Source organism: Aliidiomarina indica (genome assembly GCF_015354615.1).
GTDB classification, from domain to species: Bacteria; Pseudomonadota; Gammaproteobacteria; order Enterobacterales; family Alteromonadaceae; genus Aliidiomarina; species Aliidiomarina indica.
This window is the reverse complement of sequence record NZ_JACAVQ010000001.1, coordinates 288,357-749,729: the sequence shown is the minus strand read 5'-3', so window position 1 is coordinate 749,729 and position 461,373 is coordinate 288,357. Positions and strand designations below refer to the sequence as shown.

The 461,373-nt window shown below is 48.7% G+C and carries 418 protein-coding genes, 7 tRNA genes, 1 pseudogene and 2 riboswitches (2 of these 428 running past the window's edge); of the genes and pseudogenes, 227 read left to right on the top strand and 199 right to left on the bottom strand.

The features are described 5' to 3' along the window. A protein-coding gene (locus HXZ99_RS03435; RefSeq protein ID WP_194755856.1) for a YdbH domain-containing protein crosses the window boundary here: on the bottom strand, positions 1 to 662 show its start. It extends 2,470 nt beyond the left edge of the window; the window shows 662 of its 3,132 coding nt (coding positions 1-662); it begins with the start codon at positions 660 to 662; the stop codon falls past the left edge of the window. A gap of 187 nt (positions 663 to 849) precedes the next feature. On the opposite strand from HXZ99_RS03435, the gene HXZ99_RS03430 reads away from it, so the two are divergent. The 5 genes from HXZ99_RS03430 (at position 850) to rlmM (ending at position 5,309) form a co-directional block, all read left to right on the top strand. Further along, positions 850 to 1,443, top strand: a complete 594-nt coding sequence (locus tag HXZ99_RS03430; RefSeq protein WP_194755855.1) for a DUF1415 domain-containing protein — start codon at positions 850 to 852, stop codon at positions 1,441 to 1,443. A gap of 171 nt (positions 1,444 to 1,614) precedes the next feature. Next, on the top strand, positions 1,615 to 2,640 hold the full coding sequence (locus HXZ99_RS03425) for a GGDEF domain-containing protein (protein ID WP_194755854.1): 1,026 nt from the start codon (positions 1,615 to 1,617) through the stop codon (positions 2,638 to 2,640). Between the two features lie 58 nt (positions 2,641 to 2,698). Continuing rightward, positions 2,699 to 3,619 (top strand): transcriptional regulator GcvA, encoded by a 921-nt coding sequence (locus HXZ99_RS03420; RefSeq protein ID WP_194755853.1) that lies wholly within the window; start codon positions 2,699 to 2,701, stop codon positions 3,617 to 3,619. A gap of 18 nt (positions 3,620 to 3,637) precedes the next feature. Beyond that, positions 3,638 to 4,228 (top strand): alpha/beta family hydrolase, encoded by a 591-nt coding sequence (locus tag HXZ99_RS03415; RefSeq protein WP_194755852.1) that lies wholly within the window; start codon positions 3,638 to 3,640, stop codon positions 4,226 to 4,228. A 10-nt stretch (positions 4,229 to 4,238) separates the two neighbouring features. Beyond that, positions 4,239 to 5,309 carry a 23S rRNA (cytidine(2498)-2'-O)-methyltransferase RlmM gene (rlmM, locus tag HXZ99_RS03410; protein WP_194755851.1) on the top strand — a complete coding sequence of 357 codons (1,071 nt, stop codon included), beginning with the start codon at positions 4,239 to 4,241 and terminating at the stop codon, positions 5,307 to 5,309. Positions 5,310 to 5,377: 68 nt separating this feature from the next. Here the strand turns inward: rlmM and HXZ99_RS03405 are convergent, their stop codons facing one another. The 4 genes from HXZ99_RS03405 to queF all read right to left on the bottom strand — a co-directional run bounded on the left by HXZ99_RS03405 (position 5,378) and on the right by queF (position 9,446). Then, the gene (locus tag HXZ99_RS03405) at positions 5,378 to 6,382 is read right to left on the bottom strand and encodes an isocitrate dehydrogenase (RefSeq protein ID WP_194755850.1); all 1,005 of its coding nucleotides are present in this window, start codon (positions 6,380 to 6,382) and stop codon (positions 5,378 to 5,380) included. Between the two features lie 214 nt (positions 6,383 to 6,596). Then, a complete protein-coding gene (locus tag HXZ99_RS03400; RefSeq protein WP_194755849.1) occupies positions 6,597 to 6,968 on the bottom strand; it encodes a DUF3192 domain-containing protein in 372 nt (123 codons plus the stop codon). A 2-nt stretch (positions 6,969 to 6,970) separates the two neighbouring features. Further along, positions 6,971 to 8,329 carry a nucleotide 5'-monophosphate nucleosidase PpnN gene (gene ppnN / locus HXZ99_RS03395; protein ID WP_194755848.1) on the bottom strand — a complete coding sequence of 453 codons (1,359 nt, stop codon included), beginning with the start codon at positions 8,327 to 8,329 and terminating at the stop codon, positions 6,971 to 6,973. 247 nt (positions 8,330 to 8,576) lie between these two features. Further along, entirely contained in the window at positions 8,577 to 9,446 is an 870-nt protein-coding gene (queF, locus tag HXZ99_RS03390) for an NADPH-dependent 7-cyano-7-deazaguanine reductase QueF (RefSeq protein ID WP_194755847.1), read from the bottom strand. A gap of 59 nt (positions 9,447 to 9,505) precedes the next feature. Between queF and syd the strand changes: the two genes are divergently transcribed. From syd to lysC, 3 genes are all read left to right on the top strand, one after another. Next, positions 9,506 to 10,063, top strand: a complete 558-nt coding sequence (syd, locus tag HXZ99_RS03385) for a SecY-interacting protein (protein ID WP_194755846.1) — start codon at positions 9,506 to 9,508, stop codon at positions 10,061 to 10,063. A 68-nt stretch (positions 10,064 to 10,131) separates the two neighbouring features. Further along, the gene (locus HXZ99_RS03380) at positions 10,132 to 10,794 is read left to right on the top strand and encodes a GNAT family N-acetyltransferase (RefSeq protein ID WP_228517525.1); all 663 of its coding nucleotides are present in this window, start codon (positions 10,132 to 10,134) and stop codon (positions 10,792 to 10,794) included. Between the two features lie 122 nt (positions 10,795 to 10,916). Then, a riboswitch (Lysine riboswitch) is annotated at positions 10,917 to 11,094 on the top strand. A 68-nt stretch (positions 11,095 to 11,162) separates the two neighbouring features. After that, positions 11,163 to 12,563 (top strand): lysine-sensitive aspartokinase 3, encoded by a 1,401-nt coding sequence (gene lysC, locus HXZ99_RS03375; protein WP_194755845.1) that lies wholly within the window; start codon positions 11,163 to 11,165, stop codon positions 12,561 to 12,563. A gap of 27 nt (positions 12,564 to 12,590) precedes the next feature. Here lysC and HXZ99_RS03370 read toward each other — a convergent pair whose 3' ends face one another. Continuing rightward, the gene (locus tag HXZ99_RS03370) at positions 12,591 to 13,157 is read right to left on the bottom strand and encodes a DUF3301 domain-containing protein (RefSeq protein ID WP_194755844.1); all 567 of its coding nucleotides are present in this window, start codon (positions 13,155 to 13,157) and stop codon (positions 12,591 to 12,593) included. Continuing rightward, positions 13,154 to 14,248: a DUF3549 family protein gene (locus HXZ99_RS03365; RefSeq protein ID WP_194755843.1), complete on the bottom strand. Its 1,095-nt coding sequence runs from the start codon at positions 14,246 to 14,248 to the stop codon at positions 13,154 to 13,156. Before HXZ99_RS03365 ends, HXZ99_RS03370 begins: the two co-directional genes overlap by 4 nt. Positions 14,249 to 14,370: 122 nt before the next feature. Here HXZ99_RS03365 and HXZ99_RS03360 point away from each other — a divergent pair, with 122 nt between their 5' ends. Together HXZ99_RS03360 and truC are read left to right on the top strand one after the other, a co-directional pair. Then, positions 14,371 to 14,751: a YqcC family protein gene (locus HXZ99_RS03360; RefSeq protein WP_194755842.1), complete on the top strand. Its 381-nt coding sequence runs from the start codon at positions 14,371 to 14,373 to the stop codon at positions 14,749 to 14,751. Next, positions 14,738 to 15,490, top strand: coding sequence for a tRNA pseudouridine(65) synthase TruC (gene truC, locus HXZ99_RS03355; RefSeq protein WP_228517523.1), 753 nt, complete (start codon positions 14,738 to 14,740; stop codon positions 15,488 to 15,490). The genes HXZ99_RS03360 and truC overlap by 14 nt, the downstream gene beginning before the upstream one ends. Before the next feature lie 79 nt (positions 15,491 to 15,569). On the opposite strand, the gene dapD is transcribed toward truC, so the two are convergent. The 3 genes from dapD to map are packed head-to-tail and all read right to left on the bottom strand — an operon-like array spanning position 15,570 to position 19,813. Further along, entirely contained in the window at positions 15,570 to 16,403 is an 834-nt protein-coding gene (gene dapD / locus HXZ99_RS03350) for a 2,3,4,5-tetrahydropyridine-2,6-dicarboxylate N-succinyltransferase (RefSeq protein ID WP_194755840.1), read from the bottom strand. A gap of 24 nt (positions 16,404 to 16,427) precedes the next feature. Then, positions 16,428 to 19,031, bottom strand: coding sequence for a [protein-PII] uridylyltransferase (gene glnD / locus HXZ99_RS03345; protein WP_194755839.1), 2,604 nt, complete (start codon positions 19,029 to 19,031; stop codon positions 16,428 to 16,430). Further along, positions 19,028 to 19,813, bottom strand: a complete 786-nt coding sequence (map, locus tag HXZ99_RS03340) for a type I methionyl aminopeptidase (protein WP_194755838.1) — start codon at positions 19,811 to 19,813, stop codon at positions 19,028 to 19,030. The genes glnD and map overlap by 4 nt, the downstream gene beginning before the upstream one ends. A 606-nt stretch (positions 19,814 to 20,419) precedes the next feature. Here map and rpsB point away from each other — a divergent pair. From rpsB to lysS, 20 genes are all read left to right on the top strand, one after another. Then, the gene (gene rpsB / locus HXZ99_RS03335) at positions 20,420 to 21,169 is read left to right on the top strand and encodes a 30S ribosomal protein S2 (protein ID WP_194755837.1); all 750 of its coding nucleotides are present in this window, start codon (positions 20,420 to 20,422) and stop codon (positions 21,167 to 21,169) included. 97 nt (positions 21,170 to 21,266) lie between these two features. Then, positions 21,267 to 22,145, top strand: coding sequence for a translation elongation factor Ts (gene tsf / locus HXZ99_RS03330; RefSeq protein ID WP_194755836.1), 879 nt, complete (start codon positions 21,267 to 21,269; stop codon positions 22,143 to 22,145). A 108-nt stretch (positions 22,146 to 22,253) separates the two neighbouring features. Continuing rightward, a complete protein-coding gene (gene pyrH / locus HXZ99_RS03325; RefSeq protein WP_143233993.1) occupies positions 22,254 to 22,997 on the top strand; it encodes a UMP kinase in 744 nt (247 codons plus the stop codon). A gap of 20 nt (positions 22,998 to 23,017) precedes the next feature. Continuing rightward, positions 23,018 to 23,575, top strand: coding sequence for a ribosome recycling factor (frr, locus tag HXZ99_RS03320; protein ID WP_194755835.1), 558 nt, complete (start codon positions 23,018 to 23,020; stop codon positions 23,573 to 23,575). A 79-nt stretch (positions 23,576 to 23,654) separates the two neighbouring features. Next, positions 23,655 to 24,431, top strand: coding sequence for a polyprenyl diphosphate synthase (uppS, locus tag HXZ99_RS03315; RefSeq protein ID WP_194755834.1), 777 nt, complete (start codon positions 23,655 to 23,657; stop codon positions 24,429 to 24,431). A gap of 2 nt (positions 24,432 to 24,433) precedes the next feature. Continuing rightward, positions 24,434 to 25,297, top strand: a complete 864-nt coding sequence (locus tag HXZ99_RS03310) for a phosphatidate cytidylyltransferase (protein ID WP_194755833.1) — start codon at positions 24,434 to 24,436, stop codon at positions 25,295 to 25,297. 48 nt (positions 25,298 to 25,345) lie between these two features. Continuing rightward, positions 25,346 to 26,536 (top strand): 1-deoxy-D-xylulose-5-phosphate reductoisomerase, encoded by a 1,191-nt coding sequence (gene ispC, locus HXZ99_RS03305; RefSeq protein WP_194756054.1) that lies wholly within the window; start codon positions 25,346 to 25,348, stop codon positions 26,534 to 26,536. A gap of 3 nt (positions 26,537 to 26,539) precedes the next feature. Beyond that, positions 26,540 to 27,883 carry a sigma E protease regulator RseP gene (gene rseP, locus HXZ99_RS03300; protein WP_194755832.1) on the top strand — a complete coding sequence of 448 codons (1,344 nt, stop codon included), beginning with the start codon at positions 26,540 to 26,542 and terminating at the stop codon, positions 27,881 to 27,883. Between the two features lie 29 nt (positions 27,884 to 27,912). Further along, positions 27,913 to 30,399: an outer membrane protein assembly factor BamA gene (bamA, locus tag HXZ99_RS03295; RefSeq protein WP_194755831.1), complete on the top strand. Its 2,487-nt coding sequence runs from the start codon at positions 27,913 to 27,915 to the stop codon at positions 30,397 to 30,399. 78 nt (positions 30,400 to 30,477) lie between these two features. Further along, positions 30,478 to 30,984 (top strand): OmpH family outer membrane protein, encoded by a 507-nt coding sequence (locus HXZ99_RS03290; RefSeq protein WP_194755830.1) that lies wholly within the window; start codon positions 30,478 to 30,480, stop codon positions 30,982 to 30,984. Positions 30,985 to 31,034: 50 nt separating this feature from the next. After that, positions 31,035 to 32,057 (top strand): UDP-3-O-(3-hydroxymyristoyl)glucosamine N-acyltransferase, encoded by a 1,023-nt coding sequence (lpxD, locus tag HXZ99_RS03285; RefSeq protein WP_194755829.1) that lies wholly within the window; start codon positions 31,035 to 31,037, stop codon positions 32,055 to 32,057. A gap of 13 nt (positions 32,058 to 32,070) precedes the next feature. Further along, on the top strand, positions 32,071 to 32,526 hold the full coding sequence (gene fabZ, locus HXZ99_RS03280; RefSeq protein WP_194755828.1) for a 3-hydroxyacyl-ACP dehydratase FabZ: 456 nt from the start codon (positions 32,071 to 32,073) through the stop codon (positions 32,524 to 32,526). Then, positions 32,527 to 33,294: an acyl-ACP--UDP-N-acetylglucosamine O-acyltransferase gene (lpxA, locus tag HXZ99_RS03275; RefSeq protein WP_194755827.1), complete on the top strand. Its 768-nt coding sequence runs from the start codon at positions 32,527 to 32,529 to the stop codon at positions 33,292 to 33,294. Further along, the gene (gene lpxB / locus HXZ99_RS03270; protein ID WP_194755826.1) at positions 33,291 to 34,475 is read left to right on the top strand and encodes a lipid-A-disaccharide synthase; all 1,185 of its coding nucleotides are present in this window, start codon (positions 33,291 to 33,293) and stop codon (positions 34,473 to 34,475) included. Before lpxA ends, lpxB begins: the two co-directional genes overlap by 4 nt. Before the next feature lie 154 nt (positions 34,476 to 34,629). After that, the gene (locus HXZ99_RS03265) at positions 34,630 to 35,598 is read left to right on the top strand and encodes a glutathione S-transferase family protein (protein ID WP_194755825.1); all 969 of its coding nucleotides are present in this window, start codon (positions 34,630 to 34,632) and stop codon (positions 35,596 to 35,598) included. A 19-nt stretch (positions 35,599 to 35,617) separates the two neighbouring features. After that, a complete protein-coding gene (locus tag HXZ99_RS03260; protein ID WP_194755824.1) occupies positions 35,618 to 36,445 on the top strand; it encodes a pirin family protein in 828 nt (275 codons plus the stop codon). Positions 36,446 to 36,514: 69 nt separating this feature from the next. Next, positions 36,515 to 37,402: a site-specific tyrosine recombinase XerD gene (xerD, locus tag HXZ99_RS03255; RefSeq protein WP_194755823.1), complete on the top strand. Its 888-nt coding sequence runs from the start codon at positions 36,515 to 36,517 to the stop codon at positions 37,400 to 37,402. A 29-nt stretch (positions 37,403 to 37,431) separates the two neighbouring features. Beyond that, a complete protein-coding gene (gene recJ, locus HXZ99_RS03250) occupies positions 37,432 to 39,150 on the top strand; it encodes a single-stranded-DNA-specific exonuclease RecJ (protein ID WP_194755822.1) in 1,719 nt (572 codons plus the stop codon). A gap of 133 nt (positions 39,151 to 39,283) precedes the next feature. Continuing rightward, positions 39,284 to 40,382, top strand: a protein-coding gene (gene prfB / locus HXZ99_RS03245) for a peptide chain release factor 2 (protein WP_194755821.1) whose coding sequence is annotated in 2 segments (ribosomal slippage) — positions 39,284 to 39,358 and positions 39,360 to 40,382 — 1,098 coding nt in all. Because the reading frame shifts where the segments join, the coding sequence is not laid out codon by codon here. 31 nt (positions 40,383 to 40,413) lie between these two features. Beyond that, complete coding sequence (lysS, locus tag HXZ99_RS03240; RefSeq protein ID WP_194755820.1) at positions 40,414 to 41,931, top strand: lysine--tRNA ligase; 1,518 nt, start codon at positions 40,414 to 40,416, stop codon at positions 41,929 to 41,931. Between the two features lie 3 nt (positions 41,932 to 41,934). Here the strand turns inward: lysS and HXZ99_RS03235 are convergent, their stop codons facing one another. The 3 genes from HXZ99_RS03235 to ygfZ all read right to left on the bottom strand — a co-directional run bounded on the left by HXZ99_RS03235 (position 41,935) and on the right by ygfZ (position 44,450). Continuing rightward, positions 41,935 to 42,771, bottom strand: a complete 837-nt coding sequence (locus HXZ99_RS03235; protein ID WP_194755819.1) for an EAL domain-containing protein — start codon at positions 42,769 to 42,771, stop codon at positions 41,935 to 41,937. A 240-nt stretch (positions 42,772 to 43,011) separates the two neighbouring features. After that, positions 43,012 to 43,497, bottom strand: coding sequence for an FKBP-type peptidyl-prolyl cis-trans isomerase (locus tag HXZ99_RS03230; protein ID WP_194755818.1), 486 nt, complete (start codon positions 43,495 to 43,497; stop codon positions 43,012 to 43,014). Further along, entirely contained in the window at positions 43,494 to 44,450 is a 957-nt protein-coding gene (ygfZ, locus tag HXZ99_RS12350; RefSeq protein WP_194755817.1) for a CAF17-like 4Fe-4S cluster assembly/insertion protein YgfZ, read from the bottom strand. Before ygfZ ends, HXZ99_RS03230 begins: the two co-directional genes overlap by 4 nt. Before the next feature lie 210 nt (positions 44,451 to 44,660). Between ygfZ and HXZ99_RS03220 the strand changes: the two genes are divergently transcribed. Together HXZ99_RS03220 and HXZ99_RS03215 are read left to right on the top strand one after the other, a co-directional pair. Beyond that, complete coding sequence (locus HXZ99_RS03220) at positions 44,661 to 44,885, top strand: FAD assembly factor SdhE (protein WP_228517622.1); 225 nt, start codon at positions 44,661 to 44,663, stop codon at positions 44,883 to 44,885. A 25-nt stretch (positions 44,886 to 44,910) separates the two neighbouring features. After that, complete coding sequence (locus tag HXZ99_RS03215; protein ID WP_194755815.1) at positions 44,911 to 45,342, top strand: hypothetical protein; 432 nt, start codon at positions 44,911 to 44,913, stop codon at positions 45,340 to 45,342. Here HXZ99_RS03215 and nadB read toward each other — a convergent pair. Further along, a complete protein-coding gene (nadB, locus tag HXZ99_RS03210) occupies positions 45,336 to 46,958 on the bottom strand; it encodes an L-aspartate oxidase (protein ID WP_194755814.1) in 1,623 nt (540 codons plus the stop codon). The two genes, HXZ99_RS03215 and nadB, sit on opposite strands and share 7 nt — an antisense overlap. Before the next feature lie 157 nt (positions 46,959 to 47,115). Here nadB and rpoE point away from each other — a divergent pair, with 157 nt between their 5' ends. From rpoE to rpoS, 25 genes are all read left to right on the top strand, one after another. Beyond that, positions 47,116 to 47,697 carry an RNA polymerase sigma factor RpoE gene (gene rpoE / locus HXZ99_RS03205; protein WP_194755813.1) on the top strand — a complete coding sequence of 194 codons (582 nt, stop codon included), beginning with the start codon at positions 47,116 to 47,118 and terminating at the stop codon, positions 47,695 to 47,697. Positions 47,698 to 47,718: 21 nt separating this feature from the next. After that, a complete protein-coding gene (locus HXZ99_RS03200) occupies positions 47,719 to 48,336 on the top strand; it encodes a sigma-E factor negative regulatory protein (RefSeq protein ID WP_194755812.1) in 618 nt (205 codons plus the stop codon). A 12-nt stretch (positions 48,337 to 48,348) separates the two neighbouring features. Next, the gene (locus HXZ99_RS03195) at positions 48,349 to 49,365 is read left to right on the top strand and encodes a MucB/RseB C-terminal domain-containing protein (protein WP_194755811.1); all 1,017 of its coding nucleotides are present in this window, start codon (positions 48,349 to 48,351) and stop codon (positions 49,363 to 49,365) included. Between the two features lie 23 nt (positions 49,366 to 49,388). Then, positions 49,389 to 49,865 (top strand): SoxR reducing system RseC family protein, encoded by a 477-nt coding sequence (locus tag HXZ99_RS03190; protein ID WP_194755810.1) that lies wholly within the window; start codon positions 49,389 to 49,391, stop codon positions 49,863 to 49,865. A 90-nt stretch (positions 49,866 to 49,955) separates the two neighbouring features. Then, the gene (gene lepA, locus HXZ99_RS03185; RefSeq protein ID WP_194755809.1) at positions 49,956 to 51,773 is read left to right on the top strand and encodes a translation elongation factor 4; all 1,818 of its coding nucleotides are present in this window, start codon (positions 49,956 to 49,958) and stop codon (positions 51,771 to 51,773) included. A 57-nt stretch (positions 51,774 to 51,830) separates the two neighbouring features. Next, positions 51,831 to 52,724, top strand: coding sequence for a signal peptidase I (gene lepB / locus HXZ99_RS03180; protein ID WP_194755808.1), 894 nt, complete (start codon positions 51,831 to 51,833; stop codon positions 52,722 to 52,724). Further along, positions 52,721 to 53,428 (top strand): ribonuclease III, encoded by a 708-nt coding sequence (rnc, locus tag HXZ99_RS03175; protein WP_194755807.1) that lies wholly within the window; start codon positions 52,721 to 52,723, stop codon positions 53,426 to 53,428. The genes lepB and rnc overlap by 4 nt, the downstream gene beginning before the upstream one ends. After that, on the top strand, positions 53,425 to 54,333 hold the full coding sequence (gene era / locus HXZ99_RS03170) for a GTPase Era (protein ID WP_194755806.1): 909 nt from the start codon (positions 53,425 to 53,427) through the stop codon (positions 54,331 to 54,333). The genes rnc and era overlap by 4 nt, the downstream gene beginning before the upstream one ends. Next, positions 54,333 to 55,049, top strand: a complete 717-nt coding sequence (recO, locus tag HXZ99_RS03165) for a DNA repair protein RecO (protein ID WP_194755805.1) — start codon at positions 54,333 to 54,335, stop codon at positions 55,047 to 55,049. The genes era and recO overlap by 1 nt, the downstream gene beginning before the upstream one ends. Positions 55,050 to 55,086: 37 nt before the next feature. Continuing rightward, positions 55,087 to 55,824, top strand: coding sequence for a pyridoxine 5'-phosphate synthase (gene pdxJ / locus HXZ99_RS03160; protein WP_194756053.1), 738 nt, complete (start codon positions 55,087 to 55,089; stop codon positions 55,822 to 55,824). Beyond that, positions 55,812 to 56,192 (top strand): holo-ACP synthase, encoded by a 381-nt coding sequence (acpS, locus tag HXZ99_RS03155; protein WP_194755804.1) that lies wholly within the window; start codon positions 55,812 to 55,814, stop codon positions 56,190 to 56,192. Before pdxJ ends, acpS begins: the two co-directional genes overlap by 13 nt. 73 nt (positions 56,193 to 56,265) lie before the next feature. Then, on the top strand, positions 56,266 to 58,461 hold the full coding sequence (gene relA / locus HXZ99_RS03150; protein WP_194755803.1) for a GTP diphosphokinase: 2,196 nt from the start codon (positions 56,266 to 56,268) through the stop codon (positions 58,459 to 58,461). A 4-nt stretch (positions 58,462 to 58,465) separates the two neighbouring features. Further along, positions 58,466 to 59,284 carry a nucleoside triphosphate pyrophosphohydrolase gene (gene mazG / locus HXZ99_RS03145; protein ID WP_269434580.1) on the top strand — a complete coding sequence of 273 codons (819 nt, stop codon included), beginning with the start codon at positions 58,466 to 58,468 and terminating at the stop codon, positions 59,282 to 59,284. A 90-nt stretch (positions 59,285 to 59,374) separates the two neighbouring features. After that, positions 59,375 to 61,012, top strand: coding sequence for a CTP synthase (locus tag HXZ99_RS03140; protein WP_194755802.1), 1,638 nt, complete (start codon positions 59,375 to 59,377; stop codon positions 61,010 to 61,012). A gap of 23 nt (positions 61,013 to 61,035) precedes the next feature. Then, positions 61,036 to 62,325 (top strand): phosphopyruvate hydratase, encoded by a 1,290-nt coding sequence (gene eno / locus HXZ99_RS03135; RefSeq protein WP_194755801.1) that lies wholly within the window; start codon positions 61,036 to 61,038, stop codon positions 62,323 to 62,325. A 10-nt stretch (positions 62,326 to 62,335) separates the two neighbouring features. Next, positions 62,336 to 63,007 carry a hypothetical protein gene (locus HXZ99_RS03130; RefSeq protein ID WP_194755800.1) on the top strand — a complete coding sequence of 224 codons (672 nt, stop codon included), beginning with the start codon at positions 62,336 to 62,338 and terminating at the stop codon, positions 63,005 to 63,007. 98 nt (positions 63,008 to 63,105) lie between these two features. Then, entirely contained in the window at positions 63,106 to 63,399 is a 294-nt protein-coding gene (gene ftsB / locus HXZ99_RS03125) for a cell division protein FtsB (protein ID WP_194755799.1), read from the top strand. Then, positions 63,396 to 64,097: a 2-C-methyl-D-erythritol 4-phosphate cytidylyltransferase gene (gene ispD, locus HXZ99_RS03120; protein WP_194755798.1), complete on the top strand. Its 702-nt coding sequence runs from the start codon at positions 63,396 to 63,398 to the stop codon at positions 64,095 to 64,097. Before ftsB ends, ispD begins: the two co-directional genes overlap by 4 nt. Then, a complete protein-coding gene (gene ispF, locus HXZ99_RS03115; protein WP_194755797.1) occupies positions 64,098 to 64,589 on the top strand; it encodes a 2-C-methyl-D-erythritol 2,4-cyclodiphosphate synthase in 492 nt (163 codons plus the stop codon). It abuts the gene before it with no gap. Then, positions 64,582 to 65,685 carry a tRNA pseudouridine(13) synthase TruD gene (truD, locus tag HXZ99_RS03110; RefSeq protein WP_194755796.1) on the top strand — a complete coding sequence of 368 codons (1,104 nt, stop codon included), beginning with the start codon at positions 64,582 to 64,584 and terminating at the stop codon, positions 65,683 to 65,685. Before ispF ends, truD begins: the two co-directional genes overlap by 8 nt. Further along, positions 65,666 to 66,409, top strand: a complete 744-nt coding sequence (gene surE / locus HXZ99_RS03105) for a 5'/3'-nucleotidase SurE (RefSeq protein ID WP_194755795.1) — start codon at positions 65,666 to 65,668, stop codon at positions 66,407 to 66,409. Before truD ends, surE begins: the two co-directional genes overlap by 20 nt. 2 nt (positions 66,410 to 66,411) lie before the next feature. Then, entirely contained in the window at positions 66,412 to 67,053 is a 642-nt protein-coding gene (locus HXZ99_RS03100; protein ID WP_194755794.1) for a protein-L-isoaspartate(D-aspartate) O-methyltransferase, read from the top strand. After that, on the top strand, positions 67,050 to 67,628 hold the full coding sequence (locus HXZ99_RS03095; RefSeq protein WP_194755793.1) for a YqaA family protein: 579 nt from the start codon (positions 67,050 to 67,052) through the stop codon (positions 67,626 to 67,628). The genes HXZ99_RS03100 and HXZ99_RS03095 overlap by 4 nt, the downstream gene beginning before the upstream one ends. Positions 67,629 to 67,680: 52 nt before the next feature. Then, positions 67,681 to 68,529 carry a peptidoglycan DD-metalloendopeptidase family protein gene (locus HXZ99_RS03090; RefSeq protein ID WP_228517521.1) on the top strand — a complete coding sequence of 283 codons (849 nt, stop codon included), beginning with the start codon at positions 67,681 to 67,683 and terminating at the stop codon, positions 68,527 to 68,529. Between the two features lie 31 nt (positions 68,530 to 68,560). Beyond that, on the top strand, positions 68,561 to 69,550 hold the full coding sequence (rpoS, locus tag HXZ99_RS03085) for an RNA polymerase sigma factor RpoS (RefSeq protein ID WP_194755791.1): 990 nt from the start codon (positions 68,561 to 68,563) through the stop codon (positions 69,548 to 69,550). A 53-nt stretch (positions 69,551 to 69,603) separates the two neighbouring features. On the opposite strand, the gene mutS is transcribed toward rpoS, so the two are convergent. Beyond that, the gene (mutS, locus tag HXZ99_RS03080; protein ID WP_194755790.1) at positions 69,604 to 72,159 is read right to left on the bottom strand and encodes a DNA mismatch repair protein MutS; all 2,556 of its coding nucleotides are present in this window, start codon (positions 72,157 to 72,159) and stop codon (positions 69,604 to 69,606) included. Between the two features lie 125 nt (positions 72,160 to 72,284). Between mutS and HXZ99_RS03075 the strand changes: the two genes are divergently transcribed. From HXZ99_RS03075 to rssA, 4 genes are all read left to right on the top strand, one after another. After that, a complete protein-coding gene (locus HXZ99_RS03075; protein ID WP_331458466.1) occupies positions 72,285 to 72,782 on the top strand; it encodes a CinA family protein in 498 nt (165 codons plus the stop codon). A gap of 113 nt (positions 72,783 to 72,895) precedes the next feature. Then, positions 72,896 to 73,942 (top strand): recombinase RecA, encoded by a 1,047-nt coding sequence (recA, locus tag HXZ99_RS03070; RefSeq protein ID WP_194755789.1) that lies wholly within the window; start codon positions 72,896 to 72,898, stop codon positions 73,940 to 73,942. A 196-nt stretch (positions 73,943 to 74,138) separates the two neighbouring features. Further along, positions 74,139 to 75,962 (top strand): DUF885 domain-containing protein, encoded by a 1,824-nt coding sequence (locus tag HXZ99_RS03065; RefSeq protein WP_331458465.1) that lies wholly within the window; start codon positions 74,139 to 74,141, stop codon positions 75,960 to 75,962. 20 nt (positions 75,963 to 75,982) lie between these two features. Beyond that, positions 75,983 to 77,005, top strand: a complete 1,023-nt coding sequence (gene rssA / locus HXZ99_RS03060; RefSeq protein ID WP_194755788.1) for a patatin-like phospholipase RssA — start codon at positions 75,983 to 75,985, stop codon at positions 77,003 to 77,005. On the opposite strand, the gene HXZ99_RS03055 is transcribed toward rssA, so the two are convergent. After that, complete coding sequence (locus HXZ99_RS03055) at positions 77,002 to 77,202, bottom strand: YfhL family 4Fe-4S dicluster ferredoxin (RefSeq protein WP_407928490.1); 201 nt, start codon at positions 77,200 to 77,202, stop codon at positions 77,002 to 77,004. The genes rssA and HXZ99_RS03055 overlap by 4 nt on opposite strands. Positions 77,203 to 77,211: 9 nt before the next feature. Continuing rightward, complete coding sequence (trhP, locus tag HXZ99_RS03050; protein ID WP_194755786.1) at positions 77,212 to 78,561, bottom strand: prephenate-dependent tRNA uridine(34) hydroxylase TrhP; 1,350 nt, start codon at positions 78,559 to 78,561, stop codon at positions 77,212 to 77,214. A gap of 168 nt (positions 78,562 to 78,729) precedes the next feature. Beyond that, a riboswitch (molybdenum cofactor riboswitch) is annotated at positions 78,730 to 78,873 on the top strand. On the opposite strand from trhP, the gene moaA reads away from it, so the two are divergent. The 9 genes from moaA to modC all read left to right on the top strand — a co-directional run bounded on the left by moaA (position 78,863) and on the right by modC (position 84,740). Further along, positions 78,863 to 79,834: a GTP 3',8-cyclase MoaA gene (moaA, locus tag HXZ99_RS03045; RefSeq protein ID WP_194755785.1), complete on the top strand. Its 972-nt coding sequence runs from the start codon at positions 78,863 to 78,865 to the stop codon at positions 79,832 to 79,834. It overlaps the preceding riboswitch by 11 nt. A gap of 2 nt (positions 79,835 to 79,836) precedes the next feature. Further along, positions 79,837 to 80,454: a molybdenum cofactor guanylyltransferase gene (gene mobA, locus HXZ99_RS03040; RefSeq protein WP_194755784.1), complete on the top strand. Its 618-nt coding sequence runs from the start codon at positions 79,837 to 79,839 to the stop codon at positions 80,452 to 80,454. Beyond that, positions 80,441 to 80,995 (top strand): molybdenum cofactor synthesis domain-containing protein, encoded by a 555-nt coding sequence (locus HXZ99_RS03035; protein ID WP_194755783.1) that lies wholly within the window; start codon positions 80,441 to 80,443, stop codon positions 80,993 to 80,995. The genes mobA and HXZ99_RS03035 overlap by 14 nt, the downstream gene beginning before the upstream one ends. 16 nt (positions 80,996 to 81,011) lie before the next feature. Then, on the top strand, positions 81,012 to 81,506 hold the full coding sequence (moaC, locus tag HXZ99_RS03030) for a cyclic pyranopterin monophosphate synthase MoaC (protein ID WP_194755782.1): 495 nt from the start codon (positions 81,012 to 81,014) through the stop codon (positions 81,504 to 81,506). Continuing rightward, on the top strand, positions 81,499 to 81,747 hold the full coding sequence (moaD, locus tag HXZ99_RS03025; protein ID WP_194755781.1) for a molybdopterin converting factor subunit 1: 249 nt from the start codon (positions 81,499 to 81,501) through the stop codon (positions 81,745 to 81,747). The genes moaC and moaD overlap by 8 nt, the downstream gene beginning before the upstream one ends. A gap of 3 nt (positions 81,748 to 81,750) precedes the next feature. Beyond that, positions 81,751 to 82,209, top strand: a complete 459-nt coding sequence (locus tag HXZ99_RS03020; protein ID WP_194755780.1) for a molybdenum cofactor biosynthesis protein MoaE — start codon at positions 81,751 to 81,753, stop codon at positions 82,207 to 82,209. A 10-nt stretch (positions 82,210 to 82,219) separates the two neighbouring features. Continuing rightward, entirely contained in the window at positions 82,220 to 83,002 is a 783-nt protein-coding gene (gene modA, locus HXZ99_RS03015) for a molybdate ABC transporter substrate-binding protein (protein WP_194755779.1), read from the top strand. Next, positions 82,990 to 83,676, top strand: a complete 687-nt coding sequence (gene modB / locus HXZ99_RS03010) for a molybdate ABC transporter permease subunit (RefSeq protein ID WP_194755778.1) — start codon at positions 82,990 to 82,992, stop codon at positions 83,674 to 83,676. Before modA ends, modB begins: the two co-directional genes overlap by 13 nt. After that, positions 83,673 to 84,740, top strand: coding sequence for a molybdenum ABC transporter ATP-binding protein (modC, locus tag HXZ99_RS03005; RefSeq protein ID WP_194755777.1), 1,068 nt, complete (start codon positions 83,673 to 83,675; stop codon positions 84,738 to 84,740). Before modB ends, modC begins: the two co-directional genes overlap by 4 nt. Before the next feature lie 67 nt (positions 84,741 to 84,807). Here the strand turns inward: modC and moeA are convergent, their stop codons facing one another. Further along, complete coding sequence (gene moeA, locus HXZ99_RS03000; protein ID WP_194755776.1) at positions 84,808 to 86,016, bottom strand: molybdopterin molybdotransferase MoeA; 1,209 nt, start codon at positions 86,014 to 86,016, stop codon at positions 84,808 to 84,810. Beyond that, on the bottom strand, positions 86,016 to 86,663 hold the full coding sequence (gene narL, locus HXZ99_RS02995; RefSeq protein WP_194755775.1) for a two-component system response regulator NarL: 648 nt from the start codon (positions 86,661 to 86,663) through the stop codon (positions 86,016 to 86,018). The genes moeA and narL overlap by 1 nt, the downstream gene beginning before the upstream one ends. Before the next feature lie 565 nt (positions 86,664 to 87,228). On the opposite strand from narL, the gene HXZ99_RS02990 reads away from it, so the two are divergent. Next, entirely contained in the window at positions 87,229 to 88,875 is a 1,647-nt protein-coding gene (locus HXZ99_RS02990) for an MFS transporter (RefSeq protein WP_194755774.1), read from the top strand. A gap of 66 nt (positions 88,876 to 88,941) precedes the next feature. Here HXZ99_RS02990 and HXZ99_RS02985 read toward each other — a convergent pair whose 3' ends face one another. Further along, positions 88,942 to 90,759, bottom strand: a complete 1,818-nt coding sequence (locus HXZ99_RS02985) for an ATP-binding protein (RefSeq protein WP_331458464.1) — start codon at positions 90,757 to 90,759, stop codon at positions 88,942 to 88,944. A 245-nt stretch (positions 90,760 to 91,004) separates the two neighbouring features. On the opposite strand from HXZ99_RS02985, the gene HXZ99_RS02980 reads away from it, so the two are divergent. From HXZ99_RS02980 to HXZ99_RS02940, 9 genes are all read left to right on the top strand, one after another. After that, positions 91,005 to 94,733: a nitrate reductase subunit alpha gene (locus tag HXZ99_RS02980; protein ID WP_194755773.1), complete on the top strand. Its 3,729-nt coding sequence runs from the start codon at positions 91,005 to 91,007 to the stop codon at positions 94,731 to 94,733. 101 nt (positions 94,734 to 94,834) lie between these two features. After that, positions 94,835 to 96,370 (top strand): nitrate reductase subunit beta, encoded by a 1,536-nt coding sequence (narH, locus tag HXZ99_RS02975; RefSeq protein WP_194755772.1) that lies wholly within the window; start codon positions 94,835 to 94,837, stop codon positions 96,368 to 96,370. Between the two features lie 5 nt (positions 96,371 to 96,375). Further along, a complete protein-coding gene (narJ, locus tag HXZ99_RS02970; RefSeq protein ID WP_194755771.1) occupies positions 96,376 to 97,113 on the top strand; it encodes a nitrate reductase molybdenum cofactor assembly chaperone in 738 nt (245 codons plus the stop codon). Positions 97,114 to 97,115: 2 nt separating this feature from the next. Continuing rightward, entirely contained in the window at positions 97,116 to 97,799 is a 684-nt protein-coding gene (gene narI / locus HXZ99_RS02965) for a respiratory nitrate reductase subunit gamma (RefSeq protein ID WP_194755770.1), read from the top strand. Between the two features lie 83 nt (positions 97,800 to 97,882). Next, entirely contained in the window at positions 97,883 to 98,650 is a 768-nt protein-coding gene (locus HXZ99_RS02960; protein ID WP_194755769.1) for a peptidylprolyl isomerase, read from the top strand. A gap of 216 nt (positions 98,651 to 98,866) precedes the next feature. Further along, on the top strand, positions 98,867 to 100,081 hold the full coding sequence (locus tag HXZ99_RS02955) for an alginate export family protein (protein ID WP_194755768.1): 1,215 nt from the start codon (positions 98,867 to 98,869) through the stop codon (positions 100,079 to 100,081). Positions 100,082 to 100,348: 267 nt separating this feature from the next. After that, positions 100,349 to 100,795 carry an anaerobic ribonucleoside-triphosphate reductase activating protein gene (gene nrdG / locus HXZ99_RS02950; RefSeq protein ID WP_228517517.1) on the top strand — a complete coding sequence of 149 codons (447 nt, stop codon included), beginning with the start codon at positions 100,349 to 100,351 and terminating at the stop codon, positions 100,793 to 100,795. Next, on the top strand, positions 100,795 to 102,669 hold the full coding sequence (gene nrdD / locus HXZ99_RS02945) for an anaerobic ribonucleoside-triphosphate reductase (protein ID WP_331458468.1): 1,875 nt from the start codon (positions 100,795 to 100,797) through the stop codon (positions 102,667 to 102,669). Before nrdG ends, nrdD begins: the two co-directional genes overlap by 1 nt. Positions 102,670 to 102,772: 103 nt before the next feature. Further along, positions 102,773 to 103,177, top strand: a complete 405-nt coding sequence (locus tag HXZ99_RS02940) for a ribonucleotide reductase subunit alpha (protein ID WP_194755765.1) — start codon at positions 102,773 to 102,775, stop codon at positions 103,175 to 103,177. A gap of 55 nt (positions 103,178 to 103,232) precedes the next feature. On the opposite strand, the gene ubiT is transcribed toward HXZ99_RS02940, so the two are convergent. Next, the gene (gene ubiT, locus HXZ99_RS12320) at positions 103,233 to 103,775 is read right to left on the bottom strand and encodes a ubiquinone anaerobic biosynthesis accessory factor UbiT (protein WP_194755764.1); all 543 of its coding nucleotides are present in this window, start codon (positions 103,773 to 103,775) and stop codon (positions 103,233 to 103,235) included. A 150-nt stretch (positions 103,776 to 103,925) separates the two neighbouring features. Between ubiT and ubiU the strand changes: the two genes are divergently transcribed. The 3 genes from ubiU to mog are packed head-to-tail and all read left to right on the top strand — an operon-like array spanning position 103,926 to position 106,405. Then, complete coding sequence (gene ubiU, locus HXZ99_RS02930) at positions 103,926 to 104,921, top strand: ubiquinone anaerobic biosynthesis protein UbiU (protein WP_194755763.1); 996 nt, start codon at positions 103,926 to 103,928, stop codon at positions 104,919 to 104,921. 8 nt (positions 104,922 to 104,929) lie between these two features. After that, complete coding sequence (locus HXZ99_RS02925) at positions 104,930 to 105,802, top strand: U32 family peptidase (protein WP_194755762.1); 873 nt, start codon at positions 104,930 to 104,932, stop codon at positions 105,800 to 105,802. Positions 105,803 to 105,859: 57 nt separating this feature from the next. Further along, the gene (gene mog / locus HXZ99_RS02920) at positions 105,860 to 106,405 is read left to right on the top strand and encodes a molybdopterin adenylyltransferase (RefSeq protein WP_194755761.1); all 546 of its coding nucleotides are present in this window, start codon (positions 105,860 to 105,862) and stop codon (positions 106,403 to 106,405) included. Between the two features lie 13 nt (positions 106,406 to 106,418). Here mog and HXZ99_RS02915 read toward each other — a convergent pair whose 3' ends face one another. Together HXZ99_RS02915 and HXZ99_RS02910 are read right to left on the bottom strand one after the other, a co-directional pair. Beyond that, positions 106,419 to 108,179, bottom strand: a complete 1,761-nt coding sequence (locus tag HXZ99_RS02915; protein WP_194755760.1) for a bifunctional protein-serine/threonine kinase/phosphatase — start codon at positions 108,177 to 108,179, stop codon at positions 106,419 to 106,421. Next, positions 108,179 to 109,669 (bottom strand): NarK family nitrate/nitrite MFS transporter, encoded by a 1,491-nt coding sequence (locus tag HXZ99_RS02910; protein WP_194755759.1) that lies wholly within the window; start codon positions 109,667 to 109,669, stop codon positions 108,179 to 108,181. Before HXZ99_RS02910 ends, HXZ99_RS02915 begins: the two co-directional genes overlap by 1 nt. A gap of 302 nt (positions 109,670 to 109,971) precedes the next feature. Here HXZ99_RS02910 and HXZ99_RS02905 point away from each other — a divergent pair, with 302 nt between their 5' ends. From HXZ99_RS02905 to HXZ99_RS02895, 3 genes are all read left to right on the top strand, one after another. After that, positions 109,972 to 111,237: an MFS transporter gene (locus HXZ99_RS02905; RefSeq protein ID WP_194755758.1), complete on the top strand. Its 1,266-nt coding sequence runs from the start codon at positions 109,972 to 109,974 to the stop codon at positions 111,235 to 111,237. Positions 111,238 to 111,255: 18 nt separating this feature from the next. Then, positions 111,256 to 112,470 (top strand): NnrS family protein, encoded by a 1,215-nt coding sequence (locus HXZ99_RS02900; RefSeq protein WP_194755757.1) that lies wholly within the window; start codon positions 111,256 to 111,258, stop codon positions 112,468 to 112,470. Positions 112,471 to 112,600: 130 nt separating this feature from the next. Continuing rightward, on the top strand, positions 112,601 to 112,996 hold the full coding sequence (locus HXZ99_RS02895) for a putative zinc-binding protein (RefSeq protein WP_194755756.1): 396 nt from the start codon (positions 112,601 to 112,603) through the stop codon (positions 112,994 to 112,996). A 4-nt stretch (positions 112,997 to 113,000) separates the two neighbouring features. On the opposite strand, the gene HXZ99_RS02890 is transcribed toward HXZ99_RS02895, so the two are convergent. Beyond that, on the bottom strand, positions 113,001 to 113,774 hold the full coding sequence (locus tag HXZ99_RS02890) for a HesA/MoeB/ThiF family protein (protein WP_194755755.1): 774 nt from the start codon (positions 113,772 to 113,774) through the stop codon (positions 113,001 to 113,003). Between the two features lie 182 nt (positions 113,775 to 113,956). Here HXZ99_RS02890 and HXZ99_RS02885 point away from each other — a divergent pair, with 182 nt between their 5' ends. Further along, entirely contained in the window at positions 113,957 to 114,490 is a 534-nt protein-coding gene (locus HXZ99_RS02885) for a hemerythrin domain-containing protein (protein WP_194755754.1), read from the top strand. Positions 114,491 to 114,565: 75 nt separating this feature from the next. On the opposite strand, the gene putP is transcribed toward HXZ99_RS02885, so the two are convergent. From putP to pspF, 7 genes are all read right to left on the bottom strand, one after another. Beyond that, positions 114,566 to 116,095, bottom strand: a complete 1,530-nt coding sequence (putP, locus tag HXZ99_RS02880; RefSeq protein WP_194755753.1) for a sodium/proline symporter PutP — start codon at positions 116,093 to 116,095, stop codon at positions 114,566 to 114,568. A 201-nt stretch (positions 116,096 to 116,296) separates the two neighbouring features. Beyond that, positions 116,297 to 117,070 (bottom strand): ATP-binding cassette domain-containing protein, encoded by a 774-nt coding sequence (locus tag HXZ99_RS02875; RefSeq protein ID WP_194755752.1) that lies wholly within the window; start codon positions 117,068 to 117,070, stop codon positions 116,297 to 116,299. Next, the gene (locus HXZ99_RS02870; protein WP_194755751.1) at positions 117,067 to 118,059 is read right to left on the bottom strand and encodes an oligopeptide/dipeptide ABC transporter ATP-binding protein; all 993 of its coding nucleotides are present in this window, start codon (positions 118,057 to 118,059) and stop codon (positions 117,067 to 117,069) included. Before HXZ99_RS02870 ends, HXZ99_RS02875 begins: the two co-directional genes overlap by 4 nt. Before the next feature lies 1 nt (position 118,060). Continuing rightward, positions 118,061 to 118,954 carry an ABC transporter permease subunit gene (locus tag HXZ99_RS02865; RefSeq protein WP_194755750.1) on the bottom strand — a complete coding sequence of 298 codons (894 nt, stop codon included), beginning with the start codon at positions 118,952 to 118,954 and terminating at the stop codon, positions 118,061 to 118,063. Then, positions 118,941 to 119,969, bottom strand: coding sequence for an ABC transporter permease (locus HXZ99_RS02860; protein ID WP_194755749.1), 1,029 nt, complete (start codon positions 119,967 to 119,969; stop codon positions 118,941 to 118,943). The genes HXZ99_RS02865 and HXZ99_RS02860 overlap by 14 nt, the downstream gene beginning before the upstream one ends. Beyond that, positions 119,966 to 121,645, bottom strand: a complete 1,680-nt coding sequence (locus tag HXZ99_RS02855) for an ABC transporter substrate-binding protein (protein ID WP_228517514.1) — start codon at positions 121,643 to 121,645, stop codon at positions 119,966 to 119,968. Before HXZ99_RS02855 ends, HXZ99_RS02860 begins: the two co-directional genes overlap by 4 nt. Next, positions 121,638 to 122,774: a phage shock protein operon transcriptional activator gene (pspF, locus tag HXZ99_RS02850; protein ID WP_194755748.1), complete on the bottom strand. Its 1,137-nt coding sequence runs from the start codon at positions 122,772 to 122,774 to the stop codon at positions 121,638 to 121,640. The genes HXZ99_RS02855 and pspF overlap by 8 nt, the downstream gene beginning before the upstream one ends. 232 nt (positions 122,775 to 123,006) lie before the next feature. On the opposite strand from pspF, the gene pspA reads away from it, so the two are divergent. The 12 genes from pspA to HXZ99_RS02790 all read left to right on the top strand — a co-directional run bounded on the left by pspA (position 123,007) and on the right by HXZ99_RS02790 (position 135,540). Continuing rightward, positions 123,007 to 123,675: a phage shock protein PspA gene (gene pspA / locus HXZ99_RS02845; RefSeq protein ID WP_194755747.1), complete on the top strand. Its 669-nt coding sequence runs from the start codon at positions 123,007 to 123,009 to the stop codon at positions 123,673 to 123,675. A 67-nt stretch (positions 123,676 to 123,742) separates the two neighbouring features. Continuing rightward, positions 123,743 to 123,994, top strand: coding sequence for an envelope stress response membrane protein PspB (gene pspB / locus HXZ99_RS02840; RefSeq protein WP_407928486.1), 252 nt, complete (start codon positions 123,743 to 123,745; stop codon positions 123,992 to 123,994). Between the two features lie 10 nt (positions 123,995 to 124,004). Continuing rightward, positions 124,005 to 124,439: an envelope stress response membrane protein PspC gene (gene pspC, locus HXZ99_RS02835; RefSeq protein WP_194755746.1), complete on the top strand. Its 435-nt coding sequence runs from the start codon at positions 124,005 to 124,007 to the stop codon at positions 124,437 to 124,439. Between the two features lie 187 nt (positions 124,440 to 124,626). Further along, a complete protein-coding gene (gene megL / locus HXZ99_RS02830; RefSeq protein WP_194755745.1) occupies positions 124,627 to 125,850 on the top strand; it encodes a methionine gamma-lyase in 1,224 nt (407 codons plus the stop codon). A 9-nt stretch (positions 125,851 to 125,859) separates the two neighbouring features. Next, positions 125,860 to 126,663, top strand: coding sequence for a phenylalanine 4-monooxygenase (gene phhA, locus HXZ99_RS02825; RefSeq protein ID WP_194755744.1), 804 nt, complete (start codon positions 125,860 to 125,862; stop codon positions 126,661 to 126,663). An 86-nt stretch (positions 126,664 to 126,749) separates the two neighbouring features. Next, positions 126,750 to 127,091, top strand: a complete 342-nt coding sequence (locus tag HXZ99_RS02820; RefSeq protein WP_194755743.1) for a 4a-hydroxytetrahydrobiopterin dehydratase — start codon at positions 126,750 to 126,752, stop codon at positions 127,089 to 127,091. Positions 127,092 to 127,202: 111 nt separating this feature from the next. After that, on the top strand, positions 127,203 to 128,753 hold the full coding sequence (tyrR, locus tag HXZ99_RS02815) for a transcriptional regulator TyrR (protein WP_194755742.1): 1,551 nt from the start codon (positions 127,203 to 127,205) through the stop codon (positions 128,751 to 128,753). A gap of 264 nt (positions 128,754 to 129,017) precedes the next feature. Beyond that, on the top strand, positions 129,018 to 130,094 hold the full coding sequence (hppD, locus tag HXZ99_RS02810) for a 4-hydroxyphenylpyruvate dioxygenase (protein ID WP_194755741.1): 1,077 nt from the start codon (positions 129,018 to 129,020) through the stop codon (positions 130,092 to 130,094). Then, the gene (locus HXZ99_RS02805; protein WP_194755740.1) at positions 130,087 to 131,223 is read left to right on the top strand and encodes a homogentisate 1,2-dioxygenase; all 1,137 of its coding nucleotides are present in this window, start codon (positions 130,087 to 130,089) and stop codon (positions 131,221 to 131,223) included. Before hppD ends, HXZ99_RS02805 begins: the two co-directional genes overlap by 8 nt. Further along, a complete protein-coding gene (locus HXZ99_RS02800) occupies positions 131,220 to 132,245 on the top strand; it encodes a fumarylacetoacetate hydrolase family protein (RefSeq protein WP_194755739.1) in 1,026 nt (341 codons plus the stop codon). Before HXZ99_RS02805 ends, HXZ99_RS02800 begins: the two co-directional genes overlap by 4 nt. Next, on the top strand, positions 132,242 to 132,886 hold the full coding sequence (maiA, locus tag HXZ99_RS02795) for a maleylacetoacetate isomerase (RefSeq protein ID WP_194755738.1): 645 nt from the start codon (positions 132,242 to 132,244) through the stop codon (positions 132,884 to 132,886). Before HXZ99_RS02800 ends, maiA begins: the two co-directional genes overlap by 4 nt. 149 nt (positions 132,887 to 133,035) lie before the next feature. Then, the gene (locus HXZ99_RS02790) at positions 133,036 to 135,540 is read left to right on the top strand and encodes a S9 family peptidase (protein ID WP_194755737.1); all 2,505 of its coding nucleotides are present in this window, start codon (positions 133,036 to 133,038) and stop codon (positions 135,538 to 135,540) included. Between the two features lie 100 nt (positions 135,541 to 135,640). Here the strand turns inward: HXZ99_RS02790 and rrtA are convergent, their stop codons facing one another. Further along, a complete protein-coding gene (rrtA, locus tag HXZ99_RS02785) occupies positions 135,641 to 136,219 on the bottom strand; it encodes a rhombosortase (protein WP_194755736.1) in 579 nt (192 codons plus the stop codon). Between the two features lie 82 nt (positions 136,220 to 136,301). Here rrtA and ggt point away from each other — a divergent pair, with 82 nt between their 5' ends. After that, the gene (ggt, locus tag HXZ99_RS02780; protein ID WP_194755735.1) at positions 136,302 to 138,080 is read left to right on the top strand and encodes a gamma-glutamyltransferase; all 1,779 of its coding nucleotides are present in this window, start codon (positions 136,302 to 136,304) and stop codon (positions 138,078 to 138,080) included. 50 nt (positions 138,081 to 138,130) lie between these two features. Continuing rightward, a complete protein-coding gene (locus HXZ99_RS02775) occupies positions 138,131 to 138,499 on the top strand; it encodes a histidine triad nucleotide-binding protein (RefSeq protein ID WP_194755734.1) in 369 nt (122 codons plus the stop codon). On the opposite strand, the gene HXZ99_RS02770 is transcribed toward HXZ99_RS02775, so the two are convergent. Continuing rightward, positions 138,488 to 139,672, bottom strand: a complete 1,185-nt coding sequence (locus HXZ99_RS02770; RefSeq protein ID WP_194755733.1) for a class I SAM-dependent rRNA methyltransferase — start codon at positions 139,670 to 139,672, stop codon at positions 138,488 to 138,490. The two genes, HXZ99_RS02775 and HXZ99_RS02770, sit on opposite strands and share 12 nt — an antisense overlap. A 9-nt stretch (positions 139,673 to 139,681) precedes the next feature. Next, on the bottom strand, positions 139,682 to 141,727 hold the full coding sequence (gene metG / locus HXZ99_RS02765) for a methionine--tRNA ligase (protein WP_194755732.1): 2,046 nt from the start codon (positions 141,725 to 141,727) through the stop codon (positions 139,682 to 139,684). 203 nt (positions 141,728 to 141,930) lie between these two features. Between metG and apbC the strand changes: the two genes are divergently transcribed. Together apbC and dcd are read left to right on the top strand one after the other, a co-directional pair. Next, complete coding sequence (gene apbC / locus HXZ99_RS02760) at positions 141,931 to 142,977, top strand: iron-sulfur cluster carrier protein ApbC (protein ID WP_194755731.1); 1,047 nt, start codon at positions 141,931 to 141,933, stop codon at positions 142,975 to 142,977. Between the two features lie 14 nt (positions 142,978 to 142,991). Next, entirely contained in the window at positions 142,992 to 143,576 is a 585-nt protein-coding gene (gene dcd / locus HXZ99_RS02755; protein WP_194755730.1) for a dCTP deaminase, read from the top strand. 69 nt (positions 143,577 to 143,645) lie between these two features. Here dcd and HXZ99_RS02750 read toward each other — a convergent pair whose 3' ends face one another. The 4 genes from HXZ99_RS02750 to HXZ99_RS02735 all read right to left on the bottom strand — a co-directional run bounded on the left by HXZ99_RS02750 (position 143,646) and on the right by HXZ99_RS02735 (position 149,619). Then, entirely contained in the window at positions 143,646 to 143,813 is a 168-nt protein-coding gene (locus tag HXZ99_RS02750) for a DUF1328 domain-containing protein (protein WP_194755729.1), read from the bottom strand. Positions 143,814 to 143,954: 141 nt separating this feature from the next. Beyond that, complete coding sequence (locus HXZ99_RS02745; RefSeq protein ID WP_194755728.1) at positions 143,955 to 145,952, bottom strand: S9 family peptidase; 1,998 nt, start codon at positions 145,950 to 145,952, stop codon at positions 143,955 to 143,957. A gap of 19 nt (positions 145,953 to 145,971) precedes the next feature. Further along, positions 145,972 to 148,647 (bottom strand): M14 family metallopeptidase, encoded by a 2,676-nt coding sequence (locus HXZ99_RS02740; protein ID WP_194755727.1) that lies wholly within the window; start codon positions 148,645 to 148,647, stop codon positions 145,972 to 145,974. A gap of 21 nt (positions 148,648 to 148,668) precedes the next feature. Then, positions 148,669 to 149,619: a gluconeogenesis factor YvcK family protein gene (locus HXZ99_RS02735; protein WP_194755726.1), complete on the bottom strand. Its 951-nt coding sequence runs from the start codon at positions 149,617 to 149,619 to the stop codon at positions 148,669 to 148,671. A 135-nt stretch (positions 149,620 to 149,754) separates the two neighbouring features. Here HXZ99_RS02735 and waaA point away from each other — a divergent pair, with 135 nt between their 5' ends. From waaA to ltaE, 6 genes are all read left to right on the top strand, one after another. After that, positions 149,755 to 151,047 carry a lipid IV(A) 3-deoxy-D-manno-octulosonic acid transferase gene (gene waaA / locus HXZ99_RS02730; protein WP_194755725.1) on the top strand — a complete coding sequence of 431 codons (1,293 nt, stop codon included), beginning with the start codon at positions 149,755 to 149,757 and terminating at the stop codon, positions 151,045 to 151,047. A 54-nt stretch (positions 151,048 to 151,101) separates the two neighbouring features. Further along, entirely contained in the window at positions 151,102 to 151,695 is a 594-nt protein-coding gene (locus HXZ99_RS02725; protein ID WP_194755724.1) for a DUF192 domain-containing protein, read from the top strand. Between the two features lie 4 nt (positions 151,696 to 151,699). Beyond that, positions 151,700 to 152,119 (top strand): hypothetical protein, encoded by a 420-nt coding sequence (locus HXZ99_RS02720; protein ID WP_194755723.1) that lies wholly within the window; start codon positions 151,700 to 151,702, stop codon positions 152,117 to 152,119. Between the two features lie 65 nt (positions 152,120 to 152,184). Then, positions 152,185 to 152,724 carry a YgjV family protein gene (locus HXZ99_RS02715; RefSeq protein ID WP_194755722.1) on the top strand — a complete coding sequence of 180 codons (540 nt, stop codon included), beginning with the start codon at positions 152,185 to 152,187 and terminating at the stop codon, positions 152,722 to 152,724. A gap of 115 nt (positions 152,725 to 152,839) precedes the next feature. Next, on the top strand, positions 152,840 to 154,894 hold the full coding sequence (locus HXZ99_RS02710; RefSeq protein ID WP_194755721.1) for a M13 family metallopeptidase: 2,055 nt from the start codon (positions 152,840 to 152,842) through the stop codon (positions 154,892 to 154,894). A gap of 107 nt (positions 154,895 to 155,001) precedes the next feature. Continuing rightward, positions 155,002 to 156,027, top strand: coding sequence for a low-specificity L-threonine aldolase (ltaE, locus tag HXZ99_RS02705; RefSeq protein WP_194755720.1), 1,026 nt, complete (start codon positions 155,002 to 155,004; stop codon positions 156,025 to 156,027). Here the strand turns inward: ltaE and HXZ99_RS12315 are convergent. After that, the gene (locus HXZ99_RS12315; RefSeq protein ID WP_269434579.1) at positions 156,009 to 156,131 is read right to left on the bottom strand and encodes a hypothetical protein; all 123 of its coding nucleotides are present in this window, start codon (positions 156,129 to 156,131) and stop codon (positions 156,009 to 156,011) included. The genes ltaE and HXZ99_RS12315 overlap by 19 nt on opposite strands. Before the next feature lie 130 nt (positions 156,132 to 156,261). Between HXZ99_RS12315 and HXZ99_RS02700 the strand changes: the two genes are divergently transcribed. The 11 genes from HXZ99_RS02700 (at position 156,262) to HXZ99_RS02650 (ending at position 165,536) form a co-directional block, all read left to right on the top strand. Then, the gene (locus tag HXZ99_RS02700; RefSeq protein WP_194755719.1) at positions 156,262 to 156,774 is read left to right on the top strand and encodes a hypothetical protein; all 513 of its coding nucleotides are present in this window, start codon (positions 156,262 to 156,264) and stop codon (positions 156,772 to 156,774) included. A 277-nt stretch (positions 156,775 to 157,051) separates the two neighbouring features. After that, positions 157,052 to 158,455, top strand: coding sequence for a tyrosine-type recombinase/integrase (locus HXZ99_RS02695; protein ID WP_228517512.1), 1,404 nt, complete (start codon positions 157,052 to 157,054; stop codon positions 158,453 to 158,455). Beyond that, positions 158,455 to 158,991: a hypothetical protein gene (locus HXZ99_RS02690; RefSeq protein ID WP_194755717.1), complete on the top strand. Its 537-nt coding sequence runs from the start codon at positions 158,455 to 158,457 to the stop codon at positions 158,989 to 158,991. Before HXZ99_RS02695 ends, HXZ99_RS02690 begins: the two co-directional genes overlap by 1 nt. 86 nt (positions 158,992 to 159,077) lie before the next feature. Beyond that, positions 159,078 to 159,284, top strand: coding sequence for a helix-turn-helix transcriptional regulator (locus tag HXZ99_RS12310; RefSeq protein ID WP_194755716.1), 207 nt, complete (start codon positions 159,078 to 159,080; stop codon positions 159,282 to 159,284). A 1-nt stretch (position 159,285) separates the two neighbouring features. Continuing rightward, entirely contained in the window at positions 159,286 to 159,597 is a 312-nt protein-coding gene (locus HXZ99_RS02680) for a helix-turn-helix domain-containing protein (protein ID WP_194755715.1), read from the top strand. Beyond that, positions 159,594 to 159,839, top strand: a complete 246-nt coding sequence (locus HXZ99_RS02675) for a hypothetical protein (protein WP_194755714.1) — start codon at positions 159,594 to 159,596, stop codon at positions 159,837 to 159,839. Before HXZ99_RS02680 ends, HXZ99_RS02675 begins: the two co-directional genes overlap by 4 nt. After that, the gene (locus HXZ99_RS02670) at positions 159,836 to 162,070 is read left to right on the top strand and encodes an AAA family ATPase (RefSeq protein WP_194755713.1); all 2,235 of its coding nucleotides are present in this window, start codon (positions 159,836 to 159,838) and stop codon (positions 162,068 to 162,070) included. The genes HXZ99_RS02675 and HXZ99_RS02670 overlap by 4 nt, the downstream gene beginning before the upstream one ends. 596 nt (positions 162,071 to 162,666) lie before the next feature. After that, entirely contained in the window at positions 162,667 to 163,023 is a 357-nt protein-coding gene (locus HXZ99_RS02665; RefSeq protein ID WP_194755712.1) for a hypothetical protein, read from the top strand. After that, complete coding sequence (locus tag HXZ99_RS02660) at positions 163,023 to 164,423, top strand: hypothetical protein (RefSeq protein WP_194755711.1); 1,401 nt, start codon at positions 163,023 to 163,025, stop codon at positions 164,421 to 164,423. The genes HXZ99_RS02665 and HXZ99_RS02660 overlap by 1 nt, the downstream gene beginning before the upstream one ends. 18 nt (positions 164,424 to 164,441) lie before the next feature. Further along, positions 164,442 to 165,227: a hypothetical protein gene (locus HXZ99_RS02655; RefSeq protein WP_194755710.1), complete on the top strand. Its 786-nt coding sequence runs from the start codon at positions 164,442 to 164,444 to the stop codon at positions 165,225 to 165,227. Positions 165,228 to 165,236: 9 nt separating this feature from the next. Then, a complete protein-coding gene (locus tag HXZ99_RS02650) occupies positions 165,237 to 165,536 on the top strand; it encodes a hypothetical protein (RefSeq protein WP_194755709.1) in 300 nt (99 codons plus the stop codon). A 284-nt stretch (positions 165,537 to 165,820) separates the two neighbouring features. On the opposite strand, the gene HXZ99_RS02645 is transcribed toward HXZ99_RS02650, so the two are convergent. The 3 genes from HXZ99_RS02645 to HXZ99_RS02635 all read right to left on the bottom strand — a co-directional run bounded on the left by HXZ99_RS02645 (position 165,821) and on the right by HXZ99_RS02635 (position 167,875). After that, a tRNA-Pro gene (locus tag HXZ99_RS02645) sits at positions 165,821 to 165,897 on the bottom strand. A 97-nt stretch (positions 165,898 to 165,994) separates the two neighbouring features. Then, the gene (locus HXZ99_RS02640; protein WP_194755708.1) at positions 165,995 to 167,611 is read right to left on the bottom strand and encodes a DUF3413 domain-containing protein; all 1,617 of its coding nucleotides are present in this window, start codon (positions 167,609 to 167,611) and stop codon (positions 165,995 to 165,997) included. Positions 167,612 to 167,650: 39 nt separating this feature from the next. Next, positions 167,651 to 167,875, bottom strand: a complete 225-nt coding sequence (locus tag HXZ99_RS02635; RefSeq protein ID WP_194755707.1) for a YejL family protein — start codon at positions 167,873 to 167,875, stop codon at positions 167,651 to 167,653. A gap of 73 nt (positions 167,876 to 167,948) precedes the next feature. Between HXZ99_RS02635 and yejK the strand changes: the two genes are divergently transcribed. Next, positions 167,949 to 169,010 (top strand): nucleoid-associated protein YejK, encoded by a 1,062-nt coding sequence (gene yejK, locus HXZ99_RS02630; RefSeq protein WP_194755706.1) that lies wholly within the window; start codon positions 167,949 to 167,951, stop codon positions 169,008 to 169,010. A 95-nt stretch (positions 169,011 to 169,105) separates the two neighbouring features. Here yejK and cspD read toward each other — a convergent pair whose 3' ends face one another. After that, positions 169,106 to 169,327, bottom strand: coding sequence for a cold shock domain-containing protein CspD (gene cspD, locus HXZ99_RS02625; protein WP_194755705.1), 222 nt, complete (start codon positions 169,325 to 169,327; stop codon positions 169,106 to 169,108). Between the two features lie 262 nt (positions 169,328 to 169,589). On the opposite strand from cspD, the gene clpS reads away from it, so the two are divergent. Continuing rightward, positions 169,590 to 169,907 carry an ATP-dependent Clp protease adapter ClpS gene (gene clpS / locus HXZ99_RS02620; protein ID WP_194755704.1) on the top strand — a complete coding sequence of 106 codons (318 nt, stop codon included), beginning with the start codon at positions 169,590 to 169,592 and terminating at the stop codon, positions 169,905 to 169,907. 22 nt (positions 169,908 to 169,929) lie between these two features. After that, entirely contained in the window at positions 169,930 to 172,188 is a 2,259-nt protein-coding gene (clpA, locus tag HXZ99_RS02615; RefSeq protein ID WP_194755703.1) for an ATP-dependent Clp protease ATP-binding subunit ClpA, read from the top strand. A gap of 127 nt (positions 172,189 to 172,315) precedes the next feature. Here the strand turns inward: clpA and infA are convergent, their stop codons facing one another. From infA to ald, 4 genes are all read right to left on the bottom strand, one after another. Next, positions 172,316 to 172,534 carry a translation initiation factor IF-1 gene (gene infA, locus HXZ99_RS02610; protein WP_194755702.1) on the bottom strand — a complete coding sequence of 73 codons (219 nt, stop codon included), beginning with the start codon at positions 172,532 to 172,534 and terminating at the stop codon, positions 172,316 to 172,318. A 58-nt stretch (positions 172,535 to 172,592) separates the two neighbouring features. Continuing rightward, positions 172,593 to 173,327 carry a leucyl/phenylalanyl-tRNA--protein transferase gene (gene aat / locus HXZ99_RS02605; RefSeq protein WP_194755701.1) on the bottom strand — a complete coding sequence of 245 codons (735 nt, stop codon included), beginning with the start codon at positions 173,325 to 173,327 and terminating at the stop codon, positions 172,593 to 172,595. 48 nt (positions 173,328 to 173,375) lie between these two features. Next, complete coding sequence (gene trxB / locus HXZ99_RS02600) at positions 173,376 to 174,329, bottom strand: thioredoxin-disulfide reductase (protein ID WP_194755700.1); 954 nt, start codon at positions 174,327 to 174,329, stop codon at positions 173,376 to 173,378. Between the two features lie 132 nt (positions 174,330 to 174,461). Next, positions 174,462 to 175,589, bottom strand: coding sequence for an alanine dehydrogenase (gene ald / locus HXZ99_RS02595; protein WP_194755699.1), 1,128 nt, complete (start codon positions 175,587 to 175,589; stop codon positions 174,462 to 174,464). A 186-nt stretch (positions 175,590 to 175,775) separates the two neighbouring features. On the opposite strand from ald, the gene lrp reads away from it, so the two are divergent. The 7 genes from lrp to serS all read left to right on the top strand — a co-directional run bounded on the left by lrp (position 175,776) and on the right by serS (position 183,296). Next, on the top strand, positions 175,776 to 176,255 hold the full coding sequence (gene lrp / locus HXZ99_RS02590; RefSeq protein WP_194755698.1) for a leucine-responsive transcriptional regulator Lrp: 480 nt from the start codon (positions 175,776 to 175,778) through the stop codon (positions 176,253 to 176,255). Positions 176,256 to 176,438: 183 nt separating this feature from the next. Next, positions 176,439 to 179,000 (top strand): DNA translocase FtsK, encoded by a 2,562-nt coding sequence (locus HXZ99_RS02585; protein WP_194755697.1) that lies wholly within the window; start codon positions 176,439 to 176,441, stop codon positions 178,998 to 179,000. 55 nt (positions 179,001 to 179,055) lie between these two features. Next, entirely contained in the window at positions 179,056 to 179,739 is a 684-nt protein-coding gene (lolA, locus tag HXZ99_RS02580; protein ID WP_194755696.1) for an outer membrane lipoprotein chaperone LolA, read from the top strand. A 27-nt stretch (positions 179,740 to 179,766) separates the two neighbouring features. Further along, complete coding sequence (locus tag HXZ99_RS02575) at positions 179,767 to 181,092, top strand: replication-associated recombination protein A (protein WP_228517510.1); 1,326 nt, start codon at positions 179,767 to 179,769, stop codon at positions 181,090 to 181,092. After that, complete coding sequence (locus tag HXZ99_RS02570) at positions 181,089 to 181,496, top strand: fluoride efflux transporter FluC (RefSeq protein WP_194755695.1); 408 nt, start codon at positions 181,089 to 181,091, stop codon at positions 181,494 to 181,496. Before HXZ99_RS02575 ends, HXZ99_RS02570 begins: the two co-directional genes overlap by 4 nt. Beyond that, positions 181,489 to 181,962 (top strand): fluoride efflux transporter FluC, encoded by a 474-nt coding sequence (locus HXZ99_RS02565; RefSeq protein WP_194755694.1) that lies wholly within the window; start codon positions 181,489 to 181,491, stop codon positions 181,960 to 181,962. Before HXZ99_RS02570 ends, HXZ99_RS02565 begins: the two co-directional genes overlap by 8 nt. A 32-nt stretch (positions 181,963 to 181,994) precedes the next feature. Next, positions 181,995 to 183,296 carry a serine--tRNA ligase gene (serS, locus tag HXZ99_RS02560; protein ID WP_194755693.1) on the top strand — a complete coding sequence of 434 codons (1,302 nt, stop codon included), beginning with the start codon at positions 181,995 to 181,997 and terminating at the stop codon, positions 183,294 to 183,296. A 1-nt stretch (position 183,297) separates the two neighbouring features. On the opposite strand, the gene HXZ99_RS02555 is transcribed toward serS, so the two are convergent. From HXZ99_RS02555 to HXZ99_RS02540, 4 genes are all read right to left on the bottom strand, one after another. Continuing rightward, positions 183,298 to 183,627: a TusE/DsrC/DsvC family sulfur relay protein gene (locus HXZ99_RS02555; protein ID WP_194755692.1), complete on the bottom strand. Its 330-nt coding sequence runs from the start codon at positions 183,625 to 183,627 to the stop codon at positions 183,298 to 183,300. 6 nt (positions 183,628 to 183,633) lie between these two features. Beyond that, positions 183,634 to 183,996 carry a DsrE family protein gene (locus HXZ99_RS02550; RefSeq protein WP_194755691.1) on the bottom strand — a complete coding sequence of 121 codons (363 nt, stop codon included), beginning with the start codon at positions 183,994 to 183,996 and terminating at the stop codon, positions 183,634 to 183,636. An 8-nt stretch (positions 183,997 to 184,004) separates the two neighbouring features. Beyond that, positions 184,005 to 184,385 (bottom strand): DsrE family protein, encoded by a 381-nt coding sequence (locus HXZ99_RS02545; protein ID WP_194755690.1) that lies wholly within the window; start codon positions 184,383 to 184,385, stop codon positions 184,005 to 184,007. A 116-nt stretch (positions 184,386 to 184,501) separates the two neighbouring features. After that, positions 184,502 to 185,167: a Bax inhibitor-1/YccA family protein gene (locus HXZ99_RS02540; protein ID WP_194755689.1), complete on the bottom strand. Its 666-nt coding sequence runs from the start codon at positions 185,165 to 185,167 to the stop codon at positions 184,502 to 184,504. Between the two features lie 285 nt (positions 185,168 to 185,452). Here HXZ99_RS02540 and HXZ99_RS02535 point away from each other — a divergent pair. The 6 genes from HXZ99_RS02535 (at position 185,453) to pgsA (ending at position 192,022) form a co-directional block, all read left to right on the top strand. Beyond that, positions 185,453 to 185,544 (top strand) — tRNA-Ser (locus tag HXZ99_RS02535). A gap of 165 nt (positions 185,545 to 185,709) precedes the next feature. Further along, positions 185,710 to 187,029, top strand: coding sequence for a DUF2868 domain-containing protein (locus HXZ99_RS02530; protein WP_194755688.1), 1,320 nt, complete (start codon positions 185,710 to 185,712; stop codon positions 187,027 to 187,029). Next, entirely contained in the window at positions 187,022 to 188,422 is a 1,401-nt protein-coding gene (locus HXZ99_RS02525) for a GTPase/DUF3482 domain-containing protein (RefSeq protein ID WP_194755687.1), read from the top strand. Before HXZ99_RS02530 ends, HXZ99_RS02525 begins: the two co-directional genes overlap by 8 nt. A gap of 321 nt (positions 188,423 to 188,743) precedes the next feature. Further along, entirely contained in the window at positions 188,744 to 189,481 is a 738-nt protein-coding gene (locus tag HXZ99_RS02520) for a LuxR C-terminal-related transcriptional regulator (RefSeq protein ID WP_194755686.1), read from the top strand. A gap of 82 nt (positions 189,482 to 189,563) precedes the next feature. Continuing rightward, a complete protein-coding gene (gene uvrC, locus HXZ99_RS02515; protein ID WP_194755685.1) occupies positions 189,564 to 191,399 on the top strand; it encodes an excinuclease ABC subunit UvrC in 1,836 nt (611 codons plus the stop codon). Between the two features lie 74 nt (positions 191,400 to 191,473). Further along, positions 191,474 to 192,022, top strand: coding sequence for a CDP-diacylglycerol--glycerol-3-phosphate 3-phosphatidyltransferase (pgsA, locus tag HXZ99_RS02510; RefSeq protein ID WP_194755684.1), 549 nt, complete (start codon positions 191,474 to 191,476; stop codon positions 192,020 to 192,022). Positions 192,023 to 192,194: 172 nt separating this feature from the next. Here pgsA and HXZ99_RS02505 read toward each other — a convergent pair. The 4 genes from HXZ99_RS02505 to HXZ99_RS02490 all read right to left on the bottom strand — a co-directional run bounded on the left by HXZ99_RS02505 (position 192,195) and on the right by HXZ99_RS02490 (position 193,599). Next, positions 192,195 to 192,281, bottom strand: a tRNA-Leu gene (locus HXZ99_RS02505). 78 nt (positions 192,282 to 192,359) lie between these two features. Next, positions 192,360 to 192,433: transfer RNA gene (locus HXZ99_RS02500), tRNA-Cys, on the bottom strand. 14 nt (positions 192,434 to 192,447) lie between these two features. Beyond that, positions 192,448 to 192,523 (bottom strand) — tRNA-Gly (locus tag HXZ99_RS02495). Between the two features lie 164 nt (positions 192,524 to 192,687). Further along, complete coding sequence (locus tag HXZ99_RS02490; RefSeq protein WP_194755683.1) at positions 192,688 to 193,599, bottom strand: LysR family transcriptional regulator; 912 nt, start codon at positions 193,597 to 193,599, stop codon at positions 192,688 to 192,690. A gap of 94 nt (positions 193,600 to 193,693) precedes the next feature. On the opposite strand from HXZ99_RS02490, the gene HXZ99_RS02485 reads away from it, so the two are divergent. The 3 genes from HXZ99_RS02485 to HXZ99_RS02475 are packed head-to-tail and all read left to right on the top strand — an operon-like array spanning position 193,694 to position 196,130. Then, positions 193,694 to 194,362: a LysE family translocator gene (locus HXZ99_RS02485; RefSeq protein WP_194755682.1), complete on the top strand. Its 669-nt coding sequence runs from the start codon at positions 193,694 to 193,696 to the stop codon at positions 194,360 to 194,362. Positions 194,363 to 194,410: 48 nt separating this feature from the next. Beyond that, a complete protein-coding gene (locus HXZ99_RS02480) occupies positions 194,411 to 195,307 on the top strand; it encodes a 6-carboxytetrahydropterin synthase (RefSeq protein WP_194755681.1) in 897 nt (298 codons plus the stop codon). Then, positions 195,300 to 196,130, top strand: a complete 831-nt coding sequence (locus tag HXZ99_RS02475) for a M23 family metallopeptidase (RefSeq protein WP_228517508.1) — start codon at positions 195,300 to 195,302, stop codon at positions 196,128 to 196,130. The genes HXZ99_RS02480 and HXZ99_RS02475 overlap by 8 nt, the downstream gene beginning before the upstream one ends. Positions 196,131 to 196,212: 82 nt before the next feature. On the opposite strand, the gene HXZ99_RS02470 is transcribed toward HXZ99_RS02475, so the two are convergent. Further along, on the bottom strand, positions 196,213 to 197,979 hold the full coding sequence (locus tag HXZ99_RS02470) for a M61 family metallopeptidase (RefSeq protein WP_194755679.1): 1,767 nt from the start codon (positions 197,977 to 197,979) through the stop codon (positions 196,213 to 196,215). A gap of 149 nt (positions 197,980 to 198,128) precedes the next feature. On the opposite strand from HXZ99_RS02470, the gene HXZ99_RS02465 reads away from it, so the two are divergent. From HXZ99_RS02465 to HXZ99_RS02455, 3 genes are all read left to right on the top strand, one after another. Beyond that, positions 198,129 to 199,196, top strand: coding sequence for a sensor histidine kinase (locus HXZ99_RS02465; protein WP_194755678.1), 1,068 nt, complete (start codon positions 198,129 to 198,131; stop codon positions 199,194 to 199,196). Positions 199,197 to 199,229: 33 nt separating this feature from the next. After that, positions 199,230 to 200,060, top strand: coding sequence for a LytR/AlgR family response regulator transcription factor (locus HXZ99_RS02460; RefSeq protein WP_194755677.1), 831 nt, complete (start codon positions 199,230 to 199,232; stop codon positions 200,058 to 200,060). Between the two features lie 93 nt (positions 200,061 to 200,153). After that, on the top strand, positions 200,154 to 201,035 hold the full coding sequence (locus HXZ99_RS02455; protein WP_194755676.1) for a DUF6279 family lipoprotein: 882 nt from the start codon (positions 200,154 to 200,156) through the stop codon (positions 201,033 to 201,035). A gap of 9 nt (positions 201,036 to 201,044) precedes the next feature. Here HXZ99_RS02455 and pyk read toward each other — a convergent pair whose 3' ends face one another. Next, on the bottom strand, positions 201,045 to 202,478 hold the full coding sequence (pyk, locus tag HXZ99_RS02450) for a pyruvate kinase (protein WP_194755675.1): 1,434 nt from the start codon (positions 202,476 to 202,478) through the stop codon (positions 201,045 to 201,047). A 96-nt stretch (positions 202,479 to 202,574) separates the two neighbouring features. Between pyk and msrB the strand changes: the two genes are divergently transcribed. The 3 genes from msrB (at position 202,575) to HXZ99_RS02435 (ending at position 205,814) form a co-directional block, all read left to right on the top strand. After that, positions 202,575 to 203,000, top strand: coding sequence for a peptide-methionine (R)-S-oxide reductase MsrB (msrB, locus tag HXZ99_RS02445; protein ID WP_194755674.1), 426 nt, complete (start codon positions 202,575 to 202,577; stop codon positions 202,998 to 203,000). A gap of 144 nt (positions 203,001 to 203,144) precedes the next feature. Then, entirely contained in the window at positions 203,145 to 204,593 is a 1,449-nt protein-coding gene (locus HXZ99_RS02440; protein ID WP_194755673.1) for a glyceraldehyde-3-phosphate dehydrogenase, read from the top strand. Between the two features lie 93 nt (positions 204,594 to 204,686). Continuing rightward, positions 204,687 to 205,814: a M14 family metallopeptidase gene (locus HXZ99_RS02435; RefSeq protein ID WP_194755672.1), complete on the top strand. Its 1,128-nt coding sequence runs from the start codon at positions 204,687 to 204,689 to the stop codon at positions 205,812 to 205,814. A gap of 76 nt (positions 205,815 to 205,890) precedes the next feature. Here the strand turns inward: HXZ99_RS02435 and HXZ99_RS02430 are convergent, their stop codons facing one another. Then, positions 205,891 to 207,444, bottom strand: a complete 1,554-nt coding sequence (locus HXZ99_RS02430) for an alanine/glycine:cation symporter family protein (RefSeq protein ID WP_194755671.1) — start codon at positions 207,442 to 207,444, stop codon at positions 205,891 to 205,893. A gap of 226 nt (positions 207,445 to 207,670) precedes the next feature. Here HXZ99_RS02430 and HXZ99_RS02425 point away from each other — a divergent pair, with 226 nt between their 5' ends. From HXZ99_RS02425 to HXZ99_RS02370, 12 genes are all read left to right on the top strand, one after another. Then, positions 207,671 to 208,003: a zinc-ribbon domain-containing protein gene (locus HXZ99_RS02425; protein WP_194755670.1), complete on the top strand. Its 333-nt coding sequence runs from the start codon at positions 207,671 to 207,673 to the stop codon at positions 208,001 to 208,003. Between the two features lie 8 nt (positions 208,004 to 208,011). Beyond that, positions 208,012 to 208,332 (top strand): YeaC family protein, encoded by a 321-nt coding sequence (locus HXZ99_RS02420; protein ID WP_194755669.1) that lies wholly within the window; start codon positions 208,012 to 208,014, stop codon positions 208,330 to 208,332. Then, on the top strand, positions 208,332 to 208,832 hold the full coding sequence (locus tag HXZ99_RS02415; protein ID WP_194755668.1) for a GAF domain-containing protein: 501 nt from the start codon (positions 208,332 to 208,334) through the stop codon (positions 208,830 to 208,832). Before HXZ99_RS02420 ends, HXZ99_RS02415 begins: the two co-directional genes overlap by 1 nt. 17 nt (positions 208,833 to 208,849) lie before the next feature. Continuing rightward, a complete protein-coding gene (locus HXZ99_RS02410) occupies positions 208,850 to 209,167 on the top strand; it encodes a hypothetical protein (protein ID WP_194755667.1) in 318 nt (105 codons plus the stop codon). Positions 209,168 to 209,170: 3 nt separating this feature from the next. Next, positions 209,171 to 209,836 carry an RNA chaperone ProQ gene (gene proQ / locus HXZ99_RS02405; protein WP_194755666.1) on the top strand — a complete coding sequence of 222 codons (666 nt, stop codon included), beginning with the start codon at positions 209,171 to 209,173 and terminating at the stop codon, positions 209,834 to 209,836. An 11-nt stretch (positions 209,837 to 209,847) separates the two neighbouring features. Next, positions 209,848 to 211,890 carry a carboxy terminal-processing peptidase gene (gene prc, locus HXZ99_RS02400; RefSeq protein ID WP_194755665.1) on the top strand — a complete coding sequence of 681 codons (2,043 nt, stop codon included), beginning with the start codon at positions 209,848 to 209,850 and terminating at the stop codon, positions 211,888 to 211,890. Between the two features lie 152 nt (positions 211,891 to 212,042). Beyond that, positions 212,043 to 213,425: a sodium-dependent transporter gene (locus HXZ99_RS02395; protein WP_194755664.1), complete on the top strand. Its 1,383-nt coding sequence runs from the start codon at positions 212,043 to 212,045 to the stop codon at positions 213,423 to 213,425. 53 nt (positions 213,426 to 213,478) lie between these two features. Then, positions 213,479 to 214,951 carry a Na+/H+ antiporter NhaC gene (gene nhaC / locus HXZ99_RS02390; protein WP_407928485.1) on the top strand — a complete coding sequence of 491 codons (1,473 nt, stop codon included), beginning with the start codon at positions 213,479 to 213,481 and terminating at the stop codon, positions 214,949 to 214,951. Positions 214,952 to 215,079: 128 nt separating this feature from the next. Then, positions 215,080 to 217,695: an aminopeptidase N gene (gene pepN, locus HXZ99_RS02385; protein ID WP_194755663.1), complete on the top strand. Its 2,616-nt coding sequence runs from the start codon at positions 215,080 to 215,082 to the stop codon at positions 217,693 to 217,695. 128 nt (positions 217,696 to 217,823) lie between these two features. Beyond that, on the top strand, positions 217,824 to 222,668 hold the full coding sequence (locus HXZ99_RS02380) for an NAD-glutamate dehydrogenase (RefSeq protein WP_194755662.1): 4,845 nt from the start codon (positions 217,824 to 217,826) through the stop codon (positions 222,666 to 222,668). Continuing rightward, positions 222,668 to 223,681 carry a quinone-dependent dihydroorotate dehydrogenase gene (locus HXZ99_RS02375; protein WP_194755661.1) on the top strand — a complete coding sequence of 338 codons (1,014 nt, stop codon included), beginning with the start codon at positions 222,668 to 222,670 and terminating at the stop codon, positions 223,679 to 223,681. Before HXZ99_RS02380 ends, HXZ99_RS02375 begins: the two co-directional genes overlap by 1 nt. A 54-nt stretch (positions 223,682 to 223,735) precedes the next feature. Beyond that, a complete protein-coding gene (locus HXZ99_RS02370; RefSeq protein WP_194755660.1) occupies positions 223,736 to 224,281 on the top strand; it encodes a cell division protein ZapC domain-containing protein in 546 nt (181 codons plus the stop codon). Here the strand turns inward: HXZ99_RS02370 and cls are convergent. Both cls and HXZ99_RS02360 read right to left on the bottom strand, forming a co-directional pair. Beyond that, positions 224,264 to 225,694, bottom strand: a complete 1,431-nt coding sequence (gene cls / locus HXZ99_RS02365; protein WP_194755659.1) for a cardiolipin synthase — start codon at positions 225,692 to 225,694, stop codon at positions 224,264 to 224,266. The two genes, HXZ99_RS02370 and cls, sit on opposite strands and share 18 nt — an antisense overlap. Before the next feature lie 99 nt (positions 225,695 to 225,793). Continuing rightward, positions 225,794 to 225,870: transfer RNA gene (locus HXZ99_RS02360), tRNA-Met, on the bottom strand. Between the two features lie 235 nt (positions 225,871 to 226,105). Between HXZ99_RS02360 and rlmKL the strand changes: the two genes are divergently transcribed. The 5 genes from rlmKL (at position 226,106) to rmf (ending at position 232,608) form a co-directional block, all read left to right on the top strand. Beyond that, positions 226,106 to 228,262, top strand: a complete 2,157-nt coding sequence (rlmKL, locus tag HXZ99_RS02355) for a bifunctional 23S rRNA (guanine(2069)-N(7))-methyltransferase RlmK/23S rRNA (guanine(2445)-N(2))-methyltransferase RlmL (protein ID WP_194755658.1) — start codon at positions 226,106 to 226,108, stop codon at positions 228,260 to 228,262. Beyond that, a complete protein-coding gene (locus tag HXZ99_RS02350) occupies positions 228,255 to 228,494 on the top strand; it encodes a glutaredoxin family protein (RefSeq protein ID WP_194755657.1) in 240 nt (79 codons plus the stop codon). The genes rlmKL and HXZ99_RS02350 overlap by 8 nt, the downstream gene beginning before the upstream one ends. Further along, on the top strand, positions 228,491 to 230,434 hold the full coding sequence (gene uup / locus HXZ99_RS02345; protein WP_194755656.1) for an ATP-binding cassette ATPase Uup: 1,944 nt from the start codon (positions 228,491 to 228,493) through the stop codon (positions 230,432 to 230,434). The genes HXZ99_RS02350 and uup overlap by 4 nt, the downstream gene beginning before the upstream one ends. Then, positions 230,435 to 232,135 (top strand): DUF3466 family protein, encoded by a 1,701-nt coding sequence (locus HXZ99_RS02340; protein ID WP_194755655.1) that lies wholly within the window; start codon positions 230,435 to 230,437, stop codon positions 232,133 to 232,135. It begins immediately after the preceding gene. 296 nt (positions 232,136 to 232,431) lie between these two features. Next, the gene (gene rmf / locus HXZ99_RS02335) at positions 232,432 to 232,608 is read left to right on the top strand and encodes a ribosome modulation factor (protein WP_194755654.1); all 177 of its coding nucleotides are present in this window, start codon (positions 232,432 to 232,434) and stop codon (positions 232,606 to 232,608) included. 65 nt (positions 232,609 to 232,673) lie between these two features. On the opposite strand, the gene fabA is transcribed toward rmf, so the two are convergent. Further along, positions 232,674 to 233,183, bottom strand: a complete 510-nt coding sequence (fabA, locus tag HXZ99_RS02330) for a 3-hydroxyacyl-[acyl-carrier-protein] dehydratase FabA (protein ID WP_185960668.1) — start codon at positions 233,181 to 233,183, stop codon at positions 232,674 to 232,676. A gap of 115 nt (positions 233,184 to 233,298) precedes the next feature. Then, positions 233,299 to 235,278 (bottom strand): Lon protease family protein, encoded by a 1,980-nt coding sequence (locus tag HXZ99_RS02325; RefSeq protein ID WP_194755653.1) that lies wholly within the window; start codon positions 235,276 to 235,278, stop codon positions 233,299 to 233,301. Between the two features lie 98 nt (positions 235,279 to 235,376). Here HXZ99_RS02325 and HXZ99_RS02320 point away from each other — a divergent pair, with 98 nt between their 5' ends. Continuing rightward, positions 235,377 to 236,189 (top strand): MipA/OmpV family protein, encoded by an 813-nt coding sequence (locus HXZ99_RS02320; protein WP_194755652.1) that lies wholly within the window; start codon positions 235,377 to 235,379, stop codon positions 236,187 to 236,189. 53 nt (positions 236,190 to 236,242) lie between these two features. Here the strand turns inward: HXZ99_RS02320 and HXZ99_RS02315 are convergent, their stop codons facing one another. The 7 genes from HXZ99_RS02315 to HXZ99_RS02285 form a co-directional block, all read right to left on the bottom strand. Then, the gene (locus HXZ99_RS02315; protein WP_194755651.1) at positions 236,243 to 236,767 is read right to left on the bottom strand and encodes a hypothetical protein; all 525 of its coding nucleotides are present in this window, start codon (positions 236,765 to 236,767) and stop codon (positions 236,243 to 236,245) included. Positions 236,768 to 236,907: 140 nt separating this feature from the next. Further along, the gene (locus HXZ99_RS02310; RefSeq protein WP_194755650.1) at positions 236,908 to 237,549 is read right to left on the bottom strand and encodes a glutathione peroxidase; all 642 of its coding nucleotides are present in this window, start codon (positions 237,547 to 237,549) and stop codon (positions 236,908 to 236,910) included. Positions 237,550 to 237,943: 394 nt separating this feature from the next. Continuing rightward, on the bottom strand, positions 237,944 to 239,383 hold the full coding sequence (locus HXZ99_RS02305) for an SEL1-like repeat protein (protein ID WP_194755649.1): 1,440 nt from the start codon (positions 239,381 to 239,383) through the stop codon (positions 237,944 to 237,946). A 44-nt stretch (positions 239,384 to 239,427) separates the two neighbouring features. Next, the gene (locus tag HXZ99_RS02300) at positions 239,428 to 240,780 is read right to left on the bottom strand and encodes an SEL1-like repeat protein (protein ID WP_194755648.1); all 1,353 of its coding nucleotides are present in this window, start codon (positions 240,778 to 240,780) and stop codon (positions 239,428 to 239,430) included. A gap of 287 nt (positions 240,781 to 241,067) precedes the next feature. Next, positions 241,068 to 241,994: an SPFH domain-containing protein gene (locus HXZ99_RS12345; RefSeq protein WP_194755647.1), complete on the bottom strand. Its 927-nt coding sequence runs from the start codon at positions 241,992 to 241,994 to the stop codon at positions 241,068 to 241,070. Between the two features lie 62 nt (positions 241,995 to 242,056). Further along, complete coding sequence (locus HXZ99_RS02290) at positions 242,057 to 242,524, bottom strand: NfeD family protein (protein WP_194755646.1); 468 nt, start codon at positions 242,522 to 242,524, stop codon at positions 242,057 to 242,059. Then, entirely contained in the window at positions 242,521 to 243,435 is a 915-nt protein-coding gene (locus tag HXZ99_RS02285) for a MaoC/PaaZ C-terminal domain-containing protein (protein WP_194755645.1), read from the bottom strand. The genes HXZ99_RS02290 and HXZ99_RS02285 overlap by 4 nt, the downstream gene beginning before the upstream one ends. Positions 243,436 to 243,640: 205 nt before the next feature. Between HXZ99_RS02285 and HXZ99_RS02280 the strand changes: the two genes are divergently transcribed. After that, a complete protein-coding gene (locus HXZ99_RS02280; RefSeq protein ID WP_194755644.1) occupies positions 243,641 to 244,231 on the top strand; it encodes a hypothetical protein in 591 nt (196 codons plus the stop codon). An 89-nt stretch (positions 244,232 to 244,320) separates the two neighbouring features. On the opposite strand, the gene HXZ99_RS02275 is transcribed toward HXZ99_RS02280, so the two are convergent. The 3 genes from HXZ99_RS02275 to HXZ99_RS02265 form a co-directional block, all read right to left on the bottom strand. Further along, positions 244,321 to 244,893: a fasciclin domain-containing protein gene (locus HXZ99_RS02275; protein WP_194755643.1), complete on the bottom strand. Its 573-nt coding sequence runs from the start codon at positions 244,891 to 244,893 to the stop codon at positions 244,321 to 244,323. A 178-nt stretch (positions 244,894 to 245,071) separates the two neighbouring features. Next, positions 245,072 to 245,971, bottom strand: coding sequence for a substrate-binding periplasmic protein (locus tag HXZ99_RS02270; protein WP_194755642.1), 900 nt, complete (start codon positions 245,969 to 245,971; stop codon positions 245,072 to 245,074). A 4-nt stretch (positions 245,972 to 245,975) separates the two neighbouring features. Then, the gene (locus HXZ99_RS02265) at positions 245,976 to 246,257 is read right to left on the bottom strand and encodes a hypothetical protein (RefSeq protein WP_194755641.1); all 282 of its coding nucleotides are present in this window, start codon (positions 246,255 to 246,257) and stop codon (positions 245,976 to 245,978) included. Positions 246,258 to 246,701: 444 nt separating this feature from the next. On the opposite strand from HXZ99_RS02265, the gene ccoN reads away from it, so the two are divergent. From ccoN to ttcA, 11 genes are all read left to right on the top strand, one after another. Continuing rightward, entirely contained in the window at positions 246,702 to 248,135 is a 1,434-nt protein-coding gene (gene ccoN / locus HXZ99_RS02260; protein WP_194755640.1) for a cytochrome-c oxidase, cbb3-type subunit I, read from the top strand. Between the two features lie 13 nt (positions 248,136 to 248,148). Continuing rightward, positions 248,149 to 248,763, top strand: a complete 615-nt coding sequence (gene ccoO / locus HXZ99_RS02255) for a cytochrome-c oxidase, cbb3-type subunit II (protein WP_194755639.1) — start codon at positions 248,149 to 248,151, stop codon at positions 248,761 to 248,763. 2 nt (positions 248,764 to 248,765) lie between these two features. Next, on the top strand, positions 248,766 to 248,954 hold the full coding sequence (locus HXZ99_RS02250; RefSeq protein WP_194755638.1) for a cbb3-type cytochrome oxidase subunit 3: 189 nt from the start codon (positions 248,766 to 248,768) through the stop codon (positions 248,952 to 248,954). Continuing rightward, entirely contained in the window at positions 248,947 to 249,897 is a 951-nt protein-coding gene (locus HXZ99_RS02245) for a c-type cytochrome (protein WP_194755637.1), read from the top strand. Before HXZ99_RS02250 ends, HXZ99_RS02245 begins: the two co-directional genes overlap by 8 nt. Before the next feature lie 71 nt (positions 249,898 to 249,968). After that, entirely contained in the window at positions 249,969 to 250,481 is a 513-nt protein-coding gene (locus HXZ99_RS02240; protein WP_194755636.1) for a FixH family protein, read from the top strand. Further along, the gene (locus tag HXZ99_RS02235) at positions 250,481 to 252,925 is read left to right on the top strand and encodes a heavy metal translocating P-type ATPase (RefSeq protein WP_194755635.1); all 2,445 of its coding nucleotides are present in this window, start codon (positions 250,481 to 250,483) and stop codon (positions 252,923 to 252,925) included. The genes HXZ99_RS02240 and HXZ99_RS02235 overlap by 1 nt, the downstream gene beginning before the upstream one ends. A gap of 12 nt (positions 252,926 to 252,937) precedes the next feature. Further along, entirely contained in the window at positions 252,938 to 253,177 is a 240-nt protein-coding gene (gene ccoS, locus HXZ99_RS02230; protein ID WP_194755634.1) for a cbb3-type cytochrome oxidase assembly protein CcoS, read from the top strand. Continuing rightward, on the top strand, positions 253,174 to 253,842 hold the full coding sequence (locus HXZ99_RS02225; RefSeq protein ID WP_194755633.1) for a sulfite exporter TauE/SafE family protein: 669 nt from the start codon (positions 253,174 to 253,176) through the stop codon (positions 253,840 to 253,842). Before ccoS ends, HXZ99_RS02225 begins: the two co-directional genes overlap by 4 nt. 9 nt (positions 253,843 to 253,851) lie before the next feature. Further along, entirely contained in the window at positions 253,852 to 254,586 is a 735-nt protein-coding gene (gene fnr / locus HXZ99_RS02220; RefSeq protein ID WP_194755632.1) for a fumarate/nitrate reduction transcriptional regulator Fnr, read from the top strand. Between the two features lie 78 nt (positions 254,587 to 254,664). Next, positions 254,665 to 255,591 carry a universal stress protein UspE gene (gene uspE / locus HXZ99_RS02215; RefSeq protein ID WP_194755631.1) on the top strand — a complete coding sequence of 309 codons (927 nt, stop codon included), beginning with the start codon at positions 254,665 to 254,667 and terminating at the stop codon, positions 255,589 to 255,591. Positions 255,592 to 255,710: 119 nt separating this feature from the next. Further along, positions 255,711 to 256,667 carry a tRNA 2-thiocytidine(32) synthetase TtcA gene (ttcA, locus tag HXZ99_RS02210; protein WP_194756044.1) on the top strand — a complete coding sequence of 319 codons (957 nt, stop codon included), beginning with the start codon at positions 255,711 to 255,713 and terminating at the stop codon, positions 256,665 to 256,667. Here ttcA and HXZ99_RS02205 read toward each other — a convergent pair. Continuing rightward, positions 256,653 to 257,501, bottom strand: coding sequence for a glucosaminidase domain-containing protein (locus HXZ99_RS02205; protein WP_194755630.1), 849 nt, complete (start codon positions 257,499 to 257,501; stop codon positions 256,653 to 256,655). The two genes, ttcA and HXZ99_RS02205, sit on opposite strands and share 15 nt — an antisense overlap. A 47-nt stretch (positions 257,502 to 257,548) precedes the next feature. Further along, the gene (locus tag HXZ99_RS02200; RefSeq protein ID WP_194755629.1) at positions 257,549 to 258,454 is read right to left on the bottom strand and encodes a hypothetical protein; all 906 of its coding nucleotides are present in this window, start codon (positions 258,452 to 258,454) and stop codon (positions 257,549 to 257,551) included. Positions 258,455 to 258,577: 123 nt separating this feature from the next. Between HXZ99_RS02200 and HXZ99_RS02195 the strand changes: the two genes are divergently transcribed. From HXZ99_RS02195 to HXZ99_RS02175, 5 genes are all read left to right on the top strand, one after another. Then, a complete protein-coding gene (locus HXZ99_RS02195; RefSeq protein WP_194755628.1) occupies positions 258,578 to 259,231 on the top strand; it encodes a pseudouridine synthase in 654 nt (217 codons plus the stop codon). A gap of 60 nt (positions 259,232 to 259,291) precedes the next feature. After that, a complete protein-coding gene (mnmA, locus tag HXZ99_RS02190; RefSeq protein ID WP_269434578.1) occupies positions 259,292 to 260,446 on the top strand; it encodes a tRNA 2-thiouridine(34) synthase MnmA in 1,155 nt (384 codons plus the stop codon). After that, positions 260,446 to 261,084: a high frequency lysogenization protein HflD gene (hflD, locus tag HXZ99_RS02185; RefSeq protein ID WP_194755626.1), complete on the top strand. Its 639-nt coding sequence runs from the start codon at positions 260,446 to 260,448 to the stop codon at positions 261,082 to 261,084. Before mnmA ends, hflD begins: the two co-directional genes overlap by 1 nt. Before the next feature lie 63 nt (positions 261,085 to 261,147). Then, positions 261,148 to 262,554 (top strand): adenylosuccinate lyase, encoded by a 1,407-nt coding sequence (purB, locus tag HXZ99_RS02180; protein ID WP_194755625.1) that lies wholly within the window; start codon positions 261,148 to 261,150, stop codon positions 262,552 to 262,554. Continuing rightward, entirely contained in the window at positions 262,554 to 263,750 is a 1,197-nt protein-coding gene (locus tag HXZ99_RS02175; RefSeq protein WP_194755624.1) for a cupin domain-containing protein, read from the top strand. The genes purB and HXZ99_RS02175 overlap by 1 nt, the downstream gene beginning before the upstream one ends. A 112-nt stretch (positions 263,751 to 263,862) precedes the next feature. On the opposite strand, the gene HXZ99_RS02170 is transcribed toward HXZ99_RS02175, so the two are convergent. Next, on the bottom strand, positions 263,863 to 264,285 hold the full coding sequence (locus HXZ99_RS02170) for a DUF4826 family protein (protein WP_194755623.1): 423 nt from the start codon (positions 264,283 to 264,285) through the stop codon (positions 263,863 to 263,865). A 313-nt stretch (positions 264,286 to 264,598) separates the two neighbouring features. Between HXZ99_RS02170 and HXZ99_RS02165 the strand changes: the two genes are divergently transcribed. Further along, positions 264,599 to 265,654 (top strand): Glu/Leu/Phe/Val dehydrogenase, encoded by a 1,056-nt coding sequence (locus HXZ99_RS02165; protein WP_194755622.1) that lies wholly within the window; start codon positions 264,599 to 264,601, stop codon positions 265,652 to 265,654. 76 nt (positions 265,655 to 265,730) lie between these two features. Here the strand turns inward: HXZ99_RS02165 and ydiJ are convergent, their stop codons facing one another. Together ydiJ and ppsA are read right to left on the bottom strand one after the other, a co-directional pair. Then, positions 265,731 to 268,781 carry a D-2-hydroxyglutarate dehydrogenase YdiJ gene (gene ydiJ / locus HXZ99_RS02160; RefSeq protein WP_331458463.1) on the bottom strand — a complete coding sequence of 1,017 codons (3,051 nt, stop codon included), beginning with the start codon at positions 268,779 to 268,781 and terminating at the stop codon, positions 265,731 to 265,733. Positions 268,782 to 268,838: 57 nt separating this feature from the next. Next, positions 268,839 to 271,208 carry a phosphoenolpyruvate synthase gene (gene ppsA, locus HXZ99_RS02155; protein WP_194755620.1) on the bottom strand — a complete coding sequence of 790 codons (2,370 nt, stop codon included), beginning with the start codon at positions 271,206 to 271,208 and terminating at the stop codon, positions 268,839 to 268,841. A gap of 148 nt (positions 271,209 to 271,356) precedes the next feature. Between ppsA and ppsR the strand changes: the two genes are divergently transcribed. Next, positions 271,357 to 272,163: a posphoenolpyruvate synthetase regulatory kinase/phosphorylase PpsR gene (gene ppsR, locus HXZ99_RS02150; RefSeq protein WP_194755619.1), complete on the top strand. Its 807-nt coding sequence runs from the start codon at positions 271,357 to 271,359 to the stop codon at positions 272,161 to 272,163. A 7-nt stretch (positions 272,164 to 272,170) separates the two neighbouring features. Here the strand turns inward: ppsR and HXZ99_RS02145 are convergent, their stop codons facing one another. The 4 genes from HXZ99_RS02145 to htpX all read right to left on the bottom strand — a co-directional run bounded on the left by HXZ99_RS02145 (position 272,171) and on the right by htpX (position 276,201). Continuing rightward, positions 272,171 to 272,968 carry a DUF1338 domain-containing protein gene (locus HXZ99_RS02145; RefSeq protein WP_194755618.1) on the bottom strand — a complete coding sequence of 266 codons (798 nt, stop codon included), beginning with the start codon at positions 272,966 to 272,968 and terminating at the stop codon, positions 272,171 to 272,173. A gap of 173 nt (positions 272,969 to 273,141) precedes the next feature. Continuing rightward, the gene (locus HXZ99_RS02140) at positions 273,142 to 274,500 is read right to left on the bottom strand and encodes a class II 3-deoxy-7-phosphoheptulonate synthase (protein ID WP_194755617.1); all 1,359 of its coding nucleotides are present in this window, start codon (positions 274,498 to 274,500) and stop codon (positions 273,142 to 273,144) included. A 181-nt stretch (positions 274,501 to 274,681) separates the two neighbouring features. Next, complete coding sequence (locus HXZ99_RS02135; RefSeq protein ID WP_194755616.1) at positions 274,682 to 275,320, bottom strand: flavin reductase family protein; 639 nt, start codon at positions 275,318 to 275,320, stop codon at positions 274,682 to 274,684. Next, a complete protein-coding gene (gene htpX / locus HXZ99_RS02130; RefSeq protein ID WP_194755615.1) occupies positions 275,317 to 276,201 on the bottom strand; it encodes a protease HtpX in 885 nt (294 codons plus the stop codon). Before htpX ends, HXZ99_RS02135 begins: the two co-directional genes overlap by 4 nt. A 147-nt stretch (positions 276,202 to 276,348) precedes the next feature. Here htpX and pepE point away from each other — a divergent pair, with 147 nt between their 5' ends. After that, positions 276,349 to 277,074, top strand: a complete 726-nt coding sequence (gene pepE / locus HXZ99_RS02125) for a dipeptidase PepE (RefSeq protein ID WP_194755614.1) — start codon at positions 276,349 to 276,351, stop codon at positions 277,072 to 277,074. Positions 277,075 to 277,088: 14 nt separating this feature from the next. Here pepE and bioD read toward each other — a convergent pair whose 3' ends face one another. Genes bioD through bioB form a run of 4 tightly spaced genes read right to left on the bottom strand, consistent with a single transcriptional unit; the run spans position 277,089 to position 280,780 of the window. Continuing rightward, positions 277,089 to 277,781, bottom strand: a complete 693-nt coding sequence (gene bioD, locus HXZ99_RS02120) for a dethiobiotin synthase (RefSeq protein WP_194755613.1) — start codon at positions 277,779 to 277,781, stop codon at positions 277,089 to 277,091. A gap of 24 nt (positions 277,782 to 277,805) precedes the next feature. Then, positions 277,806 to 278,609, bottom strand: coding sequence for a methyltransferase domain-containing protein (locus HXZ99_RS02115; protein WP_194755612.1), 804 nt, complete (start codon positions 278,607 to 278,609; stop codon positions 277,806 to 277,808). Beyond that, positions 278,587 to 279,804, bottom strand: coding sequence for an aminotransferase class I/II-fold pyridoxal phosphate-dependent enzyme (locus HXZ99_RS02110; protein ID WP_194755611.1), 1,218 nt, complete (start codon positions 279,802 to 279,804; stop codon positions 278,587 to 278,589). Before HXZ99_RS02110 ends, HXZ99_RS02115 begins: the two co-directional genes overlap by 23 nt. After that, positions 279,761 to 280,780, bottom strand: a complete 1,020-nt coding sequence (bioB, locus tag HXZ99_RS02105) for a biotin synthase BioB (protein ID WP_194755610.1) — start codon at positions 280,778 to 280,780, stop codon at positions 279,761 to 279,763. Before bioB ends, HXZ99_RS02110 begins: the two co-directional genes overlap by 44 nt. A 108-nt stretch (positions 280,781 to 280,888) precedes the next feature. Here bioB and bioA point away from each other — a divergent pair, with 108 nt between their 5' ends. Further along, positions 280,889 to 282,172 carry an adenosylmethionine--8-amino-7-oxononanoate transaminase gene (bioA, locus tag HXZ99_RS02100; protein ID WP_194755609.1) on the top strand — a complete coding sequence of 428 codons (1,284 nt, stop codon included), beginning with the start codon at positions 280,889 to 280,891 and terminating at the stop codon, positions 282,170 to 282,172. Positions 282,173 to 282,299: 127 nt separating this feature from the next. Further along, positions 282,300 to 283,700 carry an asparagine--tRNA ligase gene (asnS, locus tag HXZ99_RS02095; protein WP_194755608.1) on the top strand — a complete coding sequence of 467 codons (1,401 nt, stop codon included), beginning with the start codon at positions 282,300 to 282,302 and terminating at the stop codon, positions 283,698 to 283,700. Positions 283,701 to 283,801: 101 nt separating this feature from the next. Here asnS and argH read toward each other — a convergent pair whose 3' ends face one another. From argH to HXZ99_RS02065, 6 genes are all read right to left on the bottom strand, one after another. After that, positions 283,802 to 285,643: an argininosuccinate lyase gene (gene argH / locus HXZ99_RS02090; protein ID WP_194755607.1), complete on the bottom strand. Its 1,842-nt coding sequence runs from the start codon at positions 285,641 to 285,643 to the stop codon at positions 283,802 to 283,804. Then, a complete protein-coding gene (locus tag HXZ99_RS02085) occupies positions 285,640 to 286,875 on the bottom strand; it encodes an argininosuccinate synthase (protein WP_194755606.1) in 1,236 nt (411 codons plus the stop codon). The genes argH and HXZ99_RS02085 overlap by 4 nt, the downstream gene beginning before the upstream one ends. Further along, on the bottom strand, positions 286,872 to 287,783 hold the full coding sequence (gene argF, locus HXZ99_RS02080; protein WP_194755605.1) for an ornithine carbamoyltransferase: 912 nt from the start codon (positions 287,781 to 287,783) through the stop codon (positions 286,872 to 286,874). The genes HXZ99_RS02085 and argF overlap by 4 nt, the downstream gene beginning before the upstream one ends. Positions 287,784 to 287,828: 45 nt before the next feature. After that, positions 287,829 to 288,614 carry an acetylglutamate kinase gene (gene argB, locus HXZ99_RS02075; protein WP_194755604.1) on the bottom strand — a complete coding sequence of 262 codons (786 nt, stop codon included), beginning with the start codon at positions 288,612 to 288,614 and terminating at the stop codon, positions 287,829 to 287,831. Beyond that, positions 288,611 to 289,681, bottom strand: a complete 1,071-nt coding sequence (gene argC, locus HXZ99_RS02070) for an N-acetyl-gamma-glutamyl-phosphate reductase (RefSeq protein WP_194755603.1) — start codon at positions 289,679 to 289,681, stop codon at positions 288,611 to 288,613. The genes argB and argC overlap by 4 nt, the downstream gene beginning before the upstream one ends. 164 nt (positions 289,682 to 289,845) lie before the next feature. Continuing rightward, positions 289,846 to 290,394: a nitroreductase family protein gene (locus HXZ99_RS02065; RefSeq protein WP_194755602.1), complete on the bottom strand. Its 549-nt coding sequence runs from the start codon at positions 290,392 to 290,394 to the stop codon at positions 289,846 to 289,848. A 149-nt stretch (positions 290,395 to 290,543) separates the two neighbouring features. Between HXZ99_RS02065 and sppA the strand changes: the two genes are divergently transcribed. Together sppA and ansA are read left to right on the top strand one after the other, a co-directional pair. After that, on the top strand, positions 290,544 to 292,394 hold the full coding sequence (gene sppA, locus HXZ99_RS02060) for a signal peptide peptidase SppA (RefSeq protein WP_194755601.1): 1,851 nt from the start codon (positions 290,544 to 290,546) through the stop codon (positions 292,392 to 292,394). Between the two features lie 13 nt (positions 292,395 to 292,407). Further along, positions 292,408 to 293,451 (top strand): asparaginase, encoded by a 1,044-nt coding sequence (ansA, locus tag HXZ99_RS02055; protein WP_194755600.1) that lies wholly within the window; start codon positions 292,408 to 292,410, stop codon positions 293,449 to 293,451. Positions 293,452 to 293,462: 11 nt separating this feature from the next. On the opposite strand, the gene HXZ99_RS02050 is transcribed toward ansA, so the two are convergent. The 14 genes from HXZ99_RS02050 to yceD form a co-directional block, all read right to left on the bottom strand. Next, a complete protein-coding gene (locus HXZ99_RS02050; protein ID WP_194755599.1) occupies positions 293,463 to 295,409 on the bottom strand; it encodes a sensor domain-containing diguanylate cyclase in 1,947 nt (648 codons plus the stop codon). Between the two features lie 309 nt (positions 295,410 to 295,718). Beyond that, on the bottom strand, positions 295,719 to 296,513 hold the full coding sequence (locus tag HXZ99_RS02045; protein ID WP_194755598.1) for a TatD family hydrolase: 795 nt from the start codon (positions 296,511 to 296,513) through the stop codon (positions 295,719 to 295,721). Positions 296,514 to 296,579: 66 nt separating this feature from the next. Next, positions 296,580 to 297,536 (bottom strand): hypothetical protein, encoded by a 957-nt coding sequence (locus tag HXZ99_RS02040; RefSeq protein ID WP_194755597.1) that lies wholly within the window; start codon positions 297,534 to 297,536, stop codon positions 296,580 to 296,582. Next, entirely contained in the window at positions 297,524 to 298,144 is a 621-nt protein-coding gene (tmk, locus tag HXZ99_RS02035; RefSeq protein WP_194755596.1) for a dTMP kinase, read from the bottom strand. The genes HXZ99_RS02040 and tmk overlap by 13 nt, the downstream gene beginning before the upstream one ends. Then, positions 298,141 to 299,220 (bottom strand): endolytic transglycosylase MltG, encoded by a 1,080-nt coding sequence (gene mltG, locus HXZ99_RS02030; protein WP_194755595.1) that lies wholly within the window; start codon positions 299,218 to 299,220, stop codon positions 298,141 to 298,143. Before mltG ends, tmk begins: the two co-directional genes overlap by 4 nt. A 29-nt stretch (positions 299,221 to 299,249) precedes the next feature. Then, positions 299,250 to 300,089 carry an aminodeoxychorismate lyase gene (gene pabC / locus HXZ99_RS02025; protein ID WP_194755594.1) on the bottom strand — a complete coding sequence of 280 codons (840 nt, stop codon included), beginning with the start codon at positions 300,087 to 300,089 and terminating at the stop codon, positions 299,250 to 299,252. Continuing rightward, on the bottom strand, positions 300,086 to 301,324 hold the full coding sequence (gene fabF / locus HXZ99_RS02020) for a beta-ketoacyl-ACP synthase II (RefSeq protein WP_194755593.1): 1,239 nt from the start codon (positions 301,322 to 301,324) through the stop codon (positions 300,086 to 300,088). The genes pabC and fabF overlap by 4 nt, the downstream gene beginning before the upstream one ends. Before the next feature lie 146 nt (positions 301,325 to 301,470). Further along, positions 301,471 to 301,707, bottom strand: coding sequence for an acyl carrier protein (acpP, locus tag HXZ99_RS02015; RefSeq protein WP_126775860.1), 237 nt, complete (start codon positions 301,705 to 301,707; stop codon positions 301,471 to 301,473). Positions 301,708 to 301,845: 138 nt separating this feature from the next. Next, positions 301,846 to 302,598, bottom strand: coding sequence for a 3-oxoacyl-ACP reductase FabG (gene fabG, locus HXZ99_RS02010; RefSeq protein ID WP_228517506.1), 753 nt, complete (start codon positions 302,596 to 302,598; stop codon positions 301,846 to 301,848). A 22-nt stretch (positions 302,599 to 302,620) separates the two neighbouring features. Beyond that, the gene (gene fabD, locus HXZ99_RS02005; protein WP_194755592.1) at positions 302,621 to 303,541 is read right to left on the bottom strand and encodes an ACP S-malonyltransferase; all 921 of its coding nucleotides are present in this window, start codon (positions 303,539 to 303,541) and stop codon (positions 302,621 to 302,623) included. Between the two features lie 64 nt (positions 303,542 to 303,605). Next, positions 303,606 to 304,565 carry a beta-ketoacyl-ACP synthase III gene (locus tag HXZ99_RS02000; RefSeq protein WP_194755591.1) on the bottom strand — a complete coding sequence of 320 codons (960 nt, stop codon included), beginning with the start codon at positions 304,563 to 304,565 and terminating at the stop codon, positions 303,606 to 303,608. 36 nt (positions 304,566 to 304,601) lie between these two features. Then, on the bottom strand, positions 304,602 to 305,642 hold the full coding sequence (plsX, locus tag HXZ99_RS01995; protein ID WP_194755590.1) for a phosphate acyltransferase PlsX: 1,041 nt from the start codon (positions 305,640 to 305,642) through the stop codon (positions 304,602 to 304,604). Between the two features lie 6 nt (positions 305,643 to 305,648). Further along, positions 305,649 to 305,819, bottom strand: a complete 171-nt coding sequence (gene rpmF, locus HXZ99_RS01990; RefSeq protein ID WP_194755589.1) for a 50S ribosomal protein L32 — start codon at positions 305,817 to 305,819, stop codon at positions 305,649 to 305,651. Between the two features lie 21 nt (positions 305,820 to 305,840). After that, positions 305,841 to 306,359 carry a 23S rRNA accumulation protein YceD gene (gene yceD, locus HXZ99_RS01985; protein WP_194755588.1) on the bottom strand — a complete coding sequence of 173 codons (519 nt, stop codon included), beginning with the start codon at positions 306,357 to 306,359 and terminating at the stop codon, positions 305,841 to 305,843. Positions 306,360 to 306,547: 188 nt separating this feature from the next. Here yceD and HXZ99_RS01980 point away from each other — a divergent pair, with 188 nt between their 5' ends. Next, a complete protein-coding gene (locus HXZ99_RS01980) occupies positions 306,548 to 307,129 on the top strand; it encodes a Maf family protein (protein ID WP_228517504.1) in 582 nt (193 codons plus the stop codon). On the opposite strand, the gene HXZ99_RS01975 is transcribed toward HXZ99_RS01980, so the two are convergent. Then, entirely contained in the window at positions 307,121 to 307,801 is a 681-nt protein-coding gene (locus HXZ99_RS01975) for an HAD family hydrolase (protein ID WP_194755587.1), read from the bottom strand. The two genes, HXZ99_RS01980 and HXZ99_RS01975, sit on opposite strands and share 9 nt — an antisense overlap. Before the next feature lie 38 nt (positions 307,802 to 307,839). Further along, a complete protein-coding gene (gene rluC, locus HXZ99_RS01970; protein ID WP_194755586.1) occupies positions 307,840 to 308,814 on the bottom strand; it encodes a 23S rRNA pseudouridine(955/2504/2580) synthase RluC in 975 nt (324 codons plus the stop codon). Between the two features lie 500 nt (positions 308,815 to 309,314). Here rluC and rne point away from each other — a divergent pair, with 500 nt between their 5' ends. Further along, positions 309,315 to 312,422, top strand: a complete 3,108-nt coding sequence (gene rne, locus HXZ99_RS01965) for a ribonuclease E (RefSeq protein ID WP_194755585.1) — start codon at positions 309,315 to 309,317, stop codon at positions 312,420 to 312,422. A gap of 91 nt (positions 312,423 to 312,513) precedes the next feature. Here the strand turns inward: rne and HXZ99_RS01960 are convergent, their stop codons facing one another. The 11 genes from HXZ99_RS01960 to gyrA form a co-directional block, all read right to left on the bottom strand. Continuing rightward, positions 312,514 to 312,855, bottom strand: a complete 342-nt coding sequence (locus tag HXZ99_RS01960; RefSeq protein ID WP_228517502.1) for a helix-hairpin-helix domain-containing protein — start codon at positions 312,853 to 312,855, stop codon at positions 312,514 to 312,516. A gap of 76 nt (positions 312,856 to 312,931) precedes the next feature. Then, positions 312,932 to 313,639, bottom strand: a complete 708-nt coding sequence (pyrF, locus tag HXZ99_RS01955) for an orotidine-5'-phosphate decarboxylase (protein WP_194755584.1) — start codon at positions 313,637 to 313,639, stop codon at positions 312,932 to 312,934. Beyond that, entirely contained in the window at positions 313,636 to 314,793 is a 1,158-nt protein-coding gene (gene lapB / locus HXZ99_RS01950; protein WP_194755583.1) for a lipopolysaccharide assembly protein LapB, read from the bottom strand. The genes pyrF and lapB overlap by 4 nt, the downstream gene beginning before the upstream one ends. Positions 314,794 to 314,796: 3 nt before the next feature. Beyond that, the gene (locus HXZ99_RS01945; protein WP_194755582.1) at positions 314,797 to 315,057 is read right to left on the bottom strand and encodes a lipopolysaccharide assembly protein LapA domain-containing protein; all 261 of its coding nucleotides are present in this window, start codon (positions 315,055 to 315,057) and stop codon (positions 314,797 to 314,799) included. 83 nt (positions 315,058 to 315,140) lie between these two features. Beyond that, positions 315,141 to 315,431, bottom strand: coding sequence for an integration host factor subunit beta (locus HXZ99_RS01940; protein WP_194755581.1), 291 nt, complete (start codon positions 315,429 to 315,431; stop codon positions 315,141 to 315,143). Between the two features lie 45 nt (positions 315,432 to 315,476). Further along, positions 315,477 to 317,150 carry a 30S ribosomal protein S1 gene (gene rpsA, locus HXZ99_RS01935; RefSeq protein ID WP_194756040.1) on the bottom strand — a complete coding sequence of 558 codons (1,674 nt, stop codon included), beginning with the start codon at positions 317,148 to 317,150 and terminating at the stop codon, positions 315,477 to 315,479. Between the two features lie 134 nt (positions 317,151 to 317,284). Further along, positions 317,285 to 318,016 carry a (d)CMP kinase gene (gene cmk, locus HXZ99_RS01930; protein WP_194755580.1) on the bottom strand — a complete coding sequence of 244 codons (732 nt, stop codon included), beginning with the start codon at positions 318,014 to 318,016 and terminating at the stop codon, positions 317,285 to 317,287. Between the two features lie 156 nt (positions 318,017 to 318,172). Further along, positions 318,173 to 319,471 (bottom strand): 3-phosphoshikimate 1-carboxyvinyltransferase, encoded by a 1,299-nt coding sequence (gene aroA / locus HXZ99_RS01925; protein ID WP_194755579.1) that lies wholly within the window; start codon positions 319,469 to 319,471, stop codon positions 318,173 to 318,175. A 1-nt stretch (position 319,472) separates the two neighbouring features. After that, positions 319,473 to 320,582: a histidinol-phosphate transaminase gene (hisC, locus tag HXZ99_RS01920; protein WP_194755578.1), complete on the bottom strand. Its 1,110-nt coding sequence runs from the start codon at positions 320,580 to 320,582 to the stop codon at positions 319,473 to 319,475. A 59-nt stretch (positions 320,583 to 320,641) separates the two neighbouring features. After that, complete coding sequence (gene serC, locus HXZ99_RS01915) at positions 320,642 to 321,724, bottom strand: 3-phosphoserine/phosphohydroxythreonine transaminase (RefSeq protein ID WP_194756039.1); 1,083 nt, start codon at positions 321,722 to 321,724, stop codon at positions 320,642 to 320,644. Next, positions 321,714 to 324,374 carry a DNA topoisomerase (ATP-hydrolyzing) subunit A gene (gene gyrA, locus HXZ99_RS01910; RefSeq protein WP_194755577.1) on the bottom strand — a complete coding sequence of 887 codons (2,661 nt, stop codon included), beginning with the start codon at positions 324,372 to 324,374 and terminating at the stop codon, positions 321,714 to 321,716. The genes serC and gyrA overlap by 11 nt, the downstream gene beginning before the upstream one ends. Before the next feature lie 206 nt (positions 324,375 to 324,580). Here gyrA and ubiG point away from each other — a divergent pair, with 206 nt between their 5' ends. The 6 genes from ubiG to HXZ99_RS01880 all read left to right on the top strand — a co-directional run bounded on the left by ubiG (position 324,581) and on the right by HXZ99_RS01880 (position 330,492). After that, complete coding sequence (ubiG, locus tag HXZ99_RS01905; protein WP_194755576.1) at positions 324,581 to 325,327, top strand: bifunctional 2-polyprenyl-6-hydroxyphenol methylase/3-demethylubiquinol 3-O-methyltransferase UbiG; 747 nt, start codon at positions 324,581 to 324,583, stop codon at positions 325,325 to 325,327. 19 nt (positions 325,328 to 325,346) lie between these two features. Then, on the top strand, positions 325,347 to 326,015 hold the full coding sequence (locus tag HXZ99_RS01900) for an HAD family hydrolase (protein ID WP_194755575.1): 669 nt from the start codon (positions 325,347 to 325,349) through the stop codon (positions 326,013 to 326,015). Between the two features lie 352 nt (positions 326,016 to 326,367). Continuing rightward, on the top strand, positions 326,368 to 328,710 hold the full coding sequence (gene nrdA, locus HXZ99_RS01895; protein WP_194755574.1) for a class 1a ribonucleoside-diphosphate reductase subunit alpha: 2,343 nt from the start codon (positions 326,368 to 326,370) through the stop codon (positions 328,708 to 328,710). A gap of 7 nt (positions 328,711 to 328,717) precedes the next feature. After that, on the top strand, positions 328,718 to 329,848 hold the full coding sequence (gene nrdB / locus HXZ99_RS01890; RefSeq protein WP_194755573.1) for a class Ia ribonucleoside-diphosphate reductase subunit beta: 1,131 nt from the start codon (positions 328,718 to 328,720) through the stop codon (positions 329,846 to 329,848). 5 nt (positions 329,849 to 329,853) lie between these two features. After that, complete coding sequence (gene yfaE, locus HXZ99_RS01885; RefSeq protein ID WP_194755572.1) at positions 329,854 to 330,117, top strand: class I ribonucleotide reductase maintenance protein YfaE; 264 nt, start codon at positions 329,854 to 329,856, stop codon at positions 330,115 to 330,117. 105 nt (positions 330,118 to 330,222) lie between these two features. Then, entirely contained in the window at positions 330,223 to 330,492 is a 270-nt protein-coding gene (locus tag HXZ99_RS01880; protein WP_194755571.1) for a GrxA family glutaredoxin, read from the top strand. A 49-nt stretch (positions 330,493 to 330,541) separates the two neighbouring features. On the opposite strand, the gene HXZ99_RS01875 is transcribed toward HXZ99_RS01880, so the two are convergent. The 6 genes from HXZ99_RS01875 to HXZ99_RS01850 are packed head-to-tail and all read right to left on the bottom strand — an operon-like array spanning position 330,542 to position 337,413. Continuing rightward, on the bottom strand, positions 330,542 to 330,904 hold the full coding sequence (locus HXZ99_RS01875) for a YchJ family protein (RefSeq protein ID WP_194755570.1): 363 nt from the start codon (positions 330,902 to 330,904) through the stop codon (positions 330,542 to 330,544). Next, positions 330,904 to 332,091, bottom strand: a complete 1,188-nt coding sequence (gene prpF, locus HXZ99_RS01870) for a 2-methylaconitate cis-trans isomerase PrpF (RefSeq protein ID WP_194755569.1) — start codon at positions 332,089 to 332,091, stop codon at positions 330,904 to 330,906. Before prpF ends, HXZ99_RS01875 begins: the two co-directional genes overlap by 1 nt. 4 nt (positions 332,092 to 332,095) lie before the next feature. Then, a complete protein-coding gene (gene acnD, locus HXZ99_RS01865; protein ID WP_194755568.1) occupies positions 332,096 to 334,684 on the bottom strand; it encodes a Fe/S-dependent 2-methylisocitrate dehydratase AcnD in 2,589 nt (862 codons plus the stop codon). Between the two features lie 7 nt (positions 334,685 to 334,691). Continuing rightward, the gene (gene prpC, locus HXZ99_RS01860; RefSeq protein ID WP_194755567.1) at positions 334,692 to 335,816 is read right to left on the bottom strand and encodes a bifunctional 2-methylcitrate synthase/citrate synthase; all 1,125 of its coding nucleotides are present in this window, start codon (positions 335,814 to 335,816) and stop codon (positions 334,692 to 334,694) included. Positions 335,817 to 335,849: 33 nt separating this feature from the next. Next, positions 335,850 to 336,731 carry a methylisocitrate lyase gene (gene prpB, locus HXZ99_RS01855; RefSeq protein WP_194755566.1) on the bottom strand — a complete coding sequence of 294 codons (882 nt, stop codon included), beginning with the start codon at positions 336,729 to 336,731 and terminating at the stop codon, positions 335,850 to 335,852. Beyond that, complete coding sequence (locus HXZ99_RS01850; protein ID WP_194755565.1) at positions 336,718 to 337,413, bottom strand: GntR family transcriptional regulator; 696 nt, start codon at positions 337,411 to 337,413, stop codon at positions 336,718 to 336,720. The genes prpB and HXZ99_RS01850 overlap by 14 nt, the downstream gene beginning before the upstream one ends. A gap of 179 nt (positions 337,414 to 337,592) precedes the next feature. On the opposite strand from HXZ99_RS01850, the gene HXZ99_RS01845 reads away from it, so the two are divergent. Further along, the gene (locus HXZ99_RS01845) at positions 337,593 to 338,207 is read left to right on the top strand and encodes a hypothetical protein (protein ID WP_194755564.1); all 615 of its coding nucleotides are present in this window, start codon (positions 337,593 to 337,595) and stop codon (positions 338,205 to 338,207) included. Between the two features lie 16 nt (positions 338,208 to 338,223). Beyond that, positions 338,224 to 338,895 carry a hypothetical protein gene (locus HXZ99_RS01840; protein WP_194755563.1) on the top strand — a complete coding sequence of 224 codons (672 nt, stop codon included), beginning with the start codon at positions 338,224 to 338,226 and terminating at the stop codon, positions 338,893 to 338,895. A 17-nt stretch (positions 338,896 to 338,912) separates the two neighbouring features. Here HXZ99_RS01840 and hrpA read toward each other — a convergent pair whose 3' ends face one another. The 3 genes from hrpA to HXZ99_RS01825 form a co-directional block, all read right to left on the bottom strand. Next, entirely contained in the window at positions 338,913 to 342,668 is a 3,756-nt protein-coding gene (hrpA, locus tag HXZ99_RS01835) for an ATP-dependent RNA helicase HrpA (protein WP_194755562.1), read from the bottom strand. 79 nt (positions 342,669 to 342,747) lie between these two features. Then, positions 342,748 to 343,164 (bottom strand): CBS domain-containing protein, encoded by a 417-nt coding sequence (locus HXZ99_RS01830; RefSeq protein ID WP_194755561.1) that lies wholly within the window; start codon positions 343,162 to 343,164, stop codon positions 342,748 to 342,750. Between the two features lie 3 nt (positions 343,165 to 343,167). Next, positions 343,168 to 344,241 (bottom strand): isoaspartyl peptidase/L-asparaginase family protein, encoded by a 1,074-nt coding sequence (locus HXZ99_RS01825; RefSeq protein ID WP_194755560.1) that lies wholly within the window; start codon positions 344,239 to 344,241, stop codon positions 343,168 to 343,170. Positions 344,242 to 344,379: 138 nt separating this feature from the next. Between HXZ99_RS01825 and sbcB the strand changes: the two genes are divergently transcribed. Next, positions 344,380 to 345,822, top strand: a complete 1,443-nt coding sequence (sbcB, locus tag HXZ99_RS01820) for an exodeoxyribonuclease I (RefSeq protein ID WP_194755559.1) — start codon at positions 344,380 to 344,382, stop codon at positions 345,820 to 345,822. A gap of 86 nt (positions 345,823 to 345,908) precedes the next feature. Here the strand turns inward: sbcB and HXZ99_RS01815 are convergent, their stop codons facing one another. Further along, the gene (locus HXZ99_RS01815) at positions 345,909 to 348,275 is read right to left on the bottom strand and encodes an efflux RND transporter permease subunit (protein WP_194755558.1); all 2,367 of its coding nucleotides are present in this window, start codon (positions 348,273 to 348,275) and stop codon (positions 345,909 to 345,911) included. A gap of 15 nt (positions 348,276 to 348,290) precedes the next feature. After that, positions 348,291 to 349,430 (bottom strand): WD40/YVTN/BNR-like repeat-containing protein, encoded by a 1,140-nt coding sequence (locus HXZ99_RS01810; protein ID WP_194755557.1) that lies wholly within the window; start codon positions 349,428 to 349,430, stop codon positions 348,291 to 348,293. Positions 349,431 to 349,681: 251 nt separating this feature from the next. Between HXZ99_RS01810 and HXZ99_RS01805 the strand changes: the two genes are divergently transcribed. Beyond that, entirely contained in the window at positions 349,682 to 351,034 is a 1,353-nt protein-coding gene (locus HXZ99_RS01805) for a DUF1329 domain-containing protein (protein WP_194755556.1), read from the top strand. Between the two features lie 86 nt (positions 351,035 to 351,120). On the opposite strand, the gene HXZ99_RS01800 is transcribed toward HXZ99_RS01805, so the two are convergent. Genes HXZ99_RS01800 through HXZ99_RS01790 form a run of 3 tightly spaced genes read right to left on the bottom strand, consistent with a single transcriptional unit; the run spans position 351,121 to position 353,533 of the window. After that, positions 351,121 to 352,005, bottom strand: coding sequence for an NAD(P)-dependent oxidoreductase (locus tag HXZ99_RS01800; protein WP_194755555.1), 885 nt, complete (start codon positions 352,003 to 352,005; stop codon positions 351,121 to 351,123). Continuing rightward, positions 352,002 to 352,778: a methyltransferase domain-containing protein gene (locus tag HXZ99_RS01795; RefSeq protein ID WP_194755554.1), complete on the bottom strand. Its 777-nt coding sequence runs from the start codon at positions 352,776 to 352,778 to the stop codon at positions 352,002 to 352,004. Before HXZ99_RS01795 ends, HXZ99_RS01800 begins: the two co-directional genes overlap by 4 nt. Then, positions 352,778 to 353,533: a Nif3-like dinuclear metal center hexameric protein gene (locus HXZ99_RS01790; protein ID WP_194755553.1), complete on the bottom strand. Its 756-nt coding sequence runs from the start codon at positions 353,531 to 353,533 to the stop codon at positions 352,778 to 352,780. Before HXZ99_RS01790 ends, HXZ99_RS01795 begins: the two co-directional genes overlap by 1 nt. 114 nt (positions 353,534 to 353,647) lie before the next feature. Between HXZ99_RS01790 and HXZ99_RS01785 the strand changes: the two genes are divergently transcribed. Continuing rightward, positions 353,648 to 354,070 carry a hypothetical protein gene (locus HXZ99_RS01785; RefSeq protein WP_194755552.1) on the top strand — a complete coding sequence of 141 codons (423 nt, stop codon included), beginning with the start codon at positions 353,648 to 353,650 and terminating at the stop codon, positions 354,068 to 354,070. Between the two features lie 28 nt (positions 354,071 to 354,098). On the opposite strand, the gene HXZ99_RS01780 is transcribed toward HXZ99_RS01785, so the two are convergent. From HXZ99_RS01780 to HXZ99_RS01735, 10 genes are all read right to left on the bottom strand, one after another. Continuing rightward, complete coding sequence (locus tag HXZ99_RS01780; protein WP_194755551.1) at positions 354,099 to 354,620, bottom strand: DUF3833 domain-containing protein; 522 nt, start codon at positions 354,618 to 354,620, stop codon at positions 354,099 to 354,101. A gap of 50 nt (positions 354,621 to 354,670) precedes the next feature. Beyond that, the gene (locus tag HXZ99_RS01775; protein WP_194755550.1) at positions 354,671 to 355,228 is read right to left on the bottom strand and encodes a chalcone isomerase family protein; all 558 of its coding nucleotides are present in this window, start codon (positions 355,226 to 355,228) and stop codon (positions 354,671 to 354,673) included. Between the two features lie 41 nt (positions 355,229 to 355,269). Next, complete coding sequence (locus HXZ99_RS01770) at positions 355,270 to 355,770, bottom strand: DUF2878 domain-containing protein (RefSeq protein ID WP_194755549.1); 501 nt, start codon at positions 355,768 to 355,770, stop codon at positions 355,270 to 355,272. A gap of 1 nt (position 355,771) precedes the next feature. Further along, positions 355,772 to 357,019: an SAM-dependent methyltransferase gene (locus tag HXZ99_RS01765; RefSeq protein ID WP_194755548.1), complete on the bottom strand. Its 1,248-nt coding sequence runs from the start codon at positions 357,017 to 357,019 to the stop codon at positions 355,772 to 355,774. 38 nt (positions 357,020 to 357,057) lie between these two features. Further along, positions 357,058 to 357,852 (bottom strand): DUF1365 domain-containing protein, encoded by a 795-nt coding sequence (locus HXZ99_RS01760; RefSeq protein ID WP_194755547.1) that lies wholly within the window; start codon positions 357,850 to 357,852, stop codon positions 357,058 to 357,060. Positions 357,853 to 357,854: 2 nt separating this feature from the next. Further along, a complete protein-coding gene (locus HXZ99_RS01755; protein WP_194755546.1) occupies positions 357,855 to 359,171 on the bottom strand; it encodes an NAD(P)/FAD-dependent oxidoreductase in 1,317 nt (438 codons plus the stop codon). Positions 359,172 to 359,236: 65 nt separating this feature from the next. Then, positions 359,237 to 359,977: an SDR family NAD(P)-dependent oxidoreductase gene (locus tag HXZ99_RS01750; protein WP_194755545.1), complete on the bottom strand. Its 741-nt coding sequence runs from the start codon at positions 359,975 to 359,977 to the stop codon at positions 359,237 to 359,239. Next, the gene (locus tag HXZ99_RS01745; protein ID WP_194755544.1) at positions 359,974 to 360,435 is read right to left on the bottom strand and encodes a nuclear transport factor 2 family protein; all 462 of its coding nucleotides are present in this window, start codon (positions 360,433 to 360,435) and stop codon (positions 359,974 to 359,976) included. The genes HXZ99_RS01750 and HXZ99_RS01745 overlap by 4 nt, the downstream gene beginning before the upstream one ends. Further along, the gene (phrB, locus tag HXZ99_RS01740; RefSeq protein WP_194755543.1) at positions 360,428 to 361,873 is read right to left on the bottom strand and encodes a deoxyribodipyrimidine photo-lyase; all 1,446 of its coding nucleotides are present in this window, start codon (positions 361,871 to 361,873) and stop codon (positions 360,428 to 360,430) included. The genes HXZ99_RS01745 and phrB overlap by 8 nt, the downstream gene beginning before the upstream one ends. Next, positions 361,863 to 362,795 carry a YbgA family protein gene (locus HXZ99_RS01735; protein ID WP_194755542.1) on the bottom strand — a complete coding sequence of 311 codons (933 nt, stop codon included), beginning with the start codon at positions 362,793 to 362,795 and terminating at the stop codon, positions 361,863 to 361,865. The genes phrB and HXZ99_RS01735 overlap by 11 nt, the downstream gene beginning before the upstream one ends. A 217-nt stretch (positions 362,796 to 363,012) precedes the next feature. Between HXZ99_RS01735 and HXZ99_RS01730 the strand changes: the two genes are divergently transcribed. From HXZ99_RS01730 to HXZ99_RS01720, 3 genes are all read left to right on the top strand, one after another. Further along, a complete protein-coding gene (locus tag HXZ99_RS01730) occupies positions 363,013 to 363,606 on the top strand; it encodes an LON peptidase substrate-binding domain-containing protein (protein WP_194755541.1) in 594 nt (197 codons plus the stop codon). A gap of 131 nt (positions 363,607 to 363,737) precedes the next feature. Continuing rightward, the gene (locus HXZ99_RS01725; protein WP_194755540.1) at positions 363,738 to 364,370 is read left to right on the top strand and encodes a sigma-70 family RNA polymerase sigma factor; all 633 of its coding nucleotides are present in this window, start codon (positions 363,738 to 363,740) and stop codon (positions 364,368 to 364,370) included. Continuing rightward, on the top strand, positions 364,357 to 365,025 hold the full coding sequence (locus tag HXZ99_RS01720) for a ChrR family anti-sigma-E factor (protein WP_331458462.1): 669 nt from the start codon (positions 364,357 to 364,359) through the stop codon (positions 365,023 to 365,025). Before HXZ99_RS01725 ends, HXZ99_RS01720 begins: the two co-directional genes overlap by 14 nt. Positions 365,026 to 365,103: 78 nt before the next feature. Here HXZ99_RS01720 and HXZ99_RS01715 read toward each other — a convergent pair whose 3' ends face one another. The 15 genes and pseudogenes from HXZ99_RS01715 to HXZ99_RS01645 form a co-directional block, all read right to left on the bottom strand. Then, positions 365,104 to 365,406, bottom strand: a complete 303-nt coding sequence (locus HXZ99_RS01715; RefSeq protein WP_194755539.1) for an integration host factor subunit alpha — start codon at positions 365,404 to 365,406, stop codon at positions 365,104 to 365,106. Between the two features lies 1 nt (position 365,407). Next, positions 365,408 to 367,798 carry a phenylalanine--tRNA ligase subunit beta gene (pheT, locus tag HXZ99_RS01710; RefSeq protein WP_194755538.1) on the bottom strand — a complete coding sequence of 797 codons (2,391 nt, stop codon included), beginning with the start codon at positions 367,796 to 367,798 and terminating at the stop codon, positions 365,408 to 365,410. Positions 367,799 to 367,817: 19 nt separating this feature from the next. Beyond that, entirely contained in the window at positions 367,818 to 368,810 is a 993-nt protein-coding gene (gene pheS / locus HXZ99_RS01705; protein WP_194755537.1) for a phenylalanine--tRNA ligase subunit alpha, read from the bottom strand. Positions 368,811 to 368,998: 188 nt separating this feature from the next. Next, complete coding sequence (locus HXZ99_RS01700; RefSeq protein ID WP_194755536.1) at positions 368,999 to 371,452, bottom strand: S8 family serine peptidase; 2,454 nt, start codon at positions 371,450 to 371,452, stop codon at positions 368,999 to 369,001. Between the two features lie 125 nt (positions 371,453 to 371,577). Next, complete coding sequence (locus HXZ99_RS01695; RefSeq protein ID WP_194755535.1) at positions 371,578 to 372,207, bottom strand: response regulator transcription factor; 630 nt, start codon at positions 372,205 to 372,207, stop codon at positions 371,578 to 371,580. Beyond that, positions 372,204 to 372,884, bottom strand: coding sequence for a sensor histidine kinase (locus HXZ99_RS01690; RefSeq protein ID WP_194755534.1), 681 nt, complete (start codon positions 372,882 to 372,884; stop codon positions 372,204 to 372,206). The genes HXZ99_RS01695 and HXZ99_RS01690 overlap by 4 nt, the downstream gene beginning before the upstream one ends. Continuing rightward, positions 372,874 to 376,038 carry a protein kinase domain-containing protein gene (locus tag HXZ99_RS12340; RefSeq protein ID WP_194755533.1) on the bottom strand — a complete coding sequence of 1,055 codons (3,165 nt, stop codon included), beginning with the start codon at positions 376,036 to 376,038 and terminating at the stop codon, positions 372,874 to 372,876. Before HXZ99_RS12340 ends, HXZ99_RS01690 begins: the two co-directional genes overlap by 11 nt. Before the next feature lie 99 nt (positions 376,039 to 376,137). Then, positions 376,138 to 376,977, bottom strand: coding sequence for an FHA domain-containing protein (locus tag HXZ99_RS01680; protein ID WP_194755532.1), 840 nt, complete (start codon positions 376,975 to 376,977; stop codon positions 376,138 to 376,140). Between the two features lie 14 nt (positions 376,978 to 376,991). After that, positions 376,992 to 377,861, bottom strand: coding sequence for a DUF6689 family protein (locus tag HXZ99_RS01675; RefSeq protein ID WP_194755531.1), 870 nt, complete (start codon positions 377,859 to 377,861; stop codon positions 376,992 to 376,994). A gap of 704 nt (positions 377,862 to 378,565) precedes the next feature. Beyond that, positions 378,566 to 380,320, bottom strand: a pseudogene (locus HXZ99_RS01670) (S8 family peptidase); the annotation flags it as partial. Between the two features lie 308 nt (positions 380,321 to 380,628). Then, positions 380,629 to 380,988 carry a 50S ribosomal protein L20 gene (gene rplT, locus HXZ99_RS01665; protein WP_194755529.1) on the bottom strand — a complete coding sequence of 120 codons (360 nt, stop codon included), beginning with the start codon at positions 380,986 to 380,988 and terminating at the stop codon, positions 380,629 to 380,631. Positions 380,989 to 381,004: 16 nt separating this feature from the next. Beyond that, complete coding sequence (gene rpmI, locus HXZ99_RS01660) at positions 381,005 to 381,202, bottom strand: 50S ribosomal protein L35 (RefSeq protein ID WP_126790895.1); 198 nt, start codon at positions 381,200 to 381,202, stop codon at positions 381,005 to 381,007. Between the two features lie 77 nt (positions 381,203 to 381,279). Further along, a complete protein-coding gene (gene infC, locus HXZ99_RS01655; RefSeq protein WP_194755528.1) occupies positions 381,280 to 381,837 on the bottom strand; it encodes a translation initiation factor IF-3 in 558 nt (185 codons plus the stop codon). A gap of 5 nt (positions 381,838 to 381,842) precedes the next feature. Beyond that, on the bottom strand, positions 381,843 to 383,759 hold the full coding sequence (thrS, locus tag HXZ99_RS01650) for a threonine--tRNA ligase (protein ID WP_194755527.1): 1,917 nt from the start codon (positions 383,757 to 383,759) through the stop codon (positions 381,843 to 381,845). Between the two features lie 170 nt (positions 383,760 to 383,929). Then, positions 383,930 to 384,820 carry a DMT family transporter gene (locus HXZ99_RS01645; RefSeq protein WP_194755526.1) on the bottom strand — a complete coding sequence of 297 codons (891 nt, stop codon included), beginning with the start codon at positions 384,818 to 384,820 and terminating at the stop codon, positions 383,930 to 383,932. 223 nt (positions 384,821 to 385,043) lie between these two features. Between HXZ99_RS01645 and HXZ99_RS01640 the strand changes: the two genes are divergently transcribed. Beyond that, positions 385,044 to 385,253, top strand: a complete 210-nt coding sequence (locus tag HXZ99_RS01640; RefSeq protein WP_194755525.1) for a CPXCG motif-containing cysteine-rich protein — start codon at positions 385,044 to 385,046, stop codon at positions 385,251 to 385,253. On the opposite strand, the gene HXZ99_RS01635 is transcribed toward HXZ99_RS01640, so the two are convergent. After that, a complete protein-coding gene (locus tag HXZ99_RS01635) occupies positions 385,247 to 385,882 on the bottom strand; it encodes a riboflavin synthase subunit alpha (RefSeq protein WP_194755524.1) in 636 nt (211 codons plus the stop codon). The genes HXZ99_RS01640 and HXZ99_RS01635 overlap by 7 nt on opposite strands. Positions 385,883 to 385,892: 10 nt before the next feature. Here HXZ99_RS01635 and HXZ99_RS01630 point away from each other — a divergent pair, with 10 nt between their 5' ends. After that, positions 385,893 to 387,050 (top strand): DUF3080 family protein, encoded by a 1,158-nt coding sequence (locus HXZ99_RS01630; protein WP_194755523.1) that lies wholly within the window; start codon positions 385,893 to 385,895, stop codon positions 387,048 to 387,050. Between the two features lie 3 nt (positions 387,051 to 387,053). On the opposite strand, the gene HXZ99_RS01625 is transcribed toward HXZ99_RS01630, so the two are convergent. The 4 genes from HXZ99_RS01625 to HXZ99_RS01610 form a co-directional block, all read right to left on the bottom strand. Next, positions 387,054 to 388,010 carry a diacylglycerol/lipid kinase family protein gene (locus HXZ99_RS01625; protein WP_194755522.1) on the bottom strand — a complete coding sequence of 319 codons (957 nt, stop codon included), beginning with the start codon at positions 388,008 to 388,010 and terminating at the stop codon, positions 387,054 to 387,056. A gap of 124 nt (positions 388,011 to 388,134) precedes the next feature. After that, positions 388,135 to 388,716, bottom strand: coding sequence for a CC0125/CC1285 family lipoprotein (locus HXZ99_RS01620; RefSeq protein ID WP_194755521.1), 582 nt, complete (start codon positions 388,714 to 388,716; stop codon positions 388,135 to 388,137). An 87-nt stretch (positions 388,717 to 388,803) separates the two neighbouring features. Continuing rightward, complete coding sequence (locus HXZ99_RS01615) at positions 388,804 to 389,529, bottom strand: hypothetical protein (protein ID WP_194755520.1); 726 nt, start codon at positions 389,527 to 389,529, stop codon at positions 388,804 to 388,806. Beyond that, positions 389,529 to 390,035, bottom strand: coding sequence for an RNA polymerase sigma factor (locus HXZ99_RS01610; RefSeq protein ID WP_194755519.1), 507 nt, complete (start codon positions 390,033 to 390,035; stop codon positions 389,529 to 389,531). The genes HXZ99_RS01615 and HXZ99_RS01610 overlap by 1 nt, the downstream gene beginning before the upstream one ends. A gap of 161 nt (positions 390,036 to 390,196) precedes the next feature. Here HXZ99_RS01610 and HXZ99_RS01605 point away from each other — a divergent pair, with 161 nt between their 5' ends. After that, positions 390,197 to 391,657 (top strand): S8 family serine peptidase, encoded by a 1,461-nt coding sequence (locus tag HXZ99_RS01605; RefSeq protein WP_194755518.1) that lies wholly within the window; start codon positions 390,197 to 390,199, stop codon positions 391,655 to 391,657. A gap of 27 nt (positions 391,658 to 391,684) precedes the next feature. Here HXZ99_RS01605 and HXZ99_RS01600 read toward each other — a convergent pair whose 3' ends face one another. The 3 genes from HXZ99_RS01600 to HXZ99_RS01590 form a co-directional block, all read right to left on the bottom strand. Next, positions 391,685 to 392,614, bottom strand: coding sequence for a surface lipoprotein assembly modifier (locus tag HXZ99_RS01600; protein WP_194755517.1), 930 nt, complete (start codon positions 392,612 to 392,614; stop codon positions 391,685 to 391,687). 138 nt (positions 392,615 to 392,752) lie between these two features. Beyond that, entirely contained in the window at positions 392,753 to 393,445 is a 693-nt protein-coding gene (locus HXZ99_RS01595; RefSeq protein ID WP_194755516.1) for a hypothetical protein, read from the bottom strand. Between the two features lie 96 nt (positions 393,446 to 393,541). Next, positions 393,542 to 394,027, bottom strand: a complete 486-nt coding sequence (locus HXZ99_RS01590; protein WP_194755515.1) for a YgjP-like metallopeptidase domain-containing protein — start codon at positions 394,025 to 394,027, stop codon at positions 393,542 to 393,544. Positions 394,028 to 394,133: 106 nt separating this feature from the next. Between HXZ99_RS01590 and HXZ99_RS01585 the strand changes: the two genes are divergently transcribed. Then, the gene (locus HXZ99_RS01585; protein ID WP_194755514.1) at positions 394,134 to 395,429 is read left to right on the top strand and encodes an amidohydrolase; all 1,296 of its coding nucleotides are present in this window, start codon (positions 394,134 to 394,136) and stop codon (positions 395,427 to 395,429) included. Between the two features lie 82 nt (positions 395,430 to 395,511). Here the strand turns inward: HXZ99_RS01585 and HXZ99_RS01580 are convergent, their stop codons facing one another. Then, positions 395,512 to 396,687: an amino acid ABC transporter substrate-binding protein gene (locus tag HXZ99_RS01580; RefSeq protein WP_194755513.1), complete on the bottom strand. Its 1,176-nt coding sequence runs from the start codon at positions 396,685 to 396,687 to the stop codon at positions 395,512 to 395,514. Positions 396,688 to 396,807: 120 nt separating this feature from the next. Between HXZ99_RS01580 and HXZ99_RS01575 the strand changes: the two genes are divergently transcribed. Beyond that, a complete protein-coding gene (locus tag HXZ99_RS01575) occupies positions 396,808 to 398,367 on the top strand; it encodes a protein adenylyltransferase SelO (RefSeq protein ID WP_194755512.1) in 1,560 nt (519 codons plus the stop codon). A gap of 64 nt (positions 398,368 to 398,431) precedes the next feature. Further along, positions 398,432 to 400,339 carry a sensor domain-containing diguanylate cyclase gene (locus HXZ99_RS01570; RefSeq protein WP_194755511.1) on the top strand — a complete coding sequence of 636 codons (1,908 nt, stop codon included), beginning with the start codon at positions 398,432 to 398,434 and terminating at the stop codon, positions 400,337 to 400,339. A gap of 21 nt (positions 400,340 to 400,360) precedes the next feature. Here HXZ99_RS01570 and HXZ99_RS01565 read toward each other — a convergent pair whose 3' ends face one another. After that, positions 400,361 to 403,417, bottom strand: a complete 3,057-nt coding sequence (locus HXZ99_RS01565; RefSeq protein WP_194755510.1) for an efflux RND transporter permease subunit — start codon at positions 403,415 to 403,417, stop codon at positions 400,361 to 400,363. A 15-nt stretch (positions 403,418 to 403,432) separates the two neighbouring features. Then, the gene (locus HXZ99_RS01560) at positions 403,433 to 404,551 is read right to left on the bottom strand and encodes an efflux RND transporter periplasmic adaptor subunit (RefSeq protein WP_194755509.1); all 1,119 of its coding nucleotides are present in this window, start codon (positions 404,549 to 404,551) and stop codon (positions 403,433 to 403,435) included. A gap of 373 nt (positions 404,552 to 404,924) precedes the next feature. Here HXZ99_RS01560 and HXZ99_RS01555 point away from each other — a divergent pair, with 373 nt between their 5' ends. After that, a complete protein-coding gene (locus HXZ99_RS01555; protein ID WP_194755508.1) occupies positions 404,925 to 407,153 on the top strand; it encodes an NADP-dependent isocitrate dehydrogenase in 2,229 nt (742 codons plus the stop codon). A 128-nt stretch (positions 407,154 to 407,281) separates the two neighbouring features. Here HXZ99_RS01555 and HXZ99_RS01550 read toward each other — a convergent pair whose 3' ends face one another. Together HXZ99_RS01550 and HXZ99_RS01545 are read right to left on the bottom strand one after the other, a co-directional pair. Beyond that, positions 407,282 to 407,998 carry a hypothetical protein gene (locus HXZ99_RS01550; protein ID WP_194755507.1) on the bottom strand — a complete coding sequence of 239 codons (717 nt, stop codon included), beginning with the start codon at positions 407,996 to 407,998 and terminating at the stop codon, positions 407,282 to 407,284. A gap of 1,037 nt (positions 407,999 to 409,035) precedes the next feature. Continuing rightward, positions 409,036 to 409,245, bottom strand: a complete 210-nt coding sequence (locus HXZ99_RS01545; protein WP_126775947.1) for a cold-shock protein — start codon at positions 409,243 to 409,245, stop codon at positions 409,036 to 409,038. A gap of 338 nt (positions 409,246 to 409,583) precedes the next feature. Here HXZ99_RS01545 and HXZ99_RS01540 point away from each other — a divergent pair, with 338 nt between their 5' ends. From HXZ99_RS01540 to HXZ99_RS01515, 6 genes are all read left to right on the top strand, one after another. Further along, on the top strand, positions 409,584 to 411,608 hold the full coding sequence (locus HXZ99_RS01540; RefSeq protein ID WP_194755506.1) for a S9 family peptidase: 2,025 nt from the start codon (positions 409,584 to 409,586) through the stop codon (positions 411,606 to 411,608). A gap of 146 nt (positions 411,609 to 411,754) precedes the next feature. Beyond that, a complete protein-coding gene (locus HXZ99_RS01535; RefSeq protein WP_194755505.1) occupies positions 411,755 to 412,720 on the top strand; it encodes a 1-phosphofructokinase family hexose kinase in 966 nt (321 codons plus the stop codon). A 105-nt stretch (positions 412,721 to 412,825) separates the two neighbouring features. Continuing rightward, positions 412,826 to 413,989, top strand: a complete 1,164-nt coding sequence (locus HXZ99_RS01530) for an MlaE family ABC transporter permease (protein WP_228517500.1) — start codon at positions 412,826 to 412,828, stop codon at positions 413,987 to 413,989. Between the two features lie 5 nt (positions 413,990 to 413,994). Next, positions 413,995 to 414,777 carry an ABC transporter ATP-binding protein gene (locus HXZ99_RS01525; protein ID WP_194755504.1) on the top strand — a complete coding sequence of 261 codons (783 nt, stop codon included), beginning with the start codon at positions 413,995 to 413,997 and terminating at the stop codon, positions 414,775 to 414,777. 4 nt (positions 414,778 to 414,781) lie between these two features. Further along, positions 414,782 to 415,696, top strand: coding sequence for an MlaD family protein (locus HXZ99_RS01520; RefSeq protein ID WP_194755503.1), 915 nt, complete (start codon positions 414,782 to 414,784; stop codon positions 415,694 to 415,696). Continuing rightward, a complete protein-coding gene (locus HXZ99_RS01515) occupies positions 415,693 to 416,298 on the top strand; it encodes an ABC-type transport auxiliary lipoprotein family protein (RefSeq protein WP_194755502.1) in 606 nt (201 codons plus the stop codon). The genes HXZ99_RS01520 and HXZ99_RS01515 overlap by 4 nt, the downstream gene beginning before the upstream one ends. A gap of 10 nt (positions 416,299 to 416,308) precedes the next feature. Here the strand turns inward: HXZ99_RS01515 and HXZ99_RS01510 are convergent, their stop codons facing one another. Both HXZ99_RS01510 and HXZ99_RS01505 read right to left on the bottom strand, forming a co-directional pair. After that, the gene (locus HXZ99_RS01510) at positions 416,309 to 418,081 is read right to left on the bottom strand and encodes an acyl-CoA dehydrogenase (RefSeq protein ID WP_194755501.1); all 1,773 of its coding nucleotides are present in this window, start codon (positions 418,079 to 418,081) and stop codon (positions 416,309 to 416,311) included. A 96-nt stretch (positions 418,082 to 418,177) separates the two neighbouring features. Continuing rightward, positions 418,178 to 418,624, bottom strand: coding sequence for a DUF3010 family protein (locus HXZ99_RS01505; RefSeq protein ID WP_194755500.1), 447 nt, complete (start codon positions 418,622 to 418,624; stop codon positions 418,178 to 418,180). A gap of 184 nt (positions 418,625 to 418,808) precedes the next feature. On the opposite strand from HXZ99_RS01505, the gene HXZ99_RS01500 reads away from it, so the two are divergent. Next, a complete protein-coding gene (locus HXZ99_RS01500) occupies positions 418,809 to 421,271 on the top strand; it encodes a mechanosensitive ion channel domain-containing protein (protein WP_194755499.1) in 2,463 nt (820 codons plus the stop codon). A gap of 66 nt (positions 421,272 to 421,337) precedes the next feature. Here HXZ99_RS01500 and HXZ99_RS01495 read toward each other — a convergent pair whose 3' ends face one another. Further along, a complete protein-coding gene (locus HXZ99_RS01495; RefSeq protein ID WP_194755498.1) occupies positions 421,338 to 421,817 on the bottom strand; it encodes a hypothetical protein in 480 nt (159 codons plus the stop codon). A gap of 152 nt (positions 421,818 to 421,969) precedes the next feature. Here HXZ99_RS01495 and HXZ99_RS01490 point away from each other — a divergent pair, with 152 nt between their 5' ends. Further along, positions 421,970 to 423,970, top strand: a complete 2,001-nt coding sequence (locus HXZ99_RS01490) for an alkaline phosphatase family protein (protein WP_194755497.1) — start codon at positions 421,970 to 421,972, stop codon at positions 423,968 to 423,970. A gap of 60 nt (positions 423,971 to 424,030) precedes the next feature. On the opposite strand, the gene HXZ99_RS01485 is transcribed toward HXZ99_RS01490, so the two are convergent. From HXZ99_RS01485 to katG, 4 genes are all read right to left on the bottom strand, one after another. Then, a complete protein-coding gene (locus tag HXZ99_RS01485) occupies positions 424,031 to 424,966 on the bottom strand; it encodes a PA2778 family cysteine peptidase (protein WP_194755496.1) in 936 nt (311 codons plus the stop codon). A gap of 76 nt (positions 424,967 to 425,042) precedes the next feature. Next, positions 425,043 to 425,402: a PA2779 family protein gene (locus tag HXZ99_RS01480; protein ID WP_194755495.1), complete on the bottom strand. Its 360-nt coding sequence runs from the start codon at positions 425,400 to 425,402 to the stop codon at positions 425,043 to 425,045. Between the two features lie 116 nt (positions 425,403 to 425,518). Then, positions 425,519 to 427,342, bottom strand: a complete 1,824-nt coding sequence (locus tag HXZ99_RS01475; protein WP_228517498.1) for a long-chain-acyl-CoA synthetase — start codon at positions 427,340 to 427,342, stop codon at positions 425,519 to 425,521. Between the two features lie 154 nt (positions 427,343 to 427,496). Beyond that, entirely contained in the window at positions 427,497 to 429,698 is a 2,202-nt protein-coding gene (gene katG, locus HXZ99_RS01470; protein ID WP_194755494.1) for a catalase/peroxidase HPI, read from the bottom strand. 394 nt (positions 429,699 to 430,092) lie between these two features. On the opposite strand from katG, the gene HXZ99_RS01465 reads away from it, so the two are divergent. Together HXZ99_RS01465 and HXZ99_RS01460 are read left to right on the top strand one after the other, a co-directional pair. After that, positions 430,093 to 432,183, top strand: coding sequence for a TonB-dependent receptor family protein (locus HXZ99_RS01465; RefSeq protein WP_194755493.1), 2,091 nt, complete (start codon positions 430,093 to 430,095; stop codon positions 432,181 to 432,183). A 178-nt stretch (positions 432,184 to 432,361) separates the two neighbouring features. After that, complete coding sequence (locus tag HXZ99_RS01460) at positions 432,362 to 432,757, top strand: MAPEG family protein (RefSeq protein WP_194755492.1); 396 nt, start codon at positions 432,362 to 432,364, stop codon at positions 432,755 to 432,757. Between the two features lie 64 nt (positions 432,758 to 432,821). Here the strand turns inward: HXZ99_RS01460 and HXZ99_RS01455 are convergent, their stop codons facing one another. From HXZ99_RS01455 to HXZ99_RS01440, 4 genes are read right to left on the bottom strand one after another with little or no spacing between them, the layout of a single operon-like run. Continuing rightward, complete coding sequence (locus HXZ99_RS01455) at positions 432,822 to 433,529, bottom strand: DUF799 domain-containing protein (RefSeq protein WP_228517496.1); 708 nt, start codon at positions 433,527 to 433,529, stop codon at positions 432,822 to 432,824. Then, entirely contained in the window at positions 433,526 to 433,912 is a 387-nt protein-coding gene (locus HXZ99_RS01450; protein WP_194755491.1) for a DUF4810 domain-containing protein, read from the bottom strand. Before HXZ99_RS01450 ends, HXZ99_RS01455 begins: the two co-directional genes overlap by 4 nt. Further along, a complete protein-coding gene (locus tag HXZ99_RS01445; protein ID WP_194755490.1) occupies positions 433,909 to 434,220 on the bottom strand; it encodes a hypothetical protein in 312 nt (103 codons plus the stop codon). The genes HXZ99_RS01450 and HXZ99_RS01445 overlap by 4 nt, the downstream gene beginning before the upstream one ends. Beyond that, positions 434,220 to 435,209: a CsgG/HfaB family protein gene (locus HXZ99_RS01440; protein WP_228517494.1), complete on the bottom strand. Its 990-nt coding sequence runs from the start codon at positions 435,207 to 435,209 to the stop codon at positions 434,220 to 434,222. Before HXZ99_RS01440 ends, HXZ99_RS01445 begins: the two co-directional genes overlap by 1 nt. A gap of 225 nt (positions 435,210 to 435,434) precedes the next feature. On the opposite strand from HXZ99_RS01440, the gene HXZ99_RS01435 reads away from it, so the two are divergent. The 3 genes from HXZ99_RS01435 (at position 435,435) to HXZ99_RS01425 (ending at position 436,548) form a co-directional block, all read left to right on the top strand. Then, complete coding sequence (locus HXZ99_RS01435; protein WP_194755489.1) at positions 435,435 to 435,851, top strand: hypothetical protein; 417 nt, start codon at positions 435,435 to 435,437, stop codon at positions 435,849 to 435,851. Continuing rightward, positions 435,844 to 436,056 carry a helix-turn-helix transcriptional regulator gene (locus HXZ99_RS01430; RefSeq protein WP_194755488.1) on the top strand — a complete coding sequence of 71 codons (213 nt, stop codon included), beginning with the start codon at positions 435,844 to 435,846 and terminating at the stop codon, positions 436,054 to 436,056. The genes HXZ99_RS01435 and HXZ99_RS01430 overlap by 8 nt, the downstream gene beginning before the upstream one ends. Before the next feature lie 162 nt (positions 436,057 to 436,218). Next, the gene (locus HXZ99_RS01425) at positions 436,219 to 436,548 is read left to right on the top strand and encodes a YebG family protein (protein WP_194755487.1); all 330 of its coding nucleotides are present in this window, start codon (positions 436,219 to 436,221) and stop codon (positions 436,546 to 436,548) included. On the opposite strand, the gene HXZ99_RS01420 is transcribed toward HXZ99_RS01425, so the two are convergent. The 4 genes from HXZ99_RS01420 to HXZ99_RS01405 form a co-directional block, all read right to left on the bottom strand. Continuing rightward, positions 436,496 to 437,284, bottom strand: a complete 789-nt coding sequence (locus tag HXZ99_RS01420) for a hypothetical protein (RefSeq protein ID WP_194755486.1) — start codon at positions 437,282 to 437,284, stop codon at positions 436,496 to 436,498. The genes HXZ99_RS01425 and HXZ99_RS01420 overlap by 53 nt on opposite strands. 43 nt (positions 437,285 to 437,327) lie before the next feature. Beyond that, entirely contained in the window at positions 437,328 to 437,783 is a 456-nt protein-coding gene (locus tag HXZ99_RS01415) for an RDD family protein (RefSeq protein ID WP_194755485.1), read from the bottom strand. A gap of 199 nt (positions 437,784 to 437,982) precedes the next feature. Further along, a complete protein-coding gene (locus tag HXZ99_RS01410) occupies positions 437,983 to 438,954 on the bottom strand; it encodes an NAD(P)-dependent alcohol dehydrogenase (RefSeq protein ID WP_194755484.1) in 972 nt (323 codons plus the stop codon). A 363-nt stretch (positions 438,955 to 439,317) separates the two neighbouring features. Next, positions 439,318 to 440,598, bottom strand: coding sequence for a sensor domain-containing phosphodiesterase (locus tag HXZ99_RS01405; protein ID WP_194755483.1), 1,281 nt, complete (start codon positions 440,596 to 440,598; stop codon positions 439,318 to 439,320). A 328-nt stretch (positions 440,599 to 440,926) separates the two neighbouring features. Here HXZ99_RS01405 and HXZ99_RS01400 point away from each other — a divergent pair, with 328 nt between their 5' ends. From HXZ99_RS01400 to HXZ99_RS01390, 3 genes are all read left to right on the top strand, one after another. Beyond that, positions 440,927 to 442,246 (top strand): ferredoxin reductase family protein, encoded by a 1,320-nt coding sequence (locus HXZ99_RS01400; protein ID WP_194755482.1) that lies wholly within the window; start codon positions 440,927 to 440,929, stop codon positions 442,244 to 442,246. A gap of 94 nt (positions 442,247 to 442,340) precedes the next feature. After that, complete coding sequence (locus tag HXZ99_RS01395) at positions 442,341 to 442,532, top strand: alpha/beta hydrolase family protein (protein ID WP_228517492.1); 192 nt, start codon at positions 442,341 to 442,343, stop codon at positions 442,530 to 442,532. A 6-nt stretch (positions 442,533 to 442,538) separates the two neighbouring features. Further along, complete coding sequence (locus tag HXZ99_RS01390; protein WP_228517490.1) at positions 442,539 to 443,645, top strand: MBL fold metallo-hydrolase; 1,107 nt, start codon at positions 442,539 to 442,541, stop codon at positions 443,643 to 443,645. Here HXZ99_RS01390 and HXZ99_RS01385 read toward each other — a convergent pair. The 5 genes from HXZ99_RS01385 to HXZ99_RS01365 form a co-directional block, all read right to left on the bottom strand. Continuing rightward, positions 443,639 to 445,420 carry a putative bifunctional diguanylate cyclase/phosphodiesterase gene (locus tag HXZ99_RS01385; RefSeq protein ID WP_194755481.1) on the bottom strand — a complete coding sequence of 594 codons (1,782 nt, stop codon included), beginning with the start codon at positions 445,418 to 445,420 and terminating at the stop codon, positions 443,639 to 443,641. The two genes, HXZ99_RS01390 and HXZ99_RS01385, sit on opposite strands and share 7 nt — an antisense overlap. 751 nt (positions 445,421 to 446,171) lie before the next feature. Continuing rightward, positions 446,172 to 446,450 carry a hypothetical protein gene (locus HXZ99_RS01380; protein WP_194755480.1) on the bottom strand — a complete coding sequence of 93 codons (279 nt, stop codon included), beginning with the start codon at positions 446,448 to 446,450 and terminating at the stop codon, positions 446,172 to 446,174. Positions 446,451 to 446,717: 267 nt separating this feature from the next. Next, a tRNA-Val gene (locus HXZ99_RS01375) sits at positions 446,718 to 446,794 on the bottom strand. A 501-nt stretch (positions 446,795 to 447,295) separates the two neighbouring features. Next, the gene (gene fghA, locus HXZ99_RS01370) at positions 447,296 to 448,141 is read right to left on the bottom strand and encodes an S-formylglutathione hydrolase (RefSeq protein WP_269434576.1); all 846 of its coding nucleotides are present in this window, start codon (positions 448,139 to 448,141) and stop codon (positions 447,296 to 447,298) included. A gap of 14 nt (positions 448,142 to 448,155) precedes the next feature. Further along, complete coding sequence (locus HXZ99_RS01365) at positions 448,156 to 449,274, bottom strand: S-(hydroxymethyl)glutathione dehydrogenase/class III alcohol dehydrogenase (RefSeq protein WP_194755479.1); 1,119 nt, start codon at positions 449,272 to 449,274, stop codon at positions 448,156 to 448,158. Positions 449,275 to 449,405: 131 nt separating this feature from the next. Between HXZ99_RS01365 and HXZ99_RS01360 the strand changes: the two genes are divergently transcribed. Then, entirely contained in the window at positions 449,406 to 450,287 is an 882-nt protein-coding gene (locus HXZ99_RS01360; RefSeq protein WP_194755478.1) for a LysR family transcriptional regulator, read from the top strand. Between the two features lie 12 nt (positions 450,288 to 450,299). Here HXZ99_RS01360 and trxC read toward each other — a convergent pair whose 3' ends face one another. The 9 genes from trxC to HXZ99_RS01320 form a co-directional block, all read right to left on the bottom strand. Beyond that, a complete protein-coding gene (gene trxC, locus HXZ99_RS01355) occupies positions 450,300 to 450,743 on the bottom strand; it encodes a thioredoxin TrxC (protein ID WP_194755477.1) in 444 nt (147 codons plus the stop codon). A gap of 57 nt (positions 450,744 to 450,800) precedes the next feature. Beyond that, positions 450,801 to 451,466: a class I SAM-dependent methyltransferase gene (locus HXZ99_RS01350; RefSeq protein ID WP_228517488.1), complete on the bottom strand. Its 666-nt coding sequence runs from the start codon at positions 451,464 to 451,466 to the stop codon at positions 450,801 to 450,803. Positions 451,467 to 451,619: 153 nt separating this feature from the next. Beyond that, positions 451,620 to 453,170, bottom strand: a complete 1,551-nt coding sequence (locus HXZ99_RS01345) for an AbgT family transporter (RefSeq protein ID WP_194755475.1) — start codon at positions 453,168 to 453,170, stop codon at positions 451,620 to 451,622. 92 nt (positions 453,171 to 453,262) lie between these two features. Then, entirely contained in the window at positions 453,263 to 454,222 is a 960-nt protein-coding gene (locus HXZ99_RS01340) for a DUF3667 domain-containing protein (RefSeq protein ID WP_194755474.1), read from the bottom strand. Positions 454,223 to 454,306: 84 nt separating this feature from the next. Then, positions 454,307 to 455,956: an isovaleryl-CoA dehydrogenase gene (locus HXZ99_RS01335; RefSeq protein ID WP_194755473.1), complete on the bottom strand. Its 1,650-nt coding sequence runs from the start codon at positions 455,954 to 455,956 to the stop codon at positions 454,307 to 454,309. Between the two features lie 41 nt (positions 455,957 to 455,997). After that, positions 455,998 to 456,129 (bottom strand): hypothetical protein, encoded by a 132-nt coding sequence (locus tag HXZ99_RS12305; protein WP_269434574.1) that lies wholly within the window; start codon positions 456,127 to 456,129, stop codon positions 455,998 to 456,000. A gap of 130 nt (positions 456,130 to 456,259) precedes the next feature. After that, positions 456,260 to 458,062, bottom strand: a complete 1,803-nt coding sequence (locus tag HXZ99_RS01330; RefSeq protein ID WP_194755472.1) for a putative bifunctional diguanylate cyclase/phosphodiesterase — start codon at positions 458,060 to 458,062, stop codon at positions 456,260 to 456,262. 250 nt (positions 458,063 to 458,312) lie between these two features. Beyond that, positions 458,313 to 459,872 (bottom strand): phospholipase D family protein, encoded by a 1,560-nt coding sequence (locus HXZ99_RS01325; RefSeq protein WP_331458461.1) that lies wholly within the window; start codon positions 459,870 to 459,872, stop codon positions 458,313 to 458,315. A 56-nt stretch (positions 459,873 to 459,928) separates the two neighbouring features. Then, on the bottom strand, positions 459,929 to 461,373 hold the 3' portion of the coding sequence (locus tag HXZ99_RS01320) for a sensor domain-containing phosphodiesterase (protein WP_194755471.1). The gene runs 811 nt beyond the window's last position; only the last 1,445 of its 2,256 coding nucleotides appear in the window; its start codon lies beyond the right edge, outside the window — the gene reads right to left on this strand; its stop codon occupies positions 459,929 to 459,931.

Genomic DNA, 461,373 nt, shown 5'->3' with positions numbered 1-461,373 from the left:
CCCCGTTTTTTCCATGTAAATTGATGCTCCGACTGCAACGAAGGAAGATAGTCTTGTTTGGGTACATCGATTTGCAACTGAATCTCAGATGCGGACTCACGCAGAAGTGCCAGAGAAAAATGGAACTGATACGAAGGACGCTCCGAAAATTCATTGTCAGGCGCGATAGCGAGCTGCGCATGTTCCAAGTGTGCTTGGCTAAAGCCGTCAAGGTACCTGTTGTTTTGATCAAACGGATGTAACCAATCAGCGTGATGTAAGAAAGCTGGCAACATATCCATGAGCGTGTCCGCATCAGCACGTTCCTCCGCAGCAAATAGCGACGCCGGCAGGGTTACATTGGGGCGATAGATATGGGCTGAAGTCAGCGCCGGTAAGGGTAAGAAGCGGGTGGCACTCCAGTGCCACTTTACCTGCAGCTGTTCAGCGGCAATAGGAATGGTACCTGCGTCGGTTAAATAATCGAAGGAAATGTCGGATAGCTGTAGTTGCGTTAAGCGTACTTTGTCGATGCGATACTCCACCGCTTGCACGCCCACTTCGTTAAGCTGCTGAAACACCCACGCACGAAGCGCGTACAGGCCCAAGAGTGCCACTACAATAAGAATGACAAGGATGAGTAGGCCGCGAACCACCAGGGGAAATAAAATCCGCGATGTCATCAACCCACCTTAGTGAATGTTAGTTGCTTGAATGTGCATTCCTTTACGACAACGGGTTCCATTATAGTGTTCCTTTAGGTCGCATGTTCACTATTTTCAATATTTGCTCATAGTTTAGCAATGGAGTCACGAGATAGCCTGTTCAACGCTTAGAAAAAATGTAAACTGTTCGCTTCGATGATCAGCCTTGAAAGAACAAGCGAGTATGCACAACGACAATCGAGAGTCAGCACAGTACGATCGGAAGTTAATCATCACCCAGAATTGGCTGGAGCGGGTTGTGGTGGCGCACAATTTTTGCCCTTTCGCAAAGCCCGTTTTACGCGCAGAACGTATACGGTACCGCTTGTTAAAGGCCACAACCGTAGTCGATTTATTGCGAGAAATTCGCGACGAGTGTATCTACCTTGATGAACATGAAACGACCGCCACAAGTCTGTTGGTGTTAGAACACATGGGAACTGATTTTTACGATTACTTAGATATCGTTGCCGATGCCGACGCTTGGCTTGCCCAAGCAAATTATGAGGGCATATACCAAATAGCCAGCTTTCATCCTGACTATGTATTTGCCGGAACTCAGGCATCGGATCCTTCGAATTTTACCAATCGTTCCCCGTTTCCGTTACTGCACATCTTGCGCGAAGATGATGTCAGCGCTGCACTTGAGGACTGGCGCGACCCAGAGAATATTCCACAACGTAACATTCGCCATGCCCGCGCCCTTGGTGCACCGTATTTTCAGAAACTACTGCTTGAGATAAACGCAGATAAAAACTAGAAAATCGCTTAATCCGGTTTTTATTGCAATCACTTTGCAGGGTTTTTGCTGATCGTGTAGGGTTTAATGTACAGGCATGAGCAGCGAGGGGAGATGTGCTAGTGTAGGTTATTATTCACTACGTGCAGCGCGTTGTGCCGCTATTCATTCGATCATGGGGATATGTGTGCTATGCATAATTTGCTCGACACCTTGGCGCAAGTCGTCGAAGACCAAGGAGCGGATGAGTCAGACTTAGAGCATTTTGTCAGGCCCTTGTTAGGCTTGTTGTCGGACGTGACGGGTTTGGAGTCGACGTACTTAACGTCGATCGATCAAGAGCGGGCCTTCCAAAAGATTATGTTCGCAACAAATACAAATGACGAGCCCTTAATTCCTGAGGGACTGCAAGTGCCTTGGCGGGATACCCTTTGCAAGCGCTCGTTAGATGACGGGCGGATATTTACCGGAAACGTGGCCGGTGTCTGGGGTGATTCCGATGCGGCGCGCGAGCTTGGGATTACCACTTATGTGAGCCAACCGGTGCAAGGCGTAAATGGCGAGGTTGTAGGGACGCTCTGTGGCGCTAGTCGCACATCTCAAGACGTGGGTGAGGAAGCTCTGCGTTTATTAGGTGTCTGTGCCAAGCTCATTAGTTGGCAGTTGCAGCGCTCAGAGCTTATTGCAAAATTACACGAACAAAACCAAGCTTACGCCGCTTCTGCGCTGCTCGATCCGTTAACAGGCGTGTTCAATCGTCGCGGATTAGAGAAAGAAATGAAGCGAGCGCAATCGGTTGTAAAACGAACCTCACAGCCGTTTCATTTAGCCTTTATTGATTTAGATAACTTTAAATATATTAACGATACCTATGGCCATGATGCGGGGGACCGGTTTTTACTGCAGTTGTGCGAGCGTTTGCGGACCATATTGCGTCAAGGCGATGTATTAGCACGGGTTGGTGGCGACGAATTTGTGGTACTTGGTTGGCCTTCAACGATGCAAGTCGATGATCTCCCTGCATTTAAAGAACGTCTCTCACAGGCGATTATTGGTACTTATCTTCTTGAGGATAAGGTCGTTGATTACGCGGGAGCCAGTATTGGGGTGGTGTCTGCCCAATTTGATGAGTCTGATGAAGCAATTTTGGAGCGTGCTGATGCCGAGATGTACGCTGATAAAAAACGCCGTAAAAGTAAAACAAAGGCTACTACATAGGCATTCTGTGAGCGCACTGGTACACTAGGCCAAAGAAAATCGAGCACGGAGTGCCTGCATGCGTAAATTACCCCCTCTGAACGCACTCAAATCATTTGAAGCTGCGGCTCGTCACCTGAGTTTTACAAAAGCGGCCGAAGAGTTATTTGTGACTCAGGCGGCAGTTTCTCATCAGGTAAAAACTCTGGAAGAGTATCTGGGAATTGCGTTGTTTATTCGGCGCAATCGCGCGCTGTTGCTTACTGAAGCAGGGCAGAGCTACTACTTAGATATTCGTCAAATGTTTGAACAACTCACCCTTGCCACATCGAAGATTATGTTAGCGAGTGAGCAGGGAGCGTTAACTGTGTGTGTTCCTCCGGGGTTTGCCATCTTATGGTTGGTTCCACGCCTTAGTCGATTTCATGAAGCGCACCCGGAAATTGACGTACGCTTAAAGGCAGTGGATGAAATTACCGGATCGCTAACAGACCATGTGGATGTCGCTATTTACTATGGTCGTGGCACTTGGCCTGGCGTTACATCATATCGATTACATAAAGAATACCTGATTCCGGTATGTTCGCCGTTACTGTTAAATGGTCCGAAAGCATTGAAGACGCCTGCAGACTTAAAGCAGCACACGTTGCTGCACGATGAAACGCGAAATGCGTGGCGGGAATGGTTTTTATTGGTGCAAGAAGAGCCTCCGATTAAGAAGGCTGGCCCCGTGTTTTCACACTCGGCGTTAGCTTTGAAAGCCGCCGTGCACGGGCAAGGTGTGGCGCTCGCGAATAGCGTGTTGGCTAAACCTGAATTGGATTCCGGTCATCTGGTAAAGGTATTTCCGCAGGCACTGCCCACCGCCGACGCATTTTATATGGTGTGCCGGGAAACCCAAGCGGATGTCGGAAAGGTGGCACGTTTTCGTGATTGGATTTTGTCGGAAGTGACTCGAGACGAACAAGAGAGCGCAGAACTAAACGCTAATGCGGATTAAATTGAAACGGAACGGGTTATGGTACATATCGCATTTGCCCACGGCGCTGGCGCCGGGCACGACAGCGACTTTATGCGGAACATAAGTCGGCTATTAGAAGATAAAGGCTATATAGTTCAACGGGTCACCTTTCCTTACTGGCAAAAAGTGCAACAAACTGGTAAAAAGCGTCCTCCAGATCGTGCCGCCATCCTTGATCAGCACTTTATTGATGTAGTCCAACAGCGTCGGGATGATACACAACCGTTGTTTGTGATGGGAAAATCCATGGGTGCTCGTGTGGCAGCTCGCACCGCGAAGACATTGAATGCCCAGGGCATGATTGGTTTAGGTTTTCCTTTTCATCCACCGGGAAAGCAAGAACGGCACCGTATTGATGATTTAGCCTGTGCCGAGGTGCCGAGTTTAATTATTCAGGGCAGTCGGGATCCCTTTGGTAATGCATCATGGGTGACATCACAAACCCTGCCTAAATTTGCTAGCGTGCATTGGGTGGACGCTGCAAATCACGATTTAGTGGCCCCGAAGCGAACTGGAGTGAGCCCGGAAGCAGGTTGGCAGCAGGTTGTGGCGATGATCGATCAATTTATTCAAGAACGAATTAACTAGAGAAATACTTATGTCTGTTGTGTTGTATTGCCGCGCGGGATTTGAAGGTGAGTGCGCCGCTGAAATTCAAGAGCGCGCAGGTGCTTTAGGTGTGTATGGCTTTTGCAAAACGCAACCGAACTCAGCCCTGGTTATCTTTGAATGCAAATCGGAAGAAGGCGATCACTTGGCTCGCAAACTGCCGGTGGCCGATCTTATTTTTGTGCGTCAGCTATTTGTCAAAGTCGGGGAGTTAAATAACTTACCTGTTGATGATCGTATTAGTCCCATGGTGGACGCTTTTCAAGGTGTTCAATTGGCCGGTCGTCTTTGGCTTGAAACCACGGATACCAATGATGGTCGTGCGTTATCACCATTGTGCAAAAAGATTGCTCACCCATTTGAAAATGCATTGCGCGCTGCTGACTTATTAACGAAGGATGAAGTGGCTAATCGTCCGGTATTGCATGTGTTGTTTCGGAGTACTCATGCGGTCATGTTGGGCTATTCCTATAGCTACAATCACGCCCCTTTTCCTATGGGGATTCCTAGAATTCGCACCCCAAAAGGCGCTCCGTCGCGTTCAGCAGCAAAATTGGCAGAAGGCTTTAAAGTGATGATCCCGGCGCAAGAGCTAGAAAAGCGTGTGGAGCCTGGTATGCGCGCGGTGGATCTTGGCGCCAGTCCGGGCGGATGGACCTCGGTATTGGTCTATCACAATATGATGGTTGCCGCTGTGGATAATGGTCCTATGGATCAGGGGTTAATGGACTCAGGACAAGTAAATCATTATCGCGAAGATGGCTTTACTTTCTTACCTAAGCGCAAGAACGTACGCTGGTTAGTATGCGATATGGTAGAAAAACCTGTGCGTGTAGCGCACCTTATGGCGGACTGGTTTATTGGTGAATGGTGCCATGACGCTATGTTTAACCTAAAACTCCCAATGAAGAAGCGTTACGGGGCAGTGCAACAATATATGCAGGCGATTCGTGATCGCTTAGATGAAGCCGAAGTGTGGGGATACGAATTAAGTGCCAAGCATCTTTATCACGACCGTGAAGAGATCACAGTTTATTTGCGGCGCAAACTGAAAACTTAAGCGTTGCACCGCAACTTCGAGCATAAAAAAGACCACGCGAGCGTGGTCTTTTTTCAATATTCAATCGCTTATAAGCGGTCAAGAATCGCTTGAGTAAAATCTGTGGTACCGTGCTTTCCGCCAAGGTCGCGGGTCGTGCGGTCACCAGATTCAATCACATCCCGCAATGCGTTGAGAATATTCTCGGCTTGCTCATGCATACCCAAGTGTTCCAGCATTTGAATAGAGGCAAGAATGACGGAGCTTGGATTTGCTAAGTTCTGACCGGCGATATCCGGAGCAGAGCCGTGAACCGCTTCAAAAATCGCACATTTTTCACCAATGTTTGCGCCTGGCGCCATGCCTAAGCCACCCACTAAGCCTGCACATAGATCCGAAAGGATGTCACCAAACAGGTTAGTCGTGACGATCACATCAAAGATCTCTGGGCTCATCACCAGCTTCATGCAGGTTGCGTCGACGATCATTTCTTCAAACGCAATCTCAGGATAATCTTTGGCGATTTGCCGGGCGACCGCGAGGAACATGCCCGAGGTGGTTTTCAGAATATTGGCTTTGTGAACTGCGGTCACTTTTTTGCGGTTCTCACGCTTGGCAAGTTCAAACGCAAATCGAACGATACGCTCACAGCCAATCCGCGTCACTTTACTCATGGCTTCTGCTTCGCTGCCATCATCGGAAGTACGCTGACCTAGACCTGAGTACATGCCTTCGGTGTTTTCACGAATGGTTATGATATCAATGTTGTCGTAACGAGCTTTGGTGCCTTTAAACGAATTGACTGGGCGCACATTGGCATATAAACCGAAGTGCTTGCGCAAAGTCACGTTAATCGAGGTGAAACCACCACCTACAGGTGTTGTTAAAGGGCCTTTTAAGGCGATGCCGTTGCGCTCAATTGCTTCGAGGGTTTGCGCGGGGAGTAATTCACCGTGCTTTTCTAAGGCAACTAAACCTGCATCAGCAAACTCGTAGGTAAAACCGCAGCCGGCTTTATCCATAATTTTAAGCGCTGATTCTATAATATCCGGGCCGATGCCATCGCCTGGAATAACCGTAATCGTTTGACTCATTCAGTAACCCTTACTGTACAACTTGATGAATGTCGTGATCCGAAATTTGGGGGGCTTTTATACCATTATTCCGCTGCGCGCTCCAGATACGAGCCGCGCAAAAGGATGCGACTATAGTAGCAGATCCTTGTAAAGCGTAGTTACGCACGGGGTTTATAGCCAGCATAGATGGCGGGAATTTAAGGGAGTACTTCGTTCTCGGTAGCGGTGTCGATTATTGACCGAATTCAGCTTCGTACGCTGTATCGCCCCACGCAAAGAGCAAGTCATGGACAAATAGCAGCGGGGTGGTTTCGTCGCGGGTTGTCATGCCATCGGACTTCACGTGATGCGTGCGATAAAACAAAATGAGGATATCGCCACGTTCATTGGTGCGCGCTTCACTAATATCTGGAGGACCGAGCAAGCGTAAAACTTCATCGCGGTGGGTGCCAATTTTAAGCCGCCCTATGTACTTGCGATTGAATATTTCACGCTCGCGCCAGGTCATGGTTTCTGGATTTGCCGTATAGAATTGCTGCATGCCCACGAAAACGAGGGCATACAGGACAAAACCGACAATCATGATCAGAAACCCTTTTTTCACGTTTAATCCTTCACCACACGGTAGCATGGTTGATATTTTGTCCCACCTGGAAGTTTCATGCGATCCTGTTTAACGAAGCTTTCGAGCAGCTCGTCGAGTTCGTGCATCAGATCTTTGTCACCATGAATCAAATAGGGGCCATGTTTGCGAATTTCTCGTAATCCAGGTTCTTTCACATTACCTGCGACAATGGATGAAAATGCCCGGCGTAAATCCGCTGCCAATCGTTCTTTGGGCTGGTTTTTACTCAAATTTAACGAGGCAACATTGGCATGGGTAGGTTCGAAGGGCTGTTGGAACTGCTCTTCAATATATAAAGTCCAGTTGAAATGATAGGCATCCCCGCTATCTTGACGATAACGTTTCAGACCTGCCATGCCGGTTTGCACGTGTTGTGCCACGGCCACCGGATCATCGACAATAATCTTGTAATACTTGGTCGCGTCGTCGCCTAAGGTATTCTTGATAAAGCGATCCACATGCTCCCAATACGCTTTGGCGTGACTAGGGCCGGTAAGAATTACGGGGAGTACCTGATGCTGATTCTCAGGATGCATAAGAATTCCCAACAGATACAAGAGTTCTTCCGCTGTTCCGGCTCCGCCAGGGAAGATGATAATAGAATGGGCACACCGAACAAAGGCTTCTAAGCGCTTTTCGATGTCTGGCATAATCACCAACTCGTTAACGATTGGGTTAGGCGGCTCAGCGGCAATAATTCCAGGTTCAGTCAGGCCGAAATAACGAGCGTCTTTTACGCGTTGTTTAGCATGACCAATAGTGGCGCCTTTCATTGGGCCTTTCATGGCGCCTGGTCCACAACCGGTGCATACATTGAAGCCCCGTAAGCCGAGCTCGTAGCCAACGACTTTGGTGTATTTGTATTCAGTTTCAGAGATGGAATGGCCGCCCCAGCAAACCACCATGTCAGGTTCGAGAATCGGTTTAACGACACCGGCGTTGCGCAAAATATCGAAGACAACGTGGGTAAGGTGGCGAGTACTCATGTCATGGAGTACATCCGCAGGGTATTTCTCCCCTACGAACAGAATGTCACGTAAAACAGCTTCAACGTGCTCACGAATACCTACGATGAGTTCACCGTCGACAAAGGCAGAAGGGGGAGGATTAATCAGCTCCAACTTCACACCCCGTTCACGACGGAGAACATTGACTTCAAAGTCAGTAAATTGGTCAAAAATATCGGCACTGTTATCGGTGTGGCTGCCCACGTTGAGAACCGCAAGGACACAGTTGCGGAATAAACGGTACAGGGGGCTATCGGTTGATTGCTGTAACCGATCGATCTCAACTTGCGAGAGCAGCGACATGCTGCCCTGAGGTGATAATGAAATTCTCATGTTATGTTCTTTCTCCTTGGTCCTCTTGATTCTCGAGTCCCTCTTTTCATTTTTTATACGTTTTTCTGCTAGGGCTAGATTATCAGACATAAATGCAAAGAGCATCTAGTTCGGTGTTCACCAAGCGACTAGGTTTTCGCGTGCGTGGTGAATACGTTGTTGAGTACATTGTTGAGTACATTGTTGAGTGCGTTGTTGAATACGTAACTAAGTAAGATCGTGTGCGTTGCAAGCAATTAGCCTTCCCTTATTGCCGTGCCAAGCGGCCACGAAGTAACTTTGTTGGATCGGGCAACAATGTTTGCTTGGGAGTGGCGCGTAAGGGGTTAATGTCAAGTCCGCCACGGCGGGTATAACGGGCGCACACGAGCAGTTCTTCGCAGCGCCCATACTGCATTAAATCGGTAAAGATGCGCTCCACGCATTGCTCGTGAAACTCGTTGTGATTTCTAAACGAGATTAAATACTTGAGCAGGGTTGCCGAGCTCATTTTGGGTCCACGGTAAGCAATAAATACGGAACCCCAATCTGGTTGGTTTGTAATTAAACAGTTCGATTTCAACAGGTGGCTATGCAGCTGTTCAGTCACGGTTAGATCTTTCATTGGACAGAGATCATTGAGAATGTCCGGCGTGTAGTCGTAACAGTCGGTAGTAATATCCTCGTGATCGATACAGTGTCCATGCCAGTGCTCGAGGCCGTGCTGAGTATAGTCGTCGAGCGGGTAAATGCGGACACTAACAGATTCCCCCGCACACTGTGATAAATCGTTTTGTAGTTGCTCCGCGACCGTTTCATGACTTGTGAACACACTTTGATTGAAGCTGTTGAGGTAGAGCTTAAACGATTTAGACTCAATTAAGTTAGGGCTAGTGGCAGGGACTTCGACTTCGATGATCGCCACCGCAGGAACGCCAGAGGGCTGCAACCAGGATAACTCATAGCCGGTCCAGAGATCGCGACCGACAAAAGGCAAAGCACTGTCGCTCAATCCAATCTGAGTGCGATTCAAGTGTCTAGGAACTGCCTGCAACAATTGGGCATCGTAAACTGTTGGATACTCAGTCGCTTGGCCTAAGGTGAGGTGTTGCATCAGTGATTCTGGGTTTTCTGGCATTACGTCTATCCTCTGCGTAGAATGCTCTTATTGTAAGAGGAAACAGCTTTGGAGACCAGATGAACTCTGTGAGAATGGCGCTAGAGGCGCTACATGAACGATACGCGGCCTGTTATCAGGAGCGGGATACGTTGCCCACCACCGAGTACATCAGTGGCTGGGATGCCCCTTGTTACCGGGGTAAACCGAAATCTGGAGACATCGGTTGGCAAGCAGTTGTGCAAGATCCTCCCCTTGAATTTGGCAATGTTGAAGAGGCACTCGAGTTGCCCTTAGATGAGAGCGTAAAAACCTTTTATCGAACCTTCTATGCAGGCGATATGTACGTTGAATTTCGCGGGCAACCGTTGGTTCTTTTGCAGGTGTTGCATCCTGAAGATGGAGAACGTTTACAAAAGAATTTGATTGGCCATGTCATGATGAAACAGCGATTAGAACAGGCGGTTACTCTATTTATTGGCATTACCGATGAAGATGATTTAATGCTCACGGTAGATAATCACACCGGGGCCGTGGGTTTAGAGTATGTCGGTAAACCGCAGCATGAAATTCTCGCGGGCGATATGGAGTCGTTTTTGGAGCGACTCACACCGGTGTTTGCTGAAGGCGCAGTGTGATTGCGGCATGACAATTTGCAGTCGCTAGTTTAGAGTGACAAAACGTTCATTTAGATAAGAGAGTTGATATGTCTTCGATGATGGAAGATACCGACATCGACAACCCGACGACTGACAATTCACTGGGAGTGTTGCAGTACTTGGGGCATGAACATCTTGCACCGGCAGCTTCTTTGCTGCTTACCGCATATACCGACGATCCCTTGTTTCAGGCGATCTTTCAGGCCAACAAAGAGGGTTACGAACAGCGCTTACGGGCAGCCATTCGCGAGGAGCTAGCTGCTTTTTTTGAAGCCGGACAACCTATGTTTGGTCTGTTTGAAGGAGATACCCTAGAGGGCGTTGTGTGCATGACGAGAGCGCATTCAGGTAACGCACTGCAGCGCTTTTGGCACTGGCGTTTACGTATGCTATTAACCGCAGGCATTGTCAGTACGCGGCAAATGCTTGAAAAAGAGCGGGTGATTGCAGAAGCAATGCCCGTTGCAGACTATCACATGCTGTCATTTATTGCGGTGCATCCGCGTTATCAGCAACGTGGATTAGGGCAACTGCTAGTGCAGGCTGCCGATAATGTACTGGAAGACGATGAAGAATCAGCGGGAATTGCCGTTTATGCGACGCGGCCCCAATACGCTCGGTTTTTTGAGCAACGCGGCTATACCCAATTACGTGACGTTCAAGTGGGTGAGTTACGCGGACAATTGCTGTTTCACACGCGCAACGATTAAGCAGGGTGAGAAGGTCCCATCGTTGGTCGTAAAATAGTCGATCGCCACGCACCGACGTTGACATCAAAGCGAAGATCCTGTCAAATTCGGCCCCTAATATTAGCGCTCTATTTGCAGCCTAATATACCAGAAGAGGTGCGTTACCCAGGTAGGTTGTAGGAGGGCTCCAGAGCCCCGAGAGCACAACTGAGGGGGCGTAACGCCGAGGTCAAAACGCGTTCTGGACGCTATTTGATCGGTCTGCAGGGCTGAATCCCTGGGGCTGTCACCTAAATTAACAGGTGGAGAGCTTCTGGAGCGATGCCTCAACCGAGAACCATCGGTTTTGTTCCGTTCCCGAACTCTCCGAACAAACAAAGGTTCGGAGCATGATTACAAACACGCAAAGCAATCACTTCACGCACGCTCATCCCTTAATTGTGGCCAAGTTTGGCGGCACGTCGGTGGCTGATTACGCCGCCTTAACACGATGTGCGCATATTATCGAAAATAGCCCCGCCACGCGGGTGGTGGTGGTCAGTGCTGCCGCCGGCGTGACCAACCGATTAGCGGCTCTATCAGCAGGGATTAGCGACGAAGCTGAGCGGCAACAGTTACTCACTGAAATTATGCATATTCAGCACGCAATTACCCGTGAACTGCAACCGAGTGCAGAAGTGAATGCGCAATTGCGTGACTACCTTGCGGAAATGGCCCATTACAGCACCCTTATTGCTGAGCAGAAAGGCGACGGCGGCACGCCAGATGCGTTGTTAGCCATGGGTGAACGTTGCTCGAGCCTGTTACTCGCAGAAGTGTTGCGTCAGCGCCATGTACGTGCGCTTGATTTTGATGCCTGCCAAGTGATTCGTACCGACAGCCATTTTGGCCATGCGGAACCGAGACCGAAACGGATAGGAATGCTTGCTGGGGAATACTTACAGCCCAAAATTGATGAAGCGGTTGTTGTCACCCAGGGTTTTATCGGCGCCGATGCGGCCATGCGCACAACGACATTGGGGCGCGGTGGCTCCGATTACAGTGCGGCCTTATTTGCAGAGGCCTTGCAAGCAACCGCATTGGAAATTTGGACCGATGTGGATGGTATTTATACCTGTGATCCGCGCCAAGTGCCCAAGGCTCGACCCATTCCTGAGCTGACGTTTGCGGAAGCCGCGGAGATGGCAACCTTTGGTGCCAAAATACTTCACCCCGCCACCTTATTGCCTGCGCAACGGGGGAAAATTCCAGTGTTTGTGGGCTGCACCCGTGAGCCAGAGAAGGCGGGCACATGGATACGCAATCAGACGGATAGCCGACCTGTCTGTCGCGCATTGAGTATACGTCGAGGACAGACCTTGCTGACAGTGCGTAGCCTACACATGCTGCACGCCCGTGGTTTTCTTGCGGAGCTATTTGCTATTCTCGCCCGCCACCGTATTTCCGTGGATTTAATTACAACATCGGAAGTGTCGGTCGCACTTACCCTCGACCCGACGGGCTCCCATTCTTCAGGGCGCCGACTTGTGACCCCACAATTGCTCACGGAACTGGAAAAACACTGTGATGTAAGTGTGGAGGAAGGGTTGGCGTTAATTGCTGTGATTGGCCATCAATTAACCTCTACCCCGGAAGTCGCGAGTCGACTGTTTTCCATGATTGGAAAACGCAATATTCGCATGGTGAGTCATGGCGCAAGCCCAAATAACTTGTGTTTTCTGGTGCAAGAAGAGGATGCCACTGAGGTGTTACAAACCTTACATCAGGGGTTTTTGGAAAGCCATGATTAAACAACACTGAGAATGAACGATAACGGTCTAACCGAGTCCATCCTCTGTGTTGTTGGCGCCGTTTACAAAAGGTTGAATCGGCGTTGTTTGATCCTGTTTAAATACAGCGTCAACGATTTCCTCGCTGGGCTCTACACGCTGGTGGGTTTTTACATGCTCGGGAGTTGGCGCCGGTACGCCATAGCTAACGCGTATTTGTTGCGCGGGTTTGGTTTTTTCCGGCGTTGCGCTTTGCGCACTCGAGTGAGAGGCCGGCGAGGCAGCTAAATCGCTCGCTTGCGGTTCCGTCGCGGTGCGGTAGGTGGGGAGACTATAATCGCGTAGATGACGGTTGAGGAGCATGATTTCTCCTTCATAGCGCGATTGAGTATCGCTACTAAACCCAAATACAAAGCGCGCTTCCCAACCTGGCTTAGGACTGAAGCGCGGACGACCTGAAGAACGGGCGATATCAAGGAATTGAATATCGTGCCGCTTACACAGCATTTCTGCGTGCTTGCGCGCAAACTCTTCCTGTAACCGCCACTGCCAGAATAGGTACCCAAACAACAGAAGCGCGAGAAGAGCCACTAGCTCCATTAGGTTAATATTCATTGACCGCTCCGCGTATGTGCAATTAAGGCCTGTATTGCATCTTGCAGTACTGGGCTTAAGTCGTCTTTCCGTAAAATATTAAGCAGGAGAGGGCGCAACTCAGGCAGCATGACTAAGTCACGAAACGCTTGAATAAAAATTGTCTCGGACGTGGTTGCCAGCTGTTCGAGATACAGCTGTAAATTGCCGTAGTCGATTAACGCAGGCCACGCGCGCGCACCAATCGTCAGTAGCAGATCGGTGTCATTGGGGTAGGTTTTTAATAATCTCAACACGAGTTGCTGATAGCGATTTGACAAGGCTTGTGCGGAGGTCGCCCGTAGTAGCGCGAAGTGACTATCGCTGAGGGCATCTTCAAACATACCCTCAAGGGCTGCCAACAAGTTGTTCTGCAGGGCTGCAGGTAATTGCCGATGTTCCATCGCCTCGGTTAAAGTTTGTTGAATTGGCCCCGGCCAGTTTAGAAAGTCTTGAGCAAGACGTTTATGCAAAAGTTGTTGGCCCGGTTGGTCTGGATGGCTGAGACGCGCAATAACATCGTGAATACCTTGTACGCCTAAAGATTCCCATTCAACAGGGCTGTCTTCTTGGCTGAAAAATGACTGCGCGTCTTCGTAGTATATTGATGGTGGTAAGCCTAAATCACGGCGTACCAACGCATGAAAGGCTGCTCGGCGCGCTTCGTCAGGCTGAAAAACATAAGGGTTGTCTTGCAAACGCTTTTCTTGCTCGGCACTCGGTGCACTATTGAGGTCGGTGCCTAAGGCATCCACAATAATACTTAAAAAGTGTTGTCGGGCCGCATGCTGAAAAAGTGAGCGCTCATCAAGAGGGAGCTTCACAAACCAGATATAAGGATCATTTTGCTGTTGCTCAGACCAAAACACGATGCCTAACCATGCATGCTGCTGGCGAGGCGCTGGGAAGGGGCGTTCATTACGCTCGATCGCGGCAAAATCCGCTAACCCAAGCGCTTGCACGCGACGGCTTAAATCATAAATACGAAAACGGGCTCCTTTAGAACCCTGTTGCTGTTCAGCGGCATGTCCTGCGGCTGTAAGAAAATCGGTGATAGTGTCGATAGACTGCATGGTTTTCCGTTATACTTCCGCTTCTAGCGATTGAATTCATTTATGGGTGCACGGGAATAGGTGCACGGGGTTTTGCGTATATTACGCCCGTTGTACCCGAGAGCTTCCGAGAACACAAGCATATGGTTAAATCCTCAAAAAAAGCGGGCGCGGCGCAAAGCACATCAGGCTCCCTCGCTGAGCAAACCGCGCATCTATTGAACGAGCTAGAAGCCGCACTCAAAGATCAAGAACTATGGGATGCTCATAGGCCGGCGCCGGAAAAGCTGCAAAGCACCACACCTTTTGCCTCTGATACGCTGGATTTTTATCAATGGTTGCAGTTTATCATGATCCCAACATTACGGCAGCGAATTGAACAACGCGAAGCGCTACCGAATAAAATTGCTGTGCATCCAATGGCCATTGAAGTCTGGCGTGGACAGTTGCGAGAACATAAACACATTATATTGTCACTAAAAGCGATTGATTCGCTTTTGGATGGGCATCATGATCGCCACTGAAGCGCCGGCCATCGACATTTGCTACGAAGATGAAGCGCTCGTTGCAATCAACAAACCATCAGGGCTTCTGGTGCACCGTTCAGCATTAGCGCGGGGTGAGAAATGGTTTGCCATGCAGCTGTTGCGGGACCACATCGGGCAGCACGTGTTTCCGCTGCATCGGTTAGATAGGCCTACGTCCGGTATTCTGCTATTTGCAAAATCGGCAGAGGTGGCACGCACTATGATGGAAACCTTTGGCGAGCATGAAGTGCGCAAAATATATCATGCGGTGGTGCGAGGCTACATTCCCGACCATGGTCGGGTTGATTATCCACTCCGTGAAGAACTCGATAAAATTGCTGACAAAATGGCGCGGCAAGATAAAGAAGCACAAGAAGCGGTTACTGACTTTCTCAGAATTGATCAGGTTGAACTTCCTTATGCGGTGAGTAAGCGTCACGCCACCTCGCGTTATTCGCTGGTGCAATTATCGCCAAAAACCGGTCGTAAACATCAGTTGCGCCGGCATATGGCTCATCTTCGTCATCCCATTGTGGGTGATACGAACCACGGAGATGGTCGCCATAATCGCTTTTTTCGGGAACATTTTAATATTCATCGATTATTGTTGGCCGCAACGTCACTGAGTTTTCCGCATCCTGAGAGCAAAACCATGGTGCATATAGATATTCCTGTTCCAGCGGAGTTCTATCGCGCTTTTCAAAAAGAACCATTTACCGCAGATGGGGCTGACTGACTCTTTTCCAGCACCGTATAAAAAAACAGCCAAGGGTTTGGCACCACCTTGGCTGTTTTTTATGTGCGATTTAGACGAGTTACGCAGATTCAGTAGCGCCTCGCAGCAACTCATTAATGCCTACTTTTGCACGGGTTTTGGCGTCAACTTTTTTAACGATAACTGCTGCATAGAGAGAATGACTGCCATCTTTTGCAGGAAGTGAGCCAGATACAACAACGGAACCTGCAGGCACGCGACCATAATGGATTTCCCCGGTTTCACGGTCATAAATGCGAGTGCTTTGGCCGATATAAACGCCCATCGAAATAACCGAGCCTTCTTCGACAATAACTCCTTCCACAACTTCTGAACGCGCGCCGATAAAGCAGTTATCTTCGATAATCGTTGGGTTAGCCTGCAGGGGTTCAAGTACGCCACCGATGCCAACACCGCCGCTTAAATGCACGTTTTTACCAATTTGTGCGCATGAGCCGACCGTTGCCCAAGTATCGACCATACTGCCGCTATCCACATACGCACCAATGTTGACGTAAGAGGGCATGACCACCACATTTTTACCAACGAAGGCGCCGCGACGAACCATGGCAGGAGGCACGATACGCACGCCATCCGCGATAAACTGGGCTTCGGTGTAATTTGCGTACTTGCTTGGAACTTTGTCAAAGAATTTGGTTTCGGCACCGTCCATCATGACATTATCATTGAGACGGAATGAGAGTAGAACAGCCTTCTTCACCCATTCATGGACAACCCAAGCATTGTCAATTTTTTCAGCCACGCGCAAGGTACCCGCATCAAGACCAGCCAATACTTCAGCAACGGCGTTGCGTACCTGCTCTGGTGCCTGCTTTGGGCTGTATTCATTGCGGTTTTCAAAAGCGGTTTCGATGGTTTGCTGCAAACTACTCATGGCTATTCCTTCTTTCATTTCAATTTATTCGACATCGAGGGCGTCTATAATAGCTTTTTTCAGAACGTCACGCTCGCTTTCCGTCAGGGCTTCCTGTTGATTCGACGCAACAATAAATAGATCTTCTGCCTGCTCGCCGACAGTCGTGATTTTCGCCGCCATCAAGTTGATATCTAACCGTTGTAAGACATGCGCGAGACGCGCAATTAAGCCGGGGCGATCTAATGCAATCAATTCAAATGTAGTACGCCGTTGATTCTTCAGGTTGATAAATTTCACTTTCGTCGGTACCTGAAAATTGCGCATGCGCCGCGATAATGGTCGATAGCCCTTGGGAACTTCTTTGCGCTTGCGCAGTACATCGTGCAGGTGCTGATGAACCTCTTCGATACGTTGCACATCGGCAAGGGGACGGCCGTCCCGTTGCAGCACAATAAAGGTATCCATGACGTAGCCATCGCGGGTATTCAAAATTTGTGCATCGTGGATACTTAATTGTTCATTATCGAGCACTGCCGCCACTTTGGCGAATAGGTTGCTCTCTTCCGTGTGATAAATAAACAGCTCAGTGGTGCCATTATTGTTTTCGTCACCTATGAGTACCAACGGTAATTGGTGCTCCTGAACATGCATGATGTGCTGTGAATGCCAGGCAATTTGTTCTGGGGTATGGCGGAAAAAATAGTCGGCGGTGAAACGTCCCCAAAGTTGGCTGATGTCGTCAACTTGGAAGCCCGCACTTAACAAAAGAGCCATCGCATTTTGGCGATTTTCGAGCATGCGCTCGCGCACATCAATGGTTTTCCGATCTGTCTTTTCCAACACATCGCAAGTGGCGCGATAGAGCTCTTCTAACAGAGTGGCCTTCCAGTTGTTCCATAAATTTGAATTGGTGGCGCGAATATCGGCAACCGTCAAGCAATACAGGTAGTCGAGTCGCGTGCGGGTTTGGCAGGCTTCGGCAAAACGAGCGATCACATCGGGATCATAAATATCCCGCTTTTGCGCAGTGACTGACATTAAAAGGTGCTTTTCCACCAACCATGCTATGAGATCAATGCCTTCTTGCGGTAGGCCATGTTGTTCTCCGAATTCTCGTGCATCGACGGCCCCGAGCTCAGAATGATCGCCTCCTCGTCCTTTAGCAATATCATGAAAAATACCGGCCAAGAATAACCATTCCGGGTGCTTCATTTGCTCCACTAACTCAACACACAACGGGAAACGTTCAGCGGTTTCCGGCAGTGTGAACCGGTACAGATTACGAACCAGTCGGTACGTGTGCTCGTCTACTGTATAGGCATGAAACAAGTCGAATTGCATCTGACCAACAATATGATCCCAAGCAGGCAGGTAGCGCGCCATAACCCCGTAACGGTGCATTAATTCAAATGCTAATCCGAATCCACGCGGGTGCTTTATTAACTTAAGAAAGCGGGCGCGCGCTTCTGCATCTTCCGACAAAGGTTGGGTGATATCCCGACGCGCATTGCGCAATAGGCGGATGGTGTGGGAATGCACGCTCTCAATCACCGGATATTCGGCCACGTAGCAAAAGAACTGCATGATTTGCTGTGGCGTGCTAAAAGCCTTGTCATGCAACGCCATGATTTGTACACCAGAGAGGGCAAAATCCGCATCTAGCGGTTGCGGCTCAATGAGCTCCATCGGCCCGAGGATAGCCTGCTCAAAGAATTGCAAGAGCATGCGGTTAAGCTCGCCCACGCGCAATACAACTTTGAAGTAGTCTTTCATCATGCGCTCGACGGCTACTTTTCCGTCCTGGCCATAACCAAGTAACTGTGCGACATCCGGTTGATAGTCAAACAGCAGACGGTCTTCGCACTTGCGGGCGGCTAAATGCAGCGCAAAACGAACTCGCCATAGGAAATGCGTGCACTCTTTCAGTTCGATAAACTCATCTGCCGTAATGTAGTTAAACTCGACCAAGCTCTCGTCTGTGCGCGTGTTAAAATGTTGTTTGGCTATCCAGCTTATGGTTTGAATATCCCGCAAGCCGCCGGGCGATGCTTTGATATTGGGTTCAAGATTGTAGGCGGTGCCATGAAAGTGCTGGTGGCGTTCAATTTGCTCATCTTTTTTAGCCTGATAAAAATCTCGGCTGTTCCATGGAAACTGATGAAAGACTTCTTGCTCAAGTTCACTGGTTAGTTCAGCGTCACCGATCAGAAGACGGCTTTCAATTAAGCTGGTGGCTACGGTAATTTCGTTTGCCGCTTCGTTCATGCAGTCCTCGATAGTACGAACCGCATGCCCTACTTGCAGACGCAAATCCCAGAGCAGGGTTGTTAGCTGACCGATTTTATCGGCGTGATCAGCATCAGGTGCTCGTGCCACAAGAAATAGAAGGTCGATATCGGAGTGGGGGTGCAGCGCGGCGCGGCCGTAACCGCCCACAGCAAGCAAGGCCATCTCTTGCTCAGGGAGTTCAAGGAGATGCCAAAGCTTGCTGATAAGGGCGTCCATGAAGTCGGCACGTGCTGACACTAAGCTTTCAATATCGGCGCTGACAAATTGTTCAGCGGACCATGTATCAAAGGCCTTTAGTTGCTGCCGCCAGGCAGCCGTATCTGAGAGACTGTCGGGCCAAGCAGCAGCGTAACTCATGAATGGGAGATCACTCGCGGCAAGGTTTCGTCGGAGCGTAGCGTAAGTACTTCAACACCGTTGTCGGTAACAAGCAGAGTATGCTCCCACTGGGCGCTTAAACTGCGATCCTTAGTCAGTACCGTCCAGCCGTCACCCAGAATCTTAGTATGGGGCTTGCCCGCGTTAATCATGGGCTCAATGGTCAAGCACATGCCCGCTTGCAAGGTTTCGCCGGTACCCGGTTTGCCGTAATGCAATACTTGTGGTTCTTCATGAAACTCATCGCCAATTCCATGCCCACAAAATTCCCGGACAATCGAATAACCGAAGCTTTCACCGTACTTTTGAATCTCAGCGCCGATATCCCCTAAACGCACGCCGGGCTTAACCATTTGAATCGCGCGGTAAAGCGCTTCTTGGGTTACCTTAACTAACCGATTCGCCAAAATAGAGCCTTCACCAACGATGAACATTTTGCTGGTATCGCCGTGATATCCGTCTTTGCGCACCGTGACGTCGATATTGATAATATCTCCGTTTTTCAGCGGTTTATCATTGGGGATGCCATGACACACACAATGATTGACCGAGGTGCAGATGGATTTAGGAAAACCATGGTAGTTAAGCGGAGCAGGGTATGCGTCCTGAGCCACAATATAATCATGACAAATGGTATTGAGCTCGTCGGTGGTAATGCCCGCCTGAACGTGCGGCGTGATCATTTCCAATACGTCTGCTGCCATTTTTCCAGCGATGCGCATTTTCTCGATTTCTTCGGGGGTTTTGATTTTCGCGGCCATGACTGTCCTACTGCGTTGATTCTATTGACGGGAGTAGTGTATCAGAAAGTGACGAAATCTTGTATCGTATTGATCTTACACATGTTGGTTAATCGCAACCACGAGATATCATAATCATTCTCCGATATGTTGTTGGTGCTAATTTACCTAAGGAATGTTTGATATCGACCGAGGCTGTTGTATCCGGATATGTTCGCGGTGAAGGTGGAGAATTTGCGCCATTTCTGGAAACCACCGATGCTGGAGGGTATTGGCCAAGATGTGTTGTTAGGCTTGTCGGGAACGAGCGTATGGCAGGTACGTATGGCGGATATCCCTTGCACGTCCTGATATCTTTCTAGCCGCAAGTAATGGGGAGACTCCGCACTTTATCGAAACGAGTCACCCCGTTGTTTGCCTATCATCTTTTTCTCTCCCGCAGCTTGCAGCGAGCCTATGATTTGTGGCATAATTCGCGCCGCCTGAAGTCGCTGTGTTCAGCGTTTCAAGGCAAATAACTTTTACTTAAATAACACACACATATCGACACATGCGTGCGGGGTGCCTACGAAAGTGGGTCGCAACATGGGATATGTGGAGGCCTAACCCCTAAAAAGGAAACTTATCATGGCAAACGTGTCAATGCGTGACATGCTTAAAGCTGGTGTCCACTTCGGTCACCAAACCCGTTATTGGAACCCAAAAATGAAGCCTTTCATTTTTGGCGCTCGCAACAAAATCCATATCATCAATCTTGAAGAAACCGTGCCTATGTTTAACAAAGCACTGGATTTCTTACAGCATACTGCATCAAACGGCGGCAAAATTTTGTTCGTTGGCACGAAGCGTGCAGCGTCTGAGCAGGTTGATTTGGCTGCAAAAGCAAGCAATCAGTATTACGTAAATCACCGTTGGTTAGGTGGCATGCTGACGAACTGGAAAACTGTTCGCCAGTCAATCAAGCGTTTGAAAGAGCTTGAGACGCAAAGCCAAGATGGTACTTTTGAAAAGCTGACCAAGAAAGAAGCGCTGATGCATTCGCGCGAAATGGAAAAGCTAGAGAAGAGCCTTGGCGGTATTAAGAACATGGGCGGTTTGCCTGACGCATTGTTTGTGATCGATGCCGATCATGAACACATTGCAATTAAAGAAGCAAACAACCTGGGTATTCCAGTGGTTGCGGTTGTTGATACGAACTCTTCACCTGACGGTGTTGATTACATCGTACCAGGTAACGACGATGCAATCCGTGCAATCCAGCTGTACTTATCTGCTGCTGCGACTGCAATTAACGAAGGTCGTCAAAAAGGTGGTGCTGAAGTGAGCCCAGCTGATGATTTCGTTGAAGCTGCTGAAGAAGCAAGCGACGCCGAGTAAGTTAAAAACGGCCTGAAAAAGGCCGTTTTTTTAAGTATTTCGCGGGGCTCGAATTGACTCGAGCCAGACATGACTCCTGAATACAGAGGATCGAATCATGGCAATTACAGCCGCAATGGTTAAAGAACTGCGTGAGCGTACTGGCGCAGGCATGATGGATTGTAAAAAAGCACTCGAAGAAGCGAATGGCGATATCGAGCTTGCGATTGAAAACATGCGTAAGAGTGGACAAGCGAAAGCAGCTAAAAAAGCTGGTCGTATCGCTGCTGAAGGCGTGATTTTAGTAAAAACTGAAGGCAATGTAGGTACTTTGGTTGAATTGAACTGTGAAACCGATTTCGTTGCTCGTGATGCTAGCTTCTTAGCAATGGGTGAGAAAATTGTTAATGCAGCTTTTGCCAACAAAGAAACTGACGTTGAGAAACTAAACAACACCCAGATCGATGGTGGTACAGTTGAAGAAGTGCGTTCTACGCTGGTTGCTAAGATTGGTGAGAACATGGCCGTACGCCGTGTTATGACCATCGAAGGCGGCGATGTAGCAGCTTCTTACGTTCACAGCGGCCGTATCGGTGTATTGGTATTGTTGAGTGGCGGTAACGAAGAATTAGGTAAAGATATCGCAATGCACGTTGCGGCAAGCAACCCTCAATTCGTGAAGCCAGAAGACGTTGCAGCTGACGTGATTGCAAAAGAGCGTGATATTCAAATCGACATCGCCATGCAATCAGGTAAGCCAAAAGAGATCGCTGAGAAGATGGTTGAAGGCCGTATGAAGAAATTCACCGGCGAAATCAGCTTGACCGGTCAGCCGTTCGTTAAAGATCCTTCTAAATCAGTGGGCGAGCTTCTAAAAGAAGCCGGTGCTGACGTAGTTACTTTCGTTCGCTTTGAAGTGGGTGAAGGTATCGAGAAGAAATCTGAAGATTTTGCAGCGGAAGTTCAAGCTCAGGTTGCTGCGGCGAAAAAAGGTTAATTTTACTGTGGCCTTTACGCCTACAACGAGAACGACCTAAATCGAGACCGCGCTTTGCTGGTACAGCAGGCGCGGTTTTTTTTGACCTGAAAACGGGAAGCCAGAGAAATGAGTACAAATCCGAAACCAAGTTATCGACGCATTTTACTTAAGCTCAGCGGTGAAGCGCTCATGGGAGATGAGCCCTTTGGCATTGATGCCAAAGTACTAGACCGCATGGCGCAGGAAATCAAAGAAATTTTAGAGCTCGGCATTCAGGTTGGTATTGTCATAGGGGGCGGAAACTTATTCCGTGGCGAAGGCTTGGCGAAAGCGGGCATGAATCGTGTGGTCGGGGATCACATGGGCATGTTGGCGACCGTCATGAATGGACTCGCCATGCGTGATGCTCTGCACCGCACTTATGTTAATGCGCGTTTGATGTCAGCAATTGAGCTAGCTGGCGTATGTGATAGCTACAACTGGGCTGAGGCGATTAGCTTATTAAAATCGGGCCGTGTAGTCATCTTTTCCGCAGGGACGGGTAACCCGTTCTTTACCACTGATTCGGCCGCATGCTTGCGCGGTATTGAAATTGAAGCCGATGTGGTGTTAAAAGCCACTAAAGTTGATGGGGTTTATAGTGCCGATCCGGTAAAAAATCCTGAAGCAACTAAATATGATCTGTTAGATTACGATGATGTGCTAAAAAATGAACTAAAAGTCATGGATTTAGCTGCCTTTACCCTGGCGCGTGATCATTCGTTACCGATTCGCGTGTTTAATATGAATAAGCCAGGTGCACTGAAAGCCGTGATTATGGGTGAAGATGAAGGTACACTGATCACCCATGTGAATAACACCACTGAATAAATAAGAAAGAGGAACTCACAGTGATCGACGAGATTATCGCTGATGCGAAAGACCGCATGAAGAAGAGTGTTGAAGCGCTTGCCACACAGATGTCAAAAATTCGCACAGGACGCGCGCACCCAAGTTTATTAGATGGTGTGATGGTTCCTTATTATGGAACGGATACGCCACTGAAGCAGTTGGCTAACATTACCGTGGAAGATTCTCGCACGCTGAGTATCATGGTATTTGATAAGAGTTCTTCAGGTGCTGTTGAGAAAGCGATTCTCACCTCTGATTTAGGACTGAATCCAGCGGCTGCAGGAAATGTTATCCGAGTTCCGTTACCGGCACTCACAGAAGAACGGCGCCGGGACTTAGTGAAAGTTGTACGTGCGGAAGCAGAGCAGGGCCGTGTAGCGGTGCGCAATATTCGTCGTGATGCCAACAGTGATATCAAAGAGCTGTTGAAAGACAAAGAGATTACCGAAGACGACGATCGTCGCGCGCAAGACAGTATCCAGAAAATTACAGATGAAGCCGTAAAGAAAATTGATGAGCTTTTGGCTGCGAAAGAAGCCGAGTTGATGGAAGTTTAATCACTCATTAACTTCCCTCGTTGGAGGACAACGCCGTGTCGGGTATACTTGCGCGGCGTTTATTTTTTGTGGATGTAGCATGACAGGGATTGAAACAGAACAGTTAGCGATTCGTCTCCCACGCCACGTGGCTATTATTATGGATGGTAATGGACGCTGGGCAGAAAAACAGGGGAAACGACGTACACATGGGCACCGAGCCGGCGCTGAATCAGTGCGCCGTGCGATTACTTTTGCTCGACGCAACGGTATTGAAGCACTTACATTATTTGCATTTAGCAGTGAAAATTGGAATCGCCCAGCGCAAGAAGTGAATCTTCTCATGGAATTGTTCATGGGGGTGCTTAAGCGTGAGGTTGCTGAACTCGCTGCCCATGATATCCGCTTGCGGGTCATCGGAGATGTAACGCGTTTTAATAGTCGTTTACAAAAGCGGATTAAGGAAGCAGAAGCAGCAACGGCCCATAACAGTGCGCTGACACTGAATATCGCTGCAAATTATGGCGGGCGCTGGGATATTACTCAAGCGACCCAGCAACTTGCGGAAGAGGTAGCCCAAGGGCGCATCGCAGCAAGTGATATTACCGAAACAATGATTTCGGAACATCTGAGTTTGGCCTCAGGACCTGAACCGGATCTATTGATTCGGACTGGGGGGGAAATCCGCATCAGTAACTTTTTGTTATGGCAATTAGCCTATGCAGAATTATATTTTACTGATGTACTCTGGCCAGACTTTGATGAAATGACGTTTGCCGAAGCAGTCGACTCTTTTGTCCGTCGGGAACGTAGATTTGGCCTCACTAGCGCACAAATACAACAATTAGCTGGTGCAGGTGCTTTGCAAGAGGATTAATTTTGCTGAAACAACGAATTGGTACCGCCATTGTTTTATTGCCTGTGGCTTTTGGGATTATATTTGCCCTTCCGTTAGAATGGTTTGCATTGGCGGTTATGCTGGTGTTGTTACTGGCCGCTTGGGAATGGTCTCCGTTAATGAAAGTGTGTCATTTGTGGGGCCGCCTCGCTTATGTCGTGCTGGTGGGCATTGCTATCGGTGGCCTGTTTTGGTTTCTTGATTTTGACACCCTCTGGATCCAAGGTCAGATTCATTCGGTTCTGTTTTATATTAGTTTAATCGGCGCACTATGGTGGATTCTAGCCACTTTACTGGTATGTAACTTCCCACGAAGCCAACGCCTGTGGGTTCGTAGCCGCATTTTTGTTGGTATTTTTGGCTTTCTTATTCTCGTTCCTACATGGACAGCGGCATTGGCCGTTCGCTCATTGCACTTTGAGACAAATCCATTGTTTGGCGCCTGGACCTTATTGTTCGTACTCGGTTTGGTGTGGGCCGCCGATATTGGCGCCTATTTTACCGGCAAGAAGTTCGGAAAACGCAAATTAATGCCCCATGTGAGCCCAGGTAAGACCCTAGAAGGTTTATATGGTGGTGTGGCGCTCGCTTTGGTAGTGATGGGCACGGTCGCTTGGGCCCTCCCCATCGAAGCTGATTTACTCTTTGGCTATTTTTTAGTGGGCTTGATAACCGTATTGGTCTCGGTGTTTGGCGATCTCAATGAGAGTATGTTTAAGCGCTGCGCGGGTGTAAAAGACAGCGGGTCAATTTTGCCCGGCCATGGCGGCATTTTAGATCGTATCGATTCCTTAACATCGGCGTTGCCGGTTTTCTTAATTGGTTACCTTTGGTTGGTTGGCTAAATGTCGTTTCCTGGGGTTCAAGCGTTACCACCTAAGCGCGCCGATGGGTTGCGGAGGCTCAGCATATTGGGCGCAACCGGCTCGATCGGTGCAAGCACGTTAGCCGTTGTCGCAGCACACCCTGAAACATTTTCTGTTTATGCTCTGACCGCCCATAGCAACGTAGATGGGATGTTCGCGTTGTGTCAGCAACATCGTCCTGATATCGCGGTAATGACGAACCCGAAGGCGGCGCAGGCACTCGAACAACGTATCGTTAGCGCCAACCTCAATATTGAGGTTCTCGCAGGCGAGCAGGCCTTGTGCGACGTTGCTGCGGCAACGGAAGTCGATATGGTGATGGCGGCTATTGTTGGTGCAGCCGGTTTGTTGCCTACGCTCGCGGCAGTAAAAGCCGGTAAGCAGGTATTATTAGCCAATAAAGAAGCCTTGGTGATGAGCGGTCAGCTATTTATGGATGCGGTGCATCAGTCTGGCGCGCAATTGTTACCCGTAGACAGTGAGCACAATGCGATTTTTCAGGCGTTACCTTTTGCAGTACAACAGGGTGCTGGGCGGGTTCATTTAAGTGACCATGGGGTGAGTCAAATTCTATTAACAGGATCCGGTGGTCCGTTTCGAGAAACCCCCTTAATAGAATTGCCGACACAAACGCCGCAAGCGGCGTGTAATCATCCTAATTGGTCGATGGGACAGAAAATTTCCGTCGATTCAGCCACCATGCTGAATAAGGGATTGGAGTACATCGAAGCAAAATGGCTGTTTAACTGCCAACGACATGAACTTGATGTGGTGATTCACCCTCAAAGCGTGATTCATTCAATGGTACAATACGTGGATGGCTCAGTAATAGCGCAAATGGGGCAGCCGGATATGCGCACGCCTATTGCTCATTGCTTGGGTTTTCCAGAACGTATTAGCAGTGGTGTGGCTCCTTTGAATTTTGCAACATTAGGGGCACTTACATTCACCGCCCCGGATTCGGCACGGTATCCCTGTTTGCAGCTCGCGATTGATGCGTGCTGGGCTGGGCAAGCGGCAACGACCACGCTCAACGCTGCGAATGAAGTAGCGGTGGCGGCGTTTTTGGATGGACGTATCCAATTTGGTGATATTGCCAACCTGTGTGGGCAAGTGTTAGAACGCGTACAGCTGCCGAAAGTGAGCCAGTTGGATGAAATTTTGGCATGTGATGAAGAAGCACGTGCCATGGCGATGCAACAGATGTCGAGGTTTTAATCGATGGAACAGTTTTTGTGGTCGATTGGTGCATTTATTGTTGCTTTGGGTTTAGTGGTGACCTTTCATGAGTTTGGTCATTTTTGGGTTGCTCGCCGCTGCGGTGTGAAAGTGGTGACCTTTTCCATTGGTTTTGGTAAACCCCTATTTACGTGGCGGGGCAAAGACGGCACTAACTATCAGATAGCGGCAATTCCTCTGGGCGGCTACGTGCGAATGCTGGATCATGAAATTGATCCAGTTTCAGAGCAGGAAATGTCTGGAAGCTTCCGGGCGAAGCCGGTAAAGCAACGCTTTGCTATTGTTTTGGCGGGGCCTGTCGCGAACTTTATCTTCGCTATCGCTGCCCTGTGGCTGATGCTCATGATTGGGATGCCGGCGGTAAAGCCCATCATAGGCGATGTCGCTAGCGCGAGTGTTGCAGAGCGGGCTGGCCTCACCGCGGGCAGCGAAATCATTGCCATTGATCAGCGCCCGGTGCAAGATTGGCAAGATGTGAATTTAGCGCTAGTTAGGCGGATGGGGTCCGACGCAACGGTATTTCGAGTCGTTGATGTGCAAGGGCAGACCCGCGATGTGCGTATACCTTTGCAAGATTGGCAATTTGATCCTGATAAAGAATCAACCATTGGTAGTTTGGGGTTGGATGTCTACCGTCCAGAAATCATCGCTCGGGTCACCGAAATAGAGGCTGATTCTCCGGCTGCACGCAGTGATTTGCGCATTGGCGATAAAATTATTGGATTCAATGGAACTCAAAGCGCCAATTGGGAACAAATAAGGAGCTTTATTGCAAGTCACGCTAATGAGCGCGTTACTTTTTACGTTGAGCGTAACGGTGAAACACGTTCATTAGAGGTGAGGGTAGGCGAACGGGATGGGCGCGGTTATCTCGGCATTGTGCCAGAGGTTGAAGCGTATCCGGAAGAATACCGCTTTACCTTGCAATATGGCCCCATAGAAGCGCTACAAGGGGGCGTCGCGCGGACATGGAACCTGATGGGGCTCACCGTAAATATGGTGGGTAAGTTGGTTACAGGCGATGTGTCTGTAAAAAACTTAAGTGGCCCGGTAGGGATCGCTCAAGGAGCAGGAGCCCATGCCAGTTATGGGTTGGTTTATTTTCTTAGTTTTCTCGCGTTAATCAGTGTGAGCCTAGGAATACTGAACTTGTTGCCGATTCCAATGCTCGATGGTGGGCATTTAGTATTTTATGTAATTGAATGGATCCGTGGAAAGCCTGTACCTGAGCGGATTCAAGAAATGAGTTTTCGGGTCGGATTACTGCTGCTAATGGTGTTACTAAGCGTGACATTGTTTAATGATCTTGGCAGACTCTTCTCGTGAAAAAATTATCTAACAATAAGACGTGTTGCATGACATTGAAAAAGCTGTTTATTGGAGTGGTACTCGCAGGAACTGGATTGAGCTTAAACGCTCAGGCATCCGATTCATTCGTTGTTGATGATATTCAAATTCGCGGTTTGCAGCGGGTTGGTTTAGGCGCAGCATTAACTTACGTACCTGTTCGTGTGGGTGAGGAAGCCGACGCACAACGGATACGCCAGATCATTCATGAGCTCTATTCATCAAGCCATTTTGACGATGTGCGGGTATATCGCGATGGTGACGCGTTAGTGATCCGTGTCACTGAGCGCCCAACCATTACGAATATTGTCTTTGATGGCAACCGCGATCTTAAAGATGATCAACTACTTGATAGTTTGGCTAACAACGGGATTGCGGAAGGTGAATCACTGGATCGCACCGTTGTGTCCATGCTCGAGAAGAATCTTGAGGATTTTTACCACAGCGTTGGCAAATACAATGCCCAGGTAGAGATTCAAGTGGTGAATTTACCTCGGAACCGTGTTGAATTGCGCTTTAACTTCCGCGAAGGACCTGCCGCGGTGGTCGAGCAAATTAACTTTATCGGTAATGATACCTTTGAGCGCCGTGAACTGACGCGTTTAATGGAATTGCGTGACGAACTCCCGTGGTGGAATATCCTAGGTAAACGTAATTATCAGCAGCAGCAGTTGATGGGCGATTTGGAAGAAGTCGAGTCGTTCTATCGTGATCAAGGTTTTCTACGCTTTAACATTGAGTCTGTGCAGGTTGCTATTACGCCAGAGCTCGAAGGTATTTACATTGCCGTAAATGTAAATGAAGGTGACCGCTACGATATTAAAGATGCGCGTGCCATCGGTGAACTCCGTGACCATGAAGAGTTTTTAAACCGATTCGTAAAAGCCTTGGAAGGTCGCCGCTATAATCAAGCGGAAGTAACCGATATTGAAGAAACCATTAAGCGTTACTTCGGTCGCTTTGGTTTTGCGCGCACCGAAGTGCGTGCGGTTCCAGATATTGATGATGACAATAAAGTGGTCAGTTTGACCTTCTCGATTGATCCAGGCCAGCGTATTTATGTTCGCCGAGTCAATTTTGAAGGGAACGATGCAACGAAAGATGAAGTACTTCGTCGCGAAATGCGCCAAATTGAAGGTTCTTGGTTGTCAGAACAAACGGTTGAATTCGGCAAAGTGCGCTTGGAACGTTTGGGCTACTTTGAAACCGTTGATGTTGAGACGATTCCTGTACCCGGTGAACCGGATCAGGTGGATATCGTATATCGCGTGAAGGAACAACCATCGGGTACCATTTCTGCCGGTATCGGTTATGGTGATTTCGCAGGTTTGAGCTTAAATGCGGCGGTTAGTCAGGAGAATTTCCTTGGCTCAGGTAACCGTGTATCTTTCTCTGTCGACACCAACCGTTACTCACGTAATGTTCAATTGAACTATGTGGATAACTACTTTACCGATGATGGTGTGAGCTTAGGTGGCAACATTTTCTATACGGATTTTGACGCACGCCAAGCCAACCTTTCGCGATTTAACCAACGTTCGTGGGGTATCGGCAGTGATCTTGGATTCCCTGTAAACGAATACAATCGTCTTAACTTTGGGGTTGGTTTCCGCAATACCGGTATTACTCAGCGGGAAATTTTTGAACAGATTCGTAGCTTCTATAATCGCTACGCGGATCCCGATGACCCGTTTGGATCACTGAACTTTAAAACCTATGATTTAACGGCGTCTTGGACACGCAACACATTAAACCGTGGTGTGTTTCCAACGGCGGGTAGCATGAATCGCTTGAGTGGTAAAATCACGACACCAAATAGTGATTTACAGTATTTCAAGCTTGATTATCGCTTCCGTTATTATCGTCCATTCGATCGCGACCATGAGTTTGTTTTATTAACCCGTCTAAATGCCGGTTACGGAAATGGGTATGGTCAAGACGAAAGCGGTGCAGATTATCGATTACCTTTCTGGGAAAATTTCTATGGGGGTGGTACTGATAACCTGCGTGGCTTTGAGGCGAATCGAGTAGGTCCGCGTGGAATCACACGTCGTCCGCAATATATATTGGGTCCGCCGGATGCCGATGGGAACCGTGAACAAATTGCCCTAGGTCCAGAATTTGATCGCATTGAAGTATCACGATTTGCTTCTATTGGCGGTAACGCTCAAGTAAATGGCGGTTTCGAACTTATTTTCCCAACACCGTTCGTTGGTGAAGAAACCTCGCGTGCAGTACGTACGAGTGCCTTTATTGATGTGGGTGTGGTTTGGGATACCGAGTTTAATTACGATCAATACCGTGATTTAGAGGTTATTGGTGACGCACAATTCTGGGATTACAGTAGTCCACGGAATTATCAGGCATCTTATGGTGTCTCAGTACAGTGGCTGTCACCAATGGGTGTGTTGTCCTTTAGTTTAGGATTCCCAATTCGCTCATTAGATCGGACATTAGAAGATAAATTTACATTTAATATTGGTACATCGTTTTAATTTTGCGTTAGCCGATTTAAGCTAACCGAATAAGAACGTTGGGCAAGTTAAGTCACTTAGAGAAATGAGGATAGTCCTTTGAAAGCAGTATTTACAAGTGTAATCGTTTTGTTCGCTTTGGTATTCAGTGCCATGCCTGCGCACGCAGCAGACATGAAAATTGGTACTGTGAACATCAATAAAGTTTTACAAAACATGCCGGAGCTTGAAGAAGTATCCGCCGCTATTAGTGAAGAGTTTGCAGAGCCGATTCAACGTTTATCGCAGCTAGAAGAAGAGTTTGAGGCCTTGCGTGAGCGGGTAGCGCGCGATGAGTCTATTATGACTGAAGAGCAGTTGAATGAAGCAAACCAGGAACTGCGCGCTCGCGCGATGGGTTTGCAGCGTAGCAATGAGCAGCTCAATCAGTACATTCAGATGCGTGAAACAGAAGAACGTAATCGCTTATTGCAAAAGATCTACACAGCGATTGAAGCCTATGCAGAAGCAAATGGCTATGATCTAATCCTCGACTATAACCGCGTGCCTTTTTCTCGCGAGTCGATGGACGTGTCTGATCAAATTCTCGAGCGTCTGCTAGACTAAACCTCAATTCGTTGTTGATTTGAGTTTATCTTGAACGTAAAGGATATCGAATGACGCTCAGTGAATTAGCGATGCTAATTGGGGCGGAGGTACGCGGCAATGGCGATACTTCCGTCTCAAGTTTAGCCACACTGGCAAATGCCGGCCCTGATCAGGTCGGCTTTCTTGCTAATGACAAGTACAGAAACCTGCTACAAAATACGCAAGCTGGCGCGGTGATTTTAAAAGCCGAACATGATGACCCGTCACTGATTAAAAATGCGTTGATTACCAACAATCCCTACCTTGCTTATGCGCGTGCTGCGCAAGCGTTTGACACAACCCCCGTACCCAAACCGCGTATCGATGCGAGAGCTTCCGTGGCGGAAACGGTTATCCTTGGCAACGATGTGAGCATCGGGCCGGGCGCGGTGATTGCGGACAGCGCAGTGATTGGTGATGGCGCAATTATTGGGGCCAATTGCTATGTCGGTGAGGAAGCCAAAATCGGTGCTGGAACGCGTTTGTGGCCAAGTGTGCAGGTGTATCATCGCGTGCAAATTGGCGAGCGCTGTACAATTCATTCAGGGGCTGTGATTGGTGCCGATGGCTTTGGTTGGGCCAGTGATAACGGAAAATGGGTTAAAATCCCTCAGCTCGGTCGAGTAGTGATTGGCGACGATGTAGAAATCGGCGCGAACACCACCATTGATCGAGGCGCACTGGACGACACTGTCATTAGTTCAAACTGCATTATTGATAACCTCTGTTTGATTGCGCATAACGTACATATCGGTGAAGGCACTGCGATAGCAGGGCACACCGGAATTGCGGGAAGTGCAAAAATTGGGCGTTATTGTTTGATTGGCGGTGCAACTGCGATTAACGGGCACATTACTATTGGTGATGGTGCGCAGATCCATGGTATGACGATGGTCACCAAGGATTTGCCCGGTAAAGGCGTGTACGCCTCTGGATTGCCTGTCGTTGATCAAGTGACTTGGGCGAAGTCCGGGGCACGAGTACGTCAGTTACCGGAGTTATTCCTACGTGTTCGGGCGCTAGAACGCAAATTAGATAAACCGAACGATTAACGGAGGAACTCCTTTGAACGAGAATGCTCAACCGGGATTTGATATCCAGGAAATTCAGAAAATCTTACCCCACCGCTATCCCTTTGCTTTAATTGATCGGGTTATTTCATACGTTCCGAATACGTCATTACATGCGATTAAGAACATTACCATGAATGAGCCGGTATTTATGGGGCATTTCCCTGGAAATCCTATTTTCCCGGGCGTATTGCTACTTGAAGCCATGGCTCAGGCAACTGGCTTGCTTGGCTTTAAAATGATGGAAAACGTAGCGGAAGACGAAATATACTTGTTTGCAGGAATTGATAACGCGCGCTTTAAGCGTCAAGTTATTCCAGGCGACCGCGTTGATTTTCATGTAGAATTTGTTAAAGAAAAGCGTGGCATCTGGAAGTTTAAAGGCCGTGCAGAGGTGGACGGTAAGCTCGCTTGTGAAGCCGATATTATGTGTGCAAGAAGGACAACTTAATTGATTCATGCATCCGCGATAATTGATCCTAAAGCTCGGATTGGAAAAAACGTAAGCATTGGCCCATGGACCTACGTGGGCCCCGATGTGGATATTGGCGATGACTGTGTTATCCATTCTCACGTCGTGATTAAAGGACCAACCCGCATAGGGCGTGGTAATCGTATTTTTCAGTTTTGCTCGATAGGCGAAGATTGTCAGGACAAGAAGTATAAGGGCGAGCCGACCGAGCTTGTGGTCGGTGATCGCAATGTGTTTCGTGAAGGATGCACGATTCATCGCGGTACTATCCAAGACAACAGTTTGACGCAAATAGGCAACGACAATTTGTTTATGGCGTATGTCCATGTTGCTCACGATTGCATGATTGGTTCGAACAATATTCTTGCTAACAACGCAACATTAGCGGGCCATGTGCACATGGGCGATTTCGTGATTCTAGGCGGCTTTACCGGTGTGCATCAGTTTTGTCGTATTGGCTCTCATAGCTTTGCCGCAGTAAGTTCCGTTGTGGTGCAAGATATTCCGCCGTTTGTGATGTGTCAGGGCCATAATGCCGTTCCGCGAACTATAAATAGCGAAGGATTGAAGCGCCGAGGCTTTAGTGCCGACAGCATCAATAACATCAAGAAAGCCTACCGTTTGTTGTATCGCAGTGGCCTCACCGTTGCTGAAGCATCAGACGCGATAACCGCCCTTGAAGAGCCAGCCCTAAACGGATTCGTTGACTTTATTAGCGATTCGGAGCGCGGAATTATCCGGCCATGAGTGATTCCGGCGATAGAGCGAATAATTCTTCAGCGGGCGCACATCAGCGCCCGTTACTTATTGGCATTGTCGCAGGTGAAGCGTCGGGGGACATCCTTGGCGCAAATCTTATGCTGGCCTTGCGTGATATGCATAGAGACATTCAGTTTGTGGGCGTTGGCGGTGAGCGTATGAAGAACGCGGGTCTCGCATCGCTATTTCCGATGGAAACCCTCTCTGTGATGGGTATTGTCGATGTTCTCAAACAACTTCCAAGTTTACTCCGGGCCCGTAAACAGGTGGTGCAAACCATGCTGGATAGACAACCGGATGTGTTTATAGGCGTTGACGCGCCAGATTTTAATCTCCCTATCGAGAAAAAGCTTAAGCGCGCAGGCATTCCAACCGTCCATTATGTGAGCCCCTCGGTATGGGCGTGGCGGCCTAAGCGCATTTACGGTATTGCTGAAGCCACAGAACTGGTTTTGGGGATTTTACCGTTTGAGCAGGATTTCTATAAAAAATACCAGGTGCCGTATCAGTTTGTTGGCCACCCTTTAGCTGATGAGATTCCTATGCAATGGTCTCATCAGAGTGCTCGAGAGCAACTCAACTTAGCCTTGGATAAACGTTACGTTGGCATTTTGCCGGGCAGTCGGGGGAGTGAAGTGGGATTGCTAGCGGAACCTTTTATCGACGCAGCGATTCGCTTACAGCAACAACAGCCCGAGCTTGAGTTTCTCATTGCATTTGCCAGCGAAAAGCGTCGCGATCAGTTTCTTGCGGTGCTTGAAAAGCGTGGTCAGCCGTTGCGGTTACATCCCTTCTTAGGACAATCGCAAACGGTGATTGCTGCAAGTGATGCGACTATGTTGGCCTCGGGAACTGTGTCCCTCGAAACCATGCTGATCAAGCGGCCGATGATTGTTTGTTATCGGTTTGGTTGGTTGAACTACCAAATTTTACGCCATTTTGTGCGTTTGCCTCATTTCTCCTTACCAAACTTACTAGAAGGGGGTCCCTTGGTTCTTGAGTTATTACAAACTGAGGTGACCGGAGCGCGTATTGCGCAAGAGGTATCAGATCTGCTCGAGAATGACCAGTCGGCCACGCTCAATCGGTTTAGCGAACACCATGTGATGCTACGCCGCAATGCCGGCAAAGAGGCGGCTAAGGCCGTTACAGCGCTTATTCGCCGCTAATCCCCGTATTTGCCCGACACCTTCTCTTATTATCCATTTTTTAGCTTCTATTAAGCATCGCTATTCGCTAAGTGAATAATGGTATTGCAGTGACCGATTTGAGGGGGATTGATCGCTCCCGCTATACTCATGGTCATTCAATTAAGGAGGACCTATGGGTTTATTAGTAGACGGACAATGGCAGGACAAGTGGTATGACACCAGTAAGAGTGGTGGCCGCTTTGAGCGATCCGAGTCGCAGTTTCGCAATTGGGTGACAACCAAAGGTGAAGCAGGCCCCACCGGCGATGGTGGCTTTGAAGCCGAGTCTGGGCGCTATCACTTATTTGTATCCTATGCCTGCCCCTGGGCCCACCGAACCTTGATTTTTCGCAAGTTAAAGGGCTTAGAAGCGCACATTTCGTATTCTGCGGTAGCACCGAAGATGTTGGAAAACGGCTGGGAGTTCGGGGCTGGTGAGCTCGCTGATCCGCTGTATGATAGTGACTTTATGCATCAAATCTATACCCGTGCCGATAGTAACTACAGCGGTCGGGTAACGGTTCCCGTGTTGTGGGACAAAAAGCGAAACACCATTGTCAGTAATGAATCTGCAGATATTATTCGGATGTTTAATTCTGCATTTGATCATATTGCAGGGAATCATTTGGACTTTTATCCGGAAGCGTTGCGCAGTGACATCGATCAAATCAACGAGCTGGTCTATGACAACGTCAATAACGGTGTTTACAAGAGTGGCTTTGCAACCACGCAAGAGGCGTATGAAGAAGCGTTTGATGCACTCTTTGCTGCCTTAGATGAACTTGAACAACGGTTATCGAAGCATCGTTATTTAGCGGGTTCGCAAATAACCGAAGCAGATTGGCGTCTGTTTACCACCTTAGTTCGATTTGATGCGGTGTATGTCGGTCACTTCAAATGTAATTTAAAACGTATCGTCGATTATCCAAATTTATCGGGCTATGTGCGGGAATTGTATCAAGTTGCTGGGGTCGCTGACACAGTCCGTATGGACCACATTAAAACCCACTACTATGTAAGTCATGACATGATTAATCCAACGGGTGTGGTGCCCAAAGGCCCGGAGCTAGATTTTTTAGCGCCTCATAACCGTGACAATTAAGTGTTGAGAGAGGTAAAACATGAGTGCAATTGTAAAACATCGGGTTCGCGGTATGCCCGCACAAGATGGTGCTGGCGTTCGTCTGAGTCGCGTGATCAATCAACCGGCGTTTCGCCACAAAGATCCGATATTAATGTTAGATGAGTTCAAATCGGATGATCCGAACGATTATATCGCCGGCTTTCCACCGCATCCGCACCGTGGCTTTTGTACGCTGACATATATGCTTGCGGGCAATATGGCGCACAAAGATTCAACGGGCAATGAGGGTGAAATTAGTACGGGCGGTTTGCAATGGATGAAAGCTGCCCGAGGCATTATCCACTCAGAAATGCCGAAGCAAAAAGACGGTATGATGTGGGGTTTTCAGCTGTGGCTAAATCTTCCGGCAGCCGAGAAGATGGATGATCCGGAATACGCAGATATCCCCGGTGGTGACGTGCCTGAAGTAGCCTATGAAGGTGGCAAGGTACGGGTGCTTTCGGGTGAGTTTGCGGGTCAAACGGGACCGGTTAAAGCGCCGGGGCGGGAGTTTTTGTATCTGGATTTCCGCATGCCGCAATCTGCAACTTTTGAGCTTCCCCATCAAGGTCAAGAAACGCGGTTGTTGTATGTATACCAAGGGGCGATTACTATTGATGGTATCACTGCCGAGGCAGGCGAACTGATGGAACTTGATGCTGACGCGAAAGTACCGCTTTCCATAGAACGGGAAGGGCACTTTTTGTTAATGGCAGCCAAACCAATCGGAGAGCCCATTGCCCAGTACGGTCCATTTGTGATGAACAATGAAGCGGAGCTGCGGCAAGCGTTTACGGACTATCAAAATGGCACCTTAACGCAATAAACTCTGCCAAGTTTGCTAACGCCGCACCATGATGCGGCGTTTTTATATGTGCCTTTGAATGAGAGCTTTATGGATACCTTGCAACACCTAGATCGCTTTTTAGACCGTTTATGGTTGCAGCAAGGTGTGAGTCAACACACCCTAAGCGCCTATCGCAGCGATCTCACCCACTTTGCACGTTGGTTGCAGCAAAGCGCCATTCCTTTAGAGCAGGCGGCAGTGTCACACATCGAAAGCTATTTAAGCCATCTTCATGACCAGGGACGCAATCCACGAACGCTTGCGCGTTTTCTCAGCGCAGCCCGTAAGTTTTACGGCTGGTTGTTGCATGAGCAGATTCGCAGTGATGACCCGACCAACCATGTACGGACACCGAAACAACCGCGCTCTTTACCGAAATCATTAAGTGAGGAAGCGGTAAGTGCGCTTCTCGCGGCACCAGATTCAGAATCCGCATTAGGTTTGCGCGACAAGGCCATGTTAGAAGTTCTCTATGCGTCGGGCCTGCGAATTAGTGAGTTAGTGCAATTGCAAATGAATCAATTGAGTGTTCGACAGGGTTTAGTAAGAGTGATCGGGAAGGGCGATAAAGAGCGTTTAGTTCCTCTCGGCGAGGAAGCCTTACACGCACTTGAGCGCTATTTACGGTATGGGCGCCCTGAGTTACTTGTCAAACCGGTAGATGTTGTGTTTTTATCCACGCGCGGAACGCAAATGACGCGGCAAACGTTCTGGCATCGAATTCGCCAGCATAGCCGAACAGCGGGGCTGCCGGATGATGTATCGCCGCATCGACTAAGACACGCGTTCGCAACGCATTTATTGAACCACGGGGCCGATTTACGCGCGCTACAAATGCTGCTTGGTCATGCAGATATTTCAACAACACAAATTTATACGCAAGTGGCAAAAGCACGCTTAAAACAATTACACGCAGCCCATCACCCTCGGGGCTAGAACCAATGACAGGAAATTGAAGTTCTACTATGACGAAAATTGAAGTCCGTCGTCGCACACCATCGGGTGCTATCCGTTCAAATACCGATTTACCGCCACTACTTCGGCATATCTATGCTTGTCGCGGAGTGAACTCGGTGGATGAGCTATCTCTCAGCGCTACAGGACTGCTGCATTTTAATCAATTAACCGACTGTGAGTACGCCGCTGAGCGCGTCGCAAAGGCAATTGCGCAGCAAGAATCCATTTGTATTTGTGGTGATTTTGATGCTGATGGCGCCACTAGTGTGGCATTGTTGATGCAGGGACTCAGTGCGTTTGGGGCGGCTAAGCTATTTTATTTAGTTCCCAATCGGTTTACCGATGGTTACGGACTTTCTGCAAGTTTAGTGGAAGCGGCTCGGCGTGAAGGTGCGCAACTGATCATCACTGTAGATAACGGTGTGAGTAGTCATGAAGGTGTCGAGCGTGCGAACAGCTTAGGCATGGATGTCATTATTACCGACCATCATTTACCCAGTGATAGCTTGCCAAATGCCTATGCGGTGGTTAATCCCAATCGTCGCGACTGCGCGTTTGCAAGTAAGCATCTAGCCGGCGTAGGGGTGGCTTTCTATTTACTTCTTGCGCTTCGAGCTTACTACCGTAAACATGATCCACAAAGCTCGGCGGCGCAGGTGAAAGTGGCTCAGTTTTTGGATTATGTAGCGGTTGGCACTGTTGCTGATGTGGTATCTCTCGATTATAACAACCGAATCTTGGTGCAGCAGGGATTAGCTCGTATTCGCCAAGGGTTATGTGCTCCTGGTATTCGTGCCTTGCTTGATGTCGCCGGGCGAGCGCCTGGGTCATTGCAAGCCCGCGATCTTGGATTCACCGTAGGACCTCGGATTAATGCGGCCGGACGTCTTGAAGATATCCAAATGGGGATTGAGTGCTTATTGAGCCAAGACCCGCAGCAGGCCCAAATGTTGGCATTACGCTTAGATGAATTAAATCGACAACGGCGAACCATTGAACAGGATATGCAGCGCGATGCGGAGCGTTTACTGGCGCAAGTGCAATGGACTGAGCAAAGCTTGCCGGCGGTCGTGGCTATGCGCAATCAGGATTGGCATCAGGGAGTCATTGGTATTTTAGCTGGCCGGTTGAAGGAACGATTACATCGACCTGTGATGACTTTCGCCCCCGATGACGAAGGTTTTTTAAAAGGATCGTGCCGCTCTGTGCCGGGAATTCACATTCGTGACTTTTTAGAGCAAGTATCGGCCCATACGCCGGGTTGCATTCGCCGTTTTGGCGGTCATGCGATGGCTGCTGGCCTCACAGTGCCGGCCGCCGCATGGGACGACTTTTATGACGCGGTTCAGGTGGTCGCTTCCCGTTGGATCGACAAGGACGCCTTAGAACAAATTATTTGGAGTGACGGTGAACTTACTGCGTCTGATCTCAATGTGGAAACGGCAGAAAGCTTGCAACAAGCCGGTCCTTTTGGACAGGGTTTTCCCGCACCGCTGTTTGATGGCGACTTTAGAGTGGTGCAGGCCCGCTGGTTGAAAGATGCACATCTTAAACTCGTGGTGCAACCCCAAGGCTCGAATGACGTCTTCGACGCCATCGCCTTTAACGCGAAGCGAGCCCCTTGGCAGTGGCAGGGGCAGGAACAGGTGCATCTCACCTACCAACTTGACATCAATGAATTTCGTGGTCAGCGCACAGTACAGCTCATGATTCAATCTGTGCTTTGAAATTGCGAACAGTGGTCTGTTGTTTAAGGTGAATTTCCGCTAAAATACGCGCCCATTTTGAATACATTTATTCTGGTGCAATCGGAATGTTTTCGGTAGGTTGCGCAGAAGGATACGATCTAGGAATCATAGCATGCTGGAAAGCAACGCAGTTGCCTATCAAATCGATGACCTAAAGCAGCGCATGGCGCAGCTTAGGGGGTATCTTTGACTTAGAGACGAAAACGGAACGTCTCGAAGAAGTTGAGCGTGAGCTCGAAAACCCCGCGGTATGGAATGATCCAGAGAAAGCCCAAGCGCTTGGCAAAGAACGGGCATCGTTAGAAGAAGTGGTGCATACCTTTCGTGATCTCGCGCGAGGGTTAGACGATGCCGCTGGTTTTCTGGATATGGCTATCGAAGAGCAAGACGAAGATATTCTTGCCGAAGCAGAGAAAGAACTTGTGCAGTGGCAAACTGCGCTGGAAAAGCTCGAGTTCCGTCGTATGTTCTCGGGTCCGAATGATGCCAACGACTGCTATTTGGATTTGCAATCAGGTTCGGGCGGAACTGAAGCACAAGATTGGTGCTCTATGCTGCTGCGTATGTACCTGCGGTGGGGTGAAGCCCATGGTATGAAAACTGAAATTACGGAACTTTCAGAAGGTGAAGTCGCGGGTATCAAATCGGCGACCATTCGCTTTCAAGGGGACTATGCGTTTGGCTGGTTACGTACCGAAACTGGTGTACATCGGCTCGTTCGCAAATCGCCATTCGATTCGGGTAATCGACGCCATACATCGTTTGCGTCGGCGTTTGCATACCCTGAAATTGATGATGATATTGAAATTGAGATCAACCCTTCGGATCTTCGTATCGATACCTATCGTGCGTCTGGGGCCGGTGGTCAGCACGTCAACCGAACCGACTCTGCTGTGCGTATCACTCACGAACCTTCAGGAATTGTAGTGCAGTGTCAAAGTGATCGTTCTCAGCACAAGAACAAAGATTTCGCCATGAAGCAATTACGCGCGAAGTTATACGAGATGGAAATTCAAAAACAGAACGAAGCGAAACAGGTGATGGAAGATAATAAATCGGATATCGGCTGGGGAAGTCAAATTCGTTCTTATGTACTCGACGATTCACGCATTAAAGATTTGCGCACTGGTGTTGAAACACGCAATACGCAAGCAGTGCTAGATGGCGACCTTGATCGCTTTATTGAAGCTAGCCTGAAGTCTGGGCTTTAATTGACAGCCCGACGGGAAAAGAGGATTTAAAATGACCGACAAGCAGCAACCCGAAACTCAAGACCTGAATCAACAGATTCGCGAGCGTAAGCAGAAATTAGCGGCATTGCGCGAGCACGGTATCGCGTTTCCTAATGATTTTCGTCGCGAGCATCTCGCTGCAGAGTTGCATGCTGAGTTTGATGATGTCGACGGTGAAGCGCTGCAGGCACAAGGCATTCGCGTAAGCATTGCGGGACGTATGATGTTACGCCGCATTATGGGCAAAGCGAGTTTTGCGACCTTGCAAGATATGAGTGGTCAGATTCAGGTGTATGTCGCGCGCGATAATTTGCCAGAAGGCGTGTATAACGACGGCTTTAAGAAATGGGATCTGGGTGACATTATTGGTGCATCAGGCACTTTATTTGTGACGCGCACCGGTGAATTAACGGTTCAGGTTGACGAGATTCGTCTGCTCACCAAGGCGCTGCGGCCCTTGCCAGATAAGTTTCATGGTCTTTCCGATCAAGAAACCCGTTACCGCCAACGCTATCTTGATCTCATCGTGAATGAACAGAGTCGCAATACATTTGTGATGCGTTCACGCGCTGTTGATTACATTCGCCGCTTCTTAACAGAGCGCGCGTTTTTGGAAGTTGAAACGCCGATGATGCAAACCATTCCAGGTGGTGCATCAGCGCGTCCCTTTGTTACTCATCACAATGCCCTAGATATGGATCTGTATCTGCGGATCGCGCCGGAACTTTACTTGAAGCGCCTTGTGGTTGGTGGCTTTGAAAAAGTATTCGAAATCAATCGTAACTTCCGTAACGAAGGCTTATCAACGCGCCATAACCCTGAATTTACCATGCTTGAGTTCTACTGGGGTTATGCCGACTATAAAGACTTAATGGATCTGACCGAAACTATGGTGCGGGGCTTATGTACTGAGCTGCTCGGAAGCACCACGGTGAATTACCAAGGTGCAACCTTTGATTTTGGTCAGCCGTTCACGCGTATGACGGTGGTTGAAGCTATTTTGCATTACAATCCGGAAGTGAAAGCAGAACAGCTACAGGATCGCGCGGCAGCGGAAGCATTGGCTCTTTCCTTGGGTTTGCAGGTTCACAAAAGTTGGGGACTTGGCAAAATTCAAATCGAAATTTTTGAAGCCACGGCTGAGCATAAATTAATGCAACCGACCTTTATCACCGCTTATCCTGCAGAAGTATCGCCGTTGGCCCGTCGCAATGACAACGACCCATTTGTGACTGACCGCTTTGAGTTCTTCGTCGGCGGCCGTGAAATAGCCAATGGCTTCTCGGAGTTAAATGACGCGGAAGATCAAGCTGAGCGGTTCCGTCAGCAAGTGGAACAAAAAGAAGCGGGTGATGCAGAAGCTATGTTTTATGATGCGGACTACGTGACTGCATTGGAGTATGGTATGCCACCGACGGCAGGTGAGGGGATCGGCATCGACCGTTTGGTGATGTTGCTTACCGATTCTGCCTCTATTCGCGATGTGCTGTTATTCCCGCACATGCGCCCCCAGCAAAAGCAGGACTAAACCCTAGAACTTTTCTTGTGCTTGCGCTGAGGTATGTGAATGCTGTCTCAGCCAAGCTTCAAGTGCAGAAGCCGACATAGGGTGGGCAATATAATAGCCTTGTGCCATATCAAAGCCTAATAACTTAATATGCTCCATGGTCTCTTCCGTTTCGACCCCTTCGGCGGTGGCCAAAATGCCACTTTGGTTGGCGAGTTTTAGTGCTGCCTTGGCGAGAAACTCAGCCTCTTTCGATGTTTTGATGGCCTTAATGACAGCGACGTCAATTTTGATTTCGCTGAGCTTTAATTTTTCGATCATTAATGCATTGGATTCACCGGTGCCAAAATCATCGAGCGCAATTCGAAAGCCCGCGCGTTGATAACGCATTAAGCTTTCTGCAAATACTTCCATGTTTTGGTAAATCTCAAGTTCAGGGAACTCGAGAATAATTTGTGACGGTGCTAAGTCGAAGGCAACGCAACTTTCCAGCAAGCGTTGCAGGAAATCGCTATGGGTAAAAGAGACGGGACTAATATTTACCGATAAAGATAGGTTTGGGATGCGTTTGGCTATCTCTGCAAACACCGGTAAGCCCGCGTTAAGCACTTCTTGCGTTAAGGTATCAATGAGTTCACGCTTTTTTGCGAGCTGAATAAACTCTATCGGTGAAATATAACCGAGTTCTTCATGATTCCAGCGGGCATAGATTTCAAAGCCAGTGAGTCTTCCAGTCGTGACAATAACTCGAGGTTGAAACGCGACCTCGAAGCCATGCTCATCTAGCACTTTGCGTAAGTGCTCTGCATTTAAGGGCATATTAAAAATGCCTTTAGCGCTTGCCGCCATCGCTTTTGCCATATACCGGGTTGTCCTTGTGAGATCCTGCGGGCTAGTCCGTGAGCGCCTTAAGGGGTATAAATGTATTCGTTGATGATATTTTGGTCGATCAATGATATTTACGCAATATCGCAAAGGCTCGAATAAGCGTGCTAAGTGTCCTTAATTCGATTTTTTTGGGGTTTTCAAGGCGAATTCGTCGTGTAGGCAAAAAAAAGAGCGCATAAAGCGCTCCTTACTTGATGTATAAAACCTTTGGCTTTAGTGGTCAACGCCGCCTGGACCATGAACGTGACCATGCGCAAGTTCTTCTTCCGTCGCGTCGCGAACATCTACAACGGTGACGTCAAAACTTAAATCTACGCCGGCCAGTGGATGGTTGCCATCGACGGTGACCGTTTCATCGGTTACTTCGATAACCATCACAGACTGTTCACCATTGTCAGTGGTTGCACGGAACTGCATGCCTGGATTAACTTCTTGCTCACCAAACAGATTACGAGGAACGGTTTGGATCAATCCGTCATGACGCTCACCGTATGCATCTGCAGCGGGGATTTCAGCGCTCAGCTCATCGCCAGCGGCTTTCCCTGTCAGTACATTTTCTAATCCCGGGATCAGCATGCCACGACCAAAAATAAAGGCCAGCGGACGCTCTTCCGAAGATTGATCTAAGGTGACGCCATCACTGTTTTTAACCACATAATGGATGGTGACTGCTTTATCTTGACTAATGGTTTGACTCATTCTTTGATTCCGTTGTCTCTAATTGCGGACAGGGGGGTGAATTGACTGTCGTCCTGTCCTTTAATGCGCAGTGGGCTTGACTCATCCAAATCAACTGGAAGAATTGCCTGAACTGCAACGACTTCACTATCATAACGCACTGAGCTAAGAACTGCACCTGCTCGGCGCCAGTTGTCGCCAACCTGTCGCTCAACAACATCGTTTTCCGTGGGGATTTCTGTACATTTGCCCACGAGAAGCTGCATTCGCCGCTTGGTTTGGCCCTTGTAATGCATGCGGGCGATAGTTTCCTGACCAATATAACAGCCTTTTTTAAAGCTCACTGCACCTAGCTGATCGAGATTAAGTGTTTGTGGTATATGTTCTTGTTGTTGACTGCTGGCTACCAGTGGCCAGCCCAATTGCATGTCAATGATGGCCGCCTGCTCAGACGGCAACGTTGTGTTAATGGGCGTTCCATTGGCGGGCAGCAATGCCAGTACGATGCCCTTGTCTAGATGCAACAGGCAGCCGCTAGAGTCAGAATGCATTGCTCGGGCATCTTGCGGAATAGCGGAGAAACCATGATCCCGAGCAGCTTTGTCACCGAGAAACAGATAACTCCGCCATTGTTCACTTTCGTCGGTAAATTCAACTTTATTGAAGACGCTAAATTTCTTAAGTTCGGCGAGGGATTTAGGCAAGAGCTCGCTGTTCATCAGTAGCATAAAGCCCTGATCGTGGCGAAAAATTCGAAATACGCTCCATAACTTTCCTTTGGCATCGCAATGGCCGCCTGGAAGCCAATGGTGTTCGTCCAGTGTACGCAAATCGCACGTCAGTTGCGCTTGCAGAAATTGCTCTGCATCAGCACCGGATGCGCTGATAACACCGAGATTTTGATGCTCAATAACGCCTTCTTGCGCAAACTGCAGCCGGGCGTTTAAGTTGCCATGGGTGTCATTCGGATCCACGTGACCTTCCTTTTCGAAAAACAACGGTTCAATGCTGCAACTATGGTGGCGGCGATTGCGTATTTCAAGCACTGGTAGCTGACTGTGTCGTTAAAATATAGGGAAGTTCGACGAGAACTGATACAATTCAGCCGGTATTTTAAGAGCATAAAGAGGTAAACCGTGGATTTTCTAAAGCAGTCTGAAGATGCGTTGAAAGATAAGCGTCGCATGCGCTGGGCATGTCGTCGCGGCATGTTAGAACTCGACGTTTTATTCGCACCTTTTGTGGAAGAGGCCTACGATGACCTCACGCCAGAGCAGCAAGCTGTTTTTCGGCGGCTTTTAACCTGTGACGATCCAGACTTATTTGCGTGGTTTATGGGGCATACCTCATGTCCTGACCCGGAACTGGCAGATATGGTTGCGCTGATGTTACGCCGGGTGAAAGTCTAGTAGTGCAATGAATCAGGGCTATTCCATGGATTGGCGGCCGTCTAAAATTGCATTCAAGCTGCGACGCTTCCGCTGGGTTTTGCTCTTTGCTTTGCTGATCTGGGCGGGAATTGATCCGCACGTGTGGTGGTTACTAAGCCTTATCGCCTTGATGCTCGCCATAAATTGGCTTATCCCATCTCCGAGTGCAGATCTGCGCAATCCTGTTTGGCTAAACGAGCGAGGAGTGGGCTTCGATTATGCGGATCAGGAAATAGCCTTAGTGACTCCCTTTATTTTATTGCCGGGATTGTGCATTTGTCGGATACAGCAGGTGAGCAATGATAGCGACAAGGGAGCCCCAGCGCCGCTATGGTTATGGCGCTGGGCTGATCAATGCGATCCAGATTCGTGGACGCGCTTTTGCCGGATTGTATGCCATTGTCGACAGCAACCCACTGCGATAAGCCGTTACTGATCTTCCTTGCTGCCGGGATAGCGCTTGGGCGTAAGAATGGTCGGTAGCGACTGCGATAATGGTTCTGGGTAGTCTAAGGTGTAGTGCAACCCTCGGCTTTCTTTGCGCTGAATAGCGCTTTGGATAATAAGCTGCGCAACCTGAGCCAAGTTACGCAATTCCAGTAAATTGCTAGTCACCCTGAAATTGGCGTAATACTCATGAATTTCTTGCTGCAAAAGCTCAACGCGGCGAAGGGCACGCTCCAGTCGTTTCGTGGTGCGCACAATACCCACGTAATCCCACATAAATAGCCGCAGTTCATGCCAGTTGTGCTGAATGATGACTTCCTCATCGGAATCAGTCACCTTACTTTCATCCCATGGCCGAATGGCGGTTGTGAGTGTAACCGCAGCCATGTGTTTCGTCATATCGGCCGCTGCGGCGCGAGCAAATACAACGCATTCAAGCAGGGAATTACTGGCCATTCGATTGGCACCGTGCAATCCGGTATAGGCAACTTCGCCAATGGCATACAGACCGGCAACGTCGGTGCGAGCATCGAGATTCGTCATCACACCACCACAGGTGTAATGAGCCGCTGGCACGATAGGCATGGGTTCTTGGGTAATATCAATGCCCAAGCTTAAACATTTCTCATAAATGGTTGGGAAATGTTGCCGCACGAAATCTGCCGGTTGGTGGGAAATATCGAGGTACATGCAATCTGCACCAAGTCGCTTCATCTCATAATCAATGGCGCGGGCAACAACATCGCGTGGTGCCAGCTCTGCTAACTCATGAAACTCGGGCATAAAACGACTACCGTCGGGACGTTTCAAATGAGCGCCTTCGCCCCTTAGTGCTTCTGTCAGCAAGAAGTTGTGAGCATTGGGATGAAACAAGCAGGTCGGATGAAATTGATTAAACTCCATGTTGGCTACGCGGCATCCGGCGCGCCAGGCCATGGCAATACCATCGCCACTGGCAACGTCTGGATTTGATGTATATTGATATACCTTGCTCGCACCCCCGGTGCACAAGGCAGTAAACTTGGCGCTGATGGTGAGTACATGTTGATGATTCAAGCTCCAAACGTAGGCACCTACACAGCGAAGTTCGTGATGTTCCGACTGCGTAATTAAATCTATCGCATTGGTGTACTCGAGTACTTTAATATTTGGGTGATTAAGCGCTTGTGAGGTGAGGGTGCTCTGCACGGCGCGCCCGGTGGCATCCGCAGCATGCAAAATACGACGGTGGGAATGTCCGCCTTCGCGGGTTAAGTGAAACCGAGTGTTGCCCTCGGGGTCAGACTCTTGATCGAAAGCGACGCCGAGTTCAATTAACCACTGTAAACTTTCCTTTGCGCGTTCTGCTGTATAACGAACAACTTGTTCGTCACAAAGGCCTCCACCAGCCACCAAAGTATCGGCTACATGAGATTCAATGCTATCATTCTCATCAAATACTGCGGCTATGCCGCCTTGTGCGTAATAGGTGGATCCCTCAGCAAGAGGACCTTTACTCAAGACGATGACTTGATAAGATTTAGCCAGCTGCAATGCTAGCGATAGCCCGGCAGCACCGCTGCCGATAATCAAAACGTCGCAGGAAATCGTGGCGTCAGAAGTCATGTTATTTTATCGTTGTTGGGTTAATACATTGAATTTTACCGTTGTTATGAACTAATTTGCGAACTTTTTCCAAAACCATTGGTCTAGCTACTAGAGAGAACATGCGGGCCCAAAGCAAAAGAGTCATGGACAGGGTTATAACAGAGAGTGGGCTCGAATGAGCGAACAGGAAATTGATCAAGAGCTGGTAGAGCGTGTACAGCGCGGCGATCAAAGAGCATTTGATGTGTTGGTCAAGAAATATCAGCACAAAATAATGAGCCTCGTTGCACGTTATGTAAAACATCCGGGCGATGTGCCGGATGTTGCGCAAGAAGCATTTATAAAAGCGTATCGAGCCTTACCTAACTTTCGAGGCGATAGTGCGTTTTATACGTGGTTGTACCGAATCGCAGTGAATACTGCGAAAAATTATTTGGTGTCGAAAGGACGAAAACCACCGTCTTCAGACATTGACGCACAAGATGCGGAATTTTTAGATAATGGACATGGTCTGAAGGATATTGCTTCACCGGAGCACCTGTTGTTGTCCGAGGAAATCAGGCAAACCGTGATGGATGTGATTGATGGTTTACCTGATGATTTAAAGCAGGCAATTACGCTGCGCGAGCTCGATGGAATGGGCTATGAAGAAATTGCGCAAACGATGGATTGTCCAATTGGAACAGTGCGGTCTCGGATTTTCCGAGCTCGGGAAGCGATTGATAAAGTGCTACAACCGTTGCTGGAACAAAATTAGGCTAACAAAGGATACACTCTGATGACAGAACACCAGAATGAAAAACTGTCGGCACTCGTGGATGGTGAGCAAGACCAAGAAACGATGCAGGCCCTGGTGGAAAACGCAAGCCATCGTGAACGTTGGTTCCGCTATCAACTAGCAAGTGCGGTTGTGCGTGGCGATGCCATCGCTGGCCATCGTTTCGATATATCAGCAGCCGTGGCCGCTGAGGTTGCAAAATCACCGGTACTAGCGCCTGCTAAAGTATCTGCGCTCGCTGGGCTGCAACGTTGGTTGCAACGCTCTGGTTGGATGCGCCCAGCTGCGAGTATGGCTGTTGCTGCAAGTGTTGCGGTAGTTACTGTGATTTCCGTGCAACAGTTGCAAGCACCAACAGAAGTAACCAATCCGGCACCGCAAGGGCGCTCTGTTTCCACCTTGGAAACCATGCCTATCGGTGGGGTTGTAAATCCGGTGAGTTTTAACACCGTACATACACCTTCGGAGCAAATGGACGTGGGCGTTGAGCGTCGTTTATTGCAGTCTTTTATGATGGATCATCAACAACAGTTGCAACTCAGTCAGCAGCAAGAAGTGGCGACTTTAGAAGCGGAAGCTGAAGTAACTCCGGAGCAACCGGAGCCTGATTCTCAGTAGTAGGAATACGGAATGATGCGAGTCAGTAATGCTATGCTAGCAATTGTGGTACTGGCATGGTTAGGAGCCTCGCCCGCCAATGCGGCACGGGATGGCGTAGGGCAGCAGGCTGAAACCACGCAATCGGCTCCACAGACCGTGACCGAGCAACAAATTCGAGACGGTGTTGCTTGGTTTAATCGTATGCAACAAGCCCTGCGCAATGAAAACTTTAATGCGTCAATGGTGCAAGTTCAAGGACAGCGAGTAGAGCTTTTTAGTTGGCTGCACGGGCGTACCGAAGAGGGGACTGAACTTGAACTGTTATACAGTTTAAATGGTCCCGACTCCTATTTAGTTCGGCAAAACCAGCAAGTTTCCTATTTCCATCCGATGATTTCTCCATACAGCATGCAATCACGTGCGCTGTTTGGCCCTATCCCGAGTGCCTTTTACGAGTCGTATGCGGAGATCGAACCTTCTTACAGTGCCGTCGCCATGGGCGGTGGTCGAGTGCTTGATCGTCCCGCAAAACATGTGCGTTTAATTCCCCGTGATCAGCAGCGCTTTAGCTATTCGCTATGGCTGGATCGGGCGTCTGGCATGCTATTGCGTTTGGCAACGGTTTCTCCAAATGGCGATATACTTGAACTGGTCCAGTTAACCTCGTTGGAGATCACCCCTGAGGTAGCCGCTGATTTGATGCAAATGCATAACTCGCCAATGCCGCCATTAATTAAAGATCCGAATGTAGATACCCGTATCGAGCATGATTGGCAACAAACCTGGTTACCCGAAGGGTTTCATCAAGTACGCTCCAACCATCATAGCCTGCCGATGACTGGCATTGCGGCGGACTATTTTCTTTATTCGGATGGTCTAACACGGGTTTCGGTGTATGTATCGCAAGATCCGCGTGCAGCTACGTCGATTCAATATGAAGGGTTAGAGTCTCTGTATACTCATCGTCACCGCGATTTTAGTGTTACTGTGGTAGGCCGACTTCCGATGGAAACCCTACAACGCATCGCGGCATCTGTTACCCGCTAAGGTCTATTTGGAATGCTTCTGTCATGATTCGTGAGTTGGGTGAAGTAATTGACATTGACGGTCATGCGGTAACTGTCGCCACGCAGCTAAAGCAGGGATGTGGTGGTTGTCAGCAACAGAACCATTGCGGTGCCGGATTATTGTCGAAAGCGTTTCCTACCCGCCAAGGAACCTTGTCCATATGGATGGAGAAAGTCCCAAATTTAGGTGATAGCGTGGAAATTCTGTTACCTGAACAGGTGATGGTGCGTTTCTCGTTGTTACTGTATCTGGTTCCTCTCATTGCGCTTTTCATCGGCGCTTGGCTCGGAAATAGTCTTCTTGGAAGCGAAGGCGTCAGTATTTTGCTTGGGTTTTCTGCGTTTGCATTAAGTTTTTTTGTTTTAAAGCAATGGCTGAAAATACGCGATATTCGCGTCCGCAAGCTGATTCAAGTGAATGTTGTTGCCGCAGAAACGCTCTCTTCTGCAGAACCTAACCACTCCCGCAGCGATGGTTGATTGTTTGTCAGCCCAAAAGTAAGTAAAATTCCCGCCATACATGCTGTAATGGAGTCGGCTCGGTGAGACGAGTCGCATATTGAGGTGTTCATGAGCCAAACTGGCATTCCCAAAAAGAATATTCGCAACTTTTCAATTATTGCCCATATCGATCATGGGAAATCGACGCTATCGGATCGGTTAATTCAGGTTTGTGGTGGCCTAACTGAACGGGAAATGGCGGAGCAAGTACTTGACTCAATGGATATTGAGCGTGAGCGCGGTATTACCATTAAGGCTCAAAGTGTAACGCTTTATTACACGGCGCAAGATGGCGAGCGTTATCAGCTAAATTTCATTGATACCCCAGGTCACGTGGATTTCTCATACGAAGTATCCCGCAGCTTAGCCGGTTGTGAAGGGGCGTTGTTAGTGGTAGATGCGGCGCAAGGGGTAGAAGCGCAAACCCTAGCAAATTGTTATACCGCCATTGATATGGACCTCGAAGTCGTTCCGATTTTAAACAAAATTGATTTGCCGCAAGCGGAACCTGAACGTGTTGCTCAGGAAATCGAAGATATCGTGGGCCTTCAGGCGATAGACGCGGTGCGTTGTTCTGCGAAAACCGGCATTGGTATTGATGAAGTTCTTGAACGCATCGTCAAGCAAATCCCTTCACCGAAAGATGAAGCGGATGATGCATCGCCTCTGCAAGCGCTAATTATCGACTCTTGGTTTGACAATTATCAGGGTGTGGTCTCCTTGGTACGAATCAAGAAAGGTGTACTGCGCACTGGTGAGAAAATGAAAGTTATGTCGACCGGTCATGACCATATTGTTGATAAAGTGGGTGTGTTTACGCCCAAACCTTTGGAAACAGGCGTGTTGCGGGCAGGCGAAGTGGGCTACGTGATTGCGGGTATTAAAGACATTCATGGCGCGCCCGTCGGGGATACTTTGACACACGCAAAAGCGGGTGCGACATCGCCGTTACCTGGCTTTAAACGGGTTAAACCGCAAGTTTATGCGGGCATGTTCCCGATCTCGTCTGACGATTATGAAAGTTTCCGTGATGCCCTTGATAAACTTAGCTTAAATGATGCTTCGTTGTTCTTTGAACCGGAAAATTCCGGGGCACTTGGTTTTGGCTTCCGTTGCGGCTTCCTTGGTATGCTCCACATGGAGATTATCCAAGAACGCTTGGAGCGGGAATATGACATTGATTTGATCACAACGGCGCCAACCGTGGTTTATAAAGTTGAAACCACTAAAGGTGAAGTGCGAATGGTTGATAACCCCGCAGCTTTGCCGCCGGTCAATGAGATTGAAACGATTTATGAGCCAATTGTTGAGGCCAATATTCTAGTGCCACAAGAACATGTGGGGAATGTTATCACCTTGTGTATCGAAAAACGGGGTGTGCAAACCAACATGGTTTATCATGGTAAACAAGTGGCGCTCACTTACGAATTACCCATGGCTGAAGTGGTGATGGATTTCTTCGACCGTTTGAAATCTACCAGTCGTGGCTATGCGTCACTCGATTACAGCTTTAAGCGCTTCGATGAGTCAGATATGGTGCGGGTCGATATTCTCATCAATGCTGAACGTGTTGATGCGTTGGCGATGATCTTACACCGCAGTCAGGCCCAATACCGTGGGCGTGAAGTGGTGGATAAAATGCGCGAGCTTATTCCACGGCAAATGTTTGATATCGCAATTCAAGCCACGATTGGCAATCACGTGATTGCGCGCAGCACCGTAAAACAGCTTCGGAAAAACGTAACAGCGAAATGTTACGGTGGCGATGTTAGCCGAAAGAAAAAGCTGCTGCAGAAGCAAAAGGAAGGTAAGAAACGCATGAAGCAGCTAGGTAACGTGGAAGTGCCACAAGAGGCATTCCTCGCTGTTTTACGCACCGGGAAGTAAATCATGTGGCGTAGGCTGTTCCTACGCCATATATGAACAACTCAACAGGATGCACGCATGACGACGTATTATTTCTCATTGTTGCTGGTTTTCGGCACGCTGATCACCGGCATCATTTGGGCGATCGATCATTGGGTATGGAAACCAAAACGCCAAGCTAAAATTGCTGAAGCAGAAGCGAAAAGTGGATTAAAACTCAATCCTGAGCAAGCCCAACACCTGGCCCCGCAATCGGCCCTCGCTGACTTCTCACAAGCAGCATTTCCAGTATTGCTGGTTATCTTGGTGTTGCGTTCGTTTATTTACGAGCCTTTCCGAATTCCATCAGGATCCATGATGCCGACCTTGTTGGTGGGCGATTTTATAATGGTGGAGAAGTTCCGCTATGGCTTGCGCGAACCAGTTACCCGTCATGAATTTTTGCGAACTGGCCGCCCTAATCGGGGTGAAATAGCCGTGTTTAAATATCCGGTAGAGCCGGATGTAGACTATATTAAACGAGTGATCGGGTTGCCTGGTGATCGCGTGGTGTATAGTGACAAAGCATTCTATATTTATGCTAGCTGCGCTCCCGACTGCGATGGCGTGGAACCGAAAAAAATTGTTCAAAGCGAGCAGCCAAATGCTGATTTTTATCGGAATCAGTTACCGTTACGCCGATTTACTGAAGAAGTCGATGAACGTCATTACGATATTCTCGTGGATCCAGGCCGAAACGTTATGAATCATGACTTAGCATGGGATGTGCCTGAAGGGCATTATTTCTTTGTTGGCGATAACCGTGACAATAGTCTGGATAGCCGTTATTGGGGTTTTGTTCACGAAGATCTATTGGTTGGCCGCGCTGTATTTGTTTGGTTGAGTCTGGAGTTTGAACGGGATCCTGATAGTTGGCTACCCAATTGGGTGCCAACCCGAGTTCGTTTTGATCGTTTAGGGAGAATTGAGTGAGCTTGACCGAACCACAGCGTCGCCAACTGGAACGTCGGATTGGGTATAGCTTTAATGATATTGGGTATTTGCAACAGGCGCTGACCCATCGTAGTGCATCAAATGCCCATTATGAGCGTTTGGAGTTTCTCGGCGATTCAATTCTAAGCGTGGTTATTGCAGAAGCGCTTTATCATCAGTTCCCAAAGGCAGCGGAAGGCGATTTAAGCCGGATGCGGGCAACCCTCGTGTGTGGTCCCATGTTGGCGAAAATTGCCCGCCAATTCGATCTCGGCGAATTTCTTATTCTCGGTCCCGGGGAAATGAAGAGTGGCGGCCATCGTCGCGAATCTATTCTTTCGGACACGGTTGAAGCGATTATCGGTGCCATTTTCCTCGACAGTAATATGGAAACCGCCCAAGAAATGGTTCGTCAATGGTTTCAACCCCGATTGAAAGATATTCAACCGGGAGATAACCAGAAAGACCCGAAAACCCGTTTACAGGAATTTTTGCAAGGCCGCCAATGTGCGTTGCCTGTTTATGAAGTGGAGCGCACTGAAGGGCAGGCTCATAATCAAAAATTCACCGTGCGCTGCAGTATCGAGTTGCTGGACGAACCGGTGTTAGCCACCGGTACCAGCCGTCGCAAAGCTGAGCAAGCTGCTGCAGCCCAAACCATTGAATTGCTAGCGGAACAAACCGATAGCAAGGAGTTATCATGACTGAGTCAACGGCCGATAGTTATAACGGATTTGTGGCCATCGTAGGCCGCCCCAATGTGGGTAAATCTACGTTGCTTAATCAATTATTAGGCCAGAAAGTAAGTATTACCTCGAAAAAAGCCCAAACAACACGGCATCGTATTCTCGGTATTGATACCGAAGGCCCGCACCAAACCATTTATGTGGATACACCTGGATTACATAAGGAAGAAAAGCGCGCTATCAACCGCTTAATGAATCGAGCAGCAAGCTCCTCAATTGGTGACGTTGATCTGGTACTTTTCGTGGTTGAAGGGACCCATTGGACCGACGATGACGAAATGGTGTTGGGCAAAATTAAACGCGCAAATCGCCCCACCATGTTGGTGATTAATAAAATTGATCAGGTGAAAAACAAGGGTGAGTTATTGCCCCATATTCAGCGCTTAAACGCTGAGTTTGGTTTTGTGGATATTTTTCCGCTAACAGCGCTATCGCCAGAATCAATGCCTAAGCTGAAATCTCTTGTGCGTAAATTTTTGCAGCCCGGTATTCACTTTTATCCCGCCGACTATGTGACGGATCGCAGTGTGCGCTTTATGGCCGCTGAAATAGTGCGTGAAAAATTGATGCGTTATACCGGTGAAGAACTGCCTTATTCAACGACGGTGGAAATTGAGAAGTATGAACAAGGCGACAACGGTGTTGTGCATATTCATGCCTTAATTCTGGTAGAGCGTGAAGGGCAAAAACGGATGGTGATTGGCAACAAAGGTTCCAAGCTGAAAACTATAGGCGCGGAAGCGCGCCGAGATATAGAGCATTTATTATCGGCACGGGTAAACCTGCAGCTTTGGGTAAAGGTGAAATCGGGCTGGGCCGATGATGAACGTGCGTTGCGTAGCCTAGGTTACGGAGAAGAGTAATGCAACGGGCCTTCGTGCTGCATCGTTGGCCCTGGCAAGAGCATGGTTTATTGCTCGATTTGCTTACCGAGCACGATGGTCGTATTCGGGTTGTTTCCAAATATGCCCGAAGTCGCAAGAGTACTCTGCGATCGACACTGCAACCGTTTAATTTGATCATGCTTGAGTTAAGCGGCCGTGGCGAGGTAAAAAACCTGCGCAAGGCGGAGCTAGAGTGCAGTTTTCCATTGCAAGGCGAGCGCGTTTATAGTGGTTTGTACATGAATGAACTGCTGCAACGACTTGTCCGCGAGCAGCTCGAAGTACAAGGGCTTTTTGATGCTTATCAGCAAGCGTTAACGTTATTGCATCAAGATGTCGATGAGGCGTTGCTGCTGAGGCGCTATGAATGGCAATTGCTGAATGCCTTAGATTTGCTCGATTCCTTTAGCCATGAGGCGAGGGCAGGTGAACCCATTCAAGCCCAAGCCGTATATACTTATGTGGCAGGCACCGGTTTCCTGGAAACAGCCGAGCTGATGGCGGATCGATTATGTATGTATGGCGAGGATATTCTTGCCATGGCCCAGTTTGATATCGATACACCACAACGTTACCGCCTATTTCGCCAGGTGATGCGTGCAGCGTTAGCGCCTCACCTAGGGGATAAACCCCTGCAGAGCCGAGCACTGCGGGCCGCTGCGCAAGAAGCTAAATTTGGAAAACCCATAGTTTAATTCAGGAGATATTATGCGATTGCACGATCAGTTACCCATGGGCCCAGCGTTGCTTGGCGTCAATATTGATCACATCGCAACTTTGCGCAATGCGCGCGGCGTGGCTTATCCCGAGCCTGTGCAGGCTGCCGCTATCGCAGAACAAGCGGGCGCGGATGGCATTACCATTCACTTGCGGGAAGACCGTCGCCATATCACAGATCGTGATGTACGCCTGTTAGCGGAAACCATTCAAACGCGCATGAACCTAGAAATGGCCATGACTTCAGAAATGGTGCAAATCGCCCTGCAAACCAAACCAACCTATGTGTGCTTAGTTCCTGAAAAACGGGAGGAATTAACCACCGAAGGGGGCTTAGATGTGGTCGGTCAGCTAGAACGCTGTCGGGATATTGTTGCAGAGCTTTCTGAAGCCGGTATTTTAGTGTCGTTGTTTATTGATGCAGAGCCGCAACAAATTGAGGCAGCGGTAGCGGTTAAGGCGCCTTATATCGAGTTGCATACGGGCCATTACGCAGAAACGCATGGGCGAGCCCAAGAAACGGCGTTAGCCCAGATTGAAGCGGGCGCTCAAATGGCGCATCAGGCCGGGCTTATCGTGAATGCAGGGCATGGATTGCATTACCACAACACCGCAGCCATTGCCCGCATTCCTGAACTGTACGAGTTGAATATTGGCCATGCCATTATTGGTCGTGCGGTATTTAGCGGTCTTCACCAAGCGGTTGTTGATATGAAAGCTATTTTACAGGCGGCACGGCCATGGCAATCTTAGGTATCGGCACGGACATTATTGAAATTGCGCGAATAAAAGCGGCGATGGAAAAACAGCCGGGCTTTGCGCAACGGGTACTTACCGACAATGAAATGGCGGAAATGGACGCGGTACGATTTCCAGAACGTTTTTTAGCGAAGCGGTTTGCCGCAAAAGAAGCGGCGCTGAAGGCGTTAGGCACCGGTTTGGCGCAAGGAATACGTTGGCAGGAATTGGAGATCGGCCATACCGATGCAGGCCAGCCTATATTGCGTCTGTTTGGCGAAGCGGCCCGCCATGCAAATACCTTGGGCGTACAACATAGTCATATATCGTTAAGTGATGAAGCGCACTACGCGCAAGCGATGGTGGTTCTTGAGAGCGCCTAAAATTGGCAAAGTCGATTGACACTCGGGGCAAGATTTCGCACATTGAACCCCTGAGTCGTGGTAAGGGGCCATCATGGTACAAGTTCGTAACGTACACGTTGATAAAAAAAGCATTGCGCCGAGCGAATGGCAGGCGGAATCTGTGCCATCTGAACACCAAAAAGCGCTGTTAGCGCTATCTGAACAGCTGCTCAAACTCTCTCATCAACAACCAGGCCATGCCGACTTGCTTTTAAAAGGGCAAGAAATGGTGGAGATCCTGTCTGCCTTAAACCTCGACGTGAAGGGCCTCAAAGCCGCTCTTTGTTTTCCTTTCTATGAAGCGAAGTCAATTGATGATGCATGGGTAGAGACCCATTTGTCAGCGGATATCGCGCAGCTATTGGCGACGGTTCTGCAGATGAACAGTATCAGTGAGCTGCAGCATTTCCGTCATGGCCGACCTGGCGAAGCGCAAATTGACGTGGTGCGGCGTATGTTGCTGGCGATGGTTGAGGACGTTCGCGCCGTGCTTATTAAGCTGGCAGAGCGGATTTGTCAGCTCCGGCAAGTAAAAGCGTTAGATGAAGAAACCCGGGTACTTATTGCGAAGGAATGCAGTGAAATTTATGCTCCCTTAGCGAACCGGTTAGGGGTTGGGCAGCTCAAGTGGGAACTTGAAGACCTCGCGTTTCGCTACCTGCATCCCGATATCTATATCACCATTGCCCGCCAGCTTGACGAGAAGCGCTGGCAGCGGGAACATTACATTGATGCCTTTGTCACCGACTTGCAGTCTTCCTTAAACCAGCAACACATTGACGCGGAAGTATACGGCCGCCCTAAACATATCTTTAGTATCTGGAAAAAAATGCAGAAGAAAAATCTGCGTTTCGATGAGCTATTTGATATTCGGGCTGTGCGGGTGATTACCAAGTCCCTAAAAGATTGTTACGGGGCCTTAGGTATCGTGCACAGTAAATGGCGCCATTTAGCGTCTGAATTTGACGACTACGTGGCCACGCCGAAACCAAATGGTTACCAGTCTATTCATACAGTGGTGATTGGTCCGGAACACAAGAATGTTGAAATCCAAATTCGCTCTGAGCAAATGCATGATGATGCAGAGCTAGGGGTTGCGGCCCATTGGGTTTACAAAGAAGGTCAACAAACCGGTCGCGCCCAGAGCTACGAAGAGAAAATATCATGGCTACGTAAGCTGTTGGCGTGGCATGAAGACATGGCTGAGAACGAAGATCTGGTGCAAGAGATTCGCAGTCAGGTGTTTGAAGACCGGGTGTATGTATTTACTCCGAAAGGCGATGTTATCGACTTGCCGATGGGCTCAACGCCGCTTGATTTTGCCTACTACATTCATTCGCAAATTGGCCATCGGTGTATTGGTGCTAAGGTCGATGGTCGCATCGTCCCCTTCACCTATGTCCTGCAAAACGCTGAACGAGTGGAGATCCTGACCCAGAAAGAGCCAAGCCCCAAACGGGACTGGATGAATCCAGGATTAGGCTATCTTAAGTCTGCTCGGGCTCGCAGCAAAGTCCACGCCTATTTTAAAAAGCAAGATCGCGAGCAAAACCTAAGCCAAGGGCGGGAAATACTGGAAGTGGAACTGACGAAGTCGAAGTTGGCCATGGCCGATGTAACCCCAGCCATTGCTCGATTTAATATGACCAATTTGGATGATTTGGTTGCTGCCATTGGTGCCGGTGATATTGGCTTACACCAAGTAATGAACTTTATCAAAACGCCAGCAAGCGATGATGCAAACGAGGAGTTGGAAAAACTTACTGCGCGCAAACGTGCCCCGGCAAAAAATCAGAAAAACCGGGATGGTGTGAAGGTAGGTGGAATTGGCAACCTGATGATGAATTTTGCCAAGTGCTGCCAACCACTACCTGGTGACCCTATTATCGGATATGTTACACAGGGACGCGGCGTGTCGGTGCATCATGAAGACTGTGAACAACTGCAGGTACTTTTGGATCAAAATCCGGCGCGTGCTATTGATGTATCATGGGTGGATGATCCGCAACATAGTTATGCCACGCGTTTATTGATTGCTGCCGATGATCGGCCTGGGCTATTGCATGACATCACCAGCATTATCAGTCACGAAAAGCTAAACGTGAACGATGTAAGCGCACGTTTCGATAAAGATACCCAGACGGTGTTGATCGAACTTGAAGTGATGGTTCGCAATAACCACGAAATTCAACGTCTGTTAGGACGTATTCAACAAGTGAGTCATGTTCGCCGTGCCCAACGAAAATAATTCGATGACGCTGCCGCAAATGCAGCGATTGCTAAACATCATGCAGGATCTGCGGGATCCTAAACATGGCTGCCCGTGGGATCGCGAGCAAACCATGGACACATTAATTCCCTATACGATTGAAGAAGCCTATGAAGTCGCTGATGCAATCACCAAGGGCGATATGCGTGGCATTCGCGATGAATTGGGCGATTTACTGTTTCAGGTGGTTTTTTATGCGCAGCTTGGCAATGAGCAGGGCAAGTTTGACTTTGATGATGTTGCTGCGGGAATCAGTGATAAGCTAGTGCGTCGACACCCTCACGTATTTGGCGATCTGGATGCGGCGGATTCCGCAGAGGTATTGCGAAACTGGGAACAAATTAAACGACAAGAACGGCAAGGCAACGACGTTGAAGAGGCGAGCGTGTTAGCGGGTATCCCTTCTAACCTGCCGGCACTGATGCAAGCAAGTAAGATTCAGAAACGTTGCGCTACAGTGGGCTTTGATTGGGCGGAGCCGGCGCCGGTACTGGCAAAAATTAATGAAGAAGTGGAGGAGGTTCGTGTTGAGTTAGCTCGAAACGAACCGAATCAAGCGGCGATTGAAGAAGAAATCGGGGATTTACTCTTTGCTGTGGTAAATCTGGCGCGCCATTGTCATGTCAATCCAGAGACGGCATTGCGCAAAGCCAATGAAAAATTCACGAACCGCTTTAAAAAACTAGAGAAATTAGCAGAAAAGAAAGGTATCTCCGTGGAAAAGGCATCGCTAGATTCACTGGAGGATTTGTGGGGAAAGGTGAAGTCTACAGAAAAAAGCGAAAATCCTGTCGATTCTTAATTGTTGCCAAGGCCGCGCTCGGGTATACTGTTTTCCCGTCTTTGAAGTCCTTTTCCTTGATTCATTTACCCTGACGCAGCAGGTTTTTGCATGGCGACTAAATATATTTTCGTAACCGGCGGTGTAGTATCTTCGCTGGGGAAAGGTATTGCGGCGGCTTCGTTAGCTTCCATTTTGGAAGCGCGCGGATTGAACGTCACGATTATGAAACTGGATCCCTACATTAATGTGGATCCAGGAACTATGAGTCCAATTCAACACGGCGAAGTATTCGTTACTGTTGATGGGGCTGAAACCGATCTAGATTTGGGTCACTACGAGCGTTTTATCCGTACTCGTATGACAAAAAAGAACAACTTCACCACAGGTCGTGTTTACGAGGATATTATTCGTCGTGAACGCCGTGGCGACTTCCTCGGCGCAACCATCCAGGTTATTCCGCATATCACCAATGAAATCAAACGACGCATTATTGATGGCGCCGAGGGCTATGATATTGCCTTAATTGAAATTGGCGGTACGGTTGGGGATATCGAGTCACAGCCATTTTTAGAAGCCATACGCCAGTTAGCAACTGAGGTGGGGCGTCATCGTACCTTGTTCATTCACTTAACCTTGGTGCCTTTCTTAGGTGCCGCGGGGGAAGTGAAAACCAAACCCACCCAGCACTCGGTAAAAGAGCTTCGTTCAATTGGCATTCAGCCCGACATTTTAATTTGTCGTTCTGATCGGTTAATTCCTGCGAATGAGCGGGCGAAGATTGCATTGTTTACCAATGTTCCTGAGCGCGCGGTTATTTCCCTTAAAGATGTGCCAAGTATCTATAAGATTCCGGCAATTCTTAAATCGCAAGGCATTGATGAATTTGTGCTTGAGCGTTTTGGTATCGATTGTCCTGAAGCAGATTTGGCCGAGTGGGAAAAAGTACTCTATTTGGAATCAAATCCAGGTGGCGAGATCACGATTGGTTTTGTTGGCAAATACGTTGAGCTTCCGGATGCCTATAAATCTGTAAATGAAGCACTGGCGCATGCAGGTTTACATAATCGCGTGACAGTAAATATACGCTATATTGATTCTCAAGATTTAGAAGCGAAAGGCGTGAGCCGTCTAGAAGGCGTTGACGCAATTTTGGTGCCTGGGGGCTTTGGCGGGCGCGGTATTGAAGGCAAGATTATGGCCGCCCGTTATGCCCGAGAGAAGAAAATTCCTTATTTAGGAATTTGCTTGGGTATGCAGGTTGCGCTCATTGAGTTTGCCCGTAATGTGGCGAATCTAACTGCAGCGAACAGCACTGAGTTTGACGAGCAAACTGAACATCCTGTGGTGGGTTTGATCACAGAGTGGATGGATGAGAGCGGTCAAAAAGCGTATCGCGAGGCTGGCGGCGATTTAGGTGGAACCATGCGCTTAGGTGCGCAAACCTGTCATTTATTGCCCAATACGCAAGTGCAAGGCATTTACGGAGCTGATGCCATTGAAGAACGCCATCGTCATCGCTATGAAGTGAATAACAATTACCGTGATCAGCTGTCGAAAGCAGGCCTTGTGTTTAGTGGTCTATCGGCGGATAAACGCTTAGTCGAGGTTATTGAAAACCCAGATCACCCTTGGTTTGTTGCAGTTCAATTCCATCCGGAATTTACATCAACACCCCGTGACGGCCACAAGTTGTTTGAGAGTTTTGTGCAAGCGGCCCGAGATTACCAGCAAGCACATCGTGGTTAATTAGCATTGAAGGAATTGTGAGCATGAGCAAGATTGTAAAAGTTATTGGTCGTGAAATCATGGACTCCCGGGGTAATCCCACGGTGGAAGCCGATGTTTATTTAGACGACGGAAGCATGGGACGTGCTGCTGCGCCAAGTGGCGCCTCAACAGGGAGTCGTGAAGCTCTTGAGTTGCGTGACGGGGACGCGGGTCGCTATCTTGGTAAAGGCGTAACGACAGCAGTAAAGCATATCAATGACGCCATCGCCGAAGCGTTAAAAGGCATGGATGCGACGCATCAGCAAGCCATAGACGACGCTATGTTAAAGCTCGATGGAACCGAGAACAAAGAAAAACTGGGTGCCAATGCCATTCTGGCGGTATCACTTGCAGTAGCGAAAGCCGCAGCGGCCAGCAAGAAGGTAGCTTTGTTTGAACATATCGCTGACTTAAATGGTACTTCGGGTAGCTACAGTATGCCGTTACCTATGATGAATATCTTGAATGGCGGGGAACATGCAGATAATAACGTCGATATTCAAGAGTTTATGGTGCAGCCAGTGGGGGCGAGATCCTTTGCTGAAGGCTTACGCATGGGCGCTGAGATATTTCATGCTCTAAAAGCGGTTTTAAAAGCCCGTGGCTTAAGCACTGCGGTGGGCGATGAAGGTGGTTTTGCGCCGAATCTGAGCTCGAACGAAGAAGCCTTAACGGTCATTGTTGAAGCAGTAAAAAATGCCGGCTACAGCTTAGGTTCGGATGTAACCTTAGCGCTTGATTGCGCCGCGTCTGAGTTCTACCGGGATGGGAAATACCATTTAAGTGGCGAAGGAAAATCCTTTGATGCTGCTGGGTTTGCCGATTATTTGGCGGATTTATGCGCCCGTTACCCGATTGTATCTATCGAAGATGGTTTAGATGAAAGCGATTGGGACGGTTGGAAAGTGCTCACCGAAAAACTGGGTGAGAAAGTACAGTTAGTGGGTGATGATCTATTTGTAACCAATACCAAGATTCTGCAACGGGGTATTCGGGAGAATATCGGCAATTCAATTTTGATTAAGTTTAATCAAATTGGTAGTTTGTCGGAAACCCTTGCAGCCATTCGAATGGCGCAAGAAGCAGGTTTTACCGCGGTTATTTCTCATCGTTCAGGTGAGACAGAAGATGCAACCATTGCTGATCTGGCCGTAGGTACTGCAGCGGGACAGATCAAAACGGGCAGCTTATGTCGTTCTGATCGGGTCGCGAAATACAATCAGTTGCTTCGCATTGAGGAGCAACTTGGCAATGTCGCCTATCGTGGGCTGGCTGAAGTAAAGGGCCAGTAAGGTTGAGGCAGTGAGCACTCAGTCAGATATTTTTAGTCTTCGCAGTGTGAGTCAAGCCGGAAGCTCAGCTGAATTTGCTGAGCTTTGTAATACGCTGTACGAATCAGAACTAAAAATACTGGCGGAATCCTCGCTCGACGATACCCGGGCGCTAAAGCGCCGTTTAGGCTCTATAGGGCATTATGTTCGTCGCGCTGCTCAGGCTTTGCTTGTAGCAGCGCATCGGCCCGACAACCCCCTTCAATTCGATGTGCAGAATGCGTGTTGGTTATCGCGGCAGCGTCCACGTCCGCCCATTCCAAAACTCTCTCCTACAGCCTGGTTACAGAAACATGCGCAGCTTGCCATGCCGCTACCCGTGTGGGAACGGCTGCCGATGCAGCAGGGTGCAATCGAATCAATTCGGTTAGATACCGTGGATGAGATAGATATTACTGGGGAGCGTATTCATCTAAACCAATCGGGCTGGTTTGAATTTTCCGGCATGCACGAATCGGCAAACGATGAACGCAGCTTGCAACTTCTTCGTCCGGACAAGGCCTCTATGGTTGCGGCTTGTGCTGGCCATCGTTGGGGCCCAGCAGGGCGTTTGGCACCTCACCCGTTATCATTGCGAGAGCTTTTACTCACCACCACGGTGAGTTGGGGAGGATTTAATGAGGTTCAGCGATTACCGTTTTGAGACAGGGTTTTCAGGAGCTCAATAAGCCGTCATAATAATAAGATGTTTGCTTGGGTTGGAATGGCCAATCGTCCAAGATAACAAGGCAGGAGCACGTCATGCGGGTTTTAACCATTATCGTCATTGCGATCGTTTTGATGCTGCAATATCGCGTCTGGTTTGGTCAGAATGGCATGAGTGATCTGCGTCAATTACATCAAGAAGTAGCTCGGCAAGAACAAGCCAATCAATCCTTACAACAGCGAAATCAATTACTTGCCGCTGATATCGATGATTTGCGCTCCGCACTCGAAGCGGTTGAAGAGCGCGCCCGTAACGAACTTGGTTTGGTCCATCCGGATGAAACCTTTTTTCGATTAATTCCTCGTGATGAAGAGGACTCAGGTACATGATTGCAATTGTGCCGGCAGCGGGTATCGGGCAACGCATGCAAGCGACCATACCCAAGCAATATCTAAAAATTGCCGGTCGATACATTCTTGATCACAGTATTTCGGCCCTTTTTCGCGATCCACGTATCACTCATGTCATTGTTGCACTGCATCCCCAAGACACTCTTTTTGGTAAGAGCGCGTTTGCCAACAACGACAAGGTGATTCGGGTGGAAGGGGGCGCATCCCGCGCCCAATCGGTTCTCAATGCTTTGGCTTTTGCTCAGCAACGGTGGGACGAAGAAACCTTGGTGGCTGTGCACGATGCCGCGCGCCCTGGTTTACCGGCACAACACCTGCAACAGCTACTCGATCGTGCGCAAGCCGTACCAGAGCAGGGCGCTATACTCGCATTGCCCGCGCGGGATACACTGAAAGTTGCAACGGCACAGCATCAGGTGGAAAAAACCTTAGATCGCACGCTGGTGTGGCAGGCGCAGACGCCTCAAGTATTTCAACTTGGACATCTTCAGCACGGCTTGCAGGCGGCTCTTGAAGCCGGTGTCGATGTCACCGATGAATGCTCGGCCATGGAGTTTTTAGGTATTCAACCGCAATTGGTGATGGGATCACGGGCGGCATTAAAAGTGACGGATCCTGAGGATCTTGAACTTATTGCGTTTTATTTGCAGTCAAATTTAATTACAGAAGGTTCTTAAGTGAGAGTAGGCCAGGGGTTCGATGTACACAAATTTGGAGGTGAAGGTCCACTGCGACTCGCAGGTGTGACTGTCCCTCATGATGTTGGGTTACTTGCGCATTCCGATGGGGATGTCGCCTTACATGCACTAACGGATGCTTTGCTTGGCGCTGTTGGACTGGGCGATATTGGCCATTGGTTTCCGGATAATGATCCGACATTTGCGGGAGCCGATTCCGCTGAGTTGCTGAAAACGGCCTACCGGGAAGTGCAAGCGCAAGGGTTTACCTTAGAGAATGCTGATCTAACCATTATTTGTGAGCGTCCGAAAATAGGCCCGTTTCGAGAGCAAATGCGCGCACGCGTTGCCGAGCTTTTCGCGGTGCCGTTAACCCACATTAATATTAAAGGCACCACCACTGAACGTTTAGGTTTTACTGGGCGTGGAGAAGGGATTGCAAGTATGGCCGTGGTATTATTGCGTCCATCTCAGGACGCTACTAATGAGTGAGAATCCTTACAGCTACGTTGAGTCAGAGTTACCGCGATTACTTGGCAACAGTTCCGTATCAGGCGTGTATAAGAATAAGCCAGAGGACTTTGAAGTGATTGAAGTCTTGGGTTTTTCACCCGAAGTGGTGGAAAAAGGCCAACAACATTGGCTGCGCATTCGAAAAGTGGGAGTGAATACGGCTGCGATTGAAAAGCAACTTTCGCGCGCTTTGAAGATACATCCGCGCGATATTGGTTACTCGGGAATGAAAGATCGCATGGCGGTGACCGAACAGTGGTTTTCTGTGCAACTCCCAGCTTTACAATCAATGGATTGGCCTGCTTGGTTTGCTGAGCATATGCACGCAGAGGTTTTTCCCGGCGGTCAGGTGACGCTGTTAGAAGCGGTGCGCAGTCACCGAAAATTACGTCGCGGCGTTCACAAAGCGAACCACTTTCGATTGCGTTTAAAAGCGGTGGAAAACGCCGACGATCTCACTCAACGAGTACAACAACTGGTTGCAGGCGGCGCCGTTGCGAACTACTTTGGCCCGCAACGTTTTGGTAAGCACGGTGATAACGTGGGCCAAGCAATGCGCATGATACAAGGTGAGTTTCAGGTTCGTGATCGCAAGTTACGCAGCATTTTGCTTAGCAGTGTCCGTTCTTTTTTGTTTAACCAGTATCTCGCCCAACGTATTCAGAGTAATCTGCCTTATGTAAACGAGGGCGATGTGCTCATTCTTGAAGGTAGCCAATCGTACTTTACAGTGTCTGCTGATGACAAAGACATCGTAGAGCGTGTTCAATCAGGTGATGTGCATGTTTCCGGACCGATGTTTGGGGAAGCACCATCGCCTGCAAAAGGGCGCCCAGCCGAGCTTGAGCAGCATGTGTTGGATCAGTTCCCAGCACTTTATGAGGGCTTATGTGCAGCACGCATGGGGCACGAGCGACGTCCGCTCTGGTTACGAATTTCAGACCTTGCTTTAACATGGCCCGAAGAGACCGTTGCCGAGCTAAGTTTTACGCTTCCGGCGGGCGCGTTCGCAACGTCGGTATTGGCAGAGTTAGGACAGTTTACGGAGGGAGAACATGCGAATTCTACTGAGTAACGATGATGGTGTCCGTGCGCCAGGATTGGCGGCTTTGTACAAAGCACTGAGTAAAACGGCAAAGGTTACGGTGATTGCGCCAGACCGAAATTGCAGCGGTGCCAGCAATAGCCTGACGCTACACAATCCATTGCGAGTGGAACAGTTAGAAAACGGATTCTATTCAGTGAATGGAACGCCGACCGACTGTGTCCATATTGGAACAAACTCGCCCTTAGGCGAAGCGCCCGATCTTGTGGTGTCTGGAATCAATGACGCGCCTAACATGGGTGATGACGTGATTTACTCAGGTACTGTCGCGGCGGCAACGGAAGGGCGTTTTGTTGGCCTTCCCGCCATCGCGGTTTCCATGGGTGAACACGGACACGACTATTACGACACGGCGGCGCAAGTGGTCGCTGATTTAGTGAAGCGCCTAGAAAAAGAACCGCTGACATCAGACTTTGTGCTGAATGTGAATGTGCCCTATTTACCTTATAAGCAAATCAAGGGCATTAAAATGACCCGGTTGGGTAGACGCCATCGCGCCGAACACATGGTAAGGGGCTCAGATCCTTGGGGGCGTGAGATATTTTGGTATGGTCCGGTGGGACCACAACGTGATGATGGTCCGGGTACTGATTTCGCGGCTGTTGCGGAGGGTTATGTATCGATAACACCGTTGACAGTTGATATGACCGCACGCGATGATCAGGAACGCATACAGGAGTGGTTGGATAAATAAGCATGAAAGTAATGAATCATCATGGCATGGCCAAACGTTTGGTGCAGCGGCTGAAAGAATTAGGTATTGAAAATGATGCCGTGTTGGATGTTATTCAACGCACGCCGCGGCAAGAGTTTATGCCAGAATCACTCGCTCACAAAGCTTATGAGAATACAGCCTTGCCTATCGGTAATGGACAGACGATTTCGCAACCCTTGATTGTGGCGAAAATGACCAGCCTGATTCTTGAGTCTTCACCGCAACGGGTCTTGGAAATTGGCACCGGCTCTGGATATCAAACAGCGGTGCTAGCGGCGTTGGTGAAACATGTGTTCTCGGTAGAGCGAATTATACAGCTGCAATACCAAGCACAACGCCGGATTAAACGTTTAGACTTGCATAATGTTGCGATGCGCCATGGGGATGGATGGCAGGGCTGGCCTAGCAAAGCGCCGTTTGATGGCATTATTGTCACCGCTGCGGCAGCGCGCATTCCCGAAGCGTTATTAGAACAGTTAAACCCAGACGGTGGACGACTCGTGATCCCCGTCGGAGAACTTCAACAAGAATTATTGGTGGTTGAGCGCCAAGGAGAGGAATATATGCAACGGAGTGAAGGTGCAGTGCGGTTTGTCCCTTTAGTGCAAGGTGATCTCGCGTGAAGATATTTACTTCTCTGTATGATAGAGCGTTGATTTGGTCTCGTCATAAAAATGCCCCTGCTATTTTGTCCGGTGTGAGCTTTGCTGAATCGGTTATTTTCCCAATTCCGGTTGATGTGATGCTTGCGCCTATGGCGATTGCCCAGCCGTCACGGGCTATGTACTTTGCCATGTTAACGACCATTTTCTCGGTGCTTGGGGGCATGGCCGGTTATTTATTGGGGTACTTAGCCTTTGAGCCCATTGTATTACCTGCGCTGGATTATTTTGGTCGTATGGATACCTTTGAATTAGCGCAAGGATGGTTCAATGATTGGGGCTTCTGGGTGATTTTTTTGGCAGGGTTTTCACCTATCCCGTATAAAGTATTTACGGTGACAGCGGGCGTGATGGCGATTGCCTTCTTACCTTTTGTGCTTGCTTCGATTATTGGGCGCGGTATGCGCTTTTTCCTCGTTGCTTGGTTAATGCGTTGGGGCGGGCCTATTATGGAAAAGCATGTACGCCAGCATATGGATACAATCGGTTGGGGTGTGGTCATACTCGCCGTGGCCGCGTATTTTATCTTTCGTTGAAATCATAGGAATGTGAATGCGATTTCTTTGCTTACTAGGATTATTAGTAGCAATGCTGTTAGTACTTCAAGGTTGCAGTGCTCGCCCTGAGCCTGCACCTGTGGAGCGCCTCTATCGGGGCAAAACAGTTCACGACTATGAACGCGCATCACTCAATCAAGCCACCCATCAAGTTCAAGCGGGCGAGACCCTATACTCCATTGCATTTCGCGCCAATATGGATTTACGTGATATCGCGCGGATCAATAATCTACAGCCTCCCTATACTATTTTTGTTGGCCAAACATTGCGCTTACGTCCCAATGAAGCGGGTGCAAGGGGCACCACTACAGCCACCGGCACCGCAAGTTCGACCACGAGCGGACCTTCAGAAACCGCGACTTCTTCGCAGGAACAAAGACTTGCGAGTAGCAAAACGAAAGAGTATGGTGTAACAACTAGTCAACAAAAATCACAATCAGCAACAACGTCGAATGAAACGCAACAAGTCACGGTAAATCCAACGCAGCGCAGTGTGCCAAGTGGTGATTTACGGTGGCAATGGCCAAGCCAAGGACGAATCTTACGGCGTTTTTCTACCCACGAGGCCGGTGGGCGCGGTATGGAATTTGGAGGTAGCCGAGGTGATCCGGTTATCGCTGCAGCCGCAGGTCGAGTGGTCTATGTAGGAAGCGCATTACGTGGCTATGGGCAGTTAATCATTTTGAAACATAACGATGATTACATTACTGCGTATGGTCACAATGACCGACTGCTGGTCAGTGAGCAACAGTGGGTTGAAGCAGGTCAGCAGATAGCGACAATGGGTAGTTCCGGCCGGGAGGATGTCCGGTTAAGGTTCGAGCTAAGGTTTCGCGGTAATTCAGTCAATCCGGAGAATTATCTACCGCGATCACGTTAGCGACAATCGATAGGATATAGGAGTAATGTCGATGCGTGAACAGGAAGATCAAATAAAGGACGACGATTCAGACGTAGCAGAGGACCTGGAATTCTCTGAAGATGAAAGCGCTACCGATCGTGATCGTGAAGTTATAGATGCAGAACTTGAAGAGGCACTTGCGAATAAAAGCAAGTATCAGCGCAAGCTTGATGCCACTCAAATGTATCTCAGTGAGATAGGCTTTTCGCCGCTTCTTACCGCCGAAGAAGAGGTTTACTTTGCGCGCAAAGCGCTCAAAGGTGACCTTAAATCCCGCCAACGAATGATTGAAAGCAATTTGCGCCTCGTGGTGAAAATTGCCCGTCGTTACCACAATCGCGGCTTAGCCCTGCTTGATTTGATTGAAGAAGGCAACTTAGGCTTAATTCGCGCTGTTGAAAAATTTGATCCAGAGCGGGGATTCCGTTTCTCTACCTATGCGACATGGTGGATTCGGCAAACTATCGAACGGGCCATTATGAATCAAACGCGCACCATCCGTTTGCCGATTCATGTGGTAAAAGAACTGAATATTTATCTGCGAGCCGCTCGGGAATTAGCGCAGAAACTTGAGCATGAGCCTACAGCGGAAGATATCGCACGTAGTTTAGAGCGGCCGGTGGATGATGTTAGCAAAATGCTGCGGTTAAACGAACGTATTGCTTCTGTGGATACGCCTTTGGCTGGCGACAGCGAAAAAGGCTTGTTGGACATTATCGCTGATGAAAATGAAGGCGGTCCAGAAGGTGTGCTGCAAGATGAAGATATGCGTGAACGTCTTCTAGGTTGGCTGGATTTGCTGAATCCGAAGCAAAAAGAAGTGCTAGCCCGTCGCTTTGGATTGCTAGGATATGAACCATCAACGCTCGAAGATGTTGGGCGAGAGATTGGATTAACGCGTGAGCGAGTACGCCAAATCCAAGTAGAGGCACTTCGCCGCTTGAAAGAAGTGATGGAGCAGCAAGGTTTATCCAACGATTCCATCTTTACTCATGAATAGTGCGATTACCAACACAGGGTAAAGCAAAAATAGAAGCGACAAGACCTAGTTATCTAGGCCTTGTTTTTTTGAGTCAGGGTATAAAGAACCTCTAACGCCTCGCGCGGTGATAATTGATCGGGGTCGAGTTCGTCAAGTAGCTGTATACGACGATCTACAGCGACCGGGTCGGGTACACTTAAATTCAATTGTGCTTGATTTGGCGGCGGTGATGTATTGCCAACCTGTTGTTGCTCAAGCTCCGTTAAACGGGCTTTTGCCCGCGCGATCACACGATCGGGTAAGCCGGCTAAGCGCGCCACTTGAATACCAAAACTCTTACTCGCTGCACCTTCCTTCACATGATACAAAAACGCGATGGTGTCACCGTGCTCTGTTGCATCAACATGGACATTCACGGTGTTTTCACAATGACTGTCCAATTGCGTAAGTTCAAAGTAGTGAGTAGCGAATAGTGTCATAGAACCACGTTCAGCAAGGGCTTCTGCTGACGCCCAGGCCAGTGACATGCCATCATAGGTTGACGTGCCGCGACCAATTTCATCCATTAAAACCAATGATCGCTCGGTGGCGTGATGCAATATCACCGCCGTTTCCGTCATTTCAACCATAAAGGTAGAGCGCCCGGATGCCAGTTCATCGGCGGCACCGATTCGGGTAAAGATACGATCCATAGGGCCAATTTTAGCCTGTGCTGCAGGGACATAGCTTCCCGTATGCGCAAGCAGGGCGATAAGGGCCGTTTGGCGCATGTACGTAGATTTACCGCCCATATTCGGACCAGTAATGACATGCAAGCGCCGGTTTTTATCGAAATGCACCGAGTTGGCGATAAAAGGATGATCGGCAAAGGCTTCCACCACCGGGTGGCGACCGTCAATAATAGTTAGTTCGTTGTTCTCGGTGAACTCGGGGCGGCAGTAATTGAGGCTTACTGCGCGTTCGGCGAAACAACAGTAGACATCCAACGCGGCAAGGGCTTGGGCTGTCGATTGTAACTCTGCCAGCGGCGCCAATAGTTGCTGGAGAATATCCTGATAGAGCTGCTTTTCAATGGCAAGTGCCCGGCTTTGGCTTTGTAACACTTGTTCTTCAAAGGTTTTTAACTCAGGAATAATATAGCGCTCTGCATTTTTTAGCGTTTGTCTGCGTTGATACTCGGCAGGCACGCGGTCTGCTGCCAACCGACTGAGTTCAATATAAAAGCCGTGAACTTTGTTATAGCCAATTTTTAAATTCTGAATACCGGTACGTTCGCGTTCTCGCTGCTCGAGGGCTTCCAGTTGCTCGTTACCACCTGCACTCAGGGCGCGAAACTCATCAAGTTCTTTGTGATAGCCAGGCGCAATGACGCCGCCATCGCGAATCAACACCGGAGGATTATCAACAATAGCCGCTTCTAACAACTTGGCCAGATCGGGAAACTCACGAATAGGTTGCGTGTAGCTAAGCTGTTGCTCGCGAATACGTTGATTCAGTGTCGGAATGCAAAATAGTGCATGGCGTAAACGAGATAGATCCCGAGGGCGGGCTGATTGCAGGGCAACCCTAGCCAAAATGCGCTCAACATCGCCAATTTCACGCAAAATGCTTTGAATGTCGCTAAAAGCGGATTGATCAATAAGTTCGTTAACGTGGTTTAGTCGATGCTGAAGCTGTTCTTGATCCCGCAGCGGCCGATGCAACCAACGTTTAAGTAAGCGGCTCCCCATTGGGGTTTTGCAGCGGTCCAGCACGGAGGCGAGGGTGTGCTGCTCATTGCCCTGCAAGTTTTCAGTAAGCTCTAGGTTACGTCGGGTGCTGGAATCGAGATGAATTGCCTCATCAGAGCGTTCCTGCTGTAACCGGCGTAAATGGGGCAGTGCACCGCGTTGGGTATCTTTTATATATTGCAGTACGCATCCTGCGACCCCGAGTGTGGGGTCGTGACGGTCAATGCCAAAACCCAATAAATCGTGGGTAGCAAACTGTCGTGTTAAGGCAGTAAATGCACTATCTGCATCAAAATCCCACTCAGGTCGCTTACGCATTCCTGCGCGTTGATGTATCGATGCCGGTAGCTGCAAACCTTCTGGATACAGTAATTCCGCGGGACGGAGCCGTTCCAACTCGTTGTTTAATGCTTGTTCAGTATCGAGTAGGCTGACGAAAAATCGGCCACTGCTCATATCAGCGCCGGCTAGTGTCCACTGCTGTTGCTGTGGTTGAATGGCAACAAGTAGATTCTCTCTATGGGAATCAAGCAGAGCTTCATCGGTTAGTGTGCCTGGGGTAATAATTCGAACGACTTTGCGCTCCACCGGACCTTTACTGGTTGCCGGATCGCCTATCTGTTCGCAAATCGCAACGGATTCGCCTAACTTCACCAATTTAGCGAGATAGGTATCCACTGCATGATAAGGAACACCAGCCATGGGAATAGGGCGGCCCCCGGATTGTCCTCGCTGAGTTAAGGATATATCCATCAGGTCGGCGGCGCGTTCCGCATCATCATAAAATAGCTCGTAGAAATCACCCATCCGATAGAACAATAGGATGTCTGGATGCTCGGCTTTAATCGCCAAATACTGTTGCATCATCGGCGTGTGCGCGCTTGCTGATTTGCTCATGAGTCCCTGTTATTCTTATTTAAAACGTAGGCAATTGCGTCATGATCCTGAATTTAGTCGCAAAAGCCAAGTATGAATCGCATAATTGATGGCAAAGGTGCATTAAGCCTACAGGAAATCGACAAGTGACTACAGATCAGATGATAGCAAATCAGGTACAAGAGCTCGCCGCGATATTAACAGGGCGCGGATACCGCATGGCGACGGCGGAGTCGTGTACGGCAGGCGGTATTGCTTATCATTGTACCGAGTTAGCCGGTAGTTCGGAGTGGTTTGAAGGGGGCGTGGTTTGTTACAGTAATGCCATTAAAGAAAACGTATTAGGTGTTTCCCCAGAGATTTTAGAGCAAGAGGGGGCTGTATCTGAGCGCTGTGCTGAGGCCCTCGCGAAAGGGGTCAAGCATCTATGCAATGTGGATGTTGCGCTGAGTGTAACGGGTATAGCTGGGCCTGGAGGAGGTCGAAAAGATAAACCTGTTGGCATGGTTTGTTTTGGATTCCAGATTGGTAAAAACACATGGACTGATATCCAGTACTTCTCTGGTGACAGGGCCGAGGTGCGGACCCAAAGTATCCACCACGCCCTTCAAGAAGTAATTAATTATTTTATAAATAACAGATAGTTAACTTTGTGTTGTGGGTTTTTTAATAGTTTTATTACGATCATGCCTTGATACTGTATAGATAAACAGTATACTGAGGTCATTCAATACGGTACGAATCTGGAGCGACCAACATGAGCAATGAAAATAAACAAAAAGCACTGACTGCAGCCCTTGGCCAAATTGAACGCCAGTTTGGGAAAGGAGCTATTATGCGTCTTGGCGATAATCGGGCCATGGATGTTGAGTCAATTTCAACAGGATCGCTGAGCCTCGACATTGCATTAGGGATAGGCGGTTTACCCTGTGGTCGTGTTATTGAAATTTTCGGTCCAGAATCGAGTGGTAAAACGACATTAACGCTGCAAGTAATTGCCGAAGCGCAGAAGAACGGCAAAACCTGTGCGTTTGTGGATGCAGAGCATGCACTTGACCCACTGTACGCTGAAAAACTAGGGGTGAATGTAGACGAGCTGCTAGTGTCGCAACCAGATACGGGTGAACAAGCCCTAGAGATTTGCGATATGTTGGTGCGTTCAGCGGCGGTAGATGTGGTTATTGTCGACTCAGTTGCCGCATTGACGCCACGTGCTGAGATTGAAGGCGAAATGGGTGATAGTCACGTGGGCTTGCAAGCACGTTTGATGTCTCAAGCATTGCGTAAGCTAACGGCAAACATTAAGAAATCGAACACCATGTGTATTTTCATTAACCAGATTCGAATGAAAATCGGTGTCATGTTTGGTAACCCAGAAACGACCACTGGTGGTAATGCGCTCAAATTCTATTCGTCGGTACGTCTTGATATTCGCCGTACAGGTGCGTTGAAAGAAGGCGATGAAGTGGTGGGTAACGAAACCCGCGTAAAAGTAGTTAAAAACAAAGTGGCGCCGCCTTTCAAACAAGCGGAATTCCAGATTATGTACGGAACTGGTATTTCAAAAGAAGGCGAACTAATTGATTTGGGTGTGAAGCATAAGATTGTTGAAAAATCTGGTGCTTGGTACAGCTATAAAGGCGACAAGATCGGTCAAGGTAAAGCGAATTCAATGAAGTTCCTTGCTGAGAACACATCAATTGCCAACGAAATAGAGAAGAGATTACGGGATATGTTGCTATTAAAGCCATCCGCAGCTGCAGATGAAGTTGCTGTTGCGCCTGAGGCAACTGATAGCGAATAACATGGCCCGTAAGTGCCCGCGTTGTTGGTAGAAAATCGCGTATTTTGAAGAAACCCCCAATAGTTGGAGATTCCAATTACTGGGGGTTTTTTTATGGTTTCGATGTGTTGTATAAGCGTTAAGCAGGGTATGCTATGAATACCCTTGTATCTGTTTATGTGTTGGCATGAAGCCAATAATGAAAGGAGTTTTCATCGTGACGGTGCTTCGTAAAATATCGGGCGTGTTTGGTTTAGGCGTTTTGCTGATCTTCATGGTGGGCTGTTCGCCAAGTTCTGATCGCCAAATGGCACAGAAGGCAGAGGATGTCGGCAAGTTTCTTGAGCAGACTTATGCTGAATACACAGAAGCGATGTTGGCCTTAGAGCCCTTGCAAGCCACGTTTCGTGGGGTTACCACCTATAACGATCAGCTTCCGAATATTTTTAGTGCGGAACATCAAGAACGTCGGAAAATGTTGGAAGAAGAATACATCGCGATACTAAAACGGGTTAATCCGGAAATATTGTCTTACGATGACCGCCTCAGTTACGACATGTTCCTGTACCAACGAGAAATGCAGTTAGCCCGCTTTGAATATCCAGAAACACTGCTGCCACTGAATCAGTTTTACAATGTAACAAACACCTTTGCGATGCTTGGCTCTGGAACGTCCGCACAGCCGTTTAAGACCGTTCGGGATTATGATAATTGGGCGGCGCGCATGCGTCAGATACCCACTTTGACCCGGCAAATCATTGAGAATATGAATGAAGGGATTGATGCAGATGTTGTGCAACCAAGAGTTCTCATGGAGCGGGTGTTAGGTCAGCTAAATGCACATCTAGTTGATGATCTCGCTGATAGCTTATTTATGCGTCCGATACGCGAGTTTCCTGAGGATATGCCGACAACCGAGCAGGAGCGCTTAGCCAGTCTTTACGAAGAACTTATCACGGAAGTTGTGCTGCCCGCGTATCAAGAACTACATGATTATGTTGACCGTGTTTACCTAAACTATGCACGCACCGATAGTTACGGATTAGGTGCATTGCCGAATGGGCAGGCATGGTATCAGTTCCTTGTGTCATGGCACACCACGACCGATTTAACCGCAGCGGAAGTTCATGCTTTGGGCCTGTCTGAAGTGGCACGTATTCAACAGGAAATTGAAGACATTATGGGACAGGTAAACTTTGATGGAAGTTTGCAGGAGTTTTTTGCCTTTACCCGAGACGATCCGCAATTTCATTACGACAGTCGCGAAGCCATGTTAGAGGATTATCGTGCGTTTGCGGCAGAAGCGGAGGCTCAGTCTGAGCGTTTGTTTTTCCCAGAGATGTTACCTAAAGCCGGATATGAGATTCGTCCGGTGGAGCAGTTCCGTGAGCGCAGTGCCAGTTCAGGCTCTTACTCACGGCCTAGTGAAGATGGGTCACGTCCCGGAATATTTTATCTAAATACGTACGATCTGAGTGCCCGACCTACTTGGGCAAAAGGGGCTTTAACACTGCATGAGGCGGTACCAGGCCATCATTACCAGATTGCGCTACAGCAAGAACTCACCCATTTGCCGGATTTTCGGCGCTTTGGAACGATTACGGCGTATGTTGAAGGTTGGGGCTTGTATGCTGAATCATTGGGTGATGAGCTCGGTGTGTATGGGCCTTACGACCGCTATGGTGCATTAATTGCAGAGCTATGGCGGGCCATTCGATTAGTGGTTGATACCGGTATTCACGCCAAAGGGTGGTCACGGGAGCAAGTACTTTCCTATATGGCTGAGAATGCGCCGGTTAATGAGGCCCGCCGAGTTTCCGAAGCTGAGCGCTATATGGCGTTACCTGGGCAGGCGTTAGCTTATAAAGTAGGTCAGTTGCGCATTCAGCAACTGCGTGAACGTGCAGAGTCTGCATTGGGTGATCGTTTTGATGTGCGGGAGTTCCATCAGCAGGTACTTCAGCACGGTTCAATTCCATTAACTATTCTTGAGCGTGAAATTGATGCATGGATCGCACGAGAGTTAGCGGTAGCGGGATAGCAAGAAGGAGTTTAAAGCCGATGAAACCGTTGAAAATTGGATTGGCACTAGGGTCTGGCGCCGCCCGAGGCTGGGCCCATATCGGTGTAATTAAAGCGCTAAAGGATATGGGAATCGAAGTGGATATCGTCACCGGTACTTCTATCGGCTCTCTGGTCGGTGGTGCTTTTGCCGCTGATAAACTCGATGAACTCGAGCAGTGGGTGCTCGATATGGATAGATGGACGGTGTTTAACCTGCTCGACTTTGGTTTTTCGAGTGGGGGCATGGTTTCGGGGAAGAAAGTATTCGAGCAGGCCCGGGAGCGCTTTGGAAAAATAGACGTACAAGATCTGCATCGTAAATATGCAGCGATCGCCACCGATCTCTATACCGGCAAGGAAATCTGGTTACGTGAGGGTGATTTGTTTAGCGTGGCCAGGGCGTCTTGTGCCATGCCCGGATTGCTTGCGCCGCGTGCCTTTGATGGCCGTTGGTTGGTCGATGGCGCCCTAGTGAATCCGGTTCCCGTATCATTAGCACGTGCGCTTGAAGCTGATTTTGTCATTGCTGTGCATCTGAATTCGCAAGTTCACGTAGATGATGATTTTGATGAGCTGCCACCGCACGATCAGTCACCACAGAGTGAAAACGATCAGCGCTCAAAAGAGGTGGTCGCTCGAAAAGATGATCATGACGATGATGAACAAAATATTTTTCAGAGCTTCCTGGCAAAAAGCAGCCTGTACTTGGATCAGATTCGCAGTAAATTTAACAAGGAGCCGCGTTCCCCAAGCATGTTGGGGGTAATGGCCGGCTCTATTGATATTATGCAAGAGCGGATTACCAAAGCACGGATGGCGGGAGATCCTCCGGATATCTTACTGCAACCAAAGCTCGGTGGAATTGGTCTGCTCGAGTTTGATCAGGGCGAAGAAGCCATTCGCATCGGTTATGAAACGACAATGCGACTGAAAGACCTTATTTTGGATGAAATTCGCATCATGTATAAGCGTCGAAATGGCGGTCCGCAACATGCTCCGCCAGCAAAACGCAAAGGTTAAGCTGAACCTACCGTATTGCGCCCTGTAAATATGCATTCCACTGGGCAGACTGGAATGCATTGCGGGCGCTCATAATATCCTTCGCATTCAGTACATAACGCGGGGTTGATCAGGTAGTGAGTCTGTCCGAAGTATATTGCATCATTTGGACATTCCGGCACGCACATATCGCAGTTAATGCAGTCTTCTGTAATCATTAAGGTCATCTAACGCACCTCCTGCACAATCACGCTATCGATGCGATCAGGAGCCTGCACTTTGTGTGTTTTAACCAACATAACTGCATGATAAGAGCCGCATTGAAGGGCGCGTGGGGCAGGGATCCAGACAACGTAACCTGAGCCTGGGGCTGAAGCGATATGCGTAAGTTCATGGTCGCGAAGATCTGTGCACCTTGCCACTACATTGCCTTGCGGGTGCATCCACTCGAGTTCATCTCCGATACACAGTTTATTCTTAATCGTTAGTTCAACAAAGACTTCACCGCCGAGCAGGCGTACTTGGCCTGTTGCCTCAGCGACGAGCTGCTGCTCGCCATTACTGTGGCTCGTCGCATAATTTTGTAATTCCGATTGTGGAACATGACGGCGTAAGAAACCTTCGGTAAAGCCTCTATTCGCCATACCATCAAGGGCACGCAGTAAATCATTGGAGAAAGGTCGGCCGGCAGCGGCATCATCAATTGCTTGCCGATACACCTGGGCGGTTCGCGCAACGTAGTATGATGATTTGGTGCGACCTTCAATTTTTAGCGAATGTACCCCTAGTTTGGAAAGAGCGGCAACGTGCTGGATCGCTCGTAAGTCCTTTGAGTTCATAATATAGGTGCCGTGGAGATCCTCAAACATTGGCATATATTCGCCAGGACGTTTGGGCTCTTCTACCATTACAGCCTCTTGCACAGGTATCGGATTGAGTTGCCCCACGGCATCTTCATAGGCGGGCGTGACTCGATATTCCCAACGACAAGCATTGGTGCATGCGCCTTGATTTGAATCTCGTTTATTAAAATATCCGGATAACAGGCATCGACCACTGTAAGCCATGCAGAGGGCGCCGTGGACAAAAACTTCAATTTCCATATCAGGAACGCGCGTGCGGATCTCCGCAATTTCTTCTAAACCTAACTCTCGCGATAAAATAATGCGCGTGATACCCATTTGCTGCCAAAACTTCACCGCGGCCCAGTTTACTGTGTTGGCCTGAACTGACAGATGCAAGGTGATGTCGGGGAAATGTTTGCGAAGAAGGTAAATCACCCCAGGATCAGACACAATTAATGCATCTGGTTGCAATGCCACCACGGGTCGCATGTCTTCAATAAATCGCACGAGCTTGGCGTTATGCGGTGCGATATTACAGACCACATAAAACTTCTTGCCGTGCGCGTGGGCTTCTTGAATGCCAATAGCTAAAGTGGCGAGATCGAATTCATTGTTGCGCACGCGAAGGCTGAATCGGGGCTGGCCCGCGTAAACGGCATCAGCACCGTAAGCAAATGCCATGCGCATAGCCTGCAAACTGCCGGCAGGGGATAGAAGTTCAGGTTTAAACACGGTGTCTCCACGTGAATCGATGATCACAATGGGGCGAAGTGTACTTAGATTGGATCGAAACTCTTTGATCCAGACCAAGTTAATGTCGTTCTAGGTCCAGAGATACCCCACAAGGAGTAGTAAACCACCTCTTACCGGTAATGATAATTTCTTTGCAAACGCCCTATCATGTCTCCCGTACGCCGAGCACGATGTTCTAAGTCTTCGATTGTTGCAGATAGGAACCCGTTGCCGTGGCAATTAGGCCACCAGGGTATCACTGGAAACGGTGCTACCTCCCGAATTTTGGAAAGGTGTGAAGATGCTTACTGATCGCTACGAACGTCGATTTCGTTATCTGCGGCTCTCCATTACTGAGAGTTGTAATTTTAAGTGTGACTATTGCCTCCCCGATGGGCCGGACTGCAGTTCTCGCCGTCATGAATTAACATTAGCCGAAATAAAGCGGCTAGTGCGTGCATTCGCGCAAGCAGGCACAGAGAAAGTGCGCATTACCGGCGGTGAGCCAGCCTTGCGCCGGGATCTCACGGAAATTATTGCAGCCTGCAAAAATACCCCGGGTATTAAAGAAGTTGCCATCACAACAAACGGCTATCGATTGGAACGTGATATTGAAGCATGGCGAGATGCCGGCTTGGATGCCGTGAACGTAAGCGTTGATAGTTTTAACCCCGGTACCTTTCAATTAATTACCGGTGATAGTCGCCTCCCATCGATTCTGCGCGGTATTGATAAGGCCATTGCGTTGGGCCTGAAACGGGTGAAAATCAATGCGGTGCTGCTGCGTGGCTATAACTTTGCTGAATACAATACCTTCCTCGACTATGTAAAATTCCACCCAGTATCGCTGCGGTTTATCGAGCTGATGCTTACTGGCGACAATCGCGATTATTATAAGCACCACCATGTGGGTGGTGATGTGATTCAGCGTAAATTGCTGCAAGAAGGCTGGGAAAGCACCAGAAAGGGAATTACTGCGGGACCAGCCCTAGAATATCAACATCCTGATTACGCGGGAAAAATGGGGCTTATCATGCCCTATAGTAAAGACTTCTGTAATGACTGTAATCGCCTCCGCATTTCTAGTCGGGGTCAGTTATTTATGTGTTTGTTTGCTTCGCAACATCAAGACCTACGACATCTGTTACAAGACGACGCGCCGGAACCTGTTATTCAATTTCTGCAAGATACCTTGCAAGGAAAAGAAGCCTCTCATCATCTTCACGAGGAGTTTACTGGGTCTACCCGCCATCTGGCGATGATTGGAGGCTAATTATGGGCACTGCACTTAATGTCAGCTGCATTCTACTGGCAGGTGGTAAATCGTCGCGTATGGGTGTCGACAAAGCGTTGCTTTCCATAGAGTCTGAATGTCAGGGTGAACCCATAACCTTACTTGAATACATGCAAAGGTTAATCAGCGACAGCGGCATCCATGATCTGGTCGTGAGTCGAAGCAATCAATTACCGGGCCCAAGAAATGCTCGCTATCCATGGATTGATGACACCTTACCGAATCGCGGCCCATTGAGTGGAATACGTAGTTGTTTGCCTCATTGCAAACACGCGCGAGTTTTAGTGTTGCCGGTCGATATGCCAGATATCACTGTGCCCCAGCTACGTCAGCTGGCACGGGCGCCAACACCGGGGTTTTTCCTGCAATCGGCCTTACCTTGCATTCTAGAGAACGACGCTACCTTGATGAAAACCCTAAGCGAGCTGCTCGATGCAACAGAGCGGGGCGCATCGGTTAGGGCGTTACTTCATGCGTTGCATGGAAAAGCCCTGGCGACCCCTGAAGAGACAATGGATTTACCTAATTTAAATACCCCCTCGCAATGGGATGCCTTCATGCAACGCAGCAGAGGACGTTTGCCTTATGAGTCAACCTAAAAAAGCATTTAAGCCATTAGGCATTGCTGTTCTAACCATATCCGATAGTCGCTCAGGCGCTTCTGATACCACCGGTAATTACTTAGTTGAAGTGAGCTCTGGAGCGGGACATCAGGTGCAGTGGCAGCAAGTAATACCGCACAACAAATATAGGATTCGTGACGTGTTAAGTGGATTAATTGTGCGTCCTGATATCGCAGTTGTGTTGGTCAATGGCGGGACTGGATTTGCTGAGGATAACCAGACTATTGCGGCGATCAAACCTTTACTGGATACCGAAATTAATGGCTTCGGAGAAATTTTCCGGCAATTAAGCTTTGCGGATATCGGCGCTGCAAGCATGCAAAGTCAGGCTTTGGCGGGACTTGCGAACCGTACCTTGATTTTTGCTATGCCAGGCTCCGGTGGGGCCGCTAAATTGGCGTGGGAGCGGTTAATTGAACCGCAAATTGATGCTCGCCAAGGTCCGTGTAATTTTACGCCACATCTGACCGATGTGACTTGTAATCACGCAGCATCTGAGCGCAGCTGTACTGACTAAATTGAGGACATTAACTATGGCGAATGCCTTTACTCACTTAGATGCGCAGGGTCAAGCCATCATGGTGGATATTAGTGAGAAGAAAGTCACCACCCGGGAAGCCGTTGCCGGAGCGCGTTTAACAACGCAAGGGCAAGTCATTGGGTTACTCGAGCAAGCAGCAAAGAAAAAAGGCGACGTATTTGCAACAGCACGTGTTGCGGGAATCATGGCAGCAAAACGAACCAGTGATTTGATTCCTCTGTGCCATCCCCTTGCATTGAGTAAAGTCACTGTCGAGTTTGTGATTGATCAGAAAGCACAGACGATAGATGTGTTGGCAACGTGCGTGGTTGAAGGCAAAACCGGCGTCGAGATGGAAGCGCTCACTGCAGCGAGTGTTGCCGCGCTTACCCTCTACGATATGTGTAAAGCGGTGGATCCTGAAATGGTGATTGGTGAGATTAAGTTATTAAAAAAGACCGGTGGCAAAAGCGGTATTTGGCAGAGAAAAGGAGCCATTAATGATTAAAGTTCGCTTTTTTGCACTCTTGCGTGAACGTTTAGGGACGTCAGACTTAGAGCTTGCAATAGATCATATTGAAACCGTCAGTGATGCGATTCAAACGTTAAAGCAGCGGTCAGAACGGTGGCAAGTCGTGTTTGAGGATCAGGAAGTGATCGCGGCGGTCAATCAGCAGCTCGTCGATAAAGCACATCCACTGCAAGCCGATGATGAATTGGCGTTATTTCCACCGGTCACTGGAGGCTGATAGATGGGCTATCAAGTGTCTGTGCAAGAAGGACCTTTTAATGTGGGTTCGGAGTACGACGCGCTGGCGACGGATCCAAACTGTGGCGCGGTCGTAACCTTCACCGGCTTAGTGCGGGATTTACCAGAAGGTGGGTTAGACGCGATCGAACTTGAGCATTATCCGGAAATGACACATTCCTTATTAGAAGCTTTGTGCGAGCGCGCGCTCGACCGTTGGAAGGTAAAATCAATACGTCTGATCCATCGTATTGGCAAAATCAACTTAAATGAAGGGATTGTTTTTTTGGGGGTTGCCTCTGCACATCGCAGTGAAGCATTTGCCGCTGGCCAATTTATTATGGACTACCTCAAGACACAGGCGCCGTTTTGGAAGAAAGAGCATAGCGAAAGGGGCAGTGTATGGGTAGAAGCGAAAGCGTCTGATCGAACGGCCGCTTCACGTTGGCAAGAGCCGGAATAGGGGATATGCGATGAAATGGCTTTTATGTTGCTTGCTCGTATCTTTGTTTGCAGGCGTTAGCCAAGCGAGTGAACGCCTCACTATTGCGGCGGCATCAGATCTTCGTTTTGCTCTGAATGATATTGTTCAGCGCTATCAGTCCGAGTTTCCAAACGCGGATATTCAGGTGATTTACGGCTCATCCGGTAAGATGACAACGCAAATTATGCATGGCGCGCCCTACGATATTTTCTTCTCGGCAGATATTGCTTTCCCACAACAACTCGAGGCCGCTGGCTTTACTGCATCGACGCCTGAAGTGTATGGCATTGGCAGAATCGTTATTTGGAGTGCGCGCTATCAGGTTGAGAACTGGACGTTGCAGGACTTGCTAAATCCCGATATTCGTCGCATAGCCATCGCACAGCCTACGCATGCTCCCTACGGAATGCGAGCAAAAGAGGCTATGCAAAGTGAAGGCGTGTGGGAGCAACTCGCCGCTAAAATGGTGTATGGGGAGAACATTGCGCAAGCGGCGCAAATGGCGCAATCAGGTGCAGCAGATGTAGCCATTATTGCGCTGGCGTTAGCAAAAGGAAGCCAATTATCAGGAGTAGGCTATGGATTGATTGACGCAGAGTTACATGAGCCGCTTACGCAAGGCTTTGTCATCACTAAACGCGCAGAGAAAAACGCGCTTGCCCGTCATTTTGCAGCGTATATGCAAAGTTGCGTTGCCCGCGAACTCATGCAGCATTATGGGTTTGTGCTTTCTCGGCATGATGTGGAAGTGGAAATGCCATGTGGGGATTAGCGCCCAGTGACTGGCAGGCTATTCAGCTCACCATTAAGTTGTGTACCTACACAACCCTAATACTTCTGTGTATCGCAACACCGCTGGCCTGGTGGCTAAGTCGTGGTCGGAGTGCTTTGCGTACTGTGGTTCAATCTATTGTGGCGTTACCGTTGGTTTTGCCACCTACGGTATTAGGGTTCTATCTCCTAATCGCACTTGGTCCTCAGGGTTTCATTGGGGGGCCCCTTGAGAACATCGGGTTACAGCATTTAGCGTTTAGTTTCGAGGGGATACTTTTTGCGTCGGTACTGTACTCAATGCCTTTTGCGGTGCAGCCATTACAGGAGTCTTTCACACGCTTAGGCAGTCATCCGTTGGATATCGCCGCCAGCTTAGGAGCTGGTCCATTGGATCGCTTTTTTACTGTAGTGATGCCGATGTGTCGCGGTGGTTTTGTGGTTGCGGCCACTTTATCGTTTGCCCATACCATTGGTGAGTTCGGTGTCATTTTAATGTTGGGTGGCAGTATCCCTGGTGAAACCAAGGTACTGTCGGTGCTTATTTATGATCATACCGAAGCGATGAACTACAGCGCAGCCCATCAACTATCGCTGCTGCTATTGGTGTTCTCATTCTTAGTGTTGTTTGTGGTGTATGCCGTCAATAAACGATTCGAGGTAGCAAAAGTATGAGCCTGCACATCCGCACGGACTGGCAGCGAACCGACTTTCTGTTATCGGTAAATTGCAGCATTCCAACATCGGGTATTACTGCATTATTTGGTCGCTCAGGCTGCGGCAAAACAACCTTGTTGCGTATTATTGCGGGACTAGAGCCGGCAGCGCCCGCTGAAGTGCAATTTAAGCATAAGGTGTGGCAAGACGGGAAACATTGTATTCCTCTGCACCAACGGCGTATTGGCTTAGTGTTCCAAGAACCCAGCCTGTTACCCCATTTAAATGTGAGGAATAATCTGCTCTATGGCTATAAGCGTACGCCTCAGGAGGAGAGACGCCTAACATTAGCCGCGGTTACCCAAGTACTAGACATTGCGAGCCTACTCGAACGCCCTGTGGCAGCATTGTCGGGTGGGCAAAAGCAACGGGTGGCGTTAGGAAGAGCGTTATTAGCCAGCCCACATCTACTGCTCTTAGATGAGCCTTTTGCAGCCCTAGATACTCAGACTAAAGCGGAAATATTGCCATACATTCGTAAGCTCGCGGATGAGTTTTCTGTGCCCGTTATTTTTATTAGCCATGATGTGCGAGAAATTCAGAAATTAGCGGACCACATTGTATTTATGGAACACGGAAGTGTCAGTGCAACGACGAGTATTAAGGCAGCCTGTGCAGACAGGCACAGCCCATTCTTTAGTAAAGATACGCCGTCAGCACTGTTTGAGGGCCAGCTAAATGCCACTGACACCAAAGGTCGTTACCTATTCTCAGATGAGCAGATCCAGTTACGTTTAACGTTGCCTAACCCCATTGAAGTCACGCAGAAGTATCGGGTGCGCATTCTAGCCACCGATGTTGCACTCGCGTTGCAACCACTTATAGGCGTGAGTTTTCAAAATCAATTAAAGGCGCGCGTTGCCAGTATCTCGCCATATCATTCCCATTGTTTAATCACACTGGCATTAGCAGAAAATGCGTCATTGTTTGCCGAGGTTAGTCGCCAAGCTGTGGATGATCTCTATTTGCAGGAGGGGAGTGAGGTTGTTGCGTTAATTAAAGCTGCTGCGCTGGTTGAATAACATGAGAGCGCTCTTTTTGGCGACGTACGCCGCCATCAGAGTCGCTCTGGGTTTTATAGCATGTGTATTAGCGAAAGGGCTTTTCGAGCACCTGAACCCGTACTAATTCACCGCGTTCTAGTGTGCCTTGTTCTGCATCGAGCAAAATAAGACAGTTTGCTTTTGCGACGGAACTTAACATGCCTGAACCTTGGTTCCCTGCACTAAACACTTGGGTAATGCCATTCTCAGTACGCAATATTCCCCGTTGGAAATCAGCGCGGCCTGGGCGTTTTTTTAGTGTCTCGCCAGCTGTTACAACGATTTCTAAAGGCTCAACACTGCGCCGCCCCGCGAGCTGATAAAGGGCCGGTAGTGCTAATTGCTGCAGCGTAATGGTTGCTGACACGGGGTTGCCCGGTAAGCCGAAAAACCAACTCCCGTTTACTTTGCCGAACGCAAATGGTTTACCTGGCTTCATCGCCACTTTCCAGAAACCGACGTCGCCATGGGCATCAATCACTTGTTTGGTATAATCTGCATCCCCCACAGAAACTCCGCCGGAGCATATAATGGCATCAGCTTGGGTTGATGCTTGCATGAAGGCATCGGCAATTTCTTGCTTATTGTCCGGAATCAAACCGAGATTCAACACACTGAAGCCAGCACGCTCAAGCATCGCGTGCAGCACAAAACGATTGCTATCGTAAATTTGATCGGGTCTTCGCGTTTGACCTGGCAAAACGAGTTCATCCCCAGTTGAGAATAGAGCAACCTGGAGGCGTTTAAACACATCAATTTTTGCAACGCCTAGGGATGCCAGTAATCCAATGTCGACGGGCGTTAATTGATGGCCTGTACTAAATACGGTAGCCCCACAGACTAACTCTTCACCGCGTTTGCGAATGTGTGCATGAAGTTGGGCTGGATTGAATAGCCGCACCTGTTCGCCTTCTTTATCTTGCTCAGTATTTTCTATTGGGACCACGGCATTGGCTCCCTGAGGCACCTGAGCGCCTGTCATAATGCGAATGGCTTGACCGGGTACGAGTTGACCTTGAAAAGGGTGGCCGGCAAGTGCCTGACCTACAACCGTAAAACCTGTTTGGTTTGGCTCAGTTAAGTGCAGTGCAAAGCCATCCATTGCGGAATTATCGTAGGCAGGAATATCCACAGTTGAAAGCACATCTTGCGCCAAAATACGATCAACACCCGCATCTATGGAAAGGGTTTCAGACTCGGTAACCGGATGAACCGATTTAAGCATGTGCTGAATGGCTTCTTTTACCGAAAGCATTACTGAGTCCCTTGTTGATTTACCATCCAAACGGCGGCTTCAACGCGCGAGCGCAACCCTAATTTTTTCAAGAGATGTTTCACATGCACCTTCACCGTACCATCAGAAATATCGAGTTCTCGTGCGATCAGTTTGTTGCTCATGCCTTTTGCGATCAAGCTGAGAATCTCATACTCACGATTGGTTAGATTGTTCAGATCTGCTTTATATCGCGCCGCAGGCTTGCGAAGCGCACTCGCCAAAATCTCAGTGACCGCTTCACTCATCACCATTTTACCGGTGAGGGATTTTTTAAGTTGCTCAACAAGTTGTTCTGGATCCATATCTTTGAGCAGATATCCATCGGCTCCCGCGCTAATGGCGTCAACTACATCTTCATCGGCATCGGATACGGTGAGCATAACGATTCGCGAGGTAACGCCGGCATCACGCATCGATTTGAGGGTTTCGATGCCATCCATACCTTGCATATTCAGATCAAGAACGATGAGGTCCGGATCTAAATCTGCTGCCCGTGCAACCGCCTCTTTGCCATTATTAACCTCTCCAACAACGGTAATATTCTCTTCAAACTCGAGGAGCTGCTTTAATCCTTTAATTAAAAGAGGGTGGTCATCAACAAGCAGCACACTATATTGTTCTGACATGGTTTTCTCCGTTTGCCTTGCCGTAGTTGGGCGCATTGGGATGCGCCAACATCTTTTGGTGATACTTCCTATTAGCGCTGATTCTCTTCCTAAAAACATTGACCTACATCATGTTTCGCCAGCGCGATACCTGCAGGGTAGTTTCATTTTAAGACTGGATTGCGCCGTCCATGAACGTAAGTTAATGATAGACCATATAAAAAATGATAGAGGTGATCGATATACCACTTTATGAGTACCCCTGAGTTTCCGAGGCTGCTGTATCACGCCGGTATTGTCCGCACAAACACGCCACATCTGAAATCATGTCTATTTGTGAGTACCCCTTTTGTTATTGGGCAGCGATGATCGATATTGGATTCTTCGTTTTGCACAGCATTTGTAATAAAAATCAAATAATTAGAAAAGCACTCTGCTACCAAGTTGGAAGTATTCCCCATACATATCAGGGATTTCAGGGACGATTACGCTTGATCTCTATCAAGGTATGATGCCTCGGTATTGCTATGTTAGCGCTGAAATATGCGTCAGACGCTTACGTCTTAGACCCTGCTGGAGAACCATAATGAATCGATCTGCACCTTTGCAACCTCGGCGTTCTAAACGTCGAAATGCTGACATTGAACAGTGGGATGTTGAAAATCCCCAATTCTGGGAAAACACCGGTAAACAGGTGGCCACCCGAAACTTGTGGATTTCCATTCCAAATCTATTGTGTGGTTTTGCCGTATGGATGATGTGGGGAATTATCACCGTTCAGATGCTGAACTTAGGTTTCCCTTTTGAGCCCGCGGAATTATTTACGTTAACTGCGATTGCAGGGTTATCTGGAGCAACCCTTCGAATTCCTGCGTCTTTTATGATTCGAATTGCGGGCGGACGTAATACGGTATTCTTAACCACTGCGTTGCTATTGATTCCAGCCCTTGGCTCAGGGATCGCACTGCAAAATGCAGAAACACCGTTGTGGGTATTCCAAATTCTAGCGCTTCTATCGGGTATTGGTGGCGGTAATTTTGCAGCATCCATGAGCAATATCAGTACCTTCTATCCGAAAAGCCAACAGGGCCTTGCTCTGGGAATGAACGCAGGATTGGGGAATTTCGGTGTCACCACCATGCAAATTTTAATTCCAGCGGTGATGACTATTGGCCTCTTCACATGGCTTGGGGCCGGTGAGAGCATGACGTTACTGCGCGATAGCGGTACCTTGATAGGGCGTATTGAAGCAGGTTCTGAAACCTATATTCAGAACGCTGGCTTTATCTGGGTTGTGATTTTAATCCCATTGGTGATAGCGGCATGGTTTGGAATGAATAACCTGCGCACAATTACACCTGAGTTAAAATCTACCCCCACCGCATTTGCGCAGGTTTTAGGATTATACGGGATAGGGCTTATTACTGCAGGCGCGGGCCTGTATCTCTATCTTCCTGCGCCAACAGGCCTTGGTATTCTTAATCCTTGGATCGCCGTGGTTCTCATTACCGTTGCTACCTTAGGTTTAATGCGGATTATGCCAGGCCGTATTGGTGAAAACTCAAAACGCCAATTTACAATATTTAAGAACAAGCACACTTGGTCAATGACGATTCTCTATATCCTAACTTTTGGAAGCTTTATCGGGTTTTCCATGGCGCTTCCATTGTCAATTACGGTTATCTTCGGATCGGCAACTGTTGAGGTGAATGGTGTTATCGAGCGCGTGTCGAACCCGAACGCGCCCAGCGCCCTTACATGGGCGTGGATTGGACCTTTTGTGGGCGCCCTAATTCGTCCGCTAGGCGGTTGGATTTCTGATAAATGGGGTGGTTCCATTGTCACCCAATGGATTGCCATTGTGATGGTATTCGCATCGGCTGCCGTAGGCTACGTTATGATGTTGGCCTATCAATCAGCCACACCGGAACAGTACTTTTTGAGCTTTATTGTGCTGTTTATTGTGATATTTGCTGCCACTGGTATTGGTAATGGCTCAACGTTTAGAACCATTGGGGTTGTATTTAACCAAGAACAGAAAGGCCCTGTATTGGGTTGGACGTCTGCGGTGGCGGGTTTTGGTGCCTTTATCGCGCCGATGGTTATCGGTGATCAGATTCGCGGCGGTACACCTGAATACGCCATGTATGGCTTTGCGGTGTTCTACACACTCTGCTTAATTCTGAATTGGTGGTTCTATTTGCGTAAATCTGCGGAAATAAAGAATCCGTAAACACCAGAGTACATACGAGACGTTAAAAAGCCTGATATCCAGAACCATTGGAATCAGGCTTTTTTCTTAGTAAGCTTCAGCTTTAGCGGAGTCTGACGTCATATACTGGGGAGAAAACTCAAAGTAGACACCGGTTCCGCCTTCTGCGCGTCGCTCGATACGTGCCTCGCCGCCGAGATGCTTTCCGCGCTCGCGAATAATCGCTAAACCATAGTGATTTAACTTCTCAGGTGAATCCGGAATACCCACGCCATCATCTTCTACAGTGAGCTGGATGCGATGTTCATCCAAAGGCTGAAGACGAATCCAAATATGTTGGCCCTGACTATGATGCATGGCGTTTTGACTCGCCTCACGAATAATTTGCAGCAAGTGAATTTCCTCATGAGGGGCCAGATGCGCGTTATTAATACGAAAATCCAAGTGAATGGTTTGCTCGGTTTGGCCTTGCAACTGGCTCACGGTATTCTGTACTGCTTCCACGAAGCCACCGTCATCTACTTTAAGACGGAAGGTGGTGAGGAGCTCCCTCAGTTGACGGTAAGCAGCATCGAGACCTTGTTTTAACTCAGACGACACGTCTTCGATCATAGCTTGGTTATTAATCGCCAAAGCTTTGTTAAGGCGTGTTACTTGGATTTTCAAATAGGACAGTGCTTGCGCAAGCGAATCGTGTAACTCCCGTGCTATCACGGTGCGTTCTTTCATTAAGGTTAAACGGCGTACTTGATCTTCTTCGTTGCGCACACTCAATGCCAGTGCAAGCTGCTCAGAAACCGAGCGTAGGAGTTGATATTGCCAGTCTGCGATGGTTTCACCGGGCTCAAGTCGACACACCAGCACGCCAAAATTCTGCTGTTCGCGGCGCAACGGGAAGCGATAGATGCGTTTGCCATTTTCTTCACTACAAACTTCATCGCCAAACATACAATCATCACAATTCAAGCTAACACAGCGGGAATTATCTGGATTTCCTTGCACTTGTAGATAGGGTGCATTGCCAAGGTCGGTGAGTAGGCACAATTCAATATCAGGGACATTCAGAAGACTGCGAAGGCGCTGAATAATCTTCTCAAAGTTATCGAAATCGACGGCTTTCTCATTGGTTTTCTGAGCAATGTCATACAAGAACATCAGGGTAGTATGGCTATGTTGTAGCGCTTCTGTTTGCTCCTGCACGCGCTGTTCAAGGCGACCGTACATAAAGCCAATGGTGTCGCTCATTTTATTGATGGTTTTTGCTAAAGAACCGAGTTCGTCTTGATGGGGAATATTAACCCGCGTTGTAAAATCACCGCCGCCAATTCGCTTAGCGGCAGCGCTTAGGTGCAGAAGGGGCTGCTCAAAACGCGTTTTCAATGAGTACATCACAATTGATGCAACGAGAACCGTAACAATCAGCGACACAATGAGCCAGACACGTAGGTTTGAAATTTTGGCTTCCGCATCTTGCTGAATATGGGTGACAACTTGCTCTATGCGCAGAACTTGTTCATTGACTGCGTTGGTCACTTGCCGTTGAGTGGGGTTTGGTTGCAACAAAATGGTCTGTAGTTCTTGCCATCCTTGATAGGCATTCTGATAACTCTCCCGCACCGCTGAATCACCGTATGAAAAACGTCGAAAGGTTGGATGCTCCCAGGTATTTTGCAGCCGCGCGGTAACTTGCGCTAGCTCTGTCTGCGCCTCAGGGCCTTGCATCGCTAATAATCCCGCATGGTAGGTCTGCATGCGCAGGGAACCCGCAATGTTCATCGCTTGTGGATCTTGGTTAACGCGCTCGGAAAGCCAATAAGAAGCAACCAGCGTGACGACAGAAAGCGTCACGATTAAGAGCAATCCTAAACTAATGCGAGTGACCAGCGACATCGGATGTCTGTTCACGGGGAATACCTCTTTTTTGTTTGGGAGTAAATTTCAACCCGAATCTAAGTCTAGCTGATCATGAAAATCTTAATAGCTATGAGTACGTTAGCTATTTTAAGCGCCTACCACTTTGGGAGTAGAGCCCGCGTATTCTGCGGAATTCACGCACTTTTCGCATTGATTTAGATCAAGCATCATCTAGTCCTAATCACATAGTGTACGCCATGAAACATGTATGCAGTAGCTGGACTGGAGTCTGAAAAATGAGTCATTTACTCGATAAACTGCGCTTCTTCAAATTGAAGAAAGAACCTTTCTCACATGGTCACGGGGTTCTGACCAACGAAGATCGCTCCTGGGAACAAGGGTACCGCCAACGCTGGCAACATGACAAGGTGGTGCGTTCCACCCATGGAGTGAATTGTACCGGATCCTGTAGTTGGAAAATCTACGTGAAAGATGGTTTGGTCACGTGGGAAACCCAACAAACGGATTATCCACGCACACGCCCTGATCTGCCAAATCATGAACCGCGCGGCTGTCCGCGTGGTGCGAGCTATTCTTGGTATATTTACAGCGCCAACCGTCTGAAATATCCAAAAGTGCGCAAGCAGCTCATGAAGCTATGGCGGGAAGCGCGCAGCAAGCATAGTGACCCAGTCAACGCTTGGGAATCAATCGTTTCCGATCCGGCAAAAGCGAAGAGCTATAAAGAGCGTCGGGGTTTGGGCGGTTTTGTGCGCGCATCTTGGGATGAAGTAAACGAACTCATCGCTGCCTCTAACGTGTATACCACCAAAGCCTATGGTCCTGATCGTGTTACTGGGTTCTCTCCAATTCCAGCCATGTCCATGGTGTCTTATGCTGCTGGCGCCCGCTATTTATCATTAATTGGCGGCAATTGTTTGAGTTTCTATGATTGGTATTGTGATTTGCCACCGGCATCACCGCAAATATGGGGTGAGCAAACCGACGTGCCTGAGTCGGCCGATTGGTATAACTCCAACTACATCATCGTATGGGGCTCGAATGTTCCCCAGACCCGTACGCCTGATGCTCACTTCCTCACAGAAGTTCGCTATAAGGGGACCAAAACCTGCGTAATCACCTCTGATTACTCAGAAGCGTCTAAATTTGGCGACACCTGGCTCGCACCGCGTCAAGGTACCGACGCCGCGTTAGCCATGGCATTTGGCCACGTTATTTTAAAAGAATTTCATGTAAATAAGCCGAGCGACTATTTTACCGACTACGTGCGCCGTTATACGGACATGCCTATGTTGGTTATGCTCGAGGAATCTGAAGGAAAATTAACCCAAGGCCGTTTCTTGCGTGCGGCAGATCTCGTCGACAACCTAGGTGAAGACAACAATCCAGATTGGAAAACCATTGCCATTGATCGCAACGGTGACCGTCTTGTTAGCCCAAATGGTGCTATCGGTTATCGCTGGGGCCAGAAAGGCAAGTGGAACCTCGAACAGAAAGATCAGAAGGGCGATGTCGATTTGCATCTATCCCTGAAAGATCATGCGGACGAAGTGGTCGATGTGGCGTTCCCATACTTTGGTGGCAAGCCACATGAGTATGAGTACTTCCAGCACACAGATCACGATGAAATCCAGATGCGCCGTATTCCAGCCAAGAAAGTCACCTTGGCCAATGGAGACACCGCGTTAGTGGCCACGGTATTTGACCTCATGTTGGCAAACTACGGTGTTGATAACGGTCTGAACGATCCAAATCGGGCGCAAAGCTACGAGGATGACGTGCCATATACGCCTGCATGGCAACAAGCGATTACTGGTGTTGATCCGAAAGATGTTGTGCGGGTCGCCACTGAGTTTGGTCGCAATGCCGATAAAACCAAGGGCCGTTCCATGGTGATTGTGGGGGCAGCACTGAACCACTGGTATCACATGGACATGAATTATCGTGGTCTGATCAATATGCTCATGATGTGTGGCTGTATCGGTCAAAGCGGTGGTGGTTGGGCGCATTATGTCGGCCAAGAAAAACTGCGTCCGCAAACGGGCTGGGCACCGCTGGCATTTGGCTTGGATTGGCAACGTCCGCCGCGCCACATGAACGGGACTTCATTCTTCTATAACCATTCGAGCCAATGGCGTTACGAGAAGCTCGAAATGACAGAAGTGATTTCGCCGCTAGCCAACCCGAACAAATGGAAATCGAGCATTATCGACTTTAATACCCGTGCAGAGCGCATGGGCTGGCTACCCAGTGCGCCCCAGTTAGGGACTAATCCATTAGGACTCGTCGCGGCTGCTAAACAAGCAGGCATGGATGTGAAGTCTTACGTGGTTGATCAATTGAAAAAGGGCAGTTTGAAGTTTGCTTGTGAGCAGCCAGAGAACCCACAGAACTTCCCGCGAAACATGTTTATCTGGCGCTCAAACCTTCTTGGGTCATCAGGTAAAGGGCATGAATACATGCTTAAGCACTTGCTGGGAACCAAGCATGGTTTGTTAGGTAAGGATCTCGGTGAATTTGGTGGTCAGAAGCCAGATGACGTGGAATGGAGTGAGGCGGGCGCCGAAGGTGCTGAAGGTAAAGTGGATCTGTGGGTCACGCTCGACTTCCGCATGTCAACAACCTGTTTGTACTCAGACATCGTTTTGCCGACCGCGACTTGGTATGAAAAAGACGACATGAACACATCGGATATGCATCCATTTATTCACCCACTAACCGCGGCAGTTGACCCTGTGTGGGAAGCGCGCAGTGACTGGGAGATCTTTAAAGGAATCGCGAAGGAGTTCTCTCGGGTGTGTCAAGGTCACCTAGGCGTTGAGCAGGACGTGGTGACCGTCCCTATGCAGCACGATACACCCAATGAGCTGGCACAGCCTTATGGGGTAAAAGCATGGTGGAAAGGTGAGTGTGACCCTATTCCAGGCCAAACCATGCCCAATATTGTGCAGGTTGAGCGGGATTACCCAAATACCTACCAACGCTTTACCTCACTGGGACCACTGATGGACTCACTGGGCAACGGTGGCAAGGGAATTAGCTGGGATACCAAAGAGGAAGTGGAGTTCTTAGGCAAACTCAATCGCAAGCATGTGAATGAAGGCGCGAATCAAGGGCGTCCGAAGATCGAAACCGCCATTGATGCGTGTGAGGTGATTTTATCCCTTGCTCCAGAAACCAATGGTCATGTGGCGGTGAAGGCATGGGGCGCGCTCAGTGAGTTTACCGGTCGCGACCATACTCATCTGGCGATACCAAAGGAAGAGGAAAAAATTCGCTTCCACGACATCGTGGCTCAGCCGCGTAAGATTATTTCATCGCCCACTTGGTCCGGGCTGGAAGATGAGCATGTGTCTTACAACGCGGGTTACACCAACGTTCATGAGTTGATTCCATGGCGCACCATTACGGGCCGCCAGCAGTTCTATCAAGATCATGAGTGGATGCGTGATTTCGGAGAAACCTTATGTGTGTATAAGCCACCGATTAACTTGAAAACGGTAGAGCCGATTCTGAATAAGAAATCGAACGGCAATAAAGAAATCGTTCTGAACTGGATTACGCCGCATCAGAAGTGGGGTATTCACAGCACCTATTCAGATAACTTACTGATGCTCACGCTATCTCGTGGTGGTCCTATCGTCTGGTTGAGTGAAACTGATGCCAAGGCCGCCGATATCGAAGATAACGACTGGATCGAAATTTTTAATGTTAACGGCTCGATTTCCGCGCGGGCAGTGGTATCACAGCGGGTACCTGAGGGTATGAGCATGATGTATCACGCGCAGGAACGGATCATTAACACCCCGGGGTCGGAAATGACCGGCACCCGTGGCGGGATCCATAACTCAGTTACCCGTGCGGTCATGAAACCGACCCATATGATTGGTGGCTACGCCCAGCAAAGTTACGGATTTAACTACTACGGAACTGTTGGTTGTAACCGGGATGAATTTGTCATCGTACGGAAGATGGACAAAGTTGATTGGTTAGATACCCCTTAATACGCAACAGAGCTTCGGCAGCAGCATTTGCCGAAGCTCGCTTCGCGCTGCGGCGCTAATGAAGTGATTTTGCGGATTTCACCGAATTTAGGAAGACGATTATGAAAGTTAGAGCTCAGATAGGCATGGTGTTGAACCTCGACAAGTGTATTGGTTGTCATACGTGTTCAATTACCTGTAAGAACGTCTGGACCTCTCGGGAAGGGGTGGAGTATGCCTGGTTTAACAACGTGGAAACCAAGCCTGGCGTAGGATTCCCAAAAGAGTGGGAGAACCAAGACGTATGGAATGGCGGTTGGGAGCGTACCAAGAAGGGCAAGCTACAACTGAAAATGGGTGGCAAGCTGCGGATTCTAGCAAATATTTTTGCAAATCCAGATCTTCCTCAGATCGATGACTATTACGAGCCGTTTGACTTTGATTACCAGCATTTACATACCGCTGGTGATACCAAACATCAGCCAGTCGCTCGTCCGCGCTCACTGATTAGTGGTAAGCGCATGGAGAAAATCGAATGGGGACCAAACTGGGAAGAAATTCTTGGTACTGAGTTTGCCAAACGTAAAAAAGACAAAAACTTCGATGAAGTGGTGCAAAAAGACATTTACGGTCAGTTTGAAAAGACCTTCATGATGTATTTACCACGCCTTTGTGAACACTGTTTGAATCCCGCATGTGTTGCTGCCTGTCCTTCAGGTGCAATTTATAAACGGGAAGAAGACGGCATCGTTTTGATCGACCAAGATAAGTGTCGTGGCTGGCGCATGTGTGTGTCCGGTTGCCCATACAAGAAAATCTATTACAACTGGAAAACCGGAAAATCAGAGAAATGTACTTTCTGCTATCCACGCATTGAGGCAGGCCAACCCACCACGTGCTCTGAAACATGTGTGGGTCGTATCCGCTACTTGGGCGTCTTGTTGTATGACGCTGATAAGATCGAAGCAGCGGCTAATACACCGAATGAGAAAGATCTATATCAGGCCCAACTCGACCTGTTCTTGGACCCATTTGATCCTGAGGTCATCGCAGCGGCAAAAGCTGAAGGTATTCCAGAAAACTGGTTGAAAGCCGCCCAGCGTTCGCCAGTCTACATGATGGCCATGGAATGGAAAGTGGCTTTACCGTTGCATCCAGAATATCGGACCTTGCCCATGGTTTGGTATGTACCACCACTGTCGCCTATTCAAACAGCGGTTGAAGCAGGCCATGTGGGAATGAATGGTGAAATTCCAGACTTGAAATCGCTGCGTATTCCATTGCGCTACTTGGCCAACATGCTTACTGCTGGCGACGAAGCGCCGGTTGTGCGCGCTTTAGAACGCATGATTGCCATGCGTGCGTACAAGCGTTCGCAAAATGTGGACGGCGTAGAAGATTTTGAGGTGCTCAAGCAAGTAGGGCTTACCCCGAATCAAGTTGAAGAAATGTATCGCTATATGGCGTTGGCAAATTTCGAAGACCGCTTTGTGATTCCAACAAGTGCCAGAGCCTATGCCGAAAATGCCTACGACCTGAAAGGTGACTGTGGTTTCTCATTCGGAAATGGCTGTGGTAACGGCGAAAGTGGATTGAATCTATTTGGCGGCGACAAAAAAGGCGTCCGCAAAGTGATTCCAGTGGTTATGAAGGATTAATCGAGATGCAAATAGTCAATGTAATATCGCTGTTACTCGATTACCCCACAGCGGGTTTAATCGAAGCGCAGAACGACCTTCTCGATATCATCGAGAACTCAACCTTGCCAGCTTCGGAAAAACAGGGGTTAGCGACGTTCGTTCAAGAACGTTGCGCCACTGAGTTGATGGATTGGCAGGCCGAATACGATGCCATGTTTGAGCGTGGCAGAGCCTTGTCATTATTGCTGTTTGAGCACGTGCACGGAGAGTCGCGTGACCGTGGGCAGGCGATGGTAAACCTGATGAAGCAATATAAGGATGCTGGACTCGAGCTTGATGTGCGTGAGCTACCTGACTACATCCCCCTGTACCTTGAGTTCTTATCCACTCAAGGTGAAGAGAACTTGCAACTCGGTTTGCAGGAAGTTGCCCACATCTTAGCACTGCTGGCAGCGCGATTGGAGACGCGGGAGAGTAACTATGCGGCACTTATGCATGCGTTGATTCACCTTTCAGGCGTGACTGTCGATGTGGATGATGTTCGAGAACAGATTGCAAATGAAGAGCGCGATGACACCAAAGAAGCGCTTGATAAAGTGTGGGAAGAGGAAATGGTGACCTTCGGGCCAGATTCTAGCGCTGATGGTTGTAGTAGCGCTGTGACAAAACCGTCTGAATCCCAACGCAAGGATCAATTAGTGCCGATAACCTGGTCTGATTTTAAAGATGCAGGCCAAACTGAAGTGCAGCGAGGAAACTAACCATGAACTTCACCGACATGCTACTTTTTGGGATTTATCCCTATATCGCCTCCGTCATATTCTTTGTCGGTAGTGCACTTCGCTATGACCGTGAACAGTTCACGTGGAAAGCCCAGTCGAGTCAGATTTTGGATAAGACCTATTTCCGAACTGCGAGCGTGCTATTCCACGTTGGCATCATCATGATCTTCTTTGGTCATTTTGCGGGTTTGGTCATGCCCTATGAAGTTTGGAGTTTCTTGGGAATTACCTTGGCTCAGAAGCAAATTATTGCCATGGGGGTAGGTGGTTTCTTTGGAGCATTGTGCTTCGTTGGGCTCACTATGCTGGTATGGCGCCGATTGTTTAACCCTCGGGTTCGTGCCAGTAGCTCGGTGATGGACACCCTGATACTGCTATTAATCTATTGGCAGTTAATTCTCGGTATTCTGACCATCTTTGTATCAACCGGCCACATGGACGGTTATGTGATGCAAGATTTGATGAGCTGGTCACGCTATCTACTGACATTCCGCCCAGCGGACGCCATTGAGTTTATGGCCGACATCCACTGGATTTATAAAGCACACGTGTTCTGGGGTATCACTCTATTTGTGTTGTTCCCATTTAGTCGCCTCGTTCACATTTGGAGTGTGCCAGTTAAATTCTTGGGTCGCAGCCAGCAAATCGTGCGTCGTCGGTTTTAATATGTGGGGTATAGAGCGGTGTAAAAACCGCTCTATACCTATCAATCGGGAACCTAGAATTCGTGATTGATGAGTGAGGAATTATGATTCAAGTAAATGATACAACGATTACCGAACAGGCAATCTCTGAAGAAACTCAGTACCATCCTGCCGACTCTAAAGACGCAGCAATGAAACAAGCAGCGGAAGCATTGATCATCGGAGCATTGCTAAAGCAAAGAGCACGGGAATTAGGGATTAAGGTAACGAGTGCAAAAGCAAGTGCTGCAGAGCATGACTACATTGAGCAACTGATCGACAAAGATGTGCATATTCCACAAGCTGACGATCACGAGTGTGAGCAATACTTTCGGGGTAATAAGGATCGCTTCACAACATCACCCTTGTTAGAAGTTCGCCATATATTGATTGCTGCGGCACCGGATGACTCACAGGCGCGCATGGAATCACTGGCGATGGCGGAGGCAGTTATCGAGAAACTAAATGCGGGTGGTGACTTTAACGGTCTTGCTCGTGACTACTCGGCATGCCCTTCGAAATCAACCGGTGGGAGTTTAGGGCAATTAAGCCGAGGTCAAACGGTTCCTGAGTTTGAACGCGTTGTTTTTGCGTTAGAACCTGGCTTATATAATTCTCCCGTTGAATCTCGTTATGGCTTTCATGTGGTTTGGGTAGAACGCAAGATACCAGGACAACCACTGGAGTACGCGCAAGTAAAGGATAAAATCCGAGACTACTTAAACGAGAAGGTACGGCATAAAGCGATTGCACAATATATTCAAACGCTCATTGTTGGTGCCGAAATTAAAGGCTACGAATTTGCATTAGACGAATCACCCTTAATGCAATAAAAACTATCGTCTTGAATGAGGCTCTGGGCTAGCCGTCACTTCTCATGTGAACGGATACCAGAGCCTTCTTTTTTGCTACCTCTCTGGAGGTAATCGATCTATATCCCTCAAAAATCAACAAAATAACACTTGTGCGCCGCATGGCGGACACTACCACTCGATATAATATCCCTACCTTTCTTGGGTCTTACCACCCAACACATTCCGGGAGTTTTTATGCTGAATCAAGTGATAAAGAATAAAGCGTTAGTTTTGTTTGCGAGCATACCGGTTATGCTATTTGCATCGCCTCAGGTTTACGGCAATAGCGAGGTGGTAACGGATCCAAACAAAATTGCCATCGACTTTAGATATCGTCTCGAGCATGTTGATCAAGCGAACCCCTTGAAAAACGCACTCGCATCGACATTGCGTACCCGAGTCAATGCACAACGGACATTGCACCCGAGGGTATCGATGGTGTTGGAGGTCGACCATGTCGAAGTGCTTGGTGATAAAAGCTACAACAGTACGGTGAACCAGCGAACTCACTATTCGGTTGTGGCTGATCCGCGCGGGACGGATATTAATCAAGCATACCTCCGTGTAAAAATGCCAGATCAAGCGGCCACGCTCGATGTTGGTCGTATTCGAATGAATCAGCTTAATCAGCGCTTCCTTGGGGGGGTAGGTTGGCGTCAAAATGAACAAACGTTTGATGGTCTTCGTTGGCAGCAGAAGTTCAGCGATTGGAGTGCTGACATTGCTTATATTCAAAATGTGAACCGCATTTTTGGACCTAAAGGGCCAGCTGCGAATGAGCGCGGGACGCTGTTTGCTGGTGTGTTGCAATGGCAAGTTACTGAGCACCATGAATTACGTGGATTTATCTATGACTTCGATTTCAACGATTGGCACGTGCGAGATAGCCGGACTCTAGGTGTGGATTACCAAAGTAAGTGGCTGTTGGCGTCTCGCCAGGTACAAGTTCAGGCCACTTTGGCACGACAAGAAGACGCTCACCAACAACCACAATCGTTCTCCCATAATTACCACCGATTTAGTATCAGCGCCCCTATTAGCGAGGATATAAAACTCGCGATAGGAAGCGAACGTCTTGCCGGGGATGGGGTAAGCGCACTACAAACACCTTTGGCAACACTGCATGCGTTTCAAGGGTTCACCGATTTATTCTTGGTTACCCCTAACGATGGCATACGGGATCACTTTGTTACATTGAGTTTGCCAATCGGGAAACTGCCCATAAGTGTCGGGTATCACCAGTTTAAGGCAGATACAGACCGGCGCAGTTATGGCAATGAATGGAACTTAACAGCGTCATATCGCTTCGCAAATGGTGTTCACGTACTTGGTAAGTTTGCTGATTACTCCGCTAAACAGCATGCAGTGGACACGCAAAAGGCTTGGCTGATGGTGTCCTACGCGCTGTAGTCATAACGCCAAACCCAATCCACAAAGTAGGAAAAAGGCACTGCCACGGCAGTGCTTTTTGTTTGTTCCTACCTCTTGGTTGTACCTCAATTTGGGCGCATACCCCTCAAGGGGTAAAGGATCCCACAATAATGCATGCTCGCGGCGAGGCCCTTTGATCCTTGATACGGATCCTTGATCCAGATCAAGTGAAACATGTCTCAATTGGTTAGCGTAGATACTATATATAGTGCTTAAGAGTGATTTCAAACACAAGATATGGTGATTATGCGTTTTTCTGAAGAACAGATTGTATGGCAGGAAGTACCTGGGCAGACATCATTAGCTTACACCATCACCGGATGCAACATTGGCTGCAAGGGTTGCCATAGCACCCATACATGGCCGATCGGAAGTGGTGAACTACTCAGCGAGCGCTATTTTCGTACGCGTCTCGATGCCTATGACGGGTTAATAACCTGCGTGCTCTTTCTCGGAGGGGAGTGGCATCAGGCTGGTTTGATAAAACTCCTTAAGATCGCACGTGAAAAGAGACTAAAAACCTGTTTGTACACAGGATTAGAAAGAGTGCCGGCGACACTCTTAAACTACTTAGATTACGTCAAGCTTGGACCTTGGATGGCAAGTCGAGGAGGGCTTGCTGAACGGGGAACAAATCAAACATTTATCAATGTGATCACGGGTGATGTTGAGAACTATAAGTTCTGGTCTTAATCACCTACACCAATAAAAAAGCAAAAAAGGGGATCGTTATGTTGCGCTTACTTCCACACCAAATTGATAAAAAAATCCAGTTTATTCATGACTATTTGCACGCGGAGAATGCCGCTGATGGCTCCAAAATGGATGCTAACGCGAACGTTACCCAAAAGAATGTGGCAACCCTCGAAGCGGAAATTATGAAAGATTTCTTTGTGCAGGTAAATCGTGGCCTAGTCCAGAAAAAAATTGGCGAATTATTCGGCGATGATTTAGCCAATGAATATGTACGCCAGATTGAAGAACATGAGATTTACGTACACGACGAAACAAGCCTGAAGCCATATTGTGTCTCGGTCACCATGTATCCGTTCTTACGTGATGGGCTAACGAAACTGGGCGGAGAGTCGCGTGGACCTAAACACATTGAATCGTTTTGCGGTACCTTTGTGAACTTTGTGTTTGCGGTAAGTTCGCAGTTCGCGGGCGCCGTAGCGACGGTGGAATTTCTCACCTATTTCGATTATTTTGCGCGCAAAGATTATGGTGACAACTATCTCGAGACACATCGTCATGAGATCGCAAATCATCTGCAGCACGTGGTTTATGCGCTCAATCAACCGGCAGCAGCCAGAGGCTATCAGAGTGTGTTCTGGAATATTTCAATCTATGACCAACACTATTTTGATAGCATGTTTGGTGAGTTTGTTTTCCCTGATTTTAGCCGTCCAAGCTGGCGCTCCGTTGAGCAATTACAAGATTTCTTCTTGGATTGGTTTAACCGGGAGCGTGAAAAAACCGTATTAACCTTTCCAGTGGTCACTGTGGCTATGTTGACGGAGCAGGGCGCGTGCAAGGATCAACAGTTTGCGCGGTCAATGGCACGCCATATGGCTGAAGGCAGCTCTTTCTTTGTATATCTATCGGACAACGCAGACAGTTTGGCTAGTTGTTGCCGACTACGTAGTGAAATTGCTGATAACACCTTCTCCTATACGCTCGGTGCTGGCGGGGTTGCCACCGGTTCAATCAATGTGATTACCATCAATATGAACCGATTAGTTCAGGACGGACGAAATCTAGAGGCAGAAATCCGTAAGATTCATCAGTACCAAGTTGCCTATCGACGTCTTATGGAAGAATATCTTGCGGCCGGTTTACTGACTGTTTATGACGCCGGCTTCATCAGCTTAGACAAGCAGTTCCTAACCATCGGTATCAATGGCATGGTGGAAGCGGCCGAGTCTCAGGGCATCCAAGTGGGTAACAACGAAGACTATAAGCAATTTGTGCAGTCGCACCTCAAAGTGATTTACGATGCCAACAAGCAAGCGCGGCAAGAATTTGGTTATATGTTTAATACGGAATTTGTGCCTGCAGAGAATCTCGGCGTGAAGAACGCGAATTGGGATCGCAGCGACGGCTATGTTGTTACCCGGGATTGTTATAACAGTTACTTCTATACCGTTGAGGATGAACGGATCAATGCATTGGATAAGTTTGTCCTGCATGGTCGTGAACTGATCGAGTACTTAGACGGTGGTTCAGCATTGCATCTAAATCTTGATGAAAAGATGGGGACTGACGGCTACCTGACCCTATTTAATCTAGCGGCACGAACGGGCTGTAACTATTTCTGCATCAATGTTCGCATTACCATCTGTAATCAATGTGAAGGGATTGATAAACGGACTCTTGCCTCATGTTCTCACTGTGGTTCCGACGATGTTGACCATGGCACGCGAGTGATAGGCTACTTAAAGCGCGTGTCCGCCTTTAGTGAAGGTCGCAGAAAGGAACATGCACTGCGACACTACCACCGGGAGCGGCAAGGTGCGCTCAAGAGCGCAGTAAAAGAAATCCACACTAAGCAAACGGTAGAAGCGTAAACTACCTACGAAGAGGGAGTTTGCTCCCTCTTTTGTCCTCAATTCCCTCGCGCTATGTTTGCTAAACTGCGGGCTGTAGGTTTGTGATCAAAAAGGACACCCCATGCAGCTTAGCAGTTACGCAGATTTTATTCAGGCCGCGAAAACACAATCGGAACCGCAGCGTTTGCTATTTGTGTTTACCAAAGCGGTAATGCCGGAAAAAGCAACATCTGAACAGCAACAGCGCTTTGGTGCTGGCGAAGGCGGAAATTTAGAGCCTGTTCTTTGTGTTGATAAGCTCCCAGAGGAGGTTGAGGATTTTCAGGTGCTACTCGACGAATCAGCTGCGACAGGAGTGGAATGGGATATTGCCTTTGCCGCCAGTATGAGCGGTGCGGTGGGGATAGCGCCAACCTCCGAGCAAGCTGAGCAACCCTTAAAAATGATGGTAGAAAGTATTAAGGGCGGCAATGTGGCCAATTTTCTCGCCTTCAACCGCAATGCAGAGTTACTTCGTATACTCTGAATTGTCGGTTCGACCGCCCAGTCACGTTGCGCGTTCTGGGCGGTTTTTTATTTCCTCAGGGTGACGACTTTGCGCTAGCGTAAGTCTGATACGCTTCGATACTCTCCGCGACCTGATTAAACAAGGCCAATAGTCGGCTCGGTAGCTGAGCGGGCATATCGACAGTATCTAATAAGTTTTTCACGCCTAAACCTAATTCTGTATCGCCGTGAATCCGTAACTTCCGACGGAAGAAGAGGGTGTCTGGATCTACGCGTTGCGCAATCATTAAAAAGAAATCTTCGGTGTTGCCTGAAAGTTGGACATCGCACTTGGCGAACCCTGTTGGCTCACAACTCAGTTTGACCTGCAGGGGCATAAAGGATGCTTTTTGCAAGGTCACTTGCATGAACAAGCCAATATCTTCAAACCCAATCACGACCGCGGTGTTGGTAAGAAAATCTAGCTCGCCTGCCTCTAGCTGGTCTGAAAATACGTGCTTGAGAAGCTGCTGACTTAGCTGCTCCATGGGCCATTTGGGGCTGTATTTTAACCCTGTCTTTGTCCATCCAGGGAGTTTGGGTATCACCTTGTGAGTAACTCGTTTTATATCGAACATTCAGTAACTTCCGTCGTTTGATCGCGTAAAATAAGGATACGTTTGCTACCGCATCGGCAGCTTAATCTACATCAATAAAGCGCGAGATTTTACGATGGCTTCACAGCATCAAAATGCGCGTTAAATGATTATTAAAAGCGTGGAATTATTATGGAGTTATTATGTCCAGCCGGAAGTTTACCTGCCCTCAAAGCGGCACTTAAGCATGGCGCAGATGCCGTGTATGTGGGTTTGAAAAATCAAACAAACGCACGCCATTTTGCCGGGTTAAATTTCGCTGAAGGTACGCTGCAACAAGCTGTTGCTGAAACACATGGTCATGGTAAGAAAATTCATGTCGCCATTAATACGTTCGCGCATCCGGAGCAATGGACGCATTGGGCGCAGGCCGTCGACGATTCAATTCGCTGTGGCGTTGATGTCTTGATTGTGGCGGATATATCCATTCTCCATTACATCCGTAGCACGTACCCTGAACAAGAAGTGCACCTTTCAGTTCAGGCATCAGCCACGAATCAAGCGGCAATCGCTTACTATCAACAGCATTTTGGTGTCCAGCGCGTGGTACTGCCACGTGTATTAGCGATGAATCAAGTGCGTGCATTGGCGCGTTCAACAACCGTTGATTTGGAAGTGTTCGCCTTTGGCAGCCTGTGTATTATGGCTGAAGGTCGATGCTACCTGAGTTCCTACATGACGGGTGAATCACCAAATACAGCGGGCGCGTGCTCTCCAGCCGCTTATGTGCGATGGGAAGACGAGGGCGACTATTTGGAATCGCGCCTAAACGGCGTGGTCATCGACCGATTTGCGCCAAATGAAACCGCAGGCTATCCAACCTTATGCAAAGGTCGCTTCGATGTGGACGGTCAGCGTTACCACCCTCTGGAAGAACCTACTAGTCTAAATACCCTTGATTTACTTCCAGAATTGTATCGGGAGGGCATCACCTCGTTAAAGATCGAGGGGCGACAACGAAGTCCTGCCTATGTCGCTAACATTACCCGAGTCTGGCGAGCCGCTATTGACCACGTGCTTACGTCCCCCGAACGATTTCAGGTGCAAGCAGAGTGGAATGCAGTGTTGGCGTCTTTGTCTGAGGGTAGCCAGACCACCATTGGTGCCTATCACCGCAGTTGGAAATAGGAGTAATCATGCAATATTCATTAGGCCCGGTACTATATTTTTGGCCCAAAGCCACCATGCAAGCATTTTATCGGCAAGCCATTGAGCAACCACTCGATGTGGTTTATCTCGGTGAAACCGTGTGTAGTAAACGCCGAGAGTTAAAGTTGGCTGATTATATGAGCATTGCCCATGAACTTCGGGAGGCGGGAAAACAGGTATGTTTATCGACCATGACACTGTTAGAGGCACCGTCAGAATTACGGGAACTTAAACGCTATTGCGAAAACGGTGAATTTCTCCTTGAGGCCAACGATATGAGTGCCGTGCAAATGCTGCATGAAGCCGGGCTGCCATTTGTTGGAGGGGCGGCTATCAATTGCTACAATCAGCACACGTTATCATTGTTGATTGATCAGGGCATGATCCGTTGGCTTATGCCGGTGGAGCTTTCAGGAGATTGGCTTGCCAGTATCTTGCGGCAGCCAGAGATTCAGCAGCGGCGGCATTTGTTCGCGACAGAAGTGTTCGCTTTTGGTCATCTTCCGCTGGCTTGGTCCGCTCGATGCTTCACAGCGCGTTCTGAAAATAGACACAAAGACCAGTGTGAGCTGTGTTGTATTCGTTATCCGAAGGGGCGAACGGTGACGAGCCAGGATGGTCGCGATGTGTTTGTACTCAATGGAATACAAACCCAATCAGGGGAGCGCTATAACCTTGTGAATCAGTTACCCGGGATGCATTCACAGGTAGATATGGTGCGACTTAGCCCCGAAATTGACGATACATGGGTGTGGCTAGAGCGATTTCGGGCTAATGAACAGGGCGAAGCTCCGGTGGCGCTAGCGAATAATGAGTGCAACGGATATTGGCTCAAACTCGCCGGAATGATGCAGCAATAGCAGACAGCAATGGCGTGAAGTATAGGTGCGCGGCGAAACTAAAGGACATCACAAGTTATGAGTAATCAAGAAAACACATCAGCCCGAATTGGGGTTCTAACGGTCAGTGACCGAGCCAGTGCAGGTGTTTATGAAGATATCTCCGGTCAAGCCATCATCGATACGCTAACCGACTATATTCATTCACCGTTTGAGGTATGTTATCGGGTTATTCCCGACGAACAGGCACTCATTGAAAAAACCTTAATTGAGCTTGCTGATCATGAAGGCTGCTGTTTAATCGTAACCACAGGCGGAACAGGGCCAGCGAAACGGGATGTTACGCCTGAAGCAACGGAAGCTGTATGCGATCGGATGATGCCGGGCTTTGGTGAACTCATGCGTACCGAGTCGCTTAAATACGTGCCAACGGCTATTTTATCGCGGCAAACAGCCGGCCTTCGCCAGCAGACTCTGATCGTAAATCTACCCGGTAAACCAAAAGCAATTCGGCAATGCCTTGATGCGGTATTTCCGGCCATTCCTTATTGCATCGATCTGATGGAAGGGCCGTATTTACAATGCGATGAGGATGTAATTTCGGTTTTTCGCCCTAAGAGTTAACCACTGCCGCGCTTTAGTTTTGGTTAAGAACAAACAAATAGATCACCAATAAAAGCGTGACAAACCAAAACCCTGAAAGCAGTTGCCAGAATAGCAGGCTACTACTGCGGCTGCGTTGTTTCACCTCTTCTCGGAGAAAGTCGGGATTTGGGTGCTTTAGATCTCGAATTAAACTGTTAAGGCTGCGATAACGCTGGTTTAAGTCGAAACTCACGCCTTTTTCTAAGGCGCGGTCGAACCAGACCGGTATCGCCGGATTATGTTTGCGCGCACTGATATAGCGCAAGCGATCATAGTCACTTGGAGTTTTACACTCTTCAATCCCATCCCCGTACGGTAGTTTGCCGGTAAACATTTCGTAGCAAATCGTGGCCAACGCATACACATCACCTTGAATACCGGAATTACGACCGGTGAGATACTGAGGATCGGAGTAGGCGGCCGTGCCTAACACGGATGAATGATCGATGGGAACGAATATCTCAGCAACGCCAGCAACATATACGCTGCCGAAATCCACGATTTTAATGGTTTCCTTGGACGACACTGGATCGGTTGAAACAATGATGTTTCCGGGTTTTAAATCTTGATGAACCGCTTCGCAGTCATGAAATGCCTGAATGCCCTCAACTACTTGTTCAATCAAGCGAATGGCACGTCCAGGTTTTACTGGTAAATTGTTCTCAAGCCATTTTTCCAGACTCACGCCATCAACGTACTCCATTAAGTAATACAGGAAACTTCGCGGGCGCGATTGCCGAATTATTTTTACCACATGAGGACTATCAACCCGGCTACCAATCCATTCTTCCCGAATAAAACGCTCGATATAGCTGCTGTCGTCCTCAAAGTTTGCCGAGGGTGTTTTCATTACCGCTCGTTGCCCTGTATCGATATCCCGCACCAAATATAAATGACTTCGACTGCTTGCAAAGAGTTCTTGAATAATCTCGAGGCCATCCACCTTCATGCCGGCTTTAAATGCTGGCGGGAAGGGGAGTTCGGTAAGCTGATCATGGAAATCATCAATGTCGGTATTGGGCAAGGCAATGATCTCAGCAACCACGGCGCTTATATTATCGTCACATCCTTGTTGCAGGGCGAGTTGTTTTAATTGCTCGCAGATCTCCGGTAGCGATTGGTTACTTCCTAAGGCTTCTTGCAATTGCGTCTCGCTGACAAAATCATGGATACCATCGGAGGTCAGTAAGAAACGATCGCCCACACAGATTTCCTGTTTTCCATGATCGAGCTGTAGTTGCCCATCCATGCCAAGTGCACGTGCTAAGAACTGACGTTCATGATTAAGTTGAGCAGTGTGGTCAGTGGTGAGCTGGCGTAGAAATCCGCTTCGCCAATGATATACACGACTGTCGCCGACATGAAAAAAATGCGCGGTATGCGATTTAATAATCACCGAACTAAAGGTACAGAGTTGTCCCTTCATTTCATTTTTAAATACGTGGCTGTGGCGAAATAACCGTAAGTTAATGGTGGAAAGCACCTGGCTTGCGCTATGGGCGACAGACCAAGTGTCCGGCGTCGAGAAAAAATCCCGTAGAAACATGCGTACCGCTGTTTCGCTTGCTTCTTGTCCTGCTTCCGCGCTGCTTACACCGTCTGCGATAGCGAGAATAGCACCTTTATAGGTAAGCACATGCGCATCTTCGGGAACACGGACGCCAACGGCATCTTCGTTTCCTTCTTTGCCACCTTCTACGCACACAGTGGCGTAGTTAAGCTGTAAATGTGCAGTGCTTACCGGCTGACTCATTACTTGTGGCCCACCTCAATGGTATGTACGGTGCCGTCAGGCATTACTTCAGCAATATGGCCACGAGGATTATCCATAAACCATACTGCAACCAAACCGAGTAGGGCGGAAGCGGCAATGACGTAGAAGAACGTGCTATAGGTAACAAAACTAAGAACGGTAAGGTAGATCACCGCCCCGACGTTACCATAGGCACCAGCCATTCCAGCAATTTGCCCAGTCATGCTGCGTTTAATCAATGGAATCATGGCGAATACGGCACCCTCGCCAGCTTGGACGAAGAACGAACAAGCCATAGTGACTAATACCGCTAAAATAATCCACCAATGAGAGTCAATTAGACCCATCATAAAGTAGCCTAGCGCCAACCCGGAAATCATAAATAGCAAACTGCGACGGCGACCGAATCGATCTGAGAACCAACCACCCATAGGGCGAGATACCAGATTCATAAAAGCAAATGCCGATGCAAGCAAACCTGCGGTCACGGCAGTAAGGCCTTCAAAGGTTTGTAAGAAATAGAGTGGCAACATAGAGACAACCGCAAGCTCAGAGCCGAAGGTTGCAAAATAAGCGATATTAAGAATCCCCACCTGCTTAAATGAATACTTTTCTAGCTCAGGAACACCCGCGCGTAGATGCTCAGCGTTAACCGCATAGGTGGTCCAAGTGTGATAGATAAAAATCACCACCAGCGAAATGAAGAAGATATACATCATGTTTTCGCTGAATAGGTGCACGCCAGAGGGTGATAACCGCCAAGCTAAGATACCAAGGGCCAGATACATGGGAATGTTCATGAGGATCAACGCCCAGAGCGCGCCCCAAGACGATACCAGCATAGCCCCATTCTTTTTAGGCTTGAAGTAGATAGAGCCTTTTGGTGTATTGCGTGCGTATTTATAGAACACTAAGCCGTAGATACCACAGAGAATCCCGACCAGTGCGATCGCATAACGCCAGCCATCATCGCCGCCAAAGGCAAGCGCAAGGGTAGGTAAGAGCATCGCTGCCGCTGCAGAGCCAAAATTACCCCAGCCGCCGTAGATTCCTTCCGCAGTTCCCACTTGATGGGCAGGAAACCATTCGCTCACCAAGCGAATACCAATCACGAAGCCCGCACCAACAAAGCCAAGCAAGAAGCGGAAGATCGCAAGCGATGTATAGGTGTTCGCGAAAGCAAAACCAATACATAAGAATGCGGAAATGATAAGAAGAATGGCATAGATAAGTCGCGGGCCGTAGCGGTCAACTAGCATGCCGACAATAATCCGTGCAGGAATTGTGATGGCAACGTTCAAGATGAGCAGGGCTCGAATTTGCGCATCGGTAAGATCCAGTGAATGCTGAATCGATGCCAGTAGTGGGGCATGCGCAAACCAAACTGCGAAGGTCAAAAAGAAAGCAAACCATGTTAAATGGAGCGTTTTTATCTTTGGATCGCTAAAACGTAGTAGGTTTAAGCCGGTGCCAGCAGACGCGGTTGACATAATAAAACCTCAATTAAAGTAAGGGAATCTGGGCGGCAGTGTGCGCACTATTGAGGCTAGCTTGCTTGATCTACATCAATAAGGCTAATGCTCTGTTTTTACAAAGAAAAAACGGCCTACCTAGAAAGGAGTAATGGACTCATGGCGGAATCCCAGGCACAGCAAGGAGGCTTTACCTCTTTGGGGGTAGGGTAAGCGCACCATGTCGTTGGCGGAGTGATTTGTGAGTATCCCTAGCGTTCCCTGTGCCGAACGCAGAAACTCGTTAAGATGCATGCTATTGGTTTATCGGAGTGACTTAAATGGACGCTACTTTACCTCGCGCGTGGCAGGCTCTGACTATGGCCACCCTTGCCTTTGCCGCTAATTTCTCGGTGTGGATCTTGTATGCTGTTCTCGCCATTAATATTCAAAAACAGCTGAGTCTCACAGGGGTAGAGTTAGGGATATTACTATCCGCACCGATGCTGACCGGTGCGATTTTGCGTATTCCTGTGGGTATTCTTTGCGAGTATGTCTCTGCACGGCGTTTGTGGATTATACAAATGCTTCTCACGATTCCAGCGTTACTGCTGTTGCCATTTGTAACCAGTTTTATTGGCTTTATTGTGATTGGTCTGTGGATTGGCTTGAGTGGCGTTTCTTTTATTCTAGGCGTACGTTACGTCACCGATTGGTTTTCCCGTTCACAACAAGGTTTAGCGCTCGGAATATTTGGCGCCGGTAATGCTGGCGCTGCTATTTCCTTCGTAGTTCTCCCATTGTTTATTATTTGGTTTGATTGGCCTTGGACGGGGCCTCTCTATGCTGCAGGTTTAACCCTGATGTTGTTTGCTTTTATTCTATTCGCGCCGGTAACTCCAAATTATGTACCGCGGCATACACCGCCATGGAAACAGCAGCTTCAGCCACTGAAAGACTTCCGTGTATGGCGCTTTGGTCTCTATTATTACTTTGTGTTTGGTAGCTTTCTGGCGCTTATCATGTGGTTACCCCACTATTACATGCAAGCGTATCAATTGGAGTTTGGCCAAGCGATGGCGTTCACGCTCTTCTTTGTAACGACCTCAAGCATGGTCAGGGCGCTGGGCGGTTGGTTAGCCGACCGCTACGGCGGCCAGTTGGTTAACTGGAGCGTATTTTGGGTCTGTCTTGTATGCCTATTTTTCTTGAGTTATCCGCCCACCACGATGACGATTCACGGCATTGAACGAGACGTGATTCTAAATATAGAGATTAACCTATGGGTGTTTACGGCACTCATGTTTGTTATTGGCATTGCGCAAGGATTGGGTAGAGCGAGTGTATTTAAAGTGATTCACAATCACTACCCGAAACAAATGGGTTCAGTTGGCGGTATTGTAGCGGCCATCGGCGGACTCGGTGGCTTTACACTGCCCATAGTGTTCGGCCTAAGTCAGGACATGCTTGGTATTTCAAGTGCTGCATTTATGGTGTTGTACGCGGTTTTGGCGATGTGTATGACGGTTATGTTTCTTGCGCTAAGGGCAGAACGGTATCGTCGTGAGTTAGAGCAGGCACAAACACAAAATTTCTTCGAAGAGTAGTGAAAAGGGGTTCGAACAATGCAAGTTACCCATGAACAAAAAGAGCAGCAAATATTCCCACTGTGGCGGCAGGCGTTTCGTCCGTTTTTTCTTTTGGGCGCGCTCTTTAGTGCAATTGCTATGTCGCTTTGGGGACTTGTATTGGCAGGTCACATCTCATTGAATCCGTATCATAATGTAATGTTCTGGCATCAGCATGAAATGTTGTTTGGATTTGTGGTTGCCATTATCTTGGGATTTCTTCTCACTGCGGTGCAAAACTGGACAGGGCTTCGTTCTACGCATGGCGGCACTCTAGCCATACTTGTTGGTCTGTGGCTAAGTGCGCGGGTGTTGATGTTGTTTGGGGCATTGGCACCCGCATGGCTTGTCATCATCGTAGATCTTGCATTGTTGCCGGTGGCTGCTTTGTTATTTGCACGCTTACTGGTCAACGCCAAGCAATCAAGAAACCTATTTTTTGTGCCTATTTTACTGGCACTTGCAGCCATGAATGCGGCCACTCACGCAGGGGTAGTGTATGGGCGCTTTGATTGGATTCAATACGGAACTAATAATGCGGTCTGGTTGATCACCCTCATTATGGTGGTCATTTCCGGTCGTGTATTACCGATGTTTACTGCCAATGGGACACAAACCGAACGGGTTCAACCGAAAGCTTGGATTGAGTTAGGTGCGTTATGTTCTGTTTGGCTCATTGTGGTACTGCATGTCTTTGCTCTTACTGCTTATCTCCCAGACCGTGCATTCGCAGTGCTTTTTGCATTTGCTGCGGTTATGACGGCAATTCGACTTATTCGACTGCGTTTCTGGATCACCTTACGCACACCACTGCTGTGGTCGCTCCATCTATCTGTGGCCTTTATCCCCTTAGCATTTGCGCTGTTTGCGCTGCGCTATGCGGGAATTGAACTCAGTAATAGTATTAGTCATAGTACCGCCATTCATACACTGACTGTCGGTGCGATGGGAGTGATGATTCTTTCCATGATGGCGCGGGTATCACTGGGCCATAGCGGTCGGCCTCTAAAGCCAAGCCCGCTTATGTCTGTCGCATTTTTGTTCGTCATTGCCGCTGCTTTAGTTCGGATCGGGGCAAATTGGGGACCCATTGCCGATATGATCACTTGGTATCAATGGGCTGTAGTTTCGTGGGTTCTGGCGTTCGTTATTTTTATCGTTCTCTACCTTCCAGTGTTTCTCACGCCACGGGCTGACGGACGCCCTGGCTAGTGAGGGGAAGATATCCTCGCTACTCTTTGTGGGTAGTTGAAGATTTGTTCAACGGGCATTGATGCATATCAAAATATCTTTATAACGAGTCGCTACACTGTGGGCTCGTTATTAAGGGCGAGATAGAATCATGTCGGTAAACATCAAAATATCGGAAAGTAAATCGGACAAACCACTGGTGTATTCATGCTCTGGTTGCTCCAATGTTGCCCAACTCGCTAACGATATTGCCGTACGTTTAAGCCGCGATGGTATTGCAGAAATGTCATGTATTGCCGGTGTCGGTGGGAATGTACGCCCGCTCGTGCGTACCGCTTGTTCCGGGCGCAATATCATTGCCCTGGATGGCTGTCCCTTAGCCTGTGTGAAACATTCCTTAAAACGAGTTGGCGTTGAGCCTACCTGGCACATTGAACTTACCCGCATGGGGTTAAAGAAACAAGACCACCAAGATTGCTCGATTCAAGAGACTTTTCAAGCGCTATCTTATGTTTATCAGCAGCTTGGCGTGAAGTCGCCGGACTGATCTGCTATTTAGCGCATACCGGACAGTTGGCGGCTTTGCTAAACCCAAATCGCTGCCACTCGCTGGTGAAACCATCGAAATGGTGCAGTTGCCCACTTTCACTGGGCCCAATATTTATTAAAAGTTTTAACGCTTCTAATGCTTGCAAAGTGCCAATAACGCCGACTATTGGTGAGAGTACACCAGCGCTCATGCAGGTCAGTTCTTGCTCCCCAAATAAACGACTAAAACACTGATAACAGGGCGCATCAACAGTCATGGGCAATACCACGACCTGTCCTTCCATCCGAATGGCAGCACCCGACACCAGAGGCACCTGTTGTGCACAGCATAGTTCATTAATCAGATTTCTCGTCGCTAAATTATCAGAACAATCGAGTACGAGATCGATATCAGCGAGTAAAGAAGTTAACAGCGACGCGTCCACCCGTTGTGGAATTTCATGGATCTGGATATCGCTATTTTGGGCGCGTAGTTGATCGGCGACAGCGGCAACTTTAGATCGACCGATATCGGATTCTCTAAATGTAATTTGGCGTTGTAGATTGCTTAATTCAACAGAATCATCATCTGCTAAGTACAAAGTACCCACGCCGGCAGCGGCAAGGTAGGGGGCTGCCGCGTTTCCGAGCCCTCCAAGACCAACGATGAGTACCCGAGCGGCGAGTAAACGCTCTTGCCCGGCAAAGTCAACGGACGGAAGCAAGATATGACGTGCGTACCGTTTCGTTTGTTGCTCTGTGAGTGGCGGCAGTTGTGTACTTACTTTTTTGTTCATGGGCGCGCTATTGTCAGTCATCTACTTATGGTGGGTAGAAGCTTATCACAAACGAAACAGAGCCCCTATGTACCATCAGGGGTACTCCTTATGCCCGCTTGTTGTTATGGCATCAAGCCAGTACTTTGAGCGCATATTAACTAGCAAAGCGTTCGCTACAGCGTTTGCTTTGAGGAGCCTCTATGCAGTACTCAGCCGTAACAATATCGTTAGATCAGCAACCTATAAAGGAGTTGCGCAATCGCAGCAATCAAGAATTGGTGAGTTATGTTTTGGAGCGTTTTCACCAAGTTCATCGTTTGCAATTGGAAGAGTTACTCCTATTAGCTGCGAAGGTTGAACAAGCCCACGGTGATCATGAAGCGTGTCCATCGGGCTTATTTCTTTTACTCGAACGGATACAACGTGAGCTTGAACAGCACATGTTAAAAGAGGAACAAATCCTGTTTCCGATGCTCCTTAATGGGCAGTATCCACGCGGACCAATTGCTGTGATGGAAAGTGAGCATGAGGAACATGAAGCGGCAATTGCCGAGTTATTGGCAGTAACCCACAATTTAACACTACCCGCCGGTGCCTGCGGTACGTGGCAGGCACTGTATGGTAAATTGAATGAGTTTATTCAAGACATTCGCAGTCACATTGAGATTGAAAACAATGTCCTGTTTGTTTCTGAGCATGCCCGTTCGGGGCAATGCTGTGGAGGTTGTCAGTAAAACGTAACTGGTATTTTTTTTATATGAAAAGGCCCGCATCAAGCGGGCCTTCTTCGTAACAATGGTTGTGTAGGTTTATTCTGCGTTTTGCTGAATTTCACCTTCCATTTCTTCAAACTCACGGCCAACGGACGATTGCGGTTGTGCTGTGATACGGCTCACCACAATTATCGCCAAGGTTGCCATAATTACCCCAGGCACCATTTCATATAAATGGGTGGAAAGTGGGGCACCGGCAATAGGCACATAGATCCAGAACAATACTGTGAATGTTCCCGTAACCATGCCTGCTAAAGCACCCCAGCGTGTCATCCGCTTCCAGTACAAACTTAAGATAATTAATGGACCAAAGGCAGCACCGAAGCCAGCCCAGGCATTACCTACCTGTGATAACAAGTTTTGACTAGGATTGAGCGATAGCGACACTGCAACAATTGCGACCAGAAGTACGGAAACGCGACCTGCTAACACTTGCTCTTTATCTGACGCGTTACGGCGCAAGAAGGCTTTATAAAAGTCTTGTGTAAGCGAGCTTGACGTCACTAGCAATTGCGAAGAAATCGTACTCATAATTGCGGCCAAAATTGCTGCAAGTAAGAAGCCGCCGACCAAGGGGTGGAACAGAATTTGCGACAACACAATAAAGATGGTTTCGCTATCCGCAAGTTGTCCGCTTTCGGTCAGATATGCGGCTGGACCGAGATCACCAGAGTGGGTCGCCATATAGGCTGCACCAATAATCCCGGTAAACATGGCGCCGATCAGGGCGATAATCATCCAACTCATCCCAATCCGGCGTGCCATTTTAAAGTCGCTTAGGGATTTAATCGCCATAAAACGAACGATAATATGAGGTTGGCCAAAGTAGCCTAAGCCCCAAGCCAGCAGAGAGATTACACCGAGTACTGTGGCACCGTAGAACGGATTGAGCATGGCCGGGCTAATTTGCGTTACTTCGGCAATCACTGGCGCCGAGCCACCCATAATTGATAATGCCGCAATGGGCACCATGATTAAGGCGATAAACATAATACAGCCTTGCACAAAGTCGGTCATACTTACCGCAAGGAAGCCACCAATGAGCGTGTAGGCGACGACCACACCTGCAGTGAGTAATAAGCCGTACTCGTAATTAAGTCCGAATGCGTTCTGGAATAGTGTGCCTCCGGCGTACACGCCAGCGGCTGTATAGAGCGTAAAGAAGATAATAATCACTAAAGCGGAAACCAAGCGGAGTGCGCGCGAGGTATCTGCAAAACGATTTTCAAAGTAGTCAGGTAGAGTAATGGAATCTTTGGCAATGTAAGTGTAGCTGCGCAGGCGAGGGGCGACGACGCGATAGTTTACATAAGCGCCGATGACCAAGCCGATGGCAATCCAGATCTCACTAAAACCGGCCACAAAAAAGGCGCCTGGAAGACCCATTAGCATCCACCCGCTCATGTCCGAGGCACCTGCCGATAAAGCGGTCACACCAGGGCCCAAGCGGCGTCCACCTAACATATAGTCGGAAAGGTCGCTGGTGGATTTGAAATAGCCATAAACGCCAATACCGAGCATGGCTATAAAGTACAGCACTAGGGAAATTATTGTTCCGGTTTCCACATTAAAACTCCTGTGTTGTGTCGCATTTATTATCGTTATTAAACGTGCGAATCGTTGTTGCACTTCGTGGCGCTCGCAGCTTGAAACACTGTAAACACGCGCAAAACGGGCCTTACGCTATCAAATCAACAGGTTTTCCTCAAGGTAAGTATTCCTGATTGCGCCATACGTCCATCTGAGTGCGCTCATCGCCTGACCAGATTACGAGAGATTTAACTCCGAGAGCAATAGACTTTGCGTATAGCGATGTTCAGGAGCGTTAAAGATATCATCGACGTGACCGTGTTCTAAGATTTCACCATCTTGCATAATAATTACATCGTCTGCTAAGTGGCGCACAATCTCTGGGCTTTGACTGATAAACACATAGGACATTTTCAAGTCGCTTTGCAGGTCAAGCAGCAGATTTATGATTTGCGCACGCACCGATGAATCAAGCGTAGCAAGGGCTTCGTCGGCAACCAACAGCTGCGGATTTAATATGATGGCCCGGGCAATACTCACTCGCTGCTTTTGGCCAGTGGACATCATATGTGGGTAGAAAACCATGTGCTCCGCAAGCAAACCTACTTGTTGTAAGGTATGAATGACGCGCTCTCGCCGCTGATTATGATTGAGCCCTGTATTAAATTTCAAAGGCTCTTCAAGTTGATCACCAATGGTTAAATGGGGGTTAAGTGACGCCTCGGCATCCTGAAATACCATGCGAATATGTTGCGCACGTTGGCGATAGTTATCTGCCTGCAAGCGCTGTCCATTTAAGATAATTTCGCCCCGGGTCGGCTGAATGGCACCGGAAATCAATCCAGCTAAGGTTGACTTGCCCGAACCATTTGCCCCCATAATTGCGAGTGTTTTGCCTGCTTCAACATTAAAGCTGGTTGGCTTTAAGGCCTCTATTTTCTTGCGCTTTAGCAAGCCTGAACGCTGGATATAGGTCTTCGCAAGATCGCGGACTTCGAGTAAAGGCTTCATGCGTCGTCCTCTAGGTTCAAGGGATAGTGACAGGCAAAACCACGGTCACGCTTTTTACTGAAGCCTGGTGTTTGTACACATTTTGGACGGGCATAAGCGCAACGCGGGCCGAGGCGACAGCCGATCGGCAAATGCTGCATGCTTGGCTCAGTGCCCGCGAGGGTAGGTAGCCGTGAACGCGGCGGACGCTGCGCTTGCCGATAAAGTGAGGTATTCAGTAGGGCTTCAGTGTACGGATGATGGGGTTGATCGAGCAACTCTCGGGTATTGCCGGATTCCATCACCTGACCACTATAAATCATAGTTAAGCGTTCAGTTTCTTTCATAATCGCGCCAAGATCTTGGCTGATCAATAAGATCGACATACCGTAACGGGCATGGAATTGCGCAAGTAAACGATATATTTGTTGGCGGGTAGCCGGTTCCATGGTGCTTGTCGGTTCGTCGGCAATAAGTAGTTTAGGGCGGTGCGCAATAGCACTGGCAATCATAATCTTTTGTGCCGCGCCTTCCGAAAGCTCATGAGGGTAACTCTCGAGCATATTGCTGTGTTCTTTAATGCCCACCCGATGCAATAGCTGAACCACACGCTCTTTACGTTGCTTGCGCCGCGCTAGGAATCCGCCCGTTAAATCTTGATCAAGCACCGCTTCTTGCAACTGTTCACTTATGGTCAAATTCGGGTCCAAATAGCTCTTCGCATCTTGAAATATCATAGCGATATCGACACCGATAATGGCGCGTCGCTGCTTGGCTGTGAGGTTCAATAGGTCGTGTTCTTCAAACCACAATCGATCCGCTTGAATATGCCAACTATCGCTTAGAAAGCCCATTATGGCACGTGCGATAAGGCTTTTTCCGGAACCGGATTCACCCACTAAGGTGTGAATTTCACCTTCATTTATTTGCAGATTAACGCGCTCAAGAACGTTCACCCGACCCGTTGGCGTATCTTTGGCAATGGTTAGATTGCGAATATCCAACAACATATTAGCGCTCCAACTGACGGTTGATAGCGACTCGTAGGGTTTCGCCAACGAGATTTACACTGACTAGTGTAAGAAATAGAGCCAATCCGGGTAACGCCATAATCCATGGGGATACGTAGGCGACTTCTAAACTTTGTGCCAGCATGGATCCCCATTCTGGGGTGGGCGCTTGCGCACCCAATCGGAGGAAACCGAGCGCAGCAATGTCGAGGATGGCGACGGATAGGCCAATGGTAAATTGGACCACAAGCACTTTAATAATGTTGGGGAATATCACATGGGACAATAGATAAAACTGGCTAACACCATTGAGCTTACTTGCCGTGACATAGGCACGTTTCTGCTCATCATGAACCGCGTTTCTGGTGACGTGCAAAAACTGAGGAATAAGCACTAAGCCGATAGCAATTAACGCATTGTTGAGTCCGGGGCCTAATATTGCCACGATAATGAGCGCTAGCAGCAACGATGGAATGGACATTAAGACATCAAGTAGATGTTTTAATGTTGAACTCTTCACACCCACGGTCATTGCGGCCGCTGCTCCTAGGGCAATACCGATGGTGGCTGAGATTAATACCACCAAAATAGGCAGCCCAAAGCTATAGCGGGCACCATAGATGATGCGGGTAACCATATCGCGCCCGAGTTCATCGGTACCCAAGAGGAACCGGATATTTCCCGATTCTGACCAAGCGGGTGGTAATGAGATTGCGTCTATAAACTGTTCATTGGCACCATAGGGGGTAAGCAACGGCCCGATAAGGGTCAGCACGCTAATAAATAACAGCATGTACAGCGCGGCCATTGCTAAAGGTTTGCTTTTAAACTCCAGCCAGACCATTTCCAACGGGGCTGGGCTGCGCTCTTCGTAATACAGGTTAGTTTGCGCCATACAAATCCTTCCTTACTTGCGGATAGCGCCATGCGTGAAAGATATTAAGTGCTATCGTAATCAGCAAGATCACTGCAGAGATAACTAACAAGCCCCCTTGAATCACCGGATAATCCCGCTCATAAATACTGCGAACAAGCCAGCTGCCAAGCCCAGGCCACGAGAAGATAACTTCGATAATCATGGTATTGGTGATCAGCAAGCTAATTAAGGCACCAATTTGCCGCATAACATGCTGCATCGCATTAGGTAGCGCATGATTCCACAGGACACGGGCGATCGATAGGCCTTTTGCATAACCCGAGGTGATATAGTTTTGGCTTAACACATCAAGCATCGAGTTCCGCATCAGGCGAATAATCAGCATCATGGGCATGATGGCAAGAATACACACGGGCAATATCATGTGCAGGAAAGCACTGTGAAGCGCCTCGGTCATGTGTTCGGGTTGTTCCAAAAGAATATCAAGGATTATAGAGCCGCTGCGTGGGGTGATTTCATAAAGCGGATTGATCTGTCCGGCTATGGGCACAAGACCCCATTGAATCGCTATGATCAGAATAGCGATTTGTGCGAACCAAAATACGGGAATGGAATAACCGGACAAACTAATGGTGAGTATGGTGTGGTCAACCGCTTTACGGAAATAAAGGGCGGCAAGGACACCGAGAGGAATACCTAACACAATCGCGATAACAAAAGCGATAAGAGCGATTTCTAACGTTGCCCCAAAGCGCAAGGCAATTTGCTCAAATACAGGTTCACCATCCAACAAGGATAGTCCCCAGTCACCGCGAAAGAGGTGGCCGAGATAGGCTGTGTACTGATTCACGATACCCGCTTCAGCTGCCCGAGCCTCCGCAGTTTCGGCAAATCGAATATCTTCTGGGAAAATACCACTGGTGTTGGTAATAAAATCACCGGAAAACCAATGACCAAGGCTAAAAGCCAGAAGCGTCAGTAACCATAGAGTGACTAGCAGCAAGCTTAGTTGCCTTAGCAGATAGCGACTCATGGTTGCGACTCCTCAGATTCCGGAAGCTGCGGCAAAGTGCGATAAATACCGCGCAACTGGACACCACCAAAGGGCGACAGTGCGGTACCTTGTAAATCATTGCGAACTGCTTGGAATCGAATGCTGTGGGCAATGGGCACTAACGGAATCTCAACCGCTAAATATTCTTGGGCTTGTCGGTAGAAATGGCTTCGTACCGATTGATTGGTACTGCGAATCGCTGCATTTAATAATTCATCGAACATGGGGTCACACCACAAAGCTCGATTCGCGCCACTTTCTTTTGCAGCACAGCTCAATAGTGGTCGGAAGAAATTATCCGGATCAGCATGATCAGCAGACCATCCTATCAACACACTGTCGTGTTCACCTTCTGCCAGACGGCGACGAAAGGTCGACCACTCGTAGGTGACAATTTGCGCTTGAATCCCAACCCGTGCGAGATCAGATTGGATTCGTTCAGCCATCAATCGCGCATTTGGGTTATAGGCTCGCTGAACCGGTAAGGCCCAAATTGACATGCTGAAACCATTGGGATAACCGGCTTCGGCAAGTAATCGACGCGCTCGCTCCGGATCATACGTATAGGCATCGGGTTGTGGTGCATGCGCCCACGATGAATCGGGTAAAATGGAATCGGCGCGCACCGCATGGCCAAAATAAACGGCACGGAGCAGTGAGTCGCGGTCAATGGCATGGGCCAAAGCTTGCCGCACTAAGGGATCATCAAAAGGCTCTCGAGTTGTATTAAAGGCCCAAAACGCAGTGTTCGGACTCGTCGTTTGCTGCACATCAATAGCGGCTTGCTGTTTTAACCAATCCACGTCGCGGGCTGGGGGATAGGGGGAAATGTCGCAATCGCCAGTAAGGAGCATCAACATGCGCTTGTGGTCACTTTGGGTGATGCGAAATACCAATTGTTTCATTAGCGGAACTGACCGCCAATATTCGTCATTACGGTAGTAACGCACATAGACATCTTTGCGAAAACCGGCAAACTTGAACGGACCAGTGCCCACTGGGTATTGATCAATTAACTCCGGCGTTCCTTCTGCGAGCAAATGCTCCCCGTATTCAGCGGACAACACTATAGCGAAATCAGACGCTAAATTGGCTAAAAACGAGCTGTCGGGTTGTTTTAAGCGAATCACCAAGGTATCGCTCGTGGGAGCGTCGATGGATTCAATTAAGCTTGGGACACCGGAACTGGTAAAGAACGGATAACCGCGACCTGAAACAAAATGATACGGATGCTCACGATCAAACCAGCGCGAGAAAGAAAACAGCACATCTTCTGAGGTTAATGGCCGATTCGGCGTAAAATAGGGGGTTGTATGAAACTGAACATCGTCACGCAGGCTAAATTGATATACCAACCCATCGTCTGAGACGTGCCAGTCATGCGCTAAGCCGGCGACAAAATCTTGTGCTTCAGCATCGTATTCAATCAGCCGATCATACAGTTGCGCGGCGGTCATATCGAGGGTGGTGCCGGAGGTGACTAATTGCGGGTTGAACGATTCAGGATTGCCTTCAGCACAATAAAGTAAGCCGTCTTGGGCCATCGGGTGCTCGGAAGGAGAACATCCACTCAAAGCAAAGCCAAAACAACAAACGGCAACGGCTTGTTTTAGATGGCGGGGGAGGCGGGTCATGGTGCCGTGCATATTAATCATCTTTGCCGGTGGCCTCGAGCAATTGGTACTTTTTTAAGTATCCGCGTAGTTGATGATAGGTTAAACCAAGCAACTCTGCTGTCTTCTTTTGATTAAATTGGCAATGGGAAAGGGCATCGTTAAGCACCTGAGTTTCGAAATTCTGGGTGAGTTCTTTGAAATCAACCGGTGTGTGGATTTCAGGCAATGCAAAACCGCGGCCATTCGTTAAGGATCCTGCGTGCGTTACAGTCGCACTATCGGCTTCTGTCGGCGTCTTCTGCCCCTGCGGCTCTTCGGGTTTCTGAGCGCCGTTCGATGGCTCGCTCGCTATTGCAGCGCGCTTACGAATGGCTTCAGTGGGACGCCAAGGACTCGCAAAAGGATCGAAAATAATGTCATGTAGTGGCAGTTGCGCTGAGTTTAGCCGATAAAGACTGCGCTCGATGACATTTTTTAATTCCCGTACATTGCCGGGCCATGCGTAATCAAGTAACGCATCTTTCGCCTGTTGGGTAAATCCAGCAAAGCACTCCATGCCTAACTCGCGGGCCATTTGGATTGCGAAATGTTCAGCCAAAATAAGAATATCCTCGCGACGGTGGCGAAGCGGTGGCAGGGTAATGACATCAAAGGCTAAACGATCTAAGAGATCCGCGCGAAATTCTTGACGGGCCGCAAGGGCAGGTAAATCTTCGTTAGTTGCAGCAATAAGACGGACATCGACTTTTACCGGGCGACTGCCACCGACACGCTCAAACTCACCATATTCAATAACGCGCAGGAGTTTTTCCTGTACGGAAGGAGAGGTATTGGCAAGTTCATCAAGAAACAGAGTGCCTTTATCCGCACGCTCAAACCGCCCTTCATGTTTCTTGGACGCGCCCGTAAAGGCACCGGATTCATGGCCAAACAGTTCACTTTCCAGGAGGTTCTCGTTGAGTGCAGCACAGTTGAGCTTGAGATAGGCTTGTTCCCAACGACTCGACAGATAGTGGAGGCGGGCGGCAATAAGCTCTTTGCCGGTACCACGCTCACCAATAATCAACACGGGTTTGTCGAGGGGCGCTAAGCGCGACACATGCTCGAGCATTTCAAGAAAGCTATTGGATTCCCCAATAAGATTTTCGTTATCACGAAAACGGGCCATCGCTGACGTCCTAGTTGGCTAAATTCACTAATTATTAGTCTAATTGTTTATCTTTCACAATGCTTGTGTTCCATGTATTTTTTTAAGCTACACAGTGAAACCTACATTTTTTCAGTGTTTTATTGGTATTTTTAAAAGTTGGCACGCTTCCTGCTAGTACTCTTTAGTGAAGGGCCATTTTATTAAATCCATGGCCTTACAAATTAAAGAGCACTTAGACGAGGTAAATATTATGGGTATTTTTTCACGCTTCACAGATATCGTAAATGCGAATTTGAACGCATTATTGGATAAAGCAGAAGATCCACAAAAAATGGTGCGTCTGATCATTCAGGAAATGGAAGACACATTGGTGGAAGTACGTTCAGTGTCTGCTAAAACACTTTCTGAAAAGAAAGATTTGAATCGCCAACTTACTCGTCTTGAAAACGAAGTAGTTGAATGGGAACGCCGTGCTGAACTTGCATTAGGTAAAGAGCGCGAAGATTTAGCGCGCCAGGCATTGCTTGAGAAAGCAAAACTGGAGGAAACTATCAATGCGCTACACGATGAGATTCAGCGGGTAGATGACCATGTTGAACGCTTGTCCGGTGAGATTGGCCAATTGCAGGAAAAATTGTCTGATGCAAAAGCCCGTCAGAAATCGATTCTTATGCGCGAGCGCACCGTAAGTTCACGCTTATCGGTGAAGAAAACGCTTGATAGTGGCAAGGTTGATGATGCCATGTACAAGTTCGAGCGCTATGAAGCCAAGATCGATGACCTAGAATCACAAGTAGACGCTTATGATTTGGGTAAGAAGACCTTAGCTGATGAATTCCGTGCGTTAGAAAGCGAGAATCGTGTTGATGCTGAGCTTGAAGCGCTAAAAGAAAAGCTAAAAGGTAAGAAATCAGACTAAACTTACGGTTCTGGAGCAGGATTAGCTGCTCCAGCCCATATCAAACATAAGAAAAGGGGTTAGGGCGATGGGTGAGATGGAAGTTGCAGTGTTTGGCATGATCATGACGCCGCTTATACTCTTTGTTATTTTTGTGGCACCCATTTGGGTCATTCTCCACTATCGGAGTAAGCGCAAAATTAGCGAAGGGATGAGTCAGGAAGACGCAGAACTGGTGCGTGAACTAGCCGCCAAAGCTGAAGATATGAAAGAGCGCATCCGTACGCTAGAGAGCTTACTCGATGCCGAGCACGCGAACTGGCGTAAAGATAACCGTTAAGGAGCGAGCAATGACTGAACGTAAAAAAACGCTGCTGCGGGATCCGAAACGAGGCAAAATCGGTGGTGTATGTGCAGGCTTGGCGCGCCATTTCGGCTGGGAGCTGTGGGTTGTACGCATTATCGCTGTTACCGCTCTCGTACTGGCTTCAAAAGTAACCTTAGTGGCCTATATCATTGCCTGGGTAGTGCTCGATAAGGGCACCGATAGCGTAAGTTCACCGCCGGAACCACGCACACTGAGAGAAGAAACACGGATTGAGCAAACCGCGGATGGCCGGACTATTGAAGTAAAAACGAAAGTGTGGGAAGCGGGTAAACCACCCCGCGAGGCCTTAGGCCAGATCGCAAAACAGTTCTCCGAGATGGAAACATCGGTTCGCAAAATGGAAGAATACGTTACATCGTCGGAATTCCGTGTACGACAGGAAATTAACCGCCTGTAGGCCGATACCCGCTGGCCGACTAAGAAAAACCCCGCCTCTTGAGCGGGGCTTTTTATTTCTGGGTGGAAATTAAACCTTACAGTTATAGCTGGTAGGAACACTGTGCTTTTATTGCTGAGGTTCGAACCGCTGCCTTAAGCTAGGCGTCCTACATAATAATAACAACCCTTAAAGTTGAGACAACGGCATGGCGAAAGGTAGTTCGATGCATCAAGATACATTGGTTATTCATGGTGGTGAATATATTCAGGAGCCGTATGGTTCACTGACCACGCCCTTGTATCAAACTTCCACCTTTGTATTCCCTGATGCAGAAACAGGTGGGCGACGTTTCGCTGGCGAAGAATCCGGCTATATGTATTCGCGTTTGGGTAACCCGACGGTGAATCAACTAGAAAGTCGCGTGGCCGCGCTGGAAGGGATGGAGGCTGGTGCTGCAGCAGCAACAGGGATGGGCGCCGTTTCAGCCGCTACCTTAGCGTTCCTCAAGGCCGGCGACCACGTAATCGCCTCCGACTGCATTTACGGTTGCAGCTTCGCGTTATTTAGTCATTTGTTTGAACGCTTTGGTATTCATGTTGATTTTGTCGATATGACCGACCAGCATGCCTTGGAAAGCGCCTTTCGTGACAACACCAAAATCGTATTTTTAGAGACGCCCGCTAACCCGCACCTGCGCTTAATTGATTTAACCATGGTGGGCGACGTTTGCCGCTCGCATCCGCAGGTACGTATGGTGGTTGATAATACCTTTATGACCCCATTGTTGCAGCGCCCAGGCGAGTTTGGCGCGCATATCGTGGTGCATAGTGCGACCAAATATTTAAATGGGCATGGCGATGTGGTTGCTGGCGTAATTACGGGCTCTGCTGAAGATATTCACCTGATTAAAATGACCACATTGAAAGACATGGGCGCAACGATGTCACCCCATGATGCATGGTTAATTATTCGTGGTCTGAAAACTCTGTCGGTGCGTATGGAAAAGCATTGTGAGAATGCGCGCCACGTCGCTAATTTCTTAAGAGATTACCCTGGCGTCAGCCAAGTTTTTTACCCTGGATTTAACGATCATCCAGGACATGAGTTGATCGGTCGACAGATGAAGAGCGCAGGGGCGGTGATTGCGTTTGAATTAGACGCCGGCTATAACGCCGCTGTGCAAGTACTTAATAAGTTAGAAATGATTCGTGTCGCTGTAAGTTTAGGCGATGCCGAGAGCTTGATTCAGCATCCGGCATCCATGACACATTCGCCACTCAGCCCTGACGCGCGTGCGCGTGCAGGTATCACTGATGGCTTAATTCGTATCTCAGTTGGGCTTGAGCATGTGGACGACATTATTGCTGATTTACAGCAAAGCCTTGATCGCGCTTTAAATGCGCCACACGCGAAACTAACAGCAGTATAGGAAGGAGTTATGGGTAAAAAGAACAGCAAATACGTTTCTCGGCAGCCTGACGAACAGGGCATTATTCACTGGAGCGATGAAGAGAACCAGGTGTGGCACGATCTTGTCCAGCGTCAGTTGGAGATTATTCCTGGAAAGGCCTGTGATGAGTACATGGAAGGTTTACGCCTGCTTGATATGCCGATGGATCGCATTCCGCAGCTCCATGAGATTAATAAAGTACTGATGGAAACGACGGGTTGGCAAGTGGCTCAGGTGCCCGCGTTGATCCCGTTCGACGAATTCTTTCGGTTACTTGCGAATAAGCAATTTCCTGTAGCGACATTTATTCGCACCCGGGAAGAATTTGATTACCTGCAAGAACCCGATATTTTTCACGAAATATTCGGTCATTGCCCACTGCTGACGAACCCAGCATTTGCCCACTTTACCCATCAATACGGTAAGCTAGGCTATGCAGCGTCGCCAAAAGAGCGCGTTTACTTGGCGCGCCTGTACTGGTTCACGGTGGAATTCGGACTGTTAAAAACCAAAGAAGGGCTGCGCATTTATGGTGGGGGCATTATATCGTCTCCGGGCGAAACCCGTTATGCGCTCGAAAGCGATACGCCAGAGCGCAAGCCACTGAAGCCGCTTGATGCGTTACGCACGCCATATCGCATTGATATTATGCAGCCGATCTATTACACCATTAATGATGTAAACGAGCTGTTTGAAATAGCGGATATGGATATTATGGCCATGGTGGAGGAAGCAATGGAGTTAGGTTTGTTCGAGCCTAAGTTTCCACCGAAACCCAAAGATGCCGCTTAAGTCATTTGTTTTAGTATAATTGTGTTTAACGCGATTAATTATCTCAATAGATGGTGTGCTAGCGCGCATCGAAACAGGAAAAAAGCATGTCTGATTTAAAAGAAATGAAGTGTGAGGCCTGTCAGGCCGGTGCGCCTAAGGTCAGTGACGACGAACTGAAAACTTTGATGCGCGAAATCCCTGATTGGGCGCCCATCGTGCGTGATGATGTAATGCAACTGGAGCGTGTGTATAAGTTTAAAAACTTTAAGCAGGCTTTGGCATTTACCAATAAGCTAGCGGAACTGGCGGAAGCTGAATTCCATCACCCAGGTATTTTCCTTGAGTGGGGCAAAGTGACCGTTACTTGGTGGACCCACGCGATTGGTGGCTTACATAAAAATGATTTTATTATGGCTGCCAAAACGGATGCGCTTTTAAACGACTAAGCGCACATGTCATTCGTCGAAAATCAGCAGCAAGCGATCCGCTTCTGCTGATTTTTTGTTGCTGAACCTGTATAATTTTATTTACAGTTAATTCAGGAACTCGATACTTACATGCGTTTGGAAATCACCTGTTCAGATCGTCTAGGCCTATGTCAGGATATTCTGACAATTTTGCGTGAAAATGAAATTGATCTTAAGGGTATTGAGGTCGATCCTGTTGGCAAAATATTTCTAAGTTTCCCCACCATTGAGTTTTCTGAATTTCAGATGCTCATGTCGAAAATTCGACGTATTCCCAATGTGCAAGATGTGAAAACCATTCCTTACATGCCCACCGAGCGTGAACATTACGAATTTAATTTGCTCCTGTCGACGTTACCCAATCCCGTGATATCCCTTGATTCCCGCGGCCGGGTAGACATCATTAATAGTGCGGCTGCGACCTTGCTCGATGCGGACAAAGAGGAATTACGCGGTGAACAAGTCAACGATCTGTTAGGTGGGTTCAATTTACAGCGTTGGCTGGAAAAAGAGCCTTCTGAGCCGACTACCGATTATATCCGCATCGGATCGGCGAATTATCGTGCAAGCGTTTTACCCATTTGGGTGAATGACGCTGAGGGTGAGCCCGCATTTGCCGGTGCAGTCTTGCATTGTCAATCTGAACCTATGCCGACAAGACCTGGCAACACAGGCTCGGTATCACCCTTTAGTCATGTGCTTACCCAACACGCGAGTATTAAGCGTTTAGTGAAAGACGCCGAACGTATGGCTCAGCTCGATGTGCCTTTGTTGATTGAAGGGGAAACCGGGGTTGGTAAGGAATTGATAGCGCGGGCGTGCCATCAAGCCGGCAATCGGAGTCAGCAGCCTTTTCTGGCGGTAAATTGCGGCGCCTTGCCTGACAACGTGGCAGAAAGTGAGTTATTTGGTTACGGTGCCGGCGTGTTTAATCACCATCCCCAAGGCAAAAAAGGGATTTTCGAGCAAGCCAATGGCGGCACTGTGCTGCTTGATTCTGTCGGTGATATGTCACAAGAGCTGCAAGCGAAGCTCTTGCGCTTCTTGGAAGATGGAACCTTTCGTCGAATTGGCGAAGAACAAATGGTGGCGGTCGATGTGCGTCTTGTTTGTCTGGCACGGGGCGAACTGTTTGAGCGGGTTGAGGATGGAAGCTTCCGAGAAGATCTGTATTACCGGCTGAACGTATTATCGTTGCAGTTGCCACCCTTGCGTGAGCGAAAGGGTGACGTACTCTTGCTTGCTGAGCACTTTGTCCAGAAGTTCTGTCAGCAGCTACAGCGTGCACCGATACGCCTGTCCGCGTCCTGCAAAGATTATTTAAACCAATACAGTTGGCCGGGCAATGTACGGCAGCTCGAAAACACGCTATTTCGCTCTATCTCTATGCTCGAACGAGACACCCTCGAACCCAGTGATATTAATTTGCCCGACGTGCCTGCCATTGCCGAGTCATTGGCTATCGATCTGGATGAAGGTAGTCTGGAGGATGCAGTAAAGCGGTTTGAAAGTACTTTATTACGTCGTCTCTATCCAAGCTATCCGAGCACGCGTCAGCTTGCGCGCAAGTTGGGGCTAAGCCACACAGCAATTGCAAACAAGCTACGGGATTACGGAATCGGCAAGCAACGTAAGCGTTAGTGGGAAACGCAAGCTGTAACAACGTACACAATTCATGCCACTTCGGAACGCTTTTGTAATGATTTATTTACAAAAGTAACCCGAAGTGCTGCATTCTCACCTGAAGTAAACTAATGTTTACATATGTCTTAGTGTCACGCTGTCGCACTTTCATTGGCGCCCCCTAGCCGTGATGGGGCCGTTCGCGATACAACAACAGTGCGAACTTATAACTAAAGCGGTATGCCTACGGGGGTATCGCACATAAAGAGAGGAATACTCGTCATGACTGATCATACAATTAATCCTTTAGGTACCGATGGATTTGAATTCGTTGAGTACACAGCGGCAGATGCCAAGGGCATCGATGCGCTTAAAACGCTTTTCACCCAACTTGGTTTTACAGAAGTTGCTAAACATCGCCGCAAAGACGTGTGGTTGTTTAAGCAAAACGACATTAACTTCATTGTGAATGCGCAGCCATCATCGCAGGCAGAGAGCTTTGCCCGTGAGCATGGTCCAAGCGTATGCGGAATGGCATTTCGAGTGGCTGATGCAAATAAAGCAATGGCCCATGCTCTTGCCAACGGCGCGAAAGAATTTAAGCCAGATGTTGGCGCCATGGAATTGAATATTCCAGCGATTTATGGCATCGGCGAGAGCGCCCTGTACTTTGTTGACCGTTACGGTGATAAAACCATTTATGATGTGGATTTCCAGTTCTATGACAACTGGGAAGCGTCAATGAATGACCACGAAGTAGGCATGGACTATGTCGATCATCTCACCCATAACGTATTCCGTGGCAACATGGACGTGTGGGCAGGCTTCTACGAGCGGATTGGTAACTTCCGTGAAGTGCGTTATTTCGATATCGAGGGCAAACTGACCGGATTATTGAGCCGCGCCATGACCTCTCCTTGCGGAAAGATTCGTATACCTATTAATGAATCCCATGATGACAAGTCGCAAATTGAAGAATATTTGAAAGATTACAACGGCGAAGGCATTCAGCATATCGCCATGTCTACCGACGATATCTACCACACAGTGCGTACTTTACGTGAGCGTGGTATGGAGTTTATGTCGACGCCAGATACTTACTACGACAAGATTGATGAGCGTGTAGAAGGTCATTCAGAAAGTGTTGATGAGTTGCGTGACCTGCGCATTCTTATCGATGGCGCGCCCATGAAAGATGGTATTTTACTGCAGATCTTTACCAAAACTGTGATTGGTCCGGTGTTTTTCGAGATCATTCAGCGCAAGGGTAACGAAGGATTTGGTGAGGGTAACTTCAAAGCACTGTTCGAGTCGATCGAGGAAGATCAGATTCGTCGAGGAGTATTAAGCGATGCGTAAGTGGATCTCTTTCCCGAAGCAGGTGGGCACGGCGTCACGCCAAGCGCACGCTGACTTCCCGAAGGAAGCGATTTACGAACGAGAAGCTGGCCGCAGTGGTTTTTTCGGACCAGCAACGCACTTCCATCACACCCATGCCCCGACGGGCTGGAGTGATTGGGAAGGGCCGTTACGTCCACGCTGCTTCGATTTTAACCAGCTCAATGGTACAGATACGGCGTCGCCTTGGTCGGCGCCGAACTTGCTCTTTAATGCACATTGCAAGTTTCGAATCTGGCACTTAGATGCGCCGATGAAACGTTTGGCGCGTAATGCTGATGGCGATGATTTACTTTTTGTGCACGAGGGCGCAGGCGAACTCTTTTGCGATTATGGTCATCTGACGTTGCGGGATGGCGACTATGTTGTGATTCCTCGTTCCACGAACTGGCGCATTGAACCGACATCGCCCATGCAGTTACTGATGATTGAAGCCACCAATGGTGCCTACCAATTACCGGAAAAAGGGCTGGTGGGAAATCATGCGATTTTCGATCCCGCATGCCTTGATATCCCAGAAATTGATGAGGCTTTTAAAGCCCAGTACTCGGAAGACGAATGGCAAATTGAAGTAAAGCGCCATGGTCAAGTGTCGTTGGTGACCTTCCCGTATAATCCACTGGATGCAGTGGGTTGGCACGGTGACTTAGCCCCAGTACGAATTAATTGGCGGGATATTCGGCCATTAATGAGTCACCGCTATCATTTGCCACCATCGGCCCACACGACCTTTGTGGCGGAGCGGTTTGTGGTGTGTACATTTGTACCACGTCCGATTGAAAGCGACCCAGGTGCGCTTAAAGTGCCGTTTTATCATAACAACGACGATTATGATGAGGTGCTATTTTACCATGCGGGTGACTTCTTTAGTCGAGACAATATTGACCGCGGTATGGTCACGTTCCATCCGGCTGGTTTTACCCACGGTCCGCACCCGAAGGCCTTTAAAGCAGGTCAGGAATATAAAAAGAAATTCACCGACGAAGTTGCTGTCATGCTCGATACGCGCGATTCATTAGAAGTGGGCGAGCCGGCAGTGAGCGTTGAAAATCCAGACTACGTGAATAGCTGGAAGGAGAAAAAGGAATGAAATTAGCCACGTATCGTGACGGTACCCGAGATGGCAAACTTGTTGTGGTGAGCCGCGACTTATCCCGTGCAGTTGCTGTTCCTGAAATCGCAGCGACTATGCAAATGGCGATTGATCGTTGGAACGATCTAGAAAGCAAACTAAAAGAAGTGTACATCGCGCTAAATAACGGCAAATTAAGCGATGACATGGCGTTTGATGAGAGTCAATGCGAAAGCCCGCTGCCAAGGGCTTTCCAATGGGCTGATGGTAGTGCTTATGTCAATCATGTGGAGTTAGTTCGTAAAGCCCGTGGTGCTGAAATGCCACCCAGCTTTTGGGAAGACCCTCTGATGTATCAAGGCGGTTCTGACGCTTTTATTGGTCCGCGTCAAGATATAGAGCTCGGCTCAGAAGATTGGGGCATCGATTTTGAAGGTGAGGTTGCGATTATCACCGATGATGTACCTATGGGTATTCAGGCCGAAAATGCGCGCCAGCACATTCGCCTGTTGATGTTGGTGAATGACGTGTCATTGCGCGGTTTAATTCCAAATGAATTGGCAAAAGGCTTCGGCTTTTTCCACTCCAAGCCGAGTTCGGTTTTTTCACCTGTCGCGGTCACGCCCGATGAGCTTGGGGCATCGTGGCAAGACGGGAAAGTTCATCTGCCTCTGCGGTCTACTTACAATGGCGAATTATTTGGCTATCCGAACGCCGGTGAAGATATGACGTTTAATTTCGATCGCTTAGTACAGCACGCAGCGGCAACGCGTCCATTGTGTGCCGGCACTATTATTGGCTCAGGCACAGTATCGAACAAGCAGGGCACAGAACACGGCAGCGCCGTTCCTGAAGGGGGTGTCGGCTACAGTTGTATCGCTGAGATTCGCATGATCGAAACCATTCGTGATGGCAAACCCAGTACGCCCTTTATGAAATTTGGCGATACCATTCGCATCGAAATGCTGGATGGCGAAGGCCAGAGTATTTTCGGCGCAATCGACCAAAAAGTTGTGAAATACGCAGGGCCTGATGCATGAAGTTATACGGCTACTGGCGCTCTTCGGCAAGTTACCGAGTGCGGATTGCATTGAATCTCAAACAGATTCCTTACCTAACCGTGCCGGTACATTTGCTAAAAGACGGTGGCGAGCAAAAGTCCGCCGCTTATCAGCAGCTCAATCCGGCCCGTTTAGTGCCAACATTGGTCACCCCAGAAGGGGAGCACCTCAACCAATCACTCGCTATTATCGAGTATTTGGAAGCGCTATGTCCTGAGCCGCGATTGATCCCTGCGGACCCATTGATGGCGGCTCGGGTGCGTACCCTTGCGCTGGATATGAGTGCCGACTTACAACCCATTACCAATTTGCGTATCCTGCAATTTCTCACAGGTGAGTTAAAGCAAACGGACGACGTTAAGTTGAACTGGATTCATCATTGGGTAGGGCAGGCGTTTACGGCGTTCGAGCAGCGATTAGTTGACACCGCTGGGCGCTATTGCGTGGGTGATGAAGTGACGTTGGCGGATATTTGTTTAATACCGCAGGTGTACAATGCTGAGCGATTTGGCATTGATATGGCAAAGTACCCGCGAATTCAACAGATTGCGGCGGCACTCAATGAGCTTCCCGCGTTTATTGCAGCGCGTCCTGAAGCACAAGTGGATGCAAACACATAGAAATTACAGCGTATTCTCGAATCTTCGGTGATTTAACGCACATTTCACTCAAAATAGCCCGTGATGACTCGTCATTTACGGGCGTTTTTGCTTAAATAGCGTTGAAAACTCTGAACTTCAGACTTATTCCCATTACAAGGAATGCAGGAATGAAAACAAAAATTACAATAGCCATTGCCGCGGCTCTCATGACGGTCGCGTGTGCCGGCTCAGAGCCTCTGGCACAAGGGTCATCACAGACCGCGTCGACAACGCCACAAATGGCATCACAAACGGTAACCATCAGCGCTCAGGATTACGCTGAGAACACTGCACCTATTACCATGACACAAATCATGGCTGATCCGGACTGGCTGGGCCGTGCTCCAGAGAACGCTTATTGGTCGTGGGATGGACGCCATGTATTATTTGACCGTAAGCGCGAGGGCAGCCCCCAGCGTGACCGTTTTATCCGTTCTTTAACGGAGGGTGGTAATGGCTCCGCTGTGCCTCTTTCCGATTTGCATCAACATGCGTATGCAAGTGGTGTGTACAACCAAGAGCGCACCCTTAAAGCGTATATTTTTGAGCGCAATATCTATCTTCTAAGCACAGAGACAGGTTCAGTTACGCAACTCACGCGGGACAGTGCCAATAAAGCAGACGTGCAATTCCTTGTAGATGGTCGCTTAAGCTACCGCTCGGGCAACGATTTCTATGCCGTGAACCTGGCGACTGGCTTTACCGAGCAATTGGCATCGTTGCAGTTACAAGATGCACCAAAACCGGTGAAAGATCCTGCGGATATTTTGATGCAGGAAGAAATTGACCTGATTGAATATAATCGTATTCAACGCCGGATACAGCAGGAACGCTTTGATGACCAACAGCGTTTGCAGCAAGAAAACCCGAGTCTGGCACCGTCGCCCATCTATCTTGGACGAAATCAGCAGATCGTTGAAGTAAGTTTAGCGCCTACGGGGGATCGCTTAATTGTGGCTCTGACCGAACCACAAACTTGGCGTGACGACGGTGATCTGATGCCTCGTTACGTGACCGAGACTGGACGCATTGAGAACCAAGATGTGCGCCGTCGAGTTGCCGATGCAAAACCTGTGCATCACAAACTGTTCCTAATTGATTTGACGACCGGTGAGAAATCGGAACTAAGTTACGAATCACTGCCAGGTTGGAACGAAGATGTATTGCGTTCTGTCCGTGAGGAAAACTACGCGGCCCGCGGTGAAACTTACGTGAGTGAGCGTAAGCCTCGTGCTATTGGCGTGATGCCGCGCTGGTCAGCGCCAGAAGGAAACATTATCTGGAATGCAGACGGCAGTGCGGTGGTCATGATGTTACGGGCATGGGATAACAAAGATCGTTGGATCGCGACCGTTGATTTACGCCGAGGCCAACTACAGTCGCAACACCGCTTGCATGACGAGGCGTGGATTAATCGCGACTTCAATGCCTTTAACTGGTTGCCTGACAGCAATCAAATTTGGTTTTTGTCGGAAGAATCAAATTATTCTCACTTGTATATCCGTGATTTAGATCGCGGTACCACGCGAGCGGTCACGTCAGGTCGCTATCTTGTGGATCAAGTTACTTTAAATCGTGCAGCGGATACCTTCTACTTCCAAGCCAACAAAGAACATCCGGGAATTTTTGAGATTTACCGAGTGCCTGTTGCTGGTGGCGATGTTGAACGTTTAACGCACCTTGAAGGTATCACCAGCTATGCCCTTAGCCCGGATGAGTCACGTTTATTGCTAACTCACAGTAGCGCATTGTTACCGCCTGAACTCTATGTACAAACCACGGAGTCGGGCGCTACCGTAACGCGGTTAACGGAAACGGTAACCGATGAATTTTTGGCGATGCCTTGGCCTGCACCTGAAATCGTACCGGTGCCTTCAAGCCACGTCGAAGATCCCATCTATAGCCGCGTGTATGTTCCAGATAATTTTGACCCAAATCGCGCGGAACCCTATCCAGCCGTTGTCTTTATCCACGGTGCAGGCTATTTGCAAAATGCGCATGCAGGTTGGTCGAATTACTTCCGCGAGTTTATGTTCCACAGTAAGTTAACTCAGCAAGGCTACGTGGTTCTCGATCTCGATTTCCGTGGCTCTGCCGGCTATGGAAGAGATTGGCGCACCGCTGTGTATCGTCAAATGGGTACGCCGGAAGTAGAGGATCTTGTTGATGTGGTTGCCTGGATGGGTGAGCATCGCAATGTAGACGTCGAACGTGTGGGCACTTATGGTGGTTCATACGGTGGCTTCCTCACCTTTATGGCCCTGTTTAATGAACCAGGCTTATTCAAGGCAGGTGCGGCGTTACGGCCGGTGACGGATTGGGCTCATTACAATACCGGCTACACATCAAACATCCTGAACTTACCTCAGGACGATATGATTGCCTATCGTCGCAGTTCACCAATTTACTTCGCTGAAGGTCTCGAAGACGCCTTATTGATTAGTGCGCCTATGGTTGATGCGAATGTATTTTTCCAAGATTCAGTGCGCTTAGTTCAGCGCTTGATTGAGCTGGAAAAAGAGAATTTTGAAACCGCTATCTTCCCAGTGGAAGACCATGGCTTTGTGCAACCATCCAGTTGGTTGGATCAATACCGCCGCATCTATAAGTTGTTTGAAGATAACTTAAAATAAAGTGCGGTAGCCGCTACGACGGTGTAAGCAATACAAGCAAAAGGCCCGCTGCAAAGTGAAGCGGGCCTTTTTTGATTGTTGCATAGCAATAAAGGAATGCTTAAGAGCGAAGTACGTCTTTGGGCCGTCGCTGCAAGCCAGGAACCGCAACCAGTCCGCCTAAAGCACCGCCAAGATGCGCAAGATAGGCGATTTCTGCATCTAGATAAGGGTCATATTGACCTGCACCCATCATATCCACCACCAGTTTCGCCACTAAACCCGCCAATACCGCGAAACCCCATTTATTCTTACGGCGCACCATGACAGCACCGGCATAAGCAACGATACCGTGAATAATGCCGGAAAAGCCGACAAAGTAAGGGGTGTCTGATAACACCAATGGCAACAGCGCGGCAAACAAGGCAGAAAATGCCACCACATTGACAAGTAAACGCCCGTGAACAACGGGCTTAAAGATGATGGCAACCAAGATAAAGGCCAGTACATTCATGAATAAATGGAAGCTGTTCAAATGCACCAAGTGAGTGGTAAATAAGCGCCATGCTTGGCTAAATACGCCTTCCTGTTGCAGGCTCAGTGCCGCGTGAGTGGCAGGTAAAATGTGAATAACGAAAAGGACTAAAACAATGATTGCGGGAGCTAAGTATGGACGGAGCAAAGAAATAAGTGAGTTCATAGTTATTTTACCTACAGGAATAATTATCCCTATGATAACTTTAATTACAAAGGTTCCGCAAAAGCATAAGTGAGGTTTGTGTATGTTGAAATTCTGGTTTGGGCACCGCGCCAATGGCAATCGTCTTTTTATCATCGGTGCGGGAGTGTTTGCTCTATTGTTAAGTGCTTGCACGCCGACCACGGAACAACGCGAGGCTTATGAACCAGAAGCTGCGACGGGATGGGAAACACGAACTGCCACAACAGCACAGCAGCACATGGTCGCTGCTGCCAATCCGTTGGCTGTTGAAGCAGGATTAGCCGTGCTCCGCGAGGGCGGCACCGCCATTGATGCTGCGGTCGCGGTCCAAGCCATGTTAACTCTCGTCGAACCCCAATCATCAGGTATTGGTGGTGGGGCATTTCTATTGTACTGGGATAATGAATCCCAGCAATTGCACTCGTTAGATGCCCGTGAAACCGCGCCCATGGCGGCAACTCCTGAATTATTCTTAGACGATGAGGGGAATGCACCACGCTGGATAGATGCTGTTGTCGGTGGCCGCTCGGTGGGAACACCATCGGTCATGCGCGGGTTAGAAGCTGCTCACCAACGCTGGGGGCAATTGCAATGGTCGCGTCTATTCGATGAGAGTATTGCGCTTGCGGACGCCGGTTTTGAAGTGTCGCCACGCTTAGCGCAATTAATCGCGCTGGAATTTAATCCAGGACTAGGAAAGATGCCAGCAAGCCGAGCGTACTTCTTTCCTGACGGGCAACCTTTACAGGCAGGCCAGCGTCGCGATAACCCTGAACTCGCCAATACATTCCGAGCATTAGCAGAGCAGGGGGCGGATGCCCTACACACGGGACCTATTGCAGAAGATATCGTGCGCGCTGTACAAGAAAGCCCAATTGCGCCCGGTTTACTGAGTATGGAAGATCTTGCCGCTTACCAACCGGTGTGGCGGGAACCTGTATGTGGGCGCTATCGCGTATACCAGATTTGTTCCATGGGGCCACCTAGCTCAGGTGGCATTACCTTGCTACAAACCATGGGCTTGTTGGAACCATTTGCTTTGCATCAGTTACCCGTCAACGGTGAAGAGGCCCTGCATTACTTTACACAGGCATCCCGGCTTGCCTTCGCAGATCGTAATCGCTATATCGCCGATGAAGACTACGTTGAAGTGCCCTTAACTGCATTGCTTGATCGGGATTATTTGGCGATTCGCTCTCAGTTAATTGGCGAGCGGGATATGGGGCTGGCCCAGCCAGGGGAACTTGCTGACCTTGCCCGTAGCGACGATCAATCGCTCGAACTGCCGAGCACTAGCCATTTTAGTATTATTGACCAATACGGGAATGCTGTATCCATGACCACCACCATTGAAATGGGATTCGGCTCAACCGTCATGACGCGCGGCTTCCTGCTTAATAATCAACTGACCGATTTCTCCTTGGTTCCCGAAGTAGATGGGGTTCCCGTAGCGAACCGGGTCGAGCCCGGCAAACGACCCCGTAGTTCGATGTCGCCGGTGATCGTATTTAGTGGAGAGGACAAGGAGCTGTTACATGTACTTGGGTCCCCGGGTGGCCCCCGAATTATAAATTATGTAACGCAAACCCTTATTGGGGTGCTTGATTGGGATTTAGATATCCAGCAAGCCATGGATCTACCGCGCGTGACCAATATGAATGGCGTAACCAGTTTAGAAACCGATGCCAATATGGAAGCCATTCAACAAGCGCTAGAAGCGCGAGGGCATCGGGTCGAGATCAGAAGTTTGAATAGCGGCCTGCATGGAATCTCAGTTACCGCAGATGGCCTGGTTGGCGGTGCAGATCCTCGCCGTGAAGGCAGCGCACAGGGTGATTAATGCCCTCAAATACTGAGATAGGTTTAACAAATAAGTAAGGGAAACAGACAATGAGTGAGACCATTTTTACAAAGATTATTAATCGAGAAATCCCCGCGGATATCGTCTATGAAGACGATCGGGCGTTGGCATTTAAAGATATTAATCCGCAAGCGCCCGTTCATTTATTGATTATCCCCAAGCAGCCGATTGCCACGGCAAATGCGATCACGCAGGATGATCGGGAAGTTGTTGGGCATTTGTATTGGGTGGCTGGAGAAATAGCGCGCCGGGATGGTTTTGCCGACGATGGTTATCGTTTGGTGATGAACTGCAATGATGATGGTGGCCAAACCGTTTATCATATCCACGTGCATTTGCTCGCAGGTAAACCGTTAGGCTGGCCACCGTATCAGGAAAGAAAGAAATCAGCGCTTTAGAACCAGCCCCTTCAAGTACCACCCCTCGGGATAATGAATTCCGACGGGGTGATCAGGCGCTTGTTGCGTGCGGTCGATAATTTTTAGGTCAACCTTAGCGTCTAAGCAGCCATCTGCAACGACTTTTTGGAACAGTTCGGAACTCAGTAGGCCCGAGCAAGAAAATGTCATCAGGATGCCGCCAGGGTTTAATAAGCTCGCTGCTAACCGGTTGATGTCTTTATAGCCGCGACATGCGCGATTCAGGCTTTGCTTGGAATCGACAAACTTTGGCGGATCAAGAACAATGACATCAAAGGTTTCGCCTTCATCTACAAATCGACGTAGCTGCTCAAATACGTCCGCTTTTAAATATTCAATCACACCTTCGCGTATGGGGTTTAGACTCTCGTTGAAGCGCGCCATCTCAAGGGCATCTTCAGATACATCAACGTTGATCACGCGATGGGCACCAGCAAGGGCCGCATACAGGCCAAATCCACCGGTATAGCTAAAGCAGTTAAGCACCGTTTTACCCTTGGCGTATTGCTGCACCTTTTTGCGGGCATCACGCTGGTCGAGGTAATAACCGGTTTTGTGCCCAGAGCGCACGTCGACTGCCAGTTTTACACCGTATTCGTCGATGACGATGGGCGCAATGTCGCTGCGCCCACGGCGTGGGCCAGTTGCTTTGGCGAGGCCTTCCTTACTGCGCACGTCAACATCAGATCGTTCATACACGGCGCAATCTGGAAAGAGCTCAGCAAGGGCATCGTAGATCGCTTCTTCCCAGGTAGCGGCACCGGCGGAGAGCAATTGCACGACTAACACATCATCATAGCGGTCAATAGTTACACCGGGTAAACCGTCAGACTCCCCAGCGACCACGCGATATGCATTGGTATAGGGGCATACCTCGCGCTCGCGCAAGCGGTGGGCGGTTTGGATGCGATCAATAAAAAAATCGGCATTGATGTGCCGGCCCCGAGTGAAACTCCATACTCGGGCTCTAATTTGCGATGAGGGCGAGTACGCCGCAACCGCTAACCATTCGCCTTTGTCTGAATAGACATCGACGGTCTCGCCTAGTGTCGGTTTGCCGACTATTTTTGCGATGGCACCACTGAAAATCCACGGATGCCGCCGCAGAAGTGACTTCTCTCGACCTGGCTTAATAATAATGCGGTTGCTCATCGCTGTGTCCTACATCACACGCTGGCCAGGAAGGGCACCATCATGTGGATTGAGTATGTAAATTTCTTTGCCGCCTGGTCCTGCGGCTAGCACCATGCCTTCCGATAAGCCAAAGCGCATTTTCCGCGGTTTCAGGTTTGCGACCATCACCGTAAGTTGACCAATCAGCTGCTCTGGCGTGTATGCGGACTTAATGCCGGCAAATACTTGCCGAGTTTCTGAGCCGATATCTAAAGTGAGCTTAAGTAATTTATCTGCTCCCTCAACAGCTTCGGCATTAACGATTTTGGCAACACGCAAATCAACTTTGGCAAAATCGGGAAACTCGATTTCCTCTGCAAGTGGCTCGATCGCGACAGCTTCGTTTGCTGTGTTGGCAGTGTCTGCGGCTTGCGCAGCAGGTGCAGTTGCGGTTTTTGAAGCGTCTAACATAGCGTCAATTTTCTCTGTTGGAACCCGCTGCATGAGCGGTTTGAATTTGTTGATGGTGTGGTTGGTTAGCGTCGTTTGAGCAGAATCCCAACGGAACTCATCATTTAAAAACTCCTGAGCAGATGCCGCTAAATTTGGCACCACCGGGGTCAAATAAATCATGATCAGACGGAACAGATGAATGCCCATTGAACAGACATCATGCACTTCTTGTGCCTTGTCCTCGTGTTTGGCTAGTTGCCATGGCTCTTTGACCGCTATGTATTCGTTGGCCCGATCCGCCAATTTCATAATATCGCGCATGGCCCGAGAGAATTCGCGCTGTTCGTAGGCGTCCGCCAAGGTGTCTGCGGCCTGTTGGAAATCGGCAAGCATGTCAGGTTCAGCAATGTTCGCCGACAGTTGTCCGTTAAATTTCTTGCTAATAAAGCCGGCGCAGCGACTCGCAATATTCACCACTTTACCCACTAAATCTGCGTTAACCCGTTGTGCGAAGTCCGTCAGATTAAGATCGAGATCGTCAATTCGCGAGGTCAATTTAGCGGCAAAGTAATAACGCAAATACTCAGGATCAAGATGATCAAGGTAAGTACGGGCCATAATAAATGTGCCCTTAGACTTCGACATCTTGGTTCCATTCACGGTAATAAAACCGTGAGCCCATACATTCGTGGGTTGCCGGAAATCGGCGCCTTTAAGCATGGCTGGCCAAAACAAACTATGAAAATAGATAATGTCTTTGCCGATAAAGTGATAAACCTCAGCGTCGCTATCTGATTTCCAGAAATCTTCAAATTCAAGATCGTCCCGCTGATCGCAGAAATTCTTAAAGCTACTCATGTAGCCGATAGGGGCATCAAGCCAGACGTAAAAGTATTTGCCTGGGGCATCAGGAATCTCAAAGCCAAAATAAGGCTTATCGCGACTAATATCCCATTGCTGCAGACCTTGCTCGAACCATTCATTCAGCTTATTGGCCATTTCCGGCTGTAATGAACCCGACCGCGTCCAAGCTTTTAACATGTCGCCAAATGCCGGCAGGTCGAAGAAATAATGCTCAGACTCGCGCAACTCAGGAGTAGCCCCGGATACGGCAGAACGTGGGTTCTTTAGCTCTGTGGGGGAATAGGTGGCGCCACAAACGTCGCAGTTATCACCATACTGATCAACGGCACCGCAGCTTGGGCAATCTCCTTTAACAAAGCGATCTGGTAAGAACATTTCCCGCTCTGGATCATAGAGCTGTTCGATAACCCGCGTGTGAATGAAACCATTTTCTCGCAGGCGAGTGTAAATCAGCGTGGCAAGCTCTTTATTCTCAGGGCTATGGGTTGAGTGATAGTTATCAAAGGAAACTGAGAAATCGGCGAAATCACGTTGGTGTTCGCTATTCATCGCGTCGATCATGGCTTCTGGGCTGATACCCAGTTGCTGGGCTTTCAACATGATCGGGGTTCCGTGAGCGTCGTCGGCACAAACGAAATGGCACTCGTGGCCTTTTAGCCGCTGAAAACGCACCCAAATATCCGCTTGAATATAGCCTAGCAAATGACCAATATGAATCGGGCCATTGGCATAGGGAAGGGCATTGGTTACCAGAATACGACGCTGCGTTGCTGTCATAAATACTCTCAGAATTCGCTTAAGAGTGATGCCAAATCACGGCCACTCAGTCGTTAAAGAAAAGAGGCTTATCGTAAACGAAAAGTCGCTAATTTTCACCCGTAAACATAGCGATTTAGGTGGAAAGGCCGTAATATTTGCTTTCGAGTCTGGATCCTTACGCTTTTACATTCAGATGTTGACGCAGAAAGGAGTAGTTATCGATGTCGAGCGAGCTCATCGCATACTGTGAACGATTACGAAGTGACTTGTTCCCGAGCGGGTTGCTCGCGGATTGGCTTGAAATTGATGGGCCAGTTATTCATGTGACACTTCCGTTTCCAGCCGGGCCCGGTTTACGCGAATTGGTAGCAACTGATTCCATGCTTCGCTCCTACACTTGGGATATAGAAGTTGCGGTGCAACCGTTGCCCCCTCAGCGGCGCCCGGAACTTAGCAGTGCCTATGCAAAGAATGCCTCACAAGGTCCCAAAAATGTTATTGCCGTTGCAAGTGGCAAAGGCGGTGTTGGCAAATCGGCTGTTACCTTGAGCCTTGCGTACGCGCTTGCGCAAATGGGGGCGAAAGTTGGCGTGCTTGACGGCGATATTTATGGGCCAAGTTTGCCTATTATGTTGGGGAATGTGAACGATAAGCTGACCTTCACTCCGAATCGAAAAATGTTACCTATTCGCAAAAATGGGATTGAAGCGAATTCGTTAGGCTATTTAGTCGATGAGGGTGACGCCACTATCTGGCGTGGACCTATGGCAAGCCGAGCGTTAGAGCAGCTATTTTTTGATACTCAATGGTCTGCCCTCGATTATTTACTCATTGATATGCCGCCGGGTACGGGAGATCTGCAGCTCACTTTGGCTCAGAAATTGCCTGTAACAGCGGCGGTGGTGGTGACAACACCGCAGAATATTGCCCTTAGCGACGCGGAAAAGGGCATTCGCATGTTCAGAAAAGTGGGTGTGCCTGTTATTGGTGTGATTGAAAATATGAGTTTTCACGAATGCGAGAATTGCGGACACCATAATTTAATTTTCGGTGAGGGCGGCGCGGATCGGTTAAGTGCCGATGAAAGTGTGCCTGTTTTAGGGCATTGGCCGCTACTTACACAAATGCGCGCAGCGCTTGATGAGGGCATTCCGTTTCATGAAGGTCACGCAGACCATCCCGCGGTAAAAATTCAACAGGAAAGCGCGCAACGTCTGGTTGCCAATGCGTGGGATCTTCTCCATGATGAACCCGTCGTACCCGAATAATAGAGGAATAATCCATGCGTTTAACGGATGAGCAGATTGAAAGTTATTTAGATGAAGGAAGGATCGCGATTGAACCTCGACCTGTTAGCAAGGACATTACCGGGGTTACCGTGGATATTCACTTAGGTGAGAGCTTTCGGGTGTTACAAGATCATGCGGCACCTTTTATTGATATCAGCGGGACCCGCGAAGATATCGACGCGGCTATTCAGCGTGTGATGAGCGAAGAAATTCGTATTGTTGATGGCGATGCATTTTTTATTCACCCCGGCGAGTTTGCGTTAGCGGTAACTCATGAGTCGGTAACTTTGCCCGCAGATGTTGTCGGCTGGTTAGACGGTCGTTCATCGCTGGCGAGGCTGGGTTTAATGGTGCATGTAACGGCCCATCGTATTGATCCAGGTTGGTCTGGACAAATAGTGCTTGAGTTCTTCAATAGTGGAAAGTTACCCCTTGCGTTGCGTCCCATGATGAAAATCGGTGCCTTGAGCTTTGAAGTACTGACGCAACCATGTGCGCGCCCTTATAGCCGTCGAGAAGATGCAAAGTATAAGGATCAACGAGGTGCCGTTGCCAGTCGCATTAGCAATGATAAATAAACAAAGAAAGCGCTGATATACAGCGCTTTCTTTGTTATGCCTTGGGTTTTCGATTGGTACTATTGGTACTTACATAGGGGGTGGACGTCTACCACCGACAAAGAAAATAACAGCAAGTACTAAACCAACAACAAAGAGAATCCAAGCGATGTTTGTGGCCATCCCGGCAATTCCTGATAAACCGAGCACACCGGCAATAATTGCGATCACTAGAAACACAAGCGCCCATGAAAACATAGGTTGATTCCTTTTTTTGTGACGATTTAAACAGTGCAACCACTGTTTCCCTTAACTACCGCTGTTAAGCTTAGTAAATATCTGAATATATGCTAATTCTTGACTGTCAAAAGCAGGTAAAGAAAAGGGGCCGGAGCCCCTTTATGGATTATGTCGATCAAACCAGTCGATAATTCGATTGAGGCGTTCCACCAAATTAATTGGGCGGCCAGCACGGCTTAAACCATGACCTTCTCCAGAGAAGATAACCATTTCTACCGGAACATCGTTGGCTTTCAGCGCAAAGAACCATTCTTCGCCCTGTCCAATCGGGGTAATGTGATCATCGGTGCTGTGAATAATCAGCGTCGGGGTGGTGACGCGGTCCGCATATTTAAGGGGTGACCGATCCCAGTAGTAATCGTAATTTTCCCAAATAGTGCCGCCAAATTCGACTTTCATCGACAGGGGTGGGAAAGCTTGTGTACCCGCCTCAGAAATCCAGTTGCTAACGCTGCGCTGCGTGACTGCGGCTCTAAACTGATTAGTCTGGGTTGTAATCCAATTGGTTAAGAAGCCACCGTGGCTGCCGCCAGTGACATACAAGCGGTCTGTATCAATCCAAAGGTGTTGTTCGAGCGCGGCAGCTAATGCATGCATGTTGTCGCGGTAATCAGCACCGCCATAATCCATCCGCACTTGCATGGCAAAATCATGGCCGTAACCCGAGCTTCCGCGGTAGTTCACGAACACCACAGCGTAGCCGCGTGCCCGCAAAAGCTGGTTTTCTGGGAACCACTGATGCCCCCACATTCCGCCTGGCCCGCCCTTAATGTTGAGCACAAGAGGGTAAGTTTGCCCGTCCTGTTGGTCCAAAGGCGGCAGGAAGAATACATCGAGGACATCGCCGCGTTCGTTTTCCGCGGTAAAAACCTCATAGGGCTGCAAATCAAGACTGGCCACAAGTGCGTCATTGAAATGGGTGAGGGTGTGAGCAGACGCCTGAGCATCACTGGCAATGCGAATACGCGGCGCTGTGACTTCGTTTTCTTCAACCCAGACCAAACCCGTATGGTTTGATGCCGTGCTTAATTGACTGAGGCTATAGCCGACACCGCGCACGCGTTGGTAACCAGAGCCATCTAAACTAAGTTGGAACAAGGGACGACTGCCCCGATCATCGGCGATAAACCAGAGCGCGCCTTGGTGATATTGCAGATCGCTTGGACCATGATCCATGGTTTCAGCGATAAGTTGGGTTGAGCCTGAACGATGGTCGATGAGGAATACCGACGGGGCGGCATAGTTATCAGCCCGATGCACAAATGCCAACTGCTCGTCATTTACCCAAACCGGACTGCCAGCCCATCCTTCCGGTGAATGCAATTCGCGCTCGTTGTCGTCATCGTCGCAGCGCACGTAAACACGTGAGTGAAACGCGCCGTCGTGGGCCTGCTCATGACGATTGCTTTGAAACGCGATACATTCGCCACTTGGGGAATAAGAGGCGTTTGACTCGTTCCAATCGGTTTGGCCGGTCAAGGATGTGAGCTGATCCTCGGCGATGTTGTACAACCAAAGCCCAGAACGTGATTCATCGAGATAACCCCCTTGGCGCTTGTAAACAGCCTGAGTCACTACGGTGATATCTGGCTTAGTTTCGCTATTATCAGACTTTTCACGAAGATCCTCGACGTCAGGTTTGACGCGCACGTTGAGAAGCAGGGTGTTGCCGCTTGGATGCCACTGCAGGTTGTTGATACTGCCTTGCTCTAGTGACAGCAACGATTTCGCCTCGCCACCGGTTAGGGATATTTGATAAAGGGCTGAACCATTATCCCGACCAGAGAAAAACACCATGGATTGACTATCTGGAGCAAACAGCGGTGCTGATTCACCTTTATGACTGGTAAACTGAACCGGTGCCTCGCCATTGCGACTTAGCCACAACGTACGATCGCGACCCCGTTTATCATCGTTCACCGTGCTTTTTATGAATGCAACATAGGTGCCGTCAGGACTGATGGTGAGATCCTGTAAAAACACCATGTCGTAGTAATCTTCAGCGGTAATCGCCCGTGGTTCTTCAGCAGCTACAGGCAGAGCGCTCAAACCAAGGAGCAGGCCGGTACTGCATAATAACGTTGTCTTCAATTTCATAGGTTGTCGTCCTTGATGGTTAGCGAACCGGATTCGCATGCGCGGCGCCACGGAAAATAGCGTTCATCAATAGCACGTGCTGACCATCAAGGTAAGCACGGAAATTTGGTTCTTGAGTAAAGCTTATCACCATGCCACGGCCTTGCGGTTGTACCATTAAATAAGGCTTATAGGCGACTTGCTCTTTATTCTCAGCCCACATATAACCACTGGCGAGCAATTCCTCCTTGCCTGCATAGTTCACCACATTGCGGCCATCGCTAATCCGCAGCGGTGTGTAGATATCACTGCCAATAAACATGGCGTGGAGACGCGAATGAATACCCGCGGTGAGCCAATGCTCTTGGTCAACGTCGGTGCGTGTGATGACGCCAGAAACCCAATCAGGATTTGCTGCGGGATCTCGAATATAACGCTGATGGTCTTCTGCATCGGTGATTAAAACCCCGTCGACGCGTTGGCCGTTGGCGCGGGGGGCTAAATCATCGACCTGCGCCTTACGCTCTAACGCGCTCGCAAGCAGCGGTTCCTCGCCACTTACGGCAAAACGGGTGGCATTGCCTAAGGTGATGAGAACACCGCCACGTTGTACCCATTGGCGTAGATTCTCGCGGCCGCGCTCACCTAAAGCTTGTTCATAGCTGCCTTGGCCAGTTGCGGGGAGAATGAGCACTTGGTAACGGCTTAAATCGGCACTCTGTAGTTGGGCTGGACGAATCGCCGTGACTGGATAATTGAACTCGCGTTCAATGATAAAACGCGTGCTGCCGGCACTCAGTACGTTGGTTGGAAGGTCCCATGCCATCGCAATATTGGGCGCATGCATGCGTTTCACGTTCACTGAGCCAACGTTTGGACCATCTTGCATCCAACTGCGGTCTAAGCCAACCGCAGTGGCACCACTTGTGCTTGCGAGGTTGGCAACTATCTGATTAAGGTTTTCGGGGTTTCCAGCCCGAGGCACAATTAAACTGCCGGCTGGAAACTCACGACCAGAGGCATGTTTAAACGCTAAGTCTGAACTGCGAACGAGCAAACCTTCACGCAGTGCTGCCGTTAAGAAACGGCCCGTGTTCATATCACCCCAGGCCAAGGCGAAACCAAAGCTGGCATCCCCATCGATGACGTCACCGGGAACGATCCGCTCTGAACCGACCGCTTGGGTAGCGACACGGGGTTGTTGGTTACATACGGTCATATCGACATTAAACATCAAAGGCAATGACCATGCGGTGACATCGTAAATTTGGTCGCGAAGATTGTTGGCCCGTAATCGCTCTTGTTCAACAAGAAAGTCTTCATCCATAGGCACATGCTCGTCAAGGAGGGTGCGAATGAGGTGATAGGCAGGCTGAGAGGCTTGAACAACAAAAGCGCCTTGCTGATATTGGGTGCCACAGGCGCGGAAGTTTTCGGTGGCTTGGCCTACTTCAATGCCTTGTTCGGCAAGTACGGCTGCTAACTTACGATTTCCGGCACGATCACGGGTATTCGGGAATATATAGCTTCGAGTATCACCACGACGCCCTTTTTCGATACCGCTCTTCCGGTATTCATAGAATTTTTGCAAAAGCGCTTCACGGCGCTTAGAGGCTGTTTCTATGGTGGCCATAAAAGCGACAAAATTCTGTTGCACACCGTCTGCGTAGGTAAGAATCTCCCCCTCATTGGTACGGAATTTATGCCCCCGGGAGGATCCCATCTCGTAAGTGCTGGCTAAACTGCCGTGGTATAGAGGCCAACTTGCGCCATAGCCTGGATAAAAGGCATCAAAAATTTCACGAGTAAAGTAGTCGTAACCAAAACTGTCGAAATATTTTGCGTTATTCTCGCCAATCCAATTCAGTCCTTCACGCTGCTCGTTAGTAATAAAGGGGTTATAGGGGTGTGCTTCTGGCGTGAAGTAGTAGGGCAAATCACCGCCCATTTCATGAGAATCGACAAAAATGAGAGGGAAGGTTTGCAACAGAGCAGCAATGCGACCGCGCGTTTCCGGCTGTGTTAATGCTAGCCAATCGCGATTCATATCAAATAAATAGTGATTGGTGCGGCCGTTTGGCCAAGGTTCGTTGTGCTCAGCTGAAATCCGATCATCGGAGGCTTCTAGACCCAAATTCGCATAGTAGCGACTGACAAACCGGGCACGTCCGTCTGGGTTTTGTAATGGGTCGAGATAAATAATAGTGTTTTCAAGCAAGGTCTTTGTTTCGTCGGTACTGTCGGCCAATAAGTGCCAAGCTGTAACCATGGACGATTCCGCCGGCGATATCTCATTGCCGTGCACGCTGTTTGCGATCCATACAGAACTAGGTAGATCTTGCATTAGTTCCCGCGCCTGACGGTCGTTCAATTCGCGGGGATCGGCTAGTCGGCGCATGCCGGCTTCAATATCGGCTAAGCGTTGCATATTTTGAGGTGCTGAGATTGCCACGTAAAAGAGTGGCCGCCCTTGCCAGGTTTCACCATATTCAAACAATTGGACTCTGTCAGGGTGCGCATCTGCAAGTGCTTGAAAGTACTGACGTATCTGTTCTGGGCTCGAAATACGTGCCCCCGCTGGGTAGCCGAGCACCTGTTCTACCGTAGGTGTATCTTGATAATCTGCGTTTGGCCATACCGGAACACTTGTTTCTGAGGCCATCGACGCCGCGGTAAAGGAGCCCGCGATACATAGAGCGAGTAAAGTACGTTTCATAGTTAGTCCTGATTGTTGTTTTTACAGCACGTCAGTTGAGGCTGTGGTTACCCGTTGCGGCCAAAGCATCGACACGGCTTGATTTAATGCCTGCAGCAGCGAGTCTTGCTGATGTCTGTGGGCAACACGGGCATCGGCGATCACGTTATTCACAATGGGCATAGGAATATCGGTATCCTGATGTGGCGATATAACGATATCCACTGGCTGAAAATTCAACTGTTTTTCAAGCCAATTGAGCCGTTCAGAGAGCGATAAGTATCCTGCCGGGCTTGGTTCTTGGGTGAGATTATCAATAAAAATAACTTTTGCTGAGGAATTCGCGATAGCATGAGCGATATCACCGACTAACAGCGGCGGCAGAATCGACGTAAGGAAACTCCCCGGGCCTAGAATGATTAAGTCTGAACTTTGAATATGGCGTATTGCCTCAGGAGTGGCCGTGACTTGGGGAGATAGCGCCATCAGCTTCGGCATTTGGTTTAGCTCATCAACGCGTATTTCCCCGAAACACTGCATATCGTTCTCAAGAACGGCGACCAAGTCGGTAGGGGATTCCGCCATCGGTAAAATGCGGTTCTGTACTTTCAACAAGCGACTTAGCAGTTGAATACCATCCACCGGCCGCGCGCTCAGTGCATCAAGGGTATACAAGAGCAAGTTACCCATGCTGTGGCCGGATAATGCGCTACTCTCATCAAAGCGAAAGTTTAATACTTCAGCCGCTAAGGGTTGATTGGCTAACTGCGACATACAATTTCGAATATCGCCCCAGGCGATACACTGGTGGGCGTTACGTAGCTGACCGGTGGAGCCACCATTATCGGTGGTCGCGACAATACCAACGAGACGGGAGCGCATGAAGGACAAAGTCGACATCACACGACCCAAACCATGACCGCCACCGATGGCGGTGACATTGAGGGAATCAAATTGGTGCGGGCCTTTTCGTGACCGTAACGCAGCACTCATAATAACTCACGTTCCTTAGTGTTTAGCTGACTATATCCCGACAATAGAAGTGAGTGAACCTATTTGCTCTGATTTCATAGGCAAAACCTCCTATTTTCTGGCAAGATAACGGCGTTCACTGAAATCAGGAAGCCTATGCAAAGTTCCATATCGACAACTGGCGTTCGTGTATACAACGTCTTACTCTATCTCTTCACGCCATTGATCATGCTCTATTTTGGTTGGCAAAGCCGAAAAAATCCAGAGTACCGAGGACGCATGGGTGAACGATTCGCCCGCCAAAGGATACCCCGTGAAGTGGAAGGCGCGGTACTTTTTCACTGTGTTTCGGTGGGAGAGTTTATGGCTGCGCGCCCGCTCATTGAACGGTTTTTGCAAGAAGGTCCCGATCGTCCGGTGGCTATTACGTGTATGACACCTACTGCTTCAGCATTGGTTCGCAAGGTGTTTGGTGACAAGGTATACCACTGTTATTTGCCTTTGGATCTCCCCGGTGTAATGAAACGGTTTCTTGATGCCCTGAAGCCTCGGGCGTTAGTGATTCTTGAAACAGAGCTGTGGCCTAACTTGGTGCTGCAAAGCCGAGCAAAGAATATTCCGGTGGCCTTGGTAAATGGCCGCATGTCGGCCCAGTCAGCGCGTGGATACATTCGGTTAGCATGGCTTTTCCGCCCAGTCTGGGAAGCGCTTACCTATTGCGGGGCACAAACAGAAACAGCCGCGACACGCTTTTTGGATGTAGGGGTGCGGCCCACAGCACTAGACGTGGCGGGAAATCTAAAATTTGATATCCATGTTCCCGCGCAAACCCGCGATGAAGTGAATGATTTTAAGACCTTGCTCGGCAAGCGGCCGGTGATTACGGCAGGCAGTACGCACGAGGGCGAAGAAACGCAAATTTTGGATGCGTTCACGCAGTTATTACCAAGTAAGCCAAATACGCTGCTCATTTTGGTGCCGCGTCATCAGGAGCGTTTCGATGATGTGGCGAGAAAGCTTGATGCTAGCGGATTACGCTACGTGCGCCGTAGTAGCGGTCGTCCTATCACTGCTGACACGCAAGTTTTATTGGCCGATAGCATGGGTGAATTACTTATTTGGTATGGGTTGGCCACCGTTGCCTTTATTGGCGGTTCGCTTATCGAGCGCGGCGGGCATAATCCGCTGGAGCCCATGGCATTTGGCGTACCGGTGGTTTCCGGCCGACATGTATTTAACTTCGCGGAAGTATTTCAACAGCTCGATCAACGACAAGCGGTGCGTTGGGTGGAAGATGCTGATAGTTTGTACGCCACTCTCAGTGGTTTGCTGACGACCATAGAAACGGCTCAGCGCTTAGGGGCACAAGCACAACAGATATTTGCCCAGCATCGCGGGGCAACAGCGCGAACGAAATCTCGTATTGAACAATTGATAAGCCATAATTAGGTAAAAGTTAGGCAAGAATTAGGTGAGAACTAGGCAAGAGTGAGGGGCAGAGGTATGGATAAAACACAATGCCGACAACAGGGGTTGTTAACACGAATCAGTATTTTCGCCGTAGCCGCCTTGATCATGTCTGGCTGTGTTAAAGCAGAGGCGCCTGCGCCAAGTGAACCTTTGTTTGCGGCCTGTCTCGTAGGGCCCAATCAAGACACTGAACAAGCGCTGGCGCTAGAGCTTGCCTTAACCGCTGATGAGCGCAGCCGAGGCCTTATGTTTCGAGAGGATTTACCCGATCAACAGGGGATGCTGTTTGTGTATCCAGAGCCGCGGCAATTGAGTTTCTGGATGTACAACACCCGCATTCCGCTAGATATTGCCTATATGAATGACCGCTTTGAGATCCTTGAGATCCTGTCTATGGAGCCGTGCCCACACACGATTGCTGCACTTTGTCCCTCCTATCCATCGTCACAATCAGGCTCGGTGGCACTCGAAGTGAATCAGGGGCAATTCGCAAAGTGGGGTGTCAGTGTTGGGCACAGACTCTATAATGAAGATTGCGAGTCCCCCTTAGAGGTGTCGCATTTATTCTCCTCAAGGAATGGGTCTCCCAAGAATGATGTTTCCGGGACATCTCAACACAGGAATTAGCGCGATGAGCTTAATGAAAAGCACGACTCACAGGATACTGTTCGCTGCAGGGTTGGGCGCGATAATCGCTCTTTCTGGTTGCACAACGACAGAAACGAGCTCGCAAAGCCAGAATATTCCCACTCAAGCTCAGCAACAACGAACGAATCCTGAGCAACCGCGCTCAAGTACGCCTTCGTTGGCGCACTTAACTTATCAGAATGCGGACTTCCACCTTATCGTCAACCGCACCACCATGAGTGATGTTCAGCGCTGGTGGGGACCTGCCCACGGACGAGGGCATAGCGGCGAGTTTATGTTTCTCAATTACACCGATGTGATGCAGGACGACGTTCGCAGTCGCATGCTGATGATGACCCTATACTTCTCTCCTCAAGGCCTTTTGCAGGATTACGATCTGCAAATTCATGAGTTTGAGAAATAGGCTGTATATCAGTTGTTTAACGCTTTCTAAGATTACCTTTAATTATTTAGTTGTGAGTTAATGTAATGGATGTATGGGTCCAGTTTTTTGGCGCAGCAGCGCTCGTTTTAAATTTTATTGGTTACCGCCAGGAAACCGTCAACCGCTATCGATTTGTAACCGCCTTTGCGCTTGCATCTTTGAGTGTTCATTTTTTTATGCTGGGTGCAATGGCCGCTGGTATTGGCCTCGCTATTGGTGCTGTCCGCAATATTGTAGCCATGCGCTTCCAGAGCATGCCGGTGTTAATTGGCTTTGTGTTGATTAACGTGGTGTTCTGTTTAATTGAGTGGTTTATCTTAAAAAATCCGGCCACGTTATTTATCGCTTATACTGCATCTTTAATCTTTACCGTCGGTTCGGTCATTCTAAAGAGTGCGGATACCATTCGAAAATGGTTTATTGTGGCCGAGTCGCTCATGTTTATTTACGCATTCTTGGTATTTTCACCCTTTGGGATGCTGTTTAACGTAAGTAATTTAACCAGTATTTTCTTAAAACTACGCAGCGATAGGCGTCGAATTCAAGCAGAGCGCGCCTTAGCAAAAGCCGCGAAAGACGAATAGTCTGCGCTTGGTCGCAGCCTAGTTGCCTTTAACCGCTGCTGCATTGTAAAGCGCCGAGGGATTGGCGACACTCGATAACGATAAGTTACACAACGATATTAAAACAGGAACTCCCATGAAACATCTTTCCACTGTTGCAATAAGTGTGGCCCTTGCATTGGGCCTAGCGGCGTGTTCAGACGCGCCACGTGAAACCGTAGAGACAGAGCAGGCACAACAGCAGCTTGTTTCCGGAATTGAAACGCACAATATGGACACATCAGTACGTCCACAAGATAATTTTTTCCGGTATGTGAACGGTGGTTGGCTAGCAAACACTGAAATTCCAAGTGATCGTGCGCGCTGGGGTAGCTTCGATGAGCTGCGTGAAGCCGCAGAGGAACACGTACAAGCAATCGTCCAGGAATTTGCTGCGGCCACCGCAGAAAAAGGCTCTAATCAGCAGAAGATTGGCGATCTCTACCGTTCTTATATGGACGAAGAGCGCATTGAAGCACTGGGTCTATCGCCGTTAGATACTGACTTTGAAACCATTGCAGCGCTGTCTAGCCATGATGAACTCGTGCGTTTTTGGGGCGAGCAACAGCGGTTTCGTATCGGTACCCCTTTTGCCATCTTTGTTGGCCAAGACCAAATGCAGTCGGATCAGCATATTACAGCTATCTCGCAAGCGGGCTTAGGTTTACCTGATCGCGAGTATTACGTGGCCAGCGATGATCGTAACGCGCAGATTCGTGATGCCTATACGGCATTTATTGCCGAATTGTGGGACGCCGCTGAGTGGGAAGGGGGTGAAGACGCTGCCCAACGTATTCTTGCGGTGGAAACGGCTATGGCGGAGCACCACTGGACTCGCATTCAAAACCGGGATCGTCTCGCCACTTATAATAAGTTGACCATTGCTGAGTTAAACGAGCAAGCACCGGGAATCGCTTGGGACCAAGTGTTTGCGCATGCTGATCTAGACATTGACGAAGTTGTTGTTCGTCAACCTGCTTATTTGGCGAGTTTTGCCCAGTTGTATCGGGATATCCCGGTGGCAGATTGGCAAGATTATCTACGTTTCCATACGCTGCGCGCTACCGCCAGCATGTTGCCTGAAGCCTTTGCTTCTGCGAGCTTTGATTTCTATGGCCGCACATTACAGGGCTTACAGGAACAGCGTAGCCGTGAGCGTTTAGCAGTTGGCACAGTTGAAAGCGTATTAGGCTTTATGGTTGGCGAAGAGTATGTGGCACGCCACTATCAGCCGGAAGCTGAAGTTCGCATGGCCGAAATGGTCGATAATATTTTGGTGGCCTTTGGCGAAGCCATTGACGATCTGGATTGGATGACCGAAGACACTAAAAAAGAAGCCCATGCCAAGTTGGCGACCTTTAATACTAAAATTGGCTATCCGGAAGTATGGCGCGATTATGACTGCGTTACTATCGATGCCACAGACCTTGTCGGCAACATGCGTCGTGCTTCTTCGTGTGAATATGACCGTAATATCGCGCGTTTAGGGGAAGAGGTTGACCCAACAGATTGGGGAATGACGCCGCAAACGGTGAATGCGTATTATCGTGCGACTATGAACGAAATTGTTTTCCCAGCCGCTATTTTGCAACCACCATTCTTTAACGTTGATGCCGACGACGCCGTGAACTACGGTGCTATTGGCGCGGTAATCGGTCATGAGATCGTACATGGATTCGATGACCAAGGTCGTCGTTCTGATGGCGAAGGAAATCTACGTGATTGGTGGAGCCCGGTGGATGAAGAACGCTTCCGTGCGCGCGCTGACCTGATGGTTGAGCAGTTTAACGCCTTTAACCCAATCGACGATTTACACCTACAAGGTGCGCTTATGTTGGGTGAAAACATTGCCGATTTAGGTGGTTTAAACGTCGCATTACGGGCGTATCGTAAGTCGTTAGAAGGTAACGAAGCGCCTATGATCGACGGTTTTACCGGCGAACAACGCTTCTTTGCAGGCTGGGGCCAGATTTGGCGGATTAAATTCCGTGATGAAGCCCTCCGTCGTCAGGTTATCGTTGGACCGCACAGCCCAGGCAAATACCGGGTACTCGGCCCCTTGTCGAATATGCCGGAATTCTACGAGGCATTTGATGTTGAGCAGGGCGATCCGATGTACCGTCACGAAGAAGTGCGCGTAAAAATCTGGTAACCAACACACCGCGTTGGTAAAGATAGAGCACAAAATAAAAATGCCGGCCCCCTTATCAAGGAGCCGGCATTTTCGTAAGCTAAGACAACATCATAAGAGACTGCCCTATGAAATGGATTGATCTACGCAGTGACACCGTCACCCAACCAACCGAAGCCATGCGCGCGGCGATGGCACGTGCTGTCACGGGCGATGACGTCTATGGCGAAGACCCCACGGTAAATGCACTTGAAGCCCGCGTCGCAACGCTTACCGGTAAAGAGGCAGCGCTACTATGCAGCAGCGGCACCCAAAGTAACCTACTGGGGCTGCTAAGTCATTGTCAGCGGGGCGAAGAATACCTTGTTGGTGAGGAATACCACACCTATCGCTACGAAGCAGGTGGGGCTGCGGTTCTTGGTGGCATTGTGCCGCAAACCCTACCCATCAATAGCGATGGAAGCCTCGATTTATCCCTATTGCGCGGCAAGATTAAAGCGGATGATCCCCACTTCCCAATAACGCGACTGATTGCACTAGAAAACACGCATACGGGCAAAGTGATGCCGGCGGATTTTGTCAGCAAGGTTCGCGTACTAGCAGATGAGTTTGGCCTATCTGTGCATTTGGATGGAGCGCGGTTATGGAATGCACATATCGCCACGGGACAAAGTATCGAAAACCTCTGTGCTGAGGTGGACTCCGTATCCCTGTGCTTTTCAAAAGGCTTAGGAACGCCAATAGGTTCGGTGCTTGCAGGAAGTCACTCGCTCATTCAGCGTGCACGTCGTTGGCGAAAAATGTTAGGCGGTGGCATGCGTCAAGCAGGTTTACTTGCCGCTAGCCTCGATTATGCACTTGATCACAATATTACCCGATTGGCAGATGATCATGATCGCGCCAAAACCCTTGCAAAGGGGTTGGCGGCATTATCAGACCTTACCGTAGAGCCGGTTCAAACCAATATGGTATACCTGAATTGGGATAGTGCGGAAAAGGCCAAGCAAGTGCAGATCCATTTGCAAAAATCGGGCATTAAGGTGCCTTCATCGCAACGTATGCGCTTGGTGACCCATCTTGATATTTGTGATGCGGATGTAAAGCGGGTCATTGCTGCATTTAAGGAAGCGGCAGATTATTTATCCGCGGGCTGAAGAAACCACATAATAATGGCGATGACAATAATTAAGGTGAATAACTCAGGGGTCATCACCAGCCATAAAATAAGGCCAATAAATAGGTAGTGGAATAGGAACATGGGCGTCCCCCTTGTGCGTTGTATCAAAAACATTGTAGCTTATGCGTTTGATGCGACATGAGATGTCGCAGTTAGATGTTTGGGTGCATTGGCAACGCCCACCATAGTCAACTCACATTGGGAACACAGAATGAACGACAAACACCATAAAGTTCTTATCCCAGCGCTCGCCCTTAGTTATGTGATTGTGTTGCTTGTGTTAGAGCACGCACGGGGCGGGGTGGCTAGCCACTATCTGCTGAACAATCCTGATTTACCTGCCATTTCAAACTATTGGGGGCTGTTAACCTTACCCCTGTTAGGGCTTGTATTTGCCGTCAGGCTTACACGCCAGAGCAGGGCAGCCGTGAAGTCTATGATGGTTGCCCTGATTAGCGCTTTTGGTTATGGCGTATTGATGGCCATGTCATTTGCTTTTGGCGCCGAGATAATAACCTCGGTCGCCTTGCTTCTGGCCTTTGCGCTAGGGATATTCCTACCCATTTATCGGATTGAGTATGTATTTGGCTTTGTGGCGGGGATGACCTTTACCTTCGGCGGCGTTCTGCCTTTAGTTGTGGCGTTGGTTCTGGCGGTATTTTCGTTCCTAGTGCGCTACTTTGGTTGTAAGCTGTTAGCGGTGATTCATAAGAAACGAACTTAGGGTTTACGCTAGGGCAGAAAAAAAGGCGCACCAAAATGGTGCGCCTTTCTCGTTTTAATAAGTTGGTCGGCGTGAGAGGATTTGAACCTCCGACCCCTGACACCCCATAGCCGCCACACGAAATCGCTGGAAGCAGCATAAACAAAGGCTTAGCCCTTTATTTTCAAGGCTTTCGGCCTAGTTGTTAGTTATTGCTATTGTAGCCTTTTGTAGCTTGATGTAGCCGTTTATTGCTTTATACTGGCTACATATCGGCTACACGAAGCAAGGCGGCTACATGAAAACTTCAATCAGCACCACAGCAGCTAACCAGTTCGCTAAGATAGCGCAACCGCGCCAGCAGCTAACCTGTAAAACCATTAAAGGCTTTCACTTGTTACGTTTGCAAGGCGTTTCATCGTGGCGTTATCGCTATACAGACGCGACAGGAAAACGCAGAACGCTAACTATTGGCGAGTACCCAGCATTAAAGCCGCAGGAAGCTGCAGAAATAGCCCTAGAATGGCGCGTAGGGATCACAAAGGGCGAAGCTGACCCAATGGCGAAGCGACAAGCGATAGCGGCGCAGAAGCGCGCACAGGATCAGCAACAGGCACAACGCGAAAACTTAAAGCTGGGGCGCTTTTTCGACCATTACCGCAAAGTGCTAAAAGATAGCCCGGACGTTCTAGGGAAAGTTAGCCTGGCTTTTAGTTTTCTGTTTGACCGTGATATGGACATGATAACCCCACACGATATAGACAAGTGGTATCAGGAAAAACGCGAAGCTGGGCTAAAGCGTTCTACCCTCGTAGGTTACTTTGGCGCGTTAAAGGCAATGCTTAACTATGCTGCAGGTACGAAAAAAGGGCAGTCAAACCATGATCCAGTTTTATCTACGAACCCTTTAGCTGGCTATACGTTGCCGCAGCTAACCAAAGAAGAACGCAAAGCATTACGCCAAGAAGATAATAAAATGATGGCAATGCGTGACATATTCAGCCCCGAAGTAAAGAGGGCAATCCTTAAAGGCTTAGACCTTTACGCCGAGGAATTGAGAGCGAAGCGCCGTAGAAGTTTGCGCCTTGAAAAGAACCAGCACCTAGCCAGCCTTGATAAAGTAGCTTTTCCGCATTGGTTTATGCCGTTTACACAAATTGCCATGATGACAGGAATGCGCCCCGGTGATATTTACGCCCTTAGCTGGGAGAACCTAGATCATAACCCCTTTAATGGTAAGTACACGCTGATCTACACCCCAAAGAAAACCGAGCATAAAGGCGATGACCCTATAAAGGTGGTCTTTAACTTAGGTACACAGCACCCCCTTATTGAAACCTTAACGACTTGGCGCAAGCAGCAAGGCAACCCTAAGACCGGGCTTATATTCCCGTCCGAGCGTGTTAACGGTGAGATGGATAGAAAAGCACACCTAAAGCACTGGAAACACGTTAAAGCGCTTGGCGGCGTTCCTGATGGGCTGCAGTTCTATTCATTCCGTCATAACTTTATCAGCGACCTAGTAAGAAAAGGGAAATCACCGGAGCTTATACGCAAGCTAGTAGGCCACGCTGACACTAGCATGATTACTAAAAACTATATGAGAACAGAAGATCACGACATGGAAGCGTTAACCGCTATGGCCGCTGATAGCTGGAATAGTGAACACACAAGCCCGGCCAAAGCCGTAGGGGGTGAATAATGAAATTAGAGGAAGTTATCTTAGACAAGGTGATCGATGATGATTACCTTAAAAACGGCGATTTTGCACCACTACAGGATTACTTAGACCGAAACCCGGAGCAGTTGCAAAACGAACGGGTAAAAGCCTTGTTTTATGGCTTGCTGGAGGGAGATATTAAGCGTCCAAAAAAACGCCCTAAAGTTCAGTCCAAAGAGTCAAAGCGCCAGCATGTGATAAACCTAGTTTTTTATTTTATTGGGCAGGGCTTAGATTTTAGCAACGCTTGTGGAATGGCTGCAAAGGTAAAAGGTATTGGATTAGAGGGGAACACGGTAGCCAAAGAGTACGCTAGACCAAGATTTAAAAAGTACGGCGAGAACCCTGTCAAGATTTCAGAGCGACAAGCCTATTTTGACGGTTTCATAAAACGCGCTGAAGTAAGAGATAACCCAGAGCTGATAAAAAATGCATTTTTATCAATTTGGGGATTCGAATTATCAGATGAGGAATTTGAGCTAATGAATCAGAATGCGGAAACAATGGGGGAGAAGTAGCTATTTCTCTCCTAAGCTATTGATATACTTTGATTTAAATGTGCATAACATAGGTAAGGCCTATCAACTTTTACAAGGTCTTACTTATGATACATGCAAACCACAACCCAACCCCAGCAAGCGACTTACTGCGGCCTAAGCAAGCTGCAGCTTATCTAAATATGCACCGGGTAACGCTCCACAACCTAAGCGAGCGAGATTCAACTTTCCCACGAAAAATAAAAGCTGGCCAGCGCCTTTGCTATTACCGCAAAAGCGAACTTGAAGCATGGCTACAGAGCCGGGAGGTGTAACATGGATTTTACCGTACCCGATAGCTACGACCCACGACCAAGCCGCCGCAAGTGGTTAAAAGAAGCGATGAACCGCACGAACGCAAACGCAGCGCTATTGAGTTTCATTGTTTGTCGTCTAGGCCGGGGGAAATTAACGCATAAAACAATCATTAAACTTTGCTCAAAGCAAGGCTTTACACCAAGCGAAGCCCGACACGCTTTAGGACGCTTAATGGAAGCTGGTTTGATCGAATACAACCATATTGACCCCGATGTTTTCGTGATCTTTAACGAAGCTGGCGAGAAGTTCGCCCAGGAGGTGCAGGCATGAGTAATAGCACCGTTAAAGCATTTCTAAGACGTTTACATAGTGGCTCAGTCCACTGTGACACCAAACCAGCGAAAAGCACCCTAGACGCGTTAATGCGCGCTCAACAGACGTTCTATTGTCATAGCAACAGCGGCAACGCTAAAGCAGCGCACGAAGCATGGCAGAACGTGGAGATGTTAGCGCATGAAGTGGAACAGTTAGTTCTAGGCGGCGTGATCGAGTTGTACGAGGGGGATTTATGAGCGAACAAAAAAAAGCCCCGGCGGCAACCGAGGCGAGCGATTTAACTAAACTTGATAGCTCAAATATTAACCTATGTTCGGGCTTTGGGCAATACCACAGCGCCAACAATAAGCGCGATCCTAAAGCCTATGTAGGGATAACGCTTAAACAAGTTACCGATATGCTCGCAACCCCACCAAGTACGGCTAAAGAGCAAGGCCAATGGGCTATTTTCTCTAACCTTGCAAGCCGTGACGTTATAGAGCAGCGCAAAAGCGGTGAGTTTTACGCGCTATGGGCTGATATTGACGACCCAGGCGGTGAGCCGTTTCAAGATATGTTTAGCCTTGCTTGTAAAGTGCTAGACGTTGATTTGATGGGCTACACCAGTCGCAGTGCTACCGAGGAAAAGCAGAAATGCCGCTTTATCGTTCCGCTGGCGCACCCGGTAAACGGTAATGACTTTGAGATCATGCAAAAGATACTCAATGACAAGCTAGAAGCGGCTGGCATTATGCCCGACCGCAAAACCGAAACCGCCAATCAGATTTGCTACCTACCCAACAAAGGCGAGTTCTACGACTGGCACGAAAACCCGTTCAGCGGCCTATTGTCGGTTGATACATGGGGCGATGAGTTCCACGCAGAGCTAGAAGCCCTAGAAGCTGCAGAGCGCGAACGTGGCGAACGCTTAGAGCAGAGCAAGCGCAAAGCCTACGAGCGTATGCAAAGCGGCGTAAAAAGCCCTATAGACGCGTTTAATGCGACCTATAGTACCGTTGACTTGCTGCAGCAGTACGGCGGCAAGGTGAAAGCTGATCGCGCCGTTTCGCCCTTGTCTGAAAGCGGTAATGCTCAAATGACAATACAGGATAACGGCAAGCTATTAAGCCACCACGGTAGCGACAAGGAAGCAGGTTTAGGCAAAACGGCGCAAAGCGGTAAAGCCCAAATTATTGATCCGTGGGATTTGTTCAAGTTCTTTGAGCATGGCAACGATGAAAGCCTGGCACTTAAAGCCGCTGGCGAAATGTTCACGGACGCAAACGGCGTAAGCATTACCACGCAAAACCAGCGCGACTATATGGAAAAGCAGAGCGCAAGCCCGGAAGCAATAGAAGCGGTGAATGCCATGTTTGAGAAAGTTAACCCTAGCCCGGCTGAATTGAAGCAACCAGACCAGACGCCAAAGTTCGACTTTAAGAAGTTTGCCTTAAATGGAGATTCCGAAAAGATGCAAGCGCAAATGCTCGAAGATAAATTCGTTTTAGAGGGGTTGGCGATACTAGGCCAAGCAACGGCGTTCTATGCAAAACCCAACAGCGGTAAAACCTTGCTCGCTTTATACTTGCTTTGTGATGGTATCAAGCGCGGCGAGATAGAAGCCGAGGACGTTTTTTATATTAACGCCGATGATAACTATAAAGGCCTTGTAACAAAGCTGCAGATTGCCGAGAAATACGGCTTTAACATGGTAGCACCGGGCTTTAATGAGTTCAGTGTAAACGAGTTCGCGCTATATATCGCCGCAATGATTAAAGCTGACGATTGCCGGGGTAAAGTGATCATACTCGACACCCTAAAGAAGTTCACAAATATCATGGACAAAAAGGTAGCGAGTGACTTTGGCAAGTATATGCGCGGATTTGTGAGTAAAGGCGGCACTATGATATTGCTGGCGCACACTAACAAGAACCGCGACCTGGAAGGCAAAGTAGTATTTTCGGGAACGAGCGATATTGTGGACGATGTAGATTGCGCCTATACGATAGACGTTACCGAGAGCAGCGACTTTAGCAAAACCGTTCTATTCGAGAATATCAAAAGCCGAGGTGATGTAGAGCAGGAAGTAGCCTATAGCTATGCTAACAATATCACCGGGGCAACAGGGGGCTATATTGCTTTGCTCGATTCAGTGCAAAAGGTAAGCACTGCAGACGCAGAGGAAGCGAAACGCCAGCGCGGTATTATGGATCAGTTAGAGAAGAACAGCTTAATCATTGAAGCCATACAGGAAGCCTTAGCAGGTGGTGAGATGAAGAAAACTGACCTGATAGACGAAGCGCATAAGCTATCCGGCGTTTCAAAAGAGCGAGTGACTAAAACCCTTAACGCCCACACAGGGCAAGACTGGAGCAAAGGCCACCGCTGGACACGCCGCAAAGGTGAGAAGCATAGCTACTTTTACAGGGCGCTACACTACACAGACCCAGCTTTAGGGCTTTACGAAAAACTAAGCAACGGCGAATAACTGAAAGCCCCTTAATTGGGGCTTTTTTATGCCTGACCCACACACACTGGAAAATTAGAAAATTTAAGAAATTAGAATTGAGGGGTAAAGCATGGGGGCGAAAGGAGGTTGTTTTTTAGCCGCGCTGGGTTGTTTGACCACGCTACAGGCCACGCCCTGTCTTAATTTCTTAAATTTTCCTAATTACTCTAATTTCTCAAAAATATTAAATATTCTGTATTTTCTAAATAGTGGGATAGGGCAGAAGTTTAACAACCAAGCAGGGCTAAAATATAAGGGGGAAAATATCCAGCCCTAAACCCCGGCTACCCCCTCAAAACCCCCTAAAACAGCCCTTAACTAGCGCACCCTGTCTATAAGTGGCAGTTCTAAAGGTATTTAACCTGTTGTTTTTAAGCTTTTTGTTGTTGCCGTTTGTTGTCATGTAGCCAATATGTAGCCAATAAGCGCTATTATAGGCACTAGATACACAGCAAATAGGCGGTAGTTATGAGCAAAGAAGATATTAAACAAGTGGCGTTCTATTCCTTTTTCGGAGCAGTCATTTCTCTATCTACCATCGCGATCCTTTTGATAGCAGTAGCGGCGGCCACAGCATGAGCAAAACCCAGCAGATACCCCCTAAATACTCGCATGATTGGCTTGAAAAGCTAGACGGGCGCACAGCCATAGCTAAAGCACTGCAGCAGCGCCACGGTGAGCTAGTGAATGATTTAGGCGGCCAGCCAGCCCTAAGCTATCAGCGGTTAAGCCTAACCCGGCGAGCTATTCACATGGAAGCGGTTATAGAGCAGCAAGAGCAAGCCCTAGCGCGTGGTGAGGACGTAGACACCGGGAAGCTAACCCAAAGCATAAACAGCCTTATCGGTCTTTATAAAACACTAGGCCTAGACCGTGTAGCCCGTGACGCTTCATTGTCTGCAATCATTCAGCAGAGTAAGGCCGCTAAATAATGAACGTCTTAGAGTTTATGAAGAACCCCGACCTATGCGGCGGTAGCTTTACCGGGGATAGCTGGCAAGCGTGGGAAGCGGTACTAAGCGGCGCGTTTGCTCTACCGATGGACGATGACACCCTAGAAAAGTTTAAGGCACTAGCAGGCGATAGAGAGCCACCAGCGGAGCGCGTCCGGGAGCTATGGGTAATCGCTGGCAGACGTTCAGCAAAGAGCCATGTAGCGAGCGCTATAGCTGTTTACCTTGCAACCGTGGGCGTAGAGTTGGAGAACCTAACAGAACGGCTAAGTATTGGTGAGCGTGGTGTAATTGCGGTAATTGCGAACACTAAGGAACAGGCAGGCGTAGCCTTTGGTTATATGCGCGGCCTGTTTGAGTACAGTCCAGCATTATCTAGCATGGTGACACGCTACACGACTGACAGCATAGAGCTAAATAACCGGGTAACGATCCGAGTAACTGCAGCGAGTTATAGAACGGTGCGCTCTGCTACCTTGCTGGCGGTTCTATTCGATGAAGCGGCGTTTTTCCGCAGTGAATCAACCGCATTACCAGACGAGGAATTGTACCGGGCTGCAGTGCCAGGTTTAGCGACTACTGGCGGCTTGCTTATTGGTATTAGTTCACCCTATGCAAAGCGCGGCCTGATGTACCGTAAGTTTCAAAAGCACTACGGTAAAAACGATGATGTTCTATTCGTTAAAGGCGGTACAAAGGATTTTAACCCCACGCTAGATAAAAGCGTTATAGACCGGGATTTAGAGCAAGACCCGGAAGCCGCAGCCGCTGAATGGCTCGGAGAGTTCCGCAGTGATATAGCGTCATTTATTGACCGCGAATTGATTAGCGAGCTAATGCGCTCGAAGCCCGTAGAATTACCGTTTGACCGTTCAAAAACCTATGTAGGATTTGCTGACCCTGCAGGTGGTGGTAAAGACACCTATACGCTTGCTATTGGACACCGAGAGCCAGACGGATCGGTAGTAGTGGACGTTCTACGCGGCATGAAAGGCCAGCCAGCAGAGATAACCGCCGTTTATGCTGAATTGCTCAAAGAATACAAAGTTCGGCTAATCCATTCAGATGGTTACGCCGGAAGCTGGCCAGCCGATGAGTTCAAGAAACACGGGATCACGCTTGTTAAGTCTGACGAGTTCCGCACCGGGCTTTATCAGTTCGCTTTGCCCGTTCTCAATACGGGGCGTGTAGAGCTACCCCCTAGCCAAACTTTATTAAACGAGTTCGCCAACCTGGAACGCCGCATAAGACCCAGCGGCCAAATGGTAATAGATCACCCCAAAGGCTTACACGATGACCACGCGAACGCCGTAGCTGGCTTGATCTATGTAGCGAGCAAGAAACGACAACCCACAAGTTCAGTAAGAATTGCATTTTAACTAAACGAGGTAACACCCATGACTTATAGAACAGATGTAGAAATGAAAAACGGTAAGATGGCAGTGCGCGAACAAAACCGCACCGCTGACAACAGTTTTAAGCTACCAGAAGTAAAACTACCAGCCCGGCTAAGTAGCGATAAGTGGGACGTTACAATTCGCCAAGAATTGAAGCCCTACGAATTGGACAATGACGCGCATTTAGTGGGCGCATTACGCACACAGAAAAACATGGTTGAATCAGCGAAAAGCCTTTTACAGTTGCGTGATAACCAAAACCCACGCGAAACCCAAGCGGCGCACCTAGAGCGCGTGGCGGTATCGTATGACAAGCGCTCGAAGCAGTTGCAACAAGAGTATGACCGGGCGCGAAACAGCGTAAACCTGCGAATGCAAAGCATTGAATCAGAAGCCGCAAGCACAGTGGGCTTAAAAGACCATGATTCGAGTTTGATTAAACAAACCTTGTCGATGATGGATAAAGACGATCGGCACACGGAAATTATGGAAGCAATCCATAACAAAGATGGTGCGTTTCTCTATGCGGTCTTTAATGCACACCCGAAAGCTATCGGCCTAAGCAGTTCACAGGTTGAAAACTATCGCCGCTTAATGCTGCAAAAACACCGTCCAGATTTGCTTGCACTAAGAGATCAGCTAACGAAAACCGAAGCGTTGCTAGTTGGCACGTATTCGGACTTTTTAGACGCTGGCGATACGCTGACAGCGGCAGAAGTACGGGCTAAATATGCCGAGCTTGAACGAAAGGCAGCGGAAGCACAGCAAACCAAGTGGGGCGAGTAATCGCCCTTTATGGACATTCCAACCCGAGATGACTCAAGAGCCGTACCGCCAGAGTTAAAGCTGGTAAGGGCGGCGCTTGATTTACTTATCAAGGACGGTATGGATTACCTGACCAAGTGCGACAGCAAGCCAGTAAAACCGCCGCCGCTTTGGTTCGACCAACGACGAGCCTTTAACGACCTTTGCAAGTGCGGCCACATGACGAAGCGCCTTGCTGACCTTAACGACCTGGACGCGGTTTATATCAGCGAGAGGTTTCGTGCTTATGTTCGCCGTTACTACGCCGCTTTAGATTCTCAATCTGAGTAGTTAGCGCAACGATGTGATCACGGGCGTTATTAAGTGACCATTCCCACGTTTCGCGTTTGCGTTCCAATTCTTCTATTTCTCTTTGCATTGGCTTTACTCCCTTTGGTGGAAGTCATAAGCTAACACGAAGTCAGGCTAGGTCGTGGAGCATTTTTGTACGCTATCGCTGAAATAATGTAGCCAACAAACGGCTACATATCGGCTACACGTTATAATAAAATATTCTAAGGGCATAAAAAAAGGACTTAGACGTTAGCCTAAACCCTTGATTTATATTGATATATTGGTCGGCGTGAGAGGATTTGAACCTCCGACCCCTGACACCCCATGACAGTGCGCTACCAAGCTGCGCCACACGCCGACCGCAGCGCGTATGTTACTCGGTTGACGAAAAATGGCAAGCGCGAAAGCGGTGAAAAGCAAACGTTTGGCTCTTTTTTAAACAAATCTGTGTCGCTTTATTCAACCTGATTTCCAAATCGCTGTAGATCCCGTAATGCCTGAATAAACACTGGCGTTGCTGGAACCCCGCCGGGTACAAGTTCGCCACGTTCATTGTACAGTTGCAGTTCACCATTCTGATCGAGAATGGTGAGTTGGTGCGCCTCAAATAGATAGATAAAAGGACGAATGCTTTGCGCCCGTGGATAGACACGTTCCCGATGCAGTAGATTGCGTCCCGTTGTAAATGCCGCGAATTCATCCGTACAGGACATATAGAACGACAGTACCGTCGGCATTATGTCATCAAGGTGCGTGAGCGAGCGCTGTGCAATGGGTATGCCAAAGGTCCACATGGGAACTTGTACCCGGTCTGGCGCCGCCACATTGAGTTCTAATGGCTGTACATGTGAATTGACTAGGCCTGTGACTAAAATACGAATGTCACGCTGCTCGCGCAGGCTGAGAAGTTCTTCGATGACCCGATCCGCGTCTTTTTCTGAAACAAGACGCAGAACCACACCATCGACCCCCTGATTGAGCATGCCATTGCCTTGCACATGGTCATGGAGAAACTCAGGGAAAGTTGCCCGGGCGTAGTGCTCACTGTGCTGGGCAATAAACGGAGTATTGTAATCTGCCAGCACACGCCAATAGGCAGGCTTCAATGCCTGATCGAATAAACTTTCTTTGTATAAATCTGGAATGCCGTAGAGCAGGCTGAAAAGCGCAGATTCTTGGTCACGATGACCAAGGTGCATGCCGGTAAATTCTGTGAGCTCTGGAATTTGTTGGTTAATGCGAATGCGCAATTCGGGGCTAATTTGGTCGAATGCAATAATCACGGTTTGCCCTGGTTGCGACTCTCGGGCGCATAGCAAGGGGGCTTGCGGATAGCGTACCGTGAGGGTTTCATCGCCAGTAAGGCGATCACGCTGGCTCTGATAACGCTCTACCGTGATCCAGCCATGCCGTGCCATCAAGGTTTTGGCCGTAGTAGGGTAGCTCAGTGGAAACAAATCATCTTGTTGCGTAATCGGGGTATAAAGCACCGCGTCCGCCCAAATATGGGTACTATGGCTTGCTAAAAAGCTCATGATAAAGACGGCAATTACCGGTTTTGAATAGCGTGCTTTCTGTAAGCTCTCTAATCGTTTCCAGCTTAAATTAGCCAATACTAGCTGGCTTCCAAAAATAAACAGAAACGCGAAAATGATCAGTGCCAGTAACAGGAAACTTCCCCCAGCAAATAGGTTTTCAGCATCGCTGGCAAGCTGGGCAAGGGAGTAGGTGTTTAAATGAAAACCGTAGCTGCGGAAAAATATAACGTCGAAGAGTAGCGCGAATACACCGACGGTTGCTATTAGCGCGGCGTAACCGCGCAACACCCGAGAAAACGGGATAAGAATACAAAACGGAAAGAGTAGAACAATAAAAATAACGAAAGGTAAGAAGGCAAAGTGACCCAGCCAACTAATGAATAGATAGCCGGCTGCGGGCCAGGTTTCGGCTGGCAGCGCAGTTTCAACATAGAGTAAACCAATCAGAAGGCACAGAATGATATTCCAAAAGGTAAACCAGTGCCCCCAGCTGACAAGTCGTGCGATGCGGTCTCGATGTTGGTGTTTGCCCATGATGTCGTGATTCCAAGCCTGTGCTTATTGTTAGAGTAATCAGGAACCTTGTTGTGTCACTGACTGTAGCAGAATTTGACCGAATTGTCGGGCCACTGCTTCACGTTTTTCCGGGGCCACGTGCGTATTAAGAATATGGGTGGCTACATTACCAAGGGTCATTAGGGCTAAATCCTGCGGTGCTTCATCGGTAGCGAGGATTTCAAGGATTGTATCCATCAGACGTTCTTGGCGGGCGACGTCATATTTTGAAATGATTGGCATTCGGCTCTCTCTTGCAACGTGATAAACTAAACGCAGTTTATCATAAATCAGATAGTTGCATAGCGAGAGGCCCATGAATCTGACGGTTACAGCGAGTATTGTTCACCATGTTTACCAAGATCCCGACGGGAAGTTTGGCTTAAGATTTTCCCCTGCAGCCCTGAATGTTGATGCTGAAGTGACAACCTTGCTGCAGGAGTTAAATGAGGTATATAACGCCAAACCCGCGAAAGGCTACGCCAGTTTTGTTGGCATGGATGAGCTGCAAAACGAGGGCGATGGTGAATCGGCGGAAGCGATCCCGGAGCCATTATTCGTAAAGCTTTTGGATGACTGGCTGCATGAAAATACATCGTTTGTAGATTTTTCAAAAGAAGTGGCAAACCTGCTTCAAGAAGAACTAACAAAATACGCATTTACTGATTCAGGTTTCTTGTTGCTTGCTGATTATGAGCATAGCGGCGACCGCTTTTTGGTGGTGAGCTTTTTGCCCGTTCGCGAAGGGGTGATGGTACAGCCAGATTTAAGTGTGCATAAATCGGCCCAGCTCGATATCACGAAAATTCAGCTAGCGGCGCGGATTAACCTTACCGAATATCAAGCCAAGATGGGCGATAGCTATTATGTGTCCTTTATAAAAGGTCGTGCCGGACGCAAAGTGAGCGAGTTCTTCCTTGATTTTCTTGGCTGTAAAGAGCGGGTAAATTCGAAAGCAAGCACGCGCCACTTGGTGGATACGGTGCAAGCCTTCGTTAAAGAATCGGAATTGGAAGATGATTCTGCCCATTCAGTCCGGCGTGAGGTATATGATTACTGCGGCGAGCGTTGGCAGCAGGGTGAGCATGTCAGTATGGATGAGTTGGATACGCGCCTGAGTGAAAAAGGCTCACCATCGATTAAGCGTTTCACCGAAAGTAAAGGCGTGGAGTTACCCGAACAGTTTCCAGCAGATCGGGCAAGTCTGCGGCAGTTAATTAAATTTCAAGGCCAAGGCGGGGGCTTGAGCGTAGCGTTTGATCAGAACATGTTTGGTCAGCGGGTTAGCTACGACGCCGATACAGACACTCTCACCATTAAGGGGACACCGCCAAACCTGCGGGATCAGTTACGTCGTTATCTTGGCTACAACGATTGATAGGCTGAACAATTGATATAAAAAATGCCAGCATGTGCTGGCATTTTGTGATTTGTCTACCGAGAAGGAAGACAAAGCAGAGCGGTAAGCCGTGGTTACGACTTAGTCTCTGATACGTGCGGAACAATTTGAGTTGCGTGCAACCCTTTCGGGCCTTCTTCTAGCTCAAAGTCGACTTCCTGGCCTGCTTTTAAGGTGCGGTAGCCTTCCATTTGAATCGTTGAATAGTGCGCGAAAATGTCACCACTCCGATCAGTCGACTCAATAAATCCAAAACCTTTCGAGTTATTGAACCATTTGACTTTACCGGTAGCCATACTTCTACTTCCTTCTTGCATGTGAGATGTTATTTTAGTCTTTTAAGCGCCTGTTATTATTGTTGGGGCGCAGACGGTTTCGGTCAGCCTTGAAATTCGGCCATAGCGGAACCACTTCTTAATGTAGATAAGACTAAAAAATAGTCAAGCGCGGAAAGTTAATTTGATTACATTTTTTTAACGTTGTTATCGGTAAAAGCGTGAAATTGCGCTTCCACTTGCTAGAATTCTGGCTATAGTTAATAAGGTACAGATAAGATTTATGTCGAAGTACAGTGATTCCATTCCTGAGCACCACCTTGCCGATGAGACGGATATTCATCTGCAACCACCGCGTATGTATTCGGTGATGCTCAATAATGATGATTACACCCCCATGGATTTTGTGATCGAGGTGTTAATTCGTTTCTTTCGTCTTGATCAGGAAAAGGCAACAAATGTTATGTTGCAAGTCCACGAGCAGGGAAAAGCCGTATGTGGCGTATATTCTGCAGAAATAGCAGAAACGAAGGTGGTTCAGGTTAATCAATATGCCCGCGAACACCAGCATCCGCTGCTCTGCACTATGGAGCAAGCATGATTTGTGAAGTAAGGAGAGTTGTATGCTGAACAAAGCACTCGAGATTTCATTGAATGATGCGTTTCGTCTGGCACGCGAGCGTCAGCATGAACTCATGACAGTGGAACATCTATTAGTTGCCTTACTCGATAATCCGGAAGCGTCAGAAGCGCTGCGCGCTTGTGGGGTGAATTTTTCTTCGCTCAAAGATGAACTGGTAAAATATATTGAGCGCAGCACGCCAAAATTTGATACCGATGAGCATAATGACACCCAGCCAACACTCGGCTTTCAACGGGTTCTTCAGCGCGCGGTGTTCCACGTGCAATCGTCGGGCAACTCTGAAGTAACCGGCGCTAATGTGTTAGTGGCGATTTTCAGTGAGCAAGAATCGCAAGCGGTATATTTACTGAACAAACATGAAGTAACTCGGCTCGATGTGGTTAATTTCATCTCTCACGGCATCTCTCGGGTTGAGGAAGAGAAAGCGCAACCTGCAGAGAATCCAGAAAGTGATGGTGACGATCAAGAAGCCAGTTACTTGGCACGTTTTTGTGTCAACCTTAATGCGCGAGCAAAACAGGGCAAAATTGATCCCTTAATTGGCCGTGATGCGGAGCTTGAACGCTGCGTTCAGGTGCTTTGTCGCCGCCGCAAAAATAATCCGTTACTCGTGGGTGAAGCGGGGGTGGGGAAAACAGCCATTGCTGAGGGTTTGGCCTATCGCATTATTAAAGATGAAGTGCCGGAAGTTATATCCGACGCGGTTATCTTTAGTTTAGATATGGGCGGATTGCTCGCGGGTACCAAATATCGAGGCGATTTCGAAAAACGCTTTAAGGCCTTGCTGAAGGAAGTAAGCAAGCATCCCCATGCGATTTTATTTATTGATGAGATCCACACCATTGTCGGTGCTGGGGCGGCTTCAGGCGGCGTTATGGACGCCTCAAACCTGTTAAAACCGCTGTTATCAAGCGGTGATCTTAAGTGCATCGGTTCTACCACCTATCAAGAATTTAAAAACATCTTTGAGAAAGATCGGGCCTTAGTGCGCCGTTTTCAGAAGATTGATGTAACCGAACCTACCGTTGAAGATACCACCCGTATTTTAATGGGACTGCGCGAAAGGTATGAAGCGCATCACGGCATTCGTTACACCCAGCCGGCGATTCGTGCGGCAGCGGAGTTAGCGGCAAAGTACATTAACGAACGCCATTTACCCGATAAAGCGATTGATGTTTTAGATGAGGCGGGGGCAAGTCAACGCCTGTTGCCACCATCAAAGCGAAAGAAGACCGTCGGCGTGGCCGATATCGAAGCAATTATCGCGCGAATCGCACGCGTACCCGCGCAATCGGTTTCACGCAATGACCAAAGTATGTTGAAGCAATTGGACCGCAACCTAAAAATGGTGGTGTTTGGTCAGGACTCTGCGATTGATAGCCTAGTGTCAGCCATTCGGTTATCACGCTCGGGTTTAGGCGGTGAACATCAACCGGTGGGTTCGTTTTTATTCGCAGGTCCTACGGGTGTTGGGAAAACCGAGGTCACCCAGCAATTAGCCAAAGCAATGGGTGTGGAATTGCTCCGTTTTGATATGTCCGAATATATGGAACGTCATGCGGTAAGCCGTTTGATCGGTGCGCCTCCCGGATATGTAGGCTATGAGCAAGGTGGTTTGCTTACAGAAGCGGTGATTAAACACCCTTACAGTGTTGTACTGCTCGATGAAATTGAAAAAGCCCACAGTGATATCTTCAATATATTATTGCAGGTTATGGATAACGGCACCTTAACCGATAATAACGGACGTAAGGCCGATTTTCGTAACGTGGTATTGGTGATGACCACCAATGCGGGTGTGCGGGAAACGGAGCGTCAGTCGATTGGTTTCCAAGAGCAGGATCACAAATTTGATGCGCTGTCGGAGATCAATAAAATATTTACCCCAGAATTCCGCAACCGCCTTGACGGTATTATTTGGTTTAATCATCTGAATACCGACATTATCATGCAGGTTGTGGATAAGTTTATCTGCGAGCTACAAGCGCAATTGGATAAGAAGGGTGTGTCTTTAGAAGTGTCAAAAGCAGCACTTGCCTGGCTCGCTGAGAAGGGCTATGACCGGGCCATGGGCGCGCGACCTATGACACGCATCATTCAAGAACATCTAAAGAAACCGCTCGCCAATGAAATTTTGTTCGGGAAATTAAGCCAAGGTGGCAATGTATTGACCGAATTAAACGAGGCGGGTGATGAACTCACCTTTGTTTACGACAATGCCAGCGAGGCCATTAGCTAACACAGCCGATGGTCTTGGCTATCTAAACGAGCCAAGGTTCAATAACTAACACGCAAAAAGCCCAGCTCTTGAAAGCTGGGCTTTTATTTGTCTTTGTGACTTTAATTGGCGTGAACCGTGGGCTCGATTACCGCGAGCGAAATACGATACGTCCCTTGCTTAAATCGTAAGGGGTTAGCTGAACGGTGACTTTATCGCCAGTCAGAATTCGAATGTAATTTTTACGCATTTTTCCAGAAATATGCGCAGTAACCACGTGCCCGTTTTCTAGTTCAACGCGAAACATGGTGTTTGGCAGGGTATCAAGGATCGTGCCCTGCATTTCAATGCTATCTTCTTTCGCCATTAAATCCTCTGTCTTTTTTGGTCTGGCTAATTCTAAAGCGCGGCGATTTTACCGCTTTTTAACAAGGAATGCCAACATCTGAGAAATTCAATTTCTGCGGTTGTAAAATTTTAGCAGGAATTTGCACAAAATCCTCACGTAAATAGCTAACGTAATCTTCGCGATGGACGTGTTGTGCGCCCAAGCTTTCGAGATGGTCATTCATGATTTGGCAATCGATCAAACGCAAGCCGTGAGGCCACAATGCTTGGATAAGTGCCACTAAAGCCAATTTCGATGCATTCGGTTGCAAGGAAAACATGCTCTCTCCTGCAAACACGCTGCCGACAAGAATACCGTATAAGCCACCGATCAGCTGGCCGTTTTGCCATACCTCAACGGAATGGGCATGTCCTTGCTGGTGTAGCTGAATATAAGCCTGACACATCTGTGGGGTAATCCACGTGCCGTTGTCAGGGCCTCGCGGTACCGATGCACACAGATGTATTACCTCTGCAAAATTGTTATTTAACGTGACCTGATAATCACATTTCTTGAGAAACTTACGAAAGCTACGATTACAGCGCATTTGCTCAGGCAAAAGTACCGCACGCACGACCGGGTTCCACCAAAGCAAGGGATCGCCTTCCGAGAACCATGGGAAAACACCCTGTTTGTAAGCGTTGAGTATGCGCTGTGCTGACAAACAACCACCCTGCGCAATGAGCCCGCCATGGCGGTCGCCTGCTGCGTGGGGCGCGGGGAAGGGGGAAAAGGGGTCCGCATTAAGTTCAGGAATATCGGTGAGGTTCATAACCGGTTCCGACAAAAAAATGGCCTGCAATAGCAGGCCATCATTTGCTTACTTAACGATAGCATCAAGGAAACGCTCGGCATCGAGCGCTGCCATACATCCGGTGCCTGCTGATGTGATGGCTTGACGATAGATATGGTCACTGACATCACCGGCAGCGAATACGCCGGGGATAGAGGTTTGCGTGGCATTGCCGTTTAAACCCGTTTGCACCTTGATGTAACCATTTTCCATATTCAGTTGGCCTTCAAACATCTGCGTGTTTGGACTATGACCAATGGCAATAAAGACGCCTTGCAGTTCAAGGTTCTCAGTGCTGCCGTCACGGGCATCTTTAATGCGAATACCGGTTACGCCCATATTGTCGCCGAGCACTTCATCTAAGGTTTTGTGCAAGTGTAAAATAATTTTACCTTCTTTGGCTTTTGCCATCATGCGATCGATCAAGATCTTCTCTGCGCGGAAAGTATCCCGACGATGAATTACATGAACTTCTTCCGCAATGTTCGACAGATATAGGGCTTCTTCGACAGCAGTATTCCCGCCACCGACAACACAAACTTTCTGACCGCGGTAGAAGAACCCGTCGCAGGTTGCACAGGCGCTTACGCCTTTGCCTTTAAATGCATCTTCAGAAGGTAGGCCTAAATACTTAGCCGATGCGCCTGTGGCAATGATAAGGGCGTCACAGGTGTACTCTTTTTCACCTTTTAAGCGGAAAGGGCGCTCGGAAAGCTCTACCGAGTTAATGTGGTCGAACAGAATTTCGGTATTGAAACGCTCAGCGTGTTGTTGCATGCGCACCATTAAGTCTGGGCCGGTTAACCCTTCTGGATCGCCTGGCCAGTTTTCAACATCGGTGGTGGTTGTTAATTGACCACCTTGCTGCATGCCAGTTACTAGCACAGGATTTAGGTTAGCACGGGCGGCGTAAACTGCGGCGGTATAGCCGGCAGGGCCTGAGCCAAGAATTAAAAGTTTAGAATGCTTTACTTCAGCCATGGAACAACGACTCCGGTGTTTGCTGGCCTGCTTACAGCACAGGCAATAATTTTAAGAATAAATAAGGACCGCTATTGTAGGGAGTTGTTACAAATGCGTAAAGAGCCGGCGTATGCCGGCTCTCTGGTTTACCTAGATTTTAATCGCAGAAAGTGGCTCGAGATACTCAAGGCCAAGTTTCGCGCCTAGATCATCGTGCACTGCCTTATAGGTGATATAGCCTTTGTGCATGTTCAAACCATTGCGCAGGTTTGCGTCATTTTCTAACGCAGTAAGGCCTTTATTTGCCAGCGCCAAACCATGAGGCAGGGTGGCGTTGTTTAAGGCAATCGTCGATGTGCGCGCAACACCGCCTGGCATGTTAGCTACACAGTAATGAACTACTTCATCCACAATGTAGGTTGGATCTTGATGTGTTGTTGCCTTTGAGGTTTCAAAACAGCCCCCCTGATCGATGGCAACATCTACGAGAACCGAACCTGGCTTCATGTTTTTGATGTGTTCACGGGTGAGTAGTTTTGGAGCAGCAGCACCAGGAATAAGCACAGCACCTACAACCAAATCCGCTTCACGTGAATAGAGGTCAATGGCATCAACTGTTGAGTAAACGGTTTTCACGCGACCGCCAAAGATATCGTCCAGTTCACGTAAGCGAGGTAAAGAGCGATCCAAAATAGTCACATTTGCGCCCATACCAATAGCCATTTTGGCCGCTTGGGTACCTACAACACCACCCCCGATAATCAACACTTTGCCTGGAGCAACGCCTGGCACGCCGCCAAGTAACGTACCCGAGCCGCCATTCGCTTTTTCCAAATGATGGGCGCCCGCTTGAATTGACATACGACCCGCAACTTCGCTCATGGGTGCGAGCAATGGCAAACCACCGCGGTTGTCAGTCACAGTTTCATAAGCAATCGCAGTTACGCCAGCTTCCGCCAATAAGCGCGTTTGCTCAGGATCAGGTGCAAGGTGCAGGTAGGTGTAAAGGATTTGACCTTCACGTAACATCTTGCACTCGTTCGGCTGGGGCTCTTTTACCTTCACGATCATATCCGCTGTTGCGAAAATTTCTTCTGGTGTATCGATAATGCGCGCGCCAGCAGCTTCATAGTCTTCATTGGTAAACCCAATGGCCACACCGCCATCGCGCTGAACCATTACGTCATGACCGTGTTCAACATATTCACGGACTGCCGCAGGTGATAAGCCGATACGGTATTCATGGTTTTTAATTTCTTTAGGTACACCAATCAACATAAGAAAACGCCTCTTGAGCTTAAGAAAAGGGCGTATGTGGTGTGATTAAACGCGCACATGCCCTTGGTAAAATTTGGGCAAAGTATAACGCAGGGAGAACTGGCGTGACTTACTTTTTTTGCGTGATAATTTAGATAAAGATGCTAAAATAATCGCACAATACAGTTTTAAATTCTGGTTTTTGGAATGAGTAAAGAAAAAGTCACTATTGATAGAATCGACCGGAAGATTCTGCGCATTTTACAAGAGCGAGGGCGTATATCGAATGTTGCGCTGGCGCGAGAGGTTGGCTTAAGCCCGACACCATGTCTAGAACGAGTGCGTAAGCTTGAGCGTGATGGCGTGATTAAAGGCTACAATGCCCGTATCGACCCAGATAAGCTAGGGACGCCGTTACTTGTATTTGTCGAGATCACTCTGAGTAAGACCTCGTCTGATGTTTTTGCCGAGTTTAGTGATGCTGCCCGCAAAACCGAAGAGATACTGGAGTGTCACTTAGTCTCTGGCGACTTCGATTTTCTGTTAAAAGCCCGAGTGGCGGATATGGCTGCCTACCGCAAGTTGTTGGGAGAGACACTGCTAAACATGCCGGGGGTAAATGAATCGCGAACCTATGTGGTGATGGAAGCAGTGAAACAAGAAAATAAAGTAGTGATTAAAGGCTGAATTCAGTAGGAAATTAGTTACAATCAGATTTATGCTTGTTTCGTTGCGCCCTGGGTAAACCGTAAAAATAGCGGAAATCCAGTTACATTGGCGATTGAATACGATAAAAACAAAGGTCAAAACGGCATAGCATCAGGCCGTGCCGAGTCCGATTGAAAGACAACAATAAAGATACGGAGCACTATGACAGGCGTACAGCGATTACTGGAAACCGGCTTGATTCTGTGCGGTGCGTTAGCAATCTTCTTGCTGACCGCATTACTGACACATAGTCCGGCAGATCCCGGTTGGTCACAAACCGGTCATACACAAGACATTCAGAATGCAGCCGGAGCAATTGGCGCTTGGTTTGCCGACATTCTGTTGTTTGCCCTCGGTATTATGGCCTACAGCATGCCTTTTGTTGTGGCTGGCTTTGGTTATGTGATGTTCCACCGGCCACGCCAATTATTAAGTCTTGATTATTTAAGCCTTGGCTTGCGCTTGATCGGGATCTTACTGTTTCTGGCAGGAAGCACCGGACTTGCCACGTTAAATCTGTCGAGCATTGAATTTTACTCTGCTGGCGGCTTAGTTGGCGACGTGATTACTGGCGCCATGCTGCCTTACTTTAGTTTGATTGGCACCACCTTAATTCTGCTGACCTTTGTGTTGACAGGGATTACCTTAGTCACTGGGTTATCATGGTTTGTACTTATTGATCGTATCGGCGCATATACCATTGCTACCGTTACCTGGTTTTTCCAAACCATCAAAGGATGGTTTTCAGGGTCCGACAAACCAGCGGCTGCAAAATCAGCGGTTACCGATAATCGTAAGGCGCAAAAGCAACTTAGCTCAAATCAAGAGCGCGCTCATAGCGACGATGACGCCGATGAGGATGCGGATGATGACGACGTGCGTCATAAGCCAAGCTTTTGGTCGCGACTCGGTTCCGGTATTGCTGGATTATTCTTTCTTGGAAAAAGCAAAGAAGGAAAGGCAGAACGGTCTGAGGCCACAGACGATGCAGACGATTGGGATGATTTGCCACTTGGCCGCGAGCCGATGCAATCTGAGCCCGAAGATCTGCCGTCGATATCGACCCGCACTGAGCCTGATATTGACGAAGATGCGCTGTGGGAAGATATCGATGATGACGTACCCTTTACGCCTGATCAGCCAGCAACGCCGAAAAAGCCAGCAGCTTCAACTGTGGCACCGAAACAGTTTGCCAAGAAAACAACGGCAAGTAGTGCCGAGGAACGCCCAGAGTGGGTATCCGAGCTGCCTTCCATAGCATTGCTGGATCGGGCCAACCGTACCACCAACCCAATTAGCCAGGAAGAGCTCGACCAAGTAAGCCGGACGGTAGAATCGGTGCTCAAAGATTTCGGTGTCGATGTGCAAGTGGCAGGAGTACAACCTGGACCTGTGGTTACCCGGTTCGAGCTGGATTTAGCCCCAGGGGTAAAAGTCAGTAAAATTTCGAATTTGTCTAAGGATATTGCGCGCTCACTGTCGGCGATTGCGGTCCGGGTTGTCGAAGTGATTCCGGGTAAATCGTATGTTGGATTGGAGTTACCGAATAAAAATCGGGAGATCGTGCGCTTAAGTGAAGTGCTTGAGAGTGAGAGTTTCGCTAAATCAGGATCGCCGTTATCCATGGTGTTGGGTAAGGATATCGCCGGAAAGCCGGTTACCGTTGATTTAGCGAAAATGCCACACTTGTTGGTCGCAGGTACGACCGGTTCAGGGAAATCGGTGGGTATTAACGTCATGATTCTCAGTATGCTGTATAAATCCCAGCCTGAAGACGTACGCATGATTATGATCGACCCGAAAATGCTCGAACTCTCCGTGTACGATGGCATTCCTCATCTATTAACTGAAGTAGTGACCGATATGAAAGATGCGGCGAACGCGTTGCGTTGGTGCGTCGGTGAGATGGAACGTCGCTACAAGCTGATGTCGGCCTTAGGAGTGCGTAACTTAAAAGGTTATAACCAGAAAGTAGCAGAAGCCGCTGCGAGTGGGGAACCTCTCAAAGATCCTATCTGGAAGCCAGGAGATAGTATGGATGAGTTTCCACCGGAGTTGGAAAAGCTTCCTTACATAGTCGTGGTGGTGGATGAGCTCGCTGACATGATGATGATTGTCGGCAAGAAAGTGGAAGAGTTGATTGCACGCATTGCCCAAAAAGCGCGGGCAGCGGGGATTCATTTAATTCTTGCTACACAACGGCCTTCGGTTGATGTGATTACAGGCTTGATAAAGGCCAATATTCCGACTCGGATTTCATTTCAAGTGTCATCCAAGATTGATTCGCGCACCATTCTTGATCAAAGCGGTGCTGAGCACTTGCTTGGACAAGGGGATATGCTCTATATGCCGCCGGGTTCAGGCGTGCCTGTGCGTATCCACGGCGCCTTTGTTGACGATCATGAAGTGCATGCGGTGGTGGGCGATTGGAAGGCCCGTGGTCGCCCCAACTATATCGATGAAATTCTTAGTGGCGATCAAGGGGAAGAAGGTTTGTTACCGGGGGAGTCAGGAGACCCGGATGGCGAGTCTGATCCTTTATATGACGAAGCGGTAGCCTTTGTGACGGAAACACGCCGAGTATCGGTATCTAGCGTCCAGCGAAAATTTAGGATTGGTTACAATCGTGCTGCACGCATTGTCGAACAAATGGAACATTCTGGTGTCGTATCTGCAGCAGGACACAACGGTGCGAGAGAAGTAATCGCACCGAAACCATCGTAGCCAACGCAACACGTTGGTGATAGCGATAGACAACGAAATTAAAACCGAGGGATTTATGGCGTACATCGGGAATTCATGGGTGTTGAAGCGCCTATGGCTGATCACTGTTCCAGCACTCTTATTGCTACAAACTGCAACTGCGGACACCGCCACAGAGGATCCGAAAAGGGCGTTGCAGGCGAAGCTTGCGAATTTAAATACCTTCCAAGGTGAGTTCATTCAAGAAGTGTACGATGGTGATGAATTGATTCAAGAAGGCACCGGTTATTTCTACTTGGAGCGTCCAGCAAAGCTGCGTTGGGTTACAGATGCACCCGATGAATCGACACTGGTTGCCGACGGTGAAACACTTTGGTATTACAATCCCTTTATTGAACAAGTCACCCTGTTTCGCCAATCTGAAGCGATGCAAGCCAATCCGCTGTTATTACTGCTCGATGCAGAACAGGCAAACTGGGATGCGTTTTCGGTAAGTTATGACGGCAAGAAGCTCTGGACCGTGGAAGATAGCGATAAAGCTGCTGCAGGCATGGGAAGCGTTCTTCATTTGGCGTTTTTGGATGCGGTCAGTGATGACCCAGCGGTTCAAGATATGCTTTATAAACTAATTCTGGAAGATGGGCACGGCCAGCGCAGCGTATTTAGTTTACAGGATATGCAAAAAAATCAACCGCTGCCGGCACAAGCGTTTATTTTTTCCATCCCAGAGGGCACTGACATTGACGATCAACGGGACTAATTAGCACCAGTGCGACAAATTGATTTTATGAGTGATGCATCCCCCGCACTCGACAGTATGCCGTTAGCGGCGCGTATGCGCCCGCGTCATATTAGCGAGTACATTGGCCAAAGCCACATCCTCGGCCCTGATAAACCCCTGCGTATTGCAGTGGAGCAGGGCCAGCTCCATTCGATGATTCTATGGGGCCCGCCGGGCACCGGAAAAACCACCTTAGCTGAACTTTTTGCCCGTTCTGCAGATGCTCATGTGAGTCGACTTTCTGCGGTAACATCAGGCGTGAAAGATATTCGCGCCGCCATCGATGAAGCAAAGCAGCGACGGCCTGTTCAACGTACCTTGCTGTTTGTTGATGAAGTTCACCGGTTTAATAAGAGTCAGCAAGACGCATTTTTACCCTATATCGAAGATGGCACGATTCTGTTTGTTGGAGCGACCACGGAAAACCCCGGTTTCGCATTAAATAATGCGCTATTAAGTCGTGCCCGAGTGTACCGCTTAACGCCTTTAAGCGAGCAAGAGTTAGCGCACATCATGCAGCAAGCGCTGACCGATAGGGAAAGAGGACTGGCAGACCGTGACCTCATGCTCTCGGAAGACGCCCAAGCATATTTGCTGCGCAGCGCCGAAGGAGATGCGCGCCGTTTACTCAACTACTTAGAAATCGCGGCCGACTTTGCGACACCTGATCAGCCGTTATCGGCGGCGAAACTCGCTGAAATTGTAGGTGAGAAGGGCACTGCTTTTGATCGCCAGGGTGATCTTTATTACGATTTGCTGTCTGCCTTTCATAAATCAGTGCGCGGCTCCTCGCCGGATGGTGCATTGTACTGGTATTGTCGTATTCTTGCGGGCGGGGGCGATCCCTTGATTGTCGCGCGGCGTTTGCTGGCAATTGCCTCGGAAGACATTGGCAATGCGGATCCACGGGCCCTTGAGATTGCCTTAAACGCATGGGATACCTTTCAACGAGTGGGGCCAGCTGAGGGTGAGCGGGCGATAGCACAAGCCACCATCTATTGCGCCTGCGCCGCCAAAAGTAATGCGGTCTATAGTGCATTTAATCAAATGCTTGCGCTGGCTAAAGACGGGCCCTCCTATCCGGTACCTGAACATCTTCGTAATGCGCCCACCAAAGTACATAAAGAGGAAGGTTTCGGCGCTGAATATCAGTATGCCCACAATCATCCGAATGCCTATGTGGCCGGTGAAACCTATTTACCCCCAGAGCTAGCGAACGAACGCTACTATCAACCTGCAGAGCGCGGCTTAGAAAGCAAAATCAAAGAAAAGCTAGAGCGGTTAAACGCGCTTGATCAAGCAAGTAACTGGCGTCGCGGGGAAGAGTCATGAGCTTAGTGGCGCTATGGCTGCTCGTTGCGATAGGGGGTTCCCTTGGTGCGCTCTTACGTTTTTGGCTAAGTCGCTTTAGTGCCTGGCGCTGGGGAACGGCGATTCCTGCGACATTAACGGTAAATGTTGTGGGGAGTATCATACTCGGCATTGGCTTGGCCATATCCAGTTATTACCAGAGCATGCCCTGTGGCGACAATGAGATAAATTGGTCTAGTTACGCCATGTTAGAGCTCGGGTTTGTCGGGGGATTTACTACTTTTTCTGCGTTTGCAGTTGAGCTTCGTGGCCTTGTGCCAACCTATTGGGTTCGAGCATTGTTGTACATGTTGGCAAGTGTGCTGGGCAGCGTTGCAGGTTTGATTATCGGCTATATCGTCGGTGGAACGGTGATGTATGGATAAGTCGTTGCGCCGCATACTCGTGCTTTCAGGCGCAGTGATGGTCGGTGGCGCCCTTGGCGCGGTATGTCGCGTACTTATCGCTTCGGCGATTCATGGCCAGGGCTTGGATTTCACCACGATCCAGATGCAAGGAAATTTCCCTTTTGCGACACTGATCGTTAACATAGTAGGCAGTTTCGGATTAGGACTCATCGTGGGTCTGTATGCAAGTCAATCGCAACGGTCAGAAAACGCGCGAGAAACCTGGTTGATCGTCATGGGAGCGGGGTTTTTCGGCTCGTTTACAACCTTTTCCGCGTTTACCTATGAGCTTGTCAATCTTTGGTCATGGCACGAGCACGCCTATGCTATATCAAATCAGGCACTGGTTGTTGTGAGTGGCCTTACACACTTGGCAGGTGGGTTATTTGCGGCGAGTATGGGGTTTGTCGTGGCGATGAAATGGCGCCTATCCGGTGGCGAATAACTTTTTGTTGTAACTTATAGAGAGAATCGTTCATGTTAGACGCGAAACATTTTCGTGAAGGGATTGAAGAAACTGCGGCGCAGCTGCAGAAACGTGGTTTTCAACTCGATGTTGACGCTGTGAATGCACTTGAAGCTAAGCGCAAGGACGTCCAAGTACGCACAGAGTCGCTGCAAAGTGAACGTAATTCCCGCTCTAAATCAATCGGCCAAGCGAAAGCTCGGGGCGAAGATATTGCACCACTTCTGGCGGAAGTAGGTAGCTTAGGTGATCAGCTTGAAGCAGCGAAGGAAGAATTGGCTGAAATTCAGCATGGATTACAAAGCCTGATTGCTGGGGTGCCCAATATTCCTGATGCCAGCGTACCTGCAGGGGCAGATGAAAACGAAAATGTGGAAGTCAGTCGCTTTGGTCAGCCGCCGCAGTTTGATTTTGACGTAAAAGATCATGTGGATGTGGCTGAAGGACTCAATCGCGGCTTAGATTTCGAAGCTGCCGCAAAGTTAACCGGTGCACGTTTTGTCGTGATGAAAGGCGGCATTGCGCGTTTGAATCGCGCGATTGCCCAATTTATGTTGGATTTGCACACGGATCAACATGGTTACTCGGAAACCTATGTGCCGTATCTGGTAAACCATGACAGTTTGTTTGGTACCGGTCAGTTGCCTAAGTTTGGCAAAGACTTATTTCATGTGGAAGGTGAAAGCCAGGACGCAGTGGCGCTTTCTTTGATTCCAACGGCAGAAGTACCGTTAACCAATCTCGCCCGAGATGAAATTCTGGACGAGGCGGAATTGCCCCTAAAATTAACGGCGTTCACCCCCTGTTTTCGCAGTGAGGCCGGCTCTCATGGGCGGGATACCCGTGGCTTAATTCGTCAGCATCAGTTCGACAAAGTTGAATTGGTGCAACTGGTTAAGCCCGAGGACTCCATGGACGCGTTAGAAGCGTTAACCAGCCATGCGGAGAAAGTATTGCAACTTCTTGAGTTACCTTATCGGAAAATGCTCTTATGCACGGGCGATATGGGCTTCGGTGCCTGCAAGACATACGATTTAGAAGTCTGGTTGCCGGCCCAGAACACATATCGCGAAATCAGCTCCTGTTCTAATATGGGCGATTTCCAGGCCCGCCGTATGCAAGCGCGTTTTCGCCGAAAAGGCGCGAAAAAGCCAGAGCTGTTGCACACATTGAACGGATCAGGATTGGCTGTGGGCCGCACTTTGGTTGCAATTCTTGAGAATTATCAGCAAGCCGACGGCTCAGTAGTGGTACCCGAGGTGCTACGTCCATATATGGGCGGCCTGGACAAGCTTACCGCAACAGCAAAGTAAGTTAGATACACTTGGCCGGTTTGGGTAAGCCAGCAATGCGAGTGGCTTGTTTGGCCGGCCCTTTAGGGAACAGTTTGTATAGATAACGACTGTTCCCTTTCTCTTCTCCTAATGACTTTCCAACCGCTTTGACGAGAATACGCATGGCGGGGCTAGTGTCGTACGTTTGATAAAAATCTCTCACGAAATGGACAACTTCCCAGTGGGCGGGTGTCATCTCGATCCCTTCAAGCTCAGCGATATGCGCTGCTAATTGCGGATTCCAATCATCCAGATTGAGCAGATAATTATGCTTATCGGTTGCGTACTGCTTGCCATTAAATTCAATCATAAATACTTAATTGTGCTGTTGAGGCTCGCGCCCAAAACTTATGCGATGTTTGCTGTCGCGATGTAACAACGCATCCACTTCGCTTGCAGAGAGAATTGTGACCGGCACCCGTAGGTGGTTCTCGCTTAACCCGGCATTGGTCAGTGAATCTTGTGTGGTGTAAAAGCGCTCAAACTCAAAAAGATTTGGGAGTAAACCGATTTTTTTGAGCGGATCCGGCTGGTTGACAGGTTCCACTAATTGCCAAATACCTTCACCGACAAAGAGCGCGCTACTCGGCTGCTCTAAAGTCACCAACATAAGTAACATATCTAAACCATGGCGGGCGCTTGGGTGATGTGGACGCTCATTAAAAATTAACGTGATCATAATCGCCCTTAATACTGATGGAGCTGGTCAGCATTGCTGAGCTGCTCTACAAACTCAGCTAAACCACCTGCAACAAAGCCTGCAGCGAGATTTCCTATAGGCGGGGGCTCGGCGCGGACGCCATACTGCATGCCTGCTGTGCTGCAAACTACCAAAGGCACCTTGTTGTTACGGGAGAATGCGCGCCACGCTCCTTGTAAGTTCAACAATCCCGATGGGAACTCTAGATGTTCATTTGCATAAAGGGTGCCTGGGCCGTAAAAAAACACCTGACGAATGATGTAACCATCATTCATAAAGCTCTGAGCGTCCTGCAACGCACGCTCGCCCGGCTCGTAATAATCTGGACCAGAGTAGATCATCAGTACTAAAGAGGGCGCTTGGGCCATGACTATCCTTATACCTTTGTGCGAAAGCCAATAAATAAGAGTAGGGAAGAGTATAACGAAAAACGCCCCATAGAGTCATCTATGGGGCGTTTTGATTGTTCAATGCAAGGTTGTGCTTAGTCGTCGCCACCTGCAAAAGCCATCAGTAAGTTAATCAGGCTGAGGAAGATGTTGTAGAGCGATACGAATAAGGTCACAGTCGCGAGAATGTAATTACGTTCACCGCCGTTGACGATAGCGCTGGTCTGCATCAGGATAGCGCCTGAAGAGAACAGGATGAACAGTGCGCTTAACGCGAGATGGAATGCAGGAAGCTGCAGGAATAGATTGGCGACAAAACCAACCACGATCACTACAAACCCAGCGACCATCATGCCACCTAAGAATGACATATCTTTCTTCGTGGTTAAGATATAGGCAGACAGGGCAAAGAATATCGCTGCAGTACCGCCCATCGCTAACATGATGATGTCACTACCACCGGCAGCCACGACCATATTTAGAATAGGGCCAATGGTGTAACCCATAAAGCCGGTAAGCGCGAAAACCATAACTAGACCCATCGCGCTGTTTGCAGTTTTGTGAACCGCAAATAAAAGGCCATAAAACCCCACCAAGGTAATGAGTATGCCAGGGTGTGGCAGGTTCATCATCCCGGTCATGGCAGCGACTAACGCACTAAATGCCAAAGTGAGGGCAAGCAGTGAGTAGGTGTTGCGCAGTACCTTATTGACTTCGATACTGGTATCGCGACGCGCTGTTTGTACAGTTGGGTTATGCATCGTTATCGTTCTCCCGGTTAATTAACTTCTTAGCCCGTATTCTACACGCTTTTGCAATAAAAGCGTGCGCGAATGCAAAACTTAGAACGTTGAATTTTATAATGGTTCTACTATACCTCAGGATATGGGGGCTATTTCAATAAAATTCGATGATTCCTTACCCTATCTTGAGTGCGAGCGGCTAATTTTGCAGCAAACGAACCAAATTGTTACATTTTTTGCTTTACAAGCGGAATCCCGATCTTTATCATTCGCCTCGTTCTACACAAGAACACGCAACAATTTGGAGAGGTGGCAGAGCTCGGTTTAATGCACCTGACTTGAAATCAGGCGTAGGTTCATCCCTACCGGGGGTTCGAATCCCTCCCTCTCCGCCAAATTCGAAAAGCCCGCATCCTTGATGCGGGCTTTTTTCGTTCTACCGCCTAGGCATGGTGAAAACCTTCAAGCAGTGATAATTTAACCACATAGAGAAAGCATCAAATAGCCATGAGGGAGCGATTGCGTGCAAGGATTTAATTTTATACTGACAGGGCCAACCTATGCAGCAATTTGATTCGATGCGTAACGCGTTAACCACCGAAGTGATGCGTTTGCATGAGCTGCGCGCCCATGAAAGGGGGGAGCCAGCTATTGATGATCACGATGCGGTTGCTCAAGCCCAGCAGCATGATGAATTGCATCAACAAATTGACGAACGCGCCCGTATTTTAGCCGACCCCTTAGGATACCCAGTACTGATCGCGCGCATGTTTGCTTCTTTGCGCATGGTCGCTGCGATTATGGTTCTATTTATGTTCTTAGCGGGAGTAGGGTTAGCGGGACGATTGTTAGCAGGCAGTTCGATAAATTTATTTACCCTGATTATTTTAATGATCGGCCTTAACTGGTTGATGTTGCTCATCTGGCTGATCGCCGCTGCGCGTCAAATTTACCGCGGTTCTAACGAAGCGGCAGGCGTGGGATCTTGGTTGTTTCATATCGGGTCATGGTTGAAACGAGATAAGCCCATTGCCATCGTGATTGAAGGCTTTATTCATACCCTAATTTACGGCCGTATGAGCTTTGCCTATTTCAGTCGCTTCACCCATGGCCTTTGGTTTGTCTTTAGCCTGGGTACGCTGCTATGCACTTATGTGCTGCTTATTTCAAAAGGCTATAGCTTTCATTGGGAAACCACGATTTTATCGAGCGACGTTCAAAGGGCCTTGCTTGGGATATTCGCTTGGATGCCGGAGTTACTTGGCGTAAGTCGGCCTGTGTTCGTAGAAGGGGTCGCCATCACGGATCGCCAAAGCATAGGGATCTGGTTGTTGGCGGTGATTGCATTATACAGTGTCTTACCACGCTTCTTGTTGTGGTGGGGCAGCGCGCTTCTTTTGCGAGCGCGGGTTAAGAAATTGCAGACGGACCCGCAGCGGGTAGGTTTAAGCCATTTAGCGCAGCGTTTACGTCAGCGCGCGACGGTGGTTGTTGATCCTGCACCGGATCACATCGCGCATCCGGTTGCTGGGCGTCAGGCTCAATTTGAGTCAGTGGATGCGGTTGTGTCTTTAGACCACGCGACAGCGGCCGATAAACTGCAACAGCACGACAACTATTGGGGTGTTATCGATAGCGTAGAGACTAAACGACAATTTCTGGGGCATATCACTGGGATTGGGGCAAAACACGTTTGCATCCGTGTGGATAGCGCCATTAGCCCCGATAGAGGAAGCCTGCGCACGCTTACCGATATTGCCAATGCGACATCTATCCATGTGGCACTTGTTTTGCAAAACCGTGCGCCCGAACGCATTGAGGCGTGGCGAGAAGCGCTACGTGAAAGCAATATTCCATTCGAGGAAGTAAGTGATGAGTAGTTATGAGCAGGAGCGCCCACTGCAAATCGCCGTTGTTGGTCATACCAACACCGGTAAAACCTCGTTATTGCGTACGTTATTGCAAGACGTTGGCTTCGGCCATATTTCTGATCGGCCGGCAACCACTCGCGATGTTCGCGCTGCAACGATTAGCAGCCAAGGTAAACCCTTGATTACGTTGTTTGACACCCCTGGACTGGAAGATGGGATGGGGTTGTTTGCTTGGCTGGAAGAACATGTGCAGGGGGTGAGCAAACATGATGGCCCTAGCAGAATCAAACATTTCTTAGAAAGTGCAGAAGCAGGACAGGAATTTGAGCAAGAAGCCAAAGTACTTCGGCAGTTGCTTGTCAGCGATGCCGCTTTCTATGTCGTGGATGTGCGGGATCCCGTGCTCAATAAGTATTTGGATGAGCTTGCGGTGTTGCGCTTGTGTGGCCGACCCATTGTTCCTGTGTTGAATTTTACCGCGGCGGCAGCGCATCATACGGATGCCTGGCAAGCGGCGTTTGCTCAGGTCAATCTGCATGGCTGGGTTTCGTTTGATACCGTATCACCGCCTGAGCATGGTGAAACCCAACTGTACGACCACCTCGTAGCTGTTTTACCGCAAGCACGATCCGCATTGAAGGTGTTAACCCAAGAACGGACACGGGAGCGAGAACAACGGGAATTGGCGGCCCTGCGTTGGCTTGCAGAGCTAATTATTGATGTTGCTGCAGCTCAGAAGCAGGTAAACAGCGCCTTAGCCTCTGAGGTGGAAAGAGCGACAACTGAATTGCAACGACGCGTTGTACGTCACGAGCAAAGCTGCCTGTTGCATGTATTGCAGATATACGGATTTCGTTCAGATGACGCCCGCTTAGCGGACGTGCCAGTGCGGGCAGGTCAATGGCAAGACGATTTATTCCATCCTGATTCGCTAAAAGAGTTTGGTATTGAGGCGAGTAAAGGCATTGTGGCCGGGGGCACGGCAGGAGCCGGGTTAGATATTATGACGGGCGGCTTGTCGCTCGGTGCCGGTACCTTGATTGGCGCAGCCGCAGGCGGAATTTGGCAAGGGTGGCAACGCTATGGGCAGCCGATACAGAATAAACTCCAGGGCTATGTTGTGATTCGCATTGAAAACTCCGTGCTCGAACTATTGGCAAAACGACAACTAGGCTTAATTAAAGCGCTGCAACGGCGTGGACATGCTGCAGTAGAACCAATTTCCACAGCGGAGTTGACCGACTTATTTCCTGAGCAGGCATTTCAAGCCTTAGTGAAAACCGCGCGTAAACATCCACGCTGGAGTGCATTACCGGGGATGCAATTCCAAGATTCGTTAGAACGGCAACGGGCGATCGATTTGTTTATCCATAGTACACTTCAGGAAACGGCAGGTGGTTAAAAAATAACCATTTGTTTCTGCCGGTTCTCTTCGTTTTATTCTGTAATTGATTGATTTGGCGGAATTTAATGATAAGTCATTTGCGTACGTCGGCGGCTGTGAAACCCCTATAATATAAGCGATTCGATGATTGCTCTTATATCGTTAAGTATATGCGGTTTGTCGTAGTTCCCCATTAAGATCCCCACACTCGATGTGAATTCAAGTTGAATTAGGCTTGCACATATTCCCGTGCATAAGCGATTAATATGGTCCGTTGTTTACAGGAGGTACAACGGAGGAGTGAAGTATACAACCATGATTAGACTAAGGATGGATATCATGAGCGACATTATTCTCGCTTTACGGTCTCGGATTCGACAAGCTGGATTACTTAGCGAACTGAGTAAATTACGCCATAACGTGGTGACTGCCAGTCATCATCGCAATGATCTATTAAACGCTGCGCAACCTTACACAGTGCCGGTCCTGATATTTGATGAGGGGAACGCCGATGTGTCATTACGGGCGCTTGCACGGAGCTTAAAGCAACAACATAAGCGCTTTCGTATTCTGGCATGGTGCGACAATCTCAGCCATGCCATGGATTTACGTTTACATGAAAAAGCCATCGATGGTTTTTTGCTATCCCACAGCGAAATTGATGAGATTGAGAAAGCGGTACGAACAGTGACTATGGGATCCACGTATGTACCGTCGTTGCTTAACGAGGCAACCAAGCGTTACCGCAAGCTGAACGAGATACATCCTCTGTTCAGTGGCCTCAGTCGGCGTGAGAGTCAAATATTCCAATTGATCGCAACCGGCCTTACGGTACCGGAAATTGCCACGCGGTTATTTATTTCACGGAAAACTGTAAATACGTTTCGTTATCGATTGTTTCGTAAGCTCCATGTTGAAGGGGATGTGCAACTGGCGCACCTGGCCTATCAACACGGTTTACTCACACCGTCATTGCTAAAACGGCTTGCGATGTATCCACAACCACCACAACCGCTTGTTACGGAACGGGTTGCTCAATTAGTTGCGGATACAACAAGCCAGGACTATCAGCCATAAGGCCGCGCACTGCAAGACAATTGTTTGGTGGTCTGGTACTCTTATTCTATGACTCATAGGATAAAGCAGACTCCATTTTTGCATGGCTTCTCAATTAAAACCGACACCGTTTAACGCGTCTGAATTTCTGCAAAACCTGACACATCAACCGGGTGTGTATCGTATGTACGATGACGCCGGTGACGTTATTTACGTGGGAAAAGCGAAAGATTTGCGGAAACGGGTGGGGAGCTATTTTCGAAGCCAAGTAGATTCGGTAAAAACCCAAGCGTTAGTGAAGCAAATCGCAAGAATTGAAGTGACTGTAACCAATAGCGAAGCGGAAGCTTTGATTTTGGAAAATAGCTTTATTAAAAAATATCGTCCTCGTTACAACGTGCTTTTGCGGGACGATAAATCCTATCCCTATATTTTTATTTCCGATCATCAACATCCACGTATCGCTTTTCACCGCGGGGTGCGCAGGGAGAAGGGTGAATACTTTGGCCCATTTCCAAACGGGACGGCGGTGCGAGAAAGCTTACGATTGCTGCAGAAACTCTTCCCGGTGCGTCAGTGCGATGATAGTTACTACCGTGCGCGCAGTCGTCCGTGTTTGCAGCATCAGATGAAGCGCTGCTTGGCTCCCTGTGTCAATTTGCCCAGTGACGAAGCCTATATGGAGCAAGTACGCCTTGCCAAGCTGTTCTTACGGGGAAAGAACAATGAGGTCGTGGAGCAACTGATCGCTGCTATGGAAAGCGCAAGCGCTGGGCTAGAGTTCGAGCGCGCAGCGCAGCTCCGTGATCAAATCGGGGCGTTACGGGCGGTGCAAGAGCGGAATGCGGTCAGTGGTAGTCATCATGAAATGGATGTCATTGGCTTGTATCGTGAATCGGGCTTCACCTGTATTCACATGTTGTCGATACGACAGAACGCGGTGCAGGGCAGCCGTAACTACTTTCCGAAGGTACCGCAACATACCCAAGATTCAGAAATTATTGAATCCTTCCTATTGCAGTATTATCTCAACCGTCAACACGGCCAGCGTTCTCCAGCGGAAATAGTGGTTCCAGACAGCCTTGAAAACCGCAGTCAATTTAACGAACAGCTAAAAAGTGTGTCTGATTCGAATGTACGGGTATTGCAACCAAAGCGCGGCGAGCGCTATCAGTACCGAGCGCTCGCAACAAAGAATGCAATGAATGCGGTGCAATCGAAATTGGGCACCCAGTCAACCATGCAAAGTAGGTTGCAGGCCTTATATCGATTACTCGAGCGTAATGAACCGGTGATGCGTATTGAGTGTTTCGATATCTCGCACACCATGGGTGATCAGACGGTCGCTTCCTGTGTTGTATTTAATCAAGAAGGCCCGAATAAGTCAGAATATCGCCGCTATAATATAGAAGGTATCGTCGGTGGTGATGATTACGCGGCGATGGCACAAGCGCTCTCTCGACGTTATAAACAGGCCATTGAGCGCGACAACGTGCCGGATGTGCTTTTGATTGATGGCGGCAAAGGGCAATTAACCCAAGCCGAAGCATACTTCCAAGATTGGCCACACCCACCCATTTTGTTAGGTGTGGCTAAGGGCGAAAGTCGCAAACCTGGGTTAGAGACCTTAATCTTTGGTTTCAGTCGGCGCACCGTGCAATTACCTGCGGATGACGCCGGTTTGCACTTAATTCAACATATTCGGGATGAAGCACATCGCTTCGCGATTACCGGACATCGACAACGTCGAGCAAAAGTAAAGAAAACCTCGACTCTGGAAGAAATTCCAGCGGTAGGCGCGAAACGTCGGCAAAATTTATTAAAATATCTTGGTGGATTACAGCAGGTGAAAAGCGCTAGTATAGAGCAGCTTGCCAATGTTCCTGGAATCAGTCGTTCCTTGGCGGAAACTATCTATTATGCGCTTCGTGATGAATAACATTGTCGCAGCTGCTCAATCCTAGATTACCAATGAACCCAGCGAATATCGCGGTGAAGAAGAAGAGAAAAACTATGTGGAGCATTCCTAATATTTTAACGTCGTTCCGGATTCTATTAATTCCGGTGTTTTTGGCAGTGTTCTATCTTCCGATCGAAAATGCTCACTTTTATGCAGCGTTGATATTTGTGCTTGCCGCCATTACCGATGCCCTTGATGGCTATATTGCACGCAAATTTGAGCAACACACAAAGTTTGGTGAGTTTCTCGATCCGGTGGCCGATAAAATTATGGTGGCTGCAGCCCTTATCGTCGTTGTCGAGTTTCATAATACCCTGTGGATCACAATTCCCGCGCTCATCATCATTAGTAGAGAACTGATTATTTCCGCCTTACGGGAATGGATGGCGGAAATTGGCAAACGTGAAAGTGTTGCCGTGTCGTCTTTGGGGAAAGTGAAAACTGTGATGCAAATGATTGCGCTTACCGGCTTACTCTGGAGTGCTAATGTGTTTGTTATGGGGGTTGCCACGATCGCTATTTACATCGCAGCTATTTTAACGCTTTGGTCGATGTACGTGTATCTTACTGCGGCTTGGGCAGATTTAACCCACGATAGCTAATTCATAGCGACAGGCAGTGATTGACAGATAGAAAGGGGCGTTCTTCGAACGCTCTTTTTTTTGCGTAACAAAACCTAATATACAGGTTATAGCTGCAGGACACACAGAGCATACTTTATCAGGGAAGCTCTTATCAGGGACTTGGGATTTAGAGTAGGGGATGGCGCAGAAATGGTGCCCGGGGCCGGACTCGAACCGGCACGACCGTTAAGTCGAGGGATTTTAAATCCCTTGTGTCTACCAATTTCACCACCCGGGCTAACCTAGTAGGCACTACTTCTGCGAAGAATATGTTTTTAGAAACACATTCTGATTTACACATGCTGTGTAAAGAAACTGGAGGCGGGTCCCGGAGTCGAACCGAGATCCACGGATTTGCAATCCGCTGCATAGCCATTCTGCCAACCCGCCGGCGGGTTAAAACGTGGAGCGGGAAACGAGACTCGAACTCGCGACCCCAACCTTGGCAAGGTTGTGCTCTACCAACTGAGCTATTCCCGCACTGCTTTAACACTTCCGGAGCCGTGCTCCAGTGGCTCGCCATTCTACCTGCACGGGCTTCTCAGTCAACAAGAAATTTTGAAAATCCGACTGTTTGTCTGTTTTTTGACTAATTTGCCGATCATCAGTGCATTAGCTTGGTTGTAAAAGCAGCAATGTCCCTATTATTTCTTCTGAATGTCTGCCACATGTCGCATCCAATTCACTAAAGCGACGATGGCCATTTCTTTTTGACTCTCTCGACGAACCGATAAGTGCAAGCCTTGGCGACCGCTTAGATCAAAGCCTTCCACATGGATTAAGCCGCTTTGAGTGGCAGCCCGTTGATAACAGTCAGGTAATAGCATCAAACGATCAGTATATTGTGCTAACTCGACCGCCATACTGGTATTGTTGACCAACTGAATATGTTCCGCGGGCACCTTGGTATCATGCTCGCGAACCCAACGGTCCCAATCTTTATTGGTATTGACCGCGACATACTTATAGTTGGGCAAGGTATCTTCCGTGGGCACCGGCAAGCTTTCTGGGCGCACTAAAATTAATTTGGTATCGGTGAGCTTCCAGTTTGATATGGCTTTTTGTGCTGGCGCTGAAAAGGTCAGAAGGGCATCGAGCTCCCCGTGCAACAGCTCATGACTTAACGCGCCTTCGTTCTGACGGCTTAAATATTCAGGAACTTGTACACAATGGAGTTCCAGATGAGGGTAGAGTTGGTTAAACTCATCAAGTACTGGACCTAACCACCAACGTAACAGCTCACTGCTGATACCTAAGGTAAGTGTTCGGCGCGCATGTTCACCATTTTTCATGGTACGTTTGACTAAACGTTCGATCTGGCGAAATACCCGTGATAGCTCGGGGGCAAGTGCGTCACCTGCAGGTGTCAGCGCATGAACACGATTATCTCGCTGGATGAGACGAATACCCAGCTGCTCTTCAAGGGCAGTGATTTGCCGGCTAATGGCAGATTGTGTCACGGCGAGTTCCGCGGCGGCCGATTTAAAGCTACCTAGTCGAGATACTGCTTCGAAGACCCGCAATGCGTTTAGCGAAGGGAAATTATTATTTTTCATAATGCTCATCATGCTTTGAGTTTAAATCACCTTAATTTATATTTTAGAGTTTTGCAATATTTCAATGAATTCAACACTCCTGGAGCATTAAGTTATGTTGGAAGCGCTTTTTAGTTCACGCTACCTCGCCGAATTCGTTGCGATGGCTATTGCGCACGCCGTCGCCGTGGCAAGCCCAGGACCTGATTTCGCGGTGGTGAGCCGGTATAGCGTGCGCTACGGTGCAAGAGTGGCGGTATGGGTAAGTCTTGGGATCGCATTAGGAATCCTCATTCATGTAACCTATTCGGTATTGGGTTTAGCCATCATCATTAGTACAACCCCGTGGCTATATTCATTGTTATTGCTCACAGCGGCCTTGTACTTCTTCTATTTGGGATATGGCGCTATGCGTTCCGCGCCCATGAACGGAAGCGCAGATAAGGGGCCGAATCGAACCCTCGCGGTGGCAACCATCAGTGTGCGCCGGGCCGTAGGGATTGGTTTTCTTACCAATGGCTTGAATATTAAAGCCACCATGTTCTTCTTGGCGTTGTTTACCTCAATTATTTCGCCGGCAACGCCCATTGCGGTAAAAGCGGGCTATGGTGTGTACTTGGCAATAGCTACTTTCGCATGGTTTGCCACACTGTCGCTTTTACTCGGAAAAACCAAGATTCGGGAGTTATTGTTGGCGAAAGGGTATTGGTTTGATCGGGTCATGGGCCTTATCTTGTGGTTATTGGCAGCAAACCTGCTGTTTCAGTGGTGGAAGCTAGCGTGAGTCCGCTATAATGGCGATGATTTCTATTTTTAAATTACAGGCTTTTTCATGCAGTTATTTGTAAACGACCTTACCGTCATCGATTTTTCCTACTTGTGCCCAGAACGAGGCATCGTGGGAGAAAGTTGGATTGTCGATATCCTGTTAGATGGGTCCCTGAATGACCAGTCGATGGTGTTAGATTTTGGTCGCGTTAAAAAGCAAGTGAAAGCCATTATTGATCAATCGGTTGATCATAAGCTGTTGATACCGACCGAACATCCCTATACCCAGGTGACGCCCCATGCCAATGAAACCCATTACTGGGTAGATTTTATGCGGCCTGAGCGGAGCGTTCATTTGTATTGTCCGTCTGATGCATACGCGTTTATCGATGCGGTCCAGATCGATATGACTGAAACCATCCGTTACTTGCAAGCGGCGATTAAGCGCGAGCTACCCACCAATGTGCAGGGCATTACGCTGACCTTGCGGAGCGAAGATATTTCAGGTTTCTACTATCATTATACCCACGGATTAAAGAAGCATGATGGGAACTGCCAGCGCATTGCCCATGGTCACCGCTCGGCAATTCAAGTATTCATCGATGGTATGCGCAGTCCGGCTTGGGAACAGCGCTGGAGTCGACGCTGGGAAGATATTTACGTGGGTACCCGCGAGGATTTGACTAGCCAAGAAAAACTGACGTTAAGCCCGTTGGCGGCGAAAGCTATTGGCCCGCAGCATGTGTGCTACAGTTATGTGGCAGAGCAGGGTGTGTTTGAGTTACTTTTGCCTGCCGAAGAAAACGAAGTGATGGAAAAGGATACGACGGTTGAATGCATCGCTGAGTACATCGCTCAAGAAATTAAAGATTCATTAAACGATTCTGAGTATGGCTCTGCACCGCAAGTGCGTGTTATTGCATTTGAAGGTGTGGGCAAAGGAGCAATTGGTTATGCGTAAAGGAATAGGTATTGCAGTTGCCGCTATCTGCGTAAGTTTTTTGATGTTGGCGTCAAACGCAGTGGCGGTAGAACCGGAACTGAAAGGTGAGTTTGTGCAAGGAGGCCTGATTGTTGGCCGTACTAGTCCAGATGCACGTATTACATATAATGGCGATGGGGTAAAAGTTGGCCCTTATGGTCATTTTGTGTTTGGCATTGGTCGCGATGAGGAAGGTCCTGCACGACTACAGATTCAAGGTGCCAACGGTGAGCGCTGGTCTCAGGAATTTGCTGTAAGCAGTCGCGAGTTTGATATTCAGCGGGTGGATGGATTGCCGCAACAAACGGTAACGCCTGATCCTGAAACCCAAGAACGCATTCGTGCTGATAACGTCCGAATTGGTGCGGCACGTAATGTGGATAGTGATTACTTTGCGTTTGCTGGTGACTTTGAATGGCCGGCGCAAGGGCGCGTGACGGGTGTTTATGGCAGTCAACGCATTTTGAACGGTGTTCCTGGTGCTATTCATTGGGGCTTAGATATTGCAGCGCCTACGGGCACGGCAGTATATGCGCCTGCGGCCGGCGAAGTACGCTTAACCGCACCTGATATGGTGTTGTCCGGTGGGACGATTATTATCGACCATGGCCATGAAGTGTTCTCAAGCTTTCTACACTTGCATGCGATTCACGTTGAAGAAGGTCAATTCGTTGAGCAAGGCGAGCTCATCGGTGAGATTGGAGCTACTGGCCGAGCCACAGGCCCACATCTAGACTGGCGCATGAATTGGCGTGGGGTCCGCGTGGATCCTTGGTTACTGCTCGAGCATCATGGCGATTAAAACGTACTAGGGTTGCCAAGGGCTTGCTTGCACCTAGCAAGTAGGCCCGAATACCTTGAGTAAATATACGAGCGCGCGTTGGCTACGAGAGCCATACGCGCGCTTTTTCTTGGTCGCGAATAGCCAATCGATAGCCATCCGCGACCGGAGCCTGCCATTGCAATGGACGGGTTACCAATGTGTCCCGTCGAAAGTAATGTAAGGTTGCTGTTGTGCCAGGTTGGTAGCGCTGAAACGCGCGCATGATATTAGCCCGCGAAGCTTCAATGTGATCAATAGCAACCAAACGATCCCCTTTCGCAAGGCCTGCTTTTGCCGCGGGGCTATCTTCCCATACTCGTTGCACCATCACACCCTGTGCTGTTTCTTGCAGCGCGGCGCCAAAACTAACCGAAGCCTCTCGGCTGGACGTCAAGGTAGGTTGTTGACTAAAGGGGTCCACCGATGTGGGTAACCATTCAATGCCAACTTCAGCAAATAACGGGGAGAGGTCGATAGCCTCCGTTGTCAGCACCGCTCGCTTTACAATTTCCTCTAAAGGTTTGCCGCCTACCTCTGCAAAGACACTGAATAAATCGTTCAGTGTGGTGCCCTGATGGCGATGGTTGCGGTAGGCAAGGCGCATAATGTCATCGAGGCTTTTTTCGGGATGCTTGCTGCGTACATAGAGGTCGGCCATTAATGCCACCACTGCGCCTTTACTGTAGTAACTCGCAATGGCATTCGCGGCGTTCTCATTTTGCTGATAGAACGTAGTCCACGCCAGTTGGCTCGATTCGGCGATACTTTGTCGTTGCGGACCTTTTCCCCGAAGTGCGCGAGTTAAGGACTGGCTTAACCGATTAAGAAAACTTTGTTGCGTCATGGCTCCTGAACGGTACACCATCCAGTCGTCATAATAGGAGGTCATGCCTTCATAAAACCAAAGCTGCTCTGTGTATTGCTCTTGCTGAAGTTGGTACGGATGAAACTCTTGTGGCCGTAATGATTTAATGTTCCAGCTATGAAAATACTCATGGCTACATAAGCTTAAAAATGTGAGGTAGTCGTCTTCTGGTTGTTGCTCAGAACCAGGCTCTAAGGTGTGACGGCTGCATAACAGCGCCGTTGAATTGCGATGTTCTAAACCACCAAAACCATCACCTACAACCATGGTAAGAAACTGGTAGTTGTCAAATGGTGGGGGTGTTCCATCGTCGCTAAATAATTCAAGCTGGGCTTCACATATGCGCTTTAAATCTCGAGAGAGGGCGTCTGTATCAGCAAAATGGGGTTGGGTAAGAACCAAGGCGTGCGATATGCCCTTTGCTGAGAACTCGACGACGGTGAGCTCCCCGAGCAAGAATGGAAAATCAATCAGAACCTCGTAGGATTCCGCGCTATACGTGTGATTTGCATGACTCGCGTTCATCCCGGTTCGAACTTGCCATTGGCTTGGCAGATTATTGAGCGTGATCTGATGCTGGGATTGGTTGTGGTTGACCGCTTCTAAGCACAGGGCGCTGGGGTTAAAGAAACCAAATTCTTCAGCAAGGTAGCTGGTGCGCACCGATAAATCGAATGCATATACGGTGTACCTTATCACCACTTCGCCACCATCACTATGCACCAACCAGCTGTTTTTATCCGGACGTTCGCTGTCGAGCGCACCTTCAGTGCCGGTTGCCGAAAAGGCAACTACATGCTTCGCAAAATCACGTATCATATAACTGCCAGGTAACCATGCAGGCAAGCGTAGCAACAACGTATTTGTTGTAGCAGCGGGAATGCGCATGGTGACATGGAAGTAATGATGCGCAAGATCCGGTGTGATTTCGTAAGCGACAACGGCGGGAACGGCAGTGGACATAGGTTCTCCATGGCTAAGTTGATTCCATCCTGAGTTTATCACGGAGTGCGACCAAGCGTCTGCATCCCTCGACTAATGCGCGAGCATGTTGCCGATTAGTCACGTATCATTGTTAATAAATTGTAATAAGTTCGTGGGTGGGTAGCTGTTTGAATTGGCGTTCATACTTTGAAGATCGCAACAAAATGTTCTGGGCTCTGCAAATAGCAGGCTGGTTAGGGTATGCCTTAGTGCAGTACATGGGCTCCCTAATGCATGAAATGCGCGATATCTTTCTCGTTATCATCTTACTCGGCGCCTACGCTGGCTTTTTGCTGACGGTTCCCATGCGTTACATTTATCGAGCGATTTGGAACGCGCCACCTATAGTCCATGTGATTGTTGTGGTAGCGATTTCCTATTTTGCCGCTGCAATTTGGGCCGTTATAGACAACCTCACGCACTGGGAAATTTATAAGTTCGGCTATCGCCCGAATAATCTCCTGTTTTACTTCCAACACAGCGTCGCGAAATTCTATATTATGCTGACGTGGAGCGTTTTGTACTTTGTTATTAAGTACTATCAATTGCTGCAAGATGAACGCCAAAAGGCGTTAACAGCGGTGTCTATGGCGCACCAATCACAGCTTAAAATGCTGCGCTATCAACTCAATCCGCACTTTTTGTTTAATACCCTCAATGCTATTTCAACACTCATTCTGGTGAATGAAACGAAAGCAGCAAACCAGATGATGACCAAGCTGAGTCGATTTTTACGTTTTTCCCTGGATAACGAACCGATCAAGCGGATTACGCTTAAGAAAGAAATTGATGCGGTCATGTTGTATTTAGATATTGAAAAAGTACGCTTTGGGGATCGCTTAGAAATCAATGTTGATGCTTCCGAACAGGCCTTAAAAGGGCTGGTACCGAGCTTATTGCTGCAGCCGTTAATCGAAAACGCGATTAAATACGCGATTGCACGAACGGAGACAACCGGCACCATAGATATCCATGCCTTTGTAGAGGGTGACATGCTCAAGATCACTATTGCGGATAATGGTCCACAACCCTTTGATCCGGCTCGGGTGAAGGTGCGCGGCTCTGGTGTTGGCTTAGCAAATACAGAAGAACGCTTGAAAGCCTTGTATGGTAAGCAGTACTCCTTTAATCTGTCTGCTAATATGCCCTCGGGTTGCGTGGTGAGTATCGCCATGCCGTGGCAACCCGAAGATTGAAAACTTGACGCTAATATGAGTTGAAGTAACGCCATGCAGCAAATAATCCGTGCGGTTATCGTTGATGATGAACCCCTTGCCCGTAAAGGCTTAAGAATCCGGCTTGAGCAGTTTCAATCGATCGACATTGTTGCCGAAGGTTCTAGTGGCAGAGAGGCTGTTGAGCTTATTTTGCAAGAAAAGCCTGACCTTGTATTTCTTGATATCCAGATGCCCGGGATGAATGGCTTCGATGTTTTGCGAAGCTTACGTGAGCGTGCCGACACCATGCCTGCGGTTGTTTTTGTAACCGCTTATGATCAATATGCAATTCGAGCTTTCGATGTTCGCGCACTGGATTATCTACTAAAACCGGTGGATGAAGATCGCTTGAAAGAAGCGATTGACCGCATTAGCGAAGAATTAAATACAGAGAAAGCGCGTCAGTATCAGGATCGGTTGGTGGAGTTAGTTAGCGAAATTACAGGCGAAGATTGCGAAGATATCTTACGCCAGTTAGCAGAAGGTAAGCATCCAAAGTTTGACCATTATCCCGAGCATTTGGCCATTAAAGATAGTGGAGAAATTACCCGAGTTGCGATGAATTCGATCGAGTGGATCGATGCGGCAGGGGATTACATGTGTATTCATGCGGGTAATCAAACGCACATATTGCGCAAAACCATGAAGGAACTCGAGCAAGAGCTGAATCCGAGGATTTTTCAACGCATTCACCGCTCCGCGATCGTCAATCTTGCTCAGGTCGAAAAACTCTGCAGTCGACAGAATGGTGAATACCATCTGGTCTTACAAAATGGACAAGAGCTGAAAGTTAGCCGAAGCTATAAAGATCGGATCAAACAGCTTATTTTAGGTAACTCATAACCTCCGTCAGACGTTATAAGCAGTGATCACATTCACTGCTTTTTTCGTAATGGGGCGTATAGATTTACCTGTTTTGCTCAATCAAGGAATGAAATGCATATTAAACGCTGGTTAGTCGCCTTAGTGACGGTGCTGGTTGCCGTCTTGGTGTTATCCGCTTGTTCGAGTCGTCAGCTTGGTTACCGTTATGCCGAACAGTTGGTGTCGTGGCAGGTGGGGCGAATTGTGTCGCTCACGTCGGAACAACGACAACAGCTTCGCAGTGAGACGGATGCGTTATTGCAATGGCATGCAGAAACTCAACTTCCCGAATATATGCTCGTGTTAAATCGGGCCTATCGTGATGCCAACTCAAAAGAGATAAGTACAGAGGATCTCGAATACTACGAAGAACAACTGTACGTATTCTGGCTGGCTGTTCGAAAAGCGCTCGTTGAACCCTCGGTGCGCCTTCTTAAAACACTCTCCGACGAACAAGTAGCAGAGCTCATCGACCATATACAAGAGCGGCGCAACGAGCGGGCCGAGGAAAATCTCGACTTGAGTGACAGTGAACGGGTAGCGAAGCGTAAGGATCGAATGCTGGACCAGATTCGCGATAATATGGGACGTCCTACGCGCCAGCAACAAGAGATTGTCGCGCTATGGGCGCAGGAACTCCCAGACACCTCTGAACTTTGGATTGAATACAATCAGGCGTGGTTTGCTGCGTTCGTCGACGCCTTAGCCTTGCGCCATGACCATGATGCATTTAGTCAGCGCATCGAGAGTTTATGGATCGAACCTGAACAATTTCGCTCGGAGACGATGCAAGAGGTGCTTATGGAACACCGTGCGGTCAGTATGGAAATGATGATAAAGGTGCATGGCGCCATGACAGATCGTCAACGGCAACGGCTGATGCGCACCATCGACGGCTATCGCCGTGATGTGATTGGCATGATGCGGCAGCGGGATGCCGTGCCGCAATCATGACAGGGACACTTACACTTGAATAATTTTACTGGTATTGGTTTTGCCAATGGTTTCCATCACATCACCATGGGTGATGATCACCATATCGCCTTTAGCAATATGTCCTGCTTTTTCAATCATTTTGATGGCATCACGCAAAACCGTTGTAGGCGTTGACTTGGTAGAGTCAAAGTACAAGGGATAGACACCGCGATATAAGTTGCCAATGTTTAACGACTTTTGGTGCCGCGATAGGGCAAAAATGGGCAAATCAGTATGAATACGCGACATCAACTTCGCCGTGTGGCCAGATTCAGTGAGTGCAATAATAGCCGTAACACCTTCTAAATGATTGGCGGTATACATGGCAGAGAGCGCAGTTGCCTGAGATACTGAAGAGACAGAATCCTGCTCATTGTTACGGGTTAAGCGCAACGCTGGGTATTCTTCCGCACCTTGGCAAATTTCCGCCATCGCTTTTACGGTCTCAATTGGGTAGGAGCCGGCTGCGGTTTCTGCCGACAGCATCACCGCATCGGTACCATCGAGCACCGCATTGGCGACATCCATCACTTCTGCACGGGTCGGCATTGAGTTATCAATCATCGACTCCATCATTTGTGTCGCCGTGATGACCACGCGATTTAACTCACGAGCCCGTTGAATGATTCGTTTTTGTTGACCAACAAGCTGCGCATCGCCGATTTCGACGCCCAGATCGCCGCGTGCCACCATCACCACATCGGAATGCTCAATTACATCGTCAAGGGCGGCGTCGGAAGCGACGGTTTCTGCTCGTTCAATCTTGGCGCAGATAGCACCATTACAGCCGGCCTTATTTAGCAGGGCGCGGGCTAATTGAAGATCAGAGCCGGAGCGCGGGAAAGATACGGCAAGAATATCAACATCAATCTCCGCCGCAGTTTCAATATCGCGGAAATCTTTATCGGTTAGTGCGGAAGCAGATAGCCCGCCACCTTGACGATTGATCCCTTTATTGTTGGAAAGCGTGCCTGCAACCGTTACTTTGGTGTGTACCTTGGTCCCTGACACATGAGTTACTTGAAGACGAATTCTGCCGTCGTCTAGTAACAAAACATCGCCACTACTTACATCTTTAGGTAACTCTTTATAATCGAGTCCTACCGCATTTTCGTCGCCTTGGCTGCCATCCATGGCCGCATCGAGCACAAAATCTTGACCTTCGGTCAGTTGAACCTTGCTGTTTTTAAATCGTGCGACGCGAATTTTTGGACCTTGTAAATCGCCTAGAATCGCCACATGACGGTTTAACCGCTGAGCAATTTCTCGCACTTGCGTGGCGCGTTCTTTGTGGTCGGCAGCATCACCGTGGGAGAAATTAAGACGTACAACGTTGGCACCGGCTTTAATCAGCGCTTCTAAGACACCAGGCTTATCTGTGGCGGGGCCGAGGGTAGTGACGATTTTTGTGCGACGTAGCATCGAATAACGTTCCCTAATACTTGATCGAATGTGCGCTATATTAACATAGTCAGACAAAGGTAAGTATGACAGAACATATATTTTCAGAGGGGTTTTATGAAAAATAATGAGTCAGAAAGAATACCAACCAGTGAAGAGGAATGGCGAGAACGCCTCAGTCCAGAACAATATGCGATATTACGAGGGCACGGCACTGAACGGCCATTTTCCGGCACCTTATTATATGAGAACAGAGAAGGGGACTACTGTTGTGCAGGGTGTGGCTTACCGCTGTTTCCGGCGGACACAAAGTTTGATGCTGGCTGCGGTTGGCCGAGTTTTTATCAGGCATTACCCAATGCGATTCGTTATCTAAAGGATAGCTCCCACGGGATGAGCCGTACGGAGATCCGCTGCGCACGCTGTGATGGGCACCTCGGGCATGTGTTTAATGATGGTCCGGCACCCAGTGGCCAGCGTTATTGTTTGAATTCTCGAGCGATGACCTTTATCGCTACCGACGGCAGTGCAACGCAGGGTTGACATGAAAAACGGGGTATTACGGAGTTATTACGATCGGAAACTAGCCGCCTACGCTCATTTTGAGTACAATAGCCGCCGAATTTAAAGCTGTGCCCATAAGGTGTACAGATCCGTTTCATTCGAATAGCTGGGAAAGGTTTTCCAATGACTGATGCGCATAATGATACAACGTTAAGAAGCTGGGAAGAACGTCAAGAATACGCGGAAATGATGCAGCCGTTGATTGGCCGTTTGTACCGTACCAAGGGAGTGGAGATTCTGGTCTATGGTCGGAGTCTGTTAAATGGATCAACGATTGATATTATTAAAACGCATCGTTTAGTGCGCCAGCACGAAGACCACAAGTTACGCCTGCGCGAAAGTTACCCGTTTCTTGCTGCTTTAGCTGAAATGGATATCGCACCAGCACGCATCGATTTAGGGAAGCTAGCCTTTGCTTATCATTTCGGTGGCGAGCGCCAAAACAACGAGTCAGTGCAAGAGTATTTGAACCGTAAGCTGGTTGATATTGTCGGTAAAGCTGACGAAATTGAGCCTCGTGATGTGGTGCTTTACGGTTTTGGTCGGATTGGTCGCTTACTTGCGCGGTTACTGATTGAACGAAACGGAAAGAACAATAAATTACGTTTACGCGCCATTGTTGTGCGCGGAGGCGGTGAGGGCGATTTAGAGAAACGGGCGAGTCTGCTTCGTCGTGACTCTATTCACGGCCCATTTAATGGTTCAATTACTGTTGATCACAAGAACAACTCGATTAAAGCAAATGGTACCCAAATTCAGGTGATTTACGCCAATTCGCCTGATCAGGTGGATTACACCGCATTTGGTATCAAAGATGCGATCATCGTCGATAATACCGGCGTATGGAAAGACGAAGCCGGCCTGGGACTGCACTTAAAAGCCAAAGGTTCTCAGAAGGTTCTGCTTACCGCCCCGGCTAAGGGCGATATTAAGAATATCGTACACGGCGTGAACCACGCAGATATCCTCCCTGACGATTTAATTGTGTCTGCTGCCAGCTGCACCACCAACGCCATTACACCCGTACTAAAAGCGGTGAATGACGAGTTCGGTATTAAAAATGGCCACGTTGAGACGGTACATGCCTATACCAACGATCAAAACCTCATTGATAACTATCATAAAGCAGAACGCCGTGGCCGCTCAGCGCCGCTGAATATGGTGATCACCTCAACGGGTGCGGCGAAAGCCGTGGCGAAAGCCTTACCTGAGTTAAAAGGTAAATTGACCGGGAATGCTATCCGGGTACCCACGCCGAACGTGTCTATGGCGATTATGAACCTGAATTTAGAGCGGGAAACAGATCGGGAAGGCTTAAATGATTTCCTACGCCATGCTGCGCTTCATTCAGATTTGCAAAACCAAATTGATTTCACTTCGTCTACTGAAATTGTATCGTCTGATCTGGTTGGCAGCCGCTATGCGGGTATTGTTGATTCTCAGGCCACGATTGTGGATGGAGACCGTGCGGTGTTGTACGTTTGGTATGACAATGAATTTGGCTATAGCTGTCAGGTTCTACGGGTAATTCAGGATATGGCCGGTTTAACGGTACCTAACATCCCAGCATAATGATTGACGTTCGTAAAGAAGCGCCCAGGAGGCGCTTCTTTTGTCTGCGGCATGCTTATGTCGCAAGAGAAAAAGATGTAACGAGGAGAATATATGTTCATTTCTACCGCATTCGATAGCGGCAATATAGAAGTTATTCGCGCTGACCGCCCCGATGATATCCGCTTAAACATTCGCAAAGATCACGCGTCTGATTTCTATCAGTGGTTTCATTTTAAGTTACTAAGCACGGCAGAGATTGAACACAGACTCGTGATTGAGAATGCGTCCGGCTCAGCCTATCCAAAAGGTTGGGAAGGGTATCAAGCCTTTGCAAGTTATGACCGCGATACCTGGTTCCGAGTGCCTACGTCGTTTGATGGCACTGCAGTGACTATTGAATTCACCCCTGAGCAAGAAAGTGTGTTTCTTGCCTATTTTGTTCCATACAGCTGGGAACGCCATCTTGATCTTGTGCAGTGGGCTCAGCAGAGTGCCTGGGTAGAGCAAAAGGTGGTGGGAACAACACTTGATGGACGTGACATGAATGTGTTGGTTATTGGTGAGCCTAGTGAGGAAAAACGGTCGATTTGGATTACCGCGCGTCAGCACCCTGGTGAAACCATGGCTGAGTGGTTTGTGGAAGGACTGCTCGAGCATTTGCTCAATGAAGACGAGCCGGTAGCGCGTCAGCTTCTTGAGCAATGTGTATTCTATGTTGTGCCGAATATGAATCCTGATGGCAGCGTGCGCGGCCATTTGCGTACCAATGCAGCAGGTGTAAACCTAAATCGTGAATGGGCAACGCCAAGCGTTGAGAAAAGTCCGGAAGTGTTTCATGTATTAAACATGATGGATGAGGTGGGTGTCGACATGTACCTCGATATCCATGGTGATGAAAATATCCCCTACAACTTTATTGCCGGCGCAGAGGGAATTCCTTCCTATGACGAGCGTCATGCGCAGCTCGAAGCAAAGTTTCGCGCCGCGTATTTGCAGGCGACAGCAGAATTCCAAACCACCTATGGCTACGATAAAGACGAGCCTGGGAAAGCAAATTTAACTGTGGCTAGTAATGCAGTTGCGGAGCGCTTCCGCTGTCTGGCGTTTACGGTCGAAATGCCGTTTAAAGATAACGATGATTTACCCGATCCTTATCAGCAATGGTCTGATGTACGATCACAGCAATTAGGCCGAGACACCTTGCGGGCTATTTTGGCAGTTGTGCCCACCTTGCGTTAAGACAGTTGGGTGATAAAAAAACGGAGGCCTACAGCCTCCGTTTTTTATTGCCATTGGGTTTCCCCGTCAGCGTCGATTAAGCGTCTGGTTTATCGCTCTTTGCCGCAGCACTTGCCGCTGCTTCCGCTTTTTGGCGAGCTAATCGCTTCTCCCAAAACTCCGCCTTCTGAATGCCTAGTTTCTGAGGATCAAAAACGATAGGACCGCCGGCTTTCTTTTGGGCTTCGTAATCGCGTAAACACATAATTGCTGGTTTCGCGACAAAGAAGATGGCCAAGATCCCGAGAATGTTAATCCAGGCCATTAACCCGACCCCAATGTCACCGAGGTTCCAGATATAGCCGGAGCTATTCACCGTTCCGTAAGCCACCATAAACATAATGACGAGCTTCACCAACGTGAGCGAAATCTTGCCCTTAAAGTAACGATTGAGATACGACACATTGGTTTCAGCAATGTAGTAGTAGGCCAATATCGTCGTAAAGGCGAAGAAGAAGATAGCTATACCCACAAAACCTTGGCCGAAATCACCAAACACGCTCGATAGGGCAAGTTGGGTAAATGCAGGGGAGGCAACCTCTGTGGCCGCATCAACATTTTGTACAATCATGGTGCCGGTTCCAGCAATGGCGCTGAAATCTTCAGTCTGAATGTTAAATTGCTGGGTAATCAGAATCATTAACGCTGTTGCTGTACACACAAACAAGGTATCAACATAAACCGAGAATGCCTGTACCAAGCCTTGTTGGGCAGGGTGGTCGACTTCTGCAGCTGATGAAGCGTGTGGACCTGTACCTTGACCGGCTTCATTCGAATAGATTCCGCGCCGCACACCCCAACCAATAGCCGCCCCGAAGCCTGCCTGAGCAGTAAAGGCGTCGGTTATGATCAGGGAGAATATAGCCGGTACTTGATTGAAGTTTAAAAATACAATCACGAGCGCCATAATAATGTAGGCAAGGGCCATAAAGGGCACAACGATTTGGGTGAAGTTCGCGATACGTTTAATACCGCCGAAAATAATAAAGCCCAAAACGATAAGAATGATCGCAAGTGCAATCAGTTTATTAGAGCCTACCTCACCGTAATCGGTGGTGACTAAGTTGCCGTCGCCAAATACGTGGGTTACCGCATTACCCACCGCGTTTGCTTGAATCCCGGGTAAGAAAATACCGCAGGCTATGATGGCAGATACTGCAAATAGGATGGCAAGCCACTTTTGACCCAGTGCTTTTTCAAAATAGTAAGCCGGGCCACCACGATATTGGCCGTCTTCTTCTACTTTGTAAATTTGCCCTAGCGTTGACTCAGCATAGGCTGTAGACGCACCAAGAAAGGCAACGACCCACATCCAAAATACCGCGCCCGGACCACCAAAACCGATAGCCGCCGCAACACCGGCGATGTTACCGACGCCGACACGGCCAGAGAGCGTGACCGCAAGTGCCTGAAATGATGAAATCCCTTGCTTCGATGCGTTGCCGCTAAACAGCAAACGAACCATCTCGCGAAAGTGACGAACCTGCGCAAAACGCGTCAGAATGGAGTAGAACAACCCTGCGGATAGACACAACACAATAAGTGCTGGGCTCCAGACGATGTTATTCACACTATTGACCAGTGCTTCCATTGGTTTCCCCTGATTGTTATGGAATTGTTGTTTTTAACCCTGCATACTCTGCCATAGTTCATTTAAAAGCTCTACGGCTAGAAGGGGCATTAATAGCATTGGATCGCACTTTGGTCGAAAACTTAGTGCAAAACAGCTGATTTTCACGCAATGGGCCATGACAGTGGATGAATATGGAAGGCGGCACTGTTATCATGAGCGCAGGAAAGACGTGAAGGAGTTCGAGATGGCGATCATTAGTTGCCCTGGCTGTGGTAAGAAAGTATCGGATAAAGCGGCAACGTGTGAACATTGCGGGTTTATGTTGAGCGCGCATGACAGCGAGAGTTTGGTACGAAAATCACGCTTGCAGCGGTCACAGCAATTAAGCCGCTTAGTAAGTCAGCAGATGTTGGCGATTTTGTTGTTTATTGCGGGTATCGGCGCTTTTTTTTATGATTGGGGTAATACCGGCATCGGGCCATGGGTACCTTATATCGGCGGTTCTGTTGCCGCGATTAGTTTCGTTTGGTATCTCATTACCCGCGGAAGAATTTATATGTTAAAGAAACAGCGGTAACCGAATTTATGCAGTACGATGATGTTTTACGAGCTGTTACACCCGATATCTACGAGCGCATGAAAGAAGCGGTCGAGACTGGGCGCTGGCCTGATGGGCAGAAGCTGACAGAGTCGCAACGTGAGAACGCAATGGAAATTGTCATGGTGTATCAAGCGCGTCGACTCAATCAAACCGATCATTTCTCTATCGATAGTAAAGGTGAGCTGGTGTTCAAGACCAAAGGCGATTTACGCCGAGAGCTTCGCGACCGAGCCGGCTTACCTTCAGATGACGCTGAAATAGCACGTTTCCCATTAAACAAAGATTCAGACGCGGAGGCTTCGTAATGTTTGTAGTTGAAGCGCATTCGGATAAAGAAAGTAGCGAATTTTATGTAAGCCTCGGGAAGCAGCTAAGCGCGTTAACGTCGGAAGAATCCGACTTAATTGCAAACCTTGCTAACATCAGTGCTGTGTTATACGACCAGATCGACCGCTTAAATTGGTTAGGATTCTACTTAGTAAAACAAGACGAATTAGTGCTCGGGCCATTCCAAGGGAAGGTTGCATGTGTTCGTATTGGCCATGGCAAAGGCGTTTGTGGTGCGGCGTGGGCAACCGGGGAGACCCAGCGGATTGACGATGTACACGCATTTCCTGGGCATATTGCCTGTGATAGCGCAAGTAACTCTGAGCTCGTGGTGCCTATTTTCCATCAGGGACGCGTGGTTGCAGTGCTCGATATTGATAGTCCTGAATCGGCTCGCTTTAGCGAGGTAGATCAAGCGGGTATTGAAGGGCTACTGCCGATGCTTGAGCGGTTAGCTTGGGATCAGGTTTCAATGTGATGCGCGAGGGCGATAGCGTGGATCTCGAATTCGATGTGCGACCGTATCTAGTATCCGTGTCGGATATGGAGTTTTTTGAGGAAGATGCAGAACAAGCAGCAGATCATTTAAATGGGATGCTTTATGCTATTCACAAGGAAACCGCTCATGGCGGATTCTGGACGCATGAAAAAATTGAACAGCTGGTGATTGAGATTTCCGATCTATGGTTAAGAGAACCTGGGTTGTTAGAATCGGATCCGGATGAATTAGAAGACTATATTACTCATTTGGTGCAGCGAATTGAGCAAGACGCTGAATCGGATGACTCAACTGAAGTGCTAGACGAAGGTTAAACAATGGAAAAAACGGCAAAATTCTCTACCAGTAAAGAAGTGATTGCATATCTGGCAGAGCAGTTCCCAGCATGTTTCACACTGGATGGAGATGCGCGCCCACTGAAAATCGGAATTTTCGAGGATCTTGCGGCTCGTTTGGCAGACGATGAGAACGTGAGCAAAACGCGTATTCGTTCAGCACTGCGGTTGTATACGAGTTCGTGGCGCTACTTGCGCGGCGTGAAAGCGGGAACTCAGCGTGTTGATTTAGATGGCGCGGACGCCGGCTTAGTGGAGGCGGATCACGAAGCGCATGCAGTTGAACAACTGCAGGCATCGCAGGCGCGTGCTAAGGCCCGTAAAGCAGAATCTGCGGCAGAAGGTAAACCTGCTGCGACTAAAGCCCGTAAGCAACAGAACAAACCAGCAAATACGAAGGTCAAACCGAAGAAGGCTCATGCCGTGAACAAGTCACGCACGCGCCAAGCTGATGCACCAAAACGACCACAAGGTCCGTTAACGGCTGTAAACCCTGATGCAGTGACTGTAGGGCAGCAGGTTCAAATTCAGCTCGGTAGCTTGCCGGTTCAAGGTGTTGTAACTGACCTCGAAAAAAGTGATGCGCAAGTTCAGCTGCCTTCAGGGATGACGGTTCGAGTTCCGGTAGCTGAATTATTTCGCGTTTGATAGGAGTTCGAATGATTAAGCAAGCAGTTCAGAAAATCGCATTTGTCGCCTTATTTTGTGCGGTAAGTGTTAGTGCGGTTGCCAGTGACTACACGGTTTCAGATATTCCGAAACTGGCGCCAGAGTCACAACATAAAGCTGCGAGCCGTCGTATCGCATCCTACTTTACTCGCTACCACTATAGCCAAGTGGAGCTGGATGAAGCGATGTCGCAACAAATCTTCGACCGCTATTTTGAACAGCTCGATTATAATCGTATGTTCCTTCTAGCCAGTGATGTTGAACGTTTTCAGAAATATCGAAACACATTTCATGAAAAGTTAATTGCTGGAGAGCTAGAAGTTGCCTACGCCATTCATCAAGTGAATTTAGAACGCCGGCTAGAGCGTTTCTCCTATGCCTTGTCGCTCCTCGACTCTGAATCTTTCGATTTTGAAGAAGAGGGGACATTTGAGTTTGACCGTTCTGAATCGCCTTGGGCGACCACCTCTGAACAACTCGATGAAATTTGGAGCAAGCGGGTTCGCAACGATGCGCTTAATTTAGCGATGGCTGGGCGTGAAGATGAAGAAATCGTTGAGAATTTAAAACGGCGCTACACTGCAGCGCTACAGCGTATCACCCAAGCGCAAAGCGAAGATGCATTCCAAGTGGTGATGAATGCTTTTGCCCGCAGCGTGGACGCCCACACCAGTTATTTATCTCCGCGCAACGCCGAGCGCTTCCAACAGAATATGAACCTGTCGTTGGAAGGTATAGGTGCGTTGTTGCAATCTGAATATGACTACACGGTTATTCGCTCACTTGTTCCGGGCGGCCCAGCAGAGCAATCTGGTCAATTATCGCCAAATGATCGCATCATCGGTGTCGCCCAAGGCGATCAAGAATTCGTTGATATCATCGGTATGCGTCTAGATGATGTTGTGCAGCTCATTACAGGTCCGAAAGGAAGTGTTGTTCGCTTGCAGGTACTGCGGGACGGTCAAGGTGCCGGTGCGGCGCCTGAAATCATCGAGATTACCCGTGATGAGGTTCGCCTTGAAGATCGCGAAGCAAAACTTCGAGTAGAAACTACCCGTGATGAACAGCGGGTTGCTGTGATTGAAATTCCTAGCTTCTACAACAACCTCACGGAGCACGTGAAGAAGCATTTGTTGGCATTGCAAGATGATCCGGTAGATGCCCTGATTATCGATTTACGCGGTAATGGCGGTGGTGCCTTGAATGAATCAATCACCCTTACGGGGCTATTCTTGCCAAGCGGCCCTGTGGTTCAGGTACGGGAAAGTTCTGGGCGTATCGAAGTCAGCACGGATAATGACGTCAATGTTTACTACAACGGTCCTATGGTGGTGATGGTTGATCGTTTTAGTGCATCGGCATCTGAGATCTTTGCAGCGGCCATGCAAGACTATGAGCGGGCACTGGTGATCGGTGAGAACACCTTTGGTAAAGGTACGGTTCAGCAACACCGCGGATTGCAGCGGCGCTTTGATCTGCACCAAAACCCAATGGGTAGCGTGCAGTACACGATGGCTAAGTTCTATCGCATTACCGGCGGCTCTACGCAACATAAAGGCGTTGTTCCTGATATTACCTTCCCAACCTTGATGGATCCCGAGGAGTTTGGTGAAAGTCGTGCTGAGAACGCCTTACCGTGGGATCAAATCGAACCTGTAGAGTTCCGTGGCTTTGGTTTGGTGAATGAAGAACTGATCGATGCCTTGGCTCAGCAATATCAAGAGCGCATTGAAAGCAACCCTGAGTTTGCTTACATCTATCAAGATATCGAACGCTATCAACAGTTGCGTGAACGTACTTCGATTACCTTAGTAAAGGCAGAACGAGAAGCGGAATCGAAACGGGATCGCGAGCGTAATCTAGCGCGGGTGAATGAACGCCTGCAGCGGGCAGGAAAAGAGCCAGTCGATTCAATTGATGATGTCGACAGCGAATTCCTTGAGCCGGATCCTCTAATGGACGAGGCATTGCTGATTACCTTAGATTATCTTGAAAAACTGCGTGCGGCGGACAGTAATCTTGCAATCCGCTAACAAGCAGAGGTAAGGTACATCTCGATTCTGAAATAGGGGCCTGGTAACACAGGCCCTTTGTTCTGCTATAAAGCATTAGATAAATATAATAATTAAAACTCAAACAAGAACGTTATACCCAAACAATAACGTCACTATAACGGTTAATTTTTATGACAACAGAACGCGCAACGCACAACCGCTGGTCCAGTAATTTCTCCTTTGTTCTTGCAGCCACAGCAGCGGCTGTAGGCCTCGGTAACATTTGGAAATTCCCCTATATTATGGGTGAAAATGGCGGTGGCGCTTTTGTGCTGCTCTATCTGTTATTTATCTTCTTAATCGGTGTGCCTGTGTTAATGGCAGAAGTATTAATAGGCCGACGTGGTCGCACATCGCCAGGCTATGCAGCGGCGAAGCTCGCCCGCGAATCAGGCGTTAGCCCCGCGTGGCAAATTACTGGCTGGATGGGGTTGAGTGCCGGTTATATCATCTTAACCTTTTATGCGGTTATCGCAGGTTGGGCGTTATCTTATGTATTTAAAAGCGCATCTGGGGCTTTTGTGGATGCGACACCGGCGTCGGTCGCTGCCGTGTTTGGCGGTATGGTTACCTCGGCTAGTGAACTCTTATTCTTTAGTACCTTACTTATTGTGGCCACGGTATTTGTAGTAGGCAAAGGGTTTAAGAACGGTCTCGAGCGGGCGGTTAAATACCTGATGCCCGTATTACTAATTCTTCTTGTTATCATTGCGATTTATTCGGGAATGATTGGTGATTTTGGGCGTGCCGTTAGCTTTATGTTCCGCCCTGATTTCTCAGCCCTGACGACCCAAGGTGCGTTGATTGCGCTAGGCCATGCGTTCTTTACCTTATCTCTGGCCTCTGGTGTGATGATTATTTACGGTGCATACCTTCCTAAAGGCACCTCAATTGCGCGTACCTCAATTTGGATTGCGTTAGCAGATACCTTGGTGGCGCTTGTTGCTGGCCTTGCTATCTTCCCCATTGTATTTGGTTTTGGCTTAGCACCGGGTGAAGGCCCTGGACTAATCTTCCAAACCCTCCCATTGGCGTTTACGCACATGCCAATGACATCACTTACGGCAACAGTTTTCTTTGTTATGCTGGTGTTGGCTGCATTTACCTCTGCTATCGCAATGATTGAAGCATCGGTGGCCTTTGCTGAAGAGAAGTTGCAAGTATCTCGCTGGAAAGCGTCTATCGCTTCCGGTTTATTGTTGTGGACCTTAAGTTTGGCAACGGTATTCTCCTTTGCAGGTGCTGGCTGGACGCAGCTCAATTGGAACTTCTTTGGCAAAGAATTGGCGACGATTTTTGACGCCATCGATCACTTGGCTTCGAACATTCTGCTACCGCTGGGCGGATTGTTGGCAGCGCTCTTTACCGGTTGGGTAATGAAGCGTCGCTTCACTGAGGAAGAATTAAACACAAGTGCGCGCGTGTACGCAATCTGGCGGTTCTGTGTGCGTTATTTAGCACCAATTGCTATTATTGCAATCTTTCTACAGCTACTTGGAATTGTTCAGTTTTAACAATTGATAATAATAAAGGGCCCCGTAAAGGGGCCCACTAGCATGGATTAGACATGATGACGGAAACCACAAAACGTCCTTCCTATCTACAGGCACTGATTCCTTTGCTCGCGCTTGTTGCGATGCTGGGCAGCTCTGTGTATTTATTTGGTGAAGATTCGTCCTACGGGCCAAATCAGATTGCCTTGCTTATCGCTGCAGCTATTGCTACCACAATCGCCTTCTTTAACGGTTACCGTTGGGGGGATATTGAGGCGGGCATCACCAAAGGCATCTCTGTTGCGTTAGGCGCCATTCTAATCATCCTTATGGTGGGCTCGCTGATTGGTACCTGGCTGCTTGCAGGTATTGTACCGACCATGATTTATTATGGGTTGGAATTACTAAGCCCAACCTGGTTTTATGCAGCGTCCTGTTTAATTTGTGCCATTGTTGCCATCTCTATCGGCAGTTCCTGGACCACCGCGGCCACCATCGGTGTGGCATTAATTGGGGTCGCTACCGGCATGGATTTATCGTTGCCAATTACAGCCGGGGCGGTCATTTCGGGGGCGTACTTCGGCGATAAGATGTCGCCTTTATCCGACACCACCAATTTAGCGCCTGCAGTGGCAGGTACAGAGTTATTTGCGCATATCCGCTATATGACGTTAACCGCCGTTCCTGCGCTGATTATCTCTTTGATTCTCTTTACGATCCTAGGATTTACCGGCACGGGTGTGGCAAACATTGATAGCCTAATGGTGATGCAGAATGATCTGGACGCCATTTTTAATATCAGTCCAGTGATGTTAATCCCGTTAGCCGTATTATTCACACTCGCCGCGACTCGCAAGCCAGCATTGCCTACGATTCTTATTGGTGCGTTGCTCGGGGGTGTATGGGCGTTATTGTTCCAATCAGACGTGGTGGCAAGTTTGACCCCGATTGCGCGTCCTTCCGCGTTCGTGGGTAACCTCGAAGTAGTGTGGGTGGCCTTAGCGAATGGCGTCAGTATTCCGACCGATAATCCCGATTTACAAAGCTTGATTAGTGGCGGCGGCATGGAAAGCATGACCAATACTGTATGGCTGATTCTTGCTGCCATGACATTCGGTGCGGTCATGGAAACCACAGGATTATTACAGAAAATTATCAGCGGTATTTTAAAAGTGGTTCACTCTACCGGCTCTTTGGTAACGGCAACCGTATTTACCTGTTTTGGTGCCAACGTACTTACCGCCGATCAGTATATGGCTATTGTATTGCCGGGACGGATGTTTCGTGAAGCCTATGCGAATGAAGGTCTAGATCCGCGCGTCTTATCTCGCACCCTTGAATCCAGCGGCACTATTACCTCACCGCTAATTCCGTGGAATACCTGTGGCGCATTTATGTTCAGTGTGTTGGGTGTGTATCCGTTGCATTACGCACCTTTTGCGTTCTTCCTATTCTTAGTCCCTATTATTACCATCATATACGCCTATACGAACTTCAAAATTTTGCGGCTTGAAGATTCCCAAAGCGATATGCAAACCGCAGGGTAAGAAAGAAACGCAGGCATCGCCTGCGTTTTTTTATGTCGCATTGAATAGTGGCTGCATCAAGCCTGTTTTCTAACTGCCGTTTTGATAGGATAGGGCCCATATTACTTTGTTGATGTCTCGGAGAAACCATGTCAGACGCGCCCGCGAGCACCCCGCAAGCTAAGTACCGCAAAGATTACCATGCTCCAGCTTTTACTATTTCGACAACAGATCTCGTGTTTGAGCTTGATGATCACAAAACCAAAGTGACCAATACCATGCAATTGGAACGCCAGCGGGCGGGGGAACCTTTGGTTTTAGTGGGTGAGAGCCTACGCCTGCTGAGTGTTTCCCTCGACGGCGAGGCGTTGTCGGCGTCCGAATTTACCAGCGATGGGGCGCTGACCATTAACGACGTACCCGATAAATTTTCGCTCACTGTTGTGACTGAGATTGATCCTGCTAATAACTCCGCGCTTGAGGGTTTATATAAATCCGCGGGAACCTTTTGTACCCAATGTGAAGCGGAAGGGTTTCGACGTATCACGTACTATCTTGATCGCCCAGACGTGTTATCGGTTTTTACCACCACTATTATTGCTCCCCAACAAGGGTTCCCATACTTACTATCAAACGGAAATCCGGTATCAACAGAGTCCGATGGCACTAAACATTCGGTCACCTGGCATGATCCTCACCCGAAACCGGCATACTTGTTTGCGTTAGTGGCGGGCGATTTTGACCTCCTTGAAGATCACTTCATCACCCGTGATGGACGTGATGTATTACTCCAGATTTTCGTAGATAAGGGAAATTTATCCAGAGCCGAATATGCAATGGGCGCGCTGAAACGTTCGATGCAGTGGGATGAAGAGCGTTTTGGTTTGGTCTACGATCTCGACATCTACATGATTGTTGCAGTCGATTTTTTCAATATGGGGGCGATGGAAAACAAAGGCCTTAATATTTTTAATTCCAAATATGTATTGGCGGATGCCGAAACCGCAACGGATCAAGATTTTATGAACGTTGAATCGGTGATCGGGCATGAATACTTTCATAACTGGACGGGCAATCGAATCACCTGTCGTGATTGGTTTCAGCTGTCCCTTAAAGAAGGGCTCACTGTCTTTAGGGATCAGGAGTTTAGTGCTGATCTCGGCATGCGCGCGGTACAACGCATTCAAGATGTCCGTATTATCCGGACCCATCAGTTCGAGGAAGATGCCGGTCCTATGGCGCACCCCATCCGCCCCGACAGAGTGATGGAGATGAATAACTTCTACACGGTGACGGTATACAATAAGGGCGCTGAAGTTATTCGTATGATCCATACCTTATTAGGGGAGGAGGGTTTCCAGAAGGGCATGCAGCTCTATATCAAGCGCCATGACGGCCAAGCCGTGACCTGTGAAGACTTTATTCAGGCGATGGAAGATGCGAACGGCGCCGATTTGGGTCAGTTCAGACATTGGTATGCCTACGCCGGAACGCCTCAAGTGCAAGTCACTTACACCTATAATGACGCCGCCAAAGAAGGAAAATTAACCTTTTCCCAGCAGGTACCGGACAGCGGCGAACAAACAGATAAGCCAGCATTTCATATTCCAATTCAAGTGGAATTTGTCGATGAACATGGGCAGTCGATGGATGTATTGGCTGACGGCAAGTCTTTGAATTTAATTGAATTAACTCAGCCTCAGCAAGAAATTAGCTTCACAAGTTCGGCAACACGTCCGGTACCTGCGTTGTTAGCCAATTTCTCAGCGCCGATTAAACTCCATTTCGAACAGAGCGAAGATGAGTTGTTAGCTATTATGAATGGCGCCACCGACGCCTTTCTGCGCTGGGATGCGAGTCAACGTATCTATCGCCACGCCATGCTGCAAGCAATCGCCGGCAAGACCGATGTCAGCCTTTCAGAAACCATGATTGATACCTTGGCAACGGCGCTGAAAGATAAAGAACAAGACGCGGCCTTGTGCGCGTTACTGCTGCAAATTCCCAATGAGGAATCGTTAGCGCAAGAATTCGAGATTATTCCTGTCGCTGAGGTTGGTCGGGTGGTAAGCGAAATGCGCGTGCTCATCGCACTGGCGCTAAAGGACGAATTGCTTTCTGCTTGGAAACGCACCGAGTTAGACAATGCTGGCTTAAGCTCAGCACTTATTTCGCAGCGTATGCTTGCAAATACAGCCCTTGGTTATCTCGCGCACCATCAAGATGATAGCGACATTACCACCATTATTGAGCGGCAATTTAAAGCGGATGGGAGCATGACATTAAGCTTCGGTGCCCTTGCTGCGGCTGTGCACACGGATCATCCGTTATGCGAACGCCTACTTGAAGACTTTGCCCGCACCTGGCAGGGAAATACCTTGGTGATGGACAAATGGCTAGCGGTACAAGCGAGTGCCCCTGACTTCGGTAATGCGGAGCGGGTGACCTATTTAACACACCACAGTGCCTTTAATTGGGCAAATCCCAATCGAATTTATGCATTATTGGCGAGTTTCACCCATAATTTAGGGCAATTACATGCAGAAGACGGGGCTGGGTATCAGTTGCTCGAAGATGCTATTTCACGCTTGAATGCATCAAATCCGCAGGTAGCATCTCGTTTATTGTCACCGCTACTGAAGTGGAAACGGCTACCTGAAGCACTACAGACGCCCTTGCATCAAACGCTTTTACGTTTGCGTCAGCTGAATAATTTAGCACCTGATTTGCATGAAAAATTGAGCCAGGCGTTGGGCGAAAAATAACTCCTCGCACCAGCGCAGAATACGTTGATTTTACTAGCGTAAAGGCCGAGAATAAGAGGGTTTACACCCCGCCGCGCTTTGCGGCTGGCGAGCCACTTTTTTTCGCCTGCAGACAAGGATCTATCATCATGGCATCGGTCAATAGTCAACCTCCAGTGATTCTCGAGAAAGTTTCTGAAACGATCCGTCAGAAATTGCCGTCTGAGATCGCGCAGTTGGTTGATGAATTTGCTCATCGTTTGTATCGAAACGTGTCCCGCGATGATTTCGCGGGTCGTGATCATAGTAATATTTACGGGGCTATAGTTGGGCTTTGGCATAGTTTTAGTAAGTATGAGTCCAATAGTAAGGCCACCATCAAGGTATATAACCCAGAAGTCGCGAAATACGGCTGGGAATCGCCACATACCATTATTGAAATTATTCAAACCGATATGCCGTTTATGGTGGATTCGGTGCGCATGGCGTTAAACCGGTTGGGTATTAACTCGCAACTGCTGTTACATGCACCGCTGGTTCATCGTCGGAACAGTGACGGTAGCGTGCGTGAGATCCTGCCGGCCGGGGAAGTTGATGCGAAAGCGCAAACAGATACGGTGTTCCTTATCGAAGTTGATCGCCAGAACACCTCGGAAGAATTAAAAACGTTAAAGAAAGAACTTACCTCGGTTATGGAGGAAGTATCTCTCGCGGTAGGCGATTGGCAGCCAATGCGTCAACGTTTAGAGGATATCGTTGCCTCCCTGGAAAAACGCAATTTTCCAGGGAGTGACGAGCAGTTAGAACAAGCAAAACGCTTTTTAGGTTGGCTTGCGAACGACAACTTCACTTTGATGGGATATCGCAGCTATACCCTTACACCAGTAGAAGGCGATTACGAACTGACCCAAGATCAAGGAAGCAGCTTGGGCTTGTTACGAGCATCAGAGAGCAAGCAAGGGCGTCGCTTATCGGAAATGACCAAGCTCGCCCGGACAACGGCACTTGCCAACAACGAACTGTTGTTGCTCACCAAAACCAATGCGAAATCACGGGTTCATCGTCCTGCTTACAATGATTACATTGGTATTAAACGCTTTGACAAGAAAGGCCGAGTTATTGGTGAAGATCGATTCATCGGTTTGTACGCGGCAAGTTTCTACAATGACAGCGTGATGGACATTCCATTAGTCAGCGATAAAGTATCGGCGGTATTGAAGAATAGCCGTCACGCGCGGGGAACTCACGCAAGTAAAGCGCTGTTGAATATCATGCAAACCTACCCACGCGACGAAATCGTTCAGTCGAATGTCGACGATTTGCTCACCACTGCGCTGGGGGTGTTACAGATTCAAGAACGGGATATTACTCGGGTATTCTTACGTCGGGATATCTTTGGACGATTTATTACCGCCATGGTGTATGTTCCAAAAGAGCGCTACAACACCTTATTGCGGATGAAAACACAGCAAATCCTCGCACGTACGCTTGGTGGGGCCGAGGATGTTGACTTTACCACGTATTTTTCAGAATCGGTACTCGCGCGGACGCAATATACCGTGCGTGTAGAAGATAGCGGACAGGAAATTAATGTGAAAGAACTTGAAGAAAACCTCACAGAAGCATCGCGCACTTGGGAAGATAACCTCGAGCGGTTGCTCATTACCGGTAAAGGTGAAGCGCGGGCCCGTGAGTTAGTCCGCCGCTATTCAGACGGTTTCTCTAGAGCGTATAAAGAAGATATCCTGCCGTCCGTTGCCATTGCCGATATTGAGCAGCTAGAAGCGCTCGACGATGATCATCGTCTCGGCATGTTGTTTTATCGCGCACAAGAAGTGCAAGACGATTCGAACCGCGTGAAGCTTAAGCTATTCCATCGCGATGAACCGATCCATTTGTCTGATGTATTGCCGATGCTGGAAAACTTTGGTCTGCGCGTCATTAACGAATCGCCTTATCAAATTAAAACCAACGACGGTCATGTCTATTGGGTTCTTGATTTCTTTATGTTGCATACCGCCGGCAAACTCGATTTAGAGAATAGCCGCGACAATTTCCAGAATGCCTTTGCCAAAGTGTGGACCGGTGATTACGAAGATGATGGCTTTAACCGCTTAATTCTGGGTGCCGGTATGGAAGGCCGCCATGTTGTGATTTTGCGTATGTTTGCAAAATACATGCGACAAATTGGCGTGACCTTTAGCCAAAGCTATATCGAAAGTACCTTTACCCGCTATCCCAAGATTGCCAAGCTGCTTGTGAAGTTGTTCTACTTGCGCTTTGAGCCAGGCACGAAGTTAACGGCAAAGAAATTGGATACCTTGGTGCAGCGTATTCAAGGCGAATTGGAGAATGTTGCCAGCCTTGATGACGACCGAATCATTTGTCGCTATTTGGATCTTATCCAAGCGGCACTTCGCACCAACTTCTTCCAAACAGATGCCGAAGGTAAAGAAAAGCCTTATGTATCGGTGAAGTTTTTGCCGGAACTGATCTCGGAAATGCCATTGCCGCTGCCGAAATACGAAATATTCGTATATTCACCGCGCGTTGAAGGGGTCCATCTGCGTGGTGGTAAGGTCGCCCGTGGTGGTTTACGTTGGTCTGATCGCCGTGAAGATTTCCGGACCGAAGTTCTGGGTTTGGTAAAAGCACAGCAGGTAAAAAACACTGTTATCGTTCCTGTGGGCGCGAAAGGTGGCTTTGTTTGTAAGCAACTCCCGGAAGAACGTGATGCCATGTTCGAGGAAGGGAAAGCCTGCTATCGCACCTTTATTCGTGCGCTTCTTGATATTACCGATAATATCATTGATGGCGAGATTGTTTATCCAGAGAACGTGGTACGTCATGATGACGACGACCCGTATTTAGTAGTTGCTGCCGATAAAGGGACAGCAACTTTCTCGGATATTGCCAATGGCATATCAGCGGAATACAAACATTGGCTTGGCGATGCATTTGCGTCTGGTGGCTCCGTGGGCTACGACCACAAGAAAATGGGAATTACTGCGCGTGGCGGTTGGGAATCGGTTAAACGCCACTTCCGGGAAATGGGCATCGATTGTCAAACCACGGATTTTACCTGCGTGGGCATTGGTGACATGGGTGGGGATGTGTTCGGTAACGGTATGTTACTGTCGAAACACACCAAATTAGTGGCCGCCTTTAACCACATGCATATCTTTATCGATCCAGAGCCAAATCCAGCCAAGTCGTTTAAAGAACGTGAGCGTTTATTCAATATGCCGCGCTCAAGCTGGGACGATTACGATCGGAGCTTGATTAGCGAGGGCGGCGGGATTTTCTTGCGCAGCGCGAAATCAATTGAGCTGACCACGCAAATGAAGCGTTTGCTTGGTACGCAAAAGCGCAGCATGACGCCGACGGAGTTGATCAAGTCACTGCTTACCGCAGAAGTTGATTTATTATGGAATGGCGGTATCGGAACCTATGTGAAAGGTAGCAAGGAAACCGACGCGGATGTAGGCGATCGTGCAAACGATGCCCTGCGCGTGAACGGCAAGGAATTGCGGGCGAAAGTGGTCGGTGAGGGCGGTAACCTCGGTTGCACGCAACTGGGTCGAATTGAATATGCCATGCGTGGTGGCCGCATTAACACCGACTTTATCGATAACGTGGGTGGGGTAGATTGTTCAGATAATGAAGTGAACATCAAAATCCTTCTCAATGGCTTGGTAAGCCAAGGTAAATTGACGAAAACACAACGGGACCAGTTACTCTTTGAGATGACTGACCAGGTGTCTGAAATCGTATTACATGACTGTAATCGCCAGACCCAATCAATCTCTGTGACCTTATTGCGCGGTGTTGACCAGATTAAGGAAATGCAACGTTTTATTCATCATTTAGAGAAAGAAGGCCTGCTCGATCGGGCTCTGGAGTTCTTGCCAGATGATGATGAATTGGCTGAGCGTACTGCCGCTGGGAAAGGTTTAACGCGTCCTGAACTTGCTGTATTGAACGCCTACGGCAAAATGGTTCTGAAAGAAGAGCTGGTGTGTGATGAGATCACGCAAGACCCATTCCATCAGCGCGAACTGGTCGCAGCTTTCCCACGCGAGCTTCAGGAGCAGTTTAAAGAAGACATGAACGATCATCCATTGAAAGGCGAGATTATTGCGACCAAGTTGGCCAATAATATTGTCAATGATATGGGCCCGAACTTCGTGTACCGCAAGCAAGAAGCGACCGGGGCGACTGTGGCAGAAATTGCGGCAGCCTATATAACTTCCCGTGAAGTGTTCGGTAGCCGTTCAATTTGGCAACAGGTGGAGAAACTTAATAATAAGATCTCGGCCGATACGCAAAATCACATGTTGTTCCAGGTGCGCCGTATGGTTCGCCGCGCCACGCGCTGGTTCTTACGTCATAAGAATCCAGAGTTTAGCAGTATCCAAGAACATATCGATTTTTACTCGAAGTCGTTTAACGACCTGCGTAAAAATGTTCTGAACTATCTGAGCGACGCTGAAAAAACTGCGATTAGTGGTCAGATTGAAAAACTGGTTGAGCAGGGCGTTCCTAAAGATCTGGCGCATCAAATTGGTATTTTGAGCACCGTGTTCTCAGCCATGGATATTGCTGAAGTTGCCGCGTTGACGAAGCAGAAGATTTCTGTAGTTTCTGAGACTTACTTCCGCTTGGGTGCAGAATTAAGCATTCACTGGTTCCTCGACCAAGTGAACCGGCAACCTGTAGCCAATCATTGGCAAGCCCTTGCCCGTGCAGCTTTCCGGGAAGAGCTTGATTGGCAGCAACGGCTGTTAACCCTAACCGTATTAAAATATGCCGGTGAGGATAAATCCGCTGAAGATATGCTAAACCGCTGGATGGAAGACAATAAAGCCTATGTTGAGCGCTGGAAGCAAACCCTGGCAGACTTCAAAACCACGAAGAGCCATGAGTTTGCGAAATTCTCAGTTGCTTTACGCGAGCTCACGCTACTGGGACAAAAAAGCGGAAATAATCACTAATGAATGTGTATCCGCTGATTCGCTCTGCGTTGTTTAAGGGCGATCCTGAGTGGTCGCACGATTTCACGTTGAATCAACTAGAGCGCATGGGAAAAAATCCCATGCGCTGTTTGTTGCAACAAAAAATCGCCGACAAGCCGGTACAGGTGCTCGGCCTTCAGTTTCCAAATCCGGTGGGCCTAGCTGCCGGCTTAGATAAAGACGCACGCTGTATTGATGCTTTTGCGGCGATGGGTTTTGGATTTATCGAGGTGGGAACCATTACGCCTAAACCTCAGCCGGGCAATCCTAAACCGCGCATGTTTCGTTTGCCGGAGCATCAGGCATTGATTAACCGCATGGGCTTTAACAACCAGGGTGTTGAAGCGCTCGTGGCGCGGATTAAGGCTTCAAATTATCGTGGCATTCTTGGCGTTAATATTGGCAAGAACAAAGACACACCAGAAGAGCAGGGTAGTGCCGACTATTTGTACTGCATGGAACGTGTCTATTCGGTGGCAAGTTATATTGCTGTGAATATTTCATCGCCTAATACGCCGGGTTTGCGGGCTTTTCAGCATGGCGACGTTCTCAACGGTTTGTTAGCCGCCCTAAAGAAAAAGCAACAAGAGTTGGCAACGCAACACGGCAAGTACGTTCCGCTGCTGGTGAAAATTGCCCCTGATATGGATCAATCGGAAACCGAACGTTTCGCTCAGGGCATTATTACACATGGCATAGATGGGGTTATCGCGACCAATACAACCACGGAACGAACGGCGGTACGTGGGCATACTCATGAGCACGAAGCAGGTGGATTAAGTGGTGCCCCGGTAAGTGAAGCCTCAACGCAGGTGATTCGCTGGCTACGTGCGGCTTTGCCGGATTCAGTTCCGATTATTGGCGTTGGTGGGATTATGAGCGGTGATGATGCGAAAGCCAAAATCGATGCCGGGGCAAGTTTAGTACAAGTGTACACAGGCTTTATATATAAAGGCCCTGAGCTGATTCGGGAGATTGTTGAAAACTTGTAATCTTATTAAAAAAAGCGTATCGTGGCCTCGATCGAGTATATAGGGAAAATTTCGATGCAACATTGGCAATGGCGTTTGCAGGATTCACAAACGCTTGTTATAGAATTAGATAAGAAGCTCACGCGTCCGCTCGAGTTTAAGCGGAGCTTTTTACGTGATCGTCTGCCAGATTCGGTCTCTTTTTCGATGGACGATGCCGGTGCCTTTCAACGCTTTGCCGATTACCTTGACGAACATAGTGCGCTATCTGCTACGGAGCAGTTTGATATTGCCTTGCACGCGACCGCCTTGGTTCGATTTGGCAAAATCATGTTGCCACAGAGTTGGTATTTCCAATTTGGTCCTTTCTCTGAGGAGAAGCCGTGGCCACAAACCCATTTGTTTTGTTCATTAATTTCAGGCCCGTCCCAGGCTGACTTTCTTGTGGTTGAACAAGACGAACGCTGCTCATTATGTATGCTGGTCGATGAGACATTTGAGTTAGGTGGGTTTAAAACCATGCGACGCTTTGAAGTAACCCGGGTGCTGAATGACCGACTGCAAGAATCGTTGCGTCATCCCATGCCACGTATGGGTGGCCACTCAAAGCAGTGGGCTTAAGAAATACATAAAGCGTTCTGCGACGCGATGTAATCGAGAGCGCGCCTTCCAGTCTTTATATTCGATGGCCTTACTTTGATTTCTATAGCTGTGCAATAATTCGCACACTTGCTTACAACTATCCTCGTTATACAGCGCAAAACTCAGCTCAAAATTGAGTTGCAGGCTACGCATATCTAAATTCATACTTCCGACGATTGCTAACTCACCGTCAACTACCATGGCTTTGCTATGGAGTAATCCCTTCTCGAATAGTCGGATTTCGACACCAGCGGCTAGGAGATTTTCATAATAGGAACGGCTTGCAAACGCAGCGATGCGCGAATCACTAACCGCAGGTAACAGCAGGCAAACGGAAACGCCGCGTTTACCTGCGTGTACTAAGGCTTCATAGATGGCTTCGCTCGGCACAAAGTAGGGTGTGGCAATAATGAGGCTTTCATCTGCCCGGTGGATTAACGACAGCATCAGCTGATGCACCACATCAACGTGAATCCCTGGACCCGATGGAATAATAGAAAGCCACTGCTTACTATGGGGAAGCGGATTATCGAGTTCCGGGAAATTGCGTTCGCCGGTTTCTAATTCCCAATCCCATGAAAATACCTTAGAAACACCAAAAGCCGCAGCTCCATCGAAACGAATGACCATATCGATCCACGGGCCAAAGCGCCGACCTTGGTTAAAGTAACGGGGGTCTGCCATATTCATAGAACCGCTGTAACAGATGGAATGGTCTATGAGCAGCATCTTCCGATGCAAGCGTAAATCGGCGCGCCGAAATAAGTTACGAAATAGGTTTACCGGTAGTGCTGATAGGAAGCGAATACCTGCATTGCGCATTAACTTAAGATCTTTATTCCAGAGAAAGAAGCGCCAGCTACCAGCATGGTCAATAAGCACTTCGACAATCACACCGCGTTCTGCTGCTTTGATGAGGGCTTGCGTCACTTCAGACACACGTCCATAAGGGTGCCAGATGTAAAATTCCATGCGAATATTTTTCTGCGCACGATTGATATCCTCAATCCAGGCATCAAAAATTTTGTCGGGATCACTGAGAACATTTAGGTTGTCATAGCCAAAGGCGCCAATGCCATCACGGCGTTTCATCAAATTATAGATGGCGCCCGCAGCGACGTTTTCTGGGACTTTGGGTTTATGATCATGTAAATGGGAGAGGAAATTATCGGTAAACGGCTTGTGCATGGCCTCTGCTCGCCGAACTCTGCGTTTTCCTAATTGAACCTCTCCAAAAAAGAGATAAATCAGAGCGCCGATAAAGGGAATGATAATGATGATCAAAACCCACGCGAGCGACGCGCTCACAGGACGCCGTTTAAAGATAATTCGAATAAATACCGAAGCAATCAGAAGCCAGTAAAGTAAGACAAGGAGATCGGTAAACTGCACGAAACACACTCGTTATTGTGATTGTGATAGCCTAACTATAGAAACAAGTGGGATTTTTTTCAATAAATGGGGTAGGACACCCAGAATAGCATCGGAAATTGGTTGCGGGGGCAGGATTTGAACCTACGACCTTCGGGTTATGAGCCCGACGAGCTACCAGACTGCTCCACCCCGCGTCCGATGTGGGGCGTATCATAACAGCACCCATCCTTTTTGCAAGGCTAAACATCTACTTTTCGATGTTTTATGGCCAGAATCATGTCAACCGCTTAAAAATGATACAATTCGTTGGTTTTGTGGCCTATAGATTAAAGAAAGGAAGTAAGACAGGGGCCCGCTGCATAAGATATACTAGGGGAAATTACGGAATTCTATGCTTCACACACGAAAATCTCTGGAATAGTTATATTCATGCAGTCATATCAATTTTTTGTTCCATGCGCCCTCGGCTTAGAAGAACTCCTTGCCCAAGAGCTATCGTCTTTAGGGGCCGGCGATGTTAAGCCGACTAATTCCGGCGTTACCTGCAGCGGTGATATCGAACTGGGCTACCGCTTATGCTTATGGTCTCGTTTGGGTAGCCGCGTTCTATTAAAATTAATAACTGCAGAAGTACACGACCGTTTTGGCTTGGAAAAACTCTCTAGCGATTACCCTTGGCACGATGTTTTTAATGAGCGTAATACCTTTTCCGTGCGTTTCAACGGCACGAGCCAAACACTAAGAAACACCCAATTTTCGGCACAAGTCGTGAAAGACGGAATCGTCGATGCATTTCGGCGTACCGGTGATAAACGTCCTACCGTCGATGCCAAACAAGCAGATATTCAAATTCAAGGGTATCTGAACAAAGGCGAAGTAACTCTTTATTTGGATTTGGCAGGGGCAGGTTTACATGAACGCGGCTATCGACAAGCGAAGGGTGCTGCGCCGATACGAGAAACGTTAGCGGCAGCTATGATTATGCGCGCGGGCTTAAACGGAAGTGTTGTTGACAGCGACAATTGGCCAGCAGTCATTGCTGATCCTACCTGTGGCTCGGGCACTCTATTGATAGAAGCAGCATTGATGGCCACAGATCGTGCGCCAGGGTTAGGGCGAACGCGCTGGGGTTTTAGCGCCTGGCGGGCACATCGTGCTGAGATTTGGAATCGTCTTAAGGAAGAAGCCGAAACCCGCTTTGATAAAGGGCGGACAGCTTGTAATACTCAGTTTCATGGGGTTGATGTAGACCCAGAAGTCGTTGCGGCAGCTCAGCAAAACGTTGCCGGACTCGGACTTACGGATCTCATTAAGATTGAAGAAGGGGACTTTAACTCCCCTTGGCTCATGAAACGTTATCGAGCGAGTGCGTCTGGTTTGATCGTAAGTAATCCACCCTATGGTGAGCGCTTAGGTAGTCCGTTTGCGGCGTGGCAGTTTTATCGTAAGCTCGGTGCCTGGCTGCAACCGGGCATTCCCAATTGGCGAGCGGCGATTCTCACGCCAGATGAGACCATGATTCGTGCCATGCGGTTACGTACGGATAAGAAGTACAAGCTCAATAATGGCGGCATTCCGGTGCTTTTAGCCATGATTAATTTGCACGAACCGCAAACACAGTTTGCCCGACCTGAACTCGAATCTCTTTCTAATCGATTACAGAAGAATTGGAAACAGCGAGAAAAATGGGCACGTAATGAAGGCGTGAATTGCTTTCGCGTGTATGACGCAGATATTCCAGAGTTTAATGCCGCAATCGATTTTTATGATGGCGCATTAGTTATTCAAGAATATGCAGCGCCAAGTACAATTCCTGAGGCCGTTGCAGAGAAACGCTGGTGGCAGGTGATTGAAGCCGCTTTAGATGGCCTTCCAATCGACCCGGCTCAAGTATATACGCGGCAACGGAAGCGGCAAAAGGGAGAGCAGCAATACAACCGTGTGTCAGATGAGAGTGTTGTCATTGAGGTTCAAGAGTATAACGCGAAATTTTTCGTCAACCTCACGGATTATCTGGACACAGGGATTTTCCTTGATCACCGCTGGGTGCGAAAAGACATTCAAGCACGATCGCGGGATAAGCGAGTACTAAATTTATTTGCTTATACAGGCACCGCGTCGGTGCACGCTGGCTTAGGTGGTGCGTCTGAAGTGACCACCGTGGATATGTCGAAAACTTATTTAAACTGGGCCAAGGACAATTTCCGCCTTAACCATTTAACGATTTCTCGGCACCCATTTATTCAAACAGATTGCATGCAATGGTTGGCTACTGAAGCAGCAAAAGCGGTTCCTGAGCAATGGGATGTGATTTTCATTGATCCGCCTACCTTCTCGAATTCAAAGCGCATGGATACAGTGTTTGATGTGCAGCGAGATCATGGGGCACTCTTGGCCCAAGCGAAGCGGCTTTTAGCCCCGGGTGGGCTCATTATTTTCACCAATAATAAACGCGGGTTTAAGCTCGACCAAACGGCGGTAGCAGAGCTTGGTTTTGTTGCCGAAGACAAAACTCGGGAATCGATACCACCGGATTTTGAGAAGCAACGGGCTGTTCACGTATGTTGGTATTTGCGTCATGCCTGAGTTTTATCTGTTAACGAAAGATAATTGCGCGTTGTGTGTGCATGCCGTGGAATTAATTTACCAACAACAGTTACCCGAGCCTATTCAACTGCATATGGTGGATATAAGCCATGATGCAGCGTTACTCGCAGAGTACGGTCTATTAGTTCCTGTGCTCGTGCGCGATGCCGATGACGCAGAATTAAAATGGCCCTTTGAAGCAGAACAATTGCAGGAATTTCTATCACAATGAGTGTTGTTTTAAGACTCACCAATGCCCGTTTAGCGTTCGGTTCAGCGCCTATTTTAAATAGTGCGGAATTTACCGTGGGAACACAGGAACGGGTATGTATTACAGGGCGTAATGGCGCCGGTAAATCAAGTTTGCTCAAGGTTCTTGATGGCAGTATTACCCTTGATGAGGGTAACCTCCAGCGCGTCGGTGAAGCCAAGGTAGCGATGCTGCCGCAAGACCCGCCACGCCACATGGAAGGCTGTGTTTACGACTACGTGGCGGCTGCATTTGCCGAAACTGGACGTCATATTGCGACCTATCACGAATTATCACAACAATTAGCGACAGATCCGGAAAACGAAGCCTTGCTTGCTCGTCTCATGCGCGCGCAACAGCTATTAGATGCCAACGATGGCTGGCAGGTGCAAAACCAGATTGAACAAATTTTAAGTCGGTTGCATCTAGACGGTGATCAACAAATGACGCACTTGTCTGGGGGCTGGCTACGCAGAGTGGCCTTAGCTCGGGCGTTGGTCATTCAACCGGATGTACTGCTCCTCGACGAGCCTACCAACCATCTGGATGTTGATACGGTGATGTGGCTCGAACAAATGTTGCTAGATTTCCGTGGTTCAATCGTTTTTATCAGTCACGATCGCGCGTTTATACGTGCATTGGCAACCCGTATTGTCGATCTCGATCGGGGCGTGTTGACATCATTTCCGGGCAACTACGACGCTTATCTAGAAGAAAAACAACGATTGCTCGAAGTAGAGCAAATGCAGGCAGCTGAATTTGATAAAAAGTTAGCACAAGAAGAAGCCTGGATTCGACAAGGCGTTAAAGCCCGCCGCACCCGGAATGAAGGGCGCGTTCGCGCGCTGCAGGAGTTGCGGAAAGAGCGCGCGCAAAGACGCTCCCGTCAAGGACAAGTGAATATTGATCTAGGCGCCGGAGAGCGCTCGGGCAAAATCGTGTTTGAAGCACAGGATTTAGGGCTGACACTCGGTGATAAGCGGTTGATTGCCCACTTGAATTTGGTGATACAACGGGGTGATAAACTCGCCTTTGTTGGCCCCAATGGGTGCGGTAAAAGCTCGCTTATCCGTCTCATCACTGGTGAAATTCAAGCCACGAGCGGCTTGTGTAAGCTAGGCACGAACCTAAGTATTGCGTACTTTGATCAACATCGTCAGTTGCTTGATCTTGATGCAACGGTGGCCGACAACGTTGGTGAAGGAAAGGTCGATGTTACTCACCGTGGCCGAACGCGTCATATATACAGCTATTTACAAGACTTTTTGTTCTCGCCCCAGCAAGCGCGGACACCGGTCAGTGCGTTGTCCGGTGGAGAGAAAAACCGCGTGATGCTGGCCAAGATTTTATTGCGAGACAGCAACCTATTAATTCTCGATGAACCAACCAACGACCTAGATATTGATACCCTAGAGTTATTGGAGCAAGTGGTGGTGGACTACCCAGGTACCGTGCTTATGGTGAGCCATGATCGGGAGTTTATCGATCATGCAGCGACGTCGGTCTTGTTGTTTGAAGGTGAGGGCAAGGTGACGGAAATCGTCGGTGGTTTCGACGAGGTGCGGCATTATCAAGCGAAACAAGCCAATGCGCCTGAACCAACCACAAATAAAATTCGCGAAAATAGTGAGCTGTCGGGAACTTCTGAGGGAAAACAGCACTCAGAGAGCGAGTCCGCTTTAGCTCAGAAGACGAACAAGTTATCATACAAATTAAAACGAGAGCTCGAGTCGCTTCCCGGACAAATAGAATCGCTCGAAACAGAATTAAACGATTTACAACAACATATAAATAATCCTGAGTTTTTTCGAAAACCGATCACCGAAACCCAACCTGTTATGGATCGGTTAAGTGAGCTAGAAGAGGCGTTAATGCATGCTTTGGAACGCTGGGATTATTTAGAAAACTTACAAGGTAATTGAATGCGCAATAACAAATTAGCTATCGCTATCTCAACAGCACTGGTTTGGGGAATTGGAACTGCGGGTGCAGACGCTCTTCCGCAAGGTTATACAGTGACTGAGATCGGTTCATTGCCGCAAGCGCGCAATGTTGTGCCGCGCGCCATAAATGAGCAAGGTCATGCAGTAGGTGTCCTTAGCGACTTGGTTGGCCAGAATATCCGTCTAGATTTGCTCGATCCAGAAGACTTCCCGGATGTTGATGATATTATGAATCCGACGGACGCTGAGCTTCGGCGCATTCGTGATCGTTTGATTGCCGGCGAAGCTGTTTCGACCAGCCCGAGAAATCAGAAGCTGGCCACTGAACTTGCGTTTCTGTTTGATGGCGAAATGCAAGAGCTGGACGGTTACGATACGCTTGATGATGAGACCGGCGAGCGCACAGATAGCGCTGATTTTCGCGCGATTGGCATGAACAATCACGGTATTGTGGTGGGCCAAGCGGGCTTACCTTACCATCGCATTGACGGGCAGGACAGTCAGGGCGAAGACGCCACTTTCTTTACCCGCGAAACCTTTCCGATTGGCGCATGGACTGACGGTGTGAATTATCGCACGGTCGGTGGCGCTGATGACCTCATTCAAGGCGGAACCGCAAGTCTTTATGCCATTAACGATGCAAACCTTGCTGTTGGCTATGCCAGTGTTGCTGATGGTTGGCGCTTAGAGGAAATCTACGAGCGCTGCACAACAGCAGAAGATGAAGAGGGTGAACCGATTCATTTAGAACCCGTATCCGTGTGTTTGTGGCGGTTCTGGTTTGCCAATAGCGGTATTCGCGAAGGCGCCCGCACGCCATTTACCGATGAAGAAGCCTTCTATTGGCAGTTTGATGCTCAAGGTAACGTTGTTGAGAAGGGGGCTTTAGGTATTCCGTTTGATAAAGAAGCGGACGCCGAAGACGGATTCTCCACCATTCGTTACACTTCTATTGCCAGAGATGTTAACAATCAGGGTGATATCGTTGGTGTGTCACGCCGTGCTATTCAAGGAGCGCATCTTCGCAAGGCCACCTGGTTCAATAGCCCAGAAGGCCCTAAAGACGTTCGCGCCGGATCTGGTGACGGTAACATCAGTGAACTGGTAGCAGTGAATGATCAACGCATTGCCGTTGGTTTTAGCCAGCGATTTATCGAGCAAGAACAACGCTCACGTCTGTTTTACATCGACTTAGACGATCCTGAGCTCAATGCCGTGTATCCCGTGGGCTTCTCTACTGTGGGTATTTGGCAACCACGCGCAATAAACAACCATAACGTTGTTGTAGGCCGTGCGGAAGTTGAGATCAATGCTAGGAGTAACCGTCGCTTTTCAGGCTTCGCCTTCGACATTAACTCCGGCGTCGTGATGAATTTAGACGATTACTTGCCTTGTGATTCAGGGCTGCGCATTGTCGAAGCGGTGGATATCAATAATTCTGGTGAGATACTGGCTATCGCCATGGTTACCAGCACCTTTGAAGAAGACGGTGAAACGCGTAACTACAATGCACTTCGCGCTGTGGTAATGAGCCCGACTGACCAAGAGCCTACGCCGTGCACGCCACCGGGCAGCAGCGAGGATCCAAATACACGTCAGGGCGCATTCATGCACCCAATTTTGGTGGGTATGTTGAGTCTTTTAGCGCTTATTACTCTACGCCGCAGAAAGACTTCTTAACATTCGATTTTCATCTAAATTAAAAACATCCCGACTCTCAGCGCCTTAACTCTTTTAGGTGCTGGTAGTCGGGATTTTTAATTGAACTTTAATGCATTTGTCACTATCCATAGTATACGAGCACAGAAAAAAGCTCGTCGCATCTGAAATGCTCTTCAGAAACAGCGTAAAAAAATGTAGCAAAATACACTTACCTGTTTTTGAACCATAGATCGCGTTGATTTAGTAAGGCACGGCAGCACAGCTTGTTGTGGCACTATTTCAACTGGCTAAAAGCGACAAAGAGGAAAGTGAAGATGAGAAGACAAAAACGTGACCGTTTAGAGCGTGCACATTCTCAAGGTTTCAAAGCAGGGGTTTCTGGACGTTCTAAAGAAACCTGTCCCTACCAAAGCAACGAAATACGCTCACAATGGCTCGGCGGATGGCGAGATGCCATAGAAGCCCGAACCGATGGTTTATATCGACTGTAATAGATAACGGTCACTATAAAAAAGCCCCCTGAGATGGGGGCTTTGTGGTTCTGGGCTTCTGGTCTTTAGAAGCCCGACGTGTCGGTAAATAATCCTACTTTCAAATCTTTCGCTTCGTAGATTAAGCGACCATCCACTTCCACATAGCCATCACCGATGCCCATGAACAGACGACGCTTTACAACACGCTTCATGTGAATTTTATAGGTAACCTTCTTGGCGGTAGGTAATACTTGTCCGGTAAATTTCACTTCGCCCACGCCTAGGGCGCGACCGCGTCCCGGACCGCCAGAGCAGGCGAGGAAGAAACCTAGGGTTTGCCACAAGGCATCAAGACCAAGGCAACCAGGCATGACAGGGTCACCAGGAAAATGACAGGCAAAAAACCATAAATCTGGATGAATATCGAGCTCGGCTTCAATGTAGCCCAAACCGAAGTCGCCGCCATCATCGTTCATGATGGTAATTCGATCCATCATAAGCATATTTGGTGCAGGTAACTGGCTATTTCCAGGACCAAACATTTCGCCACGGCTGCACGCCAATAATTCTTCCCGAGTATAACTAGATTGCATGTTTAACACCTTGTTGTTGGACCTCGTCGATATGGGCCAATTTTTAAAATTGCCGCTAGCTTAGCGAACAGGTGTACGCTAGACAAGTCCGAACAGTTATCTTTCGCGCTCTCAGCTAAGCGGATCGGCCGAACCAGCGCTTCCAAAACGAAGGACGAGCAGGGTGCTGTTGTGCAAGCGCATCTTGAAGGCGGTGATGCACACGGCCAAAGAGCGTTTCATTGTCGTCACTGAGTGGTTCACCACAGGCGGTGCCCATTAAGAGCTCAAATGCTTCAGTGGCATGATTCACCGCGTAAATAGCAAATTGCCCAGCAGCCACGGCGTCGACGACGTCTTGGCGTAAATGTAAATTAATCATATTTGACTTAGGTACAATGACACCATGATGCCTGCTTAACCCGCGTAACTTACAAATCTCAAAATAACCATGAATTTTCTCATTAATACCGCCAATCGCTTGCACATTTCCAAACTGATCAATGGCGCCGGTTACCGCAATGCTTTGATCGATCGGGGTTTCGCTTAACGCTGACATGAGGCAACATAGTTCAGCCAAGGAAGCTGAGTCACCGTCTACCTCATGGTAAGATTGCTCAAATACCAAGGTGGCGGACAAGGGCATCGGCTCTTGTCGGGCAAACAAATTGGCAAGATAGGCCGTTAAAATCATGATGCCTTTGGTATGGATAGACCCAGATAGCTCCGCTTTGCGTTCGATATCTATAATGTCGCCTTCACCATAATGCACGGTTGCGGTAATTCGCGATGGTTCACCAAATTCAATTCCAGCCATAGAAACAACGGTAAGCCCGTTAATCTGGCCGATTGCTTCACCTTCCGTATCAATAATGATCTGCCGCTCAAGAATCGATTGCCAATTTAACTCGGCAAGGAGACGCTCTCGTTGCTCGGCATCGTTGATGGCTTTTTCAATCATAGGCCCGGTAATGCGTTGCTCGCCCGCTTCTTGGGCAATGGCGTCAGCCTCTTCCAGGACCTGTACTAAGGCGACGGCGTCTAAACTCAACTCATTTTGATGCTCTGCCATCTCCGCGCTAAAGTTTAACAGTGATAAGCGGGCACACGCTGCTAGAGGGACGCAACGTGCGGTGTTCTCGAGATAGCTAAGAAACGCACCGTAAGGCGCGGCACCAAATTGATGCACTGGGTAGAAGCTGCGAAACTCAGCAAAATAGGGGAAAAAGTTGGAAAATTCAGCGTCAATATCACGCAATTGCGAGAACAAGTCTCGGGATCCGACCAAAATTAACTTTATATCGATGGGAATAGGCTCAGGTTCATAGTGCAGGGTGCCATAAGACGATGTTGGCGCTTGCCGCCACTGATACCGGCCGGAGCGGATAACATGTTTCAGTTGCCGCCATAATTCTGGTTGCGTTAATAGCTCATTGGCTTGTATCAGCAAGGTCCCACCATTCGCTTCTAGCAACGCACCCGAGCGTATCAAATGGAGTTCGGTGTTTAACTGGCCTTCAATATTTTGAACACGAATATCTCCAAACAGCGTGGCCGCGGTGACGTGCTCACAAAACACCCAAGGCTGCGGCTCGCTGTGGCTCACAATAATGTTGGACAGGGCGTTGCCAGGGATATCTTCAAAGGCTTTATCTGCTATGCGCTGTAGATAATGTCGATAGCCGGCAGAGTTGTATTTGTCGGCAAGGGAGTCGGTCATTCCTTCCCGCTTGCTGATCTCCGTGTTGAGAAACTCCCACAAATCCAAAAGCGCTTGCTCTGCCGTGCCTGCCGGTAAATTAACACACAGCGGTGCACGCTCATCTTCAGGATTGGCCAGATACACCCAGTCTTGCATTCCCTGGCTCGACCATTGCTGCTCAACACTAAGTTGCTGAATGACATCGTACGGGATAACGCCGGCTGGTAGCGACATGTATACGTGAGAGTAGGGGGAACGCTGCTGCTGTGCCCGTGCAATTGCGGAAACAGCACGTTCTTGGCCGACAAGGGCGTTCGGCTCATGACTTGCATCCATACTCTGTAACCAAGGCTCAGCATCAGATTTTAACTGCTTGGGAGCCAGCAAAAGGTGAGCGGCTTGGTGTCGCGCCATCGATTTATCATTCATGGGGTGATCTAAATTCAATTAACTGAGAATATATACATCATACGTGATTGCCGTTACGCGGTGAAGCGAACTAGGAGATAAGGATGGTCAATACATTACAACCCTTAACGTTTACGTTGTCTCGTGCCAAGGTCCTGTCGGCTGCTTGTCTGAGTGCACTGGTTAGCGTAAACGTGTATGCCGATGAAGTGGAGCCTAGCGGGCCGCCCCTTGGCTGGAGCTTTGGTGCGGCAGTGATTAGCAATGACTTGAGCTACCGGGGAGTCGACTCCGACGTGATTGTCGTTCCCGCTGTCGGATACGAGGGCGAAGACTACTTTATTCGTGGTCTTACCGCAGGGCGCCACCTTTATCGTGACAGAACGCATCAGGTATGGGCGATGATCAATTTGGATCTTTCACGATTTAAACCCTCGGAAAGTAGCGACGCGGCTATGGCGCAGCTTGATGCCCGCGATCGCAGCGCAAATATTGGCATTGGTTATCGCTATTCGCCGAATCGTTGGGTCATGGTGAGCGCTAATGCAAATACGGATATTACCGGGCGTCACAATGGCCAAAGAGCGCAACTGCAATACAGTTTGCCGCTAAACCGTCCCATGCAGGCTTGGCAGATCTCACCGCAAATTGGCGTTAATTATATGAGTAAGGATTATGTCGATTACTACTTTGGGATCAGCGAAACAGAAGCAGGGCGCTCAGGTTTGCCTGCGTATACCGGCAAGCATAGTGTGAATCCATTTATTGGTATCAGCGGGTATCAGTATTTTACCGAGCATCTCAGTTTTGCCGCGGGTTATCAATATGCTCGCACTGCAAGTGGCATTGCCGACAGTCCCATGGCAACTCAACGCAGTTATCGCACTATATTTGCAACGATTTTGTATCGCTGGTAAACAAGAATGACAAAAAAGCCCGCACAAGGCGGGCTTTGATGTCTGTGATAAGCTTAGAATCGGTATTGGACACCGACGCGAAATTCATTACTGACGCTACGGTTATTTAAGCTGTAGCTTCCCGTTACCGCCAAATTATTATCTAACTTGTAAGCTAGACCACTGCGAAAGCGGAAAAAACCATCAAGCGCCGTATCATGTACTAGCTCAAATTTACCATCAAAACGCGGATCAAACGCGTAAGTGATACCCGCACCAAAGTAGACACCATCATCTACAGAGTAATCAGAGTAACCACCTGATACAAACAAGGGAGCATCCCCGAGCGCGGCTTCTGTTAAGTACACACCGCCAACACGGAAAATAGTATCGAAGGTATCGCCAATTTCTGCATTGAGCACGAAACGATCTGCAACATGGGTTGAACCTTCAAGATAAAATCCATTATCGCCGAAATCGTAATAACCACCACCCACGTAATTCCACGGTGATGCGGAAGCAGGAGCAACTGCGCCAAAGGAGAGGGCGCCGGCAGCTGCTGCACACATAAGTACCGATTTAACTGACTTCAATTTCATAGGTTAGGTTCCTTTTTGCTGATAACTACGTCCTGAAATATAGGTAAAATGACTTACCTTTACAAAGGGACGTCCAGTAAAAACAGTGTAAAGCAGTCAGGCTTGCTGTAATAACACACTGATTTTTGGCCAATATTGGCCTAGCTTTTGGAATCCTGGCCGATCATTTCTTTAATTTTTGATTTGAATTCATCATCTTGAGGCGATACTGAACTACGAAATCCCTCAACCCGCGTGCCGTCTGCGTTAATAAGGTATTTATGGAAGTTCCAGCGTGGTGCTTCGCCGGTAACATCAGTTAATGCCTGATGAATCGAATTTGCGGTGTCGCCACGCACATGAGTTGTCGACATCATTGGGAAGTTCACGCCAAAGTTACGAAAACAGACCTCGGCGGTATCAGCTTCGTCTTGATGTTCTTGGCGAAAACTGTCCGAAGGAAAACCGAGAATGACGAAGGGCGAATCTTTATATTCTTGATACAAAGATTCTAAGTCTGCAAATTGCCCAGTAAAACCACATTGACTTGCCGTATTCACAACGAGAACCACACGGTCACGAGTAAGCTCGCATAAGTTATGATAATCGCTGGAGTGCAAGGCGCGCATTTCAGTATCGAAAATGCTCAAACAGCCATTGTCGGAGACAGTGAGTGGCTGGGCAATCTTGTTTGTTTCATCTAATGCTGTCGCTGTCATCGGAAATGTAACAACAATAGCGTACAAACAAACTGCTGCCGTGAGCCGTAACATAACTTCTATCCGTGGTATTAAATTGTTCATCGTGGTCGTGCTCCTGAAGCAGCGTTAAAACATTAAAGGTGTGACTCATGGTATACGAGCGCATCCGTTAGGACGATCAAGCGCGTACGAAATTTGCTATGCACATGGTTAACGTTTTTGGCTTACGTTATAGGTAAAGGCCACATGGCCCTTAGACGACAAAGACTCGCATAGCATAAGAGAGTACCAGCAAGTCTAGCCTATATGTCCCGAATAAGCACTTTAATTCGCATAATGTATATTATGTTAAATTAAGTGTGATGCCAATAGTGCGCTGCCAATATTGAGCTTACATCAGACCTCTTCCCTGCGACGCTAAACAAAGGTTAACGCTAAAGCCAGTAAGCGAAATAGAAGTAAAGGCATTCCTCTATTACAGCAATGCCTCATCTCTTCATGGGTTCGACAACGCCGTGAGTGCTTGAATGGCCATCTCATCTCCGAGCTCCGCGGCCCGGCGCAGATAGTCCATACCTTGGGCTTTGGTTGTCTCATCAGTGCCATGACGGACAAGGAGAATTCCTCTATGGGCCATTACACGCCCATCGCCACGATCAATATAATATTGCGCCCAAGGCGATGTTAGCGGACGGCTCAGTGCAAACGTGAGTTGTTGGAAAGGATCACCATTTGCTGCCGCCTGAACACGCCAATAATTTTGGCTTACCCACTTTGAATGATACAAGGGTTCTTTGAACCGTATCTTTCCTTCCTTAACATCCAACGAAACCACGTAATCACCATCACTAAACCGTCTGCTCCGCATTCGTCTCTGAATATCACTCATAAGCTCCGGTAGTGTCTCGATCATGGCTTGTTGTCCTTCATCGAGATTATCCGTTTCATCTAACCAGTGGCTAAATGTGGTGTCGCGGTTCACTCGTGTAACGATAAAACGAGGGAATGCGTCTGGAACATCGTAACTCAAGCGTGATCTATTTAACGTCGGGTATTCTCTTTGAGCGTTATGGTCCATGTAATAAGGCTCAGGGGGTTGCTCGTTTAATTTCGGATCCAAAATAAACTCATAAGCCATTTGGTGAGTACGAACAGTTCTCTTCATAATCGTTAAGCTCGTTTGCGCGATTTCGTTACCCAATATGGCTGGTGAAAAATAATCGTCGACTAATTGATTAAAGCGCTCAGTGCCTATCTCACTCATACCCGTTGTAAATTCGAAAGAAATCGTTCTCGCATCAGGCCCATCGCTCTCCTCGAAGCGCCAACCGCGCGTTCCTCGTTCCACTGCGGATACGAAAGCTCTGCTGTAAAACCCTTCATAATCGTGTGCCGAGGTTGTGCCGTCAGGATGAATGAGATAACTCATTATAAAGGTAGTGATTTTACCGAATTCACTAGGCGGAAAGCGGATGGAGGGTTCCTTGACCCTCGCTCTGATTGGCCAATCCGTATCAATGTTATATGGCAGTTCAAGAGTGTTTGTTTCGCCATAAAGCACAACACGAACTTCTTGTTTTAAGCCCTCCGCACGTTGATGGGTTTGGGCGACGACGTCGTCATTCACGGACTCCCGCCAAGCATCAAGATATTGTTTTGCTCTATGATCGCCCCACTCGTCGGCAATGAGTAAATAAGCGTACCCTCTTTCAATATCTACACCAACGCCGTCGCCATTGATGTACATAACACCGAGCATTAATGCGGCATGTTTACTTGAGGTTTTAAAACGGTAATCAAAAATGGTGTATGCGCGCTCATAATCTTCGTTTGCATAAGCTTGTAGTCCTTGGCTCATCAGGTGTTCTTTAGCACTTGCTGAGCCAAAGAAAGTAAGACCACTCACTATTGATAAACAAATAAAGGCTTTCTTCATTCCATCCTCCATGACGCATAGGCCAACACTTATAAATATGTTAATTAATTCACATTCATCATCGTTAATGCTTCGATGGCCATGGGCTCGCCCGCCTCGGCTGCTCGCTGCAAATAGTCCAACCCTTGCGCAATGGTGTCGTCATCTTGACCGTAGCGCATTAAGAAGAGTCCGCGATGGGACATCATTAATGTATCCCCTTTTTCGACCAAATAATGAGCCCAAGAAGACGATGCTGGATTCCTCAGTGCGTAACGCAGCTGATGAAAGTAGGAGCCATTGGTCGCAGCTTGCCAGTCCCAATAGCCATGGGTTGATGTCGCAGGCTGGTACTGAGGCTTACGAAACTCAAAAACATTACCTGTCGCGTTATAGGTCACTATGTATTCACCATCGTCGAAGCGACGACTGCGCAAATGCCGGTATATCCGTGGCATGATTTGTTCTACCGTTGTTTGGTAGCTGGCATCTTCATCGTGTTTCGACGCGTCGAGCCAACGGTCAAATACAGAGTCTCTATTTTCGCGGCGCACAACAAACTTCGGCAAATCGTCGGGAATCTCGCCTTGAATGCGGCGCGCGCTGAGATCCCTTTTCTCGTCAAAAGCATCATTATGGATGAAATAAGGTTTAGGGTCTTCGATATTAAGGTCGGAAACGTACACCATTTCCCAGGCATTTGTCCGTCTCGCGTTTTGCATAAAGATTGCCATACTATATTGCGCCTCTTCATCCCCCATGAGGGCACGTGGAAAGCGATCAGTTAAGCGGCGATTAAATTCCCTAACTCCGTCTTTGCTTAAGCCTGAGATAAAGGAAAAAGAAACGCGTGCGGGGCTTGGCAAGGCCTCCTGTTCGTATTTCCAATTTGTGATATCACGCTCAACAGCTGAACGAAAGTCGCGAATAGACCACCCGATATGACGAATGGCTGAAGTTGAGCCCTCTGGTGAAATTAAAAAACTGGTCAGAAACGAGGTGAGCGCGCCAGATCTAAAAACCGGATACGAAACAGATGGCCTTGAAATACGCGTTCGATCATCAGGATTGCGCTCAACATTATAGCGCCAGTCGAGCTCATCCAACGCTTTGTTCGGTGAAATCTCAATCAGTCGCTTGAGTTCATCTGCGCGGCGGCGAACTTGCTCTATCGTTTGATCGTCCGTTTCATTCAACCAGAGCTCTAGCATTTCCGTCGCGCGATGCTCAGAATGATCACTAGCGACCTGTAAATAGGCATAACCCTCAGTTGGGTTAGCAGACACCCCTTCCCCGCGTATATACATATTCGCGAGCATGTAGGCGGCATGCTTACTTCTGGTGCGAAAGCGATATTGAAATATTTCGTAGGCTGTTCGGAAGTCTTCCTGCTCGTATGCTTGCAGCCCTTTACTCATTGGCTGTGCTTGCGCAGTGATGGTTAAACCAAGGCCAAAAAGGCAAAAAAGGCAAAAAAGAGCTACGAATTTTAATGGTAGGTTCATCCTATCCCCCTATTCTTTTCATTTGTCCAAAACAAGGCCAAGAGTTTTCATTGTCGATAAAGATGACAAAAAAGTAAGCCTAAGATACCTATTTATCACATAATTTCAACAAAAAAAGCAGCGGTAATAACCGCTGCTTTTTAAGGTGCGCACCTATTCGGTATGCTTTTTCGACGGGTGCAACCCTTCCAGAGAAACCACTATTTTGAGTGTTTCAATACTTCCGTTAAACCAGCAACAGCACCACCGATATTGCTCAGCTCTGCGGGTAGAATTAAGGTGTTGGTTTCTTTTGCTAAGTTACCAAACTCTTTCACATACTGTTCAGCAACCCGCAAATTCACGGCTTCTTTCCCACCTGGTTCATTAATGGCCATGGCAATTTTACGCAAGCCTTCCGCTGTAGCCGAGGCAATTAGCTCGATTTCCTGAGCGCGACCTTCCGCTTCGTTAATTTGCTTCTGTTTCTCTGCTTCTGAAAGGTTAATCACTTCCTGACGGTTACCTTCAGATACGTTGATCAGCGCCTGACGCTCACCTTCTGATTTAGCAATCGCTGCGCGACGCTCCCGCTCAGCACGCATTTGCTGCTCGAGCGCATCTTTAATCGATGCGGGTAATTCAATATCAGAAATTTCATAACGCAGAACCTTGATACCCCAAGGCGATGCAGCCTCATCGAGCGCGCGGACTACTTCTTCATTAATGGCAGCACGTTCCTCAAAAGTTTTATCGAGGTCGGTTTGTCCAATAACTGAACGCATCGTGGTTTGCGCTAGTTGCGACGCAGCATAACGGTAATCGTTAATGCCATAAGAGGCTTTATAGGCGTCGATTACCTGAATATAAAGCACGCCATTGATACCTACTTGGATGTTATCTTTCGTAACACAGGCTTGGCGCTCAACGTCAATTACTTCTTCTTTTAAGGTGTGAACGTAGGACACTTTATCGATAAAAGGGATCAGAATGTGAAATCCTGAATCGAGAGTGCGGGAGTATTTACCTAAGCGTTCGATGACAAAATTTGATCGTTGCGGGACGATGCGTGCCGTTTTTACGATGGTAATGATAACGGCAATGGCAAAACCTATTGATAAAATTGTACCAATGTTAATCTCTTCCACGGAGTTCTCCTCATCATATAGAGCTTAGCGCTCTAAAATTTCATTGTTTTGTTGTTTAAGTGCTATTTAGTTTTAGGTGTAACTTGTGGGCGGTGCGCGCTTACTGTGAGTCGAATGCCTTCATTACGAACAACCCAAGCCACATCGCCTTTCTTTAACGGATCGTCGGAAAGTGCATCCCATGCAACCCCATTGAGTACAACGCGCCCTGCCCCTTGCTCAAAATCTGTTTGAACAGTCACACGTTCGCCTAGATCTTTTTGAAATACAGTGCCATGTTCGCCGTCCTTATCTGCGGTAAAACCGGAGAACCAGCGTTTGAACTTGCCACGTGCGGTAACAAGCAAGGTGATACTCACAATACCAAACAAGGTGTATTGTGCGGTTGTTGTCTCTATCAGACCTATATGTAATGCAAGCCCGGTAATAATAGCCGCCAGCCCCAAAAACACGGCAATAATACTGGTCGCAAGCAGTTCGGTAATAATCAGAACTACCCCTATTAAAATCCACCACATGGCTGTTGTCATGATTTTTCCTTCTCAACGTTAAGAACAAAGGTTCCATCTAAGTATGCGCGCTGAGCAAGCGCGTCTGTGACCATCAGGTCACCGCCATTACTGTTCAAGCGGTAATGAAATGCAGCTTCCGCAGGCAAAATTAAAGGCCGACGAAACGCGATATCCATGGTGCTAACTTCCGCACCTAATTGCCGTTCTAATTCGGCTTGGGCATAGGCCACTGAATACATGCCATGGATAATGGGTCGCTCAAAGCCGAACCAACGGGATAACCAAGGATGTAGATGAATCGGATTATAATCACCGCTCAAATTGGCGTAAGAGCGCCCGAGTTCGCTGCTCATTTGCCATAGTGCGGTATGTTTGTAATCAGACAGATCTGGCGCAGGTAAGGTGCGCTTGCGACCGCGAGGTGGTGGCTCGCCTGCACCAACCTGATAGGTGCTTAGGCATTGGGCACGCAATACATCCTCTTGATAGAAATTCACTTCATATATAGGACGGACACGCTTGCGGGTTGCCGCGCGTTCTGGCATTTGAATCCGAACCTGTAATTGGAACGGCACGTCCTTCAGAATTGGCGCACATAACGTCATTTTATTGGCAACGTGGACCATCCCCAAAATTGGCCACGGGAAACGCTCATCGAGCATCGCGGCAAGGTGAGCGCGTTGTGCGATTAAATACAAATAGGTTAGCGGAATGTCGCTCTTAAAGCCTTGAAATGCATTGTGATAACGGGCTAAGTGCTCATTCTCTATAGCGTCGACTGCGAAATGAAAATCGATATCTTCCGGCTCTGATTCTGGACCTCGACGGCGAATCATGGTTGGGACCGCCTTCAACAACATCATAGGAAGGCCAGGCAGCGCATGTCGTGCTGTACCACGCGCAGTGGCGGACTCATGTAACGTCGACATAAACCAGACTCCATTCAAACCCAATAAAACGCTCCTAGAATAGCAAACTTGCATTACCGGGGTGTAATTATTTTGTTAGCAATTGTATCTGTTAGTGAACAACCCTGCGCGCTATTTTTAGTGTAACGGCGTACGATTTGAGAGCAACGCGGAAATCTCGTATGCTGTTTCACAGAAATAAAACCAATAATCAAGGATTCTCTTTATGCTCAGCGTGCTAAGTACCACCCTCAGTGCTGCTCTATTGACGTCAGCCGCCACCGTGTCCATCCCATCTCACGATGCATTTTTTGATAACATTCGCCAATATTGCGGACAAGCGTTTGAAGGCCGTGTGGTCGAAGACAACTTTACTGGTGTTGAGAACTTTAAAGAAAACCGGTTGGTTATGCATGTTCGCAAATGCTCGGAAAATGAACTGCAGATCCCGTTTCACATTGGCGATAATCACTCGCGTACATGGATTCTAACCAAAACCGGTTCAGGCATTAGCTTGAAGCACGATCATCGAAACCCGGATGGTAGCGATGATGATGGAACTATGTATGGTGGGCATACAGTTGACGCAGGGTGGGAATTTGCCCAGTCATTTCCCGTCGATCAGTATTCAAAGGAAGATTTTATTCGCCGTAAGATTCCCCAAAGCATCTGGAATACCTGGCATATGTATATCTACCCGGACGATTTCTTCAGCTATCGCTTAACCCGCGAGGGACGTGAACTGCGCGTTGATTTTGACCTGACTAACCCAGTCGACCTACCCCCTACGCCTTGGGGTTACGAAGACACCGAGTAATTCGAACGCTTGTCAAAAAACAGAAAGCCGGCATCAGTGAACTGAGCCGGCTTTTTCGTACTTTACGCTTGTGCTAAGCCGGAGCAATCTTAATAACTAGATGCAGTCCGCTCGGTTGGCATAAGGACAGTGTCAATGACATGAATAACGCCATTGTCCGCTTCAATATCGGCGGTAACCACGCGGGCATTGCCGTTAATTCGGACACCATACCCTGTTGCATCAATTGCTAACGACTGACCTTGCAACGTATCTGCATAGAGCGATTGATCGGCAATGTCGTCACTAGAAACAGCGCCTGACACCACGTGATAGGTTAAAATAGAGGCTAACTGCTCACGGTTTTCAGGTTGTAGCAGCGAGTCTAAAGTCCCCTCTGGAAGTGCCGCAAATGCCTCATCCGTCGGTGCAAATACGGTAAAGGGACCATCACCACCCAAAATCTCTGCTAAATCAGCTGCTTCAAGTGCTGCAACCAGCGTGCTGAACTGGCTATTTTCCGATGCAATATCGACAATTGAGCCTTTCTTGTCACTGTAACTAGAATAATCGCTCTTATCCTTATCTTTGTCGCCGCCATGATTATGGGCGAGGGTTGCACCACTGAGTGCAAATAAAGAAACAAACGCGGTAGTCAGTACATTGCGAGTAAACTTATTCATGTATCTTTCCTCCAGTTTCTTTTCATCCACCGCGCACAATGACATTTTAGTGCACGGGATAGGCAGCGCGTATTAACGCTGCTCAGTCATGGAGGTATACGCAGGAAACATCAGAAATGGACGGGCCTAGCGTCCATTTCTACCCTAAGTAATTGCTTTAGCGCAAAAAGAAGTTGCCTTATAACGAGGACCCATTGGCTTGTTGCCGGGCATTTTCTAGGGTTTCTGTGAGTGCTTCACCCAGGTGTTCCACCATAATGTCGCGATATCTTGGTGTGTTCCGATATCCGCCATCAGCGGCAAAGAAGGCTGTCATTAAGGTAGCCCAATCATTGCTGTGTGGCATGATAATGCCAAAGGTTTCGCCGTGTTCATCGGCTAACGGATGATGACGTAGGGGCGCGCCCTGCTCCACCGCGCGCCAATAATTATACGCATCAATATAGCTGTACATATTCTCATTACTTACTGCATCAATTATTTGCGGATTGCTTTCAGCAGGATGAATTGAAGCGCCTGGTTGGAAACGATCACGGATATCCACAATACGCTCTTCATGCAAGGTGCCGCTAAACGCCATAGGTTCCAGCCCCGCAAACACTTCCGGGAACGCCATCCAATCGGTGAGCTCTGGAACATCTTCGTGGGTGACAAGCACGGCGACATTATTAAGATACGCTGGCGAGAACTGAAGTTCTTGCCGACGTCTATCTGTGATAGTGACATTGCCAAGACCAAATACTCCACCATGTGCATCGACGATGCGTTGATAGAATCGTTGCCAGTTGTCTTCCTCAACGAATGTTAATTCAACTCGTACAGCATGATAACGCTCAAACCAAGCGACAAAGTCGCGCATAATTTCAACGCTAACGCCGGTGAGTTCCCCGGTTTCATCGGTGTAAGCAAACCCATCCGCTGCCACATACAAAACACGTAGTTCAGCCATTCCCGCTTCTCGCGCTTGCGCCCGAGTGGTCCCCTGATCCTCAGTAGTGACCACAGTTTGTGCACTGTCTGCGCAGGCGGAAAGCAGTAAGGTGAGCACTAAACATATACTTAATTTCTTCAAATTCATGGGGTTACCTATGGGATTGAAATGTCAGGTGAAGCCAAATCCTATCACTTTCCGACGGTGGATTCACTTCACTGTGTGTGAATTGTATCCGTAATGCCCATACCATCTGAGGATCGGTACAGGCACCCAGATAAACATCTGCTTGTTGATAGTCCGACCCTTCAGGCTGTGACCAGAACACCGGTATTCTGCCCATGTACATGCTCTCACCAACAATCTCACTAGCCACGATGGCCACATTTTCAGGTAGCTTTAAGTACAAAGTGACTGGTGTTTCAAAGGGCATATAAGGGTTGCTTGAGCGAATATAAACAAAGCTATCTTCATCTAAATTCGCTAACGAGTAGCGGCAATGGTCTATATTTTCGTCAGTTACCGAACAAAAAGACGCTGCCAAGGCCGTTTGACGGTTTTCTGTACAGGCAGAAACCGAGAGCAGCGAAAGAAACGTAATAAGCAGCAGAAAAAGTCGAAAATTTTGCCTATGCTTAGTTTTTGAACAAGCGGTAAATAACATTTGTTAACGCCCAATTTTAATACGCTACATTATCGTTACAGAATCGATATTTGTTTGATCTCGGTCATAGGAATTGACCGCTAATACTCTGTATTTTCGGCCCTAAAACCCGTACAATCCAGCCAGGTTTCGTTCTTTAGGAGTACGCCACTTGGGGGATTCTAAGAACGATGTCGTCACCGATGTCCTGCAACTACAGCGGATTTAAAAATAATGAGTACAACTACCAATCAACCTGTTGAGTATAACCTGAAGGTGGTCAAGCAGTTCACCATAATGACCATTATTTGGGGAATTATCGGTATGGCTGTGGGAGTGTTAATTGCAGCGCAGCTCGTATGGCCTGCGCTTAACTTTGATACCCCTTGGCTTACCTATTCACGACTTCGTCCACTTCACACCAATGCGGTTATCTTCGCATTTGGTACCAGTGCCCTCTTCGCCACCGCTTATTATATCGTTCAGCGAACCTGTCAGGTACGGCTGTTCTCGGATAAGTTGGCCGCCTTCACCTTCTGGGGATGGCAGGCTGTCATTGTTGGCGCAGTGATTACCCTTCCCATGGGTATTACCACCAGTAAAGAATACGCAGAACTGGAATGGCCTATTTCAATTCTAATCGTACTGGTTTGGATTGCCTTTATTATTGTGTTCTTTGGTACCTTAGCGATTCGCCGAACCTCCCACATCTATGTGGCGAACTGGTTCTATGGTGCGTTTATTATCGCTGTTGCCATGCTGCACATTGGTAATAACTTGGCAATTCCAGTGTCGTTTACCAAGTCTTACTCAATTTATGCAGGTGCCGTAGATGCCATGATGCAGTGGTGGTACGGTCATAATGCTGTAGGCTTCCTGCTTACCGCAGGCTTCTTGGGGATGATGTACTACTTTGTTCCGAAACAAGCGGAACGACCGGTTTATTCGTATCGCCTCTCAATTGTGCATTTTTGGGCGTTAATTACGATCTACATTTGGGCTGGTCCTCACCACTTGCATTGGACCGCTTTGCCAGACTGGGCGCAGAATGTGGGCATGGTGATGTCGGTGATTCTGTTCGTTCCCTCTTGGGGTGGCATGATCAATGGTATTATGACCCTCTCTGGGGCGTGGCATAAATTGCGCACCGATCCTATTTTGCGCTTCCTTATCGTGTCACTTTCCTTCTACGGTATGTCGACGTTTGAAGGGCCAATGATGGCCATTAAGTCGGTGAACGCGCTATCTCACTACACTGACTGGACCATTGGACATGTGCACTCAGGTGCACTTGGTTGGGTGGCCATGATTACCATTGGTGCCATCTATCACCTTATTCCGATCTTATTTGACCGGGAGCGCATGTATAGCATCCGCTTAATCAACACCCATTTCTGGTTACACACTATTGGCGTCGTGCTTTATATCGTTGCCATGTGGATCTCCGGTGTGACTCAAGGGTTGATGTGGCGTGCTGTGAACTCAGATGGAACACTCACCTATAGTTTCGTGGAAAGTTTAGAAGCGTCGTATCCGTTCTACTTCGTCCGCTTTGTCGGTGGTGTCTTTGTCGTAGCCGGTATGTTGGTCATGGCGTACAACGTCTGGAAGACCATTCGCAGTGAACAGGTTCGTGCGAGCGAACCCCTAGTCACGCAGCCGGCGTAAGGAGACTCTTGCAATGAGTAAAACTAAGAACAAACATGAACTCGTAGAAAAGCACGTCGGTTGGCTCGCCGTCTTTGCGCTTATCGCAATTTCTATCGGTGGATTGGTTGAAATAACGCCGCTGTTGTTCCAAAAGCAAGTGCAGGAGCCTGTGAAAGATCTGCGTCCCTACACTGCATTGGAGCTTGAGGGCCGTGATATCTACATCCGCGAGGGTTGTGTTGGTTGCCATAGCCAGATGATTCGCCCTTTCCGGGCCGAAACGGAACGTTATGGTCACTATTCAGTTGCCGGCGAATCTGTATGGGAGCATCCGTTCCTATGGGGTTCTAAACGCACGGGTCCCGATTTGGCCCGTGTGGGTGGTCGTTATAGTGATGAATGGCATTACGTTCACCTCATCGATCCACGTGCCGTGGTACCTGAATCAAATATGCCCGCCTATCCGTGGTTAGCGGAACGTACCTTAGATGGCCGTTTAACGGAACGTAAGATGCGCGCATTTCAACGGCTTGGCGTTCCATACACTGACGAGGATATCGAAGGTGCAGGCGAACGCGTACGTGGCAAAACGGAAATGGAAGCCCTGATTGCTTATCTGCAATCTTTAGGCACAGCATTGAGGTAATTATGGGCGGTCCAGGGTTTCAAGCACTGTATACGCTACTGGTTTTTGGCGTCATTATCATCGTAATTGGATGGGCATACTGGCCGAAAAACAAAGATAAATTTGAGCGCAAAGGTGAATCTATATTTGAGGACGGCGAAATTGACCGTTCACCTGAGCGCAAGAAACAGGAGTCAAGCAAAGATGAGTAGCTTCTGGAGCTGGTGGATTATTGTTCTTACCCTCGGGTCCTTAGTAGCGATTGCAGCGTTACTTTGGTGGAACATGAAAAACTTCACGGATGTTGAAGAAGGCGAATCAATGGGCCACGAGTTCGACGGTATTGTCGAACTGAACAATCCCTTGCCAAGATGGTGGACCATCTTGTTTTGGATTTGTTTGGCGTGGGGGCTTTTATACCTCATCCTCTACCCTGGCTTGGGTAACTTTCAAGGATTGCTCGGTTGGTCGAGTTCAAACCAGCATGTACGTTCTTTAGAAGAGTCTAGACAAGCTGTGATCGATGCCCGTGAAGCTGGACTTAATGTGGCATACGATCGTGAGCGAGCACGTGCTGAAGAAGTGTATGGTCCGATTTTCCAGCAATATGCCTCGTTGGAAATCACCGAAATCGCTGAAAACCGTGAAGCACTCCGTATTGGCCAGCGTTTGTTCCTACAAAACTGCGCCCAGTGCCATGGCTCTGATGCACGTGGTTCACTAGGGTTCCCTAATCTTACTGATGGTGTTTTCAATTGGGGTGGCTCAGCAGAACATATATACACTACTTTGATGCAAGGCCGCGAAGGACAAATGCCAAGTTTCTACGACCAGCTAGGTGACCAAGGCATTCGGGAAATGACAGCCTATGTGTTATCCCTCAGTGGCCGTACCGTCGATCGCGATTTAGCGCGAGCTGGCGAACAAAACTGGGTGGTCTGTGCTGCCTGCCACGGTCCGGATGGACGCGGCAATATTGCCTTAGGTGCGCCTGATTTAACCAACAATGTGTGGTTATATGGAGGCTCACAACGGGCGATTGAAGAAACACTTCGCTACGGCCGCAACGGGGTAATGCCGCGCTGGGATGCCATTTTGGGTGAAGATAAAGTGAAAATCCTGTCAGGCTATATACTTAGCTTGAACGCTGATTAATGTAAAACGCTGATTTGGCAAGGAAAGCCCCCTCTAGCGGGGCTTTTTTGTCAAAAGGAGTATGGGTTGAGATGGCTGTAGATTCCCAACAAAAGACACCGTGGTATAAAGTAGGCTGGGTGTGGTACATCATTTTTATGAAGTTTGCCGTAATCACCGCCTGTATCATTACCGCGGTATTGATTTATCGTAATCCAATCTCCATGGTGGTGGATGACTACTATCGAGAAGGACGCTCGATCAACTTGCAACTACAAAAAGTCGCAGAAGCAGAGAATAGAGACCTGTCGTTTTATCTCGATATCGATGAGGCGCAAGTATCAATGCGCTTTCGTACCGGTGAGGCCGACGATAACACGGCGCTGTCGCTGATTTTTTACCATCCTACGATGCATGAATTCGACTTTACGTTGCGGTTGCCTCGCGGCGCCGATGGCGTGTACCGGCAACAGTTACCAGAACCCATCAAAGGCCACTGGCGAGTTGATATTCAGCCGTTAGACGATAGTTGGCGCGTCAGCCAGAATATTCATTTGCCCGCTGCAGAAACCATTGTTATGTTGCCTGTGAATTACGGTATCTGATGCAAGAGATTAACATTGCTCACGAAGAGAACACATCGTTGCGGTCAGAGCCGCCGGTGTGTTTTCATTGTTTTGAGCCGGTACCACAAGGTTTAGATTTAACCGTAACCATTGATGGTAGCGAACAACCCATGTGTTGTTATGGCTGCCAATCAGTTGCTGAGACAATTGTTGAACAAGGGCTCACCCATTTCTACAAGTATCGAGACACGAGCAAAACCGATATCAAGCTCATTCCCGATGAGCTCAGCCAAATAGATGAGCAACTTAAGAAATACGACGACCCTGACATTCAGCGTGAATTTGTACGGAGTAATGCACACCAGCAATCCGCCACCCTCGCCATCGAAGGGATGACATGTGCGGCCTGCGCTTGGCTCATTGAGAAACAGCTCCATAATGCTTCTGGCGTAACCAAAGTTGTTGTGAACTCAGCAACAGAGCGCGTGCAAGTGATCTGGGATGATCGTCATATTCAACTGAGTCAAATTTTATCCGCGATATACGCGGTTGGTTACAAAGCACTTCCCTTTCAGCAAGCTGATATCGAAGCCTCCTACGAACGAAAAAGACGCGGCTATATACGACGCCTTGGCGTTGCCGGCATTGCATCCATGCAAACCATGATGGTGGCCTTTGGCTTGTATTTTGAAGATATCGACGAAACCACAAAGCTTTACTTCTGGTGGCTATCGTTGCTGTTTACCGCGCCAGTGATTGTGTATAGCTGCCAACCTTTCTTTGCAAATGCCCTTCGCGCTCTCAAAGCGCGCACCTTGAATATGGATGTGCCCGTTGCCTTGGCCATGGCCATAATGTTCATTGCCAGTTTCTATGCGACAGTCACAGACACCGGAGATGTCTACTATGAATGTGTCACTATGTTCGCATTCTTTTTGCTGTCGGGTCGCTTTTTGGAGTTGCAAGCACGGCATAAAGCTGTGGCCAATGCGGCAAACCTGATGAAGCTGATTCCCGCAATCGCTGAACGCCAAACCAGCGAAGGTGAGTGGGAACAAGTGATGGTAAAGTACTTAGAGGCAGGCGACATCATTCGCGTTCGCCCTGGCGATACCATTCCGGTGGATGGGCATTTAGAGAGCGATACCGCCTGGTGCGATGAATCCTTGTTAACCGGCGAAAGTCGACCTGTGGCAAAACGGCCCCAAGAGGTTTTGTATGCCGGATCGGTAAACCAAGAACAAGCCATCTTATTAAGGGTATCAGCAACACGGCAAGACACCCTGCTCTCGAGCATTATCCATATGCAGGACAGCGCCATGGAACAAAAGCCGTCGTTTGTGCGCATTGCCGATGTGGTGAGTCGTTATTTTATCGCCGCCATGCTTATAGTTACTGCCCTAACTTATGGTGCGTGGTGGTTTATTGACCAAGATCGGGCGTTCTGGGTGACCTTAGCGGTATTGGTTGCCACCTGCCCTTGCGCGCTTTCTTTGGCGGCGCCCACAGCCATGAGCGGAGCCGTCAGTCGGTTAAATCGCGTCGGAATTTTATTAAAACAGGCCGCATTAATTGAACGTTTGCCGAGTATGAAAACGATTTGTGTCGACAAAACGGGCACACTCACCCAAGGTAAATTCTCCATCGTCAATGAATGGTTGCTCAGTGATGACCTATCCGATAACGAGATTCTTCGGCTTGCAGCGAGTTTAGAACAAGCCTCCGAACATCCTCTTTCACGGCCATTTAGACAGCGCGCAGCGGTGCTGCCAAATGTCACCACCGAAAATCACCCGGGCGCTGGAATTATCGGTCGGTACCACAAGGTAACTTACCGTATCGGTAGCTTTGAATTTATCAAACAAATCGCACCACAGGTGGAATCGCCAGATTCCCGCGCCAATGTGTTTCTTGCCAATAGCGAGGGTTTAATTGCGGCTTGGCAAGTGGATGACCAAGCACGCCCCGATGCGGCCGAAACCATCGCTTGGTGCAGCCAACAAGGCTATCAGGTTGTTATGTTAACTGGGGATTCCTCGGAACGAGCGCAGGCAATGGCCGAAAAATTAGGAATTCATCAAGTTTTCGCTGAGCTTAAACCGGCTGATAAACTGTGGCATTTACAAGCGTTACAAGTGAATGGGCCTGTGCTGATGATTGGCGACGGCATCAATGATGGCCCGGTGCTTGCGGCGGCCGATGGTTCCATTACCTTTGCATCAGGTTCCGATTTAGCCCAATCCGGCAGTGATGTGGTGATTCTAACCGGCGATCTCGGCGCATTACGCAGACTCCAAGAAACATCACAATTAACACGACGCATCATTCGGCAAAACTTTGCTTGGGCGTTAGGATATAATCTCACCATCTTACCATTGGCGGTCACTGGCCAAGTGGGCCCTTTGCTGGCTATGCTTGGAATGTCGATGAGTTCTTTGATCGTCATGACAAACTCATTACGCTTAATGCGTGATGTGCGTTAACGGAAGGTAATTATGGAAATTCTGCATTTAATGGTGCCCATAGCGATTATTCTCGTCATCATCGCCATCGCACTATTCTTCTGGGCAGTGCGAACCGGGCAATTCGATGATTTAGAGCGCCAAGGTTATAACATTCTCCTCGATGATGAAACGAAGCAAAACAAGCACAGAAATGAAAACAAAAAAAGTAAAGCGAAAGGTAAGAATGAGCAAACCTCCGATGTGTCCGCTCGGGATACCCAAAATAAATGACTGAAACGCTTCCCTTCCTGTTAACGGCTCTAGTCATGGGGCTTGCAGGTAGTGGCCATTGCTTGGCGATGTGCGGTGGGCTTGCGGCCGCCATGGGTATGCATCACTCAGCAGCCCGTCTCTTCCTTTATAACTTAGGGCGTATTTCTAGCTACGCTATCGCCGGCGCTATTGTTGGCGCCGCCCTATTCTCTGCCGCCGCCCTGTATCCAAATTTGTTGATCGGGTTTCGTATTCTCGCAGGCGTGTTTATGCTGTTGCTCGGCCTGTATTTTATCCGCTGGCGACGGGTTTTACTTTGGATTGAGCGGCTTGGTAGTGTGCTTTGGCGCGTAATCCAGCCCTTATCGAAAAAACTACCCGCGCAAAAAACCAATACTCAGGTGTTTTTAGCCGGTATGATTTGGGGATGGTTACCCTGCGGCTTAGTGTACAGTGCCTTGGCTTGGTCAGCGCTGTCGGCGTCTCCGATGCAAGGCGCCGCTTTTATGCTAGTGTTTGGCGCAGGAACACTCCCAGCGATGTTTCTCACCGGTGTATTTAGTCATAAATTACAAGGCTTTTTGCAATCCAGAGGCTTTCGTTGGATTGCAGGACTGGTTATGATCGGTTACGGTATAGCCACTCTGGTTATTGCGGCTAAGCAACTCCATATGGTCTCTTAAGGAACTTGCATGGAACGTTCGTCAAATCTGGTGAATCACATCAACTGCCAAAACTGCAGCATTAGCCAGTTATGCTTACCGTTTACGCTTGATCAGGGCTCGCTCGAACGCCTAGATTCAATGATTGAACGCAAGCGTCCCTATCAACGGGGCGATACCTTGTTCCGAGCGGGTGAGAACCTTGCAAGCCTTTATGCTGTCCGCTCGGGTAGTGTCAAAAGCTATGCCCTGAACGATCACGGCGAGCTGCAAATTACGTCGTTTCATCTGCCCGGTGATTTAGTGGGTTTTGAGGCTATTAGTACCGGCAAGCACCACAGCTATGCAGAAGCCATGGAAACCTCCATGATTTGCGAAATACCTTACGCGAATCTAGAGTCTCTTACCGGCCAGATTCCTGCGTTACGTCGCCAACTTATGCGGTTAATGAGTGAAGAGATTAACGCCGACAAGCGGATGCTCACACTATTAAACACCCGTACCGCAGAACAACGCTTGGCCACCTTTTTGGTAGAGCTTTCCGCGCGTTTTCGGGCTCGCGGACTGTCTTCACGTGAGTTTCGCCTCACTATGACACGCGCTGAAATTGGCAATTATCTCGGACTTACCGTAGAAACCGTAAGCCGCCTATTCGGCAAGTTTCAAAAGGCTGACTTAATTAGCGTGGAAGGTCGTTTAGTGGCGATCACGCAGCCGGAAAAGCTTGCTGAAACGGCCGGGCTCCCAGCAACAGCCTGCCTTTAAATCAATTGCGAAATTCGTGCGTTTTCCTAAACTTACGCTACACTGAACGAAGTAATAATTCGTTCAGGAGCAGAACCTATGTACGACAAGCTTCTCGTTGTTCTCGACCCAGCTCAAGAGACCCAAAAAGCGCTAAGCCGCGCGCTACATTTGGCTCGGATCCAACCCACAAAGCTAACGCTCTTTGTATCTATCTACGACTTTGCCTATGAGATGACAACCATGCTCTCCGGTGAAGAGCGAGAGCAAATGCGTCAAAGCTTGATACACGATCAGGAAGCGTGGATACGCGATCAGCTTAGAAATTATTCAACAGACGGCGTTGTCATCGATATTGTCGTGGTGTGGCACCATCGTCCTTTCGAAGCCATCATTCGTCACGCGATCGACGGCGACTATGATCTTATCGTGAAGGGAACACAAAAACACGACACCCTTCAGAGTGTCATTTTCACGCCCACCGATTGGCACCTGTTGCGAAAAGCACCAAGCCCGGTGTTGCTGGTGAAAGACCACGACTGGCCGCAGCATGGCAGCGTGCTGGCCGCAGTTAACGCAGCCTCCGATAGTGACGTTCATCAAGGATTAAATCGAAAGATCTTGAAGGCCTCCGGCTACATAAGCAAAAAACTCAACTCACATTTACATATTGTAAACTGCTTTCCGGGCGCGCCTGCCTCTATAGCCGTTGAAATACCAGAGTTTGACACCCATCAATACCAAGAGAGCGTCCGTGAACATCACGAAGCGAGCTTGATGGCTATTGCGCAGGAAGTGGACGTTGAGTTCGCTGGTTTACACCTTCGGGAGGGCTTGCCGGATGACGAGGTTCCACGCGTGGCCAACGAATTAGATGCAGAGCTAGTCGTATTAGGCACCATTGGTCGAACCGGTATAACGGCTGCCCTATTGGGCAACACCGCTGAGCATGTCATCGAGCAACTGAACTGTGACCTTCTTGCAGTGAAGCCGGAGGGCTTTAAGTCGCCGCTGGCGAAAGACTAACGATTCATGCCGCCAAGACGCGGTGGTCACCATTGCATCATCCTAAGGCCGGCAGTTATAATTGCCGGCCTTTTTTATTGCTGTTGTTTAAATGGAAAATTGTCATGTCTGTTGAGTTTATGTCCGCGCCTACCGCTGGTTCCGAATCCGCCCGACCGAAGGCTGCGGCAAAGCAATCATACAGCATCAATAAGCTGGAAAAACGTATTCGCCGAGCAGCCGGTAAAGCGATCGAAGATTTCAATATGATCGAACAAGGCGACCGCATTATGGTTTGCCTATCTGGCGGTAAGGATAGCTACACGTTATTAAGCACCCTGCGCTATCTGCAGCGGGTTGCGCCGGTTCAGTTTGAATTAATTGCAGTCAATCTCGACCAGAAACAACCGGGCTTCCCAGCGCACGTGTTACCGGAGTATCTCACCGCCGAAGGTGTGCCCTATCGCATAGTAAATGAAGATACTTATAGCATCGTTAAAGAGAAAGTACCTGAAGGTAAGACCACCTGTGCCCTATGTTCACGGTTACGCCGAGGGATCCTTTATCGCACGGCGAAAGAGCTCGGCGCTACCAAAATTGCGCTAGGCCATCATCGCGACGACCTTATTGAGACCATGTTACTGAACATGTTCTACGGGGGGACCTTGAAGTCGATGCCGCCTAAACTTGTGAGTGATAACGGAGAGCACGTTGTGATTAGGCCATTGGCTTATGTACGTGAGAAAGATATCAAACGGTATGCGACGGCAAAGCAATATCCGATTATTCCCTGCAATCTTTGTGGCTCGCAGGAAAACCTTCAGCGAAAAGTGATTAAGGAGATGCTGCAAACTTGGGACAGGCAATACCCTGGACGAATTGAAAGTATGTTCAAGGCGATGACTCAGGTTGTCCCTAGCCACCTCGCGGATTCCACATTGTTTAATTTTCAGGGGCTGGCAGCTACTGGCATTGCAGATCCAAATGGGGATACAGCGTTTGACCCACCTTCCTTAGGTGAGCCAAGCCGATTTATTCAAGATGATGACACCGCGCATGTAAATGCCATTGAAATTCCGACGTTACAGATCAAATGACGTCATCATGCGAGCATCTTGTATGACCGCGCGGTTTACTCGAATCATTTGATTAAGTTCAGCGATATAGTCTTCACCCCGCTCCGAGTAGCTGAGTAAACCAAGTGTGAGCGGTTGAGCCGTGATAGGAATGCCTTGGCGGCGCAAATCGGCACGAATTGACCGCAGGTCATAGTATGCCGGATGCGTGTTTAGGTTTCGCATGTAGGCGCGTACAGACGCTTCAACGCTATCAAAATACTGGACCTCATGGACAGCGCCCTCTGGGCGGGCCGCTGGCACTATTCCACAGCCTTCATTCCAACACCACTGACCAAAAAAGTTACGGGCATCTAATGCGAAGCGTGAAGTACCCCAGCCTGATTCATTTGCTGCTTGAATCAGCACTAAGGTATCGGGGATAACATCAACCCGACGTAACAGCGTTAACAGCTTTTCTTCCCGTTGCCGTTGCGTTACGCGATAGTAACGCGCCATATCATTCACCCAACGCTGCTCCGCAGCGCTAAAACTTTGCCGACTTCGATGCTTTTGTAAGAGCAGCTCTAAGTGACGCCGTTGCTCGAGTAATACGCTATTTTCGTAATCGATCGCAGGTAACAAATAGCTGAAAAACTCAATTTTACGGGCATTGATATCATGAATAGAACCAAAATCAGGTACATCAACGGTTTCACTGTGGAGGCGCGCTTGCACAGGCGGAAGCCGATCAGAGGTTTCCATCTGATAAGACCGCTCGCGATCTTTATACCCGTGCTCAAGATAAAATGGCACTAGCACAGCGACAGCAACCACCACCAATGATAGACCTTGAAATATGCGTACTTTATTCATTAAACAAACATGCCCCGTGCTTTATTCGTATCTATTATACACAACGATTAGGCCCGAAAATCATCCGGCTTATTTGTGTCTGTGTCGGCATCACGCGGTGTACCTTCGTCTTTCGATGATTCAGCCGAGTCGTCTTGGTCTACGTTGACCACCGGGTTATTACCATCAACACTGTTTGCGTCTTGAGACGGAGAAATGCCAAATAGAATACGATACATTTCGGCAATGGTGAAAAAATACAGAGGGATAACCCGAGTAAACAACACATAGGTTAATGCAAGCCCGCCGAGAATCGCGGCAACCATTCCAGCACTACCTGCCTGAGCAAAGGTGATGAGAATAACAACACCAATTCCGATCAACATATAGAAGGCAAATAAAACAAGATGGAAGATAAAAAACGCGCCGATGTTCTGCCATGCCAGTTGCATTGACCCTATTACTGCCGCAAATGGTTTTGCCTGATAAAGCGCAGCCATAGGGATTGCGAGGGTAAATAAAATCTGGGTAATTGCCATCCAAATCAAACCAATCGCAGTTCCAAATACAAGCCCAACTTGTGTAAACAGCGCAATGACGATAGCCGTCCCAATAATTCGCCAAGGATTCTGGAAGTATAAGAAGAAATCTTCTCTGGTCGGTTTGATGGTTAATGTGGTTTTCAAACTCACCAAATAGAGGCCCGCTACACAAGGCGCAAGAATAAGGGTTTGAATTGCTATGCCGAGGATTTCTTCGACCCTTTCATTTATTTCAATGGAGAGTACTTGAATTAACACACCCACAAACAACACCGCGGCAAATAACAGAAGAAGAGTCCATGCAAACGCTCCCATAAATGGCCCACGCCGTGTTTTTACATGCTCATAAGCGCCTTTCATAATGGTATTTATATCGAGCTTTTGGGTATGGGATTTGGCGTGCTGATAGGAGCCGCGAAACTGTTCCTGCATAGTTATATCTCTAATTATATAATGCTGAAAGATGGCGATACTTCGAGAAAAGTACGAAACATCGGCTTAGTGAATACCCTATGGTACAATGACACGCATATTTCTCAAACTGTTCTGAGTGTTATGGCTTACAAATCTCGCCACAAAGGCACTGCAACAAACCGCGCCAAAACCTCTCCTCAGCTATCTGGCAGCGCAACACCGAAAGGTGCGCGGCGCACTGCTCTCGCGCCAGAAAGACGCCTAATCCTCTTTAACAAACCCATGCATGTGTTGTGTCAGTTCACAGGTGAAGCCGGCGACCGCACCCTTAAAGACTTTATTGATATACCTCACGTTTATGCGGCAGGTCGGTTAGATAAAGATAGTGAAGGGCTTCTTGTACTTACCAATGATGGTCAGTTACAGGCAAAGATTTCATCACCAAAGTTTAAACAGGCGAAAGTCTATTACGTGTTAGTCGAAGGCCAGCCCAGCGCAGAGGCCCTAACAGCACTGGCTGCAGGGGTTGAGCTTAACGATGGCAAAACCTTACCTGCCGAAGTGGAAGCCGTTTCCGAGCCTGAATGGATATGGCCACGGACACCCCCAGTGCGGGTTCGCAAACACATTGTAGATACATGGTTACGGATCACCTTAAAGGAAGGAAGAAACCGTCAGGTTCGACGAATGACAGCCCATATTGGGCATCCAACCTTACGCCTTATTCGATGGCAAATTGGGCCTTGGACAATCGCTGACTTACCCCCTGGAAGCTATCGGGAAGTTACACTTTAACTGGCCCAATAGCCTGAAAAAATGCTAGAATTCGCGTCAATTCGTTCTCGGTGAAAAATCTTGGCAAATAGAACCAACCCTATGCATAACTCCATGGCTGACTCTGCCTCAAAACGCGTGATCGTCGGTATGTCTGGCGGTGTCGACTCTTCCGTTTCTGCTTACTTGCTCATCCAGCAAGGTTATCAAGTAGAAGGCTTGTTTATGAAAAACTGGGAAGAAGATGATACCGATGAGTATTGTTCCGCCGCCACTGACCTCGCAGATGCAGAAGCAGTGTGTGAGACCTTAGGCATTCCTCTACATACGGTTAATTTTGCATCAGAATACTGGGATAACGTGTTTGAACATTTTCTTACCGAGTATCGGGCGGGTCGAACGCCCAACCCAGATATTATGTGTAATAAAGAAATTAAATTTAAAGCATTTTTGGAGTTTGCCGCAGAAGAGCTTCGCGCAGATTATATTGCCACTGGGCACTACTGCCAAAGACGATTGGGCGACGATGGTCGTTGGCAATTGATACGTGGTCACGACAATAACAAAGATCAGAGCTATTTTCTTTATACGCTATCCCATGAGCACATTGCCCAAACTCTTTTCCCAGTGGGCGAGCTCGAAAAACCCGAGGTTCGTGCAATCGCTGAAGCACAAGGTCTGGTCACAGCTGGAAAGAAAGACTCTACCGGCATTTGTTTTATTGGTGAGCGTAAGTTTAAGGATTTCCTACAACAATATCTTCCGGCTCAGCCGGGGTTGATTAAAGATGTCGATGGCAATGAATTAGGCCAACACGAAGGCTTGATGTATCACACCATAGGCCAACGTAAAGGCCTTCACATTGGCGGCTTAGCCAATGCTGGCGACGAACCTTGGTATGTTGTCGATAAGGATGTGGCCAACAACAACTTGATCGTTGCTCAAGGAAGCGACCACCCTCGCCTGTTTTCTAACGGTCTCATTGCAGCTCAGCTGCACTGGGTAAATCGCCAAGAGCCAACCACAACGTTCCACTGCGTGGTTAAAACCCGCTATCGCCAACAGGATATCCCCTGTGTTGTTGAGCCGCTAGAGAATGGTCAAATCCGGGTTACCTTTGATGCACCAGTAGCGGCGGTGACCCCCGGTCAGTCTGCCGTATTCTACCAAGACGACGTGTGTCTTGGCGGAGGTATTATTGAGCAGCGATTAACCGACTTTGAGGTTGCCCTGTAATGACTTCTGGCAACGCGCTTCCGACAATTTGGCATGACCGTATGCTGGCTTTTGGTGGTATCGGCTTGGCTGCGATATGTGCACAGCAACTAGCGCGCCGCGGCGAAGTCTACCCTGTCGATTACAGCGATACTCTGATTCATAGTTTATTAGAAACCGATCCTGAGAATACGTTAGCGGTATATGGCAGCGTGCAGGCGTTGCAGCCAGCGCTACGGGTGTTATTAGGCCAACTCAACGGCCAAGGTGCGAAAGATGTCGAGCAAACCCGATATGTGGTTGGTATTCTCGCACTTGAACGGCATTTAATGAAAAACCCAAAGGCGTTACATGCACTGAGCCGTGGACTTACGCAAATTAAACGGCAGCGGGATGAGTTTGATTTTGACCATCACCGTATCGTTGAGCATTTAGGTCAGCTTTATAGCGATGTGATTAGTCCCCTTGGCCCTCGCATTCAAGTGCATGGCAAACCCGAATGTTTGCAACGTCCAGAAGTGCAGCACCATATTCGGGCGATGTTGCTCGCCGGCATTCGCAGTGCCGTTTTGTGGCGCCAACTCGGTGGTAAACGGCGACAAATTATATTTTCAAGAAAGCGGCTACTGAAAGCATTAGAGCAGTTACTAAACGCATAATTCTAAACTCTGGGGTGTCCTCTCGTTGGTCGCCTCTGAACTTAACCAATGGAGTAAATAAGCATGGTGCGTACATCCCACCTTCCCCTTTCGGAACTTACCGCGATTAGCCCAGTTGACGGTCGTTATGGTGCGAAATCTGCGGCATTGCGTGCTTATGTGAGTGAATTCGGATTAATCCATCAACGTGTGCTTGTTGAAGTACGTTGGCTCCAGAAGTTGGCAGAGATTCCACAGATTAACGAAGTGCCAAAGTTATCCAGTGATGCCAATGCCTTTCTTGATGCTATTGTGGCTAACTTTAGCGAAGCAGATGCCGCGCGAGTTAAAGAGATTGAGCGTACAACCAATCATGATGTAAAGGCAGTTGAATACTTTTTGAAAGAGAAAGTAGCTGCCCATGCAGAACTCAACGCTGTGAGTGAGTTCATTCATTTTGCCTGTACCTCAGAAGATATTAATAACCTGTCCCATGCATTGATGCTTAATAACGCCAATGACCAAGTTATCTATCCGCTATTGAGCGACGTGTTGCATGCACTAGTCGCGCACGCTCAAGAATACCGGGACATCCCGATGATGGCGCGTACCCACGGTCAACCTGCAACCCCAACCACCATGGGTAAAGAGTTCGCCAACGTCGCCGTGCGCCTGGATCGACAGCTTAGCGCACTCAAGCAAGTGCAATTCCTCGGTAAAATTAATGGTGCCGTAGGCAACTATAACGCCCATTTAAGCGCTTATCCCGATGTCGACTGGCATCAAGTGGCCGAATCCTTTGTGACCTCTTTAGGCCTCACCTGGAATCCCTATACCACACAGATTGAGCCCCATGATTATATCGCCGAATGGTTTGATGCACTTTGCCGGGCCAACACTATTTTAATCGATTTGGACCGCGATCTTTGGGGCTATATTGCCTTGAATCATTTCAAGCAGAAAACCGTTGAAGGCGAAGTGGGCTCTTCGACTATGCCTCATAAGGTGAATCCGATTGATTTCGAAAACTCCGAAGGAAACTTAGGGCTAGCAAACGCCGTACTAGGTCACCTATCGGCGAAACTTCCTGTTTCTCGTTGGCAACGGGATCTCACCGACTCCACGGTTTTACGTAACCTTGGTGTTGGCTTGGGCTACGCGGTAATTGCCTATCAAGCCACCTTGAAAGGATTATCAAAACTTGAAGTAAATGAAGCTGTTCTGCGCAACGAGCTGGATAACAACTGGGAGTTATTGGCAGAACCGGTGCAAACCGTAATGCGTCGTTACGGGATTGAAAAACCGTACGAAAAGCTAAAATCACTGACCCGCGGAAAGCGTATTAGCCAAGCAGACCTGGCGCATTTTATAGATACGCTCAACCTTCCAGCAGCGGTGCAAGAGGATTTAAAAGCCCTTACCCCAGCCAACTATATTGGACGAGCTAGCCGCTTTGTTGACGAGCTTCCAGATTATTTGGAAAACCTCTAATGTCTGAACCTAGCTTCGTTCTTAACCACTTTGCATGGGATCCTGTCGCATTCTTGCGCGATCATTGGCAACAAAAGCCTGTTGTTATTCGCCAAGCCTTTGTCGATTTTAGCGATCCCTTAGCACCGGAAGAACTTGCTGGGTTAGCTATGGATCATGGCGTCGATTCTCGTTTGGTTATTCAAGAAGCGCAGCGTTGGCACGTTGCTCATGGTCCATTTGAGCACTTTGATGAGCTGCCGGAACAAGGCTGGAGTTTATTGGTGCAGGCAGTAAATGAACATGTTCCCGATGCTCAGGCACTGCTAAGAGCGTTCCGATTTTTGCCCGATTGGCGTATTGATGATCTGATGGTGAGCTATTCAACGCCACAAGGAGGCGTCGGGCCGCATGTAGACCAATACGATGTATTTATTATCCAAGGTCAAGGCCAACGGCGCTGGCAAGTGGGCGATAAACAGCCATTGGCGACCGTTTTGCCCCACCCAGACCTAAAGCAAACGGAACCTTTTCAGGCCATTATTGATGAGGTGTTGGAACCCGGCGACATGATCTACATCCCTGCTGGGTTTCCTCACGCGGGCGATACTTTAGCGTCGGCGATGAACTATTCGGTGGGGTTTCGCGCACCGAGCCAAGCCGAGCTTCTTTCCGCATGTGCCGATCATGCCCTAGAACATGAAATATGGCAGCAGCGCTTTTCTGACCAAACAGCGCAATTATTAACAGCCTCTCGCACGGAACTGGTCGACGTTGATCCTTGGCACTTACCCGAAGCAGTCATTGACGATTTTCAAGCACTGATTAGAAAGGCTGTGGATGATAAGGCGCAACTTCATCGGATTATCGCTGAGCTGCTTTCAAAGAACCCGCGACCGCCTCTGCCTGAATGGCCTGAATTACCGCTCACGGAAAGTCGTCTACCTTACGTTGTCGTACAACAGCCTTTTCTGTTTAAAGCCGTTGGGGTACGGATGCTCACCACCGTGATTGAAGAACGCCTCTACGCAGTAGTCCAAGGGCAATGGTTTGAACTTGATGACGATGCCGAAGCGCTATTTGTGATTCTTAACGAAATGTCAGATTGCATTGAAAGCGCTATTCTTCTGGAGTATCTAGACAGCCCCCTAGCGCGACAACTTGTCTGTGGCGTGGTTAATGAAGGCTTGTTTATCTTCTCGAACGAAGAAAACTAAACGGCGTTTGCGACTCATTACAGCAGCCAAGCCGCCGGCGCTTGGCAAAAAAAAGGTGAACAACGGAATGAACCTGTTCACCTTTTTTATTATTCGTTGTCGTTGGTTGCTTTTAACGCGCTAAGCTCTGCCACAACTCATCATTTTGTACCAAATCGTAACAAGCTTCAGCGTGGACAATGAGCATTCCCGCAAATTTGCGCTGGGTTTCATCGCTTGCCTTGTTGTTCAAAATCTCTTCGGCGCGCAGCTGCCAACGTAAACTAAAATGACGTAAAGCATCCCGCGGGTTCTCTGCAACTTTCGCATCCACATGATCGGTAGGCACAACACCAGAAATGGCCCATACTTTTTCGGTGACGCCTTTTAAGGTGAATTTCCAAACGGCTATTTGCGGTACCAAATAGAGTGATTCTTTAGTGAGAACTTGATCGGTAATCATGCCCTTTTCAACAAGGTAGCCATTGGCTTTTTGAAATTGCTCGCGCACCCAATCGTTTTGTTGTTCTTCTGTCATTACGGGTTGATCATTCATATTTTACTCTCATTTTATACAACTGACCTGCAACTAGGCCGCTTACTTTGCTTAAATCAATCGATTGCTAACTGTGTGCAACGAAAATTATGCTGCTCATAGTAGCAGGGAAATGCGTACAGGAAAACCTCACAGAGTGCATCAGAGTGGGGGATCCATGACATTCTGGACTGACCAGAAGCGTGTAAAGACAAGTTGATAGTTTGCGTTAAAAAAAGACCGTTTTTTGCCTTAAGGTCACTGGTAACAGTTAACGTAAAGTGTTAGTTTACGCTCCGATTTTGTGTCTAAGACAACAATGAGGTTAGCCGTTATGGCGCTATTCGAGCATATTGAATATGACAACCACGAACAGATCGTGTTTTGTCATGACAAGGTAACCGGACTTAAAGCAATTATAGCTGTGCATGATACTACGATGGGCCCTTCCCTTGGCGGAACCCGGATGTGGAACTATGCGAGCTCAGAAGATGCTTTAACCGATGTTTTGCGTCTCTCGCGCGGTATGACGTACAAGAGCGCATTGGCAGGATTGCCACTCGGTGGTGGAAAAGCGGTCATCATTGGTGACGCGAAAACTGACAAAAGTGAAGAATTATTTAAAGCCTATGGTCGTTTTGTTAACGCCCTGGGCGGCAAGTATATTACGGCTGAAGACGTCAATATTCGCACAGCCGACATCGGTATTGTCGCAACCGAAACACCTTACGTTGCAGGTACCGCAGAAAAAGCTGGCGATCCGTCGCCACATACAGCACTGGGTTCGTATTTGGGCGTGAAGGCTGCTGCTAAGCATGCGTTTGGTTCAGATGAGCTAAAAGGGCTACGCGTTAGTGTTCAAGGTCTTGGTGCGGTTGGCTACGATTTTGCTAAGTACCTGGCCGATGAAGGCGCACAATTGATTGTTTGCGATGTGAACCAAGAAAGCGTTGACCGCGCGGTAAAAGAGCTTGGCGCAACAGCGGTATCCATCGATGAAATCTATGATGCGGACGTTGACGTATATGCACCATGTGCTTTAGGTGCAACCATTAATGACGCGACATTAAAGCGTATTAAAGCGAAAGTCATTGCTGGAAGTGCCAATAACCAATTAGCCACCCCTGCCCACGATAAAATCGTGAAAGATATGGGCATTCTGTATGCACCTGATTACGTAATCAACGCCGGCGGCGTGATCCACGTTTGTTCAGAAGCGGCTAATTTTACGTTGGAAGAAACATCGTCACGTATCAAGAATATCTATAACACCTTAGATAAAATCTTCACTCGTGCAAAAGATGAAAATCGTCCAACCGGTGAAATCGCCGATGAGATGGCGCGTGAAATCTTAGCTAAAAAATTAGCAGAGAAAAAAGCGGCTTTATAATTACCGCTTAAACTAAAAAGCCGGTACTTTTTCTAAGTGCCGGCTTTTTTGTGTCTATATGACCATCAGATAGAGTTTAGAGTTGTTGCGCCAACAAGGAGATTGGATGCAGTAAATCTGAGCTGCTCATACGTTTGCCCTGGCACCGACAGGAAAACCCAGTCGCCAAGGTAACTCCCTGCCCTTGCGCCGCTATTTTCGGCTGCCAACTCATGTCCCAAAGCTGCTTGCTTGTCTCTTGATGGATACGTTCGTGGCCAAAAGTGCCCGCCATGCCGCAACAACCCACCGCAGGCGCCTGCGCTTCATATCCCAAGTTCGACAAGATCTGACGCCATTCCGTTCGACTATTCGCAAGCATCGATTGCTCAGTACAATGTACCAGTACCCGCACCGACTGTGCATGCTTGTTCGTCGCTTTGGCCGCGAGTGCGTCTGCATGAGTAAGCAACCATTCATGCATCAGTTGCACATCAAATTCATTCGCATGGGCTACACCGAGCTTGCGATACTCATCCCGGAATACTAAGCCACTTGCAGCGTCCATGGCGACTAAAGGTGACTTAAACTGGCGCTGCACCTGCCCATAAAACGTACTTGCTCCTTCGGCTTTTTTATAAAAACTCCGCAGAAAGCCCTTCACATGCGCCGCCTTGCCATTCTCAATGAACGGCAGCAACACGGGTTCTTTGCCTAATTTTCGCGCCACCTGGGCAAAGTCAGCAACAACCTGAGCGTCAAACGCCGAGGTATAAGCATCTTGAACAATAAACACATGGGATTCAGGATCCCACTGCCCACTATCGAGCTTCTGTTGCGCCTGCGTAAAAGACATCACTTGCAATAATTGGCAGTGCGTTCGCAACGATGGAACTGAGAATCGCGGCGTATCTTGATAGCCAATCCCCACCTTTTGCAACCAGCGTGTCAGTGGGTTTTGCAAGAATAGATTCGCTATCCGCGGGAAGCGCGCGAACCTTACCACGCTTCCCTCGCTTCGTTGCACCACGAAATCTTTTAAGGGTCGCTTAAAACGAGTGTGATAGAGGCTGTAAAACAATGAGCGGTGACTTGGAATATCTACTTTTACCGGGCACTGGCTGCTACATGCTTTGCAGGCTAAACAATTGTCCAAGGCTTCACGCACTTCATGGTTAAAATCGTCACCCTGTGCTTTTGCTAACCACATATTCGCCAACATACCCGGTTCTTTGCGGCTAGATTGAGCAGCAAAAGACGGCGGCGTTTCCTGCGCACTATGCAAGCGCAACCATTCCCGCAGCAAGGTCGCTCTGCCTTTAGGGGAATAACGACGATCACCAGTAGCCCGATAAGAAGGACACATGGTAGCGTCGGCATCAAAGTTAAAGCACAGGCCATTGCCATTGCAATCCATCACGCCTTGGAATTGCGCTTGTGTGTTTTCGGGAATTTCGCGATCGAAGGTTCCCCGCAATGGGCCTTCAATGGTGACTAACGATTCATCACGTTTAATCGGTGTACAAATCTTACCGGGGTTTAATTGATTTCGCGGATCAAACGCCCCTTTGATTTTGCGTAACTCCGCAAACAGTGCTTCGCCAAAAAACTCGGGGCCATATTCGGAGCGAAATCCTTTGCCATGCTCACCCCACATTAAACCACCGAAACGCGCTGTTAATGCCACGACCTCGTCGCTAACGTCACGAATCAATTGAACACTTTCTGGGCGTTGCATGTTTAATGCCGGACGTACGTGTAACACGCCCGCATCGACATGGCCAAACATGCCGTAGGTGAGCCCATACCGGTCGAGAATAGCGCGAAACTCCATGATGTAATCAGCAAGATGCTCTGGGGGAACCGCGGTATCTTCCACAAAGGCAACGGGTTTGGCTTTGCCTTGAGTCGCACCCAGCAAACCCACTGCCTTTTTGCGCATACTGTAGATTTTCTCGATGCTGCTCGCTTCACGACAGATTTGATAACCAATCACACCTGTTCTGTGGGGATCCAATTGATCAAGTTCAGTACAAAGGCGCTTTAGTTTACCGCCTATTTCCTGCTGGGTGGTCCCAGTAAACTCGAGAATATTGATGCCATCCATTCGGTACGGTGGAACATCTGTCAGCAAATCTTTTACTTCATTCCAGACCACGTCGCTGCGGGCAAGATCAAGAACGTTGCTATCGATGGTTTCAACCGAGGTTGCTTGCGCCGCCACTAAACTAGGAGCGTGCCGCAGTGCCGCTTGAAAATCTTGGTACTTTACGTTCACTAACACCTTGAAGGTGGGCAACGGGGTGATGTTGAGCTTGCACTCAGTGACCACCGCTAAGGTGCCTTCTGCACCACATATTAGGCGACCGATATCGATGCTATTGCTGGTCTCATCGTAAGCATGCGCCAGATCATAACCCGTTAAAAATCGATTAAGCGGCGGGAATTTAGCCTTGATTGCATCTCGCATACCCACGCAGCTTGCAATGACTTGGCGATAAATTTCAGCAACGGCGCTCTCGCCTTCCGCCATCTTCTCAGCGTCGCTAAGTGGCATCGGTGCTGTACGTATTTCATCGCCATTGGCAAGAAAACCGCGAAGGGCCAATACGTGATCGCTTGTTTTCCCATATACAAGTGAACCTTGGCCTGACGCATCGGTGGCAACCATGCCGCCGATGGTACAGCGGTTACTGGTGGATGTATCGGGTGCGAAAAAATAGCCATGGGCCGCCAATTCCGCATTCAATGCATCTTTGACGATGCCTGCTTCAACACGAGCCCAGCCTTCTTTCAGGTTAACCTCGAGAACACGGGTGAGATAACGGCTGAGATCAATGACAATCCCTGGCGTTAATGACTGCCCATTAGTGCCTGTACCGCCACCCCGTGGCGCAAAGCGAATATGGCGAAAGGCTTTTTGCTGAGCAACTTTCAATGCACAGGCTACATCACGCTGACTGCGTGGATAAAGAACCGCTTGAGGAAGCTGCTGATAGATACTGTTATCCGTGGCCGCAATTAAGCGACCACTGTAGGACACATCAATGTCTCCGATAAATCCGGATTTTCGTAACGCATCTAAATAAGGGTGCGTTGCAGCCACCACGGCATCGTCAGGAGAAATCGTCGTAAGCGTTTTGCTCACTCGCGCGCACCTCATGTACTGCTATAAGGGGCACTGATTGCCCCCTTTGTTGAAAAGTTACTGCACGTGTTTACTCAAATAAAGCCACGTATCCACCACAGTGTCAGGATTCAGGGATACAGAATCAATACCTTGATCCACAAGCCACTGGGCAAAATCTGGATGATCAGACGGACCCTGACCACAAATCCCGACGTATTTGCCCCGTTTCTTAGCCGTTTGAATGGCCATTTCTAACAAGGCTTTCACCGCAGGATCACGCTCGTCGAATAAGTGAGCGATAAGACCAGAATCACGGTCAAGGCCCAGGGTTAATTGGGTTAAATCGTTCGAACCAATCGAGAACCCATCGAAAATATCTAAGAATTGATCGGCCAACACGGCATTGGAGGGTAATTCGCACATCATAATCACCCGCAGGCCATTCTCACCCTTACGCAGTCCGTGCTTAGCAAGTAAATCGATCACCTTGCGCCCTTCATCAAGCGTGCGTACGAATGGAATCATAATCTCCACGTTCGTCAGTCCCATATCGTTACGAACCCGTTTAATAGCCTCGCACTCTAGGGCAAAACATTCCACGAAATCACTCGACAAGTAACGGGAAGCGCCCCGGAAACCTAACATAGGATTCTCTTCTTCCGGTTCATACTGGCGTCCACCAATTAAATTGGCATATTCATTCGATTTAAAGTCAGACATCCGCACAATCACCCGCTCAGGTGCAAATGATGCACCAATGGTGGCAATGCCTTCTACCAAGCGCTGAATGTAGAACTCTTTTGGATTCTCATAGCCTGCGATCGTTTCTTTAATTAAGGCTTGGAGTTCTGGCGTCTGATCATCAAAATGTAATAACGCTTTTGGATGCACACCAATCATTCGATTGATAATAAACTCCAGACGGGCGAGACCAACCCCGGCGTGCGGCAGCCGAGCAAAGTCGAAAGCCCGATCTGGGTTGCCCACGTTTTGCATAATCTTGAGCGGTAACGGTGGCATGTTTCCCACTTCCGACTGGGTCACCTCAAATTCTAATAGGCCACGATAAACCATGCCGGTATCACCTTCAGCGCAACTAATGGTAACTGGCTCACCATCCACAATAGCCTTGGTTGCGTCACTACAGCCAACGATCGCTGGAATACCTAGCTCACGGGCAATGATTGCCGCATGACAGGTGCGACCGCCGCGATTCGTAACAATCGCAGCAGCCCGCTTCATAATGGGCTCCCAATCTGGATCTGTCATATCAGTGACAAGAACGTCCCCTGCTTGAACTTGATCCATTTCCGCAATGGAACTGAGTACCCGAGCCTTGCCCGCTCCGATCTTTTGGCCAATCGCGCGACCCGTCGTGATCACGTCTGATTGCGCTTTAAGATTAAAACGTTCAATACTATTGGAGTTTTCATTGGAACGAACGGTTTCGGGACGCGCTTGCACGATATACAGCTTGCCATCAAGCCCATCTTTGGCCCACTCAATATCCATCGGGCGGCCATAATGCTTTTCAATCGTGACAGCTTGGCGAGCAAGTTCCATCACTTCATCATTGGAAATTGAAAACGCCCGAGCGCGCGTCACATCAACATCCTGAATCGTTACTTGCTTGCCGTGCTCCTGCGATTCGGCATACACCATTTCAATCTTTTTAGACCCCATGGTGCGGCGAATTACTGCAGGCCGCCCTGCCGCCAATGTAGGCTTGTGAACATGAAACTCGTCAGGATTTACAGCCCCCTGCACAACCATTTCGCCTAAGCCATAAGACGAGGTAATAAACACAACTTGGTCGAAACCAGATTCGGTATCGATGGAAAACATGACACCCGATGACGCGAGATCACTGCGAACCATGCGCTGAACGCCTGCCGATAACGCGACGCCGCGATGGTCATAGCCCTGGTGCACCCGATAGGAAATGGCACGATCATTGAAGAGCGATGCGAAGACGTGTTTGATTGCTTCCATGATGGCATCAATGCCTTTCACATTCAGAAAGGTTTCTTGCTGCCCTGCGAAGGACGCATCAGGCATATCCTCAGCGGTTGCCGAACTGCGAACCGCAAAGCTTGTCTCGTCATCGCCGCCGCTAAGCTTCGCGTAAGATGAGCGAATAGCGGCATCCAGTTCGGATGTGAATGGCGTGTCGATAATCCACTGGCGAATATTCGCGCCAGCAACTGCCAATGCCTTTACATCATCGACATCTAGATCGTCGAGGACTTCATAAATTTTTGCGTTGAGGCCACTTTGCTCGAGGAAGGTATTGAAGGCATGGGAGGTGGTCGCGAAACCGCCGGGAACAGTAACACCAAGACCGGCAAGGTTACTAATCATTTCACCGAGTGAGGCATTTTTACCACCCACTCGATTCACATCGTTCATACCGAGTTCTTCATACCAAAGTACGTAATCTTGCACGGTGTAATCCTTTTCCATTTGTAAGGTTGAGGGTTGGGCTAGCTTGCTGCATTCAAAACGCAACCACGAGGGCTACAACGAAGGTTATTTTACACATCCCTGCCGAACAAGTTAACATTTGTGTCACTTTCTAAGAGAACATTTTCTTATGCGCACAGCTTATTACATTTCAGACGGTACCGCACTGACCTCAGAAACCTTTGGGCACGCGATATTGTCGCTGTTTCCAGTGACGTTTCAGCACAAAACGCTGCCTTTTATCGATGATGAGGATAAGGCGCTAAGAGCAGTCGAGGAAATTAATCAGTCTTATGCAGAGACGGGCGAACGTCCCTTGATATTTCACACCTTCGTTAATCCGGGTATTAAGCGCATTATTGTTAAAAGTGAAGGTGTTAGTTACGACTTTCTCGACCATTACGTCGCTCCTGTGCAAGCCGAGCTTGGGGTTGAAGCGCAACCGAAAACGAACCGCACTCACGGCATAAGTGCCGATTACAATTTTCGGATTGATGCCATTAACTACACACTCGAGAACGATGATGGAGTAACCACACGTAACTATGGGGAAGCTGATATCATTTTAATTGGCGCATCGCGAACGGGGAAAACACCCACCTGTCTATATTTGGCGTTGCAATACGGTATTAAGGCTGCGAACTACCCGATTACCGAAGATGACATGGATAACTTAGAGCTTACTTATGATTTAAAAATGCATCGTCATAAGTTATTTGGTCTCACCATTGATCCTGACCGTTTACAAAGTATTCGGGAAGCGCGGCGCGCCGGCTCCCGCTATGCGTCTCAGAAACAGTGTGAATTTGAAATAGCAGAAATTGAAGCCTTGTATCGTCGCGAGGCAATCCCCTATCTTAACTCGACCTATGCATCGGTTGAGGAGATTGCCGCGAAGATTATGACCACAGCAAACCTAAAACGGCATCGTTATTAAAAAACCGTTATTTGCTGTGGGTACTCTCAAATATCTTATCGGCGGAGGCGGCAACAAAGCCTGTGTAAAGTTTACCTGGCGCTAATTCATAACGCTTGGCAAATTCATAGAAGCAGCTCGGGATGCGGGCTGCTTTATCTTTAAAACGCACTTCCGCATGATCCGCCATAGTTGAAGACTGCTCTAGATACACTTCAGGAGAGCCTTTAATTTCGCCCCCGGAGCTATTAAGGGTAAAGCCAGCATCTTTGAGCTTGGCATTCACACTTTCTAGGGTGCTATAGCCAGGTAATGCATTCACACTCACGGTAAAGTGGTTGGCGCAGAAGCCAAATGCACTCATCCATGCCGCATATTCACTCTCTGCGAGAAGCTGCTGATACTCAGCATAAGTGATATCCCAATGGGTTCCCGAGTATAAAAAGGCAGGCTCAGTGACGTGCGTGGCGTCAATACCGGTAACCATTCGCTGAATTATGTCTTGTACCTCAGGGGAAAACTCTTCCACCAGCAACTCACTGACAAACACTTTGGGTAAGCTTGGATCTGCGTGCTCAAAATGTTTTGCCCGTAACTTTTTCTCGGTGAACTCATAATCACCATTGGCAAAGTATCCCATACTCTCGATAATTTTAGTCAGGGCTTCAAGATTCACCGGCGCCAAGTTAAAAGTACGAAAAGCGACATGATCATTAATGATTGAATGCCCTTGCCCCAACACCTGATGAACTTTGTCAGCTGAAGGTGTGCGCTGGATATAGTCTTGCCAGAGGTTTTCAAAAAATTGATGAACTTGCTTAGACATGGAACGAACTCCTGTTTCCACTGCCAGTACGACGAGCAAACCACGTTCGACTGCAGGAATAACCTTGATAAAAGCCAAATGGCCCTATCAAACCTACGAAAAGACAGGCTCGAAAGCCTGTCTATACAATGTGCTTATTATCGCATATTAAAACGTCAATTGACTAGCATCGGTTACACACTTTTGCCATGACGAGCGCGGGTTAAGGTCTCTGACACCAAAAACGCCAACTCCAATACTTGATCCGCATTCAAGCGAGGATCGCATTGGGTTAAATAACGCTGCTCGAGATCGTTTTCGGAGATTTGGTAGGCACCGCCAGTGCATTCAGTAACATTTTCCCCGGTCATTTCTAAGTGAATGCCGCCCGCATGGCTGCCTTCTGCTTGGTGTATAGCAAAGAATTGCCGAATTTCCCGGATGATCGCATCAAAGTTACGAGTTTTGTAACCGTTATCCGCTTTCATGGTATTGCCGTGCATCGGATCGCTTGACCAAACTACGTGGCGCCCTTCTGCTTGAACGCGACGAATCAATGGCGGAAGGTTTTCGGCTAAGTTATCCGCCCCCATACGCGTGATCAGGGTCAGGCGACCCGGCACGTTATTAGGATTGAGCGCATCGATTATCGCCATGAGCTCATCAGCAGTCGCCTTAGGTCCAATTTTTACGCCAATGGGGTTATGAATACCCCGGAAAAACTCGACGTGAGCATGATCGAGTTGACGTGTCCGTTCCCCCATCCACACCATATGAGCCGAACAATTGTAGGGTAAACCCGTTAAGCTATCAGTACGGGTCAATGCTTCCTCATAAGGCAACAACAAGGCCTCATGGGAGGTAAATAACTCGGTCTCATGAATAGTTGGGTGCGTCTCAGCAGTAATGCCCAACACTTCCATAAAGCGCAATGCTTCTTCAATGCGCTCTGACACTTTTTGATACTTTTCCTTCATCGGATTGGCAGCGATAAAGCCCATATTCCACTTGTGTACTTTGTGCAGATCGGCGAAACCACCTTGAGCGAAAGCACGCAGTAAGTTAAGCGTTGCAGCTGAATGATGATAAGCAGTAAACATCCGCTTAGGATCAGGCTCACGGGCTTCTGGGGTAAATTCTGCGCCATTTATAATATCGCCGCGATAGCTCGGTAAGGATACGCCACCGATGGTTTCAAGATCACTTGAACGGGGTTTCGCAAATTGCCCTGCCATGCGCGCCACTTTAGTCACCGGAACGGAGCCGGCAAAAGTAAGCACGATGGCCATTTGCAGCATGACTTTAAAGGTGTCGCGAATTTTCGGTGCGGTGAAATCTCGGAACGATTCCGCACAATCACCGCCCTGCAGTAGAAAGCCACGGCCTTGGCAAACATCCCCTAGGTGCTCTTGTAAACGACGAATTTCCTCAGCAAACACCAAAGGCGGATATTGCTTGAGTTGTTGCTCAACTTCGGCCAATGCGTCTTTATCAGCATAGTTGGGCTGTTGCTGGATGGGGAATTGTCGCCAGCTATCGGGAGTCCATTTCATTCGTTTTTCCTCGTTACTTCATGAAGAAAAGCTGAATACGGGCCCTGCTTTCAATGCGAAGCAAAAGAATGTACTCAAGGGCTTTCCAAGCAAATTAATCTAAGACTCTTAAATGTATAGAGCAGGCGTGAGGAATGCAACGCAAAATGCCGGGAAAAAAGCGCTTAACCCAAGCGATTTTTTATTTTGGCCGCGGAACCGTCAAAACCGTGCCTAAACTACCGTATTGATCAGCCCCTAAGCGTGATAACGGATTAACTTTCATGGCATCCACTGTGAGCCGCTCTGTTTCAGTACCATCGGATTTTTTATGCAGGGTACTCTGCGCAACTGCATCATCCATATACACGTGCTCAATCTCACCAAAAATAAGATCTTGTGGCGCCCCTGGTATTGAATGAATGTGATGCAGCCGACAGGCAAAGGCGATTGCGCAAGAGGCTATGCGCGGTACCGGAAAGTTTTCAAAAGGAACCGTGTCCAGACCAAGTAGCTGCAACTCAGATTCATCGGCCGGAAGCGCCCTTGAACTATCGGTGACCGCTTGGGCATGCTCTAGGGACGGAATATGAACCACAAAGCGCTCATTCTGGCGTATGTTTACTTTTGTATCTTTGCCCTCACCCGCTGCTTTATTCCCCACCGAAAGCATCAATAACGGCGGCGCGCTGCTTATCGCAGTGAAATAACTGAACGGCGCCAAATTTAAATGCCCGTCTTTATGTTCACTGAGCACCCAGGCAATTGGCCTAGGAATCAGGGTTTGCGTCATCAAGTGATAAATTTGCGGCGCTGGCGTATCTGATAGTGACAGAATCATTTAAACCGTCCTTGCTGAAGCGCGTCTATACGCTTCTCAATAGGTGGATGTGTCATCATTAACTCAGACCTGGACAACTTGCCCTTAATACCGAATGCCATCATCCGGTCATCTAGCTGGGATTCGCGCCCTTGCTGTAAGCGACGCAGTGCAGCGATCATTTTTTGCGGGCCGACTAAACGCGCCGCACCCGCATCGGCACGATATTCGCGCTGGCGCGAGAAATAAAACACAATAACCTGCGCCAACATACCAAATAGAATTTCAAATAAAATGACCAAGCCAAAGTAAGCAAAGCCCCCACCGCCGGTGCGCGAACCGCCTTGATTGCCCCGTAGAGCATTATTGATTAACCCGGCCACAACTCGCGCCAAGAAAATCACAAAGGTATTCACAACGCCCTGAATCAAAGTCAGAGTGACCATATCACCATTGGCTACATGGCTAACTTCATGGGCAAGTACCGCTTCCACTTCGTCTTTATTCATTGACCGTAATAGGCCGGTTGAAACCGCCACAAGCGAATTATTCTTGCTCGGGCCAGTTGCAAAAGCATTAGGCTCTGGAGAATCGTAAACCGCCACTTCTGGCATTTTAATGCCCGCTTTGCGCGCTTGTGCGGACACGGTATCTAACAACCAGCGCTCTGCTTCGTTACGTGGCTGTTCAATTACCCGTGCGCCGGTACTCCGTTTTGCCATCCATTTTGATATAGCCAGTGAGATAAACGCCCCACCAAAGCCAAACAAGGCAGCAAATATGAGCAAGCCTTGATAGCTACCGAAATCAATACCAAATACAGCCATTAGGATATTGAGCACGATGCTCAAAACCACTATTACCGCTAAATTAGTGGCCAAAAACAAAACGATACGGTTCATACAGTACTACCTCTAAGGGACGTTCAATTCTTCGAATATTGGGATTTGGCAATAATTTTTCAAGCATTTGAGAAACAATTGAGCCGTATTTAGCGCAATGTTATGCTGATTTCACAGTGTAATTTATTCAGGATACCTACGATTTCTATGACCGAACCTCATGAGTCACATCAACGCAACTTACTGCTATTGAGCAGTTCAAAAGCGGGCGATTCCGATTACTTGGTGCATAGTAAGTTTTGGCTTAAATCCCATTTTTCCCATGCACAAACCATTGTATTTATTCCTTATGCAGGGGTGACCCAATCGTATGCCGATTATAGCGCGCGGGTAAATGCCGCGCTTGCTGATATGGGCATGCATATTCGTGGTATCGAGAGTTACGCCAACCCGCGTGATGCAATTGCTCAAGCGGACGGAGTGATTGTTGGTGGCGGCAACAGCTTCGTACTTCTCAACACCCTGTATCACTATGGTTTGTTAGATCCGTTACGTAAACGCATTAACGGCGGTATGCCCTACGCCGGCTGGAGCGCAGGTGCGAATATTGCGGGTCTGAGTATAAAAACAACCAATGATATGCCGATTATCGAACCGCCCTCATTCACCGCCCTTGGGGTGGTTCCGTTCCAGCTCAATCCCCATTATATCGATCAACACCCACCCGGCTTTCACGGTGAAACCCGCGCTCAGCGCTTGACCGAATTTATGCATGTCAATGCGCATACGACAACCATTGCTTTGCGTGAAGGTACAGGGCTAAAAATTGAAGGTAAAACCATGCGTTTGTTAGGCACGCTTGATGCCGTCGCATTTTCTGACGGCAAAGCCCAACCGCTTGCAGCGGGAAGTGCCCTAAATCAGTACTTATAAGGCTGCGTTCGCGGTTATAAATCCAAACGCGGGTGCGCTGCTGCTAACCACTGAGTAGCGCTATCTTCGTTCTCCAAGAAAGGCACTTCTGCAAGCAACGGGGCCTGAATGCGGGCTTTCAAGGTTTCGATGTTTTCTCGGTAATAAGGCATGGGTTCAGGAGACAGCTGGTTCGCAATCCAGCCACGTAGATGGCAACCACTTTGCGCAATGGCTGCCACAGTCAACAATGCGTGGTTCAAGCAGCCGAGCTTCATTCCAACCACAAGAATGACCTCTTGATTTGTTTCACGCACAAATTGAGGCATGACGTCGCCCTGATCCAGAGGCAACATCCACCCGCCAGCGCCTTCACTTAAGAGGACATCCGGCGCACGGTCATAGAGCGTTTGCCACGCCATGGTCGAGCGCATTAATAAGCCATGTTCATCGACCAGTTCTGCAGCAATGTGCGGTGCGATGGGCGGTGCTAAGGCAATTGGATTAACTTCATGATAATCGACGCTAATCGTCGCTGCCGCCTGCAGCGTAAGTGCGTCACTATTTTCAAGCCGTTGGCTTTCCTCATTCCAGGTGCAGCCTGCGGAAATGGGTTTCATAGCCAAGGTCGACAAGTTACGCTGGCGCCAGTACTGCAAGAGTAATTCCGATACTCTTGTTTTACCGGAGTCGGTATCTGTGCCTGTGATAAAAATGCATTTCGTCATGAGTTATACGCAACTTATATATATTTACTGAATTGATTTATAAGCAATAACAAAACCAACGTTATATGTGAGAGGCAAAAACCCTTGATTGCGATAGGCTTCATATTCCTGTGTCAGGAAGAGAAGTTCCGAACGGCTTAGGCTGCGTGTTGGGGTTGCTTGATAATCCGCGCCAATACCGGACACACTGCGTATTAGGGTCGCTACATCGTCGAATTCTCCTACCACCGCTTCACTCTGGGCTAGTTGAATAGAAAAGCCTGCGGCTGTCAGTGCAGATTGCCATTCATCCAACGATTTATGCGCATTTGTTCCCGCCCCTACCCGACCTGTCATCTGTCCGTAACGCGCACGCAATTGTGCCAAGGGCATAAGGCTATCATCGAGCACTGTGGAAAAAACAAAGCTCCCACCCGGGGCCAATACACGCCACGCCTCAGCGCAAAGGGCCTGAAGTGAATTTGCCCACTGCACGGCAAGATTTGAATAAATGAGCGTCGCCATGCTCGCATGAAAAGGAAGTGCTTCCATATCCGCCAGTACGAACTTCAACGACGGGCAAGCACGCTGCGCCTGGGCTAACATCGGTGTCGCAATGTCCACACCCACGTAGCGCTGTGCCCGCGCCGACAATGCATCTGCAAAGATCGCGGGGCCGCAACCTAGATCAAGCACGGTGCCCTGATTTTGTTCAGATACATGCGTCGAAGCCAGACGCAACAGAGCCTCGCCGGTATGTTTTTGCACGTTGGCCAGTTGCTTATAACGCTGAGCAGCGCGGCCAAAATGTGCTGCAACTTCTGATTTATCGTACAACGCAGGCCTCATAAAGAGATTTATTGGATTTAAAAATACGCACTAATGCAGTGAATAACTCATCGATATCCGATTCACTATGTCCAGCAGATAACGTAAAGCGTAATCGCTCGGTGCCCTTTGGAACCGTTGGTGCGCGTATCGCAATACAGCGAATGTGGTGTTCCTTTAAAGCGCGCGCGAGCGCCAAAGCCGCGGATGCCGAGCCCACCAATAAAGGCTGAATCGGGGTATCAGAGGGCAACATCCGTAAATTTAACTGGGCCGCGAAGTCCTGAAAGCGCGCAATATTCCGTGCCAGCATACCGCGACGCTCTGGCTCTGACTGGATAATCTGCAAGCTCGCGTGAATGGCATGCGCCTGTGCACCGGAAAAAGCGGTCGAATAAATCAGGTGCCGGCATTTTTGCACGAGAAAGTCGGAAATTTGTTGATCGGACGCCACAAATGCACCGCCAAGGCCAAAGGCTTTGCCGAAGGTACCGGTTAGAATGTCCACAGATTTAGCATCGTGCATATCCATCGCACCGCGGCCATGCATCCCGCGCACCCCTAGCCCATGAGCGTCATCAAGGAAAAACAACCCATTCTGCGCCCGTGCCAACGCACTCAACTCAGATACCGGGGCTAAGTCGCCATCCATACTAAACACCCCTTCACTCACAATGACGGGTGTGGCCTCTGGTTGCGCTTGTTTCAATGCCGACACTTGCTTAGAAGCATGGACGACATCGTTATGATGAAAACGACGAATTGACGAACCTTTCGCCCCATCATACAAGGAGGCGTGGGAGAGTCGATCAAGGACAGGAACCCCACCTAGCGTTTGCAACGCGTGCAGCGTTCCTTGATTGGCCGCGTAACCACTGCTAAATAGCAATACTCGCGGGTAACCTAACCAATCGCCAAGCGCTTCACTTAATTTGTGATGGGCGCTGGAGTATCCCGACACCAAAGGGCTTGCACCACTACCTGCTCCCCACTCGATTAAACCCTCGCGAAAGGCTTCAAGCACCTGTGGGTGAGAACGTAAAGCCAAGTAATCATTATTGGCAAACTGGCCGCGAAACGAATCGGCAGGATATGGCCAAGGCTCGAGCTGCCGCCATTGGTCTGCTGCCGCGACCGTATCCAATGTTTGGCTTATGCGTTCACGTAACATACTAGGCAGTGGCCGTTGCGCCCTGCTCGCGCGCTGTCGCATCATAGAATAAGGGCTTCGATTCTTTGCGCTGCTCCGGTGTTAATCCCAGACGCTCGAATAGCTTAAGATCTGCTTCAGCGACCGGATTTGCTGTTGTAAGCAGCTTCTCACCATAGAAAATTGAGTTGGCACCAGCAAAGAAACACAAGGCCTGTAGCTCATCACTCATGGTTTCCCGTCCAGCCGACAAGCGCACATGAGACGTTGGCATCAAAATGCGCGCTACTGCGATACAGCGAACAAACTCAAATGGGTCTAAATCTTCAAGATGATCGAGCGGCGTGCCCTCTACTTTCACCAATTGGTTGATTGGCACGCTCTCTGGCGGCACTGGCATATTTGCAAGCTGTTGCAACAAACCAACCCGATCCGATTGTTCTTCACCCATGCCGACAATCCCACCTGAACACACCTTCATACCTGCGGTGCGAACATTACTTAAGGTATCTAAGCGATCCTTATAGGTGCGCGTGGTAATAATATCTCCATAATACTCAGGCGATGTGTCGAGATTATGGTTGTAATAATCCAGTCCCGCTTCGGCTAGCTTGGCCGCCTGTGCTGAATCCAGCATGCCCAAAGTCATGCATGTTTCCAGTCCGAGTTCACGTACCCCTTGGATCATGGCGATGATTTTCGGCATATCACGCTCTTTCGGGTTGCGCCATGCGGCACCCATGCAAAAACGCGAGGCACCTGTGTGCTTAGCCCGTTGTGCTTGCTCTAACACTTTTTGAACTTCCATCAATTGCTCTTTCTCAAGACCGGTATCGTAGCGCGCACTTTGCGGGCAATATTTGCAGTCTTCTGGACAGGCCCCAGTTTTGATGGATAACAAGGTGCTCACTTGCACCTCATTTGGGTTGAAATGAGCGCGATGGACGCTTTGCGCTTTAAATAGTAAATCATTGAAAGGCATATCAAAAAGCGCTTGAATATCTGCGCGTGACCAAGTTTCACGTGTGCTAAGTTGAGCCATGAGAATTCCGCATTTTCATTGAATAAAGACTCGACTAGCTTAGTGCCACCGCTTACACTGTCAACTAAATAGAGTTATTAAATCTTACAAATGGTTAAATTTTAATCTATGCAGCCTATAGATCTCGCTTTCGACCAGCGCCACATCTGGCATCCGTACACATCTCTGACCTCTCCGTTGCCAACCTACCCCGTTGCATCCGCGAGCGGAGTCGAGATTGTCCTTGAGGACGGCCGACACCTTATTGACGGCATGGCAAGCTGGTGGTCGGCAGTACACGGCTACAACCATCCAGAACTTAACCAAGCGGCCCATACACAGATTGATCGCATGGCCCATGTGATGTTTGGTGGCATTACTCACGGCCCTGCCATCGACCTAGCCAAACAGTTGGTGGCAATGACCCCTGAGGGCCTTGATGCGGTGTTCTTAGCAGACTCTGGTTCAATTAGCGTAGAAGTCGCTATTAAGATGGCGCTCCAATACCAAGTAAGTCGCGGTCTTCAAGGTAAGAACCAATTACTAACCATTCGTCAGGGCTACCATGGTGATACCTTCGCTGCGATGTCTGTGTGTGATCCCATCAACGGCATGCATGAACTATTCACTGGCATCCTAGCCAAGCATCATTTTGCGCCAGCCCCGACTATCAAGCCTTGGGAAGCCTGGCACGATAGTGAAACCGATGCCCTAGAAGCATTATTTGAGCAACACCATGATCGTATCGCGGCGTTTATACTTGAGCCTATTGTGCAAGGCGCCGGTGGCATGCGGTTTTACCACCCGAATTATCTTCGCAAAGCACGGGCGTTGTGTGATCAGTATGATGTGCTGCTGATTGCTGACGAAATTGCAACGGGCTTCGGTCGCACCGGACGCTTATTCGCATGTGAGCATGCCAATGTCGTTCCAGATATTATGTGTGTCGGTAAGGCCCTAAGTGGTGGTTATATGACGCTAGCCGCGACCATCGCCACCCGCCACATTGCAGAGACCATTGGTGCTGGCCCTGGCGGCGGTGCTTTAATGCATGGCCCAACCTTTATGGGTAATCCACTTGCGTGCGCAGTGGCGGCGCAAAGTTTGGGTATGATTCAACGGGGCGATTGGCAAGAGCAAGTAGACGCGATCGCACTGCAGCTCAAACAAGAATTAACCCCCTTACACGCATGTGCCGGCGTTGCCGATGTTCGTTGCTTCGGGGCCATTGGTGTCGTAGAAATGCATTCGCCAGTAGACGTAGCAGAAGCGCAAAAATTCTTTGTCGATTTAGGGGTCTGGATTCGACCCTTTGGGCGGTTAATTTATGTGATGCCCCCATACATCATAAAACCTGCGCAACTGAGTCAGCTAACCCATGCCATAAGCGCATGGTGTCAGCGCGGGAAATAAACCCAAAAGCACGATTTCACATTGCGTCAGTGCCCACAAAAAAGTAACATGTCCGCCTTAATTTGCGTGCAATTTCAATGTTTGGCACCGATGTTATTTGGCGAAGCGTTTCGGAGAATAAAAACCCATGACGATTGCGGTTATAAAAGATGTATTAGGCGGAAAATTCGCACTTGGTGATACCGTCACTGTGCGTGGTTGGGTGCGTACTCGACGCGATTCAAAAGCAGGTATTTCGTTTATCAATGTGCACGATGGTTCGTGTTTTGATGCGATTCAAGCGGTCGCCCCTAATACATTGGAAAACTACAATCACGAAATCACGCGCTTAACCACAGGCTGCTCCGTAATGGTTACCGGCACTGTGGCTGAATCTGCAGGTCAAGGTCAAGCATTTGAATTACAGGCCACTGCGGTTGAAGTAGTGGGCTGGGTGGAAGATCCAGATACCTATCCGATGGCACCGAAACGCCACAGTATGGAATATTTGCGTGAATTCGCGCATCTACGTCCTCGTACCAATATTTCTGGTGCTGTTACACGCGTTCGGCATTGTTTAGCACAAGCGGTACACCGTTTTTTCCACGAGCGCGGTTTCTATTGGATCAGCACCCCTATTATTACCACCAGTGACGCAGAAGGCGCAGGCGAACTGTTCCGTGTATCCACATTGGATATGATGAACCTCCCTCGTACCGACGATGGCAAGGTTGATTACAAAGAAGATTTCTTTGGAAAAGAGGCGTTCTTAACTGTATCGGGACAACTTAACGTGGAAACCTATGCGTGTGCTCTATCCAATGTGTACACCTTTGGCCCCACGTTCCGCGCAGAAAACTCAAACACCAGTCGCCACTTGGCCGAATTTTGGATGATTGAGCCGGAAGTGGCCTTTGCTGATCTTGATGATATGGCAGCCCTCGCGGAAGATATGCTCAAGTATGTATTTCAAGCGGTACTCAATGAGCGTGCAGATGATATGGCATTCTTTGCAGAGCGCGTTGATAAAGAAGCGATTAGCCGTTTACAGCATGTAATCGATAATAAATTCGTCCACATGGATTACACCGATGCTATCGAGATTCTGCAAAAGTGCGGCAAGGAATTTAGCTACCCAGTTGCTTGGGGCGTTGATTTACAATCGGAACACGAACGGTATCTGGCCGAAGAGCATGTAGGCGCGCCGGTTATTCTGAAAAACTACCCGCGTGATATTAAGGCCTTTTATATGCGCCAAAACGACGATGGCAAGACCGTTGCGGCAATGGACGTTCTGGCTCCTGGCATTGGCGAAATCATCGGTGGTAGCGCTCGGGAAGAGCGTTTAGATTTGCTTGATCAGCGCTTAGAAGACATGAAGTTACCAAAAGAAGAGTACAGCTGGTATCGCGATCTACGGCGCTATGGCACCGTGCCTCACGCAGGTTTTGGCCTTGGCTTTGAGCGTTTAGTTGCGTATGTCACTGGAGTTCAAAATATTCGGGATGTTATCCCCTTCCCGCGTTCACCCAACAACGCAGACTTCTAACAGTAGCCGAGTTCTGAATGTAAGAAAACGGATGATAGGCATCGCACCTATCATCCGTTTCTTTTTTTTGGGGGGGGTTACAGGTATTCCCGTTTCGATCGCTACAAACGTATCTCTAAGCCGGTTTCGTCACAGGCATGTTTACGCGGGCAGAACTCGCAATCCTTCATTACTTTCTCTGGCCAACGACTTTTATCCGCGATGGTAAAACCGAGCTTTGCGAAGAATGCTGGGGCGCGGGTCAGTGCAATAACGCGCGCTATGCCCAAATGACGCGCTTGATCGAGCAGAAAGTTCACCAATTCAGCGCCCATTCCCTTGCCTTGCAGCCCTTCTTGTAATCCCAACGATCGGATCTCCGCAAGACCAGTTCCGAACACGTATAATGCGCCACAACCAACAATCTCACCGTCAATTTCAGCAACAGCAAATTGGTGAATCGCTTGCATGATGTCTTGTTCTTGGCGCGGCAAATGCTCTCCTTTCGCAGCCCAATAGCGAATTAATTCCGCTATTTTGGGTACGTCCGTTAGCTTTGCTTGGCGCACGTGGGTAAGAGCCGCCGCATGGGCCTGGGAGCGCTGGCGCGCTCGGCGTAGCGCCGAGTGCACTTTTACTGGGGCAGTTCCCCCCAACGCCGAGCGACGACTCATACCGGCGGACAGGGCCAAGGCCGCGTAAACATCGTCACTAATAGCCGCACTCACCGATTGCATATCCGCTAAGGATAATCCCTCGAGTGGTACCCCTTGTTGGATTGCCAACAACACCAGTTTGCCGCTGAGTTCATGGGCATCACGAAATGCAATGCCATGGCCCACTAAATAATCGGCTAAATCAGTAGCATTCGAATAGCCAAGGGCCGCGGCCTGCTGAGCCGCTTGCATATCGACCTGAAGATGCGGCAACGCGTACGCCACAATGGCCAAGCATTGTTGCCACTGCTCCAAACCATCGAAAAAGCCCTCTTTGTCCTCTTGCATATCTTTGTTATAGGCAAGGGGTAATCCTTTTACCGTCATCATCATGGCCTGCAAGTGGCCGGCGACGCGTCCGGTTTTTCCCCGGATGAGTTCGAAAACATCTGGGTTTTTCTTTTGTGGCATGAGCGATGACCCGCTCGAAATTGCATCCCCAAGCAAAAATAGACCCGCCTCTCCAGAGCAATAGAAAACAATATCCTCGGATAAACGAGACAGATGCACCATGCTTAAACTTGCGGTTGCGAGCAACTCAATCACAAAGTCGCGGTCGGATACCGCATCTAAACTGTTACGACAAGGACCATTAAAGCCCAACTCCGTGGCAATATCATGGCGCTCCACGGCAATTCCCGACCCCGCTAAGGCGCCGCACCCAAGTGGTGATTGCGACAGCCGTTCCCGAGACTGGGTTAATCGCTCTAAATCACGCTCAAGCATTTCCACATAGGCTAACGCCCAATGACTCACTAACACCGGTTGCGCCCGTTGTAAGTGGGTATAGCCTGGCATTACCGCCTCTTCATAGCGTTCTGCAAAAGCCAGCAACGCATCAATTGCTGCGAGCAAATGCTCACCTATGGTATGCGTTTTCGCCAGCGACCAGAGCCGCAAATCGGTGGCGACAAGATCATTACGCGAGCGGCCTGTATGGAGCTTTCGAGCCACTGAACCAATAATAGATTGCAGCTCGGCTTCCACCCAGCTATGAATATCTTCTTCGTTGGAAGCGAGCGGTGCAGCAGGATTTTCCTCCACGCGTTGCATCAGGGTATCAAGCCCTGATAACAGAGCCGCTTGCTCATCTTTAGTCAGCAGCTGTTGCTGGGTAAGCGCGTTAACCCATGCTTTACTCGCCTGAATATCAAAAGGCGCCAGCACGTAATCAAATTTCAAAGAGTCATTAAAGGCTCTAAACTCGCCAGCGCTGGCTTGTTCAAAGCGGCCGCCCCACATACTCATTGTAAGCCTCCCTGTTTTAATGCCCGAATGCGGCTAGATAAGCTAAACAATCGAATAAATCCGGCAGCATCTTTTTGCTGATACACTTCGTCTTCTTCAAAGGTAGCAAAAGCTTCCGAATACAAACTCAACTCTGATTTCCGTCCGAGTACGGTAATATTCCCTTTGTATAGCCCGAGGCGCACGGTACCCGTAAGCTTTTGCGCAAGCACGGCAACGGCAGCGAGCAATGCTTCTCGTACCGGTGTAAACCATTGCCCATCGTACAACAGATCAGCTAATTGCTGGCCTAAGCGATGGCGCAGACGTTGACAGGGACGATCGTGGACCAGCTCTTCTAGCCCACGCAATGCTTGATACCACAGGGCGCCGCCCGGCGTTTCATAGCAGCCTCGAGATTTCATCCCAACCAAGCGGTTCTCTACAATATCAATACGTCCAATACCATGGGCCGCACCCAACCGGTTTAACGTAATTAACGCTTCTGTCTGGCTCATCGTCGTTCCATTTACCTGCGTTAGCACGCCATGTTCAAAGGCCAGCTCCACAATTTCGCTGTGATCAGGTGCTTGCTGGGGCGACACAGACATGGTCCAAACCTGATCTGTCGGGGCTTGCCACGGATCTTCAAGCTCTCCCCCTTCATGGGAAATATGCCAAAGGTTAGCATCACGGCTGTAAATCTTGGTGGCGCTTGCTGATGTTTTAATGTTGCGCTCCGCCAAGTAGTTTAGTAAATCTTGCCGCGAACGCATGCTCCATTCCCGCCAGGGCGCAATCACAGTGAGATGTGGCGCCAATGCTGCAAAAGTACTTTCAAAGCGAACTTGATCATTGCCTTTACCGGTACAGCCATGACACACAGCGTCGGCACCGACTTCGAGCGCTACCCTTACCTGCGCCTCAGCGATGACCGGACGTGCCAACGCCGTGCCGAGCAGGTATTGCTCCTCATAAATACAACCTGCCTGCATTGCGGGCGCAATCAATTCATCCACGAATTTGTCTTTCAGATCGACAATGTAGCAAGCGGAAGCACCGGACTTTAGGGCTTTCGCTTCGATGCCTTCGAGCTCTTCGTCGCCCTGACCTACATCGGCCACAAAAGCAATGACTTCACAATTATAGGTTTCCCGTAACCAAGGCACGATGGCTGATGTATCTAACCCGCCTGAATAGGCAAGAACAACTTTATTCACTGAAGGGTTAGGGGTTGTATGTGCTTGACTCATAACTGTGATGACTCCTCGAAAAGGTGATGAAATACTGCTTTCTGTACATATAAACGGTTTTCGGCTTGTTGCAAAACGGCACTAATCGGGCCATCCATAACCTCATCGGTAATCTCGTCGTTGCGATGGGCCGGTAGACAATGCATAACCGTGGTCGCCGCTAACCGTTTAACTAAGGCTTGGTTTACTTGATAAGGCGCAAAGATGTCACAGGTTTTTTGATAGTCCCGTGAGTCTCCCATAGAGAGCCAAGTGTCGGTATAAATCACATCGGCGTGTTTCACCGCTGATAAGTCGGTTCCGATGGTGATCTTATGCTTCGGGTAACGTTGCTGCAGCTCGTCTAAAAAGCTTTGTTTTGGTCCATAGCTTGGCGGACAAATAACCGTCAGCTTTAAATCTAAAGCGGCAGCACCCACCATGAAGCTTTGACATACGTTGTTGCCCTCACCCACATAGAGAATGTCGACTACTTTCATATCAATGGGATAGCGTTCTTGAATAGTGAGTAGATCCGCCAATGTCTGGCAAGGATGGTGAACGTCACACAGGGCATTTATCACTGGTATCTTCGCTGCGGAAAGCTTGTGCAAGGTTTCATGCTTAAATACGCGGGCGACAATTCCGTGGGTCCAACAGGCCAAGTTACGGGCAATGTCTTCTACCGATTCACGCTGCCCAGGCTGCACCATCTGCGCATCGAGATAGATAGGTTGCGCACCTAACTGATGAATGCCCACCTCGAAGCTTACCCGTGTACGCAAACTCGGTTTTTCAAACAGCATGGCTATTGATCTGTTTTTTAAAGAGTTTTGAAAGCTCGCAGGATGGGCCTTCATGTAGCCTGCCAGCGTGAGCATATGAGTAATCTGCGTGGCGTTCACGTCAAATAACGATAATAAATGCATAAATGTTATCTCTAAATATAAAAGAAGTGCGCTTTTTTCAGGCGGCTAGACTGCGGGCAATATACAGGTGCCCCGCATTTCACCTTGGAGGAGTGCGATCACTGACTCGGGGTTACCCCACCCAGTAATCGCCGTCATTCGTCGTGAGCGCTCGGCAGCATGGAGTGCGGCCGCAAGCTTTACTTTCATGCCACCAACAATAAAGTTTTCTGAAAGGAGATCCCTTGCCTGATGAAATTCAAGCACAGCCAGAGGTGTGCCCGTAGCATCGCGTATGGCGTCAACGTCGCTGAGCAAAATAAGTCGCGCAGACAATTGGTTCGCGAGCGCCGCCGCCGCATAATCTGCGTTCACATTTAATAGCTGGCCCTGATGGTCAATACCAATCGAGCTAACAACAGGTAGAATTCCCTGCCTTAATAACAGAGGAAGGATATGACCGCCGATGCCTTCAGTTGTGTCCGCGATGGGTTCACCGACACGGCCCAATGCGGGATTTTGCTGCACGTAAAGAAGTGGACCATCCGCTAAGCTAAGGCCAAGGGCACTGAAACCGGCCTGTTGCGCTACGGCAACGATTTGTTTATTTGCAGCACCAGCGAGGGCGCCGGTGACAACGTTAATTTGGGATTCTGGCGTAATCCGTTGGCCGTCTTTCTTTTCACTGCTAAAGCCTGCTTGCAGCAACATGTGATCCGTTAAACTGCCACCACCGTGAACCAGAACAAACGGCAGTTGGGCTTGGTACAGGGCTACGAGGAGTGCCTGCAAGGAATCTTGATTATCAAGTATCGCGCCGCCTACCTTAATCACCGAGATTGCATGCGTCATTCGCCACACTCCTGAATAAATGGAGCAAAGCCGGAATGGACCGGAAACGCAAATACGACATTGGCCGCTTGAACCGCTTGTGATGCCGCCCCTTTTAAGAGGTTGTCGATGGCACTGATGACAACGAGGTTTTGCCCTTCGACTGCAATATAGATATGGCAATAAGGCGTGCCAGCGACGTGGGCAACGGCTGGTGGCTCGGCCACGATACGCACAAATGGTTGCCCCTGATAGCTGCGCTGATAAACAGCATGTACCTCCTCTGCAGTCACGCCAGCATTTAACTGCGCGACACAGGTGGCAATAATCCCCCGCGGGTAAGGTCCCAATATCGGTGTAAATACGACTGAGCGAGCAAGATTATTGCTAATTTCCGGAGTATGCCGGTGATTTAGAACGCCGTAAGGCTGTACGCTCACCTCACAAAATGAGGTGCGTGGGTTTGCTCCTCGCCCGGCGCCAGAGACACCACTGATTGCCGTGATGACTGGAACTGACGCCGGTTCGAGAAGCGCGCTCTCACACGCAGGCTGCAATGCTAGTGTGGCTGCGGTTGGATAACAGCCAGGAATAGCAAAAAGAGTTCCGCTTGGTTCTAACCCAACAAGCTCCATCAACGCATATTGCGCGTGGTTTAAAAGTTCGGGATGTGGATGCTCAAATCCATAGGTTGTTGCAAATTGTTCCGCGTCGCGGAAACGATATGCACCGGATAGGTCGAAAACTTTGCTGCCCAATGCGATAAGCTTAGGGGCGATGGCTGCACTCGCTTCATGGGGCAACGCTAGAAAGACAGCGTCACAGTTAGCTAGATCCGCCAGCGCATGGTCAGTCCAAGGTTGGATAATAAGTTCGCTATCACCCGCTGCGGCTGGCGCAATCTCGCGCCACCGCTGCGCTGCTGAACGCTCGGATGAATATGCAGCAACCACATCAACAAATGCATGGTTATGCAATATTCTAAGCAGCTCGGAACCGCTATACCCGGAAGCACCCAGAACCGCGACTTTCACTTTAGTCGCGGGTATTGGGTGTGCTATTTGGTTCGCTGCGCTTACGGTCTTCATTAAATTCGATACAATCCATCATTAGCTTGCGTTACTGCGACCTGACCCAGACAACGGACATGCGCAACAGATGTCGTCTATGCTAACCAAGAGTGATGACGAATTCAATATATTTATGCTCTATTTATGCATATAAATGCAAATACATGCAAATACCTTTATTCCTAGTCTCCATAAAAAAATATCGACTTTTCCTTAGCTGGTTTTATCGGCGTGGGGACCGCCGGGGTGCCAACGTAAAGAAAGCCGACAATATCATTTTCCAGAGACACGCCTAGCTCCGCCTTCATATGTTCAGATTCCGCGTACACGCCAGTTCGCCACACAGCGCCTAAACCCAACGCAAATGCCATTTGTTGCATGGCCATGGTGGCACAAGACGCCGAGGCAAATTGTTCCTGTCGCGGCACCTTGGCATGATCAACATAATCGGTGACCACCACAATGACGCAAGGCGCACGTAGCGGCAACTGGGGCGCGCGTTGTTTTTCTGCCTCGGGTAATCCTTCCAGTTGAGCTACTGCAGCGAAAGTTTCGCTGAGACCTTGCAAACGATCGGTGCTAAAAACCTCACATCGGTATGGCGTGAGGCCCATATGATCAGGAACCCGTAACGCTGCTTTTTGCAACAAGTCTAAAGCTGCTGCATCGGGACCTGGCGCGGTTAACCGAGGCATTGAGGAACGGGTAAGCAGAAGTTCAACGGCATCCATGAAAGGTCCTTTGTTTGCGTTTTTATTCAACTGAAAAATCGCGATAATTGAGATACATTTGGCGCTACGCATCAGCGTCAGAACCAGTTACACTATGCAACACTCTACCATTGCGGTAAAAAAGTCTCCAAGCCTGTTGGAACCAAATCATGAAATTTTTAGGCAAGATACTTCGTCCTTTAGGGACCTTTCTCAATAACACCCGAAAAATCATTGTGAATGTTGTATTTTTCGCACTGCTTATTGGTGTCTTTCTTATTATCGTTCATGAGGAAGATTTGCCTGAATACGCTTCCGGCGCATTTCTCTTGGTGAACCCGCAGGGCGTGTTAGTCGAGGAGCTTACCTACGTATCACCAGCAGATCGGTTTATGCAGCGCTCTATGGGTAACCATCCTGTTCCAGAAGTCGATTTCCACCAGTTACTGGCGACACTGGATGCCGCTATTAATGACCCTGACATTGGTGGGATTCTTCTCGACCTGCGTTATTTTTGGGGAGGAGGTTTATCGAAACTGTCGGCTCTCGGCGATCGCCTTGCCCAGTTCCGTGACACCGGTCGTCCCGTGTTTGCCTATGGTGATTATTACTCCCAGAGTCAATATTACTTAGCTGCCCATGCAGATCATGTGTATTTACACCCCCATGGCTCTGTTGCGTTTGATGGGTATCACTCCTATCAAAATTACTTTCGCGATCTGCTCTCAAAACTACATATCCAACCCCATATATTTCGGGTTGGGGAATATAAAAGTGCTGTTGAGCCCTACTCTCTTAATGCGATGTCCGATGAAGCCCGAGAAGCGAATCAAGCATGGATTGATACGCTCTGGGCTGAGTATTTAAAAGGCGTAAATACACAGCGTCAGCTCTCGGCGCGACTGCTCAGTGGCCGTATCGACGATTTCGAGGACGCCTTTACTGATGCGAACTATTCCCATGCTGAACTTGCTCTGAACGAAGGCTTGGTTGATCAACTATTAGATAGTGATGCCATGCGACAACTGCTGATTGAACATGCAGGGGAGACCAAGGACGGGCACAGCTTTAATAACATTGGTTGGCAGGATTATCACTACCTGAGCGAGCACCAGAAGCGTAATAACCTGTATCCAGATGCTCAGGTTCGCTTGATTATTGCGCGAGGCACTATTCACGAGGGCGATCGCCAAGCAGGAGCCATTGGTGCTGATCGCCTCGTACGGCAACTGCGAGCTGCGCGCTTAGACGACCATGTGAAATCTGTTGTTATACGTATTGATAGCCCCGGCGGAAGTGCGTTTGCGTCGGAAAAAATTCGGGAAGAACTGGTGCGCTTGCGCGAAGCAGATAAACCGGTTGTCGCATCGCTTAGCTCAGTTGCCGCCTCTGGCGGATACTGGATAGCCTCTGGCGCCGACAAAATATTCGCAGCGCCGTCAACAATCACTGGGTCTATCGGTGTTTTCGGGCTTTTCCTCACAGCGGACGAAGGCTTTAGTAAACTTGGTATTTATTCCGACGGTGTAAGCTCAACTGAGATGCCCTATATTGATTCTAACCGCCCGCTCAGCGCTGGAGCGGAAAGACTTATTCAGCAAAATATAGAACGCATATATCGAGATTTTATTGCCATTGTCGCACAGAGTCGTGATCTCTCCGTTGAAGCCGTGGATGAAGTAGCCCGCGGCCGTGTCTGGATGGGAAAAGATGCACTTGATCATGGTTTAATTGACGGTCTGGGCGATCTAAATGAAGCCATCGTCGAAGCAGCGCTGCTTGCTGGAATCGATAGCTACCAGGTGACCCGCGCCACAAGTGAAACCCGAGGAATTCATGCGGTTATCGAGCGTATGTTTAATAGTGCCCTGTTGCCCTATGCGCCATCAGAACAACCGCTATCCCCTCTCGGCCAACGCCTTATTCAGCAAGTGTGGCACGATATACAGGTGCTAGACGATTTTAACGATGCTCGAGGCGTTTATAGTCGTTGCCTCGAATGCGAACCGGTATTCAATTAAGAAAGGGATTCAAATGAGCCGTTCAACAGCCCGTAAACGCATTTACATCGCATACACCGGAGGCACCATCGGTATGATGAAGTCCGCCCATGGCTATGTGCCTGCGCCAGGATTTCTTGCCGAAAGCATTAAGGGGATGCCTGAGTTTTATCGTCCGGAAATGCCGGAGTTTACGCTGTGTGAATATGCACCGTTAATGGACTCGTCGGATATGACGCCCCACGATTGGCAACGCATTGCGCAAGACATTCAAGAGCATTATGCCGACTATGATGGATTTGTCATCTTGCATGGCACTGATACCATGGCCTACACCGCATCGGCGCTGTCATTTATGTTCGCGAATTTGGGTAAGCCAGTGATTGTCACCGGCTCTCAGATACCTTTGGCTGCGCTTCGTTCTGATGGGCAAACTAATCTGCTCAATGCGCTTTATTTAGCCGCGCATTACCCCATACACGAAGTCACCTTATTTTTTAATAATCGTCTATTTCGAGGGAATCGTGCGACAAAAGCCGATGCAGATGGCTTTGATGCCTTTGCGTCGCCCAACTTTCCCGCACTCTTAGAAGCCGGCATTGATATTGAAATGATCGCTGGTGAAGTTGAACCTATTCGACATACACCACTTGAGGTTGCCAGTATTGCGGCGCAAGAAATTGGCGTGGTTACCTTGTATCCGGGGATGAGCGAGAAAATTATTGATAATCTAGTGCAGCACCCAGTAAAAGCACTGATATTGCAAAGTTACGGTGTTGGGAATGCTCCACAGCATGGCGCCCTCATTAAGTCCCTTAAGCGCGCTATCCAAGCAGGCGTCATTGTACTCAATTGCACCCAGTGCTTTAAAGGGACGGTCAATATGCAGGGATACGCAACGGGCAACGCCTTGGCCGACATTGGCGTTACCGCAGGATACGACCTCACTATTGAAGCCGCACTTACCAAGCTGCATTATTTGTTGTCCATTGAAACCGATACGGATGAGATTAAGCGTGCCTTGGCGGAGAATTTACGCGGCGAACTGACGGCACCAAACGTCGCGATAACCGACTAAAGCAACCACGTTTACAGCAACAAGTCTTCAAACACCCGATTGCGGCCTGCGTGTTTGGCCGCATAAGCTGCTTTATCTGCACGACGCACCAGCTCATCAAAATCAGAATCATCGTCTCGCAAGTCGGTAAGACCAATGCTTGCAGTAACTCCAGGGCAATTTAGGGTGACATGGATATTACCAATGTCATGGGTGATGCGATCCGCAATTTCTCGAGCTCGGTTCAAAGGACATTTAGGTAAAATAACAATGAATTCGTCACCCCCCATACGCCCGATAAAATCAGTTTCACGGGTGTTCTTCACAAGCTGTTGAGCGACCTCTTTTAACATCTGGTCGCCCATGTCGTGCCCTACTTCATCATTAACTGCCTTAAAACCATCTAAATCGATCACCAGCACAATTAATTTGTCGTTGAATAGACGAGCGTTCATGATGGCCTTGGTTAGCGCCTGTTCTTGCCCCCGTCGATTTAAAAGCCCGGTAAGGGAATCAATAGTGGCAAGTGTACGCAGATTTTCTATTTCAGCGTAAGAGGAGGTAACGTCACGCACAGAACCAACATGACCTAAACATTTCCCTTGATTAAACACCGGCGTGGTTTCCACATGCAGCCATATCACACCCCCATCTTTTCGTGTAAAACGAAAATCTATTTCCGAGGGGACTGATTCTTTAATCACCTTGGTCCAGGCTTCAACCACTTTGGGAACATCTTCCTCAATAATATGGACGCGCATTCCAGTATTGCGCAATTCTGCTAGGGTAAAGCCAGTCAGCTCCTCGAGTTTCTTGTTAATAAACTCGAACTTACCACTCGGCTCTGTCATAAACTGTCCGATAGGCGAGGTTTGCAGCACAGTGTCGAAGTAAATTTTGCGTTCTTCAAGCGTACGCTTTTGCGTAATATTCTGCATTAATAGGGAATTAAAGCGTTCTACTAGAGGACGTAATTCAATTAATTTAGGCACCACTAAGAATTGTGCTTTGCCAGCAATAATACGTTCGGTTTGTTTGCTCAAGGTTCGAATGGGTCGTATTTGGAAGTAAATTAAAATAACAAATAGCAGAATAGCAATCGAACCGCCCAGCCCAAATACCTGAAGTTGTGTCCTGCGAAGGTCATGCATTGGAGCATATACCCCCTCTTCGGGCTGAACTACCGCAACATACCACTGGGTGACACTAAAGCGATTGACACTAATAATACTCGGCACATCATTGAAGCTATTCATGTGTACGACTCGAGAATTGCCTTCAGCCACATCCGAGAAACGAGCAAATTTATGTTCCGGTAAACGGGTTAAAGTTGTATTTGGATTCGGGTGCACCAACACAGTTCCGTTGTGCGACACAATGGATAAATACCCTCCATTACCGATTTCAAGATTTGATAACCGCCGAAATAAATCATGTTCTTGGAGTAACATATTTCCCACGACAACGCCGAGAAATTCCTGATCATCTTTTAATCGATAGGCAAACTGAAGGACTGGGGGGTAGCCGATATAGTTGTCGACAGGATCAGAGATAATAATAGTGTCACTTTCCCGAGCCGCTTGAAATACCGCGCTATCGGCGAGTGATGGCATGTCAGCCAACGCGGCTTCGCGGTTGGCATCTACATCCCAATAATCAATGAGGGTACCTTCGCGGTCAATAAGCCAAAGACTATCGAATAATACCTTCAAGCCTGATTCATCTCTTAATTCTGGATGCGGTTCTTGCCATTTAATTAAATTCTGTTTGAGTACGCGCAAGGCTTTGATGCGCGTATTAATGGCGAGATCCAGTTGAATTTGTTGGCTTGCAGCAAATTGCTTGGCTCGCTCGGCCGCCTGCGCACGCAGAGTATCCTCTTGCATACGTAAGGTGATAGCCATACTTACCAAAAGCATAATGAGCAGCGCTGTTGTGAGCGACAGGACTAATCGAATTGTGAGCCGATTATGCAACACGCAAACAAGACCTCGTTGGCTAAGAATAATTTAACTGTAAGAAGTAGTCTAAATCTTATGTAATTTTTACATAATAAGAGTGAATAGTGTAATCCATTGTCTAATTTTTGATCAGGATCTGGCAATCGCCATTTCTTCGGCTACTATTAAAGACAAGGTAACAACTTTTTGGGCCAACTGGATATTTCGTCCCCTAAGGAAATATTCAGTCTGGTAATAGCGCACGGCTCTTTCGAGAGCCCTTCCCCTAAGCTCGGAACACCTCCCCCCTTGGTTCCGAGCTTTTCTTTATCTGTAACTCAGTAAAGTTTAACGTTTGGCCGACAGTGGTGTTGGGGGAATTTGAAATAGTGAATAGAAATTTTCTCGCGTCACGGCTGCAACTTCTTCCACACTTACATTCTTTAATTGCGCCACGCATTCGGCCACATGCTGCACGAAGCCTGGTTGGTTCTCTTTGCCGCGATGAGGCACAGGGGCAAGCCATGGCGAATCGGTTTCAATCAGTAACCGTTCAAGCGGCACGCGGCGCACCACCTCGCGTAATTCCTCAGCATTGGCAAAGGTCACAATGCCTGAAATCGAGATATAGAATCCAAGCGCCATGGCTTGTTCAGCCATAGCAAAGCTTTCCGTAAAACAATGCATAACGCCACCGCACTTTTCCGCGTGACCATTTTTTAGAATCGCGATGGTATCGGCTTGTGCGTCTCGGGTATGAATAATTAATGGCTTATGTAACGTTGTCGCAATATCAACATGACACGCAAAGCTCTCTTGCTGAATCTGGTGGTGATCTTTATCGTAAAAATAATCGAGCCCGGTTTCACCCACTGCGACTACATCATTGCGTTGACATAATTGACGCAGCGCATCGGCGTCAAATCCATGTTTGGCCACATATAATGGATGAACGCCCGAGGAAAAGCTGACCTGTGGTTGTTCTCCCACAATAGTCTGCATTTCATGAAAATCATCCAAGGTTACACCGATGCAAAGCATGTGTTCTACCTGTGCTTTCTGCGCTTCGCTAAGCACATGAGAAATGCCCTTACTTGCGGTCAGTTTTAGCTTATCTAGATGGCAATGGGAATCGACAAACATGATCACCCTTTTTTAAATAATGAATAGTGGCTGAACGAGGCGAAGCTGTTCTATCTTGCACTTTAATTAACATGTTAACTGGCTGCGACAATCATGCAACCAACGTTGTGTTAGTAGGTTGGCATTCAAACCCGGACCTTGCAAATCATTACGCAAATGAATGCCCGCTTGATAACAGTCCGAAATAGCTTGGGCAAATCGTTCCTTGGGTAGCGATTGAAAACGAGTAGCCCATTCTGGTAACGCGTTGCGCTCGTAATAGTCACGTAAGATAAGATGCAGCGATTCTAGAATTGTTTTGACTAGTTGCGCTATTGCGTCTGCATCTTTCGGCAGTTGCACCGTCCCGCAAAGCAGATCATCCAGCATGGCTTGTGGCAGCGGTTGGTGTTCCCGCAGCAACTGTAAGGCTGTGAGTGGTCGTTTTTGCGCGTAATTGAGCATGGCCGATGTCAATTCAGATTCTGGAGCCAGTTCTGCGAACCACGTCCGAAGCATTGCTGTGTCCGGGCGCGGCATAGGAAACATCATCAATCGACTGCGTACCGTCGGTAATAACAGAGAAAACTGTGCCGCGCTGACGATCAAGAAGGTGTCTGCCGGGGGTTCCTCTAAGGTCTTCAGTAAACTGTTGGCAGCGGCCAAGGTCATTGCGTCCGCTTGCAGTACCTGAATAACTTTATTGCCTCCTTGCGCAGAACGTTGTTGAACGAATGCACCCACTTTGCGAATGGCGTCAACGCCAAGCTGTTTACCCGGTTCTGGTGCAACGCGCAATATATCTGGGTGGGTGCCAGCTTTGTACAAAAGGCATTGCTTACATTGGCCACAGGCGCGGATAGCCTTCGAATCCTTGATCGGTTGCTGACATAACAACAAACGCGATAGTTGCTCAAGCAGCTGCTCGCTGCCGAGCTCGGGCTGGAATTCAATGCCGACACCATGGGCCAACGTACCGGCAAGGCTCGCCTCGCTCAGTTGCTGCCAAAGTGGACGAATCCAAGGAAAGCTTACCCGGGCCATTGTTGCTCCAATACCCGCGTAATGTCGGCTTGCACCCTCGTCATATCTTGCCCTGCATCAATCACAGAGATCCCCGTTTCCCGTGTTGCAATATCTAAATAGCGCGCGCGGGTCCGCTGAAAGAACGTTAAGGCCTCTTTTTCAATGCGATCTAAATCACCGCGCTGAACCGCACGCTGTAAACCCACTTCCGGGTCAATGTCCAAATACAACGTTAAATCAGGCAAGAAATCGCCCAAAGTGAGCTGCTTGAGCTGTTGTAGTTGACTGTCGCCGAGTTCACGACCGCCTCCCTGGTAAGCGCGGGAAGATAGATCATGGCGATCGCCGACAACCCAATCTCCCCTGTCTAATGCAGGTTTAATGACGTTATCTACCAACTGAACACGAGCAGCATACATTAGCAAAAGCTCGGCTTGGGCCGTGATATGTTCTTGCCAATCTTGCTTCACTAACTCACGCAGCGCTTCTGCGAAGGGCGTTCCACCCGGCTCACGCACGCAAATATAAGACTGCTGACGTGCTTTTAACCACGCCGTCACCGTCGCCACCGCTGAGCTTTTTCCGGCACCTTCAAGTCCTTCAATTACGATAAAGCGTCCTTTCATCGGTTCCTCTGATATTTATTAACCGCGCGGTTATGTTCCGCAAGGGTGCGCGAAAAAACGTGCGTACCATCGTTTCTGCTCACGAAATAGAAATAATCGGAAGCCTCGGGTTGTAAGGTCGCGGCAATCGCAGCCGCACCAGGCATCGCGATTGGCGTCGGTGGTAGCCCATCAATTCGATATGTATTATATGGCGTATGCTCTTGAATGTCAGATCGATAAATCACGCCGCGGTAACGCTCCCCGAGCCCATAAATGATGGTTGGATCGGATTGCAAACGCATTCCTGTTTGCAATCGATTTACAAACACACTGGCCACTAAGCCACGTTCATGAGCGGCCCCTGTTTCTCGTTCCACGATGGAGGCAAGAATCAAGGCTTCGTAGGGGGTTTGAACCGGTACTGTTCGATCACGTTGCGCCCATTCTCGCTCCAGTACCCCCTGCATACGCTGCATTGCCTGCTGGTATATACGTAAATCGCTAGTACCGGCGTAAAACCGATAGGTATCCGGAAACAACAACCCTTCAGGATGGGTGTAGTCGCTCTCCAATAACCTCATAATCTCCGCGATAGGCGTATCAACTAACTGGGACCTAATATATGGGTGGGCTGCCAATTGCGCTTGCCAATGCCGAAATTCACTCCCTTCGACAAAGGTAATTGAAAACAGATGTTGCTCACCACGGGCAAAACGCGACCACAATGTGGCCGGTGTTTCACCTTCGTGTACCGCATACACACCCGCTTGCAACCGAATATTTGGCATAAACAAACGAACCGCTAACTGATTCCAGTGATGTGGCGCGAGCAAACCCTTTGCTTCAAGTTCACGTGCCACCAAACGCCGATGTGCGCCTCTTGGAATTTCAAATAGTAAGGGACCGTCTTGAGTAGCCTGAGCAAGAATCATCTCTTCGCTAACATCAGGGGTGTCCGACGGAAACGCTGCCGACGTGACCTGCACTGTAGCCCCATGGTGGAACCACCAGTAAAGCCCACCATAGGCAGCGCCAAGCGCTAAACCAGCAAAGATGACAAGGGCAAAAATAATAAAAATTAAGCGACGCAACATAAATCTCGAATCATATAATAAGGGTCCATTTAAAGGGGCAACTCACCGGTTTCTACACATGCCCCATAGGATCGAAACCGAGGCAATTGACGGCTATCAATTGCGCGCACGGGCACAAGGCCCATCAATGCATTACAAACAAACAGCTCTTGGGCCTCATCGAGAACTGAGACAGGTTCGCGCACAACCTGTATGTTGGGATTGTGCCTGATCAGCCATTGCCGCACTACCCCGTCAATGCCCGCATGGCTCACGCTAGGTGTATACCACGTGCCGTTTCGCTGCCAAAAAAGATTACCTGCGCTCGCCTCCACGAGGTAGCCTTGGGTATCTTGCACTAAAAGATCATCACAATCAGTCGCAGCTAATTCTCGCTTAATCGCAACCTGCTCCAATCGATTTAAAGTTTTTAGGCCGGCAAAAGCAGGCTGTATTCCCAACCGAAATTTCGCAACGTGCATCGTTATGCCCTGCTGTTGCCAAATTTTATAGTGTTCAGGCCACTCACTGATCTTAAATATAAGCGTGGGCGTGCAGTTCTCAACCGGGCTATATCCACTCCCACCTTGACCACGTGTCACCGTAATGCGAAGTACCGCGGCGTTCAGGTCTGCGGGAATTGCCGCTTGCCGCAACACATGCTCAACTGCAAATTCCAGATCCAACGGCAGTGAAAACCCTAAGCGCGCACAGGTGTGTTTAAGCCGCGCTTGATGATAGGGCCAAAGTGCACATTGCCAACCCGCTGAGCCACTTCTCACTAAACGAATGGTGGTAAAACAGCCATCACCGAAGTTGAGGCCGCGGTCATGCAAAGACAGCGCTTCCCCAAGCTCACCGCTTTGCCAAATATACGCAAGGGGCTTCATAGGCCTTTAAATACCAAGCTGCCATTGGTACCACCAAAGCCAAAGGAATTACATAAAGAAACCTTCACTTTGGCGTCACGCGCGCTGTGGGGCACATAATCCAAATCACATTCGGGATCAGGGTTATCTAGGTTAATCGTGGGTGGTAACTTGTTATCGCGAATTGCGAGCACCGAAAAGATTGCTTCAACCGCCCCTGCTGCCCCAAGTAAGTGGCCTGTCATCGATTTCGTTGAGCTCACCGGCACGTGTTTCGCGCGGACTCCAAAGACGCTTTTAATGGCCCGTGTTTCGGCAATATCCCCGGCAGGCGTTGAGGTGCCATGGGCATTAATATAATCCACTGCATCCGTGCTAATTCCTGCATCCGCCAGAGCATGGCGCATGGATGCTGCCGCCCCTCGGCCGTCTTCCGGCGGCGCGGTCATGTGAAACGCATCGGCACTCATGCCAAAGCCGGTAAGCTCCGCGTAAATTTTAGCGCCCCGGGCCTTTGCGTGCTCATAACATTCAAGCACCATCACACCAGCGCCATCACCCAGTACAAAACCATCTCGGTCTTTATCCCAGGGTCGGCTTGCTTGTGCTGGGGCATCATTGCGCGTTGATAGAGCCCGCGCTGCTGCAAACCCGGCCATGCCTAGCGGCGTAGACGCTTTTTCCGCGCCACCTGCTAGCATCACGTCGGCATCACCGTAGGCAATGACACGTGCGGCTTGGCCAATATTATGTACACCGCTTGTGCAGGCAGTAACGATCGCCATATTGGGTCCCGTTAAACCATACATCATGGATATTTGTCCGGAAATCATATTTATTATTGAGCTTGGCACAAAGAACGGGGAGACACGACGCGGGCCCCCATCGAGTAATTTCTGATGGTTCTCTTCAATGCCTTGCAGACCGCCAATTCCGGATGAAATCATAACACCACAACGATGGGCATTGGCTTCCCCAAAACTGAGGCCCGAATCGTTAATTGCTTGCTGTGCTGCAACAACGCCATACTGGATAAAGGTATCCATTTTTCTTGCTTCTTTCGCCGGCATGTAGTCACTTGCCTCGAAGCCTTTTACTAAACAAGCAAACTGAGTGCCGTAGCCTTCTGAGTTAAAATGCGCTATCGGCCCTGCGCCGGATTCACCTTCGATAATCGACGCCCAGGTTTTCTCAGTGTTTAAACCATTCGGGGTCACCATGCCTAAGCCAGTCACGACAACTCTACGTTTGCTCATTCTTGTAATCCTTGTTTTACCACGTTCTTAGCCTTGGTTTACCAAAGTTGGTAACTTATCCTGATTGTATTACGGATCAACAATTAAATTAAGCCCATAAAAAAAGGCGGAATTTTCATTCCGCCTTTCTTACAACCAAGCTTTACTTACGAAGAATGCTTGTTGATGTAGTCGATTGCTGCTTGAACCGTACGGATCTTTTCAGCTTCTTCATCTGGAATCTCAGTTTCAAACTCTTCTTCCAGAGCCATTACTAATTCAACTGTATCCAGTGAGTCTGCACCCAGGTCGTTTTCAAATGAAGCTTCAGGCTTCACTTCTTCTTCTTTAACACCGAGTTGCTCAATGATGATTTTCTTTACGCGTTCTTCGATAGTGCTCATGTTTAACCCTCAAATAAAGGTATCTTTAATAAATTTGCGTGTAGTGTAGTCAATCAGACACTACGATTAAAGCAAAAATTTATCTAAATGGTTGAGGTCTTACCTCGTAAACCTAAATTTTGCTGAGATTTTCGGCGATTACGCCATGTTCATGCCGCCATTCACATGAATTGTTTCACCGGTCACGTAGGCTGCGCCAGGTGATGCCAAGAATAAAACCGCCGCGGCAATTTCTTCAGGCTTCCCTAAACGAGCCGCCGGAATAGTATCAAAAATACGCTCCCGTTGATCATCGGTCAATGCCTTCGTCATATCGGTATCAATAAACCCAGGGGCAACTGCATTTACCGTTACCCCACGCGAGGCAATTTCTTTCGCCAGTGCTTTACTAAAACCAATCAAACCTGCTTTAGCTGCGCAATAATTTGCCTGCCCAGGATTACCCGTGGTACCCACGACAGAGCCAATATTAATGATACGCCCATGCCGATTTTTCATCATACCACGCATGGCTGCTTTACAGATCTTAAATACCGCAGTTAAGTTGGTATTGAGTACCTGTTCCCACTCATCTTCTTTCATTCGCATCAACAGATTGTCACGGGTAATGCCCGCGTTGTTCACGAGAATATCGATTTTACCATAGTTACTTTGCACATCAGCAATAAGGGCTTCAATCGCGCCCTCTGCCGTCACGTCCAATACTTTTCCTGTGCCTTTGTCGCCAAGGTAGCTAGAAATCGTTGCTGCACCATTTTCGCTGGTGGCAGTGCCTATCACCGTGGCCCCCGCTGCAACAAAGGCCTCTGCGATTGCTTTACCTATACCCCGAGTCGCGCCTGTCACCAATGCCACTTGGCCATCAAGGTTGCCGATTAATGGAGAAGTCATAAATGCTCCTAATGATAATTAATTAAGCGAGATCAGTAACTGCATCAGGGGCATTCACCGCTGTACAGTTAACATCGCTATGAATTCGTTTTGCTAAACCAGACAATACCTTGCCCGGGCCTAGCTCATAATGGCTGTGCACGCCCTGTTCAGCGAGCCAAGTTACCGTTTCAGTCCAACGCACCGGGGAATACAATTGCGCCACTAGCGCCTCACGAATCGCTTCTGAGGTGGTTGCAATACCCACATTGACATTATGAATGACTGGAATACTTGGAATTTTAACCTCAATGTCGTCCAGCGCGTTAGCAAGCTTTTCTGCTGCTGGTGCCATCAACGCACAGTGCGACGGTACACTCACCGGCAACGGTAACGCCCGTTTTGCGCCCGCCGCTTTACATGCTTCGCCGGCACGGCTAACCGCATCCTTATCACCCGCGATAACCACTTGCCCTGGCGAATTGAAATTTACTGCAGAGACTACTTGCCCTTGTGCTGCTTCTGCACAGGCCGCAATCACGGCATCGTCGTCAAGACCAATGATCGCCGCCATGGCTCCCTGCCCTTCAGGAACCGCTTCTTGCATTGCCTTTCCGCGCAGTTCAACTAAGCGAATAGCATCTCCGAAGTCCAGAGCGCCTGCACATACCAGAGCCGAATATTCACCTAGGCTATGGCCTGCCATATAGGTGGGTTTCAGTGTTGCAGGCATGCACCGAAAAATCGCTACGCTCGCTGCTAACAAAGCCGGCTGGGTTACTTCAGTTTGATTCAACCGACCCTGCGGGTCTTCTTGGACAACCTTCCATAAATCATAACCGAGTACTTGTGAAGCCTCAGCAAAAGTAGCTTCAACTTGGGGAAATTCGCTGGCGAGCTCGGCAAGCATGCCGACACTTTGCGAACCCTGTCCTGGAAAAACGAAAGCACAGGTTTGTGTCATAAGAAGTCCTTATTATTCTTTCATTTGTAAACTAAAAGTAGCGAGCAACAGGCTCGCCCTTACACTAATAACGAATTAATGCCGAACCCCAGGCAAAACCGCCACCAAAGGCCTCTAGCAATAATGTCTGCCCCGGCTGAATGCGACCGTCACGAATGGCCACGTCAAGGGCAATAGGCACCGAAGCGGCAGAGGTATTTCCCGTTTTTTCAAGGGTCATGACCACTTGCGCCATCGGCATATTTAATTTTCGCGCAGTCGCCTGAATAATCCGATAATTGGCCTGATGCGGAATTAACCAGTCTAGCTCAGTTGCCTTCATTTGATGAAACGCCAGCGTATGTTCAACTAATTCGGCGAGTTTTTCTACCGCAACTTTAAACACTTCGCGACCACGCATATATAACCAGGCTTCTTGTTGAAAGGCTTCATCACTGCGATTTGGATGATCGGCGCCTAATAAGGAAGCAAATTCGCCCGCACTATAAATATGGGTAGAAAGAATGCCTGGCTCAGTTGATGCTGACAATACGGCAGCTCCGGCCCCATCGCCAAAAAGAATAATTGTATTACGGTCATCTGGATTACACATGCGGGTTAAAGCATCGCTGCCAATCACAAGCACATGCTTAGCGGCGCCGCTAACAATATATTTTTCAGCGACAGATAAGGCAAATAGAAAACCGGAGCATGCGGCTGCCACATCAAACGCGGGCGTGTCGGTGATACCTAACGCATGTTGAACTTCACAGGCCGCACTAGGGAACGCGCGATCGGCTGAAGTGGTTGCGACCACGATTAAATCAAGGTGTTCAGCGGGTAAATCAGCGGCGGCTAACGCACGTTTCGCCGCTTCCGTCGCCATAGAAACAACAGACTCATCGGCACTACACACGCGCCGCTCTCGAATACCCGTACGCTCGCGAATCCAAGCATCACTTGTATCCACGCGGCGTTCAAGCTCCGCATTGGTTAAGATGTGTTCAGGTAAAAAATGGCCGGTTCCGGCTAATCGTGCAAACATGCGACTCCTTGAACTACATGAGCCGCGACGCGACTCTTAAGAATGCTGTTCGGACAGCACTTGTTCAACTCGGTCGTGAATGCGTTTTGGCAAATCTGATTCTGCTTCTGCGATTGCATGTGCAATTGCACTATAGAATGCATTGGCCGACGCATTGCCATGGCTTTTCACGACAACTCCGCGCAATCCTATCAAACTTGCGCCGTTGTACTGGTCGGGGTTGAGCCAAGACCATGCTTTGCGTTGGCGTCGGTATAGCAGCCAAGCCATCGCTTGACTCAGCCAGTGGGATTTAAGACTACGTTTCAGATGGTCGTACACCATACGCGCCATGCCTTCGCAGCTCTTCAACGCAATATTTCCGGTAAAACCGTCACATACAATCACATCGGCTTTGCCAGAGAATAAATCGTTACCTTCTAGAAAGCCTTGATAGTGCACTTGTTGCGAGGCGGCCAGTAGCACGGCAGCCTGACGCACCACATCAGGTCCTTTGATGTCTTCCGTCCCCATATTGAGCAGCGCCACCCGAGGTTCGCTCACGTGTAACAGCTCCTGGGCAATAACAGAGCCCATCACGCCGAACTGAAACAACGTATCTGCATCACATTGCGGGTTTGCGCCTAAATCAAGCAGTAAACTTTGTACACCTTGCTCGTTAGGAATGGGGGCGATCAATGCTGGCCTTAGTACACCGGGTAATACTTTCAGGCGTAAATAGGCCATTGCCATTAACGCACCCGTATTGCCGGCACTAACCACGGCTTGCGCACGCTCTTCAGCGATGAGATCTATCGCCACACGCATGGAAGAATCTGTTTTATGACGGAGGCACTGGCTAGGTTTGTCATCCATTTGCACAATTTGGGTGGTGTGTTGGATGGTCACGCGCGCTCGATCTGCGGCCTTTAGATGTTTGGCTTCTCGATTGAGCAAAGCCTTAAGACGAGGCTCGTCCCCGGTGAGGATAAAGTCAACCTCCGGAAACGACTGCAGCGCTCGGATGAGCGCTGCAACAACGATGGAGGGACCGCGGTCACCACCCATCGCATCAATGGCAAGAGTTAACTTCGCCATACGCCCTTAGCCGGCGATGACTTTCTTACCTTTGTAGTAACCGTCAGCGGTTACGTGATGACGAACGTGAGTTTCACCGCTAGTCTGATCGACAGATAAAGCAGCACCACTCAGTGCATCATGTGAACGACGCATTCCACGCTTTGAGCGGGTTTTGCGGTTTTTTTGTACAGCCATTTGACTCGTCTCCTGAATCGTTTATTTCTTAAGCTTTTGTAACACAGCGAATGGATTTGGCTTTTCTGCTTCCTTTGGAAGCTCGCCCCAGCTCATTGCGTCACTCTTAATCGCACAGTCCTGCTCGGTATGCTTCGCCACAAGTGGCAATGCGACCAGCAGCTCGTCTTCAACTAGGGGATGGAGCAGCACCTCTCCTAGCTCATTTAACGCAGCTGCCTCGTAATGCTCCGGTAAGTCATCGGCGGTTTGTCGCCGTGTTATCGGTGCATACTGAAACTCAGTCTCTAACTCCCAAGGCATGGATTCACCACACCGTTGGCAAGATAGCTCGACGCTTGCTCTCGCTTGACCACGAAAATAGTGAATCTTTTGCTCATCTGTATCAAACGTTAGCGTGACCTCTACGTCTGAACAGGGTGATGCCAGTACTTCATTAAAACGTGGCAAATTCTTAGATGGGATAACTCCATCAAAAGAAAGCCGTTTACCTGAATTTCGTACTGGGTCAACCGAAAGCGGTATACGAACCTTTTGCATAGCGCGCGAATGATAATGGTTGAAAGGTGGATAGTCAAAGAAATTTCGCGTGCAAACCTCTGTTTTCACGAATTTCTCACCAGTTTTGCCAGAACCCTACACTGAATGTATCGTTCTTTGTGTCAAAATAGCCACAGACCCCTAGTTTACCATATAGTTATCGACTGCACACGAGAGGAATGCACAAAATGACGTTGCCAATTGTACTCGCTTCAAGTTCTCCCTATCGGCGCGAACTGCTCGCACGACTTGACCTAGAATTTTCTCATGGCGCGCCGGATATTGATGAAAGCCCAATCGAGGGCGAGTGCGCACAAGCATTGGTGGAGCGTTTGGCGATACAAAAAGCCAGCGCCTTAATAAAGGATTACCCCGCGCACCTTATTATTGGCTCGGATCAGGTTGCGGTAAACGAAGGCCGGATTCTTGGCAAACCCCACACCCGCGAGCGGGCCATCGCACAACTGCAAGAATGCCGAGGCAAGAAAGTTACTTTTTATACGGGGTTGGCTGTCCTGAACTCAAAAACGGGAAGCTGCTTTTCTTGTGTCGAACCCTTTTCTGTTTACTTTCGCCAGTTAAGCGACGAGCAAATTGAGCGTTATATTGATAAAGAACAACCGCTCAATTGTGCGGGTAGCTTTAAGAGTGAAGGTTTGGGAATTACCTTATTCGCCCGTATGCAAGGCGATGATCCAAATGCTTTAATCGGCTTACCCCTTATTCGACTCATTGATTTGCTGGCACGACACGGCACCTTGTTACCCTAACGCTCGCTTTGGTGCTTGAGTGAGCAACTCCGGCAATTCCTGAACATGGGATAATAGCGCGAGTGGCGATTCTTGTTGCAACCGCGCTGCATCGTGAACGCCGCAGAGCACGCCTACCGAAGCCATGCCTGCATTGTTTGCCATTTGCAGATCGTAACGCGAATCGCCAATCATTACTGCGCGCTGAGGTGAGATTTTCGTGCTCGCGAGAATATCTTGGAGCATCTGAGGGTGTGGCTTTGACTCTGCTTCATCGGCACAACGAGAGGCAATAAAATAATGCCCAGTATTGGTTTCCCGCCACGCTCGCTCTAAACCTTGGCGCGCTTTTCCTGTTGCCACTGCCATCTGATAGCCTTGGCTATGCAGATCCGCGAGAACCTCTTCGACGCCCTCAAATAATGGCGATGGCGTGGCATCGGTGTGGACATAAAGCTCACGATACACTGCGATAAGCTTCTGTTGTTCAACCGCATCGTGACAGTCAAACAAGCGCTCTAGCGCCACCCACAAACTTAAACCGATAATATCTTTTACCGCTGACTCAGCGGGCACCGGCAAGCCCGTTTGCTGAGCCATCTTCTGCATGCACGACACAATGCGTGGCACCGAATCCATTAAGGTGCCATCCCAATCGAATACTAAGAGTGTAAAGCGAGGATCATGCTGCATGAAGTCGGTGTCCTTTGTTATTAGTAATAGCCATACGTTTACGTTGGCTGTTTTACACCTTTACGCAGCTTTAAGATCACCTGCTGCAGGCTGTTATCTAAGGGGGCATGAAATTGCATTGATTCCCCGCTTATCGGATGCCTAATCGAGAGGCGTTCCGCGTGGAGGAATAATCGATCTAAACCTAGGCTTTTTAACTGCTCATCAAAGCCTCGTACACCATACTTGCTATCCATCGCGATAGGATGACCCACACATTGCGTATGCACTCTGATTTGATGCGTTCGCCCTGTTACGGGCGAAGCCTCTACTAATGTGGCTGAAATAGCACTGTCTGGGTAACGTTCGCGCACCTTAAATCGTGTTAACGACGCTTTTCCGTCTGAATCGGTTCGTACTAACCGCTCGCCCGATTGCAGGGTGTTCTTTTGCAGCGGTTGATCCACTTTCTTTATCTTACCCGGCCAGGATCCGAACACCAACGCGACATAGGTTTTATCCATGTCTTTATCGCGCAACTGTTCGTGCAAGGCGCGCAGTGCAGAGCGCTTCTTTGCAACCATAAGCAATCCTGAGGTATCCCGATCTAAACGATGCACTAACTCAAGGAACTTTGCTTGCGGTCGCAATGCACGCAATCCTTCGATAAGACCATAATTTAAGCCACTCCCTCCATGAACCGCCATTCCAGCGGGCTTATTAACCACTAACATGGCGTCATCCTCGTAGATAATCGCATGTTCTAAACCCGCAATTTTGTCCAGCTTGGGATTGGGTAAGGCTTGTTTTTCAGCAACACGGACAGGCGGGATACGAACATCATCACCTTCGCACAGACGATACTCCGGCTTAATTCGCTTTTTATTAACGCGCACTTCACCTTTACGCACAATCCGATAAATCATGCTCTTCGGCACACCTTTGAGCTGACTCAGGAGGAAATTGTCAATGCGTTGCCCCGCTTCATCAGCACTGATTTGATGAAAGCGAACTTGTGGTTGTGAATCACTCATAAGGGAAAGGTTACGGCCTATGTGCAAGATGAATTAAAGGCTGTATTTTATCATGGCGGCTGGAGGAACGCACGGTCTCTCAACGCTGTACGCGACAAATGCCGCTTGTCAGACGTCGTGGTAAATGCGACAATACGATGTCGGACTCGATAGGTCTGATATAAATATTTTTTCTCGATGAATTTTTCTCGAACGCACAACACTGAAAGATGTAGTGAACGCCTGTTTCGGCATGTAAGAAATTTATTGTTACACGTAACCACCGTCACCGCGATCGGTCACGGAAGTGATACGGGTAACTTCGTAGCGGATTCCAGTGAATCACTACGGTAAAAGATAAGTACAGTAAACATTAAAAAGCATTGGCTTTGTCGTACAACAGAAGAGAGCGCACCACCCAACGATACGGTGCCAGACGACAGACTGTGCAACGGAACAGGACCGTTAACAGCGGTACAGTGTTGTGATTTCGTACCTTTTAAACGTATGAGTCACAATCTATGAAAAGAATGCTAATAAATGCCACGCAACAGGAAGAGCTCCGCGTTGCGCTGGTGGATGGTCAGAAATTATTCGACTTGGATATCGAAAGCCCAGGTCACGAACAAAAGAAATCAAACATTTACAAGGGTAAAATTACCCGCGTTGAGCCTAGCTTAGAAGCTGCTTTTGTTGACTATGGCGCAGAGCGTCATGGCTTCCTTCCGTTAAAAGAAATTGCCCGCACTTACTTCCCTAAAAACTACAAATTCGATGGCCGTCCGAATATTCGTGATGTTGTCAAAGAAGGTCAGGAAGTAATTGTTCAGGTCGATAAAGAAGAGCGTGGCCAGAAAGGCGCAGCGCTAACCACCTTTATTTCCCTTGCAGGCAGTTATCTTGTTTTGATGCCCAACAACCCTCGGGCTGGCGGAATTTCACGCCGTATCGAAGGCGACGAGCGCACCCAATTAAAAGATGCCCTGTCAACGTTGGAAGTGCCTGAAGGCATGGGTTTAATCGTGCGTACCGCGGGCGTAGGCAAATCAGCAGAAGAGTTGGCTTGGGACTTAAACGTCTTAATGCACCACTGGACAGCGATTGAGCAAGTGTCTTCCACGCGCCCTGCTCCATTCCTCGTTCACCAAGAATCAAATGTTATCTTCCGCGCAATTCGAGATTACCTGCGACGCGATATCGGCGAGATTCTTATCGATGACGAGAGTATCTTTGAGCAATCCCGTGAACATATTAAAGTTGTGCGTCCAGACTTTATGAGTCGGGTAAAGCTGTATAAAGGTGACATTCCTTTATTTAGCCATTACCAAATTGAAAGCCAAATTGAATCTGCATTCCAGCGTGAAGTTCGTTTGCCTTCAGGCGGTTCTATTGTTATCGACCCAACTGAAGCCCTGACCTCCATCGATATTAACTCTGCCAAAGCAACAAAAGGCGGCGATATCGAAGAGACAGCGCTACAAACGAACTTAGAAGCAGCGGATGAAATCGCGCGCCAATTACGCTTGCGTGATGTTGGTGGCCTGATTGTTATCGACTTTATCGATATGACCCCGCCTAAGCATCAGCGTGAAGTAGAGAACCGCTTACGTGAAGCGCTTAAGCAAGACCGCGCGCGCGTGCAAACGGCGCGTATTTCTCGGTTTGGCCTTCTAGAAATGTCGCGGCAACGACTCCGTCCTTCTCTCGGCGAGTCTGCAAATCATGTGTGCCCGCGCTGTGATGGGCAAGGCACCATCCGCAGCGACGAGTCATTATCATTATCTGTGTTGCGTTTGATCGAAGAAGAAGCGCTCAAGGACAACACTGCACAAGTAAATGCTCAGGTCCCTGTGACAGTGGCCACCTACTTGCTGAACGAAAAGCGGGCAGCGTTACGCACAATTGAACAGCGTAATGGTGTGATTGTTTTAGTTATACCAAATCAGCATTTAGAAACACCGCATTTTGATGTGGCGCGCCTGCGCAAAGACGAAATTGCTGATATTCAAAGCTACCGTCTCATTCAAGCCGCAGAGATAAAAGATATTGAATTCGCAGCGCCAAAAGAAAAAATGGCCGACGAGCCTGCGTTAAAGTCGCTCAATGCGCCTGCGCCCGCTCCCGTCGCTGCCCCTGCCCCGCAGAAGCAAAGCGAACCTAAAGGTCCAGGTTTGTTTGCCAAGTTAGGTAAATGGTTATCTGCCTTGGTATCGAGTGACGAAGATACGAGCGAGAAAAAAGAAGATAAGAAGCCTGCCCGTCAAGGCCAAGCGGGTCGTGATGACCGCCGTCGTCGTGGTAATGGAAATCGCAATCGTCGCGGTGGTAGTCAGCGCTCAGGACGCGGTCAGCAAGACGATCGCAACGTTAAAGCTGCTGAGCAGGCTGAAAAACCAGTCGATAATCGTGAGCAGCAAGACAAACAAGATCAGAAATCAGGCGAGCGCTCGAGCGAAAATCGTCCACGCCGTAATCGTCGACGTCGCGGAGGCCGCTCACAAAACGAGCAAGCCGCGAAAGTGAACGAGAATCAAGCCGCTGCCGCGCAGGAAGAAGAGAAGTCTTCGGCCCAGGCCGAAAGCGGACAACCTCCCCGTGAGCGTCGTGAACGCCGTCAGTTGGAAAAAAGTGTTCGACTCGGTAAAGGGGCTGCGCCGGCAAGCGTAGAACCGAAGACAACCGATACTAGCACCGCCAAAGATGACACAGATTCGACGCAGGTCGCTGCAGAGCAAAGTAATGCTGCGGATTCGATGTCCACAGAACAGGCACCACAAGAAACCGCTAAGCAGGATGTGGTGCAGTCTAATGGTGACGAAAACACTGCCGCAGAACAAGAAAGTGCTGAAGTAGCGGCAACAGAAGCCACCACTGAGAAGAAACCACGTCGTCGCACACGTCGTAAGTCTGAAAAGAAAGACGATGGACAGACCGAAGTAGCTTCAGCTTCAGAAGATACGACAACGGCGGACGCAAAATCAGAGAATAGCGCCCAAGCAGCGGTACCTGATGAGAGTTCGGATCAGGCAGAGTCAGTAGAAGCGCCCGTAGATGCTGAAAAGCCAAAACGTGGCCGCCCTGCCAAGAAAAAAGCTGAGGCTGAGCAAGCCGACACTGATGCAGTTGTTGAAGCTGAATCTGCCACTGAAACCGATGCGAAAGCTGATGTCGATGTGAACCCTGATGCTGTTGCAAAAACTGTGGCTGATACGAATGCTGATGTGGATGCACAAGCTGAAGAAACCTCAGCGGTGACTGAGCCAACAGAAACAGCAGACGCAGCCGAAACCAAGCCTGCGCAGGTGCAACCACAAGAAGAAGTGGCAAGCACAACAGCAGACGCTGAACAGCCAGTGGCAAAGGCTGAGAGTGAGTCAACTTCCCCAGAGCCTGTAAGCTCTGTAGTTGATAAGCCTGTCGCTAAGCCAGTAGCGAAACCTGCGCAAATATTGCGGGCAAGCGCTGCTATGACTAAGGCCCCAGCGGTACCCGTTGCTACCGATGTTCAGTTTCCAAGTGGTCGCAATGAATCAGAACGGCCGGCAGTAACCCACTCTGGGCGAGCGTCGGGTATTTCAGGAGCAGTCAACTCGGCAACCTCAGAGATGACGCGCTGCCAAGCTGATTAAGCGCATGTAGAAAACAAACGCCTTTATTGCCTAGCAAAAACAGAACGCCGGTTTATTTAGATAAGCCGGCGTTTTTATTTGGCTATTACACTTAAAGAATAATGCGCTCTCGGTTTTCGTTCAGAACTTTAATGCCTAAGCCACGTACCTGTAGTAGCTGATCAATGTCGGTAAACCCACCCAATGTTTCCCGCAGTTCAATGATCGCTCGTGCACGCGCCAAACCCACACCGCGCAGCTTTGCCGCGAGCTCTTCCACACTCGCGCGATTAATGTTCACCGTTTCTTGTTGGGCTTCGTTGTTCAGTACTTGCGTATGGGGCAACATAGAAGTGTATGCCACTGTACTTGCGGATGCCGACATCATGTGTAGCGATGAAGACGCAATCAGTGCCGTAAACACAATTGATAAAACACGTTTTTGATAGTGCATAGGTAATCCCTCTTAAGTTAGAACGCAGCATTCCGTGCTACGTTCTCTTAGTATATATGGAGGGATTTCTAGGAGGCTAGGATAGAACTTGGGATATTTCGTGGTTAATTGCGGAAAGCATGTCATTTGGTGTTGCGCTCTCGCGAATGGGTCGCCCCATCACGAGATAATCCACACCCGCTTCAATTGCAGCGCTAGGCGTCATCACCCGATGCTGATCATGACTGTCACTACCTGCCGGACGAATTCCCGGAGTCACTAACAGAAAGTCATCACCCAATGCGGCTTTTAACATCAATGCTTCACGTGCTGAACATACAACACCGTCAAGTCCGCTCTCTTTGGCCAATTCAGCCAGGGCCAATACGTGCTCATTCAAACTACGCTCAATGCCCAAACTGGCAAGTGTGTCATTATCCATGCTGGTTAATACGGTTACCGCAATAAGCTTAGGCGCTTTATCGCCATAAGGACTTAATGCAGCCTTGGCCGCGTCTAACATGGCCTTGCCGCCGCTTGCATGCACATTCACCATCCAAACCCCGAGTTCCGCCGCTGCTTTCACCGCTTTTGCCACGGTATGGGGAATATCGTGAAACTTCAGATCAAGGAACACCTCAAACCCGCGCCGGTGCAGATCCCGAATAAAGTCTGGGCCCGCGACTGTGAATAGCTCTTTGCCGACTTTCAGTCGACACTCTTCTGGATTAATGGTTGAGACACAATTGAGTGCATCGGGAACGTTATCAAAATCAAGTGCTAATATGATTCGTTTTTCTCTCATTCGCCGTCGAGTCCTCGCGTTGGTTTAATGGTTCCCCAGGATTTACAAGATGGGCAGTGCCAATACAAAGTTTGACCAGAAAATCCGCAGTGCCTGCAGCGATACCGTGAACGCTGCTTTAGTTGCTCAGAGACCATGGTGGCCAACATATGCAGGCTCTTTTTGGCTTTACCTGAATCGGCTGATGCGACATTAAATTCAATAAGTTTATGAAAGGCGCGCATGGTTGGATTTTTCTGTAGCGCAACCATCATAAACTGTTCCGCAGCTTCCCTGTCATTGCGTTTAGCGATGATATCGGCAAGCATCACGACGGCGCTCGCACAGGGCTTCTCCATCACAATATCATGCAGAAAACTCACCAAGCCTTCTTGATCATCTAAATCATCGTAGGCGGTGCGTAATAATGGCAGAACTTCGGGTATAAAATCGGGGTCTGCGTCGGCAATTGGCAACAAATAGGCTAACGCTTTCTTCGCTTTCTTCTCACCTAACCACCAGCGGCCTAACGACAAGCGCGCACGAATGCAGCCTTTGTCGTGCTTCAGTGCTTTTTCATAGAACTTTAAGGTAGCTTGGGCATCACCTTGTGCATCGGCCAATTCACAATAGAGTTGGGCAACAATAGGCAAAACAGATTTATCTTGTTTGGAGAGTTTTAATGCAACCCAAATGGCTTTATCCCATTCATGGGTGGCCTCATAGAGCGATAACAAATTAGTTAAACTCTCTGCTTGATAACTCGAATGTTGCTGCAATTCCGAAAACATTTTTTCTGCACGATCATATAAGCCGGCAGACAAATAATCTTGGCCTAACTCAAACATTGCGTGATGGCGTTCTTGTTCGGATAGTGAAGGACGGGAGATTAAATTCTGATGGATGCGAATGGCCCGCTCTACTTCCCCACGGCGGCGAAATAGTTTTCCGAGCGTCCAGTGCGTTTCAATAGTTTCACTATCAATATCAAGCATATCGATAAAGAGATCGACTGCTTTGTCGCTCTGCTCTGAGAGCAACAAATTGATACCAGTAACATAGTTACGGGAGAATTCTTCCTGCTCTTTGCGCTGCTCAACGCGAACACTGTTTCTGCCCATGAACCAGCCATAGGCAGCAGCGACCGGCAATAGCAGAAACAGCAGTTCAAGCATGTGCTATTTGGCTCCAGCAGATTTAACTAATGCTTTTTTGAGCCGACGAACTTGCCATTTGAGCCGCCAATATCCGAGCGACACTGTAAGTAAACCAAGCACAAAACCAATGGCGAGTGTCACGCCCAATATACTCGCAACAGAAAAGGTACGTTCGACCACGAGCAGATTTAAAGACACCTCTTGCGCATTATGTTTACCAATCACAAATGCCAATAAAAACAACAGTATAATAGGTATCAAAATTAAGATTACACGAGCCATAGCAAATCCCTGAACGGCGCTGCAAATAAAAAAGGCACGCCATTATAGCATGCCTTTTTGAAATTACGTCTAACCGACAACGGCTAACCTTGAATTGATTCGTTGACTCGTTCCCGCAACGCTTTTCCCGGTTTGAAATGGGGAACATACTTGCCCCCCAAATCCACTTGCTCGCCGGTTTTAGGATTACGGCCAACCCGAGGTCTGCGGAAATGAAGTGAAAAACTTCCAAATCCACGAATTTCAATGCGGTCTCCATCGGCCAAAGCGTGAACCATGACTTCGAGAATCTCCCGAACACCGCGCTCCACATCTTTAGGCTGCAGCTCAGGCTGCTTCGCAATCAAAATCTCAATCAGTTCAGACTTCGTCATAACAGATCCTTAATGATTCACAAAGCAGCCAATTTTTGGCGATGATTAATCGTCAGTTTTTGCTGCTTTGAACGCTTCTGCCATTGCGCTACTAAACGCATTGTCTTCAGTTGCGTTAACACTTTCCATTGCCGCTTTCTCTTCAGCTTCGTCTTTCGCTTTGATAGACAGGCTGATTACGCGATTCTTGCGGTCGATTCCCATGTACCGAGCTTCAATGCTGTCGCCAACATTTAGTACAGTAGATGCGTCTTCAACACGATCACGAGAGATATCAGATGCACGAACGTAACCTTCTACGCCGTCGGCCAAACTAACAGTTGCGCCCTTGGCGTCAACTTCAGTGACCTTACCTGTAACAATAGCACCCTTCTTGTGAGCCGCAAGGAAGTTATTCACTGGATCTTCAGAAATCTGCTTGATGCCCAGAGAGATACGCTCGCGCTCTGCGTCAACTTGAAGAACAACGGCTTCAACTTCTTCGCCTTTCTTAAAGTCACGTACGGCTTCTTCGCCGGCAGCGTTCCAAGAAATATCAGATAAGTGAACTAGTCCGTCGATGTTGCCATCAAGACCGATAAAGATACCGAAGTCAGTAATTGACTTGATCTTACCGCTGACTTTGTCACCTTTCTGATGGTTCTTCGCAAATTCTTCCCATGGGTTCGGTTTACATTGCTTGATACCCAGAGAAATACGACGACGTTCTTCGTCGATTTCAAGAACCATAACTTCAACCACGTCATCTAAATTAACAATTTTAGATGGGTGAACGTTTTTGTTGGTCCAATCCATTTCAGACACGTGAACCAAACCTTCAACGCCTTCTTCCAGTTCAACAAAGCAACCGTAGTCGGTAAGGTTGGTAACGCGACCTTGCAGGGTTGAGTTTTCTGGGTAACGCGCAGAGATATCGCTCCACGGATCTTCGCCAAGCTGTTTTAGACCTAAAGAAACACGGGTACGGTCACGATCGAATTTCAGAACCTTACAGGTGATTTCATCGCCAACATTCACGATTTCGCTTGGATGCTTAACGCGCTTCCATGCCATATCAGTGATGTGCAACAAGCCGTCAACGCCACCTAAATCTACGAATGCACCGTAGTCGGTTAGGTTCTTAACGATACCTGTAACTTCTTGACCTTCCTGAAGGTTTTCAAGCAATTGATCACGCTCTGCACTGTTCTCTTTCTCGATAACAGCACGACGAGAAACAACAACGTTGTTGCGCTTCTGGTCAAGCTTGATCACTTTGAATTCCAAGTCACGGTTTTCAAGGTGAGCTGTGTCACGGATAGGACGTACATCAACCAAAGAACCTGGTAAGAATGCGCGTACACCGTTCAGGTCAACTGTGAAGCCGCCTTTTACTTTACCGCTGATAATACCGATAACAGTTTCGTCATTTTCATGAGCAGCTTCAAGCTGTACCCATGCTTCGAAACGCTTCGCTTTCTCACGAGAAAGAATCGTTTCTCCGAAACCGTCTTCTACTGCGTCAAGAGCCACTTCTACGGTATCGCCTACAGCGATTTCAAGTACACCGTCAGCGTTCATGAACTGTTCAGCAGGGATGGCACTTTCAGATTTCAGGCCGGCGTCTACCAGTACAAGATCTTTCTCAATGGCAACAACAGTGCCTTTTACGATAGAACCAGGACGGGTTTCGATTTCTTTGAGGCTTTCCTCAAACAGCTGGGCAAAATTTTCAGTCATAAGTTTAATTAACTTCGCTTTAAATACATCCACCGAACATCCGTGGCGGCGGGGTTGTTTTACTTTGTTAGCGCATTCCGTCGCACTAACCCTTGAACGGCCCTTTGGCCTTCAAATTCTTTCCTTTGTGGCTGCTAAGCTGATGAAACTGATAGCTTTTCATGTGCAAACTGAAGCACTTGCGCAACCACTTCTTCAATGGTTAAATCGGTAGAGTCTAGAAACAACGAATCCTCCGCTGGCTTCAGTGGAGCCACAGAGCGATTCATATCGCGATCATCCCGATCTTTAATTTCACTGATTAATTCGTCGATATTAGCATCAAAGCCCTTTTCCTGCAATTGCTGATAGCGACGATTCGCCCGTTCTTCGGCGCTTGCAGTAAGGAATATCTTCGCTTCCGCATCTGGGAAAACCACGGTTCCCATATCGCGACCGTCTGCTACCAATCCTGGCATTTCCCGAAAGGCCCGCTGACGGCGCAACAGGGCTTCGCGCACACGCGGTAAAGCGGCAATTTTAGACGCGTCGGCACCCACTTGTTCGGTGCGAATCGTCATCGTGATATCTTCACCTTCAAGGATAACGTGGGTTAAGCCCGTTTCTTCATTAGCTAAAAATTCCACGTCGAGATCCGTCGCCAATGCCACCAAACTATCTTCGTCTGACGGCTCAAAATCGTGGTGCATCGCGGCGATGGCCAACACGCGGTAGATAGCGCCGCTATCTAAGAGATGCCAACCTAATGTCTCCGCCAGTAAACGACACACGGTGCCCTTACCCGAACCGCCTGGTCCGTCAATGGTAATCACCGGAGCAAGGCGTTCTGCCGCAGCGGTCGTTTTGCCTGGTTCGATATCCGACATGTCTACCTCAATTGCTACCAATAGTTGAGCGCAACCGCGTCAAATCGATTGCGCATAATAAAATCAAGCGCCAAAATTATACGGATTTGGCAGAAAATTGCATCTTAAATTACGCAATATCGCTCGTTTTCTGTGCAGAACTGCACGAGGGGCCCATTACCGGGTGGAACTCAACAGGGATGAAAACTCGGAAAAGTAAGAAGGAAATGTCTTCCGACAACAGTCAGGATCTTCAATAGTTACGCTATTGCTGGCAAATGCGAGCAACGAAAAGCACATCGCCATGCGGTGGTCATCATAGGTTGCAATACGGGCATGGCGAATTACTTGCGGTGGCGTGATCACAATGAAATCGTCGCCCTCTTCCACCCTAGCACCGGTTTTGCGCAGTTCTGTCGCCATGGCATGCAGTCGATCGGTTTCTTTTAAGCGCCAATTGTAGATATTACCAATGCGCGTTGTGCCTTTCGCGAACAAGGCTGTTGTTGCTATCGTCATCGCCGCGTCTGGGATGTCGTTTAAATCAAAATCGCCCCCACGCAGGTCACTTCCGCGTCGCACGGTAATCTCACGCTCACTGTACTCAACCTGAGCCCCCATGCTGGCTAATACTTCAGCGAACCGCTTATCTCCCTGCAAACTTGCAGAACCGACACCTTCCACGGTCACAGGTCCGCCAGCAATGGCTGCAGCCGCTAGGAAGTACGAGGCAGATGATGCATCTCCCTCAATCCAATACACGCCAGGGCTTCGATAGCGTTGCCCGCCCTGCACTTGATAGTGTCCGAGACGAGAACTCTGCACATCAACGCCGAAACTTTGCATCATCGCAAGGGTAAGTTGAATATATGGTGCCGATACTATCTCGCCACTCAGCACCAACTCCGAATCCTGTCCAAGCAACGGCAGCAACATAAGAATGGCGGAAACATATTGGCTCGATAAGCTGCCATCGAGGTGAATTACGCCACCACGTAAAGGCTTACCTTGAATCCGCAAGGGCGGAAAGCCGGGCTCACCTAGATAGTCAATCTGCGCGCCCATCGCTTTCAGAGCGTCTATTTGTGGACCAATCGGGCGCTCATACATCCGTGGCTCGCCGGTGAGCATAAATTCCCCCTCGGCAGCCGCTAACATAGCGGCAAGAGGTCGCATCGCGGTACCCGCATTGCCGAGGAATAGTTCAAGGGGTTGTCGACTTTTAAATAAGCCGCCATTACCCTGCACCACAAACTGGGTATCGCTGTCACCATCCGCTACCCCAATCCCTAACGCAGTAAGTGCTTCACGCATGCGCTGAGTATCGTCACTCAGCAACATGTTATCTAAGCGCGTCTCGCCCTCGGCAAGCGCGGCAAGAAGCAGTGCCCGATTAGCGATACTCTTAGAACCGGGCAAGATCACCCGGCCCGAGCAAGCATTTGCGTGGGGTAAAGTCAGTGTGGTGACGGTCATATTATTGCCCGTTCAGAATTTCCGCCATCGCGTTACAGAAGGCGTCATTCTCTTGCGGTAAGCCGATGCTCACTCGCAAGTGATTAGGCAGCTCATAGCCTGCTACAGGGCGCACAATCACCCCTTTGTGCAATAGCTTGGTAAATATTTCCGCAGATTCAGAGCCGGTCTCAATGGTTAAGAAGTTTCCATAAGACGGAATATAGTCAAGACCGTGATGTTCACAGAAACGAATCAGTTGCTGCATGCCGTCACTGTTCACTTCAACCGAACGTTCGATAAAGTCGTCATCTTTAAGCGCGGCCATACTCGCAGTCAGAGCAAGCTCATTCATATTGAAAGGCTGACGAATGCGGTTCATTAAATCCGCAACCGCCGGGTGACTCACCATATAGCCCGCGCGCAAACCAGCTAATCCATAAGCCTTTGAAAAGGTGCGGCTGACCACGAGGTTTGGATATGCTTGGATCCACTCAAAGCTTGGTGCCCGTTCAGCTTCAGGGACATACTCGTAATAAGCCTCGTCGAGTACAACCAACACGTGCTTTGGCACCTGCTTAATAAAATCTTCCAATGCCTCTTTGGTTAAAAAAGTTCCCGTTGGATTATTCGGGTTCGCAATAAACACCATCCGCGTTTTGTCAGTGATAGCGGCCAACATCGCCGGTAAGTCGTGGCCATAATCTTTCGCGGGTACGGCAACGGGTGTCGCCCCAATCGCTTTCGTCACTAACGGATATACAACAAATGCATGCTGCGAAAAAATGACTTCATTGGCAGGTGTAACATAGGTGCGGGCTAACAATTCGAGCACATCATTGGAGCCGTTCCCGAGCGTAATTTGTTTCGCTGAGACGGCAAATTTATCAGCAATCGCTTGTTTCAAATAAAAGCCATTTGCATCGGGGTAACGAGCTAGCTCACTAATTCGTGCAGCGAGAGCGTCACGAACCTTCGGACTAACCCCCAGCGGGTTTTCATTTGATGCAAGCTTTACGATATTACGGATACCAAGCTCACGTTCAACTTCCTCGATGGGCTTGCCTGCTTGATATGGCTGAAGCTCGCGAATACCGGGTAATGCTAAACGTGCTGCGTCAAACTCTTGCATGGGATTCCTCAATTACTCATTGTACGTTTTTATAAATTATCGCCCATCGACTGTGGACGTTACTGATATTCTTTTGCAAAACGGGTCATAAAATCGACCAATGCCTTTGCACCGTCATAAGGCATCGCGTTATACAGACTTGCTCGCATACCGCCGACAAAACGATGGCCTTTTAATGACATCAAACCTTCTTTCTCAGCCCGGCGCAGAAACTCCTCGTCGAGGGCTGGATTCACCAATTGAAACGGAATATTCATTCGCGATCGGTTCTGTGGTGCGATGGTATTGTGATAGAACGACGAATTATCCACGCACTCATAAATTAACTCTGATTTGCGTTGATTTAATTCCGCCATTGCGGGAAGGCCACCTTCCGCTTTTAACCACTTAAATACTTCCGCCGCCAGATACCAAGCAAAGGTATTTGGCGTGTTATACATAGATTTCTCTGCCGCCTGAATTTTATAATTCATCACCGTGCATACTTGATTCTGCGCAGTGGCTTCAAGCAAATCGTTGCGGATAATCACGACGGATAAACCGGAAGGACCTATGTTTTTCTGGGCACCTGCGTAAATAATCCCAAACCGACTGACATCAAGGGGCTCAGAGAGTATCGACGAGGACATGTCCGCAACCACGGGAACCGTTACATCAGGAACCTCATGCAGAGCCATACCATCGACCGTTTCGTTTGGACAATAATGTAAATAGCTGGCATTCGGAGATAACGACCAATCGGATAACGGCGGAATTATTTTTCCGTCCGGGCCGTCGATCACATGTGCTACTTCATTCACGACGCGCACATATTTTTTGGCTTCTCGAATAGCATATCCAGACCAAATACCGGAGTTGAGGTAATCGACCGTTGCATCCGAACTAGCAATATTCAGAGGAACAGCAGAGAATTGACCGCGCCCTCCGCCATGCATAAATAACACAGAATAGTTATTTGGAATGCTCATGAGATCGCGAAGATCTTGCTCCGCTTCCTCAGTCATTTTTACGTAAACTGGATCCCGGTGGCTGATCTCCATGACGGAAATTCCTAGCCCCTGCCAATTAACAAGCTCGCGTTGTGCCTTTTCTAAAACAGGGGCCGGCAACATCGCCGGCCCCGCTGAGAAGTTAAAGATCATCACCCGTAGCTCCGGAACCTGAATCTTCATCCACGTCTGGCGCGTCTACATCAGTATTCGCTTCGGTGTCCGTGCTTTCATCAGCGTCGGCATCCACCAACCCTTCTTCAAGCTCTTCTTCCATTTCAGCGATACGTGCCATACCTACCACCACTTCATCAGTACCGGTACGAATTAGGGTCACACCTTGTGTATTGCGCCCTACCGTTGATACTTCATCAACGCGAGTACGCACCAAAGTACCACGATTACTGATTAGCATGAGGTGTTCACCAGGAACCACTTCAAGGGCCCCCACCACAGCGCCATTACGTTCCGACACCTTAATGGAAACAACCCCCATGGTTGCCCGAGACTTGGCAGGATAATCGGCGAGCGGTGTGCGCTTACCAAACCCGTTTTCAGTCACCGTAAGAATGGCGCTTTCAGCACTGCGCGGCACAATCAAAGACACAATACGTTGGTCTGGAGGAATGCGCATGCCGCGAACACCCGTAGCTGTCCGCCCCATCGAGCGTACGTGATTTTCGCTAAAGCGAACCACTTTACCCGCATCCGAGAAGAGCAGAATCTCTGAATCACCTTGAGTGAGGTCAACGCCAATCAGCTCATCACCATCATTTAGATTCAACGCGATAATGCCGCTGGTCCGTGGACGTGAATATTCGACCAATGGTGTTTTCTTCACGGTTCCCATACGCGTTGCCATAAACACAAAGCGCTCTTCTGAGAAGTCAGAGACCGGCAAAATAGCGGTAATTCGTTCGTTATCTTCAAGCGGTAACAGGTTCACAATCGGCTTACCGCGCGCAGCACGGCTCGCATACGGAAGTTGGTAAGTTTTCATCCAATACACGCGGCCACGACTTGAGAAGCAAAGAATCATATCGTGGGTGTTGGCCACCAATAAACGTTCGATGAAATCTTCATCTTTCATTTTGGTTGCTGCTTTGCCTTTACCGCCCCGTTTCTGCGCTTCGTATTCTTTCAACGATTGATACTTTACGTAGCCTTGGTGTGACAAGGTCACCACAACATCTTCTTGTTCAATCAAGTCTTCCATATTGATGTCATGGCTGGCAGCAGTAATTTCGGTGCGACGTTCGTCACCGAACTCAGCCTTTGCTGCGACTAGCTCTTCACGAATCACTTCCATCAAACGCTCAGAACTTGCCAAGATGTGCATCAGCTCAGCAATAGTATCGAGAAGTCCTTTATATTCTGTCAGGATTTTCTCGTGCTCAAGCCCAGTTAACTTATGCAAACGCAAATCTAGAATCGCTTGGGCTTGTACTTCAGTGAGTCGATAATCGCTACCGATGACACCAAAGCCCTCTTCCACCCAATCAGGACGCGCGGCATCAACACCAGCACGCTCCAACATCACCGCGACATCACCTAGGCTCCACATCTGCTCAATCAGTTGCGCTTTTGCTTCTGCTGGGGACGGTGAACGCTTAATTAGCTCAATAATCTCATTAATATTCGCCAGAGCAACAGCTAACCCTTCCAGGGTATGAGCACGCTCTCGGGCTTTACGCAATTCAAATACGGTACGACGCGTAACAACTTCACGGCGGTGTGTAATGAAGGCTTCAATCATTTCACGCAGGGTAAACAACTTCGGCTGGCCCTTATCTAGCGCCACCATGTTGAAACCAAACGCGACTTGCATCTGCGTATTTTGATAGAGGTGGTTGAGCATGACTTCGCCCGACTCGCCCCGCTTCAATTCAATCACCACGCGCATACCGTCTTTATCAGACTCATCGCGCAGCGCACTAATACCTTCAATGCGCTTGTCTTTTACCAACTCAGCAATTTTCTCAATGAGCTTGGCTTTATTCACCTGATAGGGAAGCTCATGCACGACAATGGTGTCACGACCGTTGTTTTCGTCAGTGATTACATCGGCACGTGCACGAATGTAAATCTTTCCACGGCCTGTCCGATACGCATCAATGATGCCCTGGCGACCCGATAGGATACCCGCAGTTGGGAAATCTGGACCTGGAATGTGCTCCATCAGCTCTTCAAGCTGAATGTCAGGATTGTCGACCATGGCCAAACAGCCATTAATCACTTCCGTCAGGTTATGTGGCGGAATATTCGTTGCCATACCAACGGCGATACCTGATGAGCCATTGGCTAACAAGTTAGGAATACGCGTGGGCAGCACTTCAGGGATAAACTCGGTGCCATCGTAGTTGGGTACGAAGTCGACGGTTTCTTTGTCTAGATCAGCAAGTAACTGATGGGCAATTTTTGACATCCGCACTTCGGTATAACGCATGGCCGCTGCAGAGTCGCCATCGACGGAACCGAAGTTTCCTTGGCCGTCGGCAAGCATGTATCGAAGTGAGAACGGCTGCGCCATTCGTACGATGGTATCGTAAACCGCAGAGTCACCATGAGGATGGTATTTACCAATCACATCACCCACAACCCGGGCTGACTTCTTGTAAGGTTTATTAAAATCATTTCCAAGTACATTCATCGCGAACAAAACGCGACGGTGCACCGGTTTTAAACCATCCCTAACGTCCGGTAACGCGCGCCCGATAATAACGCTCATTGCGTAATCGAGATACGAATTCTTCAGTTCATCCTCGATGTTAATCGGCATGATTTCTTTGGCAAGATCGCTCATATTTTTTCCCTAACCAGTACTCTTTGTATCGTTATAGTTCTCGAGTAAATCGCCTATCTTTTTAACCGAAGCAGAATATCACAGGGATCGGCTTTTGACGACTCCCTTGCATGCTTTCAGATAACTTTAGCTAGGCACACACAAAGACTGGTAGAGCCGATGCGCTTTGGGTACACTTTGTTCCCATAAATCTTTACTGCTCAGGAATGACCATGCAAGCGAAGGCCACAAACCCGAACGTCGACCCCGCTGAAATTGAAAAATTTAATAGTATGGCCACACGTTGGTGGGATCCCGATGGCGATTTTCGTCCATTACATCAGATTAATCCGCTGCGGTTGGAGTTTATTGATTTGTATGGGCTTGGGCTTGCTGGCCGAAAAGTCGTTGATGTAGGTTGTGGCGGCGGACTGCTAACGGAAGCAATGGCAAAGGCAGGCGCTCAGGTCACCGGTATTGATATGAGCCCTGATGCTTTAGGGGTTGCCCGTTTGCACGCGCTAGATTCTGAGTTAACCATCGATTACCAACAAACTACCGCGGAAGACTTTGCGATGGCGCACGCCGGACAATTCGATGTGGTCACATGCATGGAAATGCTTGAGCATGTGCCCGACCCCGCCGCTGTAGTGCGTGCTTGCGCAACGCTGGTAAAACCGGGTGGCCGCTTAGTTTTTTCAACCTTAAATCGCACCCTAAAAGCCAAGTTATTGGGTGTTTTTGTCGCAGAATATGTCTTACGTTGGGTCCCCAAAGGCACCCACGATGCAGAGAAGTTCATTCGTCCTTCTGAGCTTATTCGTTTTGCTGAAGACGCGGGCCTTAAAGAGATTGCCGCCACCGGAATTCATTACAATCCGCTGCTTAGTCAGTTCTTTTTGAGTGACCGCAACTTAGATGTGAACTATATCGTTGCTTGTGAACGGCCTGCTGCCGAACAACCGTCCGCCTAATCATTGAATCAGGGAAACTATGACCACGCGCGAATCCAAACCCGCAATCCTTTTTGATCTTGACGGCACGCTTTTAGATACAGCCCCTGATCTTGGCTTTGCCTTAAACGAAGTGCTCAAGCGTTATGAATTCCCCGAGAAAACCGCACATGAGATTCGCCCGCATGCATCTCACGGTTCCTATGGCCTGTTGCGGTTAGGTTTTGGCGATGCCTTTGAACGTTTTAACACACAGGCGCTACGGCAGGAATTTCTCGACATTTACGAAGCGCATACCTGCGTGCACACCGTCTTATTTCCCGGCGTTGCCGACACGCTGGCCGCCTTGAAGAAAAAAGGAATTCGACTCGGTATCGTCACCAACAAACCCACTCTCTATACCAAGCTCGTGGTGCAAGAGTTCGCACCCCTTGCGGAAATCGATGTGTTGGTATGTGGCGATACGCTCGCCGTAAACAAACCCCACCCTGACCCCCTCTTGCTTGCCGCTAAACAACTTCAGGTAAAGCCACAGGATTGTTTTTATGTGGGTGATGCCGAACGTGACATCGAAGCAGGCCGACGGGCATCGATGGAAACCATACTCGCTGCTTATGGGTATCTTGGTGACCATGATGTTGTTCATGACTGGGGCGCCGACCATCACATCGACGCTTTTCAGGATCTCCTTCAGTGGTATAAAAATTAACCACCAGGGCGAAAGTGCTCGTTGTTGTCACAGCTAAAAATTCAAGAAACAGCACGAACTTGGCGATTTCATCGACAGCACGAATCGCATATACTTTTTAATATCGTATTAGCGATTGTAAATAACTAATAATTCTAAAATCACAAATTTGCCTGTACGCCTTGAGATTGTTGAAATTTATGATTTGCAACCCTCGGCCCTGCGAAAAAATGCAAATTCTTGTCTTGATCAACGACGCACTCGTGACTAGCATACGTTTTAAACCGCAACACTATATATTGTGTGAAAACCCATCAAGCACGATCTATGACCACAAGATATAGTGATAAGAAAAACCACCTGCGAGGGTTATATGAGCCAGTCAATTAATGTCACAAAGCGCGATGGTACTACTGAAGCGCTTGATTTAGATAAAATCCATCGTGTCATCAGTTGGGCCTCCGAAGGTCTGCGTAACGTTTCTGTCTCGCAGGTTGAGTTGAAATCACGCATTCAATTCTACGATGGCATCAAAACTGCCGACATTCATGAAACCATTATCCGCGCAGCGGCTGAACTTATCAGTGATGAAGTACCTGACTATCAGTTCTTAGCGGCGCGCTTAGCTATTTTCCATTTGCGCAAAAAGGCTTTCGGCGAATTTGAACCGCCGCATTTGTACGACCATGTCAGTAAACTGGTCGGCATGAATCGTTACGATAAGCATTTGCTCGAAGATTACAGTCGCGAAGAATTCGAGGAAATGAACGGCTACCTCGATCACAGCCGTGACCTGAACTTTTCTTATGCAGCGGTGAAACAGCTCGAAGGCAAATATTTAGTGCAAAACCGGGTTACCGGTGATGTGTATGAGAGTGCGCAATTTCTCTATATTTTGGTTGCTGCTTGTTTGTTTGCAACCTATCCAAAAGAAAAGCGCTTGGATTATATCCGTCGTTTTTACGATGCGACCTCTCTTTTCAAATTATCACTGCCAACCCCCATTATGTCTGGGGTTCGCACACCTACGCGGCAATTCAGCTCATGCGTACTCATTGAGTGTGGCGACAGCCTCGATTCCATTAACGCCACCGCCAGTGCCATTGTGAAGTACGTATCCCAGCGTGCCGGTATCGGTATTAATGCAGGTCGTATCCGTGCGTTAGGCAGCCCTATTCGTAACGGCGAAGCATTCCACACCGGATGTATTCCATTCTTTAAATACTTCCAAACAGCGGTAAAGAGCTGTTCACAAGGGGGTGTTCGAGGTGGGGCCGCTACCCTCTTCTACCCGCTTTGGCACTTGGAAGTCGAATCATTGTTGGTGTTGAAGAATAACCGTGGTGTGGAAGAAAACCGCGTCCGTCATCTTGATTACGGCGTGCAATTTAACAAGCTGATGTATCAACGTTTGGTGAAAGATCAATATATCACCCTGTTTAGTCCGTCTGACGTTCCTGGGTTATACGATGCGTTCTTTGCCGATCAAGACGAATTTGAGCGCTTGTACGTTCAGTATGAGGCGGATGACAGTATTCGCAAAAAACGGATTAAAGCCATTGAGCTCTTTAGTTTGTTCATGCAAGAGCGGGCCAGCACCGGTCGGATTTACTTACAAAACGTCGACCACACCAACAATCACAGCCCATTCAATCCGAAATTAGCACCGGTTCGGCAGAGTAACTTGTGCTTGGAGATCGCATTACCAACGAAGCCACTTCAGCACATCAACGATGCAGAAGGGGAAATTGCCCTCTGTACGCTGTCGGCATTCAACCTTGGCGCCATCAAATCGCTAGACGACTTTGAAGAACTCGCTGATTTAGCCGTGCGCGCCCTCGATAGCCTGTTGGATTACCAAGATTATCCGGTTCCTGCAGCCTTTAATGCGTCCATGGCCCGTCGTACGCTTGGTATCGGCGTGATTAACTTCGCCTATTATTTAGCGAAAAACGGCGTGCGCTACAGCGATGGCAGTGCAAATAATCTGGTGCATCGTACCTTCGAAGCCATGCAGTATTATTTAATGAAAGCTTCAAATGAACTCGCGAAAGAAAAAGGCGCATGTGCCAAATTTAACGAAACCACCTATTCCGAAGGTATCATGCCCATCGATACCTATAAAAAGGATCTGGATGCAATTTGCTCGGAACCACTGCATTACGATTGGGAAGCCTTGCGTGAGTCGGTGAAAACCCATGGTTTACGCAACTCCACGTTATCTGCGTTAATGCCGTCGGAAACCTCCTCGCAAATTTCCAATGCGACCAATGGTATTGAACCTCCTCGCGGTCATGTGAGCGTTAAATCCTCCAAAGACGGCGTGATGAAGCAAGTTGTTCCAGAATATGAGCGCTTAAAAGATCAGTATGAGCTACTGTGGAGTATTCCAAATAATAAAGGCTATTTGGAATTGGTTGGTATTATGCAGAAGTTCGTCGACCAAACCATTTCTGCAAACACCAACTACGATCCGTCCAAGTTTGAAGGCGGTCGGGTGCCGATGAAGCAGTTATTACAAGATCTGCTGTATGCCTATAAGTTAGGCGTAAAAACCATGTACTATCACAATACTCGGGACGGCGCATCTGACAGCCAGATCGATATGAGTTCTAGCATCCGGAAAAAACTCGAAGAAAGCGCCAAGCAAGGCGAAGCGGTCACTGCAGTCATTGAAGAAGATGATGATTGCGCTGGCGGTGCATGCAAAATTTGAGGTAATCATGCGATATTCCACATTTAATCAGACCAACGTGAATCCACTTGGGGAACCGATGTTTTTCGGTAACCCAGTGAACGTGGCCCGCTACGACCAACAGCGGCACCCTATTTTCGAGAAACTGATTGAAAAACAACTGAGCTTTTTCTGGCGTCCGGAAGAAGTTGATGTAAGTCGTGATCGTGTCGACTTTCAGAAAGTGTCGGAAAGCGAAAAGCATATCTTTATTTCGAACTTGAAGTATCAGACATTGCTTGATTCTGTGCAGGGTCGCAGCCCAAATATTGCTCTTCTTCCGATTGTTTCTTTACCTGAGCTAGAAACTTGGATCGAAACCTGGGCTTTTTCTGAAACAATTCATTCACGCTCGTACACGCATATTCTACGTAACTTATTTAGTGACCCAAGTGCAGTGTTCGATGACATCGTGAGTAACGAGGAAATTCAAAAGCGCGCGACTGATATCTCCAAATACTACGATGACCTCATTTTCCATACACAGCTTTGGCAAACGTACGGCGAAGGTGAAGTGACATTGGATGGGGAAACCTATCATGTGAATATCCGGAATCTAAAGAAGAAGCTTTATTTGTGCATTAACTCGGTCAATGCCCTTGAAGCTATTCGCTTTTACGTAAGCTTTGCCTGTTCGTTCGCTTTTGCCGAACGCGAGCTGATGGAAGGGAATGCGAAGATTATCCGCTTGATTGCGCGCGATGAAAACCTTCACCTAACCTCAACGCAGCACATCATTAATTTGTGGCAACATGGTGAAGATGATCCTGAAATGCAGGAAATTGCAGCGGAATGTCGAGAAGAAGCGCTTGAGATTTTCCGCAAGGCCGTTGCCCAAGAGAAAGCCTGGGCCACCTACCTATTTCAACATGGTTCTATGATCGGGTTGAACGAGCAAATCCTGTGTCAATATGTGGAATATATCGCCAACTTGCGCATGCAAGCCATTGGCTTTGAGCCAGAGTACGACCAAAAGAATAATCCGTTGCCATGGATGAATAAGTATCTGGTATCCGACAACGTACAAGTGGCGCCTCAAGAAGCTGAAATCAGCTCCTATCTGGTGGGCCAAATAGACAGTCAAGTGAGTGTTGACGACTTCGGAGATTTCGATCTGTAATTCTCATGACTCGGTTCCGTATTCGAATTAATGAAGAGATAGACATAGAGGTCGAGGCGGATGCCCCGACCTCTTTGCTTGAAGTTATGGAAGCCTCGGGACTTGAAGCACGCTACCATTGTCGTAACGGGTTTTGCGGCGCATGTCGTACCAAACTTATCTCGGGCAGTATTGAGTACACAACGGAACCACTCGCCTATGTCCGATCTGGCGATATCCTTCCATGCGTATGTCTGCCAACCTCGGATCTTCATTTAGAACACAAATAAAAGGGAACCGAACAGGGGTATCGCTTTAATCGATTTCACTTTACCCTGTGCTTTTGGCATACTTCGCGCCATTGAAGTGTGCTTACAGGTTTTTAGGAGTAGCGGATGTTAACTGTAATTTTTGGCCGGCCGGGCTGCCCATTTTGCGTACGCGCAGAACAAATTGCCGATAAACTTTCAAAGGATCGCGATGATTTTGAGTATCGCTATGTCGATATGATGCAAGAAGGTATCAGCAAAGCGGATCTTGAAAAAACCATCGGTAAGCCAGTCATGACGGTTCCGCAGATTTTTGTCGATGAGCTGCACGTGGGTGGATGTACGGAATTTGAAGCCTACGCCAAGGCAAACTTAGGCCTGTACGCAAACGCTTAAGGACACCACCGACACCTATAAAAATGCCCGCTGATTGCGGGCATTTTTTTTATGATTGAATGTCACCAGACAGATAAAACCAGACACCATCTTCACGCACAAAGGTTGAGTGTTCTGCGAGCATTCCTAGTTCACCCTGAACACGGTAGAACGCCCGAAAATGGACATGACCTTGGTCGCCCTGCTGCCCTGCTGCCAGAATTTCAAGTTTTACCCACTCTGGGTTATCATCCAGTTTCAATGCAGGTCGTGTACGTTCATGCCACGTTGCCAACAAATACTGGCTATTTCCCATGGCAAAGGCACTGTAACGGGAGCGCATTAATTGCTCCGGTGTTTGCGCATTCGCTCCTTGATGAAACACCCCACAGCAATCAGCATAATCGCGCTCAGAACCACACGGACATTTCATTAGAACGAATCACCCGGGATCCGTACCCAACCTTCCATGAGAATTCGTGCGCTACGGCTCATGAGTGCTTTCGTTGCTGTCCATTGGCCCTTCACTTGAGCCACTTCCGCACCTACCCGTAAAGTACCCGATGGGTGCCCAAAAGTGACTTCTGTCCGATCACCACCACCCGCCGCTAAATTCACGATAGTTCCGGGAACTGCGGCTGCTGCACCGATAGCCACTGCAGCAGTGCCCATCATGGCATGGTGTAGTTTGCCCATGGACAGCGCACGCACCACCAAATCAATATCCGATGCTGCCACCGTTTTACCGCTCGACGTAGTGTAGCTTTGCGGCCCTGCAACAAACGCAACTTTTGGCGTGTGTTGCCGTGATTCCGCTTCACTTAAGGTAGTGATTAAACCCATCTTGACTGCGCCATGGGCTCGTATTAACTCAAACATTGCCAAGGCTTTGGGATCTTCGTTAATCGCACCTTGCAGCTCTACACCGGTATAGCCTAAGGCTTCTGCATGGACAAAAATGGTTGGAATACCTGCGTTAATGAAGGTCGCTTCCAAAGTGCCAATGCCCGGAACCTCGAGTTGATCACGTAAATTTCCAGTAGGAAACATAGCACCGCTATCACCGTCATCCGCTGCCGGGTCCATAAACTCCACAGGCACTTCCGCGGCTGGGAAAGTAACGCCATCGAGTTCAAAGTCACCCGTTTCTTGCACTTCACCATTGCGAATCGGAACATGGGCGACAATGGTTTTACCAATATTGACCTGCCAAATCCGCACAGTGACGGTACCGTTCTCAGGGATACGATCCGCTGAAATCAAACCACTGTGAACCGCAAAAGGCCCAACGGCGGCGGATAAGTTACCGCAGTTGCCACTCCAATCGACAAAAGCTTTATCAATAGAAACTTGACCAAACAGGTAGTCTACATCGTGCCCTGGCTGCTCACTTTTCGACACAATCACCGACTTACTGGTGCTTGAGGTGGCCCCCCCCATACCATCGATTTGCTTTTGATATGGATCAGGACTACCAATGACCCGTAACAGCATGGCGTCCCTTGCCTTACCAGGCTGTTGCGCCACTTCCGGCAACTGATCGCGCCTGAAGAACACCCCTTTGCTAGTCCCGCCACGCATATAGGTGGCGGGGATTTTTACTTGTGCTGCATGACTCATGGAGTTACGCCTCAGACTCTAAGAAATCTTTTGCGAAACGTTGCAACACACCGCCCGCTGAATAGATCTCCAATTCTTCTGCAGTATCTAACCGGCATTTCACAGGCACTTTAGACACATCACCACTATGACGATGTATCACCAGCGTCAAGGTAGCACCAGGAGAAGCTTCGCCTTCTACATCGAACACTTCTGTGCCATCGATGTGTAAGGTTTTGCGTGTGGTGCCTGGCTCAAACTCAAGCGGCATGACGCCCATACCAATCAAGTTGGTACGGTGAATACGCTCAAAACCTTCGGCAACAATGGCTTCGACGCCAGCTAAGCGAACACCCTTCGCGGCCCAATCACGTGAAGAACCTTGCCCGTAATCGGCACCCGCCACAATGATCAGCGGTTGTTTACGTTCCATATAGGTTTCAATCGCTTCCCACATGCGAACCACTTCACCGTCAGGCTCAATACGTGCCAGCGAGCCTTGTTTTACTTTGCCGTCCTCTAATACCATTTCGTTAAACAGTTTTGGATTCGCAAAGGTTGCCCGCTGTGCTGTGAGATGATCACCGCGGTGGGTTGCATAAGAGTTAAAGTCTTCCTCAGGAACACCCATGCTCGCCAAGTATTCACCGGCCGCACTATCCAACATAATGGCGTTCGACGGCGATAGGTGATCGGTAGTGATATTGTCCCCTAACACTGCTAACGGCCGCATTCCTTTCAGGGTCGGTTTGTGCGCTAGCGCACCTTCCCAATAAGGAGGGCGACGGATATAGGTGCTTTGCGGACGCCAATCATAAAGAGGACTAATATCGTCGCCATAGTCGACGCTTAGATTAAACATGGGGTCGTAGGTTTTCTTATATTGCTCAGGTTTAACCGCTTGCTTCACAATTGCATCGATTTCTTCATCACTGGGCCAGATATCTTTGAGGGTAATTGGATTCCCTTCCGCATCTGTTCCTAATGCATCGGTTTCAATATCAAAGCGGATGGTTCCCGCAATCGCATAGGCAACCACTAATGGTGGCGACGCTAAGAATGCTTGCTTGGCGTAAGGGTGGATCCGACCATCGAAGTTACGATTGCCCGACAACACCGCCGTTGCGTATAGATCACGCTCAACCACTTCTTTTTCGATAACCGGGTCAAGTGCACCACTCATACCGTTACAGGTGGTACAGGCAAAGCCAACAACACCAAAGCCAAGTTGCTCTAACTCAGGCAGCAGTTTCGCTTCTTCCAAATACATCTTCACCGTTTTTGAACCCGGTGCTAACGATGTTTTCACCCAAGGTTTGCGCGTTAATCCTAATTTATTGGCATTTCGCGCAATAAGACCCGCAGCAATCATGTTGCGCGGATTACTGGTATTGGTACAAGACGTAATGGCGGCAATAATACAGGCGCCATCGGGCATTTTGCCCTCTTCCTGATCCCATTTACCGGCGATACCGCGGCTCGTAAGTTCCCGCGCTGGTAATAGCGAATGAGGATTTGAAGGGCCCGCTAGGTTGCGCTCAACAGCGCTCAAGTCAAACGTTAATACCCGCTCGTATTCCGCAGATTTCAGGCTGTCCGCCCATAAACCTGTTTCTTTCGCGTAGGTTTCAACCAGTGCCACTTGTTTGTCATCGCGTCCGGTGAGCTTCAGATAATCAATGGTTTGCTCATCGATATAGAACATAGCCGCAGTCGCACCATACTCAGGCGTCATATTGGAAATCGTCGCACGATCACCAATAGATAGCCCGTCGGCACCTTCGCCAAAGAACTCAAGGTAGGCGCCAACCACGCGCTCGCGACGCAAGAACTCAGTAATCGCCAATACTAAATCGGTGCTGTTGATTCCTGGCTGTAATTTGCCGGTAAGCTCAACACCAATAATGTCGGGTAAACGCATATACGAAGCGCGACCGAGCATCACGCTCTCGGCTTCAAGGCCACCCACACCTACGGATATCACGCCTAAGGCATCAACCATGGGGGTATGACTATCAGTACCGACACAGGTATCCGGGAACGCCACACCATCACGTACCTGCACCACCGGAGACATCTTCTCCAGATTGATTTGGTGCATAATGCCATTCCCAGGAGGAATCACATCCACGTTTTTGAAGGCCGTTTTGGTCCAGTTGATAAAGTGGAAACGGTCATCGTTGCGACGGTCTTCTATCGCCCGGTTTTTCTCAAAGGCGTCTTTATCAAAGCCAGCATGTTCAACCGCTAATGAATGGTCGACGATCAACTGCGTGGGCACCACCGGATTTACTTTAGCTGGGTCGCCACCTTGCGCAGCAATGGCGTCCCGCAATCCAGCCAAATCCACTAACGCCGTTTGCCCGAGTATATCGTGACACACGACGCGTGCAGGGAACCACGGGAAATCTAAGTCGCGTTTGCGTTCGATAAACTGCAACAAGCTCTCACGCAGCATATCCGGTTCACAACGCCGCACTAGATTCTCAGCGAGAATTCGCGATGTATACGGGAGCTTAGCAAAAGCTCCCGGCTGAATAGCTTCCACGGCTTCGCGAGTATCGAAATACTCGAGATTGGTGCCGGGCAAGCGTTTACGATATTGCGTATTCATAGCTCTCTTACCGTTTGTTTAATGCAGGAACTGAGCGTGGTGCTGGGCCCGTGTAATCTGCACTAGGACGAATGATACGATTATTTGCCCGCTGTTCTTTCACGTGCGCTGTCCAGCCCGTTACCCGCGACATCACAAAGATAGGCGTGAATAACTTGGTAGGAATGCCCATGTAGTGATACGCCGATGCGTGGAAGAAGTCAGCATTCGGGAACAGTTTCTTCTCCCGCCACATCACCTCTTCACAGCGGACAGACACGTCGTATAAGCGACGATCACCGAATTCATCAGCTAGCTTTTCTGACCAGCCTTTAATGATATCGTTACGCGGATCAAACTCGCGGTATACCGCATGGCCAAAGCCCATGATTTTTTCTTTACGGGCTAACATTTCCATCAATGTTCTTTCAGCATGATCCGGATCTTTCATATCCTGAATCAGGTCCATTGCTGCTTCGTTCGCACCACCGTGCAGTGGACCGCGCAGTGAACCGATCGCACCGGTGACACAAGAAAAAATATCGGAAAGCGTTGATGCGCACACACGCGCCGTAAACGTCGATGCGTTAAATTCATGCTCCGCGTAGAGAATAAGTGACGTATTCATCACTGCAGCATGCAAATCCGATGGCTTTTTGTCGTGCAATAGATGCAAGAAGTGTGCACCTACCGACTCATCGTCAGTTTCTGTATCAATGCGCACGTTATCATGAGTAAAGCGATACCAATACAGCAGAATACTTGGGAAAACAGCGATTAAACGCTCAATTTTATCGTCTGCTTGGCTGAAGTCTTCTTCGCCTTCTAGGTTCCCTAAAAACGAGCAACCGGTGCGCATAACATCCATGGGATGTGCATCCGCTGGAATGCGTTCAAGCACGTCTTTCAAGGCTTGTGGCAAGCCACGCAGGGTTTTCAGGCGCCCACGGTAAGCAATTAATTGATCGTTGTTCGGTAAATCACCATGAGCCAGCAAATAAGCGACTTCTTCAAAACTCACCTTGTCTGCTAATTCTTTAATGTCATACCCGTAATACGTTAATCCTGAGCCACTCTGCCCGACTGTACATAACGCTGTTTGTCCTGCGACCTGACCGCGCAAACCTGCGCCACCTAGTTTCTTATCGACCATGTTTAACTCCTTAACTTGCAATGTTTAAAATTCTTATTTCTTGGTGAAAAGCGCATCTAGCTTTTCTTCAAACGCGTGATAATTCAAAAAGTCATACAGTTCTGCGCGGGTTTGCATCGTATCAATCACGTCTTTTTGGTCGCCCGTCGCCAAAATATTCTCATAAACATTCAATGCCGCTTTGTTCATGGCACGGAATGCACTTAACGGATACAGCACCATCTCGACACCCACTTCTGCTAACTCACGACGATTAAACAGAGGGGTGGCGCCAAACTCAGTAATATTGGCCAACACCGGTACGTTCAGTGCATCGGTAAACGCTTTGTATTGCTCCAACGTATGAACGGCCTCGGCAAAAATCGCGTCAGCGCCCGCCTCAACACAGGCATGAGCGCGCTCGATAGCAGCTTCTAAGCCTTCTTGTTGCAACGCATCGGTGCGCGCCATAATTAAAAACTGGTCATCTGTGCGGGCATCTACTGCCGCTTTCACCCGATCAACCATTTCACCTTGGGAAACAATTTCTTTATTCGGACGATGTCCACAGCGCTTTTGGGCCACCTGATCTTCAATATGAAACCCTGCAGCGCCAGCACGCGTCATCTCTTTCACGGTGCGAGCAATATTAAATGCGCCACCCCACCCGGTGTCTGCATCCACTAACAATGGCAGGTCAGTGGCACCGGTAATACGACGAATATCTTCACAAACATCGTTTAACGAGGTCATACCCAAATCAGGTAAACCAAATGAGGCATTTGCGACACCTGCACCTGACAAGTATAGGGCTTTATGACCAACCCGCTCAGCCATCATGGCAGTATAGGCATTAATGGTACCTACAATCTGTAAAGGTTGGTTTTCAGCAATGGCTTGACGCAATTTGGCGCCTGCGCTCTCAGTTCGGCTCATGGGAATTCCTTGTAGTTTCCAGTTGAATTTCAATATTACGACGTGATGCCCCAATATGGCGGCGCATCAAAAGATCGGCTAATTCACCATCGCGATTGGCGATAGCCTGAAGAATTGCTTTATGTTCGTCAAATGCCCGTGATACCCGCGGCCCATTCATACCCATCTGTACGCGATACATACGCACAAGAAAATAGAGCTCGTCACAGAGTATATTAATTAAATACGGATTTTTGCTACCAAGGATAATTCGATAATGAAAATCTAAATCCCCGGCTTCTTGATAATAACTTTCGCCCTCACGCACACGTTGGCTTTGCAAGTGCTTATCGAGCAGGGCCTGCATCTCTTCAATTTCTGCCTGTGGCATATGTTCTGCAGCTAAACGACACGCCAAGCCTTCTAACTCTTCTCGCAATTGATAAAGAGAAAGCAAGCCTGATACCGAAAGCGTAACCACGCGCGCGCCTGCGTTTGGTGTGCGCTCGATCAAATGACAGCGCTCAAGCCGTGCTAACGCTTCACGCAATGGCGCACGGCTCACCGCAAAACGGCGCGCGAGCTCTGGCTCACTAATTTTACTTCCCGCCGCAATTTCACCTTCGACAATGGCCCGTTGAATCTCAAAGAGAACACGGTCAGAACTTGTGACGGGTGATTTCCACGTAGGGGCATAGGTCATTGATTGTCGACACCGAGCTAGAAAGAGACGCCATAATACCCGTGAAACATGACATTTTCAAGAAAACCCGCCCCACATTGTCGACAATTGGTCGCCTTGTAACAGGACGCTAATTTTTGTTGTATCGTACAAAATTTCTGTCTATATTTTAAACGATTACATCCCTGTTCGAGGCCACTATGAAGCGCACGTTCATTTCTCTAGCTGCAGTAACCTGTGCCGCATTAACTAGCATTCAGCTCACGGGCTGTGATGCTACCGATGCGGCCTACTTTAATTTGGCTGCACAATGTTACAGCCGTTATCCCAACGATTCTTGGGCCCAACAACAATGTGTCGATCAAGGTTCCGCCATCATTAGTGATTATCAGGCTGAGCAGCAATGTGATAATGAAGTGGCTTTTCACGATCGTCAGCTCAATTACTATTGGGATATGGGGGATGCCAACCGCCGGTTACAAGACGAAACCTATAATATGGTTGCTGCCTATTCCGGCACTATTCAACAATGCTTGCGCCAGCGCAGCTATAACGAGTGCTATCAGCAACATACAGGGCCCACACTCACGCAAATAAGCCAAACCCGCAATTACCTAAACCAATTTCACGAGTACCAAAATACAGTGATGGACTATCGTCAGGGTTTAATCAACCGCTGTTCGCGCTACTATACGTTCGGTCGGGTTACTTTTGAAAACAGCAGTTACTTTACTGAGAATCATAATGTCTATAATGCATGGCAGAGTTCGGTAACGGATCGCACTGATTACTGGCGACGTTACTACAACCGATAAACAGCCGGAGCTTATTATGCAACCCAAGCACATTGCTTGGCTTCTATTTCTTATCCCCCTTATTGCCGCAAATGGTGCCTATCTTATCGGTCGCATGGAAGGTGTGGCCTATGAGTGTATTCCCTATATTCACGGCTGCACTTCAATTAGTCGTGCAGCGCGTTTAGGTAGCGCAATCTTTCTATTTCGCGGCCTGATGATGCCCCTCGCTGTATTTCTCCTCGCATTTTGGTATTTACATTACCATTGGCTCCGGAAAATTACCGGCAAACGCCCTTTTCACGTGCTTATTAGCGGGGCTATAGGTGCATTATTTCTCGTGCTCTATGTCGATTTTCTAGGAACTGAAGGTGATTTCTATCGCTTTATGCGTGAGCAAGGAATAATGTTTTACTTTGCTTTCACCGCCCTTGCACAAATGTTTAGTATTCATTGGCTGCACGGTGCGCGCGCGCACCTCGACCGACGGCTTAGCCGGTACCTCAACGCTCAGGCAGTCATTATCATCATCGCCTGGGTCATTGCGATGGTTCAGTTAACGGTAAAGACCATGGACCTGAGCTGGGCCAACAATATGGAGAACGCGGCCGCTTGGAATATTTCTTTTTTGATGTCTTTGTTTTACTGCTTTACAGCCTTGATGTGGAGTCGTACCCAGTATCGTTGGCAATTCAACATGAAGGCATAATGTGCTGCCTTACCTGCTTATATTCGCTTTAGTGCCGCCTCAATCTCGTCGAGTCGCTGTTTCAGGCGCTGCTCAGACACAGGAAAACGGGTACCGAGCTGTTGCGCAAACGTAGAGACGCGAAATTCCTCTAAGTACCAGCGAAACTCCTGCAAGTCAGAGGGGACTGGCTCGCCTTTAGGCACTTTCTTAAGTAAATCCTGCCAACGATTTTCTAATTTCTCAAACAACAAAGAACGCAGCCGATCTTTATTCGGATCCACCGGTAATTTCTCTACCCGTTGCGCTAAAGCCTTCAAGTAGCGTTCAGCATCGACCAAGCGTTCCTCGCCAAAATCACTGACAAATCCAGGATAAATCAAACGTTGTAAATGGGCTTTCACATCGTTATAGGAATTAATTAAGGGTAAAGGGATTTTACCCTTGAGTTGTTTTTGAATCTGGTGACTCAACAATAAACAGCGTTCAACCTGTTGTGCAATGGCTAGGGTACGCTCATTGAGTTGCGCCCGGATGCGTTGGGTTAGCGCTCGAAACTCTGCTTCATTGCTAGGCTCTGTATCGCCAATTAAGGCATCAATAGCGGCCAACATGCAATCTTCAATAAGTGCCTCTACTTTACCCCAAGGGTTAAAATACATGGCTAATTTTGCTTTGTTCGGTAGTTTTTCCCGCAGGTAACTTACCGGCGAGGGAATTTGTAGAAGAACGAGCTTACGTAAGCCCTGACGATGAGCGCGTTCTGCATCCGCCTGATTATCAAATACGCGGATAGCAACGGATTTACCCTCGTCCTTGAGAGCTGGAAATGCCTGAATCGAAAAGCGACCGGTATTTTTCTCAACGGGCTTTGGCGCTTCCCCAAAGGACCAGTCCGTCAACCCCTCTTGCTCCACATCATCACCAGCAGTGGCCACCAATGTTTCTGTAAGCGTTGGCTGCATTTTCTGCTGCAGTTGCTTTAAATCACGTGCCCGTGCCATTACCTTCCCCGTCTCATCAAGGACACGAAAGTTCACCCGTAGATGTTCGGGAACTTGGGATAGCTGCCAAGCGTCGCTGGGGATGTCAATGCCGCTCATGCGCTTGAAGCGCTGCGTCATGGCTTCAAGCATCGACGTATCGCTACCAATCAGGGAGGCATCGACACTTTCCAAGAACGCACGCGCATAATTAGGGGCCGGCACAAAATTGCGGCGCCATTGCTTCGGAAGCGATTTGATCCATGCCGTGACTAGGGCTTCTCGCAATGCGGGAACTTGCCAATCAAATCCAACCGAGGTGACTTGATTTAACATGGGCAGTGGAATATCCACAGAAACCCCATCGTCTACATGACCGGGCTCAAACACGTATGTAAGCGGCAGTCGTAGGCGCCCTTGTAGCCACTGATCTGGATAATCTAAATCAGTGATATGACTGGCATCTTGCTGCATCAGCTGTTCACGCTTAAAGTGCAATACCTTAGGGTTCGCCTGCTGCGCTTTTTTCAACCAGCTTAATAGACTTCGATCGTCATAAATATCCGCCGGAAGGTGATCTGCATACGCCTGATATAAAGCTTCTTCGTCAATCAATATGTCACGGCGACGAGATTTCTCTTCTAGCCCCCGCACGTCGCTAATTAAGGTTAAGTTGGCATGTAAGAATGGAGGCGGTTGCTTCATTTGCGCCTGAACTAATGCTTCGCGAATAAACACGTCGCGCGCCACGACTGGGTCCACACGGCTATATTGAATGGTTCGACCCGGTACGATGAGCAATCCATACAACGTCACTTGTTCAGTAGCCACCACGGCTCCGCGCTTTTTCGAATAACGGGGTTCATGGTAGTTACGTCGTACTAAGTGTTGTGCAACCGGCTCAATCCATTCAGGTTCAATGCTGGCGAGGTAGCGTCCATAAAGTTTCGTGGTTTCCACTAACTCCGCACTCATTAACCATTTCGGTTTACTAGAAAATAAGCCTGATCCCGGAAATATAAAGAACCGGGTTTGCCGCGCACCGAGGTATTGATGCTTCTCATCCTTTTGCCCAATCTGTGAGAGCAATCCGGTAAGCATCGCCTGATGCACCTGTGCGTAGGTTGCTTCCTCATCATTGATACGAATGCCGAGTTCACGCACGCTTTGTCGCAGTTGGGTATACACATCTTGCCACTCACGCAGGCGCAAGTAGTGAATAAATTCCTGTTTACATTGCTTCCGGAATTGATTCGAAGACAGTGCTGTCTGTTGTTCTTGAAGATAATTCCAGAGTTTTAGCCACGAGACAAAGTCTGAGCGGTCATCGCTAAAGCGGCGATGCAACTCATCGGCTTTTTGCTGTTTGTCATGAGGCCGTTCCCGTGGATCTTGAATACTCAGAGCGGCGGTGATGATGAGTACTTCACGCACTGAATGAAAATCTTGTGCCGCTAGCACCATTCGCCCTAAACGCGGATCAATGGGTAAACGGCCTAAGGAGCGACCAATCACGGTTAGCTTTCGCGGACCTTTGCGTCCGGCACGCTGCATCGCACCGAGCTCTTCAAGCAGTCGCATACCGTCATTAATGTAGCGGTCGTCTGGACGCTGTAAGAATGGGAATTTCCGGATATCCCCGAGCTTTAAGGTAGCCATCTGCAAAATGACAGACGCCAAATTCGTACGTAAAATTTCCGGATCGGTGAATTCCGGACGATTCATAAAATCTTCTTCACTATACAGGCGAATACAAATACCCGGCCCCACCCGACCACAACGGCCTGCCCGTTGATTGGCACTGGCCTGGGAAATATTTTCGATGGGTAAGCGCTGCACTTTGGTGCGATAACTGTAACGTGAAATCCGCGCTGTGCCGGGATCGATCACATAGCGGATGCCCGGCACCGTTAACGACGTCTCCGCCACGTTGGTTGCGAGGACAATGCGGCGCCCTTGCGATGGTTGAAAGATCTTGTTTTGGTCGCTTGCGCTCAGACGAGCATACAGAGGCACAATGTCTAGTTGCTGCCGCGAGTCTTCATGAAACTCGCGCAATGCATCTGCGCTATCGCGAATTTCCCGTTCCCCACTAAGAAAAACAAGAATATCTCCTGGGCCTTCCCGCATCAGCTCCGCTGATGCCTCGCAGATGCCCTGATACATATCTACTTCACGATCATCACTGTCGTCGTTGAGCAGAGGTTGATATCGCACCTCTACCGGAAAGGTACGTCCGCTGACTTCGATTACGGGTGCATTGTTAAAGTGTTTCGAGAAACGCTCTGTCTCAATAGTGGCAGAGGTAATGATCACTTTAAGATCGGGACGTTTATCGATAAGCTGGCGCAAAACCCCAAGCAGAAAGTCGATGTTAAGCGACCGTTCGTGCGCCTCATCAATAATAATTGCGCTATAACGCTTGAGTAATCGATCCCGTTGTAATTCGGCGAGCAAAATACCGTCGGTCATTAGCTTTATTGCCGTGTGCTCCGATGATTCATCCTGAAAACGAATCTTAAAGCCCACCCGGTGCCCTAAAGGCTCTTCGAGTTCATCGGCTATACGTCGTGCCACTGAACGCGCGGCTAATCGACGCGGCTGAGTATGTCCAATGATGCCATTTTCCGCAAAGCCCATCTCTAAAAGCATTTTGGGTAACTGTGTGGTTTTCCCTGACCCTGTTTCTCCGGCTAAAACCACCACTTGATGATCGCGAATAGCCGCCTGAATACGACATTTTTCCGCAACAACAGGGAGTTGTTCCGGGAACTTAATTGCGGGTTTAGGTAGATTCGACACGTCAGACATGAATACTGCAATTACTCACTATACAAAAAGGCTGACAAGTTTAACAAACCTGCCAGCCCTCGCCTACGATAACACTTCATTAGTGATTTGCGTACGAATCTCGCAAATGCAAATCAATGGCTCTGAGCACATCAGTACGACTGATGACACCCACTAACTGTTTCGCATAATCTACCACGGGATAGACCTTAGGGCGCTTATGCCCAAGCTGCTGCGCCAAATCCAGAATAGCCATATCCGAATTCACGGTAAGCACTTCGTTTGCCATACAGTCGGCGACTGTAGCCGACTGTTCTTTGTGATACGTACCTTCTAACATCATGGCCAAACAGTCTTGTTCTGACAGAAAACCAATAACTTGTTTGTCGTCATCAACAACAGGACCACCGCTCTGGTTCGCTGCGATTAACATCGCAACGGCTGTTTCCACAGGCATATCGCGCGTGAACTTTACCGGATGCCGGTTCATATAATCCTGTACTTTCATCGACCGCATAGCTTACTCCTCTTCAGAATAAATCCCGATCACAGTACCGAGGCGACTAGTGCGCGCGCCACGATACATTCCTTCTGTATTAAATGGCATGCTTACATTGCCTTGCGCATCCATAATAATGACACCGCCGGTGCCGCCTGCAGGTAACAGTTCCTCATGAATGACATAATTTCCCGCAGCTTCAATAGATTCACCAAGATACTTCACACGGCTACAAATTTGAGCAGATACATTGTAGCGAATAAAGTACTCTCCGTGTCCCGTCGCCGATACGCCGCAACTGGCGTTATCTGCCCAAGTGCCGGCGCCAATAATTGGCGAGTCTCCTATACGATTATAGCGCTTCGCTGTCATTCCGCCTGTCGAAGTGCCGGCAACAATATTGCCTTGCTGATCTAATGCTACGGCACCAACGGTGCCCATATCAAATGCACTATCCCAGTCTGCATTGGCAATGTGATCCCCGGTTCGATCTTGTTCTCGTAATAACTCAAGCGCGCGCTGCAGCTGTTCAAAGCGGTGCTCGGTATTAAAATAGCTGTTATCCACCAACTCTAAACCTTGCTCCACCGCAAATTGCTCCGCGCCCGCGGCACTGAGCATGACATGACGACTATTTTCCATGACTTCGCGAGCCAAGGCGATCGGACTGCGCACCGTACGCACACCGGATACAGCGCCTGCATCTAAGGTGCCGCCATGCATCAAGGACGCATCAAGCTCATGGCCACCGTCATACGTGTAGACAGCCCCACGACCGGCATTAAACAGGGGTTCTTCTTCCATCAGCTGAATTGCTGCAATAACCGCATCCATACTGTCGCCACCGGCGTCTAAAATCTCATAACCCGCATCAAGTGCCGCGGTAAGCGCGGCAGTAAAGGCCGCTTCTCGTTCTGGGGTCATGTTCTCTCGGGTAATAGTGCCTGCACCACCATGAATCACAATACCTATGGGTGCTCTCTCAGCTGCGTTTGCCGTACCGCTAGTCTGGGTGTCTGATTGAGTCGCTTCGCCACATGCCGCAAGGCTAAAAAGCGCGGCGGCAACGAGAGATAATCGAGCCTGAATTGTCATGGTTTTCTCCTGAGTTTCTTATCATTTGAGTATGCAAGATGAAACGTTGATGTACCATTATGAACACGAGCGGAACTCGCATACAAGTCTACAGCGGTGATATGCTTAGCTGAACCGTTCAATGGAATAAGAATAATCATGACAGCTTCAATATATTGGCACGATTACGAGGCTGGGGGCGTGAACCCCCGCGCCGACCGTCCTATGCAATTTGCCGGGGTGCGAACAGATCGGGATCTCAATATTATTGGCAAGCCTTTATCGATGTATTGCCAACTATCCACTGACTACCTGCCTCATCCGCAGGCTTGCCTTGTCACCGGAATTACGCCACAGACCGCTAATCAACGTGGGCTCCCAGAAGTTGAGTTTGCCCGTCGAATTTTGCGCGAGTTCTCACAGCGAGAAACCACCATTTGTGGCTATAACAATATTCGTTATGACGATGAAATGACGCGTTTTCTGCTTTACCGCAATTTTCTTGATCCTTACGCTTACAGCTGGCAGAACGATAATTCACGGTGGGATTTACTCACCCTCACGCGTGCAGCTTGGGCACTGCGCCCAGAAGGTATTCAGTGGCCGCAAAACGACGCCGGCCGCGTGGTCTTAAAGCTCGACCAATTAGCGCCTGCAAATGGTATTGAGCATACCCATGCCCATGACGCACTTGCTGATGTGTATGCCAGCATTGAACTCGCTAAGAAAATTAAAACGGCGCAACCCAAACTCTACGACTTTTGCTTTGATATCCGTCGTAAACAGCAATTGGCCGCTATTGTCGACAAAGCAATCGCCGGACAAACCCTGTTAGTCCATGTCTCCGGTCATTATGGTGCCGACGCCGGCTATGTGCGTTGGATTATGCCATTGGGATATGCACCGAACCAAGCGAATCAACTGGTTGCGTGGCGTATGGATTGCGATCCTGAACAGTTTGCCCACCTTTCTGCGGAAGAAATTCACGCACTGTGGATGACGCCGGTCGCGGACCTCGCAGACCAACCGCGACCAGGGCTGGTGACTATCGCCCTCAATCAGTGCCCGTTCCTTGCACCACCGATGACCTTGAGTGATGCACGGGCAGCGGATTTTGGCTTAGACCGCGCATCAGCAAACGCGGCGCGCGCACAGCTGCACGCCAATGAGCCCTTGCGTGATCGCTTTATGCAAGCAGCCACCCTGCCTCGCGTATACGAGGAAGATGGGCAAAATGCACAGGATGTTGACGTTGCATTGTATTCCGGTGGTTTTTTCAGTCAGCAAGCCCGTAGTCATATGGATGTGATTCATCATGCCGACCCAGAACAACTGGCGGCCCTCGATCTACCATTCGACGATACGCGCATACCAGCATTGCTGTTCCGCTATCGAGCCCGCAATTTTCCTCATACACTATCGAGCTCAGAGCAAGAAAAGTGGCGGCGATTTTGTCAGGAACGATTACAACAAGGTGGAAAGGATTACCTAAGCCTTGAAGAATACGCACTGGAAATCGAGAATTTGGCTCATGAGCATGAACAAGATGAGAACAAAATTCGAATTCTAAAAGCCCTATACCAGTATGCCCAATCCCTCTAACAGGTTACCTCGTCGCTAACAAAGCAGACATAAAAAAAGCGCGGCCCTCAGTGAGCGCCGCGCTTTTGCCGTTCAGCGATCAAACCTTACCCATTATCTGCGCCTAAGGGCTTGGGTTCAGACTTCGGACCCACCCGAAATAAGCGAGCCAAGGCTGGAATTAAGATTAACGCACCCAACATATTCCACAGGAACATAAATGTCAGCAATAGACCCATATCCGCTTGGAACTTAATCGGAGACCACATCCAAGTTGCCACACCGATAGCCAAGGTTAAGCCAGTAAAGCCAACCGCTTTACCGGTTTTAGATAAGGCATACAGGTAGCTTTCCGCCAAATCCATACCTTGATTCAAGGCTTCGCGAATCTTCGAATAGATATAGATGCCATAATCCACCCCGATACCGACACCCAAGGCAATTACTGGTAAAGTCGCCACTTTCACACCAATGCCGAGCTTCGCCATCAGCGCCTGACTCATCACGGTAGTAAACATCAGCGGCAGCACGATACACAGTACCGTTCGAATACTGCGGAAGGTAATTAGACATAGAGCAATCACCACGCCGTATACCCATAGCAGCATGCGGAATTGCGCTTCTTCGATAACCTTATTGGTGGCCGCTTCAATCCCTGCATTACCCGCTGCCATCAAGAACTCCACCTCGTCGGAAGGGAATTCAGCAGCAAAGTTGCGCACTTCATTAACCACGCGGTTTAATGTGTCAGCCTTATGATCGTTCAGATACAAAATGATCGGAGCCATTGAGCATTCGCCATTGAACAAGCCGCTAGGACGTTGACCAATTGAGGCGTTAATCACAAAATTATCGCGATTAACGCTGCCCCATTTCAGGTTACCTTCATTAATACCGGCCATCCCAAGCTTGGATACGTACACAATGGAGCGAACACTTTGCACCCCAGGTACGTTTTCCATATGCCACTGGAAGCGGTCCATCAACGCCATATTGTTGTACTGAATACATTGGCCTGGCGCCGTTTCCACCATGACAACAAAGATATCAGTACTGGCACTGTAGTTCGCCACCTGAAACGCGTTATCAAGGTTGTAGCGCGAATCAGCACGAAGCTCCGGCGCGCCACTGTCGAGATCGCCAATTTGTAGGTTTTGAGATTGATACACGCCCCAAACTGTCATCAGTGCCGCCACCGCTACTGCACCGATAGCCCATTTAGGCTGGGTAAAACGCCCAAATAAGGTAAGCACCGGGTGGGATTTCTGACGGACTTTATGAAGATACTCAATGCCTCCTTTAGAGACATCCAGATACGATGTCAGAATCGGTAACAACCCAAGATTGGTTAGTACGATGACTGCAACACCGATACTGGCTGCAATAGCCAGTTCTTTAATCACTTCAACATCGATCACCATCAAGGTGGTAAAACCGATTGCGTCCGACGCCAGTGCGGTTAAACCTGCCACGTAGAGGCCGCGGAATGCCAAGCGTGCCGCATTGATTTTATCTTCGCCATCGGCACGGTTCGCCATTACCGCATTAATAATTTGTACGCCATGGCTCACCCCTATCGCGAACACCAAAAAGGGAACCAGCATGGAGTATGGATTAATGCCGCTGCCGATCAGCTTAATAATGCCTAGTTGCCAGATCACGGCAACAATTGAGCAAAGCAATACCACCAACGAACTTCGTAGACAGCGACTATATAAAAACAGCATGCCTAAGGTGATAAACATCGCCAGAATAAAGAAGCCACCAACCAGCATCGCCCCGTCGATCAGATCCCCGACAACCTTGGCGAACCCGACAATTTGTATATTAATGGTGTCAGATTCAAAGCGTTCCCGAATATCACGCTCTAAACGTTGACCAAACTCGTGGTAATCCAAGCGCTCGCCTGTTTCTGGATCGATTTCATTGAGCGGCACATAGATTAATGCAGAGCGGAAATTATTGGCGACCAAGTCGCCCACGGTGCCAGAACGCAGAATGTTCTGTCGGAGTTGCTCTAACGATTCTTGTGAGCCATCGTAGGTGTCCGGAATAACCGGGCCGCCCACGAACCCCTCTTCTGTTACCTCCGACCAGCGCACGTTTGGTGTCCAGATGGAACGCATGCCGGAGCGATTAACGCCCCGCACAAACGACAGCTCATCAGTCACTTCCCGCAGTAATTCTTGGTACTCTGCGTCAAAAATGGTGCCATCGGTGGTTTCCACGGACACGCGGATCGCATTGCCCATGGTGGCTAAATCATCTTCGTACTTGAAAAAGTTCTGCACAAACTGGTGATTGGCAGGAATCATTTTTCGAAATGACGCGTCCGGTCGCACTTGTGCCGCGTGATACAGCAGAAATGCCGTAAGGCCGGCAAAAATAAGCACCCAAACTAAACGGTATTTAAACAGCAAGTTCTCGGCCATTGAGGCTTTGCCATGATGTGAAGTTTTTAGTTGTTCTTGCATGAGTTCCAAATCCCCTTAGTGGCCAATGCGTGCAGGCAATTGGAAGGTTTGCAGACCCGCGCGTCCTACCAAGATTAATGTGTTATCTGCGCTTTCACGCACACCAGAGAGAGGTGAGTTGGTTTCGTGAGAATACAGGGTGCTTTCATAACTGTCTGGGTCGATCACAATAATAACGCCAGAGTGACCAACGAGTACCACACGGCCATCGGCCAATACGGTGCCACTGTTAATATTGTATCGTGTGTTTACCTGAACATCGGTAAAACTCTCGCCATCGTCGTCAGAAACGAACACATTTCCACGCAACCCATACACCCATAATTGGTTTTCTTGATCAAACAAAGCACCAAACAAGGAACCATGGTAAGGCGATTCAAGCATGTCAAATGTTTCGCCCTGATCATCACTGCGCGCTAAGAGTCCAGATTCCCCAACAAGTATTAAGGTGTCATCGGGGGCCAACACTAATTTATTGGGGTGATAACCCACGGGATTATCAATTGCAGCATTTTTTACGTCCCAGCTTTCACCCCCATCAGTCGTTCTTAAAATCGTGCCGTACGCACCTATAACGACACCAACATCACGATTGAAAAAAAGCACATCTAAAAACGGTTTGGTGGGGCCTACTTCAAACTGAATCTCGGCACCACCAATATGAAACATGAGTTCATCGAGTCGAAACTCCAAATCTTCACGCTCATAGTCGTCTTCGGCATCAGCGATTGCGTCTTCAAGGTAGATTTCTCGCTCTTGTAACCAAGCATATTCCATATCCAAAAGCTGATGTCCGTCGAGACGAAACTCCCAGCTCTCACCGCCGTCGGTGCTTTGCAAAATAACACCCTCATGACCCACGGCCCAGATGTGCTCTTGATCCACCGCATAAACGGCTGTGAGCAACACACTTGTTGGAATTTCTTTTTGAACCCAGTCGCCCTCACCGTGATATTTCACCACAGTACCCAGGGCACCTACCGCAAAAAAGTCTCCATTCACTTGCTCAAGCCCTACCAGCTTACCTTCGGTTGCAAGGCGTGCCTGTGGTGCCGGCGTGAATAGCGGATCATAACGCTCCACCTCGGCCTCCGCGAACGCGTGCGGACCTGTGAGGATGGCAGCTACTAGCCCAGCCAACGCAATCCGTTTCATAGAATTACTCCAGTCGTTTAATTAAATCGGCGAACCGACCTTTCTTTGTTATTCTTCCGATTGTATAGTCTAACAGGCGTTTGAAAACCCCTGAGACCAAATTTTTCTTACTTTCACTAGTATTTAATACAAAAATTCTACATATTTTATTTTTGCAGAATTTGGTGTAGCTTAGGTGTAACTCCATTCGGAACTAAAATCCGGACTGGTGTTCCAATTAAAAGAATGTACAGGAACTAAGGACAACGACAATGAAGAAAATCATGCTTACTGCTGGAGTCATGGCGTTATCGCTTGTCTCTGCAAGCGTCAGTGCGGCGGTTTCTGCAGAAGAAGCTGCGCGATTGGGTCAAGACTTGACTCCATTAGGCGCTGAGCGTGCCGGAAGCGCTGATGGACGTATTCCGGAGTGGACAGGCGGATATAGTCGTCCTGGTGAAGACGTACGCCGTCCGCAAAATCCGTTTCCGGATGACGAAATTCTTTACACCATAACCCGTGCTAACCTCGATGAGCACCGCGAGCGCCTGAGCCCAGGCCAAATCGCGATGTTCGAGCGGTATGACACGTACAAAATGAATATTTACCAAACACGCCGCACTGCTGCATATCCGCAAGAGATTTACGATATCGTAAAACAAAACGCGACTAATGCTAGCTTAGTTGAAGGCGGGTCTGGTTTAGATGGCTTCCAAGGCTATGTGCCCTTCCCGATTCCATCAAGTGGATTGGAAGTGATCTGGAACCACTTAACACGTTACCGTGGTGGTGCCGTTCAGCGTACTGTGGGTCAATTCCCCGTACAAACAAACGGTCGTTTTGAAATGGTCCGTTTACGTGAGCAACTTGTTTGGCCTGAAAACCTTCAAGGTGGCCGCGATGAGCGCGCTGACGACAACATTTTGTTCTACTTCTTGCAAGAAGTTCTCGCACCTGCATCGCAGACCGGTAACATCCTGCTTGTACACGACACTATCAACCAAGTAAAAGAAGTGCGTCGCGCATGGCTTTACAATGCGGGTCAGCGCCGTGTTCGTCGGGCTCCAAGTGTTGCCTATGACGGACCAGGTACTGCCGCTGACGGTCTTCGTACCTCTGATGGTTTGGATATGTTCAACGGTGCTCCAGACAAATATGACTGGAAGCTGGTAGGCAAAAAAGAAATGTATATCCCGTATAACAACTACAAGTTGTTAGATGATAGCTTGCGCTATACCGATATCATTCAGCCTGGCCACATGAACCAAGATTATGTGCGTTATGAACTCCATCGTGTGTGGGTTGTAGAGGGTACTCTGAAAGACGGCGAGCGCCATATCTATGCGAAGCGTAACTTCTTTATCGACGAAGATACGTGGACAGCGTCAGTCATTGACCATTACGACGGTCGTGGTCAGCTGTGGCGTGTAGGTGAAGCATACAACGTGCAGTACTACGGAAATGACGTACCTTGGATGTCAGCAGAAGCCTTGTATGACCTTAACAATGGTCGTTACCTTGTGCTTGGCTTGGCAAACGAAGAAGGTGATTTCATGAACTTTGATATCACACCACGTCGTTCTGACTTCACCACGCAAGCACTCCGCCGTATGGGCGTTCGTTAATCTAACGACATCAATTATAGCGAGCAAACACAAAACCCCGCTTTTAAAGCGGGGTTTTTTTATGGCGTTTCCGGCACAAAAGCAGCTTATTTCAGGCGGGTGATCAAACTGCTAGTATCCCAACGTTGTCCGCCAGATTGTTGAACATCGGCATAGAACTGATCAATCAACGCGGTTACCGGTAAACGTGCACCATTGCGATTCGCTTCGGCGAGCGCTATGCCAAGATCCTTGCGCATCCAATCCACGGCAAAGCCAAATTCAAACTCATCATTCCACATGGTTTGCGACCGATTTTCCATTTGCCAACTACCTGCTGAGCCCTTACTGATCGCAGCCACCAGTTTGTCAGGATCTAAGCCAGCGCGTTTGGCAAAGGCAAGCCCCTCAGATAATCCTTGAACGACGCCCGCAATACAAATTTGATTCACCATTTTAGCCAACTGGCCACTGCCCACAGGCCCTTGCAACCCAACAAACTTTGAAAAGGTGTCTAACAAGGGCTGAACTTGATTTAGCACCGATGCTTCGCCGCCAACCATGACCGTAAGTTGGCCATTTTCCGCGCCAATTTGTCCTCCAGAAACTGGGGCATCGAGGAATGCTGCGCCTCGTTCTGCGACCGCGTTGCCCAATTCTCGTGCCAAATCTGCAGAGGCTGTGGTGTGATCCACTAACACGGCACCTTGCTGTAGCCCGGCTAAAATACCTGCGTCCCCATAAGCCACACTGCGCACATCGTCATCGTTGCCGACACACACAAATACAGCGTCTTTGTGTTCTGCAGCTGCTTTCGGCGACGTCGCAAAGTGACCACCAAACTCATCGGCCCACTGCTCCGCTTTCGCTTGGGTCCGATTATAAACAGTCACTTCATATCCGGCTTGGGCAAGATGGCCTGCCATCGGATAACCCATAACACCCATTCCGATAAACGCGACCTTAAGCTTTTTCGCAGGGGACTGACTCATAGTGACTCCTTTTTAAATAACGTATGTTGATATCGCCCTAAAGCACGATATGGCTCTTGTTGGCGATAGCGTAACTCAAGCTGCAATAACTTCTCAAAATCAAATTCAGGGGGACGTAAATAGTCGTGGAAGCAGCGTACACCGCTATGGCAAAACAAGGTGAGTGGATACTGTTGCATGCGCGATAATACGGCAGTCGGATCGAGGGGGTGATTTGGACTAAAGCGCACTTTCTTTTTAACTTGTAAGTCGTTGGCAACATAATCAAAATTGCCGTATACCATATTTGCCATGCGCTTTGCGTGGATATTATAAAACATAAGAGATAGCCAGCCGCCTGAAGCCACATGTTGCTCAAGTAGCGATAGGGCTGCATAAGGCTTCGCTAACCACTCCAACACGGCATGACACAGCACGACATCAAATGTCTCGTTGGCAAGTAACGCCGACAGCGATTGCAAGTCTGCCACGTGATAACGATAGCGATCCGCGAGTCCAAGTGCATGATGACGTGCTTGCGCCTTTGCCACCATATCATCCGAAATATCGGTGTGTGTTACCTCATGTCCTGCCGCCGCAAACCAACTGTTTACTTGGCCTAAACCAGCCCCCACATCCAATACCCGCAATGGTTCAGGATGCTGGATCAGGTGCGCAAGATCGGCACGCAGCACCGCTTCCCGAACTTTCCCCTTGCCAGTGGCATATATATTTCGATCAAATTCATCCACGTCGCTGGCAAATGCACGGTCGTGAGGCGTTCGCTCAGTCATTAGGCAGGATTATCCATATCTACGAAGTCGACGCGAACGCCGGACTCTTTCTGTAACCGTTCCCCCAACGCCTTCACCCCATACCTTTCTGTGGCATGGTGACCTGCCGCGAAGAACTGAATGCCACACTCCCGGGCCACATGAATAGTTTGTTCACTCACTTCCCCTGTAATAAAGGCGTCAACGCCAGCGTCGACAGCGTGTTCAATAAAGCCTTGGCCACCCCCAGTACACACGGCGATGCGCGAAATAGGTTGCTCATTTAAGGCTACGGCAACCAGTGTTCTTTGCAGAATGGTTTCGATCGCATCAGCAAGCTCATATCCACTTTTCGGGCTTTGTAGCCTGCCCGACATAAGTATCCCTGGCGGACTCACATCAGCCACCGCGTCTACGGAGCTTGCACCTAATAAACGAAGGAGCTCAGCGTTATTTCCAAACTCAGGGTGAATATCAAGCGGCAGATGGTAACCAATTAGGTTGATATCATGGGCCAGTAACGTTTTTAAGCGTCGCTGTTTCATTCCAATCACGCGGGCATCTTCCCCTTTCCAAAAGTAGCCGTGATGCACTAAAAGCGTGTCTGCCCCCAGACGCACTGCTTCATCAATTAATTGCTGACTAGCGGTAACGCCCGTGATCACATGCTGAATATCGCTGCGACCTTCAACCTGTAGTCCATTTGGGCAATAATCTTGAACGAGCTGCGGTTGTAACCAACCATCGAGTATGGCAATAACATCTGTGCGCAACACAAAAATACCCCTTTTACTGAGTAACTAGCCGTGCTGGATTAGACAGTGGCGGCAAAGTTCGGTATAAAAATATGGTAAACACATTAATCTATGTTACCACACAGGGAAACAACGATGAGCAAACTCGACAAAGAGCAGGTGCTTGCCGATTTTACAGCAGCCTACGAAAAGGCCAACGGCAAAAAGCCCAAAATTGAAGACAACAACGGCTGGTTTAGTGTTGATGGCGGAAAGAATGTGCGCCTCGCTCAACTTGCTGAGGAAGCGCAATCTTTAGGTGGCGCGAAAAAAGCGGCAGCCGCTAAAAAAGCGCCTGCGAAGAAAGCAGCAACCACGGCTAAAAAATCTCCGACCAAAAAGGCCCCAGCGAAGAAAGCTGCCCCAGCGAAGAAAGCGCCCGCAGCGAAGAAAGGTACAGGGGCTAAAAAGCCAGCTGCGAAAAAGTCGTCCGGCGGCGGACTCACTGCCAAAGAACTATGGAAGCAAAAATTAGAAGAGCAAACCGCAGCGCGTCTGCCCCGCGGCATGCAAGAGTGAGATATGTAATGAGTAGCTGCGCACGCGGCTACTCTTTTCTTTCAATAAAAATGGTAATCTCACCTACTCTAAAACCGAACTTTCGCATTTCTGTTTTATTCACTAAACGATTCTCATCCAATAGGAACATCCAGTCGTCTAAGGTAATGGCAATGGTACTATCGCGCCAGGGCACTTCTAATTGGTACACCCAATGCAATGCATTGCCCGCTGTGGTTCCGCGTGCCGTGCCAACGACATCACCTGCGGTTCCCTCATAAGAATTTGGACCTGTTTTTGTAATTTCCCACACCCGTGTTTGTTCGCGACCATCATCCCAGTAAAAAACTTCGTCCAGTACGCCCTCATTGCCTTCCCAGGTTGCCACAATATCGGCACGAAAGCGTTGAGTAACTTTACCGGAACGGTCTTGCACCATGCCGTAGGCCACTAGATCACCAACGAAAAACTCATCTAAGGCTAACTGTGGCTCTACCCCATCGTAGTCTGAGATCTGTGTAGAGCATGCGCTCAACAATAAGGTTAATCCGGCAAACCACCATTTTTTCATCGTCATATCTCCCTGTATATTCAACAAATATGAGCTCGCTATGCCTGTACTTAATCGGAAATGCCTACCAACTCATCTCGATTTGAACGAAATCGGGCATCTTCAGATAACCAAATACCAAGAAAACGTTCAGCAAATTCCTCTGCGTCGATCACACCTAAAAACCCCTGTTGGCCGTGAAAAAAGGTTTGTCCATTACCGAAAGTGTGCGCAACAATACATTCGCCCCGCCCCACGTCTGGCCAAATACCGGATAAGGTTTCGAGCCATTCTTGCTTCTGGGCATCAATGCTATAACCCATCCGCTCCCATTCGTCTCGGGTCTGCTCGACGAGATCCGAAGCGCTGAAGGAGCGGGCATAATTAATTTTTAGTGCTAGTGCCTGCGCATCTTCATAGTCACCTGTATCCGAGTAAAGCGCGGCATCGTAAATACGAAAGAACATAACGCGTAGTCGGGTTTCCCCAACTTTATGAAACTCCACTTGAGTATCTCCGTCCTCCCATAGTTTTTCAGCACAGGGACCTAAATCGGATGCGGCCGGACTTGCAACGACCGAGCCGGCAGCAAATATGAAGGGCGTAAGCAACGATATAAAGCGAGCCATGGTTCCTCCCACGCGCACCATGCGCATGATTCATCATGATTCTACTTACGTGACTTTAAGGCTTCTGGATTGACGAGATGAGCGATAAAGATCATGAGCAAGGCCCACGCAATCGCATAGACCGCAATTATCGCTGGGGTAACGAGCAACAATTCAGCCGCGCCGAAACGTGCGCCGGCAAGATAAGTCACAGGACCGAATATAGCGCCGGCAATCGCCGCCAGAAGATAACGACGATGTAACCAGTCAAATACCACCAGAGCCATGCCGGTAAAGCCAATCCAAAGCATATATAGCCAGGCTGGAATACCCGAGGTTCCGGTAAACTGAATTACTCCTGCAATGACAGTGGCCCATTCAATCGCCAGACCCACCACAAGAATGGCGAAAAAGGCGCGTCGTTGCTGCCACAAAACTTTCGGTGCGGACGCGAACATCAGGCCAATCAGTAATGCCGTGAGCCAAAGCCACGACTCTCTTCCCCAGACCGCGCTCAACCAAACGAAGTCAAATACAACGAAGGCAACAATGCGCGGGTTCATGTTAGTTCGACCGCTGCGCTTTTGTTGCTTTTAACTGCACCGCACTAATGGTCCGTTGCAAAAAGCCACCTTCACAATAACAAAGGTAATAATTCCACAAACGGGCAAAGCGGTCGTCATAGCCAAACTCTTTTAAGGCTTCGGCATTGCTATTGAAGCGCGAGCGCCAATCGCGGAGCGTGTGCGCGTAATCAAAACCGATATCCGCCAGCTCCCGCACTACTAACTGAGTATGCTTGCGGAACATCCGGCTTACTAGTTCAATGGAAGGTAAATAACCACCGGGGAAAATATGCTTTTGAATAAAATCCACATTGCGGTTGTAGTTATCTAAGCGTTGATCAGCAATGGTAATAGCCTGCAACACCATAGTGCCACCAGGTTTGATTAAATCGTTACACTTCTTGAAGAATGTCGGCATATATTCGGCACCGACGGCTTCAATCATTTCTACCGATACAAGCTTGTCGAACTGCCCTTCAAGATCTCGGTAATCTTGCTTAAGTAGTGTAATTTTATCTTCAAGGCCTTGCTCACGAACCAATTCCTGAGCATGTTGATATTGCGCCTCAGAGATGGTCGTCGTGGTAACACGGCAGCCATAACGTTGGGCTGCAAAAATCGCAAGCCCAGCCCAGCCAGTACCTATTTCGATAAGATGATCGCTTGGTTGCAACTCCAGCATATCGCATAAACGCGTTAGCTTGGTTTCTTGCGCTTGATCAAGCGTCGCAGTCACCCTGGGATAGACCGCACTGGAATACTGCATACGGCTATCAAGAAAACGTTCATAGAGTTCATTGCCCAAATCATAATGGGCCGCAATATTTTCTTTCGCGCGAGTTTTACTGTTTCGTCGACGTAAGTGATTAATCCGTTGGAGTGGCCAACTTAACCAAGCCAGTTTTTTCTCAAGACGGTCCATCACATGCAAATTCGCGGCAAATACTTCAATCACTTTGGTCAGGTCAGGAGACACCCATTCGCCCGCAACATAAGATTCCCCTGCCCCTATATCGCCTTCAAATACAAAACGCCGATATGTGGCAGGCGATTGAATATCGATAACCGCAGAGGGTGTGGCACCACGAGCACCAAAACGCCCTACTTCTTTGCCTTGTTCGAGAATGCGTAGTTCACCTTCGGCAAGGTGATTCAGCATTTTAAACAGCAGTTGCCGGGTAAATCGCTCAATGCGCGTCATTGACCCGGTGTCCATCATTGCGGTATTTCCTTGCGATATTCTCATACTAAGGTTCCTTGGAGCGGTTGTAACCACCGCTAAATTTATTTGTTCGGGGGCGTGTCACCCGGATGCCCATAAAATGGCACGCGCTTCAAAAATAGTTTTACGGCTTGCCAATAAATGCCACCGACTATTTTCAGCACCATAAATGGATGTTTCTTAAATACGTGACGAACCGTACTCTGGTTCAATGGTGATCGTTGCAGCATTAAACTCGCATCAAAATGCTTGGTATCCACATGACATTCAATATGCACTAACAGCCGACTGTTCTCGGCCAACGAAGGTTGGCTTAAACGCCAGTGATAGCGCATGTCCATGGGATTAAAGGGCGATACATGGAAGGCTTTGTCGTGGTCACGAACATTCTCAAGCTCGAGCAGGTAGTAATGTCGTTCATTCCACGGGGTATTACTCACCTCCGCCAACATATGGGTAAAAGCGCCGTTGCTCTGGCGAAGGTAATAGCAGTTTATCGGGCTAAAGAAGAGCCCTAAAGTGCGAATATTGCCCAAGAAAAACACATCACCAGACAGCTTTTTATCCGCCAGAGTCGACATTTTCAAACGCACAGCATCTGCCAGTGTCTGGCATTTTGTGGCGTTATCCCTTCTCGATATGCTGGGCAAATAATCATCTGCACGAAAATGAAACAATGCGCGTTTGTTGGACGTAGATAACAGCTTGCTCACCTGATCCGCTGAATCCAACGCATCTAAATGAAACCACCATTGCATTAATGAATAGCTAAAGTAGTGCTTCTTTGGGGTAAAGCGGCGATGGCGCACCTTTCCCCAATAAACACCATGCTGCGCGATTGCGTCGGCGCTTTCCATCGTTATGCGCTCACTTCGCTATGGTTGAGTGCGGCACTGCCCGCATCATCGGGCCCTGCGATTCCAAACCGATGGGCCACATCCACAGCACTTCGCACACCATCCTCATGAAAGCCACTGTACCAATAGGCGCCGCAAAAATGCGTACGGCGGTGGCCACAGATCTCTTGGCGGCGTTTGCGTTTTGCAAATGAGTCGATGGAATACACCGGATGTGCGTATGAAAATGTGCGCAAAATGCAATCAGGATTAATGGCGTGAGTATTGTTCAACGTTACGCAGAAGGTTTCGGAAGGGTGTTGGAGCCCTTGTAAGATATTCATATTATAGGTCACTGTGGCGGGCTTGGTTTCACCGCTCTTGTTCTTAGGTAACAGATAATTCCAGCTCGCCCAGGCCGAGCGGCGCTTAGGTAATTGTGATCGATCCGTATGCAACACTACTTCGTTCGCCTGATAGGGAATTCCCCCTAAAATATCTCGCTCTTCTGCAGATGGATCAGCAAGCAAAGCAAGCGCTTGATCACTATGACATGCAAAAACAACTTCATCAAAAGATTCTTCGCGACCATCACTAAACACAATCGTAACTGCCGTATCGCTGCGCAGCACGTGTTGAATATTGGCGTTAAGCCGGATGCGATCGGCGAAAGGCGCTGTTAGTGCCGGGATATAGGAGCGAGAGCCGCCCTCAATGACATGCCACTGAGGGCGGTCGCTCACATTCAGCAAACCGTGATTCATAAAGAAGCGTAGAAAAAATTGCAATGGAAACTCGGCCGCTTCACGTAAACTCGCTGACCAAATAGCCGCACACATTGGATAGAGGTAGTTATGGCTAAAGGCCTCACCGAGGTTCAATTCACGGACAAAGTCACCGAGTGTGACCTGTTCAAGCGCGCGGCCACCGCGTTCTTCAAAAGCCCGCTTTGCCGCTTTATTAAAGCGCACGATATCCAGTAGCATGCGGTAGAAGCTTGGTTTAACTAAGTTTCTCTTTTGCGCAAACAGTGTCCACAAGCTGTGTCCGTTGTACTCTAAACCGGTATTGGGGTTTTGCACACTAAACGACATCTCGGTGTCTTTCCATGGCACATTATTGGCCCTTAGCAAGGCCTTGAAATGGGGATAGGTACGGTCATTAAAGACGATAAAACCGGTGTCGATAGCCAAGTTTTTGCCCTGAACCTCAACATCGACAGTCGCGGTGTGGCCACCGATATAACTATTTTTTTCAAACAAAAACACCTCGTGCTTTTGCGAGAGTAAGTGGGCCGCTGTTATCCCTGCGATCCCGCCCCCGATTACTGCTATTTTCATACCTTTTCCTGTGTCAAAACGCCGCAATCCGAACGCGTGCTACTGCCTAAACCACACGCCGTTGCCTAAGACTCTTTCATACGTTTTGCCAGGTAGTTTTGGATCCCTTGCGGAAGTCGTTCAAGCAAAGAAAGAATGCTACCGAAGATACTGGGAAAGCGAATATGGGATTTTCCTTTTGCTAATCCTCGCCGTATTGCGCGCGATGCGTGTTCAACGGACACGCGCATGGGCATTTCAAAATCATTTTTATCGGTCAGGGGCGTTTTCACGAAACCAGGCGAGATAGTCACGATTTGAATCTTGCTCGATGCAATATCGGCTTTCAACGAGCGTGCAAAATAGTGAATTGCCGCTTTGCTTGCCCCATAGGCTTCCGCCCGTACGAAGGGGAACTGACGTGCCATGCTGTCAACAATCGCGATTTTAGTACCTTGCTGTACCCGAGGTAGTAAGGCCTCCAAGCAATACACCACGCCGAAAAAGTTTGCGGCAAACACCCGTTCAACCAATGCCGCATCGAAATTTAGCGCATCATCAATATATTCACATACGCCTGCATTTAAAATCGCAACGGAGAGCGAATGGGTACTTAAAAACTCGCTTAATACCTGCGTGGTCTGGGCGCGGTCGGTGACATCAAACGCCAGCGTCATCACCTTGCCGGGATGTGAGGCACACTTATCTTGCAGGGCTGCTAATTTCTCACGATTACGGCCACAGGCAACCACATCCTCTCCTGCCCGACTATAATCTTCCGCCAACTGCTGACCAATTCCCGATGTAGCCCCGGTAATAAGTATCATTCGAAATCCACCATACGTTGACGTACCTTGCCCAAAATCCAACCCAATACCGGCACATGTTCATAAACCATGGCACCGAGATCGTAATAATCCACCTGATGTCGGATAGAGTGACTATCCTCGGAAAACACCAAATGGCTGGTGCCAGGCACGACAATTTCGAGTCCGCCTGCCAGTTTCTCGTGGTGTAAACGCATCTGCCAGACCACAAATGCCTGCTTTTGATTTACCATTTCCTCGTAAATCGCAAAGTGGCAGGAACTCACGTTTGCTAAACCGTGATTCAGATAACTTTTCAAGTCGTCTAGGCCATTCACTTGTGTCACGGGATCCACAAAACTCACATCATCATGATAGATATCACTAAGGTTCTTCAGTGAATCCAAGCTTAAATCATCGTAAAACGCCTTAAACTTTTCCAACAGGTCACGTCTTTCCTTCGTCTTTATCTTAGCCATTTTTCACCTGCTTAAAGTTCGCTATAAATATCTCACGAGCGTGCTTATGATCGACGATAGGAGCTGGGTATGTTGTGTTTTGGTCATGTTGCTTTAACCACCCATGGGGTTCGTGAATATGTTTATCCGGAACCTCGGCGAGTTCTTCAACCCATGTACGAATGTACGCTCCTTTCGGATCCACTTTCTCACTTTGTCGCGTTGGATTAAACACCCGAAAATACGGAACCGCATCGGTTCCTGTCGATGCACTCCACTGCCAACCGCCATTATTTGCCGGAAAGCTTCCGTCGATCAGGTTTTGCATAAACCAGCGTTCACCGAGCCGCCAATCTATATGCAAATCTTTGGTGAGAAAGTTCGCCACAATCATGCGAACACGGTTATGCATCCAGCCGGTTGCGGCGAGCTGACGCATACCTGCATCGACTATCGGATAGCCAGTGCGCCCCTCGCACCACGCGTTATAATGGTCTTGATCATCGCGCCATGGATATGCGTCTGTTTCTTGTTGGAATGGTTTGTGTTTTGACAGGCGCGGAACATGAAACATCAAGTGCTGATAGAACTCACGCCACGCTAATTCAGACAACCATGTATGCATACCCTCTGAGAGTCCTGCTGGGAACTCGGGAGACTGCTTTTGCAGAAAGTGTGCGGCGATTCTCGGCGAAATAGCCCCTATCTCCCAGTAAGGCGATAACTTTGAAGTGCCTGGCTCACTGGGTACATCTCGGGTTTTATGATATGCAGAAGCTTTATCGCGCACATAGTCAGATACCCGCTGCCGGATTTTCGCCTCACCTACCGGCCAATCTTCGCTGTTGCGGCAGCGTCCCGGCAAATCCTCGGGCACGCTGTCATCAATCTTTGGCGCCTTACATGAGTCGCGCTTTTCAAGCACAGAGCGTTGGTACGGACGCGGCACGCCCGCTTTTGTTAATTCGTCTTTCCATGCTCGGAAAAAAGGCGTAAACATCCGGTAATAGCTTCCCGATCCCGACTGAATGCGTTCAGGCGCGACCAACAATTGACTATCGCAGGTGATAAGCTCAATGTTCGCAGCCTGAGCCTTTTCCGCTAGGCGTTTGTCTCGCGCCATCTCATGCACGGGATATTCCCGATTGATATATATCGATGACGCCTCTACTTGTTTGGCATATTTAAGAACGCAATCAACGCTTTCACTAAAATTTGTAACCGTATGAACCTGAAGTTGATAGCCCCGCTCTGCCAAATCATCTGCGAGTGTTTGTAGATGGCGATGATACAAAGACCATTTGATTGGTGCCCAATCGTGATTCCGCCATGTTTCAGGCGTGCGCACAACGATAAACTCGCAGTGTTTATGAGTAGTGGCTGCGGCGTACACTGCATCATTATCAAGAAGCCGTAAATCGTTTCTCAGCCAAACCAAGGCTGTCGTGTTAGAGACCATAACGTAACTTCAAATCATGTGGATATGGATTAAAGTAAGACTGGGATTGCAAATACGCATCTGGGTACTGCCGCAAATAGCTATTCATCAATGTTAACGGCGCCGCTAAGGGTTCTTCGCCCCGTCGGTATTGTAAAATAATTTCGGTAAGTTCTTGCCGTTGTACATCATTCAATTCTTTTGAGAAGTATCCCTGCACATGCTGCAACACATTAGTGTGATCGCGTCGACTTGCCGGTTTACTCAACGCGTGCATCAAGGTTTCAATGTAGTACGTGGTAAACGCCTCGGTTACATCGTTGGTTTCGGCTAACTCCCGCCCTAAACGGCGATACGTGGGTTGGTCATGAGCCAACAATAGAAGTTTATGCCGCGCATGGAAGTCATAAATTGATTTCATGGTCAGTGGGCGCGGGAGTGATTGCCAATCGTGATACACATAAAGTCTGAGAACAAAATTCTCTCGAAGTAAGGGATCATTTAAGCGTCCATCTTCCTCCATCGGCAACGCGGGAAACATCCGTTTTAACTCTGCTGCAAAAATGCCCACCCCTTCTTTTTTATTGGCATTGGAATCTTCGTCGTACACCCGCACCCGTTCCATCCCGCAACTGGGTGATTTAGCGCACAAAACATAGCCGCTTAAACTACGTAACTGGCGTTCACGGATACGTGCAAACTCCGCCAACTTAGACGTCACATTTTCACCGGTCTTTTGGACCACCGCGTGCGGCGCATCTGCATCGCCCACCAAGCGGATGGTAGGCCGCGGCACGGACATGCCAATTCCCACCTCTGGACACAGTGGTAAATACTCCACATGCTTGCCCAAATCATGCTGGCAAAACGACGACGCCTTGTGGCCGCCATCGTAGCGGACTTTTTGTCCTAATAAGCAGGCGCTAATACCCACGAAAATCACGCTAAACGCTCCTTTTATTTGGATCTACCGGCAGATTTTTCTGCGTTTATACAACGATAGAATGATTTACGCCGATTTACACCTCTCAGATTGCTTGAATTGAAGAAAAATAATCATTGGCAAGAGATCCGCTCACTATTTATTCACGTACTCGTCTTCGAATCGTCACAAAAGCGCCAGGGTTCTGGTGATCTTGAAGTACTGTGGGCAACTAGTTATGAACAACAATCGCAAACAAACGTTAGGTTTATTCCCTCTTACCTCGCATGTGTTGCCAGGTGGACGGATGCAATTGCGAGTCTATGAACCGCGCTATTTGCGTCTCGTACGTGACTCCTTGCGCGCGCAGCAGGGATTTGGTCTGTGTATGCTTAACCCGAACGGCAGCAAGGAAGAGAATAAACACATCTACCCGGTGGGTACATTAGTGCGCATCATCGATTTTGAAAGCCTCCAAGATGGCTGCCTAGGTATTACCATCGAAGGTAATCAATTGTTCGATATCGAATCAATTCGCACTGAGTCTGACGGCCTGCGTATCGGCGAGGTGCAGTTACGACAACCTATCAACGGCGTGCATGAGAGCGAACAAGATCGCGAATTGCGATCGCGTCTGCAGGAGGTTTTTGAGTCTTACCCCGAGTTTGCACACTTGTATCCGCACAAGCAGCTCGACGATCCGCTCTGGGTCTATCATCGCTGGTTGGAGATATTGCCGTTACAACCGGACACCAAACAAGACCTGTTAAAAGACAATTACAGCCAGTCTGTGCGCGTTTTTCTGCAAGAATTATTCGAGCAAAACCAATAGGCTACCTTTTAACCTTGGCATTTATTTCAAAACGCCCAATAAAATTAGTGCAGTAGTGATCCACACATCTTGTCCCTACGTTTAAAGGTCATGTGAAATTGGTGCTGTTGGGAAATAGGGCGTACACTACTATGCAAGTCATGCCAGAAAAGCGGAATACGCGTCAGTACATGAGCACAGTACGAAGGGAACCCCAGGAAATGACACCGGAACATTTGGGTCAGCTACTAGCCGAAGTTGCGAAGTCACGCTCGCGTATCGCGTTCGGTGAATTATTTCGCCATTTCGCTCCCCGCTTGCAATCCTTTGCAACGCGTCAGTTTGGTAACGAGCAAACAGCCATGGATCTGGTGCAAGAAACCATGACCAACGTGTGGCATAAAGCGCATTTGTTCAGCCCAGAGAAAGGTTCCCCGACCACGTGGATTTTCACCATCGCGAGAAACATTCGATTCGATATTCTGCGTAAAAACAAACATCGTCAAAATGATGTAAGCGCGGAAGACCTGTGGCCTGTCCTTTCCGAGGAGATGTCTGACAGCGACGAAGAGTTTGCACTCGACAAGAATATTCTATTGCAGGAGATCGGTGAGTACTATCTGCAATTACCAGATGCTCAGCGGGAAGTGGTTGAGCAGATTTATATCGAAGGGAAGTCGCAGCAAGAAGTATCCGACACCTTAGGCATACCGCTAGGCACGGTGAAGTCACGCACACGGCTTGCGTTGCAAAAATTGAGAGAGTTAATTAGTGAGCAAAATTAAATTTCATCCCTCAGAAGAGTTACTCGTGAACTACGTGAGCGGGCAACTAAATGCAGCACTCGCTGTGGTAGTGGGAACGCATCTTGATATGTGTCCCCGTTGCCGCTCTGTTGTTCATGATATTGAAGTACATCTGGCCACACGAGAGCTTCACCAGACATCCCCCATGGCAGAGCCTGAATTGGCGGCCATGCTTGAGTCGATTCTGGCATCGGAGGCGCCGATGGTTGCACCAAAATCGGCCCCAGAAGAGAATATTATTCTCGAGAGCAAATCATTTAAGGTGCCGCCATCGCTTGGTCGTCATGCGTCTCGTATGGGCCCATGGAGCAAGATGCCGGGTGGCCTTTGGCGAGCGCCATTGGAATTGAATGCCGACGAGCGTATGCACTTAATTTACATGCAAGAAAATGCATCAGTGCCTGAACATACCCACCGCGGTAGTGAAGCAACCTTGGTGCTAGACGGTGTATTCAGTGATGAGCATGATGAGTACCGCGATGGCGACTTTATTTTCCTTGATGCCACGCAACAACATACACCCCATACCACCGATGAAAGCTGTTTAACCCTTGCTTTCCTTGATGCCCCGCTTCACTTTACGTCGGGTGTAGCACGATTACTTAATCCCTTTAGTAGTCTGTTTTTTCGCTAAACGATACGCCGTAACACGAGCATAAAAAAACACTGGCATTACGCCAGTGTTTTTTTGTTTTACTCACAACCCCTAAAATTACTCTTTGTCTTTAGGTGTTGCATCTTCTACCCGAGCTTTGAATTTCTGTCCCGGCTTAAAGGTGACCACTCTGCGAGCGGAAATTGGTATATCTTCACCTGTTTTCGGGTTACGACCAGGACGTTCGGCTTTGTCTCTCAAATCAAAATTTCCAAAACCAGAGATTTTCACCTGTTGACCGCTTTCAAGTGTTGTGCGAATTTCTTCAAAAAATTGCTCAACAAGCTCTTTCGCGTCGCGGCGATTAATTCCAACTTTCTCAAACAAGTGCTCTGCAATTTCTGCTTTGGTCAGCGCCATATTAACTGTCCCTCAACACCGCATTAAATTCATTTTTCAATTCCTGCACGACCGTATGCATGATGTCGTTCACTTCCTGATCTTCCAACGTACGGTCTACAGCTTGAAGCGTTAAAGCAATCGCCAGACTCTTTTTATTCTCTGGCAGATTAGCCCCCGTATAAACGTCAAATAAGTTTAGGTCAACTAACTGATTTGCGCCAATTTTCCGAATAGATTCAAGGATATTACCCGCAAGTACCTGTTCATCAACCACGATCGCGATGTCGCGGCGAATCGATGGATAACGAGAAACAGGCCCTGCCAAGGGAATCTCACGGGCGCGAATCACGTTAAGAGCCAACTCAAATACAAATGCACGTCCTTTAATACCAAAGGTTTTTTCAAACTGCGGATGGAGCGCGCCAACAAACCCAACCTGCTGCTCGCCACGATATATGGCCGCACTTTGGCCAGGATGAAGCGCGCTATGGGTTTGCACCTCAAAACGGTACTCGCTGTCTACACCTGTGGCGCCTAGCAAGCGCTCAACGTGACCTTTCACGTCATAGAAATCAACCGCCCGGGTTCCATCAGACCAGTGCTCTCCTTGCACACTTCCGGTGATTACGCCAGCAAGCATGGGCTCCTGACGAATTCCATTCTCTGCATCTGAGTCAGGCACAAAACGTAAACCAGATTCAAATAGACGCACATTCGGTTGCTGTCGTTTTTGGTTGTAACCTGCGGCTACAAGCAAGCCCGGCCACAAACCAAGGCGCATCGACGACATATCCACAGATATGGGGTGCGGTAAAGTTAACGCTTCTAAATCTGGATATAATTGCGCTTGGTGTTTTGGATCGACAAAGCTATAGGTAATGGCTTCTTGATACCCTTGCGCCATTAATATGTGCTTAAATACCCGCAACGATACATTTGATTCTTCCGTACGTTGCATACGCAGCGCTGCCTGAGGCGCTTCGGTGGGAATATTATTGTAGCCATACACGCGCGCCACTTCTTCAATTAAATCTTCTTCAATTGCGATATCAAAACGATAGGTCGGAACCACCACATCCCAACCTTCAGCACTTTTAGTCACAGCAAAACCCAACCGGGTAAGCATGTTCTCTACATCCTGCGCTGGCACCGTAATGCCCAATAAACGCGCTAAACGAGACGCACGCAACGTAATGTGTGCAGGCTTTGGTAAATGAGCTGGGGAACAGGCTTCGATAACAGGCCCTGCTTCGCCACCACAAATATCAAGAATCAGCGCGGTCGCTCGCTCCATGGCCGTTGCTTGCAATTCCGGATCGACACCCCGCTCATAGCGATGAGAGGCGTCCGTATGTAAGCCAAAACGACGCGCCTTGCCCATAATGGCATCGGGTGCGAAAAATGCGCTCTCTAAGAAAATATGCTTGGTGGTATCAGTAACACCACTGCCCTCGCCACCAAAAATCCCCGCCATAGCTAATGCTTTTTTCTCATCAGCAATCAGCAAGATGTCATCTTGTAATGTGACGGTTTGGCCATCAAGTAAGGTGATTTCTTCTTTGTCTTTGGCCCAGCGTACATGAACATCGCCATCGATGGCGTTAAGATCAAAGCCGTGCATAGGGTGACCAAGCTCCAACAGCACGTAGTTGGTGACATCAACAACAGCATCAATAGAGCGAATGCCACTACGACGTAACCGTTCCTGTAACCATAAGGGTGACGCAACGGAAACATCAATATTGCGAATCACACGACCTAAATAGCGTGGGCAGCCCTCAGGGGCATCTAAATGAATTGCCCGTTGCTCGTCGCATACAGCGGCAACGGCCTCAATTTTAGGTTCTCGCACGTCGAGCTGGTTTAATACGCCCACCTCTCTGGCAAGCCCCTTCACACCCAGACAGTCTGCTCGGTTCGGCGTTAAGTCAATATCAAGAGCATGATCATTTAATCCCAACCACCGGCGAAAATCTTCACCGACGGGGGCATCTGCAGGTAATTCCATAATACCATCATGATCATCGCTTAATTCGAGTTCCGATGCCGAACAAAGCATGCCATGGGATGGTTCACCCCGCAGTTTGCTTTTCTTAATCTTAAAGTCGCCGGGTAGCACAGCACCAACGGTGGCTACCGCTACTTTAATGCCGGTACGGCAGTTAGCAGCACCGCACACAATATCCAAATGTTCTTCAGCACCAATATCAACCTTAGTGACACGGAGTTTATCGGCATTGGGGTGTTGTTCACAGGCAACAACCTGCCCCACCACTACGCCGTTGAACTCACCTGCAACAGGCTCGACACCATCAACTTCCAATCCGGCCATACTGAGTTGTTCAGCTAAGGCTTCGGTGCTCAGTTCTGGGCTTACCCATTCACGTAACCACTGTTCACTGAATTTCATGTTTCTGTCACCTTACTACTTAGCTAAATTGTTTAAGAAAACGAAGATCGTTTTCAAAGAAAGCACGGAGGTCATTTACCCCATAACGAATCATGGTTAAGCGTTCAACGCCCATTCCAAAGGCAAAGCCAGTGTATTCTTCGGGATCAATACCAACCGCTTTAAGCACATTAGGGTGCACCATGCCGCAGCCTAATACTTCCAACCATTTACCGTCTTTACGGCGTACATCTACTTCGGCAGAAGGCTCAGTAAACGGGAAATAGGAAGGACGAAAACGTATATCAAGATCTTCTTCAAAAAAGTGATGAAGAAAATCGTGCAAAATGCCTTTTAACTCGGTAAAGCTCACATTTTTATCGACCATTAAGCCCTCTACCTGATGAAACATCGGCGTATGGGTTTGGTCATAATCGTTGCGATACACGCGGCCTGGCGAAATAATGCGTAAGGGGGGCTTCTCTACTTCCATGGTACGAATTTGTACGCCTGAGGTTTGCGTGCGTAACATGGTTTGCGGCGTGAAATAGAAGGTGTCGTGATCCGCGCGAGCTGGATGTTGAGCTGGGATATTCAGTGCATCGAAGTTATGGAAATCATCTTCCACTTCAGGGCCTTCTTTCACTGCAAAACCGAGCTGACCAAAATAATCTTCAATACGCTGGATGGTGCGGGTCACCGGATGCACACCGCCGTACTGGCTCAGTCGCCCTGCCAAAGTGACATCAATTCGCTCCGCCTCTAGGCGCGCATTCAGCTCGGCATCCTTCAGCGCATCGCGACGTTCGTTAAGCAACTCTTGCAGCTCGTGCTTGACCTGATTAATCAACTGCCCAGCCTTGGGACGCTCTTCTGGGCTTAATTTACCCAAGCTTTTTAGTTGCTCAGTGAGCCGGCCTTTCTTACCCATAAACTCAACGCGGACATCCTCGATATCTGCAGGAGTTTGGGCGGCATTTGCGGCGGCAGTGCCTGCCTCTAGAATTTCCGCAAGATTTGCTTGTAGATCCATGTAATCCTCAACTACTCATACACCTTTAATGACAGGCGTTCAGCGCTTATTTTCAAAGGCGCAATCATAGCATAAAAATAACATTGGGTAAGGCCCATATATATCGATGAGTGATTGGATTTTAAACAAAAAAAGCCAGCTTCCGGGGAAGCTGGCAATACACTCCTGAGGATACAGGGGTTGGAAACTTAATAGAACGCTTTATGCAAACGGGTCGCTGCGACAGCATAGTCGGCACGGGTAGTACGTTTGCCTGGCTCGAACGTTGCCGTAATGGTTGGTTCTAAGTCGAGCAAGCCTTGCTGGATATGGAAGCGAACTGGCAGCAAGCCTGCTTCAATAGACGCCTGAACATAGCCGCGTAACGCCGCTGGAATTTGACCCGCGTCAGTAACAGGAACCGGCTCGCCATTGAAATAAGCCACAACATCGCCGTCAAAGCCCGCTACTTCGGCGCCCAAACCTAAGGATTGCACCAAGGTATAAGCTAATTCGGCTTTAGTCACCCGTCCATTAGGATTGAACTTGTCACCCTGAGTAAGAATAACGCCAGGCTCAAATTGAGCACGGTCTTTCAGTGCTGCACCTCGGGCCGTAGTTGCCTCAGCTAATAGTGCTGAGAAGCCACTAACATCACTAAAACGGGGCGATAGCGGAAGGAACTGGCGGATACCACCACCCATCACTTGAAAGTCCGCTAGCTCGAGACGACGCAATTCGCGATCTGGATTGAAGTTATTACCCATACTATCAACCAAGCGGTTCTGTACTGCATACTCAATAAATCCTTGGGCTGGATGGCCGTGAATATCATTCAGACCTGAGAATGCACCTGCACGCTCCTGAACAACACGTACGTTGATATCCCCTGGAACACCATAGCCGTTAGTGACGCCTAGCGGATCCAGTGCGACACCGGAGAGGCCCCCGACACCGCGAACTTCAAGTGTCCATTCACCGGCTACGCCTGGCGCAGTCGCGGCAATATTTTGCCCCAACACTGGCAAAGACACACCAGAGCCATAACGATTACCATTTGGATCGGTCAGCACGATGGCAACCGTATTCTCGGCAACGTTGGCGCTTGCAGACACGAGCGTAATGTCATTATCTACGTTAAAGCTATAGCGCTCTGGTTCTCCAACCGGAGAGAAAAATGCAGTAATGGTTTCTTCATTACCCACTTCAATACTTGCCGAAGCATTAAAATCACGGTCTAAGTTGTTCAAACCACTGGGGTCAACCGCTAAACTCGCCGCCATTTTTACCGCTTCATAAGCGTTCACGTAGCCCGCACCGACTTCCCAATCTTCGCGGCCTGGCATGTTGGTGGCGGTATGCTGAAGTATCGCTTTCACTTCACGCCATTCTAAAGACGGGTTCACCTCAAGCATTAGGGCAACGATACCCGCTGCATGTGGTGCTGCCATTGAGGTTCCGCTTTTCGCCGTGTAGTAAGGCAGATGACCAACTTCAATGCGCTCTGCATCTGATGTTGCGCCCAAACCACCTAGGGGATCTGATTGCACACGTGCAGAAATAACGCCAACACCCGGTGCTGTGATGGTCGGACGGTCATCCCAACGGAATGTCTCGCCTTGAATTGTTACATCACCACCGCGATTCCGTTCACCACGGCTTGAGAACGATGCTAGATTACCATCCGCATCCCCCGCAGCTACCGTGATCACCCAAGGCGCTTTTTTAAAGTTACCGGTAATGGTACCTGCGCCTGATCCTGAGTTACCCGCGGAGAACACCACGATAACGCCGCGGTCGGCTAGCTTCTTGGTGGCAATATTGGTTGGGTGATTAGGATCAAAATCAGTACCCGTATCACCGGTCGAACCAAACGAATTGGTTATAACGCGAATATCATAACGAGTTTGATTGGCTAAGGCGTAATCAAAACCACCTAGCGTATCAAGGAGGAACAGTGCTGCACCTGAGCCGTAGCCAATAAGATTGGCGCCAGGAGCAACCCCTTCATATAGGCCGCCTGACATTACCCCATCACCACCTACTGTGGCTGCGACATGAGTTCCATGACCGCCAAGTTGGTCTGTAGTGGTGAGGTTTTCTTGATATGTGATGGGCAGTAATGGCGAAAAGCTATTTAAGTTAATTGCCGCCGCCACGTTCTGAATTGTGCGTGTTGGATATTCTACGTCACGATGCAAGCCATCGATGCCTGAGTCATTTACCACAACACCGACGCCACGGCCTGTTACGGGGAAACCGTTCACCCGCAAGTCACGGTCTGTGCGTACTCGATTGACGCCAGTTAACTCCGTTTCTTCGGCGTTTTCGTAGCTCATTTGCTGGTTTAAGTACACCGAACGGACGTCGGGTAACGCTGTAATGGCATGAATCTGCGGCAGGCTCGCCACAACGCCAGCGATCGGCAATTGCTGGAACGTAGTGCCAGTAACACCCAAGTTTTCCAGTGCAAGCATTTGATCACGTGTTAGCGGTCCATCGCCTTCAAAGCTCACCACAAGTTCCACTGTGCCGGTCAATTGATCCGCATCTAAAATAGATTGGAGTTGTGGACCAATAGTGGTTGCATGAGCGCTCACAGCAAACAGCGTCGCTGCTGCTACTGATGCGAGTTTAAATGATGTTGAGATAGTGCGTTTCATATGTGTGTCCTCTGTAACACGAATTTAACAAGGACACATTTACATGGTTGGCGATGGCTTTATATCAGGGAAATCCCCGAACTTTATCAACGGTTCAGTTAGAGAACCCGGCTAAATATTGTAAATTACTGATATATATTCATTTTCACTGCAATGCGAATCAGTTCAGCCGTACTGGTCACATTGAATTTTTGCAATACCTTGCCCCGATGGTGTTCAGCAGTCTTGGTTGCCATATTTAATAATCGACCAATTTCTTTGGTGGGATGGCCCTGCACAACCAAGTGAAACACTTCACGTTCTCGACGCGTTAGATGGTCCAAACTCGGCACCACACTGCCCTGCTTCAAGGCGTCTTGAAGCACCTCAGGAAACACTCTTTTGCCAGCGTAAACAGCGCAAATCGCTTGGTATAGTTCCTCGCCCGTGGCATCTTTTAATAAATAGCCTGCCGCACCCGAGTGATAAAAAGCTTCCATGTACTCCAGTTCATTATGCATGGTTAACACTAATACTTTCGCTTCTGGGCGCTGCAGCAGGATTTTTTCAATAGCCACTAGCCCATTCATCCGTGGCATCGCGATATCCATAAGAATCACATCAGGTTTATGCCGCAACACGGCATTCGTGAGGGCGGCACCATCCTCGCATTCTGCCAACACCTGAATGTCGTCATACACGTCAAGCATTCTGACAACACCTTGTCGCATCAACGTATGATCATCGGCGATCACTAAGGTAATCGGTGTACTCATAAACGCACCTGCAGCGTAATTTGTGTGCCATTCTCTGGTCGCGTTTGTAACTCAAGGGTGGCATCAAACGCCGCTGCTCGGTCGAACATGCTGCTCAACCCAACCCCTTTCTCCACCGCGTCATACACAAACCCTTTGCCATCATCGATAATGTCCATGCGAAATGCTTGACCATTGCGACAGGCGAATACGCGTACTTCCGACGCTTGTGCATGCTTCAAGGTGTTGGTAAACGCCTCTTGGGCAATACGAAACACCATAATGTTCAAATCAGTAGGCAATTGCTCGGGCACGTCTACATCAATTTCAAAACGAATACCTTCCTGCTCAAACATGGTACGTGCGAGCCACTTAAGCGCTGCATGCAAACCGAGATCATCCAGTACAGTTGGACGCATGAGTCGCGCTAGCGTGCGTATATCCTCCATCGCATTATTGGCGAGTTGATATAAGTTTTCGTCATCTTCAGAATCGTCACGACGAAGTTTTAAACGCCGAGATAAAATTGCCAACGATTGGCCAACGCCATCATGAAGATCGCGCGCGAGTTGATTGCGCTCTAATTCTTGCTGACTCCAAACGCGTTTGGCGAGATCACGAAGCTCCCTCTGCTCTTGCATAAGGAGCGAACGTAATTGTTGTTGAACTTGCCAAAGGGATTCGAGCTTATTGCTCACGCTCACACTCCATTAAAAACCAGCAACGATAACGCTCGGCCTGCTCAGGCGAAAGTACTTCAAACCACGCCTGCTGCATATCAGCTATCTCATCAGGTGATGCTCCTGATAATGTCACAAACAAGTGATTGCGCCAATGTTCGGGATGCCGTGAAATGAGTGACGCCAACAGCTCGGAGCTTTCCATTCCGTCTCTGATAAGCAAATACTGGATGTGTAGTGACTCTTTGTAATAGGACGATCGTACCCGGGCCCGTAACTGTTGCTTTTGCAAGCTATCGAATACATCAGGCACAAACTCCCACAAGGATAAGCGGATTTTCAGCTCTGTGTGCAGCGGTAAATTGACCTGTTCTAGCTCCTGTATAAGCGTCTGAAGGCCTACGGTGCTCTCACGCCCCGCTAGCATGAACTGATAACTCCAGTCTAACCAAGCGAATACAGCCGCTTGCTCTTGAGTAAAGCCATCTTGCTGATCCGTTAACGACACATGATGACGTTGCAAACAGTCCAGATTCGCAAGCCAGAAACACATTTCAAATTGCCATAACGAATTTTCAATCATCGCCCGATAATCTTGAATTGCGCTGGCTTGCTCAATGGCGAGCGCTATATTGTCACGGGCCACGTCAACACGACCGAGTCCAAAGTTACGATGACTAAGAACATAATTCAGAAATGCCTGTTCAATCGGGCGATTATCATCAATATTGGCACCAACGCGGGCAAGAATACGGGTTGCCATTTGGTACTCACCCCGATGCAAATGCAAATTTGCTAACTGCAATTCGGTACGCAACATACCGCTTTGGTGCCCAATGCGTTCAAAAAGGGTGTAGGCCTGACGTAAAAAGATATCCGCTTGACTAAAATCGCCTGACAAAAAGTAGACAAAAGCAACATTACTAATGCTCTCGGCCTGCTCACTGGTGCTTCCGTAGCGCATCCGCAAATCGAGCGCATCACGAAAATAACGCACTGCATCTTCGTACAATCCCTGCTCCTCAGCAACATAACCGCGATCATTCATTACTTGTGCGATTCCGCGGTGGTCATTCATGGTCGCAAAGATATCGGCAGCACGACTTAACTGCATATCTGCTTCCGCGTATTCCTGCATAATCGACAAAACGTTCGCCAGATTACCCAGTGTCACTGCTTGCCCTGCTAAGTCATTGCTGCGCTCTCGCATAACCAATGCTTCTTCAAAATAGCGACGCGAACTGTCAAGGTTACCCAAGCGCAAGTAGGCGACACCAAAGGCATTGAGAATCATCCCCTGGCCGAATAGATCTTCCTGCTGACGAAAGCGAACTAACCCCTGCGCTAATTCGTGATGAATGGCACTTTGGATATCCCCTTGATTGATACGCAAACGCCCAAGTTCAAACCAGCGATAGCCGGAATTAGGATCGATTTCCAACGCCCGTTCCAGTAACTGCTCGGCAAGAGTGATATCGTCGAGTTGCTGTGCAATATGGGCGCGGCGCTCAAGTAAATCGGGCCGTTCCGGGAAACCTCGCAAAAGCTGGTCTAGCGCGATTGCTGCCGACTCAAGATCACCGTCGAGATCCGCTTCTAGCACTCGACCTTGCAGTACCCAATAGCTGATATCCTCCTGTTGAGGTATCGCAAATAACTGCATCAAATAGCGACGAACAGCGGCATCATCTTCGTTAAAGTAAGCCCATTCGGCCAAGGCAAACCAAAACCCGGGCGCCTGCTCAAACTGTGCCTCATATTCGGCAACAAGTGTGTGGATTTCTTGCTCATCATCAGCATGCTGAATGCGCAGCAGAGCTTGCGTCAGTTCCGCCGAAAGATCATCACGAGTTACAGCGTCGAAGCGTCGACCTAACTGTTCCTCCAGATGCCCTCGAACCTGTTGAAATGCTGTCAACGAACCATGCTCAAGGGTAAAGGCGTCCACCCCAAACACTCGGTTTTCAGGAAAATGGCTTACATAAACTTGCAGATACTGCGGTGGTGCATCGCCATCGGATGGTGCTTCAAGAAATACCAAGGTTGACACATTCAACAGATTCGCCAAACGCTGCCGATCGCGCTCTTGCTGGAAGGGATTTAGCCCTAACTGACGCAAAAGGTCATCAACACGTTCCGGAGCAATCACAGAGAACCCAGGTTCTGCGGTAAAACTCAGGGTTAGCATTTGCACAATCCGATCTGTCTCCGCAACGCCCCGAGGTTTCACAAATGCAAGTCGTGTCGGAACAGCGGCATCATCAACAAAGGCTTCTGGCGTTATATCTGATGTATCGCGATAGACATGATAAATAGCGGTAAGGGTGAGCATCATCACAATAAATCCAGCCAACAAAACCGAGGGGCGTATAGGCTGCGATTCAGTTAATTGCTGCAAGGCTGACATTGAAATGCGAACATTTGGGTTCGGGTGCAGCATTTTTTGTACTAATTGCCGCCAGCGCTTGCGCCACAGCAAGGTTCGTAAATCCCGGCCCGGCACGGCGCTCACGATGCGCTCTATCACTTTGCCAAGGGCGTAAATATCGATGGCTTGGGTCGCCCCTTCACCCGCGTCCAATTCCGGTGCGCGATAGCCCTCAGTACCACTGAACGCAGTCGATGCAGAATCGGTCGGTGCACTAATGCCAAAATCGGCAACAATTAACTCTTGTTTCTCATTGATCAACAGATTGGCAGGCTTTATGTCACCGTGAATCAATTGGCCCCGATGACAGGCTCGAATACCTTGGATCAATTGCCGAATCCAGCGATCTGCAAGATGCAGCGTGCATGATTCCTGAAGGCGTTTAGAAAGCGTCGTGCCTTCAATGCAGTCCATGGTGTAAAAAACATAAGCGTCGTCACGATAAAATTCATGAACGCGAATGATGTGTGGATCAGAAATTTGACGCGCAACGAGAAGTTCGTCGCGCAATCGTTGTATTGCGGCTTCAGACAGTTCAGAACGGCGCGCTAATACTTTGATAGCAACTGTTTTGTCAGTCACCTCATCGTGAGCTCGATAAACCTGAGCTTGCCCGCCTTGTCCGAGTGCTTCCCCAATGACAAAACGTTGCGCTAAGCGCGTACCCGCCGTGATCCCTGTGTCGGTAATTACCGTGGTGCGAACGTCATCCTGATTCCCGTCTTGTGGGTTCGAAACATCCACCTTAGCTCCTACCTCTCATGCATAAGGATTATTCTCATTGTACGGACATCGAGGGGGTTTTATAGGTAACCGAAAACAGCCTCCTATGTAATCTTTACACTATAGCGGTAACGACGAATTAGCAAGTTCTTGATCAATCTCGCGTAATCCAAAAACGATACCCAACTGGCGCGCATAGGAGGTGATCACGCGAAGGTCTATTTCTGTGAATGGACGGGATACTTCGGTGCTATCGGCATATAACACTGCATAAATGTGCCGATTAAAGGTGACAGGTACACAAATTAAGGAATTGATCCCTTGCTGCACGACGCTATCAGCAGCGCTAAGAACGCTATCGTCTTGAATGTTGGCTAGAGCCACCGGCTGCTGCGTTTGCACCGCTCGGGAAATGGCCGTACGGCTACCAGCAAAATCATGGCTATTTACCCAGTCTGGGTTCCCACAGGCTTGAGTGAGCTCACCTTGCTCATTAAGTATTAGGAGTGCGGCACGCTCTCGAGGAAATAAGTTTTGTAATATTTCGGTCGCAAAATTAGCAAAGGTTTCCAAATCCATGGGCTGCATTAATTCAGGTGTGCTGTTCTGCACCTGCTTTAATTGCCAGCTCGCGTGGCTTTCGCTCATCACCGCATCGCGATAAGGCACCCACTCTGCCACACAGTTTACCTGCCCCATACGGAAGATCATGGGTTCTGTGTTGAGGTGCCATTGCGCTACGCGTTTTTGATTAACATAACAACCACTGCTGCTATTTAAATCCTGAACTTGCCAAGCACCTTCGCGGTAGTGAAACTTTGCGTGAATTCGCGATACCGCGGGGTGGTTTAACCGAATATCTGCCGCTGAGCCCCGTCCTACGACATAAGGCCGCCCTTCTAGCAGAAGGGCAACCTGACTCGGTTGGTCGGTAAGGTTCATGTGTAAACGCAGCGGCATTTGAAAGACCTCGGTTAAAGAATACGCAAGCTGTAGCGCAGGGATCGCGCTTGTGCCAGTAATGTACCAGACACATTTTCTAGATCGCGCGATGAACGCCAAATCGAAGGCATGGCGGCACCATCGGCGGTTTCTAGAATGGATATAAAGCTATTGACCGTACTTTGGGCACCGGCGTAATTACCGTTGCTCACTTGCGACTGAAGGGTCGACATGGCGGCAGCAAGTAAATTGTATGTGGGTGAATCAATCGTGGTTGACTGCGCTTGCAGGTAATCTGCCAACGTACTCACTTTCTGAGAAATAACAGCGGTTGGTGAACGCAAATCTGCAACAATCAAGAAGTCAGAAAAGGTGCCCATGTTACCGCGCGCCCGATAACTGCCCGCCCCTGTAGTGACTGTAATATCTTTAAACTGCTCACCATTTGAACTGTGGAATAAGCGTAGTGGCGAACCGGGAACATAGTGAAGATTCTTGGTGTACACTTCAATTTCAGCAACGCCAGCAAAGCTAAAGCCACGGTCTGTCTTCGGCTGTATTGAAATAAGTACTGGAAAATCGGTAGGCAGCGTCACCAGAGTTCCAGGTAACCGATTCACAACACCCGTATTTAATGGCGACACCAGTTGGAAATTCAAATCGAAATTTTCCGCCGATACCCCGATTGCATCCTCAAAACGAACAGCAACTTCAAGCTCGATTAGGCTGGTTAACTGCACCTGGGCGGTAAATCCATCATTGGTATAAGTCACATCCACTTGTGTTGCAGATTGTGATGGTGCGCTAAACATTAAAGCGGCTACACAAAAAATCAACGCACCGAATAGGTGCAACGATCGTGATTTTTTGGGCATCGTACGATTGGCTGAGACAATCATCATCTTGCTCCTCATGTGAAACAATTTGTTACAAACTCAGTGACACAACTGTAACGCTTGTTATAGATATAATCAATCGGGTCACGTCCTGTTGACCCGATTCCCTTGTTCTCAGTTAAGTTTTACTGAAAGTATCCATCAAATAGACGGCTCGCCCACACGGAATATTCCGCGCGCGTGATCGTTTTTTCTGGATCAAAGGTGGCTGTAATGGTCGGTTGTAAATCCAATAAGCCTTGTTTTATATCAAAACGAACATTGGCCAGTGACAAATTCAACGCCATTTGCACATGCCCGCGCAACTCGCGAGGAATCGCATCTTGGTCACTAATCGCGATGGTTTCACCTTGGTACGTCACCGTAATAGGCTGGTCTGGATCAAATGCTTCAGCCGCCGCCTGTAAACCAAGAGATTGGACAAAACTGTAGGCTAAATCCAATTTAGTTACTGCATCACGGGGTGCAAATTGACCGTTCACGATGCGCATCACTGATTGTTGCGAGTAATCGGTATCGCGTAACGCACCACCCGTTTGACTCGCTGCCAAGGCAAAGCTTTCTTTACCACGGGGAAGCTGGCCTACAGTTGGTTTAGGTTCATTCAGTAAATCACGATACTGACGTACTGCCGACCCCATCACTAGGTACTCGGCTAATTGTTGGCGTTGCAAGTTCGCATCAGGACGGAAACGACCATTATTTAATCCATCCACCAAACGCCGACTAACTGCATATTCAATAGCACCCTGCAAAGGGTGACCTTCGATATCATCAACACCCTCATAACCGGCTGATTCAACAAACTCGATATGCCCTGAGATGAGTTCTGGTACACCCGGCCCATTGGTTAAACCGAGCGGATCTGCCTCTACCCCAGAAAGTGAGGTTAAGCCATAGGCATAAATTGTCCAAGTACCCGCTTGCCCAGGTGCAGACACGCGCATAGCGGTTTCTAGCGCTGGAAGCGTCAAGTTGCCAGAGTACTCAGTACCATCTGGCGCAACGAGCATAAGCTTCACTGTATTGGCCAGTGAATCAGCGCTTGCCTTCACCCACGCGGTCGAATCATCCACATCAAAGGTATAAGTATCTGGCGTACCGACTGGGCTGTATAGAACTTCAAAGTTTTCCACGCGATCACTAATGGACGTTAGCGCATTGGCGTTAAAGTCACGCATGCTGTTTACATTCTGGCTATAGTCTAAGTTCTCACCGAACACTGCCGACAGCGCAGCGCGCGCGTTAATATAACCTGCACCTACTTCCCAAGTTTCCCGTCCAGGCATATTGGTCGCCGTTTGCTTCAGCAATTCCACATAGTCGAGAGGCTGCAAGCGTGGATTCGCTTCCATCATTAACGCCAATACCCCAGAAACGTGAGGAGTAGCCATGGAGGTACCGGAAATCATGGTATAGAAAGGCAAGTATTCTTCTTCGATAACGCCGATATCGTTGGCACCGCCATTCGCGCTTAGGTTAGTGGCCGCACGTGTAGAAATCACATCAACGCCTGGTGCAACAATAGTGACGTCGTTGCTATAGGTCCACTCAGAACCATCTGGCATGGTAAAACTACCGCTCTCGCCAGCTAAACCACGTGATGAGAAGCTTGCTAAATCGCCATCTTTCGTACCTGCACCGACAGAGACACCCCATGGAATTTGCGCGTAAGGATTGTGCGTATCTTCACCAGGTCCAGAGTTCCCCGCAGCAAACACCGATAAAATACCTAACTGATAGGCTTTATAAGTTGCAATAGTGATAGGTCCATTCGGATCGAACTTCCCTGAACTTCCCCAAGAGTTACTAATAATGCGGATGGGGCTATTAAAGGAATACACATTGCTAATGGCGTAATCAAAGCCACCGAGGGCATCAAGAATAGCAATACCGCCACCCGAACCATAACCGACAAGTTCTGCATCCGGTGCCACACCAGCGTACTTACCATTAGACATCACACCATTACCGGCAATTGTACCTGCAACGTGCGTACCGTGACCGGAATTGGTATCTGTATTAACTTGCCCTTCTAGCCAAAAACCATTAGTGCCTAGCAAACGCAATGCTTGGGCATGGGTAAGACCTTGCACGTTTTCTACCACAGTCTCACCGAAAAAGTGGTCTTGGTGGCCCGCATCAATACCGCTGTCATGCACTACAACTGTAACGCCCTTACCGGTAAATTCGAGGCCATTACGGTCAATAAAATCTTGACCCTGCACTTGATCGACGCCAGTAATTTGGCGCGAACCTGCATTAAAGTATTCTAACGGGCGATTCAGCCATACAGAACGCACTTCAGGCTTTAAGCTGATGGCTTCAATCTGAGCTGGATTGGCTAAAACCCCAATAACCGGTAGCGATTGAAATTGCACGCCATCGGTAATGCCAAGATCCAGTAAACGCCCGAGTTGGCTTTCAGATACAGGCTCTAACTGATCATAGGTCACAACAACCATCACTTTATCGCTCGGATCCAGCGTGTCTATGGTGGTTGTAAGCATCTCGCCGAGCACACTGGCTTGGCTGCTATAGGCCATCGTTAACGCAAGGGATGCGCCAATGGCGAGTGAAACGTTGGATTTCTTCATGTCGGTTCCTCCGCGGATCGTTATCACGATCACATGTTATTGAAATGTTACGGAGCTAAGACTGACACTATCCAGTGAAGGCAGGTATAGGGGAGATCCCCGAGATTAACTGTAAGCGCGGCAAACAAAAAGGGAGCCTCGCGGCTCCCCTCTTTCTGACAAACTGAAGCGGCTGCTTACGCGCCCAGACCTTCTTTAGCTTTCGCTACCAACGCAGAGAAACCTGCTTGGTCGTGAACAGCGATATCCGCCAGGATCTTACGGTCGATTTCAACAGATGCTTTCTTAAGACCGTTGATAAAACGGCTGTAAGATAAACCACCTTGACGCGCCGCAGCGTTAATCCGAACAATCCATAATTGACGGAACTGACGCTTTTTCGCACGACGGTCACGGTATGCATATTGACCGGCCTTGATTACTGCTTGTTTCGCTACGCGGAATACGCGAGAGCGAGCACCATAGTAACCTTTTGCTTGCTTCAGGATTTTCTTGTGACGCGCACGCGCCATCACACCACGTTTTACTCGTGCCATGGATCAATCTCCTCTCTTATGCGTACGGTAACATGCGATCAACTAATGCAACATCGCTCTTATGAACCATGCTCTTAGCCCGCAAGTGACGTTTACGCTTAGAGCTCTTCTTGGTCAGAATGTGACGCAAGTGAGACTGCTTGCACTTGTATCCGCCTGAAGCGGTTTTCTTAAAGCGCTTAGTAGCACTTTTAACACTTTTCATTTTTGGCATTTGTCGTACTCCGCATTGGATAGCCAATTGAAATAACCAGGTGAACGTTCGGAATAAACGTTACTTGTAAACCTAAATTACTTCTTACTTTCTGGTGCCAGAACCATAATCATCTGACGACCTTCGGCCCGTCGAGGGAACGATTCGCAGGTTGAAACTTCCTCGAGGTCGGTTTTTATCCGCTCCAACAAGTCAATTCCAATCTCCTGATGCGCCATTTCCCGGCCACGGAAACGAATGGTAACTTTTGCTTTGTCACCACCCTCAAGAAAGCGACGCAGGTTGCGCAGTTTTACCTGGTAATCGCCTTCATCTGTTCCAGGTCGGAATTTAACTTCCTTAACCTGAATCTGTTTTTGTTTCTTTTTCTGCTCTTTCTGTTGCTTACTTTTCTCGTAAAGGAACTTTCCATAGTCCATTACACGACACACAGGCGGCTCAGCATTCGGACTGATCTCTACCAGATCCAGCCCAGCTTCTGCAGCAACGTCTAGAGCTTCATTTAAAGTAACAACACCCCGTTGTTCGCCTTCTGCGTCAATCAAGCGAATTTCTTGCGCGGTGATATTGTCATTTATACGTGTTTTGTCGACCTTTTGGCCTTTTTTTCCGCCTTTAATTGTGTCTTCCTCCAAGCAGTTTAAGAAATTACGCGGGATGTCACATCGCCACGCAGACGAGCAATGAAGTCGGCAACCGCAAACTTGCCAAGGTCTTCACCTCGTCGGGTCCGTACCGCGACTTGTCCTTCTTCGACTTCGCGATCACCGACCACCAATAAATACGGCACGCGCTTAAGCGTGTGCTCGCGGATTTTAAAGCCTATCTTCTCATTTCTCAAGTCGGCTTTTGCTCTAAAGCCATGTTTTTTCAATTCTGAGACCAAATTTTGCGCATATTCGGCCTGATTATCGGTAATATTCATGACGACAACTTGAGTTGGCGCTAACCATACTGGGAAAAACCCAGCATATTCTTCAATGAGAATCCCCATAAAGCGTTCAAGTGAACCTAAAATAGCGCGGTGAATCATCACCGGCACGTGGCGCTCGTTGTCTTCGCCAACGTAAGTTGCACCTAAACGATTCGGGAGGGCAAAATCCAACTGTATTGTACCACACTGCCAAGCGCGACCTAAGCAATCGAATAAAGTAAATTCAATTTTAGGTCCGTAAAATGCGCCCTCGCCTGGTAAATACTCAAATTCGATACCGTGACTCTTCAATGCTTCAGCTAATGCCGCTTCGGAACGATCCCATGTTGCATCGTCGCCCAAGCGTTTTTCAGGGCGTGTCGATAGCTTCACCACGATCTTATCAAAGCCAAAGGTTCGGTAGGTTTCATAAACCATCCGAATACAGCCAGCCACCTCTTCTTGCACCTGTTCTTCAGTACAGAAAATATGGGCATCGTCTTGCGTGAAACCACGAACCCGCATTAATCCGTGTAACGCACCAGAGGGTTCATTGCGATGACAACAGCCAAACTCGGCCATTCGCAGTGGCAAATCACGGTAGGATTTTAATCCTTGGTTAAAGATCTGCACATGGCCGGGGCAATTCATCGGTTTCACGGCGTATTCGCGGTTCTCCGAAGACGTGGTGAACATCAATTCTGAGAACTTTTCCCAGTGACCTGAACGTTCCCATAACACCCGGTCCATCATGAGCGGACCTTTTACTTCCTGATAGTCATACTCGTTCAATTTCTCTCGAACGTAGCGCTCTAGTTCCTGAAAAATAGACCAACCATTGTGATGCCAAAACACCATTCCTGGTGCTTCTTCTTGCCAATGAAATAGATCTTGGGCCTTGCCAATCTTCCGATGATCGCGTTTTTCAGCTTCTTCTAAACGCTGCAAATAAGCTTTTAACTCTTTTTTATCGGTCCATGCGGTACCATAAATGCGTTGCAACATCTTATTGTCGGAATCGCCACGCCAATAGGCGCCCGCTACCTTCATAATTTTAAAGTGCTTACAGAAACGCATATTGGGCACGTGTGGGCCACGGCACATATCCACGTATTCTTCGTGATGATAAAGGCCAGGACGATCCGACTTCGCTACATTTTCGTCCAGAATCTCAACTTTATAGCTCTCACCACGCTCAACAAAGGTTTCCCGAGCTTCTTCCCAACTCACCTTCTTTTTGATGACATCGTATTCGGTTTTCGCCAACTCGTTCATGCGTTTTTCAATCGCATCAAGGTCATCTTGGGACAACGGGCGATCGATATCTACGTCGTAGTAAAAGCCGTTTTCTATCACCGGGCCAATGGCCATCTTGGTTTGTGGCCATAATTGTTTAATCGCATGACCAAGCAAATGCGCGCATGAGTGACGGATCACTTCCAAGCCTTCGGCATTCTTCGGGGTGATAATTTCTAAGGAGGCGTTTTCTTCAATCAGGTCACTGGCATCAACTAAAGTACCGTTTACCCGTCCTGCAACCGTTGCTTTGGCTAAACCAGGGCCAATATCATTGGCAACATCAAGGACAGATACGGCGTGGTCAAATTCGCGTTGACTACCATCGGGGAGCGTAATTACAGGCATGCTACTTCCTTTCTACAGTGGTGACACCTACCAAGTGCCACTTGTATGTTTTGGTTATGTTCTGCGTGAGGTCGCTATACAGCGTTCGGTGCGAACTACGGTTCAATAAAACCCGTGAATCATAACGGTTTATAGCCGCAAGCGCAACGTAACCGGCGGAATCTACAGGGTTATCGTAAAAACAGCAGAGCAATGCCGGCCATTGCTATCAGGGTGCCCAGCAAGGCCCGAAAACTTACACGGCGACCGCGGATAAAGTTCAACGACAACATAAATAACGGTGCCGTGGATAACAGCGTCTGTGCAATACCTGGCGTAACATAGGCAATCGCCAATTGTTGCAGCCAAATAGCCACGAAGGTGCCGAGCAGAATGGCCGTAATCAACACCGAAATGCGGGTCGCTCGCAGCCCCTGCGCTGTGGCCATCAACATTTTCGGACGAATGAGCAATAACGCGAGCGTAAGGGCAATGGTGCCCGCTGATAGTCGAATCATCGCGGCCTGTAAGGCGCTGACATCAAATTGCTGGAATGCATGAAAGGCCATCACCAAACCTATGGCCTGGCACAGGGCAGCTGCAACACCAAACCAAACGCCCGAACGGCTTAAAGGAATACCCGCAACCGGTTGCCGCTCTGTCAGTACCGTTAGTACCCCCAGCAAAACCACAAGCCCTGCGGCGATTTCAAAAACACTGAGGGTTTCCGAGAGGAACAACCAAGCGATGATGGCCGCAAATGGAGGAGCCAAGTACTCGAGTAATATGGTGTGCGCCGGACCTAATCGGCGCAATGCAGAAAAATAGCAGGTGTCACCGATGGTGATACCAATAACGCCGCTCAATGCGAGCATGAGTACCGGAACTAATGTCCAAGCCAAAGCTTGGACATCTGTGCTCAGCCACAACCCTAAAAGCAATAAGGGAGATGCGACAATTCCCTTCACCAAATTGAGCTGTGCCGCCGACAAATGGTGACTGCTACGGCTATACATTAGCGTGGCTAATGCCCAACTTAACGCGGCAGCCAAGGCCGCGAGTTGGCCCCAGTAAATACTCATAAATATCGGCTCATACGACTAGCTTCACCCACTCTTTTGGTCTCTTTCGATGAATATCTTTGGCAGAAAATTCCTTGCTTTCCTGCAGATTTACCCGCTTCTCGCGCCTGAACCCCTGTGGTTGCCCGCAGTATTGCTATATTAAGGGTAAATCGAGTTCAGTATTCAACACGTCGGGATTCCCCAACGGGAGGCTAACAACACAACAACTAAGGATAAGAATATGGACGACGCAAAATTATGTGATGCCCGAGTTCATTGTCCCTATTGTGGACACACACTGCATCTTAACGTCGATACATCGGAAGATGATCAAAACTATCAAGATGAATGTCCCAATTGTGGTGATGCACTTTATATCACCCTACATCGGGATATCAGTGATGATAAAATTCATCTGCGAGTTCATTCAGGAGATGAACAATACTATTGATTTTGACGCGCTAATACACGACGAACAGTCTCAACGATGGTCATCGTTTGCTGGTCTGCTTCAATATTCACGCGCTGACCTGGCTGCGTGTCACCTAAAATCGTGATTGCGAGCGTTTCTGGGATTAAATGCAACCAAAACCCCGTCGCTGTCACATCACCTACCGTAAGGCTTGCGCCATCAACGGCTATAAATCCTTTGGCGAGAATATAATCAAGCCATTTCGGGGCTAACTCAAAATACATACGACAATTATTCGGACTATCAATCCGTTCTTTCAGCACAGCCGTTGTATGAATATGGCCGGATACAATATGGCCCCCTAACTCACGCCCTAAGGTAAGGGAACGTTCGAAATTCACCCCATCGCCGATCTGTAGATCACCCAGATTGGTTAAACGTAAGGTCTCGTCGATAATGTCAAAACGGACTAAACTATCATGAGGAAATGCAGAGGGCTCAAGTTCAAACCCGGTGACGGTGAGGCAACAGCCATTCACCGCAATGCTGGCACCGGTTTCTACCGCCTGCAAATGTTCGCGGCCGACACGAAGTTCGAGTTGGCGAAATAAACCCTTATCAAGAATGTTGTTCACGACAGCTTGAGTTTGAACAATACCTGTAAACATGAAATCACCTATGCAAAAACGCGCAGTTTTAAAACACGCACACCAGACGTTGCAAGCGAAGATATTTCGTCGCCTAGGCGTTGTTTTCTCTTATCCACGAAGTGTAACCGAAAAAAACCGGTCAGAACACCGTCCTTCGGCGCTATTACTCCTGTTTGTGTTGTTCCTTAGCGCTTGGCTAAGTGGTTGCAGTAGAGCCATTGATCACGATTTTAAAGACTATCAACAGCGTCTTGGACGCCTCTTGGATGAGCCGGTCACCACAGTTGAACTTCCCGCTAATCCGCGCATGCCGCGCGTGCACGAAGTACAACAACCTATCCCCGAAATATCCATTAGCTTGCTCGACAGCATGCGTCTTGATCGCTGTCGAGTCGGCCAATTAATCGCTGCACGCAACAGTTCCCTAGGTCGGGTACAAAGCACGCAAGCTCGCGTTCTCTATGAGATTCAAATGATTACGGCCCTGCAGGAGTGCTTACAGACTTCCGCAGCTGATGATGCCCGACTTGCTGAACTATTAACAACGGCCCTTGAACACAAAGTTGATACCTTGCCGCTTTGGATCAACCGTTTCCTCACCAATGAAGATGTCATTCGCGAACGGTTTCGGGTTTCACGGTCGCCATTGACGCTAGAGGCCTCAGAGGAAGGCAGTGCAAGTATCGCCGCCCTGACCTATTTTGCCGATGTGTTTACCGCACTGCATGATGACCCACTGCACTATACGGTTGATGAAAGCGCATGGAACGATCATATCCGCACTTTAGGACAGCGTCACTTTTTAAGTGATTTCTGGCGTACTCAACAGGTCACCTTAGGCTATTTAAAGTCACTCAATCTTATGCTCTCCGATGCGGGTGACAAAATCGGATGCCGCAATCGTTCTGTTCCGCAACAAGCTGAATTTCTTCAGAATGTGATGATCAATATATGGGTTTCAAGTTTGCAACCGAAACTGGCGCGCTTACAGGGCTATGAAACCCAAGTGTATGGGCAACTCGTGCGCTTGCAGGAGTTTGTGCTTGATGAAGCCTGGAATAATTACCTTGATCAACTTATGAATGAAGAGAGTCATGGCGTCGGTATTCGTCAACACAGCCGACGTCACGCAGAGTTATATCAGGCATTTTTGCAACAGTGCGGCCTCAGTATTGAGGGCAACTAATGGTTAATAGGTAGGAAGTTCCAAAGAAGCATCTTTGTTTCGCAGCGGTCGCCCGCGTACTAAACATGCGGCCGGAATCGTTCGAACAAATGCCGGCGTTTCACCTAAGTATTCTCCGTCTACTTCAATGGGCAGCCCAACAGTTTGTACCTGTAGGGCATGGAGCTGTCCACAATGCACTTGCGAAAAATCCACATGCTTCCCGCGATAAATCTTAGTTAATGCTCGAAGCTTGCGGAAGAAGCCAACATGCTCAACAAAACAGTAGGCCAATACGCCATCATTAACTTGTGCATGGGGCGCTATCTTCATGCCATTTCCAAAGTAAGGGCCATTGGCGAAATTAAGCATAAAACAAGGACGACTTGAGAGTGCCAGAAGTTTTTGCGAACTCCCGGACAATTCAATCGTATGATCTTTTGCCCGCATTAAGGTGCGTACTGCCGCGAACAGGTAACTTAAACGCGGAAACCAACCTTTGCGCCCTTTCATATGGCGCACGACGTCACCATCAAAACCAACGCCGGCCACATTAATAAAATAGCGTTGATTAATTTGGCCTAAATCGATGGCGTGTATATCGCCGCCGATAGCTTGTTGAACCCAAGTCTCAAGCGATTGTTGTTTGAAGGTTTTACCAAAGTAACCGCGAGCAAAATCGTTTCCGGTACCACAAGGAATGTAGCCAATGGGAAGGCGATAACCCGCTAGGGCATTGACCGCTTGATGTAGGGTCCCATCGCCGCCCACAACAATAACATCGGAAACAGCGTGCGCACGCAGCTGTTCTTCAACGGCATTCATGGTTTGCTTGATATGTTGATGGGTTTCTAAACGAACGAAGGGTATGACGCGTTGCTCTAACTCCGCCATTAACGCATCGACCACCTGCCGACGATAGCGAGAACTCGCGGGATTAATGAGTAACAGAATGTGTCGAGCGTCACCTATATCTGCCATTCATTTCTCCCGCGGTTAATGTACAGAAAACGTGCTGTCCATTTATACTAGCGGTTTATCTTTGATTTTCAATGCAATATTAAATTTCTCAGGCACTTATCAGAGTGTCTGATCGCTTATTGGGCTAGTTACTCGGTTCTGGTTTTAAGTTTTCATAAACTTCGCGGGCATCAAAGGTTTGCCCATCCTCTGGACGGACACCCCGGCCCATTCGCACTTCCAATATAGTTTCAATCACGCTGCGATCATCGCCTAAGCTCATGCCGAGATGGTAATTACGTACCGGGCGCCGATATACTCGACAGCCCAGCGGCGTGCAGTCGCGAATGGTTTCATAGCCTGCGCCAGCACCAAAACTGCTCCCTGAACTTACCCGCTCACGATTCACAAAGGTTTCCCGATTCACAACTTGAAACCAATCATACGCTTGCTCTAAGGTGACCTCGCTTGCCCTTAGCAACGCGTAGTCCATTGCTCTGCTGGTATCATCACCGCGCGCCTTAAAGTTCACCCGATAGTGATTTTCAGTGATTTTGCGTTCACTGTAACCAAAACCGCTACCTTCAGCAGCCCGGTACGGTGATGCACTCGAACAACCTATGAGGGCCCATGCCAGCAACAATAATGCCAGCATTTGTAACAGACGTAACATGCCCATCGTATCTTGAGTAGGCTCCATTCTTCGTGATGTTGCTTCGGTATTCATAACATCTACCTCCATCCTAATGTCTTTAAAGTCTAGTTGCTAAACCCTTAAACCGTAACTCACGGGTCGCATTCAATGCGTGATCGCTTAGTCACCGGCCGATAAACGACGCTGTTCCTCGCTTAATGACAAGGCTTCGCTTCCCTGTAATGCCATCAAGGTCGCGTCCATCAGCTGATTGGCTGAGGCCGCCGCGTATTCGCCTGTCGCAACATTCTCTTTATATGCCGTTGCTATCGGTGACCACTGTCCTTCTTGACGGCAGGCAATTTCATCACGATGCAGAGTGCCTTGAACACTGTAACTGCGGCACAATCGACCATCGCCGGCGATAAAACTAAAATAGGGTTGCAGCACCTCTCCACTTGCGAGCGCAATCTGCTGCCCACTCGGGGTTTGGTTTAAGGCTGCACTTACATGTGTCCACTGGGTTGCGCCAGGTTCCTCGGAACCAAAGGGAATCCATTGCCCAGCCCCGACACCAATCAGAAGTGCTACCCCAGCCGCTAAGGCCACATGCTCACGAACACCCTGCCGCGCTCGTTGCCACACGGATAACGAAATAATATCCGCGCTCGTTGCGGATTCTTGCTGAGTATCGTCATCGCGTAATAACGCCAATATGGAATCCGGCGCTTGTGTTGCATCAATGCCTTTGGCAAAGCGCTGCACGGAATCGTCAACCTGACTGAGAACGGCAACACGATCTGCTAAGTCCTCATTCTGCACAAGCGCATTACGAATATGTTCCATCTCGTTTTGCGGTAACTCATTATCGAGAAATGCCGAGAGTTTTTCGTCGCTGATATGCATTAGTGTAACTCCTTTGATTTTCCATAAAGCTGCTCTGCCAATGCCGTGCGGGCCCGTGCTAAACGACTCATCACCGTACCGATGGGAATGTCCAACGATTCCGAAACTTCTCGATATGACATGCCTTGCACAGCGACCATCGCTAGCACTTCATGCTGATCGGCAGGTAAACGTTTCATAGCGATACCTACATGATTCAGTTCCATCTGACTCTCAAGTATCCCGGTGCCATCCACCTGCTGGGTCTGTTGCAGATCGGTGTTCATCGTGGCGTTTTCTCGAACTCGGCGAGCACGATATTCATCAATCCAAAGATTGCGACATACGCGGAACGCCCACTTCAGCAAAACCACATCCTCAGGAATCGGGCGCGTTAAAATGCGCTCAATGGTTTGTTGAACGAGATCATCCGCATCGGGCATGGATGTTGTGAGCGAAAAGGCAAATCTGCGCAAGGGGGGCAGCAAACTTGCCAGTTCGGCTTTAAGCCGTGAGGCTCCAGTCATAAAAGACATCTCCTGCGTGTTTATTTCCCACATTCAGCTTGTTAACGAAGGTCACTTTGAATTTATTCCATTATGAATGCAAAAAATGAAATAGATCCTTGTCTTAAACGTTACTATAGTAAGACGATAAATTTGTTTCTGAACCAGAGGTACAGAATATCATGCCATGGCTTGCCCGAACCCTCTATTTTACCGCAGCTGCCAGTTTGGCGGTGTTGCCCCACCTTGCCAGCAGCCAACAAGTGCCCAAGGTACCAGTGGTCAACCCGGCTGAGCGCGCTATTGAACGGCAAATAGAGCGAGCCACACGGCAGGCGGAACGCCTCGAACGCAATTTACCGAGCGCTGCTGAACTTGGCCAAGCCCGCGCACTTGAGCAAATCACAAGCAATACGGAACGTGCTTTAACACGACTCACGCAGTCCGATCTGTTAGCACGCCTCCCCGAGCGCTTATCGATTAAAGACATCAATGGCGTAGAACGTTTTGTGGATATCGAAGTGGAACCAGGTCGGCGAGCCATTGAGCGGCAATGGGTTCTGATGCTGGAACGGGATTGGGCCGCGCAACTGCCGCAACTTGCGCCTGAACTTTGGCAATACCTATCAGAAAACGAGGTGCTCGGTGGTTTAAATCAACAGATCCTGACTTTTACCGTGCCGCGTCACTTGGATAATCGCGACGGTGTTGAACGCCTCCTTCCCGCGCGGTTTCACCCATTTCTTGACCGAAACCATATTTATCAAGCAAGTAGTGAGTCTGAGTTAGCCTTAGAACCAGACCTATCTTCGGACTCGGCTCCCGCCATTGAGCTACGTTGGCCGGCGCGCTCAGCGTGCACCGAAGCCATCCGTATTGGCGTCGTGGACACCGGTATCCAACAGCAGCATCCGGCTTTCGCACAAGCAATATCAGAAGGACGTTTAATTCAACGTGGTTTTTTGGATGAGGCCATTCCCCAACCTGGCCATCACGGTACCGCCGTAACCGGCATTCTTATTGGAACCCATGACGAGCAGTCGGCACTATTGCCTAATGCTACCGTCTATCACGCTGAAGTGTTTTATCAACAGTCCGCGTATCATCAAGGGGCATCACTTACCCATCTTATTCGTGGGTTAAATTGGCTAAGTGAACAACATGTTGAAGCGATTAACCTTAGTCTCACTGGGCCGGCGAATCGATTGCTCGCGCGGACCGTTCGTCAGTTGTACCAAGCCAACATTGTTGTTGTGGCCGCAGTGGGTAACGAAGGTCCCCATGCACCAGCTTTATATCCAGCCGCATACAACGAAGTAATCGGTGCGACAGCGGTGGATCGCTTTGGCGGTATTTATCGCTGGGCGAATCAGGGTGATTATGTGGAGTATTCAGGATTTGGCGTGTCTGTTTTAACGCCTCGTGCCGACCATCGGTGGGGATATGAAACCGGTACCTCCATGGCAGCGCCCTTTATTACCGCCCATGCAGCCTGTGTGGCACAGAACTCCGTAGCCGACACCCGAGCTGAATTAAAAAAGCGGGCTTACGTCCAAGATCAGACTGAACGCAATCCCACTTTCGGTTTCGGTGTATTGCATCCTGCACTCGTCATCAATGGCGTGTTAGCGGTGACTGATTAAAAGCGCTGAGCACAGAATAATTCGCCATTAAAAGCGCAGGCGTACACCAATAGATGCACGGGTTTCATCATAGTCAGCGGAATCGAGATTGGACGAATAGTCGCCTCGTTCAACCTGACCTATGAGTGACAGCTGACGCCAAACAGGCACTTCAACGCGGGCATCAATCACTTGATGTCTATCCGACCGCGCTTGACCAATAGCCGCGCTTATCCCTTCATAATCTCGGTCATGCCAACGATAGCCCAGTTGGAAACGACCATCGCCCGAGGCAAAAGCAAAGCGTGTGGAGTAACGCACTCGCAGTGTATTCGCTTGATAAGAGAACTCGTTGTTACGCGCATCTTCATCGTCATGGTTGGCACCGAACAGAAGAAAACTTCTTCCTTCATTAAAGAAGTAGAAAAGATCGATAGCGCCGCCCAGGGTGTCTGCATCCCGCTCCGAAAAGTCAGCAAAGGTCTTCTCAGATTGATTCAAGGCAAACCGGGCGTAGAATTGGTCACCTAACATGCGCGCAAGGTACACCGAGCGCTGATGCAAATCCAAAAACGAATCTCCACCTAAGTTGGCGTCGGCAAAATAGTAATTTGCTCCCACCGTGTATACATCAAAGTCATAACTGACATCTGCATAAATCAGGTGCATGGCCAGATCGAACTCACTGAATTCATGATAACGACGGTCGCTGTAGCTGTAACCACCATCAATATTCCATGATTCCGCAGGTTGCCATTGCGCGTCCAGCGCTAGCTCTATGAGCGTTGCGGTATCAGACTCGCCAATGGCAGTCTCTAATTCACTGACACTGACATTACTATTATGCTCACCCGAGACATCAACTCGAGCCGAAAAGGAAAATGAATCTGAGGCGTCTTGCGCGGAACTTACGCCAGCGCTTAATGCACAGGCAAGAGCCAGTGCTATCGGGCTAATTTTTAATCGTATGTGATTCATAGAATTCTCCAACGCTATTCACCCATTGCTGGGGAATGCACGCTTCGTCAATGGATTCATTGTTTCTGGACGCTAAGTATAGTTACATATTAAGAAACAGAAAAAGAGGGGGAGATCCCCCTCTTTTATTGGTGACTGTTATCCACCATTAGGGCGAATACGAGTACGGATATTGTCACGAACATTTTCGCGGACACCGCCTCGAACTGTTTCTGATACCGTTGACCGCACGCTTTCAGAAACTGTTGCACCGACTTGGCCGGCAACCTCAGCACTCACTTGCGCACCAACATTACCTGCTGCTTCCGAGCGAACTAAGTCGGTCATCACACCACGCATCTCTGCTGCGGTTGAGGTGGCCAGCTCTGCAGTTGCATTACCGGTTGCCTCAATGCGTCCTTCAGCCTCTTCCCGGATCATCTCAGCACGCTCTTGGCCTGCTTCGATTTCTTGTTCTGCGCGACCTTGCGCACGAGCTGTGGTGTTACCCAATGCTTCTAAAGCGGCTTCAGCAACAGACGTGCCCTCTTCCTGAGCTTGCTGAACTGCACTTGCTACATTTAAGCCAACTTCGGCATTCGCATTAGCTTCTGCACGAGCTTCTGCAGATGCTTCCGATTGCGCCTCAGACTCCGTTGTTTGCTCTTGCTCTGCGTCAGCAGAAGATGACTGAGAAGCTTGGGCCCGCGCATTCACTGAAGCTGATACAGCGACGCGCGCTTCGGCGTCAACATTTGCATCCTGTTCATCCGCAATCGCCGCTGGTGCTGAAATACCTACAGCAAACGCACAGGCTAAAGCGAGAATCGATGGTTTGTATAATGTTTTCATGATCGTTACCTCCGTTTGTCACAAATGACACTGAGATAACGACACAGAATGAAGATTTATTCCGTAAAGAAAGGGTAAGGCCACGTAAGAGGTGCTTTATTCGCCGTGGAGCTCTTTGTGCAACGCACGCCAATTCGGGATCGCGTCTTCCATAAATTGATAGAAACGCCGGTTATGGCCTGGCTCTCGCAGATGGACTAATTCATGCACTAGAACATACTCAAGTAAGGTATCGGTTCTGTCAGCCAGCATCATACTCAGTGCTATTTTCTTTGTTCGAATATTGCAACTGCCCCAACGGCTCTTCATTAAACGCACACTATAACTTGATGCTTTGACACCTAAATGCTGTTCCCATTGCGGAGCCAATCGCTGCACCCGTTCAAGTAATGCTTTGCGTGCCTTCGACGAATTATCAATGGGCTTGGCTTGAGGTAATCCTTTTGCCCGCTCCCGTTGTTTTAAAATCCAAGCTTCCCGCTCTTGTACAAAAGCATATAGCACGCGTTCTGACACATGGTAAGGGGCTGATAGATGAACGCTTGCGTCGGTCGCTTTAATGCGTAGGCGAATTGACTTCATTCTTTTTCGCGTGACTGAGATAGGTATTCCCGACGCTGTTCGCATATTGCGCTCCATGGTACTCACTGCAATACTGAGCTTAACACACACATTGGGAGTCAAATAGATGAAGTATGTATTAATCAGCACGCTCGCCATCGTCATGCTCGCAAGTGCGCCTATAGCGCACGCCGAATCGCCCGCAAAGGTCACCATCAACCAAGAGTTAGAGCAAAAAGTAATTGAATGGCGGCGGGATATTCATCAACATCCCGAGTTGAGCAATCGCGAGTTTCGCACCGCAGGCGTTGTTGCAGAACACCTACGCAGCCTAGGTATGGAGGTAACCACTGAAATTGCCCATACCGGTGTCGTCGGAATACTGCGCGGTGGTCGACCGGGCCCCACCATCGCTCTGCGCGCAGATATGGATGCGCTTCCAGTGCAAGAACTTACGGATGTTCCATTTGCCTCAACAGCAACGGGCGAGTATCGCGGGCGTGAAGTACCCGTGATGCACGCCTGTGGGCACGACCTTCACGTCGCGATGTTAATGGGTGCTGCGGAGTATCTTGCTGGCATGCAAGGGCAGCTTGAAGGCACCGTGATGTTTATTTTCCAGCCGGCAGAGGAAGGCGCACCGGAAGGCGAAGAAGGCGGTGCGGAACTGATGCTAAAAGAAGGTCTTTTCGAGAGTGTGAAACCAGAAGCGGTTCTGGGAATCCATGTTTGGTCAGCGGCAACAACGGGCCATATCGGTTATCGTAAAGGCCCACTAATGGCTTCATCCGATAGGTTTGAGATTCGTGTCCGCGGTGAGCAAACGCATGGTTCACGGCCTTGGGGTGGTGTTGATCCCATTGTAGCAGCGAGTCAAATTATCAATAATGTACAAACCATTGTCAGTCGCCAAGTGAATATCACTAAAGCCCCTGCTGTGGTCAGTTTTGGCATTGTAGAAGGCGGGGTGCGCAATAATATTATTCCTGATGAAGTGTACCTCGAGGGCACAATCCGGAACTTCGATATGGGTATCCGTGATCAGATTTTCGAGAAGTTGACCACCACCGCGCAAATGACTGCGGCTGCTAGCGGTGCCAGTGCTGATGTAACCATTCATGAGGGTTACCCTGTTACCGTCAATGATCCTGAGCTCGTCGCTCGCATGATGCCGACCACCCAACGCGTCGTCGGTAACGAGCATATTTATGAAGCCGATTTAGTAACAGGTGCCGAGGATTTCTCATTCTACGCGATGGAAGTCCCGGGTATGTTTGTATTTTTGGGGATTACCCCGCCGGAGCAAGATCCAGCAACAGCGCCGAGCAACCACTCGCCCTATTTCTATGCCGACGAAGCGGCACTGCGGGTGGGTACTGAGTTGTTTATCAACTGGGTTTTAGACTATCCAAGCGCGCCTTAACGCATCAAAAAAGCCGAGCAAGGGACATAAAAGGCCCCTGCTCGGCTTTTAACTTAGCTTACCAAGCAGTCAAAGCAGACCGTTATCGGCGTATTGCTGCCTTCGCTTGATCAGGCGGCCATACCACTACTTTTTCACCTTCCTGCCACTGAATGATAACGCCTTGATTTGCCTCTTGATAACCCCGCTCATCAACACGAAAGCGTCCGAAGACCGTAAATATATCCATATCCAAGAGCTCTCTGCGCACAGAGTCGGCGGTAAGTGAGTTTGCTCGGCGTACGGCCTCTGTCCATATTTGACACGTGCCATAGGCGCCCGCGGCATGAAAACTCGGTTCACGATCAAAACGATCACGGTAACTTTGGGTAAATTCATCAACCCCCGGGTTATCCAAGGTAGGTTCCCAAGCCGATAATCCCAACACGCCTTCAGCTCGCTCCCCTAATGCATCGTAAAACTCTTGCACCGCACCAGACGTACCAAAGAATGCCAATTCTACGCCGTGATCGGTTAACGCATTTTGCATCGCAATAAAGTCATCTAAGGCACTGGCTGCCATCGCCACCACTTCTGCGCCCGATGCTGCAATCGCATCTGCTAAATCGGAAAAATCGCTTAAACCACTGGGGTAGGTTTCATGTAACACGAGCGACATGTCGCGCTCAGTGACCTCTTCTGACGCCCCTTGTCCCGCTGCCCGCGGAAACAGTTGGTCTTCCTGAATCACCGCAATCTTTTCCAAGCCATGCTGTTCTGCAATGGCAATCACACCGGTTAAAAATACTTCTGCTGGCGGAAGCACCATAAATAAGTATTCTCGCCCTTGTTCCCAAATCGATGTCGTGGCAGCCAATGGTGACACATGAACCATCCGATGCGCCTCGGTTATCGGCGCAACAGCTTCAGTCAGTGTCGAACCATAAGGCCCCCATATTGCATCCACCTGATCCTCTTCGATAAGCTTGCTATACAGTTCCTGTGCTCGTGCAGCGTTCGATTCATCATCATAAACAATGAGTTCAATGGGGCGCTGTAACACACCACCGCTAGAGTTCAAATGCGCTTCACACAACCGATAGCCATTCAGTGCAGCGCTGCCTTGTGTGGCATAGGCACCTGTTTGCGACATAGTCGCTCCGATCTTAATAGGTGTGGTTTCCTCAAATAAATTAATCGGCGTGTCGGGAGTACACCCCAACAAAACTGCTGCAGACACGATCGAAACCGAACGTGTGATAAATGCACGTGCCACCATCTCATCTCCTCTGCCCTAAGAACCATTTGGAATATGGAAAAGCTCGACATCTGAGCCTACTCGCTTCACCATAACATAATCATTCGCTAGTCAGGCAACTGAGGGATATCGGAACCGTTCATGACTTCAACAAAGACAAGGTTTCAACACAGCTATGGTCAACTCGGAAACTTCTTTAGCCGGGTCACCCAGCCAACGCCCGTGCAAGCGCCGCAATGGATTGCGTTTAATCAAGCGTTAGCAGATAGCCTTAGTTTGCCGGAAGCATTACAAGAATCCGAGACGGCGTTGCTTCTCTACGCCGGGAACTTAGAAGATGAACGGTGGCGTGACAGCGACGCGGCTAATGTCATTGAGCCGCGCGCTCTTGCTTACGCAGGACACCAGTTTGGCCATTTCGTACCGCAACTTGGCGACGGCCGTGCATTATTGCTTACGGAAGTGGTGCCTGAGGATTCGCCCCATAAAACGTTCGATATCCAGCTCAAAGGTGCCGGTCCCACTGCATTCTCCCGTGGGGGCGATGGCCGTTCCCCCCTCGGTCCTGTGCTAAGGGAGTATCTAGTCAGTGAGGCCATGCACCACCTAGGTGTACCCACAACCCGTGCTTTGGCAGCCGTTGCTAGCGGTGAGTATGTATATCGTGATAGCCCTTTGCCTGGCGCTATTCTTACTCGTGTTGCAAGCAGCCATATCCGCGTTGGAACCTTTCAATTTGCGGCCGCCCATGGGGGCGTTGAGCACGTGAAAAAATTGGCTGACTACACCATAAAACGTCATTTTCCGGAACTTCTTGAAGGCCCTTCTGGCGGCCCTCGCTATCTGGCATTACTGCAACAGGTTATGCAACGCCAAGCCCACCTCATTGCCGAGTGGACGCGTGTAGGATTCGTTCATGGTGTAATGAATACTGACAACACCAGTATTTGCGGAGAGACTATTGATTACGGTCCCTGCGCATTTCTGGATACCTTTATTAACGATAAAGTGTTCAGTTCTATCGACCGAAATGGCCGCTATCGCTTTTCAAATCAACCGCGCATTGCTCAATGGAATTTAGCTCGGCTTGCGGAAACCCTATTGCCTCTTATCGATGATAAAGCACCAAACAGTGACGAACGAACCGTGGCACTCCTCACTGACATTATTCGTGATTTCCCACACGTTTATGCGCAGAAGCGAGACCATAGCCTAGCGCGGAAATTCGGCATCGCGTCCATTGGTGATCTTGATGAGCACGGGAAAACAGACTTGCTTGCCCTTATGGACGAGTTCTACCAAGCCACAGAAGCGGATGAGTTGGATCATACGCTTGCTTTTTCATCTTTAACGCAACAAGCAGACCGAGCTGAAGGTCCATTCTCAGAGCTTGCAAAAACCACCAAAAATGCGGCGCACTGGCCGTTGTGGCGTAAACGCTGGTTAACCCTACTTAACCAAGCACACGCAAAACAGCCATTTAGCGTGATGGCTCAAGCCAATCCGCGTTTAATTCCTCGCAACCATCGGGTACAGCAAATCATTCATCAGGCCGAGGAAAGTGGCGACTTAACCGAGTTCTTTCGTTGTCATCGCGCTTGGAGCAATCCGTATAACTATGCCGATCTTGGAGACAATAAAGACCTCTTGCTTCCGCCCGAACCGAACGAACAGGTAACCCGCACCTTTTGTGGCACCTGATACATTGCCCAATTCCAAATCTCGTGCCAACATAATCAGGTAACCATACGGAAGGAACCTCAGCATGGTGGGTGTACGCAAGCGACGCGGTATCTTTAGCCGTACATTAGCACGACGTCTACTCGTTCGAATCATTATCGCCTCCGGTGTCCTTATTGCGCTGGCGACTTTGATTGGCTTTTATTTTTCCTATCAGCAAGCGTTCGAGCAGCAAGTTGAACATCTTATTTACGACAGCAATCAACGGATTGAGCGCGAGACTAGCGTGTTTGAACAGGCTGAAGCAACGGCTGCGCTGTTGGGTGAGTATTTTGTTGCGAGCTATCAGCGCAAGGCGGAGTCTTCAGAAGAAGTGAGTCGGCTATTTGATGATTGGTTCGAAGAAACAGATCCCAACGTGTATCGGTTACGCCAAACCTTTTTTGATGGCTATCGACCAAACCCGGATACCTATACTGGGCCTTATGGCTCGGAGTTTAAGCACCTATCAGTTTTCGTGGGTGACAGTTCAGCGCCATTAGATCACGAACGTAAAATGCGAATTGTGGTGGCCTTAAAAGTCGTCCATCGATTAGCACCTAGCTGGCAGCAATTGTATGAAAACACCCATATCAGCATGCCTGAAAACGCCCTTATCCATTACTCTTTAAATCACCCTTGGGGCCGGCAAGCACGGCATGATTTAGATATGACCCAATATGCGGTCGTACGCTCTACCCTTCAATCAGCAAATCCAGAACGAGAAGGTGCCTGGACCGGTTTATATTTTGATTTATCTTCAAACCAGTGGGTCATCACCTATCAAGTGCCTGTCGATTTGGATGGTCGGCATTTAGGCACCCCAAGCCACGATGTCAACCTTGATGATATGCTCAAGCGATTGATTGATTCCCACGACTCGAAAGCCACCCATTTGGTGATCAACAACCGAGCGCAATTCATTGCCGCCCCCACCACTGTGGTTGAACCCCATCGTCAAGATGGCATTGTTCACGTCGAACAGATCGACAATGCGCTCTACAGCCATATATGGAACCAACTCGAACACGTCCACGATGATCAGGTGTTTACGCTTGATGAAAAGGATATGCTGGTCATCGCCCAAAAAATTACCGGGCCAGACTGGTGGTATGTCACCGCCTACCCCCTGCGCGAAATTAAAAGTCAGGCATTCAAGTCGCCCATTCGCTTTGTCGTTCTCAGTGTTGGTTTCTTTATGTTACTGCTCATTATTCTGTACGTATTTATGAACCAACATATTTCTCGCCCCTTGCGTCACCTGGCACATCTGGCACAAGAGGTCGGAAACAAGCGTTATGAGGCGGTAACACAATTAAAAATTGAGCCACAATATCAACGCAGTGAAATAGGTATGCTTATTCGGTCTATGCAGGAAATGGCTCAGAGTATTTTGACTCATCAACAAACCTTAGAAGGTGAAGTGGAGAAACGAACCTCGGAACTGGCAGCGGCTAATAAGCGATTAGACAACATGGCCCACATAGACGGACTGACCGGCCTGCTAAATCGCAGGGCACTCCATCGCGATATGCAATTTCTATTAAGCGATGAAAATACCAAATCGCATGCCTTTATGCTGGCCGATGTGGATTATTTCAAAGCCTTTAATGATCATTATGGGCATTTAGATGGGGATCAGGTTTTAAAAGAAATTTGTACCTTACTCGCGCATCAATGTGAAGGACGCGCCTACCGATATGGTGGTGAGGAAATCGTTTGCATGCTTCCCGCCGATGATCTGGCCGATGCCATAGCAGCGGCTGAGCTACTCAAAGAAGGAATTGCTGATGTTGGCCGTGCTCATAAGGGCTCGCCGCTGCAATACGTGACCATTAGCATCGGTGTCACCATGATGGTTCCGGGTGAAGCACCGAATCACATTATTGAGCGTGCCGATAAATACCTGTATCAAGCCAAAAATGAGGGGCGCAATTGCGTGCGTGGCGGTTAACCTGCGCAGCGCCCCTATCGTTTATGCGTTAGCCGTACCCTGCCTGTCTTTGGCGAGATATAGGTACATGGCAGGCAGTACAAACAACGTAAACAACGTACCAATGGTCATGCCGGTGAAAATAATCAAGCCCATAGCATAGCGTGCACCGCCACCAGGACCGCTTGCAATTAATAGTGGTACGACCGCAAGCACCGTCGCCGCTGTTGTCATTAAGATAGGCCGCAAACGAATTCCCGCCGCCTCTTCGATAGCCTCACGCTTGCTTCGACCATCTTGTTGTAACCGGTTGGCAAACTCAACTATCAAGATACCATGCTTCGCAATAAGGCCTATCAGCGTGACTAGACCGACCTGAGTATAGATATTCAGGGAGGTAAAGCCCAAGCTGACAAAGATCAGTGCCCCACAAATACTCATAGGCACCGTCACTAATACGATAATTGCGTCTCGGAACGACTCAAACTGAGCCGCCAACACCAAGAAGATAATTAACAAGGCAAAGAAAAAGGTGACAAGCAGTTGCTGTCCCTCGGTCATAAACTGTCTTGATTGCCCCGCATAATCAACCACCACGCCATCGGGCAAGCGTTCTGCCGCAATCGACTGGAGCACACCTAAGGCTTCCCCAAGCGACACACCCGGTCGTGGAACCCCTTCAACTTTAACCGCATTGAGCTGCTGAAAACGATTTAATTGACGCGGTTGAACCGACTCTTCCAAGCGCACCAAGGTCGATAACGGAACCAGTTCACCCGCTCGGTTGCGAGTATAAAACTCCGTTAATTGATCGGCGGTTAACCGTTCACTTCGGCGTATCTGCGGAATAACACGATACGAGCGATTTTCCATCGCGAAACGTCCAACATAGGCACCTGCCATCAAAGAAGAGACATCCGCCGTGATTTGTGCCATATCGACACCCATTAATGCTGCTTTTTCACGATCTATCTGAATGGTTTGGCGCGGTCGATCGATGCGCAGATCCGTATCGAGGAATATAAAGCGTCCAGATTCCATGGCTTGGTTACGAATATCGTCAGCAATCTCTTGAAGATTTTCGACCGGTTGGGTGGAGCTAATCACAAACTCCACCGGTAATCCGCCCCCTGGGCTTGGCAATGACGGCGGAACAATAGCAAACACATTAAGGCCAGGGATCTGCTCCAAGAAAGGAGTGATATCTTGTTCCAATACCTCTTGGGTGCTGCGCTCACGGTCACCCCAGGGGCTCAAGCCAATCCCGGTGCCCACACTTCCTGGGCCTAGCATGCCGTTGATCACGAATGCCATGTCAATTTCATCGACATTTTGTTGTAATTGCGCCATCCGCTGGGAGTTTTGCTCAATATAATCCAACGTGGCGTAGCCATCTGCGGTGCCAATCACAAACACAAAACCGAGATCTTCTTCCGGTTCCAGCTCTGAACTACTCGTGATAAACAAGAAGTAGCAGGACACCAAAACGATAGCGCCAAATACAGCCAGAACGGATTTAGTTTCCAAGGCGCCGTGCAATCGAGTTTGGTACCACTCTCGTAAGCGGTTAAATCGATCATCAAGCCAGGCCTCTAAGCGCGGCCGCTTGCTGCCATCGCGCCGTGAACGCAAAATTCGCGAACACATCATTGGCGATAACGTAAGGGCAACCAAACCTGAAAGAATTACAGTACTCGCCAGGGTAAACGCAAACTCAACGAACAAAGTGCCGGTTAAGCCGCCGATAAAGCCAATAGGAACAAACACAGCCACCAGTGTTGTCGACATGACAATGACGGGACCGGCAAGTTGCCGTGCCCCCAATATCGAGGCGTCAAGGCGCGACATGCCCTCTTCCAAATGGCGTTGAATGTTCTCAAGCATGATGATGGCATCATCGACCACAATTCCAATGGCCAAAACCATCGCCAGCAGCGTCAGTAAGTTAATTGAAAAACCGAGCGCCAGCATCATTAAAAAGGTGCCGATCAAAGACAAGGGTACAGCAACTGCAGGAATCACCACTGAACGTAACGATCCTAAAAACGCATAAATCACCGCCAACACGATAACCAGTGCCAATACGATTGTGAGCACTACCTCATCGATGGCATTCTGAATATACTCAGTCGAGTCATAGGAAATACTGGCATCCAGGCCTTCGGGCAATTGCGGAATAATATCGCGATCCCAAACCTGACGAACCTCCTCAATCACGTCTAGCGCGTTCGCATCAGGAGAGATTTCAATGCCAATAAAGGTCGCCGGTTCTCCGTTATATGAGGCGGAGCTATCATAGGACTCAGATCCAAGTTCTACTTCTGCAATATCGCGCAAGCGCACAACCGAACCGTTATCCGCACGAATAATTAAAGACTCAAAAGCTTCGGGAGAACGTAAATCTGTGTCCGCATTCAGGTCAATCGCTACTCGCGACCCTTTAGTACGCCCGACCGCACTGAGCACGTTGTTTGCCCTAAGGGCGCTCATCACATCAGCACCCGTAACGTTCAATGCCGTCATCTGCCCCGAATCTAACCAGATGCGCATGGCAAATGTTTGCGCCCCAAGAATTTGGGCGCGCTGCACGCCCGCGATGGTTGCCAGTTGTGGCTCAACAACGCGCACGAGGTAATCGGTGATTTGATTGCTATCAAGAATATCGCTGTAAAACGATAAATACATGGATGCTACATCCTGTCCGACCGAAAGTTCGACCACAGGATCCATGGCATTTTCAGGTAAGTCAGAGCGTAGCTTATTGACTTGCGCGGCAATCTGCGTGAGTGCCGCATTTGGGTCGTAATCTAAGCGCAGGTAGGCAGTAATGGTACTGACCCCTGACATCGACGACGATACGATATAATCGATGCCCTCTGCGGCTGCAATTTCGCGCTCTAATGGCGTGGTAATAAAACCTTGAATCAGCTCAGCATCAGCGCCGATGTATGTGGTCGAGACAGTGACTGCGGCATTTTTAATTTCTGGAAACTGACGTACATTCAAGTCGAACGCAGCGCGCAAGCCAAGCAGAAGAATCAACAAGCTTATAACTGTGGCTAATACCGGCTTTTTAATAAAGATATCGGTAAACTTCATTGAATATCTCCGGCGTTAGCGATTAATGGGCTGTGGATCTTGTTCAGCAGGCGGCTGCACATCCTCATCGTCAGTCACTTCAACAGCGCTATTGTTGCGCAATTTAAGCAATCCTGAAGTGGCGACGCGATCACCCTGCTCCAAACCTTCCGTAACCTCAATTAAATCGCCCCGGGTTTGCCCCGTTCGAATTAAGCGCTGACGAACCCGCAAGGTGCCGTCATCATCGATAAGCAAGTAAACAACATTACCAAAGGGGTTAAATTGAACCGCTGTGCGCGGAATAACGTTGATTTCCCGAGGCTCTCCATAGGTCATACGCACCCGACCGAACATACCAGGGCGCAGCTCACCGTCGGGGTTATCTAAAGTGGCCTGCACTTCAATGGTGCGCGTGCTTTCATGCACACGTGGCTCAATGGCCGTTACCTCACCACTGAACGTAAGATCAGGTTGAGAATCAACCGTTACATCAATAGGATGGCCAGGGGCCACGCGACTAAGATGTTGTTCCGCTAAACTGAAATTCAAATAGATGGGTGAAAACGAGGTCACTGACACCAACGACGTGCCCGGCTGCACAAATTGACCAAGGTTTACCGTCCGCAGGCCAGCGACACCGGCAAAGGGAGCACGAATCGTTTTTTGCCGTATCAGTGCCCGCTGAGTGCCCAACATCGCCTGCGCCTGCGCCGCCTCACTGCGAGCGCGGTCTAGTTCAGACTCGGAGACATTTTGCGATGCTTGCAAACGCTCAAGACGACGTGCTTCGGTTTGGGCTATCTGCAGTGCTACTTCTAAGCGTTCAAGTTCCGCTTCTTCAACATCGGTATCTAGTTGAAACAAGAGCTGCCCCTGTTCAACCTGCTCACCGTTCTTAAAGCCAATTTCCGTAATCACACCCGCCACTTGATTCGAGAGCATGGTTCCGTCAACCGCGACAAAGTTACCCACAGAAGTGAGCGTCTGACTCCAACGCTCCTGTTTCACGTCAGTCGCTGTAATAGTTGCAGTGGATTCCGGCATATTATCGAAGAAGTCGTTCATGAAATAATTGCCGATCGCTTTGTAACCAAAAATAAGCCCAAAGACCAAGCCGGTCACTAGCAACATCAAAAACATTCGTAAACGCATGGGGATCCCTTTCGCCAGGCTAAAGCTAAAAAAATTAAACGTGTGCGGATTCTACCAGTATTCTAACTGATTTATAGGCTTAACGGTTCACTTTGGCAGACAAGACTTGTGTAAGGTATGGGTAAAATAACGCGCATTGAACGAGCGACAATCTGAACCGAAAGTATATAAAAACCTAGAACCCAGTAATTACTAAACCAACTGGTGCAGTAATTATGCCGTTCCTCGTCTAAGCCGTCAACAACGCTGCTGAACATTGAATAAACAGCCTAAAACTGACATACTACGGCGCGAACTTTTCCATCACATTGCACGACCATGGGCCATGTTAAGTAACCTAGGCTGCCACGGTGATTAACCAATAGGAATGACAATGTCGACTGATAAATCTACGATTATTTATACCGAAACAGATGAAGCGCCGCGCCTTGCCACGTATTCTCTGCTGCCCATTATTCAAGCCTTTACCAAAGCGGCAGGCATTTCGGTTGAAACCCGTGATATCTCCCTTGCAGGTCGCATTATTGCCAATTTTCCAGAATACCTGAATGAAGATCAGCGTATCGGCGATGCACTTGCTGAACTGGGCGAAATGGCGAAGACGCCTGAAGCAAACATTATTAAGCTTCCTAATATTAGCGCATCGATTCCTCAGCTCATCGCAGCCATCAAAGAGCTGCAAGCGCAGGGTTATGCACTTCCAAATTATCCGCATGAACCAAAAACTGATGAAGAGCGTGACATAAAGAATCGTTACGACAAAATTAAAGGCAGTGCTGTAAACCCAGTATTGCGCGAAGGTAATTCAGATCGCCGCGCACCGACTGCCGTGAAAAATTACGCCAAAAAACACCCTCACCGCATGGGCGCGTGGACTAAAGACTCCAAAACGCATGTAGCGCACATGGAAGATGGTGATTTTTATGCCAGCGAGCAATCGACCACGTTTGATAATGCAGATAGCCTCAAAGTTGTTCTGAAAGCAAACAGCGGCGAAGAAACCGTTTTAAAAGATGGCATCAAAGTACAAGCCGGCGAAGTTGTTGATGCGGCGACCATGAACGCGGCCAAGCTACAGGCCTTCTATGCGAAAGAAACCGCTGCGGCCAAAGCAGAAAATGTGTTGCTGTCGCTGCACTTAAAAGCAACCATGATGAAAGTGTCTGATCCCATCCTATTTGGCCACGCAGTGAAAGTATATTTCGCTGATTTATTTGCTAAACACGGTGATACATTCAAAGACATCGGGGTTGATTTAACCAATGGCTTTGGCGATGTGGTGGCGAAAATAGCTGAATTGCCTGCTGAGAAGCGCGCTGAAATTGAAGCGGATATCGCCGCCGTGTATGACAACCAACCAGAGTTGGCGATGGTGAACTCTGACAAAGGCATTACCAATCTTCATGTACCTAGCGATGTGATTATCGACGCATCAATGCCAGCCATGATCCGAGATGGCGGCAAAATGTGGAACCGCGCTGGTAAGCAAGCAGATACGAAAGCGATGATTCCTGATCGCTGCTATGCCGGTGTCTACCAAGAAACCATCAACTTCTGTAAAGAAAATGGTGCTTTCGATCCAGCGACCATGGGCACAGTTCCGAACGTCGGACTGATGGCACAAAAAGCTGAAGAGTATGGTTCACATGATAAAACCTTTGAAATTCCAGCGGCAGGCACTGTGCAAGTGACCAATACTGCAGGCGAAATCGTATTTTCACACACGGTTGAAAAAGGCGACCTATGGCGTATGTGCCAAGTGAAAGACGCCCCTATTCAAGATTGGGTGAAATTGGCAGTAAACCGCTCGAAGCAAAGTGGCATGCCAGCGATTTTCTGGCTGGATAGCGACCGTGCTCACGACCGTGAGTTAATCGCGAAGGTTGATACCTACTTACAAGATCACGACACCAATGGTCTGGACATTCAGATCATGGCACCGGTCGAAGCAACTCGTTATTCGTTACAGCGCATGAAAGAAGGCAAAGATACCATCTCTGTAACCGGTAACGTATTGCGCGACTACTTAACCGATTTGTTCCCGATTCTTGAGCTCAACACCAGTGCTAAAATGCTGTCTATTGTGCCACTAATGAATGGTGGCGGTTTGTTTGAAACCGGTGCTGGTGGTTCAGCGCCTAAGCACGTACAACAGTTCGTTGAAGAAAATCACCTACGCTGGGATTCACTGGGTGAGTTTTTAGCACTAGCCGCCTCACTTGAGCATTTGAGCCAAGTGACTGGTAATGCACGAGCGCAAGTGTTAGCCGATACCCTAGACCAAGCAACAGCCAAGTTTTTAGAAACGAACAAATCACCGTCTCGCAAAGTTGGCGAAATTGATAATCGCGGTAGCCACTTCTATCTGGCGATGTATTGGGCGGAAGCACTCGCAGCGCAAACCAGCGATAGCGAATTACAGCAACGTTTTACAAAGTTAGCTGAAGCCTTAACAAGCAATGAAGATGCTATTGTAAACACGCTAAACGAAGTGCAAGGTGTCGCTGTGGAAATCGGTGGTTACTACCAACCCAATGCAGAGCTAGTAAGCAAGGCCATGCGCCCAAGTAAACTACTCAATGATTTGCTAGCGAGTTTATAAGCGCTGATTATCCCTGCCAATGCACAACGAAGGCAGAATAAAAAATAGGCTCCTCGGAGCCTATTTTTTTATGCGAGAATCACGTGAACCATTTTTTTTCTTCTCGGTTTTAGTGAACGTTGAACGCACTATCTATTTTCGCGTGGCTCGAACACCGGGAACACAGTACGTCCGCGATGCGAGCCAGGCGTTCCACCATCTATTTTTCTAAGTCCCCGATTACCTTGCTGTAAATATGATTCATATACAGGTTTGTGTCTATCCCGCGCCGTATTTAGGCAAAGGGTTGATTGCTCTACTGCCTCACAAGCGTCTGTTTTATGACGCGAAAATAAAGCATTGGTTTCATCCGATTCCGGCACCGGAATTGATGCCATAAAGCTTTTACAACTGCCATCGCTCACTCCGGGCGCATTATGCTCAACACGCTCCGCGTGGTTAAACAAAAACGCCCGAATTAAATCAACTTCCTGAATGTCGTCACCATCGGACATCCCCGCTAGCCGATCCAACGTCTCTGCCGTTTTTACAAAAAGCATACTGTGATGAGGTACCGGTTCTTCATGAATGCCTAGATCATCAACAAATCTTTCGCAACGTCGATGAACTGTGTCCATTCGTTCTTTAACTTTCAGTGCCAGAAGTTCAGCGCGACGAAGCTTTGAGAAATCATCGTTATTCCAACCCATAGGGTCCTCGAAATTGATATGGATAATCCCAGCAGAATTCACTTTAAGATAGCGTGTAAAATCGATGCTCGTGTAGGCCCATACCGTTGCTGACATCCCAATAATTAAAATTAGCAGGATGGAACCACCGAGAAATAATGTCTTAGCATGATGCATGTGAAGTTCACCTTATCCTCTTATTTAAATCGGACGCTATCGCCCACATGAATGACAAAGCATAAGCCACTGCCATTAAGAACTCCAATTTCGAGACATACGAAACCAACGCCTTGATGACAAGGGATCGGGGGATGCTCAGTGACTGGCGGGTGTGCGCGGCATGGATGCCGCGCCCAAGCTTACAGGGATGTACTTGCAGCGTCCCGCAAGGCGCTGAACATCGCACGGGCCCCCTCCATCGGTACGGCACCCGGCCAACGCAATGCGTTGGTTTCACATATGCCTTGATGACAAGGGATCGGGGGATGCTCAGTGACTGGCGGGTGTGCGCGGCATGGATGCCGCGCCCAAGCTTACAGGGATGTACTTGCAGCGTCCCGCAAGGCGCTGAACATCGCACGGGCCCCCTCCATCGGTACGGCACCCGGCCAACGCAATGCGTTGGTTTCACATATGCCTTGATGACAAGGGATCGGGGGATGCTCAGTGACTGGCGGGTGTGCGCGGCATGGATGCCGCGCCCAAGCTTACAGGGATGTACTTGCAGCGTCCCGCAAGGCGCTGAACATCGCACGGGCCCCTCCATCGGTACGGCACCCGTCCAACGCAATGCGTTGGTTTCACATACGCCTTGATGACAAGGGATCGGGGGATGCTCAGTGACTGACGGGTGTGCGCGGCATGGATGCCGCGCCCAAGCTTACAGGGATGTACTTGCAGCGTCCCGCAAGGCGCTGAACATCGCACGGGCCCCCTCCATCGATACGGCACCCGGCCAACGCAATGCGTTGGTTTCACATACGCCTTGATGACAAGGGATCGGGGGATGCTCAGTGACTGGCGGGTGTGCGCGGCATGGATGCCGCGCCCAAGCTTACAGGGATGTACTTGCAGCGTCCCGCAAGGCGCTGAACATCGCACGGACCCTCTACGTCGGTACGGCACCAAACCAGCGCATCGCGTTGATTACGGAGCTGAAAAAACAAAAGGCAGCCCGGAGGCTGCCTTTCTAAATTCGGTTTTGAACCTATTGCTTACAGAGCAACGATGTTCTCAGCCTGAGGACCTTTCTGACCTTGAGTCACAGTGAAAGATACCTTTTGGCCTTCTGCCAGAGTTTTAAAACCGTTACCCTGGATAGCACTGAAGTGTGCGAATACATCTGGACCGCCTTCGCGCTCGATGAAACCAAAGCCTTTAGACTCGTTGAACCACTTAACAGTACCAGTAATAGTATTAGACATAATCTTTAAATCCTGAAATTTCTTAATTTGATAAAGTGCGCCTATTGGCTGCACAGGTCATGCGAGAAAAATAGTGTCAAACTTAAGGAACTTCAGAACGTAGGCTTTCAACGACGAGGCGTATGGTGCAACTAACGTGTGGAGTATTAAATCAATATCTTTCGAGCACAGTGGTTAGGATACAGCATTCTTACGGAATAGCAATCTATTTTGCTGAAAACAACGGATAAACTTGTGTGCTCATCGCTGAAATCATCTCCTCCAGTTTACAGAATTGCACTTTTCGTTATAGTAAGGCCTGTTTTGCTCATATCTGAGCTTACGCATAGGAGACAGCAATGAAACGTTTTGCCCTTATACTTCTGCTATTTACCCTGCCCTTTACGGCAGTAGCAGAAGAAAAGAATGTTCTATCCGTTGAACTCATGTGGGAGTTACAACGCATCGGCTCTCCGGTGATATCACCGAACGGTGAACATATTGTTGCGCCCGTAACGCGCTTTGATATGGACAAAGACCGTGGCCACACCCAACTGTACTTATTTTCAGCGGATGGACAAACTCAGCGTCCTCTTACATTGCAAGGAATGCGGGCCAGCGAAGCTACCTTTTCTCCCGATGGAAGTACCCTTGCCTTTATCAGCCAACGCGATGGCGACGACGCCGGTCAGATCTATTTATTACCCATGGATAAGCCCGGTGAAGCAACACGCCTTACCTCCGTGCCTACCGGCGTTTATGGCATAAAGTGGAAAGGTGATCACCTGTACTTTATTTCTCGCATTTGGCCAGGCAAAGATTGGGATGATATGGCTGAGCAGTTGAAGAAAGAGAAGGCCAGCAATGTGTCTGCAAAGAAATGGACAGCGCTGCCCTTCTCTCATTTCGACCACTGGCTCGATGAAAATCGACAAGCCCATGTCTTCCGTATTGCTGTTAAGGGCGGTGATATCGAAGCCGTGACACAGAACTTTAATCGTGAATTGCCGCGCTCATCACAAAGCAGTGGTAGTTACGATGTCGACCCAAGCGGCACTTGGATTGCTTTTACCAGTGATAGCAAAAATGATGGTGTCGACCCGGAAATCGATCTGTTCTTAGGTCGCATCGGTTCAAACGAAGCGCAGAACATTACAGAAGAAAACCCTGGCTCCGACGGCAGCCCGATGTTTAGTCCGAACGGACAAACATTAGCTTATACCCGTCAGCTTATTCCTGGATTCTATGCTGACAATATCAACATTGTTCTGTTTGATATGGAGCGTCGTACCCATCGTGAAATCACATCAAACTGGGATCGGTCGGCAACAGGCCTCGTATGGACGCCCGATAGCCAAGGCTTCTTCGGTGCTATCGATGACGCCGCCACGGTGCGTGTTTATCATATCAATGCGCGCAATGGCCAAGTTCGCCCTGTCACCGGTGAGACTAACTTTGGTGGTCTAAGTATTGCCGACAACGGCACTTTAGTGGGCACCAACGAGAGCTTCTTGCATCCGGCACAATTGGTAAAGATCAATCCAAACGACGGTTCCACGACACGTTTAGATACCTTCAACGATGACATTTTGGCCTCCGTTGACTTCGGTACCTACGAGTCCGTTACTTATGAAGGTTACAACGGCCAGGAAATCCAAATGTGGATTCACTACCCGCCCGGATTTGATCCAGAGAAAAAATACCCGTTGTTCCTGTTAATCCATGGTGGTCCGCATAATGCCATTAGTAATGGTTTCCATTATCGTTGGAATGCGCAAACCTTTGCATCATGGGGCTATGTTACCGCATGGCATAATTTCCATGGTTCCAGTGGCTTTGGCCAGGAATTTACCGATAGCATTAACCCTGATTGGAAAACGGCGCCCTATGCCGACACTATTGCTGCCGCTGAATGGTTCAAAGAACAGCCGTGGATCGATAGCGAACGTATGGTCGCCGGTGGCGCTAGCTATGGCGGGTATCTGAGCTCCATACTTTTGGGGAAAGAGCATCCATTTAACGCTTTATTGATTCATGCAGCCGTATACAACATGTATTCACAAATGGCGGCAGATTTTGCCGTGCATTCTGTGCGTTTTGGCAACTATTGGGATAATCCGGAAATCTATAAAGAAATTTCTCCCCACTATTTTGCTGAGAACTTCAATACACCAGCGCTGATCATTCATGGCCAACTTGATTATCGCGTGCCAGTGGGACAAGGCTTTGAGTTATTCAGAACCTTGCAAAGCCGTGGTATTGAATCGCGCATGATTTATTTCCCAGATGAGAATCACTGGATTCTGAAACCAAATAATTCAGTTTATTGGTACAACGAAGTGAAAGATTGGGTAACCCGCTTTGCAGAACCGGGCGGGCGGTAACGCCAACGCGCGCTTAACGCCAAGGCCAACGCATCGCGTTGGCCTTTTCTATTCTGGCCCCAACCCAATGCGTTGGTGACACCACATTGCGTTAGCTAGGGGCTTCAACGTAATATGATTTTCACATAAACCACAGGAGTTCTTTTATGGCCAATTCTCCCCATGCGGATATTGTCACGTTCACCATGAACCCTGCTATTGATATCTTTGGTGCAACCGATACGCTTTTCGACGACAGTAAAAGCCGTTGCGAGAAAGCCTTACAGCAACCTGGCGGTGGCGGTATCAATGTAGCTCGGAATATCGCCCGCATGGGCGGTGATGCGCTGGTCGTCTATCCGGCGGGCGGACCCAACGGTGCGCTATTAGAAAGCCTCCTTAACGATGAAGGTACGCGCCAAATTGTGGTTAAGATTGCCGATCACACGCGGCAAAATATGGCCATTACCGAGCTTTCTAGCGGTAAATTCTTCCACTTTGTGTTCCCCGGACCCAGTTTAACGAACCCAGAGCAACAGGCTTGCTTTGACGCAATTTTCAGCTGCCAACCCCCACCGCGCTTTCTGGTGCTCAGTGGCAGTCTACCGAAAACGGTGCCTGAAGACTTTTACGGTAAAATCACACGGCAAGCCAATCAGAACAATAGTAAAGTGATTCTCGACACCTCCGGCCCGGCGTTAAAGAACGCGCTTTATCAAGGAGCCTGGTTAGCCAAGTTGAATCGCAAAGAATTTGCTTCGCTGGGTTTCCCTGAAGATGACTCTATCGAGTCGTTACGAGATAACATGAAGACTGCAGTGGACAAAGGCGCAGCAGAACACCTCATTGTCACCTTAAGCCGTGGCGGAGCAGTGTTAGTTTCGCGCCAGCATGAGCCACTCTATGTAACCGCCCCTAAAGTGACCATCGTGTCTCATGTCGGTGCTGGTGATAGTTTTGTTTCCGCACTAACTTATCAGCTTGCTCAGGGGCAGCCGCTCGCCACTGCATTTCGGTATGGGGTTGCTGCGGCCAGTGTGACGGTGCAGACGGAAGGAAATCAACTTACTGACTTCGAAAAGCTTGAGCGTACCCTTGAGCAATGCCAGGTTCAGCCTTTCGCTGACAGTTAGTATGAAAAAATGAGGTTAATTTAAACATAACTTATGTGCTAAAGAATACGGCACAATCAATCTGTGCTACCTTGAACGTGAGGTTGTTGCACAAGGATTTTCAACATGCAGGAAGACAGAGTCCCGAGCGCTCGTGTGGAAAACAACGCACTCATGCTCGAAGGCGAATGGACGATTGCCCAGTTTTCGCGTGTACAACATGCACTATCACAGTTAAACCAGCAGGATTTAACTGATTTGCAGTCGTTGTCTATCGACAAGCTCCATAGCATCGACTGTTCTGCGGCCACCGAGTTAATGGTACATGTGTCACCCAAGCAAATTCTCGCCTTATCCAATGCAGATCACAGCGACAATACCACCCCTGAATTGACACAGAGCCGAGCACGGCATGTGCGTCTGTTGCATACCGTGGCAGAGTCATTAGACGCTGAAGACAGCACGCAGCCTCGTAAATACCGTTTCGGTGATGGTCTAGCGCGCTTTGGCCAATGGGTAAGCGAAACAACGCAGCACCAATGGCAACAAACGACACTGCTTTTGTCGTTTATCGGCCTTACCTTGGTGCGCACTCTGACCTTGATATTCTTGCCCCATCGGTGGCGTATCACTTCGTTTTTTGTGCACGTGCAACAAGCTGGATTACAAGCGATTCCAATCGTTGCATTGTTAACTTTTCTGGTCGGCGCCGTGGTCGCTTTTTTGGGAGCGACCGTATTACAAGATTTTGGCGCAACCATCTACACTGTTGATCTGGTTGCCTACGCCTTTATGCGCGAGCTCGGAGTTTTGCTTGCCGCTATTTTATTAGCGGGACGAACCGCGAGCTCATTTACCGCGCAAATTGGGGCGATGAAAGTGAATCAAGAAGTGGATGCCCTGCGCGTTCAGGGTATCGATCCTATTGAAGTATTAGTCATCCCGCGCTTGCTCGCCTTATTGATCATGCTGCCCTTGCTCACTTTTGTTGGTATTGTTTCGGGTATCGTTGGCGGCATGATGGTTGCAGCAATTTCCCTCGACATCTCAGTCGCTCAGTTTTTACGCATTGTACAAGAAATTCCCGAGCGCCACCTTTACTTAGGGTTAGCGAAAGCCCCCATATTTGCTGCTGTGATTGCCATCATAGGCTGTTTGGAAGGATTTAAGGTTAAAGGCAACGCCCGCTCCGTCGGTGAACACACAACCTCTTCTGTGGTGCAGGCCATTTTTATTGTAATTTTATTGAATGCCATTGCCGCTTTATTTTTCATGGAAATGGGGTGGTAACCGCGATGAACAATTCCGTGATAGAAGTAACCGGCCTAGTGAACCAATTTGGGAGCCACGTGGTGCACGATGCGTTAGATCTCACCATTCAACGAGGTGACATAACCGGGATCGTTGGCGGCTCCGGCTCTGGCAAATCGGTTCTGATGCGTTCCATTATTGGTTTACAGAAACCGGTGGCAGGCACAATTTCAGTGCTCGGCGAACGAGTTGGCCCAGAAGGCGTTCAACGGGGTAGCTTGTTAAGCAAGAAAATGGGCGTCCTGTTTCAATCTGGCGCCTTGCTATCATCACTAACCGTGCTTGAAAATATCGCCATGCCGTTGCTAGAGCATACCGCAATTAACAAATCAGATGCCCTGCGGTTAGCTCGGATGAAGTTATCTTTAGTGGGTTTGCCTACGCATGCCGCAAGTTTATTTCCTTCCGAGTTATCCGGTGGCATGGTAAAACGCGCCGCTTTGGCCCGTGCATTGGCACTGGAGCCCGAGCTTTTATTCCTCGATGAGCCAACCGCAGGTTTAGATCCCATTAGTGCAGCGGCATTTGATGAACTACTGGTCACCTTACGTAATGCGCTTGGGTTTACCGTTTTTCTGGTCACCCACGATCTCGATACGCTCTATCAAAGTTGCGATCGTATCGCCGTCATTGCAGAAAAGAAAATTATTATCCATGATACCTTAGAGCAGGTCGTCGCCTTTGATCACCCGTGGCTAAAAGACTATTTCCACGGCCCGCGCGGCCGTTCAGCCGCCGCAACCTCTCGCCAAAACCAGGAGCGATAACACCATGGAAACGCGCGCCAATTACATTGTCATCGGCTTACTCGCCATTCTCCTTATGTTCGGAAGCGTGGCGGGTGTTTTATGGTTAAGCAAAAAGAGTGATATCAGCCAGTACGCTCGGTACGAAGTGCTGTTTAGCGAGCCTGTGTCTGGCTTGAGCACCGGAAGCCCGGTACAGTTTAGTGGTATCCGCGTCGGCGAAGTGGAATCACTTCGGCTTGACCCCAACGATGCCCGCATCGTTCGCGCGCGCATTCAAATCACTGCGTCAACGCCGGTCGATTCAAATACCCGGGCGCGTCTCACTCTTCTCAATATCACCGGTGCCAGCGGTATTGAATTACAACCCGGCAGAGAACTCGCCGACCCTCAATATACATCGCAAAGTGTCGATGTCATTGAAGCGGAACCTTCGCCGTTTACTCGCTTACGTTTAAGCTCTGAAGAGCTATTGGTGAAACTCGGGGCTTTTTTAGATAGCACAATTGAGCTGGTGTCGGAAGAAAATACAGAAAAGCTTAGCAACATCTTAAGCAACCTTGAGGAATTCAGCGGCAACTTAAATGAGAGCACCGCCAAGTTCGATAACACCCTCGAGGAAGTGAACCGCGTTTTTGTTCAATTTAGCGAGGTCGCAGATAAAATTAACGTGCTTATCGATGATGAGGGTGAAGCCACCTTAGCCGATGCGCGCGAGGCTTTAACCCAGTTCACTGTGCTTGCACAGCGACTAAATACAGTCATCCAAGCCAATGAAGATTCCATTCAAAGTGGATTCGATGGCCTCAATGAATTCGGCCCCACTGTCAGTGAGCTTCGCAACGCGATTGCAACCCTGGGTATGATTCTTCAGCAGGTAGACCAAGATCCTGCTGCGTATCTGTTTGGACGCGAGAAGCTTAAGGAGATTCAGGAATGAAAATCATGGGATCCGTTCGTCTCATCGCCCTATTGATGTTATCCACTTCAGCGCTCATGGCCTGCACGCTCATGCCTGAAGCGGAAGAAGTTGCCAGTTACCGCTTAACTCCAGCCACAATTACACAAACAAGTACTGACGTTAGCGCCCGCAGCATTCAGGTAAAGCGCCCACTCGCGGTCGACTTATTTGCCGGCGACCGTTTATTACGCTTGCAAGATGATGGCAGTTTTAATGCGATTGCCGGCGCACGCTGGAATAACCCTATCCCCATTTTATGGCGAGATTGGGTTATCGACGCCCTGTGGCGCGATCCGCGTTTCCAAGCGATTAGCTCCGACAGCGAGCAATTGCGCAGTGATTACCAACTGATAGGCACCCTGCGCAGCTTTCATGTGCAAGGACAAGAAGCCGAGATCCGCTTTGATGCTCAGCTTATTCAAAGTACCGAACGCCGAGTGGTTGCGGAACATAGCTTTGTTGTGCGCCAAGCTGTGCGCGGACGCGGTGCCAGTGCTGTCGCCTCTTCTCTCAGCGAGGCGGCTAACCGCTTAAATCAAGATTTGCGCGAATGGCTATTAACCCATGCGCAACCACTCTAGGCGCGGGGGTTTAAAACCACGCCTCCTCCATCTGCATGCAGGTGTCATCTAGCTGTGCCATCCGTTCAAGCTCAGCGGGCACTGACGCTAACTCCCACCGCATAAAGTACTGTGCCGATTGCAGCTTGCCTGCTGTAAAGTTGGAGTCTTCTGATGTGGCAAGGGCACGCTCGGCCATGCGTAGCCATAACCAACCGACGACCATTTTCCCCATAACATCCAAGAACACAGAGGCATTGCCTAACACATGAGCGGCCTTGCCCCCTACAAACGCCTCACCTAATTTGAGCAAGGTATCCATAAAAGGTTTTAAGACGTCTTGGTAGCGACGCAGCGGTTCACTCAGTTCAGGGTGTTGCTGGCACGCGCTTAAGGTGGCTTGAATCTCACGCAGTAGCAGTTTTTGTCCGGTACCATTGTGCTGCCAAAGTTTACGGCCCAACAAATCTAACCCTTGAATTCCGTGAGTTCCCTCGTGGATTGGATTTAAACGATTATCTCGATAGCATTGCTCCACGGGATATTCTCGTGTGTAACCGGCGCCGCCGAGTACCTGAATGGCTAAATCGTTCGCTTTAGGGCCGTACCAAGAAGGATAAGACTTCACAATTGGGGTTAATAAATCAACTAAGATACCGCTATTTTCGTCACCTTCTGCTTCATGGGCATCGACGAGTCGAGCCGCGTATAAACACAAGGCTAAACTGCCCTCACTCCAAACTTTTTGTTGAAGCAGCATGCGCTTCACATCCGTGTGTTGAATGATCATCACTGGCTTGCTGCGTGGGTCTCTATCGCTCATTGATCTGCCCTGAGGCCGCTGCCGCGCATAATCTAACGACGCTAAATAGCCACGGTAACCTATCATAGCAGCGCCAAGACCAACCCCTATGCGAGCTTCATTCATCATCTTAAACATATACTGAAGGCCTTTGCCGGGCTCGCCAACAATCGTGCCTTCGCAGTCGTTGTGTTCACCAAAGGAAAGCACCGTCGAGGTTGTTCCGCGATAGCCCATTTTGTGCAACAGTCCCGCTAAAGTGACATCATTTGGTTGCGCAAATTCCCCCTTAGCGTTCTGTCGAAACTTGGGAACCACAAACAATGAAATACCCTTAACACCCTGCTCTGCCCCTTCAATTCGAGCCAACACCAAATGCACAATGTTCTCGGTGATGTCTTGATCACCACCAGAGATATACATTTTCTGGCCGCGAATGTTGTAACGCTGGCCATCGATGGGGATCGCCTTGGTGGTAAGGTCACCTAACGATGAACCTACATCGGGTTCGGTCAGTGCCATAGTACCGGCGAAGTCGCCCGAAAACATCGCAGGCAAGAAACTGGCTTTTTGCGTCTCGGAGCCGAACGCATGAATAAGGTTGGCCGCTGCACTGGTGAGAAATGGATATGCTGCTGTGGATGGATTGGCCGCCATAAACCAAGCATTGCAGGCAGCGTGGATCAAGGCTGGCAATTGCATGCCGCCGTTTTCAACATCATGGCGCGCCGCGAGTAAGCCCGCATCGGCAAAAGCCCGCCATGCGCGCTTTACTTCAGGAATAGTAACTACTGATGTGCCATCAAATTGTGGCTCATTCGCATCCGCCTTTTGATTGTGAGGAAGAAACTGCTCCTCAGCGATGCGCGCCGCTGTATCAATAATGGATTGAAATGACTCATAGTCATAATCCTGATAACGCTCGGCATTGGGCAAATCCCTTGCTCCAAGCACGTCATAGAGTAGGAAGTCGAGATCGCGACGATTTAATAATTGCGTCATGGAAAACCCCAAAGTAAAACGCTTGTTCGAATTTATCGCTATCCTGCCATAAATATGCGGACAAATCTCGCGTTGTTACTTCGGGAATATGCGAGGTTAGCTCTGAACGCTGGGGTATTTTTTACCCATTAAAAAAGCGTAAGCCACGACAAACGCCGTTTCCTGAAAACCTTTTAGTCCGGTGTCGGCAAAATCAACAGGAATCGGATTCCGTTTTAAAACGTCTTTTTGATAGCTCCCCGCCATGATGTCGACCTGAACAGACTCAATCAGCTGCAATGCGGCTTCAATTTTAAAACCAAGTGCACTGCCCGCAAACTTTCCTTTTTGGGGGCGTTCTTTAATCGCAACATGGGTAACTCGATAATCTGTAAACAGCTTACTCAACGCAAACTGAAGCTTTTGCATCGACTCTTGATCGCCCGTTTTACTCAACTGGAATCGCGTTTGCCGACAATCAGGAATTTGCACCAAATCACCATCGAGCTCCATTAAACAAATAATGGCTTCATTGCTTTTTATCTCAACGCCACATACACGCATAGTTACCTTTCCTCTCGTTGGTGTTTTGCTGTCAGCGCGCATTAAACCTTAGCGTCGCTCGACTGGCAACCCTCGTCATTGATAATCACTAAGTTTCCATAAAAATTACAGGCCACTAGCACTTTATCTTTTTCCCAAGTAACCTTAGTTGTTGCAGCAATCACACACAAGGACTCTGTTTTTTATGCGACCCCTATTTTTTATCTTTGTCGCCAGTTTATTGCTACTCAGCGCCGCCGCTATACCCCAAGAGCCATTAGCAGGCTCTCATGCCAATGAAATCGCCGTCCTTGAAAGCGAACGCTTGGCGCTGCGGGAAACAATCAATGAGCTTGAACACAATAAAGCGGATCTAGAAACCCAGTATCAGAGCCTTTCTGGAAGTCGATTACTGCATCGGGTTCTGCAAGAACAACGGGCAATGCTGCCGGATGTAAGAACCACCGACTATCAGGATCGTCTCGCAGAACTGCGCTTACAACTATTCTACACACAGCGACAGTTACGTGATGCAGAACACCTGCAAACTGCTCAGGCAGCTGCCTTGTTGCAAGAAAAAGAGATGCTCGAGCGCCACATTGATCTTATTGTCGACGTCCAAGCCAAGCAGTTGCACCTATCCAACATTCGAAACGAGTTTTCTAATCAGCTCGAAGAGTACCTATTCTGGACACCGAGTAATCCGGCCATGAATTGGAACTGGTGGCTTTCGGTACCGGACATGCTTCAAGCCCAATTCGCCACGATGCAAAGCGCAGCGCGTTCCATGATTGAACACACCCAAGCGCGAATAACGCTCTATGTGTTTTTCTTAATTATCGCCTTGATCGCAGTAACCTATAAACGGCCATTTTTAAAACGAAAAATCGACGCCTATCAAGCGCATGTGAAAGACCCAGAGTTAGCCGCATCGCCTTGGGTGGTTCCTGGAGCATTGGCTAAAATCGCCCTCTATGTGCTACCGGGAACCTTGGTTTTACTCATCATTGGGCAATTCATTCAAGCCCCACCGGATGCGGTTCATCTTAATCCGGGCGCAGCCTTTACGGCATTAGCATTTGCTTGGTTTGTTTTAAGCTTCCTACATAAACTGACAAAACCAACGGGATTCGCCCATCTGTACTTCGATTGGCCCCAGGAAACCTGTGCATCGGTACGCAAATTTATTCGCCTCTTCGGCGCTGTATTACTGCCCCTCACCTTTATTTTGGCATTTGCCACACAGCAAACCAGTTTGTACGCGCAGGATGTAATTGGCAGTCTCGCATTGCTATTTTCAAGTATTTATCTTCTGGTACTGGTGCTCTGGATTTTCCGGCGGTTACCGCCACTGTATGACTCGCCGTATATTCATCGCTCAATTGCGGCCGTGCTCTTATTGTTGCCTGTGTCACTCATTTATATGGTTTCGACCGGATACTACTTTACGGCATTGAAGCTAAGCGGCTATTACTTGGCTACTTTCTACGTTCTCTCCGCGTGGATTATCAGTGAAGCCAGTATTTATCGGGCAATTAGCTTTTCAACCCAACGATTACAAAAGCAACAAGAAGAGATACAAGCACAAGCACTCGCTGAAATCGACGACGACACAGAGCGGGCCAAAGAGATTCCTGAGCCGGATGTTGATCCACTGCGTGCACATCAACAAGCAATACGATTGGCGCGTTTCTTGCTGCTGATTATTTTCGCATTTGTGCTGTATGCGGTCTGGTCAGACGCAATGGTGGCATTGCACTATCTAGATACGCAGTTTATTTTTCAAGATGGCGAAGAGTTGAGCGTGATGCCAATTAGCTTTGGCGCCATTTTCTCTACCCTATTTATTATTCTCGTCAGCGTCATACTTGTGCGTAATTTGCCGGGCTTACTTGAAATGCTGGTGCTATCTCGCCTGAATTTAGAGATGGGTACGTCTTACGCAGTTACCTCGTTATTAAATTACGTACTCGTGGGTATCGCTGTAGTTTCGGTATTTGCCACCCTAGGTGTGCAATGGAGTCAGTTACAATGGCTTGCCGCAGGTTTAACCGTTGGTTTAGGTTTTGGCTTGCAAGCAATCTTCGCAAACTTTATCTCGGGTTTGATTTTATTCTTTGAGCGCCCGGTGCGGGTTGGCGATATCGTTACTCTTGATAATTTATCCGGCCGTGTGAGTAAAATCCGTATTCGCGCAACCGTAATTACAGATTTTGATCGCCGCGATATTGTCGTGCCTAATCAGAACTTTATTACCAGCAAGTTCGTCAATTGGTCATTAAGTAACACCGTGACTCGGATTACCATTAAGGTCGGCGTGGCCTATGGCTCGGATCTTGAGAAAACACGAACAATTTTGTTAGACATCGCCGAGAAAGAACCTCGGATTTTAGACGATCCGCCTCCGCAAATTCTTTTCCTAAGCTTTGGTGAAAGTACCCTGGATCACGAAATTCGCGTGCACGTGGGCGCACTGAAAGATCGCAACCCCACAATCGATGCGGTTAATCGAGAAATCGATCGCCGCTTTAAAGAGGCCGGTATCGAAATTGCCTTCAATCAGATTGATGTACACTTTAGAAACGAATTGGGCATCGAAAAGCTTGTTGAACAACGAGGTCCAGAACCCAAACAAGAACCCCAACAAGACGCTCCTGCGGATAAGTAATGGAGAAGGCCACCGAGTATTTCCCGGTGGCCTAATACGTTTACGCCGAATTATGGAGAATTGAAGTTATCTAAGCGTGACATTTAGACTGTCTTCGCCTTTCTTAATCAGGTAAGAAACATTGAGGTTCGCGTCTCGAGAGGTTGTCACCGTAGCAACACATAACAACTCGCCTTCAAGATAATTTCTTCTGATCTGCCGGGTGCCAGAAATTTTAATACGGCTCGCATCAGATCGCGCTCGCTCAAATAGCTCGCGAGTATCCGCGATTTCCTCTTCCGAATATTCACGCAGAAGCTGGGCGGTAAAACGGTCTTTACTCGCTTTAAGAACTTGATCCCGGACAGGCTCTGATCCACATTTAAAATTCGAATCTGTACATGCGCTTGTTGCAAAAACGATAGCAAGTACCAGCGTGTAGCGACTCACCTTTTTTATCTGCATTTGAGCGTTCTCCATTAGCGTTTTTATTGGCGAGATCCATACACAGATGGTACAGAAGTTAAATGTAAAGACAAAAACTAAAACTTTATAGAAATCAGACACAAATAAAATTCAACATTAATTTAATATAATCATGAAGATTACATTTAATCACACTTAATGGAGCGATCCGAGGTGCCTTTAAAGTGGGGCTGTGCTGAAATTGTCATATTTTTCTGATACCTTTCAAGCACATTAAAAATTGGAAGAGAAATATGGCACACACACATAGTCTGCGCGCTTCTTTGGTTACTGCGGTAGCAGCCACCACCCTTCTTGCCTGTACTGATACATCAACCGACCTTACCGTTGAACAGGATCAGGGACAACCCCGCGCTATTCTGGTTAGCATTGACTCTATCAATGAGACGATTATGCGAAACAGCTTGAGTGAGGCCCAAGTGCCTGCGTTTTATAATATGTTTAATCAAGGCGCATGTAGCGAAGGCACGCAACCTTCCTTTCCTTCCCTAACAGCTGCAGGCCACTCTGCTCTATGGACAGGTGCCTACGGCAATATCAGCAATATTTCTGGTAACACAGTGCATCCGTTGCCGCGAGATCAACACACAGTGCTCGCCTCTGCCTCAGGTTATTCACCGGATAACTCTGCGGCAGAACCCATTTGGATTACGGCGGGTTACCAAGGTTTAACCGCGGGTGGGCACCATGTAACGCAAGCCCCCGGCAAGCCAGGCTTTCCATCAGCCGTAGGGGAGCGCACGGAAGAAAACGAAGCGGCACGCCAGCGCGTGATCGATGGCTATAGCAAGGATAACGTCATTGTGATGAATGGTTACAATGATCAAATTCAAGGCGATGCAATGCTCACCGCCGCCCATGTCGATTGGGATGAACAAATACCCTGGAATCAGGTGGAATTGCTCGAATCTAACGTAGCCCCTCGTTATTTTTCATTTAATAACCAAGCAGGCACCTTTTATGCGGCCTTATTCGGCAACGATGAATATGATCATATTGCCGTAAATACAGTTCCCGATGCACAAGGCGCCGTGATCGCTTATGCGGCGGACGTGGAGCAAGCAGATTATAACGATCGCGAGCTCGCCCGCCATTTCTCCGAACCGCTGCGAGTGAGCCACGAACGGGGCACCCTGTTCTTGCGTGTCCGCTTATTCGAGGTTGCGGCCGATGGCAGCGATTTCATGCTGTTCCATCCACCCATGCACATCATCGAAGTAAATCACGCAGACGCGCAAGTAGCGTATGAGGATTACGTACAAGGCTGGTTTGGTAACTCCTCGACTCGCATGTATTCGCGCGGCGAATTCGGTAAGCCCTTTTACAATGGTGGCGATGGCCTTGCTGAAGCTCGGTATTTAGAAACCGCGGAGCTCGAAACCAAGCTATTTAATCTTGGCTCTAGCTGGTTTTGGCAAGAACAGAACGTTGATTTACTTGTCGATTACTTCCCGCTTGGCGATTCTATCGATCACAGCATTAAAGCGTACACCTACGAAAACTATCCAGCATTTAATCCTGAGTTTGCGGAGAAAGCCCATGATTTACGCGGCCGCGCCTGGGAGTTAGTCAATATACGTCTGCAGCACTTGATGGACCTTGCCGACAGTGACAATGCCGCATTATTTTTAGTCGGTGATCACGGCATGCGTACAAGTTGGATGGAGTTTCGTCCCAATGTTCTGTTGCAACAAGCGAGTCTGCAGTTCCTTGATGCCAACGGCATGATCGATTTAACCCGGAGCAAAGCGGTATCGAACACCGGCAACTGGATTACCGTGAACACAACTGATTGGCGCGGCGGTATTGTTCCACCCGAACAGAAAGACGATGTCGTTGCAAAAATCGTTGCCGCCCTAAGTACGGTTGTTGATGCCAACGGAATGTCTGTGATCGACCGTATCTATGTGGCAAGCGAACACCCCGAACTGGGGATTGGCGGGCCTGCCGGTGGTGACGTGTACTGGGCGGAGGCACATGGCTATCGTAGTGGCCGCAGCCATAGTGCTGATGCGGCAACAGGTCCGATTCGGCTATGGGCAACACATTCCCATGCATCGACAGAGCCATTAATGCAAACGGTCACCTGTGCCTGGGGCGGCGGCTTTCAGCCCAATCGTATTCCGCGCAGTCGTCAAATTGATGTAGCACCCACCGTGGCTGATTATTTAGGGATTAGCGCACCACCCCATGCGGTCGGCCGTTCGCTGTTGCATGAGCTGCGCCCTCATTAAGAACTCAAAGCCTAAAAAAAACGCCAGCAATTGCTGGCGTTCTTGTGTGTGCTTCGCTGTCTATTCAGCGTTTTCAATTAAGGCGACGGCTACACCATAGCGACTATGTTCAGGCGCTAACATTTGCGCCATTTCTGCAGAAAGAATGGCTTCATCGCGCTTGCCTTGACGAAGAAGTGCCCAGGCTAAGTTAAAGAATACAGCCGGCTCTTCCGATGCTAACTCGGTGGCATGATAATAATGCATCTCGGCATCCGCATAACGGCCTTGTTGGTAGGCAATATTGCCCAACCCGAAAGCCGGGGTATATTCAGACGGCCAACGCCGCTGCGCGGCCTCATAGCCTCGAATGGCGGCAGCAAAGCGTTGTTGCTGCTCCAATGCCGAAACCGCCGCCAGATAGCGTACAGGCTCTGCTGTCACTGGAATAGCTTCCGGCTCGGTAACCACAATTCCCCAATAAGAACCGAATTGCCAGGTTTGCTCAAATCGTCGCAACGACATCATTTCTCGCTTTGTTGTCCCAGAGCGCAAGATTACCTGTTCCCGGACGGGATCAAACCCAATCACCACGGCGTAATGCCAGCGAGGCCAGCGGGGAATTCCTAAATTTTGCAATACAAGCACAGGATGCCCTGCTTCAACCTCTGCAAACAGGGCCGACAACTGGGGTTGAATGATATAAGGAATACGATCAGCACGGCGGGCCGCTCCGAGCAGCTCGGGCTGCAAACTTCCCTCGCGCTCCGGTAAGTAAACCTGAGGTTTTAAATTTTCAGGGGTCGCTTCACCAACACCGCTAGTCACTAACACAGTGGCAAGTGCAGCAGGACCACACTGATATGCCTCTTGCGGAAAAAACGGTGTATCAACAAGTTCAACGGCTTGGAGTTCGGCCGTATTTAGTGAGCGGTATTGCATCGGCGCGGTGGCACACCCGGTTAAATGATTTAATCCAAGCAACACCACCAAAATTAGAATTATTCGTGCAGTCACCCAAGCACTCCATTCCATCTCAAAAGGGTCATAAAAAAACGCCCGGAAACAATACCGGGCGTTTATGGAGTTTCTATTAACGGAAGAATATAAGCCAAATAAGAATGGCGATCAAAATAACGCTGACACTCACGCTGACACCAGCACCTGCTGGCATTTGTTCAATTCCTGCAGTGAGTTCCATCACTTCCTGATCAGTCATCGATGCGACTCGAGCAATCGCCTCTTCTGGATCAACCCCGAAGCGCACGAGCTGTTCACGCACGTCTTCACGTTGCAACTGTTCCGTCAATTGAGCTCGATTTAAGCCCGACTGTTGCTCTGCAACGACCTCATGGGTGGCTACGATATCCGCATTGGCAGTCGACATCACTGCTGGATTTAAGATAACCGAAGACAAAATGAGGGATGTACCTAAAACAATAGATTTGTTCATGACAGATCTCCATGTTAATTGTCACTTTTAAAAGTAGACCATAGGACCATAAATGTCAGCCTGAACGCCGTAAATACTTTGAAAAAACAACGGGAATACAAAAATATATAACAAAATCAAAAGCGCAGCTCACCGTCCTGAATACGTTCGAGAATGCCCGCATCTAAAGGTTGGTATCCCTGCTCTCGATTCACTAACACGTAGATGGGCTCTTGGCCGTCTTGAATTCGAAAACCTTGTTGCTTCAACTCCGTCTTTTTAATTTTCAAAGTCGCAGTTGTATCGTGGTAGCCTTGTCGCAAGCGCACGAACAATGGGATCGCATAATCCGGTAGCCTGTCTTTCAAATTACGGTAAAACTGCACGGGGTCGAATTCGAGTCCTTGGCGGATGCTTAAAGACACCATGCCCGCCCTTCCTTCGGTATGGGGAACTTGTACCCCGTAAACCACCGCTTCATTAATTTCCTGAAGGGTTTGAATTTCTGCCTCCACTTGGGTAGTGGCCACATTTTCTGATTTCCAACGAAAGGTATCGCCCACCCGGTCAATAAAAGCGATATGTCGAAATCCCTGATCACGCACCAAATCGCCTGTATGAAACCAAGCATCACCAGGCTTAAATACGCCTCGCAGCACCTTGGCGGACGACGCGTCCTGATTATTAGTGTAGCCATCAAACGGCGTATTCTTACTTATTTCAGCCAGCAGTAATCCAACGTCGCCTTTCTGTACCCGTAGCATAAAGCCACGGGTATCCACAATAGGTTGCTCTTTTTCGTAATCAAAACGAACAACGGCAAAACGCATCGGCGAAAATCCAACCGTCCGTTTTAAGTTAAACACATTCACAAAGCCAATATTGCCTTCACTGGCACCATATAGCTCATAGATGTACGGAATCCCAAATCGGTTCTGAAACCTATCCCACACTTCTGCGCGTAACCCATTGCCTAATACGGCCCGAACTTGGTGGGCCTTATCGTCAGGGGCGACAGGTTGATTAAGCAAGTACCGACAGAGCTCACCTATATACACAAAGCTCGTTGCTCCATGCTCCCGAATGTCTTGCCAAAACTCGCTCACGCGAAAACGTCTTGCCAGCGCCAAGGTACTTGCAGTTGCAATCACCGTACTTAACGACGCCGATAGCGCAGTATTGTGATACAAAGGTAAACAACAATAATGGACATCGTCAGCTCTTAAACGCAAGGCCATGCGACCAAAGCCAATACCTGCTTTATACCAACGTAAATGGGTCATCGCGGCAGATTTAGGCATACCTGTTGTGCCGGAAGTAAACACGTAAAAACAGGTTTCTTGAAGCTGAATGGTTTCGGTTACTGCTAGATTGCTATCGGGCATATTACCGGCAAGTGCCGTTAAATCTAACCAGCCTGGACTCGGGCTCGATTCCATGGAAAGACAGGGCACACCATCAAGCAAGTTGTTAGGTAAGTTAGGTAAGCTGGCCAAGGCATCGGCGCAATCGTCCCCCACCACAAAAAGCTTAGGTTGAATAATCGAAATACTGTGCGCTAAAACGGAGTCACGCTGTTTGTAATTCATCATGCCGGCAGTGGCGCCCAATTTATTCACCGCAAATACACACGCAAGCTGCTCTGGCGAATTCTCAAACATGAGCGCCACGCAATCGCCGCGCCCAACACCTTGGCTCGCAAACGCGTGTGCCAGCTGATTAACCCAACGGTTAAATTCAGCATAGCTATACGTAACCCCTTCAAACTTTAGAAAAGTCCGTTCAGGATAGCGTTGAGCGACCTGCTGCAACGACAATCCAGTTGAGCCGATATCGGAGCCGCGTGCTCGCTTAAGTCGAATATTTGCCAACAGGAAAGTAGGAAGACGCGGAATAAACCGAGCGATCGCTTTAACAATATCGAAGAGCCGATGAGTATGAGACATTGAATTTGTTGGCATGACTATCAGGCGTTGTTCAAACGCAGGTTTTAATTATTTTGTAGACAAGATATATCAGAATATAAAGCATCTTCGCAACGAAATTAGCACTGGTTTGGGCGCAAAAAAAGCGCTCCGAAGAGCGCTTTTTAATTCTGAGCAATGAAAATAACGATTAGCGCAAATCGAAGCGATCCGCGTTCATTACTTTCGTCCATGCCTTAACGAAATCGCGCACGAATTTTTCTTGCGCGTCGTCTTGAGCATATACCTCGGAAATGGCACGTAATTGTGAGTTCGCACCGAACACGAGGTCTGCCCGTGTACCGGTCCACTTCACTTTGCCTGAGTTGCGATCAACCCCTTCAAACTCTTCCGCGTCGTCTGACATTGGCCGCCAGGCAATGTCCATACTCGTTAAGTTTGCAAAGAAGTCGTTACTTAAGGTGCCTACACGATCCGTAAACACACCGTGCTTAGTGCCTCCGTAATTTGCTCCCAGTGCGCGCATACCGCCGACCAGCACCGTCATTTCCGGTGCAGTCAAGGTAAGCAACTGGGCGCGGTCTAAGAGTAGCTCTTCGGTAGATACCGAATATTTTTGCTTCAAATAGTTACGGAAACCATCTGCAATCGGCTCAAGCACTTCGAACGACTCCACATCGGTTTGCTCGTCCGTCGCATCAGTGCGGCCCGGTGAAAACGGAACCTTCACATCAAAACCGCCCGCTTTCGCGGCTTTCTCTACAGCGGCAGCACCACCAAGTACAATCAAGTCAGCAAGGGATACCTTCTTGTTACCTGATTGCGCAGAATTGAAATCTTTCTGAATACCCTCGTAGGTAGCCAGTACTTTTTTCAACTGCGCGGGCTGATTTACTTCCCAATCTTTTTGTGGCGCTAAGCGAATACGCGCACCATTGGCGCCACCGCGATTATCTGAGCCACGGAAAGTTGCCGCAGACGACCAAGCGGTATAAACAAGCTCTGACGTCGATAACCCTGACTCTAGAATTGTTTTCTTTAAGCCATCGATATCTTTGTCATTGATAAGCTCGTGATCCACCGCAGGCACGGGATCTTGCCAAATCAAGTCTTCTTCAGGTACTTCAGGCCCCAAATAGCGTGATTTCGGCCCCATATCCCGGTGCGTCAACTTAAACCAAGCGCGGGCAAAGGCATCGGCAAACTCTTCCGGATTCTTGTGGAAGTGCTCGCAGATTTTGCGGTATTCCGGATCTTCCTTCATTGCCATATCGGCAGTGGTCATCATTAAGCCCACTTTCTGAGCCGGCGTTTCCGCATCAGGCGCGTGATCTTCAGGACGGAGATTCTTAGCTTTCCACTGATGCTTACCCGCTGGACTCTTCGTCAGTTCCCATTCATAGCCAAAGAGTACATCAAAGTACTTCATGTCAAACTCAATGGGTGTTGGTGTCCACGCACCTTCAATACCACTGGTAATGGTATCGCGGCCTTTACCACTCTTGAAAGAACTCTTCCAACCGAAACCTAATTGTTCAATAGGCGCACCCTCAGGATCTGGCCCGAGATGCGATTCAAGGCCTGCACCGTGCGATTTGCCGAAGGTATGTCCACCGGCTGTCAGCGCCACTGTTTCATAATCATTCATCGCCATCCGATCAAAGGTCTCACGGATGTCACGGCCAGAACCTTTCGGATCAGGTTCCGAGTCAGGGCCTTCTGGATTCACATAAATCAACCCCATCTGCACTGCGGCCAATGGGTGTTCAAGCTCACGATCTCCGCTATAGCGATTGTTCTCAAGCCACTCGTTTTCTTTACCCCAGTAGATATCCTCTTCTGGCTCCCAGATATCTTCGCGGCCGCCACCGAAACCAAAGGTCTTTAAGCCCATAGATTCAAGGGACACGTTACCGGTGAGGATAAATAAATCAGCCCAAGACAAGCTATTGCCATATTTCTTTTTCACGGGCCATAACAAGCGCCGCGCTTTATCGAGGTTTCCGTTGTCTGGCCAGCTATTTAAAGGCGCAAAACGTTGATTTCCGGTACCGCCACCACCACGGCCATCTGCGGTACGATAGGTACCTGCGGCATGCCAAGCCATCCGGATCATAAACGGCCCATAGTGACCATAATCTGCGGGCCACCACTCTTTTGAATCAGTTAACAGTGCTTCAATGTCTTTTTTAACGGCTGCTAAATCCAACTTCTTGAAGGCTTCACGATAGTTGAAGTCTTCACCGAGTGGATTCGTTTTTTTGTCGTTCTGAGCAAGAATTTTTAAATTGAGTTGATTCGGCCACCAATCTTTATTGTAGGTACCGTTCCCGCCCATTCTGGTGTTACCACCATGCATCACGGGGCACTTTCCAGCCTTATTGTCACTCATGATTTTCTCCTTGTTGTAACGCAATGTCGGCAGGATCAGACACAAACGATCCCACAAACCAAATTTGCTTCATTCATAGGTATAGCAACCGAACCTACCATGTACAAATCGACTAAATAGGTTGCGCTAAACGGTTTTATAAATTGAAAACAATATGTTGCGTAAATCAGCAAGCCAAAAGTGCGTGCAACAACCGACAAACAAAGGGATTCAGCCCAAATGAGAAAGATTATCATTTGCTATTGACAATCATTCTCATTTGCATTTAACATTCACACCGTTCTGGAACAACACTGATTAGGTTGCCGCAGCAACCAACATTCGTAGAGCTAAAAATAAGCAGGTTTATTGCACAACCCTCACCTGCGTTAGACGTGATTCAAACGGAGTATTTATGTCAGCTAGCCCATTTTTGCGCCCTTCTTTACTCGCAACTGCCATTGCCATGGCCCTGCTTCCAGCCAGTATCATGGCAGAGGAAGATACTGACCAAGAAACCAATGCAACAGAGCGTTCAGTGTCTGCACCGCGCATTGAAGTGATTCGTGTTTTTGGTACCCGCAATGCCCATCGTCACGACGAAACCGGCACCGTCGTGGTTTTAGACCGTGACTACATCGAACAACTTCAACCATTATCGACTGAAGACGTTCTACGCCGCGTTCCCGGCATTAATATTAAAGGCGAAGAAGAAACCTCCATTGTATCGAACTTCGGTATTCGCGGGCTGTCGGCCAGCGAGAGTAAATCCTTGGTCTTAGAAGATGGTGTACCGGTCGCGCCCGGACTATTCATCGGCAATGACCGTTACTTCAACCCACGCATTCAGCGCGTTGAGCGGGTTGAAATCCTCAAGGGCTCCGCATCGTTGCGCTACGGCCCATCCACCATTGGTGGCGTGGTGAATTATCAAACGAAAACGCCCGATCACGGTGTTTTGCTTACCGGTCGCGTTGGCTCGTTTAATATGCGTGAAGTAAACGTCGAAGCGGGCAAGCATAGCGATAACTCAGATGCATTTGCTGGTGTCGTGCTGTCTCATGCACGCAGCGATGGCTTTATGGATAAAGCCTATGACATGACTGACCTGATGGTTAAAGCGGGCATGTCGCTTAGTCCTGATCACCGCGTGGGGGTAAAATTCTCGTGGTATGAAAACGACGCAAACATTTCCTACCGTGGTTTGCTTCTCGACGACTATTTAGCCGGCGCAACCTATAACCCAGCACCTGACGACTACTACTTACAAGATCGTGTGTCTTTTGACCTTAATCACGAGTGGCTTGTCTCGCCAAACACCACCTTAAAAACCTTGCTCTATTGGAGCGATGTAAGCCGCGATTACTGGCGCTATAACGTCGATACAGCAGCGTCAAACCAAGCCGGACGTTGGGTATACACCGACGCTCTGACCGGAAACAACCGTTCTTTTGAGCGTTTTGGTATCGAAACTCGTTTGAATGTACATCATGATCTGTTTGGCTTTGATGCTAACAGCGAGCTTGGTTTACGCTATATGCAAGAAGAAAGCGACGATCGCCGCATTCGAGCAACCCGCGATGCCGATCGCACAGGTACGAATGACCGTCATATCGTAGACTCTGCTGAAAGTTACGCTGCCTATGTGCAAAGTCGAATGTATATCACCGATCGTTTAGCCGTTACTCCTGGTGTGCGTATTGAATCGTATCAGCAAGAGCGCGTGGTGCTCACACAAAACAATGCATCGGCAAAAACCACAAATACTGAAGTGTTACCGGGTATTGGGGCCACTTATGAGCTAAGCGCCGGCGCTGAACTTTATGGCGGTGTATACCGGGCATTTTCCCCGGCTTCCAATGGCGTGGCTCTCGATGGTTTAACCGATCAGCAATTAGATGGCGAACGCGCAATTAACTATGAAATCGGTGTACGTGGCCGCAAAGGCGATATGACCTATGAAGTAGCCGCCTTCTATATGGATTTCAGCAACCAAGTGGTTACCGGCAACAGTGATCCTAACCTATCCCAATCAAACGCGGGTAAAACGGAACACTACGGAATGGAATTTGCCTTGGGTTATGTGCTCGGAGGCGGTTTCAGCCTAGACTCAAACGCCACATGGATTCCAACGTCTGAGTTTAAATCAGGAGAATTCCGTGGCAACCGTTTGCCTTACGCACCAGAATGGATGGCGAATGTGGCATTAACCCACCGGTATGATCGGTTAACTACAAGTCTTACCGCCCACTATCGCGGCGAGCAGTTTGGTACACCCGACAACGTTGAACAAATTCCAACTGGCGCTGCCGGTGGTATTTGGAGTGGATTACTCCCTTCATACACAGTGCTTGATTTAATGGCACAGTATCAAGTTAACGATGGCTTCAGCGTATTTGGTTCCATTAAAAACCTAACCGATGAACGCTACATTTCGGGTCTCCGTCAGGGAATTTATGTTGGCCCAGAGCGCTCTTTTGAAATTGGCTTTCGTTACCGTTTCTAATTAGCACGCTCACAAACGAGAATCTTTTCTCCTTGGCGCCCCACGTTAACTTCATTGCGTGGGGCGTTTTTTATTATATTCCCCACGGCACTGAACTTTTTCGCCTATAAATGGATATAAGAAGAGGTCACATCATTGATGCGATAAGAACAATAAGCCACATATTAGGGGCACGAGAATGAGCATGTTATTTACCACACTATTTGTCGCCATGTTGTTGCCGTTCTTGGCGAAAGCGCCACTTGTATTTGCTATGAATCGCGAACCCGGCGGATACGATAATCGCTACCCTCGCGTTCAGCAGCAGAAGCTTACCGGCTTTGGCCAACGCGCGAACGCTGCTCACTACAACAGCTTTGAAGCCTTGCTGATATACGCAAGTGCTGTATTCACGGCCGTTACCTTTGGAACAGTCGACTCGCTTACGGTGATGCTCGGCTGGATATTTATTGGCTCGCGAATTCTGTATTTGTTGTTTTACTGGTACAACAAATCAAGTATCCGCTCGCTCAGTTGGCTCGTCGGGATGGTTGCGAGCTTTGTGATGGCAGGAAGAGCGATTTGGGGAAGTTAACACACGGGCTGTGTTTGCTTTGAAAAAAGGGGCAGGTACACCCTACCCCTACTATTCATTTTAACTACTCTTCAGATTTTTCTTTTGCCGTTGCACCTTGCGTGGCACGAATCTGACGATAATAGTTCTGATACTCTGGGTGGTTTGGACCTGGCGGTAAACCTGTTATTCCACCGTTAAACACTTCATGGTTCGCTTGACGAGTCAGCGGTAGATAATTCGGTGCTGCCCGTTCGATCGCAGCCGTAATTGCCATCGCAATCATGTCGGCAAAAATATTCCCTGAGCTGTTCTGGTTTTGCGGGGAATACATCAAACCCTTGCGAGCCTCCCACAAAGTTTCACCCGCAGCCGATACGAGTTTATACTCGAAGTCGACTTCCGTGGTGGTCGCTAAAATCGCGTAGCGTGCTTCCCACTCATGAATGGTCACGTATAAAATACTGTCGGCACCAAATAACGCCGCCAATGCTTCTGACGGTGCAGCGTGTACTTCTGCCGCCTCATAATAGCCTTCGGCATCGAGCAACGTTTTTACCGTATGCACAGGAAAGACGTAATACCCTTTTTCAGCCAAAACAAAAGGGAGTGTTGCCAGTACTGAGGTAGGCGCCTGCACGTCAATGGTATTATTATTCACAGGCACAATCAGTATTGAATGCAAATCGGCCGTATGCAACGGCTCTAAGTAAGTCGTATCATGGGTGGTCGCACATCCCACCATAAACAGTACCGGTAGCACCACTAAGGCGCGAATCCATCGCTTCATCATAAGGCCACCTCTTGGTCCTGTTGATGGCCCTGAATGCGTAAAATACTCGCAATCAAGGTTTCCATTAACGGCCGACTTTGCGGCCAAAGTTTCGCTTCAAGCTCATAAAAACGAATAGCGCCTTCGAAGTCCCCTGCTTCAAACAAGAAGGTTCCTGCTTCTGCGAATAAACCGGGAGCTACACGTTTACTATCACGAGATGATCGTGCGAGAAAGTCCAGATACTTCTCGAGCATTTCATCTTTCACCGCAGGCTCATGAAAGTAAGTAAACAGAGTTTCTTCGTAGTTACCCCACTGGTACATATGCTGATTGGTCTGGCATCCTGCGAGCAATAGCATAGCGGTGAGGCCAAGTCCGGCAAGTTTGACTGATTGCTTCATGGCCGCACCTCGATCGTTCGATAGGTACCTTGGCTAAAATACACTTGTTCGCTAAATACCACGCGCCCACCATGACGGATTTCAATTAAGTGTTGTCCGGGTAGTAACGACAGTGCCTTGTTAGGGTACACGTACTGTTCTAATGCACCATAAGCCAAACCATCCACCCACAACTCCAATCCTGCAGGCTGCTGAACTTTAAAATTTACCGTCGGCGATGTGTCTTGAATTTCAGTAAACCGACTGGGTTGTTTCGCACAGCCACCCAAAACCACTAAACTGATACACAAAATAAGTAGAATACGCATTAGCGTGCTCCTTGCTGTGCTGTCGTTTGCTCACGAATCTCAAGCTGGCTTAACTCATGCCCTGTCAGTGTTCCATTCGTCAGTGTCGCCATCGCGCCTTGATCTAAATCGGTGGTGCCGAATAGACCAGTGACTCTTAACTCTGCTACTTTACGCCCTGGTAATGTCACCATGGCGCCGGTAGCTTGCGAGCGAATCGTTTGGCCTTTCGTCATTACGTCGAATACCATGCCCGATTTTACGCCCTGATTAGCGCCACCGCTGAAATAAATAATATCTTCCTCAACCGCTAAAATATCCGCTGTCCACGGACGATTGAGTAACAAATGCATCATTTCTTCAACCGCTGCATTTACCGCAGCACCGATTGCTTGGTCATTTAAACTGCCGTCGTAACCTGCTACCGAACCAAATCCCATAGTCCGCGATTGTTCTAACGAAGAACTACCCGTTCCAGTGACAGAGCCGATCACTTGGCCTGTGGCCACATCAACAATACGCAAATCAACGGTCGCAGTAGCTTCTTGCCGACCGCTGGTTGAGAAAAAACCGCGCTCACCCGTATTTGATCGGCCAAATTGAGTCAGCGAGCCCATGACCAAGGTATCAACACCCACTAAATTGTTTTCCTGGCCTAACAGTTTCTGCTCATTACGAATCGCATCAATGTCTTGGCGTTCAAAGACCAAGAACTGCCCTGTATTGGCTACCGACTGGGTAAACATATCTGCGATTTTTTGATCTTCAGCTCCCTGAACAGCTTCGCGCAACAAACTTCGACCATAATTGGTTTCGTTTGTTAATCGGCCGACCGCAAGTTTGCGCTTTAATCCCAGTGGCTGCGGTGCTTGCTGCTGTTGCTGCTGTTGTGCTTGCAACTGTTCCGCGCGAGTAACCGGCGGTGCTTCAACAACGGGTTGTGGGGTTTGCGTTGCGCAACCGGCAAGCGAAATGGCGATCACCCCTGCCATAATTCCTTTTTGATTCATTGGTTAATCCTCGAGGTAGGAACTTCAAATTTATCACGAAAATTAAAATTTACCGAGCGTAAAAATTACAGATTTGTAACGATTTGTAAGTAACTCTTTTACACACACATGTTAAAAATATTTGACATTACAGATTCCTTCGCCATACTAGCCCTTAATTCAGTGTTAAAAATATTTAACATGCATTGAAGGGTATTTCTTTAACCATGCTGAGGAGCAGCGAATATGGCAAACCATGAAAAAACCGCTTGGGTTATGTTAGTTGTGTTATTGATCGCATCAGGCCAGTTATTAAAAAATATCATCCACCATAGTCAGGCCTTGGGAGTATTAGTACCCCCTAACTCCGGCATTTTAATTCAATATGTCATCGCTATCGTGGTTCTGAGTATCATCGGTCACATTGCGCTTGCCGCCACGTCTAAACGCGCATCAACAGCACCCGATGAGCGTGAGCGTCAATTTGATGTTTATGGTGGTCATGTAAGTGGTGTTGTACTTGTTTTGGGATGTGTTGCTGCTCTGGGCCACTACTTGGCGCATTTTGATGGCCATTTGTTGTTCTACTCTGTGTTTGCGGCACTGATCGCCAGCCAAGTTGCCGAATATCTTGTGGTGATCTGGAGGCATCGTCGTGGCTAAGCTGCTGCCTATTACCAATTGCGTGAAAGAGTTACGCGAGGCTGCTGGCATGACGCAAGCAGAGTTAGGCGAGCATGTTGGGGTAACGCGGCAAACCATTGCCGCAATAGAGCAGCGCCGCTACTCGCCGTCGCTGGAAACGGCCTTTCGCATTGCCGTTACTTTCAACACCAACCTCGAAGCCGTGTTTGAATATCAGCCCTAACCTGGCCAACGCAGTGCGTTGGCACAAAGCTTCAGCACTCCGATCACCTCCGTAACCAACACATTGCGTTGGTTACGGTATGCCAACACAGCTATTGAAAACCACCCCTAATAACTGTATAAATAACCAGTAAATCATTTAACGCCACCCACGAGGTACATCATGGCTGTGATCACACAGTACGTAGTTGTTCGCAACGGAGAAGAAAAAATGAAGTTCACCACCAAAGCCGAAGCTGATGCGTACGATAAAATGCTCGACATGGTCGATCAATTGATGCCGTTGCTAGAGCAAAGCGAACTCCTTGGAAATGAACAAGCCTGCGAAGACCTCGCCTTTTATCTGGCCAAGCAGCGCGAGCCGGTGTTAGTTGCCCTAGGCGCGAAAAAGCCGGCAAAGAAGCCGGCTAAAAAAGTCGTAAAGAACACCGATACGCGTGCTACTGAGCTTCCGGCTTCTGACCAGTCTGCTCCAGATACTTCCGCCGCTTAAACCAGAAGATTATTGCGCCCCAAGGCACAGCGGCAGAGATAATCCAAGGGGCGCTAGCCCCCGCTGAGAATGCAGAGGCACCAAAGAACTGAATATTAAACAGCTGAATTGCGTATTCGGCTGTTGTCCAGTTCACTTGTATACTCCCTATACCCACCGCAATAAAAATAATCCACAGCCATTTTTTACTCGGAACGGGCGTTCGAATACAGGCCACAAGCGTCACAAGTATGAAAATAGGAACCGCAATAGCCATTAAAAGCACCGCATATTGAATGGGGCTTTTTTCTGCCAAATCAAAGGCATGTAAAGAACTTTGCGAACCCTCTGTTTGATATACATGAAAGTCGAGAACTTCATATTCGTCCTCTCGAGAATTCAGCACCACATTCACCAAATTCCATCCCGATTCGAATTCATATTCAAAGGTAATGCTCACTTCCCTTAGGTTATTGATTATATATACTTGATAGCCAATGAGTTCTACTGATTTGGGCTCACCTGGGTAGAAGTAATTTGCCACGTCAAGGATCAGCGCATCAGATACTTGCGCGGCTAACTCAGGGGTTAAAAAGCTACGTACATACTCGACATCTTTGGCCTTTAGCCTCGTTAAATACTCTCGTGCAAAATCCGACTCTTGTTCCGACACCAATCTGTCGGTTAGAAATTCTGAACTACAAGACGCAAGAAACAGGGAAAGAAAAGTCGCAGCTAGTATTTTGTAAAAGCGCATGGGGAGTCCTTTTTATTTTTATTTTTCTATAGTTATGGCGTTATCACACCTTTTGATCGAACTTAACCGGGGTTGGAGCCGTATCAACGATCACAACGGTTCCCGCTAATTTGTCATGCCATCCCTGCTTCTTAGCATCAATGCCAATCCAGATAAAACCCAAGCCTAGTGGCAGGCCTGAAATAATGTAGGCAAAGTAGCGCCCAATCGACTGGGCAACCGTAAGCTTATCGCCAGTAACTGCATCAACGACTCTAAGTTTCAGACCCATTTTACCCGGCGTGCCTAGAAACCTCCGCCAGAACCAAATGGTTGCAACGAACGGAAATACATAACTTAGAAGAACATCCCAAGTGCCGTGCACCAGTCTATCGTCGAGCCAGTAATCCACTCCATAGATAAAACTCAGGGGAGTACCGATGACGATAAGAAGAATAATAGTATCAATGACTGCCGCCCCAAGGCGCAGCCAAAAGCCAGCGTAATGGTAATTTTCCATAGTGAATTCCCTCTCAAACTCTAGTTTTTTTTATAATCAGCGACGTTCAGCGGACAAACAGTATAGATTGAGCAACGGCCATATAATGATAGAAATACGTGCCACGAACATTAAACTCACCACCAAATCATTACGTTAATATATCTAGGAACGGCTACAGCGTAAACGAAAATGAATAAGTCTACGACGGCGTTTTGGATTATAGGCGAACCACTACTTTTCCTTTGTGGGCGGCCGCCTCGAAATGGCGAAATGCATCGCGCACGCTAGAGGTGGTGAACTCAAACTCGGAGTCAATCACGGGCTTGAACTTGCCCGCTTCGAAGAGTTCGTTAAAATAAGCGAGTTCGCGATTACTTTGCAGCCCAATAACCTGAAGCTTCTTGTCGCGTGCTCGGTTTATACGCAGGCCTGACAATACTATTTTCAATAAGTGAGATAATCCCCCACCTAAGGTTGCATAAACACCAAAAGGTTTTAAAGCACGTTCATAATCCGAGGGCGATCGATCTGACTTCACATCAATAATTAAATCATAACGTTTTCCAGTGCGGGTGAAATCATCCATGCGATAATCAAGCACATGATCAAACCCCCACCCCCGCATTGCATCCAGCTTCGCTGCACTATCAACACCAGTCACTTCCAGATTCTGACGTTTGAGAAGTTGTATCGCGATACTGCCGACACCACCACCTGCGCCATTAATCAACACTTCTTGTCCTAATTCAAGGTCACCGGCTGCCCTTACCCCTTGCAGGGCCAACATCCCCGCGTGTGGGATGGAAGCAGCTTGCACAAAACTCATCCGTGCAGACTTTAAGCACACTGAGCGTTGCGGTACACACACATACTCTGCAAAGCCACCGAAACCACATCCTGATAAATCGCCGAACACCTCATCGCCTGGCTTATACGCCGTAACCTTATTCCCAACCGCTTCGATGATTCCCGCAACATCGGCACCGAGCACAATACGCGGACGCAATAGACCCGCCATAAGGCGATTAGGAACAAAGGGGGTACCGTGAAGTAATCCCCAATCCCAATCGTTAATCGAGACAGCCTTAATTTTGATAAGCACCTGATCACCCAACGGCCTCGGTGTTGCAACCTCTTCAATGGTGAGAAAGTCCGGCGAACCATAGCGCTTTAGCATCAGTGCTTTCATCTAGCCTGCTCCTCGACAATTGGGTGTGTTCAGGTGCTTGCTTCAATAAATTGTGAAATATACGTCCAGTGCTATTCCTTCTCTAACCGGCGACGTTCGGCAGAAAGTCGAAACACTTTCAACATCGACCACGCAAAAGCGACCTTTAACAAAGGGAGGCTTAAAGAAGTAAAACTAGCGAAAACAAACTATGAGGAAGGCTCTTCCATGAGGAAACTATCTGAGCGGACTCATTAAATTCAGTTGGACGTTGTCTGTCGGCTCGCGTTTTTTATTCTGATTTGAGATTACTAAAAGAGAACACCTTGAACAAGTGAAAGCTTCGCGGAACTGTGTTGACCTTGGACAGGTCTTTCACCCAAATTAATGCACGGCTACAGCGTGTTGTTTGGCCAGAATCAGCCTAAGCGCCTCTAGCGGCTGAGGCCGATGGAGATGAAATCCCTGCACATTTCCTATGCCTAAGCCCATTAGTGTATCGAGTTCGTTTTGAGTCTCGACCCCTTCAGCGATTAATGAACTCTCAATATCTTGAGAGAACTTTACAAGTGAGGTTGCGAGCGCTCGACGGGAAATATCCGTGTCGATATCCCGAACTAGGCTCATATCCAGCTTAATAAAATCTGGCTTGAGGTGCAGGATGTGGCGGAAACTAGCATAGCCGGCGCCGGCGTCATCAATGGCTATTCGTAAACCTTGCTGACGCAAGGGCATCAGGGTTTCGGCGAGTAATCGATAATCGTCGATGATCACATGTTCAGTAATTTCTAATACAAGTCTATGCAATGGCATCTGATGTAATATTTTACCGAATCCCTTCTCTAAGAAAGTAGTGGCAGAAACATTGAAACTTAAATAGAGATCCTCCGGCAGATGTTCCAAAAGCATTAAGGCTTTTTCCACAGCCTTCGCTTCTAGAATCTCGCCCAACCCTACTTCAGCCGCATCATTAAACCAGTCGGCGGGACTTTTGCCCAACTCCGATGAAAAACGCGCGAGTGATTCCACCCCCACAATTCGACCTTGGGTCACATCCACAATGGGTTGCCAGACCATATAAAAACCGTCACTGTCTAACAGTGCGCCGATAGTTTTTTTCTTGGTTTTTTTGCCTTCAGACTGCTCTATACTCTTTTGGATAAGGCCCGAGGCGATATCCGCAAATACATGCATTAACGCTAAATCACGTTGGTTTAGGCTGTAATCGGCATGAAAACTGAAGCTACAGAAAGTACCAAATATCGAGCCATCCTCAAGCCGAATGGGAGCACTCAGATGAGCCCCAATACCTAGCTGCTCAGTGGCAGGGAACTCCATTGCCAGCGGTACCTCCTGAGCATTGCGAATAAGCTCAGGCAACAACCCATCGACGACATATTTGCAATAACTCTCTTCTAAAGGATCACTATTGCCTACTTTTAATAGCAAGTGCTCTTCGCTTTGATCCACATAGCGAAACACTCGGTGTCCATTTTCAAATTCGGAAATAAAGGCAACGTCCATGCCCACATACATTCGAGCCGAATGAAGCAATCGTTGAAGCATAGCTCCAACCGTGGCCTCACTAAGATCAAAAGTACTTTTGAGTAATTCAGATATACCATACTCGGAATTGGCTTCCTTCAATCTATTCACACTAGCCATAATGCCGCTCCTTGTGGTAACTACGAAGTTCTCCAACTCCAAATACAACATATTGCTTAAGGCAGAACTCCTGAGTGCAGAGGTTTATTACATGCAAAATCTTGGTGATACTCCCACCTGAGCATGTCTATAAGTATAGTCTAAATAACGAAAACAGGGGCTCAGCGCCCCGTGGGAAGTGAATTAAGTGGCTTTGTCGTGCATTTTCCTACACTTTTTTCTATCCCAGTGAGCTACAGATTCTGGAATCACGCCTTTGGTTTCAACGTTTTATTAGATTCGTCGGCTATTGCGCTTCCCTAAAGCAACAGCTAGCCTTGTTCATACTATGAAAATTCGCTATTCATCACTGGCTATTTGGTTACTCTTCTATTTTTTGCTTACGCTGCTACCTATGGGCGCTGCACTTGTATTCGATCGTCCTGAACCGCGCGGTTTTCTTGTGGAGTTCGGCTCCCTGCTTGGGTTGCTAGGTTTAGGGGTGCTCGCCATGCAGTTCGTTATTTCCGGCCGGCACCCATGGTTTGCCTCGGGTGTTGGGCAAGATAATTTATTGCAATTTCATCGACAAATGGGTCTCTTTGCTTGGTTGCTGGTACTTGCTCACCCTACGACACTGATGCTCGCAGACCCGCAATTCATGGATTATCTTAATCCGTCTGATCAAACTTTACGGGCGATTTCCTTATCTGCTGTGGTGATCGCAACCACAGTGCTTATTGTAAGCTCTTTGTGGCGCGTTACATTCAAGCTGCAATACGAGTGGTGGCGTGCTTTGCACGGTATTTTATCGCTGTTTATCGTCAGTGCAGGGCTAGGCCACGGGCTACTCGTAGACCATTACACCGCAGGCTGGCCGGTAAAAATCGCACTCTGCGTGCTAATCGGCATTGCTGTGTTGTTACTCATCGAATCTCGTCTGCTACGGCCTTTACGGATGAAGCGTAAGGCCTGGAAAGTCAGTGATGTTGAAGTAGTCGACGGTGACGCAACCCGATTCCTATTGAAGGCGGACAAGCATCAGGGCATGACCTTTATGCCTGGGCAGTATGTATGGATTACCTTGCACCACACCCCTTTCTCCCTGCAGCAACATCCGTTCTCGATTCATTCCGATGCCAATAACCCGACGCACCTCCAGTTCACCGCGAAACATGTGGGCGATTTTACAAAGTCTCTTAAGCATACTGAGGTTGGAAGTAGCGCTTGGGTGGAAGGTCCATACGGCGTTTTCACCATGGATGTTCAGAGTAAACGAGATGCTGTTCTTTTCGCAGGTGGCGTGGGCATCACACCGATCATAGGCATGTTGCGAAGCTGCGTATCCGAAGCTAGTGATAAAAGCCTTACCCTGTTTTATGCTAATCCCGATCGCGATTCAGTCTTGTTCTGGAATGAATTAAACGAGCTCTCGAGTCAACTGAACCTTAAGGTGATTCATGTACTGGAAGATGCACCTGACAATTGGGAAGGCGAAACAGGCCTTATCGATGCAAAACTATTAGAGCGCTATTTACACACAGCTACGGCAGATAGCGATTACTATATTTGCGGGCCCGCACCACTTATGAATTCGGTCGAATCATTTTTGCGAGAGAAACAAATCCCACTTAAATCTATCTATTCTGAACGGTTCGATCTGGTATAACCAACGCCAAGGAGGCTTTTATGGTGCACTTATTTGCAAAACACGCTGGAACCCTCATTGCAGTCGCACTGATTCTAATCACCCTGATAATCGCATGGGTGCTTTAGGCGGTGTGTTTGGCTCCTATCGCGATGGGTTTGAACTCTTTAATCGAGCTCGTTCAAGCGAAAAGCGTATTCAAGTGGTGCAAGGGGCGAGCCACTACGATCTCTATGATCAACCTGAAGCGACCCGCAAGGCATTGGATGAGATAATCCCATTCTTTCGCAATCACCTAGGAGCCTAATCTGATATGAAACGGTATGCGTCCGGCCTGATGATTATCGTCATTGTGAGTATTGGCGTTATGTCAATGTTGCGTTTTAATGTTTTTCAGCCGTCAATTCACAATTACCCATCATCATCGCAATTTGACGACGGACGTTTTCACAATCCTCGCCCGGCTCAGCCGGGCGAGATGCCCACCTCAACCATACGCACATTCTGGGATGTATTTTTCAATAAGCCTGAAGACACAGTGCCGAGCTCTCCTATACCGATTCACCAACTTACCCAAGCAAAGCTCGAAGCAGCGCCTAATCGCAGCTTATACCGATTAGGTCATTCAACAATTCTAATGAAGCTGCAAGATGAATGGTTTCTTATCGATCCTGTGTTCTCCGAGCGCGCCTCTCCAGTCAAGTTTGCTGGGCCGAAGCGTTTTCATCCAGTACCGATAGTCATAGATGACCTCCCCCCCATTCGCGCTGTCATTATCTCCCATGATCACTATGATCATCTTGATCGCGCCACTCTTCGTAGGCTCGATAGTAGAGTGAGCGAGTTTATTACACCGCTAGGTGTCGGCGATCGCCTAGTTCACTGGGGTATTGAAGCAAATAAAGTAAATCAGTTCGATTGGTGGGGCAGCATGAGTATCAATGACATTGCAATCACTGCAACACCCGCACAACACTTCTCTGGGCGTGGTTTAAGAGATGGCAATGCTACGTTATGGGCATCCTGGGTAATTGAAGACAAATCCGAGAACGACACACTGAAGGTGTTTTTTAGTGGTGACACGGGATACTTCGATGGCTTTACTGAAATTGGTGAACGTTTCGGTCCATTCGACATAACGCTCATGGAGACCGGGGCATACAATGAACGATGGTCGTATGCCCATTTGCATCCAGAAGAAAGCGTTCAAGCGCATCTCGATCTTGATGGCCAATGGCTTTTGCCCATTCACAATGGCACTTTCGATCTTGCTTTTCATGCTTGGGATGACCCGTTCGAACAAGTTCTGCATTTTGCCGAAAAACACGGTGTAAAAATAACAACCCCCATGATTGGGGAACGCATTGATATGACAGCTCCGCATCAGGGGGACGCTTGGTGGCGCACGCTAGATCAATGAAGCGACGTTTCCACAGTTTGTGTGGGTTGCTCGGTATTATCAAATGCGGCTAGCGCAAGTGCTTCAGGTCGATGAATTGCATAACCTTGCCCTAGATTAATACCGAGAGAACGCAAGTGCTCGATAAGTTCGGGCTCTTCAATGCGCTCGGCAATGGTAGTGAGGTTCATCACCTGTGCGATATGTTGAATCGATCTAACAATCGCTTGGCTCACTGGGCTGTTAATGACATTTTGAATAAATTCCCCGTCGATCTTTACATAACGAATCGGCAGTTTCTCGAGATAATTAAAGGTGGAAACGCCACTACCAAAATCATCTAGCGCAAATTCAATGCCCCGTTTTTTAATCTCGCCCATCATTTCTGCGGTTTTACGGATATTACTCACTGCCGCAGTTTCTGTAATTTCAATACACACACAATGAACTGGAACCGTTGGGTATTTGGCTAATAACTCATCGATAAAATCAACAAACGTGGGGTTGCTTAATGTAATGCCTGACACATTCACAAAGAGCCGACAACACTCGCCCTTCTCTTCTTTTAATTGCTGGAACACCTTGTTTAAAATATGGCGATCAAGCTTTTCGATTAAACCAAATCGCTCCGCAGCGGAAATAAAGGCGACCGGAGAAACTAAATCACCAGATTCATCCCGCAATCGGCTCAGTACTTCACGATGTACCACAACTCCCGGGTTATCCAGCGCCACAATACTCTGAGCAAACAATACGATCCGATCTTCCCGCATGGCTTTTTTCAACCGATTGGTCCAATCCATATCCTTTCGCTGTTGGCAAACATCAGAATCATTTGGATCGGCAATTTGCACCCGCGCCCTGCCCTTATCTTTGGCCAAGAAAGATGCAGAATCTGCGGCAGCAAGCGCTTCTGATAACGTCATTCCCGATTCGGCGCCAAAGTAGGCAATACCAACACTAGCACTGACACTGAACTGCTGGCCACCACATACAAAAATATGCTCGCTAATAGTCTCAATAAACGACTCGGCGATGGCAACGGATTTCTCTTGAGAGCATTGCTTTAATAGCACCACAAACTCATCGCCACCAACGCGTGCCAGCATGCCACCGTGCGGCACCTTGTCCATAGCGTGCGCTAATTCAATCAGAAGTTGGTCGCCAGCATGATGTCCACAGCGGTCATTCACAATTTTAAAATGATCTAGATCGATATAAAGAACGGCGTGGGTTCCTTTGGTTTTCTCCAATCTCGCACTGTGTTGCTCCAGTTCTCGACGATTGAATAACCCCGTTAATGGGTCGTGCATCGCTTGATAGCGTACCTGCTGAGTCATCAAATGCGCTTGCGTCACATCGTAACCTTGCACAAAAACCCCGGTGATTTCGTCGAGGTGGTTACGCATGGGTTGATAAACAAAATCTATGTAGACGACGTCACGGGTACTGCTTCCACTGCGGTGCAGCTTCACTGGAACGGCATTTCCTACAAAAGGCTCACCACTTTCAAATACACGATTCAGCAGCCCTATAAATCCTTGGTCAAGTAGCTCCGGCATTACTTCGGCTACACTTTTGCCAATGATATCGTTACGGCCGATTAATTGAAGATAAGCTTGATTGGTGATTTCGAAGATATGATCCTTCCCTTTCACCACACATAAGAAACCTGGTGCTTGTTGAAAAAGAGAATTCACCCGTGTTCTTTCTTTTTGAAGAATTGCATCAATGTATTGGTCTGTATCGAGCGTTACTGGCTCTGTTTCCATCACTATTTCATTTTCAATTTCCATGTCGCTCTCCCAACTTCCATTCAACCAATAAGCACAACGAATAACATTCATTTTTGTAAAGTCGAGCGTAACCAAAACTCAACAATGAACCAAGACTATTTGTAAAGAAAGTCGATAATCAGCTGAATATGCGAGATTAATTTATTAGCCGAGAGTGGTTTTAGTGGGAAAATCGAAGGTGAATGCTTAATTTTTGTGCAAAAAACAATCACAATAGGTTTGCGCTTATCCGCGGGGGAGAAACTGAAGCCGTCGGGGCGGCCTCATTCCATCTTAACCTCGTATCTGGCTACTCTGAAGCCGTGTCAGCGCTTGACTGAGCAGGTACATACTCCACGGATAGTCCTCGAAATAAGGAATATACCCTAAGCCCGACATAGGTGAATAGCGACGAGAATAGGCCGAACACCACCCCAAAGAAAGCCCCTATAAAGGGTGATGTTATAAGGGCCTTTATTCCTGTAACGTACTGCCCATTCCATTGCAGAACCTCTGCACCAAATAGAGCTGCTATTCCGAAAAGCGTGGTGATAGCGCTACAGCCGACAACAGAGCCCAACACAATAAGCTTCACGATAGACGATCCACGAACTCTTGACACTACCAGTGTTTCCGTATTCTTCATTATTGATTCCCTCTAACAACAAAATACAACAAAGACCGCCCGCATTGTTCACCTATCGCCTTTTGTTAATGGGCAAGTGGCTCAGCCACTTGTCCCAAAGCCCCGAAGGGGCGATTGAACAGATTGTTATACGTCGTGGTGATCATCCTGCAAGTACTCAAAGCCTTCAATATTCAAAAACTCCTTAACTCCCTCTTCGCGAATCGCATCTAGAGCAGCTTCAACTGCACGATCCTTCGATTCAAAAAACTCATTCCAGTTAGATGCAATGCCAATCTCGTTCACAACGGAAAGCGACCATTCATCCTTTCTGAGTTCAGTTACAACAATTTCTAGCCTGACTCCCTCTCCTATAAAGGTCTGGCGGTGCTCAAGGGCGATTTTCCCAGTTCCCTCACTTTTCATAATTCATCCTTCCTTGGTTCATCGTTGCGATACTTTGCTCCCTGCATTCGCGCGATGCGAATTGTGCGTGCTCATTTAGAACGGCGCACTTGCCTAATCATTTTTCTTTAAAGCTGAAGATAGTGAGAACCATGAGATTAGGCAAGATGATATTGCGTATTCTTTTACCGGGTTCATAGGTATCTATTGTTTAATAAATCAGGGCATCGCGCTACGCATACGAAAAAACCCGCAGCGTTTGCACATTGCGGGTTTCTTTTGAATTCGTGGTGCGTCCGAGTAGACTCGAACTACCGACCCCCACCATGTCAAGGTGGTGCTCTAACCAACTGAGCTACGGACGCACATCTTGTTTTGCTCGCTTGCGCGAACGGGCGCTATATTAGTAATTCCCCTGCTCTGGCGCAAGTGTTTTTTCAGTGCCCTGCCTTCTGCCGCTGCTTAATCGTTGAGTTTTTGCACGATTCACTGGATTGGGCAAAAAACTGCATGTAATTCACATCAGTTTTCGCCTTTATTCGCCATGTCTTGCTAAAGGGGTTATAACCCAACCCTGCTTGGCGAACCAGTTGCAGTTCGTGGGCCGCTACCCATGCAACCATTTCCTTGGGATTTACAAATAAGGCCTGCACCGCAACCGACATCGAGAATGCGCAAGCCTTGAAGGGGTTGTTCGGTATCTGCGTTGAGATAAGTGCGTTCGTTTTTCTCTAACTTAGGTTCGCGATGCCGCCTTTGGGTTCGGGCCAAGCCAGTGCCTTGGCCCCAAAACATGAATCACATTCATGTATATACGCAAAAAGCATGAATGGTATTCATGCTCTTAGTCCAACGCAGTGGGTTGATTACCGCAAGTTACTCGCATGAAAGCGCAAGTGCTCTTCAATAAAGGTGGCGATGAAATAGTAGCTGTGGTCATAACCTGGTTGCATACGAATTTGTGCTCCTGCGCCGGCGTCTTTGTTTGCGGTACGGAAATAATCGGTGCGCAAATGCTCGTCGAGAAACTGATCTGCATCTCCCTGATCAATGAGTATCGGGGGCAGATCCTGACCTGCAAGCTCTTCGAGCAAACAGGTCGCATCGTAATTGCGCCAGGTGTTTTCATCAGTTCCCAAATAGCCGGTGAACGCTTTTTTACCCCAAGGCACTTGGCTTGGATGTACGATCGGTGAAAATGCCGAAATCGATGCGTAGCGCTGCGCATTTCGTAGCCCAATGACCAGTGCGCCATGTCCACCCATCGAGTGACCAGAAATCGCGCGCTCGTCGGTGAGAGGTAAATTCGCCTCCACCAGATCCGGTAGCTCTTTCACGATATAGTCATACATTTGATAATGGGTGCGCCATGGTTCTTCAGTGGCATTCACGTAAAAGCCTGCACCCTTACCAAAGTCATAGGCGCCATCGGCATCATCAGGTACTTCTTCACCGCGCGGGCTGGTATCAGGGATAACCAGTGCCAACCCCAGCTCAGCTGCCACCCGTTGAGCGCCTGCTTTGCTGGAGAAGTTTTCATCGGTACAGGTGAGTCCCGATAGCCAATACACTGTGGGGACATCGCCCTGCTCGGCTTGCGGAGGTAAGAACACGGAAAACTGCATGGTGCAATTGAGCACATCGGATTCGTGCTCAAAGCGCAGTTGGCGACCACCAAATACTTTCTTTTCGTCTTTTAGCTCCATCTCCATAACAACCCTCCTCGTTAAAAATGAATCACGCTACGAATCGATTTACCTTCGTGCATCAAATCAAACGCGTCATTAATGTCTTCAAGCGGCATGGTGTGGGTAATAAAGGTGTCTAACTCAAACTCACCCTGAAGATAACGCTGCACATAGTCTGGTAATTGCGTGCGCCCTTTTACACCGCCAAAGGCACTACCACGCCAAACTCGTCCGGTAACGAGCTGGAATGGACGGGTGCTAATTTCTTCGCCGGCACCGGCCACACCAATGATTACCGATTCCCCCCACCCTTTGTGGGCGCACTCAAGTGCTGCACGCATCACTTTAACATTGCCGATGCATTCAAAAGAGAAATCAACACCACCGTCGGTCATATCAACAATAACTTCTTGAATCGGTTTATCGAATTTGCTTGGATTCACCACATCAGTGGCGCCAAGCTTCTTGGCGATATCGAATTTATCTTCGTTAATATCGATGGCAATAATTCGAGATGCTTTTGCCATTACCGCCCCGATGATCACCGACAAGCCAATACCGCCAAGCCCAAATACCGCGACGGTATCGCCTGGCTGAACGTTGGCGGTATTCTTCACAGCCCCCATCCCGGTCGTCACACCACAACCCAGCAAACAAACTTTCTCTAACGGCGCTTCTTTGGGGATCTTAGCAAGGGCAATCTCAGGCACCACCGTGTGCTCTGCAAAGGTGGAGGTACCCATGTAGTGAAAAATAGGTTGGCCGTCTTTTGAAAAACGGCTGGTTCCATCAGGCATGAGGCCTTTGCCTTGGGTGGCGCGAATAGCCTGACACAAATTCGTTTTACCGGAGGTACAAAACTTACAGGTACCGCACTCTGGGGTGTACAGAGGAATCACGTGATCGCCCACTGCAACCGAAGTAACCCCCTCGCCGATGGCTTCAACAATACCTGCGCCCTCGTGCCCTAAAATGGCGGGAAAAATGCCCTCAGGATCAGCACCAGAAAGCGTATAGGCGTCCGTATGACACACTCCACTGGCCACAATGCGAATAAGTACCTCGCCTTTTTGTGGTGGCTGCAGATCAACCTCTTCAATGGTTAAGGGTTTTCCGGCTTCCCACGCAACCGCGGCCCGTGTTTTGATGGTTTCCATTATCCGTCCTTTTATTCGTGTGTGGTGTGTACGTAAAACAAAGCTTAGCTCATTGTAATTATTTCTTTTGCTTTATTAATCAGCCAATATAAAATTCACCTTTTCATTTTTGCAATAATAGGTCGTACAGGATGAAGCATTGGCAAGGTATTTCAGAATTTGTCGCTGTGGCTGAGCACAATAGCTTTACTCAGGCCGCGCAGCATCTGCACATATCCGTTGCTCAGGTATCACGCAACATCGCAGAACTTGAAGCGCGGCTCGGCTTAAAATTGCTTTATCGAAGTACGCGCAAAGTCAGTCTAACCGAAGAAGGTCATGTGTATTTAGCCCACTGCCGTCATTTAGTAGACAGTCTTGAACAAGCGAATCAGGCCCTCTCTTCTCTAAAGCAAACGCCGCGCGGGGTATTAAGAATGACGGCGCCTGTGTATTTTGGGGAAAATAAGCTCGCTCCCATACTCACAGAGTTTTTAAATCGTTACCCAGAGGTGGCGTTAGATATACATCTCACCAACGCCAAACTCGATTTAATTCAGGGCGGGTATGATGTAGCCATACGCTTGGGCACCTTGGAAAGTTCATCATTAATTGCACGGCGGCTTGGCACTCGCAATCAATACATTGTAGGCTCACCACGCTATTTCGCCGCGAATGGCATCCCGAAAACCATAGCAGATTTAGCCCAGCATCAATGTTTGCAAGGCAGTTTAGAGCACTGGCGATTCCATTGCCCTGAGCGTGGCCTGCAGCAATTTCGGCCGCAAGGGCGAATTCACTGCAACAGCGGTCCTTTCCTATTGCAGGCTGCGTTAAATGGAATGGGAATAGTGCAATTACCTGATTACTACGTCGACACTGCACTCGATGCAGGCACTTTGATTGCGGTTATGCCGGAGTTTCAACTACCCAACGAAGGAATTTGGGCGGTTTATCCGCAAAACCGTCACCTGTCTGCGAAGGTGCGCCATTTGGTCGATTTTCTTAAGGCGCAACTCAACGTCGAACGTTAGCTCTGCAATCCTTTATTCAGATTCAATTTGTGCCAGTACCTCATCCAGCCACTGATGCAAACGTTGCGGCGGCATGGCGCCGGCAGTGCGAGCAATTTCCTGTTCGCGATAGAACACAATGGTGGTAGGAATGCTGCGTACGTTGTAGCGCTGACCGAGTGTGGTCTCGTTCTGGGTATTAATTTTCGCAAAGCGCGCTTTTTCCGCGAACGGCGCTGCCACCTTCTCGAAAATCGGTGAAAACTGCTTACATGGACCGCACCATGGCGCCCAAAAATCCACCACCACTGGAAAGTCGGCGCTCATATGCCGTTGGTAATTATTTAAGTGCAAGTCAACCGGCACACCGGTGATGAGCGGCTTATCGCAGCTTCCACAATGAGGGTGTTGGTCGATGCGATCATCGGGGACGCGGTTTTTAGTATCACAGTGTGGGCAGGTAATGATCATCAACATCTCACAGAATTTACTTCAGATACTCTGAAGATGAGGCCTGCCTTCGATAATTTCAAGTTACACCGGTTCCGCGGCGATCACATAATCAAAACCGTAAGGAATACTATTGTGCCTTTCCAGAAGCGCTCTGCCCTGCGCCTCTAAAGCCTCAATCTGCGACAATAACCCTGCCCGCAGACGCTCATCTTGAACTAGGTGTAGCCGATCTCGGCACATACCAAGCTGGCTGTGAATAAAACGCTCACCATAGCGGATCGGAAAACGGCGACCTTCAACAGGATTAAACCCAGCCCGCTTGAGGGCGCGTGCCATCCAATCGCTCGGATACTCTCGATAGGGACGATGGCCGACGAGTAACAGCATGGCATCGCGAAAACGTCCAACATCGCCAATATAGCGACCACACTCATCCTTTTCCACGACGGGCACATAGGGTTCCACGGCGGTGATATACATGCGCCCTGTCACATGTGGCCGCAATCGTTCAAAGGCCAGATCTTGCCAATATGGGGCAAAGCCATCGATGGCGCCGATAAAGTAATCCACGAGTACTGTATCGAAAGTTTCCCCAGCCAATAGTTTCGGGTCAACCCAATTACCGACAACGATGCGATCGTTTGCACGCAGTGGCTTTGGATAGGCTTGTTTCGCGTTTTCTGCCATGCCGGGGGATGCAGTAACAGCGGTCCAGCGCTCAGTGTTAAGTGTGCTCAACCATTGCATACTTTTCACCCCGGTGCCCGCGTCTAAAAAACTCCCCCACGACCGGTTTCCGTGGAGGTGTTCAATATATTTAAATAGTCCTGATATCTTTAAATCCATGGTTTGCTACTCTAAACAACACTACTGTTATAAAGTAACAAAAGCTAGGATTATTTAGAAGCCCAGCGGGATACCTAGGGTGAAAAATCCGACTAATAACAAAATCCAAACGCCCATAAACGCTAATGAATAGGGCAACATCATCGCAATCATTTCGCCAAAGCTCAGGTCTTTATTGTACTTGCGCATAAACGCCAAAATAATACCTGCGTAGCTCATCATCGGCGTAATAATATTCGTGGCTGAGTCCGCCACGCGGAACGCAGCAGCCACCAAGTCGGGTGTCATGGCGGGGTTCACCATATACAGCATGGGAATAAAAATGGGACCCAGCAACATCCATTTGGAAGTAAGTCCTCCGACAAATAAATTAATCAGCGCCGTAACAAATACAAAGCCAATCAACAGCAAAACTGGGAAGCTTTGCAAGCCCATACCGGTGAGTAGGTTTGCTCCGAGAAAGGTAATATACGCGCCCAAACCGCTGTAGCTCAAAACGCCTAAAAAGTTGTAACAAAAGAACGTGAGTACCAAAATATAGCCCATGGTATCCATTTGCTTCACCATGGCTTTCACCACATCAAGCATGGAACGGAATTTCCCGCTAGCAACCCCAAACGCCACCCCGATGGCGGTAAACACAAAGGTGATCAGTAAAATGATGTTGTTCAAAAACGGGGTCACTTCAGCCCCTGCTTCATTCTCATAAGGAGCCAGAGGCCCCACTGCCAGACCCCATACGGCCAATAGTGAGAGCACCAAGGCAATGCCCGCCCAACGCAAACCTTTTTGCTCCGCGTCGGTTACATCAAAATCTGAGATTTTTAGTTCCTCTGGAACGCTATACTCTTTTTGCTCTAGGCGCGGACCGACAAACTTCAGCGTCACCCATGCACCCACAGCCGCGAGCACAAATGTCGACACAAAGATAAAGTAGTAATGCATGGTGGCAGGGGTTAATGCCTCCCCTGCTGCATTGACAAACGGAATACCCTGAGCTTCGGCGAATACTTGCGCGTTTACACCAATAATCACATCAATGGGCGTGGCTGGAATTAAGTTGGCGCTAAAGCCAGCGGATACGCCAGCAAAGGCGGCCGCCATGCCAATCAGTGGGTTTTTGCCTATTCCTGCGTACAATAGCCCCGCCAACGGAATCAAAATGAGATAACCGGCGTCGGTGGCAATAGATGACATTATACCCAAGAAAACGAGTAATAAAGGTAACCAACGCACCGGAATACCGCGACTCACCTTCTTTAATATTGCGGCGAAAAGGCCGGAGTTTTCCGCCACCCCCACACCGAGCATGACGATCAAGATCACACCAAGTACGCCACCGCCAAAGCCGAGCCAGTTGGCTAACAATGCATTGTCGAATAGCCAGACCACATGCTCACTTGAGAGCATATTACGGATCTCATGACGCACCGGATCGCCGCCTGCGCCGTAGGTTTCAAAGGTGAGTCCGCCAATCAGCGCTGTCAGCAGCAAAGTACCAACAAGAAACCAAATAAACAAAATAACCGGATCGGGAATACGCCGACCAACACGTTCTACAAAAGCAATAAAGCCCTTTGGGGAGTCTGAGGAGGGAGTCGACACAGCCAGTTCCTATTCTAATTTTTATGGTATGAGCTGAATCCTAAAGCAACTTGCCGATGAAGTCATGCCGATTACCATAGAAACGCGGCAAATTACGCCCGTAGTACCGATAGAATAATCGTTGCCAATAGCATAAGTAAAAGCACAATGAAGTATACGAGGCTAGTCACTGAAAATTTAAAAAACGTCAACGGCCAACTTTGCCGATAAAAGCGCTTTTGTGTACACACCAAATACACTGGAATCCACCACCAAAGTAGCACATAAAGCCAACCCGAAATCACTGCCAACCAAGCAGGTAATGCTAAGCCCATAAAGCTTTTCAGACCCATAATGAACATCAGAGTGAGCAATAGAAACGCATGGGTATGTAAGGCCAAAACCAAATGTTCTACGTAATAGCGGCCGCTAAACGCGTACAACAATTTCAGTAACAGAGCGAATATGGGCAGCATCACGAGCATAAGCTGTGGGGCGAGCGAGAAGAACCGATCCACAAAGACACGCGGGTGCTGCAGTAAAAACTTAAACCGCTCATTTAAGGCAGCGTTGTCGGCTTCACTCAAAAAACCGAGATTAAGCTGACTATCTTCAAACGAGAGTTCAGAAAGCCCAATAGCAGGCTGTTCTTCTCCGTCAACACTGAGCGCGGTTTGATTGTTGCCATTCACACGTTCCGCGTCTATTTGTTGCACAGTCTTACCCAAACTCGCAAATAAGATAAAAGCGATGAGGGATATAAATATATAGAGCCGCAATGGCGGCACATAGGGAATGCGCTTGCCCTTAACATATTGATTGGAGAGGAACGCCGGTCGTGTGAATAATGGAATCAGGGTGCGCCAGAAGCGTCCATCCCAATTTCCCATTTCACCGAACAATTCGGTGATTAATCGAAATACGTTACGGATATAATTCTTATTTTCTTGACCACATTCGTGACAAAACGGCCCTTTTAATTGGGCACCGCAGTTGGCACATTCTCCAGTTGATTCTAATGGCGCAGAAGCCGCACGTGGTTCGGTCGGTTCAGAAGGGCTAGCAGCAGTCATGGGCGTGGCTCATATAATTATTATATCGCCATTTTAGTCGCAATTTACCATTCTGCAATTTGATTTTTTAGACAGCGCAGGGGGTTATTCAGCACGGCCACGATTAATGACATCAACACAGGCGACACCGCGTGGCATGCCGCCATAATTCCATACCTGTCTACTAAGGCGACTTTCACAAAATGCATCCGCCACCGCATTCGGTGCATGTTGAATCAGTAAGCTTGCTTGCAACGCAAGCGCCATGCGATCCGCAAGTTGTCGTGCACGGTAAGGTAAGGCATCGGCATCAGCGAAGGCGGCTTTTAATTCGCCCACGAGGCGGTCAAGGTGGGTATTTTGGCCTTTCGCGTGTGCCACTTCAGAGAAATAGGCCTCAAGCACCGCTGGCTCTTTATCAATCGCCCGTAAAATATCAAGGCACTGAACGTTACCACTACCTTCCCAAATGGCATTAATCGGTGCTTCTCGATACAGACGCGCCATGATATGGGTTTCCATGACACCGGTACCGCCAATGATTTCCATGGCTTCATAGGCATGCTGAGGGGCACGTTTACATATCCAGTATTTGCCAATAGGGGTGGCGATACGCGCTAGCAGGCGTTCTTGTTCATCGTCGTGGTGGTCCATTGCCCGGGCCATGCGCATCATGAAAACCATTGCTGCTTCACTCTCAAGCGCCAAATCAGCAAGCAAGTTCTGCATCAGCGGCTGCTGCGTGAGTGTCGCCCCAAAAGCGGCGCGATGATCGCAATGATGAATCGCTTGCACGGTTGCCTGCCGCATTCCAGCCGATGAACCAATCAGACAGTCATATCGGGTGGCAGCGACCATCTCAATAATGGTGCGGACACCACGGCCTTCTTCGCCGACCATATAGCCATGCGCGCCGCGCAACTCAACTTCGCTTGAGGCGTTCGACACATTCCCCATCTTATTTTTCAGTTGCTGAATTTGCATTGGGTTCTTACTGCCATCGGGACGCCAGCGCGGTACAAAAAAGCAGGATAAGCCATGCTCGGTTTGTGCGAGAACTAAAAACGCGTCACTCATTGGTGCCGAAACAAACCACTTATGTCCCAGAAGTTCATACGCCTGACCAGGCCCCCCTTGTCCGATCGGGAAGGCGCGCGTAGTATTCTGACGCACATCAGAACCGCCCTGCTTCTCGGTCATTGCCATGCCAATGGTTAAGGCGCTTTTTTCATGGGCTGGAATGTTTCTGGGGTCATAGCCTGACGCCATGATTTTATCACCATAGTCGTGCAGTAAATTCGGTTGATGCCGCAATGCAGGAATGGCTGCAAACGTCATGGTCACTGGGCAACCGTGCCCCGCTTCCACCTGTGTATGCAGGTAATACTTCGCTGCGCGGGCCACGTGCGCGCCGGGCTTCGGATCACACCAAGGGCTGCTGTGTAGGCCGTGTTCACAGGACGTTTGCATCAAGCGATGATAGGCAGGATGGTAATCAATTAAATCGACCCTGTGACCAAATCGATCATGGGTGCTTAAAGTCGGTTTATTCGCATTGGCTTGCGCGCCAAGAGCCAGATGTTCAGCTGAGCCGCAAAGTTGGCCAAAGCGCTCTACATCAGCGGTTGCCCAATCAGCCCCTTCGCGCTTGAGTGCTTCTTGCAAGGCAAGATCAGAGGTAAACGAGTTATAGTTCTCAAGCAACGGTGGTACGTTTTTCACCTCATGGGTTTCAGCGTAGAATTGATTATTCATGCATGCTCCCTCGCGCGCTGCCTGCGGGCTTTCGGTTAGGTTTAATCCTCTTTTTTAAACGAATCCTGTCGTTGCTGCTCTTCTTTCCGAAACCACCAAATTAAATAGGCAGCGATACTGGCGATCACAGCCACGGGAATAAATACGAGCAATAAAATTGGTCCAAACCCCATCACAACTACCCTTTTCGTTCAGCCAAATTTGGCAATCGAGGCGTTCACCTGTGTGTTACCTCATGGATACTCTAGAGTGCCATAGTTAACACGGAAAGAAAATGCGCATGGCCGCTACTTGCTAGCTCTGTTACGACAGCCAACGTTGTTCAAATTCTTCCGCGGACACTGGTTTACCGTACATAAAACCTTGCACATGTTGACAACCTAAATCGCGCAACACTTGTGCTTGTTCCTCCGTCTCAACACCTTCAGCAACCACCGTCATTTTCAAGTTTTTTGCCATCGCAATAATCGTCGACACGATCGTGCTGTCATGGTGATCAGTGGTGAGAGCAGTCACAAACGATCGGTCAATCTTAAGTGCGCTCAAAGGAAAGCGCGTTAAGTAGCTCAGCGATGAAAAGCCGGTACCGAAGTCGTCAATAGAAATACTGTAGCCGCGATCCCGTAATCGCCCTAATAACTTCATTGCCTGCTCGGGGTAACGCATCATGATACTTTCGGTAATCTCGATACCCAATTGCTCAGGCGGAATGTCATGGGTGCTTCTTAAAAAATGGTCCACCAAATAAGGGCTATCGAACTGTTGCGCAGATACATTGATCGATAATACCCCTTTAAAATTACGGGATTCTTTAATCCACGTTCTTAGTTGTTCGCTGGCAGTACGCACCACCCAGTCACCTAAGTCACGAATCAATCCACGCTCTTCGGCTAAGGCTATAAATTCCATCGGGCTGATCTGCCCCCACACCTCATCATGCCAGCGGCATAATGCCTCGGCACCGATCAATTCGCCTGTCGTTAAATCGAATTGTGGTTGGTAATGCAAATTTAAACCATCATTGCGAATAGCTTCAGCAAGACGTTGCAGCTTAGATTGCTTTTGTTGCAGAAACTGTCCCATTGACGCATCATAAATTCGGCTGCGGGTCGCTACCCGTTTTGCGTGCTCAAGGGCAATACTCGCATGCTGGAACAAGGTACCGCCTGATTCAGATTCACCGGGATACTGAGCGGCGCCAACGTTCACCTCCACATAGATACTGAGCTTACTGTTGACGCGAATCGGCTCATGGAACGCCGACTTCACTCGTTCAATCGCTAACGGCAAATCCACCCCGCCCAAACCAGGCATCAAAATGGCAAATTCATCACTACCAAAGCGCGCAAGATATTCCCCTTGCTGCGTAAAACTTTGCAAGCGGCGAGCGGCTAACGCAAGCACCGAGTCGCCGATATCATGCCCATGTAGATCATTAATCTCTTTAAATCGACGTAAGTCCAAAACCAGTAGGCTCAAAACTTCAGTGCTACGCATCGCTTCGTACAACTCACTATTGAGCTTCTCTGTAAAAGCGACTCGATTTGGCAACCCGGTAACACCATCTTGATAGGCTAAGTTGCTTATTTGCTTTAACGAGGCTTGTCGCTCTAACTCAACGCCTATTTGCGCACCACACATGCGCAATACATCGCGAGCAACGCTCTCGTTGGTGAGTGTTTCTGAGTGCATGATGCATATCAAACCGAGCTTCTTACCGGCTCGGTTCAAAATGGCATAGCCCATGTAGGATTCAACGCCTAAATCAGATAACAATGTATCTGAGGGAAATTGTTCGGCAACACTTTCTGCAAAGTAGCAGGTATCCTGCCCACGCACGGTTTCACAAGGTGTACCCGCCAGCGCGTAGGCCGATGCTTGTTGGTGACCTCTGGGCGTGTAGAAGCTCATAGGAACACTTTGGTGACGGAAATCATCCAAGCGCGCACAAAGCACGAAATCCACATGGAGAATCTGGGCAACACACTGGGTCAGCCGATCAAAGAAGTTGTCATCACCTACCAGGGTAAATATATCTGCGAGCTGCCTAAACACATAGCTTGCATCTATATTTTTCGCTTGGAAAGCGGGCAGTTCTGAACTCATGGGATATACCGGTTCCATTAAAGTTTAAGCGCTTCTCAAAAACCTTACGCTTTGTAAATAGTGAGAGACTTTCACGCCTCAAGCCTACTTACTATAACGCTCTTATAAATTAGCAGTAATATGCGCTTTAGCAGATGAGGGTTTCCCCTCTATTTTTAAATAAATATACTTTTTTTCAGGTTTTTATGAATCATTTTGCAGAAAAAATGCGCAAATCTGCATAACTATGCTGATTTGGAGCGTTTTCTGATTATAACAGCCAGTCGATAGGCAACCATGAGAGAATCCGCACTGACGTACGCTTGAACAGCGTTGTATTTGGCTCTACATCATGCCGGATGACCTCACCGGGATTACGTTCGAGCCAATAGATTCGTCCGGACGGCGACAGTTTCAGCTCGTATGCCATGTAAGGCATGCGATCCGAGAATGTACCGTCGATACGTTGCGCCAGCGCTTTACTCTCAATGACGAAGCCAAGTTCAGTGTTGAGCGCTACTGAACGCGGATCAAAGTTAAACGAGCCGACAAATACGCGTTCACCATCGATAGCAAATGTTTTCGCGTGTAAGCTAGCAGCGCCACTACCAAAGCGCGCAAGTCGCTCGTCACTTTCTTCATCGCCATTGTTCGCAATACGCCGCATTTCAAAAATTTGAATACCCGCTTCTAAGAGCGGTTTGCGCCACTTTGCGTAGCCTGCATGCACAATAGCCACATCGGTCGCTGCAAGTGAATTTGTAAGAATAGTGATCTCAACGCCACGTTCTGCGAATTCGATCAGTGCATCAACACCTGATCGGGTAGGCACAAAGTACGGCGATACGAGTTCAAAATAACGCTCAGGCTCACCTATGGCTTTATGCAATTGGTGAATGATAAGTTGTCCGCCCGTGGCATTGCCCAGGCCTTTGCCGGGGTCATCACTTACCATAATGGTGTTGGCCCATTCAAACGGCATCAACCCGTCTATTACGGCCTGCATGTGTGACGTGTCCATCACTGAATTCAAATACTCATAGACTTTATCTTGTGACGACATCATCGCAGCAATGGATGTGACAGCATGCTGATCGCCTTTGTTATGGATATCGGCGATAAAGTGCAAAGGATAGGTTGATCCGCTCGACCAAAAGTGATCAAAGTCTAACGAGACTTCCTGAACGACAGGGCCGACTGCGAGCACGTCTAAATCCGCGAATAACAAACCATCGCCGGTCCCAAAATAGCCATCGCCTATATTGCGGCCGCCCACAATGGTGGCTTGATTATCGGCGGTAAACGACTTGTTGTGCATGCGCCGATTTGAGCGATCAAAGTCGGTAATAAACCCCCATATTCGGGAATTTCGTTGTAAAAAGGGATTAAACAACCGTACTTCGATTTGAGGATGCGCGTGCAAATGGTAGAGCACTCCCTCAAGCGGAATGGTGTTGAGATCATCCAGAAGCAAGCGCACCCGTACCCCTCGCTCAGCAGCGTCATATAACGCCGACAGGAGCAGACGTCCGGTTTTATCGTTACGCCAAATATAGTATTGAATGTCGAGGGTTTTCTCAGCCCGCTCGGCCAAGAGAATGCGCGCAGCAAACGCGTCCCACGCGTCATCCAAGGGATAGATACCCGATTTTCCAGGATGTAGGTCGCCTTGCTCTTGAAAGGTTCGTCCGAGGGTCGTGTCGCGTGCGTCTTGCAGATTTAGTGCTGATGTCTCAATACGATCATCAAGCGCAGGTAATGAGCTGCAGCCAGATACCCAGAATAATGTTATGACGATCCACAACAGAACACTTACTTTGATCACGCGCACTGAGAGTTCCTTTCATCAATCCAACTGATGGGATGCGGATTCTAGCAGACTTTGTGCTATTTTGCTGTGCTCGGCAAATAGGTTTCTTCTAGAATATTTAGCGTTTGAGGGCGAGCCAGCAAATAGCCTTGATAATAAGTACAGCCCACCGTTTCTAAAAACTGAACCTGCACCTCTTCTTCGACCCCCTCTGCCACTGTCTTCAGTGACATCTCCTCGGCAATTGCACAGATTGCCCGAATAATACTTTCCTGACGGCTTCCTGTGCCTGCGTCTTGAATAAATGAGCGGTCGATTTTAATAATATCTAACGGTAGCTCGTGGACAAAACGTAAACTGGAATAGCCGGTTCCGAAATCGTCTAAGGCAATCTTAAAGCCCGCTTGGTGAAATTGGTACAACACCGGAATGGCATTGGTAAAATCATCAATAAACACATTTTCAGTAATTTCCAGAATCAAATTGCTTGCCTTGACGTCGTAACGAGCGAGGGCAGCGCGAAAATCCTCGAAAAAATTTGCGCGGCTAAGCTGAACGGGCGAGACATTGACGCTCACGCTTGTCATACCTAATGTCGCCAAGCGCGGATAATCACGACAAACTTGCTCAAAAACCCATTTACCCAGAGGAATGATCTGCCCTGTTTGTTCCGCCAAAGCAATAAACTCCGCGGGCGACATACGCCCTAGCTTGGGATGCTCCCAGCGCACCAGTGCTTCAGCACCAATAACGTTGCGATCATGATTAAAAATAGGTTGGTATTCGAGAAAGAACTCACTGTTCATTAGCGCGTTTTGCATATCATGGCGCAACCGCACCCTGCGTTCTAACTTCTCACCCATGTCGTGGCCAAACCATTCATAATTATTGCTACCCTGACGCTTCGCCTTATACATCGCTATATCGGCTTGCTGGATAAGTTTATTCGGGTCTGAGGCTTTCGAGTCAGTAATGGCAATTCCAATGCTCGCAGTGACCGATATTTCATTCTGATTTAATAGGTAGGGTTCGCTGATAGCCACCAGTAACCGTTTTGCAATCTCGTTGATGTCTGCTGGAATACCTGCATTCGGTAAAATCAATGCGAACTCATCCCCGCCAAAACGTGCCAAGGTATCACCCGCCCGAATAGCCGTTTGGATCCGCAGCGCCACTGCTTTTAGCAATTCATCGCCAACATTATGACCCAAGGTATCGTTAATCGGCTTAAAGCCATCCAAATCAATAAACATCACTGCGAGGGGGTGCTTTAAACGCTTGCATTGACGAAATGCCTGTTGCAGTCGGTCTTCCAACAGCACCCGATTGGGCAATCCGGTTAAGGTATCGTGGGTGGCATGCCAAGATATTTTAGCTTCCTGCTCTTTGCGTGCAGTAATATCATTTTGAATGCCTATAAAGTGCGTTACTTTACCTTCATGATCACGCACAGGAGCAATGTATAAATCGTTCCAAAAAGGCGTGCCATCTTTGCGGTAGTTACGAATTTCGGTTTGCGCTT

Bases quoted from the DNA above. Each gene is read 5' to 3' on its own strand.
- pheS (WP_194755537.1), bottom strand. From the start codon at position 368,810: ATGGATCTACAAGCAAATCTTGCGGAAATTCTAGAGGCAGGCACTGCC.
- HXZ99_RS02045 (WP_194755598.1), bottom strand. From the start codon at position 296,513: ATGTTTGTCGATTCCCATTGCCATCTAGATAAGCTAAAACTGACCGCA.
- pdxJ (WP_194756053.1), top strand. From the start codon at position 55,087: ATGGGCCCAGCGTTGCTTGGCGTCAATATTGATCACATCGCAACTTTG.
- HXZ99_RS01580 (WP_194755513.1), bottom strand. From the start codon at position 396,687: ATGGTGGCACGTGCATTTATCACACGTTCGGTTTCGATCGTGTCTGCA.
- prpB (WP_194755566.1), bottom strand. From the start codon at position 336,731: ATGAGCCGAACTGAGAGCGCAGGCGCCAAATTGCGTCAAGCCATTGCT.
- HXZ99_RS01635 (WP_194755524.1), bottom strand. From the start codon at position 385,882: ATGTTTACAGGTATTGTTCAAACTCAAGCTGTCGTGAACAACATTCTT.
- rrtA (WP_194755736.1), bottom strand. From the start codon at position 136,219: ATGAACTCACTTATTTCTTTGCTCCGTCCATACTTAGCTCCCGCAATC.
- HXZ99_RS02715 (WP_194755722.1), top strand. From the start codon at position 152,185: ATGGATGTATGGGTCCAGTTTTTTGGCGCAGCAGCGCTCGTTTTAAAT.
- HXZ99_RS01900 (WP_194755575.1), top strand. From the start codon at position 325,347: ATGACCACGCGCGAATCCAAACCCGCAATCCTTTTTGATCTTGACGGC.
- HXZ99_RS01830 (WP_194755561.1), bottom strand. From the start codon at position 343,164: ATGCGGTCGATGAAAGTACAGGATTATATGAACCGGCATCCGGTAAAG.
- rne (WP_194755585.1), top strand. From the start codon at position 309,315: ATGAAAAGAATGCTAATAAATGCCACGCAACAGGAAGAGCTCCGCGTT.
- ald (WP_194755699.1), bottom strand. From the start codon at position 175,589: ATGTTGATTGGTGTACCTAAAGAAATTAAAAACCATGAATACCGTATC.
- hflD (WP_194755626.1), top strand. From the start codon at position 260,446: ATGACTTCTGGCAACGCGCTTCCGACAATTTGGCATGACCGTATGCTG.
- mobA (WP_194755784.1), top strand. From the start codon at position 79,837: ATGGGCACTGCACTTAATGTCAGCTGCATTCTACTGGCAGGTGGTAAA.
- HXZ99_RS01365 (WP_194755479.1), bottom strand. From the start codon at position 449,274: ATGGAAACCATCAAAACACGGGCCGCGGTTGCGTGGGAAGCCGGAAAA.
- HXZ99_RS02065 (WP_194755602.1), bottom strand. From the start codon at position 290,394: ATGGATGCCGTTGAACTTCTGCTTACCCGTTCCTCAATGCCTCGGTTA.
- aat (WP_194755701.1), bottom strand. From the start codon at position 173,327: ATGAACCTCACCGATATTCCTGAACTTAATGCGGACCCCTTTTCCCCC.
- lpxB (WP_194755826.1), top strand. From the start codon at position 33,291: ATGAGTGATTCCGGCGATAGAGCGAATAATTCTTCAGCGGGCGCACAT.
- HXZ99_RS02245 (WP_194755637.1), top strand. From the start codon at position 248,947: ATGAGTAGCTTCTGGAGCTGGTGGATTATTGTTCTTACCCTCGGGTCC.
- syd (WP_194755846.1), top strand. From the start codon at position 9,506: ATGAACTCTGTGAGAATGGCGCTAGAGGCGCTACATGAACGATACGCG.
- HXZ99_RS02290 (WP_194755646.1), bottom strand. From the start codon at position 242,524: ATGACAACAGCCATGTGGTGGATTTTAATAGGGGTAGTTCTGATTATT.
- clpS (WP_194755704.1), top strand. From the start codon at position 169,590: ATGTCGAAGTACAGTGATTCCATTCCTGAGCACCACCTTGCCGATGAG.
- HXZ99_RS02855 (WP_228517514.1), bottom strand. From the start codon at position 121,645: ATGATTAATATGCACGGCACCATGACCCGCCTCCCCCGCCATCTAAAA.
- HXZ99_RS02790 (WP_194755737.1), top strand. From the start codon at position 133,036: ATGAAAACAAAAATTACAATAGCCATTGCCGCGGCTCTCATGACGGTC.
- plsX (WP_194755590.1), bottom strand. From the start codon at position 305,642: ATGGCGAAGTTAACTCTTGCCATTGATGCGATGGGTGGTGACCGCGGT.
- HXZ99_RS02235 (WP_194755635.1), top strand. From the start codon at position 250,481: ATGCAAGAGATTAACATTGCTCACGAAGAGAACACATCGTTGCGGTCA.
- HXZ99_RS01565 (WP_194755510.1), bottom strand. From the start codon at position 403,417: ATGAAGTTTACCGATATCTTTATTAAAAAGCCGGTATTAGCCACAGTT.
- HXZ99_RS02205 (WP_194755630.1), bottom strand. From the start codon at position 257,501: ATGAATAAAGTACGCATATTTCAAGGTCTATCATTGGTGGTGGTTGCT.
- HXZ99_RS02305 (WP_194755649.1), bottom strand. From the start codon at position 239,383: ATGAAGAAAGCCTTTATTTGTTTATCAATAGTGAGTGGTCTTACTTTC.
- argF (WP_194755605.1), bottom strand. From the start codon at position 287,783: ATGCATTTATTATCGTTATTTGACGTGAACGCCACGCAGATTACTCAT.
- argC (WP_194755603.1), bottom strand. From the start codon at position 289,681: ATGAAGACCGTAAGCGCAGCGAACCAAATAGCACACCCAATACCCGCG.
- HXZ99_RS02370 (WP_194755660.1), top strand. From the start codon at position 223,736: ATGCAACATTGGCAATGGCGTTTGCAGGATTCACAAACGCTTGTTATA.
- HXZ99_RS02700 (WP_194755719.1), top strand. From the start codon at position 156,262: ATGAACGACAAACACCATAAAGTTCTTATCCCAGCGCTCGCCCTTAGT.
- HXZ99_RS01515 (WP_194755502.1), top strand. From the start codon at position 415,693: ATGAAAATCATGGGATCCGTTCGTCTCATCGCCCTATTGATGTTATCC.
- bioB (WP_194755610.1), bottom strand. From the start codon at position 280,780: ATGGCTCAACTTAGCACACGTGAAACTTGGTCACGCGCAGATATTCAA.
- HXZ99_RS02490 (WP_194755683.1), bottom strand. From the start codon at position 193,599: ATGAAAAATAATAATTTCCCTTCGCTAAACGCATTGCGGGTCTTCGAA.
- HXZ99_RS02635 (WP_194755707.1), bottom strand. From the start codon at position 167,875: ATGCCAATCATTTCAAAATATGACGTCGCCCGCCAAGAACGTCTGATG.
- HXZ99_RS02870 (WP_194755751.1), bottom strand. From the start codon at position 118,059: ATGTTGTTGGATATTCGCAATCTAACCATTGCCAAAGATACGCCAACG.
- ftsB (WP_194755799.1), top strand. From the start codon at position 63,106: ATGCGGGTTTTAACCATTATCGTCATTGCGATCGTTTTGATGCTGCAA.
- HXZ99_RS01385 (WP_194755481.1), bottom strand. From the start codon at position 445,420: ATGGAAATTGAAAATGAAATAGTGATGGAAACAGAGCCAGTAACGCTC.
- HXZ99_RS03265 (WP_194755825.1), top strand. From the start codon at position 34,630: ATGGGTTTATTAGTAGACGGACAATGGCAGGACAAGTGGTATGACACC.
- narI (WP_194755770.1), top strand. From the start codon at position 97,116: ATGAACTTCACCGACATGCTACTTTTTGGGATTTATCCCTATATCGCC.
- HXZ99_RS01815 (WP_194755558.1), bottom strand. From the start codon at position 348,275: ATGCAAGAACAACTAAAAACTTCACATCATGGCAAAGCCTCAATGGCC.
- ccoS (WP_194755634.1), top strand. From the start codon at position 252,938: ATGGAAATTCTGCATTTAATGGTGCCCATAGCGATTATTCTCGTCATC.
- HXZ99_RS02565 (WP_194755694.1), top strand. From the start codon at position 181,489: ATGGATAAGTCGTTGCGCCGCATACTCGTGCTTTCAGGCGCAGTGATG.
- HXZ99_RS03035 (WP_194755783.1), top strand. From the start codon at position 80,441: ATGAGTCAACCTAAAAAAGCATTTAAGCCATTAGGCATTGCTGTTCTA.
- HXZ99_RS01775 (WP_194755550.1), bottom strand. From the start codon at position 355,228: ATGGCTCGCTTTATATCGTTGCTTACGCCCTTCATATTTGCTGCCGGC.
- HXZ99_RS03405 (WP_194755850.1), bottom strand. From the start codon at position 6,382: ATGAGTCAAACGATTACGGTTATTCCAGGCGATGGCATCGGCCCGGAT.
- HXZ99_RS01395 (WP_228517492.1), top strand. From the start codon at position 442,341: ATGGGTGCTTTAGGCGGTGTGTTTGGCTCCTATCGCGATGGGTTTGAA.
- HXZ99_RS02420 (WP_194755669.1), top strand. From the start codon at position 208,012: ATGCAGTACGATGATGTTTTACGAGCTGTTACACCCGATATCTACGAG.
- HXZ99_RS03260 (WP_194755824.1), top strand. From the start codon at position 35,618: ATGAGTGCAATTGTAAAACATCGGGTTCGCGGTATGCCCGCACAAGAT.
- rpoS (WP_194755791.1), top strand. From the start codon at position 68,561: ATGCGTGAACAGGAAGATCAAATAAAGGACGACGATTCAGACGTAGCA.
- lapB (WP_194755583.1), bottom strand. From the start codon at position 314,793: ATGCTTGAACTGCTGTTTCTGCTATTGCCGGTCGCTGCTGCCTATGGC.
- HXZ99_RS01425 (WP_194755487.1), top strand. From the start codon at position 436,219: ATGGCTGTGATCACACAGTACGTAGTTGTTCGCAACGGAGAAGAAAAA.
- HXZ99_RS01560 (WP_194755509.1), bottom strand. From the start codon at position 404,551: ATGCGTTTACGAATGTTTTTGATGTTGCTAGTGACCGGCTTGGTCTTT.
- HXZ99_RS02725 (WP_194755724.1), top strand. From the start codon at position 151,102: ATGGATAAAACACAATGCCGACAACAGGGGTTGTTAACACGAATCAGT.
- HXZ99_RS03220 (WP_228517622.1), top strand. From the start codon at position 44,661: ATGCGCTGGGCATGTCGTCGCGGCATGTTAGAACTCGACGTTTTATTC.
- HXZ99_RS01940 (WP_194755581.1), bottom strand. From the start codon at position 315,431: ATGACGAAGTCTGAACTGATTGAGATTTTGATTGCGAAGCAGCCTGAG.
- HXZ99_RS01330 (WP_194755472.1), bottom strand. From the start codon at position 458,062: ATGAGTTCAGAACTGCCCGCTTTCCAAGCGAAAAATATAGATGCAAGC.
- narL (WP_194755775.1), bottom strand. From the start codon at position 86,663: ATGTCAGAACAATATAGTGTGCTGCTTGTTGATGACCACCCTCTTTTA.
- HXZ99_RS02280 (WP_194755644.1), top strand. From the start codon at position 243,641: ATGCTCAGCGTGCTAAGTACCACCCTCAGTGCTGCTCTATTGACGTCA.
- HXZ99_RS01770 (WP_194755549.1), bottom strand. From the start codon at position 355,770: ATGAACCCGCGCATTGTTGCCTTCGTTGTATTTGACTTCGTTTGGTTG.
- eno (WP_194755801.1), top strand. From the start codon at position 61,036: ATGAGCAAGATTGTAAAAGTTATTGGTCGTGAAATCATGGACTCCCGG.
- HXZ99_RS02740 (WP_194755727.1), bottom strand. From the start codon at position 148,647: ATGAAACGTACTTTACTCGCTCTATGTATCGCGGGCTCCTTTACCGCG.
- HXZ99_RS01380 (WP_194755480.1), bottom strand. From the start codon at position 446,450: ATGAAAAGTGAGGGAACTGGGAAAATCGCCCTTGAGCACCGCCAGACC.
- lepB (WP_194755808.1), top strand. From the start codon at position 51,831: ATGACGACGTATTATTTCTCATTGTTGCTGGTTTTCGGCACGCTGATC.
- HXZ99_RS01760 (WP_194755547.1), bottom strand. From the start codon at position 357,852: ATGGAAAGCGCCGACGCAATCGCGCAGCATGGTGTTTATTGGGGAAAG.
- lysC (WP_194755845.1), top strand. From the start codon at position 11,163: ATGATTACAAACACGCAAAGCAATCACTTCACGCACGCTCATCCCTTA.
- rluC (WP_194755586.1), bottom strand. From the start codon at position 308,814: ATGAGTGATTCACAACCACAAGTTCGCTTTCATCAAATCAGTGCTGAT.
- HXZ99_RS02525 (WP_194755687.1), top strand. From the start codon at position 187,022: ATGAGTAGTTATGAGCAGGAGCGCCCACTGCAAATCGCCGTTGTTGGT.
- HXZ99_RS01570 (WP_194755511.1), top strand. From the start codon at position 398,432: ATGGTGGGTGTACGCAAGCGACGCGGTATCTTTAGCCGTACATTAGCA.
- pyk (WP_194755675.1), bottom strand. From the start codon at position 202,478: ATGCTACGTCGCACAAAAATCGTCACTACCCTCGGCCCCGCCACAGAT.
- HXZ99_RS01445 (WP_194755490.1), bottom strand. From the start codon at position 434,220: ATGCGTATTCTACTTATTTTGTGTATCAGTTTAGTGGTTTTGGGTGGC.
- pspF (WP_194755748.1), bottom strand. From the start codon at position 122,774: ATGGCCCGTTTTCGTGATAACGAAAATCTTATTGGGGAATCCAATAGC.
- HXZ99_RS02660 (WP_194755711.1), top strand. From the start codon at position 163,023: ATGAACGTCTTAGAGTTTATGAAGAACCCCGACCTATGCGGCGGTAGC.
- HXZ99_RS03190 (WP_194755810.1), top strand. From the start codon at position 49,389: ATGATTCGTGAGTTGGGTGAAGTAATTGACATTGACGGTCATGCGGTA.
- yejK (WP_194755706.1), top strand. From the start codon at position 167,949: ATGAATCTGACGGTTACAGCGAGTATTGTTCACCATGTTTACCAAGAT.
- phhA (WP_194755744.1), top strand. From the start codon at position 125,860: ATGGGTAAAAAGAACAGCAAATACGTTTCTCGGCAGCCTGACGAACAG.
- cmk (WP_194755580.1), bottom strand. From the start codon at position 318,016: ATGTCGGATATCGAACCAGGCAAAACGACCGCTGCGGCAGAACGCCTT.
- HXZ99_RS12305 (WP_269434574.1), bottom strand. From the start codon at position 456,129: ATGGGGTTTGGACCAATTTTATTGCTCGTATTTATTCCCGTGGCTGTG.
- HXZ99_RS02040 (WP_194755597.1), bottom strand. From the start codon at position 297,536: ATGGCCCGGGTAAGCTTTCCTTGGATTCGTCCACTTTGGCAGCAACTG.
- HXZ99_RS03055 (WP_407928490.1), bottom strand. From the start codon at position 77,202: ATGATTACAGAAGACTGCATTAACTGCGATATGTGCGTGCCGGAATGT.
- HXZ99_RS01390 (WP_228517490.1), top strand. From the start codon at position 442,539: ATGAAACGGTATGCGTCCGGCCTGATGATTATCGTCATTGTGAGTATT.
- HXZ99_RS02550 (WP_194755691.1), bottom strand. From the start codon at position 183,996: ATGATCACGTTAATTTTTAATGAGCGTCCACATCACCCAAGCGCCCGC.
- HXZ99_RS02680 (WP_194755715.1), top strand. From the start codon at position 159,286: ATGGATTTTACCGTACCCGATAGCTACGACCCACGACCAAGCCGCCGC.
- lolA (WP_194755696.1), top strand. From the start codon at position 179,056: ATGGCGTACATCGGGAATTCATGGGTGTTGAAGCGCCTATGGCTGATC.
- mutS (WP_194755790.1), bottom strand. From the start codon at position 72,159: ATGAGCAAATCAGCAAGCGCGCACACGCCGATGATGCAACAGTATTTG.
- HXZ99_RS01745 (WP_194755544.1), bottom strand. From the start codon at position 360,435: ATGGCTAAGATAAAGACGAAGGAAAGACGTGACCTGTTGGAAAAGTTT.
- HXZ99_RS03235 (WP_194755819.1), bottom strand. From the start codon at position 42,771: ATGGCAAAAGCGATGGCGGCAAGCGCTAAAGGCATTTTTAATATGCCC.
- HXZ99_RS02800 (WP_194755739.1), top strand. From the start codon at position 131,220: ATGAAATTAGCCACGTATCGTGACGGTACCCGAGATGGCAAACTTGTT.
- HXZ99_RS02430 (WP_194755671.1), bottom strand. From the start codon at position 207,444: ATGGAAGCACTGGTCAATAGTGTGAATAACATCGTCTGGAGCCCAGCA.
- rplT (WP_194755529.1), bottom strand. From the start codon at position 380,988: ATGGCACGAGTAAAACGTGGTGTGATGGCGCGTGCGCGTCACAAGAAA.
- HXZ99_RS02675 (WP_194755714.1), top strand. From the start codon at position 159,594: ATGAGTAATAGCACCGTTAAAGCATTTCTAAGACGTTTACATAGTGGC.
- HXZ99_RS03215 (WP_194755815.1), top strand. From the start codon at position 44,911: ATGGATTGGCGGCCGTCTAAAATTGCATTCAAGCTGCGACGCTTCCGC.
- HXZ99_RS01520 (WP_194755503.1), top strand. From the start codon at position 414,782: ATGGAAACGCGCGCCAATTACATTGTCATCGGCTTACTCGCCATTCTC.
- HXZ99_RS01625 (WP_194755522.1), bottom strand. From the start codon at position 388,010: ATGGCAGATATAGGTGACGCTCGACACATTCTGTTACTCATTAATCCC.
- HXZ99_RS03195 (WP_194755811.1), top strand. From the start codon at position 48,349: ATGATGCGAGTCAGTAATGCTATGCTAGCAATTGTGGTACTGGCATGG.
- tmk (WP_194755596.1), bottom strand. From the start codon at position 298,144: ATGAAAGGACGCTTTATCGTAATTGAAGGACTTGAAGGTGCCGGAAAA.
- HXZ99_RS02805 (WP_194755740.1), top strand. From the start codon at position 130,087: ATGCGTAAGTGGATCTCTTTCCCGAAGCAGGTGGGCACGGCGTCACGC.
- recA (WP_194755789.1), top strand. From the start codon at position 72,896: ATGAGCAATGAAAATAAACAAAAAGCACTGACTGCAGCCCTTGGCCAA.
- xerD (WP_194755823.1), top strand. From the start codon at position 36,515: ATGGATACCTTGCAACACCTAGATCGCTTTTTAGACCGTTTATGGTTG.
- megL (WP_194755745.1), top strand. From the start codon at position 124,627: ATGGCGAAAGGTAGTTCGATGCATCAAGATACATTGGTTATTCATGGT.
- uppS (WP_194755834.1), top strand. From the start codon at position 23,655: ATGACAGGGATTGAAACAGAACAGTTAGCGATTCGTCTCCCACGCCAC.
- ccoN (WP_194755640.1), top strand. From the start codon at position 246,702: ATGAGTACAACTACCAATCAACCTGTTGAGTATAACCTGAAGGTGGTC.
- prpF (WP_194755569.1), bottom strand. From the start codon at position 332,091: ATGAGTCATGCAGCACAAGTAAAAATCCCCGCCACCTATATGCGTGGC.
- HXZ99_RS01805 (WP_194755556.1), top strand. From the start codon at position 349,682: ATGAAGAAAATCATGCTTACTGCTGGAGTCATGGCGTTATCGCTTGTC.
- HXZ99_RS02350 (WP_194755657.1), top strand. From the start codon at position 228,255: ATGCCTGAGTTTTATCTGTTAACGAAAGATAATTGCGCGTTGTGTGTG.
- HXZ99_RS02555 (WP_194755692.1), bottom strand. From the start codon at position 183,627: ATGATTGAATTTAATGGCAAGCAGTACGCAACCGATAAGCATAATTAT.
- uup (WP_194755656.1), top strand. From the start codon at position 228,491: ATGAGTGTTGTTTTAAGACTCACCAATGCCCGTTTAGCGTTCGGTTCA.
- HXZ99_RS02860 (WP_194755749.1), bottom strand. From the start codon at position 119,969: ATGAGTCGCTATCTGCTAAGGCAACTAAGCTTGCTGCTAGTCACTCTA.
- HXZ99_RS12315 (WP_269434579.1), bottom strand. From the start codon at position 156,131: ATGTTCCTATTCCACTACCTATTTATTGGCCTTATTTTATGGCTGGTG.
- HXZ99_RS02915 (WP_194755760.1), bottom strand. From the start codon at position 108,179: ATGAGTCAGCCGGTAAGCACTGCACATTTACAGCTTAACTACGCCACT.
- HXZ99_RS01600 (WP_194755517.1), bottom strand. From the start codon at position 392,614: ATGAATCACATACGATTAAAAATTAGCCCGATAGCACTGGCTCTTGCC.
- pabC (WP_194755594.1), bottom strand. From the start codon at position 300,089: ATGAAGCCCCTTGCGTATATTTGGCAAAGCGGTGAGCTTGGGGAAGCG.
- HXZ99_RS02895 (WP_194755756.1), top strand. From the start codon at position 112,601: ATGTCGGTAAACATCAAAATATCGGAAAGTAAATCGGACAAACCACTG.
- HXZ99_RS02735 (WP_194755726.1), bottom strand. From the start codon at position 149,619: ATGAGTGCTGCGTTACGGTCACGAAAAGGCCCGCACCAATTTGATTCC.
- argB (WP_194755604.1), bottom strand. From the start codon at position 288,614: ATGACGCATGCAATCTCGGTGATTAAGGTAGGCGGCGCGATACTTGAT.
- sbcB (WP_194755559.1), top strand. From the start codon at position 344,380: ATGACAGCTTCAATATATTGGCACGATTACGAGGCTGGGGGCGTGAAC.
- HXZ99_RS01360 (WP_194755478.1), top strand. From the start codon at position 449,406: ATGAAGCATTGGCAAGGTATTTCAGAATTTGTCGCTGTGGCTGAGCAC.
- HXZ99_RS02540 (WP_194755689.1), bottom strand. From the start codon at position 185,167: ATGCATAACCCAACTGTACAAACAGCGCGTCGCGATACCAGTATCGAA.
- narH (WP_194755772.1), top strand. From the start codon at position 94,835: ATGAAAGTTAGAGCTCAGATAGGCATGGTGTTGAACCTCGACAAGTGT.
- ppsR (WP_194755619.1), top strand. From the start codon at position 271,357: ATGCGCACAGCTTATTACATTTCAGACGGTACCGCACTGACCTCAGAA.
- HXZ99_RS02200 (WP_194755629.1), bottom strand. From the start codon at position 258,454: ATGCAGGAACAGTTTCGCGGCTCCTATCAGCACGCCAAATCCCATACC.
- map (WP_194755838.1), bottom strand. From the start codon at position 19,813: ATGGCCGCGAAAATCAAAACCCCCGAAGAAATCGAGAAAATGCGCATC.
- trxB (WP_194755700.1), bottom strand. From the start codon at position 174,329: ATGGCTGAAGTAAAGCATTCTAAACTTTTAATTCTTGGCTCAGGCCCT.
- HXZ99_RS02195 (WP_194755628.1), top strand. From the start codon at position 258,578: ATGGCTTACAAATCTCGCCACAAAGGCACTGCAACAAACCGCGCCAAA.
- pepN (WP_194755663.1), top strand. From the start codon at position 215,080: ATGTCAGACGCGCCCGCGAGCACCCCGCAAGCTAAGTACCGCAAAGAT.
- HXZ99_RS02115 (WP_194755612.1), bottom strand. From the start codon at position 278,609: ATGAGGCCTGCGTTGTACGATAAATCAGAAGTTGCAGCACATTTTGGC.
- pyrH (WP_143233993.1), top strand. From the start codon at position 22,254: ATGAGTACAAATCCGAAACCAAGTTATCGACGCATTTTACTTAAGCTC.
- HXZ99_RS02250 (WP_194755638.1), top strand. From the start codon at position 248,766: ATGGGCGGTCCAGGGTTTCAAGCACTGTATACGCTACTGGTTTTTGGC.
- HXZ99_RS02990 (WP_194755774.1), top strand. From the start codon at position 87,229: ATGAATCGATCTGCACCTTTGCAACCTCGGCGTTCTAAACGTCGAAAT.
- pspA (WP_194755747.1), top strand. From the start codon at position 123,007: ATGGGTATTTTTTCACGCTTCACAGATATCGTAAATGCGAATTTGAAC.
- trxC (WP_194755477.1), bottom strand. From the start codon at position 450,743: ATGTTGATGATCATTACCTGCCCACACTGTGATACTAAAAACCGCGTC.
- HXZ99_RS01730 (WP_194755541.1), top strand. From the start codon at position 363,013: ATGAACAACAATCGCAAACAAACGTTAGGTTTATTCCCTCTTACCTCG.
- proQ (WP_194755666.1), top strand. From the start codon at position 209,171: ATGGAAAAAACGGCAAAATTCTCTACCAGTAAAGAAGTGATTGCATAT.
- ltaE (WP_194755720.1), top strand. From the start codon at position 155,002: ATGAAATGGATTGATCTACGCAGTGACACCGTCACCCAACCAACCGAA.
- HXZ99_RS01585 (WP_194755514.1), top strand. From the start codon at position 394,134: ATGAAGTATGTATTAATCAGCACGCTCGCCATCGTCATGCTCGCAAGT.
- yfaE (WP_194755572.1), top strand. From the start codon at position 329,854: ATGACTCGGTTCCGTATTCGAATTAATGAAGAGATAGACATAGAGGTC.
- truD (WP_194755796.1), top strand. From the start codon at position 64,582: ATGAGTGAGAATCCTTACAGCTACGTTGAGTCAGAGTTACCGCGATTA.
- HXZ99_RS02460 (WP_194755677.1), top strand. From the start codon at position 199,230: ATGCAGCAAATAATCCGTGCGGTTATCGTTGATGATGAACCCCTTGCC.
- rlmM (WP_194755851.1), top strand. From the start codon at position 4,239: ATGTCTGTTGTGTTGTATTGCCGCGCGGGATTTGAAGGTGAGTGCGCC.
- serS (WP_194755693.1), top strand. From the start codon at position 181,995: ATGTTAGACGCGAAACATTTTCGTGAAGGGATTGAAGAAACTGCGGCG.
- pspC (WP_194755746.1), top strand. From the start codon at position 124,005: ATGACTGAACGTAAAAAAACGCTGCTGCGGGATCCGAAACGAGGCAAA.
- bioA (WP_194755609.1), top strand. From the start codon at position 280,889: ATGCAGCCTATAGATCTCGCTTTCGACCAGCGCCACATCTGGCATCCG.
- HXZ99_RS02955 (WP_194755768.1), top strand. From the start codon at position 98,867: ATGCTGAATCAAGTGATAAAGAATAAAGCGTTAGTTTTGTTTGCGAGC.
- hisC (WP_194755578.1), bottom strand. From the start codon at position 320,582: ATGCAAGAGTTTGACGCAGCACGTTTAGCATTACCCGGTATTCGCGAG.
- HXZ99_RS02395 (WP_194755664.1), top strand. From the start codon at position 212,043: ATGACAACAGAACGCGCAACGCACAACCGCTGGTCCAGTAATTTCTCC.
- HXZ99_RS03415 (WP_194755852.1), top strand. From the start codon at position 3,638: ATGGTACATATCGCATTTGCCCACGGCGCTGGCGCCGGGCACGACAGC.
- tsf (WP_194755836.1), top strand. From the start codon at position 21,267: ATGGCAATTACAGCCGCAATGGTTAAAGAACTGCGTGAGCGTACTGGC.
- HXZ99_RS02325 (WP_194755653.1), bottom strand. From the start codon at position 235,278: ATGGCGCGACACCAAGCCGCTCACCTTTTGCTGGCTCCCAAGCAGTTA.
- fghA (WP_269434576.1), bottom strand. From the start codon at position 448,141: ATGGAGATGGAGCTAAAAGACGAAAAGAAAGTATTTGGTGGTCGCCAA.
- nhaC (WP_407928485.1), top strand. From the start codon at position 213,479: ATGATGACGGAAACCACAAAACGTCCTTCCTATCTACAGGCACTGATT.
- ppnN (WP_194755848.1), bottom strand. From the start codon at position 8,329: ATGAGAATTTCATTATCACCTCAGGGCAGCATGTCGCTGCTCTCGCAA.
- ubiU (WP_194755763.1), top strand. From the start codon at position 103,926: ATGGAGTTATTATGTCCAGCCGGAAGTTTACCTGCCCTCAAAGCGGCA.
- moaC (WP_194755782.1), top strand. From the start codon at position 81,012: ATGGCGAATGCCTTTACTCACTTAGATGCGCAGGGTCAAGCCATCATG.
- HXZ99_RS02720 (WP_194755723.1), top strand. From the start codon at position 151,700: ATGAGCTTAATGAAAAGCACGACTCACAGGATACTGTTCGCTGCAGGG.
- nrdA (WP_194755574.1), top strand. From the start codon at position 326,368: ATGAGCCAGTCAATTAATGTCACAAAGCGCGATGGTACTACTGAAGCG.
- recO (WP_194755805.1), top strand. From the start codon at position 54,333: ATGCAACGGGCCTTCGTGCTGCATCGTTGGCCCTGGCAAGAGCATGGT.
- HXZ99_RS02415 (WP_194755668.1), top strand. From the start codon at position 208,332: ATGTTTGTAGTTGAAGCGCATTCGGATAAAGAAAGTAGCGAATTTTAT.
- nadB (WP_194755814.1), bottom strand. From the start codon at position 46,958: ATGACTTCTGACGCCACGATTTCCTGCGACGTTTTGATTATCGGCAGC.
- surE (WP_194755795.1), top strand. From the start codon at position 65,666: ATGCGAATTCTACTGAGTAACGATGATGGTGTCCGTGCGCCAGGATTG.
- HXZ99_RS02585 (WP_194755697.1), top strand. From the start codon at position 176,439: ATGACAGGCGTACAGCGATTACTGGAAACCGGCTTGATTCTGTGCGGT.
- HXZ99_RS01845 (WP_194755564.1), top strand. From the start codon at position 337,593: ATGAAGCGCACGTTCATTTCTCTAGCTGCAGTAACCTGTGCCGCATTA.
- queF (WP_194755847.1), bottom strand. From the start codon at position 9,446: ATGCCAGAAAACCCAGAATCACTGATGCAACACCTCACCTTAGGCCAA.
- mltG (WP_194755595.1), bottom strand. From the start codon at position 299,220: ATGTTGCGTCGCTTAATTTTTATTATTTTTGCCCTTGTCATCTTTGCT.
- serC (WP_194756039.1), bottom strand. From the start codon at position 321,724: ATGATCTTTAACTTCTCAGCGGGGCCGGCGATGTTGCCGGCCCCTGTT.
- HXZ99_RS01595 (WP_194755516.1), bottom strand. From the start codon at position 393,445: ATGAAAACATTATACAAACCATCGATTCTCGCTTTAGCCTGTGCGTTT.
- HXZ99_RS01405 (WP_194755483.1), bottom strand. From the start codon at position 440,598: ATGGCTAGTGTGAATAGATTGAAGGAAGCCAATTCCGAGTATGGTATA.
- nrdB (WP_194755573.1), top strand. From the start codon at position 328,718: ATGCGATATTCCACATTTAATCAGACCAACGTGAATCCACTTGGGGAA.
- HXZ99_RS02380 (WP_194755662.1), top strand. From the start codon at position 217,824: ATGGCATCGGTCAATAGTCAACCTCCAGTGATTCTCGAGAAAGTTTCT.
- uvrC (WP_194755685.1), top strand. From the start codon at position 189,564: ATGGCTTCTCAATTAAAACCGACACCGTTTAACGCGTCTGAATTTCTG.
- HXZ99_RS03230 (WP_194755818.1), bottom strand. From the start codon at position 43,497: ATGAGTCAAACCATTAGTCAAGATAAAGCAGTCACCATCCATTATGTG.
- HXZ99_RS01440 (WP_228517494.1), bottom strand. From the start codon at position 435,209: ATGAATCAAAAAGGAATTATGGCAGGGGTGATCGCCATTTCGCTTGCC.
- ispD (WP_194755798.1), top strand. From the start codon at position 63,396: ATGATTGCAATTGTGCCGGCAGCGGGTATCGGGCAACGCATGCAAGCG.
- pspB (WP_407928486.1), top strand. From the start codon at position 123,743: ATGGGTGAGATGGAAGTTGCAGTGTTTGGCATGATCATGACGCCGCTT.
- HXZ99_RS02475 (WP_228517508.1), top strand. From the start codon at position 195,300: ATGCGTAAAGGAATAGGTATTGCAGTTGCCGCTATCTGCGTAAGTTTT.
- HXZ99_RS01645 (WP_194755526.1), bottom strand. From the start codon at position 384,820: ATGAGTATTTACTGGGGCCAACTCGCGGCCTTGGCTGCCGCGTTAAGT.
- HXZ99_RS01700 (WP_194755536.1), bottom strand. From the start codon at position 371,452: ATGAAACGCACTATCTCAACATCATTTAAACTCGCATCAGTAGCAGCA.
- HXZ99_RS01800 (WP_194755555.1), bottom strand. From the start codon at position 352,005: ATGAGTCAGTCCCCTGCGAAAAAGCTTAAGGTCGCGTTTATCGGAATG.
- HXZ99_RS01605 (WP_194755518.1), top strand. From the start codon at position 390,197: ATGCCATGGCTTGCCCGAACCCTCTATTTTACCGCAGCTGCCAGTTTG.
- ggt (WP_194755735.1), top strand. From the start codon at position 136,302: ATGTTGAAATTCTGGTTTGGGCACCGCGCCAATGGCAATCGTCTTTTT.
- HXZ99_RS02300 (WP_194755648.1), bottom strand. From the start codon at position 240,780: ATGAGTAAAGGGCTGCAAGCATACGAGCAGGAAGACTTCCGAACAGCC.
- HXZ99_RS01840 (WP_194755563.1), top strand. From the start codon at position 338,224: ATGCAACCCAAGCACATTGCTTGGCTTCTATTTCTTATCCCCCTTATT.
- HXZ99_RS03365 (WP_194755843.1), bottom strand. From the start codon at position 14,248: ATGCAGTCTATCGACACTATCACCGATTTTCTTACAGCCGCAGGACAT.
- HXZ99_RS02665 (WP_194755712.1), top strand. From the start codon at position 162,667: ATGAGCAAAACCCAGCAGATACCCCCTAAATACTCGCATGATTGGCTT.
- sppA (WP_194755601.1), top strand. From the start codon at position 290,544: ATGAAATTTTTAGGCAAGATACTTCGTCCTTTAGGGACCTTTCTCAAT.
- dapD (WP_194755840.1), bottom strand. From the start codon at position 16,403: ATGAGTAGTTTGCAGCAAACCATCGAAACCGCTTTTGAAAACCGCAAT.
- modB (WP_194755778.1), top strand. From the start codon at position 82,990: ATGTGGGGATTAGCGCCCAGTGACTGGCAGGCTATTCAGCTCACCATT.
- asnS (WP_194755608.1), top strand. From the start codon at position 282,300: ATGACGATTGCGGTTATAAAAGATGTATTAGGCGGAAAATTCGCACTT.
- HXZ99_RS03370 (WP_194755844.1), bottom strand. From the start codon at position 13,157: ATGAATATTAACCTAATGGAGCTAGTGGCTCTTCTCGCGCTTCTGTTG.
- HXZ99_RS02545 (WP_194755690.1), bottom strand. From the start codon at position 184,385: ATGGCCCAAGCGCCCTCTTTAGTACTGATGATCTACTCTGGTCCAGAT.
- narJ (WP_194755771.1), top strand. From the start codon at position 96,376: ATGCAAATAGTCAATGTAATATCGCTGTTACTCGATTACCCCACAGCG.
- HXZ99_RS02470 (WP_194755679.1), bottom strand. From the start codon at position 197,979: ATGTCCACTGCCGTTCCCGCCGTTGTCGCTTACGAAATCACACCGGAT.
- HXZ99_RS01535 (WP_194755505.1), top strand. From the start codon at position 411,755: ATGGCCAATTCTCCCCATGCGGATATTGTCACGTTCACCATGAACCCT.
- HXZ99_RS02960 (WP_194755769.1), top strand. From the start codon at position 97,883: ATGATTCAAGTAAATGATACAACGATTACCGAACAGGCAATCTCTGAA.
- HXZ99_RS02910 (WP_194755759.1), bottom strand. From the start codon at position 109,669: ATGTCAACCGCGTCTGCTGGCACCGGCTTAAACCTACTACGTTTTAGC.
- HXZ99_RS02890 (WP_194755755.1), bottom strand. From the start codon at position 113,774: ATGAACAAAAAAGTAAGTACACAACTGCCGCCACTCACAGAGCAACAA.
- HXZ99_RS01795 (WP_194755554.1), bottom strand. From the start codon at position 352,778: ATGACTGAGCGAACGCCTCACGACCGTGCATTTGCCAGCGACGTGGAT.
- HXZ99_RS01785 (WP_194755552.1), top strand. From the start codon at position 353,648: ATGAGCAAACTCGACAAAGAGCAGGTGCTTGCCGATTTTACAGCAGCC.
- HXZ99_RS02340 (WP_194755655.1), top strand. From the start codon at position 230,435: ATGCGCAATAACAAATTAGCTATCGCTATCTCAACAGCACTGGTTTGG.
- gyrA (WP_194755577.1), bottom strand. From the start codon at position 324,374: ATGAGCGATCTTGCCAAAGAAATCATGCCGATTAACATCGAGGATGAA.
- HXZ99_RS01525 (WP_194755504.1), top strand. From the start codon at position 413,995: ATGAACAATTCCGTGATAGAAGTAACCGGCCTAGTGAACCAATTTGGG.
- HXZ99_RS02315 (WP_194755651.1), bottom strand. From the start codon at position 236,767: ATGAAATTGAAGTCAGTTAAATCGGTACTTATGTGTGCAGCAGCTGCC.
- HXZ99_RS02670 (WP_194755713.1), top strand. From the start codon at position 159,836: ATGAGCGAACAAAAAAAAGCCCCGGCGGCAACCGAGGCGAGCGATTTA.
- thrS (WP_194755527.1), bottom strand. From the start codon at position 383,759: ATGCCTGTAATTACGCTCCCCGATGGTAGTCAACGCGAATTTGACCAC.
- HXZ99_RS02000 (WP_194755591.1), bottom strand. From the start codon at position 304,565: ATGTTTGCACGATTAGCCGGAACCGGCCATTTTTTACCTGAACACATC.
- yceD (WP_194755588.1), bottom strand. From the start codon at position 306,359: ATGCAAAAGGTTCGTATACCGCTTTCGGTTGACCCAGTACGAAATTCA.
- pheT (WP_194755538.1), bottom strand. From the start codon at position 367,798: ATGAAATTCAGTGAACAGTGGTTACGTGAATGGGTAAGCCCAGAACTG.
- HXZ99_RS02980 (WP_194755773.1), top strand. From the start codon at position 91,005: ATGAGTCATTTACTCGATAAACTGCGCTTCTTCAAATTGAAGAAAGAA.
- HXZ99_RS01780 (WP_194755551.1), bottom strand. From the start codon at position 354,620: ATGAAAAAATGGTGGTTTGCCGGATTAACCTTATTGTTGAGCGCATGC.
- HXZ99_RS03200 (WP_194755812.1), top strand. From the start codon at position 47,719: ATGACAGAACACCAGAATGAAAAACTGTCGGCACTCGTGGATGGTGAG.
- HXZ99_RS01435 (WP_194755489.1), top strand. From the start codon at position 435,435: ATGGCAAACCATGAAAAAACCGCTTGGGTTATGTTAGTTGTGTTATTG.
- lrp (WP_194755698.1), top strand. From the start codon at position 175,776: ATGAGTAAAGAAAAAGTCACTATTGATAGAATCGACCGGAAGATTCTG.
- mog (WP_194755761.1), top strand. From the start codon at position 105,860: ATGAGTAATCAAGAAAACACATCAGCCCGAATTGGGGTTCTAACGGTC.
- katG (WP_194755494.1), bottom strand. From the start codon at position 429,698: ATGAGTGACAATAAGGCTGGAAAGTGCCCCGTGATGCATGGTGGTAAC.
- HXZ99_RS01850 (WP_194755565.1), bottom strand. From the start codon at position 337,413: ATGACCTATGCCCCTACGTGGAAATCACCCGTCACAAGTTCTGACCGT.
- HXZ99_RS02170 (WP_194755623.1), bottom strand. From the start codon at position 264,285: ATGAATGATCAACCCGTAATGACAGAAGAACAACAAAACGATTGGGTG.
- rpoE (WP_194755813.1), top strand. From the start codon at position 47,116: ATGAGCGAACAGGAAATTGATCAAGAGCTGGTAGAGCGTGTACAGCGC.
- acpP (WP_126775860.1), bottom strand. From the start codon at position 301,707: ATGAGCACTATCGAAGAACGCGTAAAGAAAATCATCATTGAGCAACTC.
- fabG (WP_228517506.1), bottom strand. From the start codon at position 302,598: ATGACTTCTCCATTAATCGGCAACCTTGATGGCCAAGTGGCATTGGTG.
- HXZ99_RS02165 (WP_194755622.1), top strand. From the start codon at position 264,599: ATGGCGCTATTCGAGCATATTGAATATGACAACCACGAACAGATCGTG.
- pyrF (WP_194755584.1), bottom strand. From the start codon at position 313,639: ATGAGAGAAAAACGAATCATATTAGCACTTGATTTTGATAACGTTCCC.
- ansA (WP_194755600.1), top strand. From the start codon at position 292,408: ATGAGCCGTTCAACAGCCCGTAAACGCATTTACATCGCATACACCGGA.
- argH (WP_194755607.1), bottom strand. From the start codon at position 285,643: ATGAGTATGTGGGGCGGCCGCTTTGAACAAGCCAGCGCTGGCGAGTTT.
- HXZ99_RS02270 (WP_194755642.1), bottom strand. From the start codon at position 245,971: ATGAATTTGAAGAAATTAAGTATATGTTTAGTGCTCACCTTACTGCTT.
- HXZ99_RS03420 (WP_194755853.1), top strand. From the start codon at position 2,699: ATGCGTAAATTACCCCCTCTGAACGCACTCAAATCATTTGAAGCTGCG.
- HXZ99_RS02905 (WP_194755758.1), top strand. From the start codon at position 109,972: ATGGACGCTACTTTACCTCGCGCGTGGCAGGCTCTGACTATGGCCACC.
- maiA (WP_194755738.1), top strand. From the start codon at position 132,242: ATGAAGTTATACGGCTACTGGCGCTCTTCGGCAAGTTACCGAGTGCGG.
- HXZ99_RS01555 (WP_194755508.1), top strand. From the start codon at position 404,925: ATGTCGACTGATAAATCTACGATTATTTATACCGAAACAGATGAAGCG.
- HXZ99_RS01975 (WP_194755587.1), bottom strand. From the start codon at position 307,801: ATGCAGCATGATCCTCGCTTTACACTCTTAGTATTCGATTGGGATGGC.
- hppD (WP_194755741.1), top strand. From the start codon at position 129,018: ATGACTGATCATACAATTAATCCTTTAGGTACCGATGGATTTGAATTC.
- mazG (WP_269434580.1), top strand. From the start codon at position 58,466: ATGACGCTGCCGCAAATGCAGCGATTGCTAAACATCATGCAGGATCTG.
- uspE (WP_194755631.1), top strand. From the start codon at position 254,665: ATGTACGACAAGCTTCTCGTTGTTCTCGACCCAGCTCAAGAGACCCAA.
- HXZ99_RS02940 (WP_194755765.1), top strand. From the start codon at position 102,773: ATGCAGCTTAGCAGTTACGCAGATTTTATTCAGGCCGCGAAAACACAA.
- lysS (WP_194755820.1), top strand. From the start codon at position 40,414: ATGACCGACAAGCAGCAACCCGAAACTCAAGACCTGAATCAACAGATT.
- HXZ99_RS01480 (WP_194755495.1), bottom strand. From the start codon at position 425,402: ATGAACAAATCTATTGTTTTAGGTACATCCCTCATTTTGTCTTCGGTT.
- HXZ99_RS01500 (WP_194755499.1), top strand. From the start codon at position 418,809: ATGCGACCCCTATTTTTTATCTTTGTCGCCAGTTTATTGCTACTCAGC.
- HXZ99_RS01490 (WP_194755497.1), top strand. From the start codon at position 421,970: ATGGCACACACACATAGTCTGCGCGCTTCTTTGGTTACTGCGGTAGCA.
- HXZ99_RS02650 (WP_194755709.1), top strand. From the start codon at position 165,237: ATGGACATTCCAACCCGAGATGACTCAAGAGCCGTACCGCCAGAGTTA.
- bioD (WP_194755613.1), bottom strand. From the start codon at position 277,781: ATGACGAAATGCATTTTTATCACAGGCACAGATACCGACTCCGGTAAA.
- lpxD (WP_194755829.1), top strand. From the start codon at position 31,035: ATGACGCTCAGTGAATTAGCGATGCTAATTGGGGCGGAGGTACGCGGC.
- HXZ99_RS02520 (WP_194755686.1), top strand. From the start codon at position 188,744: ATGAGCGACATTATTCTCGCTTTACGGTCTCGGATTCGACAAGCTGGA.
- phrB (WP_194755543.1), bottom strand. From the start codon at position 361,873: ATGGTCTCTAACACGACAGCCTTGGTTTGGCTGAGAAACGATTTACGG.
- HXZ99_RS02240 (WP_194755636.1), top strand. From the start codon at position 249,969: ATGGCTGTAGATTCCCAACAAAAGACACCGTGGTATAAAGTAGGCTGG.
- hrpA (WP_194755562.1), bottom strand. From the start codon at position 342,668: ATGTCTGACGTGTCGAATCTACCTAAACCCGCAATTAAGTTCCCGGAA.
- HXZ99_RS02435 (WP_194755672.1), top strand. From the start codon at position 204,687: ATGTTCATTTCTACCGCATTCGATAGCGGCAATATAGAAGTTATTCGC.
- HXZ99_RS02695 (WP_228517512.1), top strand. From the start codon at position 157,052: ATGAAAACTTCAATCAGCACCACAGCAGCTAACCAGTTCGCTAAGATA.
- HXZ99_RS01825 (WP_194755560.1), bottom strand. From the start codon at position 344,241: ATGACAATTCAGGCTCGATTATCTCTCGTTGCCGCCGCGCTTTTTAGC.
- HXZ99_RS03020 (WP_194755780.1), top strand. From the start codon at position 81,751: ATGGGCTATCAAGTGTCTGTGCAAGAAGGACCTTTTAATGTGGGTTCG.
- htpX (WP_194755615.1), bottom strand. From the start codon at position 276,201: ATGAACCGTATCGTTTTGTTTTTGGCCACTAATTTAGCGGTAATAGTG.
- HXZ99_RS02480 (WP_194755681.1), top strand. From the start codon at position 194,411: ATGCAGTTATTTGTAAACGACCTTACCGTCATCGATTTTTCCTACTTG.
- HXZ99_RS02085 (WP_194755606.1), bottom strand. From the start codon at position 286,875: ATGAGTCAAGCACATACAACCCCTAACCCTTCAGTGAATAAAGTTGTT.
- HXZ99_RS01755 (WP_194755546.1), bottom strand. From the start codon at position 359,171: ATGAAAATAGCAGTAATCGGGGGCGGGATCGCAGGGATAACAGCGGCC.
- HXZ99_RS01675 (WP_194755531.1), bottom strand. From the start codon at position 377,861: ATGATGATTGTCTCAGCCAATCGTACGATGCCCAAAAAATCACGATCG.
- acpS (WP_194755804.1), top strand. From the start codon at position 55,812: ATGGCAATCTTAGGTATCGGCACGGACATTATTGAAATTGCGCGAATA.
- bamA (WP_194755831.1), top strand. From the start codon at position 27,913: ATGACATTGAAAAAGCTGTTTATTGGAGTGGTACTCGCAGGAACTGGA.
- HXZ99_RS02140 (WP_194755617.1), bottom strand. From the start codon at position 274,500: ATGAAATGGACTCCCGATAGCTGGCGACAATTCCCCATCCAGCAACAG.
- clpA (WP_194755703.1), top strand. From the start codon at position 169,930: ATGCTGAACAAAGCACTCGAGATTTCATTGAATGATGCGTTTCGTCTG.
- HXZ99_RS01980 (WP_228517504.1), top strand. From the start codon at position 306,548: ATGACGTTGCCAATTGTACTCGCTTCAAGTTCTCCCTATCGGCGCGAA.
- HXZ99_RS02265 (WP_194755641.1), bottom strand. From the start codon at position 246,257: ATGCCCTTTGAAACACCAGTCACTTTGTACTTAAAGCTACCTGAAAAT.
- HXZ99_RS02225 (WP_194755633.1), top strand. From the start codon at position 253,174: ATGACTGAAACGCTTCCCTTCCTGTTAACGGCTCTAGTCATGGGGCTT.
- HXZ99_RS01630 (WP_194755523.1), top strand. From the start codon at position 385,893: ATGCAAAAACGCGCAGTTTTAAAACACGCACACCAGACGTTGCAAGCG.
- moaD (WP_194755781.1), top strand. From the start codon at position 81,499: ATGATTAAAGTTCGCTTTTTTGCACTCTTGCGTGAACGTTTAGGGACG.
- HXZ99_RS01530 (WP_228517500.1), top strand. From the start codon at position 412,826: ATGCAGGAAGACAGAGTCCCGAGCGCTCGTGTGGAAAACAACGCACTC.
- rmf (WP_194755654.1), top strand. From the start codon at position 232,432: ATGAGAAGACAAAAACGTGACCGTTTAGAGCGTGCACATTCTCAAGGT.
- msrB (WP_194755674.1), top strand. From the start codon at position 202,575: ATGAAAAATAATGAGTCAGAAAGAATACCAACCAGTGAAGAGGAATGG.
- HXZ99_RS02750 (WP_194755729.1), bottom strand. From the start codon at position 143,813: ATGTTTTCATGGGCGCTTGTGTTTCTAGTGATCGCAATTATTGCCGGT.
- HXZ99_RS02575 (WP_228517510.1), top strand. From the start codon at position 179,767: ATGAGTGATGCATCCCCCGCACTCGACAGTATGCCGTTAGCGGCGCGT.
- HXZ99_RS02440 (WP_194755673.1), top strand. From the start codon at position 203,145: ATGACTGATGCGCATAATGATACAACGTTAAGAAGCTGGGAAGAACGT.
- HXZ99_RS03140 (WP_194755802.1), top strand. From the start codon at position 59,375: ATGGCGACTAAATATATTTTCGTAACCGGCGGTGTAGTATCTTCGCTG.
- nrdG (WP_228517517.1), top strand. From the start codon at position 100,349: ATGCGTTTTTCTGAAGAACAGATTGTATGGCAGGAAGTACCTGGGCAG.
- HXZ99_RS01410 (WP_194755484.1), bottom strand. From the start codon at position 438,954: ATGAAAGCACTGATGCTAAAGCGCTATGGTTCGCCGGACTTTCTCACC.
- HXZ99_RS01350 (WP_228517488.1), bottom strand. From the start codon at position 451,466: ATGCAATGGTTGAGCACACTTAACACTGAGCGCTGGACCGCTGTTACT.
- waaA (WP_194755725.1), top strand. From the start codon at position 149,755: ATGCAAAGTTCCATATCGACAACTGGCGTTCGTGTATACAACGTCTTA.
- HXZ99_RS01945 (WP_194755582.1), bottom strand. From the start codon at position 315,057: ATGGCTCGTGTAATCTTAATTTTGATACCTATTATACTGTTGTTTTTA.
- HXZ99_RS02745 (WP_194755728.1), bottom strand. From the start codon at position 145,952: ATGAAATTGAAGACAACGTTATTATGCAGTACCGGCCTGCTCCTTGGT.
- HXZ99_RS01750 (WP_194755545.1), bottom strand. From the start codon at position 359,977: ATGATACTTATTACCGGGGCTACATCGGGAATTGGTCAGCAGTTGGCG.
- infA (WP_194755702.1), bottom strand. From the start codon at position 172,534: ATGGCGAAAGAAGATAGCATTGAAATGCAGGGCACGATCCTTGATACC.
- rpsA (WP_194756040.1), bottom strand. From the start codon at position 317,150: ATGACTGAAAATTTTGCCCAGCTGTTTGAGGAAAGCCTCAAAGAAATC.
- pgsA (WP_194755684.1), top strand. From the start codon at position 191,474: ATGTGGAGCATTCCTAATATTTTAACGTCGTTCCGGATTCTATTAATT.
- HXZ99_RS02820 (WP_194755743.1), top strand. From the start codon at position 126,750: ATGTCTGATTTAAAAGAAATGAAGTGTGAGGCCTGTCAGGCCGGTGCG.
- HXZ99_RS02485 (WP_194755682.1), top strand. From the start codon at position 193,694: ATGTTGGAAGCGCTTTTTAGTTCACGCTACCTCGCCGAATTCGTTGCG.
- modA (WP_194755779.1), top strand. From the start codon at position 82,220: ATGAAATGGCTTTTATGTTGCTTGCTCGTATCTTTGTTTGCAGGCGTT.
- HXZ99_RS01695 (WP_194755535.1), bottom strand. From the start codon at position 372,207: ATGAGTACACCGATTACCTTAGTGATCGCCGATGATCATACGTTGATG.
- HXZ99_RS01450 (WP_194755491.1), bottom strand. From the start codon at position 433,912: ATGAAGCAATCAGTCAAACTTGCCGGACTTGGCCTCACCGCTATGCTA.
- prc (WP_194755665.1), top strand. From the start codon at position 209,848: ATGATTAAGCAAGCAGTTCAGAAAATCGCATTTGTCGCCTTATTTTGT.
- HXZ99_RS01575 (WP_194755512.1), top strand. From the start codon at position 396,808: ATGACTTCAACAAAGACAAGGTTTCAACACAGCTATGGTCAACTCGGA.
- HXZ99_RS02145 (WP_194755618.1), bottom strand. From the start codon at position 272,968: ATGTCTAAGCAAGTTCATCAATTTTTTGAAAACCTCTGGCAAGACTAT.
- metG (WP_194755732.1), bottom strand. From the start codon at position 141,727: ATGACAGCAACGCAGCGTCGTATTCTGGTAACCAATGCCCTTCCCTAT.
- HXZ99_RS03425 (WP_194755854.1), top strand. From the start codon at position 1,615: ATGCATAATTTGCTCGACACCTTGGCGCAAGTCGTCGAAGACCAAGGA.
- HXZ99_RS01420 (WP_194755486.1), bottom strand. From the start codon at position 437,284: ATGCGCTTTTACAAAATACTAGCTGCGACTTTTCTTTCCCTGTTTCTT.
- fabD (WP_194755592.1), bottom strand. From the start codon at position 303,541: ATGACACAAACCTGTGCTTTCGTTTTTCCAGGACAGGGTTCGCAAAGT.
- moeA (WP_194755776.1), bottom strand. From the start codon at position 86,016: ATGCTTTCGGTAAAAGAAGCCATTCAGCACATGCTTAAATCGGTTCAT.
- HXZ99_RS03380 (WP_228517525.1), top strand. From the start codon at position 10,132: ATGTCTTCGATGATGGAAGATACCGACATCGACAACCCGACGACTGAC.
- HXZ99_RS01545 (WP_126775947.1), bottom strand. From the start codon at position 409,245: ATGTCTAATACTATTACTGGTACTGTTAAGTGGTTCAACGAGTCTAAA.
- rssA (WP_194755788.1), top strand. From the start codon at position 75,983: ATGAAACCGTTGAAAATTGGATTGGCACTAGGGTCTGGCGCCGCCCGA.
- purB (WP_194755625.1), top strand. From the start codon at position 261,148: ATGGTGCGTACATCCCACCTTCCCCTTTCGGAACTTACCGCGATTAGC.
- HXZ99_RS01415 (WP_194755485.1), bottom strand. From the start codon at position 437,783: ATGGAAAATTACCATTACGCTGGCTTTTGGCTGCGCCTTGGGGCGGCA.
- apbC (WP_194755731.1), top strand. From the start codon at position 141,931: ATGTCGAGCGAGCTCATCGCATACTGTGAACGATTACGAAGTGACTTG.
- HXZ99_RS12310 (WP_194755716.1), top strand. From the start codon at position 159,078: ATGATACATGCAAACCACAACCCAACCCCAGCAAGCGACTTACTGCGG.
- HXZ99_RS01540 (WP_194755506.1), top strand. From the start codon at position 409,584: ATGAAACGTTTTGCCCTTATACTTCTGCTATTTACCCTGCCCTTTACG.
- aroA (WP_194755579.1), bottom strand. From the start codon at position 319,471: ATGACCGTCACCACACTGACTTTACCCCACGCAAATGCTTGCTCGGGC.
- HXZ99_RS01465 (WP_194755493.1), top strand. From the start codon at position 430,093: ATGTCAGCTAGCCCATTTTTGCGCCCTTCTTTACTCGCAACTGCCATT.
- HXZ99_RS02285 (WP_194755645.1), bottom strand. From the start codon at position 243,435: ATGTCGACGTTACATGAGTCCGCCACTGCGCGTGGTACAGCACGACAT.
- HXZ99_RS01590 (WP_194755515.1), bottom strand. From the start codon at position 394,027: ATGAAGTCAATTCGCCTACGCATTAAAGCGACCGACGCAAGCGTTCAT.
- HXZ99_RS01505 (WP_194755500.1), bottom strand. From the start codon at position 418,624: ATGCGTGTATGTGGCGTTGAGATAAAAAGCAATGAAGCCATTATTTGT.
- HXZ99_RS01620 (WP_194755521.1), bottom strand. From the start codon at position 388,716: ATGAATACCGAAGCAACATCACGAAGAATGGAGCCTACTCAAGATACG.
- HXZ99_RS02865 (WP_194755750.1), bottom strand. From the start codon at position 118,954: ATGGCGCAAACTAACCTGTATTACGAAGAGCGCAGCCCAGCCCCGTTG.
- HXZ99_RS02875 (WP_194755752.1), bottom strand. From the start codon at position 117,070: ATGAAGCCTTTACTCGAAGTCCGCGATCTTGCGAAGACCTATATCCAG.
- modC (WP_194755777.1), top strand. From the start codon at position 83,673: ATGAGCCTGCACATCCGCACGGACTGGCAGCGAACCGACTTTCTGTTA.
- HXZ99_RS03100 (WP_194755794.1), top strand. From the start codon at position 66,412: ATGAAAGTAATGAATCATCATGGCATGGCCAAACGTTTGGTGCAGCGG.
- HXZ99_RS02655 (WP_194755710.1), top strand. From the start codon at position 164,442: ATGACTTATAGAACAGATGTAGAAATGAAAAACGGTAAGATGGCAGTG.
- HXZ99_RS02640 (WP_194755708.1), bottom strand. From the start codon at position 167,611: ATGGGCAAACACCAACATCGAGACCGCATCGCACGACTTGTCAGCTGG.
- lepA (WP_194755809.1), top strand. From the start codon at position 49,956: ATGAGCCAAACTGGCATTCCCAAAAAGAATATTCGCAACTTTTCAATT.
- ccoO (WP_194755639.1), top strand. From the start codon at position 248,149: ATGAGTAAAACTAAGAACAAACATGAACTCGTAGAAAAGCACGTCGGT.
- HXZ99_RS01640 (WP_194755525.1), top strand. From the start codon at position 385,044: ATGGACGACGCAAAATTATGTGATGCCCGAGTTCATTGTCCCTATTGT.
- HXZ99_RS01810 (WP_194755557.1), bottom strand. From the start codon at position 349,430: ATGAAACGGATTGCGTTGGCTGGGCTAGTAGCTGCCATCCTCACAGGT.
- HXZ99_RS02570 (WP_194755695.1), top strand. From the start codon at position 181,089: ATGAGCTTAGTGGCGCTATGGCTGCTCGTTGCGATAGGGGGTTCCCTT.
- HXZ99_RS01875 (WP_194755570.1), bottom strand. From the start codon at position 330,904: ATGAAATGTCCGTGTGGTTCTGAGCGCGATTATGCTGATTGCTGTGGG.
- ubiG (WP_194755576.1), top strand. From the start codon at position 324,581: ATGACCATGCAAGCGAAGGCCACAAACCCGAACGTCGACCCCGCTGAA.
- HXZ99_RS03360 (WP_194755842.1), top strand. From the start codon at position 14,371: ATGGTTAAATCCTCAAAAAAAGCGGGCGCGGCGCAAAGCACATCAGGC.
- recJ (WP_194755822.1), top strand. From the start codon at position 37,432: ATGACGAAAATTGAAGTCCGTCGTCGCACACCATCGGGTGCTATCCGT.
- fabF (WP_194755593.1), bottom strand. From the start codon at position 301,324: ATGAGCAAACGTAGAGTTGTCGTGACTGGCTTAGGCATGGTGACCCCG.
- rpsB (WP_194755837.1), top strand. From the start codon at position 20,420: ATGGCAAACGTGTCAATGCGTGACATGCTTAAAGCTGGTGTCCACTTC.
- HXZ99_RS03090 (WP_228517521.1), top strand. From the start codon at position 67,681: ATGCTGTTAGTACTTCAAGGTTGCAGTGCTCGCCCTGAGCCTGCACCT.
- ttcA (WP_194756044.1), top strand. From the start codon at position 255,711: ATGTCCGCGCCTACCGCTGGTTCCGAATCCGCCCGACCGAAGGCTGCG.
- fabA (WP_185960668.1), bottom strand. From the start codon at position 233,183: ATGCAATCTAGTTATACTCGGGAAGAATTATTGGCGTGCAGCCGTGGC.
- HXZ99_RS01725 (WP_194755540.1), top strand. From the start codon at position 363,738: ATGCAAGTCATGCCAGAAAAGCGGAATACGCGTCAGTACATGAGCACA.
- fnr (WP_194755632.1), top strand. From the start codon at position 253,852: ATGGAACGTTCGTCAAATCTGGTGAATCACATCAACTGCCAAAACTGC.
- HXZ99_RS02925 (WP_194755762.1), top strand. From the start codon at position 104,930: ATGCAATATTCATTAGGCCCGGTACTATATTTTTGGCCCAAAGCCACC.
- HXZ99_RS01550 (WP_194755507.1), bottom strand. From the start codon at position 407,998: ATGCATCATGCTAAGACATTATTTCTCGGTGGTTCCATCCTGCTAATT.
- HXZ99_RS02275 (WP_194755643.1), bottom strand. From the start codon at position 244,893: ATGAATAAGTTTACTCGCAATGTACTGACTACCGCGTTTGTTTCTTTA.
- ubiT (WP_194755764.1), bottom strand. From the start codon at position 103,775: ATGTTCGATATAAAACGAGTTACTCACAAGGTGATACCCAAACTCCCT.
- HXZ99_RS01610 (WP_194755519.1), bottom strand. From the start codon at position 390,035: ATGACTGGAGCCTCACGGCTTAAAGCCGAACTGGCAAGTTTGCTGCCC.
- HXZ99_RS01340 (WP_194755474.1), bottom strand. From the start codon at position 454,222: ATGACTGCTGCTAGCCCTTCTGAACCGACCGAACCACGTGCGGCTTCT.
- HXZ99_RS01880 (WP_194755571.1), top strand. From the start codon at position 330,223: ATGTTAACTGTAATTTTTGGCCGGCCGGGCTGCCCATTTTGCGTACGC.
- truC (WP_228517523.1), top strand. From the start codon at position 14,738: ATGATCGCCACTGAAGCGCCGGCCATCGACATTTGCTACGAAGATGAA.
- pepE (WP_194755614.1), top strand. From the start codon at position 276,349: ATGACCGAACCTCATGAGTCACATCAACGCAACTTACTGCTATTGAGC.
- HXZ99_RS02375 (WP_194755661.1), top strand. From the start codon at position 222,668: ATGAATGTGTATCCGCTGATTCGCTCTGCGTTGTTTAAGGGCGATCCT.
- glnD (WP_194755839.1), bottom strand. From the start codon at position 19,031: ATGAGTTACGCTGCTGCTTGGCCCGACAGTCTCTCAGATACGGCTGCC.
- prpC (WP_194755567.1), bottom strand. From the start codon at position 335,816: ATGGTCGATAAGAAACTAGGTGGCGCAGGTTTGCGCGGTCAGGTCGCA.
- HXZ99_RS02900 (WP_194755757.1), top strand. From the start codon at position 111,256: ATGCAAGTTACCCATGAACAAAAAGAGCAGCAAATATTCCCACTGTGG.
- HXZ99_RS01765 (WP_194755548.1), bottom strand. From the start codon at position 357,019: ATGAGAATATCGCAAGGAAATACCGCAATGATGGACACCGGGTCAATG.
- HXZ99_RS01615 (WP_194755520.1), bottom strand. From the start codon at position 389,529: ATGCATATCAGCGACGAAAAACTCTCGGCATTTCTCGATAATGAGTTA.
- HXZ99_RS02320 (WP_194755652.1), top strand. From the start codon at position 235,377: ATGGTCAATACATTACAACCCTTAACGTTTACGTTGTCTCGTGCCAAG.
- rlmKL (WP_194755658.1), top strand. From the start codon at position 226,106: ATGCAGTCATATCAATTTTTTGTTCCATGCGCCCTCGGCTTAGAAGAA.
- HXZ99_RS02425 (WP_194755670.1), top strand. From the start codon at position 207,671: ATGGCGATCATTAGTTGCCCTGGCTGTGGTAAGAAAGTATCGGATAAA.
- era (WP_194755806.1), top strand. From the start codon at position 53,425: ATGACTGAGTCAACGGCCGATAGTTATAACGGATTTGTGGCCATCGTA.
- cspD (WP_194755705.1), bottom strand. From the start codon at position 169,327: ATGGCTACCGGTAAAGTCAAATGGTTCAATAACTCGAAAGGTTTTGGA.
- HXZ99_RS02885 (WP_194755754.1), top strand. From the start codon at position 113,957: ATGCAGTACTCAGCCGTAACAATATCGTTAGATCAGCAACCTATAAAG.
- moaA (WP_194755785.1), top strand. From the start codon at position 78,863: ATGCTTACTGATCGCTACGAACGTCGATTTCGTTATCTGCGGCTCTCC.
- HXZ99_RS02770 (WP_194755733.1), bottom strand. From the start codon at position 139,672: ATGAGCAACCGCATTATTATTAAGCCAGGTCGAGAGAAGTCACTTCTG.
- HXZ99_RS01335 (WP_194755473.1), bottom strand. From the start codon at position 455,956: ATGAATAATCAATTCTACGCTGAAACCCATGAGGTGAAAAACGTACCA.
- HXZ99_RS01460 (WP_194755492.1), top strand. From the start codon at position 432,362: ATGAGCATGTTATTTACCACACTATTTGTCGCCATGTTGTTGCCGTTC.
- relA (WP_194755803.1), top strand. From the start codon at position 56,266: ATGGTACAAGTTCGTAACGTACACGTTGATAAAAAAAGCATTGCGCCG.
- HXZ99_RS02710 (WP_194755721.1), top strand. From the start codon at position 152,840: ATGAAACATCTTTCCACTGTTGCAATAAGTGTGGCCCTTGCATTGGGC.
- dcd (WP_194755730.1), top strand. From the start codon at position 142,992: ATGCGTTTAACGGATGAGCAGATTGAAAGTTATTTAGATGAAGGAAGG.
- rpmF (WP_194755589.1), bottom strand. From the start codon at position 305,819: ATGGCTGTACAAAAAAACCGCAAAACCCGCTCAAAGCGTGGAATGCGT.
- HXZ99_RS01960 (WP_228517502.1), bottom strand. From the start codon at position 312,855: ATGCACTATCAAAAACGTGTTTTATCAATTGTGTTTACGGCACTGATT.
- HXZ99_RS01510 (WP_194755501.1), bottom strand. From the start codon at position 418,081: ATGACGCAATTATTAAATCGTCGCGATCTCGACTTCCTACTCTATGAC.
- rpmI (WP_126790895.1), bottom strand. From the start codon at position 381,202: ATGCCAAAAATGAAAAGTGTTAAAAGTGCTACTAAGCGCTTTAAGAAA.
- HXZ99_RS02135 (WP_194755616.1), bottom strand. From the start codon at position 275,320: ATGATTCTGTCACTATCAGATACGCCAGCGCCGCAAATTTATCACTTG.
- HXZ99_RS02455 (WP_194755676.1), top strand. From the start codon at position 200,154: ATGCATATTAAACGCTGGTTAGTCGCCTTAGTGACGGTGCTGGTTGCC.
- HXZ99_RS02310 (WP_194755650.1), bottom strand. From the start codon at position 237,549: ATGAACAATTTAATACCACGGATAGAAGTTATGTTACGGCTCACGGCA.
- HXZ99_RS02110 (WP_194755611.1), bottom strand. From the start codon at position 279,804: ATGATGCGACAGCGCGCGAGCAGGGCGCAACGGCCACTGCCTAGTATG.
- acnD (WP_194755568.1), bottom strand. From the start codon at position 334,684: ATGAATACGCAATATCGTAAACGCTTGCCCGGCACCAATCTCGAGTAT.
- HXZ99_RS01400 (WP_194755482.1), top strand. From the start codon at position 440,927: ATGAAAATTCGCTATTCATCACTGGCTATTTGGTTACTCTTCTATTTT.
- HXZ99_RS02175 (WP_194755624.1), top strand. From the start codon at position 262,554: ATGTCTGAACCTAGCTTCGTTCTTAACCACTTTGCATGGGATCCTGTC.
- HXZ99_RS02530 (WP_194755688.1), top strand. From the start codon at position 185,710: ATGCAGCAATTTGATTCGATGCGTAACGCGTTAACCACCGAAGTGATG.
- HXZ99_RS02690 (WP_194755717.1), top strand. From the start codon at position 158,455: ATGAAATTAGAGGAAGTTATCTTAGACAAGGTGATCGATGATGATTAC.
- HXZ99_RS01475 (WP_228517498.1), bottom strand. From the start codon at position 427,342: ATGCCAACAAATTCAATGTCTCATACTCATCGGCTCTTCGATATTGTT.
- tyrR (WP_194755742.1), top strand. From the start codon at position 127,203: ATGCGTTTGGAAATCACCTGTTCAGATCGTCTAGGCCTATGTCAGGAT.
- rseP (WP_194755832.1), top strand. From the start codon at position 26,540: ATGGAACAGTTTTTGTGGTCGATTGGTGCATTTATTGTTGCTTTGGGT.
- HXZ99_RS01715 (WP_194755539.1), bottom strand. From the start codon at position 365,406: ATGGCGCTGACCAAAGCAGAAATTGCAGAGCACTTGTTTGAGAAAGTT.
- HXZ99_RS02775 (WP_194755734.1), top strand. From the start codon at position 138,131: ATGAGTGAGACCATTTTTACAAAGATTATTAATCGAGAAATCCCCGCG.
- HXZ99_RS01680 (WP_194755532.1), bottom strand. From the start codon at position 376,977: ATGCCGCTGCGTTTACACATGAACCTTACCGACCAACCGAGTCAGGTT.
- HXZ99_RS01455 (WP_228517496.1), bottom strand. From the start codon at position 433,529: ATGATGAAGCGATGGATTCGCGCCTTAGTGGTGCTACCGGTACTGTTT.